Annotated in this window: 342 protein-coding genes, 6 tRNA genes and 3 pseudogenes (2 of these 351 only partly in view); 150 read left to right on the top strand and 201 right to left on the bottom strand. The window is 66.6% G+C overall.

The annotated features are described in order from the left end of the window. The 11 genes in view from ACFOLC_RS02125 to ACFOLC_RS02175 are tightly spaced (at most 49 nt apart) and all read left to right on the top strand, a layout consistent with a single transcriptional unit that may run on beyond the window. Window positions 1–1,567, top strand: the 3' portion of a protein-coding gene (locus ACFOLC_RS02125) for an XrtA system polysaccharide chain length determinant (RefSeq protein ID WP_386757095.1). Its footprint begins 8 nt before the window's first position; the window shows 1,567 of its 1,575 coding nt (coding positions 9–1,575); its start codon lies beyond the left edge, outside the window; its stop codon occupies window positions 1,565–1,567. Continuing rightward, window positions 1,564–2,307, top strand: coding sequence for a polysaccharide biosynthesis protein (locus tag ACFOLC_RS02130; RefSeq protein WP_386757096.1), 744 nt, complete (start codon window positions 1,564–1,566; stop codon window positions 2,305–2,307). Before ACFOLC_RS02125 ends, ACFOLC_RS02130 begins: the two co-directional genes overlap by 4 nt. A gap of 49 nt (window positions 2,308–2,356) precedes the next feature. Then, window positions 2,357–3,655: a surface lipoprotein assembly modifier gene (locus ACFOLC_RS02135; RefSeq protein ID WP_386757097.1), complete on the top strand. Its 1,299-nt coding sequence runs from the start codon at window positions 2,357–2,359 to the stop codon at window positions 3,653–3,655. Continuing rightward, window positions 3,621–4,853, top strand: coding sequence for a glycosyltransferase (locus tag ACFOLC_RS02140; RefSeq protein ID WP_386757098.1), 1,233 nt, complete (start codon window positions 3,621–3,623; stop codon window positions 4,851–4,853). The genes ACFOLC_RS02135 and ACFOLC_RS02140 overlap by 35 nt, the downstream gene beginning before the upstream one ends. Beyond that, a complete protein-coding gene (locus tag ACFOLC_RS02145) occupies window positions 4,850–6,058 on the top strand; it encodes a glycosyltransferase (RefSeq protein WP_386757100.1) in 1,209 nt (402 codons plus the stop codon). Before ACFOLC_RS02140 ends, ACFOLC_RS02145 begins: the two co-directional genes overlap by 4 nt. Next, a complete protein-coding gene (locus tag ACFOLC_RS02150) occupies window positions 6,039–7,382 on the top strand; it encodes an O-antigen ligase family protein (RefSeq protein WP_386757101.1) in 1,344 nt (447 codons plus the stop codon). The genes ACFOLC_RS02145 and ACFOLC_RS02150 overlap by 20 nt, the downstream gene beginning before the upstream one ends. Next, window positions 7,379–8,413: a polysaccharide deacetylase family protein gene (locus ACFOLC_RS02155; protein WP_386757102.1), complete on the top strand. Its 1,035-nt coding sequence runs from the start codon at window positions 7,379–7,381 to the stop codon at window positions 8,411–8,413. Before ACFOLC_RS02150 ends, ACFOLC_RS02155 begins: the two co-directional genes overlap by 4 nt. Continuing rightward, window positions 8,401–9,177, top strand: a complete 777-nt coding sequence (locus ACFOLC_RS02160) for a polysaccharide deacetylase family protein (protein ID WP_386757104.1) — start codon at window positions 8,401–8,403, stop codon at window positions 9,175–9,177. The genes ACFOLC_RS02155 and ACFOLC_RS02160 overlap by 13 nt, the downstream gene beginning before the upstream one ends. Next, on the top strand, window positions 9,174–10,298 hold the full coding sequence (locus ACFOLC_RS02165; RefSeq protein WP_386757105.1) for a glycosyltransferase family 2 protein: 1,125 nt from the start codon (window positions 9,174–9,176) through the stop codon (window positions 10,296–10,298). Before ACFOLC_RS02160 ends, ACFOLC_RS02165 begins: the two co-directional genes overlap by 4 nt. Continuing rightward, window positions 10,298–11,524, top strand: coding sequence for a glycosyltransferase family 4 protein (locus ACFOLC_RS02170; RefSeq protein WP_386757106.1), 1,227 nt, complete (start codon window positions 10,298–10,300; stop codon window positions 11,522–11,524). Before ACFOLC_RS02165 ends, ACFOLC_RS02170 begins: the two co-directional genes overlap by 1 nt. Further along, a complete protein-coding gene (locus tag ACFOLC_RS02175) occupies window positions 11,521–13,257 on the top strand; it encodes a glucosamine inositolphosphorylceramide transferase family protein (RefSeq protein ID WP_386757107.1) in 1,737 nt (578 codons plus the stop codon). The genes ACFOLC_RS02170 and ACFOLC_RS02175 overlap by 4 nt, the downstream gene beginning before the upstream one ends. Window positions 13,258–13,272: 15 nt before the next feature. Here ACFOLC_RS02175 and ACFOLC_RS02180 read toward each other — a convergent pair whose 3' ends face one another. Then, entirely contained in the window at window positions 13,273–14,031 is a 759-nt protein-coding gene (locus ACFOLC_RS02180) for a YdcF family protein (protein WP_386757109.1), read from the bottom strand. A 171-nt stretch (window positions 14,032–14,202) separates the two neighbouring features. On the opposite strand from ACFOLC_RS02180, the gene ACFOLC_RS02185 reads away from it, so the two are divergent. The 4 genes from ACFOLC_RS02185 to ACFOLC_RS02200 all read left to right on the top strand — a co-directional run bounded on the left by ACFOLC_RS02185 (window position 14,203) and on the right by ACFOLC_RS02200 (window position 20,108). Further along, a complete protein-coding gene (locus ACFOLC_RS02185) occupies window positions 14,203–14,889 on the top strand; it encodes a serine O-acetyltransferase (RefSeq protein ID WP_386757110.1) in 687 nt (228 codons plus the stop codon). Beyond that, the gene (locus tag ACFOLC_RS02190) at window positions 14,886–15,578 is read left to right on the top strand and encodes an FkbM family methyltransferase (RefSeq protein WP_386757112.1); all 693 of its coding nucleotides are present in this window, start codon (window positions 14,886–14,888) and stop codon (window positions 15,576–15,578) included. The genes ACFOLC_RS02185 and ACFOLC_RS02190 overlap by 4 nt, the downstream gene beginning before the upstream one ends. Window positions 15,579–15,624: 46 nt before the next feature. Next, the gene (locus ACFOLC_RS02195; protein ID WP_386757113.1) at window positions 15,625–17,193 is read left to right on the top strand and encodes a choice-of-anchor Q domain-containing protein; all 1,569 of its coding nucleotides are present in this window, start codon (window positions 15,625–15,627) and stop codon (window positions 17,191–17,193) included. 254 nt (window positions 17,194–17,447) lie between these two features. Beyond that, window positions 17,448–20,108 (top strand): NEW3 domain-containing protein, encoded by a 2,661-nt coding sequence (locus ACFOLC_RS02200; protein ID WP_386757114.1) that lies wholly within the window; start codon window positions 17,448–17,450, stop codon window positions 20,106–20,108. Between the two features lie 138 nt (window positions 20,109–20,246). Here the strand turns inward: ACFOLC_RS02200 and ACFOLC_RS02205 are convergent, their stop codons facing one another. The 7 genes from ACFOLC_RS02205 to ACFOLC_RS02235 are packed head-to-tail and all read right to left on the bottom strand — an operon-like array spanning window position 20,247 to window position 39,140. Then, window positions 20,247–21,779, bottom strand: coding sequence for a lipopolysaccharide biosynthesis protein (locus tag ACFOLC_RS02205; protein WP_386757115.1), 1,533 nt, complete (start codon window positions 21,777–21,779; stop codon window positions 20,247–20,249). Further along, window positions 21,776–22,774, bottom strand: a complete 999-nt coding sequence (locus tag ACFOLC_RS02210; RefSeq protein ID WP_386757116.1) for a glycosyltransferase family 2 protein — start codon at window positions 22,772–22,774, stop codon at window positions 21,776–21,778. The genes ACFOLC_RS02205 and ACFOLC_RS02210 overlap by 4 nt, the downstream gene beginning before the upstream one ends. After that, a complete protein-coding gene (locus ACFOLC_RS02215) occupies window positions 22,771–23,637 on the bottom strand; it encodes an alpha/beta fold hydrolase (protein WP_386757118.1) in 867 nt (288 codons plus the stop codon). The genes ACFOLC_RS02210 and ACFOLC_RS02215 overlap by 4 nt, the downstream gene beginning before the upstream one ends. Further along, on the bottom strand, window positions 23,634–24,383 hold the full coding sequence (locus tag ACFOLC_RS02220) for a hypothetical protein (protein ID WP_386757119.1): 750 nt from the start codon (window positions 24,381–24,383) through the stop codon (window positions 23,634–23,636). The genes ACFOLC_RS02215 and ACFOLC_RS02220 overlap by 4 nt, the downstream gene beginning before the upstream one ends. A 47-nt stretch (window positions 24,384–24,430) precedes the next feature. After that, the gene (locus ACFOLC_RS02225) at window positions 24,431–30,925 is read right to left on the bottom strand and encodes an amino acid adenylation domain-containing protein (protein ID WP_386757121.1); all 6,495 of its coding nucleotides are present in this window, start codon (window positions 30,923–30,925) and stop codon (window positions 24,431–24,433) included. Further along, entirely contained in the window at window positions 30,922–38,223 is a 7,302-nt protein-coding gene (locus tag ACFOLC_RS02230) for a hybrid non-ribosomal peptide synthetase/type I polyketide synthase (RefSeq protein ID WP_386757123.1), read from the bottom strand. Before ACFOLC_RS02230 ends, ACFOLC_RS02225 begins: the two co-directional genes overlap by 4 nt. Next, window positions 38,220–39,140, bottom strand: coding sequence for a cupin-like domain-containing protein (locus ACFOLC_RS02235; protein WP_386757125.1), 921 nt, complete (start codon window positions 39,138–39,140; stop codon window positions 38,220–38,222). Before ACFOLC_RS02235 ends, ACFOLC_RS02230 begins: the two co-directional genes overlap by 4 nt. 162 nt (window positions 39,141–39,302) lie before the next feature. On the opposite strand from ACFOLC_RS02235, the gene ACFOLC_RS02240 reads away from it, so the two are divergent. Then, window positions 39,303–40,016, top strand: coding sequence for a J domain-containing protein (locus tag ACFOLC_RS02240; RefSeq protein ID WP_386757127.1), 714 nt, complete (start codon window positions 39,303–39,305; stop codon window positions 40,014–40,016). On the opposite strand, the gene ACFOLC_RS02245 is transcribed toward ACFOLC_RS02240, so the two are convergent. From ACFOLC_RS02245 to ACFOLC_RS02255, 3 genes are all read right to left on the bottom strand, one after another. Next, window positions 40,013–41,065 carry a carboxylate--amine ligase gene (locus tag ACFOLC_RS02245; protein ID WP_386757128.1) on the bottom strand — a complete coding sequence of 351 codons (1,053 nt, stop codon included), beginning with the start codon at window positions 41,063–41,065 and terminating at the stop codon, window positions 40,013–40,015. The genes ACFOLC_RS02240 and ACFOLC_RS02245 overlap by 4 nt on opposite strands. A 255-nt stretch (window positions 41,066–41,320) precedes the next feature. Then, the gene (locus ACFOLC_RS02250) at window positions 41,321–42,715 is read right to left on the bottom strand and encodes a TIGR03013 family XrtA/PEP-CTERM system glycosyltransferase (RefSeq protein WP_386757130.1); all 1,395 of its coding nucleotides are present in this window, start codon (window positions 42,713–42,715) and stop codon (window positions 41,321–41,323) included. 278 nt (window positions 42,716–42,993) lie between these two features. After that, a complete protein-coding gene (locus tag ACFOLC_RS02255; RefSeq protein WP_386757132.1) occupies window positions 42,994–44,001 on the bottom strand; it encodes a 4'-phosphopantetheinyl transferase family protein in 1,008 nt (335 codons plus the stop codon). A gap of 66 nt (window positions 44,002–44,067) precedes the next feature. On the opposite strand from ACFOLC_RS02255, the gene ACFOLC_RS02260 reads away from it, so the two are divergent. Next, window positions 44,068–44,907 (top strand): TIGR04325 family methyltransferase, encoded by an 840-nt coding sequence (locus ACFOLC_RS02260; RefSeq protein ID WP_386757134.1) that lies wholly within the window; start codon window positions 44,068–44,070, stop codon window positions 44,905–44,907. Window positions 44,908–45,026: 119 nt separating this feature from the next. Here ACFOLC_RS02260 and recX read toward each other — a convergent pair whose 3' ends face one another. The 5 genes from recX to ACFOLC_RS02285 all read right to left on the bottom strand — a co-directional run bounded on the left by recX (window position 45,027) and on the right by ACFOLC_RS02285 (window position 50,610). Next, window positions 45,027–45,545, bottom strand: a complete 519-nt coding sequence (gene recX / locus ACFOLC_RS02265) for a recombination regulator RecX (protein ID WP_386757136.1) — start codon at window positions 45,543–45,545, stop codon at window positions 45,027–45,029. Window positions 45,546–45,563: 18 nt separating this feature from the next. Beyond that, on the bottom strand, window positions 45,564–46,601 hold the full coding sequence (gene recA, locus ACFOLC_RS02270) for a recombinase RecA (protein ID WP_386757138.1): 1,038 nt from the start codon (window positions 46,599–46,601) through the stop codon (window positions 45,564–45,566). Between the two features lie 191 nt (window positions 46,602–46,792). Beyond that, window positions 46,793–47,443 carry a transcriptional repressor LexA gene (lexA, locus tag ACFOLC_RS02275; RefSeq protein WP_386757140.1) on the bottom strand — a complete coding sequence of 217 codons (651 nt, stop codon included), beginning with the start codon at window positions 47,441–47,443 and terminating at the stop codon, window positions 46,793–46,795. 52 nt (window positions 47,444–47,495) lie between these two features. Beyond that, on the bottom strand, window positions 47,496–47,996 hold the full coding sequence (locus ACFOLC_RS02280) for a CinA family protein (RefSeq protein WP_386757141.1): 501 nt from the start codon (window positions 47,994–47,996) through the stop codon (window positions 47,496–47,498). Window positions 47,997–48,081: 85 nt separating this feature from the next. Continuing rightward, window positions 48,082–50,610: a TonB-dependent receptor gene (locus tag ACFOLC_RS02285; protein WP_386757142.1), complete on the bottom strand. Its 2,529-nt coding sequence runs from the start codon at window positions 50,608–50,610 to the stop codon at window positions 48,082–48,084. 543 nt (window positions 50,611–51,153) lie between these two features. Between ACFOLC_RS02285 and mutS the strand changes: the two genes are divergently transcribed. From mutS to ACFOLC_RS02300, 3 genes are all read left to right on the top strand, one after another. Next, a complete protein-coding gene (gene mutS / locus ACFOLC_RS02290) occupies window positions 51,154–53,760 on the top strand; it encodes a DNA mismatch repair protein MutS (RefSeq protein WP_449284285.1) in 2,607 nt (868 codons plus the stop codon). A 305-nt stretch (window positions 53,761–54,065) separates the two neighbouring features. Continuing rightward, window positions 54,066–56,306, top strand: a complete 2,241-nt coding sequence (gene katG / locus ACFOLC_RS02295; RefSeq protein ID WP_386757144.1) for a catalase/peroxidase HPI — start codon at window positions 54,066–54,068, stop codon at window positions 56,304–56,306. 130 nt (window positions 56,307–56,436) lie between these two features. Next, the gene (locus ACFOLC_RS02300) at window positions 56,437–57,048 is read left to right on the top strand and encodes a DUF937 domain-containing protein (protein WP_386757145.1); all 612 of its coding nucleotides are present in this window, start codon (window positions 56,437–56,439) and stop codon (window positions 57,046–57,048) included. A 69-nt stretch (window positions 57,049–57,117) separates the two neighbouring features. Here ACFOLC_RS02300 and ACFOLC_RS02305 read toward each other — a convergent pair whose 3' ends face one another. Then, entirely contained in the window at window positions 57,118–57,504 is a 387-nt protein-coding gene (locus ACFOLC_RS02305; protein ID WP_386757937.1) for an RNA-binding S4 domain-containing protein, read from the bottom strand. 159 nt (window positions 57,505–57,663) lie between these two features. Between ACFOLC_RS02305 and ACFOLC_RS02310 the strand changes: the two genes are divergently transcribed. Next, window positions 57,664–59,172 carry an MATE family efflux transporter gene (locus tag ACFOLC_RS02310; protein ID WP_386757147.1) on the top strand — a complete coding sequence of 503 codons (1,509 nt, stop codon included), beginning with the start codon at window positions 57,664–57,666 and terminating at the stop codon, window positions 59,170–59,172. 171 nt (window positions 59,173–59,343) lie between these two features. On the opposite strand, the gene rplS is transcribed toward ACFOLC_RS02310, so the two are convergent. The 7 genes from rplS to ffh form a co-directional block, all read right to left on the bottom strand. Beyond that, window positions 59,344–59,742: a 50S ribosomal protein L19 gene (rplS, locus tag ACFOLC_RS02315; RefSeq protein WP_386757148.1), complete on the bottom strand. Its 399-nt coding sequence runs from the start codon at window positions 59,740–59,742 to the stop codon at window positions 59,344–59,346. A 129-nt stretch (window positions 59,743–59,871) separates the two neighbouring features. After that, window positions 59,872–60,672 (bottom strand): tRNA (guanosine(37)-N1)-methyltransferase TrmD, encoded by an 801-nt coding sequence (gene trmD / locus ACFOLC_RS02320; RefSeq protein ID WP_386757149.1) that lies wholly within the window; start codon window positions 60,670–60,672, stop codon window positions 59,872–59,874. A gap of 12 nt (window positions 60,673–60,684) precedes the next feature. After that, on the bottom strand, window positions 60,685–61,200 hold the full coding sequence (rimM, locus tag ACFOLC_RS02325; protein ID WP_386757150.1) for a ribosome maturation factor RimM: 516 nt from the start codon (window positions 61,198–61,200) through the stop codon (window positions 60,685–60,687). Between the two features lie 40 nt (window positions 61,201–61,240). Next, window positions 61,241–61,498 carry a 30S ribosomal protein S16 gene (gene rpsP / locus ACFOLC_RS02330; protein WP_386757939.1) on the bottom strand — a complete coding sequence of 86 codons (258 nt, stop codon included), beginning with the start codon at window positions 61,496–61,498 and terminating at the stop codon, window positions 61,241–61,243. A gap of 216 nt (window positions 61,499–61,714) precedes the next feature. Further along, on the bottom strand, window positions 61,715–62,752 hold the full coding sequence (locus ACFOLC_RS02335; RefSeq protein ID WP_386757151.1) for a M48 family metallopeptidase: 1,038 nt from the start codon (window positions 62,750–62,752) through the stop codon (window positions 61,715–61,717). After that, entirely contained in the window at window positions 62,749–63,846 is a 1,098-nt protein-coding gene (locus tag ACFOLC_RS02340; RefSeq protein WP_386757152.1) for a YjgN family protein, read from the bottom strand. The genes ACFOLC_RS02335 and ACFOLC_RS02340 overlap by 4 nt, the downstream gene beginning before the upstream one ends. Before the next feature lie 139 nt (window positions 63,847–63,985). Beyond that, complete coding sequence (gene ffh, locus ACFOLC_RS02345) at window positions 63,986–65,353, bottom strand: signal recognition particle protein (RefSeq protein WP_386757153.1); 1,368 nt, start codon at window positions 65,351–65,353, stop codon at window positions 63,986–63,988. A 129-nt stretch (window positions 65,354–65,482) separates the two neighbouring features. Here ffh and ACFOLC_RS02350 point away from each other — a divergent pair, with 129 nt between their 5' ends. The 6 genes from ACFOLC_RS02350 to purU all read left to right on the top strand — a co-directional run bounded on the left by ACFOLC_RS02350 (window position 65,483) and on the right by purU (window position 72,298). Continuing rightward, entirely contained in the window at window positions 65,483–66,274 is a 792-nt protein-coding gene (locus ACFOLC_RS02350) for a cytochrome C assembly family protein (protein ID WP_386757155.1), read from the top strand. A 98-nt stretch (window positions 66,275–66,372) separates the two neighbouring features. Then, window positions 66,373–66,828: a MarR family winged helix-turn-helix transcriptional regulator gene (locus ACFOLC_RS02355; protein ID WP_386757157.1), complete on the top strand. Its 456-nt coding sequence runs from the start codon at window positions 66,373–66,375 to the stop codon at window positions 66,826–66,828. Window positions 66,829–66,831: 3 nt separating this feature from the next. Next, window positions 66,832–68,331, top strand: coding sequence for an efflux transporter outer membrane subunit (locus ACFOLC_RS02360; RefSeq protein WP_386757158.1), 1,500 nt, complete (start codon window positions 66,832–66,834; stop codon window positions 68,329–68,331). After that, window positions 68,328–69,512, top strand: a complete 1,185-nt coding sequence (locus tag ACFOLC_RS02365) for an efflux RND transporter periplasmic adaptor subunit (RefSeq protein WP_386757159.1) — start codon at window positions 68,328–68,330, stop codon at window positions 69,510–69,512. The genes ACFOLC_RS02360 and ACFOLC_RS02365 overlap by 4 nt, the downstream gene beginning before the upstream one ends. 236 nt (window positions 69,513–69,748) lie before the next feature. Next, complete coding sequence (locus ACFOLC_RS02370; protein WP_386757160.1) at window positions 69,749–71,308, top strand: DHA2 family efflux MFS transporter permease subunit; 1,560 nt, start codon at window positions 69,749–69,751, stop codon at window positions 71,306–71,308. Window positions 71,309–71,419: 111 nt separating this feature from the next. Then, window positions 71,420–72,298, top strand: coding sequence for a formyltetrahydrofolate deformylase (gene purU, locus ACFOLC_RS02375; protein WP_386757161.1), 879 nt, complete (start codon window positions 71,420–71,422; stop codon window positions 72,296–72,298). A 27-nt stretch (window positions 72,299–72,325) separates the two neighbouring features. Here the strand turns inward: purU and radA are convergent, their stop codons facing one another. The 8 genes from radA to murJ all read right to left on the bottom strand — a co-directional run bounded on the left by radA (window position 72,326) and on the right by murJ (window position 81,535). Continuing rightward, a complete protein-coding gene (gene radA / locus ACFOLC_RS02380) occupies window positions 72,326–73,741 on the bottom strand; it encodes a DNA repair protein RadA (RefSeq protein WP_386757163.1) in 1,416 nt (471 codons plus the stop codon). A gap of 98 nt (window positions 73,742–73,839) precedes the next feature. Continuing rightward, window positions 73,840–74,046, bottom strand: a complete 207-nt coding sequence (locus ACFOLC_RS02385; protein ID WP_386757165.1) for a hypothetical protein — start codon at window positions 74,044–74,046, stop codon at window positions 73,840–73,842. Window positions 74,047–74,393: 347 nt separating this feature from the next. Continuing rightward, a tRNA-Thr gene (locus ACFOLC_RS02390) sits at window positions 74,394–74,469 on the bottom strand. A gap of 77 nt (window positions 74,470–74,546) precedes the next feature. Continuing rightward, window positions 74,547–75,512: a 4-hydroxy-3-methylbut-2-enyl diphosphate reductase gene (ispH, locus tag ACFOLC_RS02395; protein WP_386757166.1), complete on the bottom strand. Its 966-nt coding sequence runs from the start codon at window positions 75,510–75,512 to the stop codon at window positions 74,547–74,549. Between the two features lie 9 nt (window positions 75,513–75,521). Next, complete coding sequence (gene lspA, locus ACFOLC_RS02400) at window positions 75,522–76,037, bottom strand: signal peptidase II (RefSeq protein ID WP_386757168.1); 516 nt, start codon at window positions 76,035–76,037, stop codon at window positions 75,522–75,524. Next, entirely contained in the window at window positions 76,037–78,850 is a 2,814-nt protein-coding gene (ileS, locus tag ACFOLC_RS02405) for an isoleucine--tRNA ligase (protein WP_386757941.1), read from the bottom strand. Before ileS ends, lspA begins: the two co-directional genes overlap by 1 nt. Window positions 78,851–78,922: 72 nt before the next feature. Then, a complete protein-coding gene (locus ACFOLC_RS02410) occupies window positions 78,923–79,873 on the bottom strand; it encodes a bifunctional riboflavin kinase/FAD synthetase (protein ID WP_386757169.1) in 951 nt (316 codons plus the stop codon). A gap of 30 nt (window positions 79,874–79,903) precedes the next feature. After that, a complete protein-coding gene (murJ, locus tag ACFOLC_RS02415; protein ID WP_386757170.1) occupies window positions 79,904–81,535 on the bottom strand; it encodes a murein biosynthesis integral membrane protein MurJ in 1,632 nt (543 codons plus the stop codon). A 104-nt stretch (window positions 81,536–81,639) separates the two neighbouring features. Between murJ and rpsT the strand changes: the two genes are divergently transcribed. Continuing rightward, a complete protein-coding gene (gene rpsT / locus ACFOLC_RS02420; RefSeq protein WP_386757172.1) occupies window positions 81,640–81,909 on the top strand; it encodes a 30S ribosomal protein S20 in 270 nt (89 codons plus the stop codon). A 196-nt stretch (window positions 81,910–82,105) separates the two neighbouring features. Here the strand turns inward: rpsT and obgE are convergent, their stop codons facing one another. The 3 genes from obgE to rplU form a co-directional block, all read right to left on the bottom strand. Then, window positions 82,106–83,188 carry a GTPase ObgE gene (gene obgE, locus ACFOLC_RS02425; RefSeq protein ID WP_386757174.1) on the bottom strand — a complete coding sequence of 361 codons (1,083 nt, stop codon included), beginning with the start codon at window positions 83,186–83,188 and terminating at the stop codon, window positions 82,106–82,108. A gap of 127 nt (window positions 83,189–83,315) precedes the next feature. Further along, complete coding sequence (gene rpmA / locus ACFOLC_RS02430) at window positions 83,316–83,573, bottom strand: 50S ribosomal protein L27 (protein WP_386757176.1); 258 nt, start codon at window positions 83,571–83,573, stop codon at window positions 83,316–83,318. Window positions 83,574–83,588: 15 nt separating this feature from the next. Then, window positions 83,589–83,897: a 50S ribosomal protein L21 gene (gene rplU / locus ACFOLC_RS02435; RefSeq protein WP_386757177.1), complete on the bottom strand. Its 309-nt coding sequence runs from the start codon at window positions 83,895–83,897 to the stop codon at window positions 83,589–83,591. A gap of 231 nt (window positions 83,898–84,128) precedes the next feature. Here rplU and ACFOLC_RS02440 point away from each other — a divergent pair, with 231 nt between their 5' ends. From ACFOLC_RS02440 to uvrA, 4 genes and pseudogenes are all read left to right on the top strand, one after another. Then, on the top strand, window positions 84,129–85,595 hold the full coding sequence (locus tag ACFOLC_RS02440; RefSeq protein WP_386757179.1) for an OmpA family protein: 1,467 nt from the start codon (window positions 84,129–84,131) through the stop codon (window positions 85,593–85,595). Between the two features lie 639 nt (window positions 85,596–86,234). Beyond that, entirely contained in the window at window positions 86,235–88,304 is a 2,070-nt protein-coding gene (locus tag ACFOLC_RS02445) for a S8 family peptidase (protein ID WP_386757181.1), read from the top strand. Between the two features lie 127 nt (window positions 88,305–88,431). After that, window positions 88,432–89,349, top strand: a complete 918-nt coding sequence (locus ACFOLC_RS02450; RefSeq protein WP_386757182.1) for an OmpA family protein — start codon at window positions 88,432–88,434, stop codon at window positions 89,347–89,349. Window positions 89,350–89,560: 211 nt separating this feature from the next. Beyond that, a pseudogene (uvrA, locus tag ACFOLC_RS02455) lies at window positions 89,561–92,425 on the top strand (excinuclease ABC subunit UvrA); the annotation flags it as partial. Window positions 92,426–92,659: 234 nt separating this feature from the next. Here uvrA and ACFOLC_RS02460 read toward each other — a convergent pair. From ACFOLC_RS02460 to ACFOLC_RS02475, 4 genes are all read right to left on the bottom strand, one after another. After that, window positions 92,660–93,475 (bottom strand): aldose 1-epimerase, encoded by an 816-nt coding sequence (locus ACFOLC_RS02460; RefSeq protein ID WP_386757184.1) that lies wholly within the window; start codon window positions 93,473–93,475, stop codon window positions 92,660–92,662. Continuing rightward, complete coding sequence (locus ACFOLC_RS02465; protein WP_386757186.1) at window positions 93,465–94,481, bottom strand: glycoside hydrolase family 43 protein; 1,017 nt, start codon at window positions 94,479–94,481, stop codon at window positions 93,465–93,467. The genes ACFOLC_RS02460 and ACFOLC_RS02465 overlap by 11 nt, the downstream gene beginning before the upstream one ends. A 40-nt stretch (window positions 94,482–94,521) precedes the next feature. Then, a complete protein-coding gene (locus ACFOLC_RS02470) occupies window positions 94,522–96,006 on the bottom strand; it encodes an MFS transporter (protein ID WP_386757188.1) in 1,485 nt (494 codons plus the stop codon). Window positions 96,007–96,137: 131 nt separating this feature from the next. Further along, window positions 96,138–99,080 carry a TonB-dependent receptor gene (locus tag ACFOLC_RS02475; RefSeq protein WP_386757190.1) on the bottom strand — a complete coding sequence of 981 codons (2,943 nt, stop codon included), beginning with the start codon at window positions 99,078–99,080 and terminating at the stop codon, window positions 96,138–96,140. 402 nt (window positions 99,081–99,482) lie between these two features. Here ACFOLC_RS02475 and ACFOLC_RS02480 point away from each other — a divergent pair, with 402 nt between their 5' ends. From ACFOLC_RS02480 to galB, 4 genes are all read left to right on the top strand, one after another. Next, window positions 99,483–100,787: an MFS transporter gene (locus tag ACFOLC_RS02480; protein WP_386757191.1), complete on the top strand. Its 1,305-nt coding sequence runs from the start codon at window positions 99,483–99,485 to the stop codon at window positions 100,785–100,787. A gap of 20 nt (window positions 100,788–100,807) precedes the next feature. Then, window positions 100,808–102,760 carry an endo-1,4-beta-xylanase gene (locus ACFOLC_RS02485; protein WP_386757193.1) on the top strand — a complete coding sequence of 651 codons (1,953 nt, stop codon included), beginning with the start codon at window positions 100,808–100,810 and terminating at the stop codon, window positions 102,758–102,760. A gap of 66 nt (window positions 102,761–102,826) precedes the next feature. Then, a complete protein-coding gene (gene uxaC / locus ACFOLC_RS02490; protein WP_386757195.1) occupies window positions 102,827–104,251 on the top strand; it encodes a glucuronate isomerase in 1,425 nt (474 codons plus the stop codon). A 182-nt stretch (window positions 104,252–104,433) separates the two neighbouring features. Next, window positions 104,434–107,130 carry a beta-galactosidase GalB gene (galB, locus tag ACFOLC_RS02495; RefSeq protein ID WP_386757943.1) on the top strand — a complete coding sequence of 899 codons (2,697 nt, stop codon included), beginning with the start codon at window positions 104,434–104,436 and terminating at the stop codon, window positions 107,128–107,130. A gap of 40 nt (window positions 107,131–107,170) precedes the next feature. Here galB and ACFOLC_RS02500 read toward each other — a convergent pair whose 3' ends face one another. The 6 genes from ACFOLC_RS02500 to ACFOLC_RS02525 all read right to left on the bottom strand — a co-directional run bounded on the left by ACFOLC_RS02500 (window position 107,171) and on the right by ACFOLC_RS02525 (window position 118,703). Then, complete coding sequence (locus ACFOLC_RS02500; RefSeq protein ID WP_386757196.1) at window positions 107,171–108,646, bottom strand: mannitol dehydrogenase family protein; 1,476 nt, start codon at window positions 108,644–108,646, stop codon at window positions 107,171–107,173. Window positions 108,647–108,762: 116 nt separating this feature from the next. Continuing rightward, on the bottom strand, window positions 108,763–111,420 hold the full coding sequence (locus ACFOLC_RS02505) for a glycoside hydrolase family 3 protein (RefSeq protein ID WP_386757945.1): 2,658 nt from the start codon (window positions 111,418–111,420) through the stop codon (window positions 108,763–108,765). A gap of 205 nt (window positions 111,421–111,625) precedes the next feature. Beyond that, window positions 111,626–113,296, bottom strand: coding sequence for a glycoside hydrolase family 43 protein (locus ACFOLC_RS02510; RefSeq protein ID WP_386757198.1), 1,671 nt, complete (start codon window positions 113,294–113,296; stop codon window positions 111,626–111,628). 4 nt (window positions 113,297–113,300) lie between these two features. Continuing rightward, window positions 113,301–114,557 (bottom strand): D-mannonate dehydratase ManD, encoded by a 1,257-nt coding sequence (gene manD, locus ACFOLC_RS02515; RefSeq protein WP_386757200.1) that lies wholly within the window; start codon window positions 114,555–114,557, stop codon window positions 113,301–113,303. Continuing rightward, a complete protein-coding gene (locus ACFOLC_RS02520) occupies window positions 114,554–116,548 on the bottom strand; it encodes a sialate O-acetylesterase (protein WP_386757202.1) in 1,995 nt (664 codons plus the stop codon). Before ACFOLC_RS02520 ends, manD begins: the two co-directional genes overlap by 4 nt. Before the next feature lies 1 nt (window position 116,549). Beyond that, window positions 116,550–118,703, bottom strand: a complete 2,154-nt coding sequence (locus tag ACFOLC_RS02525) for an alpha-glucuronidase family glycosyl hydrolase (protein WP_386757947.1) — start codon at window positions 118,701–118,703, stop codon at window positions 116,550–116,552. A 191-nt stretch (window positions 118,704–118,894) separates the two neighbouring features. Between ACFOLC_RS02525 and ACFOLC_RS02530 the strand changes: the two genes are divergently transcribed. Next, window positions 118,895–119,962 (top strand): LacI family DNA-binding transcriptional regulator, encoded by a 1,068-nt coding sequence (locus tag ACFOLC_RS02530; protein WP_386757204.1) that lies wholly within the window; start codon window positions 118,895–118,897, stop codon window positions 119,960–119,962. A gap of 90 nt (window positions 119,963–120,052) precedes the next feature. Here ACFOLC_RS02530 and ACFOLC_RS02535 read toward each other — a convergent pair whose 3' ends face one another. From ACFOLC_RS02535 to ACFOLC_RS02590, 12 genes are all read right to left on the bottom strand, one after another. Beyond that, on the bottom strand, window positions 120,053–121,489 hold the full coding sequence (locus tag ACFOLC_RS02535; protein WP_386757206.1) for a sugar porter family MFS transporter: 1,437 nt from the start codon (window positions 121,487–121,489) through the stop codon (window positions 120,053–120,055). Between the two features lie 111 nt (window positions 121,490–121,600). Beyond that, on the bottom strand, window positions 121,601–122,941 hold the full coding sequence (xylA, locus tag ACFOLC_RS02540; RefSeq protein ID WP_386757207.1) for a xylose isomerase: 1,341 nt from the start codon (window positions 122,939–122,941) through the stop codon (window positions 121,601–121,603). A gap of 56 nt (window positions 122,942–122,997) precedes the next feature. Further along, on the bottom strand, window positions 122,998–124,542 hold the full coding sequence (xylB, locus tag ACFOLC_RS02545; protein WP_386757209.1) for a xylulokinase: 1,545 nt from the start codon (window positions 124,540–124,542) through the stop codon (window positions 122,998–123,000). Window positions 124,543–124,899: 357 nt separating this feature from the next. Further along, window positions 124,900–126,441 carry a tryptophan halogenase family protein gene (locus ACFOLC_RS02550; protein ID WP_386757211.1) on the bottom strand — a complete coding sequence of 514 codons (1,542 nt, stop codon included), beginning with the start codon at window positions 126,439–126,441 and terminating at the stop codon, window positions 124,900–124,902. 19 nt (window positions 126,442–126,460) lie between these two features. Beyond that, window positions 126,461–127,483: a cupin-like domain-containing protein gene (locus ACFOLC_RS02555; RefSeq protein ID WP_386757213.1), complete on the bottom strand. Its 1,023-nt coding sequence runs from the start codon at window positions 127,481–127,483 to the stop codon at window positions 126,461–126,463. Beyond that, the gene (locus ACFOLC_RS02560; protein WP_386757215.1) at window positions 127,484–128,224 is read right to left on the bottom strand and encodes a SapC family protein; all 741 of its coding nucleotides are present in this window, start codon (window positions 128,222–128,224) and stop codon (window positions 127,484–127,486) included. A 188-nt stretch (window positions 128,225–128,412) separates the two neighbouring features. Continuing rightward, window positions 128,413–131,580, bottom strand: a complete 3,168-nt coding sequence (locus tag ACFOLC_RS02565) for a TonB-dependent receptor (RefSeq protein ID WP_386757217.1) — start codon at window positions 131,578–131,580, stop codon at window positions 128,413–128,415. Window positions 131,581–132,161: 581 nt separating this feature from the next. After that, window positions 132,162–132,821: a DUF2894 domain-containing protein gene (locus tag ACFOLC_RS02570; protein ID WP_386757219.1), complete on the bottom strand. Its 660-nt coding sequence runs from the start codon at window positions 132,819–132,821 to the stop codon at window positions 132,162–132,164. Beyond that, complete coding sequence (locus ACFOLC_RS02575) at window positions 132,811–133,458, bottom strand: OmpA family protein (RefSeq protein WP_386757221.1); 648 nt, start codon at window positions 133,456–133,458, stop codon at window positions 132,811–132,813. Before ACFOLC_RS02575 ends, ACFOLC_RS02570 begins: the two co-directional genes overlap by 11 nt. Further along, window positions 133,455–135,551 carry a DUF802 domain-containing protein gene (locus ACFOLC_RS02580; RefSeq protein WP_386757223.1) on the bottom strand — a complete coding sequence of 699 codons (2,097 nt, stop codon included), beginning with the start codon at window positions 135,549–135,551 and terminating at the stop codon, window positions 133,455–133,457. Before ACFOLC_RS02580 ends, ACFOLC_RS02575 begins: the two co-directional genes overlap by 4 nt. After that, window positions 135,532–136,284 carry a DUF3348 domain-containing protein gene (locus ACFOLC_RS02585; protein WP_386757225.1) on the bottom strand — a complete coding sequence of 251 codons (753 nt, stop codon included), beginning with the start codon at window positions 136,282–136,284 and terminating at the stop codon, window positions 135,532–135,534. Before ACFOLC_RS02585 ends, ACFOLC_RS02580 begins: the two co-directional genes overlap by 20 nt. A 220-nt stretch (window positions 136,285–136,504) precedes the next feature. Continuing rightward, window positions 136,505–136,948 (bottom strand): copper chaperone PCu(A)C, encoded by a 444-nt coding sequence (locus ACFOLC_RS02590; protein ID WP_386757227.1) that lies wholly within the window; start codon window positions 136,946–136,948, stop codon window positions 136,505–136,507. 38 nt (window positions 136,949–136,986) lie between these two features. On the opposite strand from ACFOLC_RS02590, the gene ACFOLC_RS02595 reads away from it, so the two are divergent. Together ACFOLC_RS02595 and ACFOLC_RS02600 are read left to right on the top strand one after the other, a co-directional pair. Further along, complete coding sequence (locus ACFOLC_RS02595) at window positions 136,987–138,546, top strand: DUF4139 domain-containing protein (protein WP_386757229.1); 1,560 nt, start codon at window positions 136,987–136,989, stop codon at window positions 138,544–138,546. 11 nt (window positions 138,547–138,557) lie between these two features. Continuing rightward, window positions 138,558–139,331: an enoyl-CoA hydratase/isomerase family protein gene (locus ACFOLC_RS02600; RefSeq protein WP_386757949.1), complete on the top strand. Its 774-nt coding sequence runs from the start codon at window positions 138,558–138,560 to the stop codon at window positions 139,329–139,331. 6 nt (window positions 139,332–139,337) lie between these two features. Here ACFOLC_RS02600 and ACFOLC_RS02605 read toward each other — a convergent pair whose 3' ends face one another. The 4 genes and pseudogenes from ACFOLC_RS02605 to ACFOLC_RS02620 form a co-directional block, all read right to left on the bottom strand. Further along, the gene (locus tag ACFOLC_RS02605; RefSeq protein WP_386757231.1) at window positions 139,338–140,690 is read right to left on the bottom strand and encodes a substrate-binding domain-containing protein; all 1,353 of its coding nucleotides are present in this window, start codon (window positions 140,688–140,690) and stop codon (window positions 139,338–139,340) included. 74 nt (window positions 140,691–140,764) lie between these two features. Next, window positions 140,765–141,616 carry a sulfurtransferase gene (locus ACFOLC_RS02610; RefSeq protein WP_386757233.1) on the bottom strand — a complete coding sequence of 284 codons (852 nt, stop codon included), beginning with the start codon at window positions 141,614–141,616 and terminating at the stop codon, window positions 140,765–140,767. Beyond that, window positions 141,613–142,423: pseudogene (locus tag ACFOLC_RS02615) on the bottom strand (NUDIX hydrolase). The gene ACFOLC_RS02610 and the pseudogene ACFOLC_RS02615 overlap by 4 nt, the downstream one beginning before the upstream one ends. Before the next feature lie 309 nt (window positions 142,424–142,732). Continuing rightward, a complete protein-coding gene (locus tag ACFOLC_RS02620) occupies window positions 142,733–143,419 on the bottom strand; it encodes an FKBP-type peptidyl-prolyl cis-trans isomerase N-terminal domain-containing protein (protein ID WP_386757235.1) in 687 nt (228 codons plus the stop codon). 238 nt (window positions 143,420–143,657) lie between these two features. On the opposite strand from ACFOLC_RS02620, the gene ACFOLC_RS02625 reads away from it, so the two are divergent. The 16 genes from ACFOLC_RS02625 to ACFOLC_RS02700 all read left to right on the top strand — a co-directional run bounded on the left by ACFOLC_RS02625 (window position 143,658) and on the right by ACFOLC_RS02700 (window position 157,082). Further along, window positions 143,658–144,455 carry an enoyl-CoA hydratase/isomerase family protein gene (locus ACFOLC_RS02625; protein ID WP_386757237.1) on the top strand — a complete coding sequence of 266 codons (798 nt, stop codon included), beginning with the start codon at window positions 143,658–143,660 and terminating at the stop codon, window positions 144,453–144,455. Then, on the top strand, window positions 144,452–144,853 hold the full coding sequence (locus ACFOLC_RS02630) for a hypothetical protein (RefSeq protein WP_386757239.1): 402 nt from the start codon (window positions 144,452–144,454) through the stop codon (window positions 144,851–144,853). Before ACFOLC_RS02625 ends, ACFOLC_RS02630 begins: the two co-directional genes overlap by 4 nt. Then, on the top strand, window positions 144,850–145,563 hold the full coding sequence (gene nth, locus ACFOLC_RS02635; RefSeq protein ID WP_386757240.1) for an endonuclease III: 714 nt from the start codon (window positions 144,850–144,852) through the stop codon (window positions 145,561–145,563). The genes ACFOLC_RS02630 and nth overlap by 4 nt, the downstream gene beginning before the upstream one ends. 119 nt (window positions 145,564–145,682) lie before the next feature. Further along, a complete protein-coding gene (locus tag ACFOLC_RS02640) occupies window positions 145,683–146,909 on the top strand; it encodes an OprO/OprP family phosphate-selective porin (protein WP_386757242.1) in 1,227 nt (408 codons plus the stop codon). A 171-nt stretch (window positions 146,910–147,080) separates the two neighbouring features. Beyond that, window positions 147,081–148,145: a phosphate ABC transporter substrate-binding protein PstS gene (gene pstS, locus ACFOLC_RS02645; RefSeq protein WP_386757244.1), complete on the top strand. Its 1,065-nt coding sequence runs from the start codon at window positions 147,081–147,083 to the stop codon at window positions 148,143–148,145. 267 nt (window positions 148,146–148,412) lie between these two features. After that, on the top strand, window positions 148,413–149,504 hold the full coding sequence (gene pstS, locus ACFOLC_RS02650) for a phosphate ABC transporter substrate-binding protein PstS (protein WP_386757246.1): 1,092 nt from the start codon (window positions 148,413–148,415) through the stop codon (window positions 149,502–149,504). 168 nt (window positions 149,505–149,672) lie between these two features. Then, entirely contained in the window at window positions 149,673–150,647 is a 975-nt protein-coding gene (gene pstC / locus ACFOLC_RS02655) for a phosphate ABC transporter permease subunit PstC (RefSeq protein ID WP_386757248.1), read from the top strand. A gap of 20 nt (window positions 150,648–150,667) precedes the next feature. After that, window positions 150,668–151,528, top strand: a complete 861-nt coding sequence (gene pstA, locus ACFOLC_RS02660; protein WP_386757951.1) for a phosphate ABC transporter permease PstA — start codon at window positions 150,668–150,670, stop codon at window positions 151,526–151,528. Between the two features lie 34 nt (window positions 151,529–151,562). After that, the gene (gene pstB / locus ACFOLC_RS02665; protein ID WP_386757250.1) at window positions 151,563–152,372 is read left to right on the top strand and encodes a phosphate ABC transporter ATP-binding protein PstB; all 810 of its coding nucleotides are present in this window, start codon (window positions 151,563–151,565) and stop codon (window positions 152,370–152,372) included. 51 nt (window positions 152,373–152,423) lie between these two features. Continuing rightward, complete coding sequence (gene phoU, locus ACFOLC_RS02670) at window positions 152,424–153,134, top strand: phosphate signaling complex protein PhoU (protein ID WP_386757251.1); 711 nt, start codon at window positions 152,424–152,426, stop codon at window positions 153,132–153,134. Between the two features lie 194 nt (window positions 153,135–153,328). Beyond that, a complete protein-coding gene (locus ACFOLC_RS02675) occupies window positions 153,329–153,559 on the top strand; it encodes a sigma factor-like helix-turn-helix DNA-binding protein (protein WP_386757253.1) in 231 nt (76 codons plus the stop codon). Window positions 153,560–153,666: 107 nt separating this feature from the next. Continuing rightward, on the top strand, window positions 153,667–154,089 hold the full coding sequence (locus ACFOLC_RS02680) for an HvfA family oxazolone/thioamide-modified RiPP metallophore (protein ID WP_386757255.1): 423 nt from the start codon (window positions 153,667–153,669) through the stop codon (window positions 154,087–154,089). Window positions 154,090–154,096: 7 nt separating this feature from the next. Further along, window positions 154,097–154,969: an HvfB family MNIO-type RiPP peptide maturase gene (locus tag ACFOLC_RS02685; protein ID WP_386757257.1), complete on the top strand. Its 873-nt coding sequence runs from the start codon at window positions 154,097–154,099 to the stop codon at window positions 154,967–154,969. Further along, window positions 154,962–155,729: an HvfC family RiPP maturation protein gene (locus ACFOLC_RS02690; RefSeq protein ID WP_386757259.1), complete on the top strand. Its 768-nt coding sequence runs from the start codon at window positions 154,962–154,964 to the stop codon at window positions 155,727–155,729. Before ACFOLC_RS02685 ends, ACFOLC_RS02690 begins: the two co-directional genes overlap by 8 nt. Before the next feature lie 121 nt (window positions 155,730–155,850). Continuing rightward, on the top strand, window positions 155,851–156,513 hold the full coding sequence (gene rnt / locus ACFOLC_RS02695; protein WP_386757261.1) for a ribonuclease T: 663 nt from the start codon (window positions 155,851–155,853) through the stop codon (window positions 156,511–156,513). After that, a complete protein-coding gene (locus tag ACFOLC_RS02700) occupies window positions 156,510–157,082 on the top strand; it encodes a sugar O-acetyltransferase (RefSeq protein WP_386757262.1) in 573 nt (190 codons plus the stop codon). The genes rnt and ACFOLC_RS02700 overlap by 4 nt, the downstream gene beginning before the upstream one ends. 37 nt (window positions 157,083–157,119) lie before the next feature. Here ACFOLC_RS02700 and sugE read toward each other — a convergent pair whose 3' ends face one another. The 4 genes from sugE to ACFOLC_RS02720 form a co-directional block, all read right to left on the bottom strand. Then, entirely contained in the window at window positions 157,120–157,437 is a 318-nt protein-coding gene (gene sugE, locus ACFOLC_RS02705) for a quaternary ammonium compound efflux SMR transporter SugE (protein WP_386757263.1), read from the bottom strand. Between the two features lie 83 nt (window positions 157,438–157,520). Beyond that, window positions 157,521–158,285, bottom strand: coding sequence for a 23S rRNA (guanosine(2251)-2'-O)-methyltransferase RlmB (rlmB, locus tag ACFOLC_RS02710; protein WP_386757265.1), 765 nt, complete (start codon window positions 158,283–158,285; stop codon window positions 157,521–157,523). Window positions 158,286–158,381: 96 nt separating this feature from the next. Continuing rightward, window positions 158,382–160,841 carry a ribonuclease R gene (rnr, locus tag ACFOLC_RS02715; protein ID WP_386757267.1) on the bottom strand — a complete coding sequence of 820 codons (2,460 nt, stop codon included), beginning with the start codon at window positions 160,839–160,841 and terminating at the stop codon, window positions 158,382–158,384. Window positions 160,842–160,981: 140 nt separating this feature from the next. After that, a tRNA-Leu gene (locus ACFOLC_RS02720) sits at window positions 160,982–161,068 on the bottom strand. A gap of 287 nt (window positions 161,069–161,355) precedes the next feature. Between ACFOLC_RS02720 and rnk the strand changes: the two genes are divergently transcribed. From rnk to ACFOLC_RS02735, 3 genes are all read left to right on the top strand, one after another. Next, the gene (rnk, locus tag ACFOLC_RS02725; RefSeq protein WP_386757269.1) at window positions 161,356–161,769 is read left to right on the top strand and encodes a nucleoside diphosphate kinase regulator; all 414 of its coding nucleotides are present in this window, start codon (window positions 161,356–161,358) and stop codon (window positions 161,767–161,769) included. A 101-nt stretch (window positions 161,770–161,870) separates the two neighbouring features. Further along, on the top strand, window positions 161,871–164,114 hold the full coding sequence (gene parC / locus ACFOLC_RS02730; protein WP_386757271.1) for a DNA topoisomerase IV subunit A: 2,244 nt from the start codon (window positions 161,871–161,873) through the stop codon (window positions 164,112–164,114). Window positions 164,115–164,241: 127 nt separating this feature from the next. Continuing rightward, the gene (locus ACFOLC_RS02735) at window positions 164,242–164,898 is read left to right on the top strand and encodes a thiopurine S-methyltransferase (RefSeq protein WP_386757273.1); all 657 of its coding nucleotides are present in this window, start codon (window positions 164,242–164,244) and stop codon (window positions 164,896–164,898) included. A gap of 4 nt (window positions 164,899–164,902) precedes the next feature. Here the strand turns inward: ACFOLC_RS02735 and asnB are convergent, their stop codons facing one another. Then, window positions 164,903–166,615, bottom strand: coding sequence for an asparagine synthase B (gene asnB / locus ACFOLC_RS02740; protein ID WP_386757274.1), 1,713 nt, complete (start codon window positions 166,613–166,615; stop codon window positions 164,903–164,905). A gap of 349 nt (window positions 166,616–166,964) precedes the next feature. On the opposite strand from asnB, the gene ACFOLC_RS02745 reads away from it, so the two are divergent. Continuing rightward, window positions 166,965–169,310 (top strand): penicillin acylase family protein, encoded by a 2,346-nt coding sequence (locus ACFOLC_RS02745; RefSeq protein WP_386757276.1) that lies wholly within the window; start codon window positions 166,965–166,967, stop codon window positions 169,308–169,310. Between the two features lie 41 nt (window positions 169,311–169,351). On the opposite strand, the gene dapE is transcribed toward ACFOLC_RS02745, so the two are convergent. From dapE to map, 5 genes are read right to left on the bottom strand one after another with little or no spacing between them, the layout of a single operon-like run. Continuing rightward, on the bottom strand, window positions 169,352–170,500 hold the full coding sequence (dapE, locus tag ACFOLC_RS02750; protein WP_386757277.1) for a succinyl-diaminopimelate desuccinylase: 1,149 nt from the start codon (window positions 170,498–170,500) through the stop codon (window positions 169,352–169,354). Beyond that, window positions 170,493–170,858 carry a Spx/MgsR family RNA polymerase-binding regulatory protein gene (locus ACFOLC_RS02755; RefSeq protein ID WP_386757279.1) on the bottom strand — a complete coding sequence of 122 codons (366 nt, stop codon included), beginning with the start codon at window positions 170,856–170,858 and terminating at the stop codon, window positions 170,493–170,495. The genes dapE and ACFOLC_RS02755 overlap by 8 nt, the downstream gene beginning before the upstream one ends. 4 nt (window positions 170,859–170,862) lie before the next feature. Beyond that, entirely contained in the window at window positions 170,863–171,759 is an 897-nt protein-coding gene (dapD, locus tag ACFOLC_RS02760) for a 2,3,4,5-tetrahydropyridine-2,6-dicarboxylate N-succinyltransferase (protein WP_386757281.1), read from the bottom strand. Beyond that, window positions 171,756–174,422 carry a [protein-PII] uridylyltransferase gene (gene glnD / locus ACFOLC_RS02765; protein ID WP_386757283.1) on the bottom strand — a complete coding sequence of 889 codons (2,667 nt, stop codon included), beginning with the start codon at window positions 174,420–174,422 and terminating at the stop codon, window positions 171,756–171,758. Before glnD ends, dapD begins: the two co-directional genes overlap by 4 nt. Next, on the bottom strand, window positions 174,419–175,195 hold the full coding sequence (gene map, locus ACFOLC_RS02770) for a type I methionyl aminopeptidase (protein ID WP_386757285.1): 777 nt from the start codon (window positions 175,193–175,195) through the stop codon (window positions 174,419–174,421). The genes glnD and map overlap by 4 nt, the downstream gene beginning before the upstream one ends. 106 nt (window positions 175,196–175,301) lie before the next feature. On the opposite strand from map, the gene ACFOLC_RS02775 reads away from it, so the two are divergent. The 3 genes from ACFOLC_RS02775 to tsf all read left to right on the top strand — a co-directional run bounded on the left by ACFOLC_RS02775 (window position 175,302) and on the right by tsf (window position 178,146). Beyond that, on the top strand, window positions 175,302–175,979 hold the full coding sequence (locus tag ACFOLC_RS02775) for a dioxygenase family protein (RefSeq protein WP_386757287.1): 678 nt from the start codon (window positions 175,302–175,304) through the stop codon (window positions 175,977–175,979). 339 nt (window positions 175,980–176,318) lie between these two features. Next, complete coding sequence (gene rpsB, locus ACFOLC_RS02780; protein WP_386757289.1) at window positions 176,319–177,137, top strand: 30S ribosomal protein S2; 819 nt, start codon at window positions 176,319–176,321, stop codon at window positions 177,135–177,137. A 127-nt stretch (window positions 177,138–177,264) separates the two neighbouring features. Beyond that, on the top strand, window positions 177,265–178,146 hold the full coding sequence (gene tsf / locus ACFOLC_RS02785) for a translation elongation factor Ts (protein ID WP_386757291.1): 882 nt from the start codon (window positions 177,265–177,267) through the stop codon (window positions 178,144–178,146). Between the two features lie 560 nt (window positions 178,147–178,706). Here tsf and ACFOLC_RS02790 read toward each other — a convergent pair. From ACFOLC_RS02790 to ACFOLC_RS02815, 6 genes are all read right to left on the bottom strand, one after another. After that, on the bottom strand, window positions 178,707–181,553 hold the full coding sequence (locus ACFOLC_RS02790) for a TonB-dependent receptor domain-containing protein (RefSeq protein ID WP_386757293.1): 2,847 nt from the start codon (window positions 181,551–181,553) through the stop codon (window positions 178,707–178,709). A gap of 95 nt (window positions 181,554–181,648) precedes the next feature. Continuing rightward, window positions 181,649–182,638 (bottom strand): FecR family protein, encoded by a 990-nt coding sequence (locus ACFOLC_RS02795; protein WP_386757295.1) that lies wholly within the window; start codon window positions 182,636–182,638, stop codon window positions 181,649–181,651. Continuing rightward, on the bottom strand, window positions 182,635–183,246 hold the full coding sequence (locus tag ACFOLC_RS02800) for an RNA polymerase sigma factor (protein WP_386757297.1): 612 nt from the start codon (window positions 183,244–183,246) through the stop codon (window positions 182,635–182,637). Before ACFOLC_RS02800 ends, ACFOLC_RS02795 begins: the two co-directional genes overlap by 4 nt. Window positions 183,247–183,677: 431 nt before the next feature. Beyond that, the gene (locus ACFOLC_RS02805; protein WP_386757299.1) at window positions 183,678–186,671 is read right to left on the bottom strand and encodes a TonB-dependent receptor; all 2,994 of its coding nucleotides are present in this window, start codon (window positions 186,669–186,671) and stop codon (window positions 183,678–183,680) included. Between the two features lie 254 nt (window positions 186,672–186,925). Beyond that, a complete protein-coding gene (locus ACFOLC_RS02810) occupies window positions 186,926–188,488 on the bottom strand; it encodes a tetratricopeptide repeat-containing sulfotransferase family protein (RefSeq protein WP_386757301.1) in 1,563 nt (520 codons plus the stop codon). 65 nt (window positions 188,489–188,553) lie between these two features. Beyond that, on the bottom strand, window positions 188,554–191,574 hold the full coding sequence (locus tag ACFOLC_RS02815; protein ID WP_386757303.1) for a TonB-dependent receptor: 3,021 nt from the start codon (window positions 191,572–191,574) through the stop codon (window positions 188,554–188,556). A gap of 327 nt (window positions 191,575–191,901) precedes the next feature. Here ACFOLC_RS02815 and pyrH point away from each other — a divergent pair, with 327 nt between their 5' ends. The 13 genes from pyrH (at window position 191,902) to ACFOLC_RS02880 (ending at window position 205,240) form a co-directional block, all read left to right on the top strand. Beyond that, window positions 191,902–192,624, top strand: coding sequence for a UMP kinase (gene pyrH / locus ACFOLC_RS02820; RefSeq protein WP_386757305.1), 723 nt, complete (start codon window positions 191,902–191,904; stop codon window positions 192,622–192,624). Window positions 192,625–192,723: 99 nt separating this feature from the next. Continuing rightward, window positions 192,724–193,653, top strand: coding sequence for a cation diffusion facilitator family transporter (locus ACFOLC_RS02825; RefSeq protein WP_386757307.1), 930 nt, complete (start codon window positions 192,724–192,726; stop codon window positions 193,651–193,653). Window positions 193,654–193,725: 72 nt separating this feature from the next. Then, window positions 193,726–194,283: a ribosome recycling factor gene (frr, locus tag ACFOLC_RS02830; RefSeq protein WP_386757309.1), complete on the top strand. Its 558-nt coding sequence runs from the start codon at window positions 193,726–193,728 to the stop codon at window positions 194,281–194,283. A 20-nt stretch (window positions 194,284–194,303) separates the two neighbouring features. After that, window positions 194,304–195,074, top strand: coding sequence for a polyprenyl diphosphate synthase (gene uppS / locus ACFOLC_RS02835; protein WP_386757311.1), 771 nt, complete (start codon window positions 194,304–194,306; stop codon window positions 195,072–195,074). After that, window positions 195,071–195,922 carry a phosphatidate cytidylyltransferase gene (locus ACFOLC_RS02840; RefSeq protein WP_386757313.1) on the top strand — a complete coding sequence of 284 codons (852 nt, stop codon included), beginning with the start codon at window positions 195,071–195,073 and terminating at the stop codon, window positions 195,920–195,922. The genes uppS and ACFOLC_RS02840 overlap by 4 nt, the downstream gene beginning before the upstream one ends. A 33-nt stretch (window positions 195,923–195,955) precedes the next feature. Then, complete coding sequence (locus tag ACFOLC_RS02845) at window positions 195,956–197,119, top strand: 1-deoxy-D-xylulose-5-phosphate reductoisomerase (RefSeq protein ID WP_386757315.1); 1,164 nt, start codon at window positions 195,956–195,958, stop codon at window positions 197,117–197,119. Between the two features lie 21 nt (window positions 197,120–197,140). Next, entirely contained in the window at window positions 197,141–198,502 is a 1,362-nt protein-coding gene (gene rseP, locus ACFOLC_RS02850) for an RIP metalloprotease RseP (RefSeq protein WP_386757317.1), read from the top strand. Window positions 198,503–198,582: 80 nt separating this feature from the next. Further along, window positions 198,583–201,024, top strand: a complete 2,442-nt coding sequence (bamA, locus tag ACFOLC_RS02855) for an outer membrane protein assembly factor BamA (protein WP_386757319.1) — start codon at window positions 198,583–198,585, stop codon at window positions 201,022–201,024. 26 nt (window positions 201,025–201,050) lie between these two features. Next, complete coding sequence (gene lpxD / locus ACFOLC_RS02860) at window positions 201,051–202,067, top strand: UDP-3-O-(3-hydroxymyristoyl)glucosamine N-acyltransferase (RefSeq protein ID WP_386757321.1); 1,017 nt, start codon at window positions 201,051–201,053, stop codon at window positions 202,065–202,067. Window positions 202,068–202,167: 100 nt separating this feature from the next. Next, a complete protein-coding gene (gene fabZ, locus ACFOLC_RS02865) occupies window positions 202,168–202,623 on the top strand; it encodes a 3-hydroxyacyl-ACP dehydratase FabZ (protein ID WP_386757323.1) in 456 nt (151 codons plus the stop codon). A 2-nt stretch (window positions 202,624–202,625) separates the two neighbouring features. Then, window positions 202,626–203,429, top strand: a complete 804-nt coding sequence (gene lpxA, locus ACFOLC_RS02870) for an acyl-ACP--UDP-N-acetylglucosamine O-acyltransferase (RefSeq protein ID WP_386757325.1) — start codon at window positions 202,626–202,628, stop codon at window positions 203,427–203,429. 1 nt (window position 203,430) lies between these two features. Next, entirely contained in the window at window positions 203,431–204,618 is a 1,188-nt protein-coding gene (gene lpxB, locus ACFOLC_RS02875; protein ID WP_386757326.1) for a lipid-A-disaccharide synthase, read from the top strand. Then, a complete protein-coding gene (locus ACFOLC_RS02880) occupies window positions 204,611–205,240 on the top strand; it encodes a ribonuclease HII (protein ID WP_386757327.1) in 630 nt (209 codons plus the stop codon). The genes lpxB and ACFOLC_RS02880 overlap by 8 nt, the downstream gene beginning before the upstream one ends. Window positions 205,241–205,359: 119 nt before the next feature. Here the strand turns inward: ACFOLC_RS02880 and ACFOLC_RS02885 are convergent, their stop codons facing one another. Both ACFOLC_RS02885 and ACFOLC_RS02890 read right to left on the bottom strand, forming a co-directional pair. Then, complete coding sequence (locus ACFOLC_RS02885; protein WP_386757329.1) at window positions 205,360–205,782, bottom strand: hypothetical protein; 423 nt, start codon at window positions 205,780–205,782, stop codon at window positions 205,360–205,362. Window positions 205,783–205,833: 51 nt separating this feature from the next. Next, window positions 205,834–208,116, bottom strand: a complete 2,283-nt coding sequence (locus ACFOLC_RS02890) for a winged helix-turn-helix domain-containing protein (protein ID WP_386757331.1) — start codon at window positions 208,114–208,116, stop codon at window positions 205,834–205,836. A gap of 140 nt (window positions 208,117–208,256) precedes the next feature. Here ACFOLC_RS02890 and ACFOLC_RS02895 point away from each other — a divergent pair, with 140 nt between their 5' ends. The 4 genes from ACFOLC_RS02895 to ACFOLC_RS02910 all read left to right on the top strand — a co-directional run bounded on the left by ACFOLC_RS02895 (window position 208,257) and on the right by ACFOLC_RS02910 (window position 214,550). Beyond that, window positions 208,257–208,901, top strand: a complete 645-nt coding sequence (locus ACFOLC_RS02895; RefSeq protein ID WP_386757333.1) for a hypothetical protein — start codon at window positions 208,257–208,259, stop codon at window positions 208,899–208,901. Window positions 208,902–209,144: 243 nt separating this feature from the next. Next, window positions 209,145–209,777 carry a hypothetical protein gene (locus tag ACFOLC_RS02900; RefSeq protein WP_386757334.1) on the top strand — a complete coding sequence of 211 codons (633 nt, stop codon included), beginning with the start codon at window positions 209,145–209,147 and terminating at the stop codon, window positions 209,775–209,777. Window positions 209,778–209,963: 186 nt separating this feature from the next. Then, the gene (dnaE, locus tag ACFOLC_RS02905) at window positions 209,964–213,488 is read left to right on the top strand and encodes a DNA polymerase III subunit alpha (protein ID WP_386757336.1); all 3,525 of its coding nucleotides are present in this window, start codon (window positions 209,964–209,966) and stop codon (window positions 213,486–213,488) included. 102 nt (window positions 213,489–213,590) lie between these two features. Further along, the gene (locus ACFOLC_RS02910; RefSeq protein WP_386757338.1) at window positions 213,591–214,550 is read left to right on the top strand and encodes an acetyl-CoA carboxylase carboxyltransferase subunit alpha; all 960 of its coding nucleotides are present in this window, start codon (window positions 213,591–213,593) and stop codon (window positions 214,548–214,550) included. An 18-nt stretch (window positions 214,551–214,568) separates the two neighbouring features. On the opposite strand, the gene ACFOLC_RS02915 is transcribed toward ACFOLC_RS02910, so the two are convergent. Next, a complete protein-coding gene (locus ACFOLC_RS02915; RefSeq protein WP_386757340.1) occupies window positions 214,569–215,630 on the bottom strand; it encodes an NADH:flavin oxidoreductase/NADH oxidase in 1,062 nt (353 codons plus the stop codon). A 180-nt stretch (window positions 215,631–215,810) separates the two neighbouring features. Here ACFOLC_RS02915 and ACFOLC_RS02920 point away from each other — a divergent pair, with 180 nt between their 5' ends. The 4 genes from ACFOLC_RS02920 to ACFOLC_RS02935 are packed head-to-tail and all read left to right on the top strand — an operon-like array spanning window position 215,811 to window position 218,653. Then, a complete protein-coding gene (locus ACFOLC_RS02920; RefSeq protein ID WP_386757342.1) occupies window positions 215,811–216,113 on the top strand; it encodes a hypothetical protein in 303 nt (100 codons plus the stop codon). 49 nt (window positions 216,114–216,162) lie between these two features. After that, a complete protein-coding gene (tilS, locus tag ACFOLC_RS02925; RefSeq protein WP_386757344.1) occupies window positions 216,163–217,455 on the top strand; it encodes a tRNA lysidine(34) synthetase TilS in 1,293 nt (430 codons plus the stop codon). A gap of 51 nt (window positions 217,456–217,506) precedes the next feature. Further along, a complete protein-coding gene (locus ACFOLC_RS02930; protein ID WP_386757346.1) occupies window positions 217,507–217,779 on the top strand; it encodes an exodeoxyribonuclease VII small subunit in 273 nt (90 codons plus the stop codon). Further along, on the top strand, window positions 217,772–218,653 hold the full coding sequence (locus tag ACFOLC_RS02935; protein WP_386757348.1) for a polyprenyl synthetase family protein: 882 nt from the start codon (window positions 217,772–217,774) through the stop codon (window positions 218,651–218,653). The genes ACFOLC_RS02930 and ACFOLC_RS02935 overlap by 8 nt, the downstream gene beginning before the upstream one ends. A 154-nt stretch (window positions 218,654–218,807) precedes the next feature. Here ACFOLC_RS02935 and ACFOLC_RS02940 read toward each other — a convergent pair whose 3' ends face one another. Next, entirely contained in the window at window positions 218,808–219,224 is a 417-nt protein-coding gene (locus ACFOLC_RS02940) for a DUF4870 domain-containing protein (RefSeq protein ID WP_386757350.1), read from the bottom strand. 94 nt (window positions 219,225–219,318) lie between these two features. Continuing rightward, on the bottom strand, window positions 219,319–220,692 hold the full coding sequence (pmbA, locus tag ACFOLC_RS02945) for a metalloprotease PmbA (protein ID WP_386757953.1): 1,374 nt from the start codon (window positions 220,690–220,692) through the stop codon (window positions 219,319–219,321). A gap of 131 nt (window positions 220,693–220,823) precedes the next feature. On the opposite strand from pmbA, the gene yjgA reads away from it, so the two are divergent. Next, complete coding sequence (yjgA, locus tag ACFOLC_RS02950) at window positions 220,824–221,378, top strand: ribosome biogenesis factor YjgA (protein ID WP_386757352.1); 555 nt, start codon at window positions 220,824–220,826, stop codon at window positions 221,376–221,378. A gap of 338 nt (window positions 221,379–221,716) precedes the next feature. On the opposite strand, the gene tldD is transcribed toward yjgA, so the two are convergent. From tldD to ACFOLC_RS02970, 4 genes are all read right to left on the bottom strand, one after another. Continuing rightward, the gene (gene tldD, locus ACFOLC_RS02955) at window positions 221,717–223,174 is read right to left on the bottom strand and encodes a metalloprotease TldD (protein WP_386757354.1); all 1,458 of its coding nucleotides are present in this window, start codon (window positions 223,172–223,174) and stop codon (window positions 221,717–221,719) included. Window positions 223,175–223,249: 75 nt separating this feature from the next. Next, a complete protein-coding gene (locus tag ACFOLC_RS02960; RefSeq protein ID WP_386757356.1) occupies window positions 223,250–227,083 on the bottom strand; it encodes a YhdP family protein in 3,834 nt (1,277 codons plus the stop codon). 117 nt (window positions 227,084–227,200) lie between these two features. Further along, window positions 227,201–228,694 (bottom strand): ribonuclease G, encoded by a 1,494-nt coding sequence (gene rng / locus ACFOLC_RS02965; protein WP_386757358.1) that lies wholly within the window; start codon window positions 228,692–228,694, stop codon window positions 227,201–227,203. Next, window positions 228,691–229,275 (bottom strand): Maf family protein, encoded by a 585-nt coding sequence (locus ACFOLC_RS02970; protein ID WP_386757360.1) that lies wholly within the window; start codon window positions 229,273–229,275, stop codon window positions 228,691–228,693. The genes rng and ACFOLC_RS02970 overlap by 4 nt, the downstream gene beginning before the upstream one ends. Before the next feature lie 238 nt (window positions 229,276–229,513). Here ACFOLC_RS02970 and ACFOLC_RS02975 point away from each other — a divergent pair, with 238 nt between their 5' ends. Further along, on the top strand, window positions 229,514–230,188 hold the full coding sequence (locus tag ACFOLC_RS02975) for an SIMPL domain-containing protein (protein ID WP_386757362.1): 675 nt from the start codon (window positions 229,514–229,516) through the stop codon (window positions 230,186–230,188). Window positions 230,189–230,555: 367 nt separating this feature from the next. After that, the gene (locus ACFOLC_RS02980) at window positions 230,556–231,245 is read left to right on the top strand and encodes an energy transducer TonB (RefSeq protein ID WP_386757364.1); all 690 of its coding nucleotides are present in this window, start codon (window positions 230,556–230,558) and stop codon (window positions 231,243–231,245) included. A 642-nt stretch (window positions 231,246–231,887) separates the two neighbouring features. Here ACFOLC_RS02980 and rlmH read toward each other — a convergent pair. Beyond that, window positions 231,888–232,358, bottom strand: a complete 471-nt coding sequence (gene rlmH / locus ACFOLC_RS02985; RefSeq protein WP_386757366.1) for a 23S rRNA (pseudouridine(1915)-N(3))-methyltransferase RlmH — start codon at window positions 232,356–232,358, stop codon at window positions 231,888–231,890. Between the two features lie 116 nt (window positions 232,359–232,474). Here rlmH and ACFOLC_RS02990 point away from each other — a divergent pair, with 116 nt between their 5' ends. Continuing rightward, window positions 232,475–234,028 carry an alkaline phosphatase PhoX gene (locus ACFOLC_RS02990; protein ID WP_386757368.1) on the top strand — a complete coding sequence of 518 codons (1,554 nt, stop codon included), beginning with the start codon at window positions 232,475–232,477 and terminating at the stop codon, window positions 234,026–234,028. A gap of 479 nt (window positions 234,029–234,507) precedes the next feature. On the opposite strand, the gene rsfS is transcribed toward ACFOLC_RS02990, so the two are convergent. From rsfS to leuS, 6 genes are all read right to left on the bottom strand, one after another. Next, a complete protein-coding gene (rsfS, locus tag ACFOLC_RS02995) occupies window positions 234,508–234,930 on the bottom strand; it encodes a ribosome silencing factor (RefSeq protein ID WP_386757370.1) in 423 nt (140 codons plus the stop codon). A 38-nt stretch (window positions 234,931–234,968) separates the two neighbouring features. Beyond that, complete coding sequence (nadD, locus tag ACFOLC_RS03000; RefSeq protein WP_386757372.1) at window positions 234,969–235,646, bottom strand: nicotinate-nucleotide adenylyltransferase; 678 nt, start codon at window positions 235,644–235,646, stop codon at window positions 234,969–234,971. Continuing rightward, on the bottom strand, window positions 235,643–236,722 hold the full coding sequence (gene holA, locus ACFOLC_RS03005; RefSeq protein WP_386757373.1) for a DNA polymerase III subunit delta: 1,080 nt from the start codon (window positions 236,720–236,722) through the stop codon (window positions 235,643–235,645). The genes nadD and holA overlap by 4 nt, the downstream gene beginning before the upstream one ends. Window position 236,723: 1 nt before the next feature. After that, window positions 236,724–237,320 (bottom strand): LPS-assembly lipoprotein LptE, encoded by a 597-nt coding sequence (locus tag ACFOLC_RS03010; RefSeq protein ID WP_386757375.1) that lies wholly within the window; start codon window positions 237,318–237,320, stop codon window positions 236,724–236,726. 80 nt (window positions 237,321–237,400) lie between these two features. Further along, on the bottom strand, window positions 237,401–237,793 hold the full coding sequence (locus ACFOLC_RS03015; protein WP_386757377.1) for a hypothetical protein: 393 nt from the start codon (window positions 237,791–237,793) through the stop codon (window positions 237,401–237,403). A gap of 36 nt (window positions 237,794–237,829) precedes the next feature. Continuing rightward, window positions 237,830–240,580, bottom strand: coding sequence for a leucine--tRNA ligase (gene leuS, locus ACFOLC_RS03020; RefSeq protein ID WP_386757379.1), 2,751 nt, complete (start codon window positions 240,578–240,580; stop codon window positions 237,830–237,832). A 360-nt stretch (window positions 240,581–240,940) separates the two neighbouring features. Between leuS and ACFOLC_RS03025 the strand changes: the two genes are divergently transcribed. Next, entirely contained in the window at window positions 240,941–242,233 is a 1,293-nt protein-coding gene (locus ACFOLC_RS03025) for an amidohydrolase family protein (protein ID WP_449284286.1), read from the top strand. Window positions 242,234–242,236: 3 nt separating this feature from the next. On the opposite strand, the gene ACFOLC_RS03030 is transcribed toward ACFOLC_RS03025, so the two are convergent. Beyond that, window positions 242,237–242,866, bottom strand: coding sequence for a DUF998 domain-containing protein (locus tag ACFOLC_RS03030; protein ID WP_386757383.1), 630 nt, complete (start codon window positions 242,864–242,866; stop codon window positions 242,237–242,239). Window positions 242,867–242,984: 118 nt separating this feature from the next. Between ACFOLC_RS03030 and trxA the strand changes: the two genes are divergently transcribed. From trxA to ACFOLC_RS03055, 5 genes are all read left to right on the top strand, one after another. After that, on the top strand, window positions 242,985–243,869 hold the full coding sequence (gene trxA / locus ACFOLC_RS03035; RefSeq protein WP_386757385.1) for a thioredoxin: 885 nt from the start codon (window positions 242,985–242,987) through the stop codon (window positions 243,867–243,869). A 137-nt stretch (window positions 243,870–244,006) separates the two neighbouring features. Beyond that, window positions 244,007–244,468 (top strand): DUF4442 domain-containing protein, encoded by a 462-nt coding sequence (locus tag ACFOLC_RS03040; protein WP_386757387.1) that lies wholly within the window; start codon window positions 244,007–244,009, stop codon window positions 244,466–244,468. A gap of 158 nt (window positions 244,469–244,626) precedes the next feature. Further along, window positions 244,627–246,630, top strand: a complete 2,004-nt coding sequence (locus ACFOLC_RS03045; RefSeq protein ID WP_386757389.1) for a bifunctional serine/threonine-protein kinase/formylglycine-generating enzyme family protein — start codon at window positions 244,627–244,629, stop codon at window positions 246,628–246,630. 63 nt (window positions 246,631–246,693) lie between these two features. Beyond that, window positions 246,694–247,398: a DUF502 domain-containing protein gene (locus ACFOLC_RS03050; RefSeq protein WP_386757391.1), complete on the top strand. Its 705-nt coding sequence runs from the start codon at window positions 246,694–246,696 to the stop codon at window positions 247,396–247,398. 157 nt (window positions 247,399–247,555) lie between these two features. After that, window positions 247,556–248,359 (top strand): queuosine precursor transporter, encoded by an 804-nt coding sequence (locus ACFOLC_RS03055; protein ID WP_386757393.1) that lies wholly within the window; start codon window positions 247,556–247,558, stop codon window positions 248,357–248,359. 4 nt (window positions 248,360–248,363) lie between these two features. Here ACFOLC_RS03055 and ACFOLC_RS03060 read toward each other — a convergent pair whose 3' ends face one another. Further along, window positions 248,364–249,122, bottom strand: a complete 759-nt coding sequence (locus ACFOLC_RS03060) for a LytR/AlgR family response regulator transcription factor (RefSeq protein WP_386757394.1) — start codon at window positions 249,120–249,122, stop codon at window positions 248,364–248,366. After that, window positions 249,119–250,186 (bottom strand): sensor histidine kinase, encoded by a 1,068-nt coding sequence (locus tag ACFOLC_RS03065; RefSeq protein WP_386757395.1) that lies wholly within the window; start codon window positions 250,184–250,186, stop codon window positions 249,119–249,121. Before ACFOLC_RS03065 ends, ACFOLC_RS03060 begins: the two co-directional genes overlap by 4 nt. Window positions 250,187–250,332: 146 nt before the next feature. Between ACFOLC_RS03065 and ACFOLC_RS03070 the strand changes: the two genes are divergently transcribed. The 6 genes from ACFOLC_RS03070 (at window position 250,333) to ACFOLC_RS03095 (ending at window position 259,031) form a co-directional block, all read left to right on the top strand. Continuing rightward, the gene (locus ACFOLC_RS03070; RefSeq protein ID WP_386757397.1) at window positions 250,333–251,244 is read left to right on the top strand and encodes a TolB family protein; all 912 of its coding nucleotides are present in this window, start codon (window positions 250,333–250,335) and stop codon (window positions 251,242–251,244) included. Between the two features lie 83 nt (window positions 251,245–251,327). Beyond that, the gene (locus ACFOLC_RS03075; protein WP_386757399.1) at window positions 251,328–253,154 is read left to right on the top strand and encodes a DUF885 domain-containing protein; all 1,827 of its coding nucleotides are present in this window, start codon (window positions 251,328–251,330) and stop codon (window positions 253,152–253,154) included. Between the two features lie 75 nt (window positions 253,155–253,229). Continuing rightward, a complete protein-coding gene (locus ACFOLC_RS03080; RefSeq protein WP_386757401.1) occupies window positions 253,230–255,074 on the top strand; it encodes a DUF885 domain-containing protein in 1,845 nt (614 codons plus the stop codon). A gap of 64 nt (window positions 255,075–255,138) precedes the next feature. Beyond that, the gene (locus tag ACFOLC_RS03085; RefSeq protein ID WP_386757403.1) at window positions 255,139–256,983 is read left to right on the top strand and encodes a DUF885 domain-containing protein; all 1,845 of its coding nucleotides are present in this window, start codon (window positions 255,139–255,141) and stop codon (window positions 256,981–256,983) included. Window positions 256,984–257,128: 145 nt separating this feature from the next. Continuing rightward, window positions 257,129–257,953 carry a murein L,D-transpeptidase catalytic domain family protein gene (locus ACFOLC_RS03090; RefSeq protein ID WP_386757405.1) on the top strand — a complete coding sequence of 275 codons (825 nt, stop codon included), beginning with the start codon at window positions 257,129–257,131 and terminating at the stop codon, window positions 257,951–257,953. Between the two features lie 34 nt (window positions 257,954–257,987). Beyond that, window positions 257,988–259,031, top strand: a complete 1,044-nt coding sequence (locus tag ACFOLC_RS03095) for a L,D-transpeptidase (protein WP_386757407.1) — start codon at window positions 257,988–257,990, stop codon at window positions 259,029–259,031. Window positions 259,032–259,104: 73 nt separating this feature from the next. On the opposite strand, the gene ACFOLC_RS03100 is transcribed toward ACFOLC_RS03095, so the two are convergent. From ACFOLC_RS03100 to ACFOLC_RS03120, 5 genes are all read right to left on the bottom strand, one after another. Continuing rightward, complete coding sequence (locus tag ACFOLC_RS03100; RefSeq protein ID WP_386757409.1) at window positions 259,105–260,142, bottom strand: TSUP family transporter; 1,038 nt, start codon at window positions 260,140–260,142, stop codon at window positions 259,105–259,107. After that, a complete protein-coding gene (locus ACFOLC_RS03105; protein ID WP_386757410.1) occupies window positions 260,108–260,497 on the bottom strand; it encodes a tautomerase family protein in 390 nt (129 codons plus the stop codon). The genes ACFOLC_RS03100 and ACFOLC_RS03105 overlap by 35 nt, the downstream gene beginning before the upstream one ends. 89 nt (window positions 260,498–260,586) lie before the next feature. Next, complete coding sequence (locus ACFOLC_RS03110; RefSeq protein ID WP_386757412.1) at window positions 260,587–263,526, bottom strand: collagenase; 2,940 nt, start codon at window positions 263,524–263,526, stop codon at window positions 260,587–260,589. A gap of 295 nt (window positions 263,527–263,821) precedes the next feature. Further along, entirely contained in the window at window positions 263,822–265,033 is a 1,212-nt protein-coding gene (locus ACFOLC_RS03115) for a M24 family metallopeptidase (RefSeq protein WP_386757414.1), read from the bottom strand. Then, window positions 265,030–266,316: an NAD(P)/FAD-dependent oxidoreductase gene (locus ACFOLC_RS03120; RefSeq protein WP_386757416.1), complete on the bottom strand. Its 1,287-nt coding sequence runs from the start codon at window positions 266,314–266,316 to the stop codon at window positions 265,030–265,032. The genes ACFOLC_RS03115 and ACFOLC_RS03120 overlap by 4 nt, the downstream gene beginning before the upstream one ends. Before the next feature lie 94 nt (window positions 266,317–266,410). Here ACFOLC_RS03120 and ACFOLC_RS03125 point away from each other — a divergent pair, with 94 nt between their 5' ends. From ACFOLC_RS03125 to ACFOLC_RS03140, 4 genes are read left to right on the top strand one after another with little or no spacing between them, the layout of a single operon-like run. Then, window positions 266,411–267,331 carry a dihydrodipicolinate synthase family protein gene (locus ACFOLC_RS03125; RefSeq protein ID WP_386757418.1) on the top strand — a complete coding sequence of 307 codons (921 nt, stop codon included), beginning with the start codon at window positions 266,411–266,413 and terminating at the stop codon, window positions 267,329–267,331. A gap of 10 nt (window positions 267,332–267,341) precedes the next feature. Continuing rightward, window positions 267,342–268,340 (top strand): 4-hydroxyproline epimerase, encoded by a 999-nt coding sequence (locus tag ACFOLC_RS03130; RefSeq protein WP_386757420.1) that lies wholly within the window; start codon window positions 267,342–267,344, stop codon window positions 268,338–268,340. A gap of 8 nt (window positions 268,341–268,348) precedes the next feature. After that, window positions 268,349–269,785 carry an aldehyde dehydrogenase family protein gene (locus ACFOLC_RS03135; protein WP_386757422.1) on the top strand — a complete coding sequence of 479 codons (1,437 nt, stop codon included), beginning with the start codon at window positions 268,349–268,351 and terminating at the stop codon, window positions 269,783–269,785. A 9-nt stretch (window positions 269,786–269,794) separates the two neighbouring features. After that, a complete protein-coding gene (locus ACFOLC_RS03140; protein WP_386757424.1) occupies window positions 269,795–270,523 on the top strand; it encodes a GntR family transcriptional regulator in 729 nt (242 codons plus the stop codon). 100 nt (window positions 270,524–270,623) lie between these two features. Here the strand turns inward: ACFOLC_RS03140 and ACFOLC_RS03145 are convergent, their stop codons facing one another. Next, window positions 270,624–271,943, bottom strand: coding sequence for a DEAD/DEAH box helicase (locus tag ACFOLC_RS03145; protein ID WP_386757426.1), 1,320 nt, complete (start codon window positions 271,941–271,943; stop codon window positions 270,624–270,626). 789 nt (window positions 271,944–272,732) lie between these two features. Here ACFOLC_RS03145 and ACFOLC_RS03150 point away from each other — a divergent pair. Together ACFOLC_RS03150 and ACFOLC_RS03155 are read left to right on the top strand one after the other, a co-directional pair. Further along, window positions 272,733–274,808: a M13 family metallopeptidase gene (locus ACFOLC_RS03150; protein WP_386757955.1), complete on the top strand. Its 2,076-nt coding sequence runs from the start codon at window positions 272,733–272,735 to the stop codon at window positions 274,806–274,808. A 195-nt stretch (window positions 274,809–275,003) separates the two neighbouring features. Further along, a complete protein-coding gene (locus ACFOLC_RS03155) occupies window positions 275,004–277,019 on the top strand; it encodes a M13 family metallopeptidase (protein WP_386757428.1) in 2,016 nt (671 codons plus the stop codon). A gap of 105 nt (window positions 277,020–277,124) precedes the next feature. On the opposite strand, the gene ACFOLC_RS03160 is transcribed toward ACFOLC_RS03155, so the two are convergent. Together ACFOLC_RS03160 and ACFOLC_RS03165 are read right to left on the bottom strand one after the other, a co-directional pair. Beyond that, entirely contained in the window at window positions 277,125–277,778 is a 654-nt protein-coding gene (locus ACFOLC_RS03160) for a rhomboid family intramembrane serine protease (RefSeq protein WP_386757430.1), read from the bottom strand. A gap of 162 nt (window positions 277,779–277,940) precedes the next feature. Then, window positions 277,941–278,285: pseudogene (locus tag ACFOLC_RS03165) on the bottom strand (MGMT family protein); the annotation flags it as partial. A gap of 40 nt (window positions 278,286–278,325) precedes the next feature. Between ACFOLC_RS03165 and ACFOLC_RS03170 the strand changes: the two are divergent. Beyond that, window positions 278,326–278,736, top strand: coding sequence for a hypothetical protein (locus ACFOLC_RS03170; RefSeq protein ID WP_386757432.1), 411 nt, complete (start codon window positions 278,326–278,328; stop codon window positions 278,734–278,736). Window positions 278,737–278,849: 113 nt separating this feature from the next. Here ACFOLC_RS03170 and ACFOLC_RS03175 read toward each other — a convergent pair whose 3' ends face one another. After that, a complete protein-coding gene (locus ACFOLC_RS03175) occupies window positions 278,850–279,977 on the bottom strand; it encodes an inorganic phosphate transporter (protein ID WP_386757434.1) in 1,128 nt (375 codons plus the stop codon). A gap of 213 nt (window positions 279,978–280,190) precedes the next feature. Beyond that, the gene (locus tag ACFOLC_RS03180; protein WP_386757436.1) at window positions 280,191–280,817 is read right to left on the bottom strand and encodes a DUF47 domain-containing protein; all 627 of its coding nucleotides are present in this window, start codon (window positions 280,815–280,817) and stop codon (window positions 280,191–280,193) included. Between the two features lie 256 nt (window positions 280,818–281,073). On the opposite strand from ACFOLC_RS03180, the gene ACFOLC_RS03185 reads away from it, so the two are divergent. Beyond that, on the top strand, window positions 281,074–282,399 hold the full coding sequence (locus tag ACFOLC_RS03185) for a hemolysin family protein (protein WP_386757438.1): 1,326 nt from the start codon (window positions 281,074–281,076) through the stop codon (window positions 282,397–282,399). Next, window positions 282,383–283,012, top strand: a complete 630-nt coding sequence (locus ACFOLC_RS03190; RefSeq protein WP_386757440.1) for an exopolysaccharide biosynthesis protein — start codon at window positions 282,383–282,385, stop codon at window positions 283,010–283,012. The genes ACFOLC_RS03185 and ACFOLC_RS03190 overlap by 17 nt, the downstream gene beginning before the upstream one ends. Window positions 283,013–283,067: 55 nt before the next feature. On the opposite strand, the gene ACFOLC_RS03195 is transcribed toward ACFOLC_RS03190, so the two are convergent. The 3 genes from ACFOLC_RS03195 to ACFOLC_RS03205 form a co-directional block, all read right to left on the bottom strand. Beyond that, on the bottom strand, window positions 283,068–285,194 hold the full coding sequence (locus ACFOLC_RS03195; protein ID WP_386757441.1) for a putative bifunctional diguanylate cyclase/phosphodiesterase: 2,127 nt from the start codon (window positions 285,192–285,194) through the stop codon (window positions 283,068–283,070). Then, window positions 285,191–286,117, bottom strand: coding sequence for a phosphate/phosphite/phosphonate ABC transporter substrate-binding protein (locus ACFOLC_RS03200; RefSeq protein WP_386757957.1), 927 nt, complete (start codon window positions 286,115–286,117; stop codon window positions 285,191–285,193). The genes ACFOLC_RS03195 and ACFOLC_RS03200 overlap by 4 nt, the downstream gene beginning before the upstream one ends. A 98-nt stretch (window positions 286,118–286,215) precedes the next feature. Then, window positions 286,216–286,992, bottom strand: a complete 777-nt coding sequence (locus tag ACFOLC_RS03205) for an RNA methyltransferase (RefSeq protein WP_386757443.1) — start codon at window positions 286,990–286,992, stop codon at window positions 286,216–286,218. Window positions 286,993–287,090: 98 nt separating this feature from the next. On the opposite strand from ACFOLC_RS03205, the gene ACFOLC_RS03210 reads away from it, so the two are divergent. Then, the gene (locus tag ACFOLC_RS03210) at window positions 287,091–287,909 is read left to right on the top strand and encodes an inositol monophosphatase family protein (RefSeq protein WP_386757445.1); all 819 of its coding nucleotides are present in this window, start codon (window positions 287,091–287,093) and stop codon (window positions 287,907–287,909) included. A gap of 221 nt (window positions 287,910–288,130) precedes the next feature. Here ACFOLC_RS03210 and secF read toward each other — a convergent pair whose 3' ends face one another. The 6 genes from secF to ACFOLC_RS03240 all read right to left on the bottom strand — a co-directional run bounded on the left by secF (window position 288,131) and on the right by ACFOLC_RS03240 (window position 294,260). After that, the gene (gene secF / locus ACFOLC_RS03215) at window positions 288,131–289,093 is read right to left on the bottom strand and encodes a protein translocase subunit SecF (RefSeq protein ID WP_386757447.1); all 963 of its coding nucleotides are present in this window, start codon (window positions 289,091–289,093) and stop codon (window positions 288,131–288,133) included. Between the two features lie 15 nt (window positions 289,094–289,108). Beyond that, window positions 289,109–290,977 (bottom strand): protein translocase subunit SecD, encoded by a 1,869-nt coding sequence (secD, locus tag ACFOLC_RS03220; RefSeq protein WP_386757449.1) that lies wholly within the window; start codon window positions 290,975–290,977, stop codon window positions 289,109–289,111. A 58-nt stretch (window positions 290,978–291,035) separates the two neighbouring features. After that, complete coding sequence (gene yajC, locus ACFOLC_RS03225; protein ID WP_386757451.1) at window positions 291,036–291,377, bottom strand: preprotein translocase subunit YajC; 342 nt, start codon at window positions 291,375–291,377, stop codon at window positions 291,036–291,038. Window positions 291,378–291,464: 87 nt separating this feature from the next. Then, window positions 291,465–292,580 (bottom strand): tRNA guanosine(34) transglycosylase Tgt, encoded by a 1,116-nt coding sequence (gene tgt, locus ACFOLC_RS03230; protein ID WP_386757452.1) that lies wholly within the window; start codon window positions 292,578–292,580, stop codon window positions 291,465–291,467. Window positions 292,581–292,653: 73 nt separating this feature from the next. Then, window positions 292,654–293,736, bottom strand: a complete 1,083-nt coding sequence (gene queA, locus ACFOLC_RS03235; protein WP_386757959.1) for a tRNA preQ1(34) S-adenosylmethionine ribosyltransferase-isomerase QueA — start codon at window positions 293,734–293,736, stop codon at window positions 292,654–292,656. A 92-nt stretch (window positions 293,737–293,828) separates the two neighbouring features. Then, window positions 293,829–294,260 (bottom strand): Lrp/AsnC family transcriptional regulator, encoded by a 432-nt coding sequence (locus ACFOLC_RS03240; RefSeq protein ID WP_386757454.1) that lies wholly within the window; start codon window positions 294,258–294,260, stop codon window positions 293,829–293,831. A gap of 116 nt (window positions 294,261–294,376) precedes the next feature. On the opposite strand from ACFOLC_RS03240, the gene ACFOLC_RS03245 reads away from it, so the two are divergent. Together ACFOLC_RS03245 and upp are read left to right on the top strand one after the other, a co-directional pair. After that, window positions 294,377–295,885 (top strand): aminotransferase class III-fold pyridoxal phosphate-dependent enzyme, encoded by a 1,509-nt coding sequence (locus tag ACFOLC_RS03245; RefSeq protein WP_386757456.1) that lies wholly within the window; start codon window positions 294,377–294,379, stop codon window positions 295,883–295,885. Window positions 295,886–295,970: 85 nt separating this feature from the next. Then, window positions 295,971–296,606, top strand: coding sequence for a uracil phosphoribosyltransferase (gene upp / locus ACFOLC_RS03250; protein WP_386757458.1), 636 nt, complete (start codon window positions 295,971–295,973; stop codon window positions 296,604–296,606). A gap of 18 nt (window positions 296,607–296,624) precedes the next feature. Here the strand turns inward: upp and ACFOLC_RS03255 are convergent, their stop codons facing one another. From ACFOLC_RS03255 to rsmD, 7 genes are all read right to left on the bottom strand, one after another. Further along, entirely contained in the window at window positions 296,625–297,359 is a 735-nt protein-coding gene (locus ACFOLC_RS03255) for a TMEM43 family protein (protein ID WP_386757460.1), read from the bottom strand. Further along, a complete protein-coding gene (locus ACFOLC_RS03260; protein WP_386757462.1) occupies window positions 297,356–298,246 on the bottom strand; it encodes an MBL fold metallo-hydrolase in 891 nt (296 codons plus the stop codon). The genes ACFOLC_RS03255 and ACFOLC_RS03260 overlap by 4 nt, the downstream gene beginning before the upstream one ends. Window positions 298,247–298,334: 88 nt before the next feature. Then, entirely contained in the window at window positions 298,335–300,092 is a 1,758-nt protein-coding gene (ggt, locus tag ACFOLC_RS03265; protein WP_386757464.1) for a gamma-glutamyltransferase, read from the bottom strand. Further along, window positions 300,092–300,346 (bottom strand): YfhL family 4Fe-4S dicluster ferredoxin, encoded by a 255-nt coding sequence (locus ACFOLC_RS03270; protein ID WP_386757466.1) that lies wholly within the window; start codon window positions 300,344–300,346, stop codon window positions 300,092–300,094. The genes ggt and ACFOLC_RS03270 overlap by 1 nt, the downstream gene beginning before the upstream one ends. Before the next feature lie 45 nt (window positions 300,347–300,391). After that, window positions 300,392–300,880 carry a hypothetical protein gene (locus ACFOLC_RS03275; protein ID WP_386757468.1) on the bottom strand — a complete coding sequence of 163 codons (489 nt, stop codon included), beginning with the start codon at window positions 300,878–300,880 and terminating at the stop codon, window positions 300,392–300,394. A 51-nt stretch (window positions 300,881–300,931) separates the two neighbouring features. After that, the gene (coaD, locus tag ACFOLC_RS03280; protein WP_386757470.1) at window positions 300,932–301,435 is read right to left on the bottom strand and encodes a pantetheine-phosphate adenylyltransferase; all 504 of its coding nucleotides are present in this window, start codon (window positions 301,433–301,435) and stop codon (window positions 300,932–300,934) included. 7 nt (window positions 301,436–301,442) lie between these two features. Further along, window positions 301,443–302,090 carry a 16S rRNA (guanine(966)-N(2))-methyltransferase RsmD gene (rsmD, locus tag ACFOLC_RS03285; RefSeq protein ID WP_386757472.1) on the bottom strand — a complete coding sequence of 216 codons (648 nt, stop codon included), beginning with the start codon at window positions 302,088–302,090 and terminating at the stop codon, window positions 301,443–301,445. 65 nt (window positions 302,091–302,155) lie between these two features. Here rsmD and ftsY point away from each other — a divergent pair, with 65 nt between their 5' ends. Genes ftsY through ACFOLC_RS03305 form a run of 4 tightly spaced genes read left to right on the top strand, consistent with a single transcriptional unit; the run spans window position 302,156 to window position 306,037 of the window. Then, a complete protein-coding gene (gene ftsY / locus ACFOLC_RS03290; protein WP_386757474.1) occupies window positions 302,156–303,409 on the top strand; it encodes a signal recognition particle-docking protein FtsY in 1,254 nt (417 codons plus the stop codon). 34 nt (window positions 303,410–303,443) lie between these two features. Continuing rightward, complete coding sequence (locus ACFOLC_RS03295; RefSeq protein WP_386757476.1) at window positions 303,444–304,703, top strand: hypothetical protein; 1,260 nt, start codon at window positions 303,444–303,446, stop codon at window positions 304,701–304,703. After that, window positions 304,700–305,752, top strand: coding sequence for an A/G-specific adenine glycosylase (mutY, locus tag ACFOLC_RS03300; protein WP_386757478.1), 1,053 nt, complete (start codon window positions 304,700–304,702; stop codon window positions 305,750–305,752). The genes ACFOLC_RS03295 and mutY overlap by 4 nt, the downstream gene beginning before the upstream one ends. Before the next feature lie 3 nt (window positions 305,753–305,755). Further along, window positions 305,756–306,037, top strand: a complete 282-nt coding sequence (locus ACFOLC_RS03305) for an oxidative damage protection protein (protein ID WP_386757480.1) — start codon at window positions 305,756–305,758, stop codon at window positions 306,035–306,037. Between the two features lie 55 nt (window positions 306,038–306,092). On the opposite strand, the gene ACFOLC_RS03310 is transcribed toward ACFOLC_RS03305, so the two are convergent. Further along, on the bottom strand, window positions 306,093–306,545 hold the full coding sequence (locus tag ACFOLC_RS03310; protein ID WP_386757482.1) for a DUF6491 family protein: 453 nt from the start codon (window positions 306,543–306,545) through the stop codon (window positions 306,093–306,095). Window positions 306,546–306,717: 172 nt separating this feature from the next. Between ACFOLC_RS03310 and ACFOLC_RS03315 the strand changes: the two genes are divergently transcribed. The 7 genes from ACFOLC_RS03315 (at window position 306,718) to ACFOLC_RS03345 (ending at window position 316,886) form a co-directional block, all read left to right on the top strand. After that, window positions 306,718–306,793 (top strand) — tRNA-Phe (locus ACFOLC_RS03315). 565 nt (window positions 306,794–307,358) lie between these two features. Then, window positions 307,359–307,841 carry an NDR1/HIN1-like protein gene (locus ACFOLC_RS03320; protein WP_386757484.1) on the top strand — a complete coding sequence of 161 codons (483 nt, stop codon included), beginning with the start codon at window positions 307,359–307,361 and terminating at the stop codon, window positions 307,839–307,841. Between the two features lie 76 nt (window positions 307,842–307,917). After that, window positions 307,918–309,705: an acyl-CoA dehydrogenase C-terminal domain-containing protein gene (locus tag ACFOLC_RS03325; protein ID WP_386757486.1), complete on the top strand. Its 1,788-nt coding sequence runs from the start codon at window positions 307,918–307,920 to the stop codon at window positions 309,703–309,705. Window positions 309,706–309,822: 117 nt separating this feature from the next. Further along, a complete protein-coding gene (locus ACFOLC_RS03330; protein ID WP_386757488.1) occupies window positions 309,823–310,437 on the top strand; it encodes an HNH endonuclease in 615 nt (204 codons plus the stop codon). Between the two features lie 169 nt (window positions 310,438–310,606). Next, a complete protein-coding gene (locus ACFOLC_RS03335; protein ID WP_386757490.1) occupies window positions 310,607–311,722 on the top strand; it encodes a hypothetical protein in 1,116 nt (371 codons plus the stop codon). 116 nt (window positions 311,723–311,838) lie between these two features. Further along, the gene (gene dxs / locus ACFOLC_RS03340; RefSeq protein ID WP_386757961.1) at window positions 311,839–313,758 is read left to right on the top strand and encodes a 1-deoxy-D-xylulose-5-phosphate synthase; all 1,920 of its coding nucleotides are present in this window, start codon (window positions 311,839–311,841) and stop codon (window positions 313,756–313,758) included. Between the two features lie 299 nt (window positions 313,759–314,057). Then, complete coding sequence (locus ACFOLC_RS03345) at window positions 314,058–316,886, top strand: reprolysin-like metallopeptidase (protein WP_386757492.1); 2,829 nt, start codon at window positions 314,058–314,060, stop codon at window positions 316,884–316,886. 83 nt (window positions 316,887–316,969) lie between these two features. Here ACFOLC_RS03345 and ACFOLC_RS03350 read toward each other — a convergent pair whose 3' ends face one another. The 25 genes from ACFOLC_RS03350 to ACFOLC_RS03470 form a co-directional block, all read right to left on the bottom strand. After that, window positions 316,970–317,983 carry a TraB/GumN family protein gene (locus ACFOLC_RS03350; RefSeq protein ID WP_386757494.1) on the bottom strand — a complete coding sequence of 338 codons (1,014 nt, stop codon included), beginning with the start codon at window positions 317,981–317,983 and terminating at the stop codon, window positions 316,970–316,972. A 202-nt stretch (window positions 317,984–318,185) separates the two neighbouring features. Further along, a tRNA-Pro gene (locus ACFOLC_RS03355) sits at window positions 318,186–318,262 on the bottom strand. 101 nt (window positions 318,263–318,363) lie between these two features. Next, window positions 318,364–318,720 (bottom strand): MerR family transcriptional regulator, encoded by a 357-nt coding sequence (locus tag ACFOLC_RS03360; RefSeq protein ID WP_386757496.1) that lies wholly within the window; start codon window positions 318,718–318,720, stop codon window positions 318,364–318,366. Then, window positions 318,713–319,015 carry an integration host factor subunit alpha gene (locus tag ACFOLC_RS03365; RefSeq protein ID WP_386757498.1) on the bottom strand — a complete coding sequence of 101 codons (303 nt, stop codon included), beginning with the start codon at window positions 319,013–319,015 and terminating at the stop codon, window positions 318,713–318,715. The genes ACFOLC_RS03360 and ACFOLC_RS03365 overlap by 8 nt, the downstream gene beginning before the upstream one ends. Before the next feature lie 16 nt (window positions 319,016–319,031). Continuing rightward, entirely contained in the window at window positions 319,032–321,425 is a 2,394-nt protein-coding gene (pheT, locus tag ACFOLC_RS03370; RefSeq protein ID WP_386757500.1) for a phenylalanine--tRNA ligase subunit beta, read from the bottom strand. Window positions 321,426–321,534: 109 nt separating this feature from the next. Further along, entirely contained in the window at window positions 321,535–322,545 is a 1,011-nt protein-coding gene (gene pheS / locus ACFOLC_RS03375; RefSeq protein WP_386757502.1) for a phenylalanine--tRNA ligase subunit alpha, read from the bottom strand. A 146-nt stretch (window positions 322,546–322,691) separates the two neighbouring features. Beyond that, window positions 322,692–323,051: a 50S ribosomal protein L20 gene (gene rplT, locus ACFOLC_RS03380; protein WP_386757504.1), complete on the bottom strand. Its 360-nt coding sequence runs from the start codon at window positions 323,049–323,051 to the stop codon at window positions 322,692–322,694. A 12-nt stretch (window positions 323,052–323,063) separates the two neighbouring features. Continuing rightward, a complete protein-coding gene (rpmI, locus tag ACFOLC_RS03385; protein ID WP_027083463.1) occupies window positions 323,064–323,261 on the bottom strand; it encodes a 50S ribosomal protein L35 in 198 nt (65 codons plus the stop codon). 274 nt (window positions 323,262–323,535) lie between these two features. After that, the gene (gene infC, locus ACFOLC_RS03390; RefSeq protein WP_386757506.1) at window positions 323,536–324,084 is read right to left on the bottom strand and encodes a translation initiation factor IF-3; all 549 of its coding nucleotides are present in this window, start codon (window positions 324,082–324,084) and stop codon (window positions 323,536–323,538) included. A 45-nt stretch (window positions 324,085–324,129) separates the two neighbouring features. Beyond that, window positions 324,130–326,046: a threonine--tRNA ligase gene (gene thrS / locus ACFOLC_RS03395; RefSeq protein ID WP_386757508.1), complete on the bottom strand. Its 1,917-nt coding sequence runs from the start codon at window positions 326,044–326,046 to the stop codon at window positions 324,130–324,132. Window positions 326,047–326,466: 420 nt separating this feature from the next. Next, entirely contained in the window at window positions 326,467–327,519 is a 1,053-nt protein-coding gene (tssA, locus tag ACFOLC_RS03400; protein WP_386757510.1) for a type VI secretion system protein TssA, read from the bottom strand. Between the two features lie 68 nt (window positions 327,520–327,587). Beyond that, window positions 327,588–335,480 (bottom strand): filamentous hemagglutinin N-terminal domain-containing protein, encoded by a 7,893-nt coding sequence (locus tag ACFOLC_RS03405; protein WP_386757512.1) that lies wholly within the window; start codon window positions 335,478–335,480, stop codon window positions 327,588–327,590. 11 nt (window positions 335,481–335,491) lie between these two features. After that, window positions 335,492–337,186 carry a ShlB/FhaC/HecB family hemolysin secretion/activation protein gene (locus tag ACFOLC_RS03410; RefSeq protein ID WP_386757963.1) on the bottom strand — a complete coding sequence of 565 codons (1,695 nt, stop codon included), beginning with the start codon at window positions 337,184–337,186 and terminating at the stop codon, window positions 335,492–335,494. Next, on the bottom strand, window positions 337,183–337,635 hold the full coding sequence (locus ACFOLC_RS03415; RefSeq protein WP_386757514.1) for a hypothetical protein: 453 nt from the start codon (window positions 337,633–337,635) through the stop codon (window positions 337,183–337,185). Before ACFOLC_RS03415 ends, ACFOLC_RS03410 begins: the two co-directional genes overlap by 4 nt. Beyond that, window positions 337,632–341,255 (bottom strand): protein kinase domain-containing protein, encoded by a 3,624-nt coding sequence (locus ACFOLC_RS03420; RefSeq protein ID WP_386757516.1) that lies wholly within the window; start codon window positions 341,253–341,255, stop codon window positions 337,632–337,634. Before ACFOLC_RS03420 ends, ACFOLC_RS03415 begins: the two co-directional genes overlap by 4 nt. Before the next feature lie 5 nt (window positions 341,256–341,260). Continuing rightward, the gene (locus tag ACFOLC_RS03425; protein WP_386757518.1) at window positions 341,261–341,989 is read right to left on the bottom strand and encodes a PP2C family protein-serine/threonine phosphatase; all 729 of its coding nucleotides are present in this window, start codon (window positions 341,987–341,989) and stop codon (window positions 341,261–341,263) included. After that, on the bottom strand, window positions 341,989–342,582 hold the full coding sequence (gene tagF, locus ACFOLC_RS03430) for a type VI secretion system-associated protein TagF (protein WP_386757965.1): 594 nt from the start codon (window positions 342,580–342,582) through the stop codon (window positions 341,989–341,991). The genes ACFOLC_RS03425 and tagF overlap by 1 nt, the downstream gene beginning before the upstream one ends. After that, entirely contained in the window at window positions 342,579–346,100 is a 3,522-nt protein-coding gene (gene tssM, locus ACFOLC_RS03435) for a type VI secretion system membrane subunit TssM (protein ID WP_386757520.1), read from the bottom strand. The genes tagF and tssM overlap by 4 nt, the downstream gene beginning before the upstream one ends. Before the next feature lie 23 nt (window positions 346,101–346,123). Then, the gene (gene icmH / locus ACFOLC_RS03440) at window positions 346,124–347,359 is read right to left on the bottom strand and encodes a type IVB secretion system protein IcmH/DotU (protein WP_386757967.1); all 1,236 of its coding nucleotides are present in this window, start codon (window positions 347,357–347,359) and stop codon (window positions 346,124–346,126) included. Window positions 347,360–347,411: 52 nt separating this feature from the next. Then, window positions 347,412–348,746: a type VI secretion system baseplate subunit TssK gene (gene tssK / locus ACFOLC_RS03445; protein WP_386757522.1), complete on the bottom strand. Its 1,335-nt coding sequence runs from the start codon at window positions 348,744–348,746 to the stop codon at window positions 347,412–347,414. Window positions 348,747–348,934: 188 nt separating this feature from the next. After that, entirely contained in the window at window positions 348,935–350,236 is a 1,302-nt protein-coding gene (tagH, locus tag ACFOLC_RS03450; protein WP_386757524.1) for a type VI secretion system-associated FHA domain protein TagH, read from the bottom strand. A gap of 121 nt (window positions 350,237–350,357) precedes the next feature. Continuing rightward, window positions 350,358–350,894, bottom strand: coding sequence for a DUF6931 family protein (locus ACFOLC_RS03455; protein ID WP_386757526.1), 537 nt, complete (start codon window positions 350,892–350,894; stop codon window positions 350,358–350,360). Between the two features lie 5 nt (window positions 350,895–350,899). Next, window positions 350,900–352,912: a type VI secretion system Vgr family protein gene (locus ACFOLC_RS03460; protein WP_386757528.1), complete on the bottom strand. Its 2,013-nt coding sequence runs from the start codon at window positions 352,910–352,912 to the stop codon at window positions 350,900–350,902. A gap of 190 nt (window positions 352,913–353,102) precedes the next feature. Then, window positions 353,103–354,449 carry a tetratricopeptide repeat protein gene (locus tag ACFOLC_RS03465; RefSeq protein WP_386757530.1) on the bottom strand — a complete coding sequence of 449 codons (1,347 nt, stop codon included), beginning with the start codon at window positions 354,447–354,449 and terminating at the stop codon, window positions 353,103–353,105. A gap of 5 nt (window positions 354,450–354,454) precedes the next feature. Then, window positions 354,455–354,742 carry a PAAR domain-containing protein gene (locus tag ACFOLC_RS03470; RefSeq protein WP_386757532.1) on the bottom strand — a complete coding sequence of 96 codons (288 nt, stop codon included), beginning with the start codon at window positions 354,740–354,742 and terminating at the stop codon, window positions 354,455–354,457. Between the two features lie 329 nt (window positions 354,743–355,071). On the opposite strand from ACFOLC_RS03470, the gene ACFOLC_RS03475 reads away from it, so the two are divergent. Further along, window positions 355,072–355,500 carry a helix-turn-helix domain-containing protein gene (locus ACFOLC_RS03475; protein WP_386757534.1) on the top strand — a complete coding sequence of 143 codons (429 nt, stop codon included), beginning with the start codon at window positions 355,072–355,074 and terminating at the stop codon, window positions 355,498–355,500. Window positions 355,501–355,533: 33 nt separating this feature from the next. Here the strand turns inward: ACFOLC_RS03475 and ACFOLC_RS03480 are convergent, their stop codons facing one another. From ACFOLC_RS03480 to uvrB, 15 genes are all read right to left on the bottom strand, one after another. Next, entirely contained in the window at window positions 355,534–356,160 is a 627-nt protein-coding gene (locus tag ACFOLC_RS03480) for an ECF-type sigma factor (protein WP_386757536.1), read from the bottom strand. Between the two features lie 56 nt (window positions 356,161–356,216). Then, the gene (locus ACFOLC_RS03485) at window positions 356,217–359,090 is read right to left on the bottom strand and encodes a serine/threonine-protein kinase (RefSeq protein WP_386757538.1); all 2,874 of its coding nucleotides are present in this window, start codon (window positions 359,088–359,090) and stop codon (window positions 356,217–356,219) included. A gap of 343 nt (window positions 359,091–359,433) precedes the next feature. Continuing rightward, window positions 359,434–359,958 (bottom strand): hypothetical protein, encoded by a 525-nt coding sequence (locus ACFOLC_RS03490; protein WP_386757540.1) that lies wholly within the window; start codon window positions 359,956–359,958, stop codon window positions 359,434–359,436. Between the two features lie 258 nt (window positions 359,959–360,216). Beyond that, window positions 360,217–360,798: a hypothetical protein gene (locus ACFOLC_RS03495; protein WP_386757541.1), complete on the bottom strand. Its 582-nt coding sequence runs from the start codon at window positions 360,796–360,798 to the stop codon at window positions 360,217–360,219. An 87-nt stretch (window positions 360,799–360,885) separates the two neighbouring features. After that, a complete protein-coding gene (locus ACFOLC_RS03500) occupies window positions 360,886–361,317 on the bottom strand; it encodes a hypothetical protein (protein WP_386757543.1) in 432 nt (143 codons plus the stop codon). A gap of 49 nt (window positions 361,318–361,366) precedes the next feature. Then, on the bottom strand, window positions 361,367–364,105 hold the full coding sequence (gene tssH / locus ACFOLC_RS03505; RefSeq protein ID WP_386757545.1) for a type VI secretion system ATPase TssH: 2,739 nt from the start codon (window positions 364,103–364,105) through the stop codon (window positions 361,367–361,369). 51 nt (window positions 364,106–364,156) lie between these two features. Next, window positions 364,157–365,197 (bottom strand): type VI secretion system baseplate subunit TssG, encoded by a 1,041-nt coding sequence (gene tssG, locus ACFOLC_RS03510; protein WP_386757547.1) that lies wholly within the window; start codon window positions 365,195–365,197, stop codon window positions 364,157–364,159. Further along, window positions 365,161–367,044, bottom strand: a complete 1,884-nt coding sequence (tssF, locus tag ACFOLC_RS03515) for a type VI secretion system baseplate subunit TssF (RefSeq protein ID WP_386757549.1) — start codon at window positions 367,042–367,044, stop codon at window positions 365,161–365,163. The genes tssG and tssF overlap by 37 nt, the downstream gene beginning before the upstream one ends. A 1-nt stretch (window position 367,045) precedes the next feature. After that, on the bottom strand, window positions 367,046–367,549 hold the full coding sequence (gene tssE, locus ACFOLC_RS03520; protein WP_386757551.1) for a type VI secretion system baseplate subunit TssE: 504 nt from the start codon (window positions 367,547–367,549) through the stop codon (window positions 367,046–367,048). A 12-nt stretch (window positions 367,550–367,561) separates the two neighbouring features. Next, window positions 367,562–368,353, bottom strand: coding sequence for a type VI secretion system accessory protein TagJ (locus tag ACFOLC_RS03525; RefSeq protein ID WP_386757553.1), 792 nt, complete (start codon window positions 368,351–368,353; stop codon window positions 367,562–367,564). Between the two features lie 72 nt (window positions 368,354–368,425). Further along, window positions 368,426–368,929, bottom strand: a complete 504-nt coding sequence (locus tag ACFOLC_RS03530; RefSeq protein ID WP_386757555.1) for an Hcp family type VI secretion system effector — start codon at window positions 368,927–368,929, stop codon at window positions 368,426–368,428. Between the two features lie 92 nt (window positions 368,930–369,021). Continuing rightward, window positions 369,022–370,515 carry a type VI secretion system contractile sheath large subunit gene (gene tssC, locus ACFOLC_RS03535; RefSeq protein ID WP_386757557.1) on the bottom strand — a complete coding sequence of 498 codons (1,494 nt, stop codon included), beginning with the start codon at window positions 370,513–370,515 and terminating at the stop codon, window positions 369,022–369,024. 3 nt (window positions 370,516–370,518) lie between these two features. After that, complete coding sequence (tssB, locus tag ACFOLC_RS03540; protein ID WP_386757559.1) at window positions 370,519–371,028, bottom strand: type VI secretion system contractile sheath small subunit; 510 nt, start codon at window positions 371,026–371,028, stop codon at window positions 370,519–370,521. 886 nt (window positions 371,029–371,914) lie between these two features. Continuing rightward, window positions 371,915–371,989: transfer RNA gene (locus ACFOLC_RS03545), tRNA-Val, on the bottom strand. A gap of 88 nt (window positions 371,990–372,077) precedes the next feature. Continuing rightward, the gene (gene uvrB, locus ACFOLC_RS03550; protein ID WP_386757561.1) at window positions 372,078–374,111 is read right to left on the bottom strand and encodes an excinuclease ABC subunit UvrB; all 2,034 of its coding nucleotides are present in this window, start codon (window positions 374,109–374,111) and stop codon (window positions 372,078–372,080) included. 145 nt (window positions 374,112–374,256) lie between these two features. Between uvrB and ACFOLC_RS03555 the strand changes: the two genes are divergently transcribed. From ACFOLC_RS03555 to ACFOLC_RS03585, 7 genes are all read left to right on the top strand, one after another. Then, window positions 374,257–374,796 carry a GspH/FimT family pseudopilin gene (locus tag ACFOLC_RS03555; RefSeq protein ID WP_386757563.1) on the top strand — a complete coding sequence of 180 codons (540 nt, stop codon included), beginning with the start codon at window positions 374,257–374,259 and terminating at the stop codon, window positions 374,794–374,796. Between the two features lie 61 nt (window positions 374,797–374,857). Further along, window positions 374,858–374,934 (top strand) — tRNA-Asn (locus ACFOLC_RS03560). A gap of 282 nt (window positions 374,935–375,216) precedes the next feature. Beyond that, window positions 375,217–376,428, top strand: a complete 1,212-nt coding sequence (locus ACFOLC_RS03565) for a tyrosine-type recombinase/integrase (protein ID WP_386757565.1) — start codon at window positions 375,217–375,219, stop codon at window positions 376,426–376,428. A gap of 165 nt (window positions 376,429–376,593) precedes the next feature. Then, window positions 376,594–376,959, top strand: a complete 366-nt coding sequence (locus tag ACFOLC_RS03570; protein ID WP_386757567.1) for a cupin domain-containing protein — start codon at window positions 376,594–376,596, stop codon at window positions 376,957–376,959. A gap of 303 nt (window positions 376,960–377,262) precedes the next feature. Further along, complete coding sequence (locus ACFOLC_RS03575; RefSeq protein ID WP_386757970.1) at window positions 377,263–385,431, top strand: SpvB/TcaC N-terminal domain-containing protein; 8,169 nt, start codon at window positions 377,263–377,265, stop codon at window positions 385,429–385,431. A 162-nt stretch (window positions 385,432–385,593) separates the two neighbouring features. After that, window positions 385,594–386,751, top strand: coding sequence for an NUDIX domain-containing protein (locus tag ACFOLC_RS03580; protein WP_386757569.1), 1,158 nt, complete (start codon window positions 385,594–385,596; stop codon window positions 386,749–386,751). 62 nt (window positions 386,752–386,813) lie between these two features. Beyond that, window positions 386,814–396,137, top strand: a complete 9,324-nt coding sequence (locus ACFOLC_RS03585) for a Tc toxin subunit A-related protein (RefSeq protein ID WP_386757571.1) — start codon at window positions 386,814–386,816, stop codon at window positions 396,135–396,137. A gap of 199 nt (window positions 396,138–396,336) precedes the next feature. Here ACFOLC_RS03585 and ACFOLC_RS03590 read toward each other — a convergent pair whose 3' ends face one another. Continuing rightward, entirely contained in the window at window positions 396,337–397,017 is a 681-nt protein-coding gene (locus ACFOLC_RS03590) for a DNA-binding protein (RefSeq protein WP_386757573.1), read from the bottom strand. A gap of 269 nt (window positions 397,018–397,286) precedes the next feature. On the opposite strand from ACFOLC_RS03590, the gene ACFOLC_RS03595 reads away from it, so the two are divergent. Next, window positions 397,287–398,552 (top strand): DUF1173 family protein, encoded by a 1,266-nt coding sequence (locus ACFOLC_RS03595; RefSeq protein ID WP_386757575.1) that lies wholly within the window; start codon window positions 397,287–397,289, stop codon window positions 398,550–398,552. Between the two features lie 92 nt (window positions 398,553–398,644). Then, the gene (locus ACFOLC_RS03600) at window positions 398,645–399,085 is read left to right on the top strand and encodes a very short patch repair endonuclease (protein WP_386757577.1); all 441 of its coding nucleotides are present in this window, start codon (window positions 398,645–398,647) and stop codon (window positions 399,083–399,085) included. 1 nt (window position 399,086) lies between these two features. On the opposite strand, the gene ACFOLC_RS03605 is transcribed toward ACFOLC_RS03600, so the two are convergent. From ACFOLC_RS03605 to ACFOLC_RS03625, 5 genes are all read right to left on the bottom strand, one after another. After that, a complete protein-coding gene (locus ACFOLC_RS03605; protein WP_386757579.1) occupies window positions 399,087–400,598 on the bottom strand; it encodes a DNA cytosine methyltransferase in 1,512 nt (503 codons plus the stop codon). 89 nt (window positions 400,599–400,687) lie between these two features. Next, on the bottom strand, window positions 400,688–402,820 hold the full coding sequence (locus tag ACFOLC_RS03610) for an AIPR family protein (RefSeq protein WP_386757581.1): 2,133 nt from the start codon (window positions 402,818–402,820) through the stop codon (window positions 400,688–400,690). An 8-nt stretch (window positions 402,821–402,828) separates the two neighbouring features. Next, window positions 402,829–403,788, bottom strand: a complete 960-nt coding sequence (locus tag ACFOLC_RS03615; RefSeq protein WP_386757583.1) for a PD-(D/E)XK motif protein — start codon at window positions 403,786–403,788, stop codon at window positions 402,829–402,831. Further along, complete coding sequence (locus ACFOLC_RS03620) at window positions 403,772–406,486, bottom strand: Z1 domain-containing protein (protein WP_386757585.1); 2,715 nt, start codon at window positions 406,484–406,486, stop codon at window positions 403,772–403,774. The genes ACFOLC_RS03615 and ACFOLC_RS03620 overlap by 17 nt, the downstream gene beginning before the upstream one ends. After that, window positions 406,479–407,942 (bottom strand): ATP-binding protein, encoded by a 1,464-nt coding sequence (locus tag ACFOLC_RS03625; RefSeq protein WP_386757587.1) that lies wholly within the window; start codon window positions 407,940–407,942, stop codon window positions 406,479–406,481. Before ACFOLC_RS03625 ends, ACFOLC_RS03620 begins: the two co-directional genes overlap by 8 nt. Before the next feature lie 1,644 nt (window positions 407,943–409,586). Here ACFOLC_RS03625 and ACFOLC_RS03630 point away from each other — a divergent pair. Next, window positions 409,587–409,811 (top strand): helix-turn-helix transcriptional regulator, encoded by a 225-nt coding sequence (locus ACFOLC_RS03630; protein ID WP_386757589.1) that lies wholly within the window; start codon window positions 409,587–409,589, stop codon window positions 409,809–409,811. A gap of 465 nt (window positions 409,812–410,276) precedes the next feature. After that, window positions 410,277–411,677: a PIN domain-containing protein gene (locus tag ACFOLC_RS03635; RefSeq protein WP_386757591.1), complete on the top strand. Its 1,401-nt coding sequence runs from the start codon at window positions 410,277–410,279 to the stop codon at window positions 411,675–411,677. Between the two features lie 12 nt (window positions 411,678–411,689). Here the strand turns inward: ACFOLC_RS03635 and ACFOLC_RS03640 are convergent, their stop codons facing one another. The 3 genes from ACFOLC_RS03640 to ACFOLC_RS03650 all read right to left on the bottom strand — a co-directional run bounded on the left by ACFOLC_RS03640 (window position 411,690) and on the right by ACFOLC_RS03650 (window position 414,547). Then, window positions 411,690–412,649 (bottom strand): tyrosine-type recombinase/integrase, encoded by a 960-nt coding sequence (locus tag ACFOLC_RS03640; RefSeq protein WP_386757593.1) that lies wholly within the window; start codon window positions 412,647–412,649, stop codon window positions 411,690–411,692. A gap of 248 nt (window positions 412,650–412,897) precedes the next feature. Continuing rightward, a complete protein-coding gene (locus ACFOLC_RS03645; RefSeq protein WP_386757595.1) occupies window positions 412,898–413,524 on the bottom strand; it encodes a hypothetical protein in 627 nt (208 codons plus the stop codon). A gap of 714 nt (window positions 413,525–414,238) precedes the next feature. After that, window positions 414,239–414,547, bottom strand: a complete 309-nt coding sequence (locus ACFOLC_RS03650) for a helix-turn-helix domain-containing protein (protein WP_386757597.1) — start codon at window positions 414,545–414,547, stop codon at window positions 414,239–414,241. Window positions 414,548–414,650: 103 nt separating this feature from the next. On the opposite strand from ACFOLC_RS03650, the gene ACFOLC_RS03655 reads away from it, so the two are divergent. Then, window positions 414,651–415,484, top strand: a complete 834-nt coding sequence (locus ACFOLC_RS03655) for a hypothetical protein (protein WP_386757599.1) — start codon at window positions 414,651–414,653, stop codon at window positions 415,482–415,484. A gap of 256 nt (window positions 415,485–415,740) precedes the next feature. On the opposite strand, the gene ACFOLC_RS03660 is transcribed toward ACFOLC_RS03655, so the two are convergent. Genes ACFOLC_RS03660 through ACFOLC_RS03685 form a run of 6 tightly spaced genes read right to left on the bottom strand, consistent with a single transcriptional unit; the run spans window position 415,741 to window position 422,209 of the window. Next, window positions 415,741–416,172, bottom strand: coding sequence for a type IV pilin protein (locus ACFOLC_RS03660; RefSeq protein ID WP_386757601.1), 432 nt, complete (start codon window positions 416,170–416,172; stop codon window positions 415,741–415,743). A gap of 15 nt (window positions 416,173–416,187) precedes the next feature. Next, window positions 416,188–419,556, bottom strand: coding sequence for a pilus assembly protein (locus ACFOLC_RS03665; protein WP_386757602.1), 3,369 nt, complete (start codon window positions 419,554–419,556; stop codon window positions 416,188–416,190). A gap of 13 nt (window positions 419,557–419,569) precedes the next feature. Beyond that, window positions 419,570–420,046: a pilus assembly PilX family protein gene (locus ACFOLC_RS03670; protein ID WP_386757604.1), complete on the bottom strand. Its 477-nt coding sequence runs from the start codon at window positions 420,044–420,046 to the stop codon at window positions 419,570–419,572. 53 nt (window positions 420,047–420,099) lie between these two features. Further along, a complete protein-coding gene (locus tag ACFOLC_RS03675; protein ID WP_386757606.1) occupies window positions 420,100–421,101 on the bottom strand; it encodes a PilW family protein in 1,002 nt (333 codons plus the stop codon). Window positions 421,102–421,136: 35 nt separating this feature from the next. Continuing rightward, window positions 421,137–421,589, bottom strand: coding sequence for a type IV pilus modification protein PilV (gene pilV / locus ACFOLC_RS03680; RefSeq protein ID WP_386757608.1), 453 nt, complete (start codon window positions 421,587–421,589; stop codon window positions 421,137–421,139). A 20-nt stretch (window positions 421,590–421,609) separates the two neighbouring features. After that, the gene (locus tag ACFOLC_RS03685; RefSeq protein ID WP_386757610.1) at window positions 421,610–422,209 is read right to left on the bottom strand and encodes a GspH/FimT family pseudopilin; all 600 of its coding nucleotides are present in this window, start codon (window positions 422,207–422,209) and stop codon (window positions 421,610–421,612) included. 232 nt (window positions 422,210–422,441) lie between these two features. Between ACFOLC_RS03685 and ACFOLC_RS03690 the strand changes: the two genes are divergently transcribed. Continuing rightward, the gene (locus ACFOLC_RS03690) at window positions 422,442–423,407 is read left to right on the top strand and encodes a sensor histidine kinase (protein WP_386757612.1); all 966 of its coding nucleotides are present in this window, start codon (window positions 422,442–422,444) and stop codon (window positions 423,405–423,407) included. Window positions 423,408–423,437: 30 nt separating this feature from the next. Here ACFOLC_RS03690 and ppnN read toward each other — a convergent pair whose 3' ends face one another. The 5 genes from ppnN to grxD form a co-directional block, all read right to left on the bottom strand. Then, complete coding sequence (ppnN, locus tag ACFOLC_RS03695; protein ID WP_386757614.1) at window positions 423,438–424,817, bottom strand: nucleotide 5'-monophosphate nucleosidase PpnN; 1,380 nt, start codon at window positions 424,815–424,817, stop codon at window positions 423,438–423,440. A gap of 124 nt (window positions 424,818–424,941) precedes the next feature. Continuing rightward, complete coding sequence (locus ACFOLC_RS03700; protein ID WP_386757616.1) at window positions 424,942–428,154, bottom strand: TonB-dependent receptor; 3,213 nt, start codon at window positions 428,152–428,154, stop codon at window positions 424,942–424,944. Between the two features lie 213 nt (window positions 428,155–428,367). Then, window positions 428,368–428,964 (bottom strand): YhgN family NAAT transporter, encoded by a 597-nt coding sequence (locus ACFOLC_RS03705; protein WP_386757617.1) that lies wholly within the window; start codon window positions 428,962–428,964, stop codon window positions 428,368–428,370. After that, window positions 428,961–429,704 (bottom strand): SDR family NAD(P)-dependent oxidoreductase, encoded by a 744-nt coding sequence (locus tag ACFOLC_RS03710; RefSeq protein ID WP_386757619.1) that lies wholly within the window; start codon window positions 429,702–429,704, stop codon window positions 428,961–428,963. The genes ACFOLC_RS03705 and ACFOLC_RS03710 overlap by 4 nt, the downstream gene beginning before the upstream one ends. Beyond that, window positions 429,701–430,021, bottom strand: coding sequence for a Grx4 family monothiol glutaredoxin (gene grxD, locus ACFOLC_RS03715; RefSeq protein WP_386757972.1), 321 nt, complete (start codon window positions 430,019–430,021; stop codon window positions 429,701–429,703). Before grxD ends, ACFOLC_RS03710 begins: the two co-directional genes overlap by 4 nt. A gap of 160 nt (window positions 430,022–430,181) precedes the next feature. Here grxD and ACFOLC_RS03720 point away from each other — a divergent pair, with 160 nt between their 5' ends. Next, on the top strand, window positions 430,182–430,775 hold the full coding sequence (locus ACFOLC_RS03720) for a superoxide dismutase (protein ID WP_386757621.1): 594 nt from the start codon (window positions 430,182–430,184) through the stop codon (window positions 430,773–430,775). Between the two features lie 75 nt (window positions 430,776–430,850). On the opposite strand, the gene ACFOLC_RS03725 is transcribed toward ACFOLC_RS03720, so the two are convergent. Both ACFOLC_RS03725 and purE read right to left on the bottom strand, forming a co-directional pair. Continuing rightward, window positions 430,851–431,990, bottom strand: coding sequence for a 5-(carboxyamino)imidazole ribonucleotide synthase (locus ACFOLC_RS03725; protein ID WP_386757623.1), 1,140 nt, complete (start codon window positions 431,988–431,990; stop codon window positions 430,851–430,853). After that, window positions 431,987–432,490, bottom strand: coding sequence for a 5-(carboxyamino)imidazole ribonucleotide mutase (purE, locus tag ACFOLC_RS03730; protein WP_386757625.1), 504 nt, complete (start codon window positions 432,488–432,490; stop codon window positions 431,987–431,989). The genes ACFOLC_RS03725 and purE overlap by 4 nt, the downstream gene beginning before the upstream one ends. 64 nt (window positions 432,491–432,554) lie before the next feature. On the opposite strand from purE, the gene ACFOLC_RS03735 reads away from it, so the two are divergent. Together ACFOLC_RS03735 and nadC are read left to right on the top strand one after the other, a co-directional pair. Next, window positions 432,555–432,824, top strand: a complete 270-nt coding sequence (locus ACFOLC_RS03735) for a Trm112 family protein (RefSeq protein ID WP_386757627.1) — start codon at window positions 432,555–432,557, stop codon at window positions 432,822–432,824. A gap of 14 nt (window positions 432,825–432,838) precedes the next feature. Further along, a complete protein-coding gene (gene nadC, locus ACFOLC_RS03740) occupies window positions 432,839–433,711 on the top strand; it encodes a carboxylating nicotinate-nucleotide diphosphorylase (protein WP_386757974.1) in 873 nt (290 codons plus the stop codon). Between the two features lie 32 nt (window positions 433,712–433,743). Here nadC and ACFOLC_RS03745 read toward each other — a convergent pair whose 3' ends face one another. Beyond that, the gene (locus ACFOLC_RS03745; protein WP_386757629.1) at window positions 433,744–434,541 is read right to left on the bottom strand and encodes an FHA domain-containing protein; all 798 of its coding nucleotides are present in this window, start codon (window positions 434,539–434,541) and stop codon (window positions 433,744–433,746) included. Window positions 434,542–434,623: 82 nt separating this feature from the next. On the opposite strand from ACFOLC_RS03745, the gene ACFOLC_RS03750 reads away from it, so the two are divergent. Further along, window positions 434,624–434,947 (top strand): DUF3301 domain-containing protein, encoded by a 324-nt coding sequence (locus ACFOLC_RS03750; RefSeq protein WP_386757631.1) that lies wholly within the window; start codon window positions 434,624–434,626, stop codon window positions 434,945–434,947. A 97-nt stretch (window positions 434,948–435,044) separates the two neighbouring features. On the opposite strand, the gene ACFOLC_RS03755 is transcribed toward ACFOLC_RS03750, so the two are convergent. The 7 genes from ACFOLC_RS03755 to ACFOLC_RS03785 all read right to left on the bottom strand — a co-directional run bounded on the left by ACFOLC_RS03755 (window position 435,045) and on the right by ACFOLC_RS03785 (window position 441,294). After that, complete coding sequence (locus ACFOLC_RS03755) at window positions 435,045–435,542, bottom strand: ClpXP protease specificity-enhancing factor (protein WP_386757633.1); 498 nt, start codon at window positions 435,540–435,542, stop codon at window positions 435,045–435,047. Window positions 435,543–435,647: 105 nt separating this feature from the next. Next, a complete protein-coding gene (locus ACFOLC_RS03760) occupies window positions 435,648–436,283 on the bottom strand; it encodes a glutathione S-transferase N-terminal domain-containing protein (protein ID WP_386757635.1) in 636 nt (211 codons plus the stop codon). Window positions 436,284–436,430: 147 nt separating this feature from the next. Next, entirely contained in the window at window positions 436,431–437,177 is a 747-nt protein-coding gene (locus ACFOLC_RS03765; RefSeq protein ID WP_386757976.1) for a cytochrome c1, read from the bottom strand. A gap of 46 nt (window positions 437,178–437,223) precedes the next feature. Continuing rightward, window positions 437,224–438,483, bottom strand: coding sequence for a cytochrome b (locus ACFOLC_RS03770; protein ID WP_386757637.1), 1,260 nt, complete (start codon window positions 438,481–438,483; stop codon window positions 437,224–437,226). 3 nt (window positions 438,484–438,486) lie between these two features. After that, on the bottom strand, window positions 438,487–439,110 hold the full coding sequence (gene petA / locus ACFOLC_RS03775; RefSeq protein WP_386757639.1) for a ubiquinol-cytochrome c reductase iron-sulfur subunit: 624 nt from the start codon (window positions 439,108–439,110) through the stop codon (window positions 438,487–438,489). A gap of 176 nt (window positions 439,111–439,286) precedes the next feature. Beyond that, entirely contained in the window at window positions 439,287–440,216 is a 930-nt protein-coding gene (locus tag ACFOLC_RS03780) for a lytic transglycosylase domain-containing protein (RefSeq protein WP_386757641.1), read from the bottom strand. Window positions 440,217–440,364: 148 nt separating this feature from the next. Beyond that, a complete protein-coding gene (locus tag ACFOLC_RS03785) occupies window positions 440,365–441,294 on the bottom strand; it encodes a lytic transglycosylase domain-containing protein (RefSeq protein WP_386757643.1) in 930 nt (309 codons plus the stop codon). Window positions 441,295–441,432: 138 nt separating this feature from the next. On the opposite strand from ACFOLC_RS03785, the gene miaB reads away from it, so the two are divergent. After that, window positions 441,433–442,851, top strand: a complete 1,419-nt coding sequence (gene miaB / locus ACFOLC_RS03790; protein WP_386757645.1) for a tRNA (N6-isopentenyl adenosine(37)-C2)-methylthiotransferase MiaB — start codon at window positions 441,433–441,435, stop codon at window positions 442,849–442,851. Window positions 442,852–442,867: 16 nt separating this feature from the next. Then, the gene (locus ACFOLC_RS03795) at window positions 442,868–443,683 is read left to right on the top strand and encodes a shikimate 5-dehydrogenase (protein ID WP_386757647.1); all 816 of its coding nucleotides are present in this window, start codon (window positions 442,868–442,870) and stop codon (window positions 443,681–443,683) included. 69 nt (window positions 443,684–443,752) lie between these two features. On the opposite strand, the gene ACFOLC_RS03800 is transcribed toward ACFOLC_RS03795, so the two are convergent. The 5 genes from ACFOLC_RS03800 to ACFOLC_RS03820 form a co-directional block, all read right to left on the bottom strand. Beyond that, window positions 443,753–445,399: an amidohydrolase gene (locus tag ACFOLC_RS03800; protein WP_386757649.1), complete on the bottom strand. Its 1,647-nt coding sequence runs from the start codon at window positions 445,397–445,399 to the stop codon at window positions 443,753–443,755. 108 nt (window positions 445,400–445,507) lie between these two features. After that, window positions 445,508–446,623, bottom strand: coding sequence for an ABC transporter permease (locus ACFOLC_RS03805; protein ID WP_386757651.1), 1,116 nt, complete (start codon window positions 446,621–446,623; stop codon window positions 445,508–445,510). Further along, window positions 446,620–447,555 (bottom strand): ABC transporter ATP-binding protein, encoded by a 936-nt coding sequence (locus ACFOLC_RS03810; RefSeq protein WP_386757978.1) that lies wholly within the window; start codon window positions 447,553–447,555, stop codon window positions 446,620–446,622. The genes ACFOLC_RS03805 and ACFOLC_RS03810 overlap by 4 nt, the downstream gene beginning before the upstream one ends. A gap of 20 nt (window positions 447,556–447,575) precedes the next feature. Continuing rightward, entirely contained in the window at window positions 447,576–448,559 is a 984-nt protein-coding gene (locus tag ACFOLC_RS03815) for an HlyD family secretion protein (RefSeq protein WP_386757653.1), read from the bottom strand. 14 nt (window positions 448,560–448,573) lie between these two features. Beyond that, window positions 448,574–449,272: a TetR/AcrR family transcriptional regulator gene (locus ACFOLC_RS03820; protein WP_386757655.1), complete on the bottom strand. Its 699-nt coding sequence runs from the start codon at window positions 449,270–449,272 to the stop codon at window positions 448,574–448,576. A gap of 244 nt (window positions 449,273–449,516) precedes the next feature. Between ACFOLC_RS03820 and ACFOLC_RS03825 the strand changes: the two genes are divergently transcribed. The 3 genes from ACFOLC_RS03825 (at window position 449,517) to ybeY (ending at window position 451,268) form a co-directional block, all read left to right on the top strand. Further along, complete coding sequence (locus ACFOLC_RS03825; RefSeq protein ID WP_386757657.1) at window positions 449,517–449,663, top strand: hypothetical protein; 147 nt, start codon at window positions 449,517–449,519, stop codon at window positions 449,661–449,663. Between the two features lie 127 nt (window positions 449,664–449,790). Continuing rightward, window positions 449,791–450,777 carry a PhoH family protein gene (locus ACFOLC_RS03830; RefSeq protein WP_386757659.1) on the top strand — a complete coding sequence of 329 codons (987 nt, stop codon included), beginning with the start codon at window positions 449,791–449,793 and terminating at the stop codon, window positions 450,775–450,777. Window positions 450,778–450,788: 11 nt separating this feature from the next. After that, window positions 450,789–451,268, top strand: coding sequence for an rRNA maturation RNase YbeY (gene ybeY, locus ACFOLC_RS03835; RefSeq protein WP_386757661.1), 480 nt, complete (start codon window positions 450,789–450,791; stop codon window positions 451,266–451,268). A gap of 31 nt (window positions 451,269–451,299) precedes the next feature. Here the strand turns inward: ybeY and ACFOLC_RS03840 are convergent, their stop codons facing one another. Next, the gene (locus tag ACFOLC_RS03840; protein WP_386757663.1) at window positions 451,300–451,788 is read right to left on the bottom strand and encodes a hypothetical protein; all 489 of its coding nucleotides are present in this window, start codon (window positions 451,786–451,788) and stop codon (window positions 451,300–451,302) included. Window positions 451,789–452,050: 262 nt separating this feature from the next. Here ACFOLC_RS03840 and ACFOLC_RS03845 point away from each other — a divergent pair, with 262 nt between their 5' ends. The 5 genes from ACFOLC_RS03845 (at window position 452,051) to ACFOLC_RS03865 (ending at window position 457,594) form a co-directional block, all read left to right on the top strand. Next, window positions 452,051–452,935 carry an HlyC/CorC family transporter gene (locus ACFOLC_RS03845; protein WP_386757665.1) on the top strand — a complete coding sequence of 295 codons (885 nt, stop codon included), beginning with the start codon at window positions 452,051–452,053 and terminating at the stop codon, window positions 452,933–452,935. Window positions 452,936–452,987: 52 nt separating this feature from the next. After that, window positions 452,988–454,142, top strand: coding sequence for a lipoprotein N-acyltransferase Lnb domain-containing protein (locus tag ACFOLC_RS03850; protein WP_386757667.1), 1,155 nt, complete (start codon window positions 452,988–452,990; stop codon window positions 454,140–454,142). 31 nt (window positions 454,143–454,173) lie between these two features. Further along, window positions 454,174–455,175 (top strand): magnesium/cobalt transporter CorA, encoded by a 1,002-nt coding sequence (gene corA / locus ACFOLC_RS03855; protein WP_386757669.1) that lies wholly within the window; start codon window positions 454,174–454,176, stop codon window positions 455,173–455,175. 117 nt (window positions 455,176–455,292) lie between these two features. Then, window positions 455,293–457,353, top strand: a complete 2,061-nt coding sequence (locus tag ACFOLC_RS03860) for a carbon starvation CstA family protein (protein WP_386757671.1) — start codon at window positions 455,293–455,295, stop codon at window positions 457,351–457,353. Then, window positions 457,325–457,594: a YbdD/YjiX family protein gene (locus ACFOLC_RS03865; RefSeq protein ID WP_449284287.1), complete on the top strand. Its 270-nt coding sequence runs from the start codon at window positions 457,325–457,327 to the stop codon at window positions 457,592–457,594. The genes ACFOLC_RS03860 and ACFOLC_RS03865 overlap by 29 nt, the downstream gene beginning before the upstream one ends. Before the next feature lie 81 nt (window positions 457,595–457,675). Here ACFOLC_RS03865 and ACFOLC_RS03870 read toward each other — a convergent pair whose 3' ends face one another. Both ACFOLC_RS03870 and ACFOLC_RS03875 read right to left on the bottom strand, forming a co-directional pair. Continuing rightward, on the bottom strand, window positions 457,676–459,742 hold the full coding sequence (locus ACFOLC_RS03870) for a prolyl oligopeptidase family serine peptidase (RefSeq protein WP_386757673.1): 2,067 nt from the start codon (window positions 459,740–459,742) through the stop codon (window positions 457,676–457,678). Window positions 459,743–459,842: 100 nt separating this feature from the next. Then, on the bottom strand, window positions 459,843–461,373 hold the 3' portion of the coding sequence (locus tag ACFOLC_RS03875; protein ID WP_386757675.1) for an OPT family oligopeptide transporter. The gene runs 419 nt beyond the window's last position; 1,531 of the gene's 1,950 nt are visible here — the last part of the coding sequence; its start codon lies off the right edge, out of view — the gene reads right to left on this strand; the stop codon is at window positions 459,843–459,845.

The following is a 461,373-nucleotide window of genomic DNA, read 5'->3' on the forward strand; positions in this document are numbered from 1 at the left end:
TGCCATCACCGAATGGACGGGCTCCGAGGAGCGTCCGTCCCCGCTCGCCCTGGTCCCGGTCGCCACCGAGGCGTTCCGGCGCCACCCGATGCTGCTGCTCGGTGTGTTCGCGGCGATCGCGCTGGGCGCACTTGCACTGGGCATCGTGCTGCCGAAGAAGTACACCGCCTCGACCACGATCCTCGTCGAGGAAGGCAACATCATCGCGCCGTTGATGGAAGGCCGCGCAGTCCCCACCGGCGTCGCCAACCGCGCCAGCATCGCGCGCGAGGTCGCCTTCAGCCGGCGGGTCATGAACGAGATCCTCAAGACCGGCGGCTGGATGAAGTCGCAGCCCGACCCGCTGGCACAGGACCGGCTGATCGAGCAGATCACCGAGCGCACCAGCATTTCCAACCCGCGCGAGAACCTGATCCGGATCAGCTACGTCGACGCCAAGCCCGAACGCGCCTTCGAAGTCACCAAGCGCTTCGCCGACCTGGTGATCGAGGAAAGCCTGGCGGCCAAGGACCGTGAGAGTCGGGCGGCCTACGCCTTCATCGACTCGCAGGTGCGCCAGTACCACGGCAAGTTGACCGACGCCGAAGCCAAGCTCGAGCAGTACCGCGGCACCAACCCCGACGCCCGCCCGGGCATCGACACCGACGTCAACGCGCGCATCGGCGAACTGCGTAGGCAGGTCGAAACCGGGCGCATGGACCTGCTCGATCTGCGTTCGCAGGAAGGGGCGCTGCAGTCGCAGCTGTCCGGCGAGAACGAAATCACCACGGTGCAGACGCGCGCCGGCCAACTGCGCGCCCGCCTGATCGAGCTGCAGTCCGAGCGCGACCGCCTGCTGCTCAACTACACCGATCAGCACCCGGACGTGGTGCGCATCCAGCACCAGATCCGCGACCTCGAAGAAGACCTGGGTCGCGAGGCCGAACGCCAGGAAGCGCGCATGGCGAGCACGCCCAGTTCGCTGGAAGGTGCCGCCACGTACAACCCGCTGTACGCCGAGCTGCGCAGCAAGCTGGCCGAAGCCAGCCGCCGCAGCGGTGCCACCGCCGCACGCGTGGCCACCGCCGAAAGCCTGCTCGCCCGCGAACTCGAGCGCAGCAGCCGCATCGCCGCCTCGGAAAGCACCCTGGCCGAACTCACCCGCGATTACGAGGTCAACCGCGACCTGTACCAGGACCTGCTCAAGCGGCGTGAAAACGCGCGCGTGTCGATGAACCTGGACGCCGAGCGGCGCGGCCTGAGCTTCCGCATCCAGGAGCCGGCGACCATGCCGCTGCGCCCCAGCGGGCTGCGCCTGATGCATGTCTCCGGCGCCGGCCTGGCCGCCGCTACCGTGGCGCCGCTGCTGTTGCTGTTTGGCCTGCTCAAGCTCGACCCGCGCGTGCGTTCGCCGGCCCAGTTGGAGCGCAGCACCGGCCTGCCGGTGCTGGGCACGGTGCCGCCCTTGCTGGCCGGCCCGCACCGCACGCAGTCGCTGCGCCGCATGGCGCTGGCGGCCCTGCTGTTCCTCGCGGTTCCGCTCGCCTATGGCGTGGTTCTCACTCTGAAGCTGGTGCATGCGCTATGAACGACGCCTCCCGTGCTCCCTATGCCATCGACGAAGTCGCCGAACGTCGCGCGGCCAGCCGCTCGATCGCACGCATGACCGGTGGCCAATCGCTCACGCCGATCCAGTCGGCCGAGCGCTCGCTGATCCATCGCACCGAAGTGGCCCGGCCCGAGGTCGATGCCTTCCGCGAATTGCGCACCAAACTGCTGGCCACCATGGACGGTAATTTCGTCACCCTGGTGGCGCCGGTCAGCCGTGGCAGCGGTGGCAGCTTCGTCGCCCGCAACCTGGCAGCCGCCTTCGCCTTCGACGAGGCCAAAAGCGCGCTGCTGATGGACTGCGACCTGCGCCACCCGTCCCAGCACACCACCTTGCGCATCGACACCGGCAAGGGCGGGTTGATCGACTACCTGGAAGACCCCGACGGCGACGCCGCCGATGTCCTGTACGACACCGGCGTGCCGCGGATGCGCCTGCTCCCGGCCGGCCGGCTGCGCGACTCCGGCGTCGAGTACTTCTCCTCGTTCCGCATGCGCCTGCTGCTGGATTCACTGCGCAGCCGCTACCCCGACCGCTATGTGTTCCTCGACAGCCCCCCGGTCCGCGGCGGTCCCGATGCACGCATCCTGGCCGACCTGGCCGATGTGATCGTGCTGGTCGCCGGGTACGGCCGCGACACACCCTCGGCGATCAACCAGGCGGCCTCCAGCTTCGACCCGAACAAATTCGCCGGCGTCGTCTTCAACCAGGGGGTCTGATCTGTACCCGATCATGCGCGCGTTGGACCGGCCCGATCGGTGCCGCAGCGTGACCCGACGGCTGCCGCCGGCGATGCTGTCGGCCGCCCTGCTGGCGGCCATGTCCGGTACGGCATTGGCCGTGGACGTCGACTACCAGGTCGGCGCTTCAGCGCTGCGGTCGGACAACATTGCCCTGAGCGAGGACGATGCAACCAGCGAGACCGTGCTCTCGCCGCAGTTCCGCTTCGAGGCCGAGCAGAACAGCTCGACGCTGCAGATGCTGGCGCGCGGCAACGTCGAATACCTGCATTACGCCGAAGGCAGTTTTGACGATGAGGTACGCGGCGAGCTCGCCGCCACCCTCAACTGGACCCTCCTGCCGAAACGGCTCGATTTCGTCGTCCGCGACTACCTCAATCGCGAACCGATCAACGTCCTCACCGGTTTCAGCCCGGGCAACCAGCAGGAGGTGAATGTCTTCATCGCCGGCCCGACCTTCTACAGCCGTTTCAGCGAATCGACCCTCGGCCAACTCGACCTGCGCTACGGCAACAGCTATGCCGAGGAGAACAAGAACTTCGACGGCGACCGCTACAACGTCGCGGCACGCGTCCTGCGCGATATCGATGCCGTCTCCACGGTCTCGATCAATGCCGAAGCGACCAAGGTCGATTACGACGAAGCCGGCAGCTCCACCGACTACACCCGCTACGATGCCTACGTCGGCTATACCCGCACGCTGGCATCGGTGGATTTAGGCATCGACCTGGGCTATGCCCAGGTCCGCCTGCGCGACAGCGAACATGAAAGCGAACCGACCGCACGCCTCAACCTCGGCTGGCGCGTGTCGCCGCGCAGCGAGATTGACGCCAACCTTGACTACGAATTCGGCGACGCCACCCAGAACACGATCACCCGTGCCGACATCCCCGGCGGAACGATCATCAACGACTTCAGCAATGCCGACGTGGTGATCGGCCCGGGCGTGTTCCGCCTGCGCCGACTCGATCTTGGCTACAAATACCAGGGCGAGCGCATCGACCTGCAGTTTCGCCCGTACTACCAGCGCTTCGAGTACCTGGACGACACCAATCCAGACCAGATCAGCCATGGCGGCGCGCTCGAGATCGGTTACCTGCTGCGGCCGCTGACAAGGTTGTCGCTGCTGGCTGCCCATGAGCGCCGGGAGTTCGACCAGCTCAGCCGCGAAGACAAGGATCTGGCGATCTACCTGTCACTGGTCAACCAGATCACCCGGCATTGGAGTTGGCAAGTCGATCTTCAACACCGTGAACGCGACAGCACCGATGCGGGGATGAGCTATGACGAGAATGCCATCATTTTCGCCGTCAACTATCGTCGCTGATGACGCCGACACGACCGGACCCGACACGCACGCGGACGCAACCGTCAGCGAAGGCGGGCGCATCCGCCTGCTGGTATTGACCGACACGTCGATCCTCTCCTCCGGCGGCAGCGAACGCTTCCTGCGCAACCTGATGGCACGGCTGCCTCCGGAGCGTTACCGGGTGGTCGTCGTGCAGCTCACCGACACCACCCGTGCCTGGAGCGATACCAGCCTTCCCGACGGCATCCAGCATGTGCAGCTGCGCTCATTGCCCATTGCCGCGGTGTACGGCCTGCGCGGCTGGCTTGCGCTGCGCTCGCTGCGGCGGCTGGTGGAACGCGGGCAGTTCGACATCATCCAGTCGCAGCATGAGAAGTCCGACCTGCTCAACGCCTTCCTGCCGCGCACGAAGGGCTCGGTCCGCATTTCCAACCGGCGCGACATGGGCTTCAACAAGAGCGCACGCCTGCGCTTCCTGTTCCGCTTCCTCAATCACCGCTTCGACTGCGTGGTCGCGCCCGCACAGCCCATCCTGAGCGGGCTCGCCCGCGAGGAGGACATGCAGGCGCGTCGCATGCTGTGGATACCGAACGGGGTCGATACCGAACGCTTCCAGCCACAGCCGCTGTCCGCACGACGGCAAACCCGCCTGGCCCTGGGCCTGGCCGAGGACGCGATCGCCTTCGGCTGCATCGCCAGCCTGACGCCGGTGAAACGCCACTGCGACCTGATCGAGGCCTTCGCCCAGGTCCATCGCCAGTGCCCGCAGGCGCGGCTGCTGCTGGTCGGCGATGGGCCGCTGCGCGAACCGATCACCGCGCAGATCGAGGCACTGGGCCTCAGCGAAGCCGTTCGCCTGCTCGGCAGCCTGCCCAACGTCGAGGGCGTATTGCCGGCGCTCGACGCGGCCGTCCTGGTCTCGTCGACCGAGGGCATGTCCAACGCTGTGTTGGAGGCCATGGCCTGCGGCCTGCCGGTCGTCGCCACCGGCGTCGGCGGCAACCTGCAACTCGTGCAGCACGGCATCAGCGGCTTGCTGGTGCCGGCTCACGAACCGGCCGCGCTGGCCGCCGCCTTGCAGCACTTGATCGACGAACCGCTGATGCGGGAGCGAATGGGGGCCTCGGCGCGGGCGCGAATCCTGCGCGAGTTCTCCCTCGACAGCATGGTGCACGCATTCGATCGGCTCTATCACCGCTTGCTGGGGCGACCATGAACGCCCATGCGCCCGCACCGGCCGCGTCAGTGGTCACCGCGCGGCCCACGCCCGCCGCCGCGTCGACCCGGCTGCAGGCGCGGCCGGTGCTGCAACTGCGTTCCAGCGCCGGCCTCTATGGCGCCGACCGGATGGTGCTGGCGCTCAACCAGGCCCTCTCCGGCCAGCATGTGCCCAGCCGTTTGCTCAGCATCCACAACTACCGCATGCACGAACAGGCGCTGCACGCGATGGCGCGCGCCAAAGGCCAGCATGCCGAGCTGCTGCCCTGCCGGGGGAGATTCGACCTGGGCACGGTGCGCGCACTGGCCGCACAGATCGATGCGGTGGGCGCGCCGGTGCTACACGTACATGACTATAAAAGCGCGTTCTACGCCTGGCTCGCGACGCGCCAGAGGCCGTTGCCGATGGTGGCCACCTTGCACGGCTGGCTGGTCGACTCGCACTCGCAGCGCCTCTACAACCGTATCGAACTGGCCCTGCTGCGCCGCTTCGACGCGCTTGCGGTGGTATCGCACGAGCAGATCGAACCGCTGCTGCGCGCCGGCATTCCGCGCGGACGCATCCACCAGGTCGACAACGGCATCGAACTGCCATCCGGCGACGTCTCGGACGCAGCCGCATTGCGGCGGGAGTTTGGGCTGGACGCAGCCCGCTTCGTGTTCGGCGCCGTGGCACGGCTATCGCCGGAAAAAAACCTGGCGATGCTGCTGGAGGCGATTACGCCACTGGCCAAAGCCGACGCCGGCGTGGCCCTGGTCATTGCCGGCGACGGCCCGGAGCGGGCGATATTGGAGGCACGCGCGCAGTCCCTGGGCATCGCGTCGAGCGTGCATTTCCTGGGCGCACGCGCCGACATGGAGCGTCTCTACCCGGTGTTCGACTGTCTGGTGCTGCCGTCGCTGAGCGAAGGCATGCCGCTGGTCGTGCTGGAGGCGATGGCGTTCTCCCTGCCGATACTGGCCAGCGCCGTCGGCGGCATCCCCCGGCTGCTGGCGCACACCGAGCATGGCCGCCTGGTCCGCCCCGGCGATGCCGACGCGCTGCGCGCCGAATTGCAGGCCGCATCAGCCGAACCCGGCCGGCGTGATCGCCATGCGCGCAGCTACGTGCGCCACCAGCACTCACCCGAAGCGATGGCCCAGCGCTACCTCACCGTGTATCGCTCGTTGCCGACAGGTCGCCATGAACGCACCACTGCCTGACGCGCGCAACGCCGCTCCGGCCGAGCGCTTCCCGCTGGCGGCACGGGCCCTGCGCACCACGACCGCACGACCGCAGGCGGCAGCGGCGCAGGTCCGCAGCCGCGTGTCGGCCCGGGCCCACGCGCCCAACAACTGGGTGCTGTATGCGTTCCTGTTCCTGCTGCCACTGCAGAACCTGCAGACCGGCTACCTGCCCGATTTCGGCGGTGGCCTCAATTTCCTCAACATAGGCTTCGCGCTGTCGCTGCTGGGGGCATGGATGACGCGCGGCCGCATCGCCTCAAACGAGCCAGTAAACCGTTGGGTGCTGGCCTATGCCGTGTACGCACTGGTATCGCTGTTGGTCGGCTATCAGTTCGTCGGCAATGCCGATACGCATGCCAACGTGCTCAAGGACCACCTGGTCGGGGTGTTCATCGTCTATCTGGTGCAGATGAGCGTGCAGGACTGGACCGGCGTGCGGCGGATCCTGATTGCCACGATCCTGCCACTGCCCTACATCGCCAAGGTGGTGTGGGTGCAACACCAGAGCGTGGCCAGCTGGCACTACTCCGACGACCTGCGCATCAAGGGCACGTTCTCGCTGCTCGGCGCCAACGAGCTGGCCGCGTTCTGCGTGACCGTCGCGGTGATGCTGTTCGCGCTGCTGATGGCGGCGAAGCTGTCACGGGTCTGGCGACTGGCACTACTGGCCGGAATCGCCTGCATGGTGGTGGGGGTGCTGTATGCCTATTCGCGCACCGCCTACGTCGGTCTGATTCTCGGCCTGGTGACGGTGATCATGGTGTGGCGGGGGCGCTGGAAGATGCTGCTGCCGCTGCTGCTGATCGCCGCCTTGCTGCCCAACCTGATGCCGCAGTCGATCGTCGAGCGCTTCGACAGTACCTCGGTGGAGGAAGGCAAGCGCGATGAAAGCACCGAGCTGCGCTTCGAGTACTGGAAGGTGGCGATGGACAACTTCCAGAACCATCCGTTCACCGGCACCGGCTTCCACACCTTCCATCACCGCGAGATCAACCCCTACGGCAAGGACACGCACAACCTATACATCCGCACCCTGACCGAAGGCGGCGTGCTGGGCGCGGTGGTATTGCTCGGCCTGCTGATCGCCGTACTGCGCACGGCGCGGCGCGAACTGTCGAATTCGCGAACGGGCAGCCTGCGCTATGCCCTCGCACTGGGGCTGGTCGGCGCATGGATGGCGCTGGTCTGCGGCAATTTCTTTGGCGACCGCTTCACCTATTACCCGATGATCGCCTACTTCTGGACCTATGTGGCCTTGGTGGTGAAGGCACGCCACCTGCCGGAGGAACCCGCACGATGACGGTGGCGCTGACACGCTGGATGCAATACGCCTTTGCGCTGTGCACCCACTACAGCGGGCTGGACCTGCTCTACCGGCGGTTGTCGGGGGCGGGGCTGGTGCTGCTGATGCTGCACCGGGTACGCGACGAGCACGATCCTTACCCGCTCAGCACGTCCAAGGACAGCCTGCGCCAACTGATCGGCTGGTTGCGTCAGGGCCACGCGCTGGTCAGCCTGGACGAGGGACTGCGGCGGCTGGCGAACCACGACAACGCGCAGCTCAACTACGCGCTGACCTTCGACGATGGCTACCGCGACAACCTGCGCCTGCTCGATGAAGACCTGCGTGGTGCCCCGGCGGTGCTCTATATCGTCACCGATCACATCGGCGGCGAGCCGATCTGGGTGTACCGGCTGACCCATGCCGTCGAAGCCCGCAGCCGCGACCACCTGGACCTCAGCGAACTCGGGCTTGGCCATTTCGACCTGTCCGACGCCATCGACCGCGAGCGGCTGTATGCACTGCTGCCGCCGCGGCTGAAGCAATTCACCCCGGCGCGTCTCGAGCAGTGCCTGGCCACGGTGATCGCGCAGATCCAACCCCGTCCGATGCCGCACGACAGCGGCGAGATGCTCGAGTGGGAGGACGTGCGTCGGCTCAAGGCACGCGGCATCCTGATCGGTGGACACACCTGCAACCATGTGCTGCTGAGTCGGGTCGACGACGCCACCGCGCACACCGAGATCGCCGACTCCCACGCCCGCATCGCCAGCGAGCTCGGCGCCCCGCCCCTGCATTTCGCCTACCCCAACGGCGCGCCTGGCGACTTCGGCGAGCGCGATGTCCGCCTCGCGCAGGAGGCCGGTTTCCGTACAGCGGCCACGACGGTCGAAGGCGTCAACCGGCGCGGTGTCGACCCCTACCGCCTGCTGCGCTACAACGTCCACGAGGACCGCTACCGCACGCCTTCCGGGCGCCTGTCCAAATCCCTGTTCTTCAGCGAGACCAGCGGCCTGCTGGGCTGGCTGCGCACCCAATGGCGGGCCTGACCATGTTGCCGGTGCTGATGTACCACGGCCTGCATCGCGACGCGCATTCGCACGGTCGCTTCGATCCGGTGTACAGCGTGCGGCCTGACGATTTCGCCCGCCAACTGGACTGGCTCCAGGCCAACGGCTATCGCAGCATGCATCTGGACGATGTCGCACTCGATACGGCTGCGGACTCACAGACGCTGCTGATCAGCTTCGACGACGGCGACGCGTCCAATATCGAAGTGGCACTGCCGCTGTTGCGCGCACGCGGCATGAGTGCGGAGTTCTTCATCACGTCCGACTTCATCGACCGGCCCGGCATGCTGACCTCGACCGATGTCCGCGCGCTTGCTGATGCAGGCATGGGCATTGGCGCCCACGGTTGCAGTCATGCCTTTCTCGAGGACCTCGAACCTGCTGCCCTTACCGCTGAACTGCGCGACAGCCGCCATCGTCTGCGCGTGCTCACCGGCGGCGCAGTCAACGCGTTGGCACTGCCCGGTGGCCGCGGCGGCGAACGCGAGCTGCATGCGGCACAGGCGCTGGGGTATCGCTACCTGTTCGGCTCGGTGCCCGGCCCCAATCACCGCCCGCGGCGCGACGCCTGGCTGCAACGGCTGGCGGTGACCCGCGACACGACGCTACCCGAGTTTGCCGCCCTGGTGCGCTGGCGTGGTCTGCGCCCGCGTCTTCTGCGCGCGCGTTTCGCTGCGTTGGCACTGCCCAAGCGCGTGCTCGGCAACACCGGTTACGCACGTTTGCGGGAGCGACTGCTGTGATCGGCGCGCTGCTGTTCTGGTCCAGCATCGGCGTGGTCGCCTACACCTACGCCGGTTACCCGCTGCTGGTCGCAGCCCTCGCCCAGCAGCGCGGCCGCGCACCACGCGAGGCCGACCTGCAGCCGCCACTGACCGTGGTGGTCGCCGCCTACAACGAGCAATCGCGGATTGCCGGCCGCGTGCACGACATCCTCGCCCAGGACTACCCCGCCCACCGCTTGCGGGTGCTGGTCGTCAGCGACGGCAGCAACGACTGCACCGCCCGCGAGGCGGCGCTCGACGATTCGCGCGTCAGCGTCCTGGCCTTGCCACACAACGTCGGCAAGGCGCAGGCGCTGAACCTCGCGCTGGAGCAGGTGGACACCGAGCTGGTGGCCTTCACAGATGCCCGGCAGCGCTACGGCGAGGGTGCGCTGCGGGCACTGGTCGCGCCGTTCGCCGATGCCGACGTCGGCGCCGTCAGCGGCGACCTGGTGCTCGAACCCGCCACCGGCGCCGGCCACGAGGTCGGCCTGTACTGGCGCATGGAGAAGGCGTTGCGCGCCGACGAGGCACGGCTGGGCTGGCTGCACGGTGTCAGCGGCGCGGTCTATGCGCTGCGTCGCGAGTTGTTCGAGCCGCTGCCGGCGGGCACCGTGCTCGACGACATGTGGGTGCCGTTGCACGTGCTGCTCGCCGGCCGTCGCGTATGGATGGCACGCACCGCCATCGCCTACGACCAAAGCAGTGCCGATGCCACCGAGGAGTTCCATCGCAAGCTGCGCACGCTGGCCGGCAACTGGCAGTTGCTGGCACGGCTGCCGGTACTGATGGACCCGACCCGCAATCCGGTGTTCTTCGCCTGGTTCTCACACAAGTTCCTGCGCCTGCTGGTGCCGTGGGCGTTGCTGGTGGCGTTGTTCGCCTCGGCGTTGACGCCGGGCTGGCTGTACCGTCTTGCCTTCATCGCACAGTTGCTGGGCTATGCCTGGGCCATTGCCGGGCTGCGGCTGCCACGGCTGGCGGCCAGGGTGCCGTTGCTGCCGGCCGCGGGCACGTTCCTGATGCTCAACCTCGCGGCACTGCTGTCGTTGCCTGCGTCGTTGGCCTGGCATCCGTCGCGGTTGTGGAAAAAGCACTGATGGCGCGCGTACTCGCCCTGACCAGCCGCCTCCCGTTCCCGCCGCGTGAGGGCCATCAACTGCGCGCCTGGCACCTGCTCAAGGCCTTGGCCCAACGCCATGAAGTGCACCTGTTGAGCTTCCTGCGCAGCGATGATGACCTGGCCGCTGCCGATCCGTTGCGCGCAGTGTTGCACGGCCTGGAGACTTTCCCGATTCCGAGCGAACACTCACGTGTCGCACTCGGCAGCGCCCTCGCCCGCGGCACGCTGACGCGATCACCGTTCCTCGCCGCCAAGTACGCTTCTTCGACCTTGCGTGACCGGCTGACGACGCTGGCCCGCAATGCCGATCTGGCGCACTTCGACATGCTGCCATTGATGGCGCACGCCGATTGCGTGCCTGCCGGCGTCCCGGTGGTGTTCAACGCGCACAACGTCGAGCACCAGTTGCTCGACAACCGCGCCCAGATCGAAGCGCGACCGCTGGCCCGTACTTTTCTGCGTGGACAGGTGCCGCGACTGCGCACATTTGAACGCACTGCCTGCCACCGCGCCGACGCGGTGCTGGCCTGCTCCGACAGCGATGCCGCGGCGCTGCGTGAACTCGCCCCCGGCACCCGGGTGCACACCGTGCCCAACGGTGTCGACCTCGAGGCCCATCGTCCGTCGCCGCAGCCCCCAACTGGCGCGCAGCTGGTGTTCGTCGGCCAGATGGGTTGGTTTCCCAATCGCGACGGCGTCGACTGGTTCCTGCGTGAGGTATTTCCCCGCATCCTCGCCGCGCGTCCCGACGCGGAGCTCGTCCTGGTCGGCAAGGCCGAGGGTCTGGAGATTCCGCAAGCACTCGCATCGCGGGTACGCCTGGCTGGCTTTGTGCCGGACCTGCGGCCGGCGGTGCACGCCGCGGCGGTCTACGTGGTGCCGCTGCGCGCCGGCAGCGGTACGCGTCTGAAGGTGCTCGAGGCAATGGCCCTGGGCAAGGCCATCGTCACCACCACCGTCGGCAGCGAAGGCATCGCCCTGCGTCACGATCACAGCGCGCTGTACGCCGACGACGCCGAATCCTTCGCCGCGGCGGTGCTGGCCCTGCTGGACTCACCCGAACGCGCCGCCCGTCTCGGTGCCGCCGCCCGCACCTGCGCCAAGGCGCACTACGGCTGGGATGCGATCGGCCGCGATCTGCTGGGTCACTACGACCGGTTGCTCATGTCGTCGACCACCGCACGCACGGCAATGTCATCATGAACCTCGCCAGCGCACCGCCACAGCAACTCGAACCGGAACGTGGCACGTTGGCGAGCGCGCTGTACCCGCCGGCAGTAGCCGTCGCGCCGCTGCGGGTCGGGTTGCTGGTCGATGGCGATACCGTCCCGGCCTGGGTTGCACGGATCGTCGCGCAGATCCGCGAAAGCGGCTTCGCGCAGGTGGTGATCGTGGTGCGTAATGGCGAGCAGCCGCGCCGGTTGTCGTTGCGGGCGCGCATCCGTGCACGGCTGCGGCACTTGCTGTACCAACGCTACACCCAACGCGACAGCGCCCGCCGGCGCGGACCGGACTCGGCCTTCGCCTACCGCGACCTGCAGCCGCTGGTCGGCGACGCGTCCTGGCTTACGGTCGAACCCAAGCGTCGCGGCCACGTGCACCGCTTCAGCACGGCCGATCTGGCCCGCATCCGCGCTGCGCAGCCAGACCTGCTGCTGCGCTTTGGTTTCAACATCCTGCGCGGCGAGATCCTGGGCGTGGCGCGGCACGGCGTGTGGTCCTACCACCACGACGACAGCGCGCAGTACCGGGGCGGGCCGGCGATGTTCTGGGAGATCTTCGAAGGCAATCCGCTGACCGGCACGGTACTGCAGCGGCTCAGCGAGGAACTCGACGCCGGCCACGTGCTGTACCGTTCGCACGCAGCCACGCACCCGCATTCGCTGGAGCTGAATCGCAACGCCGCCTACTGGAAGGCCTCGTCGTTCGTGCTGCGCTGCCTGCGCACGCTGGCGGCCGGCGACGCCCTGCCCGAGACCGTTTCCGGTCGCTGCGACAAACCGCTCTACCGCACGCCCGGCAACCTGCGCATGGCGCAGTTTCTCGGCACGATCGCCGCGCGCAAGAGCCACATCCTGGTCGAGGACCGGCTGCGTGTTCCGCACTGGTTCGTCGCCTGGCGCCGCGGCAACCCACTCCTCGACCCGCATGCGCCGCGCCTGTCCGGCCTGCGCGAGCTGCCCTGCCCGCGCGGCCACTTCTACGCCGACCCGTTGCTGCACCTGCATCACGGCGAACCGTGGCTGTTCGTCGAGGACTACGACTACCGCCGCGGCAAGGGCACCCTGGCCGTGCTGCCGTGGAGCGACGATGGTCCGGCCGGGACGGCACGTACGGTGCTCGATCTGGACGTGCACCTGTCGTACCCGTTCGTGTTCGAGTGGCGCGGCGAGACCTACCTGGTCCCCGAATCGGCCGCCGCACATCGCATCAGCCTGTTTCGCGCGCGCGCCTTTCCGGACCGATGGGAGTTCGTCTGCGACCTGTTGCAGGGGCACCGCGCGGTCGACGCCACGCTGCACGAGCACGACGGCCGCTGGTACCTGTTCGCCAACGTCTGCGAGGCCGGCGGCGGCACCTACGACGAGCTGTTCCTGTTCCATGCCGACACGCCGCTCGGACCGTTCCGGCCGCACCCCGGTAACCCGATCGTGTCCGATGTGCGCCGCGCGCGCCCGGCCGGACGGCTGTTCACGCGCAACGGGCAACTGATCCGCCCCGCGCAGGATTGCGCACGTGGCTACGGCAACGCCGTGGTGTTCAACCATGTGCAGGAATTGAGTCCCAGCCGCTACCGCGAGCAGCCGCTGGGCCGTCTCGCCCCGGACTGGGCGCCGGGCTTGAGCGGGTGCCATACCTACAGCGCGCTGGCCGGATTCGAGATCGTCGACGGCAAGCGCCCGACCTGGCGCCGCAGCGTCGGGGCGCCGCGCTAACGCAGCGCTGCGCGGCTACGGCACAGCGGCCTCGTGCCTGGCTTCGCGGCGCGCGCGCCAGGCATAGACCGTCGTCCCGGCCAGCTCGTGCAAGGCCAACTCGGCCTTGCTCAGTGATGACGACTGCGGGAGGTAATAGCCCCAGCTGCCCGGCGGTTGGTAGTCGCTGTCGTTGGGGTAGGCGCAGGCCTCGAAGCCGGCCGCGCGAAACGCCACCAACGCCCGCGGCAGGTGCAGCGCGGAACTCACCAGTCGCACGTGCGTGGGCAAGGTGCCGCGCAGGGCGAACGCGCTTTCCCAAGTCGTAGTCGAACCGGTTTCGGTGCGCAGCGCAGCGGTCGGCACTCCCCAGTCCTGCGCCAGCCGCGCCAGCACCGTGCTCTCCTTGGTGGCGAATGGGCCGCCGCCGGCAATCACCAGTTCGCTGCCGGGGTTGCGCTGCCACAGTGCGATCGCGCCGCGCAGCCGTCGCCAGCTTTCCGGAGCCAGTGCGACGTAGTCGTCGTTGACGGCCGGATCCCAGTCGTAGCCAGCCGAGAGCAACACGATCGGCATCCGGCTCGCGTCCGCAGCGCACAACGCCTGCGCGGGAGTGCGCGATTCGACGTAACGCACCAATGCATTCGCGCCCAGTGGCGTGCACAGCAGCAGCAGTACCACCTCCAGCACGATGCCGGCGACGCGCAGCGGTTTGCCCAGCCGCCGCCAGGTCAGACACAGCAGCAATGCCAGCAGCAGCGACCAGGTCAGCGGCGAGATCAGCAGATGGGTCATGCCGACAGTCTTGCATGGCCGCTGCCTGCGACGCAGCCCGTACTAGTAGGGGTCTGCACACGTCCACTCCCGGACGGACACGGCCTGGACGCCGTGCCGCGTCGATCGCCCCGCGCGACGACGGGGCCTGATGCCGGTCCACCGCGGGGGGATCCGTCCGGGGGAGGCCGAGTGTTCGAGATTCTGCGGCAAGATTTCCAGCGCTATTACCGGGTGGCCCTGCCGCTCGGGTCGACTCTGGCACCGGTCCGCGCCTGCCTGCGCTATGGCTTCATCGCCGTGTGCCTGTACCGCTATGGCCGCTGGACCCGCACGTTGCGGCCACGCTGGCTGTCGCTGCCATTCAAGCTCGTCCATGTGCTGCTCAAGGTGCCGGTCGAACTGCTGTTCGGCATCGACATCTCAGCCAATGCCAACATCGGCCCGGGGCTCTACATCGACCACTTCGGCGGCATCTTTCTGCACGGCGATGCCGGCCGCAACCTCAGCGTCACCCAGGACGTCACCCTCGGCTACAAAGGCGCCGGCAAGTCCAGCCGCTGGCCGCAACTGGGCGACGACGTCTACATCGGTGCCGGAGCCAAGGTGATCGGCGACGTGCGCATCGGCGACGGCGTGGTGATCGGGGCCAACACGGTGGTGACCAGGGACGTACCCGCACGCATGCGCGTGGTCGGTGCGGCGGTACGGGTCACGCCGATCATCGAGCCAATTGTCGAGCCAACCACCGCCACACCGCTGTCCCCCGACGCGATGTCGGACACCTGCGGTGCACCGAGCCCACCACTGCGCCCAACCACGGAATGTCACGTCGATGCGGCATTCGATTCGGCACCGGCATCGGGGACCCGGCCATGACACTGCTCAAGACCTTCGCGGCGCAGCTGCCTTCCAACTGGCAGCACGAACTGAAGAAACTCAACTACGGCCGGCAGATCCGCCGCAACCGCTTCTTCACCACCGAGCCGGAATTCGCGCTGGTCGACAGCATCATCCAGCCCGGCGACTGGGTCATCGATGTTGGCGCCAATGTCGGCCATTACACCAAGCGTTTCTCCGAACTCGCCGGCCCCGGCGGTCGCGTGATCGCATTCGAGCCGGTACCGACGACATTCGCGCTGCTGGCGGCAAACGTGCGGCTGTTTGCCAACAACAACGTCACCTTGTTGAATGCCGCGGCCTCGAACACGACCGCGACCGTGGGCATGGCGATTCCGCACTTCGACAGCGGCCTGACCAACTACTACGAGGCGCATCTGTCCGCGCTCGATGACGGCGCGCTGGCGGTGCTGGCTTTGCCGATCGATGCGCTGGGCATCGAGCATCGGGTGGCACTGGTTAAGGTCGATGCCGAGGGCCATGACGCGGTCGTGCTGGACGGCATGCAACGGCTGCTGGCACGCGATCATCCGGTGCTGATCGTCGAGACCGCATCGGACGACGTCATCGCGAGTCTGACGCGGCTGGGCTATGGCTGGCAGCGCCTGCCGGACTCGCCCAACCTGGTGTTCCGGGCCAACCCGCATGGCATGCCCCGCCCGGCATGACCGCCCGGGGTCCTGGCGGGCGCTGAGGCAGTTTGGACTGGGCCTGGTGGTGTTCGTTTGCGGCACGGCACAAGCCGCGACCACTTATTACGTACGCACCGACGGCGGCGATGCCGCCCAGTGCACCGGTAAGGCCAACGCCCCCTACTCCGGCAGTGGCACCGCCCAGGCCTGCGCCTGGAAGTCCCTGCACGTCGCCCTGCCCGCCAACGCCACCGCCCGCATCGCCGGCGGCGACACCGTCCTCATCGGGGCCGGCGAGTACATGATCGGCTGGGGCGCCACCGGCGCCGCCGGCGGCCGCTGCTACTCCGGCGGTCCCTACGACTGCTACCTGCCGCCCATCCCCAGCGGCCCCAGCGCCACCGCCAGGACCCGCATCCTCGGCCAGGGCCACGATGCCGGCTGCAAAGTGCCGCCCAAGCTGTGGGGCACCGAGCGCGTCACCACCGTCCTCAACCTCGCCGGCAGCTCCAACGTCGAAGTCGGTTGCCTCGAGATCACCGACAAGAGCGACTGCGTCGAAGGCCACAGCAACGGCGCCGCCAGGTGCCAACGCGACACCGCGCCTTACGGCCAGTGGGCCTCGGCCGGCATCGCCGCCTCCAACTCCAAGAACGTCTGGCTGCATGACGTCAACGTCCACGGCCTGGCCAACACCGGCATCCATGCCGGCGGCCTCACCGACTGGACCCTCGACCGCGTCAAGATCGTCGCCAACGGCTGGGTCGGCTGGAACGGCGACATCGGCGCCGCCAGCTCCAACGCCGGCCAGATCACGATGCGCAACACCGAGATCGCCTGGAACGGCTGCGGCCAGAAGTGGCAGACCGGCGCGCCCTGGGCCTGCTGGGCCCAGGAAGGCGGCGGCTACGGCGACGGCCTGGGCACCGGCCGCACCGGCGGCCAGTGGCTGATCGAGGACTCCTACGTCCACCACAACACCTCCGACGGCATCGACCTGCTGTACATGGACGGCAACGCCAACACCTCGGTCACCGTCCGCCGCGTCTACGCCGTCGGCAACGCCGGCAACCAGGTCAAGGTCTACGGCAACTCCACCGTCGAAAACTCCGTCGTGGTCGGCAACTGCGCCTACTTCAACGGCAAGGACAACATGCTCCACGGCGACCAGTGCCGGGCGCAGGGCAACACCCTCTCGGTCGGCCTGGTCGCCGGCCAGACCGCCAACATCCGCCACAACACCGTCACCGGCGAGGGCGACTGCCTGATCCTCACCACCGACGGCACCGCCACCTCCAGGCTCAACATCCTCAACAACGCCCTGATCGGCCAACCGGACTTCCTCGCCACCCGTGGCGGCTACCCGGAGCAGACCTGCGGCCACTACGCCCACGCCAGTGCCGCCGCCACCACCTACGCCGGCAACCTGGTCTACAACGTCAAGTCCGGCCAGTGCCCCAGCGGCAGCATCTGCGGTCAGGCCCCCAAGCTGGCCAACCTCACCCTGGCCGGCTTCGACGCTACCCCCCTCGCCGGCAGCCCCGTCATCGACAAGGGCATCGCCATTGCCAGCGTGGTCAATGACTTCCACGACCGCCGCCGCCCTCACGGCGACGCTGCCGACATCGGCGCGATCGAAGCGCAACGCTGAATCTCCGATCTGCTCGGACAGCCTGGCCCCACGCAGCAGCGTGAGTGGCGCCTGACGCACAGCGTCACCCTGAATACGCATCGGTCGCGCCTAACGGCTATTCAGCTTGTACGCAAGGTGAAGGGCAACCCTTAGGGATCAAATTTAAGAGACCTAAGTCACAAAACAGGAGGGATGGGGCAAGAACACTACCGGCCTCCCGGGGGGGACCACTTTGCCTTTCTGTGCCGTAATGCGGCAGGAGCTTCTCCTTGATGTCTGCTTTGCCCGGTCGATCCTTGTTCAAACCCTTCCTGTGGTTGCTGTTGAGCCTTGCCGCCTGCGGCACGGCGCAGGCGGCCACCACTTATTACGTACGCACCGACGGCGGCGATGCCGCCCAGTGCACCGGTAAGGCCAACGCCCCCTACTCCGGCAGTGGCACCGCCCAGGCCTGCGCCTGGAAGTCCCTGCACGTCGCCCTGCCCGCCAACGCCACCGCCCGCATCGCCGGCGGCGACACCGTCCTCATCGGGGCCGGCGAGTACATGATCGGCTGGGGCGCCACCGGCGCCGCCGGCGGCCGCTGCTACTCCGGCGGTCCCTACGACTGCTACCTGCCGCCCATCCCCAGCGGCCCCAGCGCCACCGCCAGGACCCGCATCCTCGGCCAGGGCCACGATGCCGGCTGCAAAGTGCCGCCCAAGCTGTGGGGCACCGAGCGCGTCACCACCGTCCTCAACCTCGCCGGCAGCTCCAACGTCGAAGTCGGTTGCCTCGAGATCACCGACAAGAGCGACTGCGTCGAAGGCCACAGCAACGGCGCCGCCAGGTGCCAACGCGACACCGCGCCTTACGGCCAGTGGGCCTCGGCCGGCATCGCCGCCTCCAACTCCAAGAACGTCTGGCTGCATGACGTCAACGTCCACGGCCTGGCCAACACCGGCATCCATGCCGGCGGCCTCACCGACTGGACCCTCGACCGCGTCAAGATCGTCGCCAACGGCTGGGTCGGCTGGAACGGCGACATCGGCGCCGCCAGCTCCAACGCCGGCCAGATCACGATGCGCAACACCGAGATCGCCTGGAACGGCTGCGGCCAGAAGTGGCAGACCGGCGCGCCCTGGGCCTGCTGGGCCCAGGAAGGCGGCGGCTACGGCGACGGCCTGGGCACCGGCCGCACCGGCGGCCAGTGGCTGATCGAGGACTCCTACGTCCACCACAACACCTCCGACGGCATCGACCTGCTGTACATGGACGGCAACGCCAACACCTCGGTCACCGTCCGCCGCGTCTACGCCGTCGGCAACGCCGGCAACCAGGTCAAGGTCTACGGCAACTCCACCGTCGAAAACTCCGTCGTGGTCGGCAACTGCGCCTACTTCAACGGCAAGGACAACATGCTCCACGGCGACCAGTGCCGGGCGCAGGGCAACACCCTCTCGGTCGGCCTGGTCGCCGGCCAGACCGCCAACATCCGCCACAACACCGTCACCGGCGAGGGCGACTGCCTGATCCTCACCACCGACGGCACCGCCACCTCCAGGCTCAACATCCTCAACAACGCCCTGATCGGCCAACCGGACTTCCTCGCCACCCGTGGCGGCTACCCGGAGCAGACCTGCGGCCACTACGCCCACGCCAGTGCCGCCGCCACCACCTACGCCGGCAACCTGGTCTACAACGTCAAGTCCGGCCAGTGCCCCAGCGGCAGCATCTGCGGTCAGGCCCCCAAGCTGGCCAACCTCACCCTGGCCGGCTTCGACGCTACCCCCCTCGCCGGCAGCCCCGTCATCGACAAGGGCATCGCCATTGCCAGCGTGGTCAATGACTTCCTGCTGCAGCCGCGCCCGGTTGGTGCCGCCGCGGACATCGGCGCCTACGAGGTGCAAACCGGTGGCGGCACCCCGCCGCCGATCTGCAGCCGCGCCGCCCCGACGCTGACTCTGAGCGGCCCGACCGCCGCCGTGGCACCGGGCACCTCGGTGCAGTACAGCCTGAGCCTGCGCAACAACGACAGCAGTGCCTGCGCCAGCACCAACTTCAGCCTCGCCCGGACGGTTCCGAGCGGCTGGACCGGCACGCTCGCCGCTGCCAGCCTGGCCCTGGCCCCGGGTGCCAGCTCCAGCACCATGCTCACCGTGGCGTCCCCCGCCAATGCCGTCGCCGGCGCCTACAGCATCGGCAGCGGTACCAGCAGCAGTGCCGGCAGCAGCCACACGGCCAGCGCCTCGGCGACCTACACCGTCGCCGGGTCGACGCCGCCGCCGGTCTGCACCCGCACCAAGCCGACGCTGACGCTGAGCGGCCCGACTGCCGCAGTAGCGCCGGGCACGGCGGTGAACTACACCGTCAACCTGCGCAACAACGACAGCAGTGCCTGTGCCAATACCACCTTCAGCCTCGCCCGGACGGTACCGAGCGGCTGGACCGGTGCGCTGACCGCAGGCAGCCTGACCCTGGCACCGGGCGCAAGCTCCAGCACCAGCCTGAAGGTGACCTCGGCCAGCGCCGCCAGCAACGGCACTTATGCGATCGGTGCCGGGACCAGCAGCGCCGCTGGCAGCAGCCACACCGCCAATGCGACGGCCAACTACACGGTGACCAAGCCGACCATCCCGCCGCCGGTGATTGGCCCGCTGACCACCACCGCTTCGGTCAACAAGAGCAGCTATCGCCTGCGCGAAACCGTCACCATGAGCGCGCGCGTGCTCAAGAGTGGCAAGCCGGTCCGAGGCGCCCAGATCGTATTCAACGTGACCCGTCCGAACGGCCAGGTGGTTGTGGTCAAGACCACCAGCAACAGCCTGGGCAACGCCACCGGTCGACTGGGGCTGGGCACGAGCACCTCGGGAATTGGCAACTACGCGCTGCGCGTGGACGCCATCAGCCACCCGGAAGTCGTCAGCGCCTACACCAGCTTCAGTGCGCGCTGATCCGGCACGGTGAAGTGACTGGCCTCAGGGCCGGTCACCGACGCCAAGTCAACGCCAAGTCATAAGTCGTATCGGGGAACAGTTTCGGGCGGGTGCCATCAGCATCCGCCCGATTCTTTTCAGAATCCCTCGGGCGCTTCAGCCTGCCGAGTTGGCCGAGCCCGCAGACGGCCACCATCGCCGCAGCAAGGCCCGCATCCTCGCATCCAGTGTGAGCACCGCCAGCGCATACAGCAATGCGGCCGTGCTCCCACCCAGCATCAGGCGCGCCCAACCCGGGCGCAGGTCGAGCAATCCACCGGCCCAGACCCCCGCCACGCACAGCACGGCCGCCGCGACCGCGGTCGCCACGACGCGCGGCTGCGGCAGCTGCAGCAAGGCACGCGGCACCAGCAGGCAATGCGCCGTGGCCAGCATCAGCGAGCTCACGGCCGTCGCATACACCGCCCCCATCACTCCGTGCAGCGGGATCCACCACAGGTTGAGTGCCACGTTGAGCAGCAAACCGCTGGCCATCAACACCAGCACTTTGAATGAGCGTTTCTCCAGCAACAGGCCATAACCCGCCACCATCAGCACCGGCTGCAGCGCGTAGACGATGCCCAACCACGAAAACACCGGACCGGACGCGGCCTTGCCGTGGCCGCTCAGCGCCACGATCACATCGGTGCCGAAGCACCACAACAAGGCCGCGATGCCGATCGAGACATAGGTCATCGGCAGCAGGATGCGCTCCTTCAGCGCACGCACCGCGACCGGCCCTTCGGTGTCGTAGAGCCGGTTCGCCGCCGGCGCGAACGCCTCGAACAAGGTGATGCTGAGAAACACATTGACCTGCATCGCCAGCGAGGAGCCGATGGTGTAGATGCCGACCGGGGCGAAATCACCGAGCAGGTTCTTGAGCATCAGGCGGTCGACCGACACCAGCGTCACCATGATCAGCTCGTTTGCCAGCAGCGGCAGGCCGTAGAGCATGCCTTGGCGCAGCATCGCCGGATCGAGCAGCTCGCGCGAGTACACCAGGTGACGCCGCGCCCAATGGACGAAGAACACGACCGCCAGCACCGCCGCGAGCATCTTGCCGCCATACGCCGCCATCGCGCTGTGCTGCAACAGCAGCACCGCACCCAGCATCAGCACCAGCTCCAGCCAACGCCAACCGACACGCGTGAGCATCACCAGACGTGAGTTCTCGCTCGCGCGCAGCACCATCTCGACCATGCTTGCGAACACCAGCATCGGCATCATGCCCAGGGCCAGCCAGAACATCGGCGACTGCCGTAGCCCGCTGGCCGCATCGACAAGCAGCGTGCCAAGCACGATCGCGCCCCACAGCAGCAACGAGATCGCCAGCGGCAAATAGAACAGGTTGGTGGAAAACGAGCGCAGCCGCGCGGCGTCGCCGTCATGCGGATAGAAGCGCAGCACCGCGTGCTGCGCCCCGAGCTTGCCCAGCGATACCGCCAGCAGCACCCAAGTGTCGTAATAGCCGAGGATGCCGTACTGGGTATTGTCGAGCAGACGGGTCAGGATCGGGAACGAGACCAGGCCTGCGGTGATCACCAGCAAACTGCCGGTGGAATAGCGCAGGTAGTGCGTGACCAGGCCGTGCCGCTTTGGGGTGACCGTGCCGTGCCCGGGCGGCATGTCCACCTTGTCCGCGGCGATCATGACCCGCCCCCACCAAAACGATACGCGGCTGATGCGCGCAACAGCCCGCGCCAGCCACGTGTGTCGCGCGGATTCAGGTGCACCGCCTGCAGGTAGGCCTGCCACATGCGTTGGTACTCCCGTTCGGGCGAGCACTCTTCGGCCTCGCTCAGCGCCAACGCGGCCTGGGCCGCCGAATGTAGGCGCCGGCCTTCGGGAAAATCACGCATGCGTTCGACCAGAAGTTGCCGTGCGCGCAGCATGCGCTCGCGATTGCGGCTCATCCCGCCACCGTGCACGCGGTAATCGGCTCCGTGGTAGGACAGGTGCCGCACCCGGCCGCGCAGGCACAGGCGCAGCCACAGATCGCGGTCCTCGCAGCCCAGGTAGGAATAGCGCAGGTCGAAACCGCCCAGCGCTTCGGCCATGTCGCGACGGAACACCGCGGTCGGACAGGCCACGTGCTCGTGCCGCAGCAGGATCGCCCTGAACGGATCGTCGGCCCAGCGCGACCAGCGCCCGCGGTCGAGGAACAACGCCGTCACCGTATCGTGCTCGTCGACGAAGCGGACATCGGCGTGCACCAGCACCGTGCCCGGGTCGGCCTCCAGCGCGGCCACCGCCTGCGACAGGTGCTGCGGCATCCACAGGTCGTCGCAATCCAGCAGGGCCAGGTAGCGCCCGCGCGCCTCGACCATGGCGGCATTGCGCGCGGCGCACAGGCCGGCATTGGCCTGCTCGAAGTAGCGCACCGTCTGCGGGTAGGTGGCGGCGTAGTCGCGGGCGATCTCGCCACTGCGGTCGCTGGAACCGTCGTTGAGGACAATGATCTCCAGTCCGGAAAACGACTGCGCCAACGCGCTGCGCAATGCCGCCTCGAGGTAGCGCTCGCCGTTGTAGACCGGTGTGATCGCGCTGACCACGGGCGTGCGGGCATCGTCCCCAGCCGTCTTGTAGCGCGCAGGCGCATGACCGCTTTCGGGCACTGTCCGCGGCGCGCGCAATCCATCGTTCATGGCTTGGTCCCGGCCCGGTCTTCGACGAATTGCGCCTGCATCCAGGCCGTCACGGCCTGTTGCAGGCGCAGGCGGTCGCGGCGCAGATAAAAGGTGTGATCACAGTCGCGCCAATACTGCAGTGATACCTGCCGGGCCCGTGCCGCCTTGCCGAGGCACGCCGCCAGCTGGCCGCGATGGTTGAAGTACCGGTACGCGCCGCCGGTATAGATGAACAACAGGCGCACATCGCGTGCGACGAGTTGCGCCATCTGCCGCGCGGCCAGTGCCCGCGGCGGGAAGTCACGGTAATCGTCCAGGCCGGGCTGGTGCGCGCCGCGATGGCGCAGCGCGGTCCAGATCCTGCGCGGATCTAGCAGGCGCGGCCACAGGTGGCGCAGCCAGAAGCCGGCCGTGCGGTGCGCCAACCCGTCCAGCAGCACGGTGCCGACCACGCGCTCGTCACCGACCGCCAGATGAAACGCGTCGTCGGCCCCGGAACAGATGCCGCCGAGCACGAACTGCTCGGCGCCGGTTTCGGCCTGCAACAAAGCCATCGCCGCCTGCACCTCGCCGAGACGGCGCTCGGCCGAGGCCAGCGGCGATATCGGGCTGTCGCCCAAGCCGGACTGGTCGAAACGCAGCACGGCGAACCCGCACGCATTCAGCGCCCGCGCCAGCTGCACATAGCCACGGAACGGCCCGACGCGGTGCATCAGGCCGGCATTGAGCAGGATCACGGCGGTGCGTGCCGCCGTGTTGGAAGCGCCGCCACGGGGACGACCAAGGACACCGATCAATCCGGTTCCGAAGCGGTGCGCGCTCTCGCCCAGACCATTATCGGCGCGTTCGATCGAACCGACCTGACGTACGAACTCGTTCACGGCGCGCCGCCGGACAGGTTCCGCGCCAGCTGTGCCACGCTACGGCGCGGCAGTGCCAGCGACTCGAACAGGTTCGGATCGTCGAACAACGGCGCATCGGCGACGTCGAACGTCAGCACGTCCACCGCGACGCCGGCTTCGCGCTGCCGCGCCGCGTACTGCTGCAGCGCTGGTGTCATCTCCCAGACCGCCAGCAATACTCGACTGCCCGCGGGCAGCGGCCACTGGTTGGCATCCTGCCGTGCCAGCGTGTCCAGCCATGCCGGGTCAAGATCGAAACCGATCAACTCATCCGCCGCATTCCCATCGCTGCCGAACGGGTAGCGTCCGGCCTCGTGCAGTTGCTGTCGATGTTGCTGGCGCCAGTCGTCGACCACGGCGCTGCCGAGCAGGTGCGGATCCCACAGCACCAGATCCACCGGCTCGTTGTTGCTTGCGGCACGGGCCAGCACCGGCAGTGCGGCGCTGCGCAAGGCCAGCTGGTGTGGCCGGGCGACTCCGGAAAGGTCGCGCAGGGCTGATACGGCGGCGCCGAGATCGTCCTGCAACCCAGCCCAGCTCAGCTCACGGCTGTCCCCGGCGGAGTCGCCGCTGCCGAACCAGTCGAAGCGCAGCACGGTCGTGCCGGCCACGGCCTGCGCCTGCGCCAGCGACCACAGCGCACGCTGGCTGCGGATCCCGTCCTGCAACAACGGCGGACACATCAGCAGCGCATCGCCACGCGCGCCGTCGACGGCGTGCAACATCCCGAACAGCGATCGTTGTGGAGGGCCGAAGAAGAACGGTCGGGTCATCAATACCGGGCCTTGTTGCTCTGGAACAGACGGATGAAGCCGCGGGCAATACGCGCGCCGAGGGGTTGCTGCGGCGCAACGGCCCCGTGCTGCGGCAGATCGACTGCGATCTGCGCCAGCGTCTGCGTTGCCAGGCGGATCAATTTGATGCGCACGCCGGTGTCGCGGGCAACGCGGTTGGCCATCTGCACGGCCAGCATGGAGTGGCCACCGAGATCGAAGAAATTGTCCGTCGGTGTGACCTCGCCCCCCAGCAGCCCGGCCCAGACGCCGGCCAGGTAGTCCACGCGCGGGTCGGGCGGCGCCGCGTCCGCCACGGTTGCTGGCGCGGTGGCCAACGACGGTCGCGGATGCGGCAAGGACTTGCGGTCGATCTTGCCGTTTGGCAGCAACGGCAGGGCATCGAGCACGACGAGGTGCTGCGGGATCATGTAATCGGGCAGCGTGTTGCGCAGGTGCGCGATCAGCGCCGCTTCGGCCAATGCCCGTTGCGGCGCAGCGACCACGTACGCGACCAGACGCACATCGCCGGGGCGGTCCTCGCGTGCAACCGCGACCGCGCGCGCTACCTGCGGATGCGACAGCAGAGCGTGTTCGACCTCGCCCAGCTCGATGCGGTGGCCGCGCAGCTTGAGCTGGAAATCGAGCCGGCCAAGATGCTCGAGTTGTCCGTCCGCACGCCAGCGACCGAGGTCGCCGGTGCGGTACAGACGCGGCGGCGACGCGCCATCGGCAGACGGAGCAGCATGGCGATCGACGATGAAGCGCTCGGCGGTGAGTTCCGGCCGATGCAGGTAGCCGACCGCCACCCCTTCCCCGCCGATGCAGATTTCGCCCGGCACGCCAATCGGGCACGGCCGCAGGCGTTCGTCGAGGATGCGCACCACCGTGTTGGCGATCGGAGTGCCGATGGCAATGATACCGTGACCCGGATCATCCACGCGCCAGCAGGTCGACCACACCGTGGTTTCGGTCGGGCCGTACAGGTTCCAGACCTCGGCACAGCGCGCGTGCAGCTGCACGGCGAGATCCGCCGCCAGTGCCTCGCCACCGCACAACGCCTTGAAACCCGCGCGCGGTGCCCAGCCGGTGTCGATCAGCATGCGCCAGGTCGACGGCGTCGCCTGCATCACCGTGGCCGCGCTAGCGTCCAGCAATGCAGCCAAGGCATGACCGTCCGCTGCGGTTTCGCGGCGCGCCATCACCACCTCGGCGCCCAGGCTCAACGGCAGGAACAGTTCGAGCACCGCGATGTCGAACGAGGTCGTGGTGATCGCCAGCAGGCGATCGTCCGCGGCCAACCCCGGCCGTTGGCGCATGCTCGCCAGGAAGTTCAGCACCGCGCGGTGCGGCACCTGCACGCCCTTGGGCTTGCCGGTCGAGCCCGAGGTGTAGATCACGTAGGCGACCGCATCCGCAGCGACCGGAACGTCATCGACCAGCGGCTGCGCCTCGATCGACTGCGCATCGGCGTCCAGCAGCATCAGCTTTTCGCGCGGCCAGGCCAGCGCATCGACCTGCGCACCGCGGCTCACCACCAGCGCGAGCCGGGCATCGTCGGCCATGAAACGCAGGCGCTCGGCCGGATACGCGGGATCGAGCGGCACGTAGGCCGCGCCGAGCCGCAGCACGGCGAGCATCGATGCCACCAGGTCGGGGCCGCGGTCGAGGCAGATGCCGACCAGGTCGCCGGCACGCACGCCACGCGCGTGCAGGCCCGCGGCGATGCGCCGGCTGCGCGCCTGCAGTTGCGCGTAACTGGTCGTCGTGTCGTCGAAGCGGATCGCCGTGCGCGCCGGCGTGCGCTCGGCCTGTGCGTCGAGCAAGGCATGAACCGTGCGCTCGACCGGTTGCGCTGCGGCGGTCGCATTGGCGTCGGCGAGCAGACGGCGGTCGTCGTCGCAAAAGAGGTCGAGGTCGCCGACGGCGGTGCCCGGATCGCGCCGCACCGACTCGAGCAGTGCGATGAAGCGCTGGTGCAGCCGCGTCGCGGTGTCGGCGCTGAGGATGTCGGTGTTGTAGGTCAGGCCGCCGGACAGGCCGTCGCCGTGTTCGAGGAACCACAGCCCGACATCATTGCTGGTGCCGCGCTGGAACAGCAGCAGGTGTTCGTGCTGCAGCTCGCCCCAGCGGGTCTTGCGCTGGCGCACGTCCTGGAACGAGAACAGCGCCTGGTAGATCGGCGAGCGGCTGGTGTCGCGCGGCACGTTGAGTTTGCGCACCAGATGCTCGAACGGCACGTCCGGATAGGCGAAAGCATCAACCACTGCCGCACGCACCGCGCGCACCAGCTCGATGAACGGTTGCTCCGGATCGATGCGCAGGCGCAGCGGCAGCATGTTGACGAAGAAGCCCATCACCGTTTCCAGCGCCTCGCTGCTGCGGTTGCGCACCGGCAGGCCGACGATGAGGTCGCGCTGGCCGCTGAGCCGATGCAGCAGCGCGTAGTACGCCGCCAGCAGGGTCATGAACAACGTGGCCTCGGCGCCTGCGCCGACCTCGTGCATGGCCTCGGCCAGGGAGCGGTCGACATGCACCCATTCGGTGCTGCCGCCACCCGTGGTGTGCACCGGACGCGGGTGATCGTGCGGCAGTTGCAGCGGCTCCAGGTCACCGGCGAGGTGCTGTTTCCAGTGGGCGATCTGCGATTCGAGCTCGTCGCCGCGCAGCCATTGCAGGTGCCATTCGCTGAAGTCGCCGTAGCTGACTTCGAGCTCGGGCAACGGCGACGGCCGGCCGGCGACGAAGGCCTCGTACAGGGACGCCATCTCGCTGTAGAACAGGTCGAACGACCAGCCGTCCCAGATGATGTGATGGGTCATGAAGAACAGCGCGTGCTCCTGCTCGCCCAGACGGAACAGGCGCGCGCGGAACAGCGGCGCCTGATCGAGCTGGAACGGCGCAGCAGTCAGTGCTTCCAGGCGTTGTTGCAATGCGGTTTCGCGCTCGGATACCGGCAGCGCCGACAGGTCCTCGACTGGCAGCAGCGAGGCATCGACCCGATCGCAGACCACCTGCACCGCGCCATCGCCTTCGGGCACGATGATCGTGCGCAATGCGGCCTGGCGTCGCAGCAGTTCCTGGAAGGCACGCTCGAACGCGGCCAGGTCCATCGGCCCGCGCAGGCGATGCGCCGACGGCGTGTTGTAGGTGACCCGCCCTGGTTCCATCTGCTCCAGCACCCACAGCCGCTGCTGCATCAGCGACAGCGGCGCCCGGCGCTGATCGGCGCGACGGGCGACCGATGTCCGTGCTGCGCCGGCTGGCGTGGTCTTCTGCGTAGCGACCTGCTTCGCCAGGCGCGCGACCGTCGGGCCGTCAAACAACGCACGCAGTGACAGCGATGCACCGAGCTCGCGATTCAACCGCGACGTCAGCTGCGCGGCCAACAGCGAATGTCCGCCGAAGGCGAAGAAGTCGTCGTCGATACCGACTTCCGGCACGCCGAGCACCTGCGCCATCGCCGCGGCAATGGTGCGTTCCAGCGCATTGCGCGGCTCGGTGCGCGCGGTTTCGACGCCCTCGGGACGGTGGGTCGGCACCGGCAGCGCCTTGCGGTCGATCTTGCCGTTCGGCAACAGCGGCATCGCGTCCAGTGCCACGATGTGCTGCGGGATCATGTAATCCGGCAGGGCCTGGCGCAGGTGCGCCTGCAGCGCGGCCTCGTCGATCGCGGCTCCGGGCTGTGCGACCACGTAGGCGGCCAGGCGCACGTCACCGGGCCGGTCCTCGCGCGCCATCGCCACCACGCGCGCCACCCGTGGATGGCTGGCGAGGTGGTTCTCGATCTCGCCCAGTTCGATGCGGTAGCCACGCACCTTGACCTGGAAATCGAGGCGGCCGAGGTGCTCGAGGTTGCCATCGGCGCGCCAGCGGCCGCGGTCGCCGGTGCGGTACAGCATGGCGGCCCTGCCCACTGTGGAACGCTCCGCGCCGGCGAAACGATCGGGGATGAAACGGTCGGCGGTGAGCTCCGGACGGTCGAGGTACCCCAGTGTCACACCGTCGCCGCCGATGCAGATCTCACCGGGTACGCCGCGCGGGCACGGCTCGCCCTGTGCGTCGAGGATCCACACCTGCGTATTGGCGATCGGCCGGCCGATGTGCACATCGATCGGCCCACCGGGCGCGGCGGCGATGCGGGCACAGGTCGACCACACCGTGGTCTCGGTCGGGCCGTACAGATTCCACAGTGCCGCGCAACGCGGCAGCAGTTGCGCGGCCAGATCCGGTGGCAGCGCTTCGCCGCCGCACAAGGCGGTGAAGCCGCTGTCGCCGGTCCAGCCGGCCTCGAGCAGCAGGCGCCAGGTGGCTGGCGTGGCTTGCATGATCGTCGCGCCGCTCGCAGCCAGCAGGGCTTTCAACGCGCCACCGTCGCTGGCGCTGTCTCGGTCGGCCAGTACCACCGCCGCGCCCACGCTAAGCGGCAACAGCAATTCGAGCACCGCGATGTCGAACGACAGCGTGGTCACTGCGAGCAAGCGGTCGTCGGCGCCGATACCGGGCTCGCGCCGCATCCCCACCAGGAAGTTGTTGACCGCGCGATGCGGCACCTGCACGCCCTTGGGGCGACCGGTGGAGCCCGAGGTGTAGATCACGTAGGCGACCGACTCCGGCGTGGCGGCATCTTCGTCACGACCGAGCCGACTCGTCGGCTGCGTGGCCAACTCGTCGTCGAGGCGGTCGAGCATCAGCACTGGACGACCGCGCAGGTCGAAATGCGCGGCATGCCGTTGCTGGGTCAGCAGGGCCGCCAGACCGGCGTCGCCGGCCATGTAGGCCAGGCGCTCGGCCGGGAACTGCGGGTCCAGCGGCACGTAGCCGGCGCCGCACTTGAGTACGCCGAGCAGTGCCGCGAGCATGTCGGCGTTGCGATCCAGGGCCAGGCCAACCAGGGCGCCACGGCGCACGCCGCGCGCGCGCAGCAGGTGGGCGATGCGATTGGCGCGCGCGTCCAGCTCCGCATAGCTCAGGTGCGCATCGCCGCAATGCAAGGCGGTGCGTTGTGGGGTCTGGTCGCACTGCGCCTCGAAGGACTCGTGCATGCGGCCGTCGCGATCGTAGGCGACGGGCGGCGGCTGCAACGCGGCCAGCTCGGCACAGGCATCGGCATCGACCAGCGGCAGAGCGGCAACCCGCGCCTCAGGCTGCACGACCGCAGCGCGCAGCAGCGACTCGAACGCCGCCAGCCACCGCCGCACCGTCGCCGCATCGAACAGGTCGCGGTTGTACTGGCATTCCAGCCGCAGCTCGCCATGCGCCTGAACCGCGTTGACGAACAGCTCGAAGTTCTCGTGGCTGCGCGGATTGCAGCTGAAGTCCAGGGCCAGGCCCGGGAAGCCGGTGCTCTCGTGGTCCAGCGCCTGGTCGATGTTGAACATCACGCTGATCAGCGGCAATCGCGCCGGATCGCGTTCGATGCGCAGCTTCTTCAACAACGTGCCGAAGGTGTAGCGCTGGTGCTCCAGCGCATCGAGCAGAATGTCCTGTGCCGCGTCCAGCGCCTGCGCGAACGGCTGCGCCGGGTCCAGGTCGAAGCGCAACGGCAGCAGGTTGACGCAGTGCCCGACCAGATGATCGTGGCCGTCGACCGACTGTCCCGCCGCCGGGATGCCGATCACCACCTGCGACTGCGCGCACAACCGCGACAACAGCGTGGCGAAACCGGCCAACAAGGTCGCGAACAGGCTGGCGCCGCGGCGTGCGCCGAGGCGGCGGATCGCCGCGACCAGTTCGGTATCGAGGCAGCAGTCCTCGCGCGCGGAGGCAAAGCTGCGCCGCAGCGGACGCGGGCGATCGGTGGGCAGGTCCAGTACCGGCGCACCGTCGACGAAACGCGACAACCAGTAGGCCTCGTCAGCACCGTCTCCACCCGCACGCGTGGCCTCGGCCAGGGCGTAATCGGCGAATGCCTCCGCTTCGGGCGCGACAACCTCGGCGTGGCCGCCATGCTGCGCATAGAAGTTGCCGAGCTCGCGCACCAGCACCCACCACGACCAGCCGTCGCAGACGATGTGGTGGGCGGTAAGCAGCAGCACGTGCTCGTCCGTCCCCAGGCGCAGCAGCTCGGCGCGCAACAGCACATCGCGATCAAGTGCAAACGGTGTGTCCACCGCCTCGTGCAGGCGCTGGTCGAGCGCCTCCGTGCGTTGCGGCTCCGGCAACGCCGCCAGGTCCCGCAGCGGCATCGCCAGTTCGATCCGCTCATGCACACACAACGTCTCGCCATCGGGGCCGAAATTGGCGCGCAGGGCGTCGTGGCGATCCACCACGGCCTTTAGCGCCGCCTGCAATGCCGCGCTGTCGAGTGGCCCGCGCAGGCGCAGCGACACCGATTCATTGAACGCGAGCGAGGCATCCGGGCCGAGCCGATCGGCCAGCCAGACCTCGCGCTGCGGTTCGGTCGTCGGTACCACCCGCGACAGCTCGCCGCCGGCGAACGGGTCGTAGTCGACGGCGATGGACGCCTCGGCGACGGGCGCGGTTTGGCTCATCCGCCCACCTTGACGTACTTGCCTGCCTGCTCGGGATGCGGCACGAACCAGGCCGGGCGGCCGTCGGGTTCGCGGCCCAGGCGCGCACCTGCCACCGCCGGCCGTGCCGCATCCATCACTGTGCGCGGGGTTGCGCTGCGCCGTGGCAGGAACTCGGCCTCCTGCAGCTCGATCACCGAGTCCTTGAAGGCCTGGATGATGCGCTGGAAGTCGGCCTCGCTGTGCGCGGTGGTCAGGAAGCAGGGGAAGTTGTCGAGAATGTGCACGCCGCGGCTTCGCATCATCGCGAACAACAAGTCCTGCAGCGGGTGATCCTCAAGGAAGAAGGTCTTCCATACCGAGGCGAAATGGCGGACCTCGATCGGCGCACCGTGATCGGCGCAGAACGCATTGAGCTCGACGGCCATCGCCGTGGCCCGCGCATTGAGGCGCTCCTGCAGCGGTGCGCCCTGCTCCTTGATGTGCGTGAGCACGGCATGGGCCGCGGCCAGCGCCAACGGATGGCGCACGAAGGTGCCGGCGAAATAGGTCACGCCCACGGTCGGCATCGAATCATCGCCGAACTGCCAGTGGCCGCCGTCGAGCGCATCCATGAATTCGCGCCGGCCGGCGATCACGCCGATCGGATAGCCGCCGCCGACCACCTTGCCGTAGGTCGCCAGGTCGGCCTGCAGGCCGAACACGGCCTGGGCGCCGCCCGGGTGCGCGCGAAAGCCGGTGACCACTTCATCAAACACCAGCAAGGCGCCGTTGTCGCGCGTGATCTGGCGCAACTCGTGCAGGAACTCGCGCGGCTGGAAGTCGGGCCGCCGGCTTTGCACCGGCTCGACCAGCACCGCGGCGATCTCGTGCGCGCGCTCGCGGATGATCTGCAGCGACTCGGGCGTGCCGTAGTCGAGCACCAGCACGTGCTCGGCGGTGTTGCGCAGGATGCCCGGCGCGGCCGGCACCGCGCGCAGCTTGCGTGTGCCGCGCACGATCATCTCGTCGATGATGCCGTGGTAGGCACCGGTGAACAGCACGACGGTCTCGCGCCCGGTCACGGTGCGCGCGATCCGCAACGCGCCCAACACCGCCTCCGAGCCGGTGTTGCACAACGCGGCGCGATCGTGGCCGGTGACCTCGCACACCAGCTGAGCGACTTCGCCGGCGAGCGGGTGTTGCGGCCCGATCTCGTAACCGAGTTCGAGCTGACGACGCACGGCGTCGAGAACGAACTCCGGCTGCCAGCCGAACAGGCTCATGCCGAAGCCGTTGAGGGCATCGACATAGTCGTTGCCGTCGAGGTCGTGCAGGTGTGCGCCCTTGGAGCGCTCGATCACGATCTGGTAGACGATCTCCTTCAGCAACGGCCGGAAGCCGTTGACCACGCGCGGGTCGGCCATGCGCGCACGGTGCGCCTGCGTGTAAGCCTTCGATTTGGCGGTGCGCGCGACATAGCGGTCGATGAACGCATCGAGCTTTCCACGCTGGCGCTCGCTGAGTTCGAAGCGTGCGTTGTTGTCGATGCGCGCGATCGCGCCGAAGGCTTTCTTGACGTCGTACCGGGTATGGGCGAGCGCGGCTTCTTCGTCACTGGCCTCTGCTGCCGATGCCGTCTGCGGCGGTGTGGCTGGAGCCGCGGCCGCCATGACCGGGACGGGCGTTGCAGCAGCGGCACCAGCCCCTTGTCCGGTCAGCAGCGCGAGCTGCTGCGCCATCAGCTGCATCTGCTGCGCGATCACCTGGCGCACGTAGTCGTCGCCGGCGCCCGCTGCCAATGTCACAGCGGTGATCGACGGCGCCGACACAGGGAGCACCTGCAGCGACGGCGTCGTCGACACCGGAAAACCCTGCGCCGCGGCATCGGCCGGTGCCATCGCATCCGGCGGCAGCTGCGCGTCCAGCATCGTGGCCAGACGCGCGAGGCTGCCGCCCTCCCCCATCAGCTGGCGGAAGGTGATGGGTACCGCGAAGCTCTTCTGCAACTGCAAGGCGACCTGGGTCAGCATCAGGCTGTCGAGGCCGAGCTCGATGAAGTTGGCCTCGGTGTCGGCATCGGCCAGGTCGAAGCCGGCCACGTCCTCGAACACCTGCTTGAGCTGCGCGATCAACCGCGGCCGGCGATCGGTGGCGGGCGTGGCGGTGGACGCCGCAGGCAACGACGTGACGGCATGGGGCATGACGGTCTCCAGGGCCGCGGGCGCGGCGATGGCGGGATGCGCAACCACGTTGGACGCGGCCACGGCGGCCTCGATCCAATAGCGCTGACGCTCGAACGGGTACGTCGGCAGACGCAGGCGCCGGCGCAGGCCACGGCTATCAAACACGGCCGGGTCGAGCGCGGCGCCGCGCATCCACAGTTGGCCGGCGGCGGTTCGGATATTGGCCGGCTCGGCATGTGGTGTGTCGGACAACGAGGCGATCGCCGCGATGTGATGCTTCTGGGTGTCGGGGTGCTGACGCGACAAGGCACTGAGGGTGGCGCGCGGACCGACTTCGAGCAGCACCCGCGCCGGCACGTCGAGCACGCGGCCCAGCGCAGCGGCGAACCGCACTGGCTCACGCAGGTGGCGCGCCCAGTATTCGGGCGACGTTGCGTTGGCGGCATCGAGCCAATCGCCGCTGACGGTCGAAACCAGCGGCAGTTGCGGCGCGGCGCGTGCGACGGCGGCCACTTCGGCCAGGAACGGCGCCACCACCGGCTCCATCATCGCCGAGTGGAACGCGTGCGAGGTGCGCAAGGCACGACAGGCGATGCCTTCGGCGTCGAGTTGCGCCTGGAACTGCGCAATCGCCTCGTTCGCACCGGCGACCACGCAATTGCCGGGGGCATTTTCCGCGGCCAGCGACAGCGCGGCGGGCAAGCGCGGCAGCAGTGCATCCAGCGCCAGCCGCACCGACAGCATGCTGCCCCCGGGCTGGGCCTGCATCAGCGCCCCACGTCGGGCAACCAGGCGCAGGGCGTCGGGCAGCGTGAACACACCGGCCAGCGTCGCCGCGACGAACTCGCCGACGCTGTGGCCGATCATCGCGGCCGGCGTGAGACCGAAGCTCATCCACAACCGCGCCAGTGAGTACTCGATCGCGAACGTCGCCGGCTGCATCACCGCGGTCGGCAGCAGGGCCTGTGGATCATCGCTGAACACGCGCTCGCGCAGGTCGAAGCCGAGTTCGTCGCGCAGTGAATTGGCGCATTCGTCGAACGCCTCGCGGAACGCGGGTTCGGTCGCGTACAGCTCGCGCCCCATGCCGGCGTAGGTCGCCCCCTGGCCCGGGAACAGGAACACCACGTCGCTATGGCGGGCGGGACGGCTGCGCGCCACAGCAGCCTCGGTATCGGGGCTGCGCAATGCGGCGACCGCATCGTCCACGCTGTCGGCCACCACGGTCACGCGGTGCGCGAAGGCCTTGCGGCCGGTCGCCAGCGTCCAGGCGACGTCGGCCAGGTTGGACTCGGGTTGGGCCTGAAGATGATCGGCCAGTTGCGCGGCGGCCTGCCCGAGTGCGGTGGGCGTCCGCGCCGACAGCACCAGCAGCTGCGGCCCCTGCGCCGGCTCCGATGCCGGCAGCGGCGGCGCCTCCTCGAGCACCACGTGCGCGTTGGTGCCGCCGACACCGAACGAACTCACGCCGGCGCGACGTGGCATGCCGTCGCTGCGCCATTCGTCCAGTCCGGCATTGACCACGAACGGCGAGCCGGCAAAGTCGATGACCGGGTTTCCCGACTGGAAATGCACGGTGGCCGGAATCGTGTGCTGTTGCAGGGCCAGCGCGGTCTTGATCACGCCGGCGGCGCCAGCAGCGGTCACGGTGTGGCCGATGTTGCTCTTGACCGAGCCGATCCGGCAGAAGCCGGTGTCGGACGTACTGCGACGGAAGGCCTTGACCAGGCCTTCGATCTCGATCGGGTCGCCCAGCGGCGTGGCGGTGCCGTGGGCTTCGACATAGCCAATGCTGCGCGCCTCGACGCCGGCATCGTCGAGCGCCATCGCGATCACCGCCGCCTGCCCGTCGCTGCTGGGCGCGGTGAAACTGGCCTTGCCGCCGCCGTCGTTGTTGACCGCGCCACCGCGGATCACGGCATGGACCGGGTTGCCGTCGGCGATCGCATCGGACAGGCGCTTGAGCAGCACCACCGCCGCGCCGTCGCTGAACACCGTGCCCTGTGCGCGCGCGTCGAAGCTGCGGGTGTGTCCGTCCGGCGACAGCATCGAGCCTTCCTGGTACAGGTAGCCGCTGCGCGGTGGACAGGTGACCGAGGCGCCGCCGGCCAGAGCCATGTCGCAGGCGCCCGCGCGCAGGCTGGCCACCGCCTGGCAGATCGCCACCAGCGAGGTCGAGCAGGCGGTGTGCACGCTGATCGCCGGCCCGGTGAGGTTGAGCTTGTGCGCGACGCGGGTGGCGATGTAGTCCTTCTCGTTGTCGAGCATCACCTGGAACGCGCCGAGCTTGGCGATCAGGTCCGGCCGTGCGGCGACATGGCGCTGGAAGTAGGTGGCGTTGTACATGCCGGCGAACACACCGACCGGGCCCGGCGTCGCATCGGGCACGTGGCCGCCGCGCTCCAGGCACTCCCAGCACAGTTCCAGGAAGATGCGCTGCTGCGGATCCATCAACTCGGCTTCCTTCGGGCTGATCCCGAAGAACGCCGCATCAAACTGCTCGACGCCGCCGATCACGCCGCGCGCGGGCACATAGGCCGGATCGTTGCGGTCGGCATCGCTGACACCGGGGTCGAGTTCGTCGCTGCGGAACACCGTGATCGAGTCGCGGCCGTCGCAGAGGTTCTGCCAGAACGCCTCGACATCAGCCGCGCCGGGGAAGCGCCCGGCCATGGCAATGATCGCGATCGGTTCGGCACCCTCGTGACGTGCCGGTGTACGCGCCAGGCGCGTGGTGTCGACGGCCTGCGCCGCCGCGCCGTCGAGCGCTGCCGCCAACGCCGCCGGTGTCGGATACTGGAACAGCGTGGTCGCGGCGATGCCGCTGCCGCGCCCGCCACGCAGTTGCTCCAGCAGGCGCAGCGCCAGCAACGAGTTGCCGCCGAGCTCGAAGAAATTGTCGTGGCGCCCGACGCGCTCGAGGTCGAGCTGCGCGGCGAAGGCGGTGCACAGGCGCTGCTCGCTGGCGCCCAGCGGCGGCTCGTAGGTCGCGGCCAGTTCGGGACGGCTGCGATCCGGCGCCGGCAAGGCCTGTCGGTCGAGCTTGCCGTTGCGCGTCAGTGGCATCATCGGCAGCAGCAGGTAACGCGCCGGCAGCATGAAGTCCGGCAGCGTCGCGGCCAGGTGTGCGCGCAATGCCGGCGCCGTGGGCGACGTCGCACCCGGCATCGCCACGACGTACGCCAGCAGGCGTTTCTCACCGGCCGGGTCGGCGCGTGCGACCACCGCGCAGGACTGCACGCCGGGATGCTGTGCGAGAGCCGCCTCGATCTCGCTCAGCTCGATGCGGTAACCGCGGATCTTGACCTGGGTGTCGCTGCGACCGACGAACTCGATGACGCCATCGGGCCGGTAACGCACCAGGTCGCCGGTCCGGTACAGGCAGTCGCCGGGGCGACCGAAGGGATCGGTGACGAAGCGTTCGGCGGTCAGCTCAGGCCGCTTGAGGTAACCGCGCGCGACGCCGGCACCGCCGACGTACAGCTCGCCCAGCACCCCGACCGGCACGGGCTGACGGCGCGCGTTGAGCACGTAGACACGGGTATCGGCGATCGGACGCCCGATCGGAATCGAAGCCGCCCCTTCCTCGACCTCGTCTATGGCATGGGTGCAGGTGAAGGTGGTGCATTCGGTCGGGCCGTAGCCGTTGCGCAGGCGCGTCGCCGGCGCGGCACGGCGCATGCGGCGCACGTGGTCGACCGACAACGCCTCGCCACCGGTGAACAGTTCGCTCAGGCCGGACAGCTGCCGCGGGTCTTCGTCGACCACCGTGTTGAACAAGGCCGCAGTCAGCCAGGCCGTGGTCACGCCGTGCCGGGAGATGGTCGCGGCGAGGCCGGCGCCGGTGGGCATGGCCTGGTCGTGCACGACCACGCAACCGCCGTTGAGCAGCGGCCCCCACAGCTCCAGCGTCGATGCATCGAAACCGAGCGGCGCGGCGTGCAGCATGCGCGTGTCCGGGCCGAGCTCGATGTAGTCGACATCGCAGACCAGGCGCAGGATCGAGCGGTGGCAGACCTCCACCCCCTTCGGCGTGCCGGTCGAGCCCGAGGTGTACATCACGTAGGCCAGCGAGTCGCCGCGGCTGTGGATGTCCTCGGTCTTCGACCACGTCTGCGGCGGCTGCCCGACCGCGACACGGAAGATCGCCGCCGGCAGCGGCAGCGCGGGATGGTCGTCGTCGACCACCGCCACCCGGGCGCCGGCATCGTCGAGCATGAAGGCCAGGCGCTCGGGCGGTTGCGTGGCATCAAGCGGCAGGTATGCGGCGCCGGCCTTGAGCACGCCGAGCACGGCCACGACCGCCGCCACCGAGCGTTCCAGCGCCACCGCCACCACGCCCCCGGGCCGGACACCCGACCCGTGCAGTTGCCGCGCCAGCGCATCAGCACGGCGGTCGAGTTCGGCAAAGCTCAGCGACGACTGAGCATCGACCACGGCCAAGGCATCGGGATGGGTCTGGCAGATCCGGGCAAAGCGGCCGTGCACCGTGTCCTGCACCGAGCGCGGCACGGCGGTGTCGTTCCATTCGAACAACTGGCGCCGGCGCTCGTCCGGGTCGAGCACATCCACCTCGTCGAGCGCCGCATGCCCGGCCGCGAGTGCCCGCAGGACCCGTTGCGTGCATGCCGCCATCAAGGCAACCGCATCGACGGTAAGCGGCGCCTTGAACTTCACCTCGAGCACCCGTTCCCGCAGGCACAGCGTCCAGAGCGAATGCGACACCGAATCGAGTGTTTCTGCCGCATCGGCGCCGACGTCCCCGGCGAGCACGGCCCAGGTCGTCGTCTGCGTCATGGCCGGCGCTTGCCGCAACGCCTCCGCGGTCTCGTCCAGCCAGGCAGCGCAGGTCGATCCGCCGGAAACGGCAACTGCCAGCTGCCGCACATTCGATGCATCGCCAGCGGTCATCAACACCGTATCGGCCCCGGTCAACCGCGATTCCACCAGGGCCAGAGCCGTGCACACGAATGCGACTGGCGTTGCTGCAACGGATTGCACGGCCTCGGTCAATGCTGCGAACACCGACGGATCGAGTGCCACGCGCAGATGCTGCCAAGCGCCATCGTCGCGACCACCGCGCAGTGGCAACACCTCCAGCAACGGAGTGGCTTCGGTGAGCTGCGCTGCGGCCGGTGCCCGTTCGATGTTCATGGCAGTACGTCGGCAAAGCGGGCCACGCCCGGCACAGCGTGACGACCGGCGAGCGAACGGGCGAAGCCGCGCACGCTGATCATCGAGGCGACGCCGGTGTGCGTCAGCGTGTCGAACAGCGGCCATTGCCCCACCGCCGGCGGAGCGATGCCGGCACTGCGCATCAGCGCGTGCAGCTTGTGCAGCAAGGCGTCGCGCCGGGTGGCCTGGGTGTAATAGGTGAAGCTCATCGTGATCGACGGCTCGTCGCCGTTCTCGACCATGTGCGGGCTGGTCGACGGCATGTAGGCCCCCTGCCCCGGCTCCAGGTCGAAGACCTGCGCACGCTCGCGGAACTCGTCGCGCCAGCGCAGCAGGTCACGCTCATGGCGATGGTGGAAACGATCGCGTGCCTGCTCGCTCGCCACGACCGTGTCGCGGTGGTCCCAGACGTAGACGCGCTTGTGGCCGCGTAGCTGCAGGATGAAGTTGTGTTCCTTGTCGAAATGGAACGGTGTCACCGTGCGCGGCGAGGACACGAAAATCCAGCCGGCGCGATGGCACATGCCCGGGTCGCGTGGCTCGACCTGTGGTCGGACGCTGTCGAGCACCGTCCCGACCAGTTCGCGGTAGATCGGATCGATCTGCACGTTGAGCAACGACATCCAGGCCTTGGCCGCCTCGATCGACTGCAGGGTCTGCGCCGCTGACTGCCGGTTCGGGTGCAGGTTCGGGGCATCGTTGAACGGCGTGCCGGCGGTCGCGTCGTTGCCATGGCTGCGGATGCTGCCGCGCGCTTCCAATCGCGCACCCAGCTCGACCAGCGATGCAGGCTGCAGCAACGGGTGCCCACACAAGTGGTGCCGCACGGGTTGGATGCGCCACGGGTGAAAGGCGTCGGTATCGATGTCGATCAGGGGCCTGCGTTCCGTCGCCATGCAATCAATGGCCGATACCAGGCCCAATGTGGTCGTAGGCATCCGCCCGCCTCCCCTGTGCGCTGCGCGTCCGTCATCCCTTTGGTCCTGAATGAAACGTGCCTGGATGGCAATTGCGGCCACCCGATCGACGTCGACACAACCGATGCGGTGCGCGCTACGATGGCCACCGCACTGGATGACTGCATTGCCATGAAGCGGGACTTGGCACAGCTTTATTCACAGCTCGAACTGTCTCCCGACTGCACGCTGCAGGAGCTTCAGCGTGCCTATCGTCGGCGAATCTCCGAACTGCATCCCGACCGCCTGGCCGGCGCGCGCCTGTCGGAAGGCGGCAAGCTGCCCGACCTGATCTGGCTGTACACAGCGGCAGTACGTTTCCATCGCCGTCATGGCCGGCTGCCAGGCGCCGGCCCCGTGCACGTTGCGAACGTTCAGCGCGCGGCCACCATGACACCAGCCGATGCAGTGGCACCGCCTCGACCTGCTGTGCACGCACAGGACACGCCATCGCCTTCGCACCGCAACTCACTGCTGGCCATAGGCCTGGTCGTGTTGCTGCTGGTCCTCGCGCTGGTGTGGGATTGGCCGGCACCAGTGACCTCGATGTCCTCATCCACCGAGGCCGCACGCATCGATCCGACTGTCGCGGCCGTTGCCGCCAGCACGCACCAACTCGAACTGGGCATGGATGCGGCCACCGTGCTGGCCATCCAGGGCGAACCGCTGCGAGTGAGTGGCTCGCAATGGGACTACGGCCCGTCCTGGTTGCAGTTCGAGCACGGGCGTCTGGCCGACTGGCACAGCTCGCCCCTGCGTCGCCTCAAGACCGCAACACCGTCACCGCCCGAGCCATCGTCCGCGACAGCGCGCTAACGCTTGGAAGCCCCCTGTTGCATCGGTGAGCGCGCCACTACCGCCGCCGATGTGGCGTCCGCGGAAGTACGCCGCGGACGCCACGCCACCCGCCGACGCAGGAGCTGCCAGAGCACCGACAGTCCCGGGCGCGGGTCGTTCCAGCGGAACACGTGGTAATGCGCCGTCGCCCATTGGCCCAGCACCTTCAACCATGACGGGCGCTGGTCGCGTCGCGAGAACACGGTCTGGACGTCACCGGCCAGGCTGACGCAACCGGCACCGACCGGATACGCACGTGTGGCCACGGTCACCGGCAGATCGAGTGCGTCCTCCACCGCCATGCGGCACACGTTGACGCCGCAGCGCGCGGCAAACTCGATGTACCACCACGCCCGGGTGTTGACCTCTAGCAGGCGGTACACGCCGTCACGGGCATCGCGCTTGAACTCGGCACTGAATATGCCGCGGTAGTTCAACTGCTGCAGCAGTTCGGACAGGCTGTCGACTGCGCCGGCGACATCGCGCAACGGGATGCTCTGGCAATACGAGCTGTTGCCGAAATCGGCCGGAAATATCCGCAACCGCCGTCGTGCGAACAACCCGGTCAGAACGCCATGGCGATCGCGGAAACCGTCGACGAAGTAATGGTCAGCGGCGCTGCCGGGAATGTACTCCTGTGCAATCAGCTTGAAGCCATCGGCATCGAGCCGCTCCCAGACGCTCTCCAGCTCGTTGCGGCTGCGCACCCAAACCCCTTTCTGACCGGTCACCTGGCTGAAGTGTTGCGAGTCGGCTGGCTTGATGAACACTTTATCCAGCGCATCGAATGGAATCACCTCGATGTCGCTGCTGCAGGCGATCGAGAACGTGCGCGGATGCGGAATGCGCGTGCGCGCCAGGTATTCACCGAAGCGCGCCTTGTCCTGGAGGATTTCCAGGGTCTGATGCGAGCTTGAGCTCACCCGGAAACGACCCGCCAGATCGCTTTGTGCCAGCCCCGCCAACCACAGCGCGGCATCGTCGGCACCGGGAACCAGCACCGCCTCCGACAGCGGCATCGCGCTCAACAACGCCTGCGTGTTCGTCCCGATCCCGCCATCCCATCGCACCGTCCCCGGCGGCGGCCGATACCAGCGTGAGCGTGTGGCCAGATCATCCGCCGGGCAGGCCACATAAGCAGGAATGGCCGCCTCCACGAGTGCGCGCAACGCGCCAAGCGCGGTGTGACCCCGACCGACGACGATCGCGGGCACCCCGATACCTAACCTGGCCATACAACCCCAGCCAGCGGATCAGCGGCGATCAAGTGCATCGGCGGACCTTCAACGGGCCCCACGACGGAACAGCACCACTTCCACGGTCTGCAGCAGGATCATCAGGTCGAACACCAGCCCGTGATTCTTGACATAGAACAGGTCGAACTTGAGCTTTTCCTCAGCGTCACGCACCGATGCCCCGTACGGGTAGCGCAGCTGCGCCCAGCCCGTCAGTCCCGGCTTGATGCAATGGCGGATGGAGTAGTAACGAATCTCCTGATTGAGCAGGTCGACGAATTGCGGCCGCTCGGGCCGGGGGCCAACAAAACTCATTTCGCCGCGCAGCACGTTGAACAATTGCGGAAGTTCGTCGATCCGGGTCGAGCGGATGAAGCGGCCGATCCGCGTGCTGCGGTCGTCGTTGCTGCTGGCCCAGCGTGCCACGCCGTCCTTCTCGGCGTCGGCACGCATGCTGCGGAACTTGACAAGTTCAAAACTGCGGCCGCTCATGCCCACGCGCGTTTGCCGGTAGAGCACCGGCCCGTCCGACTCCGACCAAACACACAACGCCACCAGCAACATGATCGGCCATGCCATCAGCAGCAATGCCGAAGCGGCGATCAGGTCAAACAAACGCTTGCCCAGGCGCCGCGGCATCGAATTGTCGAATCCGCCAGAGAAGACCAGCCAGGATGGATCGACCACGTTCAGCGTTACCACGCCGGCCTCGCGCTCGAAGAACGTCGACAGGTCGGTCACGGCGATGCCGCGCTGCGCGCAGCGCAGCATCTCGTCCATCGGCAGGCCACCGCGACGCTCATCCAGGGCAACCACGATTTCTTGCACTTGCAGCCATTCGGCCAAGTCGGACAAACCGAAGTCGGTCTTGACCAACAGCTCATCCGGCACCAGCACCGGCTGGCCGGGCACCGGCATGAAACCGACCAGCACGAACGAACGCCGGTCGGCGCTGCGACGAAGCCGCGTGTTGATCAGGTCGGCGTTCTTGCCGGCACCCAGCACGACGATGCGACGCCGAAACACGTCGGCACGGATCACGTGCTTGAGCACCAGCCGCAAGGCGGCCACGCCCAACAGACCCAACACCAGCGCCAACAACAGCACGCCACGGCCGATGTAGGCCACCGGCATCAGGTAATACAGCACCAGCAGGCCAATTCCACCGAAGGCAACCGACAACACCAGCCGCAACAGGAAATCCAGCCGGTTGTGGCGGACATGCACCTGGTACAAACCGAACGCGGACATCGCCGCGGTGATGAACACGGCTACCACCAGTGCCCGCACCAGCGCGTACTGGATGAAGATCTGGTACCCGGTGGAGTCGTACAGGAATCGCAGCCAGGCCGCGCACAACACCGCCAGCACTAAGACTCCCAGTTCCAACAGCCACAACAGCGCGACTGCGCGACTCTTTCGACTCGACGAGGCATGGTTCATGGGCTGACCGCCTCCACGTGCAATGAGTCGCAGCGTGATTCCTGTGACAACGACACCTGCGGGCCACGGCCGTCACACAGTGCCTGCAAGCCATGCATGCGGCACGTACTTCCGTCGATAAATATGGCCCCGCTGTCGCGCAAGCCGGCGGCGACCATCGGACTAAAACAGACCGGTGTGAACATGGCTTCCCCCTGTACTCCCATCGCAACCGCGATCCCGGCGTCCAACAAAGAGGATCACTTACCAGCCATCCGCCCTTGGATCGAACGCTTCGGCTAGTACAACGCGAGAGCAGTCGCCGGGCGGCCGTGCGATGCAACTGGTGCCGCACCATCGGGTCGCAACCAGGCACTGATGATCGTAGTGGTCGGCGGCGCGGCCACGGCGACCTCCCATACGTCCGAACCAACCAACCGGTGCAGCGCAGTCATCCCGACGCAGCCACCGGATGGCAGTGGCTGTACTCCTAGCGGCGCGGTGAAACTGTTCATTTCGCAGGCCAGGCCGATGCCGGCCGCCTTCAGCAACGCTTCCTTGCGCACCCACAGTTGCAGCAGGGCCGCGGCACGTTCCTGTGCCGCGATGCCGCGCAACGCCAATGCCTCGACCGGGTGACAGACGCGTTCGGCGATCTCGGGCATCACCGACGCGCGCCTCATCGCTTCGATATCAACGCCGATCGGACCGGCGGCCGTCACCGCGATTGCCGCGACGCCATCGGCATGGCTCAAGCTGGTGTGCAGCGCGCCATCGGCCAATCGCGGACAGCCGCGCGAATCGCGGCCGAGCGGAACCGCCCTGGCATCGCAGCCCAGCGCGATGCCCAGCAACAGACGATGCAGCGCGTAGGCAAGTGCCAGAGCCTCGCGCCCGGTGGTTCTGCGCTGACGTTGCACACGCTCACGCTCAGTGGCATCCAGCACGGCGGTCGCCTCCGGCAACCAGGCCCGCCAATCGTCCAGTTCGAACAGGACGACCGCACAGCGCTCGCTTGAATCCGCCATCCAGTGAGGTGATGGCAGGGCCCGGGTCAGCACCTTGCGCAGGTCGTTGCTGCCTGGACGTTCAGCCTCCCCATTCGTGCTGGCTCGATTCGTGCTGACTCGAAGCACCGCCCCTGCCCCTCGACTTCGGCATGCAGCGCCGCATTTCAATGAAACGCAAGCACCCGCAAAAGGGGGACAGCGCCCGATCGCCAACACCGGTGATGGCATCAGGCGAATACGGACTTGCCCGCCCTGCCAGCAGTCGCCCCTCGTCAGTACGCCGTCGGGCCAGGCCACGTCCTGTTGGCGTCGTCGATTGCGTTGTCTTGCCAATACCACTGTTTCGAGAGCGTCGATGTGAGCATGCCGCTCGATACCACATGGACGCTTGGCCGCAAGCTGCGCCGTATCGCCAACGAGTCGGCCGAGCTGCCGGGTTTGCGCTGGCTTGCCGAACCGCTGCACCGTCGCATGTTCCGCCGGAAACGCAGCGGCAATGCCTACTGCGGCGTCTACGAGAGCTACACGCAGGCATTGGCCAGTGCCAGCGCATTGCGGGCCTTGCCTACGACCTACGACACCGATGCATCACCGCGCATGTACCGCGACCGCCTCGAGCAGGTCCGGGTGAGCGACTACCCGCTGCTGTACTGGCTGTCCCGCCTGTTGGCCACCGGCCAGCGGCGTGTGTTCGACCTGGGCGGGCATATCGGCATCAGCTATTACGGTTTCCGCCGCTACCTGGACTACCCCGCGGACCTGCGATGGCAGGTGCACGACATGCCGTCGGTGACCAACGCCGGCCGTGAATTGGCACGCGAGCTCGACCCTTCCGGCAGACTGGAATTCACCGATGCCCGCGAGGATGCCGACGACTGCGATCTGCTGGTCACCAGCGGCGTGCTGCAGTACCTGGACTACACCCTGCCGGAACTGTTGCAGACGCTCGATCGTCCACCGCGGCACGTGCTGGTCAACTTGACCCCCATGCACCCCAGCCGTGGTTATTTCACTCTGCAGAACCTGGGCATTGCCATCTGCCCATACCGGGTCTGCGCGCTTCCGGAATTCGTCGCCGAGATGGAAGCGCTGGGCTATCGCCTGCGCGATCGCTGGGAGTCGTTTGAACGACAGCTACGGGTGCCATTCGAGCCGTCCTGCACGATCGACAGCTACCACGGGTTCTATTTCACGCGAAGCTGAGCACCGGGTATTGCCAGCTCGGGCAACAGCTGACCGCTTGCCGAGTTGCCCCGGCCGGCAACGGCAAATGAATCGATGGGTACAAGCCAGGGCGCCCGGCCCGTCAAAACCGCGCCCATTCAATCGTCGGGGTCGAAACGGGTGGCGGCACGCACGCTGTCGCCGTCGAAGCCGCGCCGGAACAGGAAATCGGCGGCCTTGCGGCGCAACGCCAGGTCCTCGGTCACGGTGCTTCCAAAGCGGCGGCGCACCAGGTCGCGGGCGTTCTCGGACCAGTCGCCGTCAAAGCCGGCCAGGGCACGGGCAATGGCCTCGCCATCGAGGCCGTGCGTGCCCAGCTCGGCGCGGATGCGGATCGGTCCGTAGCCGCCGCTCGCACGACTGCGCACCAAGCTCTCGGCAAAGCGGGCGTCGTCCTGCCAACCGTCACCCGCCAACCGCTCGACCGCAGCCTCGACCTCGTCCGCGTCCAGACCCCGCGAGGTGAGCTTGCGGGTCAGCTCCTTGCGCGAATGCTCGCGCCGGGTCAGCAGCCCAAGCGCTCGCTGGGTCGTACTCAGCTCGCGGACGGCGCGGCGGCGGCCGGGCTTGCCGGACCCAGGTGAATCCGAACCGCCACCGGGCAGGTCATCGTGCATCGGCGTACGCGACGCTCATCAGGCGTCGGCGTCCTCGGCAGCGTCCTCGTCGCGCTTGGCCTCGGCGGGGACGAATTTCTCGCGCAGCGCCGCCTCCAGGCGCACGGCCATCTGCGGGTTGTCCTTGAGGTACTGGCGCGCGTTCTCCTTGCCCTGGCCGATGCGCTCGTCGTAGGCGCTGTACCAGGCGCCGGACTTCTCGACCAGTTTGGCGTCCACGCCCATGTCGATCAGTTCGCCCTCGCGCGAGATGCCCTCGCCGTACAGGATCTCGGTGATGACCTGCTTGAACGGCGGCGCCAGCTTGTTCTTGACCACCTTGATGCGGGTCTGGTTGCCGATGATCTCGTCACCCTTCTTGATCGCACCGATGCGACGGATGTCCAGGCGCACCGAGGCGTAGAACTTGAGCGCGTTGCCACCGGTGGTGGTTTCCGGGCTCTGACCCGGCATCATCACGCCGATCTTCATGCGCAGCTGGTTGATGAAGATCACCATGCAGTTGGAACGCTTGATGTTGCCGGTCAGCTTGCGCAGCGCCTGGCTCATCAGGCGCGCCTGCAGGCCGGGCAACTGGTCGCCCATCTCGCCTTCGATTTCGGCCCTGGGCGTGAGCGCGGCGACCGAGTCGATCACCACCATGTCCACGGCGTTGGAGCGCACCAGCATGTCGGCGATTTCCAGCGCCTGCTCGCCGGTGTCGGGCTGGCTGACCAGCAGGTCGTCGACGTTGACGCCGAGCTTGGCGGCATAGGTCGGGTCGAGCGCGTGCTCGGCGTCGATGAACGCGGCCGTGCCGCCGGCCTTCTGGCACTCGGCGATGGTCTGCAGGGTCAGCGTGGTCTTGCCGGAGGACTCCGGCCCGTAGATTTCGACGACACGGCCCTTGGGCAGGCCGCCGATACCGAGCGCGATGTCGAGCATCAGCGAGCCGGTGCCGATGACTTCGGCCGGCTCGGCGACGCGGTCGCCCATGCGCATCACCGAACCCTTGCCGAACTGCTTTTCGATCTGGCCCAGGGCGGCCGACAGGGCGCGCTTCTTGTTCTCGTCCATCGTGGATTCCTTGAAGGGTCGGTTGCGTGTTGGGGGCAATCTAGCGGGCGCAGGTCGCACGGGGTGAGACATCGGCGCTTGCAGTTGAAATTAATGTGGGCGGTTGCAGGGGACTGCAGGGATGGTCAGGAATGGGCTGTCGGAAAGAGCCGCACCGCAGCGCCGGAAAACCCCAGGGGCCGCGGCCGCGCTCACCGGTTCGGCCTCACCAGGCCGCAGTACAGGCCCTCGATGGCGAAGTCCTGGTCCGGTTCGACCTCGATCGGCGCGTAATCGGGGTTGCGCGGCAGCAGGCGGATGCGGTCCTTGCCGATCTTGAGCAGCTTGACGGTGATCTCGTCGTCGATGCGCGCAACCACGATCTGGCCGGAACGCGCATCGCGGGTGCGGTGCACCCCGATCAGGTCGCCGTGAAAGATGCCCTCGTCGCGCATCGAGTCGCCCTTGACCTTGAGCAGATAGTCCGGGGTCGGCGAGAAAAACACGCGGTCGAGCAGGACGAAATCATCGGAGCCGATGTCCGCGCCGATCGGCCGGCCGGCCGCGACCTGGCCGAGCACCGGCAGGCGCAGGGTGTCATCGCTGGCAGTGGCAGCGACCTCGTCGATTGGCGCGGCGGCCACCCGCCCCGCCGGCTCGCACAGGCGGATGCCGCGCGCCCGGCCCGGCATGCGTTTGATCGCGCCGGCCTGCTCGAGCGCCTCGAGGTGGTACTGGGCCGCCCGCACGCTGCTGAAGCCCATGGCCTGGGCGATCTCGGTCTGCGACGGCGGCAGGCCGTCGGCCTCGATCCGCTCGGCGATCAGGGCGAGGATGGTCCGCTGGGTGTCGGTGATATCCATTAGTAGCAATACTACTAACGAAATTTCGCGGACGTCAACCCCGCCGACAGCCTCAGGCCATCAGTTCGGCCAGTCCGTGCAGGGCCGCGGCCACGGTCTGCCGGCGCACGGCATCGCGGTCGCCATCGAAGTGGAACGTCACTGCGGTCGGATAACCGCCGCGACGCTTCCACGCGATCCAGACGGTGCCGACCGGCTTGCCTTCGGTGCCACCACCGGGGCCGGCGATGCCGGTCACGGCCACGGCCAGGGTCGCGCCGGAATGCACCAGCGCGCCGGACACCATCTCGATCACGGTCTCGCGGCTCACCGCGCCGTGCTCTTCGAGTGTCTGCGGGCGCACGCCGAGCAGGGCCTGCTTGGCCTCGTAGCTGTAGGCGGCCATGCCGGCCTCGAACCAGCCCGAAGATCCCGGGATGTCGGTGAGCATCTTGGCGATCCAGCCGCCGGTGCAGCTCTCGGCGGTGACCAGGGTTTGACGGTTGCTGCGCGCAGCCTCGCCGACCTGGTCGGCAAGCTGGCGCAGGGCGGCATCGGAGACGTCGGTTTTCATGCGCGAACTATAGCCGCATGCCCTGCTCCTGCCGATGACAGGTGACACCGCGGGCGGGTCGCCTTCGACCCGCCCGCGCTGCGACTCAGTACAGCACCCGCAACGTCACGCCGTAGGTGCGCGGCGCACCGAGGAAGGCATTCCACGAGCCGGTCTGCAACGGTGCGTCGAAACCGACCTGCTTGTACTCCTCGTCGGCCAGGTTGAGCGCCCAGGCCTCGACCATCCAGCGCTTGTTGCTGGCACCCAGGCCGATCCGTGCGTTGACCACGGTGTAGGCCTCCTGCGCTTTCTCCGGGTCCAGGTCCGAGCCGGTGTTGTAGTCGGACATGTACTTGGCGCCCAGGTTGAAACGGGCCATGAGGGTGTCGCTGAAATCCCAGTCGTAAGTGACCGAGGCCGTCGCCGACCAGTACGGCGCGAAGCTGGCACGGCTGCCGGGCAGCTTCGACAGGTCGGCATCCGGCAACGGGTCGTCGCCGTACTTGGTGTCGGCGTAGACCACGCCACCTTGCAGGCTCAGGCCGTCCAGCCGGGTCTGCCACAGCACCTCGGTGTCGATGCCCTGCGACACCACCTCGGGGATCGAACGCACCACGAAACTGGTGCCGAGGAAGCTGTTGAGCTGGAAGTCGCTGTAGGTCTGGTGGAACAGCGTCGCATTGAGCAGCAGGTTGCCGCCGGCCCAGGTGGTCTTGGTGCCCAGCTCATAGCTGTCGACGAACTCGCCCGGGAACGAGGTGTCGTTGACCGGCACGATGCCGGCCGTGCCGCTGGACAGACCGTTGGAGGACTGCACGCGATCGAGGTTGAAGCCACCGGCCTTGTAGCCGCGCGCGGCCGAGGCGTAAGCCATGACCTGCTCGTTGAAACGGTAAGCGGCCTTGAGCGTGCCCGACCATTCCTTCTCATCGCGCTCCTGGCGGGTATCGCGGCCGTTGTGGAGCACGTTCGCCCACGGCAGGCAGGAGAAGCCGATCACCTGCGGGACCAGCGCCGGCAATGCGGCCAGCGGCACACCACGCGCCGCCAGCGCCTGCCCGACCCGGGTCGGATTGGACAGCGCCGAAGCACAGCCCAGGCCACCGTTCGGGTTGCTGTACAGCGAGTCGAGCGTCTTCTTCTCGCGGGTGTAGCGCAGGCCCAGAGTCAGGTCGAGCGCATCGGTGGCGTGCCAGGTGTTGTTGGTGAAGATCGCCGTGCTCTTGGCATTCTGCTCGTAGTCGTCGTCGGCGCCGAGGCCGGCAAAGCTGCTGCCGAACGGTCGTCCGGTCGCCTGCGACAGGAACGTCGCCGCATTGGCCATGTTGACCACACCCGGCGGAAAGCGCGAGGCGATCTGCCCCAGCACCGCCGTCGACAGGTACGGCTCGTAGGCCGCACCGATGCGGTAGGAGTCGTGCCGGGTCAGGTCCTCATCCGTATAGAACAGGCCGACCATCCAGTCGACGCGATCGGTCGCGCCCGTCAGGCGGAATTCCTGGCTCAGCGTCTCGAAGGCGGTGAGCGACTCGTTCGGGTCGGCGTTGCGGTACAGCAGGTCGGCGCTGGAGAAATCGAAGTCGAGGCCGTTGATCGCCTGCCAGTCGCGCCAGCCGGTGATCGAAGTCAGCTCGGCGCCGCCGAACCACGGCGTGAGCCAGTCGACCTGCATCGCCACGCCCTTGTCCTTGATGTCCTGCTCGGTCGAGCGGTTGCTCCAGGCCTGCCGCGCGAACGGATCGGCCACCGGCGCCACGCCGCTGTCGGGCGACAGCGCGTCGATGATCGCCGCGGTCGGGCCGCGCACCGTGGTCACGCCCGCGCAGCAGTTCTCTTCACGGCTGGTGAAGTCGGCGATGAAGTTGATGTCGAGGGTGTCGGTCGGCTCAAACAGCAGCTGGCCGCGCAGCGAGTGGAAGTTCTGGTCGGTGTCCTCGTCAAGCGTGCGCGGGCCGGCACCGGTGTGCACGTCGAGCAAACCGTCGCGCTTGCGCTGGGCCGCGTATACGCGGAACGCCGCGTTGTCGCTGATCGGGGTATTGAGTGATCCGGCCACGCCGAGCGCGTTGTAGTTGCCCGCGGTGATCTCGCCCTCGACCTGGGTGAGGTAATGCGGGCGCTTGGTGATCACGTTGATGACGCCGGCCGAGGTGTTCTTGCCGAACACCGTGCCTTGCGGCCCCTTGAGTACCTCGATGCGCTCGATCTCGCCGAGGTCGCCGAAGCCGACACCGTTGCGCGGCCGGTACACGCCATCGATGACCACGCCCACCGACGACTCCAGGCCTGCGTTGTCGCCGACGGTGCCGATGCCGCGGATGCGGGCGACGGTCTGCACCTCGCTCTGGGTACTGGTGACGGTCAGGCCGGGCACCAGCACCTGCAGGTCCTTGACGTCGCGCACGCCGGTGTCCTGAATGATCTGGTCGGACAGCGCCGTGACCATGATCGGCACGTCCTGCAGCGCTTCCTCGCGCTTCTGCGCGGTCACGGTCAGGCCGGCCAGCGTGGTGGGTTCTTCCGCGGTCGTTTCATCCGCACGCGGTGTGCGACGGTCCTGCGTCGTCGAAGTGTCCTGCGCCATCACGGGCAGGGCGGGCAGCGAGCCCAGCGTCGCCGCTACAGCGAGCATGAGCAGCTTCCTCGGAAGCAGTTTTCCTGAAGCAACAGGCATTGCCGGCTTGCACGAAACCATTGCGACCCCTCCCCTCGATGGTTGGATGATTGGCGCGAGTCCCCGAACTCGTGCACGCGCTTACCCTGTAACGCGGCCGACGACGCCTTCTCACCCCAACGCAATCCGGCCTCGGATTCGGGCATACGGCGGCGAACGGTGGGCCGACCGTAGCAGGCCGGTGGCGCAGGTCACGCCGCAGTGCAGCAGCGGCCCTCAGCGACACGCAGGTGCGGCGTTTTTCCGCATCGGGACAGGCTATCGCCGCCGTTAGCCTTTCCGGCTTTCCATGATTGGAAGGTTGTTCGATGCGCCGCTGGATGACGAAGACGATGGTCAGCCACTGCCCAGCGACGGCCAGGAAATACAAGTAAACAAGGCGTTGGAACCCTGCGACCGGGTCGCAAGGCCGCGAAAGTGGCCGCGGCTGTTAGCCTAGTCACCATCGCATCGCCGGCCCCGCAGCCGGCGCCATCCCCCGACAGCACCGACCTACGATCCATGAGTTCAGCCGACCGGCCGCAAGAGCACACGCCCCTGATGAAGCAGTTTTTCGCCGCCAAGGCGGAGCATCCGGAGGTGCTGCTGTTCTTCCGCATGGGCGATTTCTACGAGTTGTTCTACGACGATGCGCGAAAGGCGGCGCGGCTGCTCGACATCACCCTGACCCAACGCGGCAATTCGGCCGGCCAGCCGATCCCGATGGCCGGCGTGCCGCATCACGCGGCCGAAGGCTATCTGGCACGGCTGGTGGCGCTGGGCGAGTCGGTGGCGATCTGCGAGCAGATCGGCGACCCGGCGCTGGCCAAGGGCATCGTCGAGCGCAAGGTGGTGCGCATCGTCACCCCCGGCACGGTCACCGACGAGGCACTGCTGAGCGAACGCCGCGACACGCTGCTGCTCACCATCGCGCGCAACAAGAATGGCTACGGCCTGGCCTGGGCGGATTTGGCCGGTGGTCGTTTCCTGGTCAACGAAGTCACGAGCGACGACGCACTGGAAGCCGAACTCGCCCGCCTGGAGCCAGCCGAAACGCTGGTCGCAGACGAAGACGGCTGGCCGCCTTTCGTGGCCGAACGCAATGGCATCCGGCGGCGACCACCGTGGCTGTTCGACGCCGACAGCGGCCGCCGCCAGCTGCTGCGCTTCTTCAACCTGCACGACCTGTCCGGTTTCGGCCTGGACGACAAGCCCTTGTCGATCGCCGCCGCCGCGGCGTTGCTGGGCTATGTCGAGGAAACCCAGAAGCAGCGCCTGCCGCACCTGACCTCGATCGCGGTCGAGTCCGGCGACGGCGCGATCGCGATGAACGCCGCCACGCGCCGCCACCTGGAACTCGATACGCGTGTCGACGGCGACAGCAAGCACACCCTGCTCGGCATCCTCGATTCGACCATCACCCCGATGGGCGGGCGCCTGCTGCGACGCTGGCTGCACCGGCCACTGCGCGACCGCCCGACGCTGCGGTTGCGCCAGCAGGCGGTGGCCACGCTGATCGACTCGCGCACCGGCGACGATGTGCGCGAGCGGTTCCGCGCGCTTGGCGACCTGGAGCGCATCCTCTCGCGCATCGCCCTGCGCAGCGCGCGCCCACGCGACCTGTCGACCCTGCGCGATGGCCTCGGCCTGCTGCCGGACGTGCGCGGGCTGCTCGCGCCGCTCGATTCGCCGCTGCTGGCCGCACTGGCCAACGAGCTCGGCGAACACGACGCGCACGCGCACCTGCTGGCCTCGGCGATCGTGCAACAGCCACCGGTGCTGGCCCGCGACGGCGGCGTGTTCGCCGAAGGCTACGATGCCGAACTCGACGAGTTGCGCACGTTGTCGACCCACGCCGACCAGTTCCTGATCGATCTGGAAGCGCGCGAGCGCATCGCCAGCGGCATCGCCACGCTCAAGGTCGGCTACAACCGCGTCCACGGCTACTACCTCGAGGTCAGCAAGGCGCAGGCCGACAAAGCGCCGACGCACTACACCCGCCGGCAGACACTGAGCAACGCCGAGCGCTACATCACCGAGGAACTCAAGCAGTTCGAGGACAAGGTGCTGTCGGCGCGCGAACGTGCGCTGAGCCGCGAGCGCCTGCTGTACGAGCAATTGCTGGACGCATTGAACGAGCGGCTGGAACCGCTCAAACGCTGCGCCACCGCGCTGGCCGAACTCGACGTGCTGGCCTGTTTCGCCGAACGCGCGCAATCGCTGGACTGGGCGCAGCCAGTGTTGAGCGACGAGCCTGGGCTGAGCATCGAGCGCGGCCGCCACCCGGTGGTCGAGGCAGTGCGCAGTGAGCCGTTCGAGCCGAACGATCTGGTGCTGCACGACGACGTGTCCGGCAATGGCCGCCGCATGCTGATCATCACCGGCCCCAACATGGGCGGTAAATCGACCTACATGCGCCAGAACGCGCTGATCGTGCTGCTCGCCCACATCGGCAGCTTCGTGCCGGCCACGCGCGCGGTGATCGGCCCGATCGACCGCATCCTGACCCGCATCGGCGCCGGTGACGACCTGGCAAAGGGCCAGTCGACCTTCATGGTCGAGATGACCGAGACCAGCTACATCCTCCACCACGCCACCGCACAATCACTGGTGCTGATGGACGAGATCGGCCGCGGCACCTCGACCTACGACGGACTCGCGCTGGCCGAAGCCTGCGCACGCCACCTGGCGCACGTCAACGGCGCCTACACATTGTTCGCCACGCATTACTTCGAACTGACCGCGCTGGCCGAACCCAGCAGCGGCATCGCCAATGTCCACCTGGACGCGGTCGAGCATCGCGACAAGGACGGCAGCGAGCGGCTGGTGTTCATGCACGCGGTCAAGGACGGCCCGGCCGATCGCAGCTTCGGCCTGCAGGTGGCCGCGCTCGCAGGCCTGCCCAGGGCCGTGGTGCAGCAGGCGCGCAGCCGGCTGGCCGAACTGGAGCAGCACAGCCGCGACCTTCCGGCACCGACGCTCGCGCCCGCGACACTGGATGCACCGCAGCAATTCGGCCTGTTCGCGACGTCATCCGCCGCGCTCGATGCACTGGCCTCGATCGACCCGGACGAGCTGACGCCCAAGCAGGCGTTGGAAGCGCTGTACCGCCTGAAAGCCCTGATCTGAGCCGCTCAGCACGCGCCACGGCGGGCGCCTCACGCGCGCATAACGTTCCGGACGTAAGTTGATCCGGTCGTCGGGGCGGGTTTAGCGCGCTGATCAATTGAAACCAGCTATCAAACCGTTTGCAACAAACGATTGTCATTGATCGCTGGCGCTCTCTAGCCTGACCCGACAGTGCATCGAGCCTGTGCCAGCACCGGGTCAGCAACAGCGGCCCACCGCTGGCGCTCGCGCTACGAACAAGGACCGCGCTCCCCAGGGAATGCGGCCATGGAATCCATGACAGCCAGACAGAGAGCGGAGTAGACATGTCAAGCGAAGCGAAATGCCCGTTCCACAACGCCGCCGGCGACGGCAACAGCAACCGCGACTGGTGGCCCAACCAGTTGCGGCTGGACCTGCTGAACCAGCATTCGAGCCGGTCCAACCCGCTCGACCAGGACTTCAACTACGCCGAGGCATTCAACAAGCTCGACTACCACGCGCTCAAGAGCGACCTGCGCAAGTTGATGACCGACTCGCAGGACTGGTGGCCGGCCGACTTCGGCCATTACGGCGGCTTCTTCATCCGCATGGCGTGGCACAGCGCGGGCACTTACCGCATGGGCGATGGCCGCGGCGGTGGCGGCCGCGGCCAGCAGCGCTTCGCCCCGCTCAACAGCTGGCCGGACAACGTCAGCCTGGACAAGGCGCGCCGCCTGCTGTGGCCGATCAAGCAGAAGTACGGCCAGCAGATCTCCTGGGCCGACCTGATGATCCTCACCGGCAACGTCGCGCTGGAGACGATGGGCTTCCGTACCTTCGGTTTCGGCGGCGGCCGCGAGGACACCTGGGAGCCGGACCTCGACGTGTACTGGGGCCGCGAAACCAAGTGGCTCGGCGGCGACGAGCGCTATGCGAAGGGTTCGCCGGGCGTCGAGAAAAAGCACGGCGTGCTGGTCAAGGACGACGACAGCATGGTCAAGCACTCGCGCGACCTGGAAAACCCGCTGGCCGCGGTGCAGATGGGCCTGATCTACGTGAATCCTGAAGGCCCGGACGGCAATCCCGATCCGCTGCTGGCAGCGAAGGACATCCGCGACACCTTCGGCCGCATGGCCATGGACGACGAGGAAACCGTCGCCCTGATCGCCGGCGGCCACACCTTCGGCAAGACCCACGGTGCTGCCCCGGCCGACAACGTCGGCCCCGAGCCGGAAGCCGCTGACCTGGAGGCACAGGGCCTGGGCTGGCGCAACCGCTACGGCAGCGGCAAGGGCGGCGACACCATCTCCTCCGGACTGGAAGTCACCTGGACCCAGACCCCGGTGCTGTGGAGCAACAACTTCTTCGAGAACCTGTTCGGCTTCGAATGGGAGCTGGAGAAATCACCGGCCGGCGCGCACCAGTGGGTGGCGAAGGATGCCGGCGACGTCATTCCCGATGCCCACGACAAGTCGAAGAAGCATCGCCCGAAGATGCTCACCACCGACCTGACGTTGCGCTTCGATCCAATCTACGGGCCGATCTCCAAGCGCTTCATGGAGAACCCGCAGGCCTTCGCCGACGCCTTCGCCCGCGCCTGGTTCAAGCTGACCCATCGCGACATGGGCCCGATCGTGCGCTATCTCGGCCCGGAAGTGCCGAAGGAAGAACTGATCTGGCAGGACCCGCTGCCCACGGTCGATCATCCGCTGGTTGGCGCCGCCGACATCGACGCGCTGAAGAACAAGATCGCCGACTCCGGGCTGTCGGTGGCCGAACTGGTCAGCACCGCATGGGCCTCGGCCTCGACCTTCCGCGGCGGCGACAAGCGCGGCGGCGCCAACGGCGCGCGCATCCGCCTCGCACCGCAGAAGGACTGGGCGGTCAACCAGCCGATGCAGCTGGCCAAGGTGCTCAAGGCGCTCGAGCGCATCCAGATGGAGTTCAACTTGGACGCGGGCGGCGGCAAGAAGATCTCGCTGGCCGACCTGATCGTGTTGGCCGGTGGCGTGGGCGTGGAACAGGCGGCGAAGGCAGCCGGTGTGAATGTCACCGTGCCCTTCTCCCCGGGCCGCACCGATGCGCGCCAGGACCAGACCGACGTCGACTCCTTCGCCCTGCTCGAACCCTTCGCCGATGGCTTCCGCAACTACCTCAAGGGGCCGACGGAGGTGCCGGCCGAACACCTGCTCATCGACCGCGCGCAGTTGCTGACCCTGACCGCGCCGGAGATGACCGCCCTGGTCGGCGGCCTGCGCGTGCTGGGCACCAATGCCGACGGATCGAAGGACGGCGTGTTCACCGACAAGCCCGGCGTGCTGGGCAACGACTTCTTCGTCAACCTGCTCGACATGGGCACGGAATGGAAGCCGGCCGATGCGGGCCGCTACGAAGGACGCGACCGCAAGACCGGTGCCGTGAAGTGGACGGGAAGCCGTGTCGACCTCGCCTTCGGTTCGAACTCGGTGCTGCGCGCGCTGGCCGAGGTCTACGGCAGCACTGACGGCAAGGCGAAGTTCGTCAACGACTTCGTCGCCGCATGGACCCGGGTGATGAACCTGGACCGCTTCGACCTGGCCGCCTGACCTCATCATCGCGGAGACCACAGGCCCGGCGAGCGATCGCCGGGCCTTTTGTTTGGCGCGGCAGGGCCATGCGCATCATCACAAACGCTGAACAATCCGGCGCTACGATGCTTTTCTTTCTCACCACTGGATGGACGCCATGGCTGCTTCGCTGACCGACGATCTGCTCAACCAGTTGCAGGGTCAGCCGTTGGCCGAGATCGGCAGCCAGCTCGGGCTGTCGCCATCACAGGCAACCGGTGCGGTGTCGGCCGCGCTGCCGCTCCTGCTCGGCGCGCTGGGCCGTAATGCCAGCCAGCCGCAGGGCGCCGAGGCATTGTTCGGCGCATTGCAGCGCGATCACTCCGGCCTCGACATCGGCAGCGTACTCGGCACGGTGATGGGCGGCGGTGGTCAGGGCCAACAGATCCTCGGGCACATCTTCGGCGCGCGCGAGCAAGGCGCGGCTCAGGGGCTGGGCGCGGCCACTGGCCTGGGCAGCGGCCAATCCGGTGCATTGTTGAAGTTGCTCGCACCGATCGTGCTCGCCTACGTGTCGAAGCAGATGATGGGCGGCGGCGCACAGTCGGCTTCGCCGCAGATGCTGGGCCAGATGCTTGGTCAGGAGCAGCAGCAGATCACCCAGCAGGGCGGGCTCGGTGGCGGCCTGCTCGGCGCCGTGCTCGACCGCGACGGCGACGGCGACACCGACTTCTCCGACCTGATCGGCCTGGCCGGCACTTTCCTTGGCGGTCGTCGCTAGGCCGTTGAAGTTCTGAATGCACGCGATCGGCAGGTGCAGACGCCGCGCGCCCGCACCGTCGCCGGCCGGCTACATCGCGTCGATATCACCCAAGGCACGGATCAGGCGCCGTGCGCGCTTGTCGGGCTTGGTTTCGGGCGGCCGGAAGCCGTTGCGCTCGGCCGCACGCAGCGCGCGTAGCTGTTCGCGTGCGGCACGTGAGGCCTCGCTTTCGGCGTACAGCGTCTGCGCGACGCTGGCCGGGCTGCGCATGTCGCTGAGCGCGAGCACGCCGATCTCGAATATTTCCTCGCCGCGTACGACACGCAGCGCATCGCCCGCGCGCAGCACCCGCGACGCCTTGGCGCGTTGCCCGCCGATCTCGACCTTGCCGGTCTCCACCGCCTGCTTGGCCAGGCTGCGGGTCTTGTAGAAGCGGGCGGCCCACAGCCACACGTCCAACCGCACCACCTGCATCGGATTCTGGTTGTCTGTCACAGCGCTTTCCGGCATCGACCACCGCCCTATCCGTGTACGGATTATCACAGAACCGCGCCGCATCCACGCCAGCATGAAGGCATACCGATTCTTCGCCGTCGCAATGCTACGGTGCCGGTCTTTCCCCGTGGTTTCCTCATGACGCCGACCTCGCACAACCTGACCGAAGGACCGATCGGACGGAACCTGCTGGCGTTCGCCCTTCCCATCCTGGGCGGCAACGTGGCGCAGTCCTTGAACGGGTCGGTCAATGCCGTCTGGGTGGGGCGTTTTCTCGGCGAGGAAGCGCTGACCGCCACGGCCAACGCCAACAACATCATGTTCTTCCTCATCGGTTCGGTGTTCGGCATCGGCATGGCCGCGACGATCCTGATCGCCCAGGCCATCGGCGCGCGCGACATCGTCCAGGCACGACGCGTGATGGGCACCAGCGCGACGTTCTTCATCAGCCTGTCGGCGGTGATCGCCGTGCTCGGCTGGTGGCTGTCGCGGCACCTGCTGGCGGCGATGGGCACGCCGGCGGTGTCGCTGCAGTTGGCCGAGGACTACCTGCAGGTGATCTTCCTTGCGATGCCGACGCTGTACGCATTCGCGTTCCTGTCGGCGGCGCTGCGCGGCGCCGGCGATTCGCGCACGCCGTTCCGCTTCCTGTTGGTAGCGGTGCTGCTCGATATCGTGTTCAACCCGCTGCTGATCTTCGGCATGGGCCCGTTCCCGGAGCTGGGCATCGCCGGCTCGGCATGGGCCACGCTGCTGTCACAGGGCCTGACACTGTGCGCACTGTTGCTCTATCTGCGCCACAAGCGTCACCCACTGTGGCTGGGACGGCGCGACGCGCACATGTTCAAGGTCGACCTGACGATCCTGCGCGCCCTGGTGGTCAAGGGCGTGCCGATGGGGCTGCAGATGGTGCTGATCTCGCTGGCGATGATCGCGATGATGGCCATGGTCAACCACTATGGCACCGACACCACGGCCGCCTACGGCGCCGCCATGCAGCTGTGGACCTATGTGCAGATGCCGGCGATGGCCATCGGCGCGGCGTGCTCGTCGATGGCGGCGCAGAACGTCGGCGCAGGCCGCTGGGATCGCGTTTCGGCCACGGCGCGGCTCGGCGTGACGTTCAACTTCCTGCTGACCGGCGCACTGATCGCCCCGCTCATCCTGCTCGATCGCTGGACGCTGGCGCTGTTCCTGCCCGAAGGCAGCAGTGCGCTGGAGATCGCCCGTCATCTCAACCACATCTCGGTGTGGTCATTCCTGTTCTTCGGTGTGACCTTCGTGGTGTCGGGCGTGGTGCGCTCGACCGGCGCGGTGATACCGCCGCTACTGATCCTCGCGCTGGCGCTGTGGGGCATCCGCGTGCCGTTCGCCAACCTGTTGCAGCCACGGCTGGGCACCGATGCGATCTGGTGGAGCTTTCCGATCAGCGCGGTGTGCTCGATGGTCATGGCGCTGGCGTATTACCGCTGGGGGCACTGGCGTCGTGCGCGCATGCTGCCGCCGGATCCGCACGAGGTCGCCGTGCCGGCCGAAGTGCCGGCCGCACCGCCCTCGCCGGTGGCCGACCCGAGCGCCGAAGCGGACGACCCGCTGCCGCTGCAGCAATCAGCGGCCCTGCACCCCGGACCTGCGACTGAGCGTTAGCGCAAGGCTGAATAAGTGCCGTCATTCCCGCGAAGGCGGGAATGACGGGCAAAAGCGACCTGATCAGCGTTGTCTTACCCGATCGGACGCATCGCGGGCAGCGCAAAGCGAGTTGCCACAAACGCAAACGGCCGCCCTGAGGCGGCCGTCATCGCGCAGCAAGCCGGAGGATTACTCGGCGGCTGCAGCAGCCTTGGCCTTGGCGTAGGCGGCCAAGTCTTCCTTGATGCGCGCCTTCTTGCCTTCCAGACCACGCAGGTAGTACAGCTTGCCGGCGCGGACCTTGCCGCGGCGCTTGACGTCGACCGAGTCGATGATCGCGCTGTGGGTCTGGAACACGCGCTCGACGCCGAAGCCGTGCGAGATCTTGCGGACGGTGAACGACGAGTTCAGGCCGGCATTCTTCTTCGCGATGACCACGCCCTCATAGGCCTGGACGCGTTCGCGGTTGCCTTCCTTGACCTTGACGTTGACGATCACGGTGTCGCCGGGGCTGAACTCCGGCAGCTGGCGCTGCACCTGTTCGGCTTCGAAGTTCTGCAGCAGCGTATTGAGCGAGGGCTTGTTCATTGGGAGGACCTGTTGAGTCTTGCCTGTTGGTGTCGTTGTAGCGCGAGTGCACGTGGACCCGCGTCTGGCATGGATGAAGCTAAGAGTGTAGCGAAGCCGCGCATTATAACGGCCTTTTCCCTTGTATGACTAGCAGTTACGCGACTTCGGCCCGCTCTGGGCCGGGGTAGCGTCCGGGGTTTCGTCCCCTTCCCCGTTCAGCTGGGCCCGGTAGGTGTCGAGCAGCTTGCGGTCGGCTTTGGACAGGGACGCCTCGTCGATCAGGTCCGCACGGCGCTGCCAGGTCCGGCCGAGCGACTGCATCCGGCGCCAGCGGGCGATCTCGGCATGGTTGCCGGACATCAGCACCGCCGGCACGTCGCCGAGTTCATGCTCGACCGGGCGGGTGTAGTGCGGGCAGTCGAGCAGTCCGTCCTCGAAGCTGTCCTGGACCGCCGATTCGGCGTCGTTCAGGGCTCCGTCCTGCAACCGCGCGACCGCATCGACGACCACCGCCGCTGCCAGCTCGCCACCGGACAATACGTAATCGCCGATCGAGATCTCCTCGTCGACCTCAGCCTGGATCAGGCGTTCGTCGACGCCCTCGTAGCGACCGCAGAGCAGGATCAGACGCTCGCGGGCGGCCAACTCACGCACCTTGGCCTGGGTCAACGGCGCGCCCTGTGGGCTCAGGTAGATCACCTTGGCCGGCCGTGGGTCGGCCTCGCGAGCCGCCTTGAGGCTGGCGCGCAGCGGCTCGATCAGCATGACCATGCCGGGGCCGCCGCCGAACGGGCGCTCGTCGACCCGGCGGTAGTTGCCTTCGGCGTAGTCGCGCGGGTTCCAGCCGTGCAGCGCCAGCAGGCCGCGCTCACCGGCACGCCCGACCACGCCGAACGCGGCGCATTGGGCGATGAACTCGGGAAACAGGCTGATGACGTCGATGCGCACGGCGCAATCCGGTTAGAACTCGGGGTCCCAGTCGACCGTGACCACCCCGGCCTCGAAATCGACCGCGGTGACGTACTGCGGCTGCACGAACGGGATCATGCGCTCGCGCTCGTCGTCGCGCGCCACCAGCACGTCGTTGGCGCCGGTGGCAAACAGGTGCGTGACCGTACCGAGCGGCACGCCGTCGACGGTTACCACGCGCAGGCCTTCCAGATCGACCCAGTAGTACTCGTCGGGCTGGGGCGGCGGCAGGGCCGAGCGCGGCACGTAGATCTCGGTGCCACGCATCGCTTCGACCGCATCGCGATCATTGACGTCAGGGAACGCGGCGACCAGGTACTTGCCGCTTTCCTTGCCACGCACGCCCGCAAGCTCGCGCTCGCGGCCTTGCGGGTCGCGGACGATCCAGGGCTGGTAGCGGAAGATCGCGCTGCGCGGCTCGGTCCAGGACTCGAGCTTGGCTTCGCCACGAACGCCGAAGGCGCCTAGCACCCTGCCCAACAGGATGCGGCGCCCGGAGTCTGTCATGCCGGAAACGGCCGCGCGTTGTTCACGCGCGGCCAGCGGATCAGGCGGCAGGAGCGGTCTTGGCCGCCTGCTTGTACAGGTCGGCGACCTTGTCGGTCAGCTGCGCACCCTGCGACACCCAGTGCTTGACGCGCTCGAGGTTCAGCTCGACGCGCTTCTCGGCGCCCTGGGCGACCGGGTTGTAGAAACCGACGCGCTCGATATTGCGGCCGTCGCGGGCGCTGCGGCTGTCGGTAACGATGATGTGGTAGAAGGGGCGCTTCTTGGCGCCACCACGGGTAAGGCGGATCTTGACCATGTGCTGCAGTTCCTGTGTTGCCCAGTCGGCGGACGTGCCGAGGTAAGCCGGGCATTGTAGGCCATTGACCTGGCGAAGGAAACCCGGCACGACCCTGCCGCGCCGGTCGCCGGACAGGCCCTTCGGCCTGCCCCGGGCGCGAGCCATCCCGCTAAAAGGGGCCATGAGCCCAGGCCCAGCCCCCCAAGGACAAGGCCTCTGTCCCGAACGTCCGTATCAAGGCGCTCCAGTCAATGCGGCCGCCTCCGCCGCCCGGATGCGCTCCGGGTTGGGCGGATGCGTGGACAGATACCCCGCGGCCCCTTCCGCCCTGCCCTTCGGCGAGCTGCGTTCAAGCCGGCGCAGCATGTCGGCGAATGCCTGCGGCGACCGGCCGCGCCGTTCCAGCAGGCCGAACGCGTAGGCGTCGGCCTCGCGTTCATGCCCGCGCGAGAACCCGTTGCTGAGCAGCACCGCCGGGATCGACACCGCCAGCGACGAGCCGGACACGTCGCCGAACAACATGCCCGCCAGCAGGAACACGGAGGAGCTTTCCAGAGCCTGTCGCATGCCGTGCCGGTGCACGTGATGGCCAGCCTCATGCGCCAGCACGGCCAGCAGCGCGTCGTCCGAACCAACCTGCGCCAGCAGTTGGTCGGTGACATAAATGCGTCCGTCCGGCAGCGCGAACGCATTGGCGCCAATGCCTGGCGCATCGACGATACGCAGCTGCATCTGACTGGCACGCGGTTCGTCCTGGATCAGGTGCGCGAACTCACGCTGGAGCCGGGCCTGGCGATCAGGCGACTGCTGCGTCGGCGCGAGATGACTGCGCTCCAGCAGTACCACCACCTGTGCGCTGGCATGGCGCTCCACTGCCTGTGGTATCCGCTCGGCCACCACCCTAGCGAGTGCAGGCACGCCGAACTGGACGAAGCCGACCGTAGTCAGCACCGTCACGAATGCCGCGAGGGCAATCGCCGTGCGCCGCCGTTCCAGCCAGTCCGCGAAGGCCTCGATCCGACTGGAATGGCGCGGCAGCCAGGCATCGAGCAAAGGCGAGTCGGCACATTCGATCTGGCCATGCCCGTGCCGGCGCAACATGCGTGGCGTGCTGCCCAGGCGCGGACTGAGCGTGATTTCGGCCAGCGGCCAATCGTGTGCGTCACCCTGTGCGTCCTCAACCCGCAGCACTCCCGGCATGGCCAGCCGCAGCCGCACCCCAAGGGCGCGGCTGGACCGACCATCGAACCATTGGCCGGTGAGCTCGTTCAAAAGCCCAGGTCCATGCCAACGTCCAGGGCATCCACCAGTTCGGCTCCGGCGGCCGCATGACGGCTTTCGGAGGCCGCGACGAACTCCTCGATGTTGCCCGCGGCCAGCAACGTGAAATGCTCGGCGCGGTACCGTGCCAGCCGCACCATCGCCCACGGCACCGCCAGGCCTAGCGTGCAGACGATCGCCACGAGGTTGCAGAAGTAGATCCAGAGCAGGTCACGCACGCGCTGCGTCGACTCGAAGCGGTGAGGCCCCAGGCGGGCGCTGTTCCACAACAAATTGTGGTATCGCACCTGCAGGAAGATCATCACCGCGAAGAACCCCAGGTAGAACGCCGCAATCCCGAAGGCAAAACCCATCCCGGCAGCCGCCTTGGCGCCGGAGCCTCCGGTAGCTACGGCACTGCCCGCCAGCATCACGACCGCGATCAAGCCAGCCACTACCACGCCCACGGCGATCGCATACGGCACGTAATAGGCACCGGTCTGGCCGCGATAACTGAAGCGCTTGACGCCATAGCGGTGACTTTCGACCAGGAATTCGTGCTGGCGCTTCTTCATGACCGGATACAGCAGCGACAAGGTCATGCCGCTGAGCCAGCCCCACAGCAGGAACGGACCGTAAGCCTCGCCGATCCCGCCATCGAAACGAAACGACAACCCGCGCCATGCGGAATTGCGCGCACGAAAGCGCAAGGTCAACACCAGCAACGCCGGCACCATGAGGGCAATCGCAAGGATGAGCAGCAGGTACAGGCCGGGCGAGAACTTCGAGCTCACCACCAGTGCGATCACCACGGCATAGGCAATCAGCCGCCCCTTGAGGATCGCCAGCGGATTGGCGAGGTAGTCGAAACTCGAATCGGCAAGCCGCGTGTTGGCGTAGAAATAGCGCTCGGTGCGCACCTTGGCCCAGGCCGAGTAGATGCCCAGCGTGACAATGCTCAGCAGCAGGTTGACAAACCAGATACCGAAGTACTCGCCGGCGCGACCGCTGAACTGCGGGCCATGGCGCACTACCTGCGTGGATTCCACGGGCGCGGGCGCATGGAAATCATCGGCCGACCAGGTCGGCGGGATTCTGTCGAGCATGTTTTCCCCCTGAAGCCGGCGAGCCGGCAGATCGATGCATGAAGCATGCAACGTCCTGCCGGGCTCCCCAGCCCGGCATTGGCAGCGACGTTACCCGATCTTCACGCCCGGCGCAGGGCCACCGCGCACGCAGCCGAACTCAGCGGAACGGCATCCCGCCGCGGCCACCCATCATGCCCTTCATGCCGCGCATCAGGCCTTTCATGCCGCCGCCGGAGAGCTTGCTCATCATCTTTTCCATCTGCTGATACTGCTTCATCAGCTTGTTGACGTCGGCCGGGGTCATGCCGGCGCCCTTCGCGATGCGGGCACGGCGCGAGCCGTTCAGCAGGCCCGGGTTGCGGCGCTCCTTGCGGGTCATCGAATTGATGATGGCCACCATCCGCGGTACTTCCTTGCCGGTGACCTGGCTCTTCACCGAGTCCGGGATCTGGCCCATGCCCGGCAACTTGTCCATGAGCCCGTGCAGGCCGCCCATGTTCTGCATCTGCTCGAGCTGGTCGCGCATGTCGTTGAGGTCGAACTTCTTGCCCTTGGCGACCTTCTCGGCGAGCTTCTTGGCCTTGTCCTGGTCGACCTGCTGCTCGACCTGCTCGACCAGCGACAGCACGTCGCCCATGTCGAGGATGCGACTGGCGATGCGGTCGGGGTGGAACACGTCCAGGCCGTCGGGCTTCTCGCCGACGCCGATGAACTTGATCGGGCGCTGGGTGATGTAGCGCACCGACAGCGCGGCACCGCCGCGGGCGTCGCCGTCGGTCTTGGTCAGCACCACGCCGGTCAGCGGCAGCGCTTCGCCGAAATGCTTGGCGGTGACGGCGGCGTCCTGGCCGGTCATCGAGTCGACCACGAACAGCGTCTCGACCGGATTGACCGCGGCGTGCAGCGCCTTGATCTCGGCCATCATCGCTTCATCGATGCTGGTTCGGCCGGCGGTGTCGACGATCAGCACGTCGACGTAGGACTTGCGCGCGTCGTCGATGGCGGCCTTGACGATGGCTTCGGGTTTCTGGTCGGCCGACGACGGGAAGAACAGCACGTCGACCTGCTGCGCCAGCTGCTTGAGCTGCTCGATCGCGGCCGGCCGGTAGACGTCGGCCGACACCACCATCACTTTCTTCTTGCGCTTTTCCTTCAGGTGCTTGGCGAGCTTGGCCACCGTGGTGGTCTTGCCCGCGCCCTGCAGGCCGGCCATCAGGATGACGGCGGGCGCCGGCACGTTGAGGTTGAGGTCGGCGGCCTGTGCGCCCATGACCGCGGTCATCTCGTCGCGGACGACCTTGATCAACGCCTGGCCCGGGGTGAGCGACTTCAGCACTTCCTGGCCGACCGCGCGCACCTTGATGCGCTCGATCAGAGCCTGCACCACCGGCAACGCGACGTCGGCCTCAAGCAGGGCGATGCGGACCTCGCGCAGCGACTCGCGGATGTTTTCCTCGGTCAGACGGCCGCGGCCACGCAGGCGCTCGATGGTGCCGGACAGGCGCTGGGTCAGGGATTCAAACATGCGGACGCTACCTGCGGATCGAGAGTGGACAAGCCGAATGGAGAGGAAAAGCGGGGGCGCGAAGTATAGCCCGGCCACTGCGGCCCGCCGGCCCTGCGGTTCGTCGCGCGGCTGTGCGACACTGCCGCGATGACAATCGTTCTCATCGCTGTCGCGCTTTATCTGCTGGCGGCAGCCCTGCTCATCGTCGCCGTTCGTCGCGATGCCCGCCCGGCCTCGCGACTGTGGTTGTTGCCTGCAGTGACGGCCGTGGCCTTGCACGCCGGCGCGCACCTGCTGGCCTGGCACCAGGCAGGCGGCGCCGACCTGCACTTTTTCGCTGCGTTGTCGCTGGTCGGATTGGGCATGGCGGCATTGACGGCGATTGTCGGTGCATCCGGGCGCATGGCCGCGCTCGGCGTGGTGGTATTCCCGTTGGCCGCGTTGACCCTGCTCGGCTACCAGAGCTACGGCCACGTGCGTACCGAGACGCTCGACTGGCGCCTGCAACTGCATGCCTGGTTCGCCCTGCTCGCCTACGCCACGCTGGCGATCGCCGCCCTGCTGGCGGTCATGCTGTGGCTGCAGGAGCGCGCCCTGCGCCGACGCGAATTCCACCACTGGTTGCGCGCCCTGCCGCCGCTGGTCGAGCTGGAAACGCTGCTGTTCCGCACCATCGCGGTCGGCTTCGTGCTGCTGACCGCCACCTTGCTGACCGGCCTGGTGTTCGTCGAGAACCTGCTCGCCCAGCACCTGGTCCACAAGACCGTGCTCAGCCTGCTGTCGTGGCTGGCCTTCGGCGGCCTGCTGCTCGGCCGTTGGCGCTACGGTTGGCGCGGCGCCACCGCGGTGCGCTGGACCCTGGTCGCGATGGCCCTGCTGGTGCTGGCCTTCTTCGGCAGCAAGTTCGTGCTCGAACTGGTGCTCCGCCGCCCGAGCTGACCCTGCCTTACGCCTGTTCAGGCCTGCAACCGGCCGTTCCATTGTTGAGACAATATTTGCATTGACAAATATTGCACAGGCTATAAAAATGCCGCGGCATGAACACTCCCGCCACCGTCACCTGCAGCGGTTCGACCCTCGGCCTGCTGTTCCGCCAAGTCCGCGACGCCATGTGGGCGCGGATGGAGCACGAGCTGGCCGCTGCCGGCCATGAGCTGACCTTCAGCCAGTACATCACCCTGAAGATGCTTGCCAACGGCCCGGCCGGCGTGACCGACCTGGCCCGCTTCGCCGAGCTCAATCCCGGCGCGATGACCCGCCTGCTCGACAAGCTCGAAGCCCGTGGCTTCGTCACCCGGGTCGCTGATCCGGCCGACCGCCGCGCCCTGCACATCCATCTCACGCAGACCGGCCTGGCCATGTGGCAGGACGTCAACCAGTGCGGCCAGCGCGTGCGTGAGTGCGCCATGACCGGCATCAGCGAAACCGAACGCGAGCAGCTCATGCGCCTGCTCGAACAAGTGCGCGACAACCTTTCCCTTTCCGACTCCTGACCCATGGCCATTCCTGACACTCGCCCGCTGCGCGGGCTGAAGCCCGTGCTCACCGTGCTGACGGCGGCACCGCTGCTGGCAGCCATCCTGGCTGGCTGCGCGAGTTCGCGCGGCCTGACCCCAGAAGGCGTGCCGATCGATGCCGACACGCTGCACAGCCAGCGCAACCTCGGCCCGTCGGCGGTGTCCGCCGCGGCGTTTCCACGCCAGGACTGGTGGACTTCGCTCGGCGACTCACAACTGAATGCACTGATCGACGAAGCCCTGGCCGGCACGCCGAGCCTTGCCGCCGCCGACGCGCGTATGCGCCAGGCGATCGCGCAGGCCGGCCTGGCCGATGCCGCGCGCAAGCCGACGCTGGGCGCCAGCGCGCAATACTCCGGCCTGCAGATTCCCGAGACGGTCGCCCCCGAGCCGATCGGCGGCTCGTACCAGGGCGTCGGCCTGTTGAGCCTCAACTTCAAGTACACCTTTGACCTGTGGGGTGGCGAACGCGCTCACTGGCAGGCCGCACTCGGCCAGGCCCGCGCCGCCGAAGTCGACGCGCAGGCCGCACGCCTGACGCTGTCGTCGGGCATCGCCCGCGCATACGTGGTGCTGGCGCAGGCCCACGCCGCACACGACGTCGCCGTTGCCGACAGCGAGCGCGCCACCCGCCTGCTGACACTCGGCCGCCAGCGCGTAGCCGCCGGCCTCGACAACCAGTTGCAGATCCGCCAGGCCGAAAGCGCCGTCGCCAGCGCCCAGCAGCAGATCCAGGCCAGTGCGCACGAGATCGAAACCACCCGCAATGCGCTCGCCGCCCTGCTCGGCAAGGGCCCGGACCGTGGCCTCGACATCGCCCCGCCGACGTTGCTGACCGCCGGCACCCCGCAAGTGCCCGCGGTGCTGCCGAGCGAGCTGCTCGGCCATCGCCCCGACGTGGTCGCCGCACGCTGGCGCGTCGAAGCCGCGCAGCATGGCATCCAGGCCAGCAAGGCGGCGTTCTACCCGACCACCAACCTCAGCGCGATGGCCGGCCTGGCCGCGGGCAACCTAGGCGACCTGTTCGGCAGCGACGCGCTGTTGCTGCAGGGCGGCCCCGCGATCAGCCTGCCGATCTTCGACGGCGGGCGCCTGCGCAACCAGCTCGCCCGCAGTAATGCCGAGTACGACCTGGCCGTCGCCAACTACAACCAGAGCCTGGTCGGGGCACTGCGCGAAGTCGCCGACGTGTTGCAGGCGTCGCGTTCGCTGGATGCGCAGATCGTTTCGGGTACGCAGGCGCGCGATGCCGCGCAGCAGGCCTGGGAGATCGCCACGACCCGCTACCGCGCCGGCCTCGGCACCCAGCTCGATGTGCTCGCCGCGCAACGCCCGTTGCTCGAACTGGACAAGCAACTCACGCAGCTGCATGCGCGCCGCCTGGCCGCCTCGATCGATCTCGATCGTGCGCTCGGCGGCGGGCTGGTTCTCAACGCCCCGGATTCTTCTGACGACATCGCCAAGGCCCCCACGCCATGACCACCGAACTCAACCCCAACGCCTCGGCCGCGCCGCAAACCAACGGCAAGCGCAAGAAGGCGCTGCTGATCCTGCTCGCCGCGGTGGTGATCGCCACGATCGCCAGCACCGCCTGGTACCTGCTGGTGGCGCGCTGGCATCAGGACACCGACGACGCCTACGTGCAGGGCAACGTGGTCAGCATCACCCCACAGACCAGCGGCACCGTGGTCAGCATCGGCGCCGATGACGGCATGAAGGTCGTCGCCGGCCAGGTGCTGGTGCAGCTCGATCCGAACGACGCCAAGGTCGCCTACGAGCAGGCCGTCGCCAACCTCGCCAACACCGTGCGTCAGGTGCGTGGCCTGTACAGCGCGGTCGACTCCGGCCAGGCCGATCTGGCCGCCCGCCAGGCCTCGGTGGAACGCGCCCGCGCCGACCTCAAGCGCCGCGAAGGCCTGGTCGCCAACGGCGCGGTCTCAGCCGAAGAACTCGCCCACGCCCGCAACGAGCTGGCCGTGCTCGAGGCCGGGTTGCGCGCATCCACTGGCAACCTGTCGCGCAACCGCGCCCTGGTCGATGCCACCACGGTCGCCGATCAGCCGCAGGTGCAGGCCGCAGCGGCGCAGCTGCGCCAGGCCTACCTCAACCTGCAGCGCGCGGCGATCGTCGCGCCGGTGTCGGGCTATGTCGCCAAGCGCAACGTGCAACTCGGCCAGCGCGTGCAGCCGGGCACCACGCTGCTGACGATCGTGCCGCTGGAGCAGGTCTGGGTCGAAGCCAACTTCAAGGAAACCCAACTACCGCACATGCGCCTCGGCCAGCCGGTCGAGCTGCATGCCGACCTGTACGGCGACGAGGTCACCTACACCGGCAAACTCACCAGCCTCGGCCTCGGCACCGGCAGCGCGTTCTCGCTGTTGCCGGCGCAGAACGCCAGCGGCAACTGGATCAAGATCGTGCAACGCGTGCCGGTGCGCATCGAGCTCGATCCCAAGCAGCTCGTCGAACACCCGCTGCGACTGGGCCTGAGCATGCACGCCGACGTCAGCCTGCGTGACCGCAGCGGCGCGGTGCTGGCCGATGCGCCGCCAAACAAGCCGGTGCTGACCACCCAGGCCTACGCCAGGCAACTGGCCGATGCCGATGCGCTGATCGACCAGGTCATCCGCGACAACCTGCCGGGTACGCGACGCAGCTGAGCAACAAGTAGCGGTGCAGCCCGCGCAAGCGACGCACCTGGAAAGACCACCCGGGCGCGGCCTTTCCCGGGCTTCATCTACCCCAAGCCGTCATTCCCGCGAAGGCGGGAATCCATGGACGTTACTCCTGAAAAGCAGAGTCCATGGATCCCCGCCTGCGCGGGGATGACGAGCAAAAGCGGATTTGTGTCCTACGTCATCCCGTCTGAGGAGATGACGTAACACCAGGAACTGCCATGTCATCGTCCTCCTCCAGCACCGCCCCCGCCCAGGCCGGCTTCCGTCCGCCCAACATCGCGCTGACCACGCTCGGCCTGGCGCTGGCGTCGTTCATGCAGGTGCTCGACCTCACCATCGCCAACGTGTCGCTGCCGACCATCTCCGGCAACCTCGGCGGCAGCGCCAATCAGGCGACCTGGGTGATCACCTCGTTCGCGGTGAGCAACGCCATCGCGTTGCCGCTGACCGGCTGGCTGACGCGCCACTTCGGCGAGCGCAAGCTGTTCGTCTGGGCCACGCTCCTGTTCGTGGTCGCCTCGCTGCTGTGCGGCCTGGCCAGCAGCATGGGCTTGCTGGTCGCCGCGCGCGCGCTGCAGGGCTTCGTCGCCGGGCCGATGTACCCGATCACGCAGGCACTGTTGATCTCGATCTATCCACCGCACAAACGCGGCCAGGCGATCGCCTTGCTGGCGATGGTGACGGTGGTCGCGCCGATCGCCGGGCCGATCCTCGGCGGCTGGATCACCGACAACTACAGCTGGGAATGGATCTTCTTCATCAACGTGCCGATCGGAATCTTCGCCAGCCTGGTGGTCGGCAGGCAGTTGCGCGGTCGCCCCGAGAAGCTCGAGAAACCCAAGATGGACTACGTCGGCCTGATCACCTTGGTGATCGGTGTCGGCGCGCTGCAGATCCTGCTCGATCTGGGCAATGACGAGGACTGGTTCCGCTCGCACCTGATCGTGGCCCTGGCGATCGTGTCGGCGATCGCGCTGGCGGTGTTCGTGATCTGGGAGCTGACCGACAAGGACCCGATCGTCAACCTGCGCCTGTTCCGTCACCGCAACTTCAGTGCCGGCACCGCGGCGATGGTGGTCGCGTACGCGGCGTTCTTCAGCGTCGGCATCCTGGTGCCGCTGTGGCTGCAGCGCAATCTCGGCTACACCGCGATCTGGGCCGGCTTCGCCACCGCGCCGATCGGCATCCTGCCGGTGCTGCTGACGCCCTTCGTCGGCAAGTACGCGCACAAGTTCGACCTGCGCTGGCTGGCCACGTTCGCCTTCATCGCGATGGCGATGACCAGTTTCGCGCGATCGGGCTTCAACCTCGACGTGGATTTCCGCCACATCGCGATGGTGCAGCTGTTCCAGGGCTTCGGTGTGGCGTTGTTCTTCATGCCGGTGCTGCAGATCCTGCTGTCGGACCTGCAACCGCACGAGATCGCTGCCGGCTCGGGTCTGGCGACGTTCATGCGCACGCTCGGCGGCAGCTTCGCCGCCTCGCTCACCACCTACGCCTGGACCGAGCGCGGCGCCGTGCACCACGCCCACCTGACCGAGAAGGTTTCCGGCTACGACCCGGCCACCGTCGACACCGTCACACGCATGGGCGGCGGCGACCTGCAGCGCGGCGCGGTGATGCTGGAGCGCATGATCTCCAACCAGGCCGCACAGATCAGCTTCAACGAGATCTTCTACCTGCTCGGCCTCATCTTCCTCGGGGTGATCGCCTTCGTCTGGCTCGCCAAACCGCCGTTCGTGGCCAAGGTCAGCGGCGCGGCCGCGGGTGGACATTGAGCCGCAGGCGCCTCGACAAGGGCCAGGCGGACCTCGCCCTTGTGACTTGCGGTGCCCGCCACGCCGCACCGCTCGCGTTATAGGGGGCATGACCTCCACGGTGAGTCGACGATGGACCCGTCCCAATCCGCGCCCCATCAGTACGTGCTCACCCTGTCCTGTCCCGACCGTCCCGGCATCGTCCATGCCGTCACCGGCCATCTGTTCCGGCATGGCGGCAACATCCTCGAATCGCAGCAGTACAACGACCTCGACACGGATCGTTTCTTCATGCGCACCGTGTTCGCCCTGCCGGCGGTGGAATCGTCTTTCGAGGTGTTGCAGGATGGCTTCGACGCGCTGGCACAGGGGTTTGGCATGCGCTGGACCCTGCGCGACCGCAGCCAGCGGCGGCGGGTCATGCTGCTGGCCTCGAAGTTCGACCATTGCCTGGCCGACGTGCTCTACCGTTGGCGCATCGGTGAACTGCCGATGGAGATCACCGCGATCGTCGCCAACCACCCGCGCGACACCTACCGCCACCTCGACTTCGACGGCGCACCGTTTCACTACCTGCCGGTCGACCAGGGCCGCAGGCACGAGCAGGAAGCGGTGCTGGGATCACTGATCGAAAACACCCAGACCGAGCTGGTGGTACTGGCGCGCTACATGCAGGTGCTGTCGGCGACGCTGACCGAGCGTCTGGCCGGACGCTGCATCAATATCCACCACTCGTTCCTGCCCGGCTTCAAGGGCGCACGGCCTTACCACCACGCCCACGCCCGTGGCGTGAAACTGATCGGCGCCACCGCGCACTTCGTCACTGCCGATCTCGACGAAGGTCCGATCATCGAGCAGGACACCCAGCGCGTCAGCCACCACGACACCCCCGCCGACCTGATCCGCATCGGTCGCGACATCGAGCGCCGCGTGCTGGCGCAGGCGCTGCGCTACTACCTCGACGACCGCATCCTGCTCAACGATGGCAAGACGGTGGTGTTCGCGGTCTAGAAACCGGGCGATTACGGCGGAACAGCGTCAATCCGCAGCCGCTTCCAGCGCCTCGGCCAGCCGCTCTACCGCAATCACGGCCATGTCGCCGACCTTGCCGCTCTTGGGGGCATTGCCCTTGGGCACGATCGCGCGCTTGAAGCCGTGCGTGGCGGCTTCCTTCAATCGTTCCTCGCCGTTCGGCACCGGGCGGATCTCGCCCGATAGTCCAACCTCGCCGAAGGCCACGGTCTGCTCGGCCAGCGGCCGGTCGCGCAGCGACGACAGCACGGCGAGCAGCACCGGCAGGTCGGCGGCGGTCTCCTGCACGCGGATGCCGCCGACCACGTTGACGAACACGTCCTGATCACCGACACCCACCCCGCCGTGGCGATGCAGCACCGCCAGCAGCATCGCCAGGCGGTTGCCCTCCATGCCGACCGCAACGCGGCGCGGGTTCGACAGCGGCGAGGCATCGACCAGCGCCTGCACTTCCACCATCAGCGGCCGCGTGCCCTCGCGCGTGACCATCACGCAGCTGCCCGGCTGTGGGCTGCGGCTGCCCGACAGGAAGATCGCCGAAGGGTTGGGCACTTCGCGCAGGCCCTTGTCGCTCATCGCGAACACGCCCAGTTCGTTGACCGCGCCGAAGCGGTTCTTGAACGCGCGCAGCACACGGAAACGACTGCCGCTTTCGCCCTCGAAATACAGCACCGCATCGACCATGTGCTCAAGCACGCGCGGGCCGGCGATGCCGCCCTCCTTGGTGACGTGGCCGACCAGGAATACGGCGGTGCCGGTTTCCTTGGCATAGCGCACCAGCCGTGCCGCACTCTCGCGCACCTGGCTGACCGAGCCCGGCGCCGCACTCAATTCCTCGGTCCACAGGGTCTGCACCGAATCCGCCACGATCAGGCTCGGCCGCATCTTCGCCGCGTGCTCGAGGATGCGCTCGACGCCGGTCTCGGCCAGCGCATGCACGCCATCGATCGGCAAGCCCAGGCGCGCAGCGCGGCCGGCAACCTGTCCCAGCGACTCCTCGCCGGTCACGTACAGGCCCGGCAGGGTCTGCGCCATCTGGCTGATCGCCTGCAACAGCAGGGTCGACTTGCCGATGCCCGGGTCGCCGCCGACCAGCACCACCGAACCGTGCACCAGCCCGCCGCCCAGCACGCGATCGAATTCGCCAATGCCGGTGCCGACGCGCGCCTCCTCGGAATGACTCACGTCCTTCAGCGCCGTGACCGCCGGCGCATCGACCTTGCCGGCCCAACTGCTGCGCCGGCTGGCCGCGACGCCGCCGGCGGCCTTGGTGGCCGGCTCGACGACGAATTCGCTCAACGTGTTCCAGCCGCCGCACTCACCGCACTGCCCCTGCCACTTGTTGTAGTCGGCCCCGCATTCGGAACAGACATAGGCGGTGCGGGCGGCCTTGGCCGAGGACTTGGCGACGGGTTTGGACATGGCGGTGGCACATCGGGAAAGTCCCGCACTGTACCGGGCCTGCGTCGCGTCGCGCGAGACTGGCGATTGGATTGCCCCTGTCTGCGGTGTTCGCGCCGCTACGCCGCAAAGCGCACGTGATGCTCGGGATAGAACGCGCTCAGCTCCTGCTGCGGCGTACCGAGCAGGCCCGCGACATCGCCTTGCGGGACGACACTGTAGCCGCGTGCATCGATGTCCTTGACGATGCCCTGCCAATCCAGCCGCGGCGTCGCCATGTCGCTGTCCATGACCCAGCCGAAGTGCAATTCGCCCAGCGCAGTCATTTCCTCGTCCGGCAATGGCGCCCCGCAAGGAGCCACTACATAGCCTTCGTCTGCGCCCACCACAAATACATCCATCCGCATGTTCAACACCTTGTCGATACCTCATCCAAGGACAGGCGGCATGGTGGCGATCTCAAGGCTAAAAATTGGTGAACATGGCATTGCCGAACCATGAAACGTTCATCCTGCGCAGCGCCGTGGGCCACGGAGCGCCTTCGGTGGGATGCGACGCAAAGCTGCAACCCGCGCAAACACAAAACCCCGCATCAGCGGGGCTTTGGGAGCGTCCGGCCGGTCTGCGGCCTTCGGATCATTCACCGGGCGGTCATACCGCCGTCGGAGCCACATGGTGCCGGAAATAGGAATCGAACCTACGACCTACGCATTACGAATGCGCCGCTCTACCAACTGAGCTATTCCGGCATGAAACCTTGCCCGTGGGCCACCCGCGCCGGCAAAGCGTGCGGGAGGCGAATTCTAGGCGCTACGCGGCTTTGCGGTCAATTGACCAGTTGCAGGCGCAGCTCCTTGGGCAGCGCGAAGACCATGTCCTCGGGCTCGCCGTCCAGCTCGCCCACGTGCTGGGCGCCCAGCTCGCGCAGGCGCTCGATCACCCCGCGTACCAGCACTTCCGGGGCCGAGGCGCCGGCGGTGATGCCGATGCGCTTGCGACCCTGCACCCAGGCCGGGTTGATCTCGACCGCGCCGTCGATCAGATAGGCCTCGATGCCCTCACGCTCGGCCAGTTCGCGCAGCCGGTTGGAGTTGGAGCTGTTGATCGAGCCGACCACCAGCACCAGGTCGCACTTGGCCGCGAGTTCGCGCACAGCGTCCTGGCGATTCTGGGTGGCGTAGCAGATGTCGTCGTGGCGCGGCCCCTGAATCGCCGGGAACTTGGTCTTGAGCGCCTCGATCACCACGCGCGTGTCATCCACCGACAACGTGGTCTGGGTGGTGTACGCCAGATTCTCGGGCTGGCCCACCACCAGCGCGGCGACATCGTCGGTGTCCTCGACCAGATAGATGTGGCCACTTGAAGCGAGCCCTGAGCCGATTTCGCGCTTCCACTGGCCCATGGTGCCTTCGACTTCCGGGTGGCCTTCATGGCCAACCAGCACGACATCGCGACCGGCGCGGCAATGCCGCGACACTTCCAGGTGGACCTTGGTCACCAGCGGGCAGGTCGCGTCGAACACCTTGAGTGCACGGCGTTCTGCCTCCTCGCGCACGGCCTTGGAGACGCCGTGGGCGCTGAAGATCACCGTGGCGCCGTCCGGCACCTCGTCGAGTTCCTCGACGAAGACCGCGCCGCGGTGCTTGAGGTCGTCGACCACGAAGCGGTTGTGCACGACCTCGTGACGCACGTAGATCGGCGCGCCGAGGGTCTCGATCGCGCGCTTGACGATCTCGATGGCGCGGTCGACACCGGCACAGAAACCGCGGGGGTTGGCGAGCAGTACGTCCATGGCGTGATTTTACTCCCCTGCCCGCTTGTCAGGCTTGCCGTCTGGTTTGCCGCCGAACAGCCCGAACAGGGCGATGCCGACCGCGCCGGCGACGATCGCCGAATCGGCGATGTTGAACGCCGGCCAGTAGTGGTCGCGCCAGTGCCACTGGATGAAATCGACCACATGGCCGTGCAGCAGGCGGTCGATCACGTTGCCGATCGCACCGCCGATCACCAGCGCGAACGGCAGCGCATTCTTCCAGTCGCGACGCGGGGTGCGTGTCAGCCAGTAGCCGAGCAGTCCGGTGATCGCCAGCGCCAGCACCACGAAGAAGTACTTCTGCCAGCCGCCGGCGTCGCTGAGAAAGCTGAACGCCGCACCAGTGTTGTAGGTGCGGTACCAGTTCCAGAAGCCTTCGATCACCGGTATCGCGGTGTACTCGGGCAGCGCCTTCAGCACCCACAGCTTGGTCAGCTGATCGAGCACGATCACCAGGGCCGACAACCCCAGCCACGGCAACGCGTTGGGTCGCACCGCCGCCATCAGAACCACCTCCGGTCTTCGCCAGCGCCTTCGATGTTCTCGACGCAGCGGCCGCACAGGCCCGGATGCGCGGTATCGGTGCCAACGTCGGCGCGGTATTGCCAGCAGCGCACGCACTTGCTCTTGCCGGTCGGCGTCGCCAGCACGGCGATGTCCTTGACGGTGTCGTCGGCGATGATCTCGACGTCGCCGCTGATGAACAGGAACCGCAACTCGTCGGCAAACGGCGCCAGCCAGTTCTGGTCGGCGACGCCGCAGCGCAACGCGAGCTCGGCCTCGAGCGCGGCGCCGATCTCGCCGGCGGCGCGCATCGGCTCCAGCGTCTTGCTGATGTCCTCGCGCAACGCCAGCAGGCGATCGAAATCCTCGGCCGACAGCGGCGCGTCCTCTGGCAGCACGGCCAGTCCGTCGTACCAGGTGGCGAACAGCACATTGTCCTCGTGCTCACCGGGCAGGTAACGCCACATCTCGTCGGCGGTGAAGCTCAGCACCGGCGCGATCCAGCGCACGAACGCCTCGGCGATGCGGTACATCGCACTCTGCGCCGAGCGGCGCCCGCGCGAGTCCTCCGGCATCGTGTACAGGCGGTCCTTGGTCACGTCCAGGTACAGCGAGCCGAGATCGACACTGCAGAAGTTCGACAGCGCCTGCACGATCTCGGCGAAGTCGTAACGCTCGTAGGCGGATGCGATGCGGTCCTGCAGCTGCGCGGCGCGATGCACGATCCAACGGTCGAGCGCGACCATGTCCTCGAGCGGACGCAGGTGCACGACCGGATCGAAGCCGTTGAGATTGGCGAGCAGGAAACGCGCGGTGTTGCGGATGCGACGGTAGACGTCGGCGTTGCGCTTGAGGATGTTGTCGGACACCGAGATTTCGTTGCGGTAATCGGTCGAGGCGATCCACAGGCGCAGCACGTCGGCGCCCATCGCGTTGATGACCTTCTGTGGCTCGACCGTGTTGCCGAGCGACTTGGACATCTTCTTGCCCTGCTCGTCGACAGTGAAACCATGCGTCAGCACCTGCCGGTAAGGCGCCACGCCGTCCATCGCCACTCCGGTCAGCAGCGAGCTGTGGAACCAGCCGCGATGCTGGTCGGAGCCTTCCAGGTACAGGTCGGCCGGCTTGTACAGGCCGTCCTGCGGGCGCTGGGCGAGCACGCACTCATGGCTGACACCGGAGTCGAACCAGACGTCGAGGATGTCGGTGACTTTCTCGTAGCGCGCCGCCTCGTCGCCAAGCAGGTCCTGCGCGGTCATCGCATACCAGGCGTCGGCGCCTTCCCATTCGACCTTGTCGGCGACCTGGCGCATCACCTCGGCCGAGCGCGGGTGCGGTTCACCGGTCTCGCGGTCGTAGAACAGCGCGATCGGCACGCCCCAGTAACGCTGGCGCGAGATCGTCCAGTCCGGACGGCCTTCGATCATGTTGTAGATGCGCGCCTCGCCCCACTCCGGCACCCAGCCGACCTTGCCGATCTGTGCCAACGCGTCGCGGCGCAGGTTGGCCTGTTCCATCGAGATGAACCACTGCGGCGTGGCGCGGAACGCCACCGGCGTCTTGTGGCGCCAGCAATGCGGGTAGCTGTGGGTGAGCTTGCTTGCGGCAAGCAGATGACCGCTGGCGCGCAACACGCCAAGGATGGGCTCGGCGGCTTTCCAGATGTGCAGGCCGGCGAGCGTGACGCCCTCGCCATCGACAGCTTGGGCCGGCGGTGTCGACGGCAGGTACAGGCCGCGGCCGTCGACCGGATTGATCTGCGCCGCGGTGTAGCCATCAAGCAGCCCGTCCTTCAGCGCGACCGCGTAGTCCTCCTGGCCGTGGCCCGGAGCGGTGTGGACCACGCCAGTGCCGTCTTCGGCGGAGACGTGATCGCCAACCAGCACAGGGATGTCGCGCTGTGCGTAGAACGGATGCTGCAACCGCTGGCCGGCCAGATCCGCGCCCTGCGCGTGACCGAGCACCACCACGTCTTCGATGCCGTAGCGTGCCAACGACCCGGTTGCCAGCGCCTCGGCCAGCACGAGCAGGCGACGGCCGCCGTCAGCCGCACGCGGGCCTTCGACCAGCACGTAGTCCAGCTCGGGACCGACCGTCACCGCCAGGCTCGCCGGCAGCGTCCACGGCGTGGTCGTCCAGATCGGCATCGCCACGCGCACGTCGTCGTCGATGGTGGCGCCGAACAGCGCCGCCAGTGCGGCCGGGCGACGCGCGTCGTAGGCGACGTCGATGGCGTCGGACACCTTGTCGGCGTACTCGATCTCGGCCTCCGCCAGCGCCGAGCCGCAGTCAAAGCACCAGTGTACCGGCTTGGCACCGCGCACCAGGTGGCCGCGTTCGACGATCTTCGCCAGCGAACGGATGGTGTCCGCCTCGTAGCGGAAATCCATCGTCCGGTATGGATTTTCCCAGTCACCGAGCACACCCAGGCGCTTGAAGTCGCGGCGCTGCAGGTCGATCTGTTCTGCGGCGTATTCGCGGCACTTCTGCCGGAACGCGGCCGCATCGAGCTTGTCGCCGACCTTGCCGTACTTCTTCTCGACCTGGTGCTCGATCGGCAGACCGTGGCAGTCCCAACCCGGCACATAGGGCGCATCGAAGCCGGCCAGCAGCTTCGACTTCACCACGATGTCCTTGAGCACCTTGTTGACAGCGTGGCCGATATGGATCGCGCCGTTGGCGTACGGCGGACCGTCGTGCAGCACGAAGCGGCGCTCGCGGTTGCCGACCTTTTCGCGGATGCGCTGGTACAGCTCCTCGCCCTCCCAGCGCGCCAGCGTCTCCGGCTCGCGCTTGGGCAGGTCGCCGCGCATCGGGAACTCCGTCGCGGGCAGGTGCAAGGTGGTTTTGTACTGGTTCTGATCGTTATTGGTCACAGCGGGCGCTCAGGCGAAAGCTCTTGGTCGGTCTTGCGAAAGGATGGCGCGCGCCTGCTCGGCATCGCGGTGCATCTGCGCGGTCAACGCCGGCAGATCGGAAAATTTCAGCTCGTCGCGCAGCTTCGCGACGAACTCGACCTCGATGCGGCGACCGTACAGATCGCCGTCGAAATCGAACAGATGGGCTTCGAGCAAGGGCTCGACGCCGGCCACGGTCGGCCGGGTACCCAGGCTCGACACCGACGACCACGGCTTCGCGTCGACGCCGTGCACCCATGTGGCGTAGATGCCCGACAGCGCCGGTGTCTTGCCGGCGAAGCGCAGGTTGGCGGTCGGGAAACCGAGCGTACGGCCGAGCCGCTGGCCGCGCACGACCCGTCCGCCGATCGCGTACGGGCGCCCCAGCCAGCGTGCAGCCGCAGCGAAATCGCCCTGCTGCAAGGCCTCGCGGATGCGCGTGCTGGACACGCGCTCGCCGTCGAGCAGCACCGGCTCGATCTCGCCGGCAACACAGCCGGACTCGCTGCCGATGCGATGCAGCAAAGCCAGGTCGCCGCTGCGGCCCTTGCCGAAACGGAACTCCGGCCCAACCCAGACCTCGCGCGCGGCCAGGTGCCGGATCAGCACGCTGCGCACGAATTCCTCCGCGCTCACGCCGCTGAGACGGGCGTTGAAACGCAGCAACCCGACCTGATCGACTCCGAGCGCGAACAGCCCTTCGGCCTTGGCCCGTGGCAGCAACAACCGCGGCGGCGGCGACGCTGGCGCGAAGAACTCGCGCGGCAGCGGCTCGAAGCTCAGCGCGACGGCTGGCAGGCCCAAACTGTGCGCACGCGAAACGGTGTGGCGCACCAACGCCCGATGCCCCAGGTGCAGGCCATCGAAGGCGCCGATGCAGACCACACTGCCGTGCGGGCACCGCGGCCCGCCCTCGACGTCTCGAAACAGCCTGCTCATTCCTTGGAAGTATAGCCGCGGCGCGCCGTCTCAATGCCCACGCAGATCGCGCGGACGGATCCCCTGCAGCCACAGCATGGCGCCATAGGCAGCCGCACCTGCGCCGACGACCACCGCCAGCTTCCATGCACGCTCCCACCACGGCCACACGGTCCAGTCCTGCCAACACCACAGCAACGCGATCAGCACGGCGGTCATCGCCAGGCTGGCCACGGCGATCTGGCGCAGCAGGCGGCGCCAGCCCGGCTGAACCTCGTACACGGCGGCACGGCGCAGGTACCACCACAACTGCAGGGCATTGACCCAACCGGCCACGGCGATCGCCAAGGCCAGGCAGGCATGCGCACCCGGGATGCGGCCGAGAGCCTGCAACGGATGACCGCCGGCGCTGGCCAATGCGGCCCGGCCGATCTCGGTCAGCCACAGCAGGCCGGCCAGCAGCGCGATCGTCAGCATCACGTTGACGATCACCGACACCACGGCGGCCTTGACCGGCGTGCGGGTGTCCTGGCGCGAATAGAACGCCGGCGCCAACACCTTCACCAGCAGGAACGCCGGCACCGCGACCGACTGCGCCATCAGGCTCAGCTGCGCCATGCGGGTGTCGGCGGCGGTGAAATTGCCGTACTGGAACAAGGTCGCGATCAGCGCCTGCGCGCAGAAGACCAGGCCCAGGCAGGCCGGCACGCCGATCAGCAGGCACAACCGGAAGCCCCAATCCAGCCCCTTCGAGTAACCCTGCCGATCGGTCACGGCATGGCGCCCAGCCAGGTGCGGCAGGATCACCGTGCCGATGGCAACGCCGAACATGCCCAGCGGAAATTCAAGCAGGCGATCGGTCAGATACAACCAGGTCACGCTGCCGACGATCAGGTACGAAGCAATGCCGGTGTTGATCAGCAGGTTGACCTGCGCCACGGACGAGCCGAACAGGGTCGGAACCATCAGTTTCATGATCTTGCGCACGCCCGCATGCGCCCTGCCCCAACGCGGCCGCGGCAACAGCCCCAGCTTCGCCAGCGACGGCAGCTGGAATGCCAGCTGCAGCACGCCCGCGACGAACACGCCCCAGGCCAGCGCCAGCACCGGCTCATAGCCCCAATCGCGCATCAGCGGCGCCAGGCACAGGGCCGCGGCGATCATCGACAGGTTCAGCAGCACCGGCGACAGGGCGGGCACCGCGAAACGCTGATAACTGTTGAGGATTCCGCCCGCCATCGACGCCAGCGAGATGAACAGCGCGTACGGGAAGGTGATGCGCAGCATCTCCTCGGCCAGCTTGCCCTGCGCGCTGCCTGGCTCGAAGCCGGGCGCGAACAGCGGCATGATCCAGGACGCACCGATTACCACCATCGCGGTCAGCACCACCAGGGCCGCCGTCAAAGTGCCGGCAACGCGGTCGACCAGCTCCTTGACCGCAGCCTGGTCGTGCTTGGCCTTGTACTCGGCCAGCACCGGCACGAACGCCATCGAGAACGAGCCCTCGGCCGACAGCCGGCGCATGAAGTTCGGTATCCGGAAGGCGACCAGGAACGCATCCAGCATCGGGCTGGCGCCGAACGTCCACGCGTAGACCTGGTCACGGATCAGCCCGGAGACACGCGAGATGAAGGTCATCGCGCTGAAAATGCTGGTGGAGCGCAGCAAACCGGCCTTGCTCATCGCCCGCCCCCTGCCCGGTTGACGCAAGCCACTGAAACGGCCATACTTTTGGGTCTGATTTTCCGCAATCCCATTTTTCTCTTACCAGTTTCCAGGAATTCGCCGTGGCAAACATCAAGTCCGCCAAGAAGCGCGCCAAGCAGGCAGTCGTGCGCAACGCCCGTAACGCCAGCCAGCGTTCGATGCTGCGCACCTCTGTGAAGAAGGTGCTCAAGGCCCTGGGCGAGAACGACGCCGCCGGCGCCGAAACCGCCTTCGCTGTCGCTCAGCCGATCCTCGACCGCTTCAGCGCGCGCGGCCTGATCCACAAGAACAAGGCCGCCCGCCACAAGAGCCGTCTGATCGCGCGCATCAAGGCACTGAAGACCGCCTAAGCGCTCGCTCGATACGCAGAACCAAAACCCGGCCTCGGCCGGGTTTTTGTTCTGGTCGAAATTCGCCCCGGCCTTGGCCGGGTTTTTGTTTTGGCCAAGGCCGCGACCGACATCGGCCGCCGCAACAGCCGGCATGGCGCTGGCGGGCGCGCCAGCAGCCATGTCCGCGCTTCCTGTTGCCGCCCGCGCCCTTGGCTCAGGGCGCATGGCCACCGGCCGCGTTCGCGGCTTCCAGCGCGTCTTCACGCTGGCGATCGAAGAACGCCATCACGTCGAGCATGATCGGCCAGGTGCCTTCGCGGCCAATCGCCGAGACCAGGTACCAGCGGTCCTTCCAGCCCAACTCGTCGATGATCGCCTGCGCCGCGGCCTGCTGCTCTTCTTCCAGCAGCAGGTCGGCCTTGTTGAGCACCAGCCAGCGCGGCTTGGCCAGCAGCTCGGGGTCGTGCTTTTCCAGTTCGCGCTCGATCGCGCGCACCTGCTCGGCCGGATTCACGCCTTCGACCCCACCTGATCCGCTGTCGAATGGCATGGGAGCGATGTCGACCAGATGCAGCAGCAACTGCGTGCGCTGCAGGTGGCGCAGGAACTGCGCGCCCAGCCCGGCGCCGTCGGCCGCGCCCTCGATCAGGCCGGGAATGTCGGCGATGACGAAGCTGCGGCCCGGCTCGACGCTGACCACGCCCAGGTTCGGATACAAGGTGGTGAACGGATAGTCGGCCACCTTCGGCGTCGCCGCGGAGACCGCGCGGATCAGCGTGCTCTTGCCGGCGTTCGGGAAACCGAGCAGGCCGACGTCGGCGAGCAGCTTCAGCTCCATCCGCAGCACGCGCTCTTCGCCCGGCAAGCCTGGCAGGGCCTTGCGTGGCGTGCGGTTGATCGAACTCTTGAAGTGCATGTTGCCCAGGCCGCCCTTGCCCCCCTTGGCCACCAGCAGGCGGTCGCCGTGGGTGGTGAGGTCGCCGATCACCTCGTCGGTCTCGACGTTGGTGACCACGGTGCCGACCGGCACGGCGATGACCAGGTCATCGCCACCCTTGCCGTACATCTGCCGGCCCATGCCGTTCTCGCCGCGCTTGGCGCGGAACTGCTTCTGATGGCGGAAGTCGACCAGGGTGTTGAGGTTCTCGTCGGCCACCAGCCAGACGCTGCCGCCCTCACCACCGTCGCCGCCATCGGGGCCGCCGAGCGGAATGAACTTTTCGCGGCGAAAACCGATGCAGCCGTTGCCGCCGTTGCCTGCGATGACTTGGATTTCGGCTTCGTCGACGAGTTTCATGGGGTTCTCAGCAGAACGTTCCAGCAGAACGATCAATAGTGTTTCACAAACGAAAAGCCCCGCCGAAGCGGGGCCCCTCGCGGATGGTGCGTCGCCAGCTCAAGCCGCGGCTTGAACCGGCAGGCAATTACCCGGCGACGACGCTGACCGTGCGGCGCTTCTTCGGACCCTTGGTCGCGAACTCGACCTTGCCGTCGACCAGCGCGAACAAGGTGTGGTCGCGGCCCAGACCGACGCCGGCACCCGGATGGAACTGGGTGCCGCGCTGGCGGACGATGATGTTGCCGGCCTCGATGGCCTGGCCGCCGTACATCTTCACGCCGAGGTATTTCGGGTTGGAGTCGCGGCCGTTGCGGGTGGAACCTACGCCCTTTTTATGTGCCATGGCGGCTTCTCCTGATTAGCCGGCGATGCCGGTGATTTCGATTTCGGTGTAATGCTGACGGTGGCCCATCTGCTTGCGATGGTGCTTGCGGCGGCGGAACTTCACGATGCGCACCTTGTCGGCACGGCCGTGGCCGATCACCTTGGCAGTGACGCTGGCGCCCTTGAGGGCATCGCCAAGCTTCACGCCTTCGCCATCGCCCAGCATCAGGACGTTGTCGAGCTTGATCTCGCTGCCGGCTTCGACATCGAGCAGTTCAACGCGCAGGGTTTCGCCCTGCATCACGCGGTATTGCTTACCGCCGGTGACTACAACTGCGTACATGACCAGATTCCTCTGTAGTTATTTTGGTCGCTGCCGCGCCCTGGCGGGCGGACAGAAGCGGAATTGTAGGGGTTTCAGCGGCTTACAGCAACTCCACCCATCCACACGAAAGCAGCCGGACGGGCTGTCTCCGGCGGGCCTGGCCTGCCACGGCCTTAACGCGGCGCGTGCTGTACTCGCCTCGCCCGCGGCCTGGGCTGCGGCCAACTCCATTCAGGAAGGAGTATTGCCATGTTCAACCGGATTCTGGAACAGGTGGCGGGCCGGTTCGGCCTGAGTCAGGAGCAGGCACGACCGCTGCTGGGGGCGCTGGTGGCCCTGATCTTCAACCCCAAGCGCGGCGGGCCCAGTGGCTTCATCCAGGCCTTCCGCGACCGCGGCCTGGGTGACGTGGTCAGCTCCTGGCTCGGCCATGGCACCAACCAGCCGATCAGCGCCGCCCAACTCGAAAGCGTGCTCGGCACCGACACCCTGGCCGGGATCGGCGCCAAGCTGGGCCTGCCGACGGCGACGGTCGGCAACGCGGCAGCGGCCATGCTCCCGGATGCGGTCGATGAGCTCAGCGAGCACGGCGACCTGCCGACCAGCGTCAGCGGCTGGCCCGAGAAGCTGCAGCACTGGTTCGGTGGGCTCGGCACGGGCATGGACGAATTCGGCCAATGGGGGGCCGCGGCCATGACCGGGGCCGGTGCCGCAGTGACCGGTGCGCGCGCAGCGGATCCCCCGCGACCGCCGGTTGATGCCCCGGCCAGAGCCGGCCTGAGCCGCTGGCTGCCCTGGCTGCTGATCGCGGCGGCGATCATCGCCGCGTTCGTGCTGTCGCGCGGCTGCAAGCGCGAAGCCACCGCACCGGTCGCCGACACCGCGCCCGTGACCGCCCCGGCGCCGGCGGCAACGCCCGCCGCGCAGTTCGACTCGCGCCTGGTGCTGACCCGCACCGGCGACAAGGTCACCTACGACGGCGTGGTCGACAGCGAGGCCACCCGCAGTGCGATCACCGACGCCCTGACCAAGGCGTTCGGGCCCGGCAATGCCAGCGGCCAGCTCAGTATCGACCCGAATGCGCGTACGCCGGGCTGGCTGGCGGCCCTCGCCGGCTTCCTGCCGCAATTCACCGCCAACGGCGCCACGCTCACCTTCGAAGGCAACCGCGTCGACCTCAGCGGCAACCTCGCCGACGCCGACCGGATCGGGCTGCTCGGCAAACTGAAGGCGGCGTTCGGTGGCTTCAGCTTCGGCGGCCTGTTCGAGAGTGCCGCCCAGAGCGTGGGCGCGGTGGCGGAGAGGACCTCGGATGCAGCCGCGCAGGCGTTCGACAAGCTGGCCCCGGGCAAGTTCAGCGCCGACGACCTGGTCAAGGCACTGAACCTGATGGTGATCCACTTCGAGACCGGCAGCGCGCGGATTTCGTCCAAGAGTGACGACATCCTCAAGAAGGCCGCCGATGCGATCAAGGCCGCGCCAGCGGGCACCCGGATCGAAGTGGGCGGCCACACCGACAACACCGGCAATGCCGCCGCCAACACGACGCTGTCGCAGCAGCGCGCCGATGCGGTGAGCCAGCGCCTGGGCGAGCACGGTGTCGACACGGCTGGACTGAGCAGCAAGGGCTACGGCCAGGACAAGCCGGTGGCTGACAACGGCACCGACGCCGGACGCGCCAGCAACCGCCGCATCGAGTTCACCGTACTGAAGTAACCACGCATGCCATGCGACCCATGCAACGGGGACGCAACGCGTCCCCGTTCTTGTTGCGATGGCCACAAGATGCGAAAGATTCCACAGCACCAGTCTTTCGAATCAATGCGGCACGACGCCCGGATCAGGCCGTTTTCATCCACTCTTCACGCCACTGAAATCATCGCCACTTGCGCGGGGAGAATGGTTCGACTAGGTTCCAAATCGTGAGCGACTACAGGGGGTCGCTCCTTACGAAATCCCGGCACTGACTCGTGTGCGCACAGCTCTGCGCAAGGAGGCCGTCGCTGCGGTTTTTCACCCAGGGAGTCCCTGATTAGATGCAACTGGAAGGATCCAGTCTGTCCCTGCTTCGCCGCGGCAAAGTCCGCGGCTCGCTGCCGCCGACGCGTGCCGAATCCCGGCGCGGCCCGACACCCGCTCCTTCGCATCTGCACGCCCCTGCGGGCGTGCATCGGCTCGCCTGCACCCAATCCATGAAACCTGCGCGGCATCGCATCGTCCGGGACGGACGTGGTGCGATCGGCGCCCACCGAAGTCACGCGGGACGGCACCTTGCCGTCACCGCGGACCCGTACCCGACGTCAGGCAGGGGGAGACGCCGGGAGTCTTGAGCAGCTCACAACAAAGGATGTTGTCATGAACCGCAAAGCACGCTCACTGAAATGGACTGCACTCGCCATGGCCACGGCGATCGTCATCGCGCCGGCCGCCTACTCCGGCGGCAAGGTGCCGACCGTCAAGAACAAGGTAACCAGCCTCTCCCCGCAGGCCGCCAAGGCCGCTGTCCCCGCGCAACACGACCGCTTCATCATCACCTACAAGGGCGAGGCCAAGCGCCTCGGCGCGGCCGCCAACCAGCAACAGCTGGCCAGCGCCGCCAAGTCGCTGGGCGTTGGCATCATGCCGCTGCGCACGCTGGCCACGGGCGGTGCGCTGATCCGCACCGAGCGCAAGCTCGACAGCGTCGCCAGCAAGCAGCTCATGATCGAACTGATGAAGGACCCGAACGTGCTCACGGTCGAACCCGACCGCCTGCGCAAGCCGCTACTGGTGCCGAACGACCCGCTGTACGCGCAGCAGTGGCATTACAAGAACGGCCCCGGCGGCATCAACGCCGAACCGGCCTGGGACCTCAGCACCGGTGACGGCGTGGTGGTCGCGGTGCTCGACACCGGCAGCACGCCGCACGCCGAACTGGTCGGCAGCTACGTGGCTGGCTACGACTTCATCATCGACACGGAAGTCAGTGTCGACGGCGACGGACGCGACGCCGACCCGAACGACCCGGGCGACTGGCACGACGGCGAGTGCAGCATCTTCGGCATCCCCGATGACAGCAGCTGGCACGGCACCCACGTCGCCGGCACGGTCGCGGCGGCCACCAACAACGGCGTCGGCGTCGCCGGCGTCGCATTCGGCGCCAAGGTGCAGCCGGTGCGCGTGCTCGGCAAGTGCGGCGGCTACGAGTCCGACATCATCGACGCGGTGACCTGGGCCTCCGGTGGCAGCGTCGCCGGCGTACCCGACAACGCCACCCCGGCCGAAGTCATCAACCTCAGCCTCGGCGGCGGCGGCGCGTGCAGCGTGGCCGAACAGGCGGCTTATACCGCGGCAAAGGGACGCGGCACCACGATCGTGGTCTCGGCCGGCAATTCGTCGGCGGATGCGGCCGGTTACTCGCCGGCCAGCTGCAACGACGTGATTACCGTGTCGGCAGTCGGTCCGACCGGCGCACTGGCCGGCTTCTCCAACTTCGGCGCCGTGGTCGATGTCGCCGCCCCGGGTGGCTCGGGCTCGGCCCCGGCCGCGGACAACATCCTGTCGACCCTCAACCTGGGCCTGCAGGGCCAGGAAGGCGACGGCTACGCCTGGTACGCCGGCACCTCGATGTCGGCCCCGCACGTGGCCGGCGTGGTCGCGCTGATGCAGTCCGCGGCGGCAACGCCGAAGACGCCGGCCGAGATCGAGAAGATCCTCGAGAACACCGCCTACGCCTCCGGTGGTTTCGCGACCGGCTGCAGCTACGACAAGCCCTGCGGCGCCGGCATCATCGACGCCCGCTACGCGGTGGCCGTGGCCTCCGGTGCCGAACCACTGCCGGCCGACCCGCCGCCGCCGCCGCCGCCGCCGCCGGCGATCGAGCTGGCCAACGGCGTGACCGTCACCGGCATCGAAGTGCTGGCCGGCGGTACCGTCCGTTACCAGTTGGAAGTCCCCAACGGCGCCTCCAACCTGCTGTTCGCCATGTACGGCGGCACCGGCGATGCGGACATCTACGTCAAGTACGGTTCGGCACCGACCAACACCTCGTACGACTGCCGTCCATTCAGCGGCGGCAACAGCGAGAACTGCTTCTTCCCGGCCCCGCAGGGCGGCACCTGGTACGTCAACGTCAAGGGTTTCAGCAACTCGACTGGCGTGTCGCTGTTCCCGAGCTTCGTCGATGCCAACTGGCCGCGCGCGGTCGAGGCGGAAGCGACGGCGCTGACCAACCACCGCACCCGCACCACCCTGTCGTGGACCCACGGCAAGCGCAACATCGACATCTACCGCAATGGCGCGATCCTCAAGACCGTGCGCAACAACGGCGTCGCCACCGACACGTTCCGCATCATCGGCAGCGGCACCATGAGCTACAAGCTGTGCAACAACGGGACGCAGGAATGCGCCAACCCGGTCGAGATCGAGTACTCCTCCAGCCGCTGAGCACCACACGGCGGATTCAGAGGGCCCGTTGCATCGGGCCCTCTCTTTTCGCGTCAGCCAGGCCATAGCCATCGGCCTGACGATGCGATTTCCCGGTCGAACCCGATGTCGAACCTCTGGAGTCCCAATGACCCAACACTTGTTCCACGACCCGCTACGCCGTTCCACCACGAATCCGAAGCCGGCGATCGTGGCGCTGCTGGCGATCGGCCTCACGCTCACCCTGGCGGCCTGCAACCGCGAGTCGTCCACGGCCGGCACCGCGAGCAGCCCTGAAACCGCCAGCACCACCGCAGCGGTGGCGCAGTACGAAGCCCGCCTCAACCTGGTCAACAACAACGGCAAGGTCCGCTACGACGGCACGGTCGACAGCGCGGCCAGCAAGAACGCCATCGTCGAGGCGCTGGACAAGGCCTACGGCGCCGGCAATGCGTCGGGCGCGCTGGCGGTCGACAAAGGCGCTCGATCGGCGCCGTGGCTGGGCAAGCTGCCCAAGTTCGCCGCCGCGTTCACCATGCCCGGTGCGGCCGTGGCCTTCGAAGGCCAGGCCATCGAACTCAGCGGCTACGCGTCCCCGACCGACCGCGCGGCGCTGCTCGGCAAGGCGCAGGCGCTGTTCCCGGGCTACCGCTACAGCGGCCTGTTCGAGGGGGTCGGCAACAATGCCGCCAACCCGGCCAGCAGTGACGCCGCGCAGGCCCTGACCCGCCTCAAACCCGGCGCCTCGGCGGCGGAACTGATGCAAGCACTGAACCAGACCCCGATCCAGTTCGAGGACGGCAGCGCCAAGGTCACCGCCGGCAGCCTCGACCTGCTCAGCAAAGCCGCCCAGGCCATCCAGGCCGCCTCGGCTGGGGCTCGCCTGGAAATCACCGGCCCGGCCGGGAGCACGGGCGTGGCCGCGGACGATCTGGCCTTGTCCAAGCAGCGCGCCGAGGCGATCAAGGTGCAGCTGATCGTCAACGGCGTCAGCCCAGCCGTGATCGAGACCCAGGGCCAGCCCGGCACCGGCCAGGCCGGCGCCAGCTTCAAGCTGCTCAAGTAGGCCGCCCGCAAGGCCCGCAACACGGGGGTGCAAGCCCCCGGTGTTGTTGCGGCCACAGCTCGACTCGGGCACATCACTACTGCTCGGCCGCCGCCGCGGCAGTCGGCCGGGGCTTCCTTTTTTCGGATTTGCCCCCATCTTCGCCAATCGATACGCTCACCTGTTCGTCGTCGCGTTGCGCGAGGACGGCCCTCCCCCAGACAGGCACCCGATGGCGCTGGACTACATCCGCATCCGCGGCGCGCGGACGCACAACCTCAAGAACATCGATCTCGACCTGCCGCGCGACAAGCTGATCGTGATCACCGGCCTGTCCGGCTCGGGCAAGTCGTCGTTGGCGTTCGACACGATCTACGCCGAAGGCCAGCGCCGCTACGTCGAGTCGTTGTCGGCCTACGCGCGGCAATTCCTCAGCGTGATGGAGAAGCCCGACGTCGACCACATCGAAGGGCTGTCGCCGGCGATCGCGATCGAGCAGAAAGCGACCTCGCACAACCCGCGCTCGACCGTCGGCACCATCACCGAGATCTACGACTACCTGCGCCTGCTGTACGCGCGCGTCGGCTCGCCACGCTGCCCGGATCACCATTACCCGCTGGAAGCACAGACCGTCAGCCAGATGGTCGACGCGGCGCTCGCGTTGGACCATGAGCAGCGCTACATGCTGCTGGCGCCGGTGATCCGCGAGCGCAAGGGCGAGCACGCCCAGGTGTTCGAGCAGTTGCGCGCGCAGGGCTACGTGCGCGTGCGCGTCGACGGCGTACTGCACGAGATCGATGCGGTGCCGCCGCTGGCGCTGCGCGTCAAGCACACGATCGAGGCGGTGATCGACCGCTTCAAGCCGCGCGAGGACATCAAGCAGCGCCTGGCCGAATCGTTCGAGACTGCCCTCAAGCTCGGCGACGGAATGGCCCAGGTGATGTCGCTCGACAACACGTCCGATAAAGGCAGCGACGCGCCGCCGCTGCTGTTTTCGTCCAAGTACAGCTGCCCGGTCTGCGACTACTCGCTGCCGGAGCTGGAACCACGCCTGTTCTCGTTCAACTCGCCGGTCGGCGCCTGCCCGACCTGCGACGGCCTCGGCGTGGCGCAGTTCTTCGACCCGTCGCGCGTGGTCGTGCATCCGGAGCTGTCGCTGTCGGCCGGCGCGGTGCGCGGCTGGGACCGTCGCAACGCCTATTACTTCCAGCTGATCCAGTCGCTGGCCAAGCACTACAGGTTCGACGTCGATGCGCCGTGGCAGTCGCTCAGCGCGGACGTGCGCAACGCCGTGCTGTTCGGCAGCGGCGAGGAACTGATCAGCTTCACCTACCTCACCGAAAGCGGCAGCCGCAGCCAGCGCAAGCACCGCTTCGAGGGTATCGTGCCCAACCTGGAACGGCGCTACCGCGAAACCGAATCGGCCGCGGTGCGCGAGGAACTGGCCAAGTACATCAGCGAACGTGCCTGCACCGAGTGCGGCGGCGCGCGCCTCAACCGCGCCGCGCGCAACGTGTTCGTCGCCGAGCGGCCACTACCCGAGATCGTGGTGCTGCCGGTCGACGAGGCGCTGAACTTCTTCAAGGGCCTCAACCTGCCCGGCTGGCGCGGCGAGATCGCGATCAAGATCGTCAAGGAGATCGGCGACCGGCTGCGCTTCCTGGTCGATGTCGGCCTCGACTACCTCACGCTCGAGCGCAAGGCCGATTCCCTGTCCGGCGGCGAGGCCCAGCGCATCCGTCTGGCCTCGCAGATCGGTGCCGGCCTGGTCGGCGTGATGTACGTGCTCGACGAGCCGTCGATCGGCCTGCACCAGCGCGACAACGAGCGCCTGCTCGGCACCCTCACCCGCCTGCGCGACCTCGGCAACACGGTGATCGTGGTCGAGCACGACGAGGACGCGATCCGCCTGGCCGACTACGTCGTCGACATCGGCCCCGGGGCCGGCGTGCACGGCGGCGAGGTGATCGCACAAGGCCAGTTGGCCGATTTGCTGAAGGCGCCGCGCTCGCTGACCGGCCAGTACCTCAGCGGCAAGAAGCGCATCGAGATTCCAAGCAAGCGCCACAAGCCCGATCCGAAGACCACGTTCCACCTGCACGGCGCCAGCGGCAACAACCTCAAGAACGTCGACCTGGCCGTGCCGAGCGGCCTGTTCACCGCAGTCACCGGCGTGTCCGGCTCGGGCAAGTCGACGCTGATCAACGACACCTTGTACGCGATCGCTGCCAACGAACTCAACGGCGCCTCGCACACGCCGGCACCGTACAAGTCGCACGAGAACATCGAGCTGTGGGACAAGGTGGTCGATATCGACCAGTCACCGATCGGGCGCACGCCGCGCTCGAACCCGGCCACCTACACCGGCCTGTTCACACCACTGCGCGAGCTGTTCGCGCAGGTGCCGGAAGCGCGCGCACGTGGTTATTCACCGGGCCGCTTCAGCTTCAACGTACGCGGCGGCCGCTGCGAGGCCTGCCAGGGCGACGGCCTGATCAAGGTCGAGATGCACTTCCTGCCGGACGTGTACGTGCCCTGCGACGTCTGTGGCGGCAAGCGCTACAACCGCGAGACGCTGGAGATCCTCTACAAGGGCTACAACATCAACGACGTGCTCGAGATGACCGTCGAGGATGCGCTGAACCTGTTCGAGGCGATCCCGTCGATTTCGCGCAAGCTGGAAACGCTGGTCGACGTCGGCCTGAGCTACATCAAGCTCGGCCAGTCGGCGACCACGCTGTCCGGCGGCGAAGCCCAGCGCGTGAAATTGTCGAAGGAGCTTTCGCGCCGTGACACGGGACGCACGCTGTACATCCTCGACGAGCCGACCACCGGCCTGCATTTCCACGACATCGAGCACCTGCTCGCCGTGTTGCACCGCCTGCGCGACGACGGCAACACCGTGGTCGTGATCGAGCACAACCTCGACGTGATCAAGACCGCCGACTGGGTCATCGACCTGGGCCCGGAAGGCGGCCACCGCGGCGGCAGCATCCTCGCCACTGGCACGCCCGAGCACATCGCCGCATTGCCGCATTCGCACACCGGCCGCTTCCTCGCCCCGCTGCTGGGTGTGACGCAGGCCGAGCCCAGCCGGAAACCGAGCCGGAAGAAATCCGCCGCATGAGCACCCCAAGCCCGATGCAGTAACTCAGGAATGCGGCTTGCCTCTGGGAACAGGGTGCTCCGCAAGGGACGTTGTGCTCTGGCTGATCTTGCGGCGGGTGAAAAACACTCGCCCAGCAGACGGGTTCTAACTCAGCGAAGCCACGATCTGCCTGCATGGCAGTAGTTCGTTCTAGCTGGAAACGTGACCCGCACAGCCCTGCACCTAGAGCCACTCCCACAGAAACCACGCCTGCGCGGTTTCGCCGGGTGCCAGCCGATTGGGCGCGAGATTGAAGGCATCGGGCGGCCCGGTTTGCGGCTCGATGCAGGTGGCGTGCGCCGGCTGGTCGTAAACGACCCAGTGCGTGCAGTCCGACGTCAAGCGCAACCGCTGGTCGCCGTGATGCACCCGTACCGGCGCATGATTGATGAAGCAGTCGTCCCACGGACCCGGCGGCGGCGGCGCGAGCGGCAGGGTCGCGATGCCCTCCGCATCACGCGGGTAAAGCGCGGTCGGCGCGAACTCAACCAAGTCAGGTTTGCACCACCACGGGTGCCAACCGAGGGTGGCCGGCATCGCCCGATCAACGGCAGTCACCGACAGCGTCATGTGCAGTCGATCGGGGGCGACGTCGATACGCTGGCGGGCGAAGCCGCCGAAGGGCCAGCTCTGATCCTTCGGCAATGCCAGCGACAGCTCGACGTGCTGCGGCGATTGCGCGTCCACCTGCCATGGCAGCGCGAGGCCGACGCCGTGAATGGCGTGACCGCCGAGGTTGGTCGGCAGGTGGTGGTGCTCGCCGTCGAATGCGAATTCGCCGCGACGCACACGTCCGGCCCACGGCACCATCGGGTACGAACCCCAGGCGATCATCGCCGGGTTGTCCGCACTGTAGCCGACCAACTGCTCCACCCCGTCGATGCGGACCTGCGCGATACGGCCGCCGGCCTGTGGTGCGATGTCGACCGACACCGAACCCTGCGCCAGGGTGATCAGCGGCCCCGGCGCCAACTGCGTCATCGCCGCATCAGGCGCCATAGGGATCGATCGTGCGGATGCGCCCGTCCGCTTCATGGTGAAGCGGTGCCACCTTGATCGAGCGCAAGTGCGTCACGCCGCCCGACAGAATCGAGTCGTGATAGAACAGGTACCACTGGCCCTGGAACTCGACGATGCTGTGGTGCGTGGTCCAGCCCACCACCGGCGTGAGGATGCGGCCGCCGTAGGTGAACGGTCCGTACGGGCTGTCGCCGACTGCATAGCACAGCAAGTGCGTGTTGCCGGTGGAATACGAGAAGTAATACTTGTCGCCGAACTTGTGCAGCCACGACGCTTCGAAGAAGCGACGGTCGTGGTCACCGGCGTGCAGCGGTTGTCCGTTCTCGTCGAGGATCAGCACCTCGCGCGGCGCTTCGGCGAATTCCTTCATGTCCGGGGCCAGGCGCGCGATGCGCGGCCCCAGTGCACGCTCGCCGCCAGCCGGTTCCTCGAAGGATGCGCCGTAGGCATTGTCGCGGTACTTCTGCAACTGACCGCCCCACAGGCCACCGAAGTACATGTACGACACACCGTCCTCGTCGGTGAAAACCGCCGGGTCTATGGAGTAACTGCCCTGCACCGCCTCCGGCTCCGGGATGAATGGCCCTTCCGGACAATCGCTCACCGCAACGCCGATCTGGAAGATGCCGTCGGCGCGCTTGGCTGGAAAGTACAAGTAGTACTTGCCGTCCTTGGTCGCCGCATCCGGCGCCCACATCTGCCGCTGCGCCCAGGTCACGTCCTTCACGTGCAGCGCCACGCCGCAGTCCACGGCCTCACCGTCGGGCGAGTCCATGCGCAGGACGTGGTAGTCCTCCATGCCGAAATGATCGCCGTCGTCGTTCTCCGGGATGCCGGCGTCGAAATCATGGGAGGGGTAGATGTAAATCCGACCCTCGAACACGTGCGCCGACGGATCGGCCGTATAGATATGCGTGACCAGCGGCTGCGAGATGGCCTTGGTGGCCAGCGTTTGCAGATTGTTGGATTCGGATGTGTCGGACATGAAGGTCTCCGCGAGCTTCTTTGGAGCGCTGAAGTGGGGATCAGGCGGTCGCGCCGGCCTGCAAGCGCCGTGCAGCCAGTTCCTGCTCAATGCGCGATTCCATCGGCTTGTTGATCTCATACAGGAACAACAACGCTATGCACGTCAGGAACGGCAGCGAGGCGTACACGCTCACCGCCATGCGGATGCCGTCCACCGTCTGCGCTGCCTGCACGGGTGCGTCGGCGGTGTAGCCGTAGTAGGCCAGGATGCCCGCGACCAGCGCACCGCCGACACTCAAGCCGATCTTCAACCCACACAGCATCGCCGAAAAGATGATGGCCGTCGCGCGCCGGTTGTTCTTCCACTCCGAGTAGTCCGCCACGTCGGCGATCATCGCCCACAGCAGCGGGATGGTGATGCCGTAGAAGAAGCCGTGCAGGATCTGTGAGACAAACACCACCCACGTTGCCTGCGGTGGAAACACGCAGAACGCCAGCATGAACAGCGTGGACACGAACAGTGCGCCACCGAAGACATCGCGCTTGCCGAAGCGGTCTGCCAACCGCTTCGAGAACCCGATGCCCAGGATCATGAAGACGATGCCGCCCGCGTTGAACAGACTCAGCGCTGACGTGGGCGCATCCTTCGGCCACTGGAATTCGGTCAGGCCCACGCTGGTCAGCACCGAGTTGAGTCCGGCGATGAAGCCATTGAAGCCGACCTGATCGAGGAAGCCCGCCAGGTGCGTCGCGCTGAGGTAGTACTTGAAGTAGTACACGTACATGCCGCCCTTGAGCGCGAGCGTCATGAACACCAGGATGGTCAGCAACAGCATCACCACCCACGGCCGGTTGCGCGCCAGGTCACCCAGATCCTGCGCAACGCTGGACTTCTGCTCCGGCGCGGGGACGATGCGCTCCTTCGTGGTGAGGAAGGTGATCAGGAAGAACACGGTGCCGACGATGGCGAACAGCATCATCGTGTTGTGGAAGCCACGCACCTTGTCGCCGTCGCCGAGGATCAGCACCAACGGCAGCAGCAGCACCTGGATGACGAACTGCGCCACCATCACCGCCACGAAGCGGTAGGCGGACAGGCTGTTGCGCTGCGCCATGGAACCGGTGAGCACACCGCTCAGTGCCGAGTACGGCAGGTTGTTGGCTGCGTACACCATCACCAGCAGCGTGTAGGTCGCGAAGGCGTAGGCGACCTTGGCCTTCGGAGCCAGGTCGGGCGTGCTGAAGGCCAGCAGCGAGAACACCCCGAACGGGATCGCCGTCCATAGGATCCACGGCCGGAACCTGCCCCAGCGCGTGACCGTACGGTCGGCAGCGATGCCGATGATGGGCGTGAACACGAAGGCGCCCAGCATGCCGACGACGAAGATGATCGTCGCCGCCGTACCGGGCGCAATGCGGTACACGTCGGTGTAGAAGAACGCCAGAAACGTCACCAACGTCTGGAATATCAGGTTGGCGGCGAGATCGCCCAGGCTGTAGCCGATCTTCTCGGCGACCGACAACGTTTCGGAAGTGCTGTTCATGTGCCCCTGGCGTCGAGATTCTTGGGCCCCGCCGCAGCGAGGCCGATGTGGCGCGGCCCGCCCGTTGCTCGATGCACCGGAACGGGCCGCAGGTTACGGGTTACAGCTGTCGGATCACGATGTGCGATTGATCAGAACGTGCCGCGCACACCGATCGTATACGTGGTGCCCGGATCGTACATGTCGTTGACCGCATTGTCGTAGGCGAAGAAGGAACGACGCTCCTCGCCAGTGATGTTGAGCACGTTGAAGAAGATCTGCGGCTCGGACTTGATGCCATGCAGCGTGTAGCTGGAGGACAGGTCGAGCTGGCCGCGGTCTTCGCCGTAGATTTGCGCGAACGGGATACCCTGCTGGTTCGGACCCGTGCCGACGGCGCCTTCCTGCCAGTTGTACGACAGGCGCACCGAGGCGATGTCGTTCTCCCAGTAGGTGGTGGCGTTCCACATCTTCGGCGAGACGCCATAGACGTTGCCGGCCAGTGCGTTCGCGTCCTTGCCGATGGTGTCGATGTTGAGCTTCGAGAAGTTGGCCATGAAGCCTAGGCCCTCGAACACGAAGTTCAACGGCTGCACCCAGATCAGTTCGATGCCGCGGATCTCGAGCTCGGCATCGGCGTTGACTTGCTGCTGCACGTTCACCGTCGCCACGTCCGCGCCACCGCGATTGTTGATGGCCCGCTGCTGGTCGACGGTCAGCGATTCGAACGGAATGCCCAGGCTGGTGAACGGCCGGGTGGTCACGCCCTGGTAGGTGTAGCCCTCGATGCGCTTGTTGAACAGTGTCACGCCGACGAAGCCTTCGCCGCCCGTGTACCACTCGCCACCGATGTCGAAGTTGGTGGAGATGTACGGGGTCAGGTCCGGGTTGCCCTGGTTCGCAATCTGCGCCGAAATGTCGGTGAAGGTGGTGGCCGGCAGCATCGAGCTCGGGTTCGGGCGCGTCATCGTGCGCGAGGCCGAGGTGCGCAGCACGATGTTATCGGCCACGTCCCACGCCGCGCTGAACGACGGCAGCCATTCGGCGTAGTCGCCGCTCAGCGTCTGGTAGTTGCGCACGCCGTTGATGGTCACCGGGCCCTTGATCTGCTGGTCGGTCTGCGCGTAACGCACGCCCATGTTGAAGCGCATGGTGCGGTTCCAGATCTCCGACTCGCCGTTGACCATCATGAAGGCGGCGGTGTTCGCCTCGTCGAAGCCGCCGGTCGGCGCGCCGGTGTTGGCACCGGACGACTCGCCCGCGTTATCACGATAGAAGGCGTAGTTGGTGTCGGCCATGAAGCGGTTGAAGTCCACCGTCACGAAACCGAACGGGCCCGGCGTGATGTAGTTCGGCAGTTCAGAGGTCGGCACCTGCGACAGTGCGTATGGCTGCCAGTTGGTGCCGGTATCGCCGAAGCCGACGATGGTGCGGTAGTTCTCGTCCCACGCGAGGCCGAAGGTGACGTTGTTGCGGTCGTCGCCCAGCTGCAGGCTGGCGTTGAGGCCGCTGGTCTCGGTCACGCGCTTTTCGTTCTGCGCCCACACGCGGCCGCCGGTCCAGGTCCAGCCGATGTTTGGGTCGTTCAGATCGAGGTCAGTGGTCCAGCTGGGGATATCGCCGTTGTTGGTGTACTGGATCGTGGTGAGCGGCGAGTTGAACAGGATGGTCGGCGAGTCGCGGCGCATCCAGCTGCGGCTCATGCTGCCCTGCACGTCCAGCTTGACGTCGTCGGCGAAGTAGAACGTGCCGCCCGGCGTGACCTGCCAGTACTGCACTTCCTCGTGGTACGGACGCGCTTCGAGGAAGTACTGTGCGTTCTCGAACGTCGCGCTGGTGACGACGTTGTTCGCGTCCAGCTGCATGTTCGTCGGAACCATCGCGCCGTTGCGGCCGATCAGGTTCATGTCGATGCGGTCGTTGCTGCGCTCGGCCTTCGTGTACAGGACGTCCATGTACATGTCGACGTTCTCGTTCGGGCGCCACTGCATGGAGCCGAGGAACGAATCGCGGTCGCGGTCGCCGGACATGTGCACCGGGCGGCCAAGGCGCGGGATCAGCGCTTCGCCGATCTGCGCCGTGGTCAGGCCGGGGTTGTGGTCACGCAGCCATTGCGCGTCGATGACCTCGCCCGGACGGCTCGCGATGCTGGACGGAATGCGCCAGCCGTTGCCGCCGGTCGTGTTGCAGGGCTGGCCCATGGCCGGGAACTGGTTGCCCGGAGCCGTGTTCGGGTCGCCACCGACGCACTGCGAGTTGGTCAGGTTCGGATTGGTCCAGCCCACCGTCTCGTAGCCTTCCACGCCGAGCTTGCCGCGCGCGGACGTCACGCCGGCCAGCACGCCGAAGGTCTTGTCTTCGTTGAGCCAGCTGCCGATCACCGTGCCGCGCGGGCTGGCTTTCTCGGCGATGTCGTTGTAGTCGGCCTGCAGGATGTAGGTCAGCTGCGATTCCGGGCGATCGAACGGGCGCACGTTGCGCATGTCGATCACGCCCGCCGCGCCGCCTTCGGTCAGCGCCGCCGTCGGCGACTTGCTGACCTTGATCTGGCTGAAGAACTCGGTCGGGAACAGGTTCAGGTCGACTTCGCGGTTCTGGTTGGTCGAATCCAGGCCGATGGAGGCCGTGGCGACCGACGCGCCGTTGATGGTCGTCTTGGTGAAGCTGTTGGGCAGGCCGCGGATGGCGACGTTGAGACCTTCGCCGTTGACGTCGCGGTTGAGCTGGATGCCCGGGATGCGTGCCAGCGATTCGGCGATGTTGACGTCCGGGAACTTGCCCATGTCCTCGGCGAAGATCGAATCGGTGAAGCCCGTGGACTCGCGCTTGGCCTGGGTCGAGTACTCCAGGCTCTGGCGGAAGCCGGTGGCGACCACGCGATCGAGTTCCTTGATCTGTTCGGATTCCGTCCGCTCCGCCGGCGCCGCAGCCGGCTCGGCGGCTGGAGGCTGCGACGCCTGGGACGACGTCTGCTCCTGCGCCGAGGATGTTGGCTGCTGCGGCTGCGCCTGGGCGAACACCGCGCCGCTGGCCAGGCCAAGCAGGGCGACACTCAAGGAACGCGACAACACCGTTCTTGCAATCAGCATTTCCACCGTACTCCCCTCCCGTTTCTGGTGATCGGGTGGCGTGCGACGTGGTCGCATCATCACCGGCTTATTTTTTTGAATTGATTCCGAAGGAACCCTCGTGACCCGCCATGCCTCGGCGCGCCCTTGGTCTCGATGGTAGCGCTACCATTTGCAGCATGCATGCTGCAGGGCAACATGATCTCGCTGCGCTGCAGCATAGACACCACGCGGTTTGTGACGCAGTACGCGTTGAATTTTTTGCCTGTGGTCGGCGCTTATGCGTGCGTGGTAATGATAGCGCTACCATTCAATCGATCCGACCAAGCTCGCGAGGGATACAGCGATGCAAACCACCGCGCACCATTGCGTCACGCGAAAGCCCTGCACCGCCATCGATGCGTGCCACGCCATGCATACGGAACGGGCATGAACGACGGTGCTCCGGTCGCGGTCACGTCCACCCCGGTCGCTCGGGTCGGCCTGTACCGCTGGCGCATCTGCGCGATGTTGCTGGCGGCCACCACCATCAACTACATCGACCGCCAGGTACTCGGCGTGCTCGCGCCATTCCTGCAGACGGAGATCGGCTGGAACGAAATCGAATACGGCTACATCGTCACCGCATTCCAGGCCGCCTACGCCATCGGCCTGCTGTGCTCCGGCGCAATCATCGACCGACTGGGTACGCGCATCGGCTACGCCATCGCCATCAGCGTCTGGAGCCTGGCAGCGATGAGCCATTCGCTGGCGACGACCGTCGTGGGCTTTGCCGCCGCGCGCTTCATGCTGGGCCTGGGCGAGGCCGGCAACTTCCCGGCGGCAATCAAGACCGTGGCCGAATGGTTCCCGCGCAATGAGCGCGCGTTCGCCACCGGCATCTTCAATTCCGGCTCCAACATCGGCGCAATCGTCGCGCCGCTGATGGTGCCCATAGTCGCCACGGCGTTCGGCTGGCAGGCGGCCTTCCTGGTCACGGGTGCGCTCAGCGCGCTGTGGCTGGTCGCGTGGCTGTGGATCTACCACGCGCCGGAGGACCAGCCCAAGCTGTCGTCGGCCGAACTGGCCTACATCCGCAGTGACCCGCCCGAACCGTCAGTGCGCGTACCGTGGTCGCGCATCCTGCGCCATCGCCAGGCTTGGGCTTTCGTCGCGGCAAAGTTCATCACCGACCCGGTCTGGTGGTTCTTCCTGTTCTGGCTGCCCAAGTTCCTGCACGCCGAGTACGGCCTCACCCTGCTCGGCCTGGGCCTGCCACTGATCGTGATCTTCGTGATGGCCGATGTGGGTAGCATCCTGGGTGGCTGGATCGCCGGGCGCTTCATCAAGCTCGGCTGGAGCGTCAACCGCGCGCGCAAGACGGCGATGGCGATCTGCGCCTGCATGGTGGTACCGATCGTTTTTGCGGCGAAGGCGGAGAACCTGTGGGTTGCCGTCGTATTGATCGGCCTGGCGACCGCTGGTCACCAGGGCTGGTCGGCGAATGTGTTCACGCTCACCTCCGACATGTTCCCACGCCGCGCAGTGGCCTCCGTGGTAGGCATCGGCGGCTTTGCCGGCGCGGTGGGCGGCATGATGATCGCCACCTTCACCGGCTTCCTGCTCGAAACCACCGGCAGCTACGTCCCGGTGTTCCTGGTGGCCGGCTCTGCGTACCTGGTCGCGCTGGTGGTCGTGCATCTCCTCGCACCGCATCTGGCACCCGCGCAACTGGACGAAGCGAAGCACGTATGAAACCTGCATCCATGCCACTCATGAAGCACCTTCTACTCGTGGCGCTGGCAACGCTGCCGTTGCACCTGCACGCGCAGGACACAACGCCGCACACCGCGCTGGCCGTAGGCCACGGTAAATTCCTGGGCAGCGCCTACAGCCCGTCGCAGTCCACCGACTTCATCCGCTACTGGAACAAGGTCACGCCCGAGAACGCCGGCAAGTGGGGCGAGGTCGAGAAGATGCGCGACCGCATGGACTGGCGCGGCCTCGACGAGGCCTACCGGTTTGCCAAGGACAACGGCCTGCCCTTCCAGATGCACGTGATGGTGTGGGGTAACCAGCAGCCGGAATGGATCGAGACGCTGCCAGTCGCCGAACAGCGCGAGGAGATCGAGGAGTGGTTCGCCGCCGTCGCGCAGCGTTACCCGCAGCTGGATTTCGTCGAGGTGGTGAACGAGCCGCTCAATGATCCGCCGACCAAGGACGACGAAGGCGGCGGCCACTACATCGACGCGCTGGGCGGCAGTGGCAAAACCGGCTGGGACTGGATCATCACGTCCTATCGCCTCGCCCGTACGCATTTCCCGAACGCGAAGCTGCTGATCAACGACTACAACATCACCAACAAGCCCGACGCAACCCGACGCTACCGCGAAATCATCGACCTGCTGCGCCGCGACGACCTGCTCGACGGCATCGGCGTGCAGGCGCATGCGTTCGCGACCAAGCCGGGCGTGCCGATGTCGGTGCACCAGGCCAACCTCGACCTGCTGGCCGCGAGCGGCTTGCCGATCTACGTGACCGAGCTCGACATCGACGGCGCCACCGACGAGGAACAACTGAAGGACTACCAGCGCATCTTCCCGCTGTTCTGGGAGCACCCGGCGGTGCGCGGCATTACCCTGTGGGGCTTCCGGCCCGGGCTGTGGCGCGAGAAGGAAGACGCCACCCTGGTGCGCGCCGACGGCAGCGAGCGGCCGGCGATGGCGTGGCTCAGGCGTTACCTGCGCGGCGAAGCGAAAGCGCCGCCAGTGCATGGTCATACTGTGGTCGGGCGCATCGAACGTTTCGATCACGCGCTCGATGCACTGGTGCCGGCCGACGCGGTGGTCGAGCGACTCGCGGAAGGATTCACCTGGTCGGAAGGCCCGGCGTGGATCGACGACGGCAAGTACTTGCTGTTCACCGACGTGCCGGGCAACACGATGTACCGCTGGTCGCAGGACGAGGGTCTGGGCCTCTTCGAGCGGCCTTCCGGCTACACCGGCCTGGCCGACCCGGCGATGCGCGAAGCCGGCGCAAACGGCTTGCTGCCAGTGCGCGACGGCGGCCTGCTGCTCGCCGATTCGGGCAACCGCAGCGTGGTGCGCATGGACCTGGCCAGCCGCAAGCGCGTCACGCTGGCATCGCGTTACCAGGGCAAGCGTCTCAACAGCCCCAATGACCTCGCCCAGCGCGGCGACGGCAACGTGTATTTCACCGATCCGCCGTACGGACTGACCGGGCTGGACGCGTCGCCGCGCAAGGAGCTGGCGTTCAACGGCGTGTACCGCATTGACCGCGATGGCACGGTGCACCTCATCGACGACCGTCTCAGCTTCCCCAACGGCATCGCGCTGTCGCCGGACGAAAGCACGCTGTACGTGTCCAACAGCGACGCGGGCAACCCGGTGTGGATGGCCTACGCGCTCGATGCCAAAGGCAATGCCAGCGATCGCCACGTGTTCGCCGATGCCTCCGACCTGGCCGGGCCACAGGCGCCGGGCGTGCCCGATGGCCTGTGTGTCACCGCCGATGGCCACCTGTTCGCCAGCGCGCCCGGCGGCATGCTGGTGTTCGCGCCAGACGGTCGCCGGCTCGGCCGCATCGCCACCGGCCAGGCGGTTTCCAACTGCGCGCTGGGCGACGACGGCCGCACGCTGTACCTGACCTCGGTGAACGCATTGCTGCGCGTGCGCCTGTCACGCACGCCCGAGCAGCCACGCCCCTGAGCGGACGCGCCGCGGCGGTGTCGTCGCGATCGCACCTGCCGCCTCCACACTGAAGAAACCGCTGCCATGAACGCCCACGCCCGACCCCTCGCCCTGCACGAAGACCGGCTGTTCCCGCCCGATCCCACGCAGCGTGCCATCGCCCGCCGGCTGTACGCGCAGGTCGCGCACCTGCCGATCGTCAGCCCGCACGGTCACACCGATCCGGGCTGGTTCGCCGACAACGCGCCGTTCGCCAACGCTACCGAACTGCTGTTGGTACCCGACCACTACGTGTTCCGCATGCTCTACAGCCAAGGCGTGCCGCTGGACGCGCTTGGCATCCCGCGCGCCGACGGCTCGCGTGCGACAGTGGACCCGCGTGAGGCGTGGCGAACGCTAGCGCGCAACTTCCACCTGTTCCGCGGCACGCCATCGTCGATGTGGCTCAACCATGTCTTCCATGACGTGTTCGGCCTGCGCGTGCGCCTGGACGCGTCCACCGCCGACGAGTACTACGACCGCATCACCGCCGCGCTGCAGACGCCTCAGTTTCTGCCGCGCGCGTTGTTCGAGCGCTTCAACATCGAGGTGATCGCCACCACCGAGTCGCCGCTCGACCTGCTCGAACATCACGCCGCGATCCGCGACAGCGGCTGGCGGGGGCGCGTCATCACCGCCTATCGCCCGGATCCGGTGGTCGATCCGGAGCACGAGCAGTTCCCCACGGCGCTGGCCCGGTTCGGCGAGATCACCGGCGAAGACGTGACCACCTGGGATGGCTACCTGCGCGCGCACCGCCAGCGCCGGGCGTTCTTCGCCTCCATGGGCGCGACCTCCACCGATCACGGCCATCCCACCGCCGCCACGGCCGACCTGCCGCCGGACGAGGCGCGCAAGCTGTTCGACACCGTCGTGCGCGGCGCCGCGACGCCCGCGCAGGCCGAACTGTTCCGCGCGCAGGTCCTCACCGAGATGGCCGCGATGAGCCTGGACGACGGGCTGGTGATGCAGATCCACCCGGGCTGCTTCCGCAACCACAATGCCGGGTTGTTCGAACGCTACGGTCGCGACAAGGGCGCCGACATTCCGTTGCGGACCGAGTACGTGCATGCGCTCAAGCCGCTGCTCGACCGCTTCGGCAACGACCCGCGCCTGACCATCATCGTATTCACTCTTGACGAGAGCACCTACTCGCGCGAACTGGCGCCGCTGGCTGGCCACTACCCGTCGCTGTTCCTCGGCCCGGCATGGTGGTTCCACGACGCGCCGGAAGGCATGTGGCGCTTCCGCGAGCAGACGCTCGCCAGCGGCGGCTTCTACAACACCGTCGGCTTCAACGATGACACGCGGGCGTTTCTGTCAATTCCGGCGCGGCACGACGTGGCGCGACGCATCGACTGTGCCTTCCTGGCGAAGCTGGTGGCCGAACACCGGATGGACGAGGACGAAGCAGCGGAGGTGGCGGTGGACCTGACGTACCGGTTGCCGAAGCGGGCATATCGGTTGTGATTGCATCGGACAGCACGTCGCAATCCAGCGCAATGAGCACGGATATTCCTCCCTCCCCCGCTCGCGAGATAGCGATGGGGTGGAAGCGATTCGCCCACACCATCGGCGTGCTTCCCCTCGCGACACCCCTCTGCTGCAGGCGGGAAAGTGGGCGCAGCACGCTTGCGTTGGCAGCCATGGCCATGTGTCTGGTGATGGCGTCGCATCCGGTCGCCGCGACGGGTGGACCTGCGCCACGCGAACGCATCCTCATCGATACCGACTGGCGCTTCCACAAGGGCGATCCGCAAGGCATCACGCACGAGTTCGACTATGACGTGCGGCCGGAAGTCGCCCGCAGCGAGGACGGCAAGGCCGCCGATGCGCGTCCCGAGGAAGCAGCGAAGCTTGCATCGCGTTCCGCGCCCGTGCTCAAGCTGTGGATTCTTCCCACCGCCAATCCGCTGATCCGCGATCCCGCAAAACATCACGCGCGCCCCGCCGGTCATCCCGGCAGCGACGTGACGTTCGTGCAGGCGGACTTCGATGACGCGACCTGGCAGCACGTGACGCTGCCGCACGACTGGGCCATCACCGGGCCGTTCCTCAAAGACGGCCCCTACGGCGGCATGGGGCGGCTGCAGACATGGGGGCCCGTGTGGTACCGGCGCACGCTCGACATCCCCGCAAGCGATCGCGGACGCTCGATCTTTCTCGATGTCGACGGCGCGATGTCCTATGCGACCGTATGGCTCAACGGCAAGCTCGTCGGCGGCTGGCCGTACGGCTACAACGGCTGGCGCGTGGATCTCACCCCGTATGCGGTGCCTGGCGGCGAGAACCAATTGGCGGTCCGCCTCGACAACCCGCCAGAGTCTGCCCGCTGGTACCCCGGCGCAGGCCTCTATCGCAACGTCTGGCTGGTAAAAACCGATCCCGTGCATGTCGCGCATTGGGGCACACGGGTGACGACACCGCAGGTGTCGAAGGAACGCGCGACCATCGCACTGGACGTTTCGATCGACAACGATTCCGGAAGTGAAGCCAACGTGGCCGTCGTCACCGACGTCTATCCACTCGATGCCAACGGCGCCAGGACCGGCCGTGTCGTGGCGCACATCGACGGCGGCCATACGCAGGTCACCGCGAAGTCGAGCGCCAAGCTGTCCGCCTCCACCACCCTAGCCCACCCTCGCCTGTGGGGCCCGCTACCGACGCAGCAACCTCATCGCTATGTCGCCATCACCACGGTCACGCGCGAAGGCCGCGTCGTCGATCAAGTCGAAACGCCGTTCGGCATCCGCTCGATCCGCTTCGATGCCAACGAAGGCCTGCTCGTCAACGGCGAACGCACCGTCATCCGCGGTGTCAACAATCACCATGACCTTGGCGCACTGGGCGCGGCGTTCAACGAGCGCGCGGCAGAGCGGCAACTGCAGATCCTGCGCGAGATGGGAGCCAATGCGGTGCGCATGGCGCACAACCCACCGGCGCCGGAGCTTCTGGAACTCACTGACCGCATGGGACTACTCGTCGTTGATGAAGTCTTCGACTCGTGGGAGCGCAAGAAGACACCGCTCGATTTCCACTTGATCTTCCCCGACTGGCACGAGTCCGACCTGCGCGCGATGTTGCGCCGCGACCGCAACCATCCGTCCATCGTGCTGTGGAGTGTTGGCAACGAGGTCGGCGAGCAGTACACCGGCGAGGAAGGCGCGGCGATCGCGAGACGGTTGAATGCGATCGTCCACGAGGAAGATCCCACGCGCCCGACCATCAACGCGATGAACTGGGCCAAGCCCGACATGCCGTTACCCAGCACACTGGATGTGATCGGATTGAACTACCAGGGCGAAGGCATCCGCGATACGCCCGAGTTCGAAGGCACCGACCGCATCCGCACCAAGCCGCAGTACGACGCCTTCCATGTCGCGTTCCCCGACAAGGCCATCGTCAGCACCGAGACTTCCTCGGCATTGAGCAGCCGCGGCGCTTACCTGTTTCCAGTGACCAAGGAGACCAGCGCGCCGGTGCGCGACGGCCGTGGCGGCGATACTACGACCCGTCAGGTCAGCGCGTACGAATTGCACGCAGTGGACTTCGGCTCCAGCGCGGACAAGGTGTTCGCCAGTCTGGACCGGCATCCGTTCGTCGCCGGCGAGTTCGTGTGGACTGGTTTCGATTACCTGGGGGAGCCCACGCCCTACTACGACTCGCGCAGCTCGTACTCGGGCATCGTCGACCTCGCCGGCTTTCCGAAGGACCGCTACTACCTCTACCAGGCACGCTGGCGCCCCGACCTGCCAATGGCGCATCTGCTGCCGCACTGGACGTGGCCGGGCCGCGAGGGACAGGCAACACCGGTGCACGTGTTCACTTCGGGCGATGAAGCGGAACTGTTCGTCAACGGTGTTTCACAGGGCCGCAGGAAGAAGGCGCCGTTCGAATACCGCCTGCGCTGGGACGACGTGGTCTACGTGCCCGGCGAACTGCGCGTGCAGGCGTACCGGGACGGCAAACCCTGGGCCGCGTCGACCACGCACACCGCCGGTGCCGCATCGCAGCTACAGGCGGTGGCGGACCGGCGTGAGATCGCCAGCGACGGCCGTGACCTGTCGTTCGTGACGGTTCGCGTGCTCGACCGCAACGGCCGACCGATGCCGACCTCGAGTGCGCACCTGCGCTTCAGCGTGGAAGGACCGGGCGAGATCGTTGCGTCCGACAACGGCGATCCGACCGACATGACCTCGTTCGTATCGCGCGAGCGCAACGCGTTCAACGGCCTGTGCCTGGTGATCGTGCGCGGCCTGCCGGACCGCAACGGCACGATCACGCTGCGCGCCGAGTCCGGATCGTTGCAGCCGGCGTCGATCGAGCTGCGGTCCGTCGCCCATCCGTGAACCGTGGCGGATGCGGCGTTGGCCACATCCGCTGGATCGATCAGGCTGCGGAAGCCAGTGCCTGCGATACCGCCGCCGGCGATCCATCGCCGAGTTCGGCATAGGCGTGGCGCAATGCATCGACGAAGCGCGCCTGCTTCGTCAGATCACCAAACACCGCATCGACGCCGAGGAAGGCATCGACATCGCCCATAGCGTCGCCGGTGCAGGCGCGTCCGACCTGCGACAGCACTTGATCGAGCGGATCGACCAGGGCCACGCCCTCGCCGGCCTGGCGCCGCACGAACTGTATCCAGCCCGCGACCGGCAGGCACAGCCACCCGATCGGGCGCCCCGCGGCGAGCGCGTCGCCGATGGTGCCGAGCAGACGCACTGGCAGCTTCTGCGATCCGTCCCACGCGATCTGCGACAAACGGTGGCGCACCGCCGGGTTCTGGAACCGCGCGAGGATGGCATCGATGTAGCGCTGCGCATCGAAACCGCGCGGCGCAGCGACGTTGGGTGCGATGGCCTCGCGCATCAACCGCTCGACAAAACCGGCAAGCACTGGTTCGGTCATCGCCTCGGCCACCGTCTCGATCTGCAGCAGCGAGCCCAGGTAGGCCAGCGCCGAATGGGGCGCGTTGAGCAGCTGCAGCTTGGCGCGGTCATAGCCGGCGATGTCGTCGCTCATGGTCACGCCGACCCGCTCGAAGGCGGGGCGACCGTTGCAGAACAGGTCTTCCACCACCCATTGCGCATAGGTTTCGCGCTGCACCGGCCAGGCGTCCATGCAGGACAGCGCCTGCGCGACGCTGTCACGCAGCGCGTCGTCAGTGGCCGGTGTGATGCTGTCGACCATCGAGCGCGGAAATGCGACCTCCGCTTCGATCCAGCGTGCCAACCGTGCATCGACGTGCTCGGCGTACTGCAGCACCACGCGACGCAGGCGTCGGCCGTTGTCGGGCAGGTTGTCGCAGCTGAGCACCGTGTACGGCGCAACCCCCATCCGCCAGCGCCGAAGCAGGCCGGCGACCAGGTAGCCGATCGCACCGGCGGGTGCTTCGGGCGATGCCAGGTCGCGCACGATTTCCGGATGCGCCAGGTCGAGATCGTCGCCGGACAAGCAATAGCCTTTCTCGGTGATGGTCAACGTGACCAGCCGCACCTCCGGATTGGCCAGGCGCACCAGCACCGCAGCGCGCTGCTCGCGCGCGCACAGCAATTCGCGGATCGCGCCGATCACGCGCAGCTGCGGTCGCTCGCCGAGCAGCGCCAACGTGTACAGACCGTCCTGCGGCTGTAGCGCATCGCGCACGTCGGGATTGCGCAACGACACGCCGCTGATGGCCCACTGCGGATCATCGACGAGCAGGTCGTCGACGTAGGCCGCCTGGTGCGCACGATGGAACGCGCCCACACCAATGTGGACGATGCCGATGCGGGTGGCGCCGAGGTCGTAAGCGGGGCGGACGACCGTGGCAGGCAGCGTCGCCAGCGTGGCGGGGGTGAGGCGTGTCGAGTGGTGATGGGTCATGCCAGGCTCTTTGGATTGCATTCGGATCGCGACACGCAGCGCGCCTGTCCGTCATTCCCGCTTTCGCGGGGATAACGTAAACCTGCAGGATGGTGCTCGCCTGCGTTCCGCACCACTTACTTCGTCACCGTCAACGCCTTCGTGCTGCGCACGTCCGCACTCGACGCACCCACCTGCACTTCGTATGCCCCTGGATCGACCGAGTACGCATCGCGCTGCTCGTCCCAGGTGCGCAGGTCTCGGTCTGGCGTGATGGTGAAGGTGACCTCGCGCGATTCGCCAGGCTGCAGGTGGACGCGTTGGAATCCGCGCAGTTCCTTGCGCGCGCGTTCTCGCTTCGGCTCGGTGGGCTTGAGGTACAGCTGCACCACCTCATCTCCCGCGCGCGCGCCGGTGTTCTTCACCTGCAGCGACACCTTGACCGGCTGCGAGGGGGTCGCGCGCTTGCGGTCCAGGTGCAGGTCGCCGTAAGCGAAGCGGGTGTAGGACAGGCCGTGGCCGAATGCGTACAGCGGTTCGCCATCGAAGTAGCGGTAGGTGCGTCCACGCATGGCGTAGTCGTCGAACGCGGGCAGCTTTTCGTCAGCCTTGTAGAACGTCACCGGCAAGCGGCCGGCGGGGTTGGCGTCGCCGAACAGAACGTCGGCGACCGCGTTGCCACCGCGCTGGCCGGGGTACCACGCCACCAGGATCGCTGGCAGGCTCTGCTTCGCCCAGTCCACCGCCAGCGCGGAGCCCGTGGTCAGCACCATCACTACCGGCTTGCCGGTGGCGTGCAGCGCTTGCAGCAGCTTGCGCTGTGTTTCCGGCAAGCGCGTGTCGGTGCGGTCGCCGCCAGCGAAGCCCGGATAGTTGACCGTCATCTCCTCGCCTTCGACGTCACCTGTCAGTCCGCCGACGAAGATCACCACGTCCGATTCGCGCGCCACCTGCAGCGCTTCCTCAAACGGCGGCTTCGCGCCCGGCATGCGCCAGGCCAGGCGGATGCCGGCATCTCGTTCGTGTTCGTAGTACTCCAAACGGATCTCATAGGCGCGGCCGCCCTGCAGTTGCACGCTGGCGTGCCCGGCCTGCAGGCGGTCGCGGTCCTTCCAACGGTCGAGCAGCAGTTTTCCGTCCAGGTAAAGGCGGACACCGTCGTTGGCGGCGGCTTCCAACTGGTAAGTACCCGACACCGGCGGCAGCAGCTGCCCGCTCCAGCGGATGCTGAAGTCGTCCGCCGGCACGGCCTGGCCACCGTGCGCCTCGCCGCGCGCCATCAGGTTGTCGGTGGGTGAGCCGCGGTCCCAGCGGAAACCGATCTGCGCATCCACGCGTTCCAGCGCCGGCGTGCCCGACAGGTCCCGCGTGCGGAAGTACTCGCCGCGCAGGCCGCGCTCGGTGGAGCCGGCGGCGGGCCGCAAGTATTGCGGCTCGATCAACGGCATCGCCGCCGGATCGTCGCGGCCTTCGACCAGATCGACGCCGCGCGCATGCACGATGTGCGCGTTCGGCGCGGCCTCGCGAATGCCTTGCAGGACGGTCACCGGCGCAGCCGGCGTACCGTAGTAGTTGCCCAGCAGCGCCATGGTGTCGTCGGCGGTCGGGCCGACTACGGCGATGCGCTTGACCTCATGCGACAGCGGCAGGATGCCGTCGTTCTTCAGCAGCACGATCGACTCCTGCGCGACCTTGCGTGCCAGCGCGTCGTGCGCTGGCGCCTGGTTGACCGAGTACGGAATGCGCGCCCAGCGAACACTGGAAGGCGGATCGAACATGCCCAGCCGCATGCGCGCGGCGAACAATTGGGTCACCGCGGCGTCGACCTCAGCCTCGGAGATCAGCCCCTTGTGAACGGCAACGGGCAGCGAGGGCGCGTAGGTATCGCCGCAATCGAGCTGGGTGCCGTTCTTCACCGCGAGCGCGGCGGCTTCCTCGGGCGTGGCGACGATCTTGTGGTGCTTCCAGATGTCGACGATGGCCCAGCAATCGGACACGACATAGCCCTTGAAGCCCCACTCGTCGCGTAGCACGTCGCGCAGCAGGAACTGGCTGGCACTGGCCGACTCGCCGTAGACACGGTTGTAGGCGCCCATCACCGCAGCCACATCGCCTTCCTTCACCAGCGTCTCGAACGCCGGCAAATAGGTCTCGCGCAGGTCACGCTCGCTGGGGCGCGCGTCGAAGGTGTGTCGGTCGGCTTCCGGCCCACTGTGCACGGCGAAGTGCTTGGCGGTGGCGTCGAGCTTGCGGTACTTGGGATCGTCGCCTTGTAGGCCATTGACGAAGGTCACACCCATGCGCGCGGTGAGGTACGGGTCCTCGCCGTAGGTTTCCTGCCCACGGCCCCAGCGCGGGTCGCGGAAGATGTTGATGTTCGGCGACCAGAACGTGAGTCCCTGGTAGCGGCCGCGCTTGTCGTGGCGCGCGAACTCGTGGTGCTTGGCACGTGCTTCGTCGCCGATGACCTCGGCGATCTGCGCCATCAATGGCGTGTCGAACGTCGCCGCCATGCCGATGGCCTGCGGGAACACCGTTGCGCCGCCGGCCCGAGCGACACCGTGCAGCGCCTCGTTCCACCAGTCGTACGCGGGCACGCCCAGGCGCGGTATGGCCGGGGCGCCGTTCGCCATCTGCGCTGCCTTTTCCTCCAGCGTCATGCGCGACACCAGGTCGGCGGCGCGCTGATCGAAGCTGCGACTGGTGTCGAGGTACGCTGGAGCCGCTTCGTCATCAACGGCATTACCCGGCGGCGCACACAGTGCCTGCGCGCAAACAAGCAGCATGCAGGCCATTGCGAGCGAGCGCAGCGCAAGTGCGCTGTATCCGATCTTGCCACCATCCCCGCGAAGGCGGGAATCCATGGACCTGCGTTCGCCTTCGGCATTGGACGCGCTTCCGGCAACGTCCATGGATCCCCGCCTTCGCGGGGATGACGAGAAAGAAAGAACGCGTCCCGCCGAATACTTCCGTCCGTTCACGCCACGCATTTCAATCTCCTTATTCCGTCGTGTTGGTCCGCGCGTACGGCCCCACCGTCGCGCCGATGAAACCGCCCGCGACATCGGTGCTGAGCACCGTGCCGTCCACGCCTTGCTTCAACCAGGTCCAACCGGAGCCCGCGTCATAGGCGAACGCGTAGCGGCCGGCGTCGCCTTCGATCTTCAGCTTCATGTGCGTCGTGCCGCGTGGCAACGACGCCGTCGCCAACGTGCGCGTTTCGTCGCCGCGCTGCATGCGCAGCGTCAGCGTCACGCGCCTTCCTTCACGACTGGCGACAAAGGCGAGCCAGTGTTTCTCGTTCTGGAACGCGGCCAGCCCGGCCTCGGTGCCGGCGTCGGCAGGAACGTCGAGTGCAGTGCTCGCCTCGAACGCAAGATGCTGCTGTCGCCGCGCCAGAAATGAGGGGTTGCGCAGCGTGTCAAGCCCTTCACGCTGTGGATGTATCGCCAGATTTCCCGGCGACGACGACAGATCCGCCCAGTCCTGCTTCGGCACGCGCACGTACATCCAGGTCGCATCGAGCGCGGGCTGGTCGAACTCGTCGCGCCAGGTGAAGTTGCCGCTCAGTGGCGCCTGGTCGGCGTCACGCTGAAGGAACGAAGGCGCGTCGGCAACCTGCGGAATGCGCGCGTCATGGTCGAGGATCGTCGGCCATCCGTCCTTCCAGGTCACTGGCAGCAGGAAGGTTTCGCGACCAGTGTTGTAGTGCATGCGGTCGTACACGCGACTGGCGAGGAACACCGCCCACCAGCTGCCGTCCGTCGCTTCGACCAGATCGGCGTGACCGGCATTAGTGATCGCGTTGGCGCGGTCATCGGCAAGATCGCGCTGAGTGAGTATCGGGTTGTGTTCGTACGGCGCATATGGCCCCCACACCGAACGACTACGAGCCACCACCTGCGAATGCTGCGGGCCGGTGCCGCCTTCGGCGCAGACCAGGTAGTACCAGCCGTCGCGCTTGTAGAGGTGCGGGCCCTCGATCCAAATCGGCTGCTGCGACAGGTCCATTCCGCCATTGAGCAACACCTTGCGCGGGCCGATTGGCTTGAGCGTGGCAAGGTCGAGTTCCTGCATCCAGATGGCGCGATGGCCGTCGTACAGCGGCGTCCCCGGTGGCGCGTCGTTGTTGATGAGGTAGAGCTTTCCGTCGTCGAAGAACAGCGAGGGGTCGATGCCATCGATGTCTTTCAGCCAGACCGGGTCCGACCACGGCCCGGCCGGGTTCTTTGCGGTCGCGATAAAGTTGCCGCCGGCATCGACCGAAGTGTTGACCACGTAGAACGTGCCGTCGTGGAACTCGATGGCCGGCGCGAACACCCCGCGCGACATGCCCAGGCCGTCGAAATCGAGCTGCGACGGCCGGTCGATCACATGACCGATCTGCGTCCAGTGCACCAGGTCGCGACTCTCGAACACCGGAATGCCCGGAAAGTAGGCAAATGTCGAGTTGACCAGGTAGTAACGATCACCTGCGCGCACGATGCTGGGATCGGGATAGAACCCGGCCAGGATGGGATTTCGGTATTGGTTCGGCTTCAGCGGTGCATCGAACGGCGCATCGTGGCCACGGTACTGGAACCAGTCGAATAGCACCGGGCGGGCGGCGTGCGCCGTGGCCGACAGCGCGGCCATGGCCAGGGTCACGAGGATGCGACGCACGCCCTTCATGTCTTTACCAGTCCCACATCGCGCCGTCTTCCAGGCGCGCGATCGGCAGCTGCTTGGGAGCGTACGGATAGCGCGCGGCAAGCTTCTCGTCGATGGTCACGCCATGACCAGGCGTGTCACCGACGTGCAGGCGGCCGTCACGGAAGGCGTAGTCGTGCGGGAAGACTTCGTTGGCCTCGCCGGAGTGGAACATGTATTCCTGGATGCCGAAGTTGGGCACCCAGGTATCGAAGTGCAGCGCCGCACCCATGCACACGGGTGACAGATCCGTGGCACCGTGGAAACCGGTGCGAACCTGGTGCAGGCCGGCGAAGTCGGCCAGGCGGCGGATATGGGTGATGCCGCCACCATGCACGATGGTGGTGCGGATGTAATCGATCAGTTGGTTCTCGATCAGGTGCTTGCAGTCCCAGATCGAGTTGAACACCTCGCCCACCGCGAGCGGCGTCACCGAGTGCTTGCGGATCAGCTCGAACGATTTCTGGTTTTCGGCCGGCGTGGCGTCTTCCAGCCAGAACAAGCGGTACGGTTCGAGATCACGCGCCAGTCGCGCGGCCTCGATGGGCGTGAGTCTGTGGTGCACGTCGTGCAACAGTTCGACACCATTGCCGTGGTGGGCGCGGATGCGCTCGAACAACTTCGGCACCACCTCCAGATAGCGCGGCGTCGACCACACCGTCTCGGCAGGCAACTCGCTTTCGGCTGGTTCGTACGGCTTGCCGCCGCTGGAGATGCCGTAAGCCTTCTTCACGCCGGGCACGCCACATTGCGCGCGCACGGCCAGGAAACCCTTTTCGATGTACTTGCCGACCTCGTCGCTGGCCTCTTCGATGTCGCGGCCGTTGGCGTGTGCATAGACCAGTGCGCCCTCGCGCGAGCGTCCGCCCAGCAGTTGGTACAGCGGCAGGCCAGCCATCTTGCCGAGGATGTCCCACAGCGCGACGTCGACGGCGGCGATCGCCGTCATCGTCACCGGGCCGCGGCGCCAGTACGCGCCGCGGTAGAAAAACTGAAAGATGTCCTCGATGCGGCCGGCGTCGCGGCCGATCAGGTTCGGCACGAGGTGGTCCTGCAGGTACGACGCGACCGCCAGTTCGCGGCCGTTGAGCGTGGCATCGCCCAGGCCGGTCACGCCCGAGCGCGTGGTGATCTTCAGCGTGACGAAGTTGCGACCCGGGCTGGTCACGATGACCTTCGCCTCGACGATCTCGCGATCGTGCGCGGAGCCGTGGCGGTGTTCGGAAGTGTCAGGTGTGCTCATCGTGCGTGGTCGTCTGCGGAAGCCTGGGGAAGGGGGATTTCGAAAGGGCCGGCAGGCAGGTTCGCGCCATCGAACAGCGTGCACACCGGGCCGTCGGCCCAGCAGTAGCGCACGCGCGTGGCCTCGTGTGCGTTGGCTGCGCGCAGGGTGACGGTGTTGCCCCACGCCTTGGCGTCGGCGTAGCGGCAGCTGCCGGGCTGCGCGCGGCAGAGTTCGAAGCCGATGGCGCCGTCGGCACCGCGCGCGACCAGGTCGCCGCTGTTGCCGGTGAAGCCCAGCACGACTGCATCGTCGGTGCGGCGCACCGATTGCGGCACCGGACCGGACGGCGGCAACGCCTCGCCGTAGACAACATGGCGCGCCGCGCGCGCGAGGCGGCGGCCGACTTCCTGCTTGTTGGGTGGGTGGATGTCGTAGTGGTCGCCGATGTCGATGGTCACGACCAGGCCGGTGTCCGCATCGCCGTTGGCGACATTGCGCTGCGCTTCGCGCAACGCGGCCCATCCGCTTTCGTCCGGCTTCGACCTGGGCATGCCGTAGCCGGCGAGTTGCACGAGCAGCAGCGGCGTGCCATGACCGAAACGCGAGCGCCAGTCGTCGCGGAACACGCGCAGCAGCTCGCCGTACCGCGCGGCTTCGGAGGTGTTGGACTCGCCCTGGTACCAGAGCATGCCACGCAGGTTGTAGCGGCCCAGCGGCGCGATCATGCCGTTGTAGAGCGTCGACAGGCCCGCCGCCGTCTGCCACGGTGCGCGCGGCGGCGAGTCGGTGCCGGGCTCGGCGCGGTACTTCCACGGGTTGGACAACGGCACGCGGCTGCCGTCCTTGAAGCGCAGCGCGTGCGCCGACGCGGGACCGGCCAGGCCACCGTCGCGGTAGGTGTCGAGCACGTTGACGACCACCGAATTCTCACCGACCTTGAGCAACCCGCGCGGCAGCGCGTACTCGCGGCCGTTGCCGGCGCCGTACGTGCTGCCGACGGCAACACCGTTGACCCAGGCCATGTCCATTTCATCCGCGGGCGCGAGTGCGAGCACCGCGTCCTGCGCCGCCTGCTGCGCGGTCAGCTTCACCGTCGTTCGGTACCAGAGCATGCCGTCAAACCGTGCCAATTCCGGCACGCCCCACTTTTCCCACGCGCCCAGGTCGCGCGGCGCGGTGCGCCAGTCCTTGCCGGGGACATGACTCGCGCTCCACGGTTCGTCGCCCGGCTTCGCATCGGGACGCGCCTTCCACCAGCGCGTCCAGATCTCGCCCCAGCGGCCTATCGCCGGCACCGGGTCGGCCGCGTACTGCGCGAGCACATCGAGCTCGTCGTTGTAGAGGCCGGTACCGCGCAATGCCGGGCCGCTGGTCCAGGCCTGGATGCGCGAACCGCCCCACGCAGCATTGATCAGGCCCATCGGCACGTCGACGGTCTTCTGCAATTCGCGCGCGAAGAAATAGCAGGCGGCGGAGAAGTCGCGGACCGTCTCGGTGTTCGTCGGCGTCCACTGCACCGGCGAGGCTAAGGTTTCCTGTGGCGTCGCCGCGCCGCTCTGCGGCACGGTGAGCAGACGGATGCGGTCGTTGTCGGCGCCGGCGATTTCAGCGCGTGCATCGAGCGAGCGCCACACCTGCAGTTCCATGTTCGACTGGCCAGAGCACAGCCATACGTCGCCGACCAGCACGTCACCGACGTTCTGCACCACGCCACTCGTGCTGGCGGTGAGCGTGTATGGGCCGCCTGCCTTCAGCGCGGGCAGCGTCGCGCTCCAGCGCCCGTTGGCATCGGCTCGCGCGCGCCCGCGCTTGCCGGCGAAGGCAATCTTCACTTCCTCGCCGGCTTGCGCGCGTCCAAACACGCGGATCGGCTGGTCGCGCTGCAGGACGGCATGATCCTGGAACATCGCGTGCAGCAGCGTGGCGCGCGCGCCTTCGGCCGCGGGCGCGACGAAGGCGACAAGCGTCAATGCAACGCCCAGCAGCGGCGCAAGCAGGTGGTGTTGCATGTCAGCCATTCCCCGGGGCGAACGGAAATTCAAGCGATTCGTAGTAGTCCAGCGTGTGCGCCGGCGGCGCGTAGCCGGCCGGCAACGGGCGCTGCGAGAACGTCTGGAAGTAGGCGATGCTGGCGTCACGCCACCACTGCGCCTCCTTCTCCTGGATCGCCAGGAAGGCCGCGACCTGCGCGTGGCGCTCGGGATCGATGCGACCGGCCAGACCCGCCCAGGTGGTGCGCATGCCGCGCACGTAATCGACACCCTGTGTGTAGTGCACGACCAGCTCGTCCCACAGCGGGCGGCCCGACGTCGTCGTGTAGTCCCACGGCAAGTGGTGGAACCACAGTAGGAACTCCTCCGGCGTGCGTTGCGGGTCATTGAACTGCGCTGCGACCGGCTTGGCGTACTGCGACACGGCATCGCTGCCGCGCGTGGTGCGGTCGAAGCCGATGCCGTCCTGGGTCGCGCGGTGGTAGTACACCGCGGTCCAGTCCGCGCGCGGGCCGCCTTCCACCCATGGGCCCGGGCCGTAGTGGTGGCCGCGCCCCATCAGGTGGTGCAGGCCCAGCGGCGTCATGTAGTCCACGACCGCCTCGCGCGAGCCCATCATCATGCTGACGACAGGCTGGACGACACCGGCGTCGTTGGAGAACGTCATGCGCGCCCACTCTTCGGCGATGTCGCGCGATGACGACTCCGGGTTCCACGCCAGGCGGCCGAAGGCGTACCAGTTGGCCTGGTCGAAGTGCGAGCCGCTCCAGTTGCGGTCGCTGCCGATATTGGCCACGCCGGCCATGCCGGTGAGTTTGTAGCCGTGCAGCGAGCCGTCGACGACTTCCGCGACAGTGGTGCCATCGGCCTGCACCTTCGTGTCGGCGCGCAGTGTTTCCTCGAACAGCGGCCCCAGGTACGCCAGGTGCGTGGCGAAGCCCAGGTATTCCTTGGTGATCTGGAACTCCATCATCAGCGGCGTCTTCGGCATCGCCCCGAACAGCGGATGGAACGGCTCACGCGGCTGGAAATCGATGGCACCGTTCTTCACCTGCACCATCACGTTGTCGCGGAACTTTCCGTCCAGCGGGACGAACTCGCTGTAGGCCTGCTTGGCGCGGTCATCCGGCGTCTCGTGCGAGTACACGAACGCGCGCCAGATCACGGTGCCACCGTGCGGCTTCACCGCATCGGCCAGCAGGTTGGCGCCGTCGGCATGCGTGCGCCCGTAGTCCTGTGGACCGGGCTGGCCCTCGGAATTGGCCTTCACCAGGAAGCCGCCGAAATCCGGGATCGCCGCGTAGATTTCGTCCACTTTCGCCTTCCACCACTGCCGCACCTGCGGATCGAGCGGGTCTGCGGTCTTGAGACCGCCGATCTCGACCGGCGCGCTGAAGCGCGCGCTCAGGAAAACGCGGATGCCGTAGGGACGGAACACGCCCGCCAGCGCTGCCGCCTTCGCTATGACCATCGGCGTGAGCTGCTGTGCGCTGGCGTTGACGTTGTTCAGCACCGTCGCGTTGATGCCGATCGACGCGTTGGCGCGCGCATAGTCGGTGTAGCGCGGGTCGATGTAGTCGGGCAGCTTGTGCCAGTCCCAGATCGACTGACCGGCATAGCCGCGCTCGACGTGGCGGTCGAGATTGTCCCAGTGGTCGAGCATGCGCAGCTGCGTGCGTGGGGCTTCGCGGATATCGAGCGCACCAACCGGCTGCTGCGTTTGCAGCAACCGCAGGTAGTGGAAGGCGCCGTACAACGCGCCGATGTCCTCGTTGGCGGCGATCACCGTCGCGGCATGGCCATCGACGACCACGCTGCGGATCAGATAGCCCTCGCGGCCCAGGCCGGCGGTCTTCAGGCGCAGCCGCTCGATCAGCGGCGACGAGGACGGCGTGCCGACGATGAGCGCGCCGTCGACAGTAGCGGCATCGGCCAGTGCCGGCGCCGAGCCGAGCAGGCCCTCCAGGCCGCGCTGCAGTTCGGTGAGGGTCGCGACCTGGGTCGGCGTGCGGTCGCTGGCGATCAGCACGGTCGCGTGCACCCGGTAATCCTTCGCGCGTTCCGGCTTCGCGGCAGCGACGGGCTGGTAGCGCAGCCACAGCTCATAGCCGTCCTCGGCACGTGCCGGCAGCGCACACAGCAGCATCAGCAGCCAGCCCGCCGCGACCAGCATGCGGGCCAACCACAATGCCCTGTCATGCTGGCCCGCCTTGGCCGCTGCCGCTGCAAAGTCGCCGATACCGGGCACTGCCGATACCATGTGGGTTGCTGTCATGCCTATTCCTGGATCAGGGTGGTTGCGGGACTGGCCCGGTCGATCCACCGCTGCGGTGCCCCGCCGACCAAACGCCCGAAGGAACGACGTTGGAAAAGCCGAAGAAATCGATCCGCCGCAAGGGACACGCCGTCACCATTGATGAAGTGGCCGCGCTGGCGAACGTGTCGCCGATGACCGTCTCGCGTGTGGTCAATGGCCAGGGCAAGGTCCGCGACGCGACCCGCGAGCGGGTGATGCGCGCCGTGCGCGAACTGGGCTACACACCCAATCTGGCCGCCAGTGCGCTGGCCACCGCGCAGAACACGCGCATCGCACTGATCTACACCAACCCCAGTTCCGCCTACCTGCGCGAGCTGCTGGTGGGCGCCCTGCACGGTGCGGCGCGGACGGCAACGCAGCTGGTGATCGACACCTGGGAAAACCTCAACGCCGAGGCGCAGCGCAGTGCCGCACGCGCGCTCACCAAGAGCGTGGCAGGGGCGATCCTGCCACCGCCGCTGTGCGAATCCAAGGCCGTGGTGGCCGAACTGATCAGTGGTGGCATCCCGGTGGTGGCGATCGCTTCGGCGCGCTTCAACCAGGAAATCTCCTGCGTGCGCATCGACGACTTTCGCGCCAGCCAGGAAATCACCGAGCATCTGATCGCGCTTGGCCATACCCGCATCGGCTACATCAAGGGCCACCCCAACCAGACCGCGAGCGCGCGCCGCTTCGAAGGGTTCCAGGCCGCATTGAACGCGGCCGGCATCGCCCTCGATACTGCGCTGGTACAGCAGGGCTACTTCAGTTACCGGTCCGGCCTGGAAGCGGCCGAGAAACTGCTCAGTCACCGCCGTCCGCCGACCGCGATCTTCGCCAGCAACGACGACATGGCCGCGGCCGTGGTGTCCGTCGCGCACCGACGCGGCCTGGACGTGCCGCGCGATCTGTCGGTGGTCGGTTTCGACGACACGTCCGCCGCGACCACCGTGTGGCCGGAACTGACCACCATCCAGCAGCCGATCGCGTCGATGGCCGACTCGGCCATCGACGTGCTGCTGCGCGACATCCGCCGCAAGGACCGCAGCGCACGCATGCTCGCCGACCACGTGGTCGCGCACAAGCTGATCTCGCGCGATTCGGTCGCGCCGCCCAAGCGCGTGTCCACCAGCTAGCGCGGCATCAGTCGAAAGCGCCGGGCCAGCATTGGCTGGCCGGCTGCCATCGCGCATCGTCATCATCACGCGGTCCATTGATGCCCCGCCTCAGCCTTCCATCCGCTCCAGGGCAATGCCCTTGGTCTCGTAGACGTACTTGGCCACGAAGAACACCGAGATGATCGCGGCCACCGTATAGATGCCGTAGGCGCCGGCCAGGCCGATGCCGGCCAGCAGGATCGGGAAGGTCACCGTGATGAGGAAATTGGACGTCCACTGCGCCGCACCGGCCACCGCCAGTCCGGAACCGCGGATCTGGTTGGGGAACATCTCGCCCAGCATGACCCACATCACCGGGCCCCAGGACATGTTGAAGAAGATCACGTAAACGTTGGCGGCCACCAGCGCCACTGTGCCCATCGCATCGGACAGCACCAGCTTGCCGTTGCCGTCGAGCGAAGCGCTGGCAAAGGCGATGGTGACCAGGGCCAGCGACGCCGCCATGCCCACCGAACCGACCCACAGCAGCGGCTTGCGGCCGATGCGGTCGATCAGCACCACCGTCACCAGGCAGGCGCCAATGCTCAGCGCACCCGACAGCACGTTGATCAGCAGTGCGTCGTTCTCGGAGAAACCCACTGCCTGCCACAGCACCGCGCCGTAATAAAACACGACATTGATGCCCACCAGCTGCTGGAACGTGGCCAGGCCAATGCCGATCCACACGATGGGACGGATCTTGCCGGTGGCCTTGTTGACCAGGTCGGACAGACGCGGACGATGGTCCTGCGACAGCGACGCTCCGATCTCGCCCAGCGTGGCCTCGGCCTGCGTGCTGCCGTACAGGCGCGTGAGCACGGCCAGCGCGTCGGCCTTGCGGCCCTTCACCACCAGGTAGCGCGGACTTTCGGGAATGAACAGCAGCAGCAGCAGGAACGCCAGCGACGGCAGCGCCTGCATCCAGAACATCCAGCGCCAGGCCGCCTGGCCAAGCCACAACGGGTCGGTCGATGCGCCCGCGGCCTTGGCCAGCAGGTAGTTGCTGAGGAACGCGCAGAACAGGCCGCCGATGATCGCGATCTGCTGCACCGTCGCCAGCCGGCCGCGATAGCGCGCTGGCGCGACCTCGGCGATGTAGGCCGGCGACATCACGCTGGCCGCGCCGACGGCGAAGCCACCGAGCACGCGCGCCACCACGAACACCAGCGAGCTGTGCGCCGCGCCCGCACCGAGCGCGGACAACAGGAACAGCGCCGCGGCGATGATCAGCACCGCGCGCCGTCCCCAGCGGTCGGCCAGGCGGCCGGCAAAGAACGCGCCGGCCGCGCAACCGAGCAGCATCGAGGCGACCTCGAAACCGATGCCGGCGGAACTGGACTGGAAGGTCTGCTTGAGGCCGTCGACGGTGCCGTTGATGACACCGCTGTCGAAGCCGAACAGGAAACCGCCGATGGTCGCCACGCAGCTGATCAGGACGATGAAGCGTGTGTTCTCCGCACTGTTGCCATTGGCAATGCCGGCATTGTCGAGCATGGTGCTGTTCATTCCCCTACTCCGCTGTTGGTCCCAAGCCTCACCGCGCAGCGCGCGGCCCCCTTACCTGTGACGGGCGCCCCGCGTCGCGGAGCACCCATTGTTCCTGCAACGATGCCGCGTTTACCGGCGCAACAGATACTGGTTGAGCAGGTTCTCGTACTGCTCCTGGTGGCCGCTCAGCTTCACCGGCTCGCCGCTCTTGACCGCCAGTGCATGCAGGTCGGCCAGGCCCAGCTGGCCGTTCGCGAAGTCCTGGCCGGCACCGCTGTCGAAGCTGGCGTAGCGCTGCGCGCGCCACTGCTCCCACGGCGAGGCGTTGAGCAGTGCGTGCGCCACTTCCAGACCGCGTGCGAACGCGTCCATGCCGCCGATGTGAGCCATGAACAGGTCCTGCGCATCGGTCGACTCGCGCCGCACCTTGGCGTCGAAGTTGAGCCCGCCCGGGGCCAGCCCCCCCTGGCGCAGCACCACCAGCATCGCGCCGACGGTGTCGTACAGGTCGGTCGGGAACTGGTCGGTGTCCCAGCCGTTCTGGGCATTGCCACGGTTAGCGTCGATGCTACCGAGCAGGCCGTGATCGGAGGCGACCTGCAGGTCGTGTTCGAAGGTGTGGCCCGACAACGTGGCGTGGTTGGCCTCGATGTTGAGCTTGAAGTCCCGGTCCAGTCCGTGCTTTTGCAGGAAACCGGCGACGGTGGCCGAGTCGAAGTCGTACTGGTGCTTCATCGGCTCCATCGGCTTGGGCTCGATCAGGAACACGCCGTTGAAGCCGATGCTGCGGCCGTAATCACGCGCCATGGTCAGGAAGCGCGCGAAGTGCTCCAGCTCGCGCTTCATGTCGGTGTTGTGCAGGCAGGCGTAACCCTCGCGGCCGCCCCAGAACACGTAGTTCTCGCCGCCCAGTTCGACGGTGGCGTCCAGCGCCGCCTTGACCTGCACCGCCGCGCGCGCGACCACCGCAAAATCCGGATTGGTCGAGGCACCGTTCATGTAACGCGGATGGCTGAAGAGGTTGGCGGTGCCCCACAATAGCTTGACGCCGGTGGCCTGCTGGCGCTGCTTGGCCAGCGCGACCAGGTGCTTGAGGTTGTTCTCATACTCGCCGATATCGTCGGCATCCGGTGCCATGTCGATATCGTGGAAGCAGTAGTACGGCACGCCGAGCTTGGTGAAGAATTCGAACGCGGCGTCGAGCTTGGCCTCGGCACGCGCCAGCGGTACGCCGGCGGCGTCCCACGGGTAATTGCGCGTGCCCGGGCCGAACGGATCGTGGCCGGCGTTGCAGAAGCTGTGCCAGTAGCACACCGCGAAGCGCAGGTGCTCGGCCATGGTCTTGTCGCCGATCTTCTTGTTGGCGTCGTAGACCTTGAAGGCCAGCGGGTTGTCGGAATCACGTCCCTCGAACGGGATGCGGCCGATGCCGGGGAAGTATTCCTGGGCGCCGATGTAGGGAATGGTCATGGTGTCGGTATCACTGGTGGAGGATCGAATAAAAATCCCGTCGCCGGGGTTCGGCGTCAGCCGGACGTTTCCGTAACGGGCAAGGCCCTCGCGGGGGCAGTGGGAGAGGGGTTGGCGTTGAACTGCACGGCCGCCCGCAGGTGGCGCAGGAACACGCCGTAATGCGAGCGATAGGCCGCAACGGCTTCGCGCTCGGGCTGCGCCGACAGAGCCGGGTTCACACGCACGTGCTCGCACGCAATGTCGACGATGTCCCGGGCCTGGCCGCTGGCGTGGGCATGCGCCCACAAGGCCTGCAGCGCGGCGCCGAAGGCCGCGCCTTCGGCCTGCTCGGGCACTTCCACGGGCAGGTCGAACACATCGGCCACCATCTGCCGCCAGGCCGCGCTGTGCGAGCCACCGCCGGTGAGGCGGATCGAGTCGAACCGCATGCCCGCGGCCTGCAACGCGTCGTAGCCGTTGCGCAGGCTGAAGGTGGCGCCTTCCATCGCGGCGCGGTACAGATTGCCGCGCGTGAGGTTGTGCAGGTCCATGCCGTGCAGTCCAGCGCGCGCCAGCGGCAAATCCGGCGTGCGCTCGCCGTTGAAGAACGGCAGCATCACCAGCCCGTCGGCGCCCGGCCGGGTCTCGGCCATCACCGCGTCGCCATCGCGGCTGTGGAAGCCGAACAGGCGCGCCACGGCTTCGGTGGCGACGGTGCAGTTCATCGTGCAGATCAGCGGCAGCCAGCCGCCGGTCGAGGAACAGAACGCCGCCCAGCCGCCGTCGGCGTCGACGACCGGCCGATCCGCGTGCGCGAACAGCGTGCCGGAGGTACCCAGGCTCATGCTCAGCACACCGGCCTCGACGTTGCCGGTGCCGATCGCCGCCATCATGTTGTCGCCACCGCCGGCCGCCACGCGAACGTCACGAGGCAGGCCCAGCGCATCGGCGGTGGCCTGCGTGATCACGAAGCTGGCATCGGCCTCGACCAGCGGTGGAAGGCATTGCGACAGGTCACGGTCGGCGTCGAGTGCGGCCAGCAACTCCGGCGACCAGCGACGCGTGCGCACGTCCAGCCAGCCGGTGCCGGAGGCGTCGCCGTGCTCCATCCAGTACTCACCGGTCAGCCAGTAATTCACGTAGTCGTGCGGCAGCAGGATCTTCGCCATCCGCGCGTAGACGTCGGGCCGATGCTTGCGCGTCCATGGCAGTTTCGAAGCGGTGTAGCCGGCCAGGATCGGGTTGCCGGCCAGCGCGATGCTGCGCGCGACGCCGCCGACCGACTGCATGATTTCGTCGCATTCGGCGCTGGTGCTGGTGTCGCACCACAGCTTGGCGGGCGCCAGCACCTGGCCGTTGGCGTCCACCGGTACGAAACCGTGCTGCTGCCCGGACACGCCGATCGCCGCCACGCGCGCACGCTGCTCATCGTCCAGTCGCGCGAAGCAGATGCCGATCGCTTCGATCCACCACTGCGCCTGTTGCTCGCGCGAGCCGTCGTTGCCAGCGATCAGTTCCAGCGCATGGCCGTGGGTGGCGACCACGCGCCTGGCCTGCGGGTCGTAGGCGACCAGCTTGACGCTCTGCGTGCCGACGTCGAGGCCGATGAACAGGCTCATGCGCGGCACTCTCCCAGAAAAAAGTTAGCGCTACCATTTTTGTCGTTAAAAAAAACAGCGCTGGGCTGAGTCATGGCTGCAAGTCGGTATCCCGGTCGATAGCGAACTGTACCAGTGCTGCGAAAAAATCCTTTGTGCAGTGCGGAAAGTCCACCAAAACAATGGCTTGGGCATGACCACGACGCACCCCGGCCCACACCCTCGGCAGCGTCCCGACCCATCGTCTGGCAGATGCCCGACGGTGGCACCGGCACACCGCTGCCGATCCGATTGAAGCTGCGCCCGCTTGCCGCGCCCCCCTTTCTGCATTCGGGTTCAATGGCGCCCGCGCACTGCGCGCGGCGCCACCACACCTGACTACGCTGGCATCGTTGCAGGCCGCCGCCCCCATACCGCGGGCGCGGCCTTGCAGTACTTGTCGATGAACTCCTGTTGCAACGGCATGCGCGCAACCGCTTCGTCGATGGGTTTGCGTATCCCCGCCAACAGTTTGCATATGTCCTCGTCGCCCAGCGTGGCCGCCAACGGATGATGCTGCTGTGGCACGAGGCCCTGCCCCAGCATCACGTGCGTCCACGAGTCCACCCGGAACAGTTCGTTGGCGCCCTGCCATGCGTGCGCACGCTCGCGCCATGCGCGCAGGCGGATCGCCAGCGAGTCGGGCAATTCCATCTCGCGGCATTGCACCCACATCGGCTCGTCGCGCTGGTTGGCGTGGTAGTGCAGGATGATGAAGTCGCGTACGTGCTCCATCTCACTGCGGCTGGTCTCGTTGTACAGCTCGACCAGCGACGGCGGGATCCCGTCGAAGGGGAACAATTCGATCAGGCGCACGATCGCGGTCATGCTCAGGTGCAGACTGGTCGATTCCAGCGGCTCGATGAAGCCGCTGGCCAGGCCCAACGACACCACGTTCTTGTTCCAGGCCTGCACACGGCGACCGGTGCGGAATGGCACCAGCCACGGCTCGCGAATGGGCGCCGCGCCGACATCGTGCAGCAGCTTGGCGCGCGCCTCGTCGTCGGACATGTGGCGACTGGAGAACACCAGCCCGCAGCCCACTCGGTGTTGCAACGCGATGTGCCAGCGCCAACCGGCTTCGTGCGCGATTGCGCGCGTGTACGGCGCCGGCGATCCAATCGCTTCAGTCTGCACCGCCACCGCGCGATCGCAGGGCAGCCACTGGTTCCAGTCCTCGTAGCCGGTGCGGAGCGTCTGCTCGATCAGCAGGCCGCGGAATCCGGTGCAATCGATGAACAGATCGCCCTCGATTACCTGGCCGTCTTCCAGCACCAGCGCTTCGACGTTGCCCGAGCCGGCGTTCTGCCTGACCTCGTGGATCTTGCCTTCGATGCGCCTGAGGCCGTAGCCCTCGGCCTTCCTGCGCAGGAATCGCGCATACAGGCCGGCGTCGAGGTGGTAGGCGTAGTTGACCTGCGGCTGTTGCAGCAGCGCGAAGCGGTCGCCGCGTGAGGCCACGGTTTCCAGGCAGTAGTCGCCAAGCTCCGACGGCATCCCGCGGCGCAGGCTATCCAGCCAGAAGTGGTGGAAGCCACACACCAGCGTGCTTTGCCCGGTGATGCCAAACGGATGGATGTAGCGCTCGCCGTGCCGGCGCCAGTTCTCGAACGAGATCGACAGCTTGAAGGTGCCAGCGACCTCGCGCAGGAACTCCTGCTCGTCGATCTGCACGAAGCGATGGAAGTTGCGGATTGGCGGAACGGTCGACTCGCCCACACCGACCGTACCGATCTGCTCTGATTCGACCAGGACCACGTCGAGCCGGTCGCGGAACTGGTGCGTCAGCGCGATGGCCGCCAGCCAACCTGCCGTGCCGCCACCGGCGATCACTACCTTGCGAATTCCGCCTTTGTCCACCGTATTCCCCTCGCCTGTCATGGACGCCGCAACGCCCGGTTCAACGATTTAGCTTGCCGATCAGCATCGCCCGCAATTGCCGCGCCATCGTCTCGTCGACCGGCCCGAGCACGTTGCGCGCGGCTTCCGGCAGATGGTCGCCGGCGCGCGGCCCCGGTCCGAACACGTAGTAATCGAACACCTCGCGCCATGCCTGCTTCTCGCGCTCGGGCCGGTCGCGGATCGTCCACAGCGCGTGGTACAGCGCGTGCATCGGTGTGGGCAGGTACGCCGGCACGCTGCTCCACCAGTAGTTCACCAGCACGTTGAATGCTTCCAGCCCTTGCACGTGGTGCCACCACAGGCTCGGGATGAAGATGGCGTCGCCAGGCTCCAGCACCGCGCTCTGCCCCGCGGCCAACGCATGGCGAAAGCGCGGATGACGCTCGAGGTCCGGCGCATCGAAGTCCACCACGCTCACCGCCTGCCCGCCCGGCGTGGGCTCCAGCGGTCCGGGATAGAGGTTGTCGATCTGTTCTGGTGGAAACAGGGTGAAGCGGCGGCGGCCGACTGCGCAGCAGGCGATGTTGTTCAAGGCGTCGTAATGGCATGACGCCGTCACGCGGTTGCCGATCCAGATGCTCGGCGGCGCGTCGATGCCCTGCCCCCCCAGACCCAGGTCATTCGCTTCGCGCAGGCCGGGTAGACGGCTGTCGATCGGCAACGAGGCGACGTAATAGGTCGGCGGTCGCGCATCGTCGGCGTGCACAGCGATATCGCCGAGAACCTGATCCAGCCCGCCGCGTTTCACCTCGAAATTGAGGTCGCTGTAATCGTCGGTGTAGAACGGCCGTCCCGCGATGTCCGGCGCACCCCAGGAGTAGGTCACCGGTTGGCCGTTGTAGAAGCGTTGGAGATAATCCATCGCAGCCTGCATCGAAGGCGAGCCCGCCTGCACCAGTCCCCAGTCGCGCGCGACGCCGCGCAACACGGCCGGCTGGCCGCTGGCGAGCAGTTCATCCAGTGGCAATGCACCGGGTCCAACGCCTTCGATCTCACGGATGCGCGTGGCGACGTCGGCCACTCAACCGCCCTCGGCCAGCCGCAGGCGGCGCTGCTTCTCCGCCATCAACCGGCGCAGGTTGTGCAGCGATGCCAACACCAGATAGGCGCCTTCCAGGTAACCGGCACGGTGCAAATCGTGCAGCGATGCGGAATCCAGCGCGGTGAGGCGTTCGCGGTCAATGCCGTGCAACCCGGCGAGACTCACGCGGTGTTGCTGGTCCAGTTGCAGTTCCAGGCTGACCGGCTGGATGAGCCCGAGCGCATCAAACGCGGCGAACATCGCGCGACCGCCTTCGACGCCGTCGCGTATGCCACGCAGCACGCCAGCGATGTGTTCCAGGTAGGCACTGTTGCCGCCGTGCTCGAGAAATACCGGCTCGCCCGTGTCGAAGCCGACGCGCGGGTGCTCCACGTCGACATGGATGACCGGTTCGCGGCGCAGCTCGCCGTCGATGCGCTGCTCCTGGAAGCCGATCAGGAACGGCCCCTTGGCGACCGCACCGGGCAGGTAGGTGGCATTCCAGCGTCCGTCCTGCAGGAAGAGGTTTTCGGTCCGGTCGAACCCCAGCAGCGCCACCGCCTGCCACTCGCCGCGCTCGCCGTCCTTGCGGAAGAAGATCGGGTACTCGCGCTGCAGCTCCGCGAACTCGGTCGGGAACGCCACCACCATGCCGACCTCGTCACCGAACTGCCGGCCAAAACCGGTGGTGACGCGCAGCCCCTTGTGGGCGATGTTGTTGAGCAGTTCGTATCGGGACATGGCGTTACGCGCAATGGGCTTGCGTGATCTTATGCGCTTGTCGCGACGCGGCGGCAAGACTCCCGGCACGTTGTCGATCACGGACCGGCGCAAAGCCGCCAGCAACGCGAACGGCCCCATGGAAAGGCGGGACCGCTGCGGTTGCAGCGGCCCCGTTCCGTGCGACGTTCCAGGACAGGTGCTGCACCTTAGAACTTGTAGCGAACGCCCAGCGTGTAACGTGGGCTCTGGTCGACCAGCCGGATGATCTGCTTCTCGGAGCGGCCGTGCCAGCGCACGTCCTCGCCGGTGAGGTTGAGGGCCTCGAAGCCGAACTGCCAATGGTCGTTGAGCGTGTAGTTCACGCCCAGGTCCCACTGCTGGTATTCCTCGACGTAGAACGGATTGCGGTTGGAACCGTTCTGGTTGGCCGCGATCAGGTACTCGTCACGCCAGTTCCAGGCCAGGCGCGCCGACCATCCGTGCTTCTCGTACATGAACATCACGTTGGCGGTATCGCTCAGGCCCAGCAACGCGAACTGGTCGCGATCGATGACCGTGTTGTCGAAGCCGACGTCGCCATCGACCAGCGTGTAGTTGGCGAAGATGCCAAAACCGGTTTCACCGAAGAAGTACTGGCCTCCCATTTCCCAGCCGTGCAGGTTGGCTTGGTCCTGGTTGACCGGACGCTCGACATCGAACATGTACAGCGGGTCGTCCGACTCGCCGACCAGGTCGTAGGCGTTCTCCATCGCCAGCACCTGCGCCGAACTGCCGTTGTACGCGGCCAGGCCACCGGTCTCGGCATTGCGCAGCATCGCCAGCGCGGCGAACAGGGCCGTGTCGTTGGCCGAGCAGGCGGCGTCGATGTCGTTGCCGGCGGCGCCTACCTGCGACACGCACGTCGCACTCTGCAGGAAGGCCAGCGCCGCCTGCGCGTCCGGGCCCGAGGTCGGGTCGGTCAGGCCGTACAGCGACTCGCGCACCACGGACGTGCCGATGAAGTTGGCCACCTTCTTGTTCCAGAACGTCAGCGAGACGTAACTGGCGTCGGCGAAGTACCACTCCACCGCCAGGTCCAGGTTGTCCGACTCCAGCGGATCCAGCGACGGGTTCTGCGCATCGCCATCGGCGCGCGTGGACGGGTTGACCAGGATCGAACCGGTCGGCTGGTTGGCGGTTGGACCCGCATACAGGTTGCCGTAGGGCGCGCGCGCGATGGTCTGGCTGAAGGACGCGCGGCCCTTGATCTCATCGGTGAAGTTGATACTGAAATCCAGGTTCGGCAGCACGTAGTTGTAGCTGTGCGTTTCGCTGAAGGGCTGCTGGTCGTCCGAACGCAGAACGCGGAAGTCGTTGTTCGCCTGCCACTGGATCGCGCTGGGCGTAGCCACCTGCGTGGTCGAGGTCAGGTAGGTCTTCTCGTAGCGCACACCGATGCGGGTGTTGGTGGTCATGCCGCCCAGCGTGCCGTCCAGTTCGATCTGGCCGTAGACGGCATCGGTGTCCTCCTCGATGCGGTTGTCCGCGGCCAGCTGCGGGTTGTAGCGGGTGGCCGCACCGTAGAAGTCGCCCGCCCACAGCGCGCCCTGCGTGGCATCGCCGCGCCAGGCGCCGGTTGCCGCGCCGTTGGCGCTGTAGTCGTCGAACATTCCGACGATGTCCGTCGGCCTCAGCAGTGCAGCCAGCCCCGGTTCGTTGCCGGTGTTGGCCACGCCCCAGTCGCCCAGCGTCGAGTAGGCCTCGGTGGCCTGCTTGCGCGTCATTTCCATGCGCGAGGAGTCCAGGCCGAACTGCAGGCGGCCCTCGTCGAAGTTGTATTCGCCGTCGACGCGCCCCTGCTTGATCTCGGTTTCCTGGCGCTGGTAATTGATGCGTAGCACCTGCGAGCCGATCTGTTCCGCCGGGAAGTCCGGGTTGACCGTGCCGCCCGTGTTGGCGATGGCGGAGGCGGAGTTCGGGTACCAGGTGCGCGCGCCGATCGGCAGGCCCTCGTTGAACCGCAGCTCCTGCGCCCAGTTGCCACCGCAGTACGGCCCCACGGTGCAGTTATTGGTGCCCGCGATGCTGAAGTACGTCGAGCCGCCACCGGTGACCGGGTCGTTGGGCAGGCTCTTGGAGGTCGTGCTGTGGCCGTCGAACGACAAGCGGAAGCGGTCGGTGACATCCCACTTGGCGTTGAAGCCGAGCGAGCCGAGCTTGTATTCCTGCTCGTTGCGCTGCTGCTCGTAGCCGAAGTCCTTGGTGCCCACGATGTCACGCAGGTAGACCGGGGTAGCCACCGCTTCGTTGGTGTCGAACTCAAGGTGCGTGAAGCTGTTGGCGCGTTGCAGCCAGATGGTCTGCTCGCCGCGGTTCTCGGAGATCTCGTTGCTGGAATAGGTGTAGTCCAGCGTCATGGTCAGGCTGTCGGTCGGCGCGAACTGCAGCACCGCCTGGCCATTGAGGCGCTCACGCTCGAAATCGGCGAAGGCATAGCGCAGGTCGTTGGGCAGGCCGTACAGCTGGCCGATGCCCGGTGCGTTGACCACCGTCGCGTCTGCGCGCAGCGCCGGATCGGTGCCGGTCCAGCGCTGGATGTTCCAGGCATTCTCGGTCGACTGCACCGAACCGCCATGGCGCTTCTGGTAGCTGGCCGACAGGCCGACGCCCCAGGTCTTGTCGTCGTTGGTGTAGCTGAAGATGCCGGAGACTTCCGGGGTGATGTCGTTGTCGAACGGCTGCGACTCGTCGTACACCGCCTTGGCGCCCGCCGTGGCGACGAGGCCCTGGTGGTTGAGCGGGCGGTCGGTCTGGATGTCGATGGTGGCGCCGATGCCACCGCTGGGCACGCTGGCCCGGCCGGTCTTGTAGACCACCAGCGTGTCGATGGATTCCGAAGCGAGCTGCGCGAAGTTGAACGCGCGCGTGCCGCCGTCGACGCCACCGATCGGCACTTGGCCGGGCGCGCCGAACGCGTCCGCACCGGGAATCTGGCGGCCGTTGAGGGTCACCAGGTTGAACTGTGGGCCAAAGCCGCGCGCGGTGATCTGCGCGCCCTCGCCATCGCGGCGCTCGATCGAGATGCCGGTGATGCGCTGCAGCGATTCGGCCAGATTGGTGTCGGGAAATTTGCCGATGTCCTCGGAGCTGATCGCATCGACGACGCCAGCGGCCTCGCGCTTGAGTTCCATCGACTGGTTGAGGCTGTTGCGCAGGCCGGTGACGACAACCGAGTCGAGCGTGGTGGCCTCGTCGGTGGCCTGGGACTGGCTCACCTGCGCCGTGGTGGCCTGCGCGGCCTGCGGATCCTGTGCGAATGCGGGGTTGATGACCAGCACCCCACCGACAAAGGTGAACATCGCCCTGGACTTGAACTGCTTGAGTCTTTTGCTCATCACCAGCCCCCCTTGTACGAAGAAGCACCATTGAGGGTGTGCGGCGCGGCTGTCGCCTCCGCTCGGGACGTACTCACTGCGTGGCACAGAAACCAGATCATGTGGTCTGCCCTCTACTTCAATCGATGGATGGATTGCCCTCCCTAGGGCACCAGCAGGTCGTACCTGCTCACTTCGAGACAAGGCGTTAAAGGAACCGCCCGTACTGCATTGGTGTTGGCTTGGCTCTCCCCTTCGAGGCTTTGCCCTTAGAGGCATCAGGACCTGTACGGCGGCAAACAGCGCGCCCCGCGCATGCTTCCTGACGTACCAACAAAGTGGTAGCGCTACCACTGTTAAATTCAGATTAATCACTCTTTGCCAAATCTGTCATCTTGCGACGCAACATTTGGTCTCAAATGAAACAGATCAGGGTCTTGACCCGTTCAACTCGGCTCGATTCGGAGGCACTGTTTCACCGCCGCGGTGGCGAGCAATGAATCGCCACAGCACATCGCGCGTGCTGAGCCGCTTCGCCCCCATCGCGGCAACCGACAGTTTTGGGAGAGGTTTTACTGCCCTGTCTTCCGGCCGGCCGGGTTTCAGTCCCGACGCCGCGTTTTGCTCCGGACGCGTTTACCGTTGCCGGCGATGCGTGGAACTTCCTCGGCCGACAGAACGCCGTTGTCGGTCATCTGTTCCAGGAGGGCCAAGGTATCGACGTACGACAGGAACTGCTGCAGATACCCTGGCGCCAGGTCGCGCATCAGGGTGAGCGAGCGATGCACTAGGCGCGCTGAATTGAGGGGACCTGCGTCCTCAGGGATCTGCTCCAGAGATTGCTGCTGCAACTGACTCTCGGTGCGTATGCGTGACCAGATCTTCCTGAACTCGTCGAGTGCCGCCATCTCCGGGAAAGCGGTCCCGGATGCAGTGCGCTCCGCCGCGAATGCGCCATCGCGCGTTGCCGCCTGCCGGGCGAGCCGATCGACCAGCAGCCCCACGGCTCCCTGGACGCATGCACCTGGCGTGACGTTGCTTGCGGTGGCGGGTTGAAATGCGACCTTTTCGAGCGCCTCGGCATAGGCCCCGATCAACTCGAACAGCCTGCCGTCGAGCAGGCGCCGCGTCTCACCGTCCACTCCGGCCACGCGGCGCTCGAGTGCCACGATGATCTGGAAGCGAATCGGGTCGAAACGATCAGCGCCCTGGTCACGCCACGCATCCAGCATTGCGCGAACGCCAGCCCCGCTATCGTTCATGGGATGCCGCGGTGGCTTTCGACTTTGGTATGGGGGCGATTTCCACCCGGCGATTCCGGGCCCGCCCGTCCTCGTCGGCATTCGAGCTCACCGGCTGCTGTGAACCAAACGCCGCCGCGAAAACCGATGATGCAGGCACGCCGTCGGCGATCAATGCGCGGGTCACGGTCAACGCGCGCTTGGCCGACAGTTCCCAGTTGTCGGCGAACTGGCGACTGCCGCCGCGCACCAACTGGTCGTCGGTGAAGCCACTGATCATCAGGATCTCGTTGCGATCCTTGAGGTAGTTGGAAAGCGGCGTCGCCAGGCTCTTCAGCAGGTCACGCCCTTCGGGTTGCAACTGGTCGGAGCTCAACGCGAACAGCACGCTGCCGCGAATGCCGATGCGACCGTTGACCAGCGTCACCCGGCCTTCCGCCAGCGGCACGGCCAACGCCTGCTCCAGCGCACTGCGGCGCTGCGCTTCGATCCGGCGCTGCTTGACCTCCTCGTCCAGTCGGCTGGACAGCTGCATCTGCACGCCGATCACGCCGACCAGGATCAGCACGAACGCGCCGAGCAGCACCGACATCAGGTCACCGAACGCGGCCCAGACCGACGCCGTCGACTCGGTGTCGACGTCGATCTCCACACTCATGCTGCTCGTGTTCCGGCAGAAGCCTGCTGGCCGGAAAGCTGTTGCATGTCCTCGACGATCTGCTTCTGCGCGAGCATGCTCAGGTCGATGACCTCCCTGGCCTGGGCGACGTAGTACGCCAACTGTTCGTCGCTGCGCGAGAGCGATTTGTCCAGCGCGGTTTCGATGCTCTGCAGGCGCGCGACCAGCATCTGATTCGAATCTCCGAACTGCCCTACGGCCGCTCCGAACGCATCTCCCAGGCTCGCCACTTCGATCGCGCCAGCGCTGATCTGGGCTGCGGCGGTACCGAGCTTTCCGCTTTCGGCCTCGACCTGTTCGGTGAAGCGGGTGCCGACACGATCCAGCAGATCTGCCGATGTGCTGACCAGGGCATCGACGGCCGCCCGTTGTTCGGTCGAAGCGTGGTTCACGGCATCAAGAAGTGTTTCCAGCGTGGCCAACAGGCGACCGCGCTCTTCCAGCATGGCGGTATCGCGAACCATGCTGTCGGAGAGCTTCTGGCGCAGTTCGGCGATGACATCAGCCGCTGCCTTGGGCGCTTCGGACGCGGTTTGCACCAGACGCGAAATCTCGGCGATGGTAGCCCTCGCGTGCGCCTGCGTCTGCGCCGAGATGTCCTGCGCGGTCCGCGCGAGCGCGTCGCAAATGTCCTGCTGCCGGCTCGCGGCGTGCTCACCCGCTTGCTGCCAGTGATTGTTCAATGCCGCGGTCATTGCACCGAACGTCTCCATCCAGGTCGCCAGGCGCTGCTGATCGCGCGATTCCAGCACCGTCTGCAGGTCCGCATGCGACTGGTTCAGGGCGTGGACCAACGCCGTTGCGCGCTCGTCGAAGCTGTTCGCAACCGCAGTCAATGCCTGCTGGTTGCGGGTGGCCAGGTCCTCGCTGGCAATCTCCTGTCGCGACAGCGCAACGTCCCACGCGTTTGCTGCAAGCTGCGTCGAGGCAACGAAACGCGCGGACACTTCCTCCAGAAAACCCGCCGACCGCTGCTCGAATGTCGCGCTGAAACCCGCCAGCGCATGGCTCAGGTTCTGGACGATCGCCTCGTTGGACTGTCGGTGCTCCACCAGTGCCTGGCTCCAGATGTCCGCCACGGTCGTGGTCGTCGTACTGAATCCAGCCGACAGGCCATCCACCTGCTGCTGCACGGCCTTGATGACGGTTTCATGCACCGATGCCGCCTCGCGCGCGAGGGACGCCATCGTCGCTTCCACTACCGGTTGCAATGCCGCGCCGGCAGCGTGCGCGCCTCCGGCGATGCTGTCCTTGAGCGACTGCTCCACGGACGCAGCCAGTCGCGAATAGATGGCCTCGGTCTTGCCGTGGAACGCATCCTGGCTGGCCAACTGTCGTTCGCTTGCGGCCAGGCTTTGTTGCTCGATGGCCACCATCATCGTCTGCAGACGATCCACCAGCGCGGGCATGACCCCGCTCTGCCGCTGCAGAAGCTTGAACGCTTCTTCGCGCTGATGGGTCTGTGAATGGACGCGCAACGTCGTCGCGATGGCCACGTCCAGCCGCTGCACCTCCTGCAGCCGCTCACGTCGGCACAGCGCGGACAACAGCCCGAGCATCGCCGAGGCGGTCACGCCCGCGATCGAGGTACCGAATGCAAACCCCAGCCCCTTGACCGGTGCGGCGAGCGACTCGCGAATGGCCTGAATATCCGTGGCACTCTCCAGCGCCATGCCGGTGCCGCGCAGGGTCGTCATCATGCCCAGCAGCGTGCCCAGCATGCCCAGCAGCACCAGCAGGCCCACCAGATACGATGTCAATGCCGGCGCCGGCAGCGCCACGCGCTCGCCCTCGACGCGCAAGCGCACCGGATTGCGCAGCGACGGATCCAGACGGTCGAGCCAGTCACCCAGGTTGGACGGCGGCGCGGTCAGGGCGTCGATCGCGCGCTCGAGCGTGATCGTGGCCTGCCGATAGCGGTGCAATTCGAACCCGCCCGACCAATAACAGACGCCAATCAACAGCACGACCGACAGGGCCAGCGGATTGGAACCGACATAACCGACGCCGACCCACAGCACGACCCCCAAGCCTGCAAGAAAGACAGCGGGATTAAGCAGATTTCTGAACACGGGACCCCATCGGGCTGGCGCCGAGGGCTGCAATCAGCCCCTCGGCAGGTTGTAGGCGAACATCCAGTTCGGCGAGTAGCACGTGCTGCATGTCCTTGCGAAACACGCCCAGCCATGCGTCGGACGCCGCCGTCGACGTGTCGCCAAGCGCGTCCGCCGACGTCGTCTGCGCGTCCTGACGCAAGCGTTCGTAATGGCCTGCAAGCAACACGGGCACGGTCGACAACAGCGTCCGCTCACGCCGGCTCAACGCCCGCTCCATGGCCGCGTCCACCGCTGCCAGCCGAGCCAGGTCGAGCGACCTGTGAGCCAGTTTTTCCCGCAGACGGCCGCGCAACTGGTCGATATTGGCTTCCATCGCCTGCTGCAGGGCGAGATAGCGCTGACGAAAGAACGGGTAATCGGGTGCCTCTTCCGCGCCCGTACCGCCGGCGTTTGCCGATCCGCGCTGCGCTGGCGCGGAGAAAGCGCGATCCCCGACGATGGCATTGGCCAGCAAGGCACGCACACGGGCGCACTCGTTCTGCGTGCTATCCAGAGCTTGCTCGTCGTGAGCCGCCGCCGGCCTGCCATCCAATGCCGTGGACAACGCAACAGCATGGGCCCAGTCGATCCATTGGCTCAGCCGATCCGACAGCGACTGCCTGGGCGGGGGAACGCTGGTGTCCGACAGGCGGGCGAGTAGGCGGATGAATGTCGGGCCGCGGACCGGCGCCCGTTGAGATGCTTCCACTGTTACGACTGGCTAAATAATCGCCCATTTTACACGTGAATCGATGGCGATTGCTGCCTGTGATCAGCGGCCGACGGGTGCCAAACCCTCACTCGTGCCCGCTGCATCATTGCGTTGTCGTGGACGACAACGGCGTCGTGGTGATGGCGTGGATCGACCGTGACAGCGGCCACGTCGCCACCGGAAGGCGTCTGCGGGACCTGGACCCTCGTCGGGCTGTTTACTCGCCCGACTTGCGCACCACGAATTCGCCGAACAGCTTGCCGCCGTCCTTCAGCGCGAATTCGACCGCGACCTTGCTGCCCGGCTGCAACGGCGCGTGCGGCTGCATCAGCATCAGGTGCATGCCGCCGGGCTTGAGCGTGGCGGTGCTGTCGGGGGCGATGCGCAGCTCCGGCAACGCCCGCATCCGGCTCACGCCATCAACGATACGGGTTTCGTGCAGCGAGGTATCGGCAAAGGCCGGGCTGCTCACGCCGACGATGGTGATCGGGCTCGGGCAGGGGTTCTCGATGCGGCCGAAGCCGGCCATCATCGGCATCGCGGCGGGCGGCATCCGCACCCAGCCGTCCTGGATGCTCGGTGCGCATTCGCGCGCACCAACGCTTGCCGACAGCGCGGACAACAGGAGCAGCAACCCCGTTCGGATGCGTGATGCGTTCATCGGCCTATGATACCCGTCATGTGACGATGGAGTCGCCGATGAAACATCCGCTCTCGCTGCTCGCCCTCGCCTGCACGCTCGCCGCCTGCACGCAAACCGGCGCACCCGAACCCGTTGCCGACCAGGCCCGGCCCGCGCCGACTGCCGACGAAGGCGATGGCCAGGACGTCGATGCCGCGCCAAATGGCACTCGGCTGACGATCTACAGCGGCGATTACGAAGCCCTCGCCACCACCGCGCCCCCGCATGCCGGCATGCCCGGCCATGCGTTGGTCGAGCGCAGCCTGCGTTACGCGCTAAAGGCCGGCAGCAATGCGATCTCCGCAGACAGCGTGCCGCCGTCGATGGACGTCGAAGCCGCGACCCTGCGTGCGCAGACGGCGGGCGTGGTGATCGAAGGCCAGCGCTACGTTGCCGCGCTGTCGGGCACCCGCGACGTGCTGGCGCAGGCGATCGGCCGCAAGGCCACGGTCGAGCACACCGCCGGCGGCGCCAAGCAGACCGACACCGGCACCCTGCTCTCGGCCAACGACGGCCTCACGCTGGCGCTGGACGACAGCCGCGTCAAGGTGATCCGCAACTACGACAGCTTCAGCCTCGCCGACAGCGACGAACTGCTGCCCAAACATGCGTCGCTGCAGTGGAACGTGCGCGCCGATCGGCGTGGCGATGCCGACTTCCTGCTGGCCTACCCGATGGGTGGCATGGCCTGGCGCGCCGAGTACCTGGCCACGCTGACCAAGGGCGACGGCTGCCAGCTGGCGCTCGATGGCGCCGCGCTGGTGGCGAATCGTTCCGGCGTGACGTTCGAGCAAGCCAAGGTGAGCCTGGTCGCCGGTGAGCCGAACCGTGACCGCATCCAGGTCACCGGCAGCCGCATGATGATGGCCGCCGACGCCGCAGCCGCACCGGCCCCACCGCCACCGGACCTGCCGAGCGAACGCAGCGCCGGCGAATACCACGCCTACGACCTGCCCAAGCCGGTGCGCCTCGCCCACGGCAGCACCGAGCGCGTGCCGCTGTTCGCGCCGCGCACGGCGATCGCCTGCGAGCGCGCCTACGTGGTCGACGCCGGCGGACCCGATTGGCAACCGCCGCGACCGCTGCTTGAACCCGACTACCGTGGCCAGACCGGCCCGTTGCCGGTGACGGCCACCGTGTCGGTGCAGAACACCCGGGACGCCGGCCTCGGCCAGCCGTTGCCGGCAGGCCGCGTGCGCGTGTTCGACGGCGGCGACTTCCTCGGCGAGTCGCGACTGCCGCACACCGCCACCGCTGGCGAAATCCGCCTGCAAGTCGGCAAGCCCTTCGACCTGACTGCCAAGCGCGAGAGCACCGGCTTCCGCCTCGATCGCGCCGGCCGCACCATCACCGAGTCGTTCGCGGTGACCTTGAAGAACGCCAAGAAGGTCAACGCCACCGTCCGCGTGATCGAACCGTTGCCGCGCTGGAGCGACTGGGACATCGTCACCAGCAGCGTGCCCGGCAAGAAGAAGGATGCCCGCCACGCCGAATTCGAGGTGCCGGTGCCGGCCAACGGCGAAACCACCCTCACCTACACCGTGCGCTACCGCTGGACCCAGGACGTGAACCCATGAGCCCGACCGAAATGAGCTTGGTGGAAACCCATACCTTCGACACCATCGCCGAACTCAAACTCGCGCGTGCGCCGGTCAATGCGCTCGACCCGGCCCTGTGCACCGAACTGCGTGGCGCGCTGCATGCCGCAGTCGCGCAAGGCGCGCAGGGCATCGTGCTCAGTGGCGGGCCGAAGGTGTTCTCCGCCGGCCTCGACGTGCCGCACCTGCTTTCGCTCGGCAGCGACCGCCACGCGCTGCTGGCAGCGTGGGAGGCGTTCTTCGACACGGCGATGGCGTTGGCGCAGTGCCCGGTGCCAGTGGTCGCGGCGATCGCCGGCCATGCCCCGGCCGGTGGCTGCGTGCTCACGCTGTGCTGCGATTACCGGGTGATGGCACGCAGCGAGGACGCCGCGCGCCCGTACCGCATCGGTCTCAACGAAACCCAGGTCGGCCTGGTCGCGCCGGAAGGCATCCAGCGTTTGATGCGACGCGTGGTCGGCCATTACCGTGCCGAGCGCCTGCTGGTAGCCGGCGAGATGGTCGCCGCCGAACAGGCCCTGCAGATCGGCCTGGTCGACGAGCTGGTCGAGGCCGATCAGGTCGCGTCGCGCGCCCGCGCGTGGCTGGCGCAATTGCTGGCGCTGCCGCGGCAGGCCATGTTGCAGACCCGCGCGATCGCGCGCGCGGATCTGGCGGTGGCATTGCAGCCGGAGCACATCCAGCTCGATCGTTTCATCGAGGCCTGGTATGCACCGGCCGCGCAGACTGCTTTACAGGCACTGGTGGCGCGACTGGGCAAGTAACGCCCGCTACAGCAACCACAGCTCGACACGTTCGTTGCGATAACGGCCCTCGCCACTGGAAGGCTGCATCAGCGGCAGCAGTGCGCCCATGCCGCGCGCGTGCTGCACCTCGATGCCCAGCGCCATCAGTTCGTGCGCGACGAGGTCGGCGCGGTCGTTGCTCATCATCATCGCCGCCGCCGGCGAGCCGACGCCGACATCGGCGAAGCCGATCACCAGCAGTCGCCGCCCGCGGTTGATCGGCAGGCGCATGAACGCCGCGAGGCGTTCGATATCGCGCACGGCACGGCTGTCATAGACGCTGCTGGCAATGCCGCTGTCGTTGTTGCCGTTGAAGTTGAAGCGCAGGCTCAGCGGCAGCCGCGTGGCATCGCGCACCAGCTCGCGGTACTCGCCGGGACCGATCAGACTTGGCGGCCGGTAGCCCGGGCACAACGTCACCGCGAGGTGGCCGGCGCGGGTGACCGCCTCCTGCCCTGGCCGACTCATCGCATAGAGCGCGAAGCTGCGGCTCAATGCCCCCATCATCTGGCTGCCGTACAGGTACAAACGCCGCGCCAGCGGGTAATCCTCGCTCTGCACACCCAGCCGCGTCGGCGCGATCGCTGCGCCGCCTTCGGCGATCGCCGCGGGCCGCACGCCTGCGCCCCATCCCTGGCGCAGGCTGACGAAACCGATCGCTGCGGGATCGGCTGCCACGGCCCTTAGCAGGGCGGTCGCATCGGCATGCACCTGCGCCTGCGCGTAGCGCGCGCCCTGCATCACCCGCTCGTCGATCAGGTCGCGCGCGGAGTTGGCGCCGGCCGCAAGATGCAGGCGCACCCTGCCGGGAGGGCCCGCGACGTCACGCCAGTCGCGCGCCGCGCCGGAAAAAAGCCGGCGCAGCTGCGCCAGGCTCAGCTGCGCGACCGGGTTGTCGCGGTTGACCACGACCGCGACGCCGTCCAGCGCCAGCACGAACTCCTGGTCGTGCGACGACAGGTCGCCGAGTTGCCAGCCTTCATCGAGTTCGGCGGCAGTGGGCCGCCGCGTCATCATCGCGATCTGGGCGTCGCCGGCGACCAGGTCGGCAAACCCCTGCGCGGAACTGCTGCCGTCGATCTCGACGATCAGCGGCAGGCCGTCGCGGCTGGCGTGGACCTCGGTCAACGCCGGCTGCCGATGCACCCGCCGGATGTCCTCGTAACCGATGTCGCGCAGCCAGGCCTCGGCAACCGCCGGCACCAGGTGGGCGCCCAGTGTGTGTGAGCCGTGGATGCGTACCCGCTCGACATCGCCCTGCGCATGCACCGGCGGGCCGACAGAAAACAGCAATAGAACGACAAACAGATGCTGCAACCACACTGCGGCGCGTGACATCGCGCACTCCCCCTGTGCGAAACCGCGCAAGGATCGAGGGCAACGATGACGAAGAGATTACGGTGTGATGCGAATCACGCGTCGCGCAGCGCGACCGGTCGCGCCGGGTCGGCGATCCAGCCACTCCACGAACCGGTGAACAGGCGCGCGCCGCGCAGGCCCGCGTGCTCCATCGCCAGCAGCGTGTGGCAGGCGGTGACACCGGAGCCGCACATCACCACGACCTCGTCCGGGGAGTGGCCGGCCAGTGCCGCGCGGAACTCGACCGCGAGCTCGTCAGCCGGCTTGAAGCGACCGTCGCGCATGCTCAGCGCATACGGACGGTTGCGCGCCCCAGGCACGTGACCGGCGACACGATCGAGCGGTTCGACCTCGCCACGGAAGCGCTCGGCGGCGCGCACATCGATCAGCACGCCGCCTTGCTCCAGGTGCGTCTGCACGGCCGGCGCGTCGAGCAACCTCTGCGGATCGAACGCGCCGGCGTACGGCACCGGCTGCGGCGTCGGCACGGCATCGTCGACCGGCAGGCCCAACGCGCACCAACGCGCCCAGCCGCCGTCAAGCACGGCGGCGCGCTCGTGCCCAAGCGCGCGTAGCAGAAACCACAATCGCGCAGCCGCCAGGGCACCATCGCCGGCATCGTAGGCAACGACCTGGTGCCCGGGACCGATGCCCCAACGCGACAGTGCCGCGGTGAAGTCCGAGGCCTCCGGCCACGGGTGGCGGCCGGCGCCAGGCTTGTGCATGTCGGACAGGTCACGCTCCAGATGCGCATAACGCGCGCCCGGGATGTGCGCCTCGCGGTAGGCCGCTTCGCTTGCGTCGCGATCGCTGAGCAGGACGCGCGTGTCGACCACGACCAGATCGTCGCGACCGAGCGCAGCGGCCAACTCCTCCGCCGATACCAACGTGGTCCAGGATGTCATCGGATCGCCTCCAGTCGTTGCCGCAGGTTGAGCAGCATAGACGCGGTCGCACCCCAGATGCGTTGCGCCGGGTAGCGGTATTCCAGCACCTGCCGCGGTCGGCCCCGGTAGTCGAGCTGGTGCGTGGCGAGGTTGGCTGGATCAAGCAGAAAGGCCAGCGGCACCTCGAACACGTCGGCGACTTCGCCCGGATCGGGACGGGCGACATAGTCCTGCGCCAGCAGCGCCACCACCGGTTGCACACGAAACCCGGTGATGGTGATCAGCGGATCGAGAAAGCCCAACGGCGTGATCTGGACCGGTACCAGGCCGATCTCCTCCCCAGCCTCGCGGATCGCCGCGGCCACCGCATCGGCATCGTCGGCCTCGATGCGGCCGCCGGGAAAACTGACCTGGCCGCCGTGATGGCGCAGCCCGTCGGTGCGGCGGGTCAGCAACACCTGCGTGCCCGCAGCGCGCGGCACCAGGCCGACCAGCACCGCCGCCGGCGCAGAGGCAGCCTCGCTGGGGATCAGGTCCTTGAGTTCGACAAGATTCCAGCCCGGCCCGTCCGGCGGTGCCGCCAGCGGGTGCAGCGCGGCGACCAGGTTCGGCGCATCGGGCAGGAGCGGGATCATGGGGTTACGGCCGGCGCGACTCGCGTTCGGGCAGCACGGTTTCCATCAGCCGCAGGCGTTCGTCGTCGTTCATCTGCGACCAGCGCGCGATCTCGGCCGAGGTGCGGTGACAGCCCTGGCACAGGCCGTCATCGTCCAGGCTGCACACGCCGATGCAGGGACTGAGCACGGCGCGGAAAAGGGTATTCATCTGCGGGGTAACCGTAAATCGGGATGGCCGGAGGATTCAACCGGCGCGCCGGCGGCGATCCCACAAAAAAGTTGAGCCGGCATGGCCGGCCCAACTGGATGTCAGAGACTGAAGTCACTGGATCTGCGATCCGCGGCTAACGGAGTGCCTCAAGTCACTGGATCTGCGATCTCCGGCCATCGCGCCAGCGCGATGGCGTTCAGTCGCGCGCGAACCGGTGGTTCGCAACCAGCGCGCCTTCACCCCCCGCCTACGCGGGGATGACGATTTGGCAAAGCCGCGCCCGCGATGCGGGCGCGGGCCAAATCGTCACTTGACGCTGATCAGCTTGACTTCGAACTGCACCGCCACGTTCGGCGGGAACGGCGTGCGTGGGTCAGCACCGTAGGCCTTGTCGGCCGGCAGGGTGATTTCCCACTTCGAACCGGCCGGCATCTGCAACAGCGCTTCGCGCATCGCCGGCATCTCGATCTCGCTGACCTTGATGGCCGGGATGGCCTGCGCCGGACGTGCCTGCTGCGGACGCTCGCCCCAGGCGTACGGGCCAGCGACTTCCAGTGCCACGGTGTTGGCCTGGGTCGGCTTGGCGCCGCTGCCCTTCTCGATCTCGCGGTACTGCACGCCGCTCGGCAACGACTTCACGCCGGCCTTGGCCTTGTTCGCGGCGATGAAACCGTCGCTCTTGGTCTTGTTGGTGGCGGCAGCCTTGTCCCACTCGGCCTTGGCCTTGGTCTGCTGGCGCTGCTGCATGTTCTGCACGGCAGTGCGCAGCTGGTCGACCGGCACCGACGGCTGCTTCTTGCCGTAGCCGTCCTGCAGGCCCTTGATGATGGTGTTCACATCGACCTGCTCGCCGCTCTCGACGGCGTTGCGGCCGAGGTCGTAGCCGAGCGCATAGCTCAGCTTGCCCTTCTCGGACGAAGTGTCCTGCGCGACGGCGTTGCCGGCGGTCAGAGCCAAAGCCGCGACGGCGGCAGCAATCAAACGCAACTTCATGCGGTGGAATCTCCAGTTGTGGCTCGGGGCGGACCTGCCGCCCCGACTCTCATGACGATGCGGACGCGTCGCCTTGTTTCAATACCACCCGGTCGAATCGGCCGGGATGGACGGGTTAGGATAGCGGCGCCTGCGCTTAACCGCCACTGACGCCAATCGCCTCAGACCCCGCGTCCCGCTTGGAGTTCCGCGGCCTGGCGGCGCCGAAATCTCACCCAAATCTCACCCTACTCCCGCCATGTCCGATTTGCCCCCTTCCCACGCACCGGTCACCTCGACCGACCGCGGCGCCGTGCGCCTGATCACCGTCAACCGCCCCGACAAGCTGAACGCCCTCGACGCGCAGACCCTGGAGGGCCTGCTTGCGGCCTTCGAGGCCGCCGCCACCGACCCGGCCGTGCGCTGCGTGGTGCTGACCGGCGCTGGGCCCAAGGCCTTCGTGGCCGGCGCCGACATCGCACAGATGAATGGACTGACGCCGGTTCAGGGGCGTGATTTCTCGTTGCGCGGGCAGAAGCTGATGCGCCGGATCGAGAAGATGCCCAAGCCGGTGATCGCGATGATCAACGGCTTCGCCCTCGGCGGCGGGCTCGAGCTGGCCATGGGCTGCCATCTGCGCATCGCCAGCGACACCGCCAAGCTCGGCCAGCCCGAGATCAACCTCGGCCTGATCCCCGGCTTCGGCGGCACCCAGCGCCTGCTGCGCCTGGCCGGCCGTGCCGCGACCTTGGAGCTGTGCCTGGTCGGCACGCCCATTGATGCGGCCCGTGCCCGCGAGCTGGGCATCGTCAACCGCGTGGTCGCCGCTGCCGAACTGGAAGCCGAGACGCTGAAGCTGGCCGAGCAACTCGCCCAGTCGGCGCCGCTGGCGCTGCGCGGCGTGCTGGACTGCGTCAACGTCGGCGGCGAATGCGGCATCGAGGAGGGGCTGGAGTACGAGACCGCGCAGTTCGGCCTGATGTTCGCCACCGACGACATGCGCGAAGGCACCGCCGCTTTCCTCGAACGACGCAAGCCCACCTTCGCCGGCAAGTGAACACCGCCGCACCCGACCCGGCCTGCGCGTGCGGCTGCCGTCGGCCGGAGGGCGCGACCGTCCACGCCATCGTCGCGGCGCTGGGTATGGATGACCTCGATTGCGCGCTGGAGCTCGGCCTGCTCGACGTGACTGATTGCCCCGGTTGCACCCCGCCGTGCCGGACCCGGCTCGCCGATGCACGGCAAGCGCGTCTGCGCGCACTGGCCGCACGCGAGCGTTACCGGGCACGTCAAGCACGCTTGCAACGTCGTGCGCTCGAGAAATCCGTCCAGCGCGAAACCACCGCCGCACCGGCCACGGCAACCGGGCCTGCCGTCGCCGCGCCGCTGCCGTCGGCGGCTGCTTTGGCTCTGGCTCGCGCCAAGGCCAAGGCCGCCGAGCGCCGCAAACCATGAGCGTGGCCGCAAAGAAGCGTACCGGCGTCCAGCGCGCACGCCGCACCAGCCGACTCACCGCGGCGCAGATCGAGGCGTTGTTCGCCCGACTCAAGGCGCTCAACCCCAAGCCGACCACCGAACTCGAATTCACCACGCCCTACGAGCTGCTGGTCGCGGTGACCCTGTCGGCGCAGGCCACCGATGTCGGCGTCAACAAGGCCACGCGCAAGCTGTTCCCGGTCGCCAATACGCCACAGGCGATTGCCGCGCTCGGTGTCGAGGGCCTCAAGCCTTACATCGCGACCATCGGCCTGTACAACACCAAGGCCGCCAACGTCGTGGCGATGGCGCGGCAGCTGCTGGACCAGCACGACGGCCAGGTGCCGCGCGATCGCGCCGCGCTCGAGGCCCTGCCCGGGGTCGGCCGCAAGACCGCCAACGTGGTGCTCAACACCGCCTTCGGCGAAGCCACCATGGCGGTCGACACCCACATCTTCCGGGTCGCCAACCGCACTGGCCTGGCGCCGGGCAAGACCGTGCGCGCGGTCGAGGACGGCCTGCTCAAGGCGGTGCCAGCGGCCTACCTGCACGACGCCCACCACTGGCTGATCCTGCACGGCCGCTACGTGTGCAAGGCACGCAAGCCGGATTGCCCGCACTGCGCGATCCGCGACCTGTGCCGCTACCCGGACAAGACCCCGGGCGAGCCGGCGCCATTGGCCGACTGACTGCCGCGTACGAGCGTCATCACGACGTCACCGCAGCGAAATAAGTCAGCGTTGTCACATTTACGCAACTTTCACACCCTAGCCTGCGCAGCGTCCTCTCCACGCCCCAGGGCACACCCATGAAACTGTCCCGCAGCACCCTTTCCGTCGCGCTGCTCGCCGCGTTGGTCGCGCCGGCGGCGCATGCCGAAGTCGCCATCGATGTCATCGGTGGCTCGGAGGTTTCCTTCGAAGGCCTGGTCCAGGCCGACGCCAACTGGTTCAACAGCGATGTCGCCAACCTCAACGGCGATGCCATCGACGGCCAGGACAGCGACAACGAGCTGCGCCGCGCCGAGATCGTGCTCAAGGGCAAGGGCCCGGACAACATCGAGTGGGTGCTGGGCTACGACGCCAAGGCTGACAAGTACCTAGACGCCAACATCAAGTACAAGATGGGCGGCGACAGCAACCACTTCGTGCAGGTCGGCCAGTTCAAGCAGCCGAACAGCCTGGAAGAGCTGTCCTCGACCAAGAACAACGACTTCATCTCCAAGGCGATGGTCACCAACACCTTCGCCGTGGCCCGTCGCCTCGGCGGCGCCTACAGCTACGGCACCAATGACTGGTCGCTGACGGCGAGCTACTTCAGCCGCGAGCTGACCCGCAACCTCGCCCACGGCAACGGCTTCGGCGTGCGCGGCACCTGGGCGCCGATCAACGAATCGGGCAACGTGCTGCACCTGGGCCTGTCCTACGTCGACATGGACACCGACGCCGACACGCTGCGTCTGCGCACGCGTCCGCAGGCCGACCTGGCCAGCGTGCGCCTGGTCGACAGTGGCAACCTGACCAACGCCGACCGCCAGATGACCATCGGTGCCGAAGCCTTCTACGCGACCGGCCCGTTCAAGGTGCAGGGCGAGTACATGCAGTCGACGGTCGAGCGCTACAACAACGGCAACCCGCTGCAGTCGCAGGACATGGACGGCAACAGCTGGTACGTGAGCGGCCTGTGGAACATCACCGGCGAGACCTGGGGCTACAAGTCCGGCGTGCCGACCACCGGCCTGCCGAGCGAACCGGCTTCGGGCATGTGGCAGGTCGGCCTGCGTTACGACAGCATCGATCTGGACGACGGCTCGCTGCTGTCGCCGACCACCCCGACCGGCGCCCCGCGCGTCGACGGCGTGCTCGGTGGCGAGATGGATGCCTGGACCGCCGGCGTCAACTGGTACTGGCGCTCCAACTTCAAGTTCATGCTGAACTACGTGAAGGTCACCAGCACCAAGTACAGCAGCAGCGCCCGCAATTTCGTCGACGACGATCCGAGCATCGTCGAGGCCCGCGTGCAGTTCTACTGGTAATTCTTGCTTCACGCTCTCCCTCCCCCCCCTCAGGGCGCGGCCAGACAGCCGCGCCCTTTTTTTCGCCCGGCGCACCTCGCCACGTGACACCCCATGCCGCGGTCACATGACGGTCATGCATGCGTCTTGGGGCTGTCATCGAGCCGTTATGAAATGCGCCGGAGGCGGGCCATGCCCGTCGTCTCACTCCAGGAGCCCACCGTGTTCAAGTCCATCCAGTTCCGTTTCGCCACGCTCGCGCTGGCGACCGCTTTCGTTGCAGGCACTCCGTTCGGAGCAGCGCAGGCTGCCGACGTCACCGGTGCCGGCGCGTCGTTCGTGTACCCCGTGATGTCGAAGTGGTCGGCCGACTACGCCAAGGCCGCCGACAAGAAGGTCAACTACCAGTCGATCGGTTCCGGTGGCGGCATCGCCCAGATCAAGGCCGCGACCGTTGACTTCGGCTCCTCCGATGCCCCGCTCAAGCCCGACGAGCTGGCCAAGCACGGCCTGGCGCAGTTCCCGTCGGTGATCGGCGGCGTGGTGCCGGTGGTCAACGTGCCGGGCGTGGCCTCCGGCGCGATGAAGCTCGACGGCGAGACCCTGGCCAACATCTTCCTCGGCAAGATCACCAGGTGGAACGATCCGGCCATCGTTGCCCTCAACGGTGGCCTGCAGCTGCCCGATCGCAAGATCACCGTCGTGCACCGCTCCGACGGCTCGGGCACCACCTTCAACTTCGTCAACTACCTGTCCAAGGTCAACGGCGAGTGGAAGAGCTCGGTCGGCGAAGGCACCGCGGTGAAGTGGCCGGTCGGCATCGGCGGCAAGGGCAACGAAGGCGTCGCCGCCTACGTCAAGCAGATCGTCGGTGGCATCGGCTACGTCGAGCTGTCCTACGCGCTGCAGAACAAGATGGCCTACTCGCGCCTGAAAAACGCCGCCGGCAACTTCGTGCTGCCCAGCGACGAGACCTTCTCGGCTGCCGCCGCCAGCGCCGAATGGGGCAACGCCAAGGACTTCTACCTGGTCATGACCAATGCCCCCGGTGCCAACTCCTGGCCGATCACCGCCACCAACTTCATCCTCATGTACAAGCAGCCCAGGAACGCCGCCGGCGCCAAGAACGCCAAGGAGTTCTTCCGCTGGGTCTACGCCAACGGCGACGCCCAGGCCAAGGCACTGGACTACGTGCCGCTGCCGGACGCGCTGGTACAGCAGATCGACCAGTACTGGTCGGCCAACATGAATTACTGAGTCCTCTGACTCGTGCAGCACCTAATGAGCGGGCCTTCGGGCCCGCTTTCTTTTGGTTCTCTTCTCCATCGAAAAAGCCGTTGCCCTAACCCCTGGTCAGGGGCGGTCGCGCCGAAGGCGCGAAGGGCGGGCATGGCACCGCCCCCGGCTTCCGGATGCCCGAAAGCTACAAGGTGATGACAGCTTTATGTCATCGCCCTGTAACAAAAAGATCATCAAATGGCGCAGCCCGGCCTGACGCCGGCTTTCCCCTTCACGGAGTTGCGCATGAACCCGTCGCCGGCCCGCCTCGCCGCCCTCGCCCTCGCCATTGCCCTGACCGTTTCGGCCTGCAAGCCGGCCGGCGAAGCCCAGGCACCCGCCACCGACGGTAGCGCCTCCACTACCACTTCCGCAGCCGGCGACCAGGTCGCCGCGCAGATCACAGGCGCCGGTGCGACCTTCATCTACCCGTTGATCTCCAAGTGGTCGGATGACTACCACAAGGCCACCGGCGCCAAGGTCAACTACCAGTCGATCGGCTCCGGCGGCGGCATCGCGCAGATCAAGGCCGGCACCGTGGACTTCGGCTCCACCGACAAGCCGCTGCCTTCCGATGAACTGGCCGCGGCCAGCCTTGGCCAGTTTCCCTCGGCGATCGGCGGCGTGGTGCCGGTCGTCAACCTCGAAGGCATCGCCGCCGGCAAGCTGCGCCTAACCGGCGCGCTGCTGGCCGATATCTTCCAGGGCAAGATCTCCGTCTGGAACGATCCAGCTATCGCCGCGGCCAATCCCGGCGTCGCCCTGCCGTCGGCCAAGATCAACATCGTCCACCGCTCCGACGGTTCGGGCACCACCTTCAACTTCACCAACTACCTGTCCAAGGTCAGCGCCGACTGGAAGGGCAAGATCGGCGAAGGTACCTCGGTGAAGTGGCCGGGCGGCGTCGGCGGCAAGGGCAACGAGGGCGTGGCCTCGTACGTGAAGCAGATCAAAGGTTCGATCGGCTACGTCGAACTGGCCTACGCGCTGCAGAACAAGATGGCCTACGCCACCTTGCAGAATGCCGCCGGCAACTGGGTGCAGCCCAGCGCCGCAGCCTTCCAGGCCGCTGCCGCAACCGCCGACTGGAAAAGCGCGAAGGACTTCAACCTGGTCATCACCAACGCCTCCGGTGCCAATGCCTGGCCGATCACCGCGACCAATTTCATCCTGATGTACAAGCAGCCCAAGGACGCCAAGCGCGCCGCCGACACGCGTGCGTTCTTCAAGTGGGCGTTCGAGAACGGCCAGAGCCAGGCGCAGGCACTGGACTACGTGCCGCTGCCGCCGGAACTGGTGCAGCAGGTCGAGGCGTACTGGGCGGCGGAGTTCAAGTGACGCACGCTGGTTGCGAACCTTTGGTTCTCACGCGACTGAACGCCATAGCGCTGGCGCGATGGCCGGAGATCGCAGATCCAGCGACTTTGATCTTGATCCAAAGCGCCACAGCCAAAGTCCATGGATTCCCGCCTGCGCGGGAATGACGAGCAACCACCTCGGAATCCAATGAACACCACTGCCCTCTCCACCGTTGCCGCCGCGCCCACTTCACGCGACACGAAAGACGCGCGCAACGACAAGCTGTTCCGCTACATCCTGACCGGCACCGTGGTGTTCGTGCTGGTCGCGTTGGCCAGCGCAGCACTGTCGATGCTGTGGGGCGGCCGCAGCGTGCTGGCCACGACCGGGCTGGATTTCTTCTTCAGCACCGAGTGGAACCCGGTCGAGGACAAATACGGCGCGCTGGTGCCGATCTACGGCACCGTCGTCACCGCGATCATTGCCATGGTCATCGCGGTGCCAGTCAGTTTCGGCATCGCTTTCTTCCTGACCGAAGTGGTGCCGCGCTGGCTGCGTGGGCCGATCGGTACCGCGATCGAACTGCTCGCCGGCATTCCGTCGATCATCTACGGCATGTGGGGCCTGTTCGTGCTGGTGCCGGTGATGACGCAGTACGTCACGCCCTGGCTCAACGATCACATCGGCACCCTGCCGGTGATCGGAAAGCTGTTCCAGGGGCCGCCGCTCGGCATCGGCATGCTCACCGCCGGCATCGTGCTGGCGATCATGGTGATCCCGTTCATCTCCTCGGTGATGCGCGAGGTGTTCCTGACCGTACCGACCCGGCTCAAGGAATCGGCCTACGCGCTGGGCTCGACCAAGTGGGAAGTGAGCTGGGACATCGTCCTGCCGTACACGCGCTCGGCTGTGATCGGCGGCATCTTCCTCGGCCTCGGTCGCGCGCTCGGCGAGACGATGGCCGTGGCCTTCGTCATCGGCAACAGCGTCAACTTCTCGGCTTCGCTGCTGGAGCCGGGTACCACCATCGCCGCGCTGATCGCCAACGACTTCGGCGAAGCCACCGAGACCTACCGTTCAGCGCTGCTACTGCTGGGCTTCGTGCTGTTCATCGTCACCTTTGTCGTGCTCGCCATCGCCCGCCTGATGCTGGCGCAGCTGTCGCGCAAGGAGGGCAACTGATGGCCGCCTCCACGCAAGCAATGAAGGCTGCCGACGCCCTGTACCGGCGCCGGCGCATCGTCAACGCCGTATCGATCGTTCTCGCCTGCGGCGCCGCACTGTTCGGCTTGTTTTTCCTTGGCTGGATCCTGTGGACCCTGATCGCCAAGGGCCTGGGCGGCATCAATTTGGCGCTGTTCACCCAGAACACGCCGCCGCCGATGCAGGAAGGCGGCCTGATGAACGCGTTCTTCGGCAGCGCGGTGATGTGCGTGATCGCGATCGCGATCGGCACGCCACTCGGGATAGCAGCAGGCACCTGGCTGGCCGAGTACGGCGGCGTACGCAGGATCGGCACGGTCGTGCGCTTCGTCAACGACATCCTGCTGTCGGCGCCGTCGATCGTGCTCGGCCTGTTCGTCTACACCCTGGTGGTGATGCAGACCGGTGGCAACTTCTCGGCGCTGGCCGGCGCGATCTCGCTGGCCTTCATCGTGCTGCCGGTGGTGGTTCGTACCACCGACGAGATGCTGCGGCTGGTGCCGGCGCAGATGCGCGAAGCGGCATTGTCGCTGGGCGTACCGCAATGGAAGGTGATCATGCAGGTGCTGTACCGCAGCGCCTCGGCCGGCATCGTCACCGGCGTGCTGCTCGCGCTGGCCCGCATCTCGGGCGAGACCGCACCGCTGCTGTTCACCGCGTTCGGCAACCAGTACTGGAGCACCAATGTGCTGCAACCGATGGCGAGCGTGCCGGTGGTGATGAACCAGTTCGCCGGCAGCCCCTACGAGTCCTGGCAGGTGCTGGCCTGGGCCGGCGCGCTGGTGCTGACCGTCTTCGTCCTGATCGTCAGCCTGCTGGCACGCGCGATCGTGCTGCGCAACAGGATCTCCCATGACTAATTTCGCCCAGAATTCACTCCCGAGTGCTCCGGCCATGAATGACGCCCGCATCGCAGTCGCCCCCACGCAGCGTGCAGCGGCCGCAGCGGCGCCGATCAAGCTCGCCGCACGTGGCCTTGATTTCTATTACGACAAGTTCCACGCGTTGAAGAGCATCGACCTGGAAATCCCCGAGAAGCGCGTGACCGCGCTGATCGGGCCGTCGGGCTGTGGCAAGTCGACCCTGTTGCGCATCTTCAACCGCATCTATGCGCTGTACCCGAAGCTGGAAGCCAGGGGCGAGGCGCTGCTGGACGGCGAGAACATCCTCGATGCCAAGTACCCGATGAACCGTCTGCGCAGCAAGGTCGGCATGGTGTTCCAGAAGCCGGTGCCGTTCCCGATGACGATCTTCGAGAACGTCGCTTACGGCATCCGCCACCACGAAAAGCTCTCCAAGAGCGAGATGAACGACCGCGTCGAGCATGCCCTGCGCCAGGGCGCGCTGTGGGACGAGGTCAAGGACAAGCTCGGCCAGAGCGCGCTTGGCCTGTCCGGCGGCCAGCAGCAGCGCCTGTGCATCGCCCGCGCGGTGGCGCTGCGCCCGGACGTGCTGCTGCTGGACGAGCCGACCTCGGCACTGGACCCGATCTCGACCAGTCGCATCGAGCAGCTGATCGAGGAGCTGAAGAAGGACTACACGATCGCGATCGTCACCCACAACATGCAGCAGGCCGCGCGCGTGTCGGATTTCACCGCCTTCATGTACCTGGGCGACCTGGTCGAACACGGCACCACCGAGACGATCTTCTCCAACCCGACCAAGCAGCAGACCGAGGACTACATCACCGGCAGGTTTGGGTGAGGCAGGCCGCTTGCGCGGCACTGCGGCGACATCAAGAACGCGAGACCACACATGAGTACCCCAATGCACGACCACATCGTGAAAAGCTACGACGACGAGCAGCAGCGCCTGCTCAATGAAACCCTGCGCATGGGCGAGATGGCCGCGTCGCAGTTGGAAGCCGCCCTCGACGTCGTGCAGCGTCGCGACGACAAGGCCGCCGAGCGCATCATCGCCAACGATGAGGCAATCGATGCGCTGGAGCAGGAGGTCAGCCACGACGTGATGAAGCTGGCATTGCGCGGGCCGATGGCGCGTGACCTGCGTGAAATTCTATCGGCCATCCGCATCGCCTCCGACATCGAGCGCATCGGCGACTACGCCGCCAACGTCGCCAAGCGCTCCACGGCACTCAACCTGTCGCCACCGTTGCCGCATGTCAGCGGCCTGCACGCGATCGGCACCCTGGCGGTTAAACAGCTGCGCGACGTGCTCGTCGCCTACCGCGACAACGACATCGAACTGGCCCGACGCGTGCGAGCCCGCGACACCGAGATCGACGTCGCCTACACCGCCCTGTTCCGCGAGCTGCTGACCTACATGATGGAGGACGCGCGCAGCATCACCGCCTGCACGCACCTGCTGTTCATGGCCAAGAACATCGAGCGCATCGGCGACCACGCCACCAACATCGCCGAGAACGTCTGGTTCCTGGTCAAGGGTGACGAATTGCTGCCGCCGCGCGAGAAACGCGACGACAGCAGCACCACCGGCGCGCTCTGACCGGCGTGCTGTGACCGACGCGCTCCGACGTGCCCGCTCCGGTCGTATGAACGGGCCGGATAAATGAACAAGATCTAAACCAACGGCGCGGATGCAACATCCGCGCCGAATCTTTGCCTGCCGCCCCCAACTCTTGGCTTATGCGCACGCCATCGGCGTGCACCAAGCTCGACCCAGAGAGGGACAATCGCAGCATGAACCTGCTGATGGCCAATGGCGAGCTGGAGGCGGCCCGGATGGGCGGCCACGACATCGCGGCCGTGCTGGAATCCCTGTCCGCGCACTATCACCAGGTCATGCTGCTGCGCGATCGTGAGGGCCTGAGCATCGCCGGGATGGCCGACCACCCCGCGCTAACACGCGAAGCGGTCAAATCGCGGCGGCATCGCGCCCGCGTACTGGCACGCGAATGCCCGGACCGATGAACCGTTTTACCCGACCGACGCCCCTTTTCACCGACGGAACCCATCACACTGGGCCGTTACCCAACGGCGGGACTCCCCCGCCGCCATCGCAAAGCAGGAGAGCCTGTATGTCCAAGCAAACCAACAAGCCCGTCGCCCTCGCCATCGGCGCCCTCGTCGGCGGCCTGGCCCTGTCCAGCTCCGCATTCGCCATGAGCGACCTCGCCTCCGGCTACATGCTCGGCGCCGGTCAGGCGACCAAGGCCGCCGAAGGCAAGTGCGGTGAAGGCAAGTGTGGCGTCGACAAGATGGACACCGACAAGGACGGCAAGGTTTCACAAGCCGAGTTCGGCGCCGCCCACAAGGGCGACACCAGCAAGTTCACCGGGCACGACACCAACAAGGACGGTTTCATCAGCGCCGACGAGATGAAGGCGCACAAGGAAGGCAAGTGTGGTGAGGGCAAGTGCGGCGGCGACAAGAAGGACGGTGACAAGAAGGCCGGCATGGAAGGCAAGTGCGGCGAAGGCAAGTGCGGCGGCATGGCCTGAGTGAACCGTGGACGGTCTGCGCCCACTCCCGTGTGACGCCGTCGGCCTCGGCCTGCGGCGGGCCCTGCTGGGCCCGCTGCAGGCGGCCGCATCCACGGACTTCGATTTCCTCGAATGTGCGCCCGAGAACTGGATCGGCGTCGGTGGCCTGTTCGGCGACGCACTCGAGGCGCTGAGCGCGCGTCATCCCCTGGTCTGCCACGGCCTGTCGCTGTCGTTGGGCAGCGTCGCGCCACTCGACGAAACCTTCCTTCGGCGCGTGCGCCGCTTCCTCGACCGGCACCGCGTTGCGTTGTACAGCGAACACCTGAGCTACTGCAGCGACGACGGCCATCTCTACGACCTGTTGCCGATTCCGTTCACCGAGGAAGCCGTGCACCACGTCGCCGCCCGCATCCGCCAGACCCAGGACATCGTCGGCCGCCGCATCGCGGTCGAAAACGTCTCCTACTACGCCACCGTCCCCGTCGACCCCGGTCAAGGGGCCCTGCGCGAGATCGACTTTCTCAACGCCGTGCTCAGCGAGGCCGACTGCGACCTGCTGCTCGACGTCAACAACGTCTTCGTCAACGCGATCAACCACCGTTACGACGCCAGCGCCTTCCTGGCTGCGCTGCCGAGCGAACGTATCGCCTATATCCATGTCGCCGGCCACTACGATGAGGCCGACGACCTCAAGATCGACACCCACGGCGCACCGGTGAAGGACGCGGTGTGGTCGCTGCTGGGCGAGGCCTATCGCCGCCACGGCCCGCGCCCGACGCTGCTCGAACGCGACTTCAACTTCCCGCCGTACGCCGAACTCGTCGGCGAACTGCGCACCATCCGCAGGATCCTCAGCGAGGCCACGCCGCAAGGCACGCGGCGCGCGCATGGTTGAGGCCCCCGAACGCCTGCGTGCGCAGCAGTTCGCGCTGACCCGCCACCTGCGCGACCCGCAGGCCAGTCCAGCGCCGGCCGGGATCGAGGATCGCCGCCTGGCGATCTACCGCGACCTGCTCTTCAACAACATCGAGGGCCTGCTCTCGGGCAACTTCCCGGTCATCTGCAAGCTGCTCGGCGAAACGCGCTGGAAGGCCCTGGTGCGGGACTTCTACCGCGACCACCGCTGCCACACGCCGTTGTTCCCCGAGATCGCGCGCGAGTTCCTGCGCTACCTGGAGGACCGCGGTGATGCCGGGCCGCCCTTCCTGCTCGAACTCGCGCATTACGAATGGGTGGAGTTGGCGCTGCAGATTTTCGATGTCGATGCCGTCGAAGCCGACCCGACCGGCGACCTGCTCGACGACGCCCCGGTACTGTCGCCATTGGCCTGGCCGCTCGCTTACGCGTGGCCGGTGCATCGTATCGAGCCCGGCTTCCAGCCCAAGCAACCGCCGGCCAGCCCGACGTTGCTGCTGCTGCGCCGCGAAACCGACGGCCAGGTGCGCTTCTCCGAACTCAGCCCACTTGCCTTCCGCCTCGTCCAGCGCCTGCACGAATCGCCCGGATCGAGCGGCCGCCAACACCTGCACGCGCTGGCAGCGGAAGCCGGCAGCAACGACAACGCCGCCTTTGTCGAACAAGGCCACACCCTGCTCGAACAGATGCGCGGCAGCGGTGTCGTGCTCGGCACACGACCCGCGCAGCCATTTGCCTGACCCTCCCACGTGAGCGGACAAGCGCCGTGCGGCACGGTCCACCGCCCTTGCTGGCCGATTTGACGGCGACGCGACGCCCACTGACGAAGGAGACGGCATCGGCGTCTGCTAGGCTTTCGCCATGACCGATGCAGGCTCCTCCCCAGATTCCACCGTAACTCCACCCCGCCTCGCCAACCGGTTCCGCGGTTTCCTGCCGGTGGTGGTCGACGTCGAGACCGGCGGTTTCGACTGGAACCGCCACGCCTTGCTCGAAATCGCGGTCGCTCCGATCGAGCTCGACGAGAACGGCCTGCTCGTGGTCGGCGAGGTCAGCAGCAGCCACGTCGTGCCTGCCGCGGGTACCGAAATCGATCCGAAGTCGCTCGAAGTGACCGGCATCGACATCGATCACCCGTTCCGCAACGCCTTGCCCGAACGTGCCGCGCTCGAAGCCGTGTTCGCCCCGGTGCGCGAGGCGCTGAAGAAACACGGCTGCCAGCGCGCGATCCTGGTCGGGCACAACGCCCATTTCGACCTCAATTTCCTCAACGCCGCGGTCGCGCGCAGCGGGCACAAGCGCAACCCGTTCCATCCTTTCAGCGTGTTCGATACGGTCACCCTGGCCGGCGTCGCCTACGGCCAGACCGTGCTGGCACGCGCGGTGCAGGCCGCCGGCTTCGACTGGAACGGCGAGGAGGCGCATTCGGCCGTGTACGACACCGAACGCACCGCGCAGTTGTTCTGCAAGATCGTCAACGCCTGGCCGTCGCCGCTGCCGTCGGCCGCAGCGCCTTCGCCATGACCGAACCGGCGACGCCGATGCAGGCCATGCTCGCCGGCCAGTTGTACCGCGCCGACGATCCCGAAATACAGGCCGCGCAGACCGCCACCCGCGCCTGGTTGGCGCGTTACAACGCCGCGCTCGCCCTGGCACCGGCTGCACGCCATGCCCTGCTCGCCGAGCGGTTGGGGAGAGTCGGCCACGGCAGCGAGATCCGGCCACCGTTCCACTGCGACTACGGCTTCAACCTCCACCTCGGCCGCGGCGTGTTTCTCAACTTCAACTGCGTGATCCTGGACGTCGTCGCCGTCGAGATCGGCGACGGAACCCAGATCGGTCCGGCGGTGCAGATCTACACCGCCGACCATCCGCGCGATCCGGCACTGCGCCGCGAGGGCTGGGAATCGGGCAAGCCGGTGCGGATCGGACGCAATGTTTGGATCGGCGGAGGCGCGATCATCCTGCCCGGCGTCACCATCGGCGACGATGCCCTGGTCGGTGCCGGCAGCGTGGTCACCCGTGACGTACCGGCGGGCGCCACCGTGATCGGCAACCCGGCCCGCCAGCCGGACCGCACCGGGCGCGATTGATCCCTGACGGCCTGAGCGCCGTCAGGGAGTGCCGTCATCACGGCGTCGCCAGCTTCAATCCGATCAAGCCGGCGATGATGAGTCCCACGCTGATCATCCGCATCGCGTTGAGCGGTTCGTGGAACAGCACGATGCCGAGGATCACGGTGCCGACCGCGCCGACACCGACCCAGATCGCATAAGCGGTGCCCACGGGTAGCGACTTCATCGCCAGGCCAAGCAGGCCGAGACTGATCACCATCGCTGCGACCGTGCCGACGGTAGGCCACAGCCTGGTGAAGCCCTCGGTGTACTTGAGGCCGATCGCCCAGCCCACTTCAAACAGGCCGGCGAGTACGAGAATGATCCAGGGCATGACAGGTCTCCAATCGTGGGTGGGGCCGTCCCCTGACGATGATGGAGCGGCGGGGTCGTCCCCGCTTCCTGCAGCGACGGCGATTATTTCACAGCGGTCCCGCGCTGGCGTACAGCCTCGAACAAGGTCACGCCGGTGGCTACCGATACGTTCAGGCTCTCGACGCCACCGCTGTCGCCACCGGGCATCGGGATTTTCACCAACTGGTCGCAGTTCTCACGCGTGAGCCGGCGCAGGCCGTCGCCCTCGCCACCGAGCACCAGGCCGACGTTGCCGCGCAGATCGAGCGAATACAGCGATGCCTCGGCCTCGCCGGCCAGGCCGTACAGCCAGACGCCGAGCTTCTGCAGGTCGCGCAGCGTGCGCGCGAGGTTGGTCACCGGAATCACCGGCACGCTGTCGGCAGCGCCGGCCGAGGTCTTGCGCACGGTCGCATTGACCTGCACCGACTTGTCCTTGGGGATGATCACCGCGGTTGCACCGGCAGCGGCGGCGCTACGCAGGCAGGCACCGAGGTTGTGCGGGTCCTGCACGCCGTCGAGGATCAGCACAAGCGCGCGGCCTTCGGCGGCCTCGACCAGGGCTTCCAGTTCGTTCTCGCTCCAGGTCTTGGCCGCGGCATAGCGCGCGACCACGCCCTGGTGGCGCAGGCCGCCGACGACGCCATCCAGCGCCTGCGTGGCCACCTTGCGCACGTCGATGTCCATGCGGCGCGCATTGGATTCGATCTCGGCCAGACGCGGGTTCTTGGCACCGGCCTCGATCAGCACCTCGCGCACGTGTTCGGCGTCGTGCTCGAGCGCCGCGGTCACGGCGTTGATGCCGGCGATCCATTGTTTCTGACTCATCTGGTATCCGTAGGGCGGGTTTTAACCCGCCATTCTAGTTGCGAGGCGATATCTACCCGCCGGTCGATGCCAAGGCGGGTCAGGGACCCGCCCTACTCAGTATTTCTGTTTCTGACGCTTGGCCGGCTGCCCGCGCGGCGGTGGCGGCTTGACACCACGCTCCTCCACCAGGCGGAAATCGATCTTGCGGTCCTCGACGCTGGCCTTCATCACGATGATGCTGACGCGGTCGCCGAGCCGGAACTCGCGTCCGGTGCGTTCGCCGGCCAGCGTCTTACGGATCGGATCGAAATGGTAATAGTCGTGCGGCAGCTGCGTCACGTGCACCAGGCCATTGACCTTGGACTCGTCCAGCTCGATGAACAAGCCGAAGCTGGTCACACCGCTGATGGTGCCCTCGAACTCGCCACCGACGTGCTGCTCCATCCACGCGGCACGGTAACGCTCGTCGACCTCGCGCGCAGCCTCGTCGGCGCGGCGCGAGCGATCGGAACTCTGCAGCGACAGTGCAGTCATTTCGCGCGGCGAGTATGGGTAGTCATCGGCCTTGGCGCCGCTGAGCACGTGCTTGATCGCACGATGCACCAGCAGGTCGGGATAGCGCCGGATCGGCGAGGTGAAGTGCGCGTACGCCTCCAGCGCCAGGCCGAAATGGCCGAGGTTGTCGGGCTGGTACACCGCCAGGCTCTGGCTGCGCAGCAGCACCGACTCGATCAGCGCCGCGTCGGCGCGCTCGCGCACCTTCTTCAACAGCTCGGTGAAATCGCGTGGATGCACCTGCGCCCAGGCCGGCATGCGCAGCTTGAATTCCTTGAGGAACTCCTGCAGGTCGGCGTATTTGGACTCTGGCGGCCGGTCGTGGACGCGGTACGGCGCGGGCACCTGGGTGGCCAGCAGGAACTTCGCCGCCTCCACGTTCGCCGCGATCATGCATTCCTCGATCAGCTTGTGGGCGTCGTTGCGTTGCAGCATGCCGGCCTGCACCACCTCGCCCTGCGCGCCGAGCACGAACCGCACCTCGCTGGACTCGAACTCGATCGCGCCGCGACGCTCGCGCGCCTTCGACAGGATCGCGAACAGCTGGTGCAGGCGCTGGATGTGCGGCAGCAGCGAGCCGATCTGGGCGACCGCCTCGTCGTGCAACTCCTGCAGCACCGCGTCGCCTTCAGCAGGAATGGGCATCACCGCGTTCCAGACCTGGGTGTAGGTCAGGCGCGCGTGCGAATTCATCACCGCTTCGTAGAACTTCGAATGGGTGACCTCGCCCTTGCGGTCGATCTGCATGTCGCAGACAAAGCACAGGCGGTCGACCTTGGGCTTGAGCGAGCAGATGCCGTTCGACAGCGTCTCGGGCAGCATCGGCACGACGAAGCCGGGGAAGTACACCGAGGTCGCGCGGTTGGCCGCTTCCACGTCCAGCGGCGTGCCGGGCTTGACGTAGGCCGAGACATCGGCGATCGCCACCACCAGGCGGAAACCGTCGCGGTTGGACTCGCAGTACACCGCGTCGTCGAAATCCTTGGCGTCCTCGCCGTCGATGGTGACCAGCGGCAAGGCGCGCAGGTCGACGCGCGCGGCGGCGGTGGCGGCATCGACGGTGATCGGCACCGCCGCGGCCTCGGCCAGCACTTCCGGCGGGAACTCGTGCGGGATCTCGTGGCCGTGGATCGCCGCCTGCACCGCCAGCGACGCGGTCAGCTTGTCGCCCAGTACGGTCAGCACCCGGCCGATCGGTGGACGCTGCGCATCGGGCGCCTGCACCAACTCGGTCACGACCAGTTGGCCGTGCTCGGCCTCGCCGCGCGACTCCGGCGGGATCAGCACGTTGCGCTGGATGCGGCGGTCGTCGGGCACGACATAGCTGATGCCCGACTCGAGGGTGAAACGGCCGATCAGGCGGTTGAGCCGGCGCTCCAGCACCTCGACGATCGCGCCTTCGCGGCGGCCGCGCCGGTCCATGCCGGTGACGCTGACCAGCACGCGGTCGCCGTGCATGGCCTTGCGCATCTCGAACGGCGGCAGGAACAGGTCGTCGCCGCCAGACTCCGGACGCAGGAAGCCGAACCCGTCCGGGTTGGCGATCACCACGCCGGGGATCAGGTCCATGCGCTCGGCCGGCGCGTATTCGCCCTTGCGGTTCTGCAGCAGCTGGCCGTCGCGGACCATGGCCCGCAGCCGGGCGGTCAGCGCGTCGAAACGATCCGGCGCGGTCAGTGCGAGCTTCTCGGCCAGGGCCTCGATCGGCAGCGGACCGTCGGCCGCCGCCAGCAGCTGCACGATCATTTCGCGGCTGGCGATGGGCTGCTCGTAGCGCCGCGCCTCGCGGTCGGCGTAGGGATCGTGGCCCGACGGATGCGCACCGGCGGCGGGCATCGGCTGCAGCGGGCGCTTGGGCTTGAAGCCGCGCGGCGGCGGCTCCGGCAGCCAGCCCGGGCGCTTGGCGGCGGGTTTCTTGCCGCCCCCCTTGCCGGGCGCCGTCTTGCCAGGTGTGCCGCCGGACTTGCCTGCCGTGGACTTTTTGCCGGATTTACCGCTGCTCGGGGGCTTTCTGCTCATCGCAGCATGGTCGCACATCGACATGAATACGGCGTCGGCGCGGCAACAGCCGAAGCCGTCCCGATGGAAGCGTCAGAAACAAAAAACCCCGCCGAGGCGGGGTTCTTCGTGTGTCCGACGTGGTAAGCGTCGAACGATGTTGGTGCCCGGGAGAGGACTCGAACCTCCACGGAGTTGCCCCCGCTAGCACCTGAAGCTAGTGCGTCTACCAATTCCGCCACCCGGGCAAACCCGCACGGTTACTGCTGTGCGGGGCGCGTATGTTGCGATGCAGTGATGAGGATGTCAACACATCGTCGCAATTTTTTTACGCGGATCCGCCAATCCGACTGCACGGCAACCATCGCGTACTCCTGAGGACATGCAATCAAGCAGGGATATCCGAAACCGGCGCTCGGATGCCCGGCTTGCACGGCTTGAAGGCGACGCGAATCGGGGCTAACGTCTGGGCCATGACTTTTCCCCGCGGGTGACGCGCACGGCGCGTCGCCCGCACTGCTTTTTGGAGCCTGCAATGACCTCATCCCAGCCCACGCTGCTGATCTCCCGCCTGGACAGCGACCGCATCGAAGCCCTGCTGGAGCAGCCGGTCGCCCAGGGCATCGACACCTCGGCGCTGGAAGCCGAACTGGCCCGTGCCGAGATCGTCGAGCCGGCGCAGATGCCGGCCGACGTGATCACCATGAACTCGACCGCGCGCTTCCGCGACGAGAGCAACGGCGACGAACGCGAACTGACCCTGGTCTACCCCAAGGACGCCGACGGCAGCGCCGACAAGGTGTCGATCCTGGCCCCGGTCGGCAGCGCCCTGCTCGGCCTGCGCGTCGGCGATGCGATCGAATGGCCGGTGCCGGGCGGCCGCACGATCAAGCTGCACGTGCTGTCGATCCGCTACCAGCCCGAAGCGGCCGGCGAACTGCATCGCTAAGGCTTTGACGACCCGCCCCTCTCCCGAACCGAGAGGGGAGAGCCGCTGCACACGCCCGCTAGAATCCCCCGCTCGCACCACACCCGAGTCCGCATCGCCCCATGACTGACCCCGTACGCCCGGTGTTCCACGGTTTCGAACAGATCCCGCTGCGCGAGTACGCCGAGCGCGCCTACCTCGACTACTCGATGTACGTGGTGCTCGATCGCGCCCTGCCGTTCCTCGGCGACGGCCTCAAGCCGGTGCAGCGCCGCATCATCTATTCGATGAGTGAGCTCGGCCTCAACGCCGGTGCCAAACCGAAGAAATCCGCGCGCACCGTCGGCGACGTCATCGGCAAATACCACCCCCACGGCGACAGCGCCTGCTATGAGGCGATGGTGCTGATGGCGCAGCCGTTCTCGTACCGCTACCCGCTGGTCGAGGGCCAGGGCAACTTCGGTTCCAGCGATGACCCGAAATCGTTCGCGGCGATGCGCTACACCGAGTCGAAACTGACCCCGATCGCCGAGATCCTGCTCGGCGAACTCGGCCAGGGCACGGTCGACTGGGACCCGAACTTCGACGGCACCCTGGAAGAGCCGACCTGGATGCCGGCGCGCCTGCCGCACCTGCTGCTCAACGGCACCACCGGTATCGCGGTCGGCATGGCCACCGACGTGCCACCGCATAACTTGAATGAAGTGGTCAGCGCCTGCGTGCGCCTGCTCGACGACCCGGACGCGACCACACGCGACCTGTGCGAGCACGTGCTCGGGCCGGACTACCCGACCACGGCGGAGATCATCACGCCGCGCGCCGACCTCCTCCAGATGTACGAGACCGGCCTGGGCAGCGTGCGCGCCCGCGCCGTGTGGGTGAAGGAAGCGCAGAACTTCGTCATCACCGCACTGCCCTACCAGGCCTCGCCGGGCAAGGTGATCGAACAGATCGCCACCCAGATGCGTGCCAAGAAGCTGCCGTGGCTGGAAGACCTGCGCGACGAGTCCGACCACGCCAATCCGACCCGCATCGTGCTGGTGCCGCGCAGCAACCGCGTCGACGCCGACCAGCTGATGGGCCACCTGTTCGCGACCACCGACCTGGAAAAGAGCTACCGCGTCAACTTCAATGTGATCGGCCTGGACGGCCGCCCGCAAGTGAAGGGGCTCAAGGCCTTCCTGAGTGAGTGGCTGTCGTTCCGCATCGATACCGTCACACGCCGCCTCAAGCACCGCCTCGACAAGGTCGAGCGTCGCCTGCACCTGTTGGAAGGCTTGCTGGTCGCGTTCCTCAACCTGGATGAGGTGATCCGCATCATCCGCAGCGAGGACGAGCCCAAGCCGGTGCTGATGGCGCGCTTCAAGCTCAGCGAGGAGCAGGCCGACTACATCCTCGAGACCAAGCTGCGCCAGCTGGCGCGCCTGGAGGAAATGAAGATCCGCGGCGAACAGGCCGACCTCGCCGTCGAGCGCGAACAGCTGATCGCCACGCTCGACAGCAAGGCCAAGCTCAAGAAGCTGGTCAAGGACGAACTGCTGGCCGATGCCAAGAAATTCGGCGATGCGCGCCGCTCGCCACTGGTCGCACGCGGTGCGGCGCAGGCGCTGTCCGAGACCGAACTGGTCGCCAGCGAGCCAATGACCGTGGTGCTCAGCGAGAAGGGCTGGGTGCGTGCGGCCAAGGGGCACGACATCGACGCCGCCACCTTGAGTTACCGCGAGGGCGACGAGCTGCTGGCCTCAGCCAGGAGCCGCAGTACGCAGCAGGTCGCGTTCCTCGACTCGACCGGCCGCGCATACTCGACCGTGGTGCATTCGCTGCCATCAGCGCGTGGCAACGGCGAGCCGCTCACCGGGCGCTTCTCGCCGGCGCCGGGCGCCTCGTTCCAGGCCCTGGCCAGCGGCGACAACGACACCCGCTTCGTGCTGGCGTCCAGCCACGGTTACGGCTTCGTCACCCGCTTCGAGAACCTCACCGGCCGCAACAAGGCCGGCAAGGCAATGTTGTCGCTGACGCCGAATGCCAAAGTACTGCAGCCGGCCGCGGCCGGCGATGTCGCGCAGGATCGCGTGGTCGCCGTCACCAATGTCGGCCACCTGCTCGCGTTCCCGTTGTCGGAGCTGCCGGAGCTCGACAAGGGCAAGGGCAACAAGCTGATCGACATCCCCAAGGCCAAACTCGGCACCGAACGCGTGGTCGCCGTTGCTGTGCTCTCGCCGGGCGGCACGCTTACCGTCAAGTCGGGCGCGCGCACGATGTCACTGTCGTGGCGTGACCTGGACACCTATGTCGGCGCCCGCGCCAGTCGCGGCGGCCTGTTGCCGCGCGGTTGGCAGAAAGTCGAGGGGCTGGCGGTCGAATAATCGTCACAAACGTCATCCCCGCGAAGGCGGGGATCCATGGACGTTGCTTCCTGCGCTGTTGAACAAAAACAGCGCCCATGGATTCCCGCCTGCGCTGGAATGACGCGCAAATACAAGTGAAGCTCCCATGCAACCCGAGTTCTGGCACCAGCGCTGGCGTGACAACCAGATCGGCTTCCATCAAGACAAGCCGACACCGCTGCTGCTCAAGCACTGGCCGCAGTTGCAGGTTCCGGCCGGCAGCCGCGTGTTCGTGCCGCTGGCCGGCAAGACGCTCGACATGGTCTGGTTCGCCGCGCAGGGCTACCGCGTGCTGGGCATCGAGCTGTCGCAGCAGGCGATCGAGCAGTTCTTCACCGAACATGCGCTGACGCCCGACATCAGCGAATCGCCTTACGGCCGGCACTACCGTGCCGGCGACATCGAGCTGATCTGCGGTGATGCATTCGGTCTGGACGAAGCGCTGCTGGCCGATTGCGCGGCGGTGTTCGACCGCGCCGCCCTGATCGCCCTGCCGCCGCCGTTGCGGCAACGCTATGCGCACGAGTTGTACGCCCGACTGCCCAGCGCTTGCCGCGGCCTGCTGATCACGCTGGAGTACCCGCAGCATGAGAAGGACGGCCCGCCGTTCTCGGTCAGCGAAGACGAGGTCCGCGACCTCTATCAGCGCGACTGGACGGTCGCGACGCTGGAGCGCCGCGACATCCTGGCCCAGCAGCCATTCTTCATCGAGGAAGGCATCACCGCGCTGCAGACCGTGGTTTATCGGCTGCAGCGCCGCTGATCAGTCAGGCCGGCAACGCCGCCTGGTGCACCCCGGCCACCGCGCGCCCCGACGGGTCGGCCGCATTGGCAAACGCCGCATCCCAGGCGATCGCGGCTGGCGACGAACACGCGATCGACTTGCCCCCCGGCACCGTCTCCGCGCAGGCCGCACTCGGGAAGTACTGCTCGAAGAGGTGCCGGTAGAAATACGCCTCCTTGGTCTGTGGCGGGTTGATCGGGAAGCGGCTCGCAGCGGCGGCGAACACGCGGTCGCTGATCTGCGCTTGCGCGTGCGCCTTGAGACCGTCGATCCAGCCGTAGCCGACGCCGTCGCTGAACTGCTCCTTCTGCCGCCACAGGATCGAATCCGGCAGGTAGCCCTCGAAGGCCTCGCGCAGCACGGCCTTTTCGATGCGACGCGTCCCGTCGGGCATGGCCCCGGCCATCTTGGCCTGTGCGTCCATGCGCATCGCCACGTCGAGGAATTCGACGTCGAGGAACGGCACGCGCGGCTCCACGCCCCAGGCCATCATCGACTTGTTGGCGCGCAGGCAGTCATAGTTATGCAGTGCGTCGAGCTTGCGGATGGTCTCCTCGTGGAACTCGCGCGCGTTCGGCGCCTTGTGGAAGTACAGGTAGCCGCCGAACACCTCGTCGGCACCCTCGCCCGACAGCACCATCTTCACGCCCATCGCCTTGATCCGCCGCGCCAGCAGGAACATCGGCGTGGACGCACGGATCGTGGTCACGTCATAGGTCTCGATGTGGCGGATCACCTCCGGCAACGCATCGAGCCCTTCCTCGAAGGTGTACTTGAAGCCGTGGTGCACCGTGCCCAGCGCCTGCGCTGCGACTTCGGCGGCGGCCAGGTCGGGCGAGCCTTCCAGGCCGATCGCAAACGAATGCAGGCGCGGCCACCAGGCTTCGGCGCGGTCGTCCTCCTCGACGCGATGGCGGGCGAAGCGCGCAGCCACCGCAGCCACCAGCGACGAATCCAGGCCGCCCGACAGCAGCACGCCGTAGGGCACGTCGGTCATCAGCTGGCGGTGCACGGCGCGCTCGAAGGCTTCGCGCAGCTCCTGCTTCGATACCTCGACGCCCTGCGTCGCGGCGTAGTCGCGCCAGGGTTTGATGTAGTACGGCACCAGCGCGCCGGTGGCGCTGTCGTAGTAATGGCCGGGCGGGAACTGCGCGACATCGGCGCAGACACCAACCAGGGCCTTCATCTCCGAGGCGACGCAGACCCGGCCGTGGCTGTCATGGCCCCAGTACAGCGGGCACACACCGATCGGATCGCGTGCGATCACGTAGCGCTGATGCTCACTGTCCCACAAGGCGAAGGCAAAGATGCCGTTGAGCGCGTTGAGCCAGGCGCCGAGGCATGCTTGCCCGACTTCGTCGCGCTCGCGGTACAGCGCATTGATCACCTCGCAGTCCGAGCCGGTCTGGAACGCGTAGGGCTGCGTCAGTTGCTGCTTGAGTTCGCGGTGGTTGTAGATCTCGCCGTTGACCGCCAGCACCAGCGCGCCGTCGGCCGATCGCAACGGCTGCGAGCCGCCGGCCGGATCGACGATGGCCAGGCGCTCGTGGACGAGGATGGCGCCGTCGTCAAGATACACACCGCTCCAGTCGGGGCCGCGATGGCGTTGGCGTTGCGACAGGTCCAGCGCCTGCCTGCGCAGCGCCTGGATGTCGTCGCCGGGTTGCAGGCCGAAGATGCCGAGGATGGAACACATGGGGAAGACTCCTGGGTCGTAGTGCGGTTTGGGTTTGATGTGGGCGGGATTTCGGAAGCCGGAAACGACGAAGCCCGCGCTTTTCGGCGCGGGCTTCGTGAGCGATTGAGCGTGTGTTGCGCGCGCTAATCGCCGGCCCGCGGGAGGCTGGCGTTATTGCGATTGTTATTGTTCGGTGCGGCCACGGCGACACCGCCACCAAGGGCGGCAGGCGCGATGCAGACAGGGGCCGGGGCGCGGATCATGGGTCGATCCTGCGACAGCGCGGGGCCGGATGCAAGAGGCGATCACCGGACGGCCCCGTATCGAACGGCCGTCATCGGCTAAGCTCGGCCCGGGGAGGAACCACATGAAGAAATGGATCAAACGCGGACTGATCGCGCTGGCGGTCGCACTGATGGCCGTGATCGCGGTGGGGTGGTGGGCCATGCGTGGCAGCCTGCCACCGCTCGATGGCCAGTACGCCGTCAGGGGGCTGTCGGTGCCGGCAACGGTGCAACGCGATGCGCTGGGCGTGGTCACCATCGACGCCGGCAGCGAAGCCGACGCGATGCGCGCACTGGGCTATGTGCACGCGCAGGAGCGGTTCTTCGAGATGGACCTGCTGCGCCGCACCGCCGCTGGCGAGCTGGCCGCGCTGTTCGGCAAAGCGGCGGTCGACCTCGACAAGCAGCACCGCGTGCACCGCTTGCGCGCGCGCATCGAGGCCGATCCGCAGGCCATACTCGGCCCGCACCGGGCGATGGCGCAGGCGTACGTGGACGGCGTGAATGCCGGCCTGGCGTCGTTGAAGGTGCGGCCGTGGCCGTACCTGCTGCTGCGCACGCAGCCGCAGCCGTGGCGCCTGAGCGATTCGGCGCTGACCGGCTACGCCATGTACTTCGACCTGCAGGACGGCGGCAACCGGCGCGAGCTGGCGATGGCGCGCCTGCGCCCGCAAGTGCCGGCGGCGCTGTACGCCCTGCTCGCCCACGACGGCAGCAGTTGGGATGCGCCGCTGATGGGAACGGCCCGCGGCGACGCCGTACTGCCCGACGCGGCAGCGGTCGACCTGCGTCGCCTGCCGATGCCCAAGGACGAAGGTGCCGCGGTGCCGGAGCGCAACGAGGTCGGCAGCAACAATTTCGCCGTCGATGGCACGCTGACCGCCGACGGCCGCGCGATCGTCGCCGACGACATGCACCTGGGCCTGCGCGCGCCCAACCTGTGGTTCCGTGCACGCCTGCGCTACCCCGATGCGCGCGCGGTCGGCGGCCGTGTCGATGCCACCGGCGCCACCCTGCCCGGCCTGCCGGCGCTGGTGGTCGGCAGCAACGGCCAGGTCGCCTGGGGCTTCACCAACAGTTACGGCGATTGGCTCGATTGGCAGCGCCAGCCCGCGTGCGCCAAGGCGCCCTGCGCTGGCCGCAAGGTGATCGTCGAGCGCATCGACGTCGCCGGCGGCAAACCGGTGGACTTCGACGTCGAAGAAACCGCGTGGGGACCGATCATGGCGCACGAGCGCGACGGCACTGCGCTGGCGCTGCGATGGGTCGCCCACCAGCCCGGCTCGCTCACGCTGGGTCTGGCGGACTTCCTGCACGCGCATTCGCTCGACGACGCGCTGGCCATCGCCGACCACACCGCGATCCCCGGCCAGAACCTGCTGATCGGCGACCGCAACGGCCGCATCGCCTGGCGCCTGCTCGGCCCGGTGCCGCAACGCCAGGCAAGCTGCGCGGCCAGCACGGTGATGGCTGCGGGCACCTGCCCGCCGTGGTCGATCACCGCCGCCTCCGGCGTCGGCCTGCCGGCCGGCTCGCTGCCACGCCTGTGGACCGCCAACAGCCGCGTCGTCGACGGCGAATTGCTGGCCAAGGTCGGCGATGGCGGTTACGCCAACGGAGCCCGCGCCGGCCTGATCCGCGACGGCCTGATGGCGCGCGACCGCTTCAGCGAACGCGACCTGCTGGCGATCCAGCTCGACGACCGTGCGCTGTTCCTGCAGCGCTGGTGGCAGTTGCTGCGCGAACGCGACCGGGCCGCGACCACGCCAGCACTGCACGCCCTGGCCGCCGCTGCTTCGCAATGGCAGGGCCGCGCGTCCACCGACTCGGTGAGCTACCGCGTGGTGCGGGCGTGGCGTCTGGCCGTGCACGACCGCCTGCTGCAAGGCCTGACCGCTCCCGCACAAGCCGCGCTCGACGACGACTTCGAGATGCCCAATCTCGGCCACTTCGAGGGCGCGGCCTGGCCGCTGGTGACACAGCGTCCTGCGCACCTGTTGCCGAGACGGTTCGCGACCTGGGAGGCACTGTTCGAGGACGCCGCGATCGAGGTCCGCAACGAACTGCGCGAGAACGGCCTGCTGTCCGCCCGCAGCTGGGGCGAGCGCAACACCGCACGCATCTGCCACCCGCTGTCGCGCGCCCTGCCCGGCATCGCCAAGCCGTTGCTGTGCATGAAGGCCGAGCCGCTACCGGGCGACAGCGGCATGCCACGCGTGCAGGGCCCTGACTTCGGGGCGTCCGAGCGCATGGTGGTGTCACCGGGCCACGAAGCCGAAGGCCTGTTCCACATGCCCGGCGGCCAGAGCGGCCATCCGATGTCGCCGCACTGGGGCGCCGGCCACGACGATTGGGTGCAGGGCCGACCGACGCCGTTCCTGCCCGGCGCCAGCCAGCACACGTTGCAGCTGCAACCGGCGCCGCAGTAAGCGCGTGCAGTCGCCGCGGCGGCGACGCCGCGGTGTACGGCTCAACGCAGCAGCAGGCGCTCGATCAGGGCCAGGTACAACCCCGGCAGTGCCTCCAGGTCGGCCACGCGCACGTGCTCATCGACCTTGTGGATCGAAGCGTTGACCGGCCCGATCTCGATGCACTGGGTGCCCAGCGGCGCGATGAAACGCGCATCCGAGGTACCGCCGCCGGTGCTTTCCTCCGGTGCCACGCCGCAGACCTGCGACAGCACCTCGCGAGCGGCGGCACGCAACGGGCCTTCCGGCGTGTAGAACGGGTCGCCGCTGTGGTGCCAGGCCACGGCATGGTCGAGGCCATGCCGCATCAGCACCGCCTCGCATTGCGCCTGCAACTGCGCCGCGGTCCATGTCGGGTTGTAGCGTAGGTTGAACAGCACCTGCAGCTCGCCCGGGATGACGTTGTTGGCACCGGTGCCGGCATGCACGTTGCTGATCTGCAGGCTGGTCGGCGGGAAGGTCTCAAAGCCCTCGTCCCAGCGCCGCGCGGCCAGTTCGGCAAGTGCCGGCATTGCCTGGTGCACCGGGTTGCGCGCTTTTTCCGGATAGGCGACGTGCCCTTGCACCCCGCGCACGGTCAACGTCGCCGAGAGGCTGCCGCGACGGCCGACGCGCAGCAGATCACCAAGTGTCGCTTTCGACGATGGCTCACCGGTGATGCACCAGTCGAGGCGTTCGCCGCGCGCGCGGAACACATCGGCGACCTTGCGCACGCCGTCTATCGCATCGCCCTCCTCATCCGAGGTCAGCAGGATTGCGATACGGCCGGGATGGTCCGGGTGCGCATGGACGAAACGCTCGACCGCGATCACGAACGCCGCGACGCTGCCTTTCATGTCGGCCGCGCCGCGACCGTACAGCACGCCGTCGCGGATTTCGGGGGTGAACGGGTCGCTGGCCCACGCCTCGCGCGGCCCCGGCGGCACCACGTCGGTGTGGCCGAGCAGCGCCAGGGTCGGGCCGTCGCTGCCATGCACCGCCCACAGGTTGTCGACGTCACCAAAGCGCAGGTGCTCGCAGTGGATACCGGACGCATGCAGTCGCTGCGAAATCAACGCCTGGCAACCGACGTCATCGGGCGTGACCGATGCACGCGCGATCAGCTCACAGGTCAGCGCCAACACGTCACTGGACGATGAATGCTCAGCCAAGGGAACCGACTCCGAAACGCTGCTTGAAACCGTTGTCGCTGAAGCCCTGGCTCACCCCGCCGTCGTCGCTGATCACCAGCGGGCGACGGATCAGCTGCGGGTATTCCTTCAGCAGCAGCTTCCACTCGGCGTCGGAGGCCGGTTCCTTGCGATTGGGCGGCAGCGTGCGCCAGGTCGTCGACGACTTGTTGATCATCGCGTCCCAGCCGCCGAGCTGGCTCTTCCACTCGAGCAGCGTCTCCGGCGATTGGCGGTTGTCGCGGTAGTCGACGAAGGTGTAGGCGACGCCAAAACGATCGAGCCACTTGCGGGCTTTCTTGCAGGTGTCGCAGTTCGACAGGCCGAACAGGGTCGTCATGCGCTTACTCGGCCAGACCGCGCAGCAGATCGTTGATGCTGGTCTTGGAGCGCGTCTTCGCGTCGACCTGCTTGACGATCACCGCGCAATACAACGAGTGCGACCCATCCTTGGCCGGCAACTGGCCCGACACCACCACGCTGTAGGGCGGCACATAGCCGTAGCTGACCTCGCCGGTGGCGCGGTTGTAGATGCGCGTGCTCTGGCCGAGGAACACGCCCATGCCGATCACGCTGTGGTGGCCGACAACGACACCTTCCACCACTTCCGAACGCGCACCAATGAAGCAATGGTCCTCGATGATCGTCGGCGAGGCCTGCAGCGGCTCCAGCACGCCGCCGATGCCGGCGCCGCCGGACAGGTGGCAGTGCTTGCCGACCTGCGCGCAGGAACCGACCGTGGCCCAGGTGTCGACCATGCTGCCTTCGCCCACGTGCGCGCCGATGTTGACGAAACTCGGCATCAGCACCACGTCCTTGCCGATGTGCGCGCCGCGGCGGGCGATCGCACCCGGCACCACGCGTGCGCCAAGCTTGCGGAAGTCGGCCTCGCCGAAGCCGTCGAAGCGCGCCGGCACCTTGTCCCAGAACGGCGCCGGGTAACCCTCGACCACCTGCATGTCGTTGACGCGGAAGTACAGCAGCACCGCTTTCTTCAACCACTCGTTGACGGTCCAGCCGCCCTTGCCATCGGGTTCGGCGACGCGGAATTCGCCGTTTTCCAGTCCCGAGATCACCCGCTCCACCGTCGGCCGCGTCGAGCCCTCGACCTCGTCGGGAGTCAGCATCGCGCGGCGCTCGAAGGCACTGTCGATCATGAACTTCAGTTCATCGGCACCCGGCGCCTTCGGCGCGACCTTCTTGCGGACGGCCTTGCGGGCGGGCTTCTTCTCTGGACTCATCGGCGGTCTCCTTCAAGGCAGGCCAGCAGCGCGTCGCGCAGGGCCTGCTGCTGCGTTTCGTCGAGCGCGCGATCGCGCCCGTCGGTGTCAATGGCGGTGATCTGGAACACGTCTTCGGCACGCTCGCCGAAGGTGGCGATGCGCGCGTCGTGCACGCGCAATGCCTGGCTGCGGATGGCCCGGGTGACGTCGGCCAGCAACCCCGGCCGGTCGGTGCAGACCAGGCTGAGCAGGGTGCGGCCATCGGCCAGGTTGTCGAAACCGATCTGCGGCGCGATGCGGAAGTGCTTGAGATGGCGCGGCTGCGCACGGCGCGCCGGCCGCACCAGATCGAGCGGGCCAGCCAGCACCTCGGCCAGACGTCGCTCGACCTCGTCGACCGACGGCGGGCAGCGCGGGTCGATCGGCACCACCTCGAACGTGTCGAAGATGGTCGCGTGCGGGCCATCGAGCACCCGCGCCTGCTGGATGGCCAGGCCAAGCCGGTCGAGCGTGGCGACGATCGCCGCGAACAGGCCGTCGCGATCGGGCGAATGCACGAACACTTCGAGCGCGCTGGCGCGTTCACCCGACGACCGCGCCCCGCCTTGTTCGCCGACCACGCGGGCACGCACGCGCGTCTCGCCGACCGGTGCGCCGCGCAATGACGCCGCCTGCCAGGCGATCTGGTCCGGCCGGCCGCGCTGGAAACCGATCTCCGGCATGCGCGCGTACAACGCCGCAATCTCCTCGTCGCCGATGCCGAACGCGGTCAGCATGGCCTGCGCCGCGGCGCGCGTTTCGGCCGCGCGCTCGGCCCCGGCGACCGGGTGCTCAAGCCCGCGCCGCAGCGCCAGGCGCGTGGTGGTGTAGAGGTCGGCCAGCAGCCGGTCCTTCCACGCGTTCCACAATTTCGGCGAGGTGCCTGCGATGTCGGCGCAGGTCAACAGATACAGATGGTCCAGTCGCTCGCGATCGGCCACCTTGGTGGCGAAGCGGTGAATGACCTCGGGGTCGGTGATGTCCTGCTTCTGCGCGGTCACCGACATCAGCAGGTGCTGGCGCACCAGCCATTCGACCAACGCGGTGTCAGCCTCGGACAGGCCGATCATGCTGCAGAAGATGCGCGCGTCGTCGCCGCCGAGCTCGGAATGGTCGCCGCCGCGGCCCTTGGCGATGTCGTGGAACAGGCCGGCGAGCAGCAGCAATTCCGGCTTGCGCAGGCGCGGCCAGACCTCGTGGGCGATGCTGAAACGCTGGTCGGCAATCCCGGAGGCGAAACGTGCCAGATTGCGCAGCACCGCCAGCGTGTGCTGGTCGACCGTGTAGACATGGAACAGGTCGAACTGCATGCGTCCGGAGACTTTCGAGAACGCCGGGATCCAGCGCCCGAGCACGCCCAGGCGCGCCATGCGTTCGAGCGCATGCACCGGGTGCGGGCCGCGCAACAACACCAGGAAGCGTTCGCGCAGCGCCGGCTCGGTCTGCTGGAACGCCGGCACCCGGGTCAGCGATTCCGCCAGCGCGCGCGCGGTCTGCGAATGCAGGCCGCGGATCTCGTCGTGCGCCGCCCAGACCGCAAACAGCGCGAACACGTCATGGGCGTTTCGCGGCCAGTCAGGATCGCGTGCGGCGATGTAGTCGCGACGCAGTTCGAAGGCCTCGTTGATCGCGACCGGCGTCGCCTCGCCTTCGATCTGCTCCTCGAAGCGCTGCAGCAGGCGCTCGCCGATGCGCAGCACCAACGCCGCGCTGCGGTAGAAGCCCTGCATCATCTGCTCGACGGCCAGGTTGTCGGCATTGTCGACATGGCCGAGGCGTTCGGCCAGCAGTTTCTGGTAGTCGAAGCGCAACCGCTCCTCGCGCTTGCCGGCGACCAGATGCAGGCCGAAGCGCAGGCGCGACAGCGCGCGGCGTTCGCGTTCGAGCGTGGTCAACTCGTCGGCGCCGAACTGGCCGATCGCGACCAGCGACTCCAGGTCACCGGTACCGACGATCCGCAGTGCCATCCAGCGCAGGGTCTGCACGTCGCGCAGGCCGCCGGGACCTTCCTTCAGGTTCGGCTCGAGGTTGTCGGCGGTGTCGTCGTAGCGGGCGTGGCGCAGGCGCAGCTCCTCGCGCTTGGCGGCGAAGAACGCCCCCGCCGGCCACACCTGGCTCGGCGCAACCGCAGCCTGCAGGGCGTGCAGGTGCGGCACATCCGCGAGCAACGGTCGCGCCTCCAGCATCGCCGTGAGGACGGTGATGTCGGCAGCGGCCTGCGTGCATTGCGCGGCCGAACGCACCGCATGGCCAAGCGGCAGGCCCGCGTCCCACAGCAGCGCGAAGAAGCGCGCCAACGCTTCGGCGTAGGCCACCTGGGTATCGGGTTCGGCCAGCACCAGCAGGTCGATGTCGGACTGCGGAAACAGCTCGCCACGGCCGTAGCCGCCGACGGCGAACAAGGCCAACGGCGCATCATCGGCGATGCAGTCGCGCCATGCGGCACGCACCTGCGTGTCGACCGCATCGGCACGTGCGCGCAGTAGCCGGTCGATGTCGGCCTGGGCGTCGCTGTCGAAACGCTGCGCCAGCGCGGCATCGACCGTGGCGAGCGCATGACGGATCGCTGCCGCCCGGCCCGTGTCCTCAGGCGTTGCCGGACGCGCCGCCAACCCAGCGTCGGCGGCAACGGGGCCGGTCATAGGTCGTTGTCGTCGCCGGGCAGGCGGGTCAGTATCTCGACGCCGTCCTGCGTCACCGCCACGGTGTGCTCCCACTGCGCTGAAAGCTTGCGGTCCTTGGTAACTACGGTCCAGCCATCGGGCAGCAGCTTGGTGTGGCGCGCGCCCTCGTTGATCATCGGCTCGATCGTGAAGGTCATGCCCGGCTTCAGCACCAGGCCCTCGCCGGCACGGCCGTAATGCAGCACCTGCGGGTCCTCGTGATAGATCTGGCCGATGCCGTGGCCGCAGTACTCGCGCACCACGCTGAAGCGCTCGGCCTCGGCGTACTGCTGGATCGCCGCACCGATGTCGCCGAGGGTCGCACCGGGCTTGACCAGGCGAATGCCGCGGAACATCGCCTCGCGGGTCACGTCCACCAGGCGCTTGGCCATGATCGACGGGGTGCCGGCGACGTACATGCGGCTGGTGTCGCCGTGCCAGCCGTCCTTGATCACGGTGACGTCGATGTTGACGATGTCGCCGTCCTTGAGGACCTTGGCTTCGCTCGGGATGCCGTGGCAGATGACGTTGTTGACCGAGGTGCACACCGTCTTGGGAAAGCCCTTGTAGCCGACGTTGGCCGGGATCGCGTGCTGCACGTTGACGATGTGGTCGTGACAGATGCGATCGAGCTCCTCGGTGGTCACGCCCGGCTTCACGTGCGGGGCGACGACCTGCAGCACCTCGGCGGCCAGGCGGCCGGCGACGCGCATCTTCTCGATTTCTGCGGGGGTCTTGATGGTGATGGCCATGAGGCCAATTATGCGCCATCGGCCGCCATATCCGATGGACTGAAAGGTTGTCCCGCCCACCTTTCGCGCGCCGTTCTGAGGAGAAACAACCGGTCAGGAGCAGATCATGGCCTGCGCAACCCCCTCGCTCGGGACGCAGTCGTCGCCATTGCGGATATCGCGCCGACGGGTGATCACCGGCCTGGGGGCGGCATGGTCGCTGATCCTGCCGGGGTCGGCCTGGGCTGCAAAAGAGCCACTCATTCGCCGTGGCACGCCACAGCTGACCCTTGGCCCCTTCTATCCATTGGACCGCCCGCCCGAGGAAGACGCGGACCTCACCCGCATTGCCGGCCAGCCGGGCCAGGCCCAGGGCACGATCATGGAATTGACGGGACGCGTGCTCAGCGAAGCGGGACTGCCCGTATCGGGCGCCCTGATCGACCTCTGGCAAACCAACGGACTGGGCCGTTATCACCACCCCAGCGACACCACGGGCCGACCATACGACCCGAATTTCCAGGGCGCCGCCGTAATCCGCGCCGATGCGGAAGGCCGCTACTGGATCCGCACGGTCGTGCCCATGCCATACGAAAGGCGGCAGCGCCATATCCATTTTGACGTGCGCGGGAAGCGGCGGCGCCTGATGACGCAGATGTTCTTCCCCGGCGAGCCCAACGAGCGTGACACCCTGTACCCCGCCCTGCAAAGTGCGAAACTGCAGGCCGCGGTCACCGCACAGGCCATGGGGGAACGCGAGGGCGTGCGGCTCTATCGCTGGGATATCGTCCTGGCCGGCGAATAGCATCGGCGAGTGGCGCCGGGAACGCCCCCTGTTCAGCATCAGCCACCCCAAAGTTGCCCGCAAGCGGCTGTTGCGGCTACAATTCCGCGGCTTTGCGGCCGGCCCTGCCAGTCGCGCCGCCCCACGCCAGGGCGAAAGCGGCCCGGGTTCCGTCCCGATCCGCAGGCGAATACACACCCGCTGCCACCCTCCGTGCCGGGGTGCCACGTACCTGAAAAGTACGCGGTTCGGTCACGGAAGCAGCGGGGAGGCCCAACCCCGGAACCTTCGCCCGGCCCTGCCGAGGCAGCCGCCATCACCTATCCGGCGGCCGGTTCCACTGCCTTTGGAGTTCAAGCAATGCCCCAGATCACCATGCGCCAGATGCTGGAAGCCGGCGTCCACTTCGGCCACCAGACCCGTTACTGGAACCCGAAGATGGGTCCGTACATCTTCGGCGCCCGCGGCAAGATCCACATCATCAACCTCGAGAAGACCGTTCCGCTGTTCAACGACGCGATGAACTTCCTCTCGGGCATCGCCCAGAAGCGCGGCATGATCCTGTTCCTCGGCACCAAGCGCTCGGCGCGTGAGTCGATCAAGGAGGAGGCCGAGCGTTGCGGCATGCCGTACATGAACCAGCGTTGGCTGGGCGGCACGCTGACCAACTTCGCCACCGTCAAGAAGTCCGTGCAGCGCCTGAAGGAACTGGAAGCGGCCGAAACCGACGGCACCTTCCAGAAGCTGGTCAAGCACGAAGTGCTGGGCCTGCGCCGTGAGCGCGACAAGCTGGAAGCCTCGCTGGGCGGCATCAAGGACATGAACCGCCTGCCCGACGCGTTGTTCGTGATCGACATCGGCCACGAAGACATCGCGATCAAGGAAGCCAAGAAGCTCGGTATCCCGGTCATCGCCGTGGTTGACACCAACTACAACCCGGAGCTGGTCGACTACGCGATCCCGGGCAACGACGACGCCATCCGCGCCGTGCAGTTGTACGCCCGCGCCGCCGCTGACGCCGTGCTGGAAGGCAAGGCCGCTGCGCCGTCGGCCGCCAGCGTGCGCGAGGAAGACTTCGCCGAGGCCGTCGAAGGCGACGACGCCGGCGCCAAGGAAGACCGCAAGGCACCGCGCGGTCGCGCCCCGGCCAAGAAGGCACCGGCCAAGAAGGCCGAGTAAGACCCGCGTCATGCGGCCGCGCCATGCTGCGCGGCCGCATCGCACTGTTTCGCAGGGGCGTTATCCGGCGTGATCCGATCGCGGCACCAGCCGCTCCTGCACATTCAACGAATTCCGAGGTAACCCCATGGCTGAAATCACCGCTTCCCTCGTCAAGGAACTCCGCGAGCGCACTGGCGCCGGCATGATGGAGTGCAAGAAGGCGCTCGTCGAGAACAACGGCGACATCGACGCCGCGGCCGAATGGCTGCGCAAGTCGGGCTTGGCCAAGGCCGACAAGAAGGCCGACCGCGTCGCCGCCGAAGGCCGCATCGCAGTCGCCCAGGACGGCGGCAAGGCCGTGCTGGTCGAGATCAACTCCGAGACCGACTTCGTGGCCAAGGACGAGAACTTCCTCGCTTTCGCCAACGCCGTCGCCCAGGCCGCCCTGGCTTCGGGTGCCGCCGACGCCGAAGCCCTCAAGTCGGCCAAGCTGCCGTCCGGCGAGACCGTCGAGGAAACCCGCGCCGCCGCCATCTCCAAGCTCGGCGAGAACATCCAGGTGCGCCGACTGGTCGTTGCCAACAGCGCCAACAACGTTGCCGCCTATGTCCACGGCGGCCGCATCGGCGTGCTGATCGAGGTCAAGGGCGGCGACGCCGAACTGGCCCGTGGCCTGGCGATGCACGTCGCTGCGATGAACCCGCCGCACATCAAGGCGTCCGACGTCCCGGCCGAGTTCGTGGCCAAGGAAAAGGAAATCGAGCTGGCCAAGATGTCCGACAAGGACAAGGCCAAGCCGGCCGACATCCTCGAGAAGATCATCAGCGGCAAGATCGCCAAGATCGTCAACGAGGTCACCCTGTACGGCCAGCCGTACGTGCTCGACACCAACCAGACCGTCGAGCAGGTGCTCAAGGCCGCCGGTGCCGAGGTCGTCAGCTCGCAGCGCATCGCCGTCGGCGAGGGTATCGAGAAGGTGGTCGAGGACTACGCTGCCGAAGTCATGAAGCAGGCAGGCTTGGCGTAAGCCGAGCGTTCTGTCCGCAGTACCGGAAAGGCCGCGAGCGATCGCGGCCTTTTCGCTTTCTGGGGGCGGCGACGTCGCAGGCTCTGCCCGCCAGTTGCAAGAAAAAGAATCTGGAAAAGCCCGTCCTGGACTTTTCCAGACATGCCGGCGCGGGGCCGCTCCGGCATTGCCGGACGGATCCCGTGGTATCCGCCCGGCGGCGCGCCGTCCTGGCACGCACAATCGCATCTGGCACGGGATCGAGCCGGCTCACCCGCCTCATCGAGACACCGTGCAACCCCCGCTGCCGGCAAGGCGATACCGGAATGCGTGGGCCACCGACGCGTCTGCGTCGGAAGATTTTTCTGCATGTCGGCTCCCCGCCCTGCCCAACCGGACGCTGCGGTCCGAGGGAAGGAGTGCGCCATCCTTGGCGCTGAGGCTTCCGTCTGGAAGCTCCACTGTCCTTAACGCAGGGATGACGTGACCTCCCTACCCTCTCCATCACCGATGCGGGTGACCGTGCGCCGTCCCTGCAGATTCGGCCCTTCCGCCATCCCCCAGGGCGAATCCCCAGGGATTCAGAAGCGGTAGGCGGCGCTGACCAGGTAATAACGGCCGACAGGGTCGTCGAAGGCGATGTCGTAGCCCCCCTTCCCGACGTCGTAGTTGACCGGCTCGCGGTCGCCAAGGTTGTTCACGTTCAACGAGAGTCGCCAGCCGGCGATACCGGCATAGGCCAGATACAGGTCGGCGGTGCTCGTGGCCGGGGTCCGGCATTTGCGCACCGCGGCATTCCATGACGGGCACGGCTGCCCAGGCAGGTCCACGTTGACGGGGCCCAGTCCGTGCAGATTCAGCGCGGTGGTCCAATCCCCATAGGCCCATTCGACGCCCGCCAGCACGGCACGCTTCGGAGCGCCAAATCCGGCGTAGTCGAATGCGGTGTCACCGGCGTCGCTCTGTCGACGCAACTGATCGAGCAGGCTGCCGGACAGGCGCAGGGTAAAACGTCCGTGACGCTCGCTCTCGATGCGGTACTCGGACTGCAGCTCCCACCCGCTGACATCGGTGCGGCCGATGTTGTCGAAGTAGTCGTTGACCGCAATCAGCAGCCCCGACTCATCACGCACCAGCGACCCCGGAAACGAGCCGTCGGTGCCCGCTGCCGCGATCGGCACGATCTCGTTGCGGCGGCGGATCTGGAAATAATCGAGGCTGAGGCTTAAAGCGGCGGACGGAGCCCACACCAGGCCGATGGTGCTGCTGCGCGAAGTCTCGGGCTGCAGGTTCGGGTTTTCGATCGAACCGCGATCGACGAGGCAGTAGCGGGTGCCGTTTTCGAGCTGGGCCGAGATTTCGCAGGGGGCCAGCACCTCGGTCTCCAGCACTGCATCCAGGTTACGGATGACACTGGGACGCCGCATCTCGAACAACGAAGGCGCCCGGTAGCCGGTGGCGCTGGTCGCACGCAGGGTCAACGAGTCCAGCACGTTCCACTTCAGTCCCAGCTTCGGTGAGGACTCGCTGCCGTAGCCTTGGCGGTGATCGATGCGCCAGGCCAGGTCGACCAGCAACCGTTGCGCCAACGGCAGGCTCAGTTCGGCGTACAGCGCCGAACTGTTGCGGCTCTCGTCGATATGACTCTTCTGCGCACCCAGCGCCACGTCGTGTTCGAGTATCAATGCGTCGGGGTGGTTGCTCAGTGTGTCGCGGCTGATCTCGATGCCAATCGCCGCCTGCGCCTTGCCTGCCGGCAGTGCAAACCAGGGGCCATTGAAACCGAAGACCAGTTGATCGAGCGCCGCCTCGCCCTTCACCCCGACCTGGGGCGAAAGCTCGGCCAGCAGCGCCTGCGGATTACCGGCCACGTTGAAGCGGTAAGTCAGCTCGTCGATGGAACGGCTAAACACGCTGTCACGCACCAGCCCGTCGATCCGGTTGTCGACATCGTTGCGGTGATGGAGCAGGTCAGCCTGCCACTGCCAATTGCCGCGCTGACCGGTGAGGCCGATGCTGATGTCCTGCGTCCGCGCCCGGCTGCGGCTGCGCACCGGGCCGATGTCGAAGAACACGTAATTGAGGTAGGTCGGACTCCCCGGATCGACGTCGTCGGGATGCCCGTACGGCAGGATCACGCTGCCGTATATCGGAGCTCCTTGCAGCGATTGGTCGACCTGGCTCAGGCGCACACTCGCGCGCAGATCCAGCGAATCGGTCAAGGGCTGGAGCAGGTACCCGTAGACCGCCAGGCTTTCCATCCGCGGCTGCAAGGTGATGTAAGGCGGCCTGTCGAACAGGCAACCGCCGGCGGTCGCATGCAGGGACGGTGGGCATGCCTCCTGCACCAGCTCGCCGTCGAAGGTGTGGTAGCCCAACGGGAGCCGCCAGTCGCCGAGGCCGAAGCGCCGCAGGTCGGAGCTTCGCCAGTCACGATCACGGCCGAGCAGCGCATCACGCTGGAAGTAATCGGCGCTCAGCAGGAAGAAACCGCCGGAGGCGGTGTCCTGGCCATAACTCAGTGAAAGCCGGCGTTGCTCGGTATCACCGCGGTCGGAAAGGCCGTAACGCGCGACGACTTCACCACCCTCCTGCTCGCGCTTGAGGATGATGTTGACCACGCCGGCCATGGCATCGGCGCCGTAGATGGCCGAGGCGCCGCCCCGGATGATCTCGATGCGTTCGATCATGCTCAACGGAATCCCGTTGAGATCGGTCAACCCGCCCAGGTCGGCCGAAGCCAGTCCGTAATTGGCCACGCGTCGCCCATCGACCAGGAACAACGTCGCCCGCGGCCCCAGCCCGTACAGGCTCGCGGTCGCCGCCGCGGCGAAGGGTTGTTGCGTCTGGAACGCGCCTTCCGAGGCAACATCGACCGGATGGTGACTGGTCATGCCCGGCTGATGGCTGAGCACTTCAAACAGGGTCTGGTAGCCGCTGGCTTCGATCTGCGCGCGGCTGATCAGGGTCGACGGCATCGTCGAGACCACGTCGAGGCGTTCGCGCGGAATGTGCGTGCCGGTAACCTGCACCGTCGCCATTTCGACCGGTTCGTCGAACGAGGCCCCCCGTCGCGGCCGCGGTGTCGCTCCAGCATCGGGCAGACGCTGCACCAGGAAGGTATTGGCATTGACCGGCACGGCCTGCAGACCAGAGTGCTCCAGCAGCAGGGCCAATGCCTGTTGCGGGCTCAACGTGGCCTGCAGGCCACGCGCACGCTGTCCTTCGACCAGCTCCGGCGCGTACAGGATCTGCAGCCGGCTCTGTGTCGCCAATGCCTGCAAGCTGCGGCCAAGCGCGCCGGCGGGAATGCTGAAGCGGGTTTCAGCGACGGTGCCCTGGGCCTGAGCGGCCAGGACCGGCCTGGCAAGCCAGGCCCCGGACAAGGCACCGAAGATGGCGAAGGTGTACCGAAACTTCCTGGCCATTCATCCGGCAGTCGGGCTTTGCACTGGCCTTCACATTACGCAAGCCCACCCGGCCATGCAATGCGCGCGCCGGTGCTGGCGCGTGCTTCCGACGCCTATTGCGGCGGGCCGTGCAGGACGATCTCGTGTTGGCCGATGCGCTCGGTCCGCAGTGACCAGCCGCGCTCCAGCGCGGCTGCCAAGGCAGTCTGATCACCGACATGGAATACACCGCTGATCTCAAGCCCGGCCAGCGCGGGATCGCCCAGGCGCAGTTGCAGGGACGAGTAGCGATTCATCTCCTCCAGCAACCGGTCGAGGCGCTGCTGCTTGAACACCAGGTCGCCCTGCGGCCAGGCACTGGCCACGGCCAGATCGAGCGGCCGCTTGTCCTGGAGAGTGCCGTCCGCTTCGACCGTGATCTGTTCGCCCGGTACCAGGACACGGCGCTGCTCCGTACCCTCGGCCACGGCAGCAACCTCCACGCTGCCGTCGAGCAGGCCGACATTGACCGTCTCATCGAGCCGACTGACCTGGAAGGTCGTGCCGATATCGCGCACGGTGCTGGCGCCGGCCCTGACCAGGAACGGACGCCGCCGGTCCAGGCCCACCACGAACTGCGCGCGACCGCGTTGCAACTCGACCAGGCGCCGCTCGCCATCAAACCGTGCCACGAGCGCCGATTCGGTATCGAGCAACACCACGGTGCCATCGTTCAGGACGACCTCGCGCTGTTCGCCTCGCGCAGCGGCGTACTCCTCGACCGTGCCCTGTGGCGCACGCAGCCACCAGAAGGCCGCACCCGCGGTCACCACCAATGCCGCCGCCAGCGCCGACAGCAGCGGCTGCCATCGGCGTCGCGATGGCGCCGCGGCAGCGGGCTTGCGCCGTGCACTGCGCGCAGCCGCGCGGATCAGCTCGTCGGACGACAGGGATGCTGCCAATGCATGAATCCGCTCGGCCTCCAGGTATGCCTCGATGTTGCCCGGGGATTGGGCCAGCCAATCCTCAAATGCAGTGCGCTCGGGCGCGCTGCATTCCGGCGACAGCAGCCGCGCCAGCCAGGCTTCCGCCTGGCCCTCGTGCAAGGGCGACGTCGTGCTCACAACGTCCCCTCGGATTCAATACCGCTTTGCTTGAACTTCATGCGCAGCAGCGTCAGCGCCTTGCCGATGTGCTTCTCGACGGCCTTTACCGATATGCCGCAATGGCGCGCGATCTCGCTGTAACTCATGCCCTCGATCCGATTGAGCAGGTACACCTGCCGGCACCGTTCGGGCAATTGCAGGATGACCGCCCGTACCAACGCCAGCTCCTGCTCATGGGCAATGCGTTGATCGTGTGCCGGCTCGAACGACGGCAGCGTGTGGAAATCCTCGTCAAGGCTGACGTGCGCGGCAGCATGCCGGCTGAGTTCGCGGCGGCCGCGGTCGTTGAGGACATTGAGCGCGATGCGGTACATCAGCGGCTTGAGCTGTTCCGGCGGCTGCGCGCGGTAGCGGATCAGGCGCACCATGGCTTCCTGGGCGATGTCCTTGGCATCCTCCTCGCTGGCACGCTTGCCGAGAAAGGCAATCAGCGGCCCACGCTGCTCACGCAGGAACCTATCGAAATCGCCGTCTACCGAGCCACTCGACCCGGAATCCTCCGTCCATCCAATCGGGGCCAAGGCCTTGACCGGAAACCGATTCACGCGCAGCCCCGCAGAAGCCACGACGCAGTCCGGTCGCGGTCCCCTGGAAGCGGCAGATTCGATTTCCCTGATTTCATGGCTCGCAGCAATCACTCCGACGCGAATCCGGTCATCGGCGGCAACAGCCCCCGCACGTCCCCCGGGAGCCTTGCACACCGTGGCGTGCCCGCCGTCCTGGACCGGCCCGAGACCGCCCCCCTCTGGGACTTTGTAGCACGCATGGCGCGGGACGTCAGGCGTCCGACGCCTCCGCCCCACTGCCCGCAACAGCCCCGATTCGGTTTTTGCCAGCCTCTCCATGCAAGCCATAACGCAGGAGGCCGCCGCCACCCCACTTTCATGGCCGTAACACACGCATACCTGGCGGGGCACCCCTAATGAAAAAATGCCGCCGGGATCCCCGGCGGCATATCTAAACGGCCAGAACCTCCCGGCTCTGGCCAGAGGAGCGATCAGAATTGGTAACGAGCCGAGAACAGGACCGAACGCGGCGACTGATAGTTCACCACGTTGAGGTAGTTCAGGTCCGGAGCCTGCGCGGCATTACCACCGTAGGCGGACGTCTCCTCGTACTCGGTCACGCGCTGGATGTTGAAGATATTGAACACCTTCATCTCCAGCGTGAGCTTCTTGTTCGCCCAGTTCGGGGTATACGCAACAGACGCGTCCAGGTTGTAAACCCACGGGGTTCGCCCCTGGTCGCCACGGTTGTGCAGAACATCCTCACCTGCGGCATTACGGCAATAGAAACTGGAGGCCGCGTAATTATTGAACGTCGAACGGTCAATTCCGATCCTGGGATCGTCAAGCGGGATGTAGCCATTGCAGTTGAGCGGACGGCCTGACTGCAACAGGAAAGAACCGCCCACCAACCATTCCTCGGTCAGCTGGTACGCACCAAAGAGCTTGACCGTGTGTCGACGGTCATTGGGCAACGGACCGTAGGTGCCATCCGTGAACAGCGCGTTGTCGAAGTCCTGCGTGATGCCGGCATCGGACTGTTCCAGCGTCGAGTTGACATAACCCTCGACGTTACCCTCGCTCTTGGCCAGGGTGTACGAGCCCTGCAGGTACCAGTCGTCGGCAAAGCGACGCTCGAAGAAGAAATCAAGGGCTTTGTACGAACGCTTGTACCTCGGCATGCCGAAATAGGCCGACGGAATGCTGACTTGCTGCAGGTTGCCGTCACCCTCCAGATCGACCGCAAGCTGCAAATCACGTCCCGGGTTCACCAGGACGCACCCTGCCAGGCTGTTGACGTCGAAATTGGCATGACCGTTGTCGTCGGCCCAATCCTGGAACGGCTGATGACTGCAGTAGTCGTCCATGCCGTTCTGCACTTTGCGGTAGATGCCGCGGACGCCGGCCGTCCAGTTGGCGCTGAGCTGCTGCTGGAACCCCAGGATGAACTCGTCTTGATACATGGGATCCAGATTGGTTGCGGACACCGTCCGCGAATCCGGGGCCACTGGTGCGCTGTCATCGGACGGCCCGATCTGTGCACCAAGTCCGTTAGCAGGTGCGCCAGTCACCGGGTCGATGTTGCCGTCGTAGAAGAAGAAGTTCTCCGCCGTATTGTCGCCGCCCGACATGCGCACGCTGGTATTGGAAGCGATCGGAATGAAGTAACGGCCCGCGTTACCGAACAGCTTCATCGTGGAGTCGCCGTTGATGTCCCAGGAAAAGCCCACACGCGGCGCGAGCAGCGAGTCGGACTTGGCGAAGGTGTCGCCCTCGGCATTGAAATTCTCGAAATCCTCCATGCGAAGGCCGCCGTACAGCAGTACATCGTCGGTCACCTGCCAGCTGTCCTCGAGGTAGGCTGCCGTGTTGATGACCTCGAAGTTACCCGACAGGCTGCGGTAATCCCACGTGCGGACGTAATTGGTGCCTGCCGGCACCAACACCCCATTCACGTTGAAATCGCCCGCTCGCCTGTAATAACGGTAGTAGATCCCGCCGGTATAGCTTTGGCCGGCGCGCTGTGATGCAAACTTTTCGTGGTCGTAGCCGAAGCGGATCGAGTGATCACCGATCTGCCACTCACCATCCAGGCGATAAGCATCCCGTTTGTCGAGATCCTTGGGAGCATCGGGGTCGCGCACGAAGGTGACGCTTTCGTTCCAGCAACCGATCTTGACCGTCTGGCTTGGATTGGTGCGACTGTCGAAAGCACGCGGGCACACCTCGCTACCCAGCAGCAGCGGGTCACGATCTTCCGTGGTTATTTCCAGCTTTCCGGCCTGGGCCGAGAGGGTGAAATTGTCGGTCAGATGCCCGGTGTACTTGGCCGTGTAGATCTCGCCGCCACGCTCGATGGTGTACCGCGCGGACTCTTCACCATGCTCCCCCGTGTACAAGGACCCGTTCGGATTGGTGTAGTCGACGTACTTTTCTTTGTCGCGGTTGGAAATGCCAGTGAACTCGAGCAGGTGGTTGTCGGTGATATTCCAATCGAGCTTCACCATGCCACGCGGCTGTGTGTTCTTCACATGCCGGCTGGTGTCGTCGTAGTACCGGTCATAGCTGTCGTCCACGCCCTCCACCAGGCCGAATACGAACAGACGGTCCTTGATGATCGGGCCGCCGCCATAGACGTTGTACGAAAAATCATCGTCCTGATTGTCTTCCCGGTACTGGCTGTAGACATGCCCGTCTGCAAGATCAGCCGGGTTGCGACTGATCACATTGCGGCTGTGCTCGCGCAGCCCTTCCGGGTTCCAGTAAACGCTGGCTCCGCCCTTCCATTCGTTGGAACCCCGCTTGGTCACGATGCTGACGATGCCGCCCAAGGAGCGGCCGTACTCCGCGCCGTAGCCACCCGTCTTGACCTGCTGCTCGGCGATTGCATCGAATGGCAGGTCCGCATAGGACAGGAAATTGAAGAGGTTGGTGACGTCAAAGCCGTTGATGTAATAACCGTTCTCGGCTGGCGAGGAGCCGCCGAACGAAGCCACGTTGCCAAACCCGCTGTCACCCCTGACAGCTCCCGGAGCCAGCAGAGCGACGCTGGTGACATCGCGCGCCACCGGCAGCTGGCTCATCTGCTCCGCCGTGAAGACGGTCGACGATTCGACCGACGAGACATCGATCGGGTTGAACGCACCTGTGCCGACGACTTCGACACGGTCCAGGTTCGTGGCATCCGCACTCGCTGCCGCCCCGAAGCTGACCTCGGTGCCGGTGCCGACGTTGACCATGGCCTCGCGGCTGACTCCAGCGGATGTAATCCGATAGCGTCCCGTTGGCAGCTGGGTGAAGCTGAAACGTCCGGACCCATCGGCCGAAATCTCGCGCTTCGTTCCGGTATCAAGGTTCTCAATCTGAATGGGCTGTCCCGCTTCGGCTCTACCGAAGATCGAACCGGCCGCGCTCTGGGCCATCACGGCCCCCGCTACCGAGGCCAACGTGAAACCCAGGGCAAGACTCAACGCACTACGGCGCATGGCGCGCCTAGAGATTCGTTTCGACACGTTATTCCCCCAAATTCAACAAGATGAATGCCCAAAAGAGGCAAACAGACCATGACTTTGGTCATGGCCGGACGTCAACTTGTTAAGGGGTTGTTTATTTTAAATTGTGACAATAATCACATTTTTAACTTAACTTTGCCCCCTCATTCATCTCCCTGTCTTTCGTTTGTGCTGCATCCGCATCGGATTGCGAGGTCGATGCAGCCTGCGGGAGGGCGCATGGCCAGTCAGAGCACGTCAGGTCGAAGTGCGGCTTGCAGCGACCCCAGCCACGGGGCATAAGCGGTCCATTTGGGGCGCTCGGGACGCGCAAGGCGCTGCCGGACCTGGACGGCGCTGGCGGTGGCCACGCCTCGTGTCCGGGAGTGCAGGTCCAGCATGCCCGGCTCGAAATCGAGCCCGCAAAAGGCGCTGACACCGCGCAATACCGCCTCGGGATTGACAGTCAGTTCGCCGTAGTCGACATCGTGGATGCGACCGGGAAACGAGCGATGCCAGTGCGCCATCAGCCGTTGATACTGCCGGTGGTAGTCAGCCAACTCGCCCTGGTCGTACGAATAGGCATTGGCATCGGAAAACAGCTCCCGCAGATTGGAGAAGCAGGTTTCCATGGGGTCGCGGCGCATGTGCAGTATCTTGGCGTTGGGCAGCGCGCGGCAGATGAACCCGATGTTGAGGAAATTGGACGGCAGCTTGTCGGTGAAGAAACGCTCATCGCCCAGCCGCCAGGCAATCCCGTCCAGATAACCGGCACCTGCCGCGCGGAAATCGACCTGCGATGCCCGCTCGACCATGACCCCGTCGATGACGCCTCGACAATGGTGGTCCGCGGCATGGCGCATCTGGCTGGTGAAATCGTACAACTCCCCCAGACCGCGCACAGCCGCGTGCCCGTCCAGCAATTGCTCGAGCAAGGTCGTTCCCGATCGGTGCATGCCGACGATGAAGATCGGCACCGGCCCCTCGGCCGGCGCCGGATCGACCGAAGGCACGGTGGGCACCGGCATGGCCATCAAGGCATCGACCAGTGCCCGGGTTTCCTCTTTCGCATAGCGCAAGGTCGAGCGCTTCGCCCTGCAGGCGAGTTCCAATGCCTGCCAGGCGTGACGCGTCTCACCCAGGTCGTCGTATTCCTTGTGCAGGGCATACCCCAGCAAGGCGACATCCTCCGCACGCCGCCCTGGTACGGCCAACTGCTTGCGGATGGCGTCGATGTGGTTGGATTCGGCGGCCTGCCGTCGCAGCCGCGATAGTGCCCACCAGGCCGAAGCCAGCTCCGGCGCGCGCCGCGTGCAACGCAGCAGGTCCGCCTCGGCTTCATCAAACCGCCCCAGGTAGGTCAGTACCTGGCCGCGCGCGATCAACGTGGGCGGGTAATCGGGGTCGCCGCGTTTGGCCTCGTCCAACAATTCCAGCGCCCGCTCCTGCTCATTGAGATAACTCAATTGCGCGCCGAAGCTCAGCAGCACCGGTATCCCGGTCTGGCGTAAGGGCGGCAGCTCCCGCAGGCACTCGTGCAGTGCCGCCACCTGGTTGAACGTGCGAAGCCGCCTGGCCAGTTCCATCAATGTCGATGCGTCGCGCGGCTGCGTTGCATGCGCACGCAGCGCATATTCCTGAGCAAATCGGTAATGGCCGGACAAGGATTCCACGTAGGACAACTGCAGCAAGGCACCGGGATGTTCCGGCGCCTGGGCAAGCGCCGAGTGCAAGGCCTCGCGCGCCGACTTCAGATCGCCGCCGACAACATGTTGCTGGGCCAGGTTGAGCAGGCCAATCAACGTCTTCATCTTGCGATCCCATAAAAAGCGGCCGCCCTGAGGCGGCCGCAAGCCTTACTGGAGAAGCATCCCGGTCACCAGTCGTACTGCACCATGAAACGCACGGCACGAGGGGCCTGGTAGACCGTCGGTGTCATATAGGTAACGCCCTGGAGCGGGTTACCCGTGCTGTCCTCGCCGAACTCGTCCACCGCCAATGCCTTCTGGCGGTTGAACACATTGAAGATATCCATCTTGAAGGCCAACTTGCCTTCAGCAAACGACGGCCGGTAGGCGACATTGAGGTCCAGGTTGTAGATATCGTCGGTGCGCCCCGCCGAACCACGCTTGACGATGGTCGTGCCGTTGCTGCCCGTGTCCGGATCGACCTCCCCGGTATCGCACGAGAAGTAACCGGCGCCATAGCCGACGGGATCATCCGCGTACACACCGAAGCAGTTGATGGGTCGGCCGCTCTGGTACAGGAAATTGGCACCGACCGACCATTGGTCAGTGAACTCGTAGTTGCCAAACAACTTCAGCGTATGGCGGCGATCGTTGGGCAGATAGCCCTCCGCACCGACCATCAGCTCCGGATAGTCGAAGTCCTGGGTGACGCCGGTGTCGTCCTGACCGATATCCGACTTGACGCCGCCCTCGGCATTACCCTTGTTCTGCGACCAGGTGTAGGAGCCCTGCAGGAAGAACTTGTCGGAAATCTGGCCTTCGGCAAAGAACTCGACCGCCTTGTAGGTGCGCTTGCCATCAGGCCCCAGCTTGTCGGCCGGAATCCGGACGCGCTCCAGGGTGCCGTCAGCATCCATGTCGATCTCGATGTCGAGATCGCTACCCGGGTTGTAGATGTGGCAGTAGGCAAATGCCGGGTTGTACGAGTCAATGGCGTAACCATTGTCGTTGGCCCACTCCTCGAGCACCCGATAGTCGCACTGGTCATCGATGGAGCGCTGCAATTTGCGATAGATCGCTCGCACGCCGCCGGTGAAGTTGTCGGTGATCGCCTTCTGGAAGCCGAGGATGTACTCGTCCTGGTACTGCGGCTCCAGGTTCTTCGAGGCGATGGTGCGCGGGTCCTTGCCGAGGCCAAACTCGTTGTTCAGATAAGCCAGGTCATCACGCGCATCGCCGGTGGCGCTCGGATTGATCGGCACCCCGGTGACCGGGTCGACACCGTCGTAATGCAGATACTGCTGGCTGTACAGCGACGGGCTGGAGCCACGCACGGCCACGTTCGCCGCTATCGGCAGTGCGTAGCGGCCGGCGTTACCAAAGATCTTCAGACTGGAGTCGCCGTTGACATCCCACGAGAAACCCAAGCGTGGACCAAACTGGTTGTCCTGCTCGACGTAGGTCTCCCCTTCACCGTTCTTGTTCTCGAAGGTATCCCAACGCAGGCCGACATAGGCGATGAAGTTTTCGGTGATGTTCCAGTTGTCCTCGACATAGAACGCCCGGGAATCGACTTCGACGTCCGCACCGGTCTGGAACACACGGCGACGCACCATGTCCTCGCCGCGACGCAGCACGTAGCGCCATGCCACGCCACCTTCACTGGCTTCGCCGTCGCGCGACTTGAAGTTGTCGGTGTCGTAACCGAAACGCAGCAGGTGCGAGCCGAGCTGCCACTCGGCATCGATGCGGAACTGTTCGCGCTTGTCGCGCGCGTCCGTGAGGCCGAGGTTCTGCCCGAGGAAGGCGCAGGAGCTGGTGATGGCCGGAGTCAGCCCTGCCGCCACATCCGGGCGACCATCGGTGACCAGTGGGCAGCCTGATGCGCCGATGATGCCGGTGGCATTGGCGGGGCTGACGTTACCGGAGTATTCCAGACGCTCGCCAGCGGCATTGACCGCGTAATTGTTGCGCTTGTATTCACCGGTTCCGTACAGCGCACTGAGGGTGAAGGAGTCAGTGAGGAAGCCGGTGTACTTCATTACATAGTTGTTGCCACCGGTCTCGTCGTGCACCGTGCCGAGGTAATTCTGCCGCTCGCTGACACCCTGCGGATTGGAATAGACGTCGCGCTCGCTCTCCTTCTTGTCGGAGAAGCCAGTGAACTCCAACATGTTGTTGTCGTTGATGTTCCAGTCCATCTTGACCAGCCAGTTGGGATTCTTGGCGGTCTGGCTGTTGTTCAGCACACTGATGTTGTCACCGTAGCTGCGTGAGCCGCTTTCACGCCCGTACTGAAGCATCGCGTAGCCAAACAGCTTGTCCTTGACCAATGCACCGCTGGCCCAGACCGAAGCGACGGTCTCGGTTGGATCGCGGTCCTTGGAGTTGTCGGAGATCAGTTGGCCGTCCGGCGAATAGATGTCACGCTCGGTCGAACGCAGGCTGTTCGCGGTGTAGAAGATGTTGCCGCCGGCGTGGAACTCGTTGGTGCCGCGCTTGGTGATCAGGTTGACCACACCGCCCAAGGCACGGCCGAACTCGGCGCCGTAGCCACCGGTCTTGATCTGCTGCTCGCCAATCGCCTGGAACGGGATCGTGGCGAAGTTGAGGCCCTTGAACGAGTTGGTGATGTTGAAGCCGTTGACGAAGTACGCGTTCTCAGCCACCGATGCGCCGCCGAACGAAGCCAGGTTACCGAACGCGTCATCGCCCTTGACCGTGCCCGGCGCCAGCAGGGCCACGCTGGTGACGTCACGCGGCACCGGGATCTTGGCGATCTGTTCGGCGGTCAGAATCGTGGTGGATTCCACCGATGACACGTCGATGGGATTGACCAGGGCAGCCGTCACCTGGATCGCGTCCAGATTGGTGGCGCTGCCGTCCCCGGCCGTGGCGCTCGCGAAGTTGACCGAAGTACCGGTGCCGACGTTGACGGTGACGTTCTCGCGTACCGACGTGGTGCCGTCGGCACGTTGCAGGGTGACACGGTAGCTGCCGGTGGGCAGGGACGAGGCGCGGTAGAGGCCGTCGTTGCCGACCTGGATCTGGCGCTTGACGCCAGTGGATGGATTCTCGACGACGATGGTGTCACCGGCGGTGGCCTGGCCGAATACGGCGCCGGCGGTATTGGATTGGGCGTTGACGCCCGATGCGAAGCAAAGACCCAGAGCAACGGTGAGCGCACTGCGGCGCAGCGCACGATTCATATTCGTTCTTGCCACTTCGTACCCCCAAAATGGTCAATGGATGTCCTCCCCCCGAGGACAGCCCGACTATTACTTTCGTCATGTCGGCCATTCAATCGACCAAGGGCGATTTATGAAAAATGGGTGACAACAGACAAATGTCGATTGATTTGAGAGCAAAATCAGCAAGGCTTAAGTGGAACTAAAGTCAAGTCGGCGCTGTTCTTCCGCCGCCGGTTCGGCTATTGCGCGGCGCAGCATCGACCCGGTGGCCATGACTCGGCCAGCCGGAGGGGTGCCCCGGATCCCGTACAATTTCGCCGTTTGCCCTTCCCTTACGAGGTCGCCATGTCCCAGCTCGCCTATCGCCGTGTCCTGTTGAAGTTGTCCGGCGAAGCGTTGATGGGAGACGAGGACTACGGCATCGACCCGAAAATGATCGGGCGCCTGGCGCGCGAGGTGATCGAAGCCCAGCAGGCCGGCGCCGAGATCGCGCTGGTCATCGGCGGCGGCAACATCTTCCGCGGTGCCGGCCTGGCCGCCAGCGGCATGGACCGGGTCACCGGCGACCAGATGGGCATGCTGGCTACCGTCATCAACGCACTGGCGATGCAGGACGCGCTGGAAAAGCTCGGCGCCAAGTGCCGGGTGATGAGCGCGCTCAAGATCAACGACGTGTGCGAGGACTACATCCGCCGCCGCGCGATCCGCCACATGGAAAAAGGCCGGATCGCCATTTTCGCCGCCGGCACCGGCAACCCGTTCTTCACCACCGATTCGGGTGCGGCTCTGCGCGCGATCGAAGTCGGCGCCGACCTGCTACTCAAGGCGACCAAGGTCGACGGCGTCTACGACAAGGACCCGAAGAAGCACGCCGACGCGGTGCGCTACGACAAGTTGAGCTACGACGAGGTGATCGCCCGCAACCTGCAGGTGATGGACACCGCGGCGTTTGCGCTGTGCCGCGACAGCGACCTTCCGCTGCGCATCTTCGACATGGGCCAGCCCGGCCAGCTGTTGAAGATCCTGCGTGGCGAGCACATCGGCACCCTGGTGCAGGGCCGCGGCTGAGCCCAGGCGGGCCTTGACCCGCCTATGGCACCGAGCTGACGGAACCATCGGAGGCGCTGTAATAGTGTTCACGCCGGGCCGCATGGCAGGATTCCGGCCATGCACTCGCACAGCCATGACCACGCTTCCAGCGGCACGCGCGCGTTCGCGGCCGTCACCCTGATCAACCTCGCCTACACCGCGCTCGAGGCCAGCTACGGCTTCGCCACCAACTCATTGGCGCTGCTGTCGGACGCACTGCACAACCTCGGCGACGTGCTCGGCCTGGGGCTGGCATGGGGCGCGGCCGTGCTGGCCAAACGCATGCCCACCGACCGGCACACCTACGGCTGGCGTCGCGCCACCCTGCTCTCGCCGCTGGCCAATGCGCTGCTGCTGGTGGCGTTTTCCGGCGCGCTGGCATGGGAGGCGATCCGTCGTTTCAGTGCCCCGCCGGAAATTCCCGCATTGCCGGTGATGGTGGTCGCCGCGATTGGCATCGCCGTCAATCTCGGCGCCGCCTGGTTCGTCCGCGACGGCCACGACCACGACCTCAACCGGCGCGGCGCGTTCCTGCACCTGGTCGCCGATGCGGCGGTGTCGCTGGCGGCGGTGCTCGCTGGACTCGGCATGTGGTGGCTGGGCTGGGCCTGGCTCGATCCGGCCATCGCCCTGTTGATCGGCGTGGTGGTGGCCGTCGGCTCGTTCGGATTGCTGCGCGAGAGCTTCAACGCGGCCATGGACGCGGTGCCGGCCAGCATCGATCAGGCGCAGGTGCGGGAGTTCCTGGCGTCGCAGGCCGGCGTGACCGCGGTCCATCACCTGCACATCTGGTCGCTCGGCGCCGGCGAGATCGCGATGACCGCGCACCTGGTCCGTCCCGACGACAGCGACCACGACCGCTTCATCGACCAGCTCAACCACGAGCTCGACCACCGCTTCGGCATCAACCACCCGACCCTGCAGGTCGAGCACGGCCGGACCTGCGAACACGACCGCCACGACCGGGCGCCGCACGGGCACACCCACGGCCATTCGCACCGGCATTGAGCCGCACCGGGTCGCTGGCGCGGGCCCCGCTCTATATAATCCCGCGATTACCGCTACAGGACGGAGCCGGCGATGCTCAACGAGATCAAGAAAGACGCCCAGACCCGCATGGCCAAGAGCGTCGACGCCCTGCGCCACGATCTGGTCAAGGTCCGCACCGGCCGGGCTTCGACCGCGCTGGTCGATTCGCTGAAGGTGAACTACTACGGTTCCGACATGCCGCTGACCCAGGTCGCCAGCGTCGCCGTCTCCGACGCGCGTTCGCTGACGATCACGCCGTGGGAGAAGCAGATGGTCAGCGCGGTCGAGAAGGCGATCCTCGCCTCCGACCTGGGCCTGACCCCGAACACCGCCGGCACCGTGATCCGCCTCAACCTGCCCGCCCTCACCGAGGAGCGCCGCAAGGAGCTGTCCAAGCACGTCCACGGCGAAGGCGAGAACGCCAAGGTCGCGATCCGCAACATCCGTCGCGATGCCAACCAGCAGGTCAAGGAACTGCTGAAGGAAAAGAAGGTGACCGAGGACGAGGTCGGCCGCGCCGAGGGCGACATCCAGAAGATCACCGATGCCGCGATCAAGGACGTCGACGAGGTCGTCAAGGCCAAAGAGCAAGAACTTATGGCGGTTTGACGGGTCTACCCGTCCCGTCCATGTCCTCCGAACCTGCCACTGCCGCGTCCCCCCGCATCCCGCGCCACCTGGCCGTCATCATGGACGGCAACGGCCGCTGGGCGCAGCGCCGTCGCCGCCCGCGCGTGATCGGCCACCGCGCCGGCGCGCGCGCGGTCAATGTCTGCATCGACTTCTGCCTGGAGCGCGGCATCGAGGCGCTGACCCTGTTCGCGTTCTCCAGTGAAAACTGGGGGCGCCCCGAGGACGAGGTCGGTGCGTTGATGAAGCTGTTCCTCAACGCCCTCGAACGCGAGGTCGACGAGCTCGACCGCCGCGGCGTGCGCGTCCGCTTCATCGGCGAGCGCGAGCGCTTCGGCGAGGCGATCCGCCTGCAGATGACCCATGCCGAGTCGCGCACGCAGGCCAATACGCGCCTGCACCTGACCATCGCCGCCAGCTACGGCGGACGTTGGGACATCGCCCAGGCGGCGCGATCGCTGGCGGTTGACGTCGCCGCCGGGCGCCTGTCGCCCGACGCCATCGACGAAGCCGCGATCGCGCAGCGCGTCTGCCTGGCCGATTTGCCGGCGCCGGACCTGTTCATCCGCACCGGCGGCGACACCCGCATCAGCAACTTCCTGCTGTGGCAGCTGGCCTACACCGAACTGTGGTTCACCGATCTGTTGTGGCCCGAACTGGATGCGGCGACACTGCAACGCGCCCTGGACGACTACGCCGGGCGCGAACGCCGCTTCGGCCTGACCGGCGCCCAGATCGCCGCCCCGACGACCAACGAGACCCCTGAATGACCCGAACCCGCCTGCTCGCCGCGCTGGTGATGGCGCCGCTCGCGATCGCCGCGATCCTGCTGCTGCCGACGCCATGGATGATGGCGCTGGCCGCGGTGCTGTTCCTGGCCGGGCTGTGGGAGTGGTTCGACCTGGCCGAGATCGAGGACACGCTGGCGCGCACGGTGCTGCTGGTCGCCAACCTGGCGCTGATGGTGGCGATCGTCTGGGCTTCGCGCGCCAGCAATGGCTACACCATGGTGCTGTTCCAGCTGGCGGTGGTGGCCGGCGTGGTCTGGTGGCTGTTGGCATTGATCTGGCTCGGCCGCTACGAGTTCGCCAGCGACCACGCCACCCATGCCCGGGTGTTCAAGCTCGCCGCCGGCGCGCTCAGCGTGATCCCGGCCTGGTGTGCACTGGCCTGGATCCACGTCGCCGAGCCCAACGGCCACCGCTGGCTGCTGACCGCGCTGGCGATTGTCTGGGCCGCCGACAGCGGCGCCTATTTCGCCGGCCGCAAGCTCGGCGGCCGCATTTTCGGAGGCCGCAAGCTGGCGCCGCGGATCAGCCCCAACAAGACCTTCGAAGGCCTGGCCGGCGGCGTGGTCGCGGGCGTGGTCGTTGGCATCGTGTTCGCGTTGATCGCCGGTGCGGCGCCGGCGCAGCTGCCGGCAGTGGCCCTGGTCGCGCTGGCGGCAGTGCTGTTTTCGGTGGTCGGCGACCTGTTCGAGAGCCTGCTCAAGCGCCATGCCGGGGTCAAGGACTCTGGCCACCTGATTCCCGGCCACGGCGGTCTGCTCGACCGCCTCGATGGCGTCCTCGCCGCGTTGCCGGTGTTCGCGCTCGGCAAGGCCGTGCTGGGCTTCTGAGCATGCACGCGGTTGAACAAACGGGCTGCGCCGATGCGTGACGTCGCCGTCCTTGGCGCCACCGGCTCGATCGGCACGTCCGCGCTGGACGTGATCGCGCGCCACCCGGAACGCCTGCGCGCGACCGTGCTTGCGGCCGGCAGCAACGTCGACGCCCTGCTCCGCCTGTGCCAGCAGCACCGTCCGGCGCATGCAGTGATCGCCGATGCGGCGGGCTTCGCCGCGCTGCGCGACGGCCTGCGCGACGCCGGCCTCGACACCCAGCCGCACAGCGGCGACGCCGCGCTCGACGCGCTGGTCGCCAGCGATGCCTGCGACACCGTGGTCGCGGCGATCGTCGGTGCCGCCGGCCTGCCGTCGACGCTGGCCGCGGCGCGCGCCGGCAAGCGCCTGCTGCTCGCCAACAAGGAATCGCTGGTGCTTGCCGGCGAGCTGCTGACCCGCGCCGCGCACGACGGTGGCGCCACGATCGTCCCGATCGACAGCGAGCACAACGCGATCTTTCAGTGTTTGCCTGACACCAATGCGCACGCCGGCCTCAGGCGCATCCTGCTGACCGCCTCCGGCGGGCCATTCCGCGGCCGCTCACGCGCCGAGCTGAAGCAGGTCACTCCCGAACAGGCAGTCGCCCACCCGAAATGGTCGATGGGTCCGAAGATCTCGGTCGACTCGGCCACGCTGATGAACAAGGGCCTGGAGGTGATCGAGGCGCACCACCTGTTCGGTGTCGACGGCGACCGCATCCAGGTGCTGGTGCATCCGCAGAGCCTGGTGCACTCGCTGGTCGAGTTCATCGACGGCTCCACCCTGGCCCAGCTCGGCCTGCCCGACATGCGCACCGCGCTCGCAGTCGGTTTCGGCTGGCCGGAGCGGATCAGTTCCGGGGTGAGTGGGCTCGACCTGCTCGCCCACGGCCGCCTCGATTTCGAGCCGCCCGACCTGGACGCGTTCCCGTGCCTGCGCCTGGCCTTCGAGGCACTGACGGTCGGGGGAACCGCCCCGGCGGTGCTCAATGCCGCCAACGAAATCGCGGTTTCAGCGTTTCTTCAGCGCCGGATCGGTTTCCTAGCGATACCGGCGCTGGTCGAGGACACCCTCGCCGCGCTCCCACCCACCCCGGCAGCGTCGCTGGCGGCCCTGCACGACGCCGACGCCCAGGCGCGGCGCCATGCCGGCCAGGCCATCGCCCGCGCATGAACCACCGTCCGAGAACCAATCATGAGTGAGTTCATCGGCTCGATCTGGTGGTTGATCGTCAGCCTCGGCGTACTGGTCACGTTCCACGAGTTCGGCCACTACTGGGTCGCGCGACGTTGCGGCGTCAAGGTACTGCGCTTCTCGGTCGGTTTCGGCAAGCCACTGTGGCTGCGCCGCGGCAAGGACGGCACCGAATATGTGGTTGCCGCGATCCCGCTCGGCGGCTACGTCAAGATGCTCGACGAGCGCGAAGGCAACGTCGCCGCGGACGAGTTGGAGCAGGCCTTCAACCGGCAATCGGTGTGGAAACGCATCGCGATCGTGGTCGCCGGCCCGCTCGCCAACCTGCTGCTGTGCGTGGGGCTGTTCTGGGCCATGTTCGTGATCGGCCGTCCCGACTATGCGCCGGTGCTCGGCCAGGTCGAGGGCATCGCCGCCGCCGCCGGCCTGCACCGCGGCGACACCGTGCTGGCGGTCGGCGAGCGTGACACCCCGACCTGGAGCGAGGCGCAACTGGCACTGATCCCGGCTGCGCTCGACCACAGCGACGTGCCGGTGCGCGTGCGCACCGAAAGCGGCAACGAGGTCACGCGCACCCTGCGCCTGTCGCGGTTGCCGACGGCGTTCGACGAGCGCCGCGCGGTCGAAGCCGCCGGCCTGATCCCGCGTCATCTGCTGGTGCCGGCGTCGATCGGCCGGGTCTCGCCCGACACGCCGGCCTGGGGCGTACTGGCCGAAGGCGACCGCATCACCGCGATCGACGGCGAGCCGGTGACCCGCGCCGACGAGATCTACCCGCTGGTGCAGAAGCTCGGCGAGCGCGGCAGCCCGGCGATGGTCGAGGTGCAGCGCGGCGATGACCGGCTTGCGCTGGAGCTTCAGCCCAGGCGCCTGGTCAAGCCGGACGGCGCGGCGTACTGGGGTCTGGGCATCGAGCTGGCACGGCCCAAGGAGCCGGCCAAGGACGCGGTGCTGCGCTACGGCCCGATCGCCGCGGTCCCGGCGGCCTTGCGCGAGGCCAGCCACCAGGCCAGTGAATTGTTCGCCATGATCGGCCGCGCGTTCAGCGGCCGCGTCTCGGTGCAGAACACCGTCGCCGGCCCGATCACCATCGCCCGCGCCGCCAACGCCTACGCCCACCACGGCACGGCCTGGTACCTGTCGATGCTGGCGATGCTGTCGCTGAGCCTGGGCATCCTGAACCTGTTGCCGATCCCGATCTTGGACGGCGGTCACCTGCTGTATTACCTTATCGAGCTGGTCAAAGGCAGCCCGGTCAGCGAGCGCGTGATGGCCGCCGGGCAATACGTCGGCCTGGCATTGATCGCCGGCCTGATGGGCCTGGCGTTCTACAACGACATCGTCAACAACCTGGTGCGCTGATGCCGGCCACGCCTGCTGCAAGCCCCGCCTCGACCCGATGCCCGCTCCCGGGCATCCGTGAACCCCAACCGGACGTAATGATGACGCGAACCCCACCTCGCCGCCTGCTCGCCCTCGCCCTCGCCACGGCCCTGACCTCGGCCGCGGCAGCTCCCGCGTTGGCGCAGTCGGCCGATCCGTTCTCGTTGGGGGCGGCATCGCCGGGAACCGCACCGGACACCGCCGGGTCCTTCACCGTCAGCGACATCCGCATCGACGGCCTGCAGCGCATCTCCGCCGGCACGGTGTTCACGTATCTGCCGGTCGAGCGTGGCGACACCGTGGATGCCTCGCGCACCGGTGACGCCATCCGCGCGCTCTACAAGACCGGCTTCTTCGAGGACGTCAACATCGGCCGCCAGGGCACCATCCTGGTGGTCACGGTGACCGAGCGCCCGGCGATCAACAAGCTGACCCTGACCGGCAACAAGGACATCAAGTCCGAGGACCTGCTCAAGGGGCTCAAGGACGCCGGCCTGGCCGAGGGCGACACCTTCGACCGCCTGGCGCTGGACCGCGTCACCCAGGAACTCACCCGCCAGTACAACAACCGCGGCAAGTACAACGTCGAGATCAACCCGACGGTCTCGCGCCTGGACCGCAACCGCGTCGACGTGACGATCAACGTCAAGGAAGGCAAGGCGGCCAAGATCCGCCACATCAACCTGATCGGCAACGAGAAATACGAGCAGAAGGACATCCTCGAAACCTGGGAATCGCGCGAGCACAACTGGCTCAGCTGGTACCGCCGCGACGACCAGTACTCGCGCGAGAAGCTCTCCGGTGACCTGGAAAAGCTCAACTCCTGGTACCTCGACCGCGGCTACGTCGACTTCAGCGTCGACTCGACCCAGGTCTCGATCAGCCCCGACCGCCAGGACATGTTCCTCAGCGCCGGCGTGACCGAAGGCGAGCAGTACAAGGTGTCCAGCGTGCAGGTCACCGGCGACACGATCCTGCCCAAGGAACAGATCGAGCGGCTGGTGCTGGTCAAGCCCGAGCAGATCTTCTCGCGGCGTTTGCTCGAGATCAGCTCCGACTCGATCACTGCGACCCTGAGCAACGTCGGCTACGCCTTCGCCCAGGTCAACCCGATTCCCGACGTCGGCAAGGAAAACAAGACCGTCGGCATCAACATGCAGGTGGTGCCGGGCCCGCGCGTCAACGTCCGCCGCATCGTGTTCAAGGGCAACAGCCGCACCAGCGACGAGGTGGTACGCCGCGAGATGCGCCAGTTCGAAGGTTCCTGGTATTCGCAGGCGGCGATCGACCGCTCCAAGATCCGTCTGCAGGGTCTGGGCTACTTCGAGACCGTCGACGTCGAGACGCAGCCGGTGCCGGGCAGCAACGACCAGGTCGACGTGGTCTACAACCTGAAGGAAACCACCTCGGGCAGCTTCGTGTTCGGCCTCGGTTTCTCGCAGCTGTCGGGCCTGACCGCGCAGATCCAGCTGTCGCAGAGCAACTTCCTCGGCAGCGGCAACCGCGTGTCGGTGCAGGCGCAGCGCAGCGACTACCTGCAGCGCTACGACTTCTCCTACATCAACCCGTACTTCACCGACGGCGGCATGTCGCTGGGCTACAACCTGTGGTGGCGCGAGTTCGACAACTCCGACTACAACACCGCGCAGTACTCCTCGACCAGTGGCGCTGGGCAGGTGGTGATGGGCTTCCCGATCACCGAGACCGACACGATCCAGGGCCTGGTCGGCATCGACAGCAACCAGATCAACCTCTCGTCGAGCACGCCGCAGAGCATCATCGATTACATCCTGGCGCTCGACCAGCGCACCTTCCACGCCTGGCGCGCGGAACTGGGCTGGGCGCGCAACTCGCTCGACAACCTGCTGACTCCGACCCGCGGCATGCAGCAGCGCGTCTGGCTGGAGACAACCCTGCCCGGCTCGACGGTCGAGTACTACAAGCTGCAGTACAACATCTCCAAGTTCTGGCCGTTCTCGCGCCACTTCGTGCTCAACACGCGCGCCGAGCTCGGCTACGGCGACAGCTACGGCGATGCCGTCAGCCGCGATCTGTGCAAGACACCGGGCAACTACAACTGCCCGCCGGGTTCGGCCGACTACATCCGCACGGTTACCGCCGACGGACTGCCGTTCTTCGAGAATTTCTACGCCGGCGGTGTGCGCTCGGTGCGCGGTTTCACCGACAACACCCTGGGTCCGCGCGAAGAGCCGTTCAGCCAGCCGGTCGGCGGTGCGTTCAAGACGGTCGGCTCGCTGGAAATGTACTTCCCGACCCTGCTCGACACTCCAGCCGCGCGCATCTCGGCCTTCGTCGACGTCGGCAACGTGTTCAAGGACTACGACGCGTTCGAGGCCAACGAACTGCGCGCTTCGACCGGTGTCGCCCTGATGTGGCGCTCGCCGATGGGCCCGATCTCGATCAGCTACGCCTTCCCGCTCAAGAAGGAAGACGAGGACGAGCTGGAGCGCCTGCAGTTCACCTTCGGCGGCACGTTCTGACCGCGGCGACCGCGGCCGGCGCACGCGTGGACCGTCCGTCCCACACCGCACAGGAGCTGGCCGAGCGTTTCGCGCTCGGCCTGCACGGCGACGGCGCGGTGCGCGTGCATGGCGTCGGCACCCTGGCCAAGGCCGGGCCGGCGCAGCTGGCGTTCCTGGCCAATCCCCGGTACCGCGGCCAGCTGGCGACCAGCCGCGCCGGCGTGGTGGTCATGCGCGAGGACGATGCCAGCGGTTTCGAGGGCACGGCCCTGCTCGCGCGTGATCCGTATGCCGCCTTCGCGAAGATGTCGGCGCTGTTCGAGCCGCGGCCGCAGTACGCACCGGGTGTGCACCCCTCCGCCGTCATCGCCGACAGCGCCGTGGTCGACCCGCAGGCCCATGTCGGCCCCTTCGTCAGCATCGGCGCGCGCAGTCGCGTCGAGGCCGGCGCGGTGCTCGGCCCGGGCTGCGTGATCGGCGACGACTGCGTGGTCGGCGCCGGCAGCGAACTGATCGCGCGGGTCACCCTGGTCACCCGCGTCCGCCTCGGCCAGCGTGTCGTCGTCCATCCCGGCGCCGTGCTCGGTGCCGCCGGGTTCGGCCTGGCGATGGAGGCCGGCCGCTGGCTCAACGTGCCGCAGCTGGGCGGCGTGGTGATCGGCGACGACTGCGAGATCGGCGCCAACACCTGCATCGACCGCGGCGCGATCGAGGACACCGTGCTCGAGGAAGACGTGCGCCTCGACAACCAGATCCAGATCGGCCACAACGTCCAGATCGGCGCGCACAGCGCCATGGCCGGCTGCTCGGCGGCCGCGGGCAGCGCCAGGATCGGCCGCTATTGCCTGATCGGCGGCGGCGCCGGCGTGCTCGGCCACCTCGAGATCTGCGACAAGGTCGTCGTTACCGCGATGAGTCTGGTCACCAGCTCGATCCGCGAGCCCGGCGAATACTCCTCGGGCACGCCGTTGATGGACAATCGCAGCTGGCGCAAGAATGCGGCCCGCTTCAAGCAGCTCGATGCGATCGCCCGTCGGACGACCGGACCGCGCGATACTTGAACCGAGCATCTGCGCAGGGGCCAACTCCTGCGAAGGAACTATTGGAAATCCGCACCAGGGAAGTGCGGGGTCTGCGAAGGACTCGCACCAAGGAATTGAAATGAGCCATACCGTGCAACTTCCGCTCGACGTCACCACGATCCAGACGCTGCTGCCGCACCGTTACCCGTTCCTGCTGGTCGATCGCGTGGTCGAGTTCGAGCCGAACAAGCGCGTGCTTGCCTACAAGAACGTGACCTGCAACGAGCCGTATTTCCAGGGCCACTTCCCCGGTCATCCGGTGATGCCGGGCGTGCTGGTGGTGGAAGCGCTGGCGCAGGCCGGTGGCGTGCTGACCCAGCTGTCGAGCCAGACCACCGCCGACGGCCGCCTGTTCTACCTGGTCAAGATCGACAACGCCAAGTTCTCGAAGATGGTGGTGCCGGGCGACCGGCTCGACCTCGACGTCACCCTCAAGCGCGTGATCCGCAACGTGGCGATCTACACCGGCGTGGCCAGTGTCGCCGGCGAGCAGGTCGCCTGCGCCGAGATCGTCTGCGCCGAGGCCAAGGCCTGAATATGTCGGTCGCGTCCATCCATCCCAGCGCCAGCATCCACGCCAGCGCCGTGGTCGAACCCGGCGCCAAACTCGGTGCCGGCGTGCAGGTGGGGGCGTTGTGCTACATCGGCGCCGAGGTCGAGGTCAGTGACAACACGGTCTTCGGTCCGCACTGCAGCGTGCACGGCCCGACCCGGATCGGCCGCGACAACCGCTTCATCGGCCACTGCGCGATCGGAGGCGAGCCGCAGGACAAGAAGTACGCCGGCGAACGCGTCGAACTGGTCATCGGCGACCGCAACCTGTTCCGCGAGTTCACCACCATCAACCGCGGCACCGGCAGCGGCGGCGGCATCACCCGCATCGGTGATGACAACTGGTTCCTGGCCTACACCCACGTCGCCCACGACTGTGTCGTCGGCAACCAGTGTGTGTTCTCCAACAACGCCACCCTCGCCGGCCACGTCAGCGTCGGCGACCACGTCATCCTCAGCGGCTTTGCCGGCATCCACCAGTTCTGCCGCATCGGCGCGCATGCCTTCATCGGCATGGGGGCGCTGGTCAACGGCGACGTGCCGCCGTTCGTGATGGTCGCGCAGGACGGCTACGGTCGGCCGCGCGGCATCAACAGCGAGGGCCTAAAGCGCCGCGGTTTCGACGCCGAGCGCATTGGCGCGATCAAGCGTGCCTACCGGGCGCTGTACATGTCCGGCGGCTCGCTGGAGGAAACCCGCGGCAAGCTGGCCGAACTCGCCGACGGCAGCGCCGACGTGCGCGCGCTGCTCGATTTCATCGACAGCGGCGACCGGCCGCTGCTGCGCTGACGTGTCCCGCGCGCACACCGCCCGGCCGTTGCGGATCGCGCTGGTGGCGGGCGAGGCCTCCGGCGACCTGCTCGGCGCCGGCCTGATCGACGAACTGCGCAAGCGCCATCCCGACACCGAGTTCGCCGGCATCGGCGGCGAGCAGATGCGTGCCGCCGAGCTCGATGCCTGGCACGACGCCTCCGAACTGGCGGTGATGGGCCTGGCCGAAGTGCTGCGTCACCTGCCACGGCTGCTGCGACTGCGCCGCGACCTGCGTAAGCGCCTGCTGGCCTGGCAACCCGACGTGTTCGTCGGTATCGATGCGCCCGACTTCAACCTCGGTGTCGAGCGCTGGCTCAAGCAACGCGGCATCCGCACCGTGCACTACGTCAGTCCGTCGGTGTGGGCCTGGCGCGAGAAGCGTGCCGAGAAGATCGGCCGCAGCGCCGATCAGGTGCTGTGCCTGTTTCCGATGGAGCCGGCGATCTACGCCCGCCATGGCGTCGACGCGCGCTTCGTCGGCCATCCGCTGGCCGATGAGATGCCCCTGGAGCCCGACCGCGCGGCTGCGCGTGCGGCGCTCGGACTGGACGCCACGCGCCCGGTGCTGGCGCTGCTGCCGGGTTCGCGCGTTGGCGAGATCGAACGCCTCGGTGCCGACTTCCTGGCCGCGGCCGCGCGCGTGCTTGCGGTCGAGCCCGGTTTGCAGATCGTCGTGCCGATGGCGAACCCGCAGGCGCATGCCGCGTTCAAGCGCGTGTTCGCGGCGCACCCGGACGCGACCGCACTCGCGCCGGCGTTGCGCGAGATCGTCGGCCACGCGCGCACGCTGATGATCGCCAGTGATGTCGTGCTGCTCGCCTCCGGCACCGCCACGCTGGAGGCGATGCTAGCCAAGCGACCGATGGTGGTCGCCTACAAGGTCGCGCCACTCACCTACACCCTGGTGAAGGGCCTGGGGCTGCTCAAGGTCGACAACTATGCGTTGCCCAACGTGCTGGCCGGCGAGCGCGTGGTACCGGAGCTGATGCAGCACGACTGCACGCCGGGAAAACTGGCCGACGCCGTGCTGCATTGGCTGCGCGACCCGCAGGCCGCCGCGGCCCTGCAGCCACGCTTCCGCGAGCTGCACCTGCAACTGCGTCGCGACGCGTCCGCGCGTGCCGCCGAAGCGGTGGCCAATGGCGTATCGTCCGGCCATGGCTGACGGCGCCGATCAACTGACCCTCGAACTCGACAACAGCCGCACCGGCGCTCCACAGCGCATTGCCGGCGTCGACGAGGCCGGGCGCGGGCCGCTGGCCGGACCGGTGGTGGTCGCGGCAGTGGTGTTCGCGCCCGGGCGCACCCCGGTCAACGGTCTCGACGACTCCAAGCAACTCACCGCGATCAAACGCGAGGCGCTGTACGAACGCATCGTCGAACGCGCCCTGGCCTGGCACGTCGTGTTCATCGAGGTCGATGAGATCGACCGCATCAACATTTTCCAGGCGACGATGAGCGGGATGCTCCGTGCGCTCGAAGGCGTGCGCACGGTGACCGACCTGGCCCGCATCGACGGCAACCGCCTGCCGCGCGGCCTGCCCTGCCCGGCCGAAGCCTGGGTCGGTGGCGACGCCCGCGACCGCTCGATCATGGCCGCGTCGATCCTGGCCAAGGTCGCACGCGACCGCCACATGCAGCAGCTGCATGCGCAATGGCCGCAGTACGGCTTCGACGAGCACAAGGGCTACGGCACGCCGGCGCACCTGGCAGCGTTGCGGCAGCACGGCCCGTGCCCGCAGCACCGACGCAGCTTTGCGCCGGTGCGTGCCTCCGCCCTGGCCTGATTGGTCCGGGCCCGGTTACGCCGGAGACGCACCGGTTACCGCATTCTCCTGCTTCCGTACGCAGCAGAACCGGGCACTGCACTGTGTGCGGCGCCCGGCGGTGTACGCCAGCGGCATGATCAGTGGATGATGATCTCCGGATCGACCGAAATCCCGTTGGCCGTGATGCCGTACTTGTACGTACCGGTCTTGTTGCCGGCCGTGATCACCACCTTGTAACGCCCGTCCCTCATCTGCGCCGTCAGGCCCCGGCGATCGACAGTCGCGGCGGGGGTCTCACCCGGGAAGACGATCTCGAACGGCCGCAGGTCGCCGCCCGGGTTGCGCCAGGTGATCTGGGTTCCCGGCTTGACCTTGCACTTGTCCGGTGTCGCCGAAGGCCTGCCGTCACCGGCATAGCCGATGTCGATGTAGACCTGGTTGCCCTTGCGCATCAGCTTGCTGCACGAATCGCCGTCGCCATCCGACGGTTTCGTCGACGATGACGATGACGCGCAGCCGATCAGTCCGAAGCACAGCGTCATCACCACTACAGGTGCCATCCGCATATCGTCCTCCTGGGTCGTGCCCGCGGTGCGGGCGTGGTTACACCGCTACACTCCCCCGTCTCCTGACGCCGGCTTGTCGGTGGCGAGCAAACGTCGCAACAGCGGCAATGCCACGATCCGCTGCTCAGGAATGCCTTCGGCACGCGCCCGGCGCAACCGCTGGCGCGCGCCTTCGGTATCGCCCAGCAAAACCAGCGCCTGCGCGCCGTCCAGGGCCACCTCGCCGCGTTCGGCATCTATTGCCTCGGCCTTGGCGAGCGACGCCCGCGCCGCCTGCGCTTCGCCGAGATTGGCCTGGTACCAGCACAGCCGGCCCAGTGCACGCGCGTCGTCGGAACGGATACCCAGGTAGCGTTCGGCCATCTGCGCGGCGCGACGGTACGGTGCGGCCGCCTGGGCTGTGGTCGCCGGCAGCGCCGACAATGCGTCGCCGATGTTGCCCCACACGCGGTAGTCGTCCGGATCGAGCTCGGCGGCATGGCGGAACAGAGCGGCCGCTTCCGCGTATGCGCCGGCTTCGTACTTGAGCGTGCCGTAATTGCTGAGCGCCCTGTAATTCGGCTTGATCTCAAGCGAGCGCTTGAACGCATCGCTGGCCCGGGTGATGTCGCCGCTGGCCAGGTACAGGCCACCGAGACTGCTCCAGACCACCTCGTCGTCCGGCCGCAGCGTCGAGGCGACGCGGAACGATTCGATCGCCTTGGCCAGATCACCGTTGGTGTATTGATGCAGGCCCAACGCACGGTAGATGGTGTCGTCTTTGGGCCGCAGCTTGCGCGCACGCTCGAAATAATCCAGCGCCAGCTGGTTGTGGCCCTGTGCGCTCTGCATCCTGGCCAGGCCCAGGTAAGCCGCCGGCTGCAATGCGATATCGTCGAGCGCCTTGGTGTACTGCTCGTTCGCCTTGGCTGATTCGCCGCGTGCGCGATACATCTCTCCCATCGCCAGGCTGACCTCGCGCAGGCCCGGGTCCATGCTCGACGCGCGCAGGCACGCGGCCCGTGCCCGCTCGTAAGCGGTCGCGTCGCGCGCGGCTTCGAAGCGCGCGATCTCGACCCGGCAGATGCCGGCCTGGGCCCGGGCAAACGCGGGATCGGCGACCAGCGCCTGGTTGAAGAAGCCGATGGCGCGATCGAGGTTCTGCTCGACGCTGGCCTCCTGCAACTGGTGCAGACCTTTGAGGTAAGCATCGTAGGCGGCGATGCTGCGGGTCGGCGCCAGCCGTTTGGCCAGCGCCTGACCATCGCCGGGCAGCACGCCGAGCAGGGCCTGCACCACTTCGTTGGCAATCTCGCTCTGCAGGGCGAACACGTCGGCGGTCTCGCGGTCGTAGCTCTGAGTCCACAACGTGAAGCCGGTGGCGCTGTCGGACACGCGCGCGTTGATGCGCACCCGCGCGCCCTCGCGACGTACGCTGGCATCGAGCACGGTGGCGACGCCGAGCGCCTTGCCGAGAGCCTTGGGGTCGCGCGTCCGGTCGGCCCCGGTGGCGGCGCTGGCGACCACCTTGAGCCCCGGCACCCGGGCCAGGGCATCGTGCATTTCCACCCCCAGCCCTTCGGCGAAGTAGCGGTCGTCGCGGTTGGCGCTGAGGCTGGCGAACGGCAGCACCGCGATCGAGGCCTCCGTCGGCCGGGGCGGCACATTCTGCCGCTGCCACCAGAAGACCAGAGCCACCGCTGCCACGACGACCACCACAGCCGTCGCGATCCACCCGCTCCAGCGGCGCCGGGAACGCTGGCCCTGGCCCGAGTCGGCGGAAGCCAAGGACAGTGGCGCCGCCGGCACGGCCGCAGCGCCAGCAGCGGGTCGGCCTACCGGTTCATCAACAGTGTCGGCTTCGTTGGCGGCCACGGTCATGTCCGGCGGCACGGACTGCCGCACCGCCACGGCTCCGGCGATCTCGCCAACCGGCTCCGCAGCCGGCTCGGCGCTCGTCTCAGCGTCGTCCGGGGTGGCTGGAGCGATCGGCTCCGGTTCGGACCGGGGCAAGCCGATGAAGCGGTAGCCCAGCGCATGCTGGGTCTGGATGTAGCGCGGGTGCTGGGAGTCGTCGCCCAAGGCGTGGCGCAATTGCGCGATGACCCGGGTCAGCACGCCGGGGGTGACGTGGCGGTGCCCCCAGACCGTGTCGAGCAGCTCGTCGCGACCGACCAACTCGCCGGCGCGGCGCAGCAACAGCAGCAGTACGGCAAAGGCCTTGGGCTCCACGGTCTGCGGCTCGCCCGCCCGCGACAGCGTGTGCGCGGTCGCGTCGACGACGATGTCGTCGAACCGGTAGCTCTCGGTCGTCGGCCCGCCCTGGCCTGCCATCCTGATCGGATCCATCGGCAAAACCTCATGGCGACCTCATCCCCCTGCGCGGAGGATGAGCAAAGGCACGCGCCGGCATCATGACTCATGTGGACCGGGGGTGGAACCTGATCCGGCGCCGCAAGAACGGTGCCAGCCCCCCCACGGAGCACGCCATGAACGCCACTCTTTCCATCTCGAACCCATTGCCGGCGATCCTCGAACATCCGTTTTCCGGAGCCGGCCGTCGTCGCACCATCAGCGGCTTCGACCTGACCGTTGCCGATGTCGACCGCTTCAACGAACTGCTGATCGGCCTTGGCCGGGAGGAGCCGCCTCTGGCCCGCGACCAGTTGGCCAGCGCCGCCCGTGAATTGTGCGATCGCAGCATCCACGCGGTCGCACCGCCGTGCATCCGCCAACGCATGCGCCGGATCGCGGCGGCCAGGCGGATGCTCGGCGACCCGCGATGGACGCCGGTCAACGGTGCCGTGGATACGGCAAAACGGGTGGTCGATTACGCGCGCGGCCACGACGACCTGATCCCCGACTGGCTGCCCCGGGTGGGTCGCCTCGACGATGCCATCGTCGTCGAGACGGCCTGGCCGCAACTGGCGCTGGAAATCGACGACTACCTCGATTTCTGCCGGTTGCGCGAAGCGCAAGCGCAGCGGTATGGCCGCAGCGTGGCCGGGTTCGGCTTCAACCGCGACGACTGGGAGCAGGCGCGCTACGAGGAGGCCGTGCTGGCCGCGCAGCAACGCCACGTACGCGAAGCCAGCTACCTGCCGGTTGCGGCCCCGCAGTTCCGCATCCATTGACCCACTCGCACCGCTTGCGCGGTTGCCGATGCTCGCGAGGCCGCCTCAGGGCGGCCTCGCGCTGCATGGCGGCCGGAAACCACGCTGACCGCGCCACAAGTCACGGCCACCATCGACCGGCGACAACACCGGCGCGAGGGCGCATCATGCAAGGGCATCCAAGGGGAATGGAGCGCGGAAAGGCTCGCGTGTGCCACCGGCCGGAACGCGAGGCCCGACCACCGGCCGGAAGCGAGGTGCGCCATGCGTATGCCCCATCCGATCCCCACCGCGGAAGCGTTGCCGTTCGACCACCTCTACAGCGGCATGCCTGCCCGCCACAGCGCCGACGCAGTACCGCTGGCCGATGCGGCGGTGGTGCATTTCGACCAGTTGCTGCATGAGATCCACGCCGACGCGCCGCGTGTCGACACCGACCGCCTGCAGCAACTGGCGGCCTGGCTGCTCAAGCTGCCAACCGACGAAGCCCGCGACGTGATCGACGCGCGCCTGCAGCGTCTGCTGGAGCTGCGCGCGATGCTCGCCGACGCCGACTGGGACAGCGATGCCGCCACCCGCGCCCGCGCCGACAAGCTGCTCGCCTACATCGACCGCGAGGACGACCTGATCACCGACCGCGTGCCGCTGCTGGGCCAGCTTGACGACGTGCTGCTGATCGAACTGACGTGGCCGGTGTTCGCCGATGAGGTCGACGACTACCACGACTTCTGCGCCTACCGTCAGGTCGAGCAACCGAGCGGCGGCGGCCCCGAGCGCCGCACCGCCTGGGTGCGCGACCGCCTGGCCGAGTTGGCGCTGTGGCAGCACATGCTGTGGGTCCGCGAACACCACTACGTGCCGTGGAACCTGCCGCTGGCGCTGTTCCGGGTCAGCTGAGCGTCCCGTTGCCGCGACAAGCGCGCCAAGCCTGCTGTCATGGCGTACTGACAACCCGCACGCGCAAGCTCACGTGCCAGTGTCAAGGCTTGTACGCATTGCCGGGACTGATACCCTGAGGCTTGGTTTTGCCGTTCGTCGCCTTCTTGTCAGGCTCGACAGGCTTCGACCGCGCTCAGGACAGGCATGCCAGCCCGCTTCGTTCATCTCCACCTGCACAGCGAATACTCGCTCGCCGACTCGACGATCCGCATCGGCGAGCTGGTGAAGCGCTGCGTCGCGCTCGGCCAGCCGGCCGTGGCGCTGACCGACATCGACAACCTCTTCGCCACGGTCAAGTTCTACAAGACCGCCGAGGGTGCCGGCATCAAGCCGATCATCGGCGCCGACATCGGCCTGGCCGACGGCAACGAGACGCCGTCGCGCATGACCCTGCTGTGCCGCGACCGCGCCGGCTACCTGACCTTGTCGCGGCTGTTGAGCCGTGCGTGGATGGAAGGCCATCGCATGGACGGCGTCGCGCTGCGCCCGGAATGGCTGCGCGAGGACAACGCCGGCCTGTTTGCCCTGGTCGGCCGCCACAGCCTGGCCGGACGGCTGGCGGTCGGCAGCCGCCACGAACTCGCCGAGGCCTGGCTGGCCGACTGGCGCGGCTCGTTCGGCGAGCGCCTGCACCTGGAGCTGACCCGCACCGGTCGCGACGGCGAGGACGCCTTCAACGCCTTCGCCCTGCACGCCGCCGCCGCGCGCGGCATCCCGGTGATCGCCAGCAACGACGTGCGCTTCCTCGATGCCGACGGTTTCGAGGCGCACGAGGCGCGCGTGTGCATCGCCTCGGGCCGCGTGCTCGACGACCCCAAGCGGCCCAAGGACTACAGCGCCGAGCAGTACCTCAAGTCATCGCAGGAGATGGCGGAACTTTTCGCCGACGTGCCCGACGCCATCGACAACGCGGTGGCGCTGGCCATGCGCTGCAACGTCGAGATGAAGCTCGGCGAGTACGCGCTGCCGGCGTTCCCGGTGCCGAATGAGCACACCATCGAGTCGTGGCTGCGCAACCAGTCGCGCGAGGGCCTGGCCCAGCGCCTGGAAAAGGCACCGCTGGCACCGGGCAAGAGCCGCGAGGACTACGACGCGCGTCTGGATATCGAGCTCGACGTCATCATCAAGATGGGGTTCCCGGGCTACTTCCTGATCGTCGCGGACTTCATCAACTGGGGCAAAAGCCAGGGCATCCCGGTCGGACCGGGCCGCGGTTCCGGTGCCGGCTCGCTGGTGGCGTGGGCGCTGGGCATCACCGACCTGGACCCGCTGCCGTACGACCTGCTGTTCGAGCGCTTCCTCAACCCCGAACGCGTGTCGATGCCCGACTTCGACATCGACTTCTGCATGGACCGCCGCGACGAGGTCATCGACTACGTCGCGCGCAAGTACGGCCGCGACCGCGTCAGCCAGATCATCACCTACGGCACCATGGCGGCCAAGGCGGTGGTGCGCGACTCCGGGCGCGTGCTCGGCCACCCGTACGGCTTCGTCGACGGCATCGCCAAGCTCATTCCGATGACGCTGGGCATCAGCCTCGACGACGCGCTCGGCGAATCGGAAGCGGCCAAGAAGGACGGCAACCTCGCCTCCAGCGATCTGATCCAGCGCTACCACGCCGAAGAGGACGTGCGCGACCTGCTCGACCTCGCGCGCAGCCTCGAGGACCTCACCCGCAACGCCGGCAAGCACGCCGGCGGCGTGGTGATCGCGCCGAGCCCGCTCAGCGACTTCTGCCCGCTGTTCGCCGAACACGACGGCGAAGGCCGCGGCCGCAACCCGGTCACGCAGTTCGACAAGGACGACGTCGAAGCGGTCGGCCTGGTCAAGTTCGACTTCCTCGGCCTGCGCACGCTGACGATCATCGACTGGGCGGTGAAGGCGATCAACGTGCGCCGCGCCGCGGCCGGTGAGCCAGCGCTCGACATCACCGCGCTGCCGTTGGATGACAAGCCCAGCTACGAGCTGTTCGCGCGCGGCGACACGGTCGCGGTGTTCCAGTTCGAATCGCGCGGCATGCGCGAGCTGCTCAAGCGCGCCAGGCCCGACACCTTCGAGGACATCATCGCGCTGGCCGCGTTGTTCCGTCCCGGTCCACTGGGCTCGGGAATGGACAAGGACTGGGTCGACCGCAAGCACGGCAACGCCGAGGTCAGCTACCCGCACGATTCGCTCGAGCCGGTGCTGGGGCCGACCTACGGCGTCATCGTGTACCAGGAACAGGTGATGCAGATCGCCCAGGTGCTGGCCGGCTACACGCTGGGCGGCGCCGACATGCTGCGTCGCGCGATGGGCAAGAAGAAGCCCGAGGAGATGGCCAAGGAGCGCGCCAAGTTCGAGGACGGTTGCGCGCAGCGCGGCATCGAGCCCAAGGTCGCCAGCCCGATCTTCGACCTGATGGAGAAGTTCGCCGAGTACGGCTTCAACAAGTCGCACTCGGCCGCGTACGCGCTGGTCGCCTACCAGACCGCCTGGCTGAAGGTGCATTACCCCGCCGAGTTCATGGCCGCGGTGCTGTCCTCGGACATGGACAACACCGACAAGGTCACCGGCTTCCTCGACGAATGCCGGGTGATGGGCCTGACCGTGCTGCCGCCGGACGTCGACGAATCGGCGTACATGTTCGAGGCCAAGGACCCCACCACCATCCGCTACGGCATCGGTGCGGTGAAGGGCGTCGGCCGCGGCGCCTGCGAGGCGATCGTGGAGGCGCGCCGCGCCGGGCCGTTCGTCGACCTGCTGGATTTCAGCAAGCGCGTCGACAGCGGCAAACTCAACCGCCGAGCGCTGGAAGCGCTGACCCAGGCCGGCGCGCTCGACAAGCTCGGCAAGAACCGCGCGAGCCTGATGCTGCAGTTGCCGGAGGTACTCAAGGCGACCGACCAGCTTGCGCGTGAGCGCGAAGCCGGCCAGGTGTCGTTGTTCGGCGGTTTCGACACGGCGGTGCCGGCGCTGCGCATCGACCTGCCCGAGACCGACGAGTGGCCGCTCACGCAGATCCTCCACGGCGAGCGCGAGACGCTTGGCCATTACCTCAGCGGTCATCCGTTCGATCCGTACCGCGAGGAGATCCGCGGCCTGATCGGCAGCGACCTGGGCGGGCTGGAGAAGATCTGGGAAAACCGTCCCGAACCCGCGCGCGGCACCTGGCGCCAGGAAGTCGAGACGGTTGTCGCCGGCCAGGTCGTCGGCCTACGCAAGAAAGGCGACAGCCAGATGTTCGTGCAGATCGAGGACGGCCGCGGCCGCCTGGAGTGCGCGTTCTTCGCCGAGACCTACAGCGAGTTCGCCGCCCTGCTCGCGCGCGACCGGTTGCTGGTGATCCAGGGCAACCTGCGCGAGGACTCGTTCAGTGGCGGCTTCGCGATGCGTGCGCAACGCTGCTGGGATTACACGCAGATCTGCGCCAGGCACGCGCAACGTCTGTCACTGCGGGTCGATCTGCGCGAACCCGGCACCTGGCAGCGCATCGACGCCCTGCTGGCCAAGCACCGGCCCGGGCAGACGCCCTTGCGCCTGGACCTGCTGCTGCGCAAGGGTGCCGCCGGCATGCTCGACCTCAACGGCCTGCAGTCGGTGCGCATCGACCCCGACCTGCCCGGCGCGCTGCGCGCGCAACCCGGCGTGCGCGCGGTCAAGGTCGCGCTCAGCAAGCCCTGGGCGAACTGAGTTCCAGGCACAAAACCGGCTCATCCGTACCCGCACCGCACGTATCGGTATGGTCGGCCGCCCTCGGCTAGACTGTGCGCCTTTCCGGCCACTGGCCCACGCATGAATCCGAATTACCTCGATTTCGAGCAGCCCATCGCCGACCTGGAAGCCAAGATCCAGGAGCTGCGCCATGCCAGCCATGGCTCGGCGGTGGATGCCGATGCCGAAGTGCACGCGCTGCAGGACAAGCTGCGCCTGCGCACCGCCCAGATCTTCCGCGACCTGAGCCCGTGGCAGGTCTCGCAGCTGGCCCGTCACCCGGCCCGCCCGTACACCAACGACTACATCCGCGTGATCTGCGACGAGTTCCAGGAACTCGCCGGCGACCGCGCCTACGCCGACGACGCCGCCATCGTCGGCGGCCTGGGCCGCATCAACGGCCGCAGCGTGGTCATCATCGGCCACCAGAAGGGCCGCGACACCAAGAGCAAGATCAAGCGCAACTTCGGCATGCCACGCCCGGAGGGCTACCGCAAGGCGCTGCGCCTGATGAAGCTGGCCGAGCGCTTCAAGCTGCCGCTGCTGACCTTCATCGACACGCCGGGCGCGTACCCGGGCGTCGGTGCCGAGGAGCGCGGCCAGTCCGAAGCCATCGCCCGCAACCTGCTGGAAATGAGTGAGCTGAAGATCCCGGTGATCTGCACCGTGATCGGCGAAGGCGGCTCCGGCGGCGCGCTGGCGATCGGCGTCGGCGACCGCACGCTGATGCTCGAGTACAGCACCTACTCGGTGATCTCGCCGGAGGGCTGCGCCTCGATCCTGTGGAAGGACGCGGCCAAGGCCCGCGACGCCGCCGAACAACTCGGCCTGACCGCCAAGCGCCTGCTCGGCCTGGGCCTGATCGACAAGCTCGTGCGCGAGCCGATCGGCGGCGCGCACCGCAATCCCAAGCAGATGGCCACGCGTCTGAAGGCCGTGCTGCTCAACGAGCTCGACACGCTCGAACAGCTGCCCATGCCGGAACTGCTGGAGCGTCGCTACCAGCGCCTGCGCGGCTACGGCGCCTACGAGGCAGCGTAAGCACACGCACGCCTGCGCTCACCACGCGCGCAGGTACTGCTCCGGCGCCACCAGTTCGCCGCCCAGTTCGCGGGCGGCGCGGCGCGGGAAGTACGGATCGCGCAGCAGCTCGCGCGCGATCAGCACCAGGTCGGCCTCGTCGCGTTCGATCACGCCTTGCGCCTGTTCCGCTTCGGTGATCAGACCGACCGCGCCGGTGGCGATACTGGTTTCGCGGCGGATGCGCGCCGAGAACGGCACCTGATAGCCCGGCGCCAGCGGAATCTCCACACCCGGCACCAGGCCGCCACTGGACACGTCGATCACGTCGACACCGCGCATGGCGACGATGCGCGCCAGCTCGATACTCTGCTCGATGTCCCAACCGCCCGCCGCCCAGTCGGTCGCGGACAGGCGCAGCCACAGCGGCAGTCGCTCCGGCCAGACCTTGCGCACCGCATCGATCACTCCCAGCAACAGGCGGATGCGGTTGTCGAAACCGCCGCCGTAATCGTCCTGGCGCGTGTTCGATAACGGCGACAGGAACTGGTGCAGCAGGTAACCGTGCGCCGCATGCAACTCGATCACGCGGAAACCGGCGGCGAGCGCGCGCCAGGCCGCGCAGGCGAAGTCGTCGACGACGTTGTTCAGTTCGATCCCGGTGAGTGCACGGGGCGCTGGCGAGCCTTCGCCGAAAGCCAATGCCGACGGCGCCAGCGGCGTCCAGCCGCCGTCCTCGGGCGCCACCGCACTGCCGCCGAGCCACGGCGGTGCAACGCTGGCCTTGCGCCCGGCATGGCCCAGCTGGATGCCCGGCAGCGCCCCCTGACAGCTGATGAACCGCGCGATGCGCGCCCAGGCCTCGGCCTGTTGATCGTTCCACAGGCCGGTGTCGGCCGGCGAAATGCGGCCTTGCGCCGACACCGCGCTGGCTTCGGCGATCACCGCGGCGGCGCCACCGACCGCACGGCTGCCCAAGTGCACCAGGTGCCAATCGTTGGGCACGCCGTCGACCGCCGAGTACTGGCACATCGGCGACACCACCAGACGGTTCCGCAGCGTCAGCGAACGCTGCTGCAGTGGATCGAAAAGCCGGGACACGGCACTACCTTCATAAAGTTATCTGTCCCGATACTGCGGGCGAAACCGCGCAGGCACAGCCCCACCGGTGGGCCGCAGCATTCCATCGCCACCGGCCCGGTGCGGCATTGCGGTGGTCGGCCGTGCCCTCGGGCTACCATCCGCCCAGGCCCGGCCTGTCGCCGGGTTGGAGGGTAGAAGATGGTGATTCGTCGCATCGGAGTCCTTTCCGCCGCCAAGATCGGCGGCATCCTCGCCGGCGTGGTCGGCCTGATCGCAGGCATCCTGCTGTGCCTGGCCTCGCTGGCCGGCGGCTCGGCCGACATGGCCCACGCCGCGCAAGCCGATCCGGGCATGACCTGGATCACCGGCCTGGGGGCCATGGCAATCGTCGTCCTGCCGATCGCCTACGCCGTGTTCGGCTTCATCGGCGGCGCCATCCATGCCTTCATCTACAACCTCGCCGCGAAGTTCGTCGGCGGACTGGTCATCGAGACCGATTAACCCGGCAGCGCGTTGCGGCATCGCGCCGATCGGCCCGATGATGGGCGCGATGCCGCACTATTCGCTTCCCGCTGCCCCCATCGAGCTTCCCGCCGACACCGCCATCGTGGTCGGCTTCAGCGGCGGCCTCGATTCGACCGTGCTGCTGCATGCGCTGGCGGCGGATGCCCACTTCCGCGCGCGCGGCCTGCGCGCCGTGCATGTCGATCACGGCCTGCACGCCGACTCCGCGCACTGGGCCGCCGCCTGCGAAGCCGTGTGCCGCGAACTGCAGGTGCCTTTCCGCGCGCTGCAGGTGGACGTCGCCGTGGCCTCGGGGCACGGCCCGGAGGCCGCGGCGCGGCACGCGCGACACGCCGCGCTGGCCTCGGTGCTGGCACCCGGCGAGGTGGTGGCGCTGGCGCACCACCGCGACGACCAGGCCGAGACCTTCCTGCTGCGGGCGTTGCGCGCCTCCGGTCCGGACGGATTGGCTGCAATGCGGCCGTGGCGCCGGTTCGGCCACGCCTGGCTGTGGCGGCCATTGCTCGATGCGCCGCGTGCGCAGCTGCTGGCCTACGCGCAGCAGCACGCACTGCGCTGGATCGACGACCCCAGCAACACCGACACCGCTTTCGACCGCAACTTCCTGCGCCAGCGCGTGCTGCCGCTGCTGCGCGAACGCTGGCCACAGGCCGAGGCCGCCTTCGCCCAGTCGGCTACCCTCTGCGCGGAAGCCAGTGCCCTGCTGGAGACCGGCGATGCGCAGGCCCTGGCTGCGGTCGCCACCGCCGACCCGCACTGTCTCTCGCGCGTTGCCGTGGCCGCGCTGCCTGCGCCGCGGCGCGCACGGGTGCTGCGTCGCTGGATCGCGGCGCTGGGCCTGCCTGCGCTGCCTGCCAACGGCATCACCCGCATCGAAAGCGAAGTCCTGCCCGCGCGCGCCGATGCCGACGCGGCCTTCGCCTGGCACGGTGCGGCGGTGCGCAGCTGGCGCGAACTGCTGCACGCCGACGTATCCCGCCCGCCCCTGCCGTCGGACTGGCGTGCCGTGTGGAACGCGGCAGCACCGTTGCCACTCCCCGGCGGCGGCGAACTGCACCTTGAAGGCGCCCGTTTCGATGACGTCCTCGTCGTCCATGCCCGCCAGGGCGGTGAGCGCATCACCCTGCCCGGCCGCGCCCACTCGCATGCGCTCAAGCATGTGCTGCAGGACCTGGGCGTACCGCCCTGGCAACGCGAGCGCCTGCCGTTGCTCAGCGACGCCAGCGGCACCTTGCTCGCGGCCGGCGACCTGGTCCATTCGGCCGCGTTCGATGCCTGGTTGCGCGCGCGCGGTGCCAGACTGTGCTGGAACGACTAATCGCCACACCCTGCGATTGACCACCCCGCAGCGTCGCCGCACACTTCGCCCATGCCGCGCAAACCCGCCACCGATCCCTCGCCCGTCGCCGATTTCGAGCAGTCCCTGGACGCGCTCGAGCAACTCGTCGAGAAGATGGAACACGGCGAGATGAGCCTGGAAGACTCGCTGGCCGCGTACGAACGCGGCGTCGGCCTGTACCGCCGCTGCCAGACCGCGCTGGAGCAGGCCGAACTGCGGGTGCGCCTGCTCAGCGACCCGCAGGACCCGGCCAGCGCCGAACCGTTCGCCGCGCTGCCGTCGCAAAACCCCAACGATGCTTGATCCCCGACTGGGCGCCTGGCGCGAGCGCGCCGACGCCGCGCTCGCGCGTGCCCTGCCCGATCCGCAATCACCGCCGCAGCGCCTGCACGCGGCCATGCGCCATGCCGTGCTGCTTGGCGGCAAGCGCATGCGCCCGTTGCTGGTCTACGCAGCCGGCGATCTGTTTCGTGCCGACGAAGCTGCGCTCGACGCGGCCGCCACCGCCGTCGAACTGATCCACGCCTACTCGCTGGTCCACGACGACCTGCCGGCGATGGACGACGACGCCCTGCGACGCGGTCAACCGACCGTGCACGTCGCCTTCGACGAGGCCACTGCGATCCTCGCCGGCGACGCACTGCAGTCACTCGCCTTCGAAGTGCTGGCGGCCACGCCCGTCAACGACAGCGTCCGCGTCACGCTGCTGCGCACGCTGGCGACCGCGTCCGGCGCTGCCGGCATGTGCGGCGGCCAGGCGCTGGACCTGGCCGCGACCGGCAACGGTGGCACCTTGTCGGTGGCCGCACTCGAGCACCTGCACGCGCTCAAGACCGGCGCACTGATCCGCGCCGCGGTGCGCCTGGGCGCGCTGTGCGGCGATGCCTCGAATGACGACCTGCAACACCTGGACCGCTACGCCGACGCGCTCGGCCTGGCCTTCCAGGTGCGCGACGACCTGCTCGACATCGAGGGCGACAGCGCCACCCTGGGCAAGACCGCCGGCAAGGACGCGGCGCAGGACAAGGCCACGTTCCCGGCGCTGATCGGCCTGGAGGCCTCGCGCGCGCGGTTGCACGCGCTGCGCCAGACCATGACGGACGCTCTGGCGCCGTTCGGCGAACATGCCGATGCGCTTGTCGTGCTCGGCCGTATGGCGATCGAACGCGATCGCTGAGCCGGGCGGTGTTGCCGTCGCCAACGCAACGCTGTCAACGGGCCCGGCAACTCCCTGTCACTCCAAGCACAGGTCAGATCTGCCTCACGGCAGATCCTTCGCTGCGCTCAGGATGACCGGCTTGGGATCGATGATCCGATCGCGCCTGTAATGCTTACTTCACCAGTCGCAGCGTGAACGGATAGCGGTAGCTGACGCCGTCGTTGGCCTTGATCGCGGCAATGATGGTGAACACCAGCCAGGCGATGCCGACAACGATCCACGCCGGGATCGCAATCAGGAAGCCGATGCCCAGGGTCACGAACACCAGCACCCACAGCGCGAAGAACACGATCGCCACGGTGATGTTGTAGTTCAGCGCTTCCTTGGCCTGGTCGTCGACGAAGGGCATGGTGTCCTTCTTGAGCAGCCAGATGACCAGCGGCCCGAGGAAGGTGCCCCAGCCGCCGACACCCGAGGTCAGCACGGCGCCGGCGATCGCCGACAGGTGCGCGAACATCGCCCATTGCCGTTGCTCGACCGGGACGCCAGAGGACGAACCGCTTTCCGGTGCTTCGTTGAACTCGCTCATGGCCCCGCTCCTTGTCAGATGAACCGCTCGGTTGCCGCCACTGTCGGCCGCCGGCGATGACCGGTCAAGCGCGGGAGGTCATGGTCGGGCCGGCTCAGGTCTCGCCGGCCACGGTCATGCGCCCGACCAGGATCGAACCGGTGCGCACGTGCGAGCGCGGGTCGACATCGCTGCCCACCGCCTCGATCGACTGGAACATGTTGCGCAGATTGCCGGCCACGGTGATGCCGTCGACCGGGTACTGGATCTGGCCGTCCTCGATCCAGAAGCCGGCGGCGCCGCGCGAGTAGTCGCCGGTGACGGTATTGACGCCCTGCCCCATCAGCTCGGTGACCAGCAGACCGCGGCCCATGCCGGCCAGCATCGCCTCGAAGTCTCCGGCGTTGGCCTCGACCTGCAGGTTGTGCACGCCACCGGCGTTGGCGGTGGTTTGCAGGCCGAGCTTGCGCGCCGAATAGCTGCCCAGGATGTAACGCTGCAGCACGCCGCCCTTGACCAGCGGCGACTCGCGCGTGGCCACGCCTTCGGCGTCGAACGAGCTGGAGCGGAAACCGCGCGACAGGAACGGCAACTCGTCGATCGCGAACCAGTCCGGGAACAGCTGCGTGCCGGCGGAATCGAGCAGGAAGCTGGCGCGGCGGTACAGCGCGCCACCGGACACCGCGCCGAGCAGGTGGCCGACCAGCGAACGCGCCATCTCGGCGGCGAACAGCACCGGGTACTCGCCGGTGGCGATCTGCCGCGGCGCCAGACGCGAGGCGGCACGCTGCGCGGCCTTGCGGCCGATGGCCGCGGCCGGTTCCAGATCGTCGGCCGCCAGCGCGATGCTGTACCAGCCGTCGCGCTGCATGGCGTCGCCACGGCCGGCGATCAGCGCGCAGCCGAGGCTGTGCTGGGTGCTGCGCTCGTGGCCGATGAAGCCGTGCGAGTTGGCGTAGACGCCGATGCTCTCGCCGGTGCCGACCGAGGCCCCGTCGGAGTTCTCGATGCGGGCGTCGGACTCGCGCCCGGCCTGTTCGCAGGCCAGGGCGAGGTCGATCGCGCGGTCGGCGTCGATCACCCAGGGATGCCAGCTGTCGAACTCGCGCAGGTCGCGGGCCATCAGCTCGGCCTCGGCCAGGCCGGCGGCGGCATCGTGCTCGGTGTGGCGCGCGATCGCGCAGGCCTGCTCGACGGTGGCATCGAGGCTGTCCTCGCGCAGGTCGGCGGTGCTGGCACTGCCCTTGCGCTGGCCGAAGTAGACGGTGACGGCAATGCCGCGGTCGCGGGTCGACTCGACCGTCTCGACCTCGCCCATGCGCACGTTGACGCTGAGCCCGGATTCCTCCGAGCACGACACTTCGGCCTGGCTGGCGCCGTGGGCGCGGCAACGCTCCAGCAGGCGCTGCGACAGCCCGGTGAGCGCGTCGAGGCGGGCGTGGCTGTCGCCGAGCGAGGCGGCGTAGGCGGGCGTGTTTTGGGGAGCGATCTGGCTCAATGGCTTATCCTTGTTGCTGTCATCCCGAGGCTGAAGGCCGAGGGATCTGTTTTTGACTTTACCCGCGCGTGGCGACCAGCAGGTTCCTCGCTGCGCCCGGAATGACGGCGGAAAGCAAGCTTATGCGTGGTAGAGACGAAGAAACCGGCGAATTTTTCAGCTCCAGCCGCAGCCAGAACCGGCGCGATGCGCTGGAGGTGCTGGCGCTGGGCGAGAAGCTGGTGGCGCTGACCGAGGCGCAGCTGGCCAAGCTGCCCGTGCCCGAATCGCTGCTGCCGCACATCCGCGAGTGCAAGCGCATCACCGCGCATGTCGCGCACAAGCGGCAGCTGGCGTTCCTGGCCAAGCAGATTCGGCGCGAGGATGAAGACGTCCTGGACGTGCTGCGCGATGCGCTCGACGAGAAGGGCGATGCCGCGCGGCGCGAAGTCGCGGCGATGCACCGCGTCGAGGCCTGGCGCGAGCGCCTGCTCGCCGATGGTGACGCGGCCCTGGCCGAACTGCTCGACACCCACCCGGACGCGGACCGTCAACAGCTGCGACAGCTGGTGCGCAACGCGCTGGAAGAACGCAAGCGCAACAAGCCGCCGCGGGCTTACCGCGAGCTGTACCGCGTGCTGCGGGAGTTGATGCTGGGTGGTGGCGAAAGCGAAAACGACAGCGAGGACGCACTTTAGCCCCTCTCCCCTCGGCGCCCGAAGGGTGTCCAGAGGTGAGAGTGGTTGGGGTGAGGGTCGGCGAAGCATCAGTCTTCACACTGTCAGTGCAGCAATGCGCTGCGCCACATTCCACCCCTGCAGCTCCGTCCACCCTCACCCGCCCTTCGGGCACCTTCTCCCGAAGGGAGAAGGAAAGGCGAGATTCCACCGTTGCAGCTCCGTCCGCCCTCATCCGCCCTTCGAGCACCTCGCTATGCGCCCGGCCCGAGCCATTGGCTCGGGCGCTCATCCGCACGCGCGCCAATGGCGCGCAAGCAGTGCGGCGTCGCCCCACTGGGAGAAGGGAACATTCAGCCTCACGCCTGCGTACCGCCCACGGTCAGCTGATCGATCAGCAGCGACGGCTGACCGACGCCGACCGGCACGCTCTGCCCGTCCTTGCCGCACACGCCGACGCCTTCGTCCAGGGCCAGGTCGTGGCCGATCATCTTCACCCGTTGCATCGTCTCCGGGCCGTTGCCGATCAGGGTCGCGCCCTTGACCGGCGCGGTGACCTTGCCATCCTCGATCAGATACGCCTCGGTCGCCGAGAACACGTACTTGCCGGACGTGATGTCGACCTGGCCGCCGCCGAAGTTGACCGCATACAGGCCCTTCTTGATCGAGCGGATCATCTCTTCCGGGTCGTGTTGTCCGGCCAGCATGTAGGTATTGGTCATGCGCGGCATCGGCAGGTGCGCGAACGACTCGCGGCGGCCGTTGCCGGTCGGCGCCATACCCATCAGGCGCGCGTTGAGCGTGTCCTGCATGTAGCCGACGAGGACACCGTCCTCGATCAAGGTGGTGCAGCTGGTCGGCGTGCCCTCGTCGTCGACGTTGAGCGAGCCGCGCCGGCCCGGCAGGGTGCCGTCATCGACGATGGTGACGCCCTTTGATGCCACGCGCTGGCCCATGCGGCCGGCGTAGGTCGAGGTGCCCTTGCGGTTGAAATCGCCTTCCAGGCCGTGGCCGACCGCCTCGTGCAGCAGCACGCCGGGCCAGCCACTGCCGAGCACTACAGGCATCACCCCGGCGGGTGCATCGATCGCATCTAGATTGACCAAGGCCTGGCGCAGCGCCTCGCGCGCGAACTGCTCGGGCTTGTCGCCGTCGAGCAACTGCGCATAACTGTAGCGGCCGCCGCCACCGGAATAGCCGCTCTCGCGGCGACCGTTCTGCTCGACGATCACCTGCACGTTGAGCCGCACCAGCGGACGCACGTCGGCGGCGAGCACGCCGTCGCTGCGCGCGACCAGCACGGTGTCGACGCCGCCGGACAGGCTCACCATCACCTGCTGCACGCGCGGATCGGCGGCGCGCAACAGCTTGTCGATGCGGCGCAGCGCCTCGACCTTGGCCTCGTTGGCGTAGCCGTCGATGGGGTCTTCGGCCGGATACAGCGAGCGGCCGCCGCCGCGCACCAGTGCGTGCGGGGCCTGGCTTGAACCGTCACGGGCAGCCATGCCTTTTGAAATCGTGCGCGCCGACTTCGACGCCGCCAGCAGTGCCGGCGTGTTGATCTCGTCGGAATAGGCGAAGCCGGTCTTCTCGCCGCTGATCGCGCGCACGCCTACGCCCTGCTCGATCGAATGCGCGCCGTCCTTGACGATGCCGTCCTCGACCGTCCAGCTCTCGCGGCGGGCGTGCTGGAAGTACAGGTCGCCAAAGTCCACGCCCGGGCCGAGCAGCGTGCCGAAGGTGCGTTCGAGGCCACCGGCATCGAGCCCGGCGGGCAGCAGCAGGCGGGATTCGGCGATCTGGATGGGCAGGGTCATCGGCGGGTCATTCCAAAAAAGTAGGCTTTACGGCCCATTACATGCGGCCGGGCGCGCGGTGGTTCAACCGGGAGGTCAGCCGGCTCCCGGCGGGGCCCGGGCCGAGACGCGGCTTTGCTCGCTGCCGATCACCTCGACCTTGGGCTCCTTCCAGGGGCCGGTGACGCGGTAGGTCTTGGCGGCCAGCTGGCCCAGCGGCTTCTGCAGCACCGCATTGGCGGCCGCGCCGATCGCCGCGCCGACCGGGCCGCCGGCGATCGCGCCGGCCACCGTCAGCAGGTTGCCGGCCTTGGGCCGCACCTCGATGGTCTGGTCGAAGCTCTGGCTGCGCAGGTTGGCGCTGCCGCGGATGCTGATCGCCGCGGCCGGGCCGTCGATGCTGAGGTTGTCGCTGCGCGCGCTGCCACCGGCAAAGCGGATCTGGCCACCGGCGCGGTTGAAGGCGAAGCCCTTGGAGAAGAAGTCGCGGAAATCCAGCATCAGCCGTCGCGGCAGCTGGGCCAGGCTGAGCAGGCCGAGCACGCGACCGGCGCCGGGTTCGATTTCCAGCAGGCGACCGTTGCGGATGTCGGCATCGAGACGGCCGTCCAGCGTGGCGACGTTGAACGCCGCCGGGCTGCCGGCCCAGCCCGCGTCAAAGTGGATCGAGCCCTCGCCACCGGCCAGCTGTTCGCCGAAGCCGAAACCGGCGAGCAGGCGACCGAAGTTCTCGCTGTCGATCTTGACGTCGAACTGCGTACGCGCCGCCGTGCCGCGGCCGTGCCAGTCACCGCTCAGGTCGATGCGCTGCTGCTCGGCACGGGTCTGCACCTGCTCGATGCGCATGCCGGTCGCGGTCGGGCGGGTGCGCAGCTTGGCCACACCCAGTCGGGCGTCGGCAATACGCAGGTCGGCGATGTCGAAGGTCAACGGCGGCACCTTGGCCGGGTCGAACGCGTCGTCGCCGGCGGCCGCGGTGGTGGGTGCCGCGTCGGCACCGCCCGACTTGGCCGGTCGCCAGTGGAAACGATCGAAGCGACCGGCAATCGGCGCCCCCTGCCCGGCCGGGATCAGTAAAGCGCCGTTCAAGGCCGCGCCTTCGGCCTGCACCGCGGTCGCGCCCTGTGCGGCCGGCACCACCACCACGCGGGTGTCGGCGAACGCGCCACCGAGCAGGTTGAGGTGCTGCGCGGTCACATCGATGCGCTGCAGCGGCAGGCCACCACCGCTGCCACCGTGGGTCAGGGCGATCCAGTCGATCGCGTCGAGCGCGTCGGCGTGGCCGCTGGCGACCAGGCCGTGCACCGGCGGCGCCTCGTCGACGCGCTGCGCGCCCAGGGCGATGCGCACGCCGGTCTGGCCGTTGCCGCTGCGCGCGCGCACGGCGATGCGCTGGCCGAGGTTGACGCGGATATCGCCGCTGCCCATCGGCAGTGGCGTTTCGATCGTCGCGGCCAGTGACTCACCGGCCGACTTGCGCAGCGGCCGCGGCAACGTCAACGCCGTACCGACCAGGTTCGATTGCAGTTGCAGCAGGGTCGGCCCGGCCTGGCCGGCCGCGGCCTTCGGGATCGCGATTCCGATCGTCCAGGGCGAGCGGCCGTCGAGGTAGGGCTTCAGCCACGCCAGCTCCGGCGCGCGGTCGATCAGCTCGCTCGCGGCCAGGGTCGCCTCGAGCCCGCCCTCGAACGCGTGATCGCGATCGCGCACGAAATCGTTACCCGCACGCAGCGACAGCCGCCCCGGCTGGCCGTTGTAGCGCACACGCAGATCATCGGCGCGGAACCCGCCGCGGGCGTACTCGGCGCGGCCGTTGACCTGATCGAAAGCCAGCTTCCAACGCGGGTCGGCGAGCTTGGCGTCCTTGAGCTCGACACTACCGGCGATGGTGGTGACGGCGCCGGGACGCAGCGGCAGGTCCATGCCGAAACCGACCTGGGCGGCGCCGCTGGCGCTGAGCTGCTTCAGGGTCTCGGCGTGCTCCTTCTGCAGCGGGCTCTGCCGCAGCAGCGCGAGCAGCTGCGTGGCATCAGCGGCGCCTTGCGCCTGCACGACCAGCGCGCCGCCCTTGTAGTGATCGACGGCCGCGTGCACCTGCGGCACCTCGACCCCGGCCAGCCGGCCGTGGCCGTCGACGCTGAAACCATCGGCGATGAAGGCGACATCGGCATCGATCGCGTCCATCGCCGGCCAATCGCGCTGGAACTTGATGATCGCCTGGCTCAGTTGCGCGGTGGCCTCGAAGCGGCCGTTGCGGTCGCGGAACGGCCAGTCGTCAAGATCGCCCGAGACGATCGCGTGGCCGTTGCGGAGTTGGCCGCCGATCAACGCGTGGTCCAGCCACTGGACCACGTTGGCCGACATCCGGTGGCGGACCCAGAAGCCCTTGGCGACCGGTAGCGCGGCCTCATCGATGTCGGCGGCGAGGTCGATCCGCGGCCGCGAGCCGTCGCCCTGCCACCACAGGCCGCCGCGCGCGTGCACGCCGAAGCCGTCGCCCTTGATCCGCAGCGCCGGCGTACCAACGCGCCAACCACCGCCTTCGCGCCAGCCGCTGACCGTGCCTTGCAACGCCACCGCGTGGCTCACGCCGAAACCGCGGGGCCAGTCGAAACGCAGCTTTGAAGCCGGATCGAACTGCAGGCTGAAACCGTCGGCGTCACCGTCGAACTCGCCCCCCAGACCTTGCAGACCCGGCGAATCACCCACCGCGGCGAAGCCAAACGCGTCGAGACGGGCATGCGCACGCATCGCGCCACCGCGTCGGCCGCTGACTTCGATCCGTTGCAGCGCGACATGCGGACGCGTGGTCTGCAGCCATTGCCGCAGCCCCGGCGACAGGCGATCGCTGAGCGCCGCCACCGCCAGCAGCGGCCCGACATCGATGCGCTCGGCCAGCAAGGCGTAACGCTCGCCGCCGGCAATCACCAGGCCGTCCAGCGATTGCTGCTGTTCACCGCTGCCGATGCGCAGCGTCGGCGCGTCGACGCGCCAGCCGCCTTCGACCAATCGCCAACGCGCGCGCATTGCGATGTTCTGGAAGGTGACGCGCGGGACTTCGGCACGGTTCGCCAGCGGTGCGCCACGCAGGCCGACGCGATCGAGCTGCGCATCCACTGTCACCTGGGCGATGCGATGGCCGCGCAACTCGGCCCAGGCCTCGGCACGGCCCTGGCCGGACTCGCTGCCGATGCCGGCCAGTTGCGCCAACGGCGCCCACGCGGCCAGGTCGACGCGGCGCGAACCGACATAGGCGCGGCCGTCGCCGCGCTTGCGGTCGAAATCGAGCACGGCGTCGAGCGGCGAAGTCGCGGCGCCGGCCGCGCCGACGCTGGGCCAGGCGCGCACGCCGGCGCGCACACGGTCGCCGTTGACGCGCAGGCGCAGGTCGATCTTGGGAATGCGGGCGTCGATGCCCAGTTGCGGCGCGAGCACCGCGAGCTTGCCGCCGATCACCTGCAGTTCGCCGAGCCCTTCCAACGCCGACAGCGGATCACGCTGCGCCGGCTGCTCCTGCCCGGGCAGGCCACGCACTTTCCAGCGGCCGTCTTCGGCGCGCTCCAGGGTCAGGTCGAGGCCGCGCAGGCGCAGCTCCGAGAACGCATGCCCGGGCAACAGGCCGGCGTACAGCGACACCAGCATCTCGGTGTCACCAACAGTGAAGGCCTGTGTGCCTTCGCCGACGCGCAGATTGTCCAGCCTCAGCAGTGGTCCGCGCCGGGTCCAGTCGGTCGCGACCCGGTCGAACGAAACCGGACGCCCGGCGCGTTCGCTCAGCCAGGCCGCGATGCGCTGCGGATTGCTCTCGGCCAGTGGCAGCACCTGACTGGCGATGGCCAGCAGCAGCGCGACCAGCACCAGCGCGATCGCGGCCGAATAGGCCAGGCCTCGGCGGGCCAGGCGCAGGCGGCGGCGCAGCGGCGTCGGCATCAGCGCCTCGCTCCGCGTTGCGCTGTGATTCGTGATTCGTGATTCGTGATTCGGGGAAAAAACAGGTTCGCGCCTTCGCTCTTGCCAATCACCAATCCCCAATCACCAATCACGGCCTCAAAGCAGCACGACATCGAACTGCTCCTGCGCATACTGCTCGTCGGGCTGGAAGCGGATCGACTTGGCGAGAAATTCCTCAAGCTCGGCCACCGCCGCCGACTCCTCGTCGGTGATGCGCGCGACGACCTTGGGCGAGGCGATCACCAGCAACCGCTGCGCATCGAACTGGCGTACCTGGCGGACGATGTCGCGGAAGATCTCATAGGTCACGGTCTCCGGCGTCTTCAGCGTGCCGCGGCCGCCGCACTCGTGGCAGGGCTCGCTCAGCTGCCGCTCCAGGCTCTCGGTGGTGCGCTTGCGCGTCATCTCGACCAGACCCAGCGGCGAGAACTCGTAGACCGTGGTCTTGGCGTGGTCGCGTGCCAGGGCTTTTTCGAGCTGGCGCAGCACCTGGCGCTTGTGCTCGGCATCGGTCATGTCGATGAAGTCGATGATGATGATGCCGCCCAGGTTGCGCAGGCGCAGTTGCCGCGCGACCGATTGCGCCGCCTCCAGGTTGGTGCGGTACACCGTTTCCTCGAGGTTGCGCTGGCCGAGGAACGAGCCGGTGTTGATGTCGACCGTGGTCATCGCCTCGGTCTGGTCGATGACGAGATAACCGCCGGACTTGAGCGGCACCTGCTTGTCGAGCGCGCGCTGGATCTCATCCTCGACGCCGTACAGGTCGAAGATCGGTCGCGCGCCGGTGTAATGCTCGATCTTCTCGTCGAGCCCGGGCATGTACTGCGCGGCGAACGTGCGCAGCCGCTCGCAGGTCTCGCGCGAGTCGACCTTGACCTTCTCCACGTCCTTGCGCATCAGGTCACGCACCGCGCGCAGCGGCAGGCTCAGGTCCTCGTAGACTCGCTCGCCGACGCGGGCGTTCTTCGAGCGCTCCTCGATCAGTGCCCAGACGCGGCTCAGGTAGGTCACGTCCTCGGCCAGCGCTTCCTCGGGCTGGCCCTCGGCGTTGGTGCGCACGATGTAGCCCTGGTGGGCGCCGCTGGGCGCCAGCGCGGTCACGTGGGTCTTCAGGCGCACGCGCTCGGCCTCGTCCTCGATGCGCGCCGACACGCCGACCACGCGCGTGCGCGGCAACAGCACCAGATAGCGCGAGGGAATGCTGAGCTGGGTGGTCAGGCGCGCGCCCTTGCTGCCGATCGGGTCCTTGACCACCTGCACGATGATCTCCTGGCCCTCGCGCAGCAGCTCGGCGATCGGCCGGGTCGGGGCCGGCGGCAGTGGGGCCTCTTCGCCGGCGTTCTCGCCTTCGGCGACCGGGGTCGGCTTGATGATGTCGGCGGCGTGCAGGAACGCGGCACGCTCCAGGCCGATCTCGACGAAGGCCGCCTGCATGCCCGGCATTACCCGCTGCACCCGGCCCTTGTAGATGTTGCCGACCACGCCACGGCGCCATCCGCGTTCGATGTGCAGCTCCTGCAGCATGCCGTTTTCGACCACCGCGACACGGGTCTCGCGCGGGGTGACGTTGACCAGGATCTCCTCGGTCATGCCAGCACTCCGAACTGGCGCAGCAGCGTCGCGGTCTCGTACAGCGGCAGGCCCATCACCCCGGAGTAGCTGCCGGCCAGGCGGGTGGTGAAGCTCTCGGCCAGGCCCTGGATGGCGTAGGCGCCGGCGCGGCCGTGCGGCTCGCCGCTGGCGACGTAGGCGTCGATCTGGGCCGGGCTCAATGCGGCGAAGGTGACCTCCGACAGCGACACCGCCTGCGCCTCGCGCGCCGGCGACACCAGCGACACCGCCGAGATCACCTGGTGGGTGCGCCCGGACAGCTTGCGCAGCATGTCCACGGCATCGGCGTCGTCGCGCGGCTTGCCGAACACCTCACCGTTCAGCACAACCTCGGTGTCGGAGCCGAGCACGACCGCGGTCGGATTGCCGACCACCTGCAGCAGGCCGGCCCCGGCCTTCTCGCGGGCGACGCGGCGCACGTAGTCTTCGGCCGGTTCGCCGGGCTGCGGGTGCTCGGGGATGTCGAGGTCGAGCACACCGAACTCCTGACCGGGCGCACCCGACAGCAGGCGGCCCAGCAATTCACGGCGGCGGGGAGATTTCGAGGCGAGATAGAGCATCGGCAAAAGCATAACCTGCACTGACTGAGCCGCAGCCGCGGCCGACCGCGTAACCCCGATCGGGCTCACGAATCGTTCACTGCATCGGCAAGACCCTTGATCCGATCTCCAGGAGTTGCAAATGCCTGACCTCAGGAAAGCTGTCCCGCGCGCCCCCCGTCCGTCCCGCTTCGCCCCGCGCCAGTTTGTCCTCGCGCCCGTTCTCGCGGTCGCCCTAGTCTTTGGAGCCACGCCTTTCATGACCGCCAGCGCGCAGACCACCCCTTATGTAGCCACCGACGGCACCCTGCTCTCGGTGTCGGCGCAGGCCGAGGCCAAGCGCATCCCGGACATCGCCACGGTCTCGACCGGCGTGGTCACCCAGGCAAGCGATGCCAACAGCGCGCTGCGCGCCAACGCTGAGCAGATGACCCGGGTGGTCACCGCGATCAAGGCCGCCGGCATCGCCGAGCGCGACATCCAGACCAGCGGCGTCAACCTCAACCCGCAGTACAAGTACGGCGAGAACCAGCCGCCGACCATCACCGGCTACCAGGCCAGCAACAACGTCAATCTGACCGTGCGCGACATCGCCAAGCTCGGCAAGATCCTCGATGCCCTGGTCGCCACCGGCGCCAACCAGATCAACGGCCCCAGCTTCGACATCGACGACAAGGAAAAGGACAGCGCCTACGACGAGGCCCGTCGTGCCGCCGTGGAAAAGGCCCAGGCGCGGGCCGAGATGTACGCCAAGACCCTGGGCATGAAGGTGCGCCGCATCGTCAGCCTCAGCGAGGGCGGTGGTTTCGCGCCGCCGCGGCCGATGGCGATGATGGCCATGGGCCGCGCCAAGGAGGCCTACGACACGCCGATCGCGCCGGGCGAAAGCACGCTGTCGGTCAATCTCGACGTCGTGTTCGAACTGGGCCGCTGAGCGATGGGCCGCGCCGGCAAAACCGCCCCGCCCGCCCCCGACCCCAAACCGGGGCGCAACCCCGGCTACGCCGAGCCAAACCCGCGCGACCGCGAGGACGCCGCCCAGCCACACCCGCGCAAGGCGCCGAACCCGGACGCGGGCGGCTTGGACCGCGACCCGGACCCGATGCCGGACCGCGTCGACAAGCACTGAATACGCGTTGTCATGACGAGCAGGCCCGCCTTGGCGGGCCTGCTTCGTTTGCGGGCCTCCGGCTTCGGCATGGATCTCGTCAGCATTGATCCGCCGCATCGAGCCGCACCGAGTCAACCCCGCAGCCGTCGTCCATGCGTTGTCACTCACAGGCAACCCAAGGAGGTCCGAGATGACGCACGCGATCGCTCTCCCTTCCCATCGGTCCGGCGCGTTCGAGCCGCCGCGGCTCGACGGCAACCGCATCGTCGCCAACGCCGGCGCCCTCGCGGTCAACGCCGCGCTGCTGCTGTTGCTGCTGGTGCCGTTGACCGCACCGCAGCTGCTGACTCTGCCGCGCCGTGACGACAACCCGGTCCTGATCCAGGTGGTGCGCGCCAAGCCGAAGCCAATCACGTCCGAACCAGTGCCTGTACCAGTGGTGCCGAAAACCGCTCGCCAGCCGGCCGTCACGACCCCGCAGCCACGCATCGAGACGCCCCCGCTCGAGCCGGTCGCCGACAGCCAGCCCGGTGACGAGGCCTTGGCCCCGGCCGACCCCGTCGGCGAGCAGGGCGTGGCCTCGCTGGCACCCACCCTGCCCCAAGCCGGCGCGCAACTTCAGACGTTGTCGGCACCGCCGCCGGCCTACCCCGGCGCCGCGGTGCGCGACGGCCTGACCGGCACGGTCGAGCTGGAAATCCTGGTCGACGTCGACGGCAAGCCGATCGAGGCGCGCGTGGTGCGCAGCAGCGGCCACCGTGTGCTCGACCAGGCCGCGCGCCGGGTGGTGCTCACGCGCTGGACCTTCGAGCCGGCGCTGCAGTACGGCCGACCGGTGCAGGCGCTGGGACGGGTGCCGATCGAGTTCAAGCTCGATTGAATCCTGTGGCACCAACAAAAACGCCCCTCAATGCGGGGCGTCTGACATTCAAGCACTCCATTCCCGACTCAACCCGGTGCCGGACCCACTCGGACCTTTTCGTAGGTGTATCTGATGAGCCCCCAGGTGCCACCTGTCGCGCTCCCCGTCCACTGGTAGGTCCATGACTCGATGAAACCTCCGCTGACATGGGTGATGGCGATCGTTTCACCGGGAGTACCCGAGGCAGGGAGCGGCACCGGGGGGCCACTTCCTGGTCCGGCCGCAACAAAACCCGGTGCGCCCGAGGAGGCCACCGCCAAGGTACGGGACACCGTCAAGCGGTCCCTCCCCGAAAAGCGGGTGGTAACGCCCGGCGGACTTGGTGCGCCCTGCTCAACCAGCCACTGCTGGATCTGGAGCCCTTCCAGCGAGTTGGCCGAATACTCGGCACGCGCCGTGACATGCGAAACATGGGTATCGGCTGCATGCGCGCTGCCAATTCCGGCAGCCAGCAAGCCCGCCAGGAACAGCCGAATGAACCTGGATCGTGAATCCTTCATATACCTTGACTCCGTTCGTTAGTGACTTCATGTCGTCCCCTGACGCCCCCTCGCCAATGTGCAACACGCGACCGCCTGACGCGCGCCGTCCCCGGCCATGTCACGCCCGGTGATACGGATGATTCGCCAGCAACGCGGCCGCGCGATACAACTGCTCGGCCACCACCAGCCGCACCAGCATGTGCGGCAGGGTCAGCGGCCCCAGAGACCACGACTCGTCACCGCGCGCGATCACCTCGGGTGCATGACCTTCGGGGCCGCCAATCAGGAAGGCGAGATCGCGCCCCTGCCCGCGCCAGTGCTCCAGCCGCTGCGCCAGTTGTTCCGAGGACCAGGTCCGGCCGCGGCCGTCGAGCGTCACCACGCAGGCGTTCTTCGGCAACGCGGCCAGCACGCGCGCACCCTCGTCCTGCGTCGCGCGCGCGGCGTCGCGGCCTTTGCCGCGCAGACCGGGCTCGATCTCGACCAGTTCCAGTGGCAGCCAGTGCGACAGGCGCTTCTGGTATTCGCCGAAGCCGTCGGCGACCCAGCGCGGCGCGCGTTCGCCGACGGCGATCAATTTCGCTTTCATCGGCACGCATGGTAGCGGCAGCCCGTCACGATCCAGCGCTTTGACACGGCAGTGTCATATGGCGGCCACGCCGCGCCCCTAGCGTGCAGGCTCCCCCAGCCCCGCAGGAGTTGCAGATGGATGCGTTCGACCTCTCCCGCCGCCAGGTCCTCAAAGGCAGTGCCGCCGCGATGGCGGTGGGTGCCATGGGCAGCCTGAGCGCGCTTTACTCGCGTCAGGCGCTCGCTGCCACCGACCCGACCCGGCTCGCCCCGATCCCCGGCCGTTACGGCCCACTCGCCCCGGTCGCCGACCAGGCCACCGGCCTGCCGCTGCTGCAGCTGCCGCGCGGTTTCAGCTACCGCTCATTCGGCTGGAGCGGCGACCGCATGCGCGACGGCCGCCCCTGCCCCGACCGCCACGACGGCATGGCCGTGGTCAGCGTGCGCCGCCCCGGTCATGGCCGGCACGACCGCGACGACGCGCGTGGTCACGGCAATGGCCGCGGCCACGAGCTGGTGCTGATCCGCAACCACGAGCGCGGCGGCGCCACCCCGATCCAGGCGCCGGGCATGTACGACACCGGCGACATCGGCGGCGGCCAGGTCGCCGGTGGCGGCACCACCACCCTCACCTACCGCCATGGCGAATGGCGCAGCATCGAGGCCAGCCTCGGCGGCACCCTGGTCAACTGCGCCGGCGGCCCGACCCCGTGGGGCACCTGGCTGACCTGCGAGGAGATCAAGACCAACGCGGTCTCCAGCACCGGCAAGAAGCACGGCTACGTGTTCGAGGTGCACCCGGATGCCGAACGCACCAGCGGCCGGCCGCTGGTCGGGCTGGGCCGTTTCAGCCACGAGGCCGTGGCGATCGACCCGCGCACCGGCGTCGTCTACCTGACCGAGGACGACCGCAACAAATCCGGCCTGTACCGCTACATCCCCAACGACCGCGCCGGCCGTTACGGCTCGCTCGAACACGGCGGCCGCCTGCAGGCCGCACGCGTGCGCGGCAAGCCCAACGCCGACCTCATCGTCGCCGCGATCGGCACCGAGTACGCACTGGAATGGGTCGACGTTCCTGATCCGGACCTCGACACCATCGTCGCCCCGGCCGGCTTCCCCGATATCTCCGCCGGCGACACCCTCAGCGGCACCTTCGCGCAGGGCTGGAGCGAGGGCGCGCTGCGCATGAGCCGCGGCGAGGGCATCTGGTACAGCTACGGCAAGATGTTCATCGTCGACACCAGCACCGGCGTCGACAGCCGTGGCCGCAAGGGCCGCGGCAACGGCGCGGTGTGGGTGCTCGACCTGGCCACCCAGCGCCTGCGCGCGCTGTTCGTCAGCGGCAACCAGCTGGCCGCGCACAACCCCGACAACGTCACGGTGAGCGCGCGCGGCGGCGTGCTGCTGTGCGAGGACGGCGGCGAAAGCCCGGACCAGTACGGTCCCGGCGCGCGCCTGATCGGCCTGACCCGGCAGGGCGAGTCGTTCTACTTCTGCAAGAACAACGTCGAGCTGACTTCGACCCAGATCGCCAACGCCGGCAAGACCATCGCCGAGGGCGACTACCGCGACAGCGAATTCTGCGGCGCCTGCTGGGACCCGTTCGGCCGCACGTTGTTCGTCAACATCCAGACCCCGGGCATCACCGTGGCGATCACTGGACCGTGGGAGCGCGGGCATTTGTAGGGCTTCGTCGCCTGGAACGGTGAGTCGTAACTGCGGCTGCTGTTTCAAACAGCCGATTCCGTATACAGACCCGAAGGGCGGCGCACAGGGATGTGCCGTTTTCCGACCGAGCCATGGATGGCGAGTCGGAAAATCCCCTCAGCCGTTCCGGTCGTGGGGCTGATGTGTCGAGGAAAGCCCTTCTCTTTGGTTACTTTCTCTTGGGCCAGCAAGAGAAAGTGACCCGGCCGCGTCAGCGGACGGAAGCATTGGATGTTGCTGTTTAAACGCGATCGGTAAAGCGTGAAAAGTCCCTGGACCTTCGATCCCCGGCCATCGGGCATAGCCCGATGGCGCTCAACGCCGCGCGAGCCAATGGCTCGCAAGCAGCGGCGCTTCGCCCCGCCTTCGCGGGAATGACGAGCAAGGCAACCGCGAAGACAAAATACAAACGGCGCCCCAAGGACGCCGTTTCTCTACTCAACCGATGACCCGACGCCTCAAAGGCGCTCCTCCGCATCGGTCTCGTACTCGTCGTCGCCCGGCGGCTGGTCGCCAACCGTCCACAGACGCTCCAGCGCATAAAACTCGCGCACGCGCGGCAGCATCACGTGGACCACGACATCGCCCAGGTCGACCAGCACCCACTCGGCTTCGCGCTCGCCCTCCACGCCAAGCGGCATGACGTCGAGGTTCTTGGCGAACTTGACCACCTCGTCGGCGACCGACTTGACGTGGCGGGTGGAGGTGCCCGAGGCGATCACCATGTAGTCGGTGACGCTGCTCTTGCCGCGCACATCGATCTCGACGACATCTTTGGCTTTGAGCTCTTCGACCGCGGCATGCACCGTCTTGAGTAGGACTTCGACCGGCGGCGGCGGATTGGGCAGGCGGGTCTTGATGACTTGCGCTTGGGTGGTCAAGGGACGTGGGCTCGCAGTACGGGGGGATGGCCTGTGGATTATAACGGAGCCGATGCCGGCTCCCGGCCCGCATACAGGTCGTGACGGGAGATGTACTCAGCCACCGTGGCCGGCACCCAGTCGCGCCAGGGCTCGCCCGCGGCGATGCGGCGGCGCAGCTCGGTGGACGATTCCGGGCGCTGCTGGACCAGCGTGAACACGGCGAAGCCGCCTGCCGGTGTGGACCGCAGGGTTTCGGCCGGGCGCCAGCGTGGACCGATCTCGGCCTGTACCTGCGGCGCTTCCGCCGCGATGGCGTCGGCGTCGAGCCGCGATCCCGGCCGCGCCACGGCGAGGATGTGGGCGTACTCGAACAGCTCGCGCCAGCGGTGCCAGCCGTGCAGCTGCAGCAGCGAATCGCCGCCGAGCATCCACACGATGGGCGCTTGTGCACCCAGCTCGGCGCGCAGCTCACGCAGGGTATCGACGGTGTAGGACGGCCCGTCGCGTCCCAGTTCGCGGCGATCGACCTTCAACCCCGGCTCGCCGGCCACGGCGAGGTCGAGCATGCGCGCACGCTGCACGGCATCGGCATGGGTCGCGTCCTTGTGCGGTGGATCGGCCGCCGGCAACAGGCGGACTTCGGCATCAAGGGCGTCACGCACCGCGCACGCGACCGCCAAGTGCCCGGCATGCACCGGGTCGAAGGTGCCACCGTAATAGACCCGCAGACTCATCCGCTGCGGGCAGCCGACAGCAGCCGTGCAGCACGTGGTTCGGCCACGGCCAGCAGCAGCCGCTCCAGCGCGAGCCAGGCATCGCCGGGCTCCTCGCCGACGCGCATGCGGCCCTTGGCGATGCGATCGACGCGGCCGGCCTGGGCGACAAAGGCATCCCAGCGCGGCGCGACATGGCGCTGCAGCGCGCGCCGGTACATCGGCTGCTTCGAATCCCAGATCCGCTGCGCCTTGAACTCGGCGGCGAGATTGCCGCCGCGCGCCTGCACCCGCGCAAGCGTCGCCGTGCGCTGCAACTCCAGCACCACCATGCCGAGCAGTGCCGGCACCGCCTCGCCCTCGGCGCGCAGGCCGGCGAGCATGCGCGACACCTGCGCGCCCTGCCCGTTCATCGCCGCGTCGACCACGCGGAACACGTCAAAGCGCGCGGCATCGGCGACCAGCGCCTGCATCCGCTCGACATCGAGCACCTGCCCGTCGGACAGCAGCGCCAGTTTGTCGATCTCCTGCGCCGCGGCCAGCAGGTTGCCCTCGACGCGGTCGGCCAAGCTCTGCACCGCCGCATGATCGGCCTTGAGGCCGCGCGTGCGCAGGCGCCGCTCGATCCAGTCCGACAGCTCGTGCGGCTTGACTGCCCAGGCGATCGCGACCTGGCCGATGCGGCCGATCGCCTCGCTCCACTTGCCGCCGTGCTGCTTGCTCCATTCGCCGGCGCTGACCAGCAGAACCACGTCCGGCGGCGGGTCGGCACAGAAGCCGCTGATGACCTCGGCACCTTCCTTGCCCGGCTTGCCGCTGGGCAGGCGCAGCTCGACCAGGCGTCGGCTGGCGAACAGGCTGGGCGCGCGGAAGCTGGCTTCGAGCGCGTTCCAGTCGGGCTCGCGCTGGTTGCCTTCGGCCTCGAACACCTCGCGCTCGCTGATGCCTTGCCGGCGCGCCGCGGCGCGCACGGCGTCGGCCGCCTCGAGCACGCGCAGCGGCTCGGGGCCGGCGATCAGGTACGCCGGGCGCAGCGGTGGCGGGCTGGATTGATCGAGCCCGAGCTGGGCGACCAGCTGCTCCGGCTTCAGTTCCATGTCAGTGCGGCTGCGTGTCGTCGTCGACAGCGGCCTCGATGGCGGCCTCATTGGGCACCGCCGCCTCGGGGGCCGGGGCCGGCACGCTGCTGGCACGGCGCGCCACCGCATCCAGGCGACGCAGCACCGAGGCGGTCATCTCGCGGCGCATCTCCTTCTGCAGGATCTCGCGCTCGCCCTCGGTGCCGATCGACTGCACCGGGTTGGAGACGTAATCGCGGGACAGCTCGATGGTCTGCCGCGGCACCGTGGTGGTGCCGTCGGGCCGGCGCAGCTCGAAGGTCACCGCGTAGCGCAGGCTGTACTCCTGCGCGCGGCCGAGGGCGTCGAGGCTGACCGGACGGTCACCCCAGCGCTCGGCCATCAGATCAAGCACGGTCGCGTCTTCGGTTTCTTCGGTCGCCGGGGTCGCGCCGGCGCGAGTCAGCGCCTGCGCCAGCGACTCGGCCAGCGGGCTGTAGCGGTCCACCGAGACCACGCGCACCGGCCCGAGGTCGGGCGGCAGCACCAGGGCATTGCGCAGATGGAAGCCGCAGGCCGACAGGGCGAGGACCAGAGCGACGGGAGCAGCCCGCGTGAACAGAGAGCGAAAGGTCATGCGTGAAGTCTGGACGAGGCGCCGGAGCGCATCAATAGCTGTCGCGTGACGACGGGCACCCACCCACATCACGTTCAGGATCAGCTCCGGGCCGATCCCCTCCAGAATGACCATGACGCCACAGCATGGGAGATCATCGCCACGGCAGAAAAGTAATAGATGCCGGCGAACATCCAGAACTTGCCTGCGGCGCAATCGAACAACACGACCGGCGTACGTCGCGTCGCAAGCAGCAGCGAACCATCGGACAGACCTTCGATGAGCAAGGCTGCGGGCAGGAAGGCCAGTAGTCCCGTCAGCAGCATTTGGGCGAACGCCTTGTCGGGATGTTTACGCAGTTGGCGACGCGCGCTTGCACCCACGAACCACCAGGCGAGGACGCCGCCGGCGACCGCGATCAACACGACGCCCGGGTCGAACCGGGCGGCGGTCTCATCGCCATGCCGCGCAGCGAGGCAATTGAACTTCTGCATGAGCTCGGGCGAGAACGTCCTACCCATGCCGCGCTGTCATCCCACCACGATATTCACGATCTTGCCCGGCACCACGATCACCTTGCGCACGGTCAGTCCCTCGACGTACTGGGCGACATTGGGTTCGGCCAGCGCCAGTCGCTCGGCGTCTTCCTTGCTCACGTTGACCGGCACCTCGATCGTGCCGCGCAGCTTGCCGTTGACCTGCACCGCCAGCGTGACCGCATCGCGCACCAGCGCCGACGCATCGGCCTGCGGGAACGGAATGTCCTCGAGCAGGGTCTCGGCATGCCCCAGCGCCTGCCACAGCGAGTGGCAGACGTGCGGGGTGACCGGATTGAGCAGCAGCACCATCGCCTGCAGCACCTCGTGGCGCACCGCGCGGCCCTGATCGCTCATGTCGTCGAACTTGCCGACGTGGTTGAGCAGTTCCATCAACGCGGCGATCGCGGTGTTGAAGCTGTGGCGGCGGCCGTAATCGTCGCCGACCTTCTGGATGGTCTCGTGCAGTTGCCGGCGCAGGGTCTTCTGCGCGGAATTGAGGCTGCCGGCATCGACCTCGGGGTGGTCCGGCTGCGAAGCGTGGGTGATGACCTCGCGCCAGAAGCGGCGCAGGAAGCGCGACATGCCTTCGACGCCGGCCTCGTTCCATTCCAGCGACTGTTCCGGCGGCGCGGCGAACATCGAGAACAACCGCACCGTGTCGGCGCCGAACTTGCCAACCATCAGCTGTGGGTCGACGCCGTTGTTCTTCGACTTCGACATCTTCTCGGTGCCGCCGATCACCACCGGCTGGCCGTCGGCCTTGAGCGTGGCGCCGGTGATGCGTCCGCGTTCGTCGCGGATCACCTCGACGTCGGCCGGGTTGATCCAGTCCTTGGAGCCGTCGGTGTTGTCGCGATAAAAGGTTTCCGCGATCACCATGCCCTGGGTCAGCAGGTTGATCGCCGGCTCGTCGCTGTTGACCAGGCCCTGGTCGCGCATGAGCTTGTGATAGAAGCGGAAGTACAGCAGGTGCAGGATCGCGTGCTCGATGCCGCCGATGTACTGGTCGACCGGCGTCCAGTACTTGGCGCGCTCGTCGACCTGCTGCGCCGCGCCCGGCGAGGTGTAGCGCGCGTAGTACCAGCTCGACTCCATGAAGGTATCGAAGGTGTCGGTCTCGCGCTCGGCCGCACCGCCGCACTGCGGGCAGGTGGTCTTGCGCCAGTTCGGATCGGACTTGATCGGTGAAGCGACACCGCTGAACGCGACATCCTCCGGCAGCACCACCGGCAACTGATCTTCCGGCACCGGCACGTCGCCGCACTTGCCACACAGGATCACCGGGATCGGGCAGCCCCAGTAACGCTGGCGACTCACGCCCCAGTCGCGCAGGCGGTAGTTGACGCGGCGCTGGCCGCGGCCGTCGGCCTCGAACCGCGCAGCCAGGGCATCGAGTACCTGCTGGAAATCCAGGCCGTCGAACTCGCCGGAGTTCACCAGCCAGCCGCGCTCGGTGTACGCCGACTCCTCGGCAATGCGGCGCTCGAATTCCTCCACCACCTGCACCGCGGCCGTGGTGTCGTAGACGTCGACCGCCGCCGCCTCGCCGAGCGCGCTGCGCATCGGGTCGTCGTGGCGGGCCAGGTGCTGGCCGATCTCGGCGAGCGCATCGCGCACCGGCGTCGGAACGATCACCATCCTGATCGGCAACTGGTAGCGCGTGGCGAACTCCCAGTCGCGCTGGTCGTGGCCCGGCACCGCCATCACCGCGCCGGTGCCGTAATTCATCAGCACGAAGTTGGCGACGTACACCGGCAGTTCCTCGCCGGTGATCGGGTGCACGGCGCGCAGGCCGGTGTCGCGGCCGCGCTTTTCCTGGGTCTCCAGCTCGGCTTCGGTGACGCCGCCCTTCTTCAGGTCAGTCAGGAATCCGGCCAAGTCGGCATCCTTGGCGGCGGCCGCCAGCGCGAGCGGATGCTCGGCCGCGATCGAGACGAAGGTCACGCCCATCAGCGTGTCGGGGCGCGTGGTGAACACGGTCAAAGGCTCGACCGTGGTGCCGTCGGCATCACGCACGTCGAAGCGGATTTCCAGGCCCTCGCTGCGTCCGATCCAGTTGCGCTGCATGGTCTTGACCGCGTCCGGCCAGCCGGGGAGTTTGTCCAGGCCGTCGAGCAGTTCCTGCGCGTAGTCGGTGATCTTGAGGAACCATTGCGGGATCTCGCGCTTTTCGACCAATGCGCCGGTGCGCCAGCCGCGGCCGTCGATCACCTGCTCGTTGGCCAGCACGGTCTGGTCGACCGGATCCCAGTTGACGACCGAATTCTTGCGGTAGGCCAGGCCCTGCTTCATCAGGCGCACGAACATGCGCTGTTCGTGCACGTAGTAGCTCGGCTGGCAGGTGGCGAACTCGCGCGACCAGTCGATCGCGTAGCCCATCTGCTGCAGCTGCGCCTTCATGTGGGCGATGTTGGCGTAGGTCCACTTCGCCGGCGCGGTCTTGTTCTTGATCGCGGCGTTCTCGGCCGGCAGGCCGAACGCGTCCCAGCCCATCGGCTGCAGCACGTTGAAGCCGATCATGCGCTTGTAGCGGCTGATGACGTCGCCGATGGTGTAGTTGCGCACGTGGCCCATGTGCAGCGCGCCCGACGGGTACGGCAGCATCGACAGGCAGTAGTACTTGGGCTTGGCCGAGTCCTCGGAAACCTCGAAGGCACGGGTCGTCTCCCAGTACGCCTGGGCGGCGGCCTCGATGGCCTGGGGTTCGAACGGGCGGGTTTCGTTGACGGCTTCGGCGGACACGGCGGCAGAGGACTGATTGGGGGAAAGACCGGGAAGCCTACCGCAGCGCACCATGAGCCGCCATGCGCGCAGCGCCGGGGCCTGGCGCGGCCGTTGCCCGCAGCCCCATCCTCTCGCGCGGCAGCCTGCTTGCATGGCCCCGCGCGTCCCGCCCAAGCCTTTGCCAAGTTTGCCGAAAACCTGGACGGTGACCCGGGCCGATCGCGATGCGGCCATCCATGCCACGCGGTACCGCACCCCCGCCGGCGATGCCCTGCTTGCCCGCCCCCTGCCGACATACCGCGTTCTGTGGCCGCGCCCGCATCGTCGCGGTGACGGGGTGTGCTTCAATCGAACGCATCCAAACGGGGGAGAGGATTCGTGTTGAAACCCATTGTACTGACACTGGCGGTCGCGTTGTCCGCCCATGCCGCCCATGCGGCTGAACCGGCCAAGGCCCTGCAATGTGGCCAGCTGTTCGATGCCCGCAGTGGCAAGCTGCTCGACGCGCATACCGTGGTCGTGCGCGACGGCAAGGTCGCGCAAGTCCTGCCCGGCCGGGTCACGGTGCCGGACGCGCAGAGCCTCGATCTGTCCGGCCACACCTGCTCACCGGGCTGGACCGACCTGCACGTGCACCTGGCCAGCCAGTCCAGCCCGCAGAGCTACTCCGAGGGCTTCCGCCTCGACGAGGTCGATTACGCCTACCGCTCGGTCAGCTTTGCCAACAAGACGCTGCAGGCCGGCTTCACCAGCGTGCGCGACCTCGGCGGCGAGGTCAGCCCGCACCTGCGCGACGCGATCAACCAGGGCCTGGTCGACGGCCCACGCATCTGGGCCGCGGGCAAGTCGATCGCCACCACCGGCGGCCACGCCGATCCCACCAATGGCTACAACGACGCGCTCTCGCACCTGATCGGCCCGCCCGGCCCGACCGAGGGCGTGATCAACTCGATCGACGACGCGCGCCAGGCCGTGCGCCAGCGCTACAAGGAAGGCAGCGACGTCATCAAGATCACCGCCACCGGCGGCGTGCTGTCGTACGCCAAGTCCGGCGACGCGCCGCAGTTCACCGTCGAGGAGGTCAAGGCGATCGTCGACACCGCCAAGGACTACGGCTACCGCGTCGCCGCGCACGCCCACGGCGAGGAAGGCATGAAGCGCGCGGTGCTCGGCGGAGTGACCTCGATCGAGCACGGCACCTACATGAGCAGTGATGTGATGTCGCTGATGAAACAGAAGGGCACCTGGTACGTGCCGACCATCTCCGCCGGCCGTTTCGTCGCCGAGAAGGCCAAGCTCGACGGTTACTTTCCCGAGGTGGTGCGCCCCAAGGCGGCGCGCATCGGCGCACTGATCCAGGACACCGCGACCAGGGCCTACAAGAACGGCGTCAAGATCGCCTTCGGCACCGACATGGGCGTCGGCCCGCACGGCGACAACGCGCGCGAGTTCGTCTACATGGTCGAGGCAGGCATCCCGGCGTCGGTCGCGCTGCAGGCGGCCACGATCCGCGCCGCCGAAGTGCTCGGCGTCGACGACCAAGGCGTGATCGAGACCGGCAAGCGTGCCGACATCGTCGCGGTGCCGGGCAATCCACTCGAGGACATCGCCGTGGTGACGAAGGTGGCCTTCGTCATGAAGGACGGCAAGGTCTACAAGCAGCCGCAGTAACGGTCAGCGTGCGGTGTCGCGTTCGCGTCTGGAGCGCGACACCGCCACGAAGCACAGCCACCACAGCACCAGCAGCAGTCGCTGCGCGATCGGGCCCGGCAACAGCGCGGCCGGCATCGCGTTCAGCACGATGGCCAGCAGCGCGGCCACGATCAGCGCCTGACCGGTGCGCCGCCAGCCGGGCACGGAGCGCACGCTCCAGCCCAGCAGCAGCGCGCCCGGCAGGAATGCCAGCCACCACAGCGTCCAGGCGGTCGCATGCCATTGGCTGTGGCCGCCGTCAAGCTCGGCCGGGTCCACCGGCAACAGCCCCTGTGCGGTGAAGGCCAGCGCCGAGATCGCCAGCAACCAGCCACCGATGCGTCCTGCCATCCCGCCTTTTAACAGCTGCGGCGCTTTCGACAAGCGCGCCTGCAGACGCAGCGCAATGGCCGTCGCCACGGCACCGGGGATCACGAAGGCGAACAGATTGAACGCCAACGCCCGCTGCACCCCGTGCGCACCCAGCAGCGCCAGCGGATGCTGCGCATGCGAGTACACCTCGAAAGCCGCGCCAAAGCCGATGACGGCCACCGCACAGCACACCGCGGCGAGCACGCCGGCGTAACGATCGAACCAAGAGAGACGAGTCATCGCATCATGCTAGCGTGCCGGCGACTGCGGCCGGTTTGCCAAGTCCGCTTGCCAAGTCCGCCGCCCGCCCCCATGTCGCCTGCGACTCCCCTGCGAACCGACGAACGAGCCACCGCCGATGACCGCCGACGCCACCGCCCTGCCCCACGTCTTCGACGCCACCACCGACACCTTCGAGAACGAGGTGCTGCAGAAGTCGCTGCAGACGCCGGTGCTGGTCGACTTCTGGGCGCAGTGGTGTGGGCCGTGCAAGACGCTCGGGCCGATCCTGGAGAAGCTCGCCGGCGACTACCACGGCGCCTTCGAGCTGGCCAAGGTCGATGTCGACAAGGAGCCGCAGCTGGCCGGCGCGTTCCAGGTGCGCTCGATCCCGACCGTGTTCCTGGTCAAGGGCGGCCAGCTTGTCGACGGTTTCCCCGGCGCGCTGCCGGAGGGGCAGATCCGCGAATTCCTCAAGCACCACGGCATCGAGCCAGCCGCCGCTGCGGCGCCTCCCGAGGCCGAGACCGAAGCCACACCCGCAGCACCGCTCGACCCGCACGCCGAAGTCGTGCGCCTGCGCGGCGAAGTCGCAGCTACACCGGACAAGGACGAGCTCAAGCTCGACCTCGCCCTCGCCCTGTTGCAGACCGGCGCCACGGCCGAGGCCGAGTCGCTGCTCGACGCCCTGCCGGCCAACCTCGCCACCGATGACCGCGCCCAGCGCGCCCGCGCCCGGCTCGGTTTTGCCGCGCTGCTCAAGGACGCGCCGCCAGTGGAAGTGCTGGAAGCGGCGATCACCAGCAATCCCGACGACCTGCGCGCACGCCACCTGCTCGGCACGCACCGCCTCGTTGCCGGCCAGTCCGCCGCCGGGCTCGAGCAGTTCCTGGAAATGTTGCGCCGCGACCGCGCGTTCGGGGATGGCCTAGCGCGCAAGGCGCTGATCGATGCGTTCCGCGTGATCGAGGATGCCGAGCTGGTCGGCAGCTACCGTCGCAAGATGTCGTCGCTGCTGTTCTGATCGCCCTGCGGCAACGTAGCAACCAACGGCCGCTTAGGATCGACCCATCCCGGGCGGAAGTCCCGGGCCAAGCCATCACGCTTGACTGTACGCAAGCGTATGGCAGGCTAGGCGCCCCACCTGCCTCACGTTTCCGCATGAAAGCCAGCGCCCTGCGCCACGGCCTCAACCTGTGGCCGCCGTTCCTGTTCAGCGGCGTCCATGTCGCGCAGATCGCCGACGACTACAGCCGCGCCCGCGTCGAGCTGCGCATGCGGCCGTGGAACCGCAACTACGTCGGCACCCATTTCGGCGGCAGCCTGTTCGCGATGACCGACCCGTTCTGGATGCTGTTGACCATGAACGCGCTCGGCCGCGACTACTTCGTCTGGGACAAGGCCGGCGAGATCGAATTCGTCAAACCCGGCCGTGGCACGGTGCATGCCGACTTTGCCCTGTCGCCGGGCGCACTCGACGAACTGCGCGCGTCCACCGCCGATGGCGAGAAGGCCCTGCGCTGGTTCGACACCGATGTCATCGATCGCGACGGCGACGTCGTCGCACGCGTGCGCAAGCAGCTGTACGTACGCCGAAAACCAGCGAATCGCCAGACGGCGTGAAGACGCAACCGCCACTGTCGGCAAAGCCCTGCCGCACAGAAGCACAACTTGACCTACAGCGTCATTTTCACGGGGTTTTCGCGTCGCCGATGTGATGAACATGTCGTGAGCTTTCACTCGCGACGGCGTATGCTCCATGTCCGCGACAGGGGGCCGCGATGTCCAGGTCTGCAATCCACAACGACAGCACGTCACCACCACTGCCGGAGATCGCCGGATACCGGCTGCGGCAGGTCATCAACCACGGTGGCATGTCGACGGTGTATCTGGGCGAGCAGATCGCGTTGTCGCGCGAGGTCGCAATCAAGGTGATGCTGCCGCTGGCGCTCGCCGATGAAGTCAGCCGGCGCCGCTTCGAGAACGAAGTGCGCACGATCGCGCGGCTCGAGCACCCCAACATCGTCAGCATCCACGAGGTGGGCCGCACCCGCGATGGCCTGCCCTACTACGCGATGCCGTACCTGGCGCGCGGCCACCTCGGCCAGCGCGACCTGGGCGGCGACGAAGCGCGCGTCATCGCCATCGCCAACACCCTGCTGTCGGCGCTGGAATACGCGCATGCACGCGGCGTGGTGCACCGCGACGTCAAGGCCGAGAACGTGCTGTTCGACGACGGCGAGCGCGTGCTGCTGGCCGACTTCGGCATCGCCCTGCGCCGCGGCTTTGGCCCACGCGTCACCGCCGCCGGCCTGGCGGTCGGCAGCACCGCGTACATGGCGCCGGAGCAGGCGCGTGGCGAGGATGTCGACGGCCGCGCCGACCTGTACAGCCTCGGCGTGCTGATCTGGGAAATGCTGACCGGGCGCCTGCCGTTCGAGGCCCAGGACGCGTTGTCGATGGCGGTGATGCACGCGCAGGATCCGATTCCGAAGCTGCCGCAGCCGTTGCGCCACTGGCAACGGTTCATGAACCGCGCCCTCGCCAAGCAGCCGAACCAGCGCTTCCAGGACGCCGCGCAAATGATGGCCGCCATCGCGGCGATCCAGCATCGACGGCCGTGGACCGGTGCGATCGAGGTGCTCGAACGCTTGCGCCCGCTGCAGCGCTGGGCCAAACCGCTGTCCGCCGCCCTGGCGGTCGCAGCCGTGACCCTGGTCGCGCTGGGGCTGGGTTTCAGCAATCGCGACAGTGATGACCGCTTCGGCACATATCCGGCTGCGCCAACGTCGCTTGCCAGCCGCGAAGACCCGACGCAAGCCATGCTGCAGCCATTGCCGGAAGCGCCGTTGCAGCGCGCGCTCGAGGACGCACGTCGGCAACTTGCACGGGGCCACCTGACCGCGCCCAAGGACGGCAACGCCTACGACAGCGTGCTGCTGGCCTGGCATACCGACAGCACCAACCCGGAAGTCGGTCGCGCGGTCGACACGCTCACCCTGGCCCTCGCCAACGACCTCGGTCGCAGCCTGCGCGATGGCAATGATCAGCGCGCCCGCGAGTTGCTGGTGCACGCGACCACGCTCGGCCAGCAGACCGGCACCGTCAACTCCGACGGCCAGCGCCGCCTGCGCGAGCAGGCCGGCGCCGCGCTCGAGGGCCGCCTGGAGCAGGCGCGCCGGCGCGGCGACCGCAAGCAGGCGCAGCAGATTGCCGCGCTGGCCAAGGACTTCGACCTGCCCAGCAAGCTCAGCGCGCGCCTGGTCGCCCAGGCCAAGGCCGTACCCAACGGGCTGGCGCGCGGTGCCACCACCAACACCGCCTCGCAGGCCAGCGCCAAGGTCACCGTCGCACTGAGCCCGAAACCGGTCACGCGCGGCGACTACGCCCGCTTCGCCGCCGCCAACGGGCGCGAGGCCACGCTGTGCCGCGAGCGCGCCTCGCTGCTGCGCGTGTTGGCGCCGCGCTCCTGGCAGTCACCGGGCTTCAACCAGGGCGAAGGCGAACCGGTGGTCTGCGTCTCGCTCGACGACGCCCAAGCCTACGCGCAGTGGTACAGCGCCCAGACCGGCCGGCGCTACCGCCTGCCCAGCGCAGAGGAAGCCCAGCGCATCCCGGCCGAGACTTCCGCCCGCGCCCTGTCGATGTGGCTGCGCGACTGCGGCCGCAACTGCCAGCAGCGGCAGGCCAGCGGCACGTCGTGGCGCAGCAAGCAGGTCCAGCGCACGCTCGCCGCCGAGCGCGGCTACGACGATGTCGGCTTCCGCCTCGTGCGCGAGCGCTGAGCCGGACGCGACATCCCGCACGCGGACAGGCGCCGGGCTGTCTGGCTCGCCTACAATCCGCGCATGCAACCTGCCCCCTCGCTCGATCCAAGCCCGCACAAGCCCGGCCTGCCGAAACCCAGCCTTCAGAAGTTGTTCCTCACCGGCCTGTTGACCCTGCTGCCGATCTGGCTGACCTGGGTCGTGGTCAAATTCGTGTTCGTGATGCTGTCGGACATCAGCCAGCCGTTCATCGGTCCGGTGCTGCAGAACCTCGCCAGCAGTTACCCGCAGTCGCTGGCCTGGCTGGTGCAGCCGTGGGTGAAGACGGTGCTGGCGCTGTTGGCCACCGTCGCGGTGATCCTGTTCTCGGGCGTGATGGCCCGACGCGTGTTCGGCCAGCGCATGCTGCGCTGGTTCGAGGCGTTGATCGAGCGCATCCCGCTGGCCAGCACCATCTACGGCAGCGCGCGCAAGCTGCTCGACATCCTGCAGACCAAGCCCGACGGCACCCAGCGCGTGGTGCTGGTCGACTTCCCGCACACCGAGATGAAGTCGATTGGCTTTGTCACCCGCGTGATCCGCGAACAGGGCACCGGTCGCGAACTCGCCGCGGTGTACGTGCCGACCACGCCCAACCCGACCTCGGGCTACCTGGAAATCGTGCCGGTGGAGAAGATCACCCCGACCGACTGGAGCGTCGACCAGGCGATGAGCTTCATCATCTCCGGTGGCGCGGTCGCGCCGGACACCATCCCGTTCTCGCCTCCGCGCCCCGATAACACCTAGACACCGGCACAGTGGATGCCGCCGCAGCGGCTGACCATGGCGAACGACCGATTTAAACGACCAATTCAGAACAGCCAATTCAGAACAGCCAATTCAGAAAGACTGATTCAAACAGGCTGATTCAAATCGCCCATGCCATAACCCGAGGACGACACGAGTGAATGACGCAAGTTCGTCCGTACTCCCCGTTCCCGCCTCCCGCACGCTCGACGATCGCGCGGTCTGGCTGTTCATCGCCCTCAGCGCGTTCTTCTGCGTCAACGCGGTGCTGGCCGAGTTCATCGGCGTCAAGATCTTCGCGCTCGAGGACACGCTCGGCATCGAGCCGCTGCAGTGGAACCTGTTCGGCCAGAGCGGTTCGCTGAGCTTCACCGCCGGTACCCTGCTGTGGCCGGTGGTGTTCCTGATGACCGATGTCATCAACGAGTTCTTCGGCCGCCGCGGCGTGCGCATGATCTCGTGGCTGGCGGCGGTGCTGATCGTGTACGGCTTCGTGTTCGCGTTCGCCGCGATCGCGATCGCGCCGGCCGACTGGTGGGTCAAGGCGGCACAGGGCCAGGGTGTGGCTGACTACCAGGCCGCCTTCGCCGCGGTGTTCGGCCAAGGCCTGTGGACGATCGCCGGCTCGCTGGTGGCCTTCGTCATCGGCCAGTTGATCGACGTCGCAGTGTTCCACAAGATCCGCACCCTCACTGGCGAGAAGTACGTGTGGCTGCGCGCGACCGGCTCGACCGCGGTGTCGCAATTGGTCGACAGCTTCGTGGTGCTGTACATCGCCTTCGTGCTGGGGCCGCAGCAGTGGCCGACCTCGCTGTTCCTGGCGGTGAGCACGGTCAATTACCTGTACAAGATGCTCGCCGCGATCGCGCTGATCCCGCTGATCTACCTGGTGCGCGCCGGCATCACCCGTTACCTCGGCGAGGCCCGCGCCCGCCAGCTGCGCGCGGACGCCGCGGCCTGAAGGATCACGGCGGCGCGACGCCGCCCAGCCCGAACGCCGCACGCAGACGCTGCCGATAACTGGCGCCGCTGCTGACACGCAGGCCATTGCCCAGCCGGATCAGGTAACGCCCCGCTTCCAGCGTTTCGATGTCGCGCACCGCATCCAGCCGGACCAGATGCGAGCGGTGCACGCGCACGAACCGGCGCGGGTCGAGCCGCGTCTCCAGGCTGGCCATGGTTTCGCGCAGCAGGTAACGGCGATCGCCGACGCACAACTCGACGTAGTTGGATTGCGCCAGCACGCAGTCGATCTCGTCGACGGCGAGCAGTTGCAGGCGTGCGCCTACCGGCACGGCCAGGCGCCGCGCATAACGCTCATCACGCTCGGGCGGAACGATGGAGTCCATGGCCGCGCCCAGTTCGCGGCGCACACGCGCCAATGCGGCGCGCAGCCGGTCCGCCGAATACGGCTTGAGCAGGTAGTCGGTGGCATCGGCCTCGAACGCGCGCAGGGCGTGGTCGGCATGGGCGGTGACGAACACCACGCTGGGACGCAACGTCGGCGGCAGCGCATCCAGTACGCCGAAGCCGTTGAGCTGTGGCATGCGCACGTCGAGGAACGCCACTTCCGGACGCAGCCGGCGGATCGCCGCCACCGCGGTATCGCCGTCGGCGCATTGCGCCACGATGTCGACATCGCCGACCTGACCGAGCAGTCGGCACAGCCGTGCGCGCGACATCTCCTCGTCGTCGGCGACGACCGCGCGCAGGCGCTGCTTCATGACAACGCCTCGACCGTGCGGTACGGCAGGTCGAGCCGGACCAGGGTGCCTCCGGCCGCCTGCGTGGCGATCTCGAACAGGTGATCGGCGCCGTACAGGCACAGCAGGCGTGCCCGCGTGTTGTTCAAACCGATGCCGGGGCCGTGTGATGGCACCGGCTGGCCGCCGTCGTCGCGCACCTCCAATATCAGGCGGGAGTCGCTGCGCGTGGCCCGCACCGACACCTCGCCCGGCGTCACGCGCGTGGCGACCGCATGGTGGATCGCGTTTTCCACCAGCGGCTGCAGCACCAGATGCGGCACGCGGGCATCGAGCAGCGTCGAGTCGATGCCCCACTCGACGCGCAGGCGTTCGCCCAGGCGCATCTTTTCGATGCCGATGTAGTGGTCCAGCGCGACCAGTTCCTCGCGCAGGGCGATCTCCTGGCTGTGCGAGGTGTCCAGGCTGTGGCGAAGCAACGCGCCCAGATCGACCAGCATGCGCTCGGCGGCATCGGCGTCGCGGTGCACCATCTCGGCGATCGAATTGAGCGCGTTGAACAGGAAGTGCGGATTGAGCTGCGCCGACAAGGCCTCCAGTCGTGCATTCGCCAAGCGCGACTCCAGCTCCATCGTCTGGTGTTCGCGCCGCTGCGCCCGTTCGGCGTAGACCAGCGCATGGGCGACGCCGATGATCAGCCAGCTCATCAGCAGGTTGTTGAGCACGCTGGCCGCCAGCACCGCGCCGACCGGCGGCAACTGCGCGTACCAGCCGACCCAGTCGTTGCACACGATGACCACCAGCGCGCGCAGCACGATGACCGCCGCCACCGCCAGCCCCTGCAGCAACAGGGCGCGCAGCACGCGGCCGCGCTCGATCGGCCAATGCCGCACGCACCAGAACAACCCCAGCGTGATCGGCGCCCACAACCAGGCGCTGGCCAGTTCCAGGCGCAGCACCTGCACCCCGTCCAGGGCCTGGCCGGTGGCCTCGCGCATGGTCATGACCTGACCGGCCCAGACCAGGCCGTTCAAGGTCCACCAGCCGAATACCAGCCAGCACAGCAGCAGCGGTCTGTGGCGCATGGGCGATCACGCTAGTCCGGTGTCCACGCGCTTGCAATCGCCAACGGGCACTCCGTCCCGCGATACACGGATTTCGTCCCGGCCACCGCCTGCGCGGCCCGGGATCGTGCGCACAGTGCCGCGCCCATCCAACCAAGGAGTCCGTCATGCGCTACCTGCAACCCAACGCCATGGCGGTCTTGACCGCCTGCGTCCTCGGTCTTGCCGCAGCCTCCGGCCAGGCGGCCGAGCAGTGCCCACCGGTGCACAAGTACGCCGAAGGCACGATCTCGACCGACCGCTGGGAATGGCGCCTGAGCTTCACCCCGAGCCGCCTGCGTGCCTACTGGTCGACCACGCAGGGCTGGTGGCCGGGCACCCGTGAACGCGCCACCGTGCTCACCGCGCAGTGGCGGCCGTGGGGCTGGGACGAACCGCAGGTCGCCTCGTTCTCCGGCATCCACAGCGACATGGACCCGCACGTCTCGCCGGACGGGCGCACGCTGGTGTTCTCCTCGGAGCGCCCCACCCCGGACGGCACCGCGGCGAAGATGGACCTGTGGCGCGTGCAGCGCACACTACGCGGCTGGGGCACGCCGGAGCACCTGGGCCCCGCGGTCAACAGTGCCGGCGACGAGCTGTACCCGAGCATGGACCGCCACGGCACCTTGTACTTCGCCAGCGAGCGCGGTGGCGAGTGGGACATCTACCGCAGCAAGCGCCTGCACGACGGCCGCTACGCCGCGGCGGAGCGACTGGGCGCCGGCGTCAACAGCGGCGAACGCTGGGAGTTCAACCCGGAGATCTCGCCGGACGGACGCACCTTGCTGTTCACCCGTCTCGACCTGCCCGACGCCCTGCCCGATCTCGGCTACGGCTTCGGCGACCTCTACGTCAGCCGGCTGCGTGATGGCGAATTCTCGCCGGCGCAAAACCTCGGCCCGTGCGTGAACACGGCCTGGGACGAGTTCCACCCGACCGTGCTTTGGGAGCGCGGGCTGCTGTTCTACGCGCGCGATATCGGCCGCCCCAGCGACTTCTATGTCACCCGGCTGAACCTGCCGGCCGTGGACGAGTAGCACACTGCGCATGACCTTCGGCCCATGCCGGGCCCGCATGGGCGGGCGAGCCTTCGGGATCGCCCGCCACTTGCCGACCCGCCATGACCCGCTGCCTGCGCACCCCGCTCCGCCTGTCACTTGCCATTGCCATCGCCCTGGCCGCAACGGTCGCGCTGCCCGTTGCCGCCACCGATCAAGCCGCACCGCGCGCGCAGGCCACGCAATCGGCCAAGGCCGTCCGGCTCAACGCGCTCTACGAGCAGTACTGGGAAGAGCAGCTCAAACTCAACCCGCTGCAGGCGACCTTCCAGGGCGACAACCGTTACAACGACCAGCTGCCCAATTTCCTTTCTGCCGATTACCGCAAGCAGAACCATGACTTCACCCAGCGCTGGCTGAAGACAGTCGAAGCAGTCGGTGCAGACGGCCTGCAGGACCAGGACCTGCTGAGCTACGAAATCTTCGTGCGCGACGCGCGCCTGTCGCTGGAAAGCGAGCAGTTCCCCGCCTGGCAGCAGCCGATCAACCAGTTCTACAACTTTGCTGCGACCGCCGTGCAACTCGGTTCCGGCACCGGCGCGCAACCGTTCAAGACGGTGGCCGATTACGACAACTGGCGCAAGCGCGCAGCGAAACTGCCAACCATCTTCGACCAGGCCATCGCCAACTCGCGCGAAGGCGTGAAGCACGGCGTGGTGCAGCCAAAGCCGCTGATGCTCAAGGTGATCCCACAGCTCGATGCCTTGATCAAGGACAAGGCCGAGGACACCTTGTTCTGGAAGCCGGTCAGCAACCTGCCCGCAAACTTCTCCGCCGCCGACAAGCAGCGCATCAGCGCCGATTACAAGGCCATGATCGAAGGCGAGCTGATGCCCGCCTACCGCAAGCTGCGCGGTTTCGTCGCCGACGAATACATGGCCAGCACGCGCGACAGCGCCGGCATGGCCGCACTGCCCAACGGCGCCGCCTGGTACGCGTTCAATGCCCGCAACTCGACCAGCACCGACATGTCGCCGGCGCAGATCCACCAGATCGGCCTGGACGAAGTCGCGCGCATCCACGGCGAGATCCGCAAGGTGATGGCGCAGGTGAAGTTCACCGGTTCACTGCAGGATTTCTTCAAGTTCATGCAGAACGATCCGCGTTTCAGCTTCAAGGACGAGCCGGCGCTGCTGGCGTACTACCGCGGGCTCGAGGACAAGATCAATCAGCGCATCCCCGAACAGTTCTCGCTGATCCCGAAGGCGCCGTTCGAGATCCGTCCGGTCGAGGCCTTCCGCGCCCAGTCCGCGGCCGGCGGTTCGTACATGCGCCCGAGCGAGGACGGCACGCGTCCGGGCATCTTCTACGTCAACACCTACGACCTGCCGACGCGCAAGACCTGGGACGCGGAAGACCTCTACCTGCACGAGGCGATCCCCGGTCACCACTTCCAGCTGGCGCTGCAGCAGGAACTGACCGGCCTGCCCAAGTTCCGCCGCTTCGGCAGCGAGACCGCGTTCTCGGAAGGCTGGGGCCTGTACGCCGAATCGCTGGGCAAGGATCTTGGCGTCTACACCGACCCGTACAACTACTTCGGCTACCTGCAGAACGAACTGTGGCGTGCGATCCGCCTGGTCGTCGACACCGGCCTGCACAGCAAGGGCTGGAGCCGCGAGCAGGTGATCGCGTACATGCTCGACAACTCGGCCGAGAGCGAAACCCAGTCCACCGCCGAAGCGGAGCGCTACATGGCGATCCCGGGCCAGGCACTGGCGTACAAGATCGGCGAGCTGAAGATCCAGGAACTGCGCGCCAAGGCCGAAAAGGAACTGGGGCCGAAGTTCGACGTGCGCGAGTTCCACGCCGAAGTGCTGAAGGACGGCTCGGTGCCGCTGGAAATCCTCGAAGGCAAGATCGACCGTTGGATCACCAGCAAGAAAGGTTGATGCGGCTGGCGCTCCCGGATGCCCTCGTCGGCCCGGGAGCGCCTTCCGCAGCATGCATCCCCGTCACATGCACTCATGTCATTCGCCCAGGAGGTAGTCGTGTCGCTTCGCCCGCTTCTGCTCGCACTTGCCGTCACCGCCGCTCTCGCCGCCTGCCAGCGCGGGCCGTCCACCGACAGCGCCACACCGGCCGCATCCGCCACCGCGGTCGATGCCAAGGCCAAGGCCGACCAGCTCAACAAGCTCTACGCCGACTACTGGGAGGCCTACCTCAAGCTCAATCCGCTGCAGGCCACGTTCCAGGGTGATCCGCGCTACAACGATCAGCTGCCGGATTTCGACTCGGCGGCATTCCGCGAGCAGAACAAGCAATTCGTCAGCGACTGGCTGAAGAAGGCCGAAGCCATCGGCTCCGACGGCCTCAGCGGCCAGGACCTGTTGAGCTACGAGATCTTCGTCGCCGATGCCAAGGACACGCTGGAGTCGTTCCAGTACCCGGACTGGATGCTGCCGATCAAACAGATGTTCAGCATCCCCAGCCTGGCCGCGCAGCTGGGCTCGGGCACGAGCGCGCAGCCGTTCAAGACGGTGAAGGACTACGACGACTGGCTGGCGCGCGCCGGCCGCCTGCCGGTGCTGTTCGACACCGCGATCGCCAACATGCGCGAGGGCGCCCAGGCCGGCGTCGTGCAGCCGCGGGCACTGATGGTCAAGGTGATGCCGCAGCTCGACGCGCTGGTCAAGGACAAGCCCGAGGACACGCTGTTCTGGGGACCGGTGCAGAACTTTCCGAAGGACTTCTCCGACGCCGACAAGCAGCGCCTGACCGAGGCCTATCGCAAGCTGATCGGCGAGCAGCTGATGCCGGCGTACAGGAAGCTGCGCACCTTCATCAGCGATGAGTACCTGCCCAAGACGCGCGACACCTTCGGCCTGGACAAGCTGCCCAACGGCGCCGCCTGGTATGCCTTCAACGCCAAGCAGAGCACCACCACCGACCTGACGCCGGCGCAGATCCACCAGATCGGCCTGGACGAGGTCGCGCGCATCCACGGCGAAATCCAGAAGGTCATGACGCAGGTCGGCTTCAAGGGCTCGCTGCAGGACTTCTTCAAGTTCATGCAGGAAGACAAGCGCTTCAACTTCAAGGACGAGGCGGCGCTGCTCACCCACTACCGCGCGCTCGAAGCGAAGATCAACCAGAAGATCCCCGAGCAGTTCTCGCTGACGCCGAAGGCGCCGTTCGAGATCCGTCCGGTCGAGGCCTTCCGCGCCCAGTCCGCCGCCGGCGGTTCGTACATGACGCCGAGCGAGGACGGCTCGCGTCCTGGCATCTTCTACGTCAACACCTATGACCTGCCGACGCGCAAGGTCTGGGATGCGGAGGACCTGTACCTGCATGAGGCCATCCCCGGCCACCACTTCCAGCTCGCACTGCAGCAGGAGCTGAAGGACATGCCGGCGTTCCGCCGTTTCGGCGGCGAGACCGCTTTCGCCGAAGGCTGGGGCCTGTACGCCGAATCGCTGGGCAAGGACCTTGGCGCGTACACCGATCCGTACAACTACTTCGGCTACCTGCAGAACGAGCTGTGGCGCGCGATCCGCCTGGTCGTCGACACCGGTCTGCACAGCAAGGGCTGGAGTCGCGAGCAGGTCATCAAGTACATGCTCGACAACTCGGCCGAGAGCGAGACCCAGGCCACCGCCGAGGCCGAGCGCTACATCGCCTGGCCGGGCCAGGCACTGGCGTACAAGATCGGCGAGCTGAAGATCCAGGAGCTGCGCGCCAAGGCCGAGAAAGCGCTGGGCCCGAAGTTCGACATCCGCGAATTCCATGCCGAAGTGCTCAAGGACGGCTCGGTGCCGCTGGAAATCCTCGAAGGCAAGGTCGACCGCTGGATCGCGGCGGAGAAGACCTGAGGCATCATCCGTATTCGATCACCGCTCGACCCGTCAACATCGATTCGTTTCCAGGAGGTCTTTCGTGAAGTTCCGCCCTGCCCTGCGTCCCATCGTGCTCTCCCTTGCCGTCGCCGCCGCGGTGGCGACCATTGCCGGCTGCAAGCCCGGCACGTCCACCGACAATGCCGCCCAGCCCGCCGCCACCGCGTCGGCGCAGGATGCGGCGGCCAAGGCCGGCCAGCTCAACAAGATCTACGCCGACTACTGGGAGGCGTACCTCAAGCTCAACCCGATTCTGGCCACCTTCACCGGCGACGTGCGCTACAACGGCGAGTTGCCCGATTTCGGCTCGCAGCAGTACCGCGATGAGTCGAAGAAATTCCTGCAGGACTGGCTGGCCAAGGTCGAGGCCGTCGGCTCCGAAGGCCTGACCGGGCAGGACCTGCTGAACTACGAGATCTTCACCAAGGACGCCAAGGACCAGATCGAGGCATTCCAGTTCCCGGGCTGGATGGCGCCGGTCAACCAGATGGACAGCACCGCCAGCCTGGCCGTGCAGTTCGGCTCGGGCGACGGCGCGCAGCCGTTCAAGACCGTGCAGGACTACGACAACTGGCTCAAGCGCGGCGCGCGCATCCCGGTGCTGCTCGACACCGAGATCGCCAACATGCAGCAGGGCATCGCCGCCGGCGTCGTGCAGCCCAAGGCGCTGATGGAGAAGGTGGTCCCGCAGCTGGATGCGCTGATCGTCGATACCCCGGAGAAGTCGCTGTTCTGGGGCCCGATCACCAAGCTGCCCAAGGACTTCAGCGACGCCGACAAGCAGCGCCTGACCGAGGCTTACAAAAAGATGATCGCCGAGCAGCTTATGCCGGCATACAGGAAGCTGCGCGACTTCATCGCCAACGAGTACCTGCCCAAGACCCGCGACACCTTCGGCCTGGACAAGCTGCCCAACGGCCAGGCGTGGTACGCCTTCAACGCCAAGCAGAGCACCACCACCGACCTGACGCCGGACCAGATCCACCAGATCGGCCTGGACGAGGTCAAGCGCATCCACGGCGAGATGCAGAAGGTGATGACGCAGGTCGGCTTCAAGGGCACGCTGCAGGACTTCTTCAAGTTCATGCAGACCGACAAGAAGTTCGAGTTCAAGAGCCAGGACGAGCTGCTCAAGTACTACCGCGGCCTGGAGGCGAAGGTCAACGAGAAGGTCGCGAGCCAGTTCTCGCTGATCCCGAAGTCGCCGTTCGAGATCCGCCCGGTCGAGCCGTTCCGTGAGAAGTCCGCCGCCGGCGGCCAGTACTACCCGCCGAGCGAGGACGGCACGCGTCCGGGCATCTTCTACGTCAACACCTACGACCTGCCCTCGCGCAAGATCTGGGACGCGGAAGACCTGTACCTGCATGAGGCGATCCCGGGCCACCACTTCCAGATCGCGCTGCAGATCGAGCTCAAGGACATGCCGGCGTTCCGCCGCTGGAGCATCCAGAGCGCGTTCGCCGAAGGCTGGGGCCTGTACGCCGAGTCGCTGGGCAAGGACCTGGGCGTCTACACCGACCCGTACTCGTACTTCGGCTACCTGCAGAACGAGCTGTGGCGCGCGATCCGCCTGGTCACCGACACCGGCCTGCACAGCAAGAGCTGGAGCCGCGACCAGGTCATCGACTACATGAAGCAGAACTCGGCGGTCAGCGACACCACCGCCGTGGCCGAAGCCGAGCGCTACATCGCCTGGCCGGGCCAGGCGCTGGCGTACAAGATCGGCGAGCTCAAGATCCAGGAGCTGCGCGACCGGGCCGAGAAGGCGCTGGGGGCGAAGTTCGACGTGCGCGAGTTCCACGCCGAAATGCTGAAGGACGGCGCCGTGCCGCTGGCCGTGCTCGAGCAGAAGATCGACCGCTGGATTGCCTCGAAAAAAGCGTAAGTCCGCGCCCTCGTGGCAACAAACCTGGAGGGCCGGCATCCGCCGGCCCTCTTCGTTTATGAACGTCGCATCGGGGGCGACTTGAATTTCGCCTGTCGTGGCACGAAATACCGTTGTTCAGCAATAACTTACAAGAACACCGATGTTGAAACCGACCCGATACCTGCTTCTGGCGGTGGCCGCGCTCCTGCCGGCCGCGCCAGGCCTCAGCGCGCGCAAGCCCAGCCAGTCCCCCTCCCCGGTCAATACCGTGCCGATCGCGGCGTCCGCGCCGGTCGAGGCCGCCCCGACACCGGTCTCGCCCCTCACCCGGATGGCGCCTTCCGCCGACCCCAAGGTCCTGCGGCTGGCACAGGCCGCCATGCAATGCGCGCAGGCCGGCGGCATGGGCGTCGACGCGCGCCGCCTGGCGGTGATCGACTACAGCCGGCCGTCATTGCTGCCGCGGCTGTGGGTGTTCGACCTGGTGGCCGGCAAGTTGCTGCATGAAGAGGTGGTCGCGCACGGCCAGGGTTCGGGCGAGAACCTCGCCACGCGGTTCTCCAACCGCAACGGCAGCCACCAGTCCAGTCTCGGACTGTTCGTCACCCGCGACACCTACCAAGGCCGCAACGGCTACTCGCTGCGCATGCACGGCCTGGAGCCGGGCGTCAACGACGCGGCGATGGCGCGCGCGATCGTGATGCACGGCGCCGACTACGTGAACCCGGCTGCGGGACAACGCATGGGACGCCTGGGCCGCAGCTGGGGCTGCCCGGCGGTGCGCAGCGCGATCGCCAGACCCATCATCGACCTGCTCAAGAACGGCCAGTTCGTGTTCTCGTACTACCCGGACCAGGCCTGGCTGGCACGCTCGGCGCTGCTCAATTGCCCGGCGGCCAAGCTCGCCAAACAGGCCATCAACAAGCACGCCATCGGCAAGCACGCCATCGCCAAACCCACCACTGTCGCGCACGGCGCATCCGGCTAGACTGCACGGCCCCGAACATCCGCATGGACATCCGATGTCGCGCCGCCTGCTCGCCACCGCCCTCGCCCTCCTGCTGACCCTGCCGGCCGCGGCCGCGGTGCCGTTCTGGGGCGCGCGCCAGTCCAGCCCGGTCGACACCGCGCCGACCCAGCTCAAGCCCGGCGAGTGGATTTGGGGTGGTGACAACAAGACCATGGGGCCGATCGCGGTGGTGGTCAGCCTGACCGAGCAGCGCGCCTACGTGTACCGCAACGGCCTGCCGATCGGCGTCAGCACGGTCAGCACCGGCAAGAAGGGCTACGAAACCCCGACCGGCGTGTTCACGATCCTGCAGAAGGACAAGGACCACCGATCCAGCATCTACAACGCCGCACCGATGCCGTACATGCAGCGCCTGACCTGGGGCGGCGTCGCCCTGCATGCCGGCGGCCTGCCCGGCTATCCCGAGTCGCACGGCTGCGTGCACCTGCCGTCGGAATTCGCAAAGCTGCTGTTTGACGCCTCCAACATGGGCATGACCGTGGTGGTGTCGCAGGAAGGCAAGTCGCCCACCGACGTGGTGCACCCGAGCGCCCTGATCCCGATCGACCCGCGCACCGGTGCCGAGGCGTCGATCCCGCCGCTGGACGACGGCCAGAAGTTCCGCTGGCGCCCGGAGCTGTCGTCCGAAGGACCGGTGTCGATCCTGTTGAGCCGCGCCGACCGGCGCGTGCTGGTGTTCCGCAACGGCATCGAGATCGGCCGCTCGCGCGTGCTGATCCGCGACGCCGACCAGGCGTTCGGCACCCGCGCCTACATCGTCAAGGACGGCTACCTGCCCGGCGACAACCCCCTACTGCCTGGTACGCAGATGCCGAACTGGATGGCGATCGGCGTCCCCGGCCACGACACCGACGCCGGTTCCTTGCTCGACGCCACCACGATCGAACGCATCGTGATCCCCCACGATTTCGTCGCCGCGGTGTTGCCGTTGCTGACACCCGGCGTGGTGATGCTGGTCACCGACGCGCCGATGCTGGCGGAGGCCATCAAGGGCGCGCCGCGCCAGGTGCTGGACTCGGACCCGCCCGAGAAGTAAGGCTCACTGGCGGCAGGTGGATGTTGGGCGTTGTGGAAGTCGAGGTCAGCCCACTCCACCCTGGCTCGGTCGTTCACATTGCATTGGACAGCGGCGCCGATACCGGCGCCGGCTTCAACGCGGCGCGCAGCAACAGCGCCGCGGCATACAGCACCACCACCACCACGCCCCAGCGCAAAGTCGCCAGCGGCAGCGATTTGACGACATACGCCGCCAACAGCACCGCCGGGATGCCGCCGATGGCGAGCCCGAGCACCACGCGCAGGTCGATGCGTTCGCTGCGCGCGAAGCGCATCCCGCTGACCGGCATCAGGAATGCGCACGCCCCCATCATCACCGGGAACGCCGCGGTCGGATTCAGGCCCATCAGGCTCAACAGGACCAACGACGGCGCGTACAGGCCGATGCCGAACGCCATCAATGCGCCCAGCAGGACAACCGCGATCGCGAACAGCGGCCCTGGCAGCGCCAGTGCATCGCCTCCCGCGGGCAGCAACCCCAGGTTGGTGAGCGCATAGAGCGCCGCCGCGACCAGCATGGCCAGGCCGACGATGCCCTGCACCGTACGCACCGGCAGGCGTACCACCCACGGCGCACCGAGTGTGGCACCAGCGACGGCGGCGGCGATGCAGGCCGCCAGCAGCAGCGGATCGACCCGCACCAGGTTGATGAAGATCAGCGCCTGCACAACGGTCGGCAATGCGTGTCCGGTGTTCAAGGTGGCGGGAATGAAGCTGTCGGGCACCAGCCTGCGCAGCTTCAGGTAGGCCGTGGTCGGCGCGAATGAGCCGATGCCGAGTGTGTCGAAGAAGTTGGTCACCGCCCCCAGGGCGACGGCCTCCGGATTGGGGCGCAGTTCGCGCCGCCGGTATGCGGCGACCAGGAGCACGACCAGAAAGACAGCGGCGAGAAAACCCAGCAATGCCAATACGATCACGACGACCATGCCATCTCCCATCTCTGCCTGGCGAATCTCTGTCTGGCGAAACCTGCCTTTCGCGAGCAACTGGATCGGCTGCCCGCGACATGCAGAGCGCGCCCATGAGTGCCGTCTACTGCTCGATCCTGCGCACAGTTCAAATACACACCCGGTAATCGATGCCGAGTTCATCACCGGATACACCGCGGATGCCCCAGTTCCAGCGCGGGGTCTCGGTGATCGTGATCTCCACGTCGTGGCTGGCGATGCCGTGATTGCGCTTGATGCGTTCGAACAGCGCACCGATCAGCGCCTTCTTTGCTGCCGCCGAGCGACCCTCGAAGCAGGAGATCTCCACGATCAGGTAGTGCGCGGAGCGATCACCTGGAAACACGAAGTCCTCGCGCTGCAAGCGGAAGAACCGATGGAAGCGCTTGTCGACTGGTAACCGGAAGATGTCGACCAGGCACGAATGAATGGTGTCGGACAAGCCCGCGCGGATCGGGTCCAGCGTCTGGGCAAGGCCGTAGATCTTGATTTGCGCCATGAGAATTTACGGGTATCGGTATGGGCGAAGGCGACGGCAAACGTCGAGAAGATGGGGCGGACAGATCGCCCGCCCCATCCAAGACCGCATCAGTAGCGAGTGGTCACCTTGACCCCGCTGAAGTTGCTCACCCCATACAGGCTGACGTAGACATAGCCCGCAGGCGGGTTGTTGACCGTGACCGTCTCGGTGTTGCCGGCGTTGGTCGAACGGTAGTTGTGCGCCTCGCGCGTCGCCCAACCGCCCAACGTGTTCACGTACAGGTCGGCGTTGCCGGTGCCGCCGGACACGCTGATCCGCAGTTGGGCGGTGCCGGCCGGCACGTACAGGTACAGGTAGGCGTAGTCACCCGCGGTGCCCGACACGTTGCTGCGCGTGCAGTTCTTGCCGAGTTGCCCGGCATCGCCGCTGCACTCCGGCAGGGTCCCGCCGCCGCTGCTGACGGTGACGGCCTTGCTGGTCGTGTGCGTGGCGCCCTGGTTGTCGGTGACTGTCAGCTGCACGGTGTAGGTGCCGGCTGCGGCATAGGTCCGCGACGAGTTCGTTGCCGTCGAACTGCTGCCATCACCGAAGTTCCACGAACGCGAGACGACGCTACCATCCGCATCCGTCGAGCCATCGGTGAACGTCACCGTGAGGCCACTGACACTCGTGTTGAACGCGGCTACTGGCGGTTTGTTGGCGCTGGGACTGGTTACCGTCACCGATTTGCTGCTGCTTGCGCTGGCGCCCTGGTTGTCGGTGACCGTCAACCGCACCGTGTAGGTTCCGGCCGTGGCATAGGTCTTCGACGGGTTCGTCGCCGTCGAGCTGGTGCCATCGCCAAAGTTCCACGAGCGCGAGACGATGCTGCCGTCCGGGTCGCTCGAACCGTCACTGAAATTGACCGTCAACGCGCTGGTAGCAAAGCTGAAGCCTGCAGTCGGCGATTGATTGCCCGGTGTGCCGCCACAGCCCGCGCCATTGGGATCGCTGACGCAAGGCAGCCAGTTGCGGAACGCGACATCGTTGCTGGTCGCGATCGAGTTCATGAAGCTGGCATAGCCGGTGTAGTTGCCAGGACGCAGGTAGCCCAGGATCGTCGACACGTCACCGCGACGCTGTTCGAACATGAAGCGTACCGCCAGGTAGCCCCAGCGGTAGATCAGGGTCTGGCCGCTGTTGTAGTCGTTCTGGTAGACCTTGCTTGCCGTGTAGGTGCCCAGCGCGGCCTCGTTCTGCGCCGCGGTGTAGGCAACATCGCGGTACGAGTACGACATGTACTCGGCGAAACCCTCGATCCACCACACCGTTTTCTGCGAGATCGATGCGCTGAAGTCGCCGTGCATGTTGAAACGACCGTCGAGGTAATGGACGTACTCGTGGGTGAGGTTCCAGATCTCGAACGCTTCGGGCTGCAGCCACTCGGCCTCATACGCGATGAAACGGGCCTGGTTGCCGGCCGCAGCCGGGTTGCCTTCCAGGTACATGCCACCGTTGTTGGTGTCGATGCCGTACACCGCACCGGCGTAGGTGCCGTAGTCGGTGCTGCTGTTGAACACCACCATTTCCAGCGCGGCGTTGTTGTCGCTTGGCACCGGCGTATTGCCCGATGCCACCGCCTGGTGGAAATAGGTTTCCTGGCCGGAGACGATCGAACAGGTGCTGCCCAATTCCGCAGCCGACATCGCCTGGGCACGGATGCGCAGGGTCGGGCTGCAGGTGTGGCTGATCGGCAATGCGGCCGCTTCCACGCGTGCACTGAAGTTGCACAGGTCGTAGTAGCTGCAGTTGGCCTGGTCGTAGTAATCCACCATTTCGCCGATGCCGACCCACATCTTGGCCGTGGTTCCGGTCACCGACGAGCGATCGACCAGCGCCTTCGCGCGTGCCTGCGCCAGCGTCTTGAGCGAGCCGCTGTACTGCAGGAAACGGCCAAGCTCGCGGCCGGCATTGGCAACCAGGAAGTCGTTCTCCTGGCCGAGCATCGAGAAGTTCCGGTTGGCGAAGTTGTACAGGGTTTCGACGATGGAATGATCGGACTGAACCGAAGCCACGAAGTCGGCGTTGTAGTGGCCGCGGAACGTCACCAGGAAGGTGTTGTTGACCGCCACCTTCATCCAGTAATAGGCGTTATGGCCACTGGAGTAGGCGTCCAGAAGACGCTTGATGGTGGGCAGGTGACGCGCGTTCTCGCTGGAGCTGTCGATCAGGGTGACGAATTCGGCGAGGATTTCGCCGTGCACGTCATTGACCAGGCCGAAGGCGCCGTTGCTGGCGAAGGCATCCAGCGCCGGGCGGATGGCGTTCTTCAATGCCGTGCCGTAGGCGCCGACGCTGGTGTCGTAGTACTGCACGTAGTAGCCGGCGCGCAGGAACAGCACCAGCTGCAGGGTGCTGTCGGCGTTGGTGCCGTTGTAATACGTCGCCGACGTAGCCAGCGCATTGGCCACCGTGACCATCTGCGCCTCGCGGAACGTGCCATAGGCATCGGGCCCACTGACATTGAACAGTTCGTTGATGCAGCTGGTGGTCGCCGATTTCACCGCCGACACCAGCGCCGTGCCACCGAGACTGGCGAACTGGCTGGTGTTGCACTCGGCGGCGGCCACGGCCGCCGCCCTCGCTGTCATGCGGCCAAGCGACGGACGCTTCAGCACGTTGTGCTGCATGCTGGCGTGGTCGTAGCTGGTGTCCACCCACTGGCTCAGCGGTAACTGGTTCGGCATGCGACGTGAAGGATCGAGCTTGGCCTGCTGCCGGTGCGCACCGAAGATCTGCTTCTCGGTCGCCGGCGACTTGCGTACGGCTGCCGCGCGGGCCAACTGCCTGGCTGCAGACGCGGTCGGCGTACCGACCTGGCTGTTTCCAGCGTGGTTCGCCTTACCCGATGCCGGCTCGGCTGGTGAGATCGCGGCAAACACACGCTTCATCTGCGTCGCGACGAGGTTGTCGCCGGACTGGCTGGCGTAACTGAGGAACGCCACGGCTACCGCGATCACGCCCACTGCGGCGGCATGAACGGGTTTTCTGGATGGTGCTGGTGACATCACACATCTCCTTGTGGTTGTACGGCGGCGGTGATGACCGCCGTCGGCAACGCCCCCCTTGCGCCTTGCCGAGTGAATCTGCTCGCAGTGCCCGCACGCGTTGTGCGTGCTCGTCGGCTCCACGGGCATCGTTGTATTGCTGCTCAAGACATGGGCACTTCAGCTGCACCGGTGCCCGGTGATACGGTGCTGGAACGTGGAACATCGCTCTCTGGGGGGTCGACGCACTCCTTTGCGATTGGATGGATGGGGATGCACGGCAAGGGCGCCGTGCATGGCTTCGCAGGGGCGTCGATCAGCCGAATGGCGCCGCAAGCGATCTCGCCGGCGCGGTGAACCAGGCGGCGCCGTGTTCGGTGACGTGGAAGTGGTCCTCCAGCCGGATGCCGAACCGACCGGGCACGACGATCATCGGTTCGTCGCTGAAGCACATACCCGGCGCCAGCGGCGTGGTGTCGCCGCGCACGAGATAAGCCGGTTCGTGGATCGACAGGCCGATGCCGTGGCCGGTGCGATGCGGCAGGCCCGGAAGCTGGTAATCGGGGCCGTAGCCAGCCCGCTCAAGCACGGCGCGTGCGGCCGCGTCGATCGCCTCGCACGGAACGCCGGGGCGGACCGCATCGAACGCCGCCTGCTGCGCTTCGCGCTCGAGTTGCCAGACATCGGCCTGGATCACGGACGCCTTGCCGAACACGTAGGTACGGGTGATGTCGGAGTGGTAGCCGCCAACCTGGCAACCGGTATCGATCAGCACCACGTCACCCTCGGCCAGCTGCTGCTCGCCGGGAACGCCGTGCGGGTACGCGGTGGCCTCGCCGAACTGCACCGCACAGAACGTGCTGCCGCCGTCGGCGCCGAGTGCGCGGTGCGCGTTGTCGATGAAGCGCCTGACCTGCGTGGTGGTGATGCCCGGCGCCAGGATCGCGGCGGCGCGACGGTGCACCTCCAGCGTCATGTCCATCGCCTGCTGCATCAGTGCCAGTTCGGCCGGCGACTTGCGCATGCGGCAGCCGTCGGTGACGTGCGTGGCCTCGACAAGCATTCCTTCGACCCTCGCATCCACCGCGCGACGCAGGCCTTCGACCACGAAGAACGGCGCCTGCGGATCGAGCGCGACGCGCCTGGCGCCGTGTTCGCGCAGGACATCGGCAACGAGCCGGTACGGGTTCTCGTGCTCCTGCCAACTGCGCAATCCGGCCTCGATACCGAGCCCGGCCTGGAGCGAACCCAGCTCGAACTCCGGGCAGACCAGCACCGGAGCGCCACTGCGCGGCAGCACCATCACCACCAGCCGTTCACTCGCCGCCCACGACAGGCCGGTGAAGTAACGCAGGTTGGCGCCGGCGTTGATGATCAATGCATCGGCGCCAAGTTCCGCCATCAGGCTGCGTGCGCGCGCCAGCCGCATCGCGCGTTCCTCGGTGCGGATCGGTGGCGCGGGTCGCGACCAAGGGCCGAGCGCGGCCAGTTCTGTTTCCGCGGTCGATCCGCCGATGCCGTGGCTCATGTGCGAGGTGCTCCTGTGGTGCGATGGAAGCGCTGCAGGTCGAAGGGCGCGAGCGCTACCTCCGGCTCGCGGCCGCCGACCAGCGCGGCGATGATTTCGGAAGTGACAGGCGCCAGGGTCAGGCCCAGGTGCTGGTGACCGAAGGCGTACAGCAGGTTGGGCGCGGCCGGGCTTCGACCGATCGCCGGCAGGTAGTCGGGCAAGGTCGGACGCGCTCCGAACCACTCGCGACCGTCACCGGACGTGGGCAATCCAAGCGCGGCGGCATGGCCGCGCAACGCCGCCCACTTGTGCGGATCGGGCGGCGTTTGTGCTGCGGCGAACTCGACGAAGCCGGCAGCGCGCAGGCCGTCGCCAAAACGCGTGACGATCATCGAGCGGTCCTCGAACACCACTGGCGGGCTGTCGGCCGGCCAGTCGTGGCGCGGCCAGCGCACGTGGTAGCCACGTTCGGCGATCAACGGCGGGCGTGGGCCGAACGTGGCCATGAGCTCGCCCGACGCCACGCCCGCCGCGACCAGGACGTGGTCGGCGGTCAGGCGCCGGCCGTCGTCGAGCAGCGCGACCGCGGCTCTGCCCTCGATCTCGATTGCACGCACCTGGCCTCGGACGAAATCGCCACCGGCCGCATCGAAGGCCAGGCGCAGCGTCTGCAGCGTCTGCGTGACATCGGCGACCTGCCCCGTGCCCGCGAAGCGGATCCCGCCCACCGGACGCTGCCGCAGCAGATCGCCGTAGGCATCCAGTTCGGCCACGTCCAGATCGCGCAGACGCGCGCTGCCGATGTCGGTTGCCATCCAGGCATCGCGTCGGCGGCGCGCCGTGCGGGCGGACTCCCAGAGCACGACGTGACCGTCAGCCTTCAGCAAGTCGGAGCGCTGCAGGTCGTCAACGAGTGTGTGCCAGGCCGGCAGCGCCCGATCCAGCAGCCCGCGCAGGGCCGCGCAGCCACGGCGGAACCGGGCCGGTGCGGCGGCACGGACGAAGTGCGCCATCCACGGCGCGCATGCAACCGGATCACGCACGTCCAGGGCACCGCCGAACGCGAACAAACGCCGCGGCGCCGAACGGATCGTGGCCCACGAGGCGAGCGGTTCGACCTGCTCCACCGCGATGTGCCCGGCGTTGCCGAATGACGCGCTTTCCAGCCGCGCCAGCGGATCGACCAGCGTGGTGCGCAGGCCCGATTGACGCAGGCGCAAGGCACTGGTCAAGCCGACGATGCCGGCCCCGATCACGAGGGCCGATTGCGCCTGCCCGATGTTCCCCTGTCCAACGCGCAAGGCCCGCTCCCCATTTCTGTCTTACGGATGAAATACAGACTTGATATTTGATATATCGTATATGATATTACGAACACTTCAACCGGAGAGTGAAATGGCTTCCAGTTCCTGCACCTGGTCGGGCGTGATCCCGGCCGTCACCACCCAATTCACCACCGACCTGTCGGTCGACCTCGATGCCACCCAACGCGTCCAGGACGCGCTGATCCGCGATGGCGTGCATGGCCTGATCGCGATCGGTACCGTCGGCGAGAACAACTCGCTGGACGCCGACGAGAAGCTGGCCGTGGTGTCGGCCGCGGTCGAAACGGCGGCCGGCCGGGTCCCGGTCATCGCCGGCGTCTCGGAACTGACCACCGCCCGCGCCGTGGCCTTCGCCCGCGCCGCCGAGCGTGCCGGCGCGTCCGGATTGATGGTCCTGCCGGCGATGGTCTACGTACCGTCCGAGGCCGAGTTGCTGGCGCACTTCCGCACCGTCGCGCTGAGCACCTCGTTGCCGGTGATGCTCTACAACAACCCGCCGGCTTACCGCGTCAGCGTGACCATGTCGACGTTGGCCGGCCTGGCCGACGTGGCCAACGTGGTCGCGATCAAGGAAAGCGCCCCCGACCCGCGCCGCTTCACCGACCTGCACAACGCTTTCGGCGACCGCTACGCGCTGTTCGCCGGGCTCGACGACGTGGCGCTGGAAGGCCTGCTGCTGGGTGCGCGCGGCTGGGTCACCGGCCTGACCAATGCGTTCCCGCAGGAGTCGCTGGCACTGTGGGAGGCACTGCAGCGTGGCGACCTGCCGCGCGCGCTGGCGATCTACCGCTGGTTCATGCCGCTGCTGCACCTGGATGCGGACCACGACCTGGTGCAGTCGATCAAGCTCGCCGAGATGATCATGGGCCGCGGCAGCGAACGCGTGCGCATGCCACGCATGCCGCTGGCCGGTGCGCGTCGCGCCCAAGTGACGCAGATGGTCGAGACCGCAGCGGCGACCCGCCCCACCCTCGTCGCCGCCGCGGCCTGAGGCCCGCGCCATGCGCCACACCTTCTTCTGCATCGACGGCCATACCGCCGGCAACCCGGTGCGCCTGGTCAGCGGCGGCGCGCCGCTGCTGACCGGCGCTTCGATGAGCGAGCGGCGCCAGGACTTCCTCGCCCGCTACGACTGGATCCGCACCGGCCTGATGTTCGAGCCGCGCGGCCACGACATGATGTCCGGCGGGTTCCTGTATCCGCCGACGCGCGACGACACCGACATCGGTGTGCTGTTCATCGAGACCAGCGGCTGCCTGCCGATGTGCGGGCACGGCACCATCGGCATCCTCACCTTCGGCCTGGAAAACGGCCTGATCGAGCCGCGCGAACCGGGCCGGCTGCGGGTAGAAGTGCCGGCCGGCGTGATCGACGTCGACTACGTGGAAGACGGCGGCCGCGTGCGCTCGGTGCGCATCCGCAACGTGCCCAGCTACCTCGCCGCCGAAGGCATCCGCATCGACGTGCCGGGCTTCGGGCCGTTGACGGTGGACGTGGCCTACGGCGGCAACTACTACACCATCGTCGAGCCTCAGGGGCCGTACACGGGGCTGGACGCACTCGGCGCCGCGCGCATCATCGAACTCAGCGGCCTCGTGCGCCAATGCGTACGCGACGCGTTCGAGCCGGTGCATCCACTCGATCCCACCATCCGCGGCGTCAGCCACGTGCTGTGGGCGGACGCACCGAAAAGCGAAGGCGCCGATGGGCGCAACGCGGTCTTCTACGGCGAACGCGCGATCGATCGAAGCCCCTGCGGCACCGGTACATCGGCGCGCATGGCGCACCTGGTTGCCAAGGGCCGGCTGCAGGTGGGCGACCGCTTCGTCCACGAGAGTTACATCGGCAGCCGCTTCATCGGCCGCGTCGAGGCCGCGACCACGCTCGGCGAACACGCGGCGATCGTGCCTTCGATCGAAGGCTCGGCGATCGCCACCGGCTTCAACCAGATCTGGATCGACGAGGCCGACGCGTTCTGGCGTGGCTTCGTGGTGACTTGAGCACACTCATGACCGAAACCCTCACCCTGTCCCACCACATCGCCGACCAGACGATCCCGGCGATCGTCGCGCACGAGCAACGCAACCCCGCCGCTCCCGACGACCTGGTCGTGCACATCCCCGAGGCCGGTACGGCCCTGGTAGCGCAGGCGACGCAAGCGGCCCGTGACGCACTGGCGCCGTCCGCCGCGACCGGCATCGAAGCGCGCAGCGATGCACTGGCGAAGATCGGCCGTGCCATCGCCGCCAACGCCACCGAACTGGCGCTGCTGATCGCACGCGAAACCGGCAAGACCGTCCGCGACGCCCGCGGCGAGACGATCCGCGCCGCGCGCATCTTCGAATTTTTCGCCGGCGAGGCCCTGCGCAACATCGGCGAACGCTTCGAATCGACCCGGCCCGGCGCGATGGTCGAAGTGATGCACGCACCGGTCGGCGTGGTCGGCCTGATCACGCCGTGGAACTTCCCGATCGCGATCCCGGCCTGGAAGATCGCGCCCGCGCTCGCGTTCGGCAACACGGTGGTGTGGAAACCATCGGAGGTGTCTTCCGCGACTGCCGCGGCGTTGATGCGGATCATCGCCGATGCGGGCCTGCCTGCCGGCTGCGTGAACCTGGTGCTCGGTGCCGGCGCGACCGGCCAGGCGATCTGTGAACAGCCCGACATCGATGCGGTGTCCTTCACCGGCTCCGAGCCGGTCGGCCAGCGCGTGCGCGAGATCGTGACCGCGCGCGGCGCACGCGTGCAACTGGAGATGGGCGGCGTCAATGGCTTCATCGTGCTGGCCGACGCCGACCTCGACATCGCCGTCGAGTGCGTGGCCAACGGTGCCTTTTTCGCGGCCGGCCAGCGTTGCACGGCGACGTCGCGAATCATTGTTGAAGACTCGGTCGCCGAGCGTTTCCTCGCGGCACTCAAATCCCGCGTCGAGCGCTTCTCGATCGGCGATCCGCGCGACGAGAGAACCGACATCGGCCCCCTCGCCTCGCCCCGGCAGAAGCAACGGGTGTCGACCCAGGTAGCGGCGGTGCGCGACGAAGGGCTGGTCACCGCTTTCGGTGCCGCACCCGACCCGGACGACTGCCACTTCGCCCCGACCCTGTTCGATCACGTCGGCGGCGACAGCCTGCTCGCACGCGAGGAGATCTTCGGGCCGGTGGCCGGGCTGTTCCGCGTCGACGGATTCGAGGCGGCAATGGCATTGCTGAATAACTCGCGCTACGGCCTGTCCGCAGGTTTGTGCACACGCTCGCTCAAGCACGCTGAAGCGTTCAAGCGCGAGGCCCGCGCCGGCATGCTGATGGTCAACCTGCCCACCGCCGGCGTCGACCACCACGCCCCGTTCGGCGGCCTGGGCAACTCCAGCTACGGCCCGCGTGAACAGGGTCGCGCGGCGCGCGCGTTCTACACCACCTCGCGAACAACCTACCTGCGTGGCGGGTAGACTGGCTGCATGAAGATCGTCACCCGGACGCTGTCAGACCAGGCTTTCGAAGTCATCCGCGAACGGATCCTGTCGACCCGGATCCCAGCGCTCGCGCCGATCCGGCAGGACGCGCTGGCCGAGGAACTGGGCATCAGCAAAATCCCGCTGCGCGAGGCACTGGCGCGGCTCGAGCAGGACGGCTTGCTGAGTTCGCATGCCAATCGCGGCTACTTCGTCCCGGCCTTGAGCGCGGACCAGGCCGAGGAAGTGTTCGCGCTGCGCCTCAAGATCGAACCCGAGGCCGCCGCCGCCGCCAGCCTGGACGCCAACGAGGAACAGCGCGAGACCGCCCGGGCCGCACTGGCCTCGCTCGAAGCCGCCTCCGCGACCGACGGTCCCGGCATCGTCTCGCTCAACCGCGCCTTCCACCTGGCACTGGTCCAGCCCGGCGGGCGGCAGGTCACCGCGCAATTGGTCGAGCGCCTGCACGTGCTGGCCGAACGCTACGTGCGCAAGCATCTGGAACCCGAAGGCCGTGATGCCCGTGCCGACAACGAGCACCGCGCAATCCTCGAAGCCTGGCTCGCGCGCGATACCCGTCGCGTCACCGCGCTGCTGGGGCAGCACATCGCGCTGACCCTGGACGATCTGCGCCTGCAGTTGAACGACACCGCTGTCGCGCCCGCGCCTACCCGCAGCTCGTCCACGGCGGCATCGGCCAAGCCGGCACCGCGTCGCTTCGCTCACGCGAAATAGGCCACCGCCATGCCAAAGAAAAACCCCGGCCATCGAGCCGGGGTTTTTCGTGTCTCGACGTCTGGCCCGATCGGCCAAGGTACGTCGCGCTTGATCGGACTCAGCCGCGCGAGCTGTGGCGCTGGCCCGAACCGGAACGCCCTTCCGAGCCGCCGCGGTGCTGCTTCGGACCGGCGTGGGCGTGACGCGCCGCCGGCTTGCCGTGCGGACGGTGCGCGGGCTTGCGCGGTCCCTGGTTCTGGCGCCCACCCGGCTTGGGCAACGGCGCATTGAGCTGGATCGGGCGGCTCGGCGCGAAGCCTTCCACCACCGCCAGTTCGATGTCGGCCTTGAGCATGCGCTGGATCTGGCGCAGCAGGCCACCCTCTTCCGGCGCGACGAACGACACCGCTTCACCGCTGGCGCCGTTGCGGCCGGTGCGGCCGATGCGGTGCACGTAGTCCTCGGCGACCATCGGCAGGTCGTAGTTGATCACCAGCGGCAGGTCGGGGATGTCGAGGCCGCGCGCGGCGACGTCGGTGGCCACCAGCACGCGGGCCTTGCCGGCCTTGAAGTCGCGTAGCGCCTTCTGGCGCTGGGCCTGGCTCTTGTTGCCGTGGATCGCCACCGCGGCCAGGCCGGATTCTTCCAGTTGCTCGGCCAGGCGGTTGCAGCCGTGCTTGGTGCGACCGAACACGATCACGCGGTCGGTGTGGCGACGGCTGACGATGTCGACCAGCAGGTCACGCTTGCGCGCGACATCGACCGGATGGGCGCGGTGGACGATGGTCTCGGCGATGGTGTTCTGCGCCGCCACCTGCACCTGCTTGGGCTGGTGCATGAACTCCAGCGCCAGCTGCTTGAGCTGCGACTCGAACGTGGCCGAGAACAGCATCGTCTGGCGCTCGCGCGGCAGCTTGGCGAGGATGCGCTTCATCGCCGGCAAAAAGCCCATGTCGAGCATGCGGTCGGCTTCGTCGAGCACCAGGATCTCGATCGCATCGAGCCGGGCGGTGCCGCGCTCCATGTGGTCGATCAGGCGGCCCGGGGTGGCGACCAGCACGTCGACGCCGCGACGCAGCATCTCGACCTGCGGGCCCATGCCGGCGCCGCCGTAGATCGAGCAGATGCTCAGGCGCAGGTGCTTGGCGTAACCACGCAGGCTTTCGTTGACCTGCACCGCGAGTTCGCGGGTCGGCACCAGCACCAGCGCGCGCGGCTTGCGCGGGCCGTTGGCAGCGGTCTGCTTGCTCAGGCGGTTGAGCAGCGGCAGGCCGAACGCGGCGGTCTTGCCGGTACCGGTCTGGGCGCCACCCAGCAGGTCGTGGCCGGCCAGCGCCAGCGGAATGGCTTCGGCCTGGATCGGGGTCGGGGTGTTGTAGTTCTGCTCGACAAGCGCGCGCAGCAACGCGGGCGCAAGCCCGAGGGATTCAAACGTCATGGTGGAACTCCGGTGGTCCACGAAACGCCCTCCACCGGCACCGCGCATCTATGCGGGACGCCTGCATCAGGACAATCGTGTGATAACCCCAGCGTTCCCTTGAACCGCGCTGCGAGTATCGAATTAGACGGTGCCGGATGCTCCGGACCGTGTCGGCGCGACGAAAGACGTGCGGGATAAGAGCCGATCGGCGAGTCAGGGACTCAGTGCGATGGGCAGGCAACCTGGGAAACGTACCCTTGCGGGAGGCAGCCGTGCGCTGAACGGGCGAACTGTACGCGAAAGCGCTCACGGTAGCCAGCGGACAACCCCGCCCTCGTTCAGAAACGCTCGCGAAGCACGTAGCGGGCACGGATCGCCGCCTGCGGGCCGCGCAAACCCTGACCAGCAGTACGCGGTCGATGTGGCGTGGCTGATCACGCGTCGAGCGCGCCCGGCTCGAACGGGGCGGCTCGGTGCTGCGGTGCCCGGCCTCGGGGTTGTGTCGGCGCCGCCCCGCCGCCTCGACTTCGTGCAGCGACCTCGCCCGCCGTCCCGTTGAAATGCACGCACGTGTCCGCTCACTGGCCTCGTTTGCCGAATCGGCCGAACCGCAGCACGCGCCCCCCGCGCCGGTCGACTTCCCGGCCGGACGACGCCGGCAGCATGACCTTCGACACCCGCCTCCTGCCAGGATCGGGTCTAATGTCCGCCGATGCCCCACCGGGGCTGTCGGACGTGACGTCCCTGATCTCCCCAACGCCTGTACGGCCGGAGCCCGCTGTGACCTTCAACAAAAAGCCGCAAGTCCTGTTGCTGTCCCTCGCCATCGCCACCGCCGTGGCCGCCTGCAAAAAGGAAGAGGCCGCACCGGCCGCCGACGCCACCAAGCCCGCCGCAGCCGCCGCCTACACGCTCGACGAGAGCAAGCTGCCGGGCGTCAACCGCTTCCAGGCCAGCGACCTCGACACCGGCAAGGACGCGTGCACCGACTTCGGCGGCTTCGTCAACGGCAAGTGGCTCGCCGCCAACGCGATCCCGGGCGACCGCACCTCGTGGGGCGCGTTCGAGATGCTCGATGAGCGCTCCACCGCGATCCAGCGCCAGCTCGCCGAGCAGGCCGCCGCCAATACCAGCGCTGCCGGCGTCGACAAGATCGTCGGTGACTTCTGGGCCAGCGGCATGGACGCGGCCAAGATCAACCAGCAGGGCATCGCCCCGATCCAGGCCAAGCTCGACGCCATCGCCGCGCTCGACAGCCAGGACAAGATCGCCGACTACATCCGCACCACCGCGGCCAAGGGCGAGAACTACCTGTTCGGCTTCGGCGCCGAAGCAGACTTCAAGGACTCCAAGAACAACATCGCGTACGCCTCGCAGGGCGGCCTCGGCCTGCCCGACAAGGAGTACTACACCAAGGCCGACAACAAGGCCAAGCTGGACGCCTACCAGGCCCACGTCGCCAAGGTCCTCGAACTGTCGGGCGTGCCCGCAAGCGACGCCGCCAAGCAGGCTCAGGACGTGATCGCGTTCGAGACCCGCCTGGCCAAGGTCTCCAAGTCCAGCGAAGAGCTGTCGCGCGACGTGTCGTTGTACTACCACCCAGTCAGCCCGGCCGATGCCGACCAGCTGGCGCCGAATTTCCCGTGGAGCAAGTTCTTCGAGTCGCAGGGCGTGGCTACGCCTGCGATGTTCTCGCTGTCGATCCCGGCTTTCCACGCCGAGGTCAGCAAGATGCTGGCCGACGTGCCGGCCGCGCAATGGCAGAGCTACCTGCGCTTCCACACCGTCGACAGCGCCTCGCCGTACCTGTCCGACGCGTTCGTGCAGGAGAACTTCAACTTCTACAACAAGACCATGCGCGGCCAGTCCGAGCTGAAGGAGCGCGGCAAGCGCGTGCTCGACACCATTGAGAGCGAAGCCGGCGAAGCGCTGGGGCAGATGTACGTCAAGGTCGCCTTCTCACCGGAATCGAAGGCGCGCATGCAGGAACTGGTGAAGAACCTGTCCGAAGCGCTCAAGGGCCGCATCGAGCACCTGGCCTGGATGAGCGACGACACCAAGAAGAAGGCGATGGAGAAGTGGGCCGCCTTCACCCCGAAGATCGGCTACCCGGACAAGTGGCGCGAGTGGACCGGCCTGGCCACCGGCCGTGACAGCTACATCGGCAACGTGCTGGCCGCCAACGAGTTCAACTACAAGTGGAACCTCGGCAAGATCGGCAAGCCGGTCGATCGCGCCGAGTGGGGCATGCCGCCGCAGATGGTCAACGCCTACTACAACCCGCTGCAGAACGAGATCGTGTTCCCGGCGGCGATCCTGCAGCCGCCGTTCTTCGATCCGAAGGCCGACGACGCCACCAACTACGGCGGCATCGGCGCGGTGATCGGCCACGAGATGACCCACGGCTACGACGACCAGGGCAGCCGCTTCGGTGCCAGCGGCAACTTCGAGAACTGGTGGACCGACGCCGATGCCAAGGGCTTCAGCGGCCGCACCGACAAGCTGATCAACCAGTTCAACGGTTACGAGGCGCAGCCGGGCAAGCACGTCAACGGCAAGCTGACCCTGGGCGAGAACATCGCCGACCTCGGCGGTCTGGCCACGGCCTACGATGCGATGGTCAAGGCCAGCGCAGGCAAGCCGGACCCGAAGACCGACGGCCTGACCCGCGACCAGCGCTTCTTCCTCAACTGGGGCACGGTGTGGCGTCGCAACTTCAAGCCGGAAGAGCTCGAGGTGCGCCTGAAGACCGACCCGCACGCACCGGCCAACTTCCGCGCGATCGGCGCGCCGTCGAACCTGCCGGCCTTCACCGCGGCGTTCTCGTGCAAGCCGGGCCAGCCGATGGTGCGCGAAGGCGACCAGCAGGTCGTGATCTGGTGATCACGCCCTGACGCGGAAGATACAACCGTTATCGGCCGATCCTCGTCGGCCAGGCGCGAAGGCCCGGGACTCCCGGGCCTTCGCTTTTTGTGTCGCCGCGCACAGCCCCGCAAGGCCAAGCTCGCGCGTTCATCGCCCCGTGAAACGCGCTGCTAAACTCCCCCGCTACTCAGCACCAACTGCATGGACTTCGCGATGACCCTACGCCCGCTTGCTTGTGCCCTCGCCCTGAGCCTGATCGCCGGCCTTGCCGCGCCCGGTGCGGAGGCCGCCAAGAAGCGCGCCCCGGCCAAGGCGAAGGCCGCGCCGGTCGCCAACGTCTGCAGCGACTTCTACGCCAACGCCAACGCCGACTGGCTCAAGAGCAACACGCTGCTGCCGGGTGTCGGCTCGGTGTCGGCGATCGAGCAGCTCGGTGCGCGTGCGCGCCAGCAGCAGCTCGACCTGCTCAACGGCGCGATGACCTCGCCCAAGAACGACGTGCAGAAACTGCTCGGCGACTTCTGGGCCAGCGGCCTGGACGAAGCTGCGGTCGAGCGCGACGGCGCGCAGCCGATCGCCCCGCTGCTGTCGCGCATCAACGCGATCAAGAACACCAAGGAAGTGCCGGCGTCGATCGCCGCGCTGCACCAGGTCGGCATCCCGGTGCTGTTCAACTTCGGCGCCGACATCGATCTCAACGACCTCAATCGCCACATCGGCTACTTCGCCCAGGGCGGCCTCGGCCTGCCGGACCCGGAGTACTACACCCGCACCGACGCCGACACCCGCGCCCTGATGGGCCGCTACAACACCTACGTGCAGAAGATCCTCGCCCTGACCGGCACGCCACAGGCGCAGCTGGCCGCCGAAGCGCAGCAGGTGATCGACCTAGAGACGCGCATCGCGCGCGCATCGCGATCGCTGCTCGACCTGCGCGACCCGCGCACCAACTACACCCCGGTGGACACCGCCAAGCTGGCCAAGCAGTACAAGCGCCTGCAGCTGGGTGAGTTCCTCAAGGCCCAGGGCGTCACCGACGACACCGTGTCGATGGCCAACCCGAAGCTGTTCTCGACGCTCGACGGCCTGGTCGGCAGCCTCAAGCCCAACCAGTGGAAGGCCTACCTGCGCTGGCGCGTCGGCGACGCGATGGCGCCGTACCTGGCCAAGCCGTTCCGCGAGGCCGAGTTCGATTTCCGCGGCAAACTGCTGCAGGGCCGCGCCAACCCGCCGCCGCGCGCGCAGGCCGTGCTCGACGCGATCACCCTCGCCGCCGGGCCGATGGTCGGCCACCAGTACGCCGCGCGTTACCTGCCCGCCGCCACCGACAAGCGCGCCGAGGACATCGCCAAGCAGGTGCGCGACACGCTGGGCCAGGTCATCGAACGCGACACCCGCTTCAGCGCCGCCGCCAAGGCCGAGGCCAAGGCCAAGCTCGACAAGCTCAAGATCGAGATTGGCCTGCCCAACCGCGACCTCGACTACACCGTGCAACCGATGGGCCGCGGCAGCTTCGGCAGCAACATGCTGATCGCCTCGACCTGGCGCCACCGCGAGGAGATGAAGCGCATCGGCCGCGGCAACGCCGACCGTCGCTGGGACGTGCTGCCGCAGGAACCGGCGCTGGCCTACGACATCGCCCAGAACCGCCTGATCGTCACCGCCGCGATGCTGCAGGCGCCGGTGCTCGACATGGGCAAGGACGCGGCCACGCAGTACGGCTCGTTCGGCACGCTGGTTGGCCACGAGCTCAGCCACGGTTTCGACAACCGCGGTCGCCTGGTCGATGCCAAGCAGGAGCTGCGCGACTGGTGGACCCCGACCGAAGTGGCCGCCTGGGACGCACTCGGCAAGCGCGTCGCCGCGCAGTACAGCGGCTACGACTACCCCGACCTCAAGGGCGTCAAGCTCAACGGCCAGCAGACCCTGGACGAGAACATCGCCGACCTGGCCGGTGTCGAGCTGGCCTGGGCCGCCTACCGCAGCGCCGAGCCGGGCTCGACCAAGGCCAACCATCAGGCCTTCTACAAGGCCTGGGCGTCGCTGTGGCCGCAGCACATGACCAGCGAAGTGGCGACCCAGCGCGCCGCCACCAGCGTCCACGCCCCCGGTCAGTGGCGCACCAACGGCCCGCTGGTCAACCAGGCCAGCTTCGGCGAAGCGTTCGCCTGCAAGGCCAACACGGCGATGCAGGCCGCGGCGAACCAGCAGATCAAGCTGTTCCCGTAAACCCAAGCATCACGAAAGCAAAACGGCGCGGAGAGATCCGCGCCGTTTTGCTTTGTGTCGATGCAAGCCGCAAGAAACCTCGCGGCAGGTGGATCGGGGATGCGGTCAGCGCACCACCCGCATCCGCGGCGGTCCCTTGCGCCCGAACGGCGGTTGCCCGCGCCAGTAGCGGATCAGCAACCAGCCAAACAGCATCCCGCCCAGATGAGCGAAGTGGGCGACGCCCGGCATCGTATTGGTGATGCCCAACAGCAGTTCGACCGCGCCGTAGACGATCACCAGCGTGCGCGCCTTCATCGGGATCGGTGGAATCAGCAACATCACGCGCTGGTTCGGGAACAGCATGCCGTAGGCCAGCAGCAAACCGAAGATACCGCCGGACGCGCCGACGGTCGGGTACGCCTGCCCGCCCTCGGACAGAGTCCAGACGCCGACCGCGATCTGGCACAAGGCGGCGCCGACCACGCACACCAGGTAGTAGGTCAGGTAACGACGCTCGCCCCAGACGTGCTCCAGAGGTGCGCCAAACATCACCAGCGCCAGCATGTTGAACAGCAGATGGGCGAAGCCGCCGTGCATGAAGCCATAGGTCAACAGCTGCCATGGCATGAAGCCGATGCCGAGCAGGTCGTTGCCGCTGCCAGGCGGCCACAGCATGAACTGCGCGAGCGCAGCATCACCCAATGCCCACTGCAGTACGAACACCAGGCCGTTGCCGATCAGCAGGGCCTTGGTGACGGGGGGAAGGTTGGAAAACATCGCCGCTCCTTGAAGGTCGGCACATGGTAGCCGGTGGCCGGCGAAACCGGACTTCACCGATGGTCCCATGCAGAGATGCGCTCAGTCCGGTGCGGCTGAACCGCGCGAGCGTCGCCCGCCGGAGGGTTTTGCAGCGCGCGTGGCCGTGGACCGCGCAGGCAACGACGCACCCCAGACCTGCTCGTCCAGCGTCACTGCTGCACGCTGGTCGCGCACACGGCCGGCTTCGATACGCACGCCTTCGGCGCGCAGGCGCTGGCACTGCTCGCGGTAGCCTCTGGAGCCCTCCGGCAGCGCGATGCGGCCGTCGGAGCGCAACACGCGGTGCCAGGGCAGTGTCGGGTCGTCGTTCTGGCTCAGCAAACGTGCCACCAGGCGCGCGCGCCCGGGCAGACCGGCACGGCGGGCCACCTCGCCGTAGCCGGCGACCTCGCCCCGCGGAATCGCACGGATCGCGGCAAGGATGCGGTCGGCGGCGACGTCCTTCGCGGCAGGCGGCTTGCTCATCGCGGTAGCATAGCCGGCATCCCCCGATGGAGCCGCGCCTGTGCGCAATTTCGAATCGATCCGCCGTCACCTCAAGACGGCCGACTTCCGCATGACCGAGCACGATGTCGACGTGATCTGCATCGAGCTCTCGCTGGAACAGGGCAGCCGCCACCAGGCCATCTTCTTGTCCGAGCTCGACGACGACGACGGCCGCCCCTACTTGCGCGTCAGCACGGCGGTGGCACCGACCACCGGCCTGGATGCACGGCGCGCACTGGTGTTCAACTGGCAAAGCCGGGTCGGCTACCTCGCCATCGGCGACCTCGATGGCGTGCCCTACCTGCAGCTGTGCGAGAACCGGCCCTACGACGGCCTGGATGCGGCCGAGGTCGATCGCCTGGTGCTGGAGATCGGCGGTCTCGGCGACCGCATGGAGCGGATGATGTCGGCCGGCGGCGATCTGCTTTGATCTTGGCTTGCTGCGCAAACCAAGATCGTGCGCAGCGCCATCCCCCAGCCTTTCCCGCCTGCGGTGGGAACCGCCCCCTGACTTAGGGGGCTAGGCAAAGCGAGGCTGCGTGCTTACGCCCAGCCGATCGCCACGAACAGCTTGAAGCAACCGAAGGCGATGCCGCCTGCGGCCGGGATGGTGAGGATCCACGCCCAGATCATCTTCTCCACCACCGTCCACTTGATCGCGTTGAAGCGCTTGGCGGTGCCCACGCCCATGATCGCCGACGAAATGTTGTGCGTGGTCGAGACCGGAATGCCCAGCGAGGACGCGGCCATGATCACCGCCGCGGCACTGGTCTCGGCGGCGAAGCCATTGATCGGGTGCAGCTTGACCAGCTTGTGACCCAGCGTCTTGATGATGCGCCAGCCGCCGGCAGCAGTGCCCGCGGCCATCACGATCGCGCAGGTCAGCTTGATCCACAGGTCGATGTCGTTATGTTCCAGCGCGGCCTGCGACGGATGCAGGAACGCCAGCCACGACGGCAGGTTGTCGAGCGTGCCGGCGGACTGCGCACCGACCAGGGCCAGGGCGATGATGCCCATGGTCTTCTGCGCATCGTTCATGCCGTGGGCGAAGCCCATGCCGGCGGCACTGGCCAGCTGTGCCTTGCCGAAGAAGGCGTTGACCCAGCGCGGACGCGCCATGCGCGCCAGCACGCCACCGCTGCGTGCCATCAGCGAGATGATCGCGAACAGCAGGCCCATCAGCAGGAAACCGGCGGTGAAGCCGAGCAGCGGCGAGCTGAACATGGGCACGATCACCTTCCACAGCACGCCGGCGCTCTTGTACCAGGGGTCCGCAGGTTGCGACCAGATCACGGCATGGAAGTTGTTGCTGGCCGCAGCCACGGCCGCACCGCACAGGCCGCCGATCAACGCGTGCGAGGACGACGACGGCAGGCCCTTCCACCAGGTGATCAGGTTCCAGACGATGGCACCTATCAACGCGCACAGGATCAGCTGCGAGGTGACCGCGACCACGCCGTTGTCGAGCAGGCCCGAGGCGATGGTCTTGGCCACCGCCGTGCCCCACAGCGCGCCCAGCAGGTTGGTGATGGCCGCCATCGCCACCGCCTGCATCGGCGACAGCACCTTGGTCGCGACCACGGTCGCGATCGAGTTGGCGGTGTCGTGGAAGCCGTTGATGTATTCGAACGCAAGCGCCGCGAACACCACAACGAGAACTAAGGTCAGCATCCATCGCCCCCTTAAGTTAAGGGGGTTGCTTCGCCGCGCAGCGGCGAGGCGGGGGTGAGACGGCGTGCTTGCGCGGCACTGCCGCGCGCGTCGTCGAACGCCCGAGCGCCATGCGCGAGGGCCGGGCCGTGGAGGAATGCCCTGAGGGCATCGGCACCATCGATGCCCGCCGACCCGAGGCCGGGACTCGCAAAGTTCCGAGACATGCTCATTTTAGGAATTCTTCAACACGATTTCGTAGGCCACCACACCGGCCTCGCGGCAGCGATCGATGGCTTTCTCGAGGATCTCGAAGAACTCCTTGAGCAGGAACATCTGCAGGTTGTCGAGCCGGCCCGAGTAGATGTCGCGGTACAGCTCCAGCATCAGCCGGTCGGCCTCGTTCTCGATGGAGCGCAGCTGGTCGTTGAGCGCCTTCATCGGCTCGAGCTTGAGATGGCGCAGCTGGTGGACCATCTGCACCACGACCGCGGAAGCCTGCTCGAGCATCGCCGCACGCGGGGCGAAGTCGATGTGCTCCAGGTGGCGGGTCGCCAGCGAGTAGCGGTCGGCGAACTTCTCGACCTGCTTGGGAATCTTGTACAGCGCCGAGCCCAGCGCTTCGATGTCCTCGCGCTCGATCGGGGTGATGAAGCTGTTCACCAGCTCCTGGCTGATCTTGTCGGAGGCGTCGCGCTCGCGCTGGCGGGCCAGCTTGAAGGCGTCCAGGGCCGGCTGGCGGTCGGCCGACTTGAGCATGGCGTGCAGGGCCTTGGTGCTGTCGTGGGCGGCCACGGCGGCCTCCTCGAGCAGCGTGTAGAACTGGTTGCCTTGGCCGAAGATCGTTTGCAGGGAGAACATGCGGTAGGGGCCTCGTGGTGCCGCAAAACACGGCGCGGTGGGGTCTGCGGGCGCAATTATGACGGTTTAGCGACGGATGCGCGCCTTCACGGGGTTGAATTTGCCGTGCCTGCTACCATCCATGCCCCTGTTTCTCTCTTTATTAACTGCCCCATCCCATGGACGACGACCCAAAACCGCCGCCCGCCGCCCGGCCCTCGCCGGTTGAGCGGCGCCTTGCCTCCCTGTCCCCCCACCACGGATCGGAGCGGCTCGGATGCTAGAACTCCTCGTCGTCCTCGTGCTGATCGCCCTCAACGCCTTCTTCGCCCTGTCGGAGATGTCTGTCGTCACGGCACGCAAGCCCAAGTTGAAACAGATGGCACAGGGCAGCCGCCATGCGCGCAAGGCGCTGGAGCTGTCCGAACATCCCGAGCGTTTTCTCTCGACCGTGCAGGTCGGCATCACCCTGATCGGCATCCTCACCGGCGTGTTCGGTGGCGACGCGATCGGCGCCGCGATCGGCGAATGGCTGCGCATCACCTTCCCGGCCCTGGCGAAGTACGCCGACACCATCGGCCTGGTGCTCGCGGTCGGCCTGATCACCTACCTCAGCATCGTCCTGGGTGAGTTGCTGCCCAAGCGTCTGGCGCTGCTGGCGCCGGAGCGGCTGGCCAGCTTCGTCGCCTTGCCGATGAACTGGATATCCCGGGCAGCCACGCCCGCGGTGTGGCTGCTGAGCGTCAGCACCCGCACCATGCTGCGCCTGCTGCGCGTTGACCAGTCAGGGGCATCGAGCGTCACCGAAGAGGAAATCCGCCTGCTGGTCAGCGAAAGCCACGAGCAGGGCGTGATCGATGCCGACGAACGCAAGATGATGAACCGCGTGCTCAGCCTCGGCGACCGCAGTGCCGAGAGCCTGATGACGCCGCGCACGCGCATCGCCTGGCTCGACGCCGCCGCCGATTTCGCCGAGAACCTGGCGGCCATGCGCGAGACGCCGTTCTCGCGTTATCCGGTCTACCGCGGCGACGACAGCGAGGTGCTCGGCATCCTCGAGGTGAAGTCGCTGCTCGATCGCCTCGACGAGAAAGCCCCGGACCTGTTCAAGGAGCTGCGCGAACCCTTGTTCGTATCCGAGTCCACCCATGCGATGAAGTTGCTGGAGATCTTCCGCGAGGAGCAGCAGTCGCTGGCGCTGGTGGTCGACGAGTACGGCGACATCAGCGGCATCGTCACCGTCGCCGACCTGATGGACGCCGTGGTCGGTCGCCTGCACTCCGGCTCGTCGGGCGAGACCGACGACACCGCCGGGCCGGTGGTCGAGCGTGCCGACGGCTCGTTCCTGCTCGACGGCTCATTGCCGATCGAGGACCTGCGTGAGCTGGTCGGCGGCCGCCGCCTGCCGGACGAGGACGAGCACGACTTCCACACCGCCGCCGGCATGGTCATCGCCCACCTGGGCCGCATCCCCTACGTCGGCGAACACTTCGACTGGGACGGCTGGCGCATCGAGGTGATCGACCTCGACGGCCCGCGCATCGACAAGCTGCTGCTGCACCGGCACGACGAGGACACGGGCGAGCATGAAACGATCGGGTAAGCGCGCGCCCGAAGCCGGCACCCGCGCCCTGCTCGACGGCTTCGCGGCCGGGGACCCGGCCGAATCCTTGCGCCTGGGCGATGTCTTCCATGGCCTCGGCGACCGCTCGTTCGGCATGCTGTTGTTCGTCTCGACTATTCCCGCCTTCATCCCGATCCCGGGCGTGGGCGGCGCAGTCAGCGGCCCGCTGGTGATCCTGATCGGCCTGCAACTGCTGATCGGCCTGCGCCAGCCGTGGCTGCCGGGTTTCATCGCCCGGCGCGGTCCGCATCGGCACGCGATGGTGCGCTTCCGCGATCTGCTGGCGCCGTGGCTGACGCGGCTGGAAAAGCTGGTGCGCCCGCGTGCGACGGGCCTGCTCGATCACCGTATCGCCGACATGTTCACGGGCCTGCTGCTGGTGTTGCTGGGTCTGCTGCTGTCGTTGCCGATTCCATTCACCAACTTCCTGTTTGGCGGACTGCTGATGCTGTTCGCACTGGCCCTGCTCGAGCGCGACGGCTGGCTCATGGGCCTGGCCTGGGCGGCCGGTGTGATCGCAATCGCGATCTTCGGCGTGCTCTCCGGGCAACTTGCGGCGGTGGCGGCGCGCTGGCTCGACATGCTGATGTGAGGCGCGCGCAAGCGTGTGGCGCGTTGGTGCGTCGCCCGATGCCGGCTGCCGTCGATCAGCGCAACAGGGCAAGGAATTCTGCGGCGGGAAGCGGGTGCCCGAGCCAGTAGCCCTGGGCGAGGTCGCAACCGCGCTCGCGCAGGATCGCGTACTGCCCTTCCCGCTCGACGCCTTCGGCGACCACGGTGATGCCGAGCGAATGCGCCATGGCGATGATGGCCGTGGTCAGTGCCAGGTCATCCGGGTCGCGCAGCACGTCAGCGATGAAGCTGCGATCGATCTTGACCCCGTCGACCGGCACCCGACGCAGATGGCTGAGGCCGGAAAAACCGGTGCCGAAATCGTCCAGCCACACCTTCACGCCCATGCCGCGCAGGCGCGTGAGCAGATTGCTGGCCTGGGCCTCGTCGCCGATCACCGCGGTCTCGGTCAGTTCCAGGTGCAGCAGGTCGGCCGACAGACCGGTCTCGCGCAACGAGGCCGCGACCACCTGCGGCAGGTCGCCGCTGCGCAATTGCCGCGGTGAGACGTTGACCGCGACAAACAGCGGTTCGCCCTGCGGTCGCAACTGCTGCCAGCGCACCGCGTCCTCGCAGGCTGCGTGCAGCACCTGCGGACCCAGCGTCTCGATCAACCCGCTCTGTTCGGCGACATCGATGAACACCGACGGCGCCACCAGGCCGCGCTCGGGATGCTGCCAGCGCAGCAACGCCTCGGCACCGATCATCGCGTCGTCGACAAGGCAGAACACCGGCTGGTAGACCAGGCTCAACTCACCGCGCTCCCAGGCGCCGCGCAACTCGTGCTCCAGGTGCACGCGCCGCTCCACCGCCTGATCCATCGCACGGCTGTAGAAGCGGTAGCAGTTCTTGCCGGCGACCTTGGCCTGGTACATCGCGATGTCGCCGTTCTTCATCAGCGAAGTCGCGCTGGATGCATCCTCCGGAAACAGGGTGATGCCGATCGAGGTACCGAGGAACACCTGGCGGTCGTGCACCAGGATTGGCTCGCCGAGGTCGCTGACCAGGGTCTCGGCGAGCAGGCTGGCGTTCTTGCGCACGTCGCCGTCTTTGCCACCGCCCTGCACCAGGATGACGAATTCATCACCGCCGAAACGTGCCAGCAAGACATCTTCGCCGCCCAGTCGCTTGATCGCCGCCTGGATGCGCTTGGTGAACTGCAGCAGCACCTCGTCGCCGGCGTCGTGGCCGAGCGTGTCGTTGACGCGCTTGAAATCGTCGATGTCGGCGAACAACAACGCCAACTGGCGGCCGGTGCCACGCTCGAGCAGACGCTGGTCGAGCGTCTCGCGGAACGCGAGGCGATTGGCCAGCCCGGTCAACGCATCGGTGTAGGCCATGCGGCGGATGTCGCGGTCGTGGCGCGCCAGGCTGCGGCTCATCCGCTCGAACGCGCGCATGAGGTCGCCGACTTCGTCGTTGCGCGTGCCGGCTGGCGTGACCGTATCGAAACGACCGGCCTCGATCGCACGCGCCGCTTCGGCGAGCTGGCGGATCGGCTGCACCAGGAAGCGCTGGATCAGCCACAGCACCACGCCGCCGAACACCAGCAGACCGACGCCGAGCAGGCCGATCCAGACCACGTGCCGCTGGCCGAGCGCATCGAGCCGAGTGCGCAGGCTGCCCACCGCGGTTTCCTGGAACTGGCGCGCGGCCTTCATGTCGTAGCCGATGCGCACGCCGCCGATGCGCTGCCGACCGATCATGATCGGCGCCGACACGTCCATCACCGCGCCGTTCCACTGGATGTGCACGTCGCGCGCGGCAATCACCTCGGTGGCGAGCTTGTCGTCCATGCGCTTGCCATAGCTTGGGATCTCCTCGCTGCCGTCGTGGACGATGTTGCCGCTGTCGTCATAGACGGTGACGTAGCGGACGCTGGGGTTGCGCAGCGCGGTGCGACCGATCACGCCGATCGCATCGAGATCGAAGTAGTACAGCGGATTGGCCAGCGACTCGGCCAGTTGCCGCACCGTGCCCTCGCCCTGGCGGCGCATGCCGTCGCGGACCATCGTGCGCATCGCCTCGCGGCTGACGCCCTCGACCTCGAGCTGCATCCGCTCCTGGCGGTTGAGCAGCAAAGTGATCAGCAGCACCACCACCAGCAAGGCCAGCGCCATCATCACCAGGAAGCGGGCCTGCAGGCCCAGGCGCAACTTCATTCGACCTCCGCGCGCACGCGCGCGACACCGTCGGCGATGTGGTCGAGCGCGCGCTGCGAGGTCGGGTCGACCGGCATGAAACCGGTGGTGCCGAAGAAGCGCAGCAGGGCCTCGCCGGCATCGGGATCGCCGGCGGCGTCGATCAGCACCTCGCGCAGGCGGGCTTCGACCTTGGGGGCGAGGCCGCCGCGGACCATCTCGACCGCGCGCGGGTAGTCGTCGGTCGTGCCGACCACCACCAGGTCGTTGCGGAATGCCGGCGGCATCCGCCGCGGGTTGTCCCAGTCGAGGTTGCTCATCACGCCGACATCGGCCAATCCCTTGTGCACCCAGGTCGAGATGTTGAGCTCCGACCAGGCGAACAGGTAACCGACCGCGCCGGAGTCGATGTGGTCGGTCGGCGACAGCAGGATCTCCAGTGACAGGCCGCGTTCGAGCAAGGCCGCCGCCGGCACGAAATAGGCACTGGTCGACGACGGCCGTTGGAACGCGACGCTGTGGCCGCGCAGGTCGGCCAGCGAGCGCAGGCCGCTGTCGCGCCGGGCGAAGAACAGGCTGCGGTAATGGCTGGTGCCGTCGCGTTCGGTCAACAGCAGCGGCTTGGCACCGGCCCGCTGGCGCAGCAGCATCGCCGTGCCGGAGGTCTCGGTGACCCAGTCGACCCGGCCGCGGCGCAGGTAGCTGGCCATCTGCTGGGAGTCCTTGGCCATCAGGATGCGGCCTTCGCGGATGCCGACATCGGCCATGCGCGGCACCACGTAGTCGAGCAGCGGCTTGAGCTGCTCGTAGTGCGCCTTGGGGTCGTCGCTGATGCGGCCCAGGACCAGCACGCGGGCATCGTCGACACCGCCCGCCCGGAGCGGTGCGGCCACGGTCGCCAACGCGAGTCCGGACAGCAGGGCGATGCGACGCAGGCTAGCGATCAAGAACGGGGACCGGTCTAAGTGCCGTCGGCAGCGTAATCGAAACCCGCCCGAGCCGGTAGCACCGCCCGGGCCACCGTCCACGCCGGTTGTCTGGCTCAGCGGCGCTGGCCGGCGAGCATCGCCATGCGCTGCGCATCGGCCAGGATGCCGCGCAGCAGGCGGACCTCGCGGGTGTCCAGACTGGCCCGCAGGAACAACCGCCGCAGCTTGCGCATCGCCGACTCCGGGGCTCGCCCCTTGTGAAAATCGATCGCGTCCAGGGTCTCGCCCAACTGGGCGAAGAAGCCCTCGATCTGTGCGTGCGAGGCCAGCTCGTCGCGTCGCCCCGCTTCGTCCGTGGCCATGCCCGGCACGGCCGCCAGCATCGCCATGCGCAGTTCGTAGCTCAGCACCTGCACCGCCGCGGCCAGGTTCAGCGAGCTGTAGTCCGGGTTGGCCGGGATGTGCACGGCAGCGTGGCACAGCTGCAGCTCGTCGTTGTCCAGGCCGGTGCGCTCGCGGCCGAACACCAGCGCCACCTCGGCCCCGGCGGCGGCCTCGCCTACCGCCCGTGCGGCGCCATCGCGCGGCAGCAGCTCCTCCAGGGCAACGCGCCGGCTGCGCGCGGTGCAGCCCAGTACCAGCCGGCAATCGGCCACGGCTTCGGCCAGGCTGCCGCAGGTCAGGGCCGCGGCCAGCACGTCGTCGGCGCCGGCGGCCAGCGCGAAGGATTCGGTGTTGGGCGCTTTTTCCGGCGCCACCAGGACCAGCCGCGACAGGCCCATGGTCTTCATCGCCCGCGCCGCGGAGCCGATATTGCCGGGATGCTGGGTGCCGACCAGGACGATGCGCAGGCACCCGGCGGCGGTGAGGAGATTGGATTCGGTACTCATGGCGGGCAATGGTAAACTCCGCGCCCGGTCTTCGCGCCGGCCCGCTCTTTCCCTCCGCCAGTCCGTCCCCCACCTCATCCGTACCGAGGCCGTTCGCCATGCAGAAACCCGCCGTCACCCTCATGGTCAAGGCCGCCCGCTCCGCCGGCAACGTGCTGCTCCGGCACATGTTCAAGCTGGACGCGCTGAACGTGGTCGAGAAGGACCGGATGGACTACGCCAGCGAAGTCGATGGCTTGGCCGAGAAAGAGATCATCAAGGAGTTCCGCCGTTCGACCCCCGACTACGCCATCATCGGCGAGGAAAGCGGCTCCACCGGCAACAGCCGCTTCACCTGGGTGATCGACCCGCTCGACGGCACCAGCAACTACCTGCGCGGCATCCCGCATTTCTGCGTGTCGATCGCACTGGTCGAAAACGGTGAGCCGACCCATGGCGTGATCTTCGACCCGCTGCGCAACGAGTTGTTCACCGCCAGTCGCGGCAGCGGCGCCACCCTCAACGACCGCAAGATCCGCGTCGCCGAACGCAAGGACCTGGCCGGAGCGATGTTGCTCACCGGCTTCCCGCCGCGCGAGCGCGCCCGCGCCAGCGCCCAGCTCAAGTGCATCGACACGTTGCTGACCGAGGCCGAGGACATCCGCCGCACCGGCTCGGCCGCACTCGACCTGGCCTACGTCGCGGCCGGCCGCGCCGACGCCTATTTCGAGGCCGGGGTAAAGCCCTGGGACATCGCCGCCGGCGTGCTGCTGGTGCGCGAGGCCGGCGGCAAGGTCAGTGACTTCCGTGGCCGCTCGACCGGTCCGATGGACAACCGCGGCCTCGCCGGCCGGCCGCTGATCGCCGGCAACCTCAAGATCACCGATGCGCTGCAGCAGAAGATCGTCAATACGGGGTATGCGGCAGCGTTTGATTGAGCAGACGTTGCAGCATGTTGCAAACGAAAAGCCGCGCATAGCGCGGCTTTTTTGTGCCCGTCTCACAGGAGGCCATCCGCCCCTCCGCTGAGTCCTGACACGGTCAGTCTGGCCTTGGCTTTGAACTGCCGGTTCGGAGCCTTGGGCAAGGCGACAAAGCCGACACCCAAAGAGAAGACCGCGACGAGCGCGGCCTTTTCGCATTGCTTGGCAGAGGCCGCTTACGGCCTACGCGCCAACGCTTCCTCGTCCTTGGCCTTCGGCATCAAATCCTGCTTGGTGACCTTGAGGAAACCGATGGTCAGCAACGGGCAGGCCACGAAGATCGACGACAGCGTTGCGATCACGATGCCGATCATCTGCGACTCGGCCATGCCTTCTAGTGAGCTGCCGCCGTACAGGTACAGCGCCAGCACGGTCAGGAACGCCACGAACGAGGTGATCACCGTGCGCGACAGCGTCTGGTTGATCGACTTGTTGAGGATGGTCTCCGCGTCGAAACGCATCGAGCGGAAATTTTCGCGCACTCGGTCGAACACCACGATCGTGTCGTTGATCGAATACCCCATCACCGACAACACGCCCGCCAGCAAGGCCAGGTCGAACTCGCGGCCGGCGATGGAGAACCAGCCCAGCACGGCCAGCACCACGAACATCGTGGTCGCCACCGCCGCGATCGCGAACTTCTTCTCGAAGCGGAACGAGATGTAGATCAGGAAGCCGACGACCACGAAGATCACCGCCCAGATGCCGTTCAAGGCCAGGTCCTTGCCGACCTGCGGGCTGACCACGGCGCTGTTGAGCACCGTCGCCTGATTGTCCGGCGTCGAGGTCAGGGTCTTGATGTCCTGGGCAATGCTGGTGGTGGCATCGCCTGCCTGCCCTTGCCCTTCCTTGCTCTGCAGGCGGATCAGCAACTCGGTGCCGGTGCCGAAGTTCTGCACCACCGGATTGCTGTAGCCGGCGCTTTCGAGCTTGTTGCGGACGAAGTCGACGTCGACCGGCTTGGCATAGCGCAGCTCGACGCCGATGCCACCGGTGAAGTCCAGGGCGAAATTGAAGCCCTTGGTGGCGATCGAACCGATCGACACCAGGGCCATCAGCGCAGCGATCGCCAACGACACCCAGCGCAGGCGGATGAAGTTGACGTTGCTGTCGTACGGGAAAACGTTGAACGGTTTCATGATCGGTGCTTCCCGTCAGATCCAGATGGACTTCAGCCTGCGACGGCCGCCGTAGACCAGCGTGGCCAGTCCGCGTGAAACACCCACCGCCGTGTACAGCGAGGTCACGATGCCGACCAGCATCGACACCGCGAAGCCCTTGACCGGACCGGTGCCGAACGCGAACAGCGCGATGCCGGCAAGGATGGCGGTCATGTTGGCATCGGCAATCGTGCCGGAGGCCTTGTCGTAACCGGTGGCGATCGCGGCCTGCGGCGGCAGCCCGGCACGGAGTTCTTCACGTATGCGTTCGTTGATCAGCACGTTGGCGTCCACCGACATGCCCACCGTGAGCGCGATGCCGGCCAGGCCCGGCAGGGTCAGGGTGGCGCCGAACAGCGACATCACCGCGATCAGCATCAGCATGTTCAGCAGCAGCGCCAGGCAGGTGATGATGCCGAACACGCGGTAGTACACGAGGAAGAAGATCAGCGCGAAGGCGAACGAGTACAGCACGGCGGTCAAGCCGCGCTCGACGTTCTCGCGGCCCAGGCTCGGGCCTACGGTGCGTTCGTCGACGAAGTCCATCGGCGCGGCCAGCGAGCCCGAACGCAGCAGCAGCGCCAGGTCGGCCGCTTCCTTGCTGCTGCCCAGGCCGGTGGTCTGGAACTCCTTGCCGAACACGCCGTTGATGTTGGCGACCGAGATCACTTCCTCGTTGATCCTGGTGGAGCGGACCTCCTTGCCATCGACCATGCGCACCTCGGGGATGCGCTCGATGTAGACCACCGCCATCGGCTTGCCGACGTGCTCGGTGGTGTAGTCGAACATGCGCTGGCCGCCAACGCCGTTGAGGCGCACCGACACCGCCGGGGTACCGGTCTGCGGGTCCATGGCCGAGGTCGCGCCGACCAGTTGGTCGCCGGAGGCGATCACGCGCTTGTTGAGGATGATCGGGATCGGCTTGCCGTCCGGACCAAGCTCCTTGCGGTAATACACACGGCCTTCCGGCGGTACGTTGCCACTGGCGACGGCATCGTAGGGGTTGGCATTCTCGACCACGCCACGGTATTCGAGCGTGGCGGTGGCGCCGAGGATGCGCTTGGCCTGGGCGGTGTCCTGCACGCCCGGTAGCTGCACGACGATGCGGTCGCTGCCCTGGCGCTGGATGATCGGTTCGGCCACGCCCAGCGCGTTGATGCGATTGCGCAGGGTGCCGACGTTCTGCTCGATCGCCTCCACCGCCATCTTCTGCAGCTCGGCATCGGGCACCCGCACCGAGACGGTGTTGCCCTGCTCGTCCACCAGCAGCGTCGGCTGGCCGGTGGCGATCAGCTGCCGGGCCTTGTCGGCGTCGGCGGCGTTGGTGAGGGTGGCGACGATGGTGTTGTTGGCGCGGCGCTCGACCGACTCGTAACGCACGCGGCCGTCGCGCAGGGCCACGCGCACATCCTCGGCGGTGGCGTCCAGACGCTTGTCGAGCGCCGCCTTCTGGTCGACCTGCATCAGGAAGTGCACGCCACCCTGCAGGTCGAGACCGAGCAGCATCGGCTTGGCGCCGAGCTTCTCCAGCCAGTTCGGCACCGTCGAGGCCAGGTTGAGCGCGACCACGTAGTCGCTGCCCAGCGGCTGGCGCAACGCATCGGCGGCCTCGACCTGCTGGTCCGGGGTGTTGAGGCGAACCAGCAGGTTGCCCTTGTCGATCTCGACAGCCTTGGCGGTGATACCGGCCTGCTTGAGGTTGTCGGCCACGCGCGTGCGCAGGGCCTCGTCGACCTTCGCACCACGGCTGGCGGTGACCTGCACCGAAGGATCCTGCGGAAACACGTTCGGCAACGCGTAAAGCGCGCTGAGCACCAGCGCAATCAGGATGACGAAGTATTTCCAGCGCGCGTAAGTCAGCATCGAATGCCCCTGCGGCGGCCACCCCGGCCGCCGTGTGTCAAAGTCTTCTGGCGTCGGCTCAGGCCGACTTCAAGGTGCCCTTGGGCAACACGTTGGCGATCGCGCCCTTCTGCAGGCGGATGCGCACGTTGTCGGCGATCTCGACCGTGATGAAGCTCTCACCAATATCGGTGACGATGCCGGCGATGCCGCCGTTGGTCAGCACTTCGTCGCCTTTGGCGAGCTTCTCGAGCATGGCCCGGTGCTCCTTTTGGCGCTTCATCTGCGGGCGGATCATCAGGAAGTACATGACGCCGATCAGCAGGATCGGGAACAGCAGCGACATGCCGAAGCCGCCGGAGGCTGGCTGGCCGGCTGCCTGGGCGTAAGCGGGGGCGATCACGAGGTCGAGCAGGTTCATAGCGGTCGTCCTGGAACGGAAAATAGCCGGGGATTATGCCACGCGGGCCCCGGACCGGCGGATTGGCCGGGCCGGAGCCGGCGCGGCTCAGATTTCGCCACTGCGGGCGGCGTAGAAAGACTCACGGAAGGCGGCAAAGGTTCCCTGCGCGATCGCCTCGCGCATCTGCGCCATCAATCGCTGGTAGTAGCGCAGGTTGTGCAGGGTGCCCAGCATCGGCGCCAGCATCTCGTTGCAGCGGTCCAGGTGGCGCAGGTAGCTGCGGCTGAAGCCGTTGCGGCAGGCGTAGCAGTCGCAGCCCTCCTCGATCGGGCGCAGGTCGCGCTCGTACTTGGCGTTGCGCACCCGTACCGTGCCGAAGCTGGTGAAGTAATGGCCGTTGCGGGCGTTGCGGGTCGGCATCACACAATCGAACATGTCGATGCCGCGCGCCACGCCTTCGACCAGATCCTCCGGTCGGCCCACGCCCATCAGGTAGCGCGGACAGTCTTCCGGCAGCTGCGGCACGGTGTGCTCGAGCATGGCGTTGCGCTCGGCCTCCGGCTCGCCGACGGCGAGGCCACCAACCGCATAACCATCGAAGCCAATCGCCTTGAGCCCTTCGGCCGAGCGCGTGCGCAGGTCATGGTGCACGCCGCCCTGGACGATGCCGAACAGCGCCGCGTCGTTGCCCTCATGCGCCTTCTTGCTGCGCTGCGCCCAGCGCAGGCTCAGCTCCATCGACTTGCGCGCGACGTCCTCGGTCGCCGGGTACGGCGTGCACTCGTCGAAGATCATCACGATGTCGGAGTCGAGCACCTTCTGGATGTGCATGCTCTCCTCGGGGCCGAGGAACACTTTGCTGCCGTCGGTCGGCGCGGCGAAGGTCACGCCCTGTTCGGTGATCTTGCGCTTGTGCGCCAGCGAGAACACCTGGAAGCCGCCGGAGTCGGTCAGGATCGGACCATCCCAGCGACCGAAGCCGTGCAGACCGCCGTGGTCGGCGATCACGTCCAGGCCCGGGCGCAGGTACAGGTGGAAGGTGTTGCCGAGGATGATCTCGGCGCCCAGCTCGCGGATCTGCTCGGGCATCACGCCCTTGACCGAGCCGTAGGTGCCGACCGGCATGAACGCCGGCGTTTCCACCGTGCCACGCGGAAACGTCAGGCGACCACGACGCGCTGCGCCGTCGGTGGCCAACAACTCGAAGGACATGCGGCTCATGGAAGGGCGATCCGGATCATCTGGGCGGTGTCAAAAGCTCGCATGTGGGTGTCCCCAGCGCGTTGCGACGCGCTCATTGATCCTGCCCGCCGATTTCATCGCGGCGCGGAAACAGCAGCATCGCGTCTCCGTAGGAGAAGAAGCGGTAGCGCTGCGCGATTGCGTGCTCGTAGGCGGCGAACATGCGCGCTTTGCCGACGAAGGCGGAAACCAGCATCAGCAAGGTGCTCTCCGGCAGATGGAAGTTGGTGATCAGGGCATCGATCGAGCGGATCGGATAGCCCGGCAGGATGAACAGCCGGGTCTCGCCGGCGAACGGCTGCAACTCGGCCTCGCCGGCTTCATTCAGGCGCGTCGCGCTTTCCAGCGCGCGCACGACCGTGGTGCCGACCGCGACCACGCGCCCGCCGGCGGCGCGCGTACGCCGGATCTGCTCGATCAGGCCGGCGCCGACGTTGAGCCACTCGCTGTGCATCACGTGCTGGTCGAGGTTGTCGACCCGCACCGGCTGGAAGGTGCCGGCGCCGACGTGGAGGGTGACGTGGCCAAATTCCACGCCGCGTTGACGCAACGCATCGAGCAGGGGGGCATCGAAGTGCAGCCCCGCCGTCGGCGCGGCCACCGCGCCGAGCTCGCGCGCGAACACGGTCTGGTAACGCTCGTCGTCGTCCTGGCCCGGCTCGCGCTGGATGTACGGCGGCAGCGGCAGGCGGCCGGCGTGCAGCAGCCAGTTCTCCAGGGATTCGGGCACGTCAAAGCGCAGGCGGTAGAACTCGCCATCACGCCCCAGCACCTCGGCCTCACCACCGGCGTCGAGCACGATCCGCGCGCCGGCCTTGGGCGACTTGCTCACACCCAGTTGCGCGCGCACTTCGGAACCGCCGAGCAGGCGCTCGATCAGGATCTCGACGCGACCGCCGCTGGTTTTCTGGCCGAACAGCCGCGCCGGGATCACCCGGGTGTCGTTGAACACCAGCAGGTCGCCGGGGGCGAGCAGTTCGGGCAGTTCGCGGAACACGCGGTCCTCGAACCCCTGGTCGAACGCCCCGGCGGGGGCCGGCGGCACCACCAGCAGGCGGCTGGCCGAGCGCTCGGGCAACGGCGCCTGTGCGATCAACTCGGGCGGCAGTTGGTAATGGAAGTCGGATTTCTTCAAGGCGGGGGCTGGATGCATGGGCTGGCGCAGGACCGGCCATTGTAAGAGCTTCCGCCGGGACGCCGCCTTTGCCCTCCTGCGGTGGCGCGGCGCTAGCGCTCGAACTTGGCCGACAGGATGATCGCCGAGGTGGTCCGCTCGACCCCGTCGGTCGCGCCGATCCGGTCGGTCAGCTCGTCCATCGCCTCCACTGTCGGCACCACCCCGAGCGCGACCAGGTCGAACGCACCGCTGACCGAATGCAGCGCGCGCACCTCCGGCATCGCATGCAGCGCGGCGGCAACCGCGGCCATCTGCTTGGGCAGCACGGTGATCATGATGTGGGCGCGGATATGGCCACGCTCGGCCTCGTCGTGGACGCGCACGGTGTAGCCGTCGATCACGCCCTCCCGCTCCAGCCGCTCGATCCGGCTGTGCACGGTGGTCCGTGACAGCTTCAGCCGACGCGCGATCTCCGCGGTCGAGGCGCGCGCGTTCTCGCGCAGCACGGACAGCAACTGCTGATCGGCATCGGTGATCTTCATTTGCCCATCAATCTCGTCTAATTGACGAAATTATCCAATATTTCGTACAAATCTGCACTGTCTATCGACGATTTAATCCAGATAATAAGAGGATTGCGTACGACTAAGGAAAATCCATGGCCGTCATCGACCGACTCGCTCCCCTGCGCGCCCACGGGGGCCGCCGCACCCAGGGCCTGGACGACGCCACCATCGCCCGCTTCGCCAGCAGCCATGCCGAGCTGATCGAGGCGATCGAGGCAGCGGGACACGAGTACGACCGCCTGAAGAATACGGCTCCCGACCAGGGTGTCGCCGATCTGCTCGACCTCGACGAGGACGCGCAGGTCCATGCCGTGCAGGCCGGTTATGTCAATTTCTACCCGGACGATGCGGTCAACCCGTACGTCGCCTTGGCCGCACGCGGGCCGTGGGTGGTCACCCTCAAGGGCGCGGTGCTGCACGACTCCGGCGGCTACGGCATGCTCGGCTTCGGCCATGCGCCCAAGGCCGTGATCGCGGCGATGGCCAAGCCACAGGCAATGGCCAACATCATGACGCCGTCGCTGTCGCAGCTGCGCTTCGAGCGCGCGATCCGCGCCGCGATCGGCACTGCGCGCGGCGGTTGCCCGTACGAGAAATTCCTGTGCCTGAACTCGGGCTCGGAATCGGTATCGCTGGCCGCGCGCATCGCCGACGCCAACACCAAGCTGATGACCGACCCGGGCGGCAGGCACGCCGGCCGCGCGATCAAACGCGTGGTGGTCAAGGGCAGCTTCCACGGCCGCACCGAACGCCCGGCGCTGTACTCGGACTCCTCGCGCAAGACCTACATCCAGCACCTGGCCAGCTTCCGCGGCGAGGACACCCTGCTCACCGTCGAGCCCTACGACATCGACGCGCTGAAGAAGGTCTTCGCCGATGCCGATGCCAACGGCTGGTTCATCGAGGCGATGTTCCTGGAGCCGGTGATGGGCGAAGGCGACCCGGGCCGCGGCGTACCGCCGGCGTTCTATGCCGCGGCGCGCGAACTCACCCGCTCGCATGGTTCGCTGCTGCTGGTCGACTCGATCCAGGCAGGCCTGCGAGCGCACGGCGTGCTGTCGATCATCGACTACCCGGGCTTCGAGCAGCTCGACCCGCCGGACATGGAGACCTACTCCAAGGCGCTCAACGCCGGCCAGTACCCGCTGTCGGTGCTCGCCGTGAGCAAGCGCGTCGCCGAGCTGTACAAGAAGGGCCTGTACGGCAACACCATGACCAGCAACCCGCGCGCGCTCGACGTGGCCTGCGCGGTGATGGAACAGGTCACTCCGGCCCTGCGCGAGAACATCCGCGCCCGCGGCGTGGAAGCGATCGAGAAACTGGAAAAACTCAAGGTCGAGCTCGGCGGGCTGATCACCAAGGTCCAGGGCACCGGGCTGTTGTTCTCGTGCGAACTGGCGCCGCAGTTCAAGTGTTTCGGCGCAGGCTCGACTGAGGAATGGCTGCGCGAACGCGGCATCGGCGTGATCCACGGCGGCGTCAACTCGCTGCGCTTCACTCCGACCTTCACCATCACCAGCGAAGAGATCGACCTGCTGGTGGCGATGGTCGGCCGGGCACTGAAGGAAGGCCCGCGCGCGCAGCAGGCCGCGGCGGCGTAGGCGCTCCGCACCAGGGCGAGGTACTCGCAAGGCCGGGGCAACCCGGCCTTTCTTCTGGACGAGCCCCTGGATTAGGCTGTTGCCCATGAAAACCGTCGAAGTCCGCCACCCGCTGGTGCAGCACAAGCTCGGCCTGATGCGCGTGGCCGGCATCAGCACCAAGGAATTCCGCGAGCTCGCCTCCGAGGTCGCGACACTGCTGACCTACGAGGCCACCGCCGACCTGGAGACCGAGGACGCCTGGGTCGAAGGCTGGGCCGGACCGGTGAATGTGCAGCGCATCAAGGGCGCCAAGGTCACCCTGGTGCCGATCCTGCGCGCCGGCCTGGGCATGCTGCCGGGCGTGCTGGAGCTGATCCCGGCGGCCAAGGTCGGCGTGGTCGGTTTGCAGCGCGACGAGAAGACCCTGCAACCGGTCGGTTACTACGAAAAACTCACCGGCCGCATGGACGAGCGCACCGCGATCATCCTCGACCCGATGCTCGCCACCGGCGGCACCCTGGTCGCCACCGTCGACATGCTCAAGGCGGCCGGCTGCAAGCGCATCAAGGGCTTGTTCCTGGTGGCCGCGCCGGAAGGCTTGCGCGCGCTCGAAGCCAAGCACCCCGACGTCGAGGTCTACACCGCCGCGGTCGACGAGCGCCTCAACGAGGTCGGCTACATCCTGCCCGGCCTGGGCGACGCCGGCGACAAGATCTTCGGCACGCGTCACGACGGCTGAGGCCCGCAGCCCGCCTTGTCAGCCGCGTAAACGCCTGCGCTTGCGCCGCCACAGCAGCGCTGCCGCCAGCAACACCGCCGCCGCACCGAGCAACCACGGCAACAGGCGCTGGTCTTCACCGGCAGGCAGTTCGACCACGGTCGAGGCGCGCTCCGCACTCAGTGCCGCCGCTGCCGCGTCCGGCGACAACCGCCAGCGCCCATCGTGCAGTTCGAGCTTGCCGTCCAGCGGTGGCAGCAGTAGTTCGCGCCAGATGATCCGCAGATCGCCGATCTGCGGATCGAGCGGGTTCTCGGCGCTGCCGAGGCCATCGCCTTCCGGCTGGAACGACGCGGCGAGATTGGCCGGCAGGCGCGAGAAATTCGGTCGGAACACGCGCCACTGCCCCAGCGTCTGCAGCACCGACAGCTCGAGCGGCTTGCCGCCGAGCATCGCGTCGCGCGCCCACCAGCGCCGGTTTTCCAGTGGCAGCGTCTTGGGGTTCTCGTGGCCGGGCGCGAAACCGGCGGAGTCGATCGCGGCCGCATTCCATACACGCGTGTAACCGCTGTCGGTGGCGCGCCACTGGTACATCTCGACGCGGCGATCGAGGCCGAACTGACGTGTCTGCACGCCGAAATCGCCGTCGCTCAACGGCCTGCCCGATTGCGGTGGATCCAGCGGCTCGACCGACGGCAGCGCCTGCGCCGATACGGCAGCGGCCGCCAGCCCTCCCGCCAACGACAGCAAGGCCGCCGCCCAGCGTGGATTCATGCCGTCAGTGCCCGTGCCTGCAACTCGGCGACTTCGTGGGTGGTGGCAAACCGGCCCTTGTCGTCGCGCACCACCTGCGCCAGTGCGCACTGCGGGTCGTGGGTGAAAAACAGATGCACGTTGCGCTCGAGCTTGTCGGCGAGAAAGGCTTTCTTCTCATCGATCAGCAGCTCGGCATTGCGGTCGTAGCCCATGGTGATCGGCACGTGCACCCATGACCGTCCCGGGATCAGGTCGGCGCAGAACACCACGCCGCCGTGCGGCTGGCCGTCGACGAGCTCCGGACCGACGATCTCGGCCAGCATCAGCCCCGGCGTGTGGCCGTCGCTGTAGTGGAAACGCACGCTGCGACCGAGCGTCTGGGAATATTCGCCATCGACCAGCTCCAGCCGACCGGTGGCCTCGAGCAGTCCCGGCAACTCCGGGATGAAGCTGGCGCGGTCGCGCGGGTGCGGCTGCAGCGCGCGCTCGTAGTGCGCGCGACCGACCAGGTAGGTCGCGTTCGGAAACAGCAGCTGTGGCGCTTCGCCCTCGCGCCACGGCGCCAGCAAGCCACCGGCGTGGTCGAAGTGCAGGTGCGACAGCACCACCACGTCGATGTCCTCGGGAGCAAAGCCGGCTGCAGCGAGCGAATCGACCAGCACATGGCGCGCTTCCACCACGCCGTAGCGCTCGCGCATCCTGGGCTCGAAGAACGCGCCGATGCCGGCCTCGAACAGCACGGTCTTGCCGGCGAGCGGGCTGGCGAGTAATGCCCGGCAGGCCAGTTCGATGCGGTTCTCGTCGTCCGGCGGCGACCACTTGGCCCACATCGCCCGTGGCGCGTTGCCGAACATGGCACCACCGTCGAGTTTCTGACTGTTGCCCAATACCGACCAGAGTTTCATATCGCGCAACCGGATCGCTTCGGATGCATGAATTTTAGCGCGCAAACGCTAAATTCCGATCATGACCGGGCGCGAGGCGACCTTGCGTTCAGCGGCGGGGCGCAGATACCTGCACGGACGCCTTGCCGACCGGATTGCGCGGGTCGGAACCGCCTTCGAGCACGTTGCGGCGCTTGTCCCACGAGACGGTCTGCAGGTTGCCCCAGGTGTCGCTGGAGCGGCGGCCCTCGCTGGCTTCCTGCGGCTCGTTGACGGTGTGGCCCATGCCGCGCAGCGTGGCGATCACGTCCGACGGCAGCGCGTTCTTCTCGATCGAGATCGCGTCCGGCATCCACTGGTGGTGGAAACGCGGCAACGCGGCGACCTGCTGCGCGGACAGGCCATCGGCATAGCCGAGCACGCCCAGCAGCACCATCGTGATGATGCGGCTGCCACCGGGCGTGCCGAGCACCGCGACCTTGTCCGGCGACACCATGAAGGTCGGCGTCATCGAGCTGAGCATGCGCTTGCCCGGCGCCGGCGCGTTGGCGTCGAAGCCCATCACGCCGAAGGCATTCGGCGTACCGGCCTTGAGCGCGAAGTCGTCCATCTCGTTGTTGAGCAGGAAGCCGGTGCCCGGTGCGACCAGGCCCGAGCCGAACAGCAGGTTGACCGTCTGCGTCGCGGCGACACGGTTGCCGCCGGCGTCGATGATCGAGAAGTGGGTGGTTTCCTCGTCTTCCAAAGGCGTCGGCCGGCCCGACAGCAGGTCACTGGGCGTGGCCTTGTCCGGATTGATCGAGGCGCGCAGGCCGGCGGCGTAGGCCGGGTGCGTCAACGTGGCAACCGGGACGTCGACGAAATCCGGATCTCCCAGGTAGAAGGTGCGGTCTCGGTAAGCCCGGCGCATCGCCTCGGTGGTCAGGTGCACGCGCTCGGCCGGCGGCAGTTTGGCCAAGTCCCAAGGGCCGAGCACCTGCAGCATCTGCGCCAGCGCGACGCCACCGGACGACGGTGGCGGCGCGGTGACGACCTCCCAGCCGTCGTAACCAAAACGCAGCGGCTCGCGCTCGCGTACGCGGTAGCCGGCCAGCTCCTGCACGGTCCACTGGCCGCCCTCGGCGCGCACGCCGTCGAGCAGCAACTTGGCGGTCTCGCCGCGATAGAAGCCGTCGAAGCCGCGCGCGGCCAGTCGCTCCAGCGTGCGCGCCAGATCAGGCTGGCGGAACAGCTCGCCCTGCTCGACGGTGTCGCCGTCGGCCAGGAACACCGCGCGCGTGCCCGGATAACGCTCCATCACCTCGCGCCGCGCGGCATAACCGCGCGACATGCGCTCGTAGACCTCAAAGCCCTCGCGCGCGATGCGGATCGCCGGTGCCAGCGTGGTCTTCAACGGCAGCCGGCCGTACTGCTTCGACACATGCACCAGCGCCGCCGGCAAGCCGGGAATACCGGCCGACCACGGGCCGTTGGTGGCACGGTCGCGGTTGAGCTCTCCCTTCTCGTCGAGGTACGCAGCCGGCGTGGCCGCGGCCGGCGCGGTCTCGCGCGCATCGACGAACACGTCCTTGCCGGACTTGGCATCGTGCAGCAGGAAGAAACCGCCGCCGCCGATGCCGGAACTGATCGGCTCGACCACCGACAACACCGCCGACACCGCCACCGCGGCATCGAAGGCATTGCCGCCAGCGCGGATCATCTCCAGGCCGGCATCGGTCGCCAGCGCGTGGGCACTGGCGATGGCGGTGCCGGGCGGGTGCGCGGCGGCCGTTTTGGCAGCGGGGGCGGCCTGCAGTGGCGTTGCGGTGAAGGTCGTGCCTGCGTACAGCAGGCTGGCGGACAACAGCACACGCAACGCAACACGCATCAGCTTGGCTCCTGCTGCAACCGGGCCAGCTTGGCCAGCAGTTGCTCGTTGGATTCGGAATGATCCAGGTCGGGGTCGATGCACTCGACCGGACAGACGACGACGCACTGCGGCTCGTCGAAGTGACCGACGCACTCGGTGCAGCGCGCCGGGTCGATCACGTAGATGGTTTCACCCTGCGAGATCGCCTGGTTCGGGCAGGCCGGTTCGCAGACGTCGCAGTTGACGCAGAGTTCGTTGATCTTCAGCGACATGGCATTGCCAACGGCCGCCGGCTTACCGGCGGCCGCGAAGCGGGATTACTTCACCTCAAAGAACTTGTAGTCGACGCCGGCCGGAGTCACGACGGCCTTGACGCGCTCGTTGTCTGCGGCCGAACCAATGAACAGCACCTTGACGCCCTTCATCGAACCCGGATCGGCCTGGGTGAACGAGGCGATGACCAGGTCGGCGGTCTTGGCCGAGCTCGGCGAGCCGTAAGCCAGCAGGTTGCCCTCGAGGATGCCGCGCTGGATGTCGACCTGCGCCTTCTCGAGCTGGCGGTCGTAGTAGCCCTGGAAGTCGGCGGCACCCTCATGCGGCAGCACATAGACGTAGGTGTTGGTGGCGCCATCGAGGTTGCGCTTGACCACTTCGGTCAGATAGGTGTTCCAGGAGTTCTCGTCGGTGCCGGTCGGCGCGACCAGTGCAGTCTCCACGACTTCGACCTTCTCCGCGTCCTTGTTGCAGGCGGCGAGGACGGGCAGCGAAAGGCAGGCGATCAGCAGCAGGCGGGTGGTGGTCTTCATCGGTGTCCCCTTGGTCGGGCGTTGGTGTTGTCGTGGGAAAGTCGTGGGAAATCAGGAGCGGTTGCGTTGCCATTGCGCCTGCAGCGCCGCGGCGACCGCCGGCGGCACGAAGCCGGAGACGTCGCCGCCGAGACGGGCAATCTCGCGCACCAGCGACGAGGAAATGAATCCGTACTGCTCGGCCGGGGTGAGGAACAGCGTCTCCACCTCCGGGATCAGGTGGCGGTTCATGCTGGCCAGCTGGAATTCGTACTCGAAATCCGACACCGCGCGCAGGCCGCGCAGCAGCACGCCACCGCCGACCTGCGCGACGAAGTGGGCGAGCAGGCTGTCGAAGCCGCGCACCTCGACGTGCGGATGATGGGCGACGGCCTGTCGCGCCAGCTCGACGCGCAGCTCCAGCGGCAAGGCCGGGCCTTTGCCGGGGCTTTCGGCGACGCCGATGATCAGGCGGTCGAACAGCTTGGCGGCACGATCGACCAGGTCGATGTGGCCGTTGGTGATCGGGTCGAAAGTACCGGGGTAAACGGCGGTACGGGTGCGGGCCGCGCTCATTCGATGGTCATTGGCTGGGGCCGTTGTCGTCGCTGGCCGGGGTGCCCGCCAGTGTATCAGCGGCCGCCGCGGACCGTCGGTACACGGCATAGCGGACCTCGCGGGTGCGGCCTTCGCGGTGCAGGCGCCAGCCCGCAGGCAGTGTTGGCTCGGCGGCGAGCGGTGCCTCGACATACAACCAGGCATCGGCCTTGAGCTTGGCTGACAGCCGCGGCAGCACCGCCTCCCATAGCCCCGCAGAGAACGGCGGGTCGACGAAGGCGAGGTCGTAGTCGGCGTCCGCCTGCATCGGCAACCAGGACAACGCATCGGCCTGCACCACCGTGGCCGCTTCGCCTCCGGGCAGGCGCGCGACCAGCGCACGCAGGGCCGTGGCCAGGGCCGGGTCGCGCTCGACCAGAACCGCCGTCGCAGCGCCGCGCGACAGCGCCTCCAGGCCGAGCGCGCCGCTGCCGGCGAACAGGTCGAGCACGCGCGCGCCAGGCAGCGCCGGCATCAGCCAGTTGAACAGCGTCTCGCGCACACGGTCGGTGGTCGGCCGCAGCCCCGGCGCGTCGGGCACCGCCAGGCGCGTGCCGCGCCAGCGGCCGCCGATCAGACGGATCTTGCCGGGTGGCGCGCCGGCACCGGCATGGCCCTTGGAGGGTTTGTTCATCGGGGACGCGGGATGGCCGGTGCTAGCATGTGCGCATTCTCGCGCATTCGCCGACGTTACCTTCGATGCTCAGTTTTTTCCGCCGCAAGAAACCCCAGACTCCGGCCGATGCGGCAAAGCCCGGCGATGCCGGGAGCCACTACAGCAGCGAAGAGCTGGCGGCCGCCTTTCCGGCGACGCCCGAGGCCATGGCGGCGAATGACGTCGCCGCGCCGGAAACGATTCCGCAAGCGCCCCGTGACCACGAGCCGGTCCCCGCCGAGGTCATCGCCGCCGCACTCGACATCGAGCCCGGTCACCCCGCGCCCTCACTTGCCGCCGGGCGCGACGAGTCGGTTACACCCCTCGCCCAAACCAGCCCTGTCGAGGCCGGTCCCGCCAGCGAACAAGCGGCCGCCGCCGGCAAGCCCGGCTGGCGCGAGCGCCTGCGCGGCAGCACCTTCGCGCGCAGCTTCAACGGGCTGTTCTCGCGTCATCCCAAGCTCGATGACGACCTGCTCGACGAGATCGAGACCGCGCTGATCACCGCCGACGTCGGTGTCAGCGCCACCACTGCGTTGATCGAATCGCTGCGCAAGCGCATGAAGGCACGCGAATTCGCCGACGCACAGGCGCTGCTGACCGCGTTGCGCGCCGACCTGCTCGCGATGCTGCACCCGGTCGCGCAGCCGCTGCAGATCGACACCGAGGCCAAGCCCTTCGTGCTGCTGACCGTCGGCGTCAACGGCGTCGGCAAGACCACCACCATCGGCAAGCTCGCCAAGCGCTTCAAGGACGAGAACCGTGCGCTGATGCTCGCCGCCGGCGACACCTTCCGCGCCGCTGCGGTCGCGCAGTTGCAGGCCTGGGGCGAGCGCAATGGCGTGCCGGTCGTCGCCCAAGGGCAAAACGCCGACGCCGCATCGGTCGCGTTTGACGCCCTGCAGGCCGCCAAGGCGCGCGGCACGCAGGTGCTGATCGCCGATACCGCCGGCCGCCTGCACACCCAGCAGGGGCTGATGGCCGAACTCGGCAAGATCAAGCGCGTGCTGCAGAAGGTCGATGCCAGCGCGCCGCACGAGGTGCTGATGGTGATCGACGGCACCACCGGTCAGAACGCGCTGTCGCAGCTGCGCCAGTTCCATGCCGCGGTCGGCGTCACCGGCCTGGTGGTGACCAAGCTCGACGGCACCGCCAAGGGCGGCGTGGTGTTCGCGCTGGCGCGCGAGTTCGGCATTCCGATCCGCTACGCCGGCATCGGCGAGCGTCCGGAGGACCTGCGCGTGTTCGACGCCGAGGCCTTCGTCGACGCGCTGCTGCCCGAGACGCTCGGCGCCTAGCGCCGGCTTTGGCCCGCGCATGACCGCGCAGGACATGGCCCAGCCTTCCCCTTCCCGCCCGCGTCGCCGCGTGGTCGTGCTGGCCGTGCTCGTGGCGGTCGCGCTGCTGATGCTGGTCATGCGCTGGGTGTCGCACCCCGACCGCGTCGCCGGACTGATCCTCGCCCAGGCCGGCGACGCCCTCGGCCTGGAGATCAGCGCCAGCGGTGCCAGCGAGTACCGCCTGCGCGGCACGCCGCGGCTGGTGATCCGCGACGTGGTCGCACGACAGCCCGGCGTGTACACGCCACTGTTGCGTGCCGAACGCATCCATCTCGAACTGCCCTGGGCGACGATCCGCGCCCTGGGTGTCGACCTCACCGTCAAACGCATCGAACTCGACGCGCCGCAACTCGATCTCGCCGCACTGCAGCGCTGGCAGGCGACGCGTCCGCCTTCGCAGACCCGCATCCCGACGCTCACCGACGGTTTGCAGGTCGTGCGCGGCCGCGTCATCGGTGACGGCTGGTCGATCGAGGCGATCGATCTCGACCTGCCCGCGCTGTACCCGCAGCGGGCCGTTGCTGCACATCTGCGCGGCCGCCTCGTCAGCGGCACTACACGCATGCCCTTCGATGTGCACGCCGCACTCACCCGTCCGGCGGCGCGTGCCGGCCTGGGCGTGGCCGGCACGATGAGTGTCGTGACCGCCACCTGGGCGCTGCCGATGGCGGTCACGCTGTCGGCGCGCCTCTACCAAGGCGTTGAAGGCCTCGGCCTGGACCGCACCAAACTCGCGGCCGATGCCCGCTACCGCAGCGCCGGCACCGACCTGTCGTTCGCGCTAGGCCTGGCCGGCCCACTTCGCTATTCCGATGGTTCGCTCGCCATCGCTCCGTTGGGTGTCGCCTTGCGCGGCCAAGGCGTCATGCCGCAGTTGGATGCACACGGCCGCTTCGCATTCGCGCAGGACCTCGCGCTGCAGCTCGACGGCCGCCTCGCCAGCTGGCCGCAAGCCTGGCCGGCGTTGCCGGCGCCGATCGGCCAATCGGACTCGCCATTGCCGTTCGTGCTCGACTACCGTGGCCCGGCAGACCTGTCCGGGATCAGTGCGTTGCAGCTGCAACGCGATGCGACGCGCTTCGACGGCCGCTTCGCGCTGCCGGCGGTGCTCGACTGGATCGATGCCGGCGCGAAGGGCTCGCCGTTGCCGCCGCTGAGCGGACGCCTGCAGACACCGCGGCTGGAAATAGCCGGCGCCGTTCTGCAAGGCGTTGAAGTCGACTTCGGCAACGAAGCCGCCCCCCTGCCATGACCGCATCTTTCGCCGAGCGCCTGCTGGCCTGGTTCGACGTCAGCGGCCGTCACGACCTGCCCTGGCAACACCCGCGCGCACCCTATCGGGTGTGGCTGTCGGAGATCATGCTGCAGCAGACCCAGGTCAAGACCGCCGCGCCTTACTTCGAACGCTTCGTCGCATCACTGCCGTCACTACCGGCGTTGGCGGCGGCACCGCTCGATGACGTACTCGCGCTGTGGTCGGGGTTGGGCTACTACGCCCGCGCGCGTAACCTGCACAGCGCGGCCAAGCGCTGCGTCGAGCTGCACGACGGCGAACTGCCGCGTGACATCAATGCGTTGACCGCCCTGCCCGGCATCGGTCGCAGCACCGCCGCGGCAATCCTGTCGCAGGCCTGGGGCGATCGCTTCGCGATCCTCGACGGCAACGTCAAGCGTGTGCTTACGCGCTACCACGGTGTCGCCGGCTACCCCGGCCTGCCCGCCATCGAGAGGCAGTTGTGGGCCCTGGCCGAACAACACGTTGAAAGTCCGCACCTGCCGCAAGCTCGGCTGGCCGATTACACGCAGGCGCAGATGGACCTCGGTGCAACGCTGTGCACGCGCGCCGCGCCGGCCTGTGTGCTGTGCCCGCTGCAGGACGACTGTGTCGCCCGCTGCACAGGCCGCACCGCCGAGCTGCCGACGCCCAAACCCGGCAAGACCCCGCCGCAGAAATACGCGCAGGTGCTCTGGGCCGAGGACGCCAACGGGCGTGTGCTGCTGCTGCGTCGCCCACCGGCCGGCATCTGGGCCTCGCTATGGACCTTGCCGCAAACCGACGACCAGGCCCTGGCGCGCGACTGGTTCGCACGCCATCTCGTCGGCGATTTCGCCAGTGCCGAATCGTTGCCACCGATCGCGCACGCCTTCAGCCATTACAAGCTGCAGCTGCAGCCCTGGCGCTGGCGTGGCACCGCCCTGCGCGAGCGGATCGGCGACAATGACGACCTGCGTTGGGTCGCACGTGGCGAGCTGGCTTCGCTCGGCATCCCCGCGCCGATCCGCAAACTATTGGAAAGCTGACCGATGCCCCGCACCGTCTACTGCGAATACGAACAACGCGAGACCGAAGGCCTCGACTTCGTGCCCTGGCCGGGTGAACTCGGCAAGCGCGTGTTCGCCCACATCGGCAAGAGCGCCTGGGCGGCGTGGCTGGCGCACCAGACCATGCTGATCAACGAGAACCGGCTGTCGCCGCTCGATCCCAAGCACCGCGCCTTCCTCGAAGACGAGATGCAGAAATTCCTGTTCGGCGGCGACGCCGCCAAACCGGCCGGTTACGTACCGCCCGCAGACTCCGGCAACTGAACCAGTGAGCCGCACCGCGGCCCGTGATGGGCACGCGGCGCACAAACACTCTTGCTCAATCGGCGGGCTTATCGCCCTCGCGCTCGGCGGTCTGCGCCGCACGCTTGTCCTTCTCGGCCTGCTTCAGCGCCTTGGTGTCGATCGGGCGGATTTCCTTGATCCAGCACGGAATCCGGTCGATACCACGACCGAGCACGATCACCTTGTCGAAGCGCTTGTACACGCGCCCGAACTGGTTGGTGATGGTGATGGCGTTGGCGAAGTCCAGATCGTTGCAGGTGCCGTTGAGCTCGAGCAGATAGGCCTGGCTCGGTCGCGTCCACACCGCCAGCGCGGTAGTGCCGAGCGGAGTCCAGCCGTTGAGGCTGCCGAAGTACTGGAAATTGTCGACCGGCGCACCGGCATTGGCGCGGTACAACGCCAGGCGGTCGGCGTCGCTCACTCTGGGATCACTGGCGCAGGCGCTCATCGCGAACAGGGCCAGCACGACAAACAGCGCACGTTTCATCTTCGACTCCCTGCAGAAACCGCTGCGGGCACGGGTTCTGCCGCCATGATGCACCCGCCCGCTGCCGTTCCAAGTGGTCGCCGCACGCCCGTTCAGCGCATGTGCGGCTTGCCAGCCGCGTTTGGCATCCGTATCATTCCGCTCCTCGCAAGGCCACGGCCTGTTGCGGAATGGCCGGGTAGCTCAGTTGGTAGAGCAGGGGATTGAAAATCCCCGTGTCGGGGGTTCGATTCCCTCCCCGGCCACCATTGTTATGCAGGAGACACGAAGGGTTGCGCGCAGGCGCGACCCTTTTTGCATTGGATCGGCGCCACTAGGCCGGTGTCTGCGTTGTCAGAAAATTCCTACACGAGCCCGAGCGCTTGCCCGATGGACTACGAGCGGCGCGGGCGCGATCCTGATTCCGCCCCGGCAGCCCGGCCGATGCGCCGGCATGGATGCCGCTCTGCAAAGGAACATGGCCGTCACCGTGAGCGGGTGATCAAGCTGGGCCGGGGCGCTTCATCTCACGTGCGGGAACGTGCTCACCGATGGCCATGCCTGATGCCGGTCAATCCGGCCTAACTGAAAACCGCCAAACCCTGGTTGCCTCTTCCACGTTCGTCACACGTCGTCGGCGCGCGTTCGGCTCCCTGTTGCGCCACCTCGCTGTGTGGACATCGGTAGCCGTCTTGGCCCTGCTCGCTCAGGCCATTGCGCCCGCCGCTACGCCTTAAGCCGTCTGCCTAAAGCTATCGCATTGACCCATGCCACGCTGCTGCCAGCACCGTGCGCCGTAGTATGCTCGCGATCCCATCACGGTGGAGCGGCGGCATGAAGGCGAAGCGTTGGATGCGTTGGACAGGACTGGCGCTGTGTGTGCTGCTGTTGGCCGCCTGCTCCACTGGTCCGGTGCGCCGCGTCTCGGAACCGTCCGCGCGCATCCAGCAGCTCACCGTGCGCGCCGACGGCAGCTGGTCGGCCGAGTTGCGCATCGAAAATTTCAGCAGCATCCCGATGCGTTTTGATTCGCTCGATCTGGCGCTGCGCCTGGGCGATGACGCCGCGGGCCAACTGCAGGCAAAGCCGGCGCTGTCGATCGGGCCCGAGTCGGCCGACATCATCACCGTCGTGGTGAAGCCGCAGGCGGCCGCCAAGCTCGCCGTTGCCGAGGCACTGGCTGCCGGCCGCGGCGTGTCCTACACGCTCGAAGGCCACATCGATGCCACACCCGACCAGGGCAAGCTGCGCAGCTTCGACATCAAGCGCAGCAGCGCGTTGAGCCCGGCGCCGGGCCTGCCCGGCGTGTTGCGCTGACTTCCTTACTTTATTTCCGCCTTACGGCGCGCAAGCCGCGCCCCGCGCGGATCCTGATCCCGATGAGCAAATCCCGATGAGCAGCTACCAAGCCCCCCTGACCGACATGCGCTTCGTCCTGTTCGACGTGCTTGGTGCCGAAGCCACGTTCCAACGCCTGGGTTACACCGAGGCCACGCGCGACGTGCTCGATGCCGTGCTCGAGGAAGGCGCGCGCTTCACCGAGACCGTGCTGGCGCCGCTCAACAGCGAGGGCGACCGCAAGGGTTGCAGCCTCGATCAGGCCACCGGCGCGGTGACCACGCCGCCGGGTTTCAAGCAGGCCTATGCGCAATACGTCGATGGCGGTTGGGCCGGGCTCACCTCACCGGCCGAATTCGGCGGCCAGGGCCTGCCGCACGCGGCCGGCGTGCCGCTCAAGGAAATGATCGACGCGGCCAACCTGGCCTGGGGCAACTTCCCGCTGCTGTCGCACGGCGCCACCGAGGCGCTGCTGCACCACGGCGAAGCCTGGCAGCAGGAGGTGTTCCTCAAGCCACTGGTCGAAGGCCGCTGGACCGGCACGATGTGCCTGACCGAGCCGCATTGCGGCACCGACCTGGGCCTGCTCAAGACCCGCGCAGAACCGCAGGCCGACGGCAGTTACACCATCACCGGCACCAAGATCTTCATCACCGCCGGCGACCACGATCTCACTGACAACATCGTCCACCTGGTGCTGGCACGCCTGCCGGATGCGCCGTCCGGCAGCAAGGGCATCTCGTTGTTCGTGGTGCCGAAGGTGCGTGTCGACCGCGACGGCAATACCGGCGCCGTCAATGCCGTTCGCTGCGGCAGCCTCGAGCACAAGATGGGCATCCACGGTTCGGCCACCTGCGTGATGAATTTCGACGGCGCGCAGGGCTGGTTGATCGGGCAGCCGCACAAAGGCCTGATGGCGATGTTCACCATGATGAACACCGCCCGCCTCGCGGTCGGCCTGCAGGGCTTGGGCCTGTCCGATCGCGCCTTGCAGAACGCGCTGCGCTACTCGCGCGAACGCCTGCAGATGCGGGCGTTGTCGGGCGCCAAATTTCCCGACAAGCCGGCCGACCCGATCATCGTGCACCCCGACGTGCGTCGCATGCTGCTGACCTGCAAGGCGCTGGTCGAAGGCGGCCGGGTGATGGGCTACGACGCCGCGTTGCAGGTCGATATCGCCCAGCACGCAGCGGACGCTGGCGAGCGCGAACAGGCCGACGCCCTGGTCGGCTTCCTCACCCCGATCGTCAAGGCGTGCCTGACCGAATGGGGCGTGGAGTGCACCTACCACGCGCTGCAGTGCTACGGCGGCCACGGCTACATCGCCGAGCACGGCATGGAGCAGCTCGCCCGCGACGCACGCATCACCACGCTGTACGAGGGCACCACCGGCATCCAGGCGCTGGACCTGCTCGGCCGCAAGATCATGCAGTTGCAGGGCGTGGGGCTGAAGGCCTTCCTCGCCCAGGTCAGCCGCTTCTGCGACGAGCATGCCGATCATGCCGCCTTGGCCGAATTCATCGGCCCGCTGCGCGAGAAAGCCACGCAATGGCAGCAGCTGACGATGCGCGTCGGCAAGAACGCAGCCGCAAACCCCGACGAGATCGGCGCGGCGGCTTACGACTACCTGATGTATTCGGGTTACGTGGTCCTGGCCTACTGGTGGGCCCGCAGCGTCGCCACCGCGGAAGCCTCGGCGCAATCGCAGGCCTTCAAGGACGACAAGCGCGCGACCGCGACGTTCTACTTCGCCCGCATCCTGCCGCGCACGCTCGCCCATGCCGCGGCGATCGACAGCGGCATCGGCGGTCTGCCCAGCCTGCCGGTCGAGGGCCATGCCTGAGCCGCGATCGCGGCTTCGTTACCAGCGGGTACACAAAAAGTAAACAAAGGCGTATAAGCTGGTTTCCCGATGGAGACCGATAGAGCGACGCTGCGTCTGGTCCGAACCGGAGCCGTAATGGATCCGGCCTCGCCTTCCTTCGCGATCCGCCCGCCCCTCGAACGCCTCAACACCGTGCGCTTGCTCTCGCTGGACGCGCACGGCCGGGTGCTCGACTGGATGAGCTGGCAGGACGCGACCTGCCTGTACGTGCGCGGCGCAGTCGCCTGGACCCTCGGCGACCCCTGCCTGCAGGTGCACGGCGGCACCAGCCGCCTCACCGGCGAGCAGAGCCTGATCGAACTGCACCCCATCGTCGCCGCGCGTGGCCACGCCCGCGCCCATGCACTCGACCCCACCCCGGCCCTGACCAATGCCGCGCTGTTCGCCCGCGATGGCTATCTGTGCCTGTACTGCGGCCACGACTTCAACCGCCCGCAGCTGACCCGCGATCACGTCGTGCCGGTGTCCAAGGGCGGGCGTGACATCTGGGAGAACGTCGTCGCGGCCTGCTTCCACTGCAACTCACGCAAGGGCAACCGCACCCCACAGCAAGCCAGCATGCCCCTGCTGGCGGTGCCGTACCGGCCGAGCTGGGTCGAGCACCTGATCCTGTCCAACCGCAACATCCTGGCCGACCAGATGGCGTTCCTGCGCAGCCAGCTGCCGAAGAACGCCCGGCTGCAGGCCTGACACCAGGCACTGCCCGTCTACACGTGACGACAGTCGCGGTTTGCCGTTCGAGCGCCCCGGTGTGCATGCAACTGCCCTGCAGCGCCCACTTGCGACGTAGCGCGCGCGTTGACGCCCGCAATGGCGTCCGCAACACTCGCGAGCCATAGAAACAGATACGGACGCGACGATGCGCTTGACCCTCGGTCTGACCGGCATGGACCCGGCGACGGAGTCCGCCCTGCAGGCGGCCTTCGCGACCGCCAACACGCGCCTGGGTGGCGACCATTGGCTGCTGCTGCCGGAAAATCAGGCCGAGTACGTCGTCGTCGACATGGACAGCATGTACGGGCCGATGAGCTGGCTGCGGCTGCACGCCGCCGGCAAGCAGGTGATCGCGCTGACCGCCGCGCAACGCAGCCAGGCCGACTTCCGCCTCGGCCAGCCCTTCGACGCGCACAGCGTCGCCATGCTGTTGCGCGACATTGCGACGCAGGTGGGCGTGCCACTGCAAGAAACAATCGTTGCGTCCCCTGCGGCAGCGGTATCGACCGAACCCACGCCGGTGGTCGTGACCTCCGTGCCGGCACCATCGCCGGTCGTCGCAGTGGCTGCCCCGATGCCGGAAAGCACCGTTGACGTTGCTGTCAGCGAACCGGAACCGCCGGTGCAAATCGCCGCCGTGGCAGCGCCCACCGCAATCGAGCCAGCGCCGGCCGCCGTTGTCGCCCCCACGCCGGTGACCGCCACACCCGGCAACACGCTGCTCGATTGGCTGACCCAGGACCGGCTCAAGGGCCGCGTGCGCCTGCGCGGCAGCGAGTCCGTGCTGATCGATACCGAGCAACGCCAGTACCACGGTCCCGCCGCGCTGAAGCCGTTGGCGACTTACTTCGAAAGCGCACTGAGCACCGCCGACTTCGTCGCCGTCGACGCCACCACCTGGGCCAGCGAAAGCACCCGCCTGGGCGCGGCGATGCCGTTGTCGCGGCTGGCGTGGTTCGGCAACCTGCTGGCTGGCCGCGGCGTATTGGCGCCCGGGTACGACCCGCAGCAGCGCTTCCAGATGGTGAAGTGGCCGCAGACCGAGCGTGAGTACCCCAAGCATTTCCGCATCGCCACAGTGATGATGAAAGGCCCGGCGACGCTGGCCGAGATTGCCGAGGCCAGTGGCGTGTCCACGGCCGAGGTCGCCGACTTCGTCAACGCCAACCTCGCCACCGGCTTTGCCGAGCCCGAGCGCGAGCCCGATCCGCTCGAAACGCAGAAACCCGGCGGTTTGTTCGGCCGCCTGCGCGGACGCTGAGCCAGCGCAATCCTGGTACGTCATCCCTCATCAGACTGAACCTGCCGGGCCGGTGCGCCTTGCCCGGCCCCGGCGACGGCGGGACAATGGCGAACTTGCCGTCTGACCCCGTCGTGATGATCGACCCGCAACGCTATCCGCGCCTTTCCCGCATCCTGGTTCCCGCCGACCTGCGCCAGTTCCCCGAAGAGGAGCTGCCGGCGATCGCCGAAGAGCTGCGCGCGTACCTGATCGAACAGGTCGCCCTGGTCGGCGGTCACTTCGGCGCCGGCCTGGGCGTGATCGAGCTGACCGTCGCCCTGCACTGGCTGTACGAGACGCCGGTCGACCGCCTGGTGTGGGATGTCGGCCACCAGTGCTACCCGCACAAGATCCTCACCGGTCGCCGCGACGAGATCCACACGGTCAAGCAGAAGGACGGCGTGGCGCCGTTTCCGAAGCGCGAGGAGTCCGAGTACGACACCTTCGGCGTCGGCCACAGCTCGACCTCGATCTCGGCCGCGCTCGGCATGGCGATCGCCCTGCAGCAGGTCAATGACGAACGTAAGGTTGTGGCGGTGATCGGCGACGGCGCGATGACGGCAGGCATGGCGTTCGAGGCACTCGCCCACGCCGGTGGCATGGGTTCGGATCCGGGTTCGATCGAACCCAATCTGCTGGTGATCCTCAACGACAACCAGATGTCGATTTCGGAGAACGTCGGCGGCGTCACCCGCATGCTCGGCCGCCTGACCGGCAGCCGCACGCTCAACGCGATCCGCGAAGGCGGCAAGAAGCTGCTCGGTGACAAGCACCGTGCGCCGGCGCGGTTCGTCAAACGCTGGGAAGAGCACTGGAAAGGCATGTTCGTGCCGTCGACCTTCTTCGAGGAAGTCGGCTTCCACTACACCGGCCCGATCGACGGCCACGACCTGCCCGCCCTGCTCGCCGCGCTGAAAACGCTGAAAGGCCTCAAGGGCCCGCAGCTGCTGCACATCATCACCACCAAGGGCAAGGGCTACGAGCTCGCCGAGGGCGACCAGATCGGCTACCACGCGGTCGGCCCGTTCGACCCCGAGAAGGGCCTGGTCAGCAAGTCCGGCACGAAGAAGCCGACCTATACCGACGTGTTCGGCGAGTGGCTGTGCGACATGGCCGCGACCGAACCGAAGCTGCTCGGCATCACCCCGGCGATGCGAGAGGGTTCCGGGCTGGTGCGTTTCAGCAAGGAGTACCCGCAGCGCTACTTCGACGTCGCCATCGCCGAGCAGCACGCGGTCACGCTGGCGGCGGGCATGGCCTGCGAAGGCGCCAAGCCGGTGGTGGCGATCTACTCCACGTTCCTGCAGCGCGGCTACGACCAGCTCGTGCACGATGTCGCGATCCAGAACCTCGACGTGCTGTTCGCGATCGACCGCGGCGGCGTGGTCGGCCCGGACGGTGCCACCCACGCCGGCAACCTCGACCTGAGCTACCTGCGCTGCGTGCCGAACATGGTGGTGATGGCACCGGCCGACGAGGACGAGTGCCGCAAGATGCTCAGCACCGGCTACCACTACCGCGGCCCCGCCGCCGTGCGTTACCCGCGCGGCACCGGTCCCGGCGTGGCGGTGCAACCGACGCTCGACACACTGCCGGTCGGCAAGGCGCAACTGCGCCGACGCGGCAGCAAACTGGCCCTGCTCGCGTTTGGCGCGATCGTGCCGGCCGCCGAACAGGTCGGCGAGGAGCTGGGCCTGACCGTCGTCAACATGCGCTTCGTAAGGCCGCTGGATCGCGCGCTGATCCTCGAGCTGGCCCGCAGCCACGACGGCATCGTCACCCTCGAGGACAATGTCGTCGCCGGCGGCGCCGGCAGCGGTGTGGCCGAGTTGCTGGCCGCCGAGAACATCCAGTTGCCGATCCTGCACCTGGGCCTGCCCGACGAGTTCCAGCACCACGCCAGCCGCGAGCAACTGCTGGCCGAGGCCGGCCTGGATGCCAACGGCATCCGCACCAGCCTGCTGCAACGCTGGCCCGGGCTGGCCGCCGCCGGTCCGCGCAGCGCCGCGGTGTAACGACCTCGCTGACGGCGGCGCGCTTGGGCGCGACCGGTTTTAGTGCCCGCGAAGATCATCCGGGCGCTGGCATGTTTTTTTCCCTTGATACGCGCCGACCGACGGCAGAATTCTTATCGGCCAGTTAACAAGGCCGGGGCTAGCCTGCGCAGCGGACCGTCGACCGCCGTGGCGGGTGCGACCACGAGTACGCACTGCGCCCGTCACTCCGCGACGGCACCGAGGCAGACCGGAACAGGCACGCAGGCATGCGCCCCTCTCTCCGGCCCGGGCTGGATGCACCGCGAGAGGGCTCTCCCATGTCGACCATGTCCACCATCGCGCGCGGAGGAGCCCGCCTCAGCGCGCTGCTCCTGGTATCCGCCGTCGTGCTCCTTGCCGTTCTGACCTACGCCGTCGGCCAATCGAGCGACACCCGCCTCTCGCCCGACGGCGTGTGGCGGGTGCACGACGAGGTCGCGCTGCCCGAGCGTTTCCCGGCGCCCACCGCCTACAGCGCGCTGACCCTCGATGCCGCACTGCTCGAATCGTTGCTGGCCAACGCACCGCGCGAGACCTTCGGATCGATCCCGCCGCGGACGCAGATCTGGTTGCCGCGGCCCACGGGTGGGTTCGTCCAGATCGCCGTGGCACGCAGCCAGCAGATGGAGCCGGCACTCGCCGCCAGCTTCCCGAAGATCAAGCACTACGTGTTCGAGGACCAGCACCAGGGATTCACCGGCCACATTTCTATCGGCACGCGTGGTGTCTGGATCGCGGCGCAGACCGAGGGCGGCCTGTTGCGGCTCGACCCGGTCGAGACGGCGAGCGGTCGCGTCTACCTGAGCTACCTCGACAAGAACCGCACCGATGGCGGCAACGACTTCCACGACGTCGACGAGCACGATCACCACGAGGAGCCGCCGACGGTACCCAACTTCGTCGCGCTGGCGCCGCAGCTCCTTCCCCAGGTACAGGCCGGCGACCAGCTGCGCATCTACCGGCTGGCCGCGTCGACCACCGGTGAGTTCTTCCAGAGCAACGATTTCGGCAACGGCATCGACGACGTGATGTCGCGGCTGGATGCCGACCTGGGCGTGGCCAATACCGTGTTCGAGAGTGAGGTCAGCGTGCGCCTGATGCTGGCCGATGTCAGCGACCTGGTGATCTACGACGACCCGGCCAACGACCCGTTCGACAATTCCACCAGGCAGTGCAAGGTCAGCCTGAACGCCTGCAACACCGATGCCGACTGCGATGTGCCCAATGGCGAGACCTGCGACCTGGTCAAGACGGCCTGCGCCCTGCGCGAAGACAACCGCGACAACATGAAGGCGGTGCTGGACGACGACGACTACGACCTCGGTTTCCTGTTCGCCGCCAAAACCGGTAACGGCGCCAACGGCTGCGCCTGGTTCGTGGTCTGCCAGTCCAGCAGCGACACCCTGCACAAGGCCCGCGGCGCCGGCCTGATGGGCGGCAATGGCACCGTCGGCGCCGGTGGCCTGCTCGCGCACGAAGTCGGCCACCAGCTCGGCGCGCGTCACACCTTCACCGGGCAGGCCGGTTCCTGCAGCCTCAACGAGTTCCAGGCCGGCGCCAGCGAGAGCGGCTACGAGCCCGGCAGCGGCACCACCCGCATGTCCTACCGTGGCATCTGCGACAGCGACAACGTCGACACCTCACTCGATGCGGCCGGCGCGAATGCCTACTTCCACTCGCGCAGTTTCGACGAGATCGTCGACAACGTGTTCAACGGCACCGGTGCGACCTGCGGCACGCTGGTCGCCACCGGCAACACCGCGCCGGCCCCCGATGCCGGCCTCGACTACACCATTCCGCGGCAGACACCGTTCATGCTGACCGGCACGGCGTCCGATGCCGAAGAGTCGCTCACGGAACTGACCTTCAACTGGGAGCAATACGACCGCGCCGAGACACAGCGCCCGATCGACAGTGCCAACCTCGCCGACGGGCCGATCGTGCGCTCGGTACCGCCCGGCCCCGACCCGTCACGCACCATTCCGCGGCTGCAGGACCTGCTCGACGGCGTGCAGCGCAAGGGCGAGATCCTGTCGCAGGTCGATCGCGACATGAACTTCCGCATGATCGCGCGCGACAACCGCATGGGCGGCGGCGGCGTCGCCTACGACAGCATGGTCGTGCATGTCAGCGGCGATCCATTCTTCATCACCAATCCGAATAGTGGCTCACTGCAGGCCGCCTGCCAGGCGCCGCTGACGTGGCAGGTCGGCGGCGGTGCGGTCGCACCGCAGGTCAGCGCGCTGTTTTCCAGCGACGGCGGGCTGAACTTCAACACCACCCTGATCGCCGCGACCCCGAACGACGGCTCCACCTTGTTCACCGTGCCTTGCACGACGGGCGCGAACGCACGCATCAAGCTGCAGTCGGTCGACAACATCTTCTTCGACATCAACGACCAGGACCTGACCGTGTTCAACAGCGCACCCAGCGTTGCCGTCAACACCGCCAGTGGCGTGGTCGACAATGCCTGCGAATTCACCGTGCAGTTCAATGCCAGCGCCAGCGACAGTTGTGGCTTGCCGGCTGCCAATGTCGGCGTGGAGCTGATCAAGGCCGCCAACAACTTCACCCTGGGCGCTCCGGTGATCAACACCCAGCAGGTGTCCTCGACCCAGGTCGACGTGTCGGGCAGCGTGCTGGTATCGGCCCTGTTGAACTCACCGGCGCAGCTGACGGTCAAGGTCACCGCAACCGACGCCTGCGGCCTGGCCACCAGCGCCTCTGATGTCGCACTGATCAACGACGAAACCCCGCCACAGATCGACGTGGCCCTCGACCCGAACCTGTTGTGGCCGCCCAATCACAAGATGGTGCCGATCCAGGCCACCGTTGTCGCCAGCGACAATTGCCCGGGTGTGAGTTTCGAGTTGACCGCGCTGGTCAGCGACGAACCCGACAACGGCACCGGCGATGGCGACACCGTCAACGATATCCAGGGGGCGATGTTCCACACGCCGGACCTCGACTTCAGCCTGCGCAGCGAGCGGGTCGGCAGCGGTGACGGACGCGTCTACACCGCCACCTACACCGCACAGGATGGGTCGCAGAACGAGACGAGCGATGCCGCAACCGTCAGCGTGCCCAAATCGCAATCGAACAAGTGATCAAACCGCACCGCGCCGCCCAACCCGGGCGGCGCAGGCGGCAGCGGTTCTCTTCATGCCGCTTCGATGAGGCCGGCCGTCGCTCAAGGCGCCTCGACCCGGTAGCCCTTCGCCTGCAGCTTGGCCAGGTAGCCGTCTGGTTTCAGCAACTCGCGCATCGGCAGGCTGGCGAAGGTCACGGCGTTCTTCATCAGGGCCTGCTCCGCCGCCGATAGCCAGCGCCGCTCGACCTGCGCCTCGATGTCACCGACCCGCTTGCGCAGCACGCCCGCCTGCGTCGCGGCGCGCATGCAGGCCTCGTTCTGGTCGCTGTACGGCAAAGCCTGCAAGGCCGCGATATCGCCGATCGCCCAGGCGTTGGCGCGCTCGCGCATCGTTCCCAGGTCCGACTCCAGGCGCTGCAGGGTCTTGCCGAAGCAATCCAGGTCATCGAGCCGGGTCCCGCGGAACTCCTGCAGCGCGGCCTTGGGGTCCTCGATCATGATGCTCACCGTCGTCGACGTCGTGGCGACCTGGTGCTGACGTGCGGCCCGCTCGACCACCGGCCAGACCACGCCACCGGGCTTGAGCCCAGTGTCCTCGATCGCCTCCTGGTACAACTCCATAGCCGCGAACATCGGCCGCCATTGTTCGACGCCGCGGTCGCGCCCCAGGTATTTGTGCTTGAGCACCCGCCAGCGCACGTACATGTCCGCCGGCACTATCTGCTGCAGGGTTTCGCCATTCGGGTTCTTGCGCGCACCCAGCGTCTTGGGCACCAGCAGCAACTGCTGGAACAGGCCGAGCCTGGCGTCGATCTTCACCGCCGGCGGCGCGATCACTTCCTGCGCCTGTGCGATCACACCCTCGACGTCGCGCGATTGCCACTGCATTTTTTTCGGCAGCGGCGATACCGTGCCCAACAGCCACAGCACATGATCGCCCTGGCTGACCTTCCACATGCCCGGGCCGGGTTGCACACCGCTGACCACCAGGGTGTCCAGGTCGCGGATCGGTGACTGCGCCGCGGCCGGATCGGCAGCAGGCACCTGCTGTGCAGCCACGGGTCCGGCGCAGGCAACGGCCAGTCCGATCATTCCAGCGGCAAGGCAACGCATGTCCACTCCTCGGGTGTTCACCGCCCATCAGGCCGCGCGTGAGCGATAATCGGTGGATTACCGTTGCGACCGTTGCGACCGTTGCGGCAGGGCCGATGTCCGCATCGTAGCGGCACGCGCAGGGTGGGAGCCGCCCATGGCCAATCACAAAAACACACCCACAAAAAAAGCCCGCATCGCTGCAGGCTCTTTGCATTCACAGTGGTCGGGACGGCCGGATTTGAACCGACGACCCTCTGCCCCCCAGGCAGATGCGCTACCAGGCTGCGCTACGCCCCGACGTGTCTGTGATGGTCCGCCCGAGAGCGGGGCGGCAAGTATAGCGGTTTGATGCTCGATCCGGCCATGTGCTGCCGGCGTCCTGCGCGATGTCTGTCGTATCAACGGCGCAACAGCTGCAGGACCTCTTCCAGCTCCATGCGCACCTGCTTGATGATCTGCGAACTCAGCGCCGACTCGTCCTTGGCCGCCTCGCCCTCCAGACGCAGTCGCGCGCCGCCGATGGTGTAGCCCTGTTCGTACAGCAGGCCGCGGATCTGCCGCACCATCAGCACCTCGTGGCGCTGGTAGTAACGGCGGTTGCCGCGGCGCTTGACCGGGTTCAGGGTCGGGAATTCGGTCTCCCAGTAGCGCAGCACGTGCGGCTTGACGTCGCACAGCTCGCTGACCTCACCGATGGTGAAGTAGCGCTTGGCCGGAATCGGCGGAAGTTCGCGGTTGCTGCCCGGGTCAAGCATGTTCGCCTCCGGCATAGGCTTCCACGCGTTCCTTGAGCTTCTGGCCCGGGCGGAAGGTCACTACAGTACGCGCCGAAATCGGGATCTCCTCGCCGGTCTTCGGGTTGCGCCCCGGCCGCTGGTTCTTGCGGCGCAGGTCGAAATTGCCAAAGCCCGACAGCTTGACCTGCCGGCCCTGTTCCAGCGCCTCGCGCAGGGCGTCGAAGAAGGCATCGACGAACTCCTTCGCTTCGCGCTTGTTCAGGCCGACCTCGTCGAACAGACGCTCGGCCATTTCAGCTTTGGTCAGTGCCATCTGGGTCCCTTCAACCTCAGCTGCGGATCGCCGCGGCGTGGTCGCGTTGCAGGGCTTCGGTTACCGTGCCCACCACCGCGTCCACCTCTCGGTCGGTCAGGGTGCGCGATTCATCCTGCAGAATCAAGCCCATAGCGAGACTTTTGAAACCCGGTTCCACGCCCTTGCCCTGGTAACGGTCGAACAGCACCAGGTCGCGCAGGGCCGGCCCCGCGGCGGCCCGGGCACTGGCGGCAATCGCGCCCCAGGGCGCGGTTTCGGCGACGACCACCGCCAGATCGCGGCGCACCGACGGGAACTTGGACAACCCGACCGCCTTCGGCAGGGGTCGGACCAGCAGCGGGGCCAGGTCGAGCTCGAACGCCACCACCTCAGCGTCCAGGTCCAGGGCCCGCTGCAGGCGCGGGTGCAACTGACCGATCCAGCCCAGCTTCACGCCGTCGCGCCAGACATCGGCCGAGCGGCCCGGGTGTGCCCAGAGCGGCTGCGAGGCACGGTACTCGAGCGTGGCGCCGGCGAGTGCGGCCAGGCTGTCGAGATCGCCCTTGAGGTCGTGGAAGCCCACCGCGCGTGCTGGTGCGCCCCACTGCTCGGAGCTGACCGTGCCGATCGCGGTGGCGGCAATGCGCTTGGTCTCGACCGGCGCCCCTCCCGCGACGGGCGCGGCCGTGAACACGTTGCCCAACTCGAACAGGCGCACGCGCAACTGCTGGCGCGCGGCGTTGCGGGCCAGCGCGGCCACCAGCCCCGGCAGCAGGGCCGTGCGCATCACGCCGAGTTCGGCGCTGAGCGGATTGGCCAGCGGCACCGTCCCATCGGTCGCGCCCCACTGCGCGAGCAGGTCGGCGTCGACGAAGGCATAGTTGATCGCCTCGAGGTAATCGCGTGCGGCCAGTTGACGGCGCGCCGTGCCCTCCTCGACCCGGATTTCGCTCGGGGCAGCCAGGCGCGATGCGCCGGCCGGCAGCGTGGTCGGGATCGCGTCGTAGCCGTGGACGCGGGCGATCTCCTCTATCAGGTCCTCCTCGATCGCGATATCGAAGCGGCGGCTCGGCGGGCGCACCGTCCATGCGTCGCCGGTTGCCTCGACCGACAGCCCGAGCGCGCGCAGGATCCGCTCAACCTCGGCATCGGCCACGCTCAGGCCCAGCACACGCGCCAAGCGCGCGCGGCGCAGCGTGATCGGCTGCGGTTGCGGCAGGTATTCGGGCAGTGCCGCCTCGACCACCGGGCCGGGCGTGCCGCCGGCGATGTCGAGGATCAGCCGGGTCGCGTACTCGACCGCAGTGCGCGGCAGCTCCGGATCGACGCCACGCTCGAAGCGGTGCGCGGCATCGGTGTGCAGGCCGAGCTTGCGACCGCGACCGATGATGGCGGAGGGAATCCAGTGCGCGGCTTCGAGGAACACGTTGCGCGTCGCATCGGTGACGCGGGTGTCGTAACCGCCCATGATGCCGCCCAGGGCGACCGCACGCGCGCCGTTGCCGCCCTGGCTGTCGGACACCACGAGGAAATCCGGGTCCAGCGACACCGTGCGGCCGTCGAGCAGCTTGGTTTGCTCGCCGACGCGGGCCGGCCGCACCACGATCGGCTCGACCAGCGTGTCGCGGTCGAAGGCGTGCATCGGCTGGCCGAGTTCCAGCATCACGTACTGGGTCACGTCGACCAGGAAACTGATCGGGCGAACGCCGCTGCGACGCAAGCGCTCGGCCATCCACAGCGGCGTGGCGACGCCCGCATCAACGCCGTCGATGGCGCGGCCGACAAAGCGCGGCACCTTGGCGCCGGTATCCAGTTCGATGGACAAGCGCGCGTCGTTCGACGCTGGCACCGGCGCAGCGTCGAAGGGCGTCACCTCGGAGCCGCAGGCAGCCGCCACGTCGAAGGCGATGCCGCGGACGCTGAAGCAGTCGGCGCGGTTCGGGGTCAGTTTGATCTCGATGGTCGCATCGGGCAGGCCCAGGTAATCGGCCAGCGGCGCGCCCACCGGCGCGTCGGCGGGCAGCTCGAGCAGGCCGGAGGCATCCGGGTCGACGCCGAGCTCCTTGGCCGAGCACAGCATGCCGAACGACTCGACCCCACGCAGCTTGGCGGCCTTGATCGCCATGCCACCGGGCAGGTTCGCGCCCACAGTCGCCAGCGGCGTCTTCAAACCGGCGCGCGCGTTCGGTGCGCCGCAGACGATCTGCACGGTGCCGTTGCCAGTATCGACCTGGCAGACCTGCAAGCGGTCTGCTTCCGGGTGTTTCTCGGCACTGACAATCTGCGCGACGACGACGCCGTCGAGCGACTCGCCCAACGCAGTCACGTCCTCGACCTCGAGGCCGATCGCGGTCAGCGTAGCTGCGAGTTGTTCGCGCGTCTGCGTGGTTGGCACATGCTGGCGCAGCCAGTTTTCGGAGAATTTCATAGGGTGAAGCCGGGAATGGGGAATAGGGAATAGGGAGTCGGAAAAGCGGAACCCGAATCGCCGTCGCTGCTTTGGCGATTCCCGACTCTCGATTCCCGATTCCCGGCCTTCATGCGAACTGCTTCAGAAACCGCACGTCGTTCTCGAAGAAACTGCGCAGGTCATCGACGCCGTAACGCAACATCGCGAAGCGCTCGACGCCCAGGCCGAACGCGTAGCCGGTGTACTTCTCAGGATCGATGCCGACGTTGCGCAGCACGTTCGGGTGGACCATGCCGCAGCCGAGCACTTCCAGCCAGCGCGTCGAACCGTCGGGCTGCTGCCAGGCGATGTCGACCTCGGCCGAGGGCTCGGTGAAGGGGAAGTAGCTCGGGCGGAAGCGCATCTCGAAGTCACGTTCAAAGAACGCGCGGACGAACTCGGCCAGCGTGCCCTTGAGATCGGCGAAGCTGGCGTGCTCGTCGACCAGCAGGCCTTCGACCTGGTGGAACATCGGCGTGTGGGTCTGGTCGCTGTCGCTGCGGTAGACCTTGCCGGCCGCGATCATGCGCAGCGGCGGTCCGCTCTGAATGGCGACGGCGTCCTTCATGTAGCGCACCTGCACGCCCGAGGTGTGGGTGCGCAGCAGGCGGCCATCGCCAAAGTAGAAGGTGTCGTGCATCGCGCGCGCCGGGTGGTGCGGCGGGAAGTTCAGCGCCTCGAAGTTGTGCCAGTCGTCCTCGATCTCGGGACCGTCAGCGAGTTCAAAGCCAAGCCGGCCGAAAATGTCGGCGATGCGTTCGAGGGTACGGCTGACCGGATGCAGGCCACCGCGCGCGGCGTCGATGCCCGGCAGGGTGACGTCCAGGGTTTCCGAGGCCAGACGCGCGTCGAGGACGGCATCGTCCAGCGTCGTCTTGCGTTCGGCCAAGGCGACCGTGAGCACGTCGCGCGCCTGGTTGATCGCTTCGCCGGCGCTCTTGCGCTGCTCCGGCGGCAATGCGCCAAGCTGCTTGAGCTGCGCTGTGACGCTGCCGTGCTTGCCGAGCAGGGAAACGCGCAGCATTTCGATCGCCTCGGGCGAGCCCGCCGCCTCGATCTGCGCCAGCGCCTGACTGGTCAGGGATTCGATATCACTCATCCGACTGGTTCACCGCAAGGGAGTTTCTGGAATTCAGGAGCCTGAAACGAAACATGGGGAAGGACTTGCGCCCTTCCCCATGCGTGTACTTCGTTGTGCGATCCACGCGGCCCGGCAAACGGGCTGCGCTAACCGGATCGACAAACTTACGCCGCGAGCGCGCTCTTCGCCTTCTCTGCCAGCGCCGCAAAACCCGTCGCGTCGTGCACGGCGATGTCCGCCAGCACCTTGCGGTCGAGGGTGATGCCGGCCTTGAGCAGGCCGTTCATGAAACGGCTGTAGCTCAGACCGTTGATGCGGGCCGCCGCGTTGATGCGGGTGATCCACAGCGAACGGAAATTGCGCTTCTTCTGCTTGCGACCGATGTAGGCGTACTGCAGGGCCTTCGTCACCGCCTGCTTGGCGACGCGGAAGACCTTGCGGCGGGCGTGATAGTAGCCCTTGGCCTGCTTCAGGATTTTCTTGTGACGGCGACGCGCCGTAACACCACGCTTAACTCGTGCCATTGTTCAGTCTCCTCACAAATACGGAAGCATGCGGTCCAGACGGCCCGCGTCCTCGGCACGAACATGGTTCGTCTGCCGCAGGTTGCGCTTCCGCTTGGTCGCTTTCTTGGTGAGGATGTGGCTCTTGTTGGCGTGGCCGCACTTGTACTTGCCGGAAGCAGTCTTCCGGAAGCGCTTGGCCGCCGCCCGATTGGTCTTGATCTTGGGCATTGCGATGTCCTTTCGGAGGTTTAGTCACTGGCCTGGGCGGCGACCCTTGCGAAACACGCAAGCGCCACGCTTTCCGTCCTGCCCTTGCCGGCTTGTAAGTCGTTGATCCGTATAGGAATCAGCAACGGGTCCTGATCTTGCATACAACAAGCCCGGCGAACCGGGCCGCATAGTATGCGGGCTGCTCGCCGGGCTTGCAATCTTTTCTTTGAAAATCAGCAGCTTCGGCCCGTAGGGCCCCGCGCTGTCCCGGCCCGCAAAGGGCCGGGCGGGCTTACATCTTCTTCTTCGGCGCGATCATCATGACCATCTGCCGGCCTTCCAGGCGCGGCCGCGACTCGATCACGATGTCCTCGCCCAGATCGGCCTCGATCCGCGCCGCCATCTCACGGCCCAGCTCCTGATGGCTCATCTCACGGCCACGGAAACGGATGTTGACCTTGACCTTGTCGCCCTCTTCCAGGAACCGGCGCATGTTGCGCAGCTTGATCTGGTAGTCGCCTTCGTCGGTCACCGGCCGGAACTTGAGTTCCTTGATCTCGACCTGCTTGGTCTTCTTCTTGGCCAGGTTGGCCTTTTTCTGGGCCTCGAACTTGAACTTGCCGAAGTCCATGACGCGGCAGACCGGCGGATCGGCGTTGGGCTGGATCTCGACAAGGTCCAAGCCCTCGTCCTGGGCCATGCTCAGCGCTTCATCGCGCGTCAGCACGCCGATCATCTCGCCATCGCTGCCGATGACGCGGACGCGCGGGACGCGGATTTCCTGGTTCTTGCGATTCGGTTTTTCGGGGGTGCTGATGTTGCAATCTCCGGTGTGGATCATGCCGGCCGCAGGGGCGGCCGGAGTCGTTGAAACAGGCTGCAGGCGTTACTGGACGCCCTCACTGCGCAAACGCGAGGCGAATTCGGCGACGGTCATCGTCCCCAGATCCTCCCCTCCCCGTGTGCGCACGGCGACCATGCCATTTTCCTTCTCGCGGTCTCCGACCACCAGCAGGTAGGGCACGCGCTGAAGCGTGTGCTCGCGAATCTTATAGCCGATCTTCTCGTTCCGCAAATCGGCGTCGACCCGGAAACCTTGATTTGCAAGGGATTTCCGCACTTCCGCCACGTAATCCGCCTGGGCGTCCGTGATGTTCATCACCACGGCCTGAATAGGGGCCAGCCAGGCCGGGAACTGGCCGGCGTGGTGCTCGATCAGAATGCCGATGAAACGCTCCATCGAGCCGACGATGGCCCGGTGCAGCATCACCGGATGCCGTTTCTGGCTGTGTTCGTCGACGTATTCGGCGCCCAGGCGGGCCGGCATCATGAAGTCGACCTGCATCGTGCCCAACTGCCAGGTGCGGCCGATCGCGTCCTTGAGGTGGTACTCGATCTTGGGACCGTAGAAGGCGCCCTCGCCCGGCAGCTCCTCCCATTCCACGCCGGCCGAGCTCAGGGCCGAACGCAGCGCGTCCTCGGCCTTGTCCCAGGTGGCGTCGTCGCCCAGACGCGATTCGGGACGAAGCGCGATCTTGATCTGGACATGCTCGTTGGAAGCGCCACTGAAGCCGAACGCCGAGTACACCGCCAGCGCTTGCTGGTGGAACGCACTGACCTCGGCCTCGATCTGCTCCTCGGTGCAGAAGATGTGGCCGTCATCCTGTGTGAAACCGCGCACGCGCAGGATGCCGTGCAGCGCGCCGGACGGCTCATTGCGATGACAGGCGCCGAATTCGCCATAGCGGATAGGCAGGTCGCGGTAGCTGTGCAGGCCCTGGTTGAACACCTGCACGTGGCCCGGGCAATTCATCGGCTTGAGCGCGTAGGTGCGCTTCTCCGACTCGGTGAAGAACATGTTCTCCTGGTAGTTGTCCCAGTGGCCGGACTTCTTCCACAGCGACACATCGAGGATCTGCGGGCAGCGCACCTCGCCGTAGCCGGTGTCGCGGTACACCTTGCGCATGTACTGCTCGACCACCTGCCAGATCGACCAGCCCTTGGGATGCCAGAAGATCAGGCCCGGCGCCTCTTCCTGCAGGTGGAACAGGTCCTGCTGCTTGGCGATCTTCCGGTGGTCGCGCTTCTCGGCTTCCTCAAGCATCGTGAGGTAGGTCTTGAGGTCCTTGTCGTTGAGCCAGGCGGTGCCGTAGATGCGGCTGAGCATCTGGTTGTTGCTGTCGCCGCGCCAGTAGGCGCCGGCCACCTTCATCAGCTTGAACGCGCGCAGTTTGTCGGTGCCCGGCACATGCGGGCCACGGCACAGATCGGTGAACTCCCCCTGCGAGTACAGCGACAGGTCTTCGCTGGCCGGGATCGACTGGATGATCTCGGCCTTGTAGGCCTCGCCCACGCCCTTGAAGAACGCCACCGCCTCGTCACGCGACTTCACGCTGCGCGAGACCGGCAGGGCCTCCTTGACGATCTTGAGCATCTCGGCCTCGATCGCCGGCAGGTCTTCCGGCGTAAACGGGCGCTCGTAGGCGAAGTCGTAATAGAAGCCATTGTCGATGACCGGGCCGATGGTGACCTGCGCGCCGGGGAACAGGCGCTGCACGGCCTGGGCCAGCAGGTGCGCGGTGGAGTGGCGCAGCACATCGAGCGCATCGGGGTGCTTGTCGGTGACGATCTCGAGCGAGGCGTCGTGGTCGATGCGGAAGCTGGTGTCGACCAGTTGGCCGTCGACCTTGCCGGCCAGCGAGGCCTTGGCCAGGCCGGCACCGATCGAGGCGGCAACCTCGGCGACACTGACGGGCTGTTCGAATTCACGGCGGCTGCCGTCGGGGAGGGTAATGGCGATCATTGCGTTGACTATCAGGCTGGCGCGCAGGGAGCGCGGCTTGGCATCGGGGCGGAATGCGGAAACGAAAACGGCGCCGCGGCGCCGTCATCAGGAGGCGTCGTCGGCGTTCAGCGGTGGAGAATGGTAGTGCTCATGTCGCACGCTCGACCGGCGGAATGCCGCGGGTCACCTCAGGCCTCTTTGACTGACTCGGCCGGCGGCCGGGCTGGTTTGTGGATATTTTGGGGCCCGGGCCGGCCAAGTCAACGCCGCGTCGGGCACCGGTACTAAACGGCCGGGCAGACCCGGCCGTGAGCCACATCAGGCGCACGGTGCAGGGTTTGAGCCTGCGCCCCTATCCCGCTAATACCGTCGCGCATGATGCCCGGCGCGGGCAGTTTGGCAGGTTTTTGCGGCTTTTCGGCGCCAGCAGGGTCCTGATCATCCGTTGTCCGGGCTGCCGGTGACGCGTTGGAGTTCCTCGATTCCGCCCGGCGCCAGGTCCTTCAGCAGCTCCATGAAATCCCGACCGACCAGACGCTTGGCACGTTGCAGCAGCATCGGCACCGGGCTGGAAGGTTCGTGGCTGGCGTAGTAAGCGCAGATCTCATCGAGCCGACGCATCACGTCATCGGGGCCGGCTATGCGGCCATTGCCGGCCGCCTTGCCCACACCGGCGCCACCGTTGTCCTCGCCAGTCGGTGTGCCCTCGGCATCGTTGGCGGCATCCGAGTCGACGCCCCCATTACGCGCAGTCCAATGCGGCAACAGGAATCGCTCCAGGTCGCGCAGATCACCCAGCAGCGCTTTCAGGTCCGGTCCCGCGGTGCCGATGCGCTCGGCAAACAGCGCGTCGATCTCGCCTGCACGCCGCATGGCCAGTCGCACCGCAGCGACGGTTTCGTCCAGTGCCGCCTGCGGGCAATCCAGGCAGCAGGCTTCGATCTCCGCCAGCGAGGCCGCGCCCTCGCTGTCCGCAGCCAGTTTCAATGTGCCGTTGGCCACGCGCAGGTCGCGCAGGCTGAACCGGCCCAGCCGCGGCGATTGCACGAACGGCGCGACGCGCAGCGCACCCAGCAGGCCCAGCGGATCGCCCAGACTGGCCACGGCGTTCACGCGTGCAGTCGGGTCGTCATCGTCTTCGGCATCCAACTGCGGGCGCACGCTGTCCCAGCGCTCGGCCAGCAGTGCATGGATCAGGGCGAGACCGTCGGCCCAGCCAGCCACGCCCCGCAGGCGCAGCCAGGCCGCGCACAGGTGCGTCGCCACGCGCAGGTCGTGGGTGCGCCGGAACAGTGCCAGCGCGAGCGATTGCACCTTCTCCCAGTCCGGCTCCTCGGCGGCGATCACGCTGTCGCCGACCGCGCGTTCGGCCTTGTTCGCCGCGGCACGATCCAGTGCCAAGAACTCGGCGTCGTATTCGAGATCCGGACCCGATGGCGCATCGTCAGCAATCGGTGTCAACAGGGAATCGACGGTGTGCTCGGCGGTCATCGGGCTAGCTCCCACAGTAACGACCGGCGCAGCGGGACTGCGCCGGAAAAGAGGATCGACGGCATGGCTCAATCCTGCTCACAGTCGGCATCCGGGTCATCGATGTCGCAGGCCGGCAGTTGGTCGGCCGGCAGACGGATGCCGGGCTGGACCAGCCCGAAGGCACGGTAGTTGGCATTGGCCGCACTGAGGTCGACGAAGGCAATGGTGCGGTTGCTTGAGCTCTGCGCGCGGCTGGCGAAGGCCGAGGCCGGCACGTTCATGCCGGATTCGCCGTCGATGCCGAGCAGCGCGCCGTCGGCGGTGAATGCGTAGAAGTACGCCGGCGGCACGCCGATCGCGGCCACGGTCTGGTTGTTGACGCCGGTCACGTAGATCGGATTGGCGGCTGTGCCGATACGCCCACTGGCCGAGTACACGCCGGCGCCGTTGTACAGCCAGGTGGTGCCGTGCTGCAGCAGGTCACCACGCACCGAAAGGTACAGCGGCGCGGTGCCGGCGTTGACGGTGTAGGCGCTGCCGTTGAGCGAGGCCAGGGTCAGGCTCTGGCCGTTGCTCAGGCTGAACCCACCCGGCGACGCAAAGTCGCCCAGCGTGCCGATGCGGTTGTCGATAACCTGATCGCGGCCGCCCAGTTGCGTGCGACCACCGACGCTGCCGCTCAACGTATCGGCGGTAATGCGACCGTCATTGCCTTCACTGAGATTACCTTCGGCCTGCAGCCAGAGGTTTGTGCCGCCGATCGCACCGTCGATTGCGAGGCTGCCGCCTGCGCTCAGGCGCATTGCACCGTCGACCGCGACCGCGCCATTCACGGCCAGGTCTCCCAACGTGCGCAGGCTCAGCTGCGAAGCGCTGAAATCACCCAGAGCGGCGATTGCGTTGTCGCCGGTCAGCGTGGCGGTACCACCAGCGCTGCCGCGCAGTTGTGCCGCGGTCAGCGTGCCGGCACTTTGGGTGATCGTGCCGCCACTGCTCAGCTGCAAGCTGCCGGCGCTGGCAACGTCGTGGTCCAGGATCAGATCACTGCCGCTGCTCAATGCAATATTGCCGCCACTCAATGCGCCGACCATGTCCAGGTTGCCCGCGGCGCTCAGCGCCAAGGCACCGCTGGCCTGCGCCATCACTGCTAGATCATTGCGGTCGACGATGGTGACGTTGCCGCCATTGGCCTGCAGCACGCCCTGGAAATCGTTGCCGGCGTTGTCCAGCACGATCGAGCCAGTACCGGCCTCGAGCGTGCTGCTACCGACGACGCTCAGTGCGCCGCCCTGGGTGATGTCGCCACCACTCAAGGCCTGTGTGGTGACGCTGGCCGCACCGATTCGGGAACCACTACCAGCGCCCGCGCCGGCGGCGCCTCCGTCACTGCGACCGACCAGATCGCCGCCGATGCTGCCTTGACCCAGGGACAGTGCGCCGTCACTGGTGACGGTCAGCGCCCCCACCGCCAGGTTGCCCAGAATCAACGCATTGCGGTCGCGCACCGTGACGCTGCCGCCATTGAGGTTCAACGCGCTGCCGAAGTCGTTGCCGGCGTCGGCCAGGACGATCGCCGCGCCGCCGCTGTTGATCGTTGAACTGCCACTGACGTTCAACGCGCCGCGTTGGCTCACTGTGCCGCCACTGTCGGAGCGCAGGTCACCGGCGACCGTGCCCTGTCCCAGATTCAAGGCGCCGTCGCTGGCGACATTCAACGAACCGGTGGCCAGCGCGCCCAGGGTGAGCGCATTCGCATCGCGGATGTGGCTGCTGTCACCGCTCAGGCCGACCACGTCCTGGAAATCGTTGCCGGCATTGGTCAGGGTGATCGCACCCGTGCCCGCATTGATGCTGCTTGCGCCTGTTACCGACAACGCGCCGTTCTGGCCGATCGCGCCGTTGTGGCTGGTCGCATTCAAGGTGCCGTCGACGGTGCCATAGCCGAGGTTCAGCGCGCCGGCGCTGGTTGCGTCGAGGTCGCCGGTCGCCACCGTACCGAGCGTCAGGGCGTTGCTGTCGACGATCTGCGTGTTGTCGCCGCTTAGGCTTACCGCGCCCTGGAAATCGTTGCCGGCATTTGTCAGGGTGATCGTATCCGTACCGGCATTGACACTGCTCGCACCACTGACCGACAACGCGCCGTTCTGGCCGATCGCGCCGTTGTAGCTGGTCGCGCTCAAGGTGCCGTTGACGGTGCCGTTGCCGAGGTTCAATGCGCCGGTGCTGTCGACCGTCAGGCTGCCGGCCGTCAGCGTGCCCAGCGTCAGGGCGCCGCTGTCGCGCAGGTTGACCGCACCACCGCGGATGTTCACCGCACCGGCGAAATGATTGCCGGCGTTGGTCAGCGTGATCGCGCCACTGCCGGCGTCGAGGGTGCTGTTACCACCGACCGTCAGCACCCCCGCCTGCTGGACGATGGCGGCATCGGCGCTCGTCAGTGCCAGATTGCCGGCCGCAGTGACGTCGTGGTCGAGGCTCAGGCCACCGCCACCGGCCAGGGTGAGGTTGTTGCCGCTCAGCGCGCCACGCACGCCCAGTGTGCCTTGGCGCGCAATCAGGGTCAGGTCGCCACCGGTGGCGATCGGGGTTACCGGCAGAATCAACGAACGATCGGCGATCAGCGACACCTCGGCGTTGTTGCCGTTGTTGAGCGTTGCGACCACCAGGTCGTTGCGATCGGTCAGCCGGATGCCGTTGCCGGTAACGCTGGCCGCTCCGCCGAAATCATTACCGGCGTTGTCCAGGGTCATGGCGCCACTTCCGGCGTTGATGCTGCTCGTGCCTGAAATCGACAACGCACCGGTCTGGCCGATCGCGCCGTTATTGCTGGTTGCATCCAACGTGCCGTTGACAGTGCCGCTGCCGAGGTTCAGCGCGCCGGTGCCGGTGGCGCTGAGGTCGCCGGTCACAACCGCACCGAGCGTCAATGAGTTGCTATCAACGATCTGCGTGGCGCCACCGCTCAGGCTGACCGCGCCATTGAAGTCGTTACCGGCGTTGGTCAGGGTGATGGCGCCCGCGCCGGCATTGAGGTTGCTCGCACCAGAGACCGTCAGCGCACCGCTCTGGCCGATCGCGCCGTTGTTGCTGGTCGCATTCAACACCTCCGCAACGGTGCCGCTGCCGAGGTTGAGCGCGCCAGTGCTGGTCGCAGCCAGATTTCCGGTTGCCACCGTGCCGAGCGTGAGTGCGTTGCTATCGACGACGTGCGTGTTGCCACCGGCCAGATTGACCGTGCCCTGGAAATCGTTGCCGGCGTTGGTCAGGGTGATCGCGCCCGTGCCCGCATTGATGTGGCTCGCACCCACCACCGTCAGCGCGCCGCTTTGGCCGATCGCGCCGTTATTGCTGTTCGCATTCAGCGCACCCGCCACGATGCCGTTGCCGAGGTTCAACACACCAGTGCTGGTTGCGCTGAAGTCGCCGGTTGCCATCGCACCGAGCGTCAAGGCATTTACATCGACGATTTGCGTAGCACCACCGTTCAGGCTGACCGCGCCCTGGAAATCGTTGCCGACATTGGCCAGCGTGATCACGCCGTTTCCGGCATCGACGTTGCTCGCGCCCGCGACCGACAACGCACCGCTCTGGCCGATCGCGCCGTTATGGCTGGCGGCATTCAACACACCCGCAACGCTGCCGCTGCCGAGGTTCAGCGAGCCGGTGCTGGTGGCGCTGAGGTCGCCGGTCGCGACCGTGCCCAGCGTCAACGCATTGCTGTCAACGACCTGAGTGGCGCCACCGCTCAGGCTGACCGCGCCTTGGAAATCGTTTCCGGCGTTGGCCAGCGTGATCGCGCCGGTGCCGGCGTCGATGCGGCTCGCGCCCACGACCGACAACGCACCATTCTGGTCGATTGCGCCATTATTACTGGTTGCGTTCAACGCACCCGCAACGGTGCCGCTGCCGAGGCTCAACGCTCCGGTGCTGGTTGCAGCCAGATTTCCAGTTGCCAGTGCGCCCAGCGTCAGTGCGTTGCTATCGACGACCTGCGTGTTGCCGCCGGCCAGATTGATCGTGCCCTGGAAATCGTTGCCGGCGTTGGCCAGGGTGATCGCGCCCGTGCCTGCATTGATATGGCTCGCACCCACCACCGTCAGCGCGCCACTTTGGCCGATCGCGCCGTTATGGCTGGTCGCATTCAACGCACCCGCAACGGTGCCGCTGCCGAGGTTCAACGCTGCGGCGCTGGTCGCATCGAGGCTACCAATTGCCACCGTGCCGAGCGTCAACGCGTTGCTGTCGACGAGCTGCGTATTGCCACCGGCCAAGCTGACCGCGCCCCGGAAGTCGTTGCCGGCGTTGACCAGCGTAATCGCGCCCGTGCCGGCATTGATATGGCTCGTGCCCGTCACCGACAGCGCGCCACTCTGGCTGATCGCGCCGTTATTGCTGGCCGTATTCAACGCACCCGCGACGGCGCCGCTGCCGAGGTTCAACGCGCCGGTGCTGGTTGCAGACAGATTGCCGGTTGCGACCGCGCCCAGTGCCAGCGCATTGCCATCGACGACCTGCATGTTGCCGCCGATCAGGCTGACTGTGTCCTGAAAATCATTGCCGGCGTTGGTCAGGGTGATCGCACCCGTGCCTGCATTGATGTGGCTCGCACCCACCACCGTCAACGCGCCACTTTGGCCGATCGCGCCGTTATTGCTGGTCGCGTTCAACGCACCCGCAACGGTGCCGCTGCCGAGGCTCAACGCTCCGGTGCTGGTTGCAGCCAGATTTCCAGTTGCCAGTGCGCCCAGCGTCAGTGCGTTGCTATCGACGACCTGCGTGTTGCCGCCGGCCAGATTGATCGTGCCCTGGAAATCGTTGCCGGCGTTGGCCAGGGTGATCGCGCCCGTGCCTGCATTGATATGGCTCGCACCCACCACCGTCAGCGCGCCACTTTGGCCGATCGCGCCGTTATGGCTGGTCGCATTCAACGCACCCGCAACGGTGCCGCTGCCGAGGTTCAACGCTGCGGCGCTGGTCGCATCGAGGCTACCAATTGCCACCGTGCCGAGCGTCAACGCGTTGCTGTCGACGAGCTGCGTATTGCCACCGGCCAAGCTGACCGCGCCCCGGAAGTCGTTGCCGGTGTTGGCCAGGGTAATCGCGCCGGTGCCGGCGTCGATGCGGCTCGTGCCCGCGACCGTCAGCGCGCCGCTTTGGCCGATCGCGCCGTTATTGCTGGCTGCATTCAAGGCACCCGCGACGGTGCCGCTGCCGAGGTTCAACGCTGCGGCGCTGGTCGCATCGAGGCTACCAGTTGCCACCGTGCCGAGCATCAACGCGTTGCTGTCGACGAGCTGCGTATTGCCACCGGCCAAGCTGACCGCGCCCCGGAAGTCGTTTCCGGTGTTGGCCAGGGTAATCGCGCCGGTACCGGCGTCGATGCGGCTCGTGCCCGCGACCGTCAGCGCGCCACTTTGGCCGATCGCACCGTTATGGCTGGCCGCATTCAATGCCCCCGCGATAGTGCCGGTACCGAGGTTCAACGCTCCGGTGCTGGTTGCAGTCAGGTTTCCGGTTTGCACCGCGCCCAGCGTCAGGGCGCTGTTGTCGACGACCTGCGTGTTGCCACCGGCCACATTGACCACGCCCTGGAAATCGTTGCCGGCGTTGACCAGCGTAATCGCGCCCGTGCCGGCATTGATATGGCTCGTGCCCGCCACCGACAGCGCGCCACTCTGGCTGATCGCGCCGTTATTGCTGGCCGCATTCAACGCACCCGCGACGGCGCCGCTGCCGAGGTTCAACGCGCCGGTGCTGGTTGCAGACAGATTTCCGGTTGCGACCGCGCCCAGTGCCAGCGCATTGCCATCGACGACCTGCGTGTTGCCGCCGATCAGGCTGACTGCGCCCTGGAAATCATTGCCAGCGTTGGCCAGGTTGATCGCGCCCGTGCCGGCATTGAGATTGCTCGTGCCCACTACCGTCAGCGCGCCACTTTGGCCTATCACACCGTTATTGCCGTTCGCATTCAGCACACCCGCCACGGTGCCGCTGCCGAGGTTCAGCGTGCTGGCACTTGCGGTCAGGCTTCCGGTTTGCACGGTGCCCAGCGTCAGGGCGTTGCTGTCGACGATCTGGGTGTTGCCACCGGCCAGATTGACCGTGCCGAGGAAATCGTTACCTAAGTTGGTCAGGGTGATCGCGCCGGCGCCGGCATCGATGGCGCTGGTACCGCCGACCGTCACGCCCCCCGCCAGCTGGACGATAGCGGCATTGCTAGTCGTCAGGGCCAGGTTGCCGCTCGCGACGACATCACCGTTGAGGTTCAGGCCGTTGCCACCGGTCAGGCTGAGGTTGCGGCCGCTCAAGGCACCGTTCATGCCCAGCATGCCGTTGCGCGCCACCAGGGTCAGGTCGCTGCTGCCGGTGGCGATCGCCGACGTTGGCAACAGCAACGAGCCATCGGCGATCAGCGACACCGCGGTATTGCTGTCGTTGTTGAGTGCCGCGATCTCCAGGTCGTTGCTGTCGACCAGCGAGATGCCGTTGCCGGAAAGGCTGGCTGCTCCGCCGAAATCATTGCCGGCGTTGGCCAAGGTGATCGCACCCGAGCCTGCATCGATGCGGCTCGTGCCCGTCACCGTCAGCGCGCCGTTCTGGCCAATCGCACCGTTGTTGCTGTTCGCATTCAACGCACCGGCAACGGTGCCGCTGCCCAGGTTCAACGCACCGGCGCTGGTTGCGGTCAGGTTTCCGGTTTGCACCGTACCCAGCGTCAGGGCATTGCTGTCGGCGATCTGGGTGTTGCCGCCGGTCAGGTTGACCGCACCCTGGAAGTCGTTGCCGGCGTTGGTCAGGGTGAGCGCGTGACTGGCCAGATTGAAGTTGCTGGTTCCGCCAACCGACAGCGCACCGGTCTGGGCCAGGTCGATGGCGTTGCTCAACGCCAGATTGCCGGACACGTCCAGGCTGTCGAGCGCAGCGATCCGATTGCCACTGTTGCTGAAGCTGGCATCGCCACCGATGGTGCCGCCCAGGCTGCCGACGGTGTAGGCACCGGTCTGCTGCACCGACTGGTCAGTGCTGAAGCTGATGCTGCCGCTGTCCACATTGATGCCGCCGCCGCCGCCCACGGCCAGCTGGCCGGCACCATGTGCGATAAGCGCAACGCTGCCGTCGTTGTCGCCGGGCAGAATCCCGTTGGCGCGAACGGTGCCGCCGAGGTTGATCAGGTTGTCGAACACGCCCTGCGCTGCGCTGGCCTGCAGGGTGATGACGCGTCCGGGCGCAATGAGGCTGCCGGTATTGTTGATGGCCACACTGGCCAGCTTGCTCTGCAGCGCCTTGTCGATGACGACACTGAAGCCGCCGCTCTCGAAGCTGAGGGTGACGGCATCGGCGCCGACCAGGTTGATGTTGCCGGCGGTGGCCTGGATCAGGCCCTGATTGACCACGCTGCCGCCGACCAGGGTGACGCCGCCTGCGGCCGCCGCGATTGAGCCGCGATTGAGCACTTCCGCCACCGCGCCGCCGGCGTCGAAGCGGTAGGTGCCCGCCATGAACTCGACCGGGTCGGTGCCCAGCGTGCTGGCGACCAGGCCGGCGACGGATATCTGCGCGTCGCTGCCGAAGATCACACCCGCGGGGTTGAGCAGGAACACCTGGCCATCGGCCGTGAGGGTGCCGTTGATCTGGCTGAGGATGCCGCCGTGGACCAGATTGAGCACTGCCGCGTTGGTCCCGGGCTGCTCGAAATCCACTCGCGCAAACTGGCCGACGTCGAAGGACTGCCAGTTCATCACCATCCGATCCGAGGTCTGCTTGATGGTCATGACGGTGCTGCCGTCGGAGCTGACCGATCCAACGCCGTACACGGGGACGCCGCTGCCGACCGGCAGCGTGGGCACGGCCTGGGCCAGCGCCGCGCCCGGTGCCAGGGCGACGATTGCGGCGGCCAACGCCAGGGCCAGGTGCGTGGGCCGTGGCGACAGGCGCTGCGAACGGTGGGCGGCCTGCGCCGTGAGGACGTGGGTGTGCATGCGCGTATCCCTCAAAAGACGAAGCCGAAGCGCGAATAGAAGCGGACATCGCGGCCGTCGGTCGCCTCGCGGCTCCCGGTCGGCTTGGCAATGCTGAACTGCAGCTCGAACCCCTTGAACTGCGGCAGGCGGAAGCTGCCGCCGACGCCGACGCCGTCGAACGTGGTCACCGACGGCGCGAACAGGCGGTTGCCTGCGGCCGGGTAGACACGGGCGTGGTCGGCAAACACACTCAGCTCCAGCACCTCGCGCCAGGGCCGGCCGTTGAAGGGCGAGGCCTTGTCGGCAAAGCCGGGCGCATCGACGTGGTATTCCAGCGCGGTGTAGTAACCCAGGTCGCCGAGCGCATCGGACACCGGATAGGCGCGCACGCTGTCCGGCCCGCCCACCGCGAACTGCTCCATCGGGGTCAGCGCGTCATCGGTGTATTGCCCGTTGAACCTGAAGTACAGGCGCTGGGTGCGCGCCAGGTACTGCATGCGGGTATAGGCCAGGCGCGCGACGGTGAAGTGGCTGTCGTGCTCGGGGCTGACCAGGTCCGGCGTTGCCGAGTTGTCCTGCAACGACTGCCGCACGCTCAGCTGCAGCAGGTTGACGCCGCGCCAGCGCAGGTCGGTGTGGCGCATCGATGCGCCCAGCTCGGCGGCATCGAATTTCTGGTTGGACAACTGCATGCCCAGCGCACTGAGCCGCGACTGCTCGTTGAGGTAGCGCGCCGTCGCCTGCCACTGCAGGTTCTCGCGGTTGACGAACTTCCAGTCGGCACCGGCGTAGAACACCGAGGTCGGGCCTTGCAGGTCGAGCCGCGAGAACACGCCGCGGTGCACTTCCAGCTCGCTGCGGCTGGCGCCGATGACGCCGCTGAACCCGGGCACGGCCGGCAACGGCAGCGCGTAGGACAGCGCACCGAGCTGGCTCTGCTGCGGGTCCATGGCATAGGCGTAACTGGCCGAGAACCGGTCGCCCAGGCCGAGCGGACTGTTCCACAGCAGGCCGACTTCGGCGCGGTAGCGGCCGGTCGTCTCGGTGCCGTAGTTGTTGCCGCCCAGGCTGATCGCGTACCCGCGCGGGGCCTCGGTGGCGACCAGCAGGATGTCGGTTTCGCCGGCGTTCCGGCCCGGCTGCAGCACCGACGACACCGACACGCCCGGCAGGTCGCGCAGGTACAACAGCGCACTGTCCACCTCCTGCTTGCGCAGCGGTTGTCCGTTCAATTGCTGCAACGGCGCCGCCAGGGTGCCGCTGCGATAGCGCGATGCGCCCTTGACCTCGACCTGGCCGATACGGCCTTCGAGCACGCGGATCTCAATCAACTGATCCGGGCCTGGCGTCTGCACCGGCAGGTAGGCGGTGCTGACGATGAAGCCGGCCAGCCGGTAGGTGCGGGTCACGATATCGGCCACCGCCTGCAACTGCTCGAAGCTCAGCGCAGCCACCGGCTGGCCCTGCGCCAGCGTCTGGAACTGCGCATCGACCAGTGCCTGCATCGTCGCGGGCGTGATGCCGGCCTGCGGGTGCTCGCCGACATCACTGACGCGGAAGCCGCGCACCTGCAAGGTCGCGGTGCTGCTGTCGCGGTCCTTCACGGCCGGCACGCCCTGCGCGGATTCCCTCGTCGCCACGTCATTGCCGGCGGCAACGTCCTCCTGCGCCCACGCCGGAGCGGCGGCAAGCCACACGGACACGGCCGCGGCCAGACACGTCATACGCATTCGTCGATTTCCCCTGAAACGGTTCCCTGCCGTGCGTCGCCTCCGTGCGCTGCCGCCAACACCGTCGTTGCGACGGCAATGGGCTGGTGGTTAGCAGCGCTGGGGATGACATTGACCGGACGACCGCCGGCAGGCGGCGTCGGGCTTGCGGACAATAGCAAGAAAACCGCGAGGACCGTCACAATCACCAGCACGACGAAAACAAGACGCCGACGCCATGCCTGCGACGTGGCTTGGCGCGTTGGCGGTGGCCCCGGTCGTGCTGGAGCCGGCGACGGCACCGGCCGGATCGCATTGCGATGCGTCACGCCCTGCCCTCCGCGCACCGCGGCCAGCAGGTCGCGCCGGCGCGCGCGGTATTCGTCGCGGCCGATGCGGCCGTGCTGGTACGCCTCGCCGAGCGCGTGCAACTGCGCGTTGGCCGGGTGCTGGACGTCGCTCATTGCAGTTCCCGCAGCACGCGCAGGCCCACATCCGGCTGCGCCGAACCGTTGTCGGCACGCCTCGCCTGCACCGTGCAGTCGGACCAGTAACTGGCGTAGCTGCCGCCGCGTGCCTGCACACCGCCGCCGCTGGACACCCACTCCCAGACATTGCCGGTGGCATTGATCAACCCCCAGGGATTGGACTCGCGCCCGCGCACCGAGACCGGCGCGCGCGCGGCATCGCCGGCGCTGGCGGTGGGCGGCACGCAGTTGCTGTCCAAGGCCTGGCGCCACTCGGCGCCGGCACGCACGGCATGCTGCCATTCGGCATCCGAGGGCAAGCGGTAACGCCAGCCGCCGCTGCCGATCGTCAGCCAACGCAGGTAAGCCTTGGCCTGGGTCAAACTGATGTTGCGCACCGGGGCGCGAGCCAGCTCCGCATCACCGGCCGGTTGCGCGGTGCATTTTCCGGTCGCCTGGCAGAACAGGTTGAAGTCGGACACCGCTACTTCCCCGCGCGACATCGCATAGGGTTTGCCGCCGCCGACGCCCGGCACCACCACCAGCATGGGCCCGCGCTGTTGGCCGATGGTGTCGAAGCAGGCCTTGCCGCGGCCGGGCGCCGCGACGCCGCAGGGGTCGGGACCGGTCGGTACTGGCGGCAACGGTTCGTCATCGGCGCTGGGGGCAGGTGCGTTGGCACTGCGGCCACTCGTGACCGCAGGTGATTTGGCGCCTGTGCCCGTGTTGGCGGCCGACTTGCCCGTGCCCGCTGGCGCGGATGCGCCCGGTGCCGACGGCGTTACCGCGGTCGCCGGCATCGTGTCGCTGCCTGGCTGGCGCAACCGCGCGGCCAGGCTGCCTTCGGGCAGTCGACCGCTGGCCTTCAGATCCGCTTCCAGTCGCGCCATGGCCTGCGCGTCACTGCGATACAACGCATCCAGGCGCTGGCCGAGTTGCTGGCGCTCTGCCGTCGGCAGCAATTGCGGCGTCGCCATCACCGCGGCGGCGACTTCGTAGCGCGCACGCGCGGCACGCAGATCGGCGCGATCGCCCAGCACTGAACTGCCTTGGCCGAGCAGCTCGGCTGCCTCGCGATAACGGCCCTGATCGAACGCGCGATCGGCATTGCCCAGGTAGATGCCGGCCAGCAGTTGCGGCCCTTCCTTGGACAGGAACGCATTCCCCGGTTGCAGCGTGCGGATCCGCGCCAGTGCATCGCGTGCCTTGCCCAGGTCGTTGGCGGCGGCGGCGTGGCGCATCGATTCGATCCGCGACGCGACTTCGGCATCGGCGCTCTGCTTCGCCAGAAGCGCCTGCAACTGCTCCTGCGCCCCCTGCAGCCGATCGCGCTGGGCGAGCAACGCCGGCGCCGCAGGCGCCTGTCGCAGACCGAAATCGACCAGTGTCTGCGCGCGCGGAAGTTGTGCCGGTTCGTTCAGCGGCGCCACCACGGCGGCCACCGCCACGGCCACTGCATCGGCCTGGACGCGGCGCTCGGCAGCCGGCAGCACGGCCAGCGCCGCAGCTACCTGGTCCTGCCAGTCCGGCTCGGCACTGGGCTCGGCCAGCCGCGCAGCGAGCACCTGTCGCGCCTGTTGCGCATCGTGTGGCACCGCTGCGCCAGTCGCGGTCGGCTGTGCCTGGCGCTCGGCGACGGCCAACTGCGCATCGCGCACCTGCAGGCGCAGCGAATCGGGGTACACCGTGCGCGCCTGGGCCAGGCGGTCGCGCGCCGTGTCCATCCGGCCCGCCGCCATCGCCTCGTCCACCGCCGCGTCGTAGCGCAACTCCAGCTCAGGGTGACGCAGCAAGGCGCTGGTTGGATCAATCGCGCGGATCTGTTGCAGCGTCGCCACCGCGTTGTCGGCCGGGCCACTGAAGATCACGCCGGCCGCGATCTGCCGGTTGAGCGTGGTGTCGAGCGCGTTGAGGCGTTCGTTCTTCTCGCGCTCCATGGACTGACGCCGCGTATCGAGCAGCGGCGAGTACAGGCGCAGGCGATCGCGCAGTGCGAACACCTGCAGCGCGCCACGATAGTCATAACGGTTGCTGGACGGACTCCACAATCCGTCCAGGCGGCGCAGCAGGAAGTCCTGGATCAGGTCACCACGATCCACCAGCAGGCGCCGGCGATCGTCGTCGTCGAGACTGGACAGCGCCTGCAGCGCCTGGGTCTCGTCGACGTAACGCTGCGGATCGTCGGCACCGAAGCGTGCGGTGACCTGGGCCAGGTGACGCTGGTGCAGGTAGCGCGATGCGCCCCAGCCGCCGAGGCCGAGCAGCACCAGTGCCGCGGTGCCGTAGCCGAGCAGAGGCAACGCGCGTTCGCGCAGCGGCACCTCGCGCAGCCCCTCGAGCAACGCCTCGACCTTGGACAGGCGCTGCTCGGCGGGGAATGCCACCGCCGCGCACAGGGTCTGGTACTGGCGCTTGGTCAACCCCGGCACCGGCGGCGGCGTGCGCCCTTCGCGCAACGCCACTTCGGCACTGAGCTTGTCGAAGGGATGCTTGCCGGTCAGCAGTTCGAAACACACGCAGCCCAGTGCATAGATGTCGTCGGCGGCGCCGGGCTCCTGGCCGCGGATCATTTCCAGGCTGGCATAGGCCGGGGTCAACGCACCGAGCGTGGCCGCGTCGAACACGGTCTGCTCGCCGGAGGCGTCGGCGGCATGCTTGCCGGCGCGGGCGATGCCGAAGTCGAACACCTTGGTCACGCCGTCGCGGGTGACCATCACGTTGCCGGGCTTGAAGTCCGAATGCACCACGCCGGCCGCGTGCGCGCGCGCCAATGCGCGCGCCATGCCTTCGATCAACGGGCGCGCGCGCGCCAGTGGCATGCCGTTGTAGGCCTGCTCGCGGATCAGCGTCTTCAGGTCGCAGCCGTCGATGAACTCCATGGTCATGAAGACCACGGTGCCGTCTTTGTCGAAATCGTAGACGCGCACGATGTTGTCGTGCGCCAGCTTCTGCGAGCGGCGCGACTCGCGCTGCAGCGCTACCAGCGAATCGGGATGGCGACGGAACTCGTCACTGAGCACCTTCACCGCCAGCCACGGATCGCGGTCGCGCGCTTCGACCTTGCGTTCGTCGCGCGCGAGATAGACCACGCCCATACCGCCACGACCGAGTTCGCGCTGCAGATAGAACCGCCCCTTCAGCAATGTGCCGACGCTGGCGTAGTCGCCACCGGCCGCCGTCGCCAGGCGTTGCCAACCGGCGCGACTGTCGCTGTCGACGGTGCCGGTGACGCCCGTGGTTCCGGTCGGTCCGGTGGCATCGACACCGTGGCCAGGCAATGGCATCGCCGGTTGCACGCGGGTGGCGTCGTCTTCGGCACTGGGTGACGGCGGTGGGCGGCGCGGCATCACCACGGTGGCGTCGTCGTCGATTACCGCAGCCGATGTTGCAGGCGCTTCCCGGCGCAATGCATCGAGCCGGGTCACCAGCGTGGTGACGGTATCGTCGTCAATCAGGTGCTGCTGCTGCAGCTTCCACAGAGTTTCGACCCCAGCCTGGTATTCGGCCTCCGGCAGGGTGCTGCGCTTGCCCAGTTCGTCGAGCACGGCGTTCAGGTCCAGGCTGCCGCTGTGCATCGCAGCGAACAGCTCGACGACGGTGGAAGTGTCTTCATGCACGCGGTTCACTCCTGCAGGCGGACGACGACGGCGGTGACGTTGTCGCTCGCCGCCCGGCCCATCGCCAATTCGAACAAACGCGTCAGCAACGCACGCGGCTCACCGGAGCGACGGCACTCGGCGTCCAGCTCCGGGTCGGGTATTTCCTTGTTGATGCCGTCGCTGCACAGCAGGTACTGCGCACCCGGCGCGCTGGGCGCCAGCACCCAGTCCACGAACAGCGGCTCCTGCGCACCGACAGCGCGGGTCAGCACGCCGGCGTTGGCGGCCGGCGCCGCCGCGGCACCGCCCTGCGCGAACTGGGTGACGTCATCCTTGATGCCGTGCACGTGGTCGCGGGTGAGTTGCCGCAGCGGCCCCAGGCAGCGTCCGTAGCCACGGCTGTCACCGACCCAGCCGCACAGCATGAAATCCGGGTCGTACACCAGCACCACCACGGTGGAGGCGATCATGTCGACCCGGCGTTGTGCCGCGCAGCGCAGCAGTTCGGTGTTGACCTGCGCCAACGTGTCCTCGATCGCATCGATGAAGTCGCATACGTCCGCTGGCCGCGTCAATGCGGCCAATCGCTCCACGATCAGGCCGCTGGCGTAGTCACCCGCGGCGTGTCCGCCCAGTCCGTCGGCGACCACCCACAGCCCGGCGTCGTCGCGCAACAGCAGGGCGTCCTCGTTGTGGCGACGCACCTTGCCGATCTCGGTATGGCCGACGGCGTGATAGGGCGTGGCGGTCATCATGGGCTCCCCTGCGGCAGTGACGTCATGTCGGCGGCGGCAAGCCACGCCAGGTAGTCGTGCGCGGGCAACAGTCCCGTGGACTGCAGCACCGCACAATCGTTGCCCCACCACAGCGCCTGCCCAGGCGGCGGACACGGCCTGCCTGGCACTTCGGTGGCATCCGGATCAGGCGCCAGCCGCAGCAACCGCGCATCGAAGGCATCCGCCACCAGCGATCGCGTCGTCAGCACCTCGGTCAAAACGGTGGCGGCACGCGCGTACCAGGCCAGGTCCAGCACGCCCGCTGGCAGCAGCGGCAGTGCGATCACCAGTGGAAAGCAGCGCCCTACGCGGTCCTCGCCAGGCCCCAGCACGCCCGCCCAGGCCGATTCGCCGCACACGCCCGCGCCGATCGCGAACGCGCGGATGCCACTGTTGCGGTACGCGGCCGCCCATTGCGCACCCAGCTGTTCACGGCTGTGCACGACCAGCTGCGCGAAGTGCCGGTCCCACACTTCGACGAAGGCCGGCGGCAGGCGGCGCTGTACGAAATCACCGGCACCGGGCAGCTTGCCGTAGAACCCGGGCACGATGGCCTGCGGCATCGTCAGCTCCCACATGAAAAACGACGCACGTCGGCGTCGAGGAAGGGGTTGCGCAGATTACCGGCGCGTAAAGGCAGCTGCACCGCATGCCCGCCGACGTCGAAGTGAGCCACGAAGCGCAGGTCCGATGGACTGCTCAGGCCTCCGGCGTGCAATGCGCGGAACAAGGCCCAGTCGCCCTCGTAGTTGAGCCGCCCCAGCACCACGCCATCGGCGGCAAACGCGGCAATGCTGACGTGGCCGGGGATCGGCCCTGGCCACTTCATCGGCATGCTCTCGGCGGCGCCGGACGTGTAGTCGTATTTCTGCCCGTCGATGTCCAGGGTCAGTCGCGTCACGCCTTCGCCCAGCGTCGGTGCGAGCACGGTGAAGCCGACCTCCGGCATCGCCGCACCGCGGAAATACTTCTGCTTGATGCGGTCGGCCAGTTGCAGTTGCGCCGGCAGCCCGGCGGCTCCCGTTACCGCCTCGGGCCCGCGCTTCCAATGCCAGTCACGGCCACTGGTGTCGAGCAGGCTCTGCATCGCGCCGCGCAGCGTGTCGAAGCGGCCACCATTGCCGAACAGCTCGCCGAAGTTCTGCAACGGGATCTCGCTGGCGCTGGCCGGATCGAACGGGTAGCGGCCACGCACGAACTCGCTGCAGACCGCGCCCACCGTCTGCTGCACCTGCGTGTCCAGTGCGGTCTTTGCGCCACGCGCCATCAATGCGGCGCTGCTGCCGGTCAGCGACTGCAGCCAGCCGGACAGCGGCGGCGGCAACTGCGCCGCCTCCTGCCGCGCCAGCAGCAGCTGTGGATTCGGCTGCGCCGTGGCGGTGGCCGGGTCGCTCATCGTCAACAGGGTCTTGCTGAGCTGGTCGAGCACGCCATAGACATGATCCAGCGGCGTCGCGCCCGAGGCGCCGTCACCCAGCCCGTTGAGTACGGCGAAATGCGCGGCGATGGCAGATCCCGGCTGCGCAACGGCGGCCGCAGCGTTGGGGCTGCCGGTCGCCAGCGCCGCGGCCATCGCCGTGTTTCCACCCGGCAACCTGGCCGCCAGTTTTCCCGCTGCCTTGGTTGCAGCCTTGCCGGCAACGGCGCTGGCACGTTGGCCGGCATCGGCCGGCGCTACGCGCAGCAGTTGCCGGGTGTTGTCGCGCACCAGCGCCAACAGCAGGCGCAGCGGCGAACTCGGACCGGCCAGCTTGGCGGCAATCGCGCTGGCCTGCTGCAGGTCGGCGGCTGGTTGCAGCTGCAGGTCGGCGAGCAGGCCGTCCCAGTAGCGGATGTAGTCCTGCTCGTAGAGCACGCCCACCTGCTGCGCCAGTCGCGCCTTGCCCAGCTCGTCGATGCGGCGAGGGCCGAACACCCAGTCGTCCTGCACGAACTGCTCGACCGCCTCGCCGATGCCCTGCCCGGCCAGCGCGGCAAACACCGGCTGCGTGTACAACGACGGCAACGGTTCGGACAACGCGGTACCGCTGCTGCGCTGGAACACGTTGCCGAGCAGGCCCAACGCCTTGTCCAGTTGCAGCGGCGCGGCGCCGGCGCCAGACCGCGACAGTTTGAGGTTGCCGTAGACCAGCGTGGCCAGGTCGGCTGCGCGCAGCGTGTTGCGCGCCTGCTCCAGCAACGCCGGGTCGAGCGACAACGCGCGTAGGCGGCCCGACTCGTCGAGCAGGACCTGGAAATGCGCGGCCAATGCCTGCTGCAGCACGCTGTCGTCGGGGAATAATTTCCGCCATTCGATCGAGCCGAGCGCGGCCAGTTGCTCGCGGTCCAGATGCTGCGGCTGGCCGAGCATCAGATAGCCCTTGAGGTAGTAGTACAGCGCCTGCGGCGACGTCGCGTTCTCGCCCATGCCCTGGCGCAACCGCAACGCCACGCCAGGCACCAGCGTGCCGTTGAGCTGACGCAGGTAGGCGCCATGCAGCTCGCCGCCGACCGCCTGTCCCTGGTACAGGCCCATGCGCATCGACCACGGCACACGCCCGTCGTACTGGCGCGCAACCTGTTCCACCGCGTGTGTCCCCTGCAGCTGCTGCACCGCCAGTGCGAAGTACTGCGGCATGGTCTCAGCGCTGCTCGGGTCCGGCGTCGACGGCCGCGCATCCAATGTCGAGCGCACCTGCGCCAGATAGGAGCGGTTGCCCAGGTAACTGCCGGTCAGGCCTGCCAGCAGGGCTGCGGTCAGCAACGCGACCCCGGCGTACGCGGCCGCCTGCAGCCAGGCATGGCGCCGCTCCTGCGCCGGCTCGCGTCCGGCCAGGCCGGATTCGCGCAGCAGCACCTGCTTGAGCAGTCGCTCGACGAAGAAGGTACGGCGCTGCGCGCCCGAGGGCTGCACGCTGGTTTCGGCCAGACCGAAGCTGCGCGCGACCGCGCCCATCATGCGATCGATCGGCGTGCCTTCCTGCGTGCCCGAGGTCAGGTACACACCGCGCAGCAACGGCGGCGTGCCGTAAGCGGTGCCGGCGAACACGCCTTCGACGAACTGCCGTGCGGACTCGCCGAGCGCGGCGAACTGCTGCGGGAACGACAGGATCGCCGCGCGCCGGCTGCGGTCGCGCTCCAGATGCATCCGCTCCAGCAGGCGCGCATTGAGCCGGTCCTGCAGCAACGCATATTCGTCGGCGAAACCACGCGCGGCGCTGCCGTCGTAACTGCGCGCCAGCGGGAACGACACGCCCCAGACCTGGCGGCGCTGCTCCGGGTCGAGGTCGTCGAAGAACTCGCTGAAACCGCCGATCAGGTCGCACTTGGTGAACACCAGGTACACCGGCACGCTCATCTTAAGCTGCTCGCCGATCTCGTCGAGGCGACGGCGGATCGCCTGTACATGCAGGTCGCGCTCGGCAGCGTCGAGCAGCAGCAGGTCGGACATGCTCATCGTCACCAGCACGCCGTTGAGCGGACGACGGCGCCGGTAGCGGCGCAGCAACTTGAGAAAATCCAGCCACGCCCCGGCATCCACCTGCCGGTCCGAGTCCTGCGTGGTGTAGCGGCCTGCGGTATCGAGGAACACGGCTTCCTCGGTGAACCACCAGTCGCAGTTGCGGGTGCCGCCGATGCCGCGCAGGCCCTGCTCGCCGAAACGCGCGGCCAGTGGAAAATGCAGGCCAGAGTGCTGCAGCAAGGTGCTCTTGCCCGAACCGGGCGGGCCGATCACCGCATACCACGGCAGGGTGTACAGGTCGCCGCCGCGTCGTTTGCGCAGCACCTGGACCGCGTCCTGGAACCGTGCCTGCAACTGGTTGCGCTCGTCGGCGCCGCGCGCCAGGCGGTCGTCGCCCAGCGCATCCAGCGCCGAAGGCTTGGCCAACTCCGTCGCCAGCTCGGTCGCCCGCCGGCGGGCACGCAACTGCTGCCACTGCAGCCAGCCCGCCCAGGCGCCGACCAGCGCCAGGATCGACAGCAGGCGCGCCACTGGACTGGCCAGCGGCGTGTGCCCGGCCACGGCGATGTAGGGACCGACCAGCCAGATCAGCAGCGCGGCCAGCAGCAGGCCGGCCAGGGTCACCAACCAGGCGGATTTCAGCATTGCCCACCACTTGCCCACGGCGCTCACTCCCCCGGTTGGAACAGGATTTCCACGCGCCGGTTGCGCATGCGATTGGTCGCCAGCTGCGCCGGCACCGCGATCGGCTGCGAGTCGCCGGCACCGACCGATTCGATCCGCGATGGCGTCGACAGGCGCTGCCCCAGCACCTGCGCCACCGCTTCCGCGCGCGCGGCCGACAGCGCGTAGTTGTCCTTGAAGCGCAGCGAACGCACGGGCTGGTCGTCGGTATGACCGACCACGATCACCCGCCCGGGCAATTGCTCCAGCGCCGCGGCGATCCGGCCGAGCAGTGGCAAGCGCTCGGGGGCGACCTCGACCCCGCCGGAGGCGAACATCGCACTGGCGCTCAGGCGCACCTGCGCCTGGCCATCGCCCTGCTCGACGACGCTGAGCAATCCGGCGCGCTCCTCCGGCGCCAGCAATTGCTTCAGCGTCAGGCGCGCTGGAGCCTGGCGCGGCGCATCCGGCGGCGTGGCGCGCTGCAGGCCGATCTGCGCGGCGGCGGCGCTGATCGGTGCCGACAGGGTGTTCAGACGCGCGTTGAACCAACCGAACGCGATCAACACCACGCAGGCCGCGGCCAGCGCCGCCATCCACAGCGGCACGTAACGCGTGAGCCGGTTGTCGCGCTCATCGACACCTTGCCAGTGTGGTGCCAGTCGCTCGGCGGCGGCGCCGCGTTGGGCGCGAATGCGCCGGTACAGGTCGTCCTGGATATCGGCCAACTTGGCGCGGCCCCCGCTTTCGATCTGGTAACGCCCGCAGAAGCCCAGCGCCAGGCACAGGTACATCAGCTCGATCAGGTCCACGTGCCGCGGCACGTCCGCGCACAGGCGCTCTAGGATCAGGAAAAACTTGGCGCCACCGTAGGACTCGCCATGAAACGCTACCAGCAGCGTCTTCTGCGACCAGCCGCTGTGTTCGCCCCAGGGTGAATTGAGCACGGCCTCGTCGAGCATCGCGCACAGTACGTAACGCGCCGCGGTGACCGCCTCCACCGACGCGCCGCCCTCGCGGGCGCGCTGCTCGAACCGGCGCACCTGGGCCATCACCTGCTCACGCAGGCGCGCGACGTCCGGCATCGCCGCGCTATGCCGCAACTGCACCGCCAGCAGCAGCAACGGGCTGGCCGCCTGCACCAGCGGATTGACGCTGCGGCCAAGGAACTGGCTGATATCGGCATCGCCCCGGGGCGGCTCGTACATGGCGGCGTGCGCAGCGTTACTGCGCGGTTGCATGATCGTGGCATCGCCGATCGGATCGCCAGCGGACGGTTGACGGTTCATGCACTCAGCTCCGGATCGCCCACAGTTGCAGGTCCAATCCGGCGAACTCGCTGCCGAAATGGAACGCGATGCCGCCGGAAGTCTTCAAGTTGCGCCACAGCGGCGATTGCTTGTCGAACTCGAAATACAGATAGCCGGCGTGGTACGGGATCTGTCGCGGCGCCACCGGCATCGGCACGGCGGCGATGCCTGGCAACTGCAGATTGACCAGATCGCGGATCTGTTCGACCGGGCCGATCTTGGCCTGCAACGGCAACTGCCGACGCAGCTCTTCGCTGGGCGCGTCGGCTTTGGCCGCGAGCACGAACGCGGCGTGGTCGTACAGCGCGGCATCCGGCACCACCGCCACCCACACGCCGAACTTGCGTGCCTGCACCGGAATCGGCAGCGCGGTCTGCTCCAGCACCGCACTGAGGCTGACCCGCAGCGCGGCGAACACCGGCTCGAAGCTGGCCTGCAACGCATCGTGGCGATACGCCGGCCATGCCGGCGGCCGCTTGCCCGGCGCGGTGAACGTGCTCAACTCGCCGGCCAATGCGACCAGCGCGGCATACAGGTCTTCCGGATGCAGCAGCGGCGCCGACGACCAGTGCGCGACCAGCGGCTGCCAGCGGTTGATCACCTGCAGCAGCAGGAAATCGGCGATCTCGGCGGCACCACCGCGGTCGCTGACCGCCACCCGCCCAGCCAGCGCTTCACCGCGCTGATGCAGCAGGCCGAGCAGTTCGACCAGGAAAGTCGCCAGCCGCGGTGCCGCCTGGCAGGCCAACACGCTGGGAATGAAGGCATCGTCCAGACTGACCTGGCGGTCGGCACGCGATTCGACGATGCGCGCCAGCGGTACCCGGGTCAGCCCCTCCAGCGGTTGCGATTGCGGCAGCAGGCGGCCGCTCATGCCGCCCACTTCCATCAGCACCATCTCGCTGCTGCTGCCGGAGGCGTCGCTGGCGTCGGCTTCGCGCACGCGGTAGCGGAACAACTGGTCGGCCGGGGCTTCGGGCCGGCCCACGTCCGGTTGCGACGGCGAGCGCAAAGGCAAGGTCAGGTAGACGGTCTGGTCGCGCCAGTCGGGTTCGACGTCCAGCACCGGCGGCAGCGGATCGTCGCCGGGCATGGCGAACGGCGTGCCGTCGGGAAACACCCCGCGCGCGCGGCGGATGCCGAGCTTGCCGATCGCCAGCAGGTCGGTTTCCAGCTCCAGTTCGGAAAAGCCCCAGGCATGCGGGCGCAGGCTGCCCGCACGCAGATCCACGCAGCGCTCCAGGTAACGCTCCTGCTGCTGCAAGTGCTGGGGACGCAGGAACAGCCCCTTGCTCCAGACGACCTTGTTGTTCTGCATGATTCGTCGTGCCCGCTGCTGTCGATGGCCGCTACGGCCGCGCCGCCGGATGCAGCATCACCGCGATGTGCGACCCCGCTGCCGATGGCATCGACGCAACATGCGCAGTCCATGCTGGCGCGATGCAGTGTGGCTATGGCCCCGGGATGCGACCCGACACTCCGTCTCAGGGCCGCTCTGCTGCCGCGTTATTGAGGCCTGCCTGCCCGTCGTGCCGACTTCAGGCGCGCCAGCTGCGATTCATAAGCACGGGCAAACTCGTCGCCGAACAGCCGACGGAAGCATTCGTCGGGGTCCTTGGCCAAAGTCTGGAAACTGTCGCGGTAACGCTCCCAGTAGCGGCCCTTGCCGGCAAAGGCCAGGCGCTTGCCACTGGTGTCCACTTCCTGTTCCAGCCGGTCCGGGCTGAAATGGAACAGCATCGATTCGAACGCGGCGCGCATCCCGGCCAGCATCGCCATCTGGTGGCAGCGGATATCGTCGAAGGCATCGTCGAAGGCGGCCACGCCGGACAGGAACGCGGGACTGTTCGGCGCCAACAGCTTCTTCATGGCCTCCCCAGGCGTGGCGGCAAACTTCAGCGGGTTGTTCTCCGAGCGCTGGATCACCGTGACCGGAAGCCGGAACGTGTTCTTGATTTCCGCGCGTGCGCGCAGCACTTCCATCACGCCGTCGACGACGATCTCGAAGATGCGCGCCATTTCCGCGGGCATCGCCGGCAACGTGGGGGGCATGGCGACGGGCACCGGCGCCGTGGCCGGCGGGGCGAAGTCGCCACTGGTCAGGTCCCAGTTCTCGGGCAGCTCGTGGCCCGCGCGCGCTCCGCTCACCCGCGGCGGATGGAAATGGTCGGCGCTGGCGGCGCTGTGGTTCCACGCGCCGGGTACCGGCGGCGCGGCCTGCGGCGGCAGCGGATCGAGCAGGCGCAGCGGGTCGAGTTCGCCGCTGATGCCTACCTCGCCGAGCAGCGCATCGTCGCCGGAAGCATGGGCGTTGGCAGCAGCTGCGGCACCGAGCGACGGCAGGCCGAAATCGAGGTCAAGGTCGAACGTGTCGTTGACGGCCGCCGCAGCTGCCGCACGCGGCGTGGCCGGGGCCGGCGCGACCTGGGTGAGATCGGGTGCGGCGGTCGCGTACACGGGCACGCTCGGCGGCGGTGCCGGGATCTCGACCTGCAGTTGCACCTCGATCTCGAATCCATCCAGTTGCAGGCGGTCGCCATCGCTCAGCGCCGCCGGATCACCGCGGCGCAGCGCGGCACCGTTGAGCAGCATGCCGTTGGTGCTGCGGTCCTCGATGAAGTACATGCCATTGAGGTAGCGCACCACCGCATGCGTGCGCGAGACGCCGGGCGCGGCCAGCACCCAGTCGCTGTCGTCGGCGCGGCCGATGCTGCCGCCACACTGGGCGAAGGCCATCCGTGCGCGCGCGCCGAACTGGGCGGCATGGTGGCCGGTGACGGTCAGGGTCAATTCGGACGATGTGGACACGCAAGAAGGCCTTTGCAGCAGGAGTCAGGGAATAGACGTGAGGAAGGCGCACTGCCGGCGACCGACCGATCGCGTCGGCCATCCGCATTACCACGATGCGCGCGTGCGTCGCGGGTCCAGCTCATGCCGCCGCTCCACCGCCCAGCAGCTCCAACGCACGCATCGCATAGGCATGGCGGCGCGCCTGGAAATGCTCGGGTTGCTGCGCGGCAAGCAGGTTGATCGCCGCCACCGCCGCACGCGCGGTCAAGTGCTCGGCGGGTGGGACTGGCGTGTCCTGGCTGGCCGGCGCCAGGCTGCCGCCCGACCAGGCCACTGCCGCCGCCAGCCACGCCCCAAACGATGCATAGCCCCCGGCATGGGCAAACGCGAACGCGGCGCGGCGGTTGGCCTCGTTCGGTTCACGCAGCCATTTCTCGGCCAATGCCGCGCCGGCGCGGTCCTCCGGCGACAGGACTTCGCCACGCGCGCACTGGCACAACCAAGCCACCGCGTATGGCTTGGGTAGCAGCCGCGCCAGCAGCTTCAGTGCGTCCTGCGGCTGGTCGCTGTCGAGCAAGGCGCGCACTGCGCCTTGCGCCGACATGGGCGTGCGCAACAACGCGCGTGCCGGCGCCGACAGCTCCATTTCCTCGCAGGCCTGCTCGATCGCATTCATCGGCCTCAACCAATCATGATCAGGCCGCCGCCGATCTGGTGCAGCGCGTCGGCCTTGACGTTGAGCATCGGTGCCTTCAGCGTGCCCATCGCCCCGCCTTCCAGCGACAGCATCGCGTCCGAATGCACCTTGACGCTGGCACCGGCGCCCATGTCGACGGTGGCACCGGCCTTGATCTGGACCTGCACCTGGCCGTCGATCTTCACCGCGTTGGCGCCTGTCACGGTGATGTTGACGCCCTTGATCTGGATATCGCCGTTGCTCTTCATCACCAGGCTCGATGCGCCGGTGACCAGCTCGATCTCGGTGCCGGCGCTGAGCCTGAACTTCTTGCCGATGGTGCTGGTGCAGTTGTTGCCGACATCCAGCGAGTCGTCGTTGCCGACCTTGTGCTTTCGGTCGTGCTGCACGTCCTCGCTCTGGTCGTGCTTCACGGTCAGCGTCTGGTCGTGGTCGACGGTGGCGAAATGGTCGTTTTCAACTTCCTCACGCAGGTCCTTCTGCGCGTGCACGAACAGCTCCTCGCTGCCCTTCTTGTCTTCGAAGCGGATCTCGTTGAAATCCTCGACACTGCCGCCCAGGCTGCGGCTGCGGATGCCACTGCGGGTCTTGTCGTCGGGCAACTTGAACGGCGCGGCATGATCGGCGTTGTAGACGCTGCCGATCACCAGCGGACGGTCCGGGTCGCCTTCCAGGAAACTGACCACCACTTCCTGGCCGACGCGCGGCAGGCTCATCGCGCCCCAGCCCTTGCCCGCCCACGACGAGGCCACCCGCACCGGGCACGACGGTTTGGCGTTCGCACGCGTCGAGGTATTCCAGTGGAACGTCACCTGGATGCGGCCATGCTGATCGACGACGATGTCCTCGTCGGTGTCGCTGCCGGTCACCACCGCGGTCTGCAGGCCGGCGATGACCGGGCGCCGCGCCTGTGCCGGACTGCGGAAGGGCAGCTTGCTTTCGATGGCCTCGAACCGGCAGGAGAACGGCTCATCGCCTGCGTCACCGCCAGAGGCGTAGCCCGGGGCCTGCAGGTCGATATCGGTGGCGACCACCAGGTACTCCTGGTTGCACTCGCGCCGCGGGAAATCCTGCAACGCGAACAGTGCGCCGGCACTCAGACCACAGGCGGTGGCCTGGCCGCTGTAGCGCGACCGCTCTGCATTGCGCGCCTCGGCGCGCACCTGCGCGTAGCGCTTTCCGTCGGCTTCGATCAGGTGCCCACCGGGATAATCGAATGCGCTCAGCCCGCCGATCGCATGCAGGTCGCCGCTGTCGCCGATCTCCTCGTCCGCCGCCAGCGATACGCGTGGACGCAGCGGGTCGTAGTCGGTGAGCTGGTGGCGGGTGGTATGCAGCGCCCGCGCCAGCTGCCATTCACTGACCGATGCGTCCAGGCGATTGCCCTGCTGTGCCGGCGGCGCGTATGGCAGCGTCTCGAATCCGCGCGTGCGCGCGTGTGCACCCAGCGCATCGGCCAGCACCAGCGTATGCGCACTGGCGCTGTGGCTGAAGAAGTAATAGATACCTTCCTGTTCGAGCAGGCGGCTGATGAAGTTGAAATCGTCCTCGCGGTACTGCACGCAGTAGTCACGCTTCGGATAGTTTCCGCCCAGGCTCAGTTGCACATCGCCGTAGCCGATGTCACCGAGCACCGAGCGCACGATCTCCGGCACGCTCTTCTCGGTGAAGATGCGGCAATCCTGGCGCTGGGTCAGCAGCCACGGCTTGGGCACCAGCGTGATCGCCAGCACCGCGTAGCTGAGCTTGTCAATGACGGTGAAACCGGTTTGTGCGATATCGGCGACGATGCCGTGGAACCAACGCTTGTAGCCATCCTGCGCGCTCAGCTGCACCGCCATCGGCGTGCCCAGCAGGCGGCGCAGGTCAGGCTGCGCCTGCTTGCACAGCGCCGTGAGCCGGAACGAGAACAGCTGGCCGAGCTGCTCGTGCGCCTGCATCCGCCAGAACAGCAACTGGTCACCAAGGTCGGATTGCAGCGTGATCGTGCGCGCCATCGTTCAGTCCAGGAAGTCAGTCGCCGCGCGTTGCGCCCGGATTGCGCTTGGCTGCGTCCAGACCGGCAACGCCGCGGCACCGACGGCAACGCGATCCTCACACGGTGCTTCCGGTAAAAGGCGACATTGCGTCTCACGCGATGTGCAGGCTGCGATCAACGCAGACATCGCCCGGCATTGGCCCGCACCGTCATTTCAGCGCCAGCACCAGCCAGCCCTGCACCGGCAGCCCCCCTTCATTGCGCAGGATCACCGGCGCGATATCCACGGCCCCGAATCCCGCCTGCATTAGCGCTGCGTGTACATGCGCGCGGCCATGCCGATAGCGGCCACTGGCCCCCAGCTCCCATCGATCGCTCTCGTCATCCAGCACTTCGACGGTGAATGCCAGCCAGCCCCCTCGGCGCAAGGCGCCGTGCGCAGCCGCCGCCACTTCGTGCAGGTCGCCGAAGTACACCAGGGTATCGGCCGAGATCACCACGTCCCACGCCGCAGGCTGCGCGTGCAGATGTGCGGTGAGCTCACCGACCACCAGCTCATCGTAGCCACCGCGCTGCTGCGCCTTCTCGATCATTCCGCCTGACAGGTCCACGCCCGCCAGGTGGCGCGCATGGGGGCGCAACAACGGCGCACACAGACCGGTGCCGCAGCCGGCATCGAGCACGTCCAACGCCGCGTGCGGCCTGCCCAGCCTGGCGGCCAGACCAGCGACCAATAGTTCGGGCGCGCGATAGTCCAGATTCCTCAGCAACTGCTCGTCGAAGCTCTCGGCAAAGCCGTCGAACACCTCGCGCACGTACGCATCGTCAGCGCGCGGCGGCGGCTCACCGCCACCGCAGGCGGCCAACATGTGGCGCGCCACCGCGTTGTCGGGGCTGCGTGACAACCAGGCCCGGTAGACCTCGCGTGCTTGTTCGTGGCGACCGAGCAGGTACAGCGCCGTGCCCTGCGCCTCCAAGGCGCGCAGGTTGCCGTTGTCCAGTTGCCAGGCATGGCCGAAGCACTCGGCCGACTGCTCCAGGTGCTCATGGCTCTGCGCGTGGTTGCGCAGGAACAACCCCAGCAGGTAGTGCCCGTGCGCAAAACCGGGCGCCTGCTGCAGCAATTGCGCATAGGCGATGAAGGCCTCGCCCGGCCGCGCCTGCGCCTCCAGCACGATCGCCAGATTGGCCAGCGCGTGGTGATGCGACGGGCCGCAGGCCAGGGCGCGCCGGTAGCAGGCCTCGGCCTGCGCCAGACGGCCGCACTCCTTGTGCACGTTGCCCAGGTTGTTGTGCGCGTCGGGATATTCCGGTGCGAGCGCCAACGCGCGCTCGATCAGCGCAGTCGCCTCATCACTGCGGCCGCGCTGATGGCACAGCACACCGAGGAAATGCAGTGCGTCAGGGTGTTGCGGCTGCGTGGCCAGCAAGGTCTGGTAGCCGTGCTCGGCCGCGTCCAGCGCACCGTTGCGATGCGCCTGGATGGCCTGATCGAGCACCTGCGCCGGCGATCCCGTGTCACCCGCGATGCGGCGCTGCTCGAATGTCACCGCCACCATCGTCATCCGATCAGCACCTTGAAACACCCCAGGGTGATCACGCCGCCGTGCGCGGTGCTGTCCCCGATACGTGCCGCCGGCAGGCCGGCGATCAACACCTTCGGCGCGCCGGCAACGATGGCATCGGGCGGCCCGACGCAGACCGCCATGTCGGTCACCCGCGCGGCGGGTAGTCCGCCGATCAACACCTTGGGCGCGCCGGGCGCGGAGATGGGACCGCCTACGTGCGGGACCACGCCAGTCACCATCGGGCAGGCATGCAGGTCGGTCAGGCGGGCGGCGGGCGGCATGGGTTGCAGGCTCCGGCAAGCAAGGTCATGGCCATGCGCTGGCGCGTATGGCGTCGGCACGCAGGCTGCCACGCCGTCGACGCCCCCTCCCGACAATCCGTCTCGCCGACGCGCGTGCGTTGCCTCCCGTGCGGCACACCGGCGCTTCCGCCTCCGACGATCTCGACCGTCGTGCCCAGCGGCAGCTTCGCCTTGCCCAGACGCCGGCAGCGGTGCGGTCCCCATGGCGATGGCGGGCTACCGGAAATTTCCTGTGACCGGCGTGTCGGGATTGGCGTCGGTTCTGCGCATTGGGTCACAGAGAGATCCGCAACAGGGGGAACACCGCGATGAACTCCACGACCCAGGCCACGGCGGAGCACCCGCTGCGCGAGGCCATGCTGGCGCATATCGAACACAACCTTCGTGAACCGGAACTGGGGATCGAATCCCTGCAAACCTGCTTTGGGGTATCACGCGCCACCGTGTACCGGATCTTCCACAACGTGGGAGGGGTACACAGCCACATCCGCGAGCGGCGACTGCAGGCCGCACACCGGCATCTACGGCAGTTTCCGGACTGCAACCTGACCTGGCTGCTCTACGAGATCGGATTCGGGTCCGAGCGGCAGTTCCAGCGCGCCTTCCAGACGCACTTCGCGATGGCGCCGTCGGAATGGAAACGGCGTTGCCTGCAAAGCGCCCCTGCCGACGCACCGGGGGCCATACCCAGGTACACGCGGTTGTGGCCGCAACAGGTCGTGCACCAGCTTGCTTGATGTGGCTTGTTTCAGGTCAGCAAGTCAGCTCATTCAGATCAGCTCGCGCCGCAACCAGGCGCGCGCGAGCCGCCATTCGCGCTGCACCGTGCGGCTGGACAAGCCAAGAAGCTCCGCAATTTCCTCCTCGCCCAGACCGACGAAGAAGCGCAGCTCGACGATATGCGCCTGACGCGGGTCGATCGCCTGCAGGCGGTCGAGCGCATGGCCCAACGCCTCCGGTTCGGCACCCGATGCGAGGGCGACAACGACTTCGGTCAGGTCGATCCGGTCTTCCACCGCAGGTCGCTTGGCGGCCTTGCGACGCCGCGCCGCGTCAATCAGCACCTGCCGCATCGCCCTGGCGGCCATGGCCAGCAGATGACGGCGATCCTGGATGTGCGGCAAGGTCGCCGATCCGAACAACCGGATGAACCCTTCGCTGACCAGCTCGGTGGCACTGAGCGTGCGCGGCTGGAATTCTCCGCCCAACTGCTGCCGCGCCACCTGCCGGAAAGCCGCGTACATCTGCCGCATGACCCGTTCCATGGCATCGGCATCACCGGACAAGGCCGCCGGCAGCCAGGCGGTGACATCGCCACCTGCAGTCACTCCGCCTTGGGTCGTCTCCGCCGAGCCGAGCGCAACCCCACCGGATCTCCGCCGGCTCACTTCATCCATGACGACCGACTCCCGGGCCATATCGCTGGCAGCAAGTGTAAGCATGGCGGACACGGCTACTTGTGAATTCCCTTCAGCGCCAGCACGGCCGACTCGCGGATGTCCCGCATGCTCGCATTGAGGCCGGCCGGGTCGAGCGCGATCACCGGTTCGAGGTAACGGCTCCTGATGTCATCCAACGCCGCCTGGTCGTGCAATTGCAGCAGCACCACGTACAGCCTGGACGCGCTTTCGATGGTGTGCGCATCCAGCGCGCCGCTCGCGTTGGCGCGCATGGCCAGGGCCGTGGCATGGGCGTCGCGCGCGGCTTGCCAGTGACGGGCACCGCGCTCGGCACGCCCCACCACGTCCCAGGTGGCGGAAATGATGCGGTGATTGGCGGGGAGCGCTTTGGCGTACAGCGCCAACGCTTCATAGGCGGCCTGGCGGGCCTGCTGGTATTGGCCGGCGGTGCAGAGCAGGCTCGCCAATCCACCCAGGGAGTAGATGCTGTCCGGGTGCAGCGCGCCCAGGGTGCGCCGTCGCGCGGCCAGTATCTGCCGCTGCAGTGCAATGGCCTGCTCCGTCTTGCTTGGCACGTCCTGCTTGCCCAGCACGCGCACCATTTCGGTCATGGAGGCCAGGGTCTGCGGATGATCGCGACCCAGTACCCGGGCCTGTCGGGCCAGCAGCTGTTGCATGAAAGCCTCGGCCTGGCGGAAGGCCGGCTCGTCCTGGGCCAGGCGCACCCGGTTGGCGCCCTCCAAGGCCATCGCGCGCAGGGTTTCCGGATGGTCGCCGCCCAATTGGCGCTCGCGCTGCTCCGCCACATGCTGCGCCATGCGCAACGAGGTCTCGTACTCATTGAAGGTATTGGTCAGCTCCGCCAGTGACAGCGTCGCGGCCAGCGTGCCGGGGGCCTGCGGACCAAAACGGTCGCGGTACAGCGGCAGCAGGGCTTCCATCTGCTCACGCGCTTCCTTGCGCCGGCCCAGTTTAGTCAGCGTGGTGACCGCATCGCGACGCAGTTCCAGCAAGTCGGTATCGGTTGCCGGCAGCAGCGCGGACCATGCCGCCTCCAGCGACTGCTGGCGCGCCAACGCCGCACTCAGCTGCCCTTGCGCGGCCAGGGTCCGGGCCTGTCCGCTCTCGATCCGCAGCCGCAGCGGATCGGCCTCGGGCAGCAGGCCCCGCACCTGCATCGCCGCACCGAACACCCGTGCCGCCGGTTCCAGCGCTCCCTGTTGCGTCAGGGCCTCGCCGAGGTCGGTCATGGTCGAGGTGATGCGCCGGTCTCCGGGCGGCAGGGCCTTCCGACGCGCATCGAGCACCCTGCGAAGCTCGGCAATGGCAGATGGGTAGCGGCCAATTGCGATCAGCACCCGCGCCATGGACTGCCGCAAGTCCGCTGCCAGCAGCGGCGCACCGGCGAAATCCTGCTGCAGGCGCGACAACGCATGCGAGACCACGTAGCGATCGAGCACGTCGCGCGCGATGTCCGAATCGGGCACCTGGGCGAAGGCCCGCTCGACCCGACCGATCGCCGCGGCGGTGCCATCGGGTGCCGATGCGATCGCCTGCACCACCGCCGCGCGATGCGCCGACGACAAGGCATGGCCCATCGCCTCGATGTCCACGCTCTCCAGCATGTCCTGCTGGAAGGCGGTGATGCGCTCGAGCTGCAACTGTCGCTGCTGCGCCAGGTGCTGCTGCTCCCGCGCCTGCGACAGCGCGGCCAGCGAGGCGAACAATCCCGCCACGATCGACGCGGCGATGGCGGTGCCGGCCGCCATCGGCCAACGGTTGCGCTGGACGAAGCGACGCGCGCGGTAGCTCCACTGCCCGCGCCGCGCCCGCACCGGGCGGCGTTGCAGGAAGCGCTGCAGATCGTCGGCGAGCGCATCGACCGTGGCATAGCGCTCGTCCACCGCCAGGCGCATGGCCTTGAGCACGATGGCGTCGAGGTCGGCCGGCACGCCCGTGCGCCGCTCGCCGCTGCCGGCCTGGCGGCTGGGCGGCAGCACCTCACCACCGACGATGGCACGCGACACGTCGTACGAGGACGCAAAATGACCAAACGGATGGCTGCCGCACACCAGTTGGTAAAGCACCACGCCGAGCGAATAGATGTCGGTCGCCACCGACAACGACTGCTGGGTGATCTGCTCCGGGCTGGCGTAGGCGATGGTCAACGCCTGCTGGCCCACTTCCGTCGGCTCCATGGATGTGCCGTCCTGGGTTTCCAGCAACCGGGCGACGCCGAAGTCCAGCAACTTGGCATGCCCGTCGGCAGTGACGAGGATGTTGGCCGGCTTGATGTCGCGGTGGATGACCAGATGCCTGTGCGCGTAGGCCACCGCCGCGCATACCTCCAGGAAAAGCTCGATGCGCGTGCGCAGGTCCGGCGCATGCTGCCGGCACCAGCGATCGATGTGTTCGCCCTCGACGTACTCCAGCGCAAGAAACGGCTGGCCATCGGACAGCAGCCCGCCATCGAGCAGGCGCGCAATGCCCGGATGGTCCAGGCGCGCCAGCAGCGCCCGCTCGCGCACAAAGCGTTCCTGCGCCTTCGACGGCCCGGTCGGCGCACGCAACAGCAGCTTCAATGCCGCCTGCTGCACGAAACCCTCGTGCTGGCGTTCGGCCAGGTAGACGACGCCCATGCCGCCCTGCCCCAGCTTGCGCACGATGCGGTAGTCGCTGGCCGCCGCTGCCGCGACCCGCTCGCCGGTACGGTTGGGCGGATCGGCCTGGGTCCACGCCAGCATGGGCAGGTCGGTGTCGGCGGCCAGCGCCTGCTGCAGCCAGCGCACCTCCATCAACAGCGCTGCATCACCGCCGCATGCGTCCTCGACATGACGCTCGCGCTGCGCCGGCGGCAACTCGTCGGCCGTACTGGCAATGGCCTTGGCGCGCAGGTACCGGGATTGCCTGTCATCGACTACGCCCAAGGACGCGTCGTCCGGATAAATCCCCCTGTCCCTGCTGTCCATGGCCCCCTCCGCCTGCGCGGTCCATTTCACGACCCGTCATGTTAGGCGGGCAGCGGCAGGATGCGGATACGGCAAATGCCGTAGTTGGTGTAGAAATCACTGGCTGCACACTGCGATGCGATAAAGTTTGTCGTAGGCTAGGCGCGCCAGTGCATCGCTGGCGGTGCGTCACATTCCTGCCAGCGTGCGAGCAGGCGGGTGATCTAGCGAACGATCCGGCCAAGGTAGATGCGTCGAGCAGGCGAGACCCGACTTGGCGTCTCACGCATAGGCCAGCCAGAACAACGCGTCGCCGCACTACCTAGATCGGATTCGGGTAGCGACCGACCAGCCCGTTGCAATCTACTTTGATATACATGGCGCCCGACGCGACACCATTGGCAATCGCGCGATTCTCGCCAATGTATTTCCCCTTGTTCGTGAGAATGCTGTCGTTCGCGTCGATCCACTGCCGCGACGTGACTGCGCAGGTGTTGTGATTGATGTCTTGGTAGTGCACAAAGGACGAGCCGGCACCCGGGAGGCTGGCCCAGTAGATCGTGCCTGCGTACTTCAGAGCATGGGCGATATCGCGCAACTCGTCGTGATCCGCCTGCGACCCTGCCCCCGAGGACGCGGCGTACAGCTTCCGCCGCGAGTGGCCGTGCACGTGTTTCGTAATGAATTTTTTGAAGGCGGTCTTCTTCCCCTCACTCAGGCTGCCGTTGAGGTGATAGCCAAACAGCCCGCCCGCTGTCACCAGCACGATAGCGCGGCAACCCATGACCGAAGGGAATCCGATTTCGGTCGTGTCGAAACCTATTTCGCGCTCACAAAGATAGATCACTGGGCTCTCCTCTTATTCCTTCCCGTTCTTCCAGGAGGCGCTTACGGCTTATAAAAACCGAGTCAGGTTCAATTACCAGGAGCCACAGGCAATTTGCGTTGCCTCAAGTCGGTGAATCGCTTTTTTTGGGATTGCCCGTGACTCATCCAGAAAGCATCTGTCAGAAAATCAGTCAAAAAAAGTCGGAAGTGAACCCAACTCGCTTTCCCTATGACGAAATTGTGCCGCTCCTTTACCCTCTTTTTTTCGCCCTGGCCATCACAGGTTGACGAAGTGCTTCCTCAGACTGTGCAGGTTTTTCACGCTGAAGTCGGCAGTCCGGTTGTGGATGGGAAGATAACCCCGGTCAAGACCACTGCCGAGATCCCGCGGCATGTTCGGATCACCATTGCCGATATTGGCCTCTGTGGACTTTGCCGACTTCTTGAAGGAAATGACCGGATCGGCTCCTCCCCTATGTGAGAAGAAGATGTGGTATTCGCCTCCGACCTTGGCCTTGGAATGGGCTGTGATGTCGAATGCCCGCGTCGGCAACACAATGTCCAGCTTCGCGTATATCCAGTCGCGCAGCGCCACCGGATTGTGGTTTCCAACGTGGCCAACGACCAACAGGCTGTCAGTGACAGCTGCCGCACCGGCGTATTCCAGAAACTTGGCCGCGCCCTGTGCGGAGCTCTTGTCGCTGTTGATCGTCGCCAGGGTGCTGGTGGTGACATGCCACCCCACCAACTCCGTCGGCAGCCTTATAACCACCGCTACGCACGTACTCACTCTGGGGAAGCCAAGCTCCGCACCGCGTCCCGCGGTGTCCTCCGTGATGTAGGTCGCATTGAGGCTCATCGGGTATCTCTGTAGTCAATATGGTAGAGCGACGCTACCGAGACAACACGTGCCGGCCATGGAAGTTCGCGCCGGACCGCTTGTCCGTCAGCGTGTGGCCTGAAAGAAGGCGGCGCTATAGAACTCCTTGGCAAACTCGAAAGCCTTGCGGTCCATGTCCGCGAACCCCAAAGCGTTGTAAGGCGTGTCTGGCAACTGCCATCCCTGTGTAGTGGTCTTTTTCGTCACACTGATCTGGTCGCTCTCTCTGTCGATCCTGACGTGTACGGAGTAGGACACCCGCTCCAGTTCCTCAGACCAGACCTTTTTCCGCATCACCGGATAGGTGACATGGAAGTACTCCCAGTCCAGATGGGTGCTCGATATATCGATGCTCGCGTGTGGAAAATGATCATCCCCCTCTTCGTTGAACCAGCAGAACAGGTTGCTGTCACGCTGGCTCCCAGGACGTTTGATGTATTTTCCGGTATATGTTCCCGACTTGAGCTCGACCGTATTCGGGATATTGATCGTCTTCATCTCAGCTCCTTCGACTTAACAGAATTGGCTTGTTCAATCATCAGGAGCCTCACGCGAAGGCATATGCGAACCCCGACTCATCTACTCCGGCGCTGACACCGGCCACCGGAATTCCCTCGATCATCCGAACAAGAAACTCTCGCGACACATCCGGCAACATCGAATTTGTCAGAATCGCATCAATCATTCGCCCACCAGATTCGCTTTCGGTGCAGCGACTCACCACCAACTCCACTACCGCGTCGTCATACTCGAACGGAATCCGATACCGTTCCTCGATGCGTTCCTTGATGCGGCTCAACTGCAACCGCACGATCTTTCCGATCATCTCCTGGCTCAGCGGGTAATACGGAATCGCTATCAGCCGCCCCAGCAGCGCCGGCGGGAAAATCTTCAGCAGCGGCTCGCGCAACGCCTTGGCCATGCCCTCGGGGTCTGGCATCAGTTCCGGGTCTTTGCACAGGCTGGCGATCAGTTCGGTGCCGGCATTGGTGGTCAGCAGGATCAGGGTGTTGCGGAAGTCGATGCGGCGGCCTTCGCCGTCTTCCATTACGCCCTTGTCGAACACCTGGAAGAACAGCTCGTGCACGTCCGGGTGGGCCTTCTCCACCTCGTCCAGCAGCACCACCGAGTACGGCTTGCGGCGCACCGCCTCGGTGAGCACGCCGCCCTCGCCGTAGCCGACGTAGCCGGGCGGTGCGCCCTTCAGCGACGACACCGTGTGCGCTTCCTGGTATTCGCTCATGTTGATGGTGATCAGGTTCTGCTCGCCGCCGTACAGCGCTTCGGCCAGAGCCAGCGCGGTCTCGGTCTTGCCGACGCCGGAGGTGCCGGCGAGCATGAACACGCCGATCGGCTTGCTTGGGTTGTCGAGGCCGGCACGCGAGGTCTGGATGCGCTTGGCGATCATCTCCATCGCGTGATCCTGGCCGATCACGCGCTGGGCCAGCAGCTTCGGCAGGTTCAACACCGTCTCGATCTCGTTGCGCGCCATGCGTCCGACCGGGATGCCGGTCCAGTCGGCAACCACCGCGGCCACGGCCTGGTAATCGACCGTGGGCAGGATCAGCGGTGTTTCGCCCTGCAACACGGCCAGCTCGGCCTGCACCTGCTGCAGGCGTGCCAGCAGGATGTCGCGATCGACCTGCACGGGCGCATCGAGTACCGCCGTAGCATCCGCCGACAACGCATCGGCGGCAGCTTCCAGCGCACTGTCGGTGCCTTCCACCGGTGCGGCGCCGGCACGCAGCTGCGCGCGCAGCGCGAGCAGTTCGTCGACCAGTTGCTTCTCGCCGGCCCAGCGCTGTTCCAGCGCCTGCAGGCGGCTGTGCTCGACATCCAGCAGGCTGGCGCAGGTGGCCGCGCGCTCGTCGACGGCGATGCCGATCGCGCGCTCGCGCTCGATGATGCCGCGCTCGGTCTGCAGCGATTCGATGCGGCGGCGGCTGTCGTCGACCTCCGCCGGCGTGGCGTGCAGGCTCACCGCCACGCGTGCGCAGGCGGTGTCGAGCAGGCTCACCGACTTGTCCGGCAACTGCCGCGCCGGGATGTAGCGGTGGCTGAGCTTGACCGCCGCTTCCAGCGCCTCGTCGAGGATCTGCACCTTGTGATGCTGCTCCATCGTGCTGGCAACGCCGCGCATCATCAGCACCGCCTTGGCTTCGTCCGGCTCGTCGACCTGCACCGCCTGGAAGCGACGGGTCAGCGCCGGGTCCTTCTCGATGTACTTCTTGTACTCGGCCCAGGTGGTGGCACCGACCGTGCGCAGCGTGCCACGCGCCAGCGCCGGCTTGAGCAGGTTGGCGGCATCGCCGGTTCCGGCCGCGCCACCCGCCCCCACCAACGTATGGGTCTCGTCGACGAACAGGATGATCGGCCTGGCGCTGGCCTGCACCTCGTCGATCACCGCGCGCAGGCGCTGCTCGAACTCGCCCTTCATGCTGGCACCGGCCTGCAGCAGGCCGACGTCGAGCGTGCGCAGCTCGACCTGTTGCAACGCCGGCGGCACGTCGCCGCGGGCGATGCGCTGGGCCAGGCCTTCGACCACGGCGGTCTTGCCGACACCGGCTTCGCCGACCAGGATCGGGTTGTTCTGGCGGCGCCGCATCAGGATGTCGACCACCTGGCGGATCTCGTCGTCGCGGCCGATGATCGGGTCGAGCTTGCCGTCGCGCGCCTGCGCAGTGAGGTCGGTGGTGAATTTCTTCAGCGCTTCCTGCTTGCCCATCGCTGCCGGCGCGATCGCGCCGCTGGCCTCGCCTGGCGCGCCTGACTGGCCGAGCTGGAAGCCATCGCTGGGCAACTGGCCCTCTTCCGGCGATCCGGCAACGATCGCGGCGAAGCGCTCGCTCAAGGTTTCTGGCTTGATCTTCTCGAACTCGCGGGAAATGCCGATCAGCGCATTGCGCAGCGCACGCACGCTGAGCATGGCGACGACCAGGTAGCCGGTACGCACCTGCGCCTCGCCGAAGCTCAGCGAGGCGTAGACCCAGCCGCGCTCCACCGCTTCCTCGACATTGCTGGACAGGTCGGTAGCCGCGGTCGAGCCGCGCGGCAGCCGGTCCAGTGCCTCGGTGACGTCGCGCGCCAGAGACGATGGATTCAGTTCGAAGTACTTGATGATGCGGTGCAGGTCCGAATCCGGCAGCTGCAGGATCTGGTGCAACCAGTGCACCAGTTCGACATAGGGATTGCCGCGCAGCTTGCAGAACACGGTGGCGCTTTCGATGCCACGGTAGGCCAGCTTGTTGAGCTTGCCGAACAAGGCGCTGCGACTGATCTCGGCCATGCGGGTGATTCCTTTACGAATGCTTTGGATGGAGGAACAAACGATCCGTGCTCAGCCCGAAGGCCGCAGCACCACGTCGTCGGCATCGGCGATGCCACAGGCTCGTTGGCCCAGCCAGGTGTCCAGGCCCAGGCGACCGTCGTGCGCCAGCGTGGTCGTCGGCACCTCATCGGACTTCAGCAGCAGCTGCAGGTCCCAGCCCACCGCATCGCCGATGTAACTGCGTACCGCCGCGGTCAATTGCCGCAGCGCATCGCCGCCCGGCAGGAAGCGCACGAAAGCCTCGCGTCCCAACGGCCCCAGGCGCAGGCGCAGGCGTTGCTGCGCGCCGCGCGCATCCGCGCCGAGCACGCTGGTGCAACCCAGTTCGGCGACCTCGGGGGATTCGCCCAGGCGCAGGTGCGCGTCGTCCGGCAGGCGCATCCACTCGGCGACAAACTCGACCACCTGCACCGGCACCGCGAACAACTGCTCGACGATGCCGCGCAGTCCCTCGGCGTTGCGCGCCACCGGCAGCAAGCGACCTGAAAAATAGCGACGCGCATCGTCCGGCAGCGCATCGCGCCCGCGCAGGTGCGGCGAGGCCATGCCGACCAGCGCATCGAGGTAGCCGCGGAAGCGGTCCTGGTCGGGACGGTCGGCGTGCACGGTCGGCTGCGCATCGGCCCAGGCGCGGTAGAACAGGCTCAGCAGGCGGTGGTGGAAAATGTCGGCGAACGCCGTGAGGGTGCTGTCCTTGGCATTGTTGCGGCGCTCGATCGCGTACTCGCTCAGGTGCAACGGCAGCGGCGCATTCGGGCCGAACAGTCCCAGGAACAAGCCGTACAACTGCCCCGGCGCGTCGCCCGCGGCCGGTACGTAGCGGTCGATCGAACGCGGCGCGAAGGCCAGCGATGGCGCATGCCGCAAACGCACCGGATCGTCGACCGGACGCGTGGAGTGGCCCAGCCGCGGCCGTTGTGGATGCGCGCGTTCGAGCGCGCGCAGTGCGGCGAAGAACTCGAAGGCCCCCGGTCGCTCGCGCAGTGCGTGCTCAATTATCGCCACGTCGGTGCTCACAGCGACTGCCTCGTGCCGAGGCGTGCCGGCCATCGTGCGATCTCGTTGCGCTCGGTCGTGCGCAGCACGGTCTCGGCGAACGAGTTGACCGACACGTAGCGGGCAAAGAAATGCTGCATCACCGCGCCGAACAGGAAGGTGCCGGTGCCTTCGAACGCGCTGTCTTCGCAGGTCATGGTGATTTCCAGGCCGCGGCCGAACATGATCGGGCCGGGCGCGGGGATGCGGCGTACGATCGGCTGCGAGCTCACCGTCTTGATGCCTTCGATCTGGCGCAAGGCCGTGGCGTCGAATGGATCGCAGTACAGCGTTAGCATCTCGCGTATCGCGGCGGCACCGTCCTGGCCGTCCTCGAACAGCGACAGGTAGTTCAGTTGCAGGTGGCTGAGCAGGCGCCATGCGCTCTCGCCGCCGGCGGGCGCCGGGCGCGGCTTGGTGGGGCCGGCCACGCAGCGCACGCTCTGCACCGGCGCATCGCCTTCCAGCGTGAAGTCGGTCTTGCCCTTGCCCACCGGCATGTGCAGCGGCAGGTCGCGGTTGCTGCACAGCAGTTGCAGGCCGAGTTGCCGCAGCGCAGTGACGTACGCACTGTCGCCGGCATCGACCAGGCTGATGAAGACCTCGCTGCCGACGTAGCTGGAGCGCGCCCCCTGCCGGCGCTGCCGTGCCGACAGCAACCGCGGTTCGCGCCGCAGCGTATAGAACGCACCATGCCGCGCATGCCAGGTACGCGCGTCGCCGCCATAGAACGGCAGAAAGCGCTGCTCCGGCTCCTGGCGATCACCGAAGCCCTCGACCTCGCCGAGGCTGTGGATCTCGAAATCCATCGGCCGGGTGCGGTCGGCGAGCACGTGGTACTCGGTCTTGCCCGGGGCCAGGTGCACGCGATCGGCGCGACGCGTGAACAGGTTGATCGCCGGCGTGCAGAACAGGCGGAAGTTGTCGGCGCTCACCGCCGACGCCAGGCTGGCGATGCTGTGCTCCAGCAGCACCACGATCTCGAACGTGGTTCCCTGCAGCCGGCGCAGCGCATCGCGCAGCCCGCCCAGCTCGGCGAACAGGAAACGCTCGGGGCAGGCGAAGTATTCCTGCAGCAGCCGGTAGCCGCTGAACGCGCGGCCGTCGTAGGGGATCAAGGCCTCGTCGTCGGCGAAGCCGCGCGCACGGATGTCGCTGCGCTCGCGCCACAGCTCCAGCGCGTTGCCGGCCGCGTCCTGTCCGCGCACCACGAAGCCGGCGGCGTTGCCGAGCAGTTGTTCGTACAGCCGCTTGGGCAGCTCGTCAGTGCCGGCGATGAACAGCGGCAGCGCATCCAGCGCGAGCATGCTGGCCTGGGCGCCGGCCAGCGTCTCGAAACGCAGGCGCAGCGCGGCGCGGATCCGCTTGCCGCTGGGCGGGTTCACGCCCGCGGCGGCAATGGCCGCGGGCGTATCCAGATACTTGGCCTCGCGCAGGGCCAGCGGCCACAGCGTCACCGCATGCGCGGTCCGGTATTCGCATGCGGTGCGCTCGCCACCGGCGACCAGGCTGCGCAGCGCGGTGTGGCGCGGCACCGTGTGGCCGGCGGTCAGCGCGCTTTCCTTCAGATCAGGCTGCAACTGCACCACCGCCATCGACGGCAGCGGCGCAAGATAGTGCGGGTAGACCATTTCCAGCAGGTGCTGGGTGAACACCGGGTACTGCGCGTCGAGCTTGAGCTGCACGCGCGCGGCCATGAACGCGAAGCCTTCCAGCAGCCGCTCCACGTACGGGTCGGCGCACTCGAAACCTTCCAGGCCCAGCCGGCCTGCGATCTTCGGGAACTCGCGCGCGAACTCGCCACCCATCTCGCGCACGTGCTGCAGCTCGCGGTTGTAGTAGCCGAGCAGGCGCGGGTCCATGTCAGGCATACCCCTCGCTGACGTCGAGGCGGCCGGTTTCCAGGTCCAGCTCGGTCTTCAGGTACAGGTTCAGCGGCAGCGGCTGTGCCCACATCTCCGATTCGATGAAGAACACCAGCGAGCGCCGGTCCATGCGTCGCGCATCGGCCTGAACGGTGACGTGCAGGGTGTCGGCGATCAGTCGCGGCTCGAAGGCCACGATCGCCTCGCGGATGCGCTGCTGCAGCGCGGCGGCGTCGATGCCGGACATGGCCACGCCAGCCAGATCGGGAATGCCGAAATTCAGCACCGAGCGGCGCACTTCCGAATACGCCTCCAGCGATTGATCGGTCGCCAGGTTGACGCTGTTCAGCAGCCACGACAGGTCGCGCATCACGCACTCACGCAGGCGCGCGGCGGAAATCACGCGCTGCTCGCGGCTCTCGTCGCGGCGCAACGGCTCATCGTCGGTGAGCCGGTCCAGCAGCGATGGCTGCAGGCGTTCCTGGGTGGTCAGCTCGGCCATCGTACGCTCCGCTCAGACCGGGTCGAACACGATCTGGCGCACGTCCAGCAACGGGTAGTCGCCGCCATCGGTGGCCCACATGCGCTGGCCGAGACCGATGTCGCCATCGACGCCGGTCCAGTCGGTGCGTCGCGCCAGCAGCAGCTGGCCGTCGTCGCTGCGTTCGGTGCCCGGATAGCGCACCGGCACGAAGCCCAGCGCCTCGCCACCGTTGCGCCAGGTCACCGCCACCGGTGCCCAGACGGTGTCGCGCAGGTCGGTCGGCGCCTCGAAGCGCAGCGCCTGCACCTGCGAAAACGGCACCCAGGCGTAGCCGCCGTTGACCACCAGCTCCAGGCACGGGCCGAAGCGCGGGTCGGCATCGGCGATCCACTCGAAGCGATCGTCGTTGATGCTGCCGGCAACGGCCGGGGCCTGCTCGAACGCCTCGGCGCGCAAGGCCGCGGCCTGCGCGTGGGCGCCGTCGGCGGACAGTTTCAGCGCCTGCAGCAGGCGCGCCAACCAGGCATCGGGCTCGCCGATGATGGTCGGCAAGGCGCTGCCGGCGAAAACCGCGGCGCGTTGCCGCTCGGCCTGCACCAGGATGGCGTAGGTGCTGGCGAGCGCGGCATTGTCGCCGTCGAGCTCACGGCAGGCGTTGAGCTGGTCGCGGGCCCGGTCCCATTGACCGAGCACCGCCAACAGCTGGAACAGGAACACACGCTGCTTCGCATCGGCCGGTCGCGCCCGCACCGCCTGCGTCAACAGCGTCAACGCCTCGTCCGGACGTGCCTGGCGGAGCAGCAGTTCGGCAGTGGTGTCCATGGTCTGCTCGTGCGGAGTGGGGTGGCGGCGCCGCCGTGATGGCGGCACCGATGACGCGGCCGGGCTGGGCGATCAACCCTTGGCGACGCCCTGGATGTCGTAGACGAAGTCCTTGGTGCCGCCCTGCGCGATGCCCTTGTCGTCCTGCGGCTGGAAGCTGTACTTGAACTTGCCGAAGTGCAGGGTCAGGTTCTCGGTGAGGCGGTCTTCGCCACCGGAACCGCCGGTGGACAACGACGTGACCAGCACGCCTTCGCTGAGCTGGATGGTCAGGAAGTCGGTCTGCTCACCGGTGGCATTGGTCACGTACAGCCATGCCTCATCGACGCGCGCGCCGGTGCACACCGCGTCCAGCAGCGCATTGGAACAACCGTCCACGTACTTGGTGATGGACAGGTCCTGGATATGCGCCTTGCCGCCGCTGGCCGAGCCGCCACCGGTGTGCAGGTCGCCGCTGTTGCTGGCCCCCCACGACCACGCCAGGATCGGAACCTCGCCCTTGTGCTTCTTGTGGTTGGAAGCGCCTTCGATCTTGACCTTGCCGCTGCCGAACTTGATGTGCATGTCGAACGCCATGGAACTGCTCCTTTAGAGAAAAACCGACAACGATGGGTCGCCACTCGGCGCGCAGGCGATGCGCACCGACGGCGTGGCGCAGGGGCGCCGGATCAGGCCTTGGCGGCCGACGGCAACCGAGACACCAGCCGCAGCGACACGGTCAGCCCTTCCAACTGGTAATGCGGCTTGAGGAAGAACTTGGAGGTGTAATAACCCGGTGCGCCCTCCACTTCCTCCACCACCACCTCGGCGGCGGCCAGCGGCTTGCGCGCCTTGGTGTCCTCGCTGGAGTTGGCCGGGTCGCCGTCGATGTACTGGGTGATCCAGCGTGTCAACCAGGTCTGCATCTGCTCGCGATCGCTGAACGAGCCGATCTTGTCGCGCACGATGCACTTGAGGTAATGCGCGAAGCGGCAGCAGGCGAACATGTACGGCAGACGCGCGCCGAGCGCGGCATTGGCAGTGGCGTCTGGATCGTCGTACTCGTCGGGCTTGTTCAACGACTGCGCGCTGATGAAGGCGGCCATGTCCGAGTTCTTGCGATGCACCAGCGGCATCAGGCCCATCTTGTCCAGCTCGGCCGAACGTCGATCGGTGATTGCCACTTCGGTCGGACACTTCATGTCCACGCCGCCGTCGTCGGTCGGGAAGGTATGCGTGGGCAAGCCCTCGACCGCGCCGCCGGACTCGATGCCGCGGATGCGCGAGCACCAGCCGTACTGCTTGAACGAACGGGTGATGTTCGCTGCCATCGCGTAGGCGGCGTTCTGCCAGGTGTACTTGGCCGAATCGGCGCCTGCGGAGTCCTCTTCGAAGTCGAACTCCTCGACCGGGTTGGTCGCTGCACCGTAGGGCAGGCGCGACAGCGTGCGCGGCATGGCCAGGCCAATGTACTTGGAGTCCTCCGACTCGCGCAGCGAGCGCCACGCGGCGTAATCGGGCGTGGAGAAGATCTTGGCCAGGTCGCGCGGGTTGGACAGCTCACTCCAGTTGTCCATGCCCATCAGCTTGGGCGACGCCGCCGAAATGAACGGCGCATGCGCCGCGGCGGCGACCTGGGCCATGCCGCTGAGCAGTTCCACGTCCGGCGGGCTCTGGTCGAAGTAGTAGTCGCCGACCAGGCAGCCGTACGGCTCGCCACCGAGCTGGCCGTATTCCTGCTCGTAGACCTTCTTGAAGATCGGGCTCTGGTCCCAGGCCGTGCCCTTGTAGCGCTTGAGCACCTTGCCCAACTCCTTCTTGGAGATGTTGAGCACGCGGATCTTGAGCTGCTGGTCGGTCTCGGTGTTGTTGACCAGGTAGTGCAGGCCACGCCAGGCGCCTTCCAACTGCTGCATGTCGGCGTGATGCAGGATGTGGTTGAGTTGCTCGCTGAGCTTGCGGTCGATCTCGGCGATGTAGGCCTTGATGGTCTGCGAGACGTCTTCGCTGACCACGTCGGCACGGCTGAGCACCTGCTCGGCAAGCGTGCGCACCGCGGACTCGACTTCTTCCTTGGCGCGCTCGCTCTTGGGCTTGAACTCGCGGTTCAGCAGTGCGGCGAAATCGCCGGCCTCCAGGGTCTGGGTGCCGCCATCGGCCGCGGCCAGTTGTTCGGTCGCCATGGTTCAGCCCTCCTGCGGATCGGTGGCGGGCTTGGCCGCCGACACCAGCGACTGCAGCAGCGCCGGGTCGCGCAGTGCCTGCGCGATCAGGTTCTCGGCACCGGCCTTGCCGTCCATGTAGGTGTCCAGGTTGGCGAGCTGGGTGCGCGCCTCGAGCAACCTGGCCAGCGGTTCGACCTTGCGTGCCACCGCCGCCGGCGAGAAGTCGTCCATGCTCTCGAAGGTGATGTCCACGTTGAGTTCGCCCTCGCCGGTCAGCGTGTTGGGCACGGCGAACCTTGCGCGGGGACGCATCGACTGCAGCCGGCTGTCGAAGTTGTCGACATCGATCTCCAGCGCCTTGCGCTCCTCCAGCGACGGCAACTCGCCGGCATTGGCGCCGGACAGGTCCGACATGACCCCCATCACGAACGGGATCTGCACCTTCTTCTGCGCGCCGTACACCTCCACGTCGTACTCGATCTGTACCCGTGGCGCCCGATTGCGGGCGATGAATTTCTGACTGTTCGCCATTGCCTAGCCTCCGATTGAGTCTTCCCGCTGCGGCGCGTGGGATCCACAAACCGCTGATAGCCGCTTGAACGGCGACATGCGCCGTGGCGAACCACCCCTCTTTCGCTGGCCGCATGCGACGACGCTCGCCCACCGCATACCGGGCGATATCAGCGCTTCATGCGTGAGGTGGATCCGCGGCGTTACCCAGTACGGGGGCGAGTCTAGGAAGCACCATCGCCAGCCACCCGACAAATCGTCTCAATGCACGACGGGGCTTGGCCTATCGCTGCTGGTTGGGATCAAACAAGTTCGATGAAGGCCGTCACTGGTGTGGGCATACGCGGAAGTAGCGCTTGATCAACGCACCGGTCATCCGATCAAAGCCGGGATGCCAAGCCGGAGGAATCGCGGAACCGGCCCGTCGGCCCAGCACCGCAGGCGCAGGCAGCATCACTTCGCACCTTCTGTTGTTGTGCTGTCGCACGACAAACAAAGCGCCTGCATGGAGTCCTTGCCAAGCGCAGTAGCTGCTCATTTTTTGCGGCACATCACTTTCGTTGGCGAGACTGACCAGCGCATGGGCCCGAAGGGTTCCGGCCCGGCTTGTCGGTTGCAGCTATGCATGACTGGCGACGTCCCACCGATCCGGTCCGCCATCAGTGGTCGATTCGATCGATTTCGCGCCTGATCACCTCCCGCCATAGGCAGGCCCACGGCGACAGAGCCTGACACCTGCCTTTACAGAAAGTGGTCGGGCGGCGCAGGGGCCACTGGAGGCGTACTCACTCCGGCGACACCAAGGTCCAAAACGGAAAAAGCCGCCCCGGTTGAAGGGGCGGCTTCCGCATATTTCCGTACGAACGACTCGGGTACAGCCTGACATGCCGCAAGTCGTTGATAAATCTGGTGGGCGGTACAGGGTTCGAACCTGTGACCCCTACCATGTCAAGGTAGTGCTCTACCGCTGAGCTAACCGCCCATTCGCCGATCAGATACCCCGGCGAGGGGCGCGCAGTGTAGCCCGTCGGCTCGCCGCCGGCAACAGTCCGGTGCGCACGAATGCCAACTCAGGCCGCGAACCCGGCGTCCTTGATCTGCCGCAGCTGGTCGCGCACCGCCGCAGCCTCCTCGAACTCCAGGTCACGCGCATGCTGATACATCTGCTGCTCCAGCGCCTTGATGCGGACGGCAAACTGGCTGGGGCTGAGCTTGGCGTATTCAGCCATGTCCTCGGCCACCTTGCGGGCCTTGCCGCGCCCCTTGGCGGTCTCGCCCGGCTCGGCACGCGCGCCCTCGAAAACATCGACCAGCGTCCTGACCACTGACTGCGGCGTGATGCCGTGCTCGGCGTTGTACTCGACCTGCTTCTGCCGGCGCCGGTCGGTCTCTTCGATCGCGCGCTGCATGGAGTTGGTGATGCGGTCGGCGTAGAGGATGGCCTTGCCGCGCACGTTGCGGGCGGCGCGGCCGATGGTCTGGATCAGCGAACCGGTCGAACGCAGGAAACCCTCCTTGTCGGCATCCAGGATCGCCACCAGCGACACTTCCGGCATGTCCAGGCCTTCGCGCAGCAGGTTGATGCCGACCAGCACGTCGAACTTGCCCAGGCGCAGGTCGCGGATGATCTCGACCCGCTCGACCGTCTCGATGTCGGAGTGCAGGTAACGCACGCGCACGCCGTGCTCGCCGAGGTATTCGGTCAGGTTCTCGGCCATGCGCTTGGTCAGCGTGGTGATCAGCACGCGATCGCCCATGGCGACGCGCAAGTTGATTTCGCCGAGCACGTCGTCAACCTGGGTGCCGACCGGGCGGATTTCGACCTGCGGATCGATCAGGCCGGTCGGCCGCACCACCAGTTCGACAATCTGGCCCTCAGATTTGCGCAGCTCGTACGGACCGGGTGTCGCCGACACGTAGATCGCGCGCGGCGAGCGCCCTTCCCACTCCTCGAACCGCAGCGGCCGGTTGTCCAGTGCCGACGGCAGGCGGAAGCCGAACTCGACCAGGGTCTCCTTGCGCGAGCGATCGCCCTTGTACATCGCGCCGATCTGCGGAACTGTCACGTGCGATTCGTCGACCACCAGCAACGCATCCGGCGGCAGGTAATCGAACAGGCACGGCGGCGGCTCGTCCGGCATGTGCCCGGTCAGGTGCCGCGAGTAGTTCTCGATGCCGTTGCAGTAGCCGACCTCGGCCAGCATCTCCAGGTCGAACTGTGTGCGCTGCGCCAGCCGCTGCGCCTCAACCAGCTTGTTCTGCGCATACAGCTGCTCCAGTCGCACGCGCAGCTCGTCCTTGATCGTCTCGATGGCGTCGAGCACGGTGCGCCGCGTGGTGACGTAATGCGAGCCCGGGTAGATCGTGTAGCGCGGCAGCTTGCGCAGGGTCTCGCCGGTGAGCGGGTCGAACACGGTGAGCTGCTCGATCTCGCCGTCGAACAGCTCGACCCGCACCGCCTCGGCATCGCTCTCGGCCGGGTGCACGTCGATGACTTCACCGCGCACACGGTAGGTGGCGCGACGCAACTCGGTGTCGTTGCGGGTGTACTGCATCTCGGTGAGACGGCGGATCAACTCGCGCTGATCGATGCGCTCGCCGCGCACCAGATGCAGCACCATGCGGAAGTACTCGTTGGGGTCGCCCAAGCCGTAGATCGCCGAGACCGTGCAGACGATGATGGTGTCGCGGCGCTCCAGCAGCGCCTTGGTCGCCGACAGCCGCATCTGCTCGATGTGCTCATTCACCGAGCTGTCCTTGTCGATGAACGTATCCGACGACGGGATGTAGGCCTCGGGCTGGTAGTAGTCGTAGTAGCTGACGAAATATTCGACCGCGTTGTGCGGGAAGAACGCCTTGAACTCGCCGTACAGCTGCGCCGCCAAGGTCTTGTTCGGCGCCATCACCAGGGTCGGCTTCTGCACCGCCTGGACCACGTTGGCGATGGTGTAGGTCTTGCCCGATCCGGTCACACCCAGCAGCGCCTGCGACGCCAGGCCGCCCTCGAAGCCCTCGACCAAGCGCGCGATCGCCGGTGGCTGGTCGCCGGCCGGGGAGTACGGGGCCACGAGTTGGAATCCTGCGGGGTGGATGCTGTCGTTCATTGGTCGGCCGGCGATCAAACCTGCAGTGTAGTCCTCTGCAATGGGGGCGGATGCGGCATTTTCCTACCCTGCAACTGATGGCATGCCGATATTCCAGGGGTGGCCCCGGGTCGATTCTGTTCGCAATCCGAATGGAATCGGCACCATGAAGCAGCGCCCGCACGGCTTCACCCTGATCGAGCTGATGACCGTCACCGCGGTGCTGGGCATCAGCCTCGCCGTCGGCGTACCCACGTTCAGTCACGTCCGGAAAAACGCCCGGATCAGCAATGCCTACCACCTGTTGACCACCTCCCTTGCCAGTGCCCGCATCACCGCTGTCAGCCGTGGCATGCCCGTCAGCCTGTGCCCAAGCCGGGACGGCCGGCAATGCCGCAAGGATCTGATCTGGCAGGATGGCTGGATCCTGTTCCTGGACCCCGGCAGGAAGGGCGCTCCGGCGGATACAACCGCCATCCTCCAGCGATTCGACCCGTTGGGTCCCGACGTCGCGGTTCGTACCACGCCAGGACGTCATTGGATTCGCTATCTCCCCTCCGGCCGGAGCACAGGCACCAATCTCAGCCTGTGGATCTGCTCTCCGCACGATGGCCACCGGATCGGCCGCGTCGCGATAGGCAATTCGGGTCGGGCACGCTCTGAGCGTGATTCCGGCCCTGCTGTGCCATGTTCGTATGCCCCTTAGGCGGCTTTGCGCCCGCACCATGCTTGACCGTGCCGCGGGAGGCATTACAATGCCCGTCCCCGCCCGAATAGCTCAGCCGGTTAGAGCACTTGACTGTTAATCAGGGGGTCGTTGGTTCGAGTCCAACTTCGGGCGCCATCTTCATGTCTACGGACGTCTTCGGGCGTCCGTTTTCATTTGGGAAAGGGCAAGAAACCCCTGCCGGATCAGGGTCTTCCGCCGATCTAGCGTCCACGGACGTCCAACGTCGTCCACCGGCAGCGCCGAATTTTTCCGAGTAGATTTTCGAGTAGAACCCCAGACCATTCGCAAGTCGCGACTGGCCTCAAATTGGTCTTGTATCTGCATCGAGTACAAGGTCGCCTGTCGTCTGGGGATGTCCACTGACGCTGCGGTCGCAGAACAGCTAGAAGCTGTTCCGTGAAGCTCTCAGAAACCCGTATCCGGTCCATGAAGCCGCGCGACAAGTTGTATCGCGTGGCGGATGGCTATGGCCTCGCACTCGAGGTCACGCCAAACGGTTCAAAGCTGTGGCGTTACCGGTACTCCTGGGCAGGCAAGGATCAAATGATTGGGCTGGGGGCTTACCCCCTCATCAGCTTGCGAGCGGCCAGAGAAAGGCATCTGGAGCTCCGCCGGCAGCTTGCCGATGGTGTAGACCCTGCGAGGGGCAGAACCAAGCCTGTGGAGCTCCAGCGGGCTCAGGATGGCGCCTTGTTCAAGAAGGTTGCCTTGGATTGGCTGGAAGAACGCCGCAAGGACGCCAGCCCCAAGACGCTCCAGAAGATGGCGACGATTCTCAACGGCGACCTGATTCCCCGCCTAGGCACCGAGAGCATTGCCACGTTGCCAACCTCCCTCGTTGTGGAGGCACTGAAAGCGATCCAGGTGCGCGCCCCGCATATGGCGCAGAAGGCGATGACCTACATGCATCAGATCGTCCTGCATGCGATCCAGAAGGGCCTTCGGGAGGATGGCAAAGCCCTGTCACTGAGAGGGGTCATCAAGCTGCCCGAGGCAACCTCGGTGCCGGCGGCAACCGACGATGAAACACTGGGCCAGGTAATGCTGGCGATCTCCGAATATCCGGATCCGATGGTGAAAGCTGCTCTCGAGATGACGGCCTATACGGCTCTTCGCCCGGGCAACGTCGTCAGCCTCCGCTGGCAGATGCTGGGTGAGGCTGAGACAGTCCTTCATATCCCCGGCAAGGAAATGAAGACCGGAAAGGATCACTTTGTCCCGCTGCCCCGCCAAGCTCAGGAGATTCTTCGAGAAGCGCGATCCTGGCCGCCACGAAAGCGAAATTACATCTTCCCGCCTGTCGCCCAGCGAACGACCCCACACCTGCACCGCGACACCCTGAGCAAGGCACTGCGCGACAACGGACTACGGGGCAAGCACGTCCCGCACGGATTCCGTGCATCCCTGCGCACCAGAGCGAGGGAAAAGTTCAGCGTGGATATCGACCTACTCGAGGCGCAGCTCGCCCACTCCAAGGGCGATGCCACCAAGCGCGCCTACGACAGAACCGTATTCCTCAAGGAGCGCCAGCGTGTCATGCAGGATTGGGCAGATTTTCTGGACGAGATCACTACAGCCGCAAGACTTCAGCGAGATCGAAAGCCATAGAGAAGATTGGTAGCTACTTCCGTCCCGCCGAAGATACTTTCGGCCAAAATTGAGCCGAAACTTAAATTGGCGCAGAGTGACGAACTAAAGCCGAGTGCCAAAATCGTCTCAAACTGATTTTGCAAAGCAATCTTCCACCGCGGCGCACAACACAGGAGGCAAAGGATGGATCGTCTCATCACTTCACCTGATCCGGCGAAGGAATTTTTTACCCAAGAGCGATGCTGGATTCTTGAGATCATCAATTCCACCAAGGATGATGCGGTATCCATTGCACGGGCACGCGTTGAGCCCGGCGTAACAACACAGCTGCATCGTCTGAATGGTGTCGATGAACGATATCTCATCATTGCAGGCAAGGGGGCAGTCCGAGTTGGCGGTGGCATTGAGCATGTCGTAGGGGAAGGCGATGTTGTCGTAATCCCGTCTGGGATGTCGCAACAAATAGCGAACATAGGACCATCTGATCTTCTGTTCTATTGCATATGTAGCCCTCGATTCGCGCCCGATTGTTACGAGACATTGGAATAAGCCGACATCCCGCCCAGATGCCCGGCACAGAACTAAGCGCATCTCGGACCAGTCATTTCGTTATCTTTGCGTGATAAACGCATGTCCATGGACGGGGCAGGCGGCATCGCGCGCAGGAATTCCCCTGCAGGCGATTTAGGATTTCCTAGCAAATTCTCATTTCGGTGCTTTGGATCAAATTTTTTCCGACGAACGGTCGAAATTGTGTGGTCGTTCTTCCGTACGAATGTGAAGTAGTGACATTTCGTGCCGAGTTAAGCAGCAAACCAGTACCTTTGACCTTAGCGTGGGGTATGCATGGCTATGGACGGTCAGACTGCATCACGGAAGGGCGCCCCCCCTGCTGCGGGAAATGGCGCAACGGCACCCTCGCAAGTCACGCCGCCTACCCTAAGCCTGCCCAAGGGAGGTGGGGCTATCCGGGGCATCGGGGAAAAGTTCGCCGCAAATCGCGTCACCGGGACCGGCTCGATGAGCGTCCCCATCGCCGTGTCTCCCGGGCGCAGCGGGTTTGGTCCTCAACTCTCTCTCTCTTACGACTCGGGGGCAGGCAACAGCCCCTTCGGCTTCGGCTGGAGCCTCTCGCTGCCAGCGGTCACGCGCAAGACTGATAAAGGCTTGCCGCAATATTTCGACACGGCCGATTCCGATGTTTTTGTCCTTTCCGGCGCGGAAGACTTGGTGCCGGTTTATCGGCAAGATCCCGACGGCATCTGGGGGGCTGGTCATCCTGGTTTCCAGCGAGACGTGGATGGATTCTGGATACGGGATTCATCCGGCCATTTGGTCGTTCACGAGGACGAGTTTGACGGTTACCGCGTGCGACGCTTTCGCCCACGTACTGAAGGGCTGTTTGCTCGCATCGAGCGTTGGAGCAAGATCGGCTCGCCCGGGGATGTCCATTGGCGCTCTATCTCCAAGGACAACGTCCTTACGCTCTATGGCTATGACGCGAACTCGCGTATTGCCGATCCGCTCGATGCCAGCCGCATTTTTTCCTGGCTGATCTGCGAATCGCGCGATGACAAGGGTAACGGTGTTCGCTATCTCTACAAGCAGGAGGACGGCACCTACCAACTCCGGCCTGGCCAGGTAGATCCGCTCAAGCAAGCCCATCAGCGCAATCGAGGCCTTGCTTTCGATTCGCAGCGCACTGCTCAGCGCTACCTGCAGCGGGTGCTCTACGGCAATCGGAAGCCACTGCTGGATACCCAAGGCCAGCGCCCGCGGTACCTAAGCGACTTGCCTTATCCGCCATCGGACACCAGCGCGGACTGGTTATTCGAAGTGCGCTTCGACTACGGAGAGTTAGACGAGGGCAATCCGACGGGCTTGCCGGAGAAGCCCTGGCTCTACCGCCCCGATGCTTTCTCCAGTTACCGCTCGGGCTTCGAGGTGCGCACCTGCCGCCGATGTGAGCGGGTACTGATGCTGCACCACATCCCTGACCAGCCGGCGGCCCCTGGCCGGGTGGCGCAACCCGGCTACCTGGGCCTGGTACGCAGCACCGAATTCACCTACGACGACGAGATCGACCCCAACCTCGCCACCCGCGCCGTCTATAGCTTCCTGAAGCAGGTAGTGCAAACGGGGTGGAAGCAGGAAGGCGGTTCGACCACACGTCGCAGCCTGCCACCTGTGGAGTTCGAATACACCGAGCCCATCGTGCAAGAGCTCGTCGAGGAGGTTGACCCAGCGAGCTTGGAAAACCTGCCCCTCGGCCTGGACGGCAGCGCCTATCGCTGGACCGATCTGCACGGCGAAGGCATCCCCGGCGTCTTGACCGAGCAGGCCGGCGCATGGTTCTACAAGCGCAACTGGAGCCCGATCCCGACTGTGCTGGCTGACGGCAGCGAGGTTGTAAAGGCGAAGCTCGCCCCGCTCGAAATCGTCGCCCTCAAGCCCAATGCCTCGCTCAGCGCCGGTGCCGAAATTTTGGATCTGGCCGGCGACGGCCAGCCCGATGTGGTCTTGATGGAAGGCCCCGCGCCCGGCCTCTACGAACACGATGAAGCCGAAGGCTGGCAGCCCTTCCGCCCTTTCACTTTGCGCCTGAACCGCGATTTCCGCGATCCCAATCTCAAGCTCGTCGATCTGGACGGTGACGGCCACGCCGACGTGCTCATCACCGAAGACGACGCCTTCGTCTGGCATGCCTCGCTGGCCGAAGAAGGGTTCGGGCCGGCACGCCGCGTGGCGCAAGCGCTGGACGAGGAGAAAGGCCCGCGCATCGTCTTCGCCGACGGCACGCAGTCGATCTACCTGGCAGACCTCTCGGGCGACGGCCTGACCGACATCGTCCGCATCCGCAACGGCGAAGTTTGTTATTGGCCAAACCTGGGTTACGGCCGCTTCGGCGCCAAGGTGTCGATGGACAACGCGCCTTGGTTCGACAACCTCGACCAATTCGATCACAAGCGCATCCGCCTGGCTGACATAGACGGCAGCGGCACCACCGACATCATCTACTTGCACCGCGACGGCGTATGTCTCTATTTCAACCAGTCGGGCAATGGCTGGAGCCAGCCGCATCAGCTGAAGGTGTTTCCGCGCATCGATGACATTGTGGGCATCGTGCCGACCGACCTGCTCGGCAACGGCACCGCCTGCCTAGTCTGGTCATCGCCGCTGCCGGGCGATGCACGATGGCCCATGCGCTACGTCAACCTGATGGGCGGCCAGAAGCCCCATCTGCTCATCCGAACCAGCAACAACCTCGGCGCTGAGACCCGTGTCCATTACGCCCCCTCGACCAAGTTCTACCTGCAGGACAAGCGCGACGGCAAACCGTGGATCACGCGGCTGCCGTTCCCGGTGCACGTGGTCGAGCGCGTCGAAACCTTCGACCAAATTAGCCGCAACCGCTTCGTCACACGCTACGCCTATCACCATGGCTATTTCGACGGTGAGGAGCGCGAGTTCCGCGGCTTCGGCATGGTCGAGCAGTGGGACACGGAACAGTTCGCCGTCCTCGCTGGCGGCAACGTCCCGGCCGACAACGTCACCGCCGAATCGCATGTGCCGCCGGTGCATACCAAGACCTGGTTCCATACCGGCGTATACCTCGGCCGCGACCGCGTCTCCCGTCATTTCGAGGTCGAGTATTTCCGAGAGCCGGTGTTCACCGTCGAGACCGCGCGGCCGCTTCTGCTCGACGACACCACCGTCCCGTCCAGCCTGGTACTGGAAGAAGAGCGCGAAGCCTGCCGTGCCCTCAAGGGTTCGATGCTGCGCCAGGAGGTCTATGCCGATGACGCCAACCATCCCGGCGCCACGCAGGAGCAGATCGAGCGCGCCCGCCGACCCTACACCGTCACCGAACAGAACTTCACCATCCGGCCATTACAGGCGCGGGGTTCCAACCGCCACGCCGTCTTCTTCATCCACGCGAGCGAAGCGCTCAGCTACCACTATGAGCGCAACCCCACCGATCCACGCATCCAGCACGCGTTGACACTGGAAGTCGACGACTACGGCAACGTGCTCAAGCAAGCCGCCATCGGGTACGGCCGTCGAGCCTCGCCGTTGTCAACGCAATGGGATCGCGATCGGCAAACCACGGCGCTGCTCACCTACAGCGAAAACCGCCTCACGAATCCCATCGACTCGCCCGACACTCATCGCAACCCGCTCCCCTGCGAGGCAATTACCTTCGAATTGACCGGCTACCCGATCACCGGACCGGCCGGCCGCTACCAGGCCTCGGATTTCGTCGAGCCTGACCCCGCTGCGCCAAGCCGCCTGCGCCACAAGTTCACCGCGCCGGAAGTCCTGTACGAGGCGGCAGCCTCCGGCAACCAACGCCGTCGCCCCATCGAATGGTTGCGCACGCTCTACCGTCGCGACAATTTGACCGGCCTCCTTCCGCTCGGGGAACTGCAACCGCTCGCCCTGCCGGGCGAGAGCTACAAGCTTGCTTTCACCCCCAGCCTGCTAACCCAGGTCTTCCAGCGTCCGCGCCAAGGGCAGGCCCCTGAGCCGCTGCTGCCCGATCCGGCCGCCGTGCTCAGCGGCCAAGCCGACAATCGCGGCGGCTATCAGCAAAGCCAGGCCCTCAAGGCGGATGGCCGCTTCCCCGCGGGCGATGCCGACGATCACTGGTGGATTCCCTCCGGGCGATCGTTCTTCAGCCCGAATCCCGCTGACAACGCGGCCGCTGAATCAACGCAAGCCCGGCAGCACTTCTACCTGCTGCGTCGCTACCGCGATCCCTTCGATCAGGATGCGTTCGTCGACTTCGACGCTCACGACCTGCTGATGGTCGAAACCCGAGACGCGCTGAACAACCGCGTCACCGTGGATACCAACGACTACCGCGTACTGCAGCCGCGCTTGGTCAGCGACCCAAACCGCAACCGGACCGAAGTCACTTTCGGCACGCTCGGCATGGTGGTCGGCACCGCCGTGATGGGCAAGCCATTGCCCGCGTCTGCGGAAGGCGACTCGCTCGCCGGCTTCGTCACTGACCTCACACAAGCCCAACTAGACGGCTTCTTCGACGCAGCAGACCCACACGCAACGGCGGCAGCGCTGCTCAATGGCGCTACCACTCGCATCATCTACGACTTCGACCGCTTCCGACGCACGCAGCAGGCGAATCCCAATGCACCGGAAAAGTGGCAGCCCGTCTGCGCCGCCACGCTTGCCCGCGAAACCCACCTCAACGCTCCGCTGCCACCGCAGGGCCTGAAGATCCAGATCAGCTTCAGCTATTCCGACGGCTTCGGCCGCGAAATCCAGAAGAAGATCCAAGCCGAGCCCGGACCGGTGCCACAGCGCGATGCAAACGGCAAGATCATCGTCGATGCTGACGGCCAGCCCGTGATGACACCGCATGACGTGAGTCCACGCTGGGTGGGTAGCGGCTGGACTGTGTTCAACAACAAGGGCAAGCCGGTCCGCCAGTACGAGCCCTTCTTCACCAACATCCACCGTTTCGAGCTGGATGTGCATATCGGTGTCAGTCCGGTGCTGTTCTACGACCCGGCCGAGCGCGTCGTCGCCACGCTGCACCCGAACCACACCTACGAAAAGATGGTGTTCGACCCCTGGCAGCAGACGACGTACGACGTCAACGACACCTGCGCCGCGCGTAACGCGCAGACCGGCGACCCGCGCAACGACCCCGACATCGGCGGCTACGTCAGGGAGTACTTCAAGGCACAGCCGGCGACCTGGCAGACCTGGCACGCCCGGCGCATCGGCAACGCACTGGGAACTGACGAGCGCAACGCCGCCGAGCGTGCCGCAGCTCACGCCGACACGCCCACCACCGCGCACTTCGACGCCTTGGGCCGCCCCTTCCTGACAGTCGCGCGCAACCGCGCCGTCTGCCCGAGCCACGACTTGAACGGCACCGAAGAGAGCTTCGCCACCCGCGTCGAGCTGGACATCGAAGGCAACCAGCGCACCGTGCGCGACGCCATCCAGCAAGCTGGCGACCCGCTCGGCCGCATCGTCATGCGCTACGCCTACGACATGCTCGGCAACCGCATCCACCAGATCAGCATGGAGGCCGGTGCGCGCTGGATGCTCAACGACGTGGCCGGCAAGCCCATACGCGCCTGGGACAACCGCGGCCACAACTTCACGACGAAGTACGACGCACTGCGCCGCCCAGTCGAGCAGACGGTGCGGGGCACCTTCAGCCACGCCGATCCGCTCAAACCCAACTCCGACCCGCGCACGCTGAGCCGCGACATCCTGGTCGACAGGATCGAATACGGCGAGCCGCCCCTCAACGCCACACCTGCCGAGGAAACCGAGACGCAGCGCCTCAACCTGCGTACCCGCATCTACCGCCACTTCGATTCCGCAGGCGTCGCCACCAACGCAAGGCTCGACGCCAGCGGCAACCTGACCGAGGCCTACGACTTCAAGGGCAACCTGCTGCGCAGCACGCGGCAACTGATCAGCGACTACACCGCCATCCCGGACTGGCTGCTGAACCCCCAACTCGACGCCGAAACCTTCGAAGGCAGCACCCGCTACGACGCGCTCAATCGCCCCATCCAGTCGATCGCTCCGCATAGCAGCCAGACCCGGCCCGGACACCCCAACAAGTTCAACGTCATCCAGCCGGTATTCAACGAGGCCAATCTGCTGGAGCGGGTGGACGTCTGGCTTGAGCGCGCCGCCGAGCCGGCTGGCCTGCTCGATTCGGCTGCCGATGCGCCGTCGCCGGTCGGCGTGGTCGATATCGACTACGACGCCAAGGGCCAGCGCACCCTCATCGACTACAAGACCCGGGACGCGACAGTCATCCGCACCACCTACACCTACGACCGCGACACCTTCCGCCTGATGCACCTGTATACGCGTCGGGGCGTGGACCCCGTGACGGCCCAAGGCGTGGCCTTTACCGACGACTGCGAGAACCCGAACCCACCGCCGGCCACTATCGCCGCGCCCGCGCAGCCGCCAGCAGACAAGGGCTGCGGCCTGCAGAACCTGCACTACACCTACGACCCCGCTGGCAACATTACGCATATCCGCGACGACGCTCAGCAGAGCATCTACTTCCGGAACCAGCGCGTCGAGCCGAGCAACGATTACGTCTACGACGCGCTCTACCGGCTGATCCAGGCCGACGGCCGCGAGCATTTGGGCCAGGCGACCGGCGGTGAACGCCTGCCGCCCACTACCCCAGACGGGTTCAACGCCTTCCACACGCGGCTCGACCACCCCGGCGACGGCAACGCCATGGGCACCTACACCGAGCGTTACGTGTATGACGCCGTCGGCAACTTCCTGCAGATGCAGCACCGTGGCAGCGACCTGGCGCATCCGGGCTGGACCCGCACCTACATCTACGTGGAAGCCAGCCTGACCGAGCCTGGTAAGCAGAGCAACCGTTTGACCAGCACGCAGGTGGGCACTGGCGCTGCGGCCGTATCCGAAACCTATTTGCACGATGCCCACGGCAACATGCTGCGCATGCCCCATCTGGGCGGCGGTGGTGCAGGGCCGAACATGCACTGGGACTACAAGGACCAGTTGCGCCAGGTCGACAAAGGTGGCGGTGGCGCGGCCTTCTATGTCTACGATGCCTCAGGCCAGCGTGTGCGCAAGGTGTGGGAGAAGGCGCCGGGCCTCACCGAAGAGCGCATCTACTTCGACGGCTTCGAGATTTTCCGCACGCATGGCGGCCCCATTGGCACGAACACGGCCACGCTGGAGCGCGAGACGCTGCATTTGATGGACGACAAGCAGCGCATCGCCCTGGTGGAGACGCGCACGCTCGACACCGCACGCGACGACCAGGCGCCGCGGCAAATGATCCGCTACCAGTTCGGCAACCACCTCGGATCGGCGAGCTTGGAGTTGGATGAGCAGGCGCAGATCATTTCCTACGAGGAATACGCGCCCTACGGCAGCTCGACCTATCAGGCGGTTCGCAGCCAAACGGAGACGGCGAAACGGTATCGCTATACAGGGATGGAACGAGATGAAGAAAGTGGGCTATATGGCCACGGAGCTAGATATCAAGCACCTTGGCTCGGCCGGTGGCTGTCATGCGATCCAGCACATCTAATCGGCCTGCCGAAGAGCAAGGAATCGGCTGCAAGCGAGGAAGCCACAGATCAGAAGGATCAAGAATCAGAAAGCCTTAGCAATGAGGAACGCATTTGCCTATACAGGTTGAACAAATGCAATCCAATAAGCTTTATCGATCTCGATGGCGAAGATCCAATTTCGAAGGTGGCTCAGGCTGCTGGGCGAAGCCTGATAAGGAGGCTATTTAGCGAGCTGGGAGAGAAAGGGGCACGATTCGCCGCGAAGAGAGTGGCTGCGGCAGCATTGAAAGAATTGGCCGAGGGACTCGCACCCAAGGTTGAAAAGCATATCTTGGAGCACGCCGAAGAGGTGGCTGCCAAGGCTGTGCACGGCGTCTTTAAGTCAGGCACAGCAAAGGAGGAGGTACTCGGCCTGATAAGGGATACGGTAAAGACTGGCGGGAAAGCCGTCTTGAGCCAAACAGAAAGCGGCGCGTTCGCTTGGGTGTTCGAGAAGGAGTTCAAAGAAGGTGTTGGCAGTGCGGGGCAAAAGATTCTCCGGGTGGTTGTAGATAAAGAGGGAAAAGTTATCACTGCCTTCCCTGTTGATAGTCTGATTAAGCGCATGGCAATCCGGGGCCTCCAAGTATCGGCCCAGTTGGCCGCCATAGGTTTTGTCGCGGGCATCTATGAGCAAGAAGCTCAAGCAGCTGAAGCTGACACCACGGAGCGATACAAGCGGGTTGAGGAAAAAAAGAGCTGGATCGAAACAGCACTAGAGTGGGTCGTGCCATTAGGCTTGGCCGAGTCAAGTCCGATCGCGTTGGAGCCCAATTTCGGCAAGATCCAAGCGCGCACGGCCGATGCGCTCTCTAATGCAGAGAAGGAGTTCGGCAGGAGGTTGACTGCAGAAGAGGCGGCGACCATTAGCAACGAAATCTACAACATTTGGGCGGACTCACGGCGGCGTGAATAGCGTGGAGCTGGTAGCCCAAGGTTTGTTCTACAACTGGGCACGGTGCGCCGCATGCTGCCTTGGTTTGCCCGAACACTCACTTGGCGGATGTGGGAAAGACCACGAATGTGAACGACGGCAAATAACACCGGCATGACCATTGAGCGATAACGAAGGCAGGAGATGAACTTCGACCCCCAGAAATTCTTTATCGGCCTAATGGACTTCTTCTCCATCCTGCTGCCGGGTGCGTTGCTCACCTGGCTGCTGATGGGCGAGGTGGGCCCGGTCGTGCTGGGGGCTCGCTATGCCAAGCTCGACGGGGCCCAAGCCTGGGCCGCCTTCCTGTTCGCAAGCTACCTGCTCGGCCATCTTGTCTTCATGCTGGGCTCCTGGCTGGACGAGCTTTACGACTGGGCGCGTAACAGGACCCTGAACAAACAGATCAAGCGCCTCGCCAACCGCGGCCAGTTGCTCCGTTGGCCCGTCCGCGCTCTGATCTGGCTGGCGTTCAAGCACGAACGGAACCTAGCCGTCGATGCCGCTACCCGGATCAGGCGGCAATCGCTCGCTCCCCTGCGGGCCGAGGAGTCGATCAACACATTCAAATGGTGCAAGACACTGCTCAACGTCGAGAGCCAGATCAGCCTGGCGGTCGTGCAGCGTTTCGAAGCGGACTCAAAGTTCTTCCGCTGTTTCGTTATCGTGCTGTTGATCCTGCTCGCGATGTGGCTCCTGCACTTGTCCAGCATCTGGCATTGGCATCGAACATGGCCAGCTTGGGGAATAGTCGTCCTGCTGGCCCTACTGGCGCTGGCGCTGTGGCGATACATGGAGCAGCGACACAAGGCGACCAATTACGCCTACTGGTCGGTAATCACGCTGACGGCCAGGGATGGCAAGTTCGCCTTCGACAAGACCGCCTGCGCGGTCACGGGTCCTACGCACGCCGGCGGTGTCGTCTTCAGAATCCGCCGCAACATCGCCGAGTACCTGCTCGTCGAAGCCACTAAAGATCCGGCCCAGTGGGTACTGCCCAAGGGGCATGTTGAAGAAGGCGAACGGCACCGCGAAGCTGCCGTGCGTGAGGTATACGAGGAGACTGGCGCCTGGGCATGTATCGTCACCGAATTGGGCGACGCGACCTGGTTGGTTGATGGCTCTGCGGTCACGACACGCTTCTTCCTGATGAAAGCGATTGGCCACGGGTTGCGCCAGGAACCCGATCGGCAGCACGTCTGGCTTTCGCTGCGCGACGCCGTAGCGCGTGCAAGCCACGTTGAAACCCGCGAACTTCTGTTGAGCGCCGAACGGCGCCGCGCGAGTGCGATCGGAAAGTAGTCGTCGCACACGCTTTGTGATCTGCCATGGCTTCATGAATCCGATTGGCCAAGGAAGCAACGATGAATACACGCAGCGATCAGCCCCGCGTCCTGACCCTCCGCACGCAGGGCAGTGATGTCAGCCAAGTGCAAGGCCAACTCCTCGACGGGGGTGCCCAGATCGCCACCGACGAACTCGCGGCCGCGATGTTCGGGTTCAGCACTCGCGAGGCAGTGCTCGCATTCCAGAAGCGCGTCCACCTTCCCTCGACCGGGACGGTGGACGAGACCACGGCCGATGCTTTGCGACGACACGGTGCGGAGAAGATCGGCTACCGCGCGCTGGGAACGGTCCGCCATCCCAATGGGCTCCCGGCCAACGGTTTGACGGTGCGTGCCTTCGACAAGGACATTCGACGGGATCAGCCACTGGGCGAGGCGTCCGTGGACGAGCGCGGCTTTTACCAGATCACCTACGCCCAGAAGCAGTTCGCCCGGGCCGAAAAGGGACAGGCCGACCTGCTGATGCGCGTCTACGAGGGGGAGCGCCTGCTGCACGACACGCCGATCGAGCATGTCGTGTTCAACGCGCCTGCCACCACGGTCATTGACATCGACCTGGCAGAGGGCGATACGCGCCTGTCCACCCAGTACGAGACCATCCTCGCCGTCGTCTCGCCACTGCTCGGCAAGGACCTTCGGCTCGACGCGCTGCACGAAGACGAGAAGCACCGCGACATCACGTTCCTGGCAGGCGAAACCGGCCTGCCGCGGCATAGGCTCTCGCATTTCGCCGTGGCTCAGAAGCTGGCCAGCGGCAAGGACATCCCGGCCGAGTTCTTCTACGCGCTGTTCGCGCTGGATGTCCTGCTGAAAGTCGGCCTCGACGGCGCCGCCGGGGTGAGATTCGACATCACCCTGGCCACCGACCGCGATGCGCTCTACTACGACATCGTCCTGTTGCCGCAAAAAACCCTGCGCGCCGCGATCCGGCGAGCCGTCAAGCAGCACGTGGTCAGTGGCGCCGTGCTCGAGCACTTCGACGCCATTGCCAAACAATTGGCCGGCGACCTTCGTGAGGCCCGAGAGTGGGTTGCTTATCAGAAGCCCAGGATGCTGCTGCGCCAACTTGATCAGTTTCTGGCCGACGGCAAGCACGCGCAGGTACTCGAGATCTTGGAGCAGGACAGCTTCGGCAACCTTCCCGACCTGCTGCAGCGCCTGCAGGATGTCGCAACCTTCAAGGGACCGGACGATGCGGACCAGGCGAAGGCCAGTGCGGTGCTGGCCGATACCCTTGGCTACGATTACCAGATCATTGACGGCGTCATGAACGTCGTGGGAATCGAGCGACCGGAAGACATCAAGCAACTGGCGAGATTGAATCGCCGGGAGTGGAGCGACCTCCTGAAAAGGACGGTAGAGTCACTCCAGGTCGGCGATGGCCCGATGCGCGAGGAACTGATCGACCTGCACGCCTCCTCCATCGTCCGCAAGCTCGAGAAGCACTTCCCGACCACCGCCTTCAGCGCCCAGTTGGAGCGCGACAAAGGCGCGCTTCCTGGTCAGCGCAAGGCATTGCTTGGACTGTTGGCCGACCATCCCGACTTCGACCTCGCGATCGGTAACGTCGACCGCCTGCTGAAGGAGTACCCGGCGCACGCCAAGGCAAAGCAGGCGATCAAGGCCACGCAGCGCGTGTTCAAGGTGGCCCCCGTTTTCCGCCAGAGCAAAGCCTTGATGGACGCAGGCATGCGGTCGGCCGCCGACATACACGCGCTTGGCGAGGCGCGTTTCGTCAGGGAATTCGCCAAGCGCGGAGTGTTCACCCGCAAGCAGGCTCGCGAGGCGTTCGCCAAGGCCAGTGACATCCACGTCGCCAGCGCGCTGCTGGCGGGTCAATTGCAGGCTGCGTCGGGCGCCATGCAGGTGACGGCACTCGGCGCACCAGCGGTACCGGCCAAGCTGGAGGCCGTGACCCGCGACTTCCCGAACATGAAGAGCTTGTTCCAGCGCGGAGACTACTGTGCGTGCAAGGAATGCCGCAACGTGCACAGCGCTGCCGCCTATGTGGTCGACACCCTGCAGTTCCTGGGAAACCGCCTGGTGGTGGACACGGCCTCCGGCCCGGCGAGCGTCAAAGTTGCACGGGACGTGCTGTTCAAGAGGCGTCCCGACCTGGGCGACACCGACCTGGATTGCGACAACACCCACATCCCGGTGCCGTATATCGACGTTGTCTGCGAACTGCTGGAAGAAGCCGTCTCTCCCGACCCCGGATTCGTCTTCAACGGTGCACTGGCCACGGGCAAGGCACCGCCGGCCCTGCTGACCGCCTTGCAGACCAATGGCTTCTCCTTTACCGACAAGACCGCCGTTTACGACCCCGATCTGGCCGGCGCCCGGGTCGTTCGAGACACGGGAATCACCTGCAAGCTGACGCCCGACGGCGCGGCCAATACCTGGCGGGTCCGGCAGCTGCGGCAGACCCACGGCAAGGAGGCGGAATTGGCGGCGGCGCCGCAGTACCTCAACGCGGGCGCGTACGCCGCCCTCGCGGGAGCGAAGCTCTCCTTCGCTCTGCCCTTCGATCTGCCCCATCAGGAAGCACGCAGGTACTTCGCCCAGTTCGACGTGGCACGGGCAGACCTGATGAAGGCGCTGCGCATCGGCACCGGGCCACTGGACCATCAGATCGCAGCGGAGGCTTTGGGCCTGAGCGAAGCCCAGCGTCAACTGATCGTTGCGGCCGACCCGGGCAACCAGGCGGTCTACTGGAACACCGGCGCCACACCTGCCAAGGACGCCATGAAGGTGGTGGACCGCTTCATCACCCAGGCGGGCATCGACTACATCACGCTCCAGCAGATGCTCCAGTGCGCGTGGATCAATCCCGCGGACACGATGTTCATACGTCACCTGGACAACACCTGTGACTTGGCGAAGAAGGAGATCCAAAACCTCGACGATGCCGCGCTCGACAGGTTCCACCGTTTCATTCGCCTGAAGACTAGGACCGGCTGGATGTGCGCCGACCTGGATCGGGCCATTCGAGCCCCCCATCTGGGCAACGGCATCCTCGACGATAGGTGCCTGGAGTGCATTTGGCGGATCGAGAAGCTGCGGGCCAAGCTAGGTCTCGCGCCAGACGAGATCTGCACGTTCTACGCGACCCTTCCGACTGAAGGCGAGGCGCCGCGTTACGCCAAGGTGTTCCTCAACCGCGCCGCGAATGGCGTACTGGAAGAGGATTTCCAGCTCGATACCGTTCGCCGGAGCGAGCAGGATGAAGCGAATGTCCCCGGTTCGGGCAAGAAGTTGGCAGCCTACAAGAACTATCTGGCGCTCTGCCTTGGAACGTCGGCCGAGGAAGTGGGTCACCTCCTCGATGCGATGGGTGTTGCCGCCATCCTCAGCGAAGCGAACATCGCCGCGGTGTACTCGCGCAACCTGCTGGCACGCATGCTTCACCTGAAGCCCTCCGAGCTGCTCATCCTCGAGTCCTTGACGGCCATCGACGCGCTGCTGTCGCCCGTCGACACCCTGCGACTGGTCAGGAAGCTCGAAAAAGTCCGCGAGTCGGGCATCCCGCTCTCCGACCTCCAGTACCTGCTGACGCACGAAGCCGATGATCTCAAAGTCCGCGAGCTCGATGATGCGGCCATCGCAGCGATCCTGGCTGCTGTCCAGACCGGCTACCAGCGTGCGTTTGCAGACAATCGTTCGCCCTTCTCGGCCAGCGCCAGCGCTGACGAAAACAAGGTGGCGCTCGCCGCCCTTCTCGCCAAGCTACCGGGGATCGGCGCGGATGACCTCGCTCGCTTCCAGGCACTCGTCGACGACGCCTGGCCCGTCCCGGGCATTACGCCGGCGCAATTCATCGACCAGAAGTTGTCGGCGTTGATAGACACTACGCCGATCAAGGCAGCCGCAGCTGCCATGGCATTGGCACCGGCGCCAAAGGAAGTCCAACGCAGTGCACTGATTCGTTCGATTATCGATGCCTTGGCGCGTTCGTTCTACGTGTCGGCAAAGAAAGAAGTGCTCGCTGCGGCGGTGGCCAAGGTATTCAAGTGGGAGGAGGATCTGACCGCTGTCGTGCTGCAGCAGGTCCGATTGAAGCAGCCTGTTGCCGCTGGCCAGCGCACCGTGCTGGACCTGCTAACCGATGACGCATTGGTGGACACCATCCAGGTGCCGCCCGCGCCGCCCGCGATCACGCCCGCGGCGTTCGACCACCAGTACCGTGCTGTGCGATTGCTTCGAGCGATGACGCCCTTGCTGGCCAGCCTCAAGCTGCCTGCGGAGAAGATCGGCTGGATGCTCGCCAACAACACCGCGTTGGGTTGGATGGCGCTGGATGACCTGCCATATCAGGCGGGCATCGCCCCCGTGGCCTTCCAAGCCTGGGAGCGCTTGTCCGACGCCCTGCAACTGATCCGAGCCTATCCACCCGTCGCCAATTCCACCAACCCGGAGCAGCCGCTGACCCTGTACGCGCTGCTCGACCTCGTTCTCAAACCAGGCGCGGTCATCGCCGACGTGCTCGACTTGGGCGCGCGCCTAGCCGGGTGGGATCGACCGACGCTTGCCGCACTGGATACACACTTTGGCTTCTCGGCCGTGGACCTCAAGCTGTACCGCCTGCCGGCGACGTGGTTGAAGCTCGAACGGGTGGTGACGTTGCTGCGCACGCTCGGTTTGGACGTGGCGTCCGGTGTCAGCGTGATCAAACCTCAACTGCTCGCGCCCGATGCCGATCGCATGCGGCTGGCGCTGAAGGCCCGTTATTCGGATGCTGAATGGCTCGGCGTGCTGCGCCGCGTGCATGATCCGCTTCGCCAACAGAAGCGCGATGCGCTGGTCGCCTTCTTGCTGGGCGCGAATCCGGACTTCAAGGACACCAACGACCTTTACGACTACTTCCTGATCGACGTCGAGATGTGCTCGTGCATGGCGACATCGCGGATCGTCCAGGCCCATACCACCATCCAGTTGTTCGTGCAGCGCTGTCTGATGGGGCTGGAGCCAAGGAGCGTCGCCAATGTGAAGGAGGACGCCGGCTGGGATCAGTGGAAATGGATGGCCAACTTCCGCGTCTGGGAAGCCAACAGAAAGATCTTCCTCTACCCGGAGAACTGGATCGAATCCGAACTTCGCGACGACAAGTCCGAACTCTTCATGCAGGTCGAGGACACACTCCAACAGAACGAACTCACCGACGAGACGGTGGATGCCGCGGTCGCGACCTACCTGGAGAAGCTCGACGACATCGCACACATGGATGTCATGGCGACCCACTACCAGACCGACACCGCCAAGATGCACGTGTTCGCGCGGACCAAGGGTGGCGACCCAGCGGTCTACTATTACCGGCAGTTCCAAAGTGAGCGCTATTGGACTCCTTGGGAGAAGGTCGACCTCGACATCACCGGCGATCACCTGCTGGCCTTCGACCGCAACAGTCGGCTGACGCTGGCGTGGCCGGTGTTCACCGAGGAAACCAATCCGGGGCAGAAGGCGCACATTCCTGGCCCGGGCGATATCCCGTCAGGCGGCAAGGATATCGAACCCCCGACCAGCCATTGGAAGATCCAACTCGCGGTCAGTGAACGCTCGCGCGGCAAGTGGTCGCCGAAGAAGATCTCGAAGGGCGCGATCTACAGTCCAGCCAGCGATGGCTACTTCTATCAGCTGCCGGCGGCGCATACCTACAACTTCTTCGTTTGGGGCCTCGGCGCGGTCGGACAAGCCGTGTCGTGCGCGAACACGGGCGGCGAAGGCTGGGTGGGATCGTTTGCGCTCACCGGCTGCAAGGGCTATCCGGAGCCGCAGGCTGGCGGCTCGGGTTTCCCGGTGAGTTTCCTGCCGCAATTCAAGGACAGTGAGTTGCAGGCCGAGCGCTTTGCTGAACTCGACAAGCTCGCCCCGGACGACTTGGCCATCCGCACCGTATTCAATATGGGAGCATTCGACACCATCACCGGCAACACGCCGGGAATGTTCAAGATCACCTATCCGATGCAGATGTCGCTCATCGACTGGATATTGCTCGGACTCCAGTTGTATCTGGGCGCACAGAACAAGGTCGTCTTCGAGCGCCAAGGCGGCCCAAAGATTCCGCTTGGGACCTTCATGCCGTACTTCTACGGCGATGTGGCCCGTACCTACGCGATTGTACCGGGGTACTACGAACGCGACGCGAAGGACCCGCGCCACCGCAACGAGAAAATGTTTTCCGACATCCACGCGTTTGCAATGGACATCCTCACCTTGGTCGCAAAGTACCTGCAGGCCTACCAGAACGACCCGGCGCACGACTTGGGCAAGCTCATCCAAGCCTTGGTAGTGGACCCGGAATACCTTCGCCTGAAGGCCGAATGGGACGCGTACGCCGCGTTGAGGTTCGGGCTGAAGTTCAGCAACTTCTACCACCCACTAGTCTGCTTGCTCAGGTCGACGCTCAATCGCGAAGGCATCCCGGCCCTGATGCGGCGGGACCTGCAACTGACCAGCAACACCTCGTTCGACTTCAAGACAACCTACCAGCCCCAAGCCTTGGTGGCCACCCCCTATCCGCGTGAGGACTTCGACTTCGCAAGCGACGGCGCGTATGCCGGCTACAACTGGGAGCTGTTCTTCCACTTGCCCTTCGAGATCGCGATGAGGTTGAACCGGGACCAGCGCTTCGAAGAGGCCCGCAGCTGGTTCCACTACATCTTCAATCCCGTAGGCGCCACCGACGCTCCTCCACCGCAAAAGTTCTGGGTCACCAAGCCCTTCTTCGAGATGACGGTAGCCGACTACCAGGAACAGACGATCGACAGCATCATGAACGCGGTCGCCACCGATCCGTCGGGCGCCACCATCTCCAACCTGAAGTTCGCGGTCGAGCAGTGGCGCGAAGAGCCCTTCAAGCCGCACGTGATCGCGCGCTCACGCCCGGTGGCCTATCAACTCGCCGTCGTCTACCGGTACATCCAGAACCTGATCGACTGGGGCGACAACCTGTTCCGCCAGTTCACGCGGGAATCGGTCACGCAGGCCACCCAGATGTACATCTTGGCCGACAAGCTGCTCGGGCCGAAACCTCGCATCGTCGAACCCTTGGTCGCGCCTCCTCCGGAGACCTACAACCAGCTTCAGGCGAAGGTGGACCTGTTCGGCAATGCCTTGCTGGACTTGGAGAACCTGATTCCAGATCTGGGGCTGTTGCCGCATGGCGGGGCGGAGTTGCCCCCGGCCCCGATGACGATGTCGGGCCTGTACTTCTGCGTCCCTCCGAATGAGAACTTGCTCAAATGCTGGGACGTGGTCGCTGACCGGCTGTTCAAGATCCGCCACTGCCAAAACATGGACGGCGTCGAGGTTCCTCTCGCGCTCTTCTCGCCCCCCATCGATCCTGGCGCGCTGGTGCGTGCCGCCGCTGGCGGCCTAGACATTGCCGCATTCCTAGCCGGACTGAGCGCGCCCCTGCCGCACTACCGCTTCAGCATCATGAGCCAGAAAGCGACCGAGCTGGTGCAGCAGGTTGCTTCACTTGGCAACGCCCTGTTGTCCGCGCTCGAGAAACGCGATGCGGAGAAGCTTGCACGCTTGCGTTCGGAGCAAGAAATCGCGGTGCTCAAGGCGATGCGTGCCGTCAAGCTTGCGTCCATTGCAGAGGCGGAGGGTGCCTTGGAAGGCTTGAACAAGACACGCAAGGTCACCGAAGAGCGACGCACCTACTACGCCAGCCAGAGCTACATGAATGCCTGGGAGATCACCGCCGTTGCGCTGTCCGGTGGCTCGCTCATTGGAGAGGTGGCCATCGCGCTCACATACGCCCTGTCCAGCGGCCTGACACTACTACCGAATTTCACGGCGGGCGCCGCCGGCTTTGGGGGCACGCCAGTCGCGACAGCGACGATGGGTGGTGGTAACACCGGCGGCTCCGCCGAAAGGGCCGCTCAAGTCATTTCGTCGGTCATGCGCGCTCTCGACAAGGGTGCGGCGATGGCCGCCACCCAAGGCGGATACCAGCGACGTGAGGAGGAGTGGGAGCACCAGGTGCGACTGGCCGACAAGGAGCTGGCGCAGATCGACCAGCAGATCGCCACGGCCAAGCTGCACCAGGACATGCTCGCCAAGGAACTGACCGCGCATGACCTGCAGGCATCGAACGCGCAGCAAGTCGATGCCTACATGCGCAGCAAGTACACCCGTCAGGAACTCTACGACTGGATGATCGGGCGGATCAGCTCGGTGTACTTCAAGGCCTACCAGCTGGCGTTCGACGTCGCCAAGAAGGCCGAACGATGCTTCGCCCACGAACTTGGCAACCAGCAGACGTTCCTCAGCTTCGGCTATTGGGACAGCCTCCAGAAGGGACTGATGACGGCCGAAGCGCTGCATCAGGACATCAAGCGAATGGAGGTCGCATACCTGGACCAGAACAAGCGGGAGTACGAAATCAGCAAAGACCTGTCTCTGCTCCAGCTTGACCCAGCCGCGCTGGTGCAGCTCAAGGCGACTGGCCGCTGTGTCATCCAGGTAACGGAGGCAGCCCTCAATACCGCCCACCCCGGCCATTACATGTGTCGCCACAAGACGGTGAGCCTCTCGATCCCCTGCGTGGCCGGTCCCCACACTTCGGTGGGCTGCAAGCTCTCGCTGATCAGCAACCGCTACCGCAAGAGCACTGCCATGCGCCCGGGCATGGCGACAGACAAGGCCCGGTACGAGGAGGACCCTGGCAACGACGAGCGTTTCGTCTACAACGTCGGCTCGATCCAGTCGATCGCCACCAGCACCGGCCGTTCCGACAATGGCATGTTCGAGCTCAATTTCCGGGACGAGCGCTACCTGCCGTTCGAGGGCACCGGCGCCATAGCGACCTGGCTAATCGAGTTGCCCACGGCGTTCCGCCAGTTTGACTACGACTCTATCAGCGACGTGATCCTGCATCTGCAGTACACGGCACGCGACGGGGGTTCCGGATTTCGGACCATGGTCGAAGGCGTGCAGCGCGAACTGCTCAACGACATGGTGCTGGCCGCCGGCCGTAGTGGCCTCTACCAAGCCTACAGCCTGCGGCAGCAGTTTCCGAACGAGTGGTACAGCCTGCAACAGACGAAGAGCACAACACTGACCATCGGGCCTCAGCACCTCCCGTACCTCGTGCGAAATCATGGCCCTGTGGTCGATTCCGTAACGTGGTTCGCAAGGGTAGAGGGCAATCCTGCCATTTTCGTCATGTCCATGGACGCGGCCACCTTCAATTTGAATCGTAACGCTGACCTCAACGGATTATGTGTCGGCACCTCGGCAACATTGGCCATCGACAACGCGTTTATCTTGGCGGCCACCGACACAAGCAAGCTAAAGGACTTGACATTGCTGGTGCACTACAACATTGGGTCTTGAACCTTACTGTTTAATTTTTCTTAGGATTGAGGATGCTTTGAAAAATCCGTGGTTGTCGCGGCGCTTGGAATGTCTACCCTTAGCCGTTTTCGGTCAGCTACAAAGTTTCATGATTGGGTACTCGCTCCGTCCGCATGGGACGAGGGCGCGCGAATCGAATCGCAATTGATCAACGTCAACCCATGACTGACGTCATCTCCTAGCCGCGCGGCTCGCCCCGGCGTCCCGTGCGGACGCGTGCATCCCCGGCGCCTTTTCCGTGGGAGATCACGCGCGACAGCAGGGCGATGTTCTGCGCCTCGGCGGAGTCCAGCCGCCCCTGCAGCTGCGCGGCCTGCTCGCGTGCACGTCCGGCTGCCTCCTGGGCTTCGGCCAGCTGACACTGCAATTCGGCAATGCGTTCCCGGCCGTCTGCCAACCGTGCCTGCAGCCCGGCCTGCTCCGCGCGCAGCGCCTGCTGGTCGGCCTGCGACGCCTCGAGCGCCTGATGGATGTTGGCAATATTTTCGTTTGCCTGGTCGAGTTGCGCGGTCAGCTGATCCGCGGCGTGCACGGCATCGTCGCGTGCCGCTTCCATGTCCGAACGGATGCGCTCCATCGCCGCGCGTTCGTCGGCAAATTGGGCGTCGGATTCGGCCTTCGCACGCCACCAGACCTCGTGTGCCAGGTGGCGCGCCATTTCGGCGACCTGCGTAGGCACGGGACCGATCTCCGCCGCGGCCATCGCGGCACGGGCCATCCGCCAGTCGTCCAGGTGCTTCTGAATCGTCGAATACGACCCGCCGCCGATCCGATCGCGGATTTCCGGCACGGTCGGCTCGTGGCCTGCCGCCGTGATGGCGTCGGCTGCATCAAACACCGTCTTCCTGATTGCTTTCATCGAACCTCCCATCACTGTAATGACTGATTACGTAATTGATGCGGCGAGTGGGATGCGCTGAACCAATCAAGCATCCCACTCGCAGGAGGGAGGACAACAGCCCGACAAGTGCTCCGCCAGTGGACAAATGGCAGAAACACGTAAATGCCCATTTGTTGTCGCCGACAGTGCACCAAACCCCGGATTCCCCTCGAAATTAGCTTCGGAATCCGGGGTTTGGTGCGAACGCGACTGGGTAGCCTTTTCGCAAGCGAATGCGGAGCGCACCCATGCAAGAAATATTGGTAAGAAAGGTTTCGGGCGAAGAAATTCGCTACGCGCGGCACGAGCTGGTCGATGCACTCCTGCTTGACCTGCACGCCGAAGGGGCCCGGTTCTTCTGCACGTGCCAGCCAGGATTCCTGCTTGAGATGCACAAGTGCCGACTCGGCATCGAAACTGCCTGCACCAAGAGGCAAGCCGGCACGGGCGCACTGCACCACCCGGACTGCCCGTCCTTCTCCATGCTCGACGACGCAAACGGCCATGGCCATGCACGTATCAGGCCGGCCATTCAGACGACTGATGGAATTGACGACATCAATCTCGAGTTGCCGATCTGGGGGCGCGAGACACCGGAGGCGCCGCTGCTGATTACGCCGATCGAAAAGAGAGCCGACGTCAAGGTGCTAGGCCGCGCGAGGACCACGATGATCGGCATGTTTCGGCACATCGTTCGGCGCCTCGACCTCAATCGATATCGCGTCAACGAAGCGCGCCAAGAGAACTGGAATCCCATCGGGAAAAGTGTCGAATCGCTTGCCCGGACGACCAAGCTTAACGGTCGCTTCGCTTCCACCGTGTGGGTGGTTCCCACGCTCACCAACCAGACAGCCGTCCAACGGTCGATTGAACAGCCGACGTTATGCGCAGATGCCCGCCAGTACAGGATCGTCATGGCACCTCTGACGCGTGTACGCCCGTCACAACCGGGTAGCGTCGACCTGTCGCTCGATTGCTTCCCCTTCAACCTGAGGGCCAGCGAAGACATGTGGCGTGCTGTCCTCAAGCACGCCGATTTTTCGGACGGTAACGCGGCACTGAAGCGCGCCTTTGGTGGGTCTCCCAGCGCGAGGGTCATGGTGCTGGCACGCATCGAGGCGAGCGTACCGCCATTGCGTGATGAAGGGCGGCCGTCGTTGAGGGCCCTCAACCTCGAACTTGTCGTGCTGTCTCGGGACTGGATCCTCTGTGACTCCCTGCTGGAAGTCGACGTCGTCAACTTGGCCGTCGACGAGGGGCGAGATTTTGACAAGCCGCTCGCGTTGATCGAGGGATTGGGGCACATTCCCGACCTCGTATTCCAAGACACGCAGAAGCCATGTATCTATGAAATTCTCGGCCGCGACGAAGCCGAGTACTTGGCAACGGCTAAAAATCGCATCCGTGCCATGAATGAGCACTATGGGGTGAAAACCGTGGTGTATCGCGCCTATAAGGAGAAGAGGAGGCCGCCATTTCCGCCCCGCCGAGAACCCGACGAATGTGCCAGATAACGCCTCGGCTGCTCGCCGGCATTATTATCTGACCGAGCTTGTGCGCTGACCTGGCACCAAGGTCAACACCACCAAAGCGGAGCTATCTGCAGATGGCGGACATCGTTTCTCCCGAAACTCGCTCGCGCATGATGTCGACCATCCGAGGGCGGGACACCAAGCCCGAGATGCTTGTCCGACGACACCTGCACGGTCTCGGATTCCGCTATCGCCTGTCACCGCGCGATCTTCCCGGGCGGCCCGATCTGGTACTTCCCAGACACAAGGTTGCGATCTTCGTCCATGGCTGCTTCTGGCATGGCCATGATGGATGCCGCTTCGCGACCGTGCCCGCAACAAGAACGGAGTTCTGGACAGCAAAGATTGCTGCCAACAAGGCCAGAGACGCTGCGGCCGAAGAAAAGTTGCGCGCCTTGGGCTGGCGGCTGGCAATTGTCTGGGAATGCGCACTCCGACTGGATCAGAGCCGCACTCTCCAGCGAGTAGCCGATTTCATCGTCTCGGGTGAGCCAACGATCGAAATGGCCGTATGAATCACGGCTTCAGGTATGAATACACGACACCTGCGATCTGGCGAGCCATCCACGGCGGCACAGCATTGCCGACCTGCTTGAACTGAGCCCCGCGCGAACCTTCAAAGAAGTAGTTGTCAGGAAACGTCTGGAGACGAGCCGCTTCTCGAACGGACAGGCTGCGCAGCTGACTCGGGTCGGGATGGATGAAGTAGTGGCCATCCTTGCAGAGATGACTCGTGACCGTCGAGCTCGGGTTATCGGACAACTGCACCTTGAACCTGTCGACGAATTTTCCGCTCTTCCAGTTCTTGTGCTTTGGATACAGCGTGGACGGAAATTCCTTTGCTCCACGAGGCGAACGACCGTGGATCTGGGCAAACGCCGATGCAAAGGCGTATCGCTTCAGATCCGAAGCCATATGTTCGCGGACTTCATGGTTCAGGATGCCTTCCAACTTGGGATCGATCAGCCAGGATCGGAGGTGCTCCGGAACGCTGTCGCGCTCTACTTCCCCTGGCGTCCATCGCCCGCCCATGCCTGGATCACGTTTCCTCACGGCCCCTGCCAGCCTTTCCAGCTTGACAGAGACCTCATGATCATTCGATGCGCGCGCAGCTTTCTCAAGAATGTCCTGAGCGAATACCCACCAGGCTCCGACCTCGCGGTCGGTTACACCGCTGCGAAGCCTCGGAAGTGCACTGGTGACATCGGACACGCTGAATCGGTCACTCATGGAAACCAGCCGCTTTCCCTTGCCAGCATCGATTCCCTCGAGTAATCCCAGCAGCACTACGCGGTGCCGCGCCTGAGGAACGCCAAGCTCTTCGGCGCGCAGCACAAATCTCTTCCCGCCCGGATCCTTGCCAGACTCGAGATTCGAAATGACCAACGGGATGACCTGATACTTCGGTCCCTTCTTGCCGCCGGGCTGATGGAGATCCTCGAGGATTCTCGGGAACATCAGCTCGCCGCCAACCCTGGATGACAAGATGCCCTTGACGTTCTCCATGACGAATGCCGCGGGCTGAAATTCCCGCAGAATCTTCAGGTAGTGCGTATAGAGGAAGTGGCGATGATCGTCTTCCGCCTTGTAGCCAATCTTCCCCAGATTTCTGGACCGACCGACAAGCGAATACGCCTGACAGGGCGGACCACCAACCAGTACCCAAGGCTGACCGAGATCAGCAACTCGACGAACTCGTTCATGGAGGAACACATCGTGATCGGGCACACCGAGAGTCAGCTGGCGTGCCTCGTCCCCTGCTGCCAGCCATTCGGCTTTCGTTGCTTCCGTCCAGGGTTCCATCGCCTTGCCTGCCACGTAGTCGTAGTAGCTAGCAGGGGCATGTCCGGGCGCGAACTGTCGGAAGAATGCACGGAGCCGGAGGGTTTTGGCGGCATTGGTCTCCATCTCCGCCGAAATGGCAATGCGAAAGGGAGGCTGCTGGGCCGAAGGTCTCGGCAGGAAAGCGGAGAACCCTTCGCCCAGCCCGCCAGGACCGGCAAAGATGTCGACTACGGGAATCTGCATGTTTCAGGGTTGCTGGTACGAAAATGAGGCCGGGGGCCTCGACTCCAGGATCTCACGAACCCTGGAATTGTCAACTGCCGGCACGCTTCCTAGTCCTCTGAAGCCATTTCCTCCGAGCGGTCATCGCTGTAGCGAAAGCCCTCCAACTCACACTCTTGGACAAGGTCACGAAGGCTTCGGAGTTCCATCAATGTCAATTTCTCTATAGCTTCATGAGATGCAGCGCGACGTATGAGTATCAATGCGGAACCTGGAACTACCGTCTCGGTCTTGTCCCACTCGCTTAATGCTTGCCAATAGCCACTGACCGACCTCTCTGTAACCATATCCTGCAATGCGACCGCATCATCTTTCGCGCCTCGTACCCTGTCCCGCTTCATTTCAGCAAGGTATGCGTCGGTGTCCATTGACCATTCGATAGCTTTGGCATCGAGCTTGAAGGTAATTCCCGACACTCGCTGCCAGCACACCTCCTTCTTGGCCCATTCGCCGACATTCTTCGAGCCTTCAGGGGTTTTCAGCAACGCACCCTGCGCAATATTCGCGGCCCTGGAGAAAACCTGCATCAGCGATGCATCGGGTTCCTGACGCCCCCAGATTCGCGCCAAATTGAGTTCGCGCCCCGCCTGCCTCAGCGCATGAAGAATCAGCGACCATGCGTATGCGACGATCTGCGGTCGATAGTCGCCTTCATACCAAGTATCGCGTGCGGCGGATACCGCCTTCTCTCCGGCCTTCCAGAGGATGGCCATGGCTGCAATTCGCTGGTAATAGGCATCGGAGTAGTCCGGGCTCATCTCCTGCCACTGCTGGGTTTCGGTCTTTCTGCCTGTTGCAGAGAACTTTCCCGCAAACTTGATGAAGTTCTTCTGTGCACCGAGGCTGACCCAGTGAGGCTTGCAGTCGAGAACGCTGTCGTATTTGGCGAGCTCGGTTTTGTTGATGACTTGGCTCGCCGGATACTCGAGGTCGAACAGGTCCTTTCTCGCCTTGGTCAGATACAGACGCTCGTTCTGGTACTGGCCACGGGAGCGCTCATAGAACCACTTGCTCTGCACCTGATGTCCAGCCCGTGCCGGAACCATGACTCGCCTGGAGATCTCCTCCATCCTTCGGTGGAATGGATGATTGGCGAAGAAGTCCGCAATAGCGACTTTGTTCTGGGTGTTGGCGAATTCTGCAATCCTGGGGATGAGGTCGTGAGCGACATCACTTGCGACCACCGTCAGTTTCATGGGCACCGAAACCCCGGCGAGACTCAGGCGATCCTGTTTTCGCGCGCGGAGGATGCTGGCGGTCGTCTGCCCCCCATTGACGATCTGCAGGTCAATGATCGAGGTGAGCTTGACACCCTTGTCGCTTGCACGAACTTCAGCACTCGATGCGGTAGCGGCGATTCCGTTGTTGTAGGCAAAGAAAAGAGGAGGGGTGTCCTGGATTGTGGTTCGAATTCCTTTATTGACGCCACCCTTCATACCGAGAAATGACCTAACGTTGCCTTCCAGAAGACGACTTCCATAACGGTCAAACAGATCCGCAAGAAGGTCCCCCTGGATTACGCACAGGAATGACTTCAATCCCTCGGTCGTCGATGCTTCGATGCACGGGATTCCTTCGGACCCAAAATCGCCAAGATCGATCTCGACGACCTCACGTTCGCGTGAGGATCCATAGAGGGCCTTCAGTCGATGAAAATCCCAGATATGTGTTTCGGTCGGCGTTCCGCCGATTTTGGATCGTGATTCTCTCCTGAACTGCTTGCTCAGGATCTGGTTCGAGAAGATGTGAAACCGGACGCAGGAAATCACATTGCGTTTGGCACGGAGCGTATTGGCAAGCTGATATGCCGGACTCGACTCGGTAATACGCTCGTCGAGCTTTCCTTCGAGCGCCTCTTGGGCAAAGTTTTCCAGCCAGCCCCTCATCTGATCGATATCGGCTGTCAGGAGCGTCGAAGGTTGATCCTCGTCATTCCATCGGCCGATCACCATCGAGATGGCACCATCCGATTCATCGATCTCTGTGAATCCATGAAGCCGGAGCTGACGCCCCTTCATTCCTTGCCGGGAATCCTCCGCAAGGATGAATTCACCGAATACCGGATCTTCTTCAAGTCGCTCCGCCACCTCTGCGACAAACGCCATCGTGTCTACCAGATGCATGGTAGATGCACGTCGCGCGACCATCTGGCGTAGATCAGCCATGAATTCGTTGTCTTCCATGGCTCCCTCTAGTTGCCGGATCTGATCTTTTGCAGCGAAAGGACATACGTCGCAGATGCGACGCCTTCGGGAACCGACGACGTTGTGAGTCTGGGGAATCCCCCGCCAATCGGAAACTCCTCTACGGACACCGGTTCGAAAGCAACCTCACTGTAATGAGGGTGGGCTACGAAACCGGCCTCCAACAGTGCCCCGCGGAGCAGCGCTAACGCTTGCGGGTGTGGTGCGAAAGCCTGCTCGATTCTCGCGATGGCAGCATTCAGCGTTTGCGCATTGGGTTCGGCAGGAGATGCCGCCCGCATTGTCCGGACATGAAGTCGAAGAGGAATGGACGATTCCAACTGCCGAAGCGAACTGATGGAAACACCTTCGGAGTACGGCCCTACGGCTTTCACTTCGATCGCCTGATCCGAGAACATGAAATCCTGGTCTCCTCCCGATGGCCCAAGCCACCCGGTAACGATCTCCAGCGGCTTGCGAACTCCGCTGGCCAACTCCGATTCCATGAAGAGGAGTTCGGCAAGCAAACCTTTGATCTGGAAATCAGCGAGAAGGCCATCAGGGCCGTTCTCGAACAGCCTTTGCCACAGCGCAATTCGTCGCTGTACGGCTCCCAACAGTGCTGATTCGCTGGTCACGGTTTCGATCTCGTCGATCAAATCCTGACAAAGCCTGCCAAACACCGGAATCAATGCGTTTGTTTTCAATCGGAACACCATCAGCCATGTCCGAAGCCCTTTTCGTTCATGGCGAAAATAGTCGAGTGCGGCGGACCGAATCTCGATCAGAGGCGGCAGCGCCTTGACCTCGACAGCAAGCAGCAAATGGCCTTCGCTATCAACTCCGCCGTAGCAGCCCGTGCCGGAGAGCTCATCAACCCGAAAGACAATCAGATCGCCATCCTTCGGAGGTGCCACATGAACCTTCTTGACTGCAGATTCCCATACCTTCTCAATCGAGGTCTTCATCCGATCCTTCATCCTCATCGAGCAAGCCGATGTTGCGCAGGTATACCTTGTTGATCCGATAGGGAACCGAAGTCTTGTTCGACTCTTCGTATTGCGGGAATGAAAGGCTAATGGCCAGTAGTAGATCAGTATCGATCTGGGACGTCGGCAGGATACGGTTTGCACTCTTGCCATCAGGATTGCCCGGACTAACCGGCTGTATGGGGTGAATGGTCAGGAGTGGGCGATCCCGCAATGCCCGATAAGCTCGCCCAGATACGCGCTTCCCTTCGTTCTTGGAATCGTCCCGCCATGCATCCTCGACCTTCTTGATGGACTCCTTCGGCAGATCCACCTTCTCGTCTGCGATCTCGCCCACCCGCTGCTTGTTGACCTTCACGTATATCGAATCCGAGGGCCTCGGCCGCTCGAATTGTCGTTCCCGCTTCTTGATGCTCGTCGACGTCCCGTCCGGCCCTATGAATTGAAGTTCATCGGCCAGATCACCATCCCCTTGAGCAACGCATATGTCCCACGTCTGAAGCGACTCGACGTCGTTATCCATCACGAACGAAATCAGCGGGCTTTCACCCGTTCTTGCATCCGCAATGAACGCCTGATTGTGAGGCGAGATGCTGAGAGTCTGCAGATAGGCGCCCACATCCTTGGATGGGACATTACGCCACACATGACGGGATCCGGAGAGCTCCGATCGTCCGAGATTCTGCAGAAACCTAGTCGTAACTCGAGTGTTTTCGGCATTCATCGCCCCGGATCTCGGGAGGACCGGAGTCTCGATGCCCCTGCCGCTGAACGACGCTTCCACCTCCACCTCATCGGAGTTCCGCATCTTGTTCTGGGCCGTGACAAGGAGCGTATCGGGATGAGAGCGCACGCGAATGCCGAAACGACTCGGAGGCAGTCGATTGACGTGCATGTACCGGATGTCGGCTCTCAGCTCTGACACGACTTCCGAGATATGGCCGAACCATTCTTGGGCCTCTTCGGTCATCCAGATCCTGCACAGATCCTCATAGCCGGGCCGGTATCCGAACCAGCGACCCATCTGAAGCAATGTGTCGTATGCCTTGGAATTCCGATAAAAGTAGCTGACGCAGAGTCCTTCGAGGGTGAGGCCTCTCGACAGAGTGAGGCCTCCTATCGCAATCACTCTCCGGCCCTTCTCGGTGTTCCGATACTGGCGATAGTTGAGCTTATCTTCGGCCTCGGTCTTCTGATTGATCGTCAACACCTTGACCGAAGCAACGGAGTCGTAAAGTTTGGCTCTGATCTCGTCCCAGCCGAACCCGCAATCCGCATAGTGTGTGTGAAAGAGAGATTCCAACTTGACCAACGGCCCATGTTTCCCCCATATCCCGTCAGCGGCAAGATATTGCTTGACTTCATTGACGAGCGCGTAGAGGTGCTCTTTCACGACTTCAGCCAGCCTAGCCTGTACATCCGTGAAGCGACTGACGTTGATCAGCATTGACCGATGCTTGAGCGGTTCGCCGCGCAGGTCCCGAATTGCGCAGGAGATGAGGAACACCCCGATCGCATCCGTCATGGACTCCGGAAGTACATCAAGCTCCAGATCCTTTCCGTGTTTTTCCGGAATAATCGGCTCGATATCAGTGATGGTCTCCAATTGTCCAGCCAGCCGTCCGTCCTCCATGAAGATCGAGGCGGCACCGACATAGTTGCTGGGGGGCTTCAGGCTGTAGATGAAATTGCTCGGGAAGAGATCGTTGCGCTTGGGATCGGGATTGATGAAGACGTTTGCGAACGGGGTTGCCGTGTAGCCGACGTAGGATGCTCTCCTGAATTGATCGAGTAGCTCCCTAATCAGGCCGTTGATACGCGCGGGATCTTCGTCCTTCTTTGCATTGACGGATGCGTTGTCGGCTTCGTCATCCAGGATGAGCAGGGGGATATCCAGTTTTGTTGCCCCGTGGTGCATCTGGTGTTTAAGGAAGTCGATCAGGCGCTTGAGGGGCGTCGTGTTTTTCTTCATGACGAGCAGCAATGGCTCGTTCAAGTTCTGAAGCGGGATTCCCTTCAGGGACCTCTGGTTGGCCGTGAGAAAGTCCGAACTTACGGAGGTCAATACGTTCGGGATGACCTGCCTGTAGCGACCGGCGCCGATAAATGGGCCCTGCTGGCCGTCGAGGATGTCATTGCTGTCCCGTCCGACAAATCCTTCATCCATTCGCTCCTGCGATTGCGAACGGAGTTCCTCGATCATCCCCGTGAGCAGAACGATGACCTTGTAACCGGAGTCGGCAGCCTTGCTGATAAGACCGCAATAGTTCGCCGTCTTTCCCGACTGGACATCCCCCATCACGAGCCCCTGAATACGCCATCCCTCCTTGACAGCAGGATTCCCGCATTCGGTCAGGATGTTGTCGGTGTCCTCGTCGATGGCCCTCAGGATCGGAGCCGTGAAACCCTGTGACTGCAGTTGTTTTGCATAGGAATCCCAGTAAGTCCATTTGATGGATGCTTTCGCATCCTCCACCCATGGTTCGTTCTCCCCACTCGTGAGACCTTCACCGCTGCTCATGGTGAGGCCGAGTCGGGCTTCGAGTTGAAGCCTGGCTGGCTCCAGATCCATGTCAGGGAAGACGAGCGCCAGTTTTGCCATTACGTCGGCAAGGAGCTCCTCTGTCAGGTCCCTGGTTCCGATGATGCCCATGGCGGTGACGAATGGATCAGACACGGTTCAATCTCTCCTTGATGGCATCGTGATTGGCAGGAAACCTGGAAAGCGGATCGATCCCAAGGACTGTGGCCAGATCCAAGCCGGTGACCTCCAGAAGGCACTGAGCCATCTCGACGAGTTCATCGATGCTTGCTGCGTTCGAATCGCGCCTCTGATCTGCGCACATGTCGGCGTAGATGGATTCGAATGGAATGGAGGATCCGAGATACTCCAGAATCATCTGCAAATGCCGTTGATCGGAAGGGCCTAATCGCTCGGAAAGCTGTCCGATCAAGGGGTGATCGACATTGACCTGATACGTGAAGGTTCCGTGCTTGGGTTCGAACCTGTTCCAGAGTGGAACAGCTGCGACGGTTCGTGCCTTGCGCCCCGGATACTGGATTGCCTTCTTGCTCTTCTCGGCGAAGTGCGGAATAAGTTGCTTGAGTCGATCCCTGATGACGTCGGGCGGATAAGCTGCGGATTTCTTGATATCCAGTGACCACAGCTCATCGAACGAATTGGGTATGTCCACCCGAACACGTGTCAGTTTGTAGAACTCCTGCTTGGGTACGAGTCTGAACCAAGTGCCCCAAATCACCAGGCGCCGCCCACGATAGATGTAGAAGCCTTGGGTACCCCGCAGTCCCTCTCGGCCCCCAGCCAGTTCGACCTCGTCCATAGACAAGTGGCTGATAGGCGGGAGGATGAAAGGCGACACCTCCACCCTTCCTCTCGCATGGGTGATCACTTGCCCCTCCAACGCCTGTCGGTATGGATTGGATCCGAGAAACGGATCACGAGGCGGAAGCTGAAGCCCATTCACTGATATCGAGATGGCAGGGTGTTCTCCCTCCTTCTGTGTGAAGCGGTGAAACACCAGTGCAAGGTGCTCGAAAAGTGGCTCCATTCGGGTCGTGATTTCCTGTTGGGGATCCTTGGCGTTGGCCGTCAGCCTGTCCAAGTCCTTCCACACCACCAGAGTGCCGGAATTCTGAGCGGCAAGTTGCCTGTACATCGGCAGCTCTTCCAACTGGTCAGAGTCGGGTACTACCACGACCCATTTGCCATGGTCCCGCACGACATCCAAGTCCCAGCACCTTGCTGAAACCGCACCTTCCTTCTTGCTGACAACAGTCAGCTGCCTGGACTGGGACAGGGATGCCGTCTTCAGTCCAAGCCCGAACCGCCCTAGGTCGTGCGCCCCACGTTGGTCAGTGGGGTTGCTGCTGCCATGGCGCATGGCATTCGTGAGTTCATCCGCCGCCATCCCATGACCATCATCCAAGATGGCAACATACGGGTTATCGGAGGCGTCATATTGGATCTGCACAGTCCTTGCGCCGGCCGAAAGACTGTTGTCCACGATGTCAGCAACGGCGGCTTCTACTGAGTAACCCACCGATCTCATTGATTCGATGAGCGAGACAGGATCCGGAATTACCTCAAGCGTATGAGACGGCTCCATCTTCATCGGCCATCCTTCGAACGCTCGGCACGAAGACCTGAAACGCTCTCATCCGGCAACCCTGAAATGTGTCTCGCCATCCGTTCCCCCAAATAGCTTGCGTCCCGCATGGACGCGAGTTTCTCCTTGGGGTGTCGCAAAAGGCGAGACAAGACAACACATCAGGCCATACTGAAACGCACGCCCCCGTACGGAATGCTATTCGGGCAGACAAGGTATGTCCATCCAACCGGAGAGCCGAGGTGTCCGGGCGGCTCTGGCCTACGGCAGCAGGGTAATTGCCCCCTCCCGGATCGCATCCCAAAGGGAGCCCCCTTTAGCTGGCCGCGCGTGGAACAGGGGGCGATTACCTGGGCCAAGACGCGGATCTCTGCGACGGGCGAACCTGAGGCCGCCAGTGACGAGGACGAAGGCATCGTTACCCGAGTAGCGCCGCGCCCAAGACCAGGACGTGGCGCCGGGCTCCAGCGCGACGGCAGGATCAACCATTCCTCGAGAGAGACCCTCTCGCAACAAGGCATCAACGTTGGCGCCGCCACGTACGTCCTGGTGGACGGACAAATGCGGCAGTACCAGCTCGAAATCCGCGCGGGCCCAAGTCCTCGGATCCGCGACGACAAGGGAAGCCAGGCGAACGATACGCTCCGTTGACCCGGTTGCCGGCAATCCAAGGTTACGCGCCAAACATTGAGCTTCCCGTCGACTCATGAAGTCATCGTGAGCGCCGCAAAGCAGTTCCGAATGCGTGAGGCATTCGGTTGGCTCAAACGGAAGGCCGTGGCGCTGGCTTTCACCAGCCAGTCACTGATGCCGGCCAACTCGGGTACAGCTATCGAAAGATACTGCTGTATGGCCAACACTCAACGATCTCTTTTTTATCGTAGATCTATCTATCGTGAAATCTTGAAGATCCCTCGTTATATACGTGGAAAGTTCGCATCCTGCGAAAAAATGGCGATTGCCGCACTAGGACCCATAGGACGAGGAATGTTCGAGATCCCTCAAATTCGAGGAATGTCGATATTTTCACCATTATTCATACGAGGAAAGTTGAAAATTTCGACTCGGGAGGCGGCTTCAAAGTCGCAGGGCCGTTTGCCGATCACTTCAGCGCCCGTACGCAGCAAGCATTGAAGATGCCCCGCGTACCGGTGGACGACTTTTCTTGTCCCCAGAATGCACGTGTAACGTGAACTCCACGTACGCCGATGTACCAATGGACGACTTTTCCTTGTCTGTCGCAGCCGCAAGGCTTTAAAAGGGGCCGTTTTTGCCGTTTTTATGGACTTTGATGTACCAGTGGACGACTTTTCTTGCGCATGGAATGCGCGTGTAACGTGAGCTCCGGGTATATCCATGGGTCAATGGACGACTTTTTGACCCGCAGCAGTCCGCACAAGCTTCGTGGCCAATTCGCTGGCCGACATTGCCCGTGATGTCTTCAGACTCGACTTAAGATGTCGCGGCAGGTTGATCAATCAGACGCCGAAAAGAGGCATTCATTCGGCCTGCCTGAACTTCCGGGTCAGGAAGCAGGCTTTTCCCGGGATTCTCGGCGATTTTCGGCCAGCGATACGAGGTTTGGAGTGTGGTTTCCACCCGGGAAGGCACGCTAGCCTGATGCCATCGAAATATGCGAGAGCGCCTTGCATGGCACTGCCCACCTACCTGCGGATGCAAGAAATAACTGACCGCTTGGGATTGGCGCGCTCGACGGTATACAAGCTGATCCAGGCCGGCGAATTTCCGCCACCGACAAAGCTTACCCGCCGCACGTCAGCGTGGCGGGAAGCCGACGTCGAGGCTTTCCTGAGCGCGCGTGAATCGCGCCGGCCTGTAGCGGCCATTGCCGACACGGCTACAGGTGCACCCTGACCTCCCATGCAGGACATTTGATCGTACGATCAAATTCGCTCGAAGGACGGCGCCTGAAGTCTCGATCGCTGAGATTGTTCCGCGGCACAGTGCGCACCATCCTTTGAAGGAGACAGGCAGATGGAAAGGCTCATCGGATTGCTCCCGCTCCAGTTGGCACGCTTGGCAGGCTTGGTGCGGGCCGTGACGCCGGTGCCGGCGGGACCCGGAAAGCGCGACTGGGTGCTACGCGTCGAAGGCTACGGTTTCAGGCGGGTGCTGCAGGACGACATCCTCGTGGCTCCCAATCTGATCCGTCCGACCGGGTGGCATGTTCCGCGCCCTCGTACGTTCTTCTCCCGAGCACATGCCATACGGGCGGCGCGCAACTTGGGACTGAAGCCCCGAGTCGCATGACCGACGGCCGACGCACCTAGACCGCCGCAGTAACGTTGAGAAATTGGATGCGTCAGGCGAACATGAGCCATGGAGATCTACGCACCCGATACGAACTTCTTTCTGCAGTGCCAGCCGGCTGACAAGATCGACTGGAAGCGAGTCACGGCCGAAGATGAGGTCGTACTGCTGGTAGTTCGCGAAGTTCGCAAGGAACTCGACCGCCTCAAGAGTGGTGGAAATCAGCGTCGGGCAAAGAAGGCGCGCGCCGCATCTGCAGTCCTCCGCCGACTGACCACCGAGGGCATACAGGAGATCGAGCTTCGCACTACTGCCCCTCGCGTGTTGCTCCGGGCCGCCCAACGACCTCCGGCTTCAAGCCTGCCCATCGACTACAGAATCGAAACGGCAGACGAGCGAATTGTCGCCGAAGCCTATGCGCTCAAGGAGACAGTGGGAGATCGGGTCACGTTCCTGTCGCACGACACGGTTCCGCTCGAGGATGCGGCTGGATTGGGTCTGAAAACGCAAGTTGTTCCCGAAGAATGGTTGCTCGATCCAGAGCCGAGCGAGGTGGAGCGCGAACTTGCGGACGTTAGACGCCGAATGAAGGTGCTGGAAGGCAGGTCGCCAGACATCGTCGTTGAGATTCCGACGGACCCGGATGGACACATCAGGCTCAAAACCGACTATTTTCTGCCACTGCCCAATGCGTTCCTTTCAGCTGCGACAGGGGCAGTAAGGGCGAAGCACGCGATTGATTCCCATAGCGAGCCTCACTTCCGAATCGGTGGTGCATTCGCTGCGCTACAGAAAGTGAGTGATGAAAGGTGGGCTGCGTACCTCCAGGAACATGCCAATTGGCTGGATGCCGTGGAATTCGCACTGGGTGATGCGTGGCGCTTCATGAACGAAGATCCCAATTCGATGAAGCTCCCGCTGACAATTACCAACAAGGGCAGCGCGGGAGCAGAGAACCTGATAGTTCGCATCCGAACGCTCGGAGACTTCCACATGGTGAATGTCGACGCCTTGGAGCACGAAGACGATCCCACCCGATACTTTCCTGAGCCTCCTTCACGCCCTCAGGGAGGGATTTTTGACACCTTTGCGAATCTTGGGCGAGTGCCATATGCGATGCCGCTCGACGTCTCACGCCATCTCGATCTGACCCGTCTTTCTACACCTCCCATGGCAAGGGACCGCCACACCATCTACTGGGAGTATGACGACGATCGCCATGCAACCAGCGTTGAAGGCCAATGTCGCGATTTTCGGCATGGCCTCCGTCCAGATGAGCTCGTGTTATCGCTGGAACGGCTTGCCATTGGCGATGAGCCTCTGCGCGGTGCCATCGAGATTCTTGTATCGGCAGGCAATCTCGCAGAGCCCCAACAAATGATGTACCCCGTCCATATCGAGACTGAGCTCATCGACACCGAGGCGCTGATACGCAAGCTTCTCAAACGGGAACTTGACGTCGACTTCTAGGTGTCGGGCCCTTCATGCCGCCAGCGCGAGGCTCACTTCCCACGCGATGGCTTGCCCATCCGGTCGCCCGAGTGCCGCAGGAATCCAGCGGGCGTAGGTCGTGAACAGCATTCGACAGTCGCTATGGCCCAGCGTGCTGGCCACGAACTGCGGCGCCTCGCCGGCGGATAGCATCAGGCTGGCGGCCGTATGCCGCAGTTGCTCGGGCGCGCGATGCAACATGCCTGCGACTTCCAGAATGTTGGGCCAATCACGGCGCGCAAAGTTGCCGGTATCGATGGGACAGCCCCGCGTTGTCCGGAAGACGAAACCGCCCGCAGGTCCTGTCCGTACCCACTGCCGCAACATCGCGTCGAGAACGACTGACATCATCGGAATCACGCGCTCGGAGAACTGGTTCTTCGGCAGCACCTGACGACCGCGTACGCGAGCAGCACTGATCGTAATGGTTCCGGCCTCCCAATCCACTTGGTCCCAGCGCATGCCGTTGGCTTCGCCGCTGCGCAGCCCGGTCAACCCGCGGATGAGGATGTAATCGCCCAGATGTGTCGGCGCCGTTTGCGCGAGCGTCATCAGCTCGGCCAAGCTGAAAGGTTGAATCCGCGTGCGCCGTGCAGGCAACGCCCGCAGCTCCCGGCATGGTGAAGCAACCCCGAGCTGGCGCTCGCGCTCGGCCAGCAACTGGGCTAGGACAGCCATCACGCGATTCACCCGCCGTGGGCTACGAGGCTTGCCCACCGGCGTCAGACCCCGCGCCAGCGCCGCACGTAAGGCAAGAACTTCGGCGCGGCCGAAATCGTCCACAGTCCGGCTTCCGAATACAGGCAGAAGGTGAGCACCGAAAATGCTGCGCACGCTGGCTTGCGTACCCGGACGCCAGGCGACGGACATCTGGTCGAACCATAGCATCGCGAATTCGCGCAGCAATCCGCTGGCAACCGACCTGACCGGAAGGGAATGGATGTTGGTCATTCAACGCTCCTCGAGGTGACCGTCAGCGGATCGTGCAACGTGCACACGGCGCAGCAGTTCGGCAATCGCTGCCGACAACCAAGCGCTGGGCGGTTGAGGCTTGGTCTCGACCTGGAGCAGCATCAGAAGATGCGAGAGGTGTTCGCTGGGGCGATGGACTCGCCGGCATTCGTGATCTGCGGACTGTTCCATGGCTCGGAGGTACCTGGGAGGGCCTGCCTCTACAGTGCCTCCGTACCGACACCCGCCTAATCGACGAGCGAATCCGCCGCACGCTTGGTGGGCGCCCGCAGCAGGACAATCCTGATGCCTTCTCCCAGCAGCGATGCCTCAATGTGGTCGTTAACTTCAAGCGGGTACCCGGCAGCAAACACGTGTCGTGCAACCTTCGCTTCGAGCAGGCGCTGGACCCGCTCGATCGTGGCGCCAAGCATCATTTCGTGGACATCGATCCCGCCCCGCCCCCAGTCGAGGATCTGGCGTGCCTCGATCCAGCTCTCAAGGATCGCGACGGAGGCGCGCCATAGGCCGATGCGCAGCGCGGCATCATCCGGCAGTGCGTCGGGATGGAAGAGCACGGTTTCATCTGCGGCAGGGTCGGCCCCTTCAGGAACCAACCCGCGGATCTGCTCGAAATCCATGAACCTCATCGCTTGTTGACGCAAGGCCTGATGGCGCCGCGTCGCTTCCTTGTCGTCCTGCGTGGAAGCGGTCGCCGCAAGCTTGAGAAGCACCTGGATGAAGCCACCCAGAGCCTGTCGCTCGCTAAGCAGCACGGCAAGGCTGTCATCGCGGACTTCGACATTGAAGCAACGGGGATGTCCTTCATAAAGATGGGAATCGCACGTCCAGTCCGGACGCCAGGAAAAGTGCATGTCGGCGAATCTTTGGGAGAGAGCTTTCCTTCATGACGGATTGTCTCTATTGCCTAAATCGCAAGGTCTTCTGCAAACAGCAGAACTCCTCGTTGATTAGCGGAGCGCCCAAGCATGTCATCCGTAGGGCCAACGCGTCTTGATGGAGTCCGCGATGCCGCAACACCGGTTTCAGCTTGTTTCTGCGGTCCGAACGCCACGGGAACCCGATGGCCCCCAAGTTCGTTCCGTCTGGCGGCGACGCTACACGCTCTGTCTGGTCCTGTTCCTTCTTCTCCCCGGCATCATCAGTGCACCGATCACGCTCCTGCTGTTGCGACGCTGGCTGCGTTCCTTCCATCGAGGGCACTGGCGTCGGCTACTGCGCACGACGCTAACAGGCAAGCAACACCTCCGGAGCCTCCAGCGGGGGCCGGACTATGCTCTGAAGAAGGTCCGTCACCAGGCACTGGCTACCATCTGCCAGCTGTTGATGGCTCTCGTACCTGCGCGTGTTGCTGTAGGGACCCTCAGGGCAACGCAATCCGATGGCGAGGCGATCTTGGCCATTTGCACGGTGACGCAGATAGCGGAGGTCTTTCTGATTGCCGCCGTGATGCTCGGTTTTGTGCGGTCAGTGCATCGCCAGCATGAAAGGCTGGCTTCACGAGCCGCCGGAGACGCCCGATGAATGCCAACGCCGCTGCGCTGCCACTCAATGGTTGCGGTAAGGAATCATGAGCGTTTACGCGGGCGACGGGCAGGATCGGCGCGAACAACCTTGTGGCGCCTGGACTTGCTGGTTTCGATCTCGGACTGGAAGTCGCTGACGAACTCGGTCAGGTCGATCCCTAGTGCACCGCAGTATTGCCATAGCTCCACCAGATCCAGACGACGGACCCCTCGCTCGACGTCGCTGATGAAGGTCTGGCTGCGACCGAGTGCATCGGAGAGAGCTACCTGGGTGACACCGAACTGCTCCCGAACAGCACGAAGCCGCCGTCGCAGGACGGCTGCTTCCGCGCTGTAGAGGGACTTGGGCATCCGGTCTGTCCGTTGACTTCGACCGAAACCCTATATGTGGTATTCCTATATCCGATATCCGCGAATAGCGCGGGCAGGACAGGGAATTCATGGAGGCTTTGCAATGAGCAAGCGGATCTTTCCAGCTGTTGGGGTATGGCTGCTGACGTCGTTGGGGATCGTCGCGATGCCGGTCCTGACTGTCGCCGCGGCGGAAGTCATTTCGGTGGAAAAGCAGAAGCTCGAGTTCACGACCTTCGAAGACAAGCCGGGGCTTCGAGTAGTCGTGGAACACCCGCGGGTTATCAAACTGGCCGGTGCATACGGCCTGATGGGCTACCGCTGGATACTCGAGGAAGGCGTCTACCGGGATCCTCGACAGGCCAGGATCGCCGGTCGGGAATACGTGATGCTGCCGGTCAAGACCATCACCATGGACGGCGGCCAACCACGCGGGAGCGGCTCGCTGGGTTCCGTGGGCGCCTGCTACACCGCTGACGGAGAGTTCATCGCCCTAGATGTGGAAACGGGCAATGTTCTGAAGCGCGGCTTCCTGCGCAACAAGGTCGCGGCGCACTGCGGCGGAGGTGCACGGATGGATTGGTCCCATTCCGTCGGATCCATCGTCGACGAAGGCGACGTCCAAATTGCATGGGGCCAGGACCTGGTCGATGCGGAAACACGCCAGGCCGAGTTCAAGGCATCCTCTGCCGAGGTGGCGGAACAAGCAGGCGACGGCCTGACCATCTCTGAGAAGAGAAAAATCGGTGCCCGGATCTGCCGTAGCGAAGGTGGCATTCGGTACGTAGGCTTTACCGAGGGTGTCAGTCCGGACAATGGAAAGATTCAGATCCGCGTGGCCGATGCACAGCCGAGCGGGCGCGCGGGCTCAACGCTTAGCGGCTTTCAGCCCTCGATAGTCTGGGACGTCCCGGATCGATGGGAGCTTTGCGAGTAGTGTTGAACCTGCGATCACACCTGTAGTCCGCGGACGATGGCTCATGTACTCCTTGACCGATCCACCGGCCTAGCTCGAACGAGTAGATTTCCGAGTAGATCGAGAATCCAATGTCGAAAATCTGTATTCAAGTCAATAATTTGCGCGCCCGGTTCGGAACCAACTTCGGGCGCCAGATCAAAAGAAAGGCCGCGAGTAATCGCGGCCTTTCTGCTTTGGAAAGAGCCCGGTTCATCAGGCCCTGCTGCGCAACGCATCACCAGCATTCGCTCACTGGGGTCCCGGTGTTGCTGCTTATCTTCTTGCCGGCTTGGTCGATGGAGAGCTTCGCGCATTTCTTGTCGCGTGCCTCCTGATGCCCCTGGGGCGTGGCGTCGACCGTGTACGTGCTCGCGGCAACGCTTGACAGGCTGAACGTATAAAACGGTCGCAGGTCATTGGCACAGCTCGTCGCCGGCAGTGCGGGCGCATTTCCCTTGTCGTCCACATATCGAATATTCGTCGTGTAATAGCGCTCCATGAACTGGGCCGCCTCCAGCATGCAGGCGGTAGCCGCCGCACGCCGGGTCTTGATCACGTGGTTCTGGTAGGCCGGGTACGCGATGGCCGCCAGGATCCCGATGATCGCAACAACGATCATCAACTCGATCAGGGTGAAACCAGTTCCGTTCTTGTGCTGCTTGCTCATGATCATGCTCACTGGTCAGTCCCCCATGATCTCGCGCCAGGAAATACGGCCGGTCATCATCTGACTCTGATTGCCGAGTCCCTGCCTCCCTCCCGCGAAGTCGCCACTGATTACCTTGCCCTGGCCGTCGTTGCCTTGCAAGGTGATCGAATCGGTAAGCATGTTGTTATGGCCGATGCCGCCGGCTGTCGTGTTGCCAACATTGTCTTTCTTGTCGACCACGCCGTCGTTGTTGGTGTCCCAGTACTGCTCCGACAAGCTCGATCCGGTGAAGGCATCGATCGCGTAGGTGAAGCCGGTGCCGTTCGGGTCGCAGGGATCGCCACTGGGAATACCGCTGGTGATCAGCAATACACCGGCCTCGTTGCGGGGCTGACCGAAGACGCGCTCACCCTCTGCTCCGATCTTGGTGTCGGGATCAAGCAGGTCCATGTACCAACCGCGGGTGTCCTTGTCCAAGGCGGTGTTGGCCGGCTCGAAGCCGCGCACAACGACACCTTCCTTGGTGATCTCCTCAGTGACGATCTTGCGCTGGGTCAGTTCGCTGCGACCCGTGATTTCCTTGTCGTCGTCGATCAGGCCATAGATGGTCTGCACCGACTTGTCACCCGGATCGTCGTCGGTCAGGAAGCGTCCCGTGCCGAACAGCACCATGCGGGAATAGGTGGTCGGGTCCACGGCCACGGTCAGGCCGCCACTGATGGGCTGGCGCTTGCCGTCCTTGTCCTTGGCCACGAACATCGGCGCAGGGCTCTGGTCAGTGCCATACGCTGCTCCCCACTTGTCGGGATCAGCGTTGGTAAGGTCGAACTTCCAGACATTGCCCTGCAGGTCACCGGCATAGACGTAGTCGACGTCGCCGTCACGGTCCGTGTCCCAGCCACGCGGGGCGGAAAGGCTGTTGTTGGTGCCCGGCACGACAAGTTTCTTGATGACCGCGCCCGTCTCCAGATTGACGACGAACAGGGCACCCTGGTCGATCTCATCGGCGGTAACCGCCCCGTCGCTGTCCTTCAGGTGCAGGCCGTTACCGGTGATCACGCCAAGGCTGCCATCGTTCATCCTGGTGATGAACGGCGGGTTGGTGATGTGCGCCATGACCTGCTTGTCCTTGTCGCTCCATGCGCTCGTTGCCCCCTTGTCGATACCCGAGTCGGTGCCGACGGTGTCGTTCCAGGTGTTGTCCCACAGCACGGTGGGCTGGGTCACGTCCGTGACGTCGAGGGCGTACATGCCCTTGCCACCGCGCCCGAGCGTACCAACGAGGATGTTGCGGCCATCGGGATGGGCCGTGGTGCGGGTCTGCTGCCGGGTGGACACCACCACCGGGCCGTCGACGAAGAAATAGTGCGGATACTTCGGGTCCGCCAGCTTTGCCAGCTTGGCGAAATCCAGGCCATCCGGCACATACGCGAAGCGTTCGGTGCCGTCGTCCGCGTTGAACGCATGCAGCATGCCGTCATTGGCTCCGACATACACCGTATCGTCGACATCGGGCTGGTCAGCCGTGATCGGCACATCGCCTTCGACGAAGGCCGGCGAGCTGTACACGATGTCGCCCAGCAAGCTGCTGCGGTTACGGAACTTGCCGTTGGCCTTGCTGAGCTCCTTGCTCTGGTCGCCCTTGAGGTAGTCGACGATATCCACGTCGACCGCATCGAGTGTCGCCTTGGCAGCGGCGGATGGGAAGTTTCCACCCTCGGTGAGCACCTTGCGTCCGCTGTACTTGACCGTGGCGGACCAGGTCGGGGTAGGCGAGATCTCTTCCTCTTTCTTGCCGTTCCTGATCACTTCCCGCACCGGATACGCCTTCAGGCCACCGGTCCAGCTGCCACCCACATAGCTGGCCTGGTAAACATGGGTGCCCTCGCGCAGCGCAGTACTGTTGGCCGAGACGTTGGAACGCGAGTAAGTGAGGTTGGTGATGGTGGCCAGCGCCTCCTGCAGGCTGCGTTTGAAGGCCTCGGGATTACTTGCAGCAACGAAGGAGCCACGGCCGTTCACCGCTGCATGCAGGAGGTCATCGATGCGCCAGGGGCCTTCATCAGCCCTGCCGTCGCCATTGCTGTCGGTAAAAGGGCTCGGCCAGCTCTTGGTGCCGTCCCTCAGGCCAGCCATGTCCTTGACCGGATCGAGCGTACCCTTCAAGCCGATCGAGACGCCAAACGTCACCATGTGCTGCCAGAACGCTGGATTCGCCGCAGACGCCGGGACGATGTTCGCCATGTCGCCGCGCAGGTCGTTCTTCCAGTACTGCATGGCCACGTCGGCCAGCGTGTTGCTCCAGCTGTCCTTGTAGGGGAGCTCCGGGGTATAGGTCTTCTTCGTCTCCCCTTTCGAGTTCAGCACGTCGACGCCTTCGGTGTTGTCGACGTTCCCGATGGCGGTGCTGCCCTCATTCCAGTAACCATCCGTGGTCAGGATGGCGAAGTTCTGGCGGCACTGAAGTTGCTTGTTGTCTGCGGACAACCTGCCACCGTACGGGCCATCATTTCCCGTCAGCTTGAAGTATTCGCCCGCACTGGTGAGAGCGGGAATCAGAGGCGTCCGCCCGCCTCCTTCGACCTCAAACAACTTCGTGAACCAGTTGGTACGATTGGTTCCCGAAAACACACCGTTCTCGGTTCCGACGGGAATCGGAAACTCAAGGTTGGAGCCATTCCTGCCCCCCCAGATGGTATCCAGGCCGACGCGGTAATCAGTGCGGTTGAGACCTCCGAAGGCCTCAGACGCGCCGGCCTTGGCGACCTTCATGCGCGTGCGATGGTAGGAGTACCAGTTGGCGTAGTTCTGCCATTCCTGGGCTACCGTCGGCTTGTTGTTCTTGCTGTCGAGTCGCCAGGGGAATTCTGTAACAGTGGTGCACGACCAGGACGTCGACCATGTGCACTCGGCAGCTCCGCCGCTGTTGCTGTAGAGCACGTAGCGCTTATAACTGCCGTTGCTGCTCAGGTCAGTGGCGCCGGCATTGAGCACATAAAAAGTTTGATTGCTCCGAGTCAGGTCCGTACTTCCGCTTGCCAGACTCTTGTCGCTATAGGCCGAACTCGGCAGTCTGTCGGCCATGTACGTGTCATCGGCCTGTCGCCATCCACGGTAAGTTACCGTTGGGTCGTAGTAGATCGTGTTGACGGCCGAACCCCGATCCCTTGGATTGTCCGACAGCGAATCGTCCTCGTCCGCGGGCATGGAGAGGTATTCCATCGACCCAGAGTCGTCGAGAATGAAGAGAACGTTCGGCTGCACCGTTTCCGCCATCTTCAGCGGAATGTTCTTCACGTCCACGGCGGCGTGCGTCACGCTGCCCATGAGCGTGCAGGCGAAGGCGATGGCCAGCGCGAGCTTGGAGTTGGCTCGGTGATGGGAAGTCTTCTGGGTCGTCATGACTGGGTTCCGATCAGAGCGCGGCATAGTTAGATTGCAGGAGCACTGCGGCGCGGCCAGCCGCGCTGCTGCGCGCGGTGATGCGGTAACGCGGCTTCATGCAGTTGGCAGGAATCGGTTGTTCGCTGTCGCAGAACGTCCAGGCCGGCGCCTCGCCCATGTACTCGATGAAGTACTCGGGCTGGCCGACCAGGTCGCCCACGCTCTTAGCCTGGGTGAAGTACTCGGCTTTTGGATCCTGCCAGCGCTCCTTCACACCATCGGCCGCCACCGGCTGCGCGCACAGACCCTCGCTGCAGTTGACGGTTGGAAACTTTGCCTGGATGCCGTCCTGCGCCAGTCGGACCTCGGCCTCACGAAGCGCCGACTCGGCGGCCTGGAAGGCGAGGCTTCGGTCGAAGAGGTTGGCGCTCATGCGCTCTTCCATCAGCGTGCCGCGCAGGCTAGCCAGACCCAGCAGGGTCATCACCATCAACAGGATCAACACCACGATGAGCGCCACACCAGACTGGCGACGAGAACCCGAAAGATACCGTGGCTGTTTCATGCGTTGCGGTTCCGTAGTGAAACGATGTGCTCGAGATTGCGTTTGAGCGTCTGGTTGTCCGTGCCGTCCTTGCGGTCGCTCTCCAACTGGATGGTGATGCGCACAGCGATCACATTGGGCCAGTTGGTAGCGACTGCGGTCGCATCGACGTAGTCGTTGGCGCCTGGCAACAGGTACTCCAGCTGCATTCCCGCCACGCCGTCGATGACTTCTTCGGCCTTGGCCGTGGCGTTGCCCGTCTGCGACTGCAAGGTCGCGCGGTACAGCGACTTGCCACCGTTGGGGTTGTTGCCGACGTACCAGCGCGCGGCCAGCAGTTTGACCAGCAAAGAATTCGTGCCGTACTCGTAGCGGTTGCCGTTGGGACTGCAGACCGTCGGCAAACCCAAGCCTTTGCTGCAGTTGCCGGGATTCTGCGAACCGCCGGCGTTGTGAACCACGGTCGCACTGGTGTCCTCCACGTTGGTGATCTGCAGCAGCGAAGCCTGGCGGTAGTCGCAGACCATCACGATGTCGCCGTCGTGGAAGCCGGCGTCGGACGGTTTCTGGTTGAGCTTGAAGTTCGCCGAGTTGCTTGTCGCATCGGGATTGTTGTCGACCACGGTCAGGCCCGGGAATGCACTGCCCGTCATGACATCGAGTGCGTCGGTGCCGGCCACCACGTTGTTGCTGACTGCGTCTTCCTTGAACACCGCGCTGGCGGATGCGCTGTCGTAGCCATGCACGCCGTCACCCCAGCGGCTCCACCAGCGAGTGGTGGGGTCCTTGAGCACGTTACCGGTGGGCAGGTTCTTGGAGCAGGGGCTGCCGCCGGCCTCACGCACGTCGCGCGAGATCATCTCAAAAGCTACGCGAGCATTCTCCTGCACGCGCGACAGGCTCTCGGTGGCGTTGTAGGCGCGGCGGTTGGAGACGAAGATGCCGATCGCCCCGCCGACCACCAGCAAGCCCAGCAGCAGCGCGATCATCAGCTCGATCAGGCTGAGACCGCGTGCCATACGCGGCGTGGAGCGGTGAGTATGTGGGCGTCGGTTCATAGGTAGGTCTTCGTCTCGATGGTCTGCTGCGTGTCGCCACCGCTCGCGCGCGAGTCATCCCAGCGCACGCTGACTGTGCACAGGCCGTTGGCATCGCAGTTGATCTTCCCGCAGGTGGTTGGACCCAGCGTCCGCTGCATGGCGGTAAGCCAGCCGGCGATGTCCTTCTTCGCCAGCGTGTCGGCCGCCTCAAGCTTGCAGATCATGCCGACGTTGTACGCATTGCCGAGCGCCTCGATGCGGTTGGCGCGCATCGCGTCGAAGATGGTGTAGCTCTGGATCACCGCCTGGCTGCGCTCCAGCGAGCTTTGGCTGTTGCGCAATGCGGTGGCCTGCAAGGCAGCAATGCCGAGCAGGCCGATCGCCATGACCAGCACGGCGATCAGGACCTCGATCAAGCCGACGCCGCGCTGATGGTGGGGCGCTCGGATGGGAACGAAAGCGGACATGCGGAACTCCGTACTCCTGTTCATGCGGGGTCCTGCGGGGCATCGCATTTGCTGGCCTTGTTCTCTGCTTTCGTCGAAATGCGGCTGCCCGATACCAGGGTGACCGTGCGCTGGTTGTCGGCTGGCTTGGCGGTCTGCATGCATACGCCGAAGCTGACCTTCAGCAAGGTGCCGTCGGCCTTGCGCGCGAGACCATCGGCGCGGAATTCGATTCTGTTGCCGGCGTTGCCACTGGCGAGAACCTGGATCGGGTCCTTGACCGACGCGACGCGAAGGACCTCTTCCTTGCCGTTGCGATCGGTGTCGGCCACAGTGACCCATTGCGTCCAGGCCCCGCCGGCCGTGCAGCCCGCCCCATTGCTACTGGGACAAACCGCGACCTTGCCGTTGAAGCGGATCGCGTCCATCCGCGCCAACTGCAGGGTCGCGACCAGTTCGTTGGCCGCGCTGCTGAGGCGACTGCTGTTGTGCACGTAGGTGAAACTGGGCATGGCGACGGCCATCACCACGGCCAGCACAGCCAGCGTGACCATCAGCTCGATCAGGGTGAATCCTGCGGCATGGAAAGGAACCGGCGGCAGTACACGACCGCGCCTGCGCAGGTCTTCTGGTATGGGCATTGCATGTCTCCCCAGAGATGCACGGCCACCTTAGGCCAGTGCCCCCCTTCCCGCCAGAGTGGCACCGATGAACGGCCCCCGGGGTGGACCCAGCGGTGTGAGAGGTATTCGCCGGGCTCCCGCACACGGCATCATGCGGAACCGAACGCGAGCCCACGCCCTGCCAATGAGTGAAGCCGATCACACCGCCAGTCCACTCGACGCCTTGTGGCAGGCGCCCGTGATCATCTGGATGCTGCTGGCCGGTGAAGGGCTGGCGGCCGTGCTCGCACTGGCTCCGGGCATCGAACAGGGTCGATGGATCCTGTTTGGACTGACCTCACTCTCGATCCAGTGGATCGCCCTGTTCGCGCTGGGCGGTCTCTACCTGTCGCGATCGTGGCTGGCGCGGCTGCGTCCGCAGCGTATCGCCTACATCGCCCTGGGGCTGCTGCTGATGGGCACGTGGATCATCAGCGGCGTCACCTGGATATTCTTCCGTGGCGCGGGCAACTTCGGCCAGGACGACTGGATTTCCTTCGTATTGCGACTGACCGCACTGGTGTTGACGGTGGGTCTGCTGGGCTTGGCCGCATTCCAGAACTACTGGCATGCGCGACAACTGTCACTGCGCGCCAAGCAGTCCGAACTGGAAGCCCTGCAGGCCCGCATTCGCCCACACTTCCTGTTCAACACGCTCAACACCGGCGCAGCGCTGGTACACCGGCGGCCCGAGGAGGTCGAGCGCCTGCTGTTGGATCTAGCGGACCTGTTCCGCGCGGCACTGGCCGGGCCGCGCGAGATCTCGCTGGAGGATGAGTTGGCGTTGGCGCAGCGGTACCTGGAGATCGAATCGCTGCGCTTCGGCGAGCGTCTGCGAGTGCAGTGGAAGCTACCTCGTGAATTGCCGGCGGTGACTGTGCCCGCCCTCTCAATCCAACCGCTGGTGGAGAATGCGATCCGGCACGGCATCGAGCGCAGGGCAGATGGTGGTGATATTGAGATCGCGGTGACGACCACGCCGGAAACCGTGATCGTGCGCATCATCAATCCCCTGGCGACGAATGGCGAGAACCGCCCAGGCCACCAGGTCGGCCTGAACGCCTCGCAGGTGCGGATCGAGGCGCTCACCGGCGGGCGCGGCAGCGTGCTGACCCAGCAGGAGGGGCGACGCTTCATCGCCACGGTGCGCTTGCCGACCACGCCGGACCAGCGCTGACTCAGCGCCGGCACATCCTCCGGAAACGAATCAGGCAACCACCCGATAGCACGGCTTGTACTCGCCGGCGATCTTCATGCGGCGCTGCGCGACGAATGCACGCAACAATGCATCCAGCGATTGCATCATGTCGTGATCGCCGTGGATCTCGAACGGACCATGGGCCTCGATCCGGCGCATGCCATCTTCCTTGACGTTGCCGGCGACGATGCCGGAAAACGCGCGGCGCAGGTCGGCTGCCAACTCGTGTGGCTTGCGACCGTGGTGCAGGTCGAGCGCGGCCATTGCCTCATGGGTCGGCGCAAACGGGCGCTGGAACTCCAGCGGGATATCCACCGACCAGTTGAAGTAGAAAGAATCCTTCTGCGCGATGCGGTGCTCGCGCACCTTGCGGATGCCCGATGCCATGCGCTTGGCGACCGCGTCCGGGTCGCCGATGATGATCTCGTAGCGCGAGGTTGCAGCCTCGCCCAGGGTCAGTCGCAGGAATTTGTCGATCTGCTCGAAATACGGCGCCGACGCGGTCGGCCCAGTGAAGACCAGCGGGAACGGCAGGTGCGCGTTCTCCTCGCGCAGCAGGATGCCGAGCAGGTAGAGGATCTCCTCCGCGGTGCCGACGCCGCCGGGGAACACGATGATGCCGTGACCGAGACGGATGAAGGCTTCGAGCCGCTTCTCGATGTCCGGCATGATCACCAGGTGGTTGACGATCGGATTCGGCGACTCCGCGGCGATGATGCCCGGCTCGGTGATGCCGATGTAGCGGGTGCGGTTACGGCGCTGCTTGGCGTGGGCGATGGTCGCGCCCTTCATCGGCCCCTTCATTGCGCCCGGACCGCAGCCGGTGCAGATGTCGAGCCCGCGCAGACCCAGTTCGTACCCCACCTGCTTGGTGTAGACGTACTCGTCGCGCGAGATCGAGTGGCCGCCCCAGCACACCACCAGGTTCGGATCGGTCGGGTGCAGGATGCGGGCATTGCGCAGCAGACCGAATACGGCATCGGTGATGCCGGCCGAGGATTCGAGGTCCTGGCTGCCACCCGGGGCCAGCTCCATCGCGGTGTAGGCCAAGTCACGCACCACTGCGAACAGCAACTCGGCGACACCGCGGATGATCTCGCCGTCGACGAAGGCCATCGCCGGTGCGTTGTCCAGGTCGATGCGGACGCCGCGATCCTGCTGGGTCACCTGGATGTCGAAATGCGGGTACAGCTCCTGCGCCGCGCGCGGGTCGTCGGACGTGCTGCCACTGGTCAATACGGCCAGCGCACAACGGCGCAGCAGGTCGTGCATGCCGGTGGACGCATCGCGCAGGCGCGCGACCTCGTCGCGGGACAGGACGTCAAGCCCTCCGCGTGGGTAGATGCGGGCGTTTACCGTCGGCAGGGCCGTGGTGATGGTGGCGGTCATCCGTGTGTTCTCTTGTGTTTTCGTCGTCTTGTGGGGAGTGACTCTAGCGCAGCGGCGTCTCCCATAAAAGAAAACGGCCGGGAAATCCCGGCCGTTTTCGCGGTGTTGCAAGGCAAGCGCCTGATCAGAACTTGTAGCGGAAGCCGATCTGGACCGACCACTGCGACACACCCTGGTTGAAGCCGTCGGCATCGCCGTTGGCGATCGTCGGGGCGTCCGGCGTGGCGAAGTTGTAGACGTACTTGCCGTTGTTGTCGATGCCCTGCAGCGTGGCAACGCGCTGGTTGGCGAAGAAGCCGTAATCGTAGATGTGGCCCCAATCCTTGTTGATCAGGTTACCGACATTGATGATGTCGAGCCAGATCTCGGACTTGTGGTCCTTGAAGAAGCCCGGGAGCTCCTGACTGATGCGCACGTCGAAAGTGTTCACCCAGTCGGCGCGGGCGGCGTTCTTTGGCGCGACCTGACCCTTGTAGCGGGCGATATCCTGGTTGGTCGCCAGGTAATCGAAGAAGGCCGTCTCCATCGCGGCGTTCGAGGTCGAGGTGCCGTTGGCGTTCAGCGTGCCGAACACCACGTCGCCCGGGCCCGTCGGCACGTAGAACAGGTCGTTCGCGGTGCGGTTGTCGCCGTTGGCATCGTTGAAGTACACGAAGCTGTACGGACGACCGCTGCGACCCTCGTAGAACAGGCCGACCTCGGTCTTGTAGTCACCGAAGAACATGCGCTTCCAGTTCAACTGGCCCGAGATGCGGTCCTTGATCTCGTAGCGCGAGGTCGACAGGGCTTCCTCGTTGGCCTGGTACACGTAGTTGTAGTTCCAGCCCGAACTGGCGGTGGAGCTGGTCAGGCCACTGACTTCCTGCGCATCGGTGTAGGTGTAGGCCAGGCTCCAGGACCAGTCGCTGTCCTGCGTCCACGGCTTCGCCAGCGAGAAGGTGGCCTGGCGGCTGTACCCCTTGTCGGTGGTATCGAGCAGGTAGACGTCACCGAACGCGCGATTGCGGTTGGCGCGGTTGTTGGCGGTGACCCAGGCGGCCCCGGCGCGGTAGAAGATTTCACGACCGTCCTGGCCGAACTGGGCTGCATCACCCAGGTTGAGGTTCTGATAGAACAGCGCCTCCTTGACCTCGGTCATCAGCAACTCGGCCGACGCGACGATGCCCTGCCACGGCAACTCGTGGTCGAAGGCCAGGTTGGCCTTCCACACCGACGGCTGCTCGAAGTCCGGTGAGATGAAGTTGACGTTCTGGATCTGGCTGCCGGTCGCGGCCGGCACGTTCTGGTCCAGGCCGTCGCCGCTGAACGGAACATTCGGGTCGAACGTATTGAGCGTGTACTGGATGTAGTTGAAGCCGGTGGTGTTGTAGGCGTTGCTCAGCCACACCTGCGGTGAATCACCCTGGAACAGGCCCACGCCGCCGCGCAGCTGGGTCGGACGCTCGCTGTCGAAGGTGTAGTTGAAGCCGAAGCGCGGCTGGATCAGGAACTTCTCATCCAGCACGTCCGTGTTGTCCAAACCGAACGCGGCCTGGGCAGCGGCGTTGTAGCGCGGCTTGCTGTCGACCTTGGGCTTGTCGGCGCGCAGGCCGAAGGTCAGCGTCAGGTTCGAATTGACGAACCACTGGTCCTGGATGAACAGGCCGAGGTTGTCGTACTGGTAGTCAGCGGCGACGGAGTCGAAGCCCTGGCCCGGCTGCGGGGTGCGCAGGTTGTAGGTGCTGTAGCGCCCCTGCTGGAACGCATCCATGCTGGCGAACTCGTACACGCCGTACAGCTGCGGGCCGTAGATGTTGTAGATCTCGTTGGTGCTGTAGTCGACGCCGAACTTCAGGTCGTGGTCGTCGAAAGTGAAGGTGGCCGCGCCGAAGTAGTTCCAGGTCTTGGTGTACAGCGCGTTCTGCTGCGAGTTGGTCTCGGTGCCCAGGAACAGCGAATCGCCGCTGAGCGGACGGCCACCGGCCGGGGTGAAGTAGATGCGCACGCTCGGCGCGGTGGTCGGGGTCTCGCGCACCGCCGAATAATCACGGTACGAGGCCTTGAACTCGGTCGAGAAGTTGTCGGTCCAGTCGCTGAAGAGTTGGGCGACGTAGCTCTCGACGACCTTCGGCTGCTGGAACCAGTACGAGCTCAGCGAGATCTGCGTGCTGTTGACACCGTTGATTCGCAGCTTGTCCTGCTCCAGCTTGCTGTAGCGCAGGCTGGCGCGGTGGGCATCGGTGATGTTCCAGTCGAGCTTGAGCGCGTACTCTTCGAGATCGGTGTCACCGTTGCTGTCCAGGCCACCGGCGGCGATGCCGTAGCCCTGGGCGATCTCCTGCGCGCGGGTGATGTCGCCCATGTCGATGGTGGCATTCGCCTTGCCCAACGCACTGCCAGCGATGTCGGCGCCCGGCGCGGCCTGCTTGAACTTGTCGTAGTTGGCGAAGAAGAACAGGCGATCCTTGACGAGCGGGCCGCCCAGGGTGAAGCCGTAGTTCTCTTCCTTGTCGAAGCCATTGAACGCGTTGCCTTCCGGATCGTCGCCGAACCAGTCGCCGTCACGGTAGGTGCCGTACACCGAGCCGTGGAACTCGTTGGTGCCTGACTTGGTCACCGCGTCCACGACCGCGCCGGTGGCGCCGGTGATGGTGACGTCGTAGTTGGCCAAGTCGATGTTGATGGCCTCGATGGCTTCCATCGCGACCGGCTGGCGGCGGGTCGGCATGTTGTTGCCTTCCAGGCCGAAGGTGTCGCTGGCCGACACGCCGTCGATGCGGACGGCGTTGTAGCGCGGGTTCTGGCCGCCGGCGCTGATCGTGCCCGAGGCGCGGTCAACGAAGGCCACGCGCGGGTCGAGGCGCATGTAGTCCTGGATGTTGCCGCCGATCGACGGCTGGGCCTCGATCACCTGGCGGCTGACCGCGGTGCCCGAGCCCATCTTGGTGGCACTGAAGACTTCCGAGCCACCGAGGGCCACGGCGGTCACCGAGTCCAGCGTGGTCACATCGCCGGCAAGGGCGGCATTGACGGTGTTGCTCTTGTTGAGGTCGAGGTAAACGCCCTCTTCCGTCTTCGTGCCGGTACCGGCCTTGGTGATGGTGACGCTGTACGGACCACCGACGCGCAGGCCGCGCGCGGTGTAACGACCGCTGGCATCGGTCGTGGCACGGCTGACCGTACCGGACTCGACGTGGGTGATGGTGACGTCCGCGCCGGCAACCGGCTGGCCATCGTTGCTGGTCACGACACCGCCGACACCAGCGGAAGTGGCCTGCGCAAACACGGGCGCGGTGGCAAGGACGGCGAGCAAACCAAGTGTGAGCTTGGACAAGCGGACGCGGTTCGGATGGGTCATTACGATGGCCTCGGTACAGGTGGAAAACAGGAAAAGGGACAGGACGGGCGCGCAATGGCGGCGCCAGTCGCCTGGATCAGTCGAGTTCTTCTCAGCCCCAGGCCCCCGTGGGGTGCGGGCCCCTACCGCGTTAACGGCAGTTTAACAGGCTAGGCACGGGTTGTGACAGGGACGTGACGGCCGTCAAAAATCGCCGTCAGCCGCCAAACCCGATCAAGGCGGGGAGATCTGCAGGTACGTCCCCAGGCCATCGAGGAACATCTGCACCGACAGGGCCACCAGCAGCATGCCCATCAGGCGCTCGATCGCGGTCAGCGCGCGCCGGCCGAGCAGCTTGTAGAGCAGCGTCGCCGAGAACAGGATCGCCGCGGTCGCGCCCCAGGCGATCAGCAGGGCCAGGCTCCAGTCGCCCAGGCGCGAGGGCTCGTTGCTGCCCATCAGCATCACCGCGGCCATGCCGGACGGGCCGGCGACCAGGGGAATGGCCATCGGCACGATGAAGGGCTCGCCGTCCGGGATCTCGCCCATCAGTCCTTCCGGCGGCGGGAAAATCATGCGGATGCCGATCAGGAACAGCACGATGCCGCCGGCGATCGACACCGACTCCTGGCGCAGGTGCATCAGCTCCAGGGCGTACTTGCCGCCCCACAGGAACGCCATCAGCACCGCCAGTGCGATCAACAGCTCGCGCGCCAGCACGATCCGCTGCCGCTGCGGCGGCAGGCCGCGCAGCAGGCTCAGGAACACCGGCACGTTGCCGAGCGGGTCGAGGATCAGGAACAGCAGCAACGCGGCCGAAGCGATCGTCATGCGGGCGGGCTCCACACTTGGCCGCGATGGACGGCGCCGGCCGGCGACAACAGGGTGACGCAGGCGGCCGCATAGGCCGAGGGATCGACCGCGGTACGGTCGTTTTCCTCGACATAGGCCTTGGCGCGCAGCGCCGTACGCATCGGTCCCGGCTGCAGGCCAGCAACGCGGACAGGGGAATTGGCCAGCTCGGCGTGGAGCATGCCGACCAGCCCGGCCAGACCGTGCTTGGCGACACCGTAACCGCCCCAGTAGGCCTGCCCAACCCGGGCCGGGTCGTCGAGTGCGAACACCAGCGCGGCATCCCCGGCCTTGGACAGCAGCGGCAGGCAGGCCTGTGACAGCCACCACGGCGCGGTCAGGTTGACGTGGACCGCCCGCGCGAACGCGGCCGGATCGGTCTGCGCCAGCGGGGTCAGGCCACCGAAATCGGCCGCGCAATGCAGCACGCCGTCGAGACGGCCGAGTTCGGCTTCGAGCCGCTGCGCCAGCTCGGCGTAATCGTCGGGCGTCGCCCCTTCCAGGTCGAGCGGGTACAGCAGCGGCTCCGGCCCGGACTGCGCGACGGTGTCATAGAGGCGGTTCAACTTCGGCAGCTTGCGCCCGAGCAGGACCACGGTGGCGCCGGCACGCGCACACGCGTGCGCGGCGGCGGCGCCGAGCCCACCATGGGCGCCGGTGATCAGCACCACACGATCGACCAGCGCCGGTTCCCCTTGGACGGCCCCGGTCGAACTCACTGGCGCTGCGTCTCGCTGATCATGCGCGCCAGCTCACCGGATTCGAACAGTTCCATGGTGATGTCACAGCCACCGATCAGTTCGCCGTGGATGAAGAGCTGCGGGAAGGTTGGCCAGTTCGAATAGCGCGGCAGGTTGGCGCGGATCTCGGGGTCTTCGAGCACGTTGACGGTGTGCAACTGCGTCGCGCCGGCAGACTTCAACGCCTGCACCGCACGGCTGGAGAAGCCGCACATCGGGAACTGCGCGGTTCCCTTCATGAAAAGGACGATCGGATGGCCTTCGACTTCGGTCTGGATCCGCTCCATAACGGACATGGGTGCAACTCCTGCGATGGTGCGTTGCGCGGCCATTGACGGCACGGCAACGAAACGTGGGGATAGAATGTGAATTGTAAGCCTTCCCGCGCCGCGGACACGCCCGGACCCCGGAGCAGCGCCGCGGCATTCCCCCTTAGCCAGCCCTCAGGAGCCCGCAATGGCCATCGAACTGCCCGCTTTGCCCTACGACCGCACCGCGCTCGAGCCGCACATTTCCGGCGAGACCATCGACTTCCACTACGGCAAGCACCACCAGGCGTACGTGACCAACCTCAACAACATGATCGCCGGCACCGAGTTCGCCGACATGGCGCTCGAGGACATCATCCGCAAGTCGCAGGGCGGCATGTTCAACAACGCCGCGCAGATCTGGAACCACACCTTCTACTGGAACTGCCTGAAGCCGGCATCCGGATCAAATCCGGGCGGTGGCGAGCCGACCGGCAAGCTGGCCGAGCTGATCAACAAGGCCTTCGGCGACTTCACCAAGTTCAAGGACGAGTTCACCAAGGTCTCGGTCGGCACCTTCGGCTCCGGCTGGGGCTGGCTGGTGCAGCGTCCGGACGGTTCGCTGGCCCTGGCCAGCACCTCCAACGCCGCCACCCCGCTCACCGGCGACGACACCCCGCTGCTGACCTGCGACGTGTGGGAGCACGCCTACTACATCGACTACCGCAACGCGCGCCCGAAGTACGTCGAATCGTTCTGGAACCTGGTCAATTGGGACTTCGTGGCGTCGAACCTGAAGTAAGCGCGGAGCTCTAGAGCCGCAATGAAAAACGGCCGGGGAAACCCGGCCGTTTTGCTATCGGTGCCTGGTAACGAATCAGCCCAGCGCGGCGACCACCGGTGCGACCTGCGCCTCGCGGTCGAGCTCGACGCCGACGCGCACCAGCGTCGCCGCCAGATCCTGCGCCGAGTCCGCCCGCAACGTCGCGTGCCCGACCTTGCGCCCGGCACGCGGCAGCTTGCCGTAATCGTGCCAGTGTCCGCCCGGTTCGCTCAACACGGGCGCGGCCTCGGGCATCTGCCCGATCCAGTTGAGCATGCAGGCCAGGCCGACCATGCGCGTATCGCCCAGCGGCAGACCGAGCACGGCGCGCAGGTGGTTCTGGAACTGCGAGGTCTCGCTGCCCTCGATGGTCCAGTGGCCGGAGTTGTGCACGCGCGGCGCCAGTTCGTTGGCCAACAATTCACCGCCACGGCAGAACAGCTCCAGCGCGAACACGCCGACGTAATCGAGCGCCTCGCCCAGCTTCCTGGCGTAGGCGAAGGCGGTTTCGGCCAGCGCGGCATCGGCGGTGGCGGGCGCCAGGCTCGCCGAGAGCACGCCGTCGACGTGCCAGTTCTCGGTCAACGGCCAGGTGCGGAACTCGCCGTCACGGCCGCGCACGGCCACCACCGACAGCTCGCGCTCGAACGCGACGAAGCCTTCGAGGATCAGGCCGACCTTGCCCGCCTGAGCACCCAGTGCGTCCCATGCCGCATCGGCATCGGCCGGGGTCTTGATGCGGAACTGCCCCTTGCCGTCGTAGCCCAGGCGGCGGGTCTTGAGGATGCACGGCGTGCCGATCGTCGCCAACGCGTCATCGAGTTGCGCGCGCGTGTCGATCGCCGCGAACGGCGGTACCGGAATGCCGAGCTGCTGGAACAGGGTCTTCTCGGCCAGCCGGTCCTGCGCGGTCGCCAGCGCGCGCGGGTTCGGAAACACCGGCACGCGCTCGCTCAACCACTGCGCCGATTCGGCCGGCACGTTCTCGAAATCGAAGGTGGCGACATCGACCCTGGACGCAAATTCGCCCAGCGCCGCCTCGTCACGGTAATCGCCGACCACCATCGGCGCGAACTGGCCGGCGCAGGCGTCGTCGACGCTGTCCATCACCAGGAAACGCAGGCCAAGCGGCGCGCCGGAAAGCGCGAGCATGCGGGCCAGCTGCCCGCCGCCGAGGATGCCAACGGTGGTCATTTGCGCGGGTCGTCGTTGGCCAGCACGTCGTCGGTCTGCTTGGCGCGGAACGCCGCCAGCGACGCGCCGATGGCAGCGTGCTCGGGCGCCAACAGCGCCGCGGCGAACAGCGCGGCATTGGCCGCACCGGCGTTGCCGATCGCGAACGTGGCGACCGGAATGCCGGCCGGCATCTGCACGATCGACAGCAGCGAGTCCATGCCGTTGAGCGCCTTGCTCTGCACCGGCACACCCAGCACCGGCACCGCGGTCTTGGCCGCGAGCATGCCCGGCAGATGCGCGGCGCCGCCGGCGCCGGCGATGATCGCGCGCAGGCCGCGCCCGGCCGCCGTGGCGGCGTAGTCGAACAACACGTCGGGCGTGCGGTGCGCCGAGACCACGCGCACCTCGTGCGGGATGCCGAGCGCTTCGAGCTTGGCGGCGGCGTGCTGCATCGTCTCCCAGTCGGAGCGCGAGCCCATCACGATGCCCACAAGCGGGGCCACAGCGGTTACGGACATTGGTAGAGCCTTGGCGCAAAGACGTATTCTAACGCCCTCTCCTGCTGCTCCGGCACCGACCCGTATGGACCGCAAACTGCTCGACCTGCTCGTCTGCCCCACCACGCGCCAGCCGCTGCTGCTGCTCGACAGCCGCGGGCTGCAGGCGCTGAACGATGCCATCCAGGCCGGCGGCATCGTCCGCGGCGACGGCAGCGCGCAGGCAGAGCCGGTGCGCGAGGCCCTGGTCACGCGCGACCGCAAGACCGTCTACCGCGTCGACGACGGCATCCCGGTGCTGCTGGCCGAGGACGCCATCGCCACGGCGCAGGTCGACGGCTTCCCGACCGCATGAGCGTCGCTGCCGGCATGGCCGATCCGGTAACACCGCCACCGGCGGAGGTGATCGCGGCCGACGTCGCCCGCGCCCTGGCCGAAGACCTCGGCAGTGGAGACGTGACCGCCGCCCTGCTGCCTGACGCGGCCGACAGCGCCTACCTGCTGTGCAAGGAGGACGCGGTGATCTGCGGACGGCCGTGGTTCGATGCCTGTCACCGCGCGCTCGACCCACAGGTGCGGATCGACTGGCGCATCGCCGAGGGCGGTCGCGTCGGCAAGGGCACCGTGCTGGCCACCTTGCAGGGCCGCGCGCGGGCGCTGGTCAGTGCCGAGCGCGCCTCGCTCAACTTCCTGCAGACCCTGTCGGGCACCGCCACCACCACCGCGGCCTATGTCGAGGCCGTGCGCGGGACGAAGGCGAAAATCCTCGATACCCGCAAGACCCTGCCCGGCCTGCGCCTGGCGCAGAAGTACGCGGTGCGTGTCGGCGGCGGCGTCAACCACCGCATCGGCCTGTTCGACACGGTGATGCTGAAGGAAAACCACGTCCGCGCAGCCGGCTCACTGACCGCGGCGATCCGTGCGGCCCGGGCGATGCATCCGGCCTTGCCGCTGATCGTCGAGGTCGAGTCGATCGCCCAGCTCAAGGAAGCCCTGGCCGAAGGCTGCGACCGCATCCTCATCGATGACTTCGATGCCGCGATGCGCCGCGAGGCCGTCGCCATCGCCCACGGCGCGCCGTTCAACGGGGCGACTCCACTGGAGGTGTCCGGTGGCGTCGACATGACCACGCTGCGTGCGATCACACAGGACGGCGTCGATTGCATCTCGATCGGCGGCCTGACCAAGCACGTGCACGCGATCGATCTGTCGCTGAAGCTGGGCCCCCCGCCCTCGGCCTGACCACGAGGCCGGCCGCATACGGGCCGTGCCGATCAACGCAGCACGGCCACCCCGGCAATCGCGGCCACCGCCAGCACGGCCGCCGCCACCCAGTGCCAGCCCGCGCGCGAATGCGTTTTTCCGGCGGCTCGCACCGGCTTTGCCACGATCTGCACCGGCGCGCCCTGCGCAGAGGTCACCAGGCGGAAGCGCAGGGTATCGAAACCGATTTCGTCGCCTACCCGCACCTCGCCGCGCAGCACGCGCTGGCCATTGATGAAACTGCCATTGCTGGAGCCCAGGTCTTCCAGCAGCAAGCCGGATTTGGTCGGCAGCAGACGGGCGTGCACGCGCGACATGCCCGATGCCTCCAGGCGCAGCCCGCACTCGCTGCCGCGACCGACGGTCAGTACGCCGAACACCGGGGCATTGCGCCCGGCCACCTCCGGCGACGCGCCGCGCAGCACGAAGCGCGGCAACACCGCACGCACTGCCGTGACGCCAGGGTCGTCATTGGCCGAATCCGGTACTCGGCCGACAGGACCGCCCTGACGACGCACCGCCGGCGCAGGCCCGAGGGCTGCCAATTGTGCCTGTACCTGGTCGAACCCGACGCTGTCACCGGGCCGCAACGCAATCAGCCCGGCGACCTGGCGACCATTGACACTCATGGTCGTGCCGTGCGGCACGTCCAGCATCACGCCCTGCGCGGTGACGTGCAGCAGGCAATGCTGCGGTAACACGCCGGGGCGGTTGATGACGACAGTGGAATCCGGATCCGAGCCGACGCGGTTGACACCATGGCCCAACAATACCTGCGGGTGTTCGCCACCCGGAAAGACAAGTTTCACGCCGGACCTGCCCCCCCGAAGCGCATGCCCTGGAACCGTAGAACCACTTGCGGCAAACGCAACATGCCGCCACATTATTTGCATGCCGACTTTACTGATCCTGATGATCGTCGCTGCGATGGTGTTCGCATTCTGGAGCGCGGGCCGCGCTGCCGCCGAACGCGCCGAAGCCGTGGGCCGCGATGCGTGCAAGGCCGCGGGCGTGCAATGGCTGGACCAGAGCGTGCATGCGATCGGCATCCGCCTGTGCCGGCACGACAACGGCTGGCTCGGCTGGGAGCGCACGTTCCGCTTCGACTACTCGCTCGATGGCGAAGACCGGCACGTGGGCCGGTTGGTGCTGCGCGGCGATCGGTTGATCGCTTTCAGCGGCCCGGTCACGCGGGCGCCGGTGCAGTTGCACTGACGCGCGGTGCGCGTGGACCAACGTCGCCGGATCCCCGCCTACGCGGGGATGACGTCATGGCAAAGGCACTGACGCGTTGCGCCAGTGCGCCATGACGTCACTTGACGATGCGCAGGTGGCCACCGCGACGCGGCGTTGGGGTCGGCGCCTGCGGGCCGTCGTCGTCGCCCTCGGGAACGGATTCGTTCGGCACCGCGCTCAGTGTCACCGTGCCGGTGTCGCCGTTGTCCTCGAGGTCCGCACCGCCCTCACCCGCCGCTGCATGCACGTCGTCCGGCAACGCCATGCCCTGGCCGGTCTCGCGCGCGTAGATCGCCAGCACCGCCTGCACCGGTACCGACACCGGATGGCTGACACCGCCGAAGCGGGCGCTGAAGCGGATCAGGTCGTTGCCCATTTCCAGGTGGGACACCGCACGCTCGGCGACATTGAGCACGATCTTGCCGTCCTTGACCGCATGCACGGGCACCTGCACGTTGGGACGCGTGGCATCGACCAGCAGGTGCGGGGTCATGCCGTTGTCGGCAATCCATTCGTACAGCGCCCGCAGCAGGTACGGGCGGTGGCTGGTCATCGGCGTGCTGTCGTCACTCATGGCGACAGTTTAGCGCCGCGCGATCACAGTGGATGCGCAATCGCCTCCTGCAAACGCAAAGCGGGCCGTTCAGGCCCGCCGATGGTGCGATGAAGGCAACACACCTCAGACCGGCAGGTCGCGCAGCTTGCGTTCCTGTTCGGTCAGGCTGCGGGTGAACCCCGGGTTGCGGAAGATGCGGTTGCCGTAGTCCTCGATCGCCTTGCCGTCCTTCGGCAACGGCACGCCGAGCGCGTCCAGACGCCAGATGATCGGCGCCATGGCGCAGTCGGCCAGACTCATCTCGGGATTCAGGAAGAACTTGCTGGCCTTGAACAGCGGCACCGAGGCGGTGAGCAATTCCTTCAGGCGCTTGCGGCCGGCCTCGACCTGGGCCTTGTTGCCGAGCTGGATCGCCTGCACCTGCGGCACCCAGTCGTGCTCCAGGCGCAGCATGGCCAAGCGCAGGCGCGCGCGCGACAACGGATCGACCGGCATCAGCGGCGGGTGCGGGTAACGCTCGTCGAGGTATTCGCTGACCACGCTGGCCGCGTACAGCACCAGCTCGCGCTCGACCAGGGTCGGCACCGAGTGGTACGGGTTGAGATCGACCAGGTCTTCAGGCGGGTTCTGCGGGTCGACCGGGATCAGGTCGTAGGTGACGCCCTTGGCCGCGAGCACCAGCCGCACGCGGTGGCACAGCACGCAATCGTTCGACGAAAACAGGGTCAGGGCATTACGCATACGTGGGCTCGCCGCCATCATCGACCTCTCCAGCAACCGGAATCCGCCAGTCGCAAGACGCCACCCACCCCGTGTGGACGGTCGTCACGGCCTCGAGCAACAGTCCCGCCCCGAACATCGAGAAACCCGCACAGGCCGTGCGGGTTTCCAGGCGATGCGCTGCGATCAGTGCTTGTCCACGTCGCGCCAGTACTCGATCTTCAACAGGTAGGCGAGGAACGTGAAGGCCGCCAGGAACAGGATCACCCAGACGCCCATGCTCTGGCGCTTGAGGGCGGCCGGTTCGCCGGCGTACTCGAGGAATGTGGTGATATCACGCACCGCCTGGTCGAAGCCAGGGCCGTCCAGCTTGCCGGGCTGGGCGATCTTGAGGCCGTGCACCGGACGATCGCCGGTGGCCTTGTCGGGCTCGCCGTATTCGGCGTGCTGCAGGCCCTGCAACTCCCACAACGGGTTAGGCATCGAGGCGTTCGGGAACAACTGGTTGTTCCAGCCCAGCGGCCGCGACTCGTCGAGGTAGAACGACTTGAGGTAGGTGTAGAGCCAGTCGCTGCCACGCACGCGGGAAATCACGCTCAGGTCCGGCGGCATCTTGCCGAACCACTGGTTGGCATGCTCCGGGGTGAGGCTGACCTGGATCTGCTCGCCGAACTTGGCGCCGGTGAAGTTGAGGTTGCTCATCACCTCTTCTTCGCTCAGGCCCAGGTCCTCGGCGATGCGCGAATAGCGCAGGTACTTCAGCGAATGGCAGCCCGAGCAGTAGTTCATGTACAGCTGGGCGCCGCGCTGCAGCGACGCGCGGTCGCCGAGGTCGACGCCGGACTGCAGCAGGTTGCCACCGCCGGCAGCGAAGGCGCTGGCCGAAACCAGCAGGCCGGCAACGAATGTGGCGAGCTTCTTCACGATATGCATCTTCTGGACGGAGCGGCGGTTGCGTTCGTGGCCTGGGGCAATGAGGTCAGTCATGCATCGTCACCCGTTCCGGCACCGGCTTGGTCTTGTCGAGCTTGGACCACACCGGCATGGTGATGAAGAAGGCGAAGTACAGGAAGGTCAGCACGCGACCGATGACGGTCTCGACCGGGTCGGTGCCCGGGCCGGCGCCGATCTTGCCGAGCCAGACGAAGGACACGGCGAACATCAGCAGCAATGCCCACGACAGCTTGCCGCGGTAGCGGTACGACTTGACCTTGCACTTGTCGAGCCACGGCACCAGGAACAGGATCGCGATCGCGGCGAACATCACGATCACGCCGCTGAGCTTGTGCGGGATCACGCGCAGCATTGCGTAGTACGGGGTGTAGTACCAGACCGGCTTGATGTGCTCCGGCGTCACCAGGCGGTTGGCCTCGGTGAAGTTGTCATGCTCCAGGAACCAGCCACCGAAGGCCGGCGCGAAGAAGATGACGAACGCGCAGATGGTCAGGAAGAAGCCGACGCCGAACAGGTCCTTCACCGTGTAGTACGGATGGAACGGGATACCGTCCTTCGGCTTGGTCGCATCCCAACGGTTGCCCTTCGGGCCGTACTTGATGTCGACGCCGTCGGGGTTGTTGGAACCGACCTCGTGCAGCGCGCCCAGGTGCAGCACGACCAGCAGCAGCAGCACCAGCGGCAGCGCGATCACGTGCAGAGCGAAGAAGCGGTTGAGGGTGGCGTCGCCGGGCAGGTAGTCGCCCATGATCCACTCGGTCAGGCCGTTGCCGATCACCGGGATCGCGCCGAACAGCGAGATGATCACCTTGGCGCCCCAGAACGACATCTGACCCCACGGCAGCACGTAGCCCATGAAGGCTTCGGCCATCAGCACCAGGTAGATCAGCATGCCCAGGATCCACACCAGCTCGCGCGGCTTCTGGTACGAGCCGTACATCAGGCCGCGGAACATGTGCAGGTACACGACGATGAAGAACATCGACGCGCCGGTGGAGTGCATGTAGCGGATCAGCCAGCCCCACTCCACGTCGCGCATGATGTATTCGACCGACGAGAACGCTTCGGCCGCGGACGGCTTGAAGTGCATCGTCAGGAAGATGCCGGTGACGATCTGGTTGACCAGCACCAGCAGGGCCAACGAGCCCATGTAGTACCAGAAGTTGAAGTTCTTCGGCGCGTAGTACTCGCTCATGTGCTTGCGGTACACCGGCATCATGCCGGGTGCGCGTGCATTGACCCAGTCCCAGACGCCGTTGGCGGTGCGGGCAAAGATGTTGGCCATGACTTACGCCGCTCCCTTGGTCGACTGCGAGGGATCCACGCCAATCACGATCGTGGTGTCGTTCTCGTAATGGTGCGGCGGCACCAGCAGGTTGGTCGGTGCCGGCACGCCCTGGAACACGCGGCCGGCCATGTCGAAGCGCGACTTGTGGCAGGGGCAGAAGTAGCCGCCCTTCCACTCTGGGTCGAACGGCTCGGGGCGGATCTCGGCCTTCATTTCCGGCGAGCAGCCCAGGTGGGTGCACAGGCCGACCAGCACGGAGATCTCCGGCTTGATCGAGCGCGCCTCGCCGGTGATGTACGCCGGCTGCTGGTCCTTGTTCTCGGACTTGGGATCGCGCAGGTGGCTGTCCAGGGTCGGCAGCACGTCGAGGATCGTCTTGGAACGCTTGACGATCCAGATCGGCTGGCCGCGCCACTCGAGGACCAGGCGCTGGCCTTCGCCGAGCGCGCTGATGTCCGCGCTCACCGGCGCACCGGCAAGCTTGGCCCGCGAGCTCGGATTCCAGGACTTGATGAACGGCACTGCCACAAACCCGGCCCCGACCGCGCCGACCACAGCAGTGGTCGCAGTCAGGAACCGACGGCGGCCCTGGTTGATAGGATCATTGACCCCTTGGTTGGCCATCCGGCACTCCGCAAAGCTGAATTCGAAGTTTCACCGCGAAGCCCGCGCCACTGGCGACGGCTCGCGGCTCAAAAGACGGGGAAGTGTAACGGAACGGTTAACGGCCCGACAATCCGCTGATGTTGCAAAACCCGTCGGAAAGGCGGCCCTGCTGCCTCCGCCGGGGCCCGAGGCCCTCAGCGGACCACGCTGGTCGCGCCGCGGTAGCGCTCGGCCAGCACCGCGACGCGCTGCACGTAACGCTGGGTTTCGTTGTACGGCGGCACGCCCTTGTACTTGTCGACCGCGCCCTCGCCGGCGTTGTAGCCGGCCGCGGCCAAGGTGAGGTTGCCGTTGAAGCGCTTCAGCAGCCAGGCCAGATATTGCACCCCGCCCTGGATGTTCTGGGCGGCGTCGAAGGCGTTGCCGACGCCGAAACGGCGCGCGGTCGCCGGCATCAATTGCATCAGCCCCTGCGCGCCGACCCGCGACAGCGCGTTGGGGTTGTAGGCCGATTCGGCGTGGATGATCGCGCGCACGATCGCCTCGTCGACGCCGTGCTGGGCGGCGGCGGCGGCGATTTCGGCACGGTAGGCCTCGGTGTTGAGGCGGACCGAGCCGAAATTGACCCCGGGCCGGGCCGAACAGGCGTAGCAGGACTCCATGTAGCGGTACTTGATCGTCCGCAGCGCCGAGGCATTGGCCACGCCCTGCGGGCGCTTGCTGGAGTAATGGCGGACGCCGTCCTTGATGTAGGAATAGACCTGACCCTGCACCAGGCGCCGCGGTTGCGCCCCTGATGTGGCCGCGGGCGATGGTGCAGCTACTACTGTCGGAGCCGTCGCGGTGGCGGCCGTGGCCATGAACGTCGCCGGCGGGTTGGCATGGATCGAGGCCGGCGAGCCAGCCACGGGGCTGGCGGATGTCGCGTTGCCCATGGCCTTGGCTGGTGCGGGCTGGTGCCCTCCCCGCCCCTGACTGACGACCGTGCATGTGGCCCCGGGCACGCGCTTGCTGACATAGCTGCGCGCACCGTCGGCGCTGTCGCACCGATACAGGGCATCGGCCACGGCCGGCGCAGCGGCCAGCAGGCAAACGATCCCCAACAGCAGCGAGCCCCCCCTCATTGACGCGAGTGTGTCCTCTCCCCCCGGGTGTTCACAAGTCCTTGATTGGCTTGGCTGCTGCGAAACGTGACCCGCGCCCGTTCGCGGCGGGAGCCGTCGCGCCGACTTCGGGCTCGAGGGTCGGCGCCCACCCTCGGTCGGGCCGGGGTCAGCGCGCCACCGTGGCGTCGCGGTAGCGCTCGGCCAGTTGCGCCACGCGCTGCACGTAGCGCTGGGTTTCGCTGTACGGCGGCACGCCCTTGTACTTGTCGACCGCGCCCTCGCCGGCGTTGTAGCCGGCTGCGGCCAGGACCAGGTTGCCGTCGAAGCGCTTGAGCAGCCACGCCAGGTACTGCACCCCGCCGCGGATGTTCTGGCGGATGTCGAAGACGTTGGCGACGCCGAAGCGGCGCGCGGTCGCCGGCATCAGCTGCATCAGCCCCTGTGCGCCGACCCGCGACAACGCATTGGGGTTGTAGGCCGATTCGGCATGGATGATCGCGCGCACCACGGCCTCCTCGACCCCGAAGTCGAGGGCTGCCGCGGCGATTTCGGCGCGGTAGGCCTGGGTGTTGAGGCTGACCGTGCCGAAATCCACGCCCGGCCGCACGGAACAGGCGTAACAGGTTTCCATGTAGGCGTATTTCAGGGTGCGCACCGGACCGATGTTGGCCAGGCCTTGCGGCCGCTGGCTGCTGTAACGGACCACGCCGTCGAGCACATACGAGTAGATTTCCCCTTGCGCCACGCGCATCGGAGTACGGACTGCCGGCGCAGAAGCATCGCCGCCGGCATTGGACACCGCACCCGCCGGATCCGCCATCGCCCCTTCCGCCGGCCCCGGCGGAGCGGCCGCCGGCGCCACCACCCGCGCCCGGGGCGCCTGGCCACCCGAAGCCAGCTGGACCGATGGCGGTACCAGTGGACGACGCCCCTGATAGACATTGCCCTCGGCGCAGCGCGCGCCCGGCACGCGGCGGTTGCCATAGCTGCGGCCGCCGTCGGGACGGTCGCAGCGGTACAGGGTCTCGGCCGCTGCCGGCACCGCTGCCAGCAGACAGACCAGCCCCAGCAATGGCCACCTTCCCCTTGCGGGCATACCGGTTTCCCTGACTACACGGACCTCACCTGTCCGCCTTCGCACTGACAAACGCGGTGCGCGCCCGTGCCCGGCCCCGGCCCGGTACACTGGCGCCCTTCCGGCGCGGATTAACCGCCGCCCCTCCCGGACCGCCCCATGACCGATACGACCTCTGCCGCGCTCGCGGCGAACACGCCCGCGACCGCCCCGGTCGTTGCCAAAAAGCTCTTCATCGAGACCCACGGCTGCCAGATGAACGAGTACGACTCGGCCAAGATGGCCGACGTGCTCGCCGCCAGCGACGGTCTCGAACTGACCACACAAGTGGAAGAAGCCGACGTCATCCTGATCAACACCTGCTCGATCCGCGAGAAGGCGCAGGAGAAGGTGTTCAGCCAGCTCGGCCGCTGGAAGCAGTTCAAGAAGGCAGGCCGGCCAGTGGTGATCGGCGTCGGCGGCTGCGTGGCGTCGCAGGAGGGCGAGGCGATCGTCAAGCGCGCGCCCTACGTCGACCTGGTGTTCGGCCCGCAGACATTGCACCGCCTGCCCGAGTTGATTCAGGCCCGGCGCGAGACCGGCCTGCCGCAGGTCGACATCAGCTTCCCCGAGATCGAGAAGTTCGACCGCCTGCCCGAGCCGCGCGCCGAAGGCCCGAGCGCGTTCGTGTCGATCATGGAAGGCTGCAGCAAGTACTGCTCGTTCTGCGTGGTGCCGTACACCCGTGGCGAGGAGATCAGCCGGCCGTTCGAGGACGTGCTGGTGGAAGTGGCCGACCTCGCTGCGCAAGGCGTGCGCGAGGTCAACCTGCTCGGCCAGAACGTCAACGCCTATCGCGGCCCCATTGCACCGGCCGAGGACGGTGGCGAGGCGGAGGTGGCCGACCTGGGCCTGCTGATCCGCGCCATCGCCGAAATCGAAGGCATCGGCCGCATCCGCTTCACCACCTCGCATCCGCTGGAGTTCTCCGACTCGCTGGTCGAGGCGTACCGCGACGTGCCCAAGCTCGCCAATTACCTGCACCTGCCGGTGCAGGCCGGCAGCGACCGCATCCTGTCGGCGATGAAACGCGGCTACACCGCGCTGGAGTTCAAGCAGAAGATCCGCAAGCTGCGCGCTGTGCGGCCGGACATCTGCGTGTCGTCGGACTTCATCGTCGGCTTCCCCGGCGAGACCGACACCGACTTCGACAAGACCATGAAACTGATCGAGGACGTCGGCTTCGACCAGTCGTTCTCCTTCATCTACTCGCGCCGCCCCGGTACGCCGGCCGCGGACCTGGAAGACAGCGTCACCAGCGATGAAAAACATGCACGCCTGTCACGGTTGCAGGCGCACATCAACGCGCATTCGCGGTCGATCTCCGACGCGATGGTCGGCAGCGTGCAGAGCGTGCTGGTCGAACGACCGTCGAAAAAGAACCCGAACGAGCTGACCGGCAGGACCGAGAACATGCGCTCGGTGAACTTCCCGGGCCATGCGCGCCTGATCGGCCAGTTCGTCGACGTGGTCATCACCGAGGCGATGAGCAATTCGCTGCGTGGGCGCGTGGCGGTGGCGGACGAAGCGACGGCCTGAGGTTGCTGGAGTCGTAATGACCGCCCGCATCGACCGCGACACCCTTCTGTGCATGTCCCTGTCCGCGCGCCCGGGCAATTTCGGCACGCGCTTCCAGAACTACCTGTACGAGGCGCTGGACCTCAACTACGTCTACAAGGCGTTCACCACCGGCGACCTGGCGGCGGCGATCGGCGGCATCCGCGCGCTCGGCATCCGCGGCTGTGCGGTCTCGATGCCGTTCAAGGAGGCCTGCATCCCGCTGCTCGACGAGATCAAAGACTCGGCAGCGGCGATCGATTCGGTCAACACCATCGTCAACGACGACGGCTTCCTGATCGGCTACAACACCGACTACACCGCCGTGACCCAGCTGATCCGGCAATACGGCGTGTCGCCGCAAACGCCGCTGGCGCTGCGCGGCAGCGGCGGCATGGCCAAGGCCGTGGCCTGCGCGTTGCGCGATGCCGGTTTCGGCCAAGGGCACATCGTCGCGCGCAACGAAGCCAGTGGGCGCCGGCTGGCGCAGACTGCCGGCTTCGCCTGGACGCCGGACAGTGTCGGACTCGACGCCCGGCTGTTGATCAACGTGACGCCGATCGGCATGGAAGGCCCTGAGGCTGAGCGGCTGGCTTTCAGCGAAGCGGAAGTAGCCGTCGCTGATGTGGTGTTCGACGTGGTCGCACTGCCGGCGGAAACCCCGCTGATCCGGTTGGCGCGGCAGCTCGACAAGCCGGTCATCACCGGCGCCGAGGTGATTGTGCTGCAGGCGGTGGAGCAGTTCGTGCTGTACACGGGCGTACGGCCGGACGACGCACTGGTCGCGCGCGCGGCGGCGCACGCACTGGGGTAAGCGGTTTTCGGACGCCGCGCGCACTCAGGAAGACCCGGGTACGCTCCGCTTACCCGGGCTACGACGCCATTACTTCGCGACCCGGTATACCGCCTTGCCGTCGACGTAGGTCGCCTGCACGGTCAGTTCGCGCAGCTTCGCCGGCCCGATCGCGAGCGGGTCCTGCGCCAGGATCACGAAGTCGGCGCGCTTGCCGACCGCCAGACTGCCCACTTCGTTTTCCGCGAAACCGGCATAGGCCGCATCCAGCGTGAAGCCGCGCAGCGCCTCGAACACGGTCAACTTCTCCTGCGGATACCAGCCACCGACCGGCAGGCCCTGCGCATCGGTACGGGTGACCGCAGCAAACAGGCCCAGACGCGGGTCGACCGATTCGACCGGGAAGTCCGATCCCAGCGCCAGCCGTGCACCGCTGTCGCGCAGCTGTCGCCAGGCGTAGGCGCCGACGATGCGCTGCGGGCCGACGCGGTCCTGCGCCCAGGGCATGTCACTGGTGGCATGGGTCGGCTGCATCGAGGCGATCACGTGCAGCGCCGCCAGTCGCGGCAGGTCCTGCGGCGCGAGGATCTGCGCGTGCTCGATGCGCCAGCGGTGGTCGCCCTGCGCGGCGCTGCCCAGCGTATTGGCGTAGGCGTCGAGCACGACCTCGTTGCCGCGGTCGCCGATCGCATGCGTCGCCACCTGCACGCCGCATCCCTTGGCCTTGACGACCGCGGCTTGCAGCGCTTCCGGCGACGACATCAGCAGGCCGCGGTTGCCGTGGTCGTCGCTGTAATCGGCCAGCATCGCCGCACCGCGGCTGCCGAGCGCGCCGTCGGCGTACAACTTGACCGTGCGCATCTGCAGGCGCCCGTCCCGGTGCCGGTACAGACCGCCGCGGCACAACTTGTCGAGCGCATCGCCGTCGCCGTAGGCCATCGCGGTGATGCGCAGCGGCAGTGCGCCGCGATCGGCCAGGCGCTGGTAGCGCTGCAGTTCGGCCAGCGACACCCCGGCGTCGTGCACGCCGGTCAGGCCGTGCTCGACCGCGGCCCGCATGCCCAGCACCAGCGCGCGCTCGGCGGTGGTCTCGTCCAGCGGCGGCTGCGCCGCATACAGCAACTGCATCGCCGCGTCGATGAAGATGCCAGTCGGGCGGCCCTGGCCATCGCGCTCGATGCGACCGCCCTCGGGCTGCCAGTCGCCGGACAGGTCGCGCTTGACCGCGCGCATCGCCGCGCTGTTGGCCCAGCCGGCGTGGCCGTCGATGCGATCCAGCCAGACCGGGCGGTCGGGGAACGCGGTGTCGAGGTCGGCCGCGGTCGGAAAGACCCTTTCCGGCCAGTCGTTCTGGTCCCAGCCCTGGCCGACCAGCCAGGCACCGGCCGGCAGGCCCTTGGCGAAATCACGCAGGCGTTGCAGCACCTCGTCCTTGCTGCGCGTATCGACCAGCTTGGCACTGAGCTGGGCCAGCCCCAGCCCGGAGACGTGGGCGTGCGCGTCGATCAGCCCGGGGATCACGGTCGCGTCGCCGGCATCGAGGCGCGCCGCCTTCGGGTAGCGCTTGAGCAGTTCGGCGGTGCTACCGAGCGCGACGATGCGACCGCTGTCGTCGAACGCCAGCGCCTGCACCTTCGGCTGGGCGGTATCGACGGTGTGGATCCTGGCGGCGCTGAGCACCGTCACCTGTGCCGCCACCGCGTGGCCCGACATCGCGATCAGCAGCGTCGCGACCATCCCCGATCCGATCCTGTGCATTGCGCCTCCCCGGCCTCAAGCGAAGTCCGGACTGTGCGCAAAGGTGGCCGCGCAGGCAAGTGCGGCGACCGGGAAGCACTGCGCAATTCAATCCAGCCGCTTGCGGAAGCGCGAGATCGCCAACGTCATCATCACCGCGGTGAAGGCCAGCAGCGCCAGCACGTCCGGCCACAGTTCCAGCAAGCTGGCTCCACGCAACATCACCCCGCGGATCAGCCGCAGGAAATGCGTCAGCGGCAGCACTTCGGCCAGCCATTGCACGACGCGCGGCATGCCGGCGAACGGGAACATGAAACCCGACAGCAGGATCGACGGCAGGAACACGAAGAACGTCATCTGCATCGCCTGGAACTGCGACTGCGCCTTGGTCGATATCAGCAGGCCCAGCGTCAGGTTGGCCAAGATCAGCAGCACCGCCGCCAGGTACACATCGAGCACGCTGCCGCGGATCGGCACCTCGAACAGCCACACGCCCAGCGCCAGCACCACGGTGGTCTGGATCAGGCCGATCGCCGCGTACGGCAGCACCTTGCCGATCATCAGCTCCGAGCGCGACACCGGCGTGGCGATCAGCAGCTCCATGTTGCCGCGCTCGCGCTCGCGCACGATGGCGACGCCGGTGAACAGCACCATCGTCATGGTCAGGATCACGCCGATCAGGCCCGGCACGATGTTCACCGCCGAGCGCCGCTCCGGGTTGTAGAACGTGACCACGCTGACCGGCCCGCCGCCCTGCCCGGGGCCGGCCTTCAGTGGCGCGGTGTTGCTGCTCGGGCGCGGGTCCAGTGGCAGCTGCGCCAGCTGGATCGCCGCGCTCTGCACCACGGTGTCGCTGCCGTCGACCAGTATCTGTACCGCCTCGCGGCCTTCGAAGCGGCGACGCTCGAAATCCGGCGGGATCACCACGCCGATGCTGATCTCGCCACGGCGCAGGCGCTCCATCAGTTCCCGTGGCGTGGTCGCGCTGACGGTTGGCTTGATCACGCCGGTGGCGACCATGTCCATCACCACCGCGCGCGAGGCGGCGCTGTTGGCCTGGTCGGCGATGCCGGTCGACAGCCCACGCAGGTTGAGGTTGATGGCGTAGCCGAACAGCACCAGCTGCATCACCGGGATGCCGACGATCATCGCCAGCGTGATGCGGTCACGGCGCATCTGCCGCAGTTCCTTGAGCACGATCGCGAACAGCCGGCGCAGGCTCATGCCGCCCGCTCCTGCGCGCGCTCGTTGTCGCGGCCCCGTGTGGCGGAGACGAACACGTCCTCCAGGTTCGGATGCGAGGCGGACACCTCCGCCTGCAGGTCCGCCTGCGCCAGCAGGCGCTGCAGCCGCGCCGCCGTATCGCCGTCGCGATCGGTCAACACGCGCAAGGTGTTGCCGATCTGCGCGACGCTGAGCACGCCCGGCGCGTCGACCAGCAACTGCTGCGCGCGCCGTGGCTGCGCCGCCAGCACCTCGACGGTGCGCCCGGCGAGCGCACCCGTCAGCTCGGCCGGGGTGCCGTCGGCGACCAGCGCGCCGCGGTCGAGGATGGCGATGCGGTGACAGCGCTCGGCCTCGTCCATGTAGTGCGTCGACACCAGGATGGTGGTGCCGGTGTCGGCCAGATCAAACAACTTCTCCCAGAAGTCGCGACGCGACTCCGGATCGACCGCGCTGGTCGGTTCGTCCAGGAACAGCAACTCGGGCTGGTGGATCACCGCGCCGGCCAGCGCCAGCCGCTGCTTCTGCCCGCCGCTCATGGTGCCGGCAAGCTGCTGCTGCCGGTCCTGGAAGCGGTATTGCACGAGCAGTTCGTCGATGCGCCTGGCCGCCTGCGCCTTCGGCATGTCCTGCACCGCGGCCAGAAATTCCAGGTTCTCGCGCACGCTCAGGTCCTCGAACAGCGAGAACTTCTGCGTCATGTAGCCGATGCGGCGACGCAGCGCCTCGGCCTGCTCGGGGATGCGCAGGCCGAGCACCTCGGCCTCGCCCTCGCTCGGCGTCAGCAGGCCGCACAGCATGCGGATGGTGGTGGTCTTGCCGGAGCCGTTCGGGCCGAGGAAACCGTAGACGTGCGCGCGCGGCACGGTCAGGTCGACATGGTCGACCGCGACCAGCGCGCCGAAGCGCTTGGTCAGGTTGCGCGCGCGGATCGCCGGGGCGGCGGCTTCGCTCATTGCGCGAACTCGACCCGCACCGGCAGGCCCGCCGGCAATTGCATGGCGTCCGAGCCGGTCAGGGTGACTTCGGCGAGGTAACTCAGCCGTGCCGCGTCCTTGCCGATCAACGCGTAATACGGGGTGAAGCTGGGCTCGCTGCGGATCATGCGCACGGTGCCGTCCAGCGCCTGCTCGCGGCCGTCGACGAACACGTGTGCGGACTGGCCGACGCGGACGCTGGCGCGGATCGGCTCGGGTACGTACACGCGTGCGTACGGCGCATCGCCGACCAGCAGCACCGCCAACGGCGCGCCGACCGGGGCCTGGTCGCCGAGCCGGTACGGCAGGCTGTCGACGACACCCGCGCGCGGCGCGGTGAGGTCGAGTTTGTCCAGCGTCACCGCCTGTGCCGCGGCCTGGGCCTTGGCGGCCGCGACGGCGGACTCGCCCTGGGCGATCTGCTCGCGGCGGGTGCCGCGTTCGAGCTCGAGCAAGGCCGCCTGCAGCGCCCGCACCTGGGCATCGACATGGCCGGCGGCCGCGCGGGCACGGTCGACGTCGGCCGCCGCGACCAGACGCTGCCGGCCCAAGGGCTGCAGGCGTGTGTAATAGGCACGTGCATCGGCCGCTTGCGCCTGCGCTGCGGCCAGGTTGGCGCGGGCCTGGGCGATGTCCTCGCTGCGCGGACCGGTCCGCAACTCGTCGAGCACGTCGTCGGCCTGCTTCGCCTGTGCCTGCAGCGCCGCCAGTTGCGACTGCGTGCGTGTCACTTCTAGTTGCAGTAGCCGCGCGCCGGCCTGTACGCGCTGGCCTTCGCGCACGTCGATGCGGACGATCTTCTCGGCGGCCGGCGCGGGCAGCGCGACGCGGTCCCATTCGAGCGTGCCCAGAGCCTGCGGCCGGTCGTCACCGCAACCGGACAGGGCCAGTCCGAGCACGATCGACCCGGTCCAGCGCCAGCTGCGTTTCGTCTGCGGGCTTCGGTGGTTCGCAGTCACGTTCACCTCCAGGTTCAGTCGCGGCGCAGGCCGCGATCGAGCAACGCCAGGGTGTGCCGGCGCAGCGTGTCGAAATCGAGATCGTCGGCCTGCAGCATGCGCCGCCAGATCGGCGCGCCAGCGGCCGGGAACAGGGTCAGGCCGATCAGCGAGACCATCAGCAGGCGCGGGTCCAGGTCCTCGTTGAGCTCACCGCGCGCCTGTGCCTGGGCAAAGCGCGACGCCATCATCTGCGGCAGTTGCGGACCAATCCGCTCGAACAGCACGTCACGCAAGGCGCCGCCCTCGCACAGCACCTCGCGCACCCACAGCGCCGGCAGCCACGGGTGCTCGGCGACGAGCCGGCCGATGCCCTGGACGAATGCCGCCACCAGCCCGGCGACATCGTCGGTGCGCAGCAACGGCTCACGCAGTTGCATGAACACCGGCAGGATGCGCTCGGTGATCACCGCTTCCTGCAGCTGCGCCTTGTCGCCGAAGTAGTAATGCAGCAGGGCCGGATTCACGCCGGCTTCGGTCGCGATGCTGCGCAGCGGCGTGGCGGCGATGCCCTGCCGGGTGAAGCACGCGATGGCGGCATCGAGCAGGCGCTCGCGCAGGTCGGGGCTGTCGGCGCCGGGGCGACCGGGGGCACGCTTTGCGACGGGCTTTGTGACCGGTTTGACAGCCTTGGCGGCACTGCCGCGCGGCGCGGAAGGGGCGGAACGGCTCATGGCCAATATTTAATTCACTGATGAATTAGTTGCAAGATCTTGCCGACGGGCGGTCCTGGCCAATCCTAGAACCACGGCCGGCCCAGTCTTGCCGCCCGCGTCGGCAACGCCGGCCCGGGCAGGCTGTTCTATCGTGCCCACTCACGCACCTCACCTTCCTGCCGTGCCCAACCCTCCTCGCGATAATCCACTCCGCCGTTTTGCCCTGAGCCTGTGGTTCTGTGGCATCGGCGCCCTTGGTTTCATGCGGTTCTTCCAGCGCGGCTTTCGCCACGACCATTTCTCTGCCGATCTGTCGACCTGGCTGTGGTTGATCGGCGCCACGGTGGTGAGCTGCATCGGCTTGGCACTGTTCATTCGCGCGCTGCGTCCGCGCAACGCGTCCCGATAAAGGTCGCCTCGACCCGGACAATGCCGGCTCGCGCAGCGTGGCCGCCCTTTGCGAAAAGCGCCACGCAGGCGCAAGCTGATCGCCCCCACGCGCGATCGCGCGCGCTCATGGAAGACAGCCTCCCCCGATGCCTGCACGTACGACCTCCGAATTCGTCCTCGAGCCCGCGCAAACCGAACGCCTGGCCAACCTCAGCGGCCCCTTCGACGGCCACCTGCGCCTGATCGAATTGCGCCTCGGCGTCGAGATCGCCAACCGCGGCAACATATTCCGCGTCGTCGGTCCGCAACTCGCGGTCGGCAAGGCCGAGAGACTGCTGCGCTCGCTGTGGCAGGAAGCCGACGAAGAAACCCTCGACGAAGCGGCCATCCACCTGCGTTTGACCGAAATCGACGGCGAGCCGACGGTCAACGACGACGTCGAACCGCAGGAGGTCGCGATCCGCGTCAAGCGCGGCACGATCCGCGGACGCGGCGCCAACCAGGCCAGGTACCTGCATGCGATCGCCACCCACGACATCAACTTCGGCATCGGCCCGGCCGGCACCGGCAAGACCTTCCTCGCCGTCGCCAGCGCGGTCGAGGCGCTGAACGAGTCACGCGTGCAGCGGCTGATCCTGGTGCGACCGGCGGTCGAGGCCGGCGAGAAGCTGGGCTTTCTGCCCGGCGATCTCACCCAGAAGGTCGACCCCTATCTGCGCCCGCTGTACGACGCGCTCTACGAGATGCTCGGCGTCGAGAAGGTGGTCAAGCTGCTGGAGAAGAACGTCATCGAGATCGCGCCGCTGGCCTACATGCGCGGACGCACGCTTAACGATGCCTATGTGATCCTCGACGAAGCGCAGAACACCACGATCGAGCAGATGAAGATGTTCCTGACCCGCATCGGCTACGGCAGCACCGCCGTGGTCACCGGCGACATGACCCAGGTCGACCTGCCCAAGCACCAGAAGTCCGGCCTCAAGGACGCACTCGACGTGCTGCGCAACGTCAACGGCATCAGCTTCACCTTCTTCGAGGCGCGCGACGTGGTCCGCCATCCGCTGGTGGCGCGCATCGTCACCGCCTACGACGCGCGCGACGCGCAAGCCACGGCCACCGGCCCGGCTACCTGAGCGATGACACCATGACCAAAGGCCCTGTCCGTCTTGACGTGGCGATCAACTACGCCGTGCCGCGCACCGGCATTCCCGCAGCGGTGAGCTTCCGCAAGTGGGTGGCCGCGGCCCTCGACAGCCGCATCCGCGAGGCCGACCTGGCCATCCGCATCGTCGGCACCAAGGAAGGTCGCGCGCTCAATCGCCACTACCGTGGCAAGGATTACGCCACCAACGTGCTGAGCTTTCCCGCGGACCTGCCGGAGGGGCTGCCCAAGGGCGTGAAAATGCCCTTGCTCGGCGACCTGGTGATCTGTGCACCGGTGGTCGCGCGCGAGGCCAAGGAACAGAAAAAGCCGCTGATCGCGCACTACGCGCACCTCACCGTGCATGGCGCCCTGCACCTGCTGGGCTGGGATCACGACGACGAGACCGACGCGATCTGCATGGAGCAGCTCGAACGCGAGATCCTGGCCTCGCTTGGCATCGCCGACCCTTACCGCGACTGAGCGCAACACTGCGCCCAGCCGCGGCAGACACTCACAGGCAATCGACCAGGCCGTCGTAGATCGAGCGGTTGCCCCCGGGAAGCGGCGCGTACAACGGTGATTCAACCGTCAACGACCCCAGCAGCGCCTCGATCGTGGTGCGCGCCGGCAACGGCGTCGGGCAGCGCCAGACCCGCGGCTGCACCACGATCCGGCCGGTGGCGGGGTCGATCTCCTCGTTGCTGGCGGCGAATACCCACAGACAGCGCCCGATGCGTCCATTGACCTGATCGACCGAGCATTGGTAACGCAGCGACTCGATGTTGCTGTAGTCACCTTCGCAGAAGGTATCGCCGCAGATGGCATCGAAGTCGTCGCGCAGTCGCGAGCGCAGCAGGTACCAGGCTTCGATCTCGGCATCGGTGCGCAGGTAGGACGACACGTCGACATGGGGACCGGCCGTGGTCGCCGACACCGCGCCGGCTGAGCCGGCGGACAGCATTGCCAATCCTGCCGCCAATACGTGCAAGTGCAGTCGCATGATTCCTCCTTGAACTTGAAAGTGTGATCGGTGTCGCCGCATGGCTCCCATGCTTCACGACGTGTCGCCAGCGTGAAGCGACGCGGCAACGTCCACCATGGGCACAGCGCTCGACCTGTGTGCGGGAATCGCCGCACGGAGGCCCAGGGAATTTCCGACAGAGGCGGCACTTCGGCCACTGCGCCAGGCTGCAGCCACCCGGCCCCGCATCCGCGCTAAACTGAGCCAGACGCCCATCCCCCCGGGCATCCTCTAGAACACAATGTCCGAGGACGACAGTAGTAACTCCCATACGTCGGAAGCCCAGGAACGGCGGCCGCACGAGAAACCGCGCTCCTGGCTCGAACGCATCAGTTCGGCGCTGTCCGGCGAACCCACCACCCGCGAGGACCTGGTCGAGCTGCTGCGCGATGCGCAGGCCGACGGCCTGATCGCTGCCGACACGCTGCGGATGATGGAAGGCGCCATCGCGGTCTCCGACCTCACCGTCGGCGACGTGATGATCACGCGCTCGCAGATGGTCGTGCTGCCGGCCGATGGCAAGTTCCTCGACCTGATGAAGCAGGTGGTCGAATCGGGGCACTCGCGCTTCCCGGTGCACGGCGAGGACAAGGACGAGATCCTCGGCGTGCTGCTGGCCAAGGACCTGCTGCGCGGCGTGGTCGCCGACAACGGCCCTGGCAGCATCCACGAGCTGCTGCGCCCGGCGGTGCTGATTCCCGAATCCAAGCGTCTGGACGTGCTGCTGCGCGAGTTCCGCCAGTCACGCAACCACATGGCGATCGTGATCGACGAGCACGGCGGCGTCGCCGGCCTGGTCACGATCGAGGACGTGCTGGAGCAGATCGTCGGCGAGATCGACGACGAGCACGACGACGCCGAAGACCCGAATGCGCTGATCGCGGCGCAGGCCGACGGTCAGTTCGTGGTCGATGCGCTCACGCCGATCGCCGACTTCAACGAGCGCTTCGGCGCCGATTTCGACGACGACGAGTACGACACCATCGGCGGCCTGATCACTGCCGCCATCGGCCACTTGCCCGAGGCCGGCGAGGAGTTGACCCTCGGCCGCTTCGTGTTCCGCGTATCCGGCGCCGATGCGCGCCGTGTCCACGCCTTCCACGTCGGTGTGCTCAGCGATGCCTGAAGCTCTGGTGGCAGGGCTTCGGCTCCGTAGGTTTCCTCTGGCCCACAGCTTGATGCGACTGCTCGCGGTGTGCCTGTTGTGGCTGACCGCGGCCAGCGCGCTCGCCGCCACGCCGCGCATCGGCATGGTCACGATGCAGCCCGGCGAGATCTTCTTCGAGCGCTTCGGCCACGATGCGATCGTGGTGGTCGACCCCCAGACCGGTGCGGCCACCTCGTACAACTTCGGCTTCTTCGACCCCGGCGAGCCGGACTTCATCGCCCGCTTCGTCCGCGGCGACATGCGCTACCGACTGGCGGCGTTGCCGTTCGAGCAGGACCTGGCGATGTACCGCGAGGAGGGCCGCGGTGTCAGCGTGCAGTGGCTCGACCTCGACGACGCCCAGGCGCGGGGCCTGGCCGACGCACTGGCCGAGAACGCGCTCCCCGAACACGCCCACTACCGCTACCAGTACTTCGACGACAACTGCTCCACCCGCGTGCGCGACGCCATCGACCGCGCCCTCGGCGGCGGCCTGCGTCGCCAGATCGAAGGCCGCTCGCACGGGGCCACCTACCGCAGCGAGGCGGTGCGCCTGGCGTCGCCGGCGTGGTGGATGTGGCTGGGCTTCGACATCGGCCTGGGCCCGGCTGCCGACCAGCCGCTGCCGGTGTGGGCCGAGTCCTACGTGCCGATGCGCCTCGCCGCCGCACTGCGCGAAGTCAAGAACACGCAGGGCCGGCCGCTGGTCCGCGAGGAACAGGAACTGCTGCCGCATCGCATCGCGCCGGAACCGACCGAGGCACCGGTGCGGCTGTGGCCGTGGGCGCTGGCTGGCCTTGCGATCGGTGTCGGCGCGATCTGGCTCGGCGGTCGCCGCACGCGCATGCTGGTGACGCTGGCGCTGCCGTTGTGGACGCTGGCCGGTGCCCTGGGCGCGCTGATGCTGTTCATCTGGCTCGGCACCGATCACCGCTACGGCTGGGCCAACCACAACCTGCTGCTGCTCAATCCGCTGTGCTGGCTGCTGCTGCCCGGCGCCTGGCGGGTGCTGCGCGGGCGTGCCGCCGGTCCGTGGTTCGCGCGCATCCTCGGCGCCATCGTCCTGCTCGCGGTGATCGCGCTGTTTGCGTACTGGCTGCCGGTGTACCCGCAACGCAATGCACACTGGGTCGCGCTGCTGCTGCCGGCCCATGCCGGCCTCTGGCTCGCCCTGCGCAAGCGCTGACGGCTTGCCCACGCCGAGCGGCGCGGGCACGATGCCCGGCATGAAGGATCCAACCCTGCCCCAGTGCGTGATCAACTGCGCGGTCTACAGCCGCGACGGCCAGCGCCGTGACATCAGCCTCGATGCCATCAGCGACGCGCTCGCGGTCGACGACGGCAGCTTTGTCTGGGTTGGCTTGTACGAGCCCGACGAGGGCATCCTCGACAAGCTGCAGGAGGAGTTCAACCTGCACGACCTGGCCGTCGAGGATGCACAGAACGCGCACCAGCGACCGAAGATCGAGAGCTACGGCAACTCGCTGTTCATCGTGGTGCACACCGCGCAGACGGTCGACAGCCACATCCGCTTCGGCGAGACCCACCTGTTCGTCGGACCTCGCTACCTGGTGACCGTGCGCCACGGCGCCTCGACCAGCTACGCCCCGGCGCGTGCGCGCCTGGAGCGCGAGTCCGAGGACATGGTGCACGGCCCCGGCGCGGCGCTGTACATGGTGCTGGACCTGATCGTCGACAACTTCGCGCCGATCGTCGAAGAGTTCAGCCAGGACCTGATCGAGCTCGAGCAGGATGTCTTCGCAGAGGACTTCCGCAAGGACACCGTCAAGAAGCTCTACGAGCTCAAGCGCGAGCTGACCCGGTTGCGCATGGCGGTGTCGCCGCTGCAGGACATCCTCGGCCAGCTGGCTCGCGCGCGTACCACCCTGATCGACGAGGAAAGCCAGCTCTACTTCCGCGACGTGCTCGACCACGCCGTGCGCATCAACGAGACCACCGACACCCTGCGCGAGATGCTGACCGCGGCGATGAGCGTGAACCTGTCGCTGGTGACGATCCGCCAGGGTGAAGTGGTCAAGCGCCTGGCTGGCTGGGCCGCGCTGTTGGCCGCGCCGACGCTGATCGCCAGCTGGTACGGCATGAACTTCGTGCACATGCCCGAGTTGCCGGGCCGTTACAGCTATTACATCGTGATCGGCGTCACCGTACTGGTCTGTACCGTGCTGTTCCGCGTACTGCGGCGCGCCAAATGGTTGTGAGCGTGCCGCACCACCGCCCGTCGGCTTAGACCAAAGTCGCAGTCGTTATTGCGCACTGCGCATTGACCCGGCGCGTCCGCTGGCGCGACCCTTCGGTGATCCATCCGGAGGGGCGTCATGAAAGGTTTGTCCTGGTTGGGCTGGGCCGCACTCGCGGTACTGGCCGCATTCTGTATCGGCACCATCGCACTGCATCGCGGCGAGACCATCAGCGCGATGTGGCTGGTGGTGGCGGCGGTGTCGGTGTTCACCATCGCCTACCGTTTCTACGGCCTGTACATCTCGCGCAATGCGCTGATGATCGACCCGTCGCGGGCAACGCCGGCCTGGCGCCGCAACGACGGCCTCGACTACGTCCCGACCGAGAAGAGCGTGGTGTTCGGCCACCACTTCGCCGCGATCGCCGGTGCCGGCCCCCTGGTCGGCCCGGTACTGGCCGCGCAGATGGGCTACCTGCCTGGCACACTGTGGATCCTGTTCGGTGTGGTCCTCGCCGGCGCCGTGCAGGACATGCTGATCCTGTTCTTCTCCACGCGCCGTGATGGCCGTTCGCTGGGCGAGATGATCCGCGCCGAGATGGGCCCGGCCGCGGGCGTGATCTCGATGATCGGCATCCTGATGATCATGGTGATCCTGCTGGCGGTGCTGGCGCTGGTGGTGGTCAAGGCGCTGGCGGAAAGCCCGTGGGGCACCTTCACCGTGGCGATGACGATTCCGATCGCGATCCTGATGGGCCTGTACCTGCGCTATTTCCGCCCGGGCCGCATCCTCGAGGTCTCGGTCATCGGCTTCGTCTTGCTGCTGCTGGCCATCTGGGGCGGTGGCCTGGTCGCCGCGCACCCGACCTGGGGCCCACTGTTCCACCTCAAGGGCACCACGCTGGCGTGGCTGATGATCGCCTACGGCTTCGTCGCCTCGGTGCTGCCGGTGTGGTTCCTGCTGGCACCGCGCGACTACCTGTCGACCTTCCTCAAGATCGGCACGGTGCTGATCCTGGCGCTGGCCATCGTGATCGCCATGCCGGACCTGCAGATGCCGGCGTTGACCAAGTTCGTCGACGGCACCGGCCCGGTGTTCTCGGGCAAGTTGTTCCCGTTCCTGTTCATCACCATCGCCTGTGGCGCGGTCTCTGGTTTCCACGCGCTGATCTCCTCGGGCACCACGCCGAAGATGATCTCCAACGAGCGTGATCTGCCGCTGGTCGGCTACGGCGGCATGCTGATGGAAGCCTTCGTCGCGATCATGGCGCTGATCGCCGCCTGCGTGCTGCAGCCCGGCGTGTACTTCGCCATGAACGCCCCCGCCGCGCTGATCGGCACCACCGCCGAATCCGCGGCTGCGGCGATCTCCAGCTGGGGCTTCGTGCTCACGCCGGAGGTGTTGACCGCGACGGCCAAGGAGATCGGCGAGAGCAGCATCCTCTCGCGCACCGGCGGTGCACCGACGCTGGCGGTGGGCATGGCGCAGATCCTGCACGGGCTGATCCCGGGCGAAGGCATGATGGCGTTCTGGTACCACTACGCGATCCTGTTCGAAGCGCTGTTCATCCTCACCACGGTCGACGCCGGCACGCGCGTGGCGCGCTTCATGATCCAGGAGCTGGCTGGCCTGGTCTACGAGCCGTTCAAGCACACCGAAAGCTGGGTCAGCAACATCGTCTGCACGCTGATCGCGGTGTCGCTGTGGGGCTACTTCCTCTACCAGGGCGTGGTCGACCCGCTCGGCGGCATCAACACGCTGTGGCCGCTGTTCGGCATCGCCAACCAGATGCTGGCCGGCATCGCGCTGGTGTTCTGCAGCGTGGTGATGGTGAAGATGAAGCGGGAGAAGTTCCTGTGGATCCCGCTGATCCCGACCGCGTGGCTGCTGATCTGCACGCTCACCGCGGGCTGGCAGAAGCTGTTCCACCCGGACCCGAAGATCGGCTTCATCGCCAACGCCCGCAAGTTCGCCGATGCCGCCGCGCGTGGCGAGGTGCTGGCGCCGGCCAAGTCGATGGACGACATGTCGCGCGTGATCTTCAACAACTACCTCGACGCCGGCCTGTGCGCGCTGTTCGTGGCGGTGGTGGTGGCGACGGTGTTCTTCGGCCTGCGCGCGGCATTCGCAGCGCGCCGCAGCCAGGCGCCGACGGCGAAGGAGAGCGACTATGTCGCGCTGGACGCCGTTGCCCGCTGACGGCGACATGGTGACGGCAGGGACGACGACGCGCGTGGTGCGCGTCGTCGTCGGCCTGCTCGCGACCTGGTGGCGTGCGAGCGCCCGGACCGCACGCCTGGCGATCGGCATTCCCGACTACGACAACTACGCCGAGCATATCCGCCGCAATCATCCCGAACGCACGCCGATGACCCGCGATGAATTCTTCCGCGAGCGCATGGACGCGCGCTACGGCAAGGGCCGCTCGCGCTGCTGCTGACATGACCGCACCCCGTGTGGCGCTCAAACGAAAGGGCGGAGCCAATGGCCCCGCCCTTTCGTTTTATCCGGCACGGCCGCGTTACTGGCCGATGTGCTGCTTGAGCCAGCCGTTGACAGTGTCGTGCCACTGCACGGAGTTCTGCGGCTTGAGCACCCAGTGGTTCTCGTCCGGGAAGTACAGGAACTTCGACTCGATGCCCTGGCGCTGCAGCGCGGTGAACGCACCGATGCCCTGCTCGACCGGAATGCGGAAATCGAGCTGGCCATGGATCACCAGCATCGGCACACGCCAGTCCTTGACGTGGTTGACCGGGTTGAATTTCTCGTAGTTCGCAGGCTTGGCGAACGGTGTACTGCCCTGCTCCCATTCGGTGAACCACAGCTCCTCGGTCGCGTAACCCATCATGCGCTGGTCGAACACGCCGTCGTGGTTGACCAGGCACTTCCAGGGTTGGTTCCAGTTGCCGGCGATCCAGTTGACCATGAAACCGCCGTAGCTCGCGCCCAATGCGCAGGCCTTGTCGCCGTTGAGGAAGCTGTACTGCTTCTGCGCCGCGGCCCAGCCCTTCTGCAGGTCTTCCAGCGGGCGATCGCCCCAGTGCTGGCTGATCGCGTCGGTGAAGGCCTGGCCGTAGCCGGTCGAACCGTGGAAGTCGATCATCACCACCGCGTAGCCCTGACCGGCATAGGTCTGCGGATTCCAGCGATAGCTCCAGCCGTTGCCGAAGCTACCCTGCGGGCCGCCATGAATGAGGAAGGCGACCGGGTACTTCTTGCCTTCGACGTAGTTCCACGGCTTGACCACGTAGCCGTGCACGGTGTCGCCGTTCCAGCCCTTGAAGTTGAACTGTTCGAAGGTGCCGAAGCTCACGTCCTTCAGTGTCTCACCGGTGCTGGGAGTGATCGCGCGCTGCGGTGCGGTGGCATCGGCGCTGGTGGTGAACAACTGGTCGCCGCTGTTGAGCGTGTTGCGGGTGAAGGCCAGCGTCGGCCCGGCCAGGGCGATCGCCGATATGCTGCCGTCGCCGATCAGCTTGCTCGCCTTGCCGCTGGCGATGTCGATCGCGAACAGCGGGTGCTCGCCCAGGTCCGTGGCGGTGGTGTAGATCGTCTCGCCGTCTGCCGACAGGGTGATGCCGTCGGCGGATCGGTCCCACTGCGGCGCGATCTCGCGGCGCTGGCCGCTGACCAGGTCGAGCGCCATCAGCGCGAAGCGGTCGGCTTCGAAACCCGGGCGCTGCATGGCGCGGTAGTAGAGGGTCTTGCCGTCGGCGCTGAAAGTGGCGCCGGTGTCCCAGGCCGGGTTGGCGGCGGTGAGGTTCTTCGCCGCGCCGCTGCCGTCGGCATTGACCTGGTACAGGTCGAAGTTGGTCGAGGTCGGTTCCTTGGCGTCGGCGATGCGCGCGTTGAACACCAGGCTCTGCGAGTCCGGCGCCCAGGTGTACTCGCTGCTGTCGCCGAACGGCCTGGAGGGCACATCGCCGTTGACATCGCCGCTGACCAGCGTCGCACTGCTCACCGGTTTGTCGGCCAGCGTCGCGACGAACAGTCGGTTGAGGCGGCCGTCGTTCCACGCATCCCAGTGACGGATAAACATGCGGTCGAACACCACGCCGGTGTTCTTCTGCTCGCCGCGTGCGTCCACCTTCTTCTTGGCGCAGGCCAGGTCACTGGCGCAATCGGCGAAGGTTTCGGCATTGAACGCGATGCGCTTGCCATCCGGCGAGATCTGGTAGCCACCGACATCGGCCGCGAACGCGGTCACCTGCTTCGGCGTGCCGCCGCTGGCCGCGATCGCGTACAGCTGCGAGCTGCCCGACTTGCCGCTGAGGAAGTACACGGTCTTGCCGTCGGGCGAGAAGCTCGGCGAATTGACGTTCCAGCCCTCAGGCGTCAGGCGCTTCGGCGGCGCCGCATCGCGCGCGAACAGGTCCTCGATCCACAGCGACGTCGAACCCTTGTTGGCGGCCAGGTCGGCCACGCGCTTTGCAAATACGACACGGCGACCGTCCGGCGACAGTGCCGGCGAGGACACGCGGTCGAGCGTGGCGAGGTCGCGCACTTCGAAACCGCGTGCGGCGAATGCGGAAGTAGAGCCGCAGGCCAGCAGCAGGGCGAGCGGGAGGATGGCGTGGCGTGGCGTCATAGCGTGTTCTCGTTGTGCATGCGGGCGCACCTGTACACGGTCCGCTGGTGATTTCAGACCGTCATTCCCGCGTAGGCGGGAATGACGGCTGCTTGTTGGATCAGGCGTTGGGCTTGGCGGCTTCGGCCCCGCCGTTGCGCACGCTGCTGCGATACAGCAGCCAGCCGACGAAGGCGAGGATGGCCAGTCCCACCCACGGCCCCAGGTGCGTGCCCAGCGACAACACATCGGCGCGACCGGAGACGACGATCGGGACCGCGATCGCGATGCCGGTCAACGCTTCGCCGGTGATCAGACCGGCAGCGAACAGCGTGCCGGGACGATGCGCGCGGTCACGGTCGGTCTCGTCACTGTCCAGCGTCAGGCCGTGGCGGCGCTCGACGATGTAGGACAGCAGGCCGCCGAGGAAGATCGGCACCATCAGTTCCAGCGGCAGGTAGATGCCGATGGCCGCGGCCAGTACCGGCACGCGGAAGTGCGACTTGCGCGACTTGAGCCATTCGTCGAACGCGATGGTCAATGCGCCGATGACCGCACCGATGGCGATCATGCCCCACGGCAACTTGCCGCCGAACAGGCCCTTGGCAACCGAGGCCATCAGCGTCGCCTGCGGTGCGGACAGCGCGTTGGGGTGTTCCGCCGTCGGCGCACCGATGCCGTAAGCCTGCGCCAGCAGGTTCAGCACCGGCGCCATGATCAGCGCACACGAAAACGCACCGATGCCGAGCATCAGCTGCTGTTTCCACGGCGTCGCGCCGACGATGTAGCCGGCCTTGAGGTCCTGCAGGTTGTCGCCGCCGACCGCCGCCGCGCAGCACACCACCGCGCCGATCATGATCGCGGCGACCGGGCCAATGGCCGAGTCGCGACCGAGCAGCAGCATCAGCACCAGCGAGGCGAACAGGATGGTGGCGATGGTGATGCCCGACACCGGGTTGTTGGACGACCCGACCAGGCCGGCCAGGTACGCCGACACCGACACGAACAGGAAGCCGGCGACGATCATGATGATCGTCATCGTCAGGCTGATGCCCCAGCTGCCGACGATGGCGTGGTACAGCATCCACAGCGGCACCACGAAAGCGGCCAGCGCGACCAGCATCCACTTCATCGGCAGGTCGCGCTCGGTCTCGGCGACGGCCAGGCCGCCGCCCTTGCGCGCCGCGGCCAGGCCGCTCTTGATGCCCGAGGCCAGCGACTTGCGCAGCGAGAACAGCGTCCACATGCCGCCGATCAGCATCGCGCCCACGCCGAGGTAGCGGATCTTGGCCGACCAGATCGCGCCACCTGCATCGGCGGCGGACGCACCGGCGATCTGCGCGGCGAGCGCTGGATCGGAGTTGAGGAAGAACGCGTGGTAGATCGGAATCGCGAACTGCCACGACAGGATGCTGCCGGACACCACCACAATGCCGATGTTGAGGCCGACGATGTAACCCACGCCCAGCAGCGCCGGCGACAGGTTGGTGCCCATGTAGCCCAAGTACTTGCCGATCCAGCCCGAGGCCACGGCGTTGTCCGGGATCAGGCGCAGGCCGCTTTCGGCGGCGAGCTTGACCAGCGCGCCCAGCGAGGCCGCGACGCCGAGGATCTTCAGGCCCGGGCCGGGGTGTTCACCGGCCTTGAGCACT

It is taken from the genome of Lysobacter cavernae (assembly GCF_042648505.1).
Taxonomy (GTDB): Bacteria; Pseudomonadota; Gammaproteobacteria; order Xanthomonadales; family Xanthomonadaceae; genus Lysobacter_L; species Lysobacter_L cavernae.

Coding starts and splice junctions, on each gene's coding strand:
- ACFOLC_RS02130 (WP_386757096.1), top strand. CDS start 1,564: ATGAACGACGCCTCCCGTGCTCCCTATGCCATCGACGAAGTCGCCGAA.
- ACFOLC_RS02140 (WP_386757098.1), top strand. CDS start 3,621: ATGCCATCATTTTCGCCGTCAACTATCGTCGCTGATGACGCCGACACG.
- ACFOLC_RS02145 (WP_386757100.1), top strand. CDS start 4,850: ATGAACGCCCATGCGCCCGCACCGGCCGCGTCAGTGGTCACCGCGCGG.
- ACFOLC_RS02150 (WP_386757101.1), top strand. CDS start 6,039: ATGAACGCACCACTGCCTGACGCGCGCAACGCCGCTCCGGCCGAGCGC.
- ACFOLC_RS02155 (WP_386757102.1), top strand. CDS start 7,379: ATGACGGTGGCGCTGACACGCTGGATGCAATACGCCTTTGCGCTGTGC.
- ACFOLC_RS02160 (WP_386757104.1), top strand. CDS start 8,401: ATGGCGGGCCTGACCATGTTGCCGGTGCTGATGTACCACGGCCTGCAT.
- ACFOLC_RS02170 (WP_386757106.1), top strand. CDS start 10,298: ATGGCGCGCGTACTCGCCCTGACCAGCCGCCTCCCGTTCCCGCCGCGT.
- ACFOLC_RS02175 (WP_386757107.1), top strand. CDS start 11,521: ATGAACCTCGCCAGCGCACCGCCACAGCAACTCGAACCGGAACGTGGC.
- ACFOLC_RS02180 (WP_386757109.1), bottom strand. CDS start 14,031: ATGACCCATCTGCTGATCTCGCCGCTGACCTGGTCGCTGCTGCTGGCA.
- ACFOLC_RS02190 (WP_386757112.1), top strand. CDS start 14,886: ATGACACTGCTCAAGACCTTCGCGGCGCAGCTGCCTTCCAACTGGCAG.
- ACFOLC_RS02200 (WP_386757114.1), top strand. CDS start 17,448: ATGTCTGCTTTGCCCGGTCGATCCTTGTTCAAACCCTTCCTGTGGTTG.
- ACFOLC_RS02205 (WP_386757115.1), bottom strand. CDS start 21,779: ATGATCGCCGCGGACAAGGTGGACATGCCGCCCGGGCACGGCACGGTC.
- ACFOLC_RS02210 (WP_386757116.1), bottom strand. CDS start 22,774: ATGAACGATGGATTGCGCGCGCCGCGGACAGTGCCCGAAAGCGGTCAT.
- ACFOLC_RS02220 (WP_386757119.1), bottom strand. CDS start 24,383: ATGTTGCACGCCGTCGACGGCGCGCGTGGCGATGCGCTGCTGATGTGT.
- ACFOLC_RS02225 (WP_386757121.1), bottom strand. CDS start 30,925: ATGAGCCAAACCGCGCCCGTCGCCGAGGCGTCCATCGCCGTCGACTAC.
- ACFOLC_RS02230 (WP_386757123.1), bottom strand. CDS start 38,223: ATGAACATCGAACGGGCACCGGCCGCAGCGCAGCTCACCGAAGCCACT.
- ACFOLC_RS02235 (WP_386757125.1), bottom strand. CDS start 39,140: ATGGCGACGGAACGCAGGCCCCTGATCGACATCGATACCGACGCCTTT.
- ACFOLC_RS02240 (WP_386757127.1), top strand. CDS start 39,303: ATGGCCACCGCACTGGATGACTGCATTGCCATGAAGCGGGACTTGGCA.
- ACFOLC_RS02250 (WP_386757130.1), bottom strand. CDS start 42,715: ATGAACCATGCCTCGTCGAGTCGAAAGAGTCGCGCAGTCGCGCTGTTG.
- ACFOLC_RS02260 (WP_386757134.1), top strand. CDS start 44,068: ATGCCGCTCGATACCACATGGACGCTTGGCCGCAAGCTGCGCCGTATC.
- recX (WP_386757136.1), bottom strand. CDS start 45,545: ATGCACGATGACCTGCCCGGTGGCGGTTCGGATTCACCTGGGTCCGGC.
- recA (WP_386757138.1), bottom strand. CDS start 46,601: ATGGACGAGAACAAGAAGCGCGCCCTGTCGGCCGCCCTGGGCCAGATC.
- lexA (WP_386757140.1), bottom strand. CDS start 47,443: ATGGATATCACCGACACCCAGCGGACCATCCTCGCCCTGATCGCCGAG.
- ACFOLC_RS02280 (WP_386757141.1), bottom strand. CDS start 47,996: ATGAAAACCGACGTCTCCGATGCCGCCCTGCGCCAGCTTGCCGACCAG.
- ACFOLC_RS02285 (WP_386757142.1), bottom strand. CDS start 50,610: ATGCTCGCTGTAGCGGCGACGCTGGGCTCGCTGCCCGCCCTGCCCGTG.
- mutS (WP_449284285.1), top strand. CDS start 51,154: ATGAGTTCAGCCGACCGGCCGCAAGAGCACACGCCCCTGATGAAGCAG.
- katG (WP_386757144.1), top strand. CDS start 54,066: ATGTCAAGCGAAGCGAAATGCCCGTTCCACAACGCCGCCGGCGACGGC.
- ACFOLC_RS02300 (WP_386757145.1), top strand. CDS start 56,437: ATGGACGCCATGGCTGCTTCGCTGACCGACGATCTGCTCAACCAGTTG.
- ACFOLC_RS02305 (WP_386757937.1), bottom strand. CDS start 57,504: ATGCAGGTGGTGCGGTTGGACGTGTGGCTGTGGGCCGCCCGCTTCTAC.
- ACFOLC_RS02310 (WP_386757147.1), top strand. CDS start 57,664: ATGACGCCGACCTCGCACAACCTGACCGAAGGACCGATCGGACGGAAC.
- rplS (WP_386757148.1), bottom strand. CDS start 59,742: ATGAACAAGCCCTCGCTCAATACGCTGCTGCAGAACTTCGAAGCCGAA.
- rimM (WP_386757150.1), bottom strand. CDS start 61,200: ATGACAGACTCCGGGCGCCGCATCCTGTTGGGCAGGGTGCTAGGCGCC.
- rpsP (WP_386757939.1), bottom strand. CDS start 61,498: ATGGTCAAGATCCGCCTTACCCGTGGTGGCGCCAAGAAGCGCCCCTTC.
- ACFOLC_RS02340 (WP_386757152.1), bottom strand. CDS start 63,846: ATGCTCGACAGAATCCCGCCGACCTGGTCGGCCGATGATTTCCATGCG.
- ffh (WP_386757153.1), bottom strand. CDS start 65,353: ATGTTTGAATCCCTGACCCAGCGCCTGTCCGGCACCATCGAGCGCCTG.
- ACFOLC_RS02350 (WP_386757155.1), top strand. CDS start 65,483: ATGACAATCGTTCTCATCGCTGTCGCGCTTTATCTGCTGGCGGCAGCC.
- ACFOLC_RS02355 (WP_386757157.1), top strand. CDS start 66,373: ATGAACACTCCCGCCACCGTCACCTGCAGCGGTTCGACCCTCGGCCTG.
- ACFOLC_RS02360 (WP_386757158.1), top strand. CDS start 66,832: ATGGCCATTCCTGACACTCGCCCGCTGCGCGGGCTGAAGCCCGTGCTC.
- ACFOLC_RS02365 (WP_386757159.1), top strand. CDS start 68,328: ATGACCACCGAACTCAACCCCAACGCCTCGGCCGCGCCGCAAACCAAC.
- ACFOLC_RS02370 (WP_386757160.1), top strand. CDS start 69,749: ATGTCATCGTCCTCCTCCAGCACCGCCCCCGCCCAGGCCGGCTTCCGT.
- purU (WP_386757161.1), top strand. CDS start 71,420: ATGGACCCGTCCCAATCCGCGCCCCATCAGTACGTGCTCACCCTGTCC.
- radA (WP_386757163.1), bottom strand. CDS start 73,741: ATGTCCAAACCCGTCGCCAAGTCCTCGGCCAAGGCCGCCCGCACCGCC.
- ACFOLC_RS02385 (WP_386757165.1), bottom strand. CDS start 74,046: ATGACTGCGCTGGGCGAATTGCACTTCGGCTGGGTCATGGACAGCGAC.
- ispH (WP_386757166.1), bottom strand. CDS start 75,512: ATGGACGTACTGCTCGCCAACCCCCGCGGTTTCTGTGCCGGTGTCGAC.
- lspA (WP_386757168.1), bottom strand. CDS start 76,037: ATGGCGGCGGTGCGACCCAACGCGTTGCCGTGGCTGGGGTTGTCGGCC.
- ileS (WP_386757941.1), bottom strand. CDS start 78,850: ATGCGCGGCGACCTGCCCAAGCGCGAGCCGGAGACGCTGGCGCGCTGG.
- ACFOLC_RS02410 (WP_386757169.1), bottom strand. CDS start 79,873: ATGAGCAGGCTGTTTCGAGACGTCGAGGGCGGGCCGCGGTGCCCGCAC.
- murJ (WP_386757170.1), bottom strand. CDS start 81,535: ATGAGCAAGGCCGGTTTGCTGCGCTCCACCAGCATTTTCAGCGCGATG.
- obgE (WP_386757174.1), bottom strand. CDS start 83,188: ATGAAACTCGTCGACGAAGCCGAAATCCAAGTCATCGCAGGCAACGGC.
- rpmA (WP_386757176.1), bottom strand. CDS start 83,573: ATGGCACATAAAAAGGGCGTAGGTTCCACCCGCAACGGCCGCGACTCC.
- rplU (WP_386757177.1), bottom strand. CDS start 83,897: ATGTACGCAGTTGTAGTCACCGGCGGTAAGCAATACCGCGTGATGCAG.
- ACFOLC_RS02440 (WP_386757179.1), top strand. CDS start 84,129: ATGTTCAACCGGATTCTGGAACAGGTGGCGGGCCGGTTCGGCCTGAGT.
- ACFOLC_RS02445 (WP_386757181.1), top strand. CDS start 86,235: ATGAACCGCAAAGCACGCTCACTGAAATGGACTGCACTCGCCATGGCC.
- ACFOLC_RS02450 (WP_386757182.1), top strand. CDS start 88,432: ATGACCCAACACTTGTTCCACGACCCGCTACGCCGTTCCACCACGAAT.
- ACFOLC_RS02460 (WP_386757184.1), bottom strand. CDS start 93,475: ATGGCGCCTGATGCGGCGATGACGCAGTTGGCGCCGGGGCCGCTGATC.
- ACFOLC_RS02465 (WP_386757186.1), bottom strand. CDS start 94,481: ATGTCCGACACATCCGAATCCAACAATCTGCAAACGCTGGCCACCAAG.
- ACFOLC_RS02470 (WP_386757188.1), bottom strand. CDS start 96,006: ATGAACAGCACTTCCGAAACGTTGTCGGTCGCCGAGAAGATCGGCTAC.
- ACFOLC_RS02480 (WP_386757191.1), top strand. CDS start 99,483: ATGAACGACGGTGCTCCGGTCGCGGTCACGTCCACCCCGGTCGCTCGG.
- ACFOLC_RS02485 (WP_386757193.1), top strand. CDS start 100,808: ATGAAGCACCTTCTACTCGTGGCGCTGGCAACGCTGCCGTTGCACCTG.
- uxaC (WP_386757195.1), top strand. CDS start 102,827: ATGAACGCCCACGCCCGACCCCTCGCCCTGCACGAAGACCGGCTGTTC.
- galB (WP_386757943.1), top strand. CDS start 104,434: ATGTGTCTGGTGATGGCGTCGCATCCGGTCGCCGCGACGGGTGGACCT.
- ACFOLC_RS02500 (WP_386757196.1), bottom strand. CDS start 108,646: ATGACCCATCACCACTCGACACGCCTCACCCCCGCCACGCTGGCGACG.
- ACFOLC_RS02505 (WP_386757945.1), bottom strand. CDS start 111,420: ATGGCCTGCATGCTGCTTGTTTGCGCGCAGGCACTGTGTGCGCCGCCG.
- ACFOLC_RS02510 (WP_386757198.1), bottom strand. CDS start 113,296: ATGAAGGGCGTGCGTCGCATCCTCGTGACCCTGGCCATGGCCGCGCTG.
- manD (WP_386757200.1), bottom strand. CDS start 114,557: ATGAGCACACCTGACACTTCCGAACACCGCCACGGCTCCGCGCACGAT.
- ACFOLC_RS02520 (WP_386757202.1), bottom strand. CDS start 116,548: ATGCAACACCACCTGCTTGCGCCGCTGCTGGGCGTTGCATTGACGCTT.
- ACFOLC_RS02525 (WP_386757947.1), bottom strand. CDS start 118,703: ATGCTGGTCGCGGCGGGCTGGCTGCTGATGCTGCTGTGTGCGCTGCCG.
- ACFOLC_RS02535 (WP_386757206.1), bottom strand. CDS start 121,489: ATGAACAGCACCATGCTCGACAATGCCGGCATTGCCAATGGCAACAGT.
- xylA (WP_386757207.1), bottom strand. CDS start 122,941: ATGACCATTCCCTACATCGGCGCCCAGGAATACTTCCCCGGCATCGGC.
- xylB (WP_386757209.1), bottom strand. CDS start 124,542: ATGAGCCTGTTCATCGGCCTCGACGTCGGCACGCAGAGCGTCAAGCTG.
- ACFOLC_RS02550 (WP_386757211.1), bottom strand. CDS start 126,441: ATGACAGGCGAGGGGAATACGGTGGACAAAGGCGGAATTCGCAAGGTA.
- ACFOLC_RS02560 (WP_386757215.1), bottom strand. CDS start 128,224: ATGTCCCGATACGAACTGCTCAACAACATCGCCCACAAGGGGCTGCGC.
- ACFOLC_RS02565 (WP_386757217.1), bottom strand. CDS start 131,580: ATGAGCAAAAGACTCAAGCAGTTCAAGTCCAGGGCGATGTTCACCTTT.
- ACFOLC_RS02570 (WP_386757219.1), bottom strand. CDS start 132,821: ATGAACGATAGCGGGGCTGGCGTTCGCGCAATGCTGGATGCGTGGCGT.
- ACFOLC_RS02575 (WP_386757221.1), bottom strand. CDS start 133,458: ATGAGTGTGGAGATCGACGTCGACACCGAGTCGACGGCGTCGGTCTGG.
- ACFOLC_RS02590 (WP_386757227.1), bottom strand. CDS start 136,948: ATGAACGCATCACGCATCCGAACGGGGTTGCTGCTCCTGTTGTCCGCG.
- ACFOLC_RS02595 (WP_386757229.1), top strand. CDS start 136,987: ATGAAACATCCGCTCTCGCTGCTCGCCCTCGCCTGCACGCTCGCCGCC.
- ACFOLC_RS02600 (WP_386757949.1), top strand. CDS start 138,558: ATGAGCTTGGTGGAAACCCATACCTTCGACACCATCGCCGAACTCAAA.
- ACFOLC_RS02605 (WP_386757231.1), bottom strand. CDS start 140,690: ATGTCACGCGCCGCAGTGTGGTTGCAGCATCTGTTTGTCGTTCTATTG.
- ACFOLC_RS02610 (WP_386757233.1), bottom strand. CDS start 141,616: ATGACATCCTGGACCACGTTGGTATCGGCGGAGGAGTTGGCCGCTGCG.
- ACFOLC_RS02620 (WP_386757235.1), bottom strand. CDS start 143,419: ATGAAGTTGCGTTTGATTGCTGCCGCCGTCGCGGCTTTGGCTCTGACC.
- ACFOLC_RS02625 (WP_386757237.1), top strand. CDS start 143,658: ATGTCCGATTTGCCCCCTTCCCACGCACCGGTCACCTCGACCGACCGC.
- nth (WP_386757240.1), top strand. CDS start 144,850: ATGAGCGTGGCCGCAAAGAAGCGTACCGGCGTCCAGCGCGCACGCCGC.
- ACFOLC_RS02640 (WP_386757242.1), top strand. CDS start 145,683: ATGAAACTGTCCCGCAGCACCCTTTCCGTCGCGCTGCTCGCCGCGTTG.
- pstS (WP_386757244.1), top strand. CDS start 147,081: ATGCCCGTCGTCTCACTCCAGGAGCCCACCGTGTTCAAGTCCATCCAG.
- pstS (WP_386757246.1), top strand. CDS start 148,413: ATGAACCCGTCGCCGGCCCGCCTCGCCGCCCTCGCCCTCGCCATTGCC.
- pstC (WP_386757248.1), top strand. CDS start 149,673: ATGAACACCACTGCCCTCTCCACCGTTGCCGCCGCGCCCACTTCACGC.
- pstA (WP_386757951.1), top strand. CDS start 150,668: ATGAAGGCTGCCGACGCCCTGTACCGGCGCCGGCGCATCGTCAACGCC.
- pstB (WP_386757250.1), top strand. CDS start 151,563: ATGAATGACGCCCGCATCGCAGTCGCCCCCACGCAGCGTGCAGCGGCC.
- phoU (WP_386757251.1), top strand. CDS start 152,424: ATGAGTACCCCAATGCACGACCACATCGTGAAAAGCTACGACGACGAG.
- ACFOLC_RS02675 (WP_386757253.1), top strand. CDS start 153,329: ATGAACCTGCTGATGGCCAATGGCGAGCTGGAGGCGGCCCGGATGGGC.
- ACFOLC_RS02680 (WP_386757255.1), top strand. CDS start 153,667: ATGTCCAAGCAAACCAACAAGCCCGTCGCCCTCGCCATCGGCGCCCTC.
- ACFOLC_RS02690 (WP_386757259.1), top strand. CDS start 154,962: ATGGTTGAGGCCCCCGAACGCCTGCGTGCGCAGCAGTTCGCGCTGACC.
- rnt (WP_386757261.1), top strand. CDS start 155,851: ATGACCGATGCAGGCTCCTCCCCAGATTCCACCGTAACTCCACCCCGC.
- ACFOLC_RS02700 (WP_386757262.1), top strand. CDS start 156,510: ATGACCGAACCGGCGACGCCGATGCAGGCCATGCTCGCCGGCCAGTTG.
- sugE (WP_386757263.1), bottom strand. CDS start 157,437: ATGCCCTGGATCATTCTCGTACTCGCCGGCCTGTTTGAAGTGGGCTGG.
- rlmB (WP_386757265.1), bottom strand. CDS start 158,285: ATGAGTCAGAAACAATGGATCGCCGGCATCAACGCCGTGACCGCGGCG.
- rnr (WP_386757267.1), bottom strand. CDS start 160,841: ATGAGCAGAAAGCCCCCGAGCAGCGGTAAATCCGGCAAAAAGTCCACG.
- rnk (WP_386757269.1), top strand. CDS start 161,356: ATGACCTCATCCCAGCCCACGCTGCTGATCTCCCGCCTGGACAGCGAC.
- parC (WP_386757271.1), top strand. CDS start 161,871: ATGACTGACCCCGTACGCCCGGTGTTCCACGGTTTCGAACAGATCCCG.
- ACFOLC_RS02735 (WP_386757273.1), top strand. CDS start 164,242: ATGCAACCCGAGTTCTGGCACCAGCGCTGGCGTGACAACCAGATCGGC.
- asnB (WP_386757274.1), bottom strand. CDS start 166,615: ATGTGTTCCATCCTCGGCATCTTCGGCCTGCAACCCGGCGACGACATC.
- ACFOLC_RS02745 (WP_386757276.1), top strand. CDS start 166,965: ATGAAGAAATGGATCAAACGCGGACTGATCGCGCTGGCGGTCGCACTG.
- ACFOLC_RS02755 (WP_386757279.1), bottom strand. CDS start 170,858: ATGACGACCCTGTTCGGCCTGTCGAACTGCGACACCTGCAAGAAAGCC.
- dapD (WP_386757281.1), bottom strand. CDS start 171,759: ATGAGTCCAGAGAAGAAGCCCGCCCGCAAGGCCGTCCGCAAGAAGGTC.
- glnD (WP_386757283.1), bottom strand. CDS start 174,422: ATGACCGGCCCCGTTGCCGCCGACGCTGGGTTGGCGGCGCGTCCGGCA.
- map (WP_386757285.1), bottom strand. CDS start 175,195: ATGGCCATCACCATCAAGACCCCCGCAGAAATCGAGAAGATGCGCGTC.
- ACFOLC_RS02775 (WP_386757287.1), top strand. CDS start 175,302: ATGGCCTGCGCAACCCCCTCGCTCGGGACGCAGTCGTCGCCATTGCGG.
- rpsB (WP_386757289.1), top strand. CDS start 176,319: ATGCCCCAGATCACCATGCGCCAGATGCTGGAAGCCGGCGTCCACTTC.
- tsf (WP_386757291.1), top strand. CDS start 177,265: ATGGCTGAAATCACCGCTTCCCTCGTCAAGGAACTCCGCGAGCGCACT.
- ACFOLC_RS02790 (WP_386757293.1), bottom strand. CDS start 181,553: ATGGCCAGGAAGTTTCGGTACACCTTCGCCATCTTCGGTGCCTTGTCC.
- ACFOLC_RS02805 (WP_386757299.1), bottom strand. CDS start 186,671: ATGCGCCGTAGTGCGTTGAGTCTTGCCCTGGGTTTCACGTTGGCCTCG.
- ACFOLC_RS02810 (WP_386757301.1), bottom strand. CDS start 188,488: ATGAAGACGTTGATTGGCCTGCTCAACCTGGCCCAGCAACATGTTGTC.
- ACFOLC_RS02815 (WP_386757303.1), bottom strand. CDS start 191,574: ATGAATCGTGCGCTGCGCCGCAGTGCGCTCACCGTTGCTCTGGGTCTT.
- pyrH (WP_386757305.1), top strand. CDS start 191,902: ATGTCCCAGCTCGCCTATCGCCGTGTCCTGTTGAAGTTGTCCGGCGAA.
- ACFOLC_RS02825 (WP_386757307.1), top strand. CDS start 192,724: ATGCACTCGCACAGCCATGACCACGCTTCCAGCGGCACGCGCGCGTTC.
- frr (WP_386757309.1), top strand. CDS start 193,726: ATGCTCAACGAGATCAAGAAAGACGCCCAGACCCGCATGGCCAAGAGC.
- uppS (WP_386757311.1), top strand. CDS start 194,304: ATGTCCTCCGAACCTGCCACTGCCGCGTCCCCCCGCATCCCGCGCCAC.
- ACFOLC_RS02840 (WP_386757313.1), top strand. CDS start 195,071: ATGACCCGAACCCGCCTGCTCGCCGCGCTGGTGATGGCGCCGCTCGCG.
- ACFOLC_RS02845 (WP_386757315.1), top strand. CDS start 195,956: ATGCGTGACGTCGCCGTCCTTGGCGCCACCGGCTCGATCGGCACGTCC.
- rseP (WP_386757317.1), top strand. CDS start 197,141: ATGAGTGAGTTCATCGGCTCGATCTGGTGGTTGATCGTCAGCCTCGGC.
- bamA (WP_386757319.1), top strand. CDS start 198,583: ATGACGCGAACCCCACCTCGCCGCCTGCTCGCCCTCGCCCTCGCCACG.
- fabZ (WP_386757323.1), top strand. CDS start 202,168: ATGAGCCATACCGTGCAACTTCCGCTCGACGTCACCACGATCCAGACG.
- lpxA (WP_386757325.1), top strand. CDS start 202,626: ATGTCGGTCGCGTCCATCCATCCCAGCGCCAGCATCCACGCCAGCGCC.
- ACFOLC_RS02880 (WP_386757327.1), top strand. CDS start 204,611: ATGGCTGACGGCGCCGATCAACTGACCCTCGAACTCGACAACAGCCGC.
- ACFOLC_RS02885 (WP_386757329.1), bottom strand. CDS start 205,782: ATGGCACCTGTAGTGGTGATGACGCTGTGCTTCGGACTGATCGGCTGC.
- ACFOLC_RS02890 (WP_386757331.1), bottom strand. CDS start 208,116: ATGGATCCGATCAGGATGGCAGGCCAGGGCGGGCCGACGACCGAGAGC.
- ACFOLC_RS02895 (WP_386757333.1), top strand. CDS start 208,257: ATGAACGCCACTCTTTCCATCTCGAACCCATTGCCGGCGATCCTCGAA.
- ACFOLC_RS02900 (WP_386757334.1), top strand. CDS start 209,145: ATGCGTATGCCCCATCCGATCCCCACCGCGGAAGCGTTGCCGTTCGAC.
- dnaE (WP_386757336.1), top strand. CDS start 209,964: ATGCCAGCCCGCTTCGTTCATCTCCACCTGCACAGCGAATACTCGCTC.
- ACFOLC_RS02910 (WP_386757338.1), top strand. CDS start 213,591: ATGAATCCGAATTACCTCGATTTCGAGCAGCCCATCGCCGACCTGGAA.
- ACFOLC_RS02920 (WP_386757342.1), top strand. CDS start 215,811: ATGGTGATTCGTCGCATCGGAGTCCTTTCCGCCGCCAAGATCGGCGGC.
- tilS (WP_386757344.1), top strand. CDS start 216,163: ATGCCGCACTATTCGCTTCCCGCTGCCCCCATCGAGCTTCCCGCCGAC.
- ACFOLC_RS02930 (WP_386757346.1), top strand. CDS start 217,507: ATGCCGCGCAAACCCGCCACCGATCCCTCGCCCGTCGCCGATTTCGAG.
- ACFOLC_RS02935 (WP_386757348.1), top strand. CDS start 217,772: ATGCTTGATCCCCGACTGGGCGCCTGGCGCGAGCGCGCCGACGCCGCG.
- ACFOLC_RS02940 (WP_386757350.1), bottom strand. CDS start 219,224: ATGAGCGAGTTCAACGAAGCACCGGAAAGCGGTTCGTCCTCTGGCGTC.
- yjgA (WP_386757352.1), top strand. CDS start 220,824: ATGCGTGGTAGAGACGAAGAAACCGGCGAATTTTTCAGCTCCAGCCGC.
- tldD (WP_386757354.1), bottom strand. CDS start 223,174: ATGACCCTGCCCATCCAGATCGCCGAATCCCGCCTGCTGCTGCCCGCC.
- ACFOLC_RS02960 (WP_386757356.1), bottom strand. CDS start 227,083: ATGCCGACGCCGCTGCGCCGCCGCCTGCGCCTGGCCCGCCGAGGCCTG.
- rng (WP_386757358.1), bottom strand. CDS start 228,694: ATGACCGAGGAGATCCTGGTCAACGTCACCCCGCGCGAGACCCGTGTC.
- ACFOLC_RS02970 (WP_386757360.1), bottom strand. CDS start 229,275: ATGCTCTATCTCGCCTCGAAATCTCCCCGCCGCCGTGAATTGCTGGGC.
- ACFOLC_RS02975 (WP_386757362.1), top strand. CDS start 229,514: ATGACCGCCAGCGCGCAGACCACCCCTTATGTAGCCACCGACGGCACC.
- ACFOLC_RS02980 (WP_386757364.1), top strand. CDS start 230,556: ATGACGCACGCGATCGCTCTCCCTTCCCATCGGTCCGGCGCGTTCGAG.
- rlmH (WP_386757366.1), bottom strand. CDS start 232,358: ATGAAAGCGAAATTGATCGCCGTCGGCGAACGCGCGCCGCGCTGGGTC.
- ACFOLC_RS02990 (WP_386757368.1), top strand. CDS start 232,475: ATGGATGCGTTCGACCTCTCCCGCCGCCAGGTCCTCAAAGGCAGTGCC.
- nadD (WP_386757372.1), bottom strand. CDS start 235,646: ATGAGTCTGCGGGTCTATTACGGTGGCACCTTCGACCCGGTGCATGCC.
- holA (WP_386757373.1), bottom strand. CDS start 236,722: ATGGAACTGAAGCCGGAGCAGCTGGTCGCCCAGCTCGGGCTCGATCAA.
- ACFOLC_RS03010 (WP_386757375.1), bottom strand. CDS start 237,320: ATGACCTTTCGCTCTCTGTTCACGCGGGCTGCTCCCGTCGCTCTGGTC.
- ACFOLC_RS03015 (WP_386757377.1), bottom strand. CDS start 237,793: ATGCAGAAGTTCAATTGCCTCGCTGCGCGGCATGGCGATGAGACCGCC.
- ACFOLC_RS03030 (WP_386757383.1), bottom strand. CDS start 242,866: ATGACTCGTCTCTCTTGGTTCGATCGTTACGCCGGCGTGCTCGCCGCG.
- trxA (WP_386757385.1), top strand. CDS start 242,985: ATGACCGCCGACGCCACCGCCCTGCCCCACGTCTTCGACGCCACCACC.
- ACFOLC_RS03040 (WP_386757387.1), top strand. CDS start 244,007: ATGAAAGCCAGCGCCCTGCGCCACGGCCTCAACCTGTGGCCGCCGTTC.
- ACFOLC_RS03045 (WP_386757389.1), top strand. CDS start 244,627: ATGTCCAGGTCTGCAATCCACAACGACAGCACGTCACCACCACTGCCG.
- ACFOLC_RS03050 (WP_386757391.1), top strand. CDS start 246,694: ATGCAACCTGCCCCCTCGCTCGATCCAAGCCCGCACAAGCCCGGCCTG.
- ACFOLC_RS03060 (WP_386757394.1), bottom strand. CDS start 249,122: ATGAAGCAGCGCCTGCGCGCGGTCGTCGCCGACGACGAGGAGATGTCG.
- ACFOLC_RS03065 (WP_386757395.1), bottom strand. CDS start 250,186: ATGCGCCACAGACCGCTGCTGCTGTGCTGGCTGGTATTCGGCTGGTGG.
- ACFOLC_RS03070 (WP_386757397.1), top strand. CDS start 250,333: ATGCGCTACCTGCAACCCAACGCCATGGCGGTCTTGACCGCCTGCGTC.
- ACFOLC_RS03075 (WP_386757399.1), top strand. CDS start 251,328: ATGACCCGCTGCCTGCGCACCCCGCTCCGCCTGTCACTTGCCATTGCC.
- ACFOLC_RS03080 (WP_386757401.1), top strand. CDS start 253,230: ATGTCATTCGCCCAGGAGGTAGTCGTGTCGCTTCGCCCGCTTCTGCTC.
- ACFOLC_RS03095 (WP_386757407.1), top strand. CDS start 257,988: ATGTCGCGCCGCCTGCTCGCCACCGCCCTCGCCCTCCTGCTGACCCTG.
- ACFOLC_RS03100 (WP_386757409.1), bottom strand. CDS start 260,142: ATGAACTCGGCATCGATTACCGGGTGTGTATTTGAACTGTGCGCAGGA.
- ACFOLC_RS03105 (WP_386757410.1), bottom strand. CDS start 260,497: ATGGCGCAAATCAAGATCTACGGCCTTGCCCAGACGCTGGACCCGATC.
- ACFOLC_RS03110 (WP_386757412.1), bottom strand. CDS start 263,526: ATGTCACCAGCACCATCCAGAAAACCCGTTCATGCCGCCGCAGTGGGC.
- ACFOLC_RS03115 (WP_386757414.1), bottom strand. CDS start 265,033: ATGAGCCACGGCATCGGCGGATCGACCGCGGAAACAGAACTGGCCGCG.
- ACFOLC_RS03125 (WP_386757418.1), top strand. CDS start 266,411: ATGGCTTCCAGTTCCTGCACCTGGTCGGGCGTGATCCCGGCCGTCACC.
- ACFOLC_RS03130 (WP_386757420.1), top strand. CDS start 267,342: ATGCGCCACACCTTCTTCTGCATCGACGGCCATACCGCCGGCAACCCG.
- ACFOLC_RS03135 (WP_386757422.1), top strand. CDS start 268,349: ATGACCGAAACCCTCACCCTGTCCCACCACATCGCCGACCAGACGATC.
- ACFOLC_RS03140 (WP_386757424.1), top strand. CDS start 269,795: ATGAAGATCGTCACCCGGACGCTGTCAGACCAGGCTTTCGAAGTCATC.
- ACFOLC_RS03145 (WP_386757426.1), bottom strand. CDS start 271,943: ATGACGTTTGAATCCCTCGGGCTTGCGCCCGCGTTGCTGCGCGCGCTT.
- ACFOLC_RS03155 (WP_386757428.1), top strand. CDS start 275,004: ATGACCCTACGCCCGCTTGCTTGTGCCCTCGCCCTGAGCCTGATCGCC.
- ACFOLC_RS03160 (WP_386757430.1), bottom strand. CDS start 277,778: ATGTTTTCCAACCTTCCCCCCGTCACCAAGGCCCTGCTGATCGGCAAC.
- ACFOLC_RS03175 (WP_386757434.1), bottom strand. CDS start 279,977: ATGCTGACCTTAGTTCTCGTTGTGGTGTTCGCGGCGCTTGCGTTCGAA.
- ACFOLC_RS03180 (WP_386757436.1), bottom strand. CDS start 280,817: ATGTTCTCCCTGCAAACGATCTTCGGCCAAGGCAACCAGTTCTACACG.
- ACFOLC_RS03185 (WP_386757438.1), top strand. CDS start 281,074: ATGCTAGAACTCCTCGTCGTCCTCGTGCTGATCGCCCTCAACGCCTTC.
- ACFOLC_RS03190 (WP_386757440.1), top strand. CDS start 282,383: ATGAAACGATCGGGTAAGCGCGCGCCCGAAGCCGGCACCCGCGCCCTG.
- ACFOLC_RS03195 (WP_386757441.1), bottom strand. CDS start 285,194: ATGAAGTTGCGCCTGGGCCTGCAGGCCCGCTTCCTGGTGATGATGGCG.
- ACFOLC_RS03205 (WP_386757443.1), bottom strand. CDS start 286,992: ATGAGTACCGAATCCAATCTCCTCACCGCCGCCGGGTGCCTGCGCATC.
- ACFOLC_RS03210 (WP_386757445.1), top strand. CDS start 287,091: ATGCAGAAACCCGCCGTCACCCTCATGGTCAAGGCCGCCCGCTCCGCC.
- secF (WP_386757447.1), bottom strand. CDS start 289,093: ATGAAACCGTTCAACGTTTTCCCGTACGACAGCAACGTCAACTTCATC.
- secD (WP_386757449.1), bottom strand. CDS start 290,977: ATGCTGACTTACGCGCGCTGGAAATACTTCGTCATCCTGATTGCGCTG.
- yajC (WP_386757451.1), bottom strand. CDS start 291,377: ATGAACCTGCTCGACCTCGTGATCGCCCCCGCTTACGCCCAGGCAGCC.
- tgt (WP_386757452.1), bottom strand. CDS start 292,580: ATGAGCCGCATGTCCTTCGAGTTGTTGGCCACCGACGGCGCAGCGCGT.
- ACFOLC_RS03240 (WP_386757454.1), bottom strand. CDS start 294,260: ATGAAGATCACCGATGCCGATCAGCAGTTGCTGTCCGTGCTGCGCGAG.
- ACFOLC_RS03245 (WP_386757456.1), top strand. CDS start 294,377: ATGGCCGTCATCGACCGACTCGCTCCCCTGCGCGCCCACGGGGGCCGC.
- upp (WP_386757458.1), top strand. CDS start 295,971: ATGAAAACCGTCGAAGTCCGCCACCCGCTGGTGCAGCACAAGCTCGGC.
- ACFOLC_RS03255 (WP_386757460.1), bottom strand. CDS start 297,359: ATGAATCCACGCTGGGCGGCGGCCTTGCTGTCGTTGGCGGGAGGGCTG.
- ACFOLC_RS03260 (WP_386757462.1), bottom strand. CDS start 298,246: ATGAAACTCTGGTCGGTATTGGGCAACAGTCAGAAACTCGACGGTGGT.
- ggt (WP_386757464.1), bottom strand. CDS start 300,092: ATGCGTGTTGCGTTGCGTGTGCTGTTGTCCGCCAGCCTGCTGTACGCA.
- ACFOLC_RS03270 (WP_386757466.1), bottom strand. CDS start 300,346: ATGTCGCTGAAGATCAACGAACTCTGCGTCAACTGCGACGTCTGCGAA.
- ACFOLC_RS03275 (WP_386757468.1), bottom strand. CDS start 300,880: ATGAAGACCACCACCCGCCTGCTGCTGATCGCCTGCCTTTCGCTGCCC.
- coaD (WP_386757470.1), bottom strand. CDS start 301,435: ATGAGCGCGGCCCGCACCCGTACCGCCGTTTACCCCGGTACTTTCGAC.
- rsmD (WP_386757472.1), bottom strand. CDS start 302,090: ATGAACAAACCCTCCAAGGGCCATGCCGGTGCCGGCGCGCCACCCGGC.
- ftsY (WP_386757474.1), top strand. CDS start 302,156: ATGCTCAGTTTTTTCCGCCGCAAGAAACCCCAGACTCCGGCCGATGCG.
- ACFOLC_RS03295 (WP_386757476.1), top strand. CDS start 303,444: ATGGCCCAGCCTTCCCCTTCCCGCCCGCGTCGCCGCGTGGTCGTGCTG.
- mutY (WP_386757478.1), top strand. CDS start 304,700: ATGACCGCATCTTTCGCCGAGCGCCTGCTGGCCTGGTTCGACGTCAGC.
- ACFOLC_RS03305 (WP_386757480.1), top strand. CDS start 305,756: ATGCCCCGCACCGTCTACTGCGAATACGAACAACGCGAGACCGAAGGC.
- ACFOLC_RS03310 (WP_386757482.1), bottom strand. CDS start 306,545: ATGAAACGTGCGCTGTTTGTCGTGCTGGCCCTGTTCGCGATGAGCGCC.
- ACFOLC_RS03320 (WP_386757484.1), top strand. CDS start 307,359: ATGAAGGCGAAGCGTTGGATGCGTTGGACAGGACTGGCGCTGTGTGTG.
- ACFOLC_RS03325 (WP_386757486.1), top strand. CDS start 307,918: ATGAGCAGCTACCAAGCCCCCCTGACCGACATGCGCTTCGTCCTGTTC.
- ACFOLC_RS03330 (WP_386757488.1), top strand. CDS start 309,823: ATGGATCCGGCCTCGCCTTCCTTCGCGATCCGCCCGCCCCTCGAACGC.
- ACFOLC_RS03335 (WP_386757490.1), top strand. CDS start 310,607: ATGCGCTTGACCCTCGGTCTGACCGGCATGGACCCGGCGACGGAGTCC.
- dxs (WP_386757961.1), top strand. CDS start 311,839: ATGATCGACCCGCAACGCTATCCGCGCCTTTCCCGCATCCTGGTTCCC.
- ACFOLC_RS03345 (WP_386757492.1), top strand. CDS start 314,058: ATGTCGACCATGTCCACCATCGCGCGCGGAGGAGCCCGCCTCAGCGCG.
- ACFOLC_RS03350 (WP_386757494.1), bottom strand. CDS start 317,983: ATGCGTTGCCTTGCCGCTGGAATGATCGGACTGGCCGTTGCCTGCGCC.
- ACFOLC_RS03360 (WP_386757496.1), bottom strand. CDS start 318,720: ATGCTTGACCCGGGCAGCAACCGCGAACTTCCGCCGATTCCGGCCAAG.
- ACFOLC_RS03365 (WP_386757498.1), bottom strand. CDS start 319,015: ATGGCACTGACCAAAGCTGAAATGGCCGAGCGTCTGTTCGACGAGGTC.
- pheT (WP_386757500.1), bottom strand. CDS start 321,425: ATGAAATTCTCCGAAAACTGGCTGCGCCAGCATGTGCCAACCACGCAG.
- pheS (WP_386757502.1), bottom strand. CDS start 322,545: ATGAGTGATATCGAATCCCTGACCAGTCAGGCGCTGGCGCAGATCGAG.
- rplT (WP_386757504.1), bottom strand. CDS start 323,051: ATGGCACGAGTTAAGCGTGGTGTTACGGCGCGTCGCCGTCACAAGAAA.
- rpmI (WP_027083463.1), bottom strand. CDS start 323,261: ATGCCCAAGATCAAGACCAATCGGGCGGCGGCCAAGCGCTTCCGGAAG.
- infC (WP_386757506.1), bottom strand. CDS start 324,084: ATGATCCACACCGGAGATTGCAACATCAGCACCCCCGAAAAACCGAAT.
- thrS (WP_386757508.1), bottom strand. CDS start 326,046: ATGATCGCCATTACCCTCCCCGACGGCAGCCGCCGTGAATTCGAACAG.
- tssA (WP_386757510.1), bottom strand. CDS start 327,519: ATGACCGCCGAGCACACCGTCGATTCCCTGTTGACACCGATTGCTGAC.
- ACFOLC_RS03405 (WP_386757512.1), bottom strand. CDS start 335,480: ATGCACACCCACGTCCTCACGGCGCAGGCCGCCCACCGTTCGCAGCGC.
- ACFOLC_RS03410 (WP_386757963.1), bottom strand. CDS start 337,186: ATGACGTGTCTGGCCGCGGCCGTGTCCGTGTGGCTTGCCGCCGCTCCG.
- ACFOLC_RS03415 (WP_386757514.1), bottom strand. CDS start 337,635: ATGAGCGACGTCCAGCACCCGGCCAACGCGCAGTTGCACGCGCTCGGC.
- ACFOLC_RS03425 (WP_386757518.1), bottom strand. CDS start 341,989: ATGACCGCCACGCCCTATCACGCCGTCGGCCATACCGAGATCGGCAAG.
- tssM (WP_386757520.1), bottom strand. CDS start 346,100: ATGCTGAAATCCGCCTGGTTGGTGACCCTGGCCGGCCTGCTGCTGGCC.
- icmH (WP_386757967.1), bottom strand. CDS start 347,359: ATGCAACCGCGCAGTAACGCTGCGCACGCCGCCATGTACGAGCCGCCC.
- tssK (WP_386757522.1), bottom strand. CDS start 348,746: ATGCAGAACAACAAGGTCGTCTGGAGCAAGGGGCTGTTCCTGCGTCCC.
- ACFOLC_RS03455 (WP_386757526.1), bottom strand. CDS start 350,894: ATGAATGCGATCGAGCAGGCCTGCGAGGAAATGGAGCTGTCGGCGCCG.
- ACFOLC_RS03460 (WP_386757528.1), bottom strand. CDS start 352,912: ATGGCGCGCACGATCACGCTGCAATCCGACCTTGGTGACCAGTTGCTG.
- ACFOLC_RS03470 (WP_386757532.1), bottom strand. CDS start 354,742: ATGCCGCCCGCCGCCCGCCTGACCGACCTGCATGCCTGCCCGATGGTG.
- ACFOLC_RS03475 (WP_386757534.1), top strand. CDS start 355,072: ATGAACTCCACGACCCAGGCCACGGCGGAGCACCCGCTGCGCGAGGCC.
- ACFOLC_RS03480 (WP_386757536.1), bottom strand. CDS start 356,160: ATGGATGAAGTGAGCCGGCGGAGATCCGGTGGGGTTGCGCTCGGCTCG.
- ACFOLC_RS03495 (WP_386757541.1), bottom strand. CDS start 360,798: ATGAGCCTCAATGCGACCTACATCACGGAGGACACCGCGGGACGCGGT.
- ACFOLC_RS03500 (WP_386757543.1), bottom strand. CDS start 361,317: ATGAAGACGATCAATATCCCGAATACGGTCGAGCTCAAGTCGGGAACA.
- tssH (WP_386757545.1), bottom strand. CDS start 364,105: ATGGCCGAGATCAGTCGCAGCGCCTTGTTCGGCAAGCTCAACAAGCTG.
- tssG (WP_386757547.1), bottom strand. CDS start 365,197: ATGGCCGGCACGCCTCGGCACGAGGCAGTCGCTGTGAGCACCGACGTG.
- tssF (WP_386757549.1), bottom strand. CDS start 367,044: ATGGACCCGCGCCTGCTCGGCTACTACAACCGCGAGCTGCAGCACGTG.
- tssE (WP_386757551.1), bottom strand. CDS start 367,549: ATGGCCGAGCTGACCACCCAGGAACGCCTGCAGCCATCGCTGCTGGAC.
- ACFOLC_RS03525 (WP_386757553.1), bottom strand. CDS start 368,353: ATGGACACCACTGCCGAACTGCTGCTCCGCCAGGCACGTCCGGACGAG.
- ACFOLC_RS03530 (WP_386757555.1), bottom strand. CDS start 368,929: ATGGCGTTCGACATGCACATCAAGTTCGGCAGCGGCAAGGTCAAGATC.
- tssC (WP_386757557.1), bottom strand. CDS start 370,515: ATGGCGACCGAACAACTGGCCGCGGCCGATGGCGGCACCCAGACCCTG.
- tssB (WP_386757559.1), bottom strand. CDS start 371,028: ATGGCGAACAGTCAGAAATTCATCGCCCGCAATCGGGCGCCACGGGTA.
- uvrB (WP_386757561.1), bottom strand. CDS start 374,111: ATGAACGACAGCATCCACCCCGCAGGATTCCAACTCGTGGCCCCGTAC.
- ACFOLC_RS03555 (WP_386757563.1), top strand. CDS start 374,257: ATGAAGCAGCGCCCGCACGGCTTCACCCTGATCGAGCTGATGACCGTC.
- ACFOLC_RS03570 (WP_386757567.1), top strand. CDS start 376,594: ATGGATCGTCTCATCACTTCACCTGATCCGGCGAAGGAATTTTTTACC.
- ACFOLC_RS03575 (WP_386757970.1), top strand. CDS start 377,263: ATGGACGGTCAGACTGCATCACGGAAGGGCGCCCCCCCTGCTGCGGGA.
- ACFOLC_RS03580 (WP_386757569.1), top strand. CDS start 385,594: ATGAACTTCGACCCCCAGAAATTCTTTATCGGCCTAATGGACTTCTTC.
- ACFOLC_RS03585 (WP_386757571.1), top strand. CDS start 386,814: ATGAATACACGCAGCGATCAGCCCCGCGTCCTGACCCTCCGCACGCAG.
- ACFOLC_RS03590 (WP_386757573.1), bottom strand. CDS start 397,017: ATGAAAGCAATCAGGAAGACGGTGTTTGATGCAGCCGACGCCATCACG.
- ACFOLC_RS03595 (WP_386757575.1), top strand. CDS start 397,287: ATGCAAGAAATATTGGTAAGAAAGGTTTCGGGCGAAGAAATTCGCTAC.
- ACFOLC_RS03600 (WP_386757577.1), top strand. CDS start 398,645: ATGGCGGACATCGTTTCTCCCGAAACTCGCTCGCGCATGATGTCGACC.
- ACFOLC_RS03605 (WP_386757579.1), bottom strand. CDS start 400,598: ATGCAGATTCCCGTAGTCGACATCTTTGCCGGTCCTGGCGGGCTGGGC.
- ACFOLC_RS03610 (WP_386757581.1), bottom strand. CDS start 402,820: ATGGAAGACAACGAATTCATGGCTGATCTACGCCAGATGGTCGCGCGA.
- ACFOLC_RS03615 (WP_386757583.1), bottom strand. CDS start 403,788: ATGAAGACCTCGATTGAGAAGGTATGGGAATCTGCAGTCAAGAAGGTT.
- ACFOLC_RS03625 (WP_386757587.1), bottom strand. CDS start 407,942: ATGAAGATGGAGCCGTCTCATACGCTTGAGGTAATTCCGGATCCTGTC.
- ACFOLC_RS03630 (WP_386757589.1), top strand. CDS start 409,587: ATGGCACTGCCCACCTACCTGCGGATGCAAGAAATAACTGACCGCTTG.
- ACFOLC_RS03635 (WP_386757591.1), top strand. CDS start 410,277: ATGGAGATCTACGCACCCGATACGAACTTCTTTCTGCAGTGCCAGCCG.
- ACFOLC_RS03640 (WP_386757593.1), bottom strand. CDS start 412,649: ATGACCAACATCCATTCCCTTCCGGTCAGGTCGGTTGCCAGCGGATTG.
- ACFOLC_RS03645 (WP_386757595.1), bottom strand. CDS start 413,524: ATGCACTTTTCCTGGCGTCCGGACTGGACGTGCGATTCCCATCTTTAT.
- ACFOLC_RS03650 (WP_386757597.1), bottom strand. CDS start 414,547: ATGCCCAAGTCCCTCTACAGCGCGGAAGCAGCCGTCCTGCGACGGCGG.
- ACFOLC_RS03655 (WP_386757599.1), top strand. CDS start 414,651: ATGAGCAAGCGGATCTTTCCAGCTGTTGGGGTATGGCTGCTGACGTCG.
- ACFOLC_RS03660 (WP_386757601.1), bottom strand. CDS start 416,172: ATGAGCAAGCAGCACAAGAACGGAACTGGTTTCACCCTGATCGAGTTG.
- ACFOLC_RS03665 (WP_386757602.1), bottom strand. CDS start 419,556: ATGACGACCCAGAAGACTTCCCATCACCGAGCCAACTCCAAGCTCGCG.
- ACFOLC_RS03675 (WP_386757606.1), bottom strand. CDS start 421,101: ATGGCACGCGGTCTCAGCCTGATCGAGCTGATGATCGCGCTGCTGCTG.
- pilV (WP_386757608.1), bottom strand. CDS start 421,589: ATGTCCGCTTTCGTTCCCATCCGAGCGCCCCACCATCAGCGCGGCGTC.
- ACFOLC_RS03685 (WP_386757610.1), bottom strand. CDS start 422,209: ATGCCCATACCAGAAGACCTGCGCAGGCGCGGTCGTGTACTGCCGCCG.
- ACFOLC_RS03690 (WP_386757612.1), top strand. CDS start 422,442: ATGCTGCTGGCCGGTGAAGGGCTGGCGGCCGTGCTCGCACTGGCTCCG.
- ppnN (WP_386757614.1), bottom strand. CDS start 424,817: ATGACCGCCACCATCACCACGGCCCTGCCGACGGTAAACGCCCGCATC.
- ACFOLC_RS03700 (WP_386757616.1), bottom strand. CDS start 428,154: ATGACCCATCCGAACCGCGTCCGCTTGTCCAAGCTCACACTTGGTTTG.
- ACFOLC_RS03705 (WP_386757617.1), bottom strand. CDS start 428,964: ATGACGATCGCTTCGGCCGCGTTGCTGCTGTTCCTGATCCTCGACCCG.
- grxD (WP_386757972.1), bottom strand. CDS start 430,021: ATGTCCGTTATGGAGCGGATCCAGACCGAAGTCGAAGGCCATCCGATC.
- ACFOLC_RS03720 (WP_386757621.1), top strand. CDS start 430,182: ATGGCCATCGAACTGCCCGCTTTGCCCTACGACCGCACCGCGCTCGAG.
- ACFOLC_RS03725 (WP_386757623.1), bottom strand. CDS start 431,990: ATGACCACCGTTGGCATCCTCGGCGGCGGGCAGCTGGCCCGCATGCTC.
- purE (WP_386757625.1), bottom strand. CDS start 432,490: ATGTCCGTAACCGCTGTGGCCCCGCTTGTGGGCATCGTGATGGGCTCG.
- ACFOLC_RS03735 (WP_386757627.1), top strand. CDS start 432,555: ATGGACCGCAAACTGCTCGACCTGCTCGTCTGCCCCACCACGCGCCAG.
- nadC (WP_386757974.1), top strand. CDS start 432,839: ATGGCCGATCCGGTAACACCGCCACCGGCGGAGGTGATCGCGGCCGAC.
- ACFOLC_RS03750 (WP_386757631.1), top strand. CDS start 434,624: ATGCCGACTTTACTGATCCTGATGATCGTCGCTGCGATGGTGTTCGCA.
- ACFOLC_RS03755 (WP_386757633.1), bottom strand. CDS start 435,542: ATGAGTGACGACAGCACGCCGATGACCAGCCACCGCCCGTACCTGCTG.
- ACFOLC_RS03760 (WP_386757635.1), bottom strand. CDS start 436,283: ATGGCGGCGAGCCCACGTATGCGTAATGCCCTGACCCTGTTTTCGTCG.
- ACFOLC_RS03765 (WP_386757976.1), bottom strand. CDS start 437,177: ATGCATATCGTGAAGAAGCTCGCCACATTCGTTGCCGGCCTGCTGGTT.
- ACFOLC_RS03770 (WP_386757637.1), bottom strand. CDS start 438,483: ATGGCCAACATCTTTGCCCGCACCGCCAACGGCGTCTGGGACTGGGTC.
- petA (WP_386757639.1), bottom strand. CDS start 439,110: ATGGCCAACCAAGGGGTCAATGATCCTATCAACCAGGGCCGCCGTCGG.
- ACFOLC_RS03780 (WP_386757641.1), bottom strand. CDS start 440,216: ATGAGGGGGGGCTCGCTGCTGTTGGGGATCGTTTGCCTGCTGGCCGCT.
- ACFOLC_RS03785 (WP_386757643.1), bottom strand. CDS start 441,294: ATGCCCGCAAGGGGAAGGTGGCCATTGCTGGGGCTGGTCTGTCTGCTG.
- miaB (WP_386757645.1), top strand. CDS start 441,433: ATGACCGATACGACCTCTGCCGCGCTCGCGGCGAACACGCCCGCGACC.
- ACFOLC_RS03795 (WP_386757647.1), top strand. CDS start 442,868: ATGACCGCCCGCATCGACCGCGACACCCTTCTGTGCATGTCCCTGTCC.
- ACFOLC_RS03800 (WP_386757649.1), bottom strand. CDS start 445,399: ATGGTCGCGACGCTGCTGATCGCGATGTCGGGCCACGCGGTGGCGGCA.
- ACFOLC_RS03805 (WP_386757651.1), bottom strand. CDS start 446,623: ATGAGCCTGCGCCGGCTGTTCGCGATCGTGCTCAAGGAACTGCGGCAG.
- ACFOLC_RS03820 (WP_386757655.1), bottom strand. CDS start 449,272: ATGAGCCGTTCCGCCCCTTCCGCGCCGCGCGGCAGTGCCGCCAAGGCT.
- ACFOLC_RS03825 (WP_386757657.1), top strand. CDS start 449,517: ATGCGGTTCTTCCAGCGCGGCTTTCGCCACGACCATTTCTCTGCCGAT.
- ACFOLC_RS03830 (WP_386757659.1), top strand. CDS start 449,791: ATGCCTGCACGTACGACCTCCGAATTCGTCCTCGAGCCCGCGCAAACC.
- ybeY (WP_386757661.1), top strand. CDS start 450,789: ATGACCAAAGGCCCTGTCCGTCTTGACGTGGCGATCAACTACGCCGTG.
- ACFOLC_RS03840 (WP_386757663.1), bottom strand. CDS start 451,788: ATGCGACTGCACTTGCACGTATTGGCGGCAGGATTGGCAATGCTGTCC.
- ACFOLC_RS03845 (WP_386757665.1), top strand. CDS start 452,051: ATGTCCGAGGACGACAGTAGTAACTCCCATACGTCGGAAGCCCAGGAA.
- ACFOLC_RS03850 (WP_386757667.1), top strand. CDS start 452,988: ATGCGACTGCTCGCGGTGTGCCTGTTGTGGCTGACCGCGGCCAGCGCG.
- corA (WP_386757669.1), top strand. CDS start 454,174: ATGCCCGGCATGAAGGATCCAACCCTGCCCCAGTGCGTGATCAACTGC.
- ACFOLC_RS03860 (WP_386757671.1), top strand. CDS start 455,293: ATGAAAGGTTTGTCCTGGTTGGGCTGGGCCGCACTCGCGGTACTGGCC.
- ACFOLC_RS03865 (WP_449284287.1), top strand. CDS start 457,325: ATGTCGCGCTGGACGCCGTTGCCCGCTGACGGCGACATGGTGACGGCA.
- ACFOLC_RS03870 (WP_386757673.1), bottom strand. CDS start 459,742: ATGACGCCACGCCACGCCATCCTCCCGCTCGCCCTGCTGCTGGCCTGC.